Below are 461,373 nucleotides of genomic sequence, written 5' to 3' on the forward strand. Positions count from 1 at the left end.
ATGGTCGTAGTAGCGCAGCTCCCGCCCGTCCACCACGAACTGCTCGATCTCCGCGCCCAGCGGCCCCCCGAGCACCGGCAGCAGCATCCGCCCGCCCCGCGCCTCCCAGTCGACGTCGAACCACCGCGCGTACGCCGACTCCGGCCCCTCCCGCAACACCTCCCACAGCGCCCGGTTGTACCGGGGCGCCATGGCCATGTGGTTCGGCACGATGTCCAGCACGAGCCCGAGCCCATGGGCGCGCGCGGTCCGGGCCAGCGCCCGCAGCCCCGCCTCACCCCCCAGCTCCTCCCGCACCCGCCCGTGATCGACCACGTCGTACCCGTGCGCCGACCCCGGCACGGCTTCCAGCACGGGGGAGAGGTGCAGATGCGACACCCCGAGCGAGGCGACGTACGGCACGGCGTCCGACGCGGCGGCGAAGGGGAAGTCGGGCTGAAGCTGAATCCGGTACGTGGAGGCAGGCACGACAGAGGTCATGCAGACCTACGTACCCGCTGGGCAGGTTTTCGTGCGACTTGACACGCAAGGGCAAGGACAGCGCCCTGAAGGGGCGCGGGGAACTGCGCGACCAGCCACAAACAACCCGCACCCCGCAACGAACAGTCACCCCGTACGGCGAACCCCGCAATCACATCTACGCAGGCCTCCGGAACACCACCAGACTCCGGTCCACCAACCGCACCCTCTCCCCGGCCGCCACCTTCACCCCGTCCACCGGCACCGCGTCCTCCCGCCCCGTATCCACCACCATCTGCCACTGCGGCCCATGATTCACCGGCACCACGAACTCCAGCTCCCCCGCCGACGCGTTGACCATCAACAGGAACGAGTCGTCGGAGATCCGCTCGCCGCGCGCCCCCGGCTCGGAGATCGCGTTCCCGTTCAGGAACACGCTCAGCGCCCCCGCCTGCGAGGAGTCCCAGTCCCGCTGCACCATCTCCCGTCCCTCGGGCGTGAACCAGGCGATGTCCGACAGCTCGTCGTGCGTCCCCTCCACCGGCCGCCCGTGGAAGAACCGCCGCCGCCGGAAGACCGGATGCTCCTTCCGCAGCCGCACCATCGCCCGGGTGAACTCCAGCAGATCCCCGTACGGCGCGTCCTCGTCCCCGTCCTCCCCGGAGGGCCACGGCACCCAGGACACCTCGTTGTCCTGGCAGTACGCGTTGTTGTTGCCGCCCTGGGAGCGCGCGAACTCGTCCCCGTGGCTGAGCATCGGCACCCCCTGCGACAGCATCAGCGTCGCGACGAGGTTGCGCATCTGCCGCACCCGCAGCGCCGTGATCCCGGGGTCGTCGGTCTCGCCCTCGGCCCCGCAGTTCCAGGACCGGTTGTGGCTCTCCCCGTCCCGGTTGTCCTCGCCGTTGGCCGCGTTGTGCTTCTCGTTGTAGGAGACGAGGTCCCGCATCGTGAACCCGTCGTGGCAGGTCACGAAGTTGATGGAGGCCAGCGGGCGCCGCCCGTCGTCCTGGTACAGATCGGACGAGCCGGTCAGCCGGGACGCGAACTCCGCGAGCGTGCGTGGCTCGCCCCGCCACAGGTCCCGCACCGTGTCCCGGTACTTGCCGTTCCACTCGGTCCACAGCGGGGGGAAGTTCCCCACCTGGTAGCCGCCCTCGCCGACGTCCCAGGGCTCGGCGATCAGCTTGACCTGGGAGACCACGGGGTCCTGCTGGACGAGGTCGAAGAACGACGACAGCCGGTCCACCTCGTGGAACTGCCGGGCCAGGGTCGCGGCGAGATCGAAGCGGAACCCGTCGACATGCATCTCGGTGACCCAGTACCGCAGCGAGTCCATGATCAGCTGCAGCACGTGCGGGGACCGCATCAGCAGCGAGTTCCCCGTGCCCGTGGTGTCCATGTAGTAGCGGGGGTCGTCCGTGAGCCGGTAGTACGAGGAGTTGTCGAGGCCCTTGAAGGAGAGGGTCGGACCCAGGTGGTTGCCCTCGGCGGTGTGGTTGTAGACCACGTCGAGGATGACCTCGATCCCCGCCTCGTGCAGTGCCCGGACCGCCGACTTGAACTCCAGCACCTGCTGCCCGCGGTCGCCCCAGGAGGCGTACGCGTTGTGCGGGGCGAAGAAGCCGATGGTGTTGTAGCCCCAGTAGTTGCCGAGGCCCATGTCGGCCAGCCGGTGGTCGTTCACGAACTGGTGTACGGGCATCAGCTCCAGCGCCGTGACGCCCAGCTCGGTCAGGTGCTCGATGATCGCCGGGTGGGCGAGCGCGGCGTACGTCCCGCGCAGTTCCTCGGGCAGCCCCGGGTGCCGCATGGTGAGGCCCTTGACATGGGCCTCGTAGATCACCGTGTGGTGGTACTCGGTACGGGGCCGCCGGTCGTCGCCCCAGTCGAAGTACGGGTTGACCACGACCGAGGTCATCATGTGCGGGGCGGAGTCCAGGTCGTTGCGCTCCTCCGGCGCCCCGAAGTGGTAGCCGTACACCTCCTCCCCCCACTTGACCGAGCCGCTGATCGCACGCGCGTACGGGTCGAGGAGCAGCTTCGCGGAGTTGCAGCGCAGCCCGCGCTCCGGCGCGTACGGGCCGTGCACACGGAAGCCGTACCGCTGCCCCGGCATCACACCGGGCAGGTACGCGTGCCGCACGAACGCGTCCGTCTCGCGCAGTTCCACCGCCGTCTCGGAGCCGTCGTCGTCCAGCAGACACAGCTCGACTCGGTGCGCGGCCTCCGAGAAGACCGCGAAGTTGGTACCGGCGCCGTCGTACGTGGCGCCGAGCGGATACGCCTGTCCAGGCCAGACCTGCATGGATACGACTCTTCCAGTTGTCGCGCGCCGCCGGGGCCACTCCGGGGGGAGTCTCCCCCAAACTGACGGAACCTCCTAGGACATACGTCTCTCCTGCCCGGCGGTGTGCGCGTCGTGACGCTCCGGGGGCGGCCGATTTCGGCTCCCGGCCGGCCGACCGGCCGGCCGGTGGCTATGAATCAGCTCACTCCCGGCGCGGTGACGCGTGGGAACGGCCAAGTCACGGGCGGTAGTTGGGAAACGACCTGTCCATCCGGCTGTATCGTCACCCGCTACCGGAGTACCCTTCCTTGATCGTTGAGTAGGGGTGGGTTCGGGGGAGCGGAAGGCGGTGCGTGGGTGGGCTCGGGAGGGCTGGAGCTGCCTCCTGGTGACGCGGGCGACACGGGTCACGAGGGGAACTCCACAGATGTCCCACCCGGCGCGGTGTCCCTGGCGCGGCCGATGGAGAGGGGCTCCATCGGCCCGGAACTGGACTGGAACGCCGACGCCTGGCTCGAAGTGCGTACGCGCGCCCAGCGGGCCGGCCGCGCCTACATCTGGCTGAACCTCGTCGAGCAGCGGCTGCGCGCCGTGGTGGCCGCCGTGCTGCGCCCCATCTACGAGCCCGTCCACGGCGACGACTGGGTGGTGGCCGCCGCCGGGCCCGCCGGACAGGAGTGGGTGCAGCGGGCCGTCGCGGTCCGCGAGGTCAGCCGCCGCAAGGGCTATCTGCTCGACCCCGCCGACGACAACGTGCTCAGCTTCCTCACCCTGCCGCAGCTGCGCGAGCTGATGGTGCAGCACTGGCCCTGCTTCGAGCCGTACGTCGACGAGCGGCGCGACGTGGAACTGGCGCTGGACGAGCTGGAGGTCACCCGGAACGTCGTCTCCCGCAACCGCGCCCTCTCCGAGGCCGTCCTCGCCCAGGCGGAGCGCGCCTCGGCGAAGCTGCTGGAGATCCTGGGCGCGGGCAGCGACGTGCCCTCCGCGCGCCGGCTGCCCGTCGACGCCGTCGAGGACCTGGTCGGCGAGCGGTACGCGGACGTCGTCGGCGTCCACCCCGACCGGGTGCGGCTGCTGCGGCAGTTCCCCGCCGAGGACCTGTTCGGCGGCGCCCGCCGCCTCGACGCCATCGGCATAGGCCTGAACCTCCTCGTGCAGAACTTCTCCGGGCGGCGGCTGGTCCGGCTCGCCGAGGGCGGCAGCCGGGTCCGGCTGCTCTTCCTCAACCCGGCGTCCAGCGCGGTCAAGCGACGTGAGCGCGAACTGGGCATAAAACGAGGTGAGTTGAGCCGTGCCGTGGAGATGAACATCCTTCATATGCGCCGGGTCCGCTCCCGGCTGCGCGACCCCGGCGCCTTCGAGATCCAGGTCTTCGACGAGACCCCCCGCTTCACCGCCTACCTCGTGGACGGCGACGGCACGGACGGTGTCGCGGTCGTCCAGACCTATCTGCGGCGCACCCGGGGCATGGAGGCACCCGTCCTCGTCCTGCGCGGCGGCAACCGGGTCCTCAAGGCGCACGAGAACGGCGAAGTCGGACTTTTCGATACCTATCGCGAGGAGTTCGAAGTGGCGTGGGCGGACTCCCGGCCGGTGTCGTGAGCGCCTGTCCAGGGGCCGGGCGGAGCGCGGTCCTCGGATTGTCAGTGGCCCATGCGATGGTGGTGGTCACTGGGGGAAAGCACCACCAAGAAGGGGGGCCAGCATGGGTTGGCACCGGCAGCTGCTGATCGGCTTCGACCTGGAGACCACCGGGACGGACCCGCGCGAGGCGCGGATCGTCACGGGCGCGGTGATCGAGGTCAGGGACGGGGAGCCGGTCGGACACCGGGAATGGCTCGCCGACCCGGGCATGGAGATCCCGGCGGAGGCGGTGGCGGTGCACGGCATCACCAACGCCCGCGCCACGGCCGAGGGCAGACCGGCCGACCAGGTCGCCGACGCCATCGCCGACGTCCTCGTCTCCTACTGGAAGACGGGCGTCCCGGTCGTGGCGTACAACGCGGCCTTCGACCTGACCCTGCTCTCCGCCGAGCTGCGCCGGTACGCCCTGCCGTCCCTGCGCGACCGCCTCGGCGGCCAGGACCCGGCGCCGGTCGTCGACCCGTACACGATCGACCGCTCCGTGGACCGCTACCGCCGGGGCAAGCGCAATCTGGAAGCGGTCTGCGGGGAGTACGGCGTGCCGCTGGACGCCGCGCACGACGCGTCCGCCGACGCCCTGGCCGCCGCCCGGCTCGCCCGCGCGATAGCCGAGCGCCACCCGAAGGTCGCCGCCCTCGGCCCGGCCGAGCTGCATCTGCGTCAGATCGAGTGGTACGCGCAGTGGGCCGCCGACTTCCAGGCGTTCCTGCGCCGCAAGGGCGACCCCGAAGCGGCCGTCGACGCGACCTGGCCGCTGCGCGAACTGGAGGACGAAACGGTATGACCGCGACAGTGGTCACCCTGCGCGAAGTACGCGACAGCGACTTGCCGTTGTTCTGGCGGCACTGGTCCGATCCCGAGGCACAGCGGATGGCCGCCTTCACCGGGGCGTACCAGTACGACAGGGAGCTCTTCGACAGCCACTGGGCGAAGCTCCGCGCCGACCCCGAGGTGCTGAACCGCACGGTGGTCGCCGACGGCGAGGTCGTCGGCTCGATCGCGGTCTTCGGCCCAGCGGACGAACGCGAGATCACCTACTGGATCGACCGCGCCCACTGGGGCCGCCACATCGCCACGGCCGCCCTCACCGCCCTGCTCGACCTCGTGCCCACCCGGCCCCTGCACGCCTACGCGGCCGCGGACAACACCGGCTCGATCCGGGTCCTGCAGAAGTGCGGCTTCGTCGTCACCGGCCACGACCGGGGCTTTGCCCGGGCCCGCGACGCCGAGACCGACGAAGTGGTGCTCATACTCCGGGCAGCCTGAGCCGGTACCGCGCGGATCAGAACGGATACCAGCGGACCGTCTCGTCCCCGTCGCGCAGTGAGGCGACCCGCCGTTCGAACTCGGCCAGGGCCTTGGGGTTGCTCGGCGCGTGCTGGGCGACCCAGGCACAGCTGGCCGTCTCCCGGGCGCCCCGCAGCACGGAGCAGCCCTCCCACTCCCGCACGTCCCAGCCGTAGGCGTCCGTGAAGGCCTCGTACTCCTCGGTCGGCAGGCCGTAGCGGTCGTGGGAGAGGGCCATGACGACCAGGTCGTGTTCGCGGAGGTCGCCGGAGAAGGTCTCCAGGTCGACGAGGACCGGACCGCCGGGCCCGATGTGGACGTTGCGGGGGAGGGCGTCGCCGTGCACGGCACCCGGCGGCAGATGCGGGACGAGGGCCGCCGAGGCCGCCGCGAACCCGTCGCGGCGCGCACGGAGATACGCCGCGTCCGCCGGGTCGATCGCGTCCCCGGCGAGCCGTAGCCAGCGTTCCACCCCGCCGAGCAGTTCACGGCGGGGCAGTGCGAAGTCGGGCGCGGGCAGGGCGTGGACCAGCCGTAGGAGTTCGGCCACATCACGGGCGCCGGCCGGGCGTACGGAGTCGGGCAGACGGTGCCACACCGTCACCGGGTGCCCCTCGACGAGCAGGGCCTCCGGCCCGGCGGCCCGCACCGCGGGGACGTCCGCCTCGGCGAGCCAGCCCGCGACGGTCAGCTCGCGGCGGGCCCGGTCGAGGAGTCCGGCGTCACGGCCCACCTTGACCACCAGGTCACCGGCGGCGAACACCGCGTTCTCGCCCAGCGCGAGCAGCCGCGCCTCCCCGGCCGCGGTGGGCAGCACACCGGCCGCGGCCAGTACCTCCCGGGCCCGTGTCTCGTCCATCCTTCGCCTCCGTGTCCGTACGGCTGACGCTCCCCCCGGGCTGCGGCGGGGCATCAGGTTCACGCCATCCGCCGGACAGTCTCGCATTCGCACAGGTCGGGCCCTGTGCGCGGTGCCTTGACGCCCTGTCATGGCCTCAGCACCATGACGGGCATGACCTTGGCGACCGCGAAGCCGCGACGCCCGCGACCGGCCAAGCGGCGCACCCCGGCCGGCGGCCGGGACCGGCGTCCGATCGACCACGGGGCCTGGTTCCTCGTCCTGCCCGCGCTGATCCCCATCCTGGTGCTGAGCGTCGGCCCGCTGCTCTACGGGATCGCGCTGGCGTTCACTGACGCGCAGTCCGGCCGCACCGAGCCGACCCGCTGGATCGGCACCCTCAACTTCCAGGACCTGCTGCACGACACCCTGTTCTGGGAGTCGTTCCGCATCGGCCTGCTCTGGGCGGTCGGCGTCACCGTCCCGCAGTTCCTGCTCGCCCTCGGCCTCGCGCTGCTCCTCGACCAGCCCCTGCGGCTGCGCTGGCTGGCTCGGGCGCTCGCGATCATCCCCTGGGCCATGCCCGAGGTGGTCGTCGGCATCATGTGGCGGCTCGTCTACAACCCCGACGCGGGCATCCTCAACGAGACGATCCGCGACCTCGGCCTCGGCGACGGCCGCGACTGGCTGAGCGGACTGGCCACCGCCCTGCCCGCCGTCGTCGTGGTCGGCGTCTGGGCGGGCATGCCCCAGACCACCGTCGCCCTGCTGGCCGGCCTGCAGAACACCCCGCGCGAACTGCACGAGGCCGCCGCGATGGACGGCGCGGGCGCCTGGCGCCGCTTCCGCACGGTCACCTGGCCCGCCCTCAGACCCATCGCCCTCGCGATCACCGCCCTCAACCTGATCTGGAACTTCAACTCCTTCGCCCTGGTCTATGTCCTGACCAACGGCGGCCCCGGCGGCCGCACCCGCCTGCCGATGCTCTTCGCGTACGAGGAGGCCTTCCGCTACGGGCAGTTCGGGTACGCGGCGGCGATGGGCTGTGTGATGGTCGCCGGGATCTCGATCGCCCTGGCGTTCGTCCTGGTGGGCCGACTGCGGCGGGGTGAGGACGCATGAGGAGTAGCAGAGCGGCGCGCACCGGCCAGTACCTGGCCCTCCTCGCCTATCTCGTCTTCCTCGCATTCCCGTTCCTCTGGCTGGTCTCCACCGCCTTCAAACCGGCTCGCGAGCTGGGCAGCCTCCACCCGACCTGGATCCCGAGGGACCCGACCCTCGCCAACTTCCGCCAGGCCTTCGACGAACAACCCCTGCTCCAGGCCGCGTTCAACTCGCTCGTCGCCGCCCTCGGCGCGGCCGTCGTCGCCGTACTGATCGCGACCCCGATGGCGTACGTCATGGCCCGGTACCGCACCACGCTCTCGCGGATGGCGACCGGGTGGGTGGTGGTCAGCCAGGCGTTCCCGTTCGTGCTGGTGATCATCCCGCTCTTCCTGGTGCTGAAGAACCTCCGGCTGATCAACTCCGTGCCCGGACTGGTCATGGTGTACGTGGTGTGGGCGCTGCCGTTCGCGCTGTGGATGCTGGTCGGCTACGTCCGGGCCGTGCCCACCGAGCTGGAGGAGGCGGCGGCGGTCGACGGGGCGGGGAAGCTGCGGACGCTGGTGTCGGTGACGGCGCCGCTGCTGGCACCCGGCATCGTGGCGACGGCGCTGTTCGCGTTCATCACGGCGTGGAACGAGTTCTTCTTCGCGCTGGTGCTCCTCAAGACCCCGGAGAAACAGACCCTGCCGGTCGTCCTCACCCACTTCATCGGCGCGGAGGGCGTGGCCGACCTCGGCCCGCTGGCGGCGGCGGCCTTCCTCGCCACGCTCCCGTCCCTGGTCGTCTTCGCGGTCATCCAGAAACGGATCACGGGCGGCATGCTCGCCGGGGCGGTGAAGAGCTGATGCGCACACGAGGGCTCGTCGCGGCCTTGCTGCTGTGCCTGCTGGCCGCCGGCTGCACCGGCGGCGAGGGCACCTCCGACGACGGCCGGGTGACCCTCCGCTTCCAGTCCCTGGCCTGGCAGGAGGAGTCCGTCGCCGTCAACAAGGAGCTGGTGAAGGAGTGGAACGCCACCCACCCGGGCGTCCGGGTCGAGTACGTCCAGGGGAGCTGGGACAGCGTCCACGACCAGCTGCTCACCTCCTTCGAGGGCGGTGAGGCGCCCGACATCATCCACGACGCCTCCGACGACCTCGCGGACTTCGCCTACGGCGGCTACCTCGCCGATCTGCGCGAGCTGCTGCCCGAGCGGCTCAAGTCGGACATCCCGCGGCGCAGTTGGGAGACGACGACGTTCGGGGACGGGATCTACGGCGTGCCGTTCCTCCAGGAGCCGCGGGTGCTGATCGCCAACGCGACGTGGCTGCGGGAGTCGGGCGTACGTGTTCCGACCCCTGCGGACCCGTGGACCTGGGCGGAGTTCAGGGGCGTCACGAAGGAGCTGAGCGGGGACGGCCGGTACGGGGTCGCCTGGCCGCTCAAGGACCCGGTGTCGGCCACGCTCAACCTGTCCCTCTCGGCCGGCGGACAGCTCTTCCACCGGGACGCGGACGGCAAGGTCGAGGTCCGCTTCGGGGCGGCCGACGCGGTCGTCCCGAAGACCGTGCACGACCAGGTGAACTCCGACGGGAGCGCGCCCCGCACCACGCTCGGCATGGGCGGCTCCGACACCCTGCCCGGCTTCTTCGGCGGCAAGTACGCGATGGTCCCGCTCGGCTTCTCGTACCGCCAGCAGATCGTGCAGCAGGCGCCGAAGGGCTTCGACTGGCAGGTGCTGCCCGCCCCGGCCGGCCCGGACGGGCTCACCCAGGGCGTCAGTCCGCAGACCCTCTCGATCGCCGAGGACAGCGCCCACAAGGCGGACGCCGCCGCGTTCATCGACTTCTTCCTCCGCCCCGACAACATGGTCCGCCTGGCCCTGGGGGACTGGATGCTCCCGACCGGCACGGAGGCCCTCCGGGACCCCGCCCTCCACACGACCGAGCACGACTGGGCCACCGGCACGGCCCTCGCCACCCACCTCCGCTCCGCGCCCGCGCAGTCCGTACGCGGCTACCCGGAATGGAAGGACAAGGTCGCCACGCCCGCGTACCAGGAGTACTACAGCGGGGCGATCGGTCTCGGTGAGCTGCGGGACCGTCTGGAGGACGACGGGAATCTGGTGCTGGCCCGGTATCAGCGCTGAGGTGGCGAGCGTTTTGGGGTGCGTTGTCGGGTGCGGCTCCGGTGGGGCTTCTCGCGCAGTTCCCCGCGCCCCTGAAAAGCAGGGGCTGCGCCCCCTGCTTTTCAGGGGCGCAGAGCCGTGGTCGTTTAGGCCCGCAGGGCCTGTGTCTTCCAGGGGCGCGGGGAACTGCGCGAGAAGCCCCCACCGGACCCGCACCCGACAACGCACCCCCGAAACCATGTTGCACGATACGTATCGTCTCGCATACCGTCGGGTTCATGACCTCCCACATCGCCATGTTCTCCATCGCCGCTCACGGTCACGTGAACCCGAGTCTCGAAGTGATTCGGGAGCTGGTGGCCAGGGGGCACCGGGTGACGTACGCGATTCCGCCGGCCTTCGCGGAGAAGGTGGCGGAGACCGGGGCCGAGCCCCGGATCTGGCGGTCGACGCTGCCCGGGCCCGACGCCGACCCCGAGGCGTGGGGGAGCACGCTGCTCGACAACGTGGAACCCTTCCTGGACGACGCGATCCAGGCCCTGCCGCAGCTCGTCGAGGCGTACGAGGGGGACGAGCCCGACCTCGTGCTGCACGACATCACCTCGTACCCGGCGGCCGTCCTCGCCCACCGCTGGGGCGTCAAGGCGATCTCGCTCTCCCCGAACCTGGTCGCCTGGACCGGCTACGAGGAAGAGGTCGCCGAACCCATGTGGGCCGAACCGAGGAAGACGGAGCGCGGCCGGGCGTACTACGCCCGCTTCGAGGCCTGGCTGAAGGAGAACGGGATCACCGAGCACCCCGACCCCTTCGTCGGCCGCCCCGAACGCTCCCTCGTCCTCATCCCGAAGGCGCTCCAACCGCACGCCGACCGGGTCGACCGGAGCCGCTACACCTTTGTCGGCGCCTGCCAGGGCGACCGCGCGGCACAGGGCGAGTGGACCCGGCCCGCCGGTGCGGAGAAGGTGCTGCTCGTCTCGCTCGGGTCCGCCTTCACCAAGCAGCCCGACTTCTACCGGGAGTGTGTGAAGGCCTTCGGTGACCTGCCGGGCTGGCACACGGTGCTCCAGGTCGGCCGGCACGTCGACCCGGCGGAGCTGGGCGAGATCCCGGCCCAGGTGGAGGTGCGGGACTGGGTGCCCCAGCTGGCGATCCTCCGGCAGGCGGACGCGTTCGTCACCCACGCGGGCGCCGGCGGCAGTCAGGAGGGCCTGGCCACCGCCACGCCCATGGTCGCCGTACCGCAGGCCGTCGACCAGTTCGGCAACGCCGACATGCTTCAGGCGCTCGGGGTGGCCCGGCATCTGCCCAAGGAGGAGGCGACGGCCGAGGCGCTGCGCGAGGCGGTCCTCGCCCTTGTCGGTGATCCCGAGGTGGCCCGCCGGCTCCAGGAGATCCAGCGGGAGACGGCGGCGGAGGGCGGCACCCGGCGGGCCGCCGACCTCATCGAGGCGGAGCTTCGTGCCCCGCTCCGAACACCCTGATAGCTGGGCAAGCCGGTTGGTTCCACGCCTACCGTGAAATCCCGGAACTTTTTAGGTCACAGTCGGATCACTCGGTAACGCTCAGGTAACGCCGGGTCCGCGCGGAACGCGCACTGACTCTGTTACCGGGTTCGACCGTTACCCCCTCCGAAAGGTTGTGTTCGACGCTTCTTGTGCCTCGTATGAACGACTTCCAAGCTGGGAGTGAATTCCATTCGAACGCCAGGAAGTTGACCCATGCGCCGAGACATACCCGACCTCGCGGAAGTGCGCCGCGTCACGCAGAAGAAGCGGGACGCCTGGTGGACCGTGCTGCTCGTGGACCCGGTCGCCACACCGCTCGTGCGGCTGACCGCGAAGTACACGAGGATCACGCCCAACCAGCTGACCTGGGGCGCCTTCCTGCTGGGTCTGGTCTCGGCCGGCTTCTTCGCGCTGGGCGACTGGCGCTGGCTGATCGCCGGCGCCGTCGTCTACCACCTGAGCTTCATCCTCGACTGCATGGACGGCAAGGTCGCCCGGCTCACCGGCCAGGGCTCGGTGTTCGGCGCCTGGCTCGACTTCGTCTTCGACCGCGTCCGGGTCGCCGCCTGCTCGGTGGCCCTGATGGCGGGGCAGTACCACCGCACCGGCGACACGCTCTACATCTGGCTTGCCGCCGCCGTCATCGGCTGCGACGCGCTGCGCTACATCAATTCCCTGGAGACCTTCAAGGTCCGCCACACCATGCGCAAGCAGATCAAGGCCCGGCTCCGCGAGGCCCGCCGCGCCGAGAACGAGCGGGAACTCGCCTTCATGGAGGACCTGCTGCGCGAGAACCCCGAGGCCGACATCGAGCAGGACCTGCGCACGGCCGCCGCCGAGGTCACCCAGGCCGCGCCGCAGGCCCAGGTCGTCGACCTGCACCAGGAGTTCCGCCGCCGCTTCCCGGCCTATCTGCGCGTCCGCTCCTTCCTGCTGCGCCACCGTGTCCGCCCGCATCTGATCAGCGGCATCGAGTTCCAGATGGGCGTCTTCATGATCGGCCCGATCATCGACTCGGTGCTGACGACGACCATCGTCTCCGGCGTCCTGCTCCTGGTCTTCGAACTGGCCATCGTCTACAAGCTGCTGCTCTCCACCCGCGACTTCACCCGCACCCTCGACTCCTTCGACCGCGGCGACATCCGGGAGGACGTGGCCAAGGCCGCCTGACGACCGGGCGGGACAGCGAGGTGGCCGGGGTGCGCGCACCCCGGCCACCCGCGTACGACGACGAGGCGTCAGGCCCGTACGGGCTCGCCCTCCCGGGTGGTCGGCACCGACCCCGGCCCCGGCTCCGCGGACTCGTCGTGGGTGAGGTCCGGCATCCGGTGCAGCCACTTCGGCAGATACCAGTTGCGCTCGCCGAGCAGGGCCATCACCGCCGGGAGCAGCACACCCCGGATGACCGTCGCGTCGATGAGGACGGCGGCCGCCAGGCCCACGCCCATCTGCTTCATCGACTGCATGGACAGCGTCCCGAAGATCGCGAAGACGGCGACCATGATGACGGCGGCGCTGGTCACCACCCCGGCGGTGGTGACCACCCCGTGCCGGATCGCCTCCTTCGTCGTACGGCCCCTCAGCCGCGCCTCACGGATCCGCGAGACCACGAAGACGTGGTAGTCCATCGACAGCCCGAAGAGGATCACGAAGAGGAACAGCGGCAGCCAGGTGATGATGGCGCCGACACCCTCCGCGCCCACCAGCGAGGCACCCCAGCCGTGCTGGAAGACCGCGACGAGGATGCCGTACGCGGCGCCCACCGACAGCAGGTTCAGCACGATCGACGTGACCGCGATCGTCAGCGAGCGGAACGACAGCAGCATCAGCACGAAGGCGAAGACCACGACGAAGGCGAAGACCGGGACGACGGCTCCGGTCAGCTGGTCGTTGAAGTCCTTGTTGCCCGCGACCTGCCCGGTGACCGGCGCCTCGACACCGTCGACCTCGCCGAGCGTCGCGGGCCGCACCTCGTCACGCAGCTTGTCCAGACTCGCGCCCGCCTTGTCCTGGTCGGAGCCGCCGACCAGCGGCACGTACACGAACGCCACGTTCTGCGCGTCGTGCACCTTGATCTCCACCGGGCCGCGCGAGGCGCCCGAGGCGACGGCCTCCTTCTTGAAGTCCGCCAGCGCCGCCCGCACCTCGGGGGCGTTGATGTCCTTCGCCTTCACCACGACCTCGGCCGGCTCGGAACCGCCCGGGAAGGCCTCGTTGACCCGGTTGTACGTCTGCACGATCGGCAGCGAGTCGCCGAACTCCTGGTCCAGCGTGAGGTTCTGCGTCTTCATCCCGACCGCGGGCGCGGCCACCGCGAGCAGCGCACCGGTCGCGACGACCAGCGACAGCCCCGGCTTGGCGAGGACGACCCGCAGCACGGCGTTCCAGAAACGGCTCTCCGAACCGCCGCCCTCCGAACCGCCGCCTCCCGCGCGGCCGTTCTTCCGCCGCTTGTCCGGGTGCAGGAACGGGATACGGCCCTTCTCGACCCGCTCGCCCAGCAGCGACAGCAGCGCCGGCAGCACCGTGACCGAACCGACCATCGCGACGGCGACCACCATCAGCGAGGCCAGCCCCATCGCCTCGAACTCGGCGAGCCCGGTGAACAGCATGCCCGCCATCGCCACGCACACCGTGACACCGGAGACGATGATCGCCCGGCCACTGGTCGCGGCGGCCACCCGCAGCGCGGTCTGCGCGTCCCGGCCCGCCGCACGCTCCTCGCGCTCCCGGCGCAGATAGAACAGGCAGTAGTCCACGCCGACGGCCAGACCCACCAGCAGCATCACGGAGTTGGCGGTGTCGCTCATCGGGATCACATGGCTGACGATGGCCATCATCCCCATCGTCGCCATGATCGCGGTGATCGCCAGCGCCACCGGCAGCAGCGCGGCGACGACCGCGCCGAACGCGATCAGCAGGATGCCGAGCGCCACCGGCACCGCCGAGTACTCGGCCTTCTGGAAGTCGTCCCCGAACGCGTCGTCGAACGTCTTCATCATCGAGGCGCCGCCGATCTCCTCGATCCGCAGCGTCCCGTGCTCCTTCTGCACCCCCTCGACGGCCTTCAGCACCGGCTCGATCCGCTCGCCCGCGGTGTCCGACGCGCCCCGCACGTCGAACTGCACCAGCGCGCTGCGCCCGTCCTGCGAGATCGTCCGTGTGTCGTACGGCGAGGTCACGTCCGTGACCTTCCCGGTGCCCTCGACGGCCTTCATCACATCGTCCACGGCGGCCCGGAACGCGGCGTCCGTGGCCTTGACGCCGTCGTCCTCGGCCTGGATCAGGACCGTCTCACCGGCGGGCTCCTCGATCCCCGCCTTCTCGACGATACGGGCGGCCGTGCTGGTCTCCCCCTTGAGCTGGTCGCTGTCCTTGACCTCGACCGAGCCCATCGCCGACCCGATCCCCATGGTCAGCGCCACGAACAGCAGCCAGATCCCGACGGCCGCCCAGCGGTGCCGGGCGCTCCAGCCACCCGCCCGGGCGGCGACCCCCCGCACCCGTACGTCTCCCTCAGCCATCGTCGGCCAGTCCCCTCGTCACCGGGTGACGGCCCCCTGCCGTCGCCCTTCGCTTCGAAGGTATGGGCTGGATAAGTGCGTCTCTTCGTGCTGACCGGTGAACCCCGGCGCCTACGACTCCTCCCCTCGGACCCCATCCCCTCCCCACCAAGGAGGACAGCGACCCCCTACACCTATCCCGGCCTCTCGGGGCCGCTCCTCAGGGTGGCCAGGTCGTCCCGCGCCTATCGTGACCCCATGACGACGACGTACGCGGCGCTCCTGCGCGGGATCAACGTGGGCGGCAACAAGAAGGTCCCCATGGCCGACCTCCGCACCCTCCTGACCGGCCTCGGCCACACCGGCGTGGCCACCTACCTCCAGAGCGGCAACGCGGTCTTCACCGTCGAGCACGACGAGACCTCCTCAGCCGCCGAGACCCCCCTCGCCGCCGAGACCTCCCTCGCCACCGGGATCACCACCGCCATCGAACACCGCTTCGGCTTCACCGTGGACGTCCTGGTCCGCGACCACGCCTATCTGGCGGCCGTCCGGGACGACTGCCCGTTCCCGGCGGCGGAGCTGGAGGGCAAGCAGCTGCACGTGACGTATCTGTCGGAGACCCCGGACGAGGCCCGCTTCGACGACATCGACCGACCGGCCTTCCTGCCGGAGGAGTTCAGGATCGGGGACCGTGCGGTGTACCTGTACGCCCCCGAGGGCCTCGGCCGCTCCAAGCTCGCCGAGACCCTGGCCAAGCCCCGCCTCCTCAAGGGCCTGATCGCCACGAGCCGTAACTGGAACACGGTGAGGAAGCTGGCGGAGCTGACCGGGTCCGGTTCCGGGGCCGGCTGACTGTCGCGTTTGTTCAAGAGGACCGCGCACGCCGTCCCTAGCGTGAGACGCATGAAGAGCGACGACACCACCACGCGCCATCCGCACCACCCGTACATGGCCGAATGCGCCACCGAGGCGGCCCGGATCGCCCGGGGCGTCACGGCGGACCGGCTGGCCCACTCCACCCACTGCGGCGACTGGGACGTCCGCGCCCTGGTCAACCACTGGGTCCTGTACACCTCGCACGGCCTGGAACACCGCGCCCTGCGCAAGCCCCTCCCCGACGAACTGACGAAGCGGGACTTCACCGCCGATCCCGACTGGGCCGAGGCCTACGCCGCCCAGCTGGACCGCGCGGTCACCGCCTGGGCCGACCCGTCGCTGTGGGAGGGCGAGATCGACCTCGGCATGGGCCCGCTGCCCGCCGTCGACCTCGCCGGCATGATCATCAAGGAGACGGCCGTCCACGGCTGGGACGTCGCGACCGCCACCGGGCAGCCCTTCCATGTATCCGACGACGCGGCCCGCTTCGTCCTCACCGTCGTGGAGACCCACGGCGACCTCTACCGCCAGTACGACGGCTTCGCGGACCCCGTCCCGGTACCGGCAGACGCACCGGTGTTCGACAGGGCGCTGGCGTCGAGCGGCCGGGACCCGAAACTCGCGGTCGCCCGGAACCGGCCCTAGGCTCCGCTCAGGCGCTCGCGCCGACCCGGGTCCGCGACAGTGTCTCCACGGACGCCTCGTCGTAGCGGCGCAGCAGCAGCCGGGCCACCTCCGGTGCCGGGCCCAGGACGTCGGCCAGGACATCCGCCCCGGCGGCTCCCCGCGCGATACGGTCCGGGAGCCGGCCGGGCGCGAGGACGTACGGCGCCACGGCCACCCGTTCGCAGCCGAGGGCCCGCAGCTCCCGTACGGCGTCCTCGGTGCGGGGGAGTGAAGCGGAGGCGAACGCGGGTCGCACGGCGCACCAACCGGTGTGCCACCACTCCCGCGCGATATCGGCGATCACCGCGATCGCCTCCGGGTCACAGGACCCCGCCGAGGCCAGCACGACCCCGGTCGAGGACTTGTCGGCGGGGCTCAACCCTGCCTCGTACAGACGGCGTTCGAGGGCCGAGCGCAGCAGGGGCGAGGGGCCCAGCACCTCCGCCTGGCGGATGCGCAGGCTCGGCGGGGCCTCCCGCAGGACCGCCGGGATGTCGGCCTTGGCGTGGAAGGCGCGGGTGAGGAGGAGGGGGAGGGCGACGACGTCCCGGACGCCCTCCGCCGCCAGCGACTCCAGCACCGCCGGGACGGAGGGGACGTTGAAGTCCAGGAAGCCGGTCTCCACGCGCAGCCCGGGGCGCAGCGTCCGCACCCGCCGGACGAGGGCGTGCACGGTCGCGGCGTGCCGCGGATCGCGGCTGCCGTGGGCGACGACGAGGAGGACCGGCTTCCCGGACACGGGGAACACGGGGATCAGCTCTTCACCAGCAGCCCGCGGCTGCGCAGGACCCACCGCTCCAGCGGGCTGAAGATCAGCAGGTCGATGGCGATACCGACGATCAGGATGAGGAAGATCGCGAGGAACACCTGCGGCATGCTGCTGTTGGTGCGGCCCGCCTCCAGCATCTGGCCGAGGCCGGAGCCGATGTCGGGTGCCTTGGCGATGATCTCCGCGGCCATCAGCGAGCGCCAGGAGAACGCCCAGCCCTGCTTCAGACCGGCGACATAGCCGGGCAGCGCGGCCGGCATCACGATGTGCCAGGTGCCCTTCAGCCCGGTGGCGCCCAGGGTGCGGCCCGCCCGCAGGAACAGCGGCGGCACCTGGTCGATACCGGACACCAGACCGTTGGCGATGGACGGGACCGCGCCGAGCAGGATCACCGTGTACATCACCGACGGCTCCAGGCCCAGCCAGACCACCGCGGCCGGCACCCACGCCACCGACGGCAGCGACTGCAGACCGGAGAGGATCGGGCCGATCGCCGCCCGGACGACCCGGACCCGGGCCACCAGCAGACCCAGCGGGGTGCCGATCGCCAGAGCGGCCAGGAAGCCGAGCAGACCGCGGGAGACGCTGGTCCAGATGGACTCCAGCAGCGTGCCCTGCAGCCAGGCCTGCCGGACCTCGTCCCACACCGCCGAGGGCGCGGGCAGCTTGTAGGCGGGCGCGACCTCCGCGAGGACGAGCAGCTGCCAGACCGCCAGCACCAGCGCGACCGCGGTGATCGGGGGCAGCACCTTCTGGACGAGGACCTGGCGCAGCGGCGGACGCCCGGTCTGTACCGAGTCCAGCGCGTCGAGGCCCGCCTCCAGACCGGCGAGGTCGTCGGCGTCCTTGACGTCCTTGCCGGGACCGGCGTCGCTCGTGGTCTCAGTGCTGGCCATGGCGGCGGATCTCCTTGCGCAGTTCTTCGGTGATCTCGACGGACAGCTCCGCCACGGCGGTGTCCTCGATACGGCGCGGCTGCGGAATGCCCACGGTCCACTCGCGGGCCACCCGGCCGGGGCGCGAGGACAGCAGGACGACACGCTCGGCGAGCCGTACCGCCTCGCGGACGTTGTGCGTCACGAACAGCACGGAGACCTGTGTCTCGCTCCAGATCCGGGTCAGCTCGTCGTGGAGCACGTCCCGGGTGATGGCGTCGAGCGCGGCGAACGGCTCGTCCATCAGCAGCAGTTTGCTCTCCTGCGCCAGGGCGCGGGCCAGGGCGACCCGCTGGCGCATACCGCCGGACAGCTCGTGCACCCGCTTGCCGTAGGCGCCCTGGAGCCGGACCAGACCGAGCAGTTCCTCGGTCCGCTCGCGGCGGTCGTTCTTCGGAACTCCCCTGAGCTTCAGGGCGAGTTCGATGTTCTTGCCCGCGGTCAGCCACGGGAAGAGGGCGTGCTCCTGGAACATCAGGGCCGGACGCCCGTCGGTCGTGATCCGGCCGGCCGTCGGGTCGTCGAGACCCGCGACCAGATTGAGCAGCGTCGACTTGCCGCAGCCCGAGGCTCCCAGGAGGGTGACGAACTCGCCCGGAGCGACATCGAGCGTGATGTCGTCCAGGACGAGCTGCTGCCCGGCGGGCCCGGCGAAGGACTTCGATACGTGCTCGATACGGGCGGCGTGCTCGACGGCCCGGACGCCGTCGGCGGCCTTGGCGAGTGCGGTGGCCATGGTCGTCACCTCCTGGGAACTCAGCGGACTGCGCGGTGGGCGGTTACTTGACGCCGAGACCGGCGTCGTCGACCTCGTCGTCGCCCTCGGCCTTGAGGACCTTGTTGAGCAGCGACAGGTCGTAGATGCCGTCGAGCTTCGGGTCCTCCAGCAGACCGGCCTTGACCGCGTGGTCCGCCTCGGTCTGCAGGGTGGAGGCCAGCGGGTCGTTGATGAACTGGATGGACTTCCACGCCGGGTCGAGCACCTCGGCCGGCAGCTCCTTGCCGGAGTCGGCCTTGAGCTGGGCGTTGGCCGCGGCCTTCGCCCCGTCCGGGTCGGAGCCGATGTACGCGTTGGTCTTGACCGAGCCGCGCAGCACGGCCTCGACGACGTCCGGGTGCTCCTTCAGGAACTCCTGGCGCACGATGATGTTCGTGATCACGAACTTCTTGTCCGGCCACAGGTCGGCCTCGTCCAGCAGCACCTTCGCGCCCTCGGCGACCAGCTTGGACGCGGTCGGCTCCGGCACCCAGGCGCCGTCGATGGCACCGGACTTGTAGGCGTCCGGGGCGACGGAGTTCTCCGTGCGGACCACGGACACATCGCCCTTGCCGGTGTTCGCGTCGACCTTCCAGCCCTGCTCCGCGATCCAGTTGAGGAACGCCACGTCCTGGGTGTTGCCGAGCTGAGGGGTGGCGATCTTCTTGCCCTTGACGTCCTTCAGGGACTTGATCTTGTCCGGGTTGACGACGAGCTTCACACCGCCGGAGGCCGAGCCGCCGATGATGCGCAGGTTGGCGCCGTCCGCCTTGGTGTAGCCGTTGATCGCCGGGGAGGGGCCGATCCAGCCGATGTCGATGGAGCCGCCGTTGAGGGCCTCGATCTCGGAGGGGCCGGCGTTGAAGGTCGTGTACTTCGCCTTAGTACCGCCCAGCTCCTTCTGGAAGAAGCCCTTCTGGATGCCGACCAGGGCGGTGGCGTGGGTGAGGTTGCCGAAGTAGCCGATGTTGACGGTGTCGACACCGTCGATCTTCTTGGCCCCGGCGGCGACCTTGTCGGTCTTGGCCTCGGTCGACTGGGAACCGTAACCGCAGGCGGCGAGGGTGAGGAGAGGCAGCGCGGCGACGGCGGCGAAGGTGCGCCGGAAAGCGGCGGAGCGGCGAAGTGCAGGCACGGGAGGTGTTCCTCTCGGAGGCCCGGCGGTCACGGTCTCTCAGGTCGTGGCCGGGAGGTCGGGTTTTCGTCTACGGCGGTGGGGGGTGAGGGCGCGCAAGCGGTGCGCGTACGTCATCGCACACATCGCGCGACCCCGCCCTGCCCGCTGCCGAGGGCGCCGCTGCCGACCCGGCCGCCCTCCTTCGCGAACGTCGCGTAGTGGTCCACAAGGTTCATGTCAGAAGTCCCACCCGTCGTCCTCGGCCTCGTCCTTGACGGGCTCGGGGGAGGCGAACGACTCGCCGACCATGCCGGCGGTCAGTGTGGTGCCGTCGGAGGGGTCGATCAGGATGAAGGAGCCGGTGCGCCGGGAGTCGGCGTAGGAGTCGACGGGCAGCGCCTCCGCCGTACGGACCTTCACCCGGCCGATGTCGTTGGCGACGAGCTGTCCCGGGTGCGGGTGCAGGGAGAGGTCGTCGAGGGTCAGCCGGGACGGGATGTCCTTGACGATCGCCTTGACCGTGCGGGTGCCGTGCTTGAGCAGCACCCGGTGGCCCACCGTCAGCGGCTGGTCGGCCACATGGCAGACGGTCGCCTCGATGTCCTGCGTCGTCGCGGGCGCGTCCTTGCTGGGGACGAGGAGATCGCCGCGCGAGATGTCGATGTCGTCCTCCAGCAGGAGGGTGACCGACTGCGGGGTGTGGGCCGAGTCGACCGGCTCGCCGAGGAGGTCGATACCCGTGACCTTCGTGGCACGGCCGGAGGGCAGGACCGTCACCGCGTCGCCGACCCGGAACGTACCGGCCGCGATCTGGCCCGCGTACCCCCGGTAGTCCGGGTGCTCGGCGGTCTGCGGACGGATCACGTACTGCACGGGCAGCCGGGCGTGGCAGTGCGCCAGGTCGTGGCTGACCGGGACCGACTCCAGGTGCTCCAGGAAGGTCGGGCCGCCGTACCAGTCCATGTTGGCGGAGGGCTCCACCACGTTGTCGCCGGCGAGCGCCGAGATCGGGATGGAGGTGATCTCCGGGACGCCCAGCTCGGACGCGTACGCCGTGAACTCCTCGGCGATCGCGGCGAAGACCCGCTCCTCGTAGGCGACGAGGTCCATCTTGTTGACGGCCAGCACCACATGCGGGACGCGCAGCAGCGCGGCGATCGCGGCGTGCCGGCGGGTCTGCTCGACGACCCCGTTGCGGGCGTCGACCAGGATCACCGTCAGCTCGGCGGTGGAGGCGCCGGTGACCATGTTGCGGGTGTACTGCACATGGCCGGGGGTGTCGGCGAGGATGAACCGGCGCTTGGCGGTGGCGAAGTAGCGGTAGGCCACGTCGATGGTGATGCCCTGCTCGCGCTCGGCCCGCAGGCCGTCGGTGAGCAGTGCGAGGTCGGGCCCCTCCTGGCCACGGCTCGCCGAGGCGCGCTCCACGGCCTCCAGCTGGTCGGTGAGGACCGACTTGGAGTCGTGCAGCAGCCGCCCGACGAGGGTGGACTTGCCGTCGTCGACCGAACCGGCGGTGGCGAACCGCAGCAGGGTCGTCTCGGTGAGTTCCGTGGTCGTGGTCATGCCTAGAAGTACCCCTCGCGCTTACGGTCTTCCATCGCGGCCTCGGACATCTTGTCGTCGGCGCGGGTCGCGCCCCGCTCGGTGAGCCGGGAGGCGGCGATCTCGGTGATCACGGCGTCCAGCGTGGTCGCGTCGGAGTCGACGGCACCCGTGCAGGACATGTCGCCCACGGTGCGGTAGCGCACGAGGCGCTTCTCCACGTTCTCGCCGTCCTTGGGGCCGCCCCACTCACCGGCGGTCAGCCACATCCCGGCCCGCTGGAACACCTCACGCTCGTGCGCGAAGTAGATCTCCGGCAGTTCGATGCCCTCGCGGGCGATGTACTGCCACACGTCCAGCTCGGTCCAGTTGGAGAGCGGGAACACGCGGACGTGCTCACCGGGAGCGTGCCGGCCGTTGTACAGGTTCCACAGTTCCGGGCGCTGGCGCCGCGGGTCCCACTGGGAGAACTCGTCGCGGAGCGAGAACACCCGCTCCTTGGCGCGCGCCTTCTCCTCGTCGCGGCGCCCGCCGCCGAAGACGGCGTCGAACTTCTCCGCCTGGATCTTCTCGGTCAGCGGCACGGTCTGCAGCGGGTTGCGGGTGCCGTCGGGACGCTCCTTCAGCACCCCCCGGTCGATGTAGTCCTGGACGGAGGCGACATGCAGCCGCAGGTTGTGCCGGGCGACCGTGCGGTCGCGGTACTCCAGGACCTCGGGGAAGTTGTGCCCGGTGTCCACGTGCAGGAGGGTGAAGGGGATCGTCGCCGGGGCGAAGGCCTTCAGCGCCAGGTGGAGCATGACGATGGAGTCCTTGCCGCCGGAGAACAGGATCACCGGCCGCTCGAACTCCCCCGCCACCTCACGGAAGATGTGGACGGCCTCGGACTCCAGGGCGTCCAGATGGGACAGGGTGTACGGGGTGGCGGTCTCGCCGGAGACGGCCGCGACGGTCGTCGTCATGCCAGACCCCTCTCGATGAGCAGCTTGTGGACCAGTGCCGCGGACTCCTGGACCGTCTGGTCCTGCGACTCGATGCGCAGATCCGGGGTCTCGGGCGCCTCGTAGGGGTCGTCGACCCCGGTCAGGCCGGAGATCTCACCGGCCGCCTGCTTGGCGTACAGGCCCTTCACATCACGTACGGAGCAGACCTCGACCGGCGTGGCCACATGCACCTCGACATACGCGGCGCCGCTCGCCGAGTGACGCCCCCGGACCGCCTCGCGGCTGTCGGCGTAGGGCGCGATGACCGGGACGAGCGCCTTGACGCCGTTACGGGCGAGGAGGTCGGCGAGGAAGCCGATGCGCTGCACGTTGGTGTGCCGGTCGGCGCGGCTGAAGCCCAGGTCCGCGGTGAGGAACTCGCGGATCTCGTCGCCGTCGAGGACCTCCACGAGGTGGCCGTCCTCGCGCAGCCGGCCCGCGAGTTCGTAGGCGATGGTGGTCTTGCCGGCACTCGGCAGACCCGTGAGCCAGACGGTGGCTCCGGTGGCTCCGGTCGTCACGTGGTTCTCCTGGTTCTTCACAGGAACGGGGGCGTCGTTCTTCGCGGTCACAGGTGCAACCCGCACTCGGTCTTGGCGTTCCCGGCCCAGCGGCCGGCCCGCGCGTCCTCGCCCGGGGCGACCCGGCGGGTGCAGGGGGCGCAGCCCACGGAGGCGTAGCCGTCCATCAGCAGGGGGTTGGTGAGCACACCGTGCTCGGCGACGTAGGCGTCCACGTCGTCCTGCGTCCAGCGCGCTATCGGGGAGACCTTGATCTTGCCGCGCTTGTCGTCCCAGCCGACGACCGGGGTGTTCGCCCGGGTCGGGGACTCGTCGCGGCGCAGGCCCGTCGCCCAGGCGTCGAACCTGGTCAGGCCCTCCTCCAGCGGCTTGACCTTGCGCAGGAAGCAGCAGAGGTCGGGGTCGCGGTCGTGCAGCTTCGGCCCGTACTCGGCGTCCTGCTCGGCGACCGTCTGCCGCGGGGTGATCGTGAGGACGTTGACGTCCATCACGGCCTCGACGGCGTCCCGGGTGCCGATGGTCTCCGGGAAGTGGTAGCCGGTGTCGAGGAAGACGACGTCCACACCGGGCCTGGCCCGGGAGGCGAGGTGCGCGACGACCGCGTCCTCCATGGAGGAGGTCACGCAGAAGCGCTTGCCGAAGGTGTCCACGGCCCACTGAAGGATCTCCAGCGCCGAGGCGTCCTCCAGATCACGGCCGGCCTGCTCGGCGAGCGCCTTCAGTTCGGCGCGCTTCGCCGCGTCCGGTCCGTCCGCGTCCGTCGAGGAACCGGACGCGGCCGTGGACGAGGATGTATCGGAGTCCGAGTCCGTCTGAACGGCAGTCATATGTGATCCCCTCCGCTGTCGGCTCGCTCAAGCCCTCGGGACAACAACCCGAGGAACTTCAACTGGAAGGCTCGATTGCAGGCTCCGCATTCCCACGCGCCGTGTCCCGTCTCGTTGGGGCGCAGGTCCTCGTCACCGCAGTAGGGGCAGTAGAAAGGGGCGGCTCGTTCGCTCATGACAGGGCCTCCTCGGAGGCACGCGTCACCCAGGCGGCGAAGCGCTCGCCGTCCTCGCGCTCGTCCTGGAAGCGCTTGAGCACGCGCTCGACGTAGTCGGGGAGTTCCTCGGAGGTGACCTTGAGACCGCGGACCTTGCGGCCGAAACCGGCCTCCAGTCCGAGCGCGCCGCCCAGGTGCACCTGGTAGCCCTCGACCTGCTCGCCCTGGTCGTTGAGCATGAGCTGGCCCTTGAGACCGATGTCCGCCACCTGGATACGCGCGCAGGCGTTCGGGCAGCCGTTGATGTTGATGGTGAGCGGCTCGTCGAACTCCGGGATGCGGCGCTCCAGTTCGTCGATCAGCTGGGAGCCGCGGGCCTTCGTCTCGACGATGGCGAGCTTGCAGTACTCGATGCCGGTGCAGGCCATGGTGCCGCGCCGGAACGGCGACGGGTTGACCGTGAGGTCCAGCGCCTCCAGGCCCGAGACGAGTGAGTCGACCTGCTCCTCGGTCACGTCGAGCACGATCATCTTCTGCTCGACGGTGGTCCGGACCCGGCCGGAGCCGTGCGCCTCGGCGAGGTCGGCGATCTTCGTCAGGGTGGTGCCGTCGACCCGGCCGACACGCGGGGCGAACCCGACGTAGTACCGGCCGTCGTTCTGCTGGTGGACACCCACGTGGTCGCGCCAGCGGGCCACCGGCTGGTCGGGGGCCGGTCCGTCGATCAGCTTCCGCTTGAGGTACTCGTCCTCCAGGACCTGGCGGAACTTCTCCGTGCCCCAGTCGGCGAGCAGGAACTTCAGCCGGGCGCGGGTGCGCAGCCGACGGTAGCCGTAGTCACGGAAGATCGAGATGACGCCCTCGTAGACGTCCGCGACCTCGTCCAGCGGCACCCAGGCGCCGAGCCGCTGCCCGATCTTGGGGTTGGTGGAGAGACCGCCGCCGACCCAGAGGTCGAAGCCGGGGCCGTGCTCGGGGTGGCGGACACCGACGAAGGCGATGTCGTTGATCTCGTGCGCCACGTCCAGCAGCGGCGAGCCGGAGATCGCGGACTTGAACTTGCGGGGGAGGTTCGAGAAGTCCGGGTTGCCGATGATCCGGCGGCCGATCTCCTCCATCGCGGGCGTGCCGTCGATGATCTCGTCGGCGGCGATCCCCGCGACCGGCGAGCCGATGATCACACGCGGGGTGTCACCGCAGGCCTCGGTGGTGGACAGGCCGACGGCCTCCAGCCGCTCCCAGATCTCGGGGACGTCCTCGACGCGGATCCAGTGGTACTGGACGTTCTGCCGGTCGGTGATGTCGGCCGTGCCGCGCGCGAACTCCTGCGAGATCTCGCCGATCACCCGCAGCTGCTGGGTGGTGAGGCGACCGCCGTCGATGCGGACCCGCAGCATGAAGTACTTGTCGTCCAGCTCCTCCGGCTCCAGGATCGCGGTCTTGCCGCCGTCGATCCCGGGCTTGCGCTGGGTGTACAGCCCCCACCAGCGCATCCGGCCGCGCAGGTCGTTGGGGTCGATCGAGTCGAAGCCACGCTTGGAGTAGATCGTCTCAATGCGTGTCCGCACATTGAGACCGTCGTCGTCCTTCTTGAACTGCTCGTTGCCGTTCAGCGGGGTGAAGTGTCCCGCGGCCCACTGACCCTCGCCACGGTGACGGCTCACCTTGCGGCGGGGCGTGGCGGGGTTCTGCGGGGTGGCGGCCATGGGTGTATGTCCTTCGGGAAAGGCGGGGAGGCGGCTCTGACCTGCGCTTGCGCGCGCATGCGGGCACACGCGGGCAGCGTGTGCGGCGCCTGCGCGTCGTTGCGCGGGCTGAAACAGAGGAGGGTGCGGCGCTAGTGCCCGGGGTCGTCCAACCCCTCGCGGCAGGGGCGTCAGCTCACCGGACAGATGGCGCTGGACATGCGGCCGAGGTCGACGTGGCGTCGACTCACCAAGGCAATTCCAGTTCCAGACATGACGGAAGCGTGTCACGGCTCTTTAGACCGAGTCCACCGTCATCCACATTCCGGACAGGGATGTCTCGCATGCCGAGACGATGTGATGTGGGTCATGGTGTGGGAACGGTCGCGCCGGGCCAGGGCCCCGGCGCCGGGGCGTCGGCCTCCTCCGTCACCTTGGTGTCGAAGAGCTTGAAGCCCCGCCGCTGGTAGTTCGCCATGGCGTGCTCGCCGTCCCGGGTGCAGGTGTGCAGCCAGACCCGCTTGGTCGGCGGCAGCTCCGGCCACCGCCCGGCGAGGTCCCAGGCCCGTGCCGTCCCGTACGACAGCAGATGTCCGCCGACGCGCCGCCCGCGGAACGCCGGGATCAGCCCGAAGTACACGATCTCCACGACCCCGTCGTCCTGCGGCTCCAGCTCCACATATCCGGCCGGGGTCCCCCGGTCGTAGGCCACCCAGGTCTCCACACCCGGCCGGCCCAGGTGCTCCTGCCACCGCTCGTACGGCCACGACAGCCGGTCGATCCAGCGGATGTCGCCGCCGACGGAGGCGTACAGGAAGCGGCTGAACTCGGGGGAGGGGACCTCGGCGCGCACGATACGGACGTCGTCGCCCTCGGGCGCGGCGGCGGGAAGCAGATCGCTGGGCGAGGTCTGCTCCAGGGACCAGGTGGTGACGGGGCTGCTGCTCATGGGCCCAGGGAATCACGGTCCCCGGCCCGCCTCCAAGGGCGGGCCGGGCAGCCTCGCGGCCGGACCCGCCTAGTTCAGCGAGCTGTCGACGTCGGACAGCTTCACCGCGTACAGCACGCGCTCCGGGATGGGGTCGGTCAGGGTCCACAGCTCGCCGGTCTCCGGTGAGTAGGAGAGGGAGGAGCTGTGCCGGCCCCAGCAGTCGTACGACTCCAGGGCCGTGCCCGAGGACTCGCCGGACTCGCCGTCCGTGCACTTGGCGGCGTCGGCGCCTTCCCCGTCCTGCCGCCAGAGGGTGCCGTGCCCCTCGCGCTTCTCGGCGTCCTGCTCGACGTACCAGCCCTCTCGGTGGGCGAGGACGCCCCGGACCCCGGAGGCCTTGGTCCTGTACGCCTCGGTGGCCACGGCGGCGCTCCGGCGCCCGGTGGTGGTGAGCAGCCCGGTGCGGTCGGCGGTGATGTCGAGGGCGTAGCGCCAGACCCGGGCAGGCTCCTCGCGGCCCGGCCGGAGCCGCTCGCTCGCGACGACCGTGGGAGGCGTCGACGTCCGGTCCAGGGAGAGCGAGCCGAGACAGGGCACCCCGTCGTCGTCCCGGGTGTTGCAGCCGCCGCCCGCCGCCGGGCTGTACGCGGCGACCGCGGGCAGCGCGTACCGGTAGCGGTGGGCCGACCAGCCGTCGCCGGCCCGGCCGATCGCGTCGCTGTCGGTCACATCGGCCCGGAGGAAGCGGGCCAGGTCGAACACGTATACGGAGTCGTCCTGCTGGCCGCGGCTCTGCGGGCCCCGCGCGGTGACGATCAGCTTGTCCTCGTACCAGGCCATGCCGCCCAGCCGGGACCGCAATCCCTCGAAGCCCCGGGCGTCGGCGGTCGGGACGACCAGCAGGACCCAGCGGTAGCGGAGGTCCGCCGGGTCGCGGGCGTCGACGAACGCGACCCGGGCGAGCCCGGCGTCGTCCGCGCCGCTGCCGCTGCCGCTGCTGTCGTCGCTGTTGTCGAGAGGTTTCCTCTCGACCCCGCTGTGGGTCCAGCCGGCCGCGACGACCTGGTTGTCCCGGGAGGTGGTGACCGAGCGGGGGATCCACCGGTCGTTGACCGCGTCGCCCGGCTCCCAGCAGTACGCCCTTGAGGCCACCGGCTCCACGGGCAGGTTCTCCCGCTCGGAGTCGAAGCAGTCGCCCTCGCCCCGCATCGCGTGGTTCGCGCTGCCCAGCACCTCGTCGACACCGACCGGGCCGCCCGTCGCGTCGGCCAGGGCACCCAGCGCGGTGCGGTCGGTCAGGGTCTCCCGGAGCTGGAGCGGGCGCAGCTCACCGGCCGAGGTGAGCTGGGTGAGCGCGCCCGGTGTCCGGCCGCCCGCCGCCTGGGAGGTGCTGATCAGGGTGGCCGCCGCCGTGAGGGCCAGCGCGGTTCCCGCCAGGGACGCGCGCAGCGCACGTCCCCTTCTGCGTCGACGATGTCTGCCGCGGTGCTTCATAGAACCAACCTCCGGGGTGGCATCGGCCAACTGCCAACCGTGAACAAGATCTTGACGGCGAGGCAGGTGGGGCGGCCTGGCTGCGATGCTACGGCAGTGGGACACGTGTCACGCCGAGGTCCCGGGAAATACAGGGAGATCCCTCACCCGGAGGCCATGATCCGTTCACCGGGAAGGGGGCGCCCGGACGCGTCCGAGGGGTGACGGATGTTTGACAGGGGCTCAAGGGTTCGGCTCGGCTCTCGCGTGCCCCGGTGACCGCTCCGCCCAGGACGGGCCGCCCGGCGCCACGCCCCGGGTCCGCACCACCCCCGGTGCCACCGAGTGCGGCAGCAGGTCCAACGGCGTCTCGGGCAGCAGGACTTCGACGTCGGCCCGCTCGGTGAAGCGGTACGGGCGGTGGTCGAGGAAGGCGCCGAGATAGCGGCGTACGCGGGACATCTCGGCGCGGACGGTGACGGTCCGGGCGGGATCGCCGAACATGTCGTCGGCGAGCGCGGACGCGCTGCGGCCGGCGCGGTGGAGGGCCAGCAGGTACAGCAGTTCGGCGTGGCGGGGCGTCAGTTCATGGGTCCACGAGCCCGCGCAGCCGGCCACGGTGACCGTCCACCGGCGCGGGTGGGAGACGTCGAGGGTGATGTGCGTGGCGGTCGGGGCGGGTACGGGCTCCGCGGTGGGGCGTATCAGCCAGCCCGCGGGCAGCGGTTCGATACTGCACAGGCCGAGCGCGGGCAGCCAGCAGCGGCCGGGGGAGAGGGACTTGGGCAGGGCGACCCGGCTGGTGTACGGCATGCCGGTGACCGCGGCCGTCCAGCCGTCCCGGTCGACGGCGACCGCGCGGCCGCCGAGCCGGGCCAGCACCGGGGCCGCCACCGCCCGCAGTTCCTCCAGCGAGGCGAGATGCAGTTCCCGCAGCCGGGCCTGGGCGAGCTTGGCGACGGAGTCGACCAGGGCGAGGGTGGAGGGGTGCAGGGTCTCCAGGGGGCCGCTGATGTCGACCGCGCCGAGCAGCCGGCCGTCGCGCGGGTCGGTGACGGGGGCGCCCGTGCACGTCCAGGGGTGCAGGGCCCGCACGAAGTGCTCGGCGGAGAACACCTGGACGGCACGGCGGGAGACGAGGGGGGTGCCGACGCCGTTGGTGCCGACGGTCTCCTCGCGCCAGTCCGCGCCGATCCCGAGACCGTGCCCGTCGGCCTTGCGGAGCACCGCCGTACTGCCCTCCCGCCACAGCACCCGGGCGTCGGCGTCCGCGACCATCATGATGTGCTGCGTGGTGTCCGCGAGGGAGAGCAGTCCCTCGCGCAGCACCGGCAGGACATGGCGCAGCCGCGAGGTCCGGCGGCGGCGCTCCACCTCGTCACGGCCGAGGAGGTCGGACCGGAAGTCGTGGTCGGGGTCGACACCGCTGTGCGCCATACGGCCCCAGGACTCCCGGATCGCCGGGCGCGGGGCGGGTTTCGAGGGCCGGCCGTCGAGGGTGGAGGCGCGGACCTCGCCGAGGACCCGGGCCGCTCGGGCGGCGTCCGTGGCGGTGAGCCGCGAGACTTCCATCGGCGACTGCGGCACTCGTTCCTCCCCGGCGGTCCGGTCCGCCCCGGCCCCTGGTGGCCGTGGAAGTCCGGATCTGCGCGACGGCGTTGACTGCGGGTTTCATAGTCTGCCGCTCTTCGGCCACGGAGGGACACACTCCGGCCACAGAGCGCAGATGAGTTGCAACCCCCTGCAACCCTGGCGTACCGCCCCATGCTCCTTGAAACTTGTTCAACGTCGCCCGCTGCGGCGTACGCGCTCCGCTCGAAGGGGCCGGAGAGCGGGGGTGGTGCCGTGTCGGCGCAGCACCACCCCCGCGTCGTACCGGCCCGGGTCGCACCACTCGAAAGAGGACGCCCGCGGACGCGGGAGGTGTCCCGGGGGGCGCGGGTTCAAGCCACCGGACGCGCCCGTTCCGCGATCGACGCCAGATCCAGGGTGTGCGGCAGGGTGCCGAAGGCCGAGCCCCGGTCGCCGCCCAGCCGGGAGGCGCAGAACGCGTCGGCGACCGCGGGGGGCGCGTACCGCACGAGGAGCGCTCCCTGGAGGACGAGGGCGAGCCGCTCCGCGAGCCGGCGTGCGCGGGCCTCGATGCCGTCCAGATCGGCCAGTTCGGTCAGCAGGTCCTTGATTGCGCCGTCGAGCCGGTGATCGGCGCCGCGCGCCCGGCCCACCTCCCGCAAGTAGGCGTCCAGGGCCCCCGGTTCGCGTCGCAGGGCCCGCAGCACATCGAGCGCCTGGACGTTTCCGGCGCCCTCCCAGATGGAGTTGAGCGGTGACTCGCGCAGCAGACGGGGCATGCCGGACTCCTCGACATAGCCGTTGCCGCCGAGGCACTCGGAGGCCTCGACCACGAGCGGGGCGCAGCGCTTGGTGATCCAGTACTTGGCGATCGGCACCGCGAGCCGCAGAAACGAGCGTTCGTTCTCGTAAGCCGCCCGGCCGGCCGTGCCCGCCTCGCCGGCCGTGCCCGCCCCACCCGCCTCGCCCGCGTCCACGCTGTCGTAGGCCGCCGCCACCCGCATCGCCAGCGTCGTCGCCGCCTCCGACTCCAGCGCGAGATCGGCCAGGACATTGCGCATCAGCGGCTTGTCGATCAGCGGCCCGCCGAACGCCTCCCGGTACGCGCAGTGATGCACCGCCTGCGCCACCGCCTGCCGCATCAGCGAGGCCGCGCCCAGCGCGCAGTCCAGCCGGGTGGCCGCCACCATCCCGATGATCGTGCGCACCCCGGCGCCCTCGTCCCCGACCCGGCGCGCCCACGTCCCGTCGAACTCGACCTCGGCGGAGGCGTTCGACCGGTTGCCCAGCTTCTCCTTCAGCCGCTGGATGCGGAACACGTTCCGCGCCCCGTCCGGCAGCACCCGGGGGACGAGGAAGCACGTCAGCCCGCCCGACGCCCGTGCCAGCACCAGGAATCCGTCCGACATCGGCGCCGAGCAGAACCACTTGTGGCCCGTCAGCTCGTACGTCCCGTCCTCCGCCAGCCGTCGCGCGGCGGTGGTGTTGGCGCGGACGTCGCTGCCGCCCTGCTTCTCGGTCATGCCCATCCCGAAGAGGACCCCGGCCTTGCGGTCGGCGGGCCGCATGTCCCAGTCGTAGAGCGGCGACGTCAGCCGGGGCTCCCACTCGGCGGCCAGCGCCGGGTCCGTGCGCAGCGCGGGCACCGCCGCGTGGGTCATGGACAGCGGGCAGCCGTTGCCGGCCTCGACCTGGGTCCAGACGACGAAGGCCGCCGCCCGCCGCACATGCCCGCCGGGCCGCGTCCAGGCCGCCGTCAGCCCGGCCGACACGCCCTTGCCGAGCAGCCGGTGCCAGGAAGGATGGAACTCGACCTCGTCCACCCGGTTCCCGTACCGGTCGTACGCCCGCAGCTTCGGCGGGTTCTCGTTGGCCAGCCGCCCCCACTCCTGCACCTGCGCGGAGCCCGCCGTACGCCCGAACCCCGCCAGGTCGTCCCGCGCCTCGGCCAGGATCTCCGGCGCCAGATGCCGCTCGACCGCCTCGGTCAGCACCTGGTCGGCGGTGAACACGTCGTAGTCCACCAGAGGCGGGGGCTGATTGGTCACTTCATGGGTGCTGGCTGCCATGCAGGGAACCTACCCGCCGGTCGCGCCCCGGCGCCGGACCCCGCTGAACCGGGCTGATCCGGCGCCGGACCACGCTCCGCCTCAGACGGGCGCCGCCAGCTCTCCCGTCCCCACCTCGCCCGTGCCGAACTCCTCCTCCGGATCGAGGACGGCCTCCCCGTACTGCTCCAGCGGCCAGCCCGGCCGGTAGACGGTGTCGAGGTAGCGCTCCCCGAGGTCCGGGGAGATCGCCACCGCCGTGGTGTCGGGCGTGCCGTTGCGGGCCAGCCATTCGCCCGCGCCGCTGACGACCGTGCCGGTGGAGCCCCCGAAGAGGAAGCCGCGCCGGGCCATGCGGTGACAGGCCCGTACGGTGTCGATCTCCTCCACCCGGACGACGTCGTCGACATAGGACGCGTCGAGGAGCGCCGGGGTCACGCTGGTGCCGAGCCCCGGGATCATCCGGCGGCCCGGCGCCCCGCCGAACGCCACCGAGCCGACACTGTCCACGGCGACGATCCGCACCCGGCGCCGCCGCTCCCAGAACCACTGGGCGCACCCCATCAGCGTCCCGGAGGTGCCGACGCCCACGAACAGCACGTCGAGGCGCGGGAACTGCCGGGCGACGGCGGGCGCGGTGGTGCGGTAGTGCGCCTGCCAGTTCGCCTCGTTGGTGTACTGGTCGAGCCACACGTACGCCGGGTCGGTGGCGCACAGCGCGCGGACGTACGAGATCCGCGCCCCCAGAAAGCCGCCGTGCGGGTCCGGCTCGGAGATGACGTGCACCCGGCTGCCCAGCGCCTCGATCACGCGCCGGGTCTGCGGATTGCACCGGGAATCGGTCACACACAGGAACCGATAGCCCCGGCTCGCCGCGATCATGCTCAGCGCGACGCCCAGATTGCCGGACGACGACTCGACAAGTGTCGCGCCCGGCCGCAGACGCCCCTCCCGTTCGGCGGCCCGCACCATCTCGGACGCGGCCTTGAGCTTGATCGAGCCGGCGAAGTTGAACCCCTCGCACTTCAGGAAGAGCCTGTGTCCGACGACCTGACGCAGATCGACGTACAGCTCCTCCTCGTTGAAGTCCGTGGGAACGGATATGACTGGCACCGCTGCCCCCCTGGTTGTGCACTGTTCGTACTGGCTGCGCCCGGCCGTCAGCCGTGGCGGCGCAGCTCGTGGAAGAAGTCGTCCACGACCCGCAGTCCGCCGGAGCGGGCCACTTCGTCGTGGACACGGCCGCCGACCGCGAGGTCGAGGACCCCGAGGCCGAAGGGCGAGAAGATCACCGGACGGTCCGCCGGCACGGTCGCCCGGCCGGTGAGCACGTCATGGAGCGTTCCGTCGAGGAAGTCCCGCGCTCCGGTGAGCTGTTCGGCCAGATGCGGCGACGTGTTCGCCTTGAGGCAGTGCTCGACGTCGTCGACGAAGTTCGCCGACGCGAGCAGCACCTCGGGCGCGAGATCGCGCAGCGACACGTGCAGCACCAGCGGGTGGTGGGCGAACCACTTGGGCTCATGGATGTGCGGCTCGCCCGCGATCGTCGCGAAGACCACCAGGTCGCTCGCCCGGATCACGTCCTCGGCGCTGTCGTACACGGTCACCCGCCCGTCCGCCCCGGACCGCTCCAGATACCCCTGGAACCCGGCCGCGCTGTCCGCGGACAGGTCGTGCACCCCCACCTCCTCGAACACGAAGCCGGTCGCCACGAGGAAGGTGTGGATGTACCGGGCGATCAGGCCCGTCCCGAGGAAGCCGACCCGCGTCGGACGCGGCACCCCCCGGCGCGCCCCGCTCAGCCGGTCGGCGGCCAGCGCCGCCGACGCGGCGGTCCGTGTGGCGCTGATGATGGAGGCCTCCAGGCACGCGAACGGATACCCGGTCGCGTGGTCGTTGAGGATCAGCACGGCGGAGGCGCGCGGCAGCCCGCCCGCCGTGTTCTCCGGGAAACTGGAGACCCACTTCAAGCCGTCCACCTGGTACTTCCCGCCCAGCGAGGCGGGCAGCGCGATGATCCGCGAGGACGGACGGTCGGGGAAGCGCAGGAAGTACGACGGCGGGTTGACCGTGTCGCCGGTGTCCCCGTTCCCGTGCAGCAGGTAGGCGGACTCGACCAGTTCGACGATCTCCCGTTCCCGGCCCCGCAGGGCCTGCCCCACCTGGGCGCCGGAGATCACGGCGAAACCCGGAACCTCGGTCATGCGAAGCTCACCTCGTCCTTCGTGTCGGAGTTCTGCGGGGAGTGCTCGGCCGGCCGTACCGGGTCGGCCAGGCCCACCAGCACCTCGCGCGGCCCCTCGAAGGGCTCCCGGCTGTGGGCACAGCGGATGTTGTCCACGAGCAGCAGGTCGCCCGGCCGCCACGGTGTGCGGACGGTGTGCGCCTCGTAGACCTGGTTGACGGTCTCGACGACATCGGCGCCGATCGGATCGCCGTCGCCGTGACGGGTGTTGAAGGGCAGCCCGTCGGGCCCGTACAGGTCCACCAGGTACTCGCGGACCTCGGCGTCCATGGTCCATTCGTTGAGGAACGCGATCTGGTTGAACCAGCAGCGTCGGCCGGTCACCGGATGCCGGAGCACGGCGGGCCGCCGCTGCCGGGTGTGCAGGGACCCGTCGGGCCGCCAGTCGAACTCGACGGCGTGCGCCCGGCAGTACGCCTCGACGACGGTCCGGTCGTCGGTGCCGAACGCCTCGGCGACCGACGCGCCGATCTCGTCGTTGTACGAGCGGGTGAGCAGCCAGCCGTCCCGCTCGAACCGCTCGCTCACCTCCCGTGGCAGCGCCGCCAGTACGGCCTCAGCGTCCGCGATCCCGGTCGCCCCGCCCTGTCCGGGCGCCTCCAGACAGGCGAAGAGCAGCAGGCCGGGGAACTCCAGCGTGTAGCTCGACTCGTGGTGCATGCACATCGGCTGGTTGGACGGCCAGGCGGTCGAGGAATACACACCGTCGGCGTACGCCCGCCGGGGCGCGAAGGCCTCGCGCTCGGTCATCAGCGTGCCGGCCAACCCCCGGAAGACCGCGCCGACTTCGGCCGCGTCCCGCGGCCCGAGGCCCCGGACCAGCACCGAACCGTGCTCGGTGACGGCGGCCCGCAGCGCGTCCCGGTGCGTGGCCGCCCAGTGGGCGGCGGGCTCGGCGGCGGAGACGGTGAGCAGGGGCGGCCTGCCGGGCGCGGTCTCGATCCCCGGCAACGGCAGGGGAGTCGAGGACGGCGTCGCCGTCACGGTCTCCTTCTCCTTCCGATGGCGTGCGGCGCGGCGGCGGCTCAGAAAGCTCATGACGTCCTCCCCACGGCCCCGGCGGCGGAGCCCGGTGTCCCGGCCCGGGCGACCGCCCCGGCCCTCGTGTCGATCAGTGCGGCCAGTTCGGCCAGGACCGGATGTCCGTTGACGTCCCTGGGGGACACCGCCCGCTCCAGGGCGATCGCCAGCTTCACCGCCGACAGCGAGGTCCCGCCCCGGTCGAAGAAGTGGTCGTACCGGCCGATCCGGGCCCGCTCCACCCCGAGCACCTCGGCCCACACGGCGGCCAGCCGCCGCTCGGTCGGGGTGGCCGGCGGCTCCACCGGCTCGCCTTCGCCCGCCTCCAGCCGCTCCGCGAGCGCGGCCAGCGCCCGCCGGTCGACCTTGCCGTTGGCGGTCAGCGGCAGGCTCTCGCGACGGTGGAACACCGACGGCACCATGTACGCCGGCAGCGACGCCGCCAGCCGGTCCCGCAGCTCCTCGGCCGCGAGCGGCCCGCCCGAGTGGAAGGCCACCAGACGCGTGCCCCCGGCCACCACCACCGCGCCGTCCCGCACACCCGCCACCTTGAGCAGCGCGTTCTCCACCTCACCGATCTCGACACGGAAGCCCCGCACCTTGACCTGGGTGTCCTTGCGGCCGAGGAACTCCAGCTTGCCGTCGGGCCGCCAGCGCCCGTGGTCGCCGCTGCGGTAGAGCCGCTCGCCGGGCCGGTACGGGTCGGTGGTGAACGCCCGCGCGGTGCGCTCGGGGTCGTTGACGTACCCCCGCCCGACGCACACCCCGGAGAAGACGATCTCCCCCGGCGCGCCCAGCGGTACGAGGGAGAGGTGCTCGTCGACGACATACACCCGGACGTTGCGGACGGGACGCCCCAGCGGCACCCTGCCGCCCTCCGGCGCCCGGTCCATCACCTCGTGGTTGGTGTCGTCCGAGGTCTCGGTCAGCCCGTACGCGTTGACCAGCGGTGCGCCCGGCCCGGTGGCGAACCAGCGCTCCGCCAACTCCTTCTTCAGCGCCTCCCCGGTGACCGACACCCGGCGCAGCGCGGGCAGTTCCCGGGGGTGCCGCTCCAGCTGGGCGAGGACCGCTTCGAGGTACGACGGCACGACCTGGACCACGTTGGCCCGGCCCTCGGCGATCCGGTCGACGAACCGCCCGACGTCGAGGATCACCTCCTGCTCGACCAGCAGTGTCCGGCCACCCACCAGCGGCGCGGCCAGCAGCTGCCACAGCGAGATGTCGAAGCACTGGGGCGCGGTCTGCGCGACCACGTCCCCCTCGCCGATGTCCAGGTCGTCGAGCTTGGCGTGCAGATGGTTGAGCATCCCGGCGTGCTCGCACATCGCGCCCTTGGGCTCGCCCGTGGAGCCGGAGGTGAAGTAGATGTACGCCAGCCGGTCCGGCCCGATCTCCAGGCCCAGGTCGGAGTCCGGGTGGGCCTCGTCGTACGCGTCCTCCACCAGCAGCCGCTGGGTCCCGGGCAGCGTGGCCAGGGCCTCGTCCAGGGTGGTGGTGCTGCCCCGCTCGGTGAGCACCAGCTCGCAGCCGGCGCGGGCGAGCGTGCGGGCGACGCGCTCGGCGGGGAAGTGCGGCTCGACGGGCAGATAGACGCCGCCCGCCTTGAACACCGCGAGGACGGCCGCCATCCAGTCGAGGTTGCGTTCGGTGACCACCGCGACGACGCCCTCGTGGCCGAGGCCCCGGACGAGCAGGGCCCGACTGAGCTGATTGGCACGGGAGTTGAGTTCGCGGAAGGTCCAGCGCCGGTCGCCGTGGACGGCGGCGACGGCGTCCGGGTGGGCCACCACCCGCTGCTCGAACAGCTCGTGCACCCGCCGGTCGGGCAGTTCGCGGTGCGGCCCGGCCAACCCGTCGAGCTGGAACCGGAGTTCGTCCTCGCCCACCAGGCTCCGCCCTGCGTACCCGGCGTCCGGCTCGGTGGCGAGCAGGGTGAGCGCGGTGACGTGGTACCCGGCGATCCGGGCGGCCCCGCCCTCGTCGAGCACCTCCGTGCGATAACGCAGCCGCAGCGCCGGACCCTCGTCGCGGTGCACCAGTCCCACCCGCAGGACCGTGTCCTCGTCGAGGTCGCCGTCACCTCCGCCGGTGTCGAGCACGGTCTCGAACGGCGCCTCGGCGAGGCCGAGTTCGTGCCGCAGGGCGGTCACCGGGAACGCGGCGTGCCTCAGCAGCTCGGCGGCGGCCCGGTGGGTGTGCCTCAGCAGGTCCCGCCAGGTGTCGCCGGGCCCGACGGCGAGCCGGCAGGGCAGCAGCCGGCCGTCCTCCAGCCAGCCCGTGACGACCTCGCTCTCGCCCGACAGCGCGGCGAGCACCCCGGCGTGCGCGGCGAGCAGCGCGGCCGTACCGTCCGAACCGGTCAACAGCCCCTCGGGCAGGGCCAGTTCATAGGAGGCGATCCCCTTCACCGGGTCGCTGCTCCACCGCGGTATCGCGGTCAGCCCCCCGGCGGTGAGCACCCCGTGCCAGTACCTGCGGGTGGCGTCGTCCGCGCCCGACGGGTCCATTCGATCGATCCGTTCCATGTTCTTCCCCCGATTCACCGTGATCCGGTGTTCTCCGTCGCCGGGTTTCCGCCCCAGCGGGCGTGCGGCGGCACTTCCTCGCCCTTCATCAGGAAGGAGTCCGGCGCGAGCACGGCCCCCTCGCCCAGCACCACGCCGTAGTGGACGAACGCCTGGACCTCCAGCGTGCCGCCGGCGCCGATCGTGACGTGGTCGGACTTGAAGGTGCCGTCCTCCTGCGAATGCGCCTGGATCTTGCTGCCGGCCGCGAGTGTGCAGTCGTCCCCGACGGCCGTCAGGGTCCGCTCGGTGATGAACGCCCCGTCGTCGAAGACCCGACGCCCGATCCGCACCCCCAGCAGCCGCCAGACGAGGCTCTTGTAGGGGGTGCCGTTGAGCACCTCCAGATGTTTGTCCGGCAGCTTCCACAGCCGCTCCTGCCGCCAGAAGACGGGGTCGTAGATGGAGCAGAGCCGGGGTCGCAGCGGGCGGAAGCGGGTCAGGGTCCGCTCCACCAGCGCGTAGTACAGGACGGTGGACAGCAGCGCCGCCAGGGGCAGCGCGGCGAGCGCCAGCAGTCCGGCGAAGCCGTCGCCGTGCCCGTACAGGTCGTAGGCGGTGAAGCCCAGCACGGTGAGGACGAAGGTGTGCAGCCAGCGCAGGAACAGGAACAGTCCCATCGAGCGCAGGTTGAAGCGGTTCTTCGCGGCGAGCCGGCGGCGCAGCTCGTCGCCCTCGCGCAGATGGTCGAAGCGGCTGTCGCGCTCCACCGAGCGGGGGATCTCGAAGGGCGGCGAGCCGAGCAGCCCGACCCCCTCACGGATCTCGCCGTCCAGCGGGACCAGCACCTTGGTGGCCAGCAGACAGTTCTCGCCGGTCCGGCCGCCGACCGGGTAGGCGATCAGGTTGCCCAGGAAGTTGTGCCCGCCGATCGCCGTCCGGGACACCCGGAACGACGTGCCCGAGTAGTCGGCGTTCATGACCGACAGCCCGTCCGCGACCATCGTGCCGCTGCCGACCTTCACCAGGTACGGCGTCTCGTGCTGCATCGCCGTGCCGAAGTTGGACCCGGTCTGGTCGACGCGGGACAGGTCGTACCCGAGGGCCTTGAGGTAGGGGACGATGTACGAGCTGTCGCCGCACAGCCACGTGAAGAACCGGAGGTTGGTCAGCCGGGTGATCGCGCGGTGCGCCGAGTAGGCGAGGCCGTACAGCGGATATACGCGGTCGGGCTTCACCAGCGGGCGCAGCAGCCGGGGTACGGCGAACACGGTGACGGCTCCGACGACGATCGACCCGGTGAACAGCGCGAGCGACAGGGCCAGCGCCTCGGCGTAGAAGCGCGCCGAGGAGGTGTGCCGCGACGCGGGGTCGAGCAGGGTGTCCAGCTCGGGTGCGGCGGTGAGCAGCAGATAGGCGCCGCCGACGGCCAGCGGTACGTACAGCAGGAGCGTCTGGAGCAGGGCGGCGAGCCCGTAGCCGGTCCGCCGGAGCGTGCCGCACGGGCGCGCGGGGACCCGGATGTGGTCCACGTCCGTGGGCCGGGCCGGTGAGCCGTGCCGGCGCTGTCCGGCCGGGACCGACTCGTCGGCGCGCAGCGCGGAGGAGTGGCCGAGCTGGGAGCCGTCGCCCATGGCGGTGCCGATGTCGAGGACGGTGTGCTCGCCGACGAACACGTCCCGGCCGAGGGTGACCGGGCCGGTGCGGATGCGTCCGGCGCGCGCCCGGTAGCAGAGGAAGGAGCAGTCCTTGCGGATCACCGTGCCCGCGCCGATCGTCAGCAGATCGGTGCAGACCGGGACGGTACGGCTGAGGATGGTGACGCCCGGTCCGATGCGGGCGCCGAGGGCCCGCAGGTACAGCACGTACAGCGGGTTGCCGACGAACAGTGTCATCGGGCTGGTGTGCAGCAGCGCCTTGACGGTCCAGAACCGGAGGTACGCCGGGCCCCACACGGGGAACTCCACGGGCTTCCACCGCCCGACCAGCAGCCACTTGGCGGCGACCGGCAGGGCGCACAGCGCGAGGAAGCCGAGCGCGCCGAAGACGGCCGAGCGCAGATAGATCTCGACCAGCCCCGGGGCGTCCGCGACCCACGCGTACCCCTGGACGTAACCGGTGGTGGCGAGCAGGCAGTAGCCGGCGAAGAGGAGCAACTGCAGCGCCCCGCACAGGGTGTAGCGGACGGTGCTGCCCGGGGGCACGGGCTCGGCGGGTGCCGGTGGGGCGGCGGGCGGGGCCGGTGCCTCGGACAGTGCGGTGGCGAGAGCGCGGATCGTCGGGTGGCCGTAGACGTCCCGGATGGACACCGACGGCAGGTCGGGGTGCTTCCTGACACGGGCACAGAAATGCGCCATCGTCAGCGAGTTGGCACCGAGGTCGTCGAAGAAATGGCTTTCTGCGGGCACGTGTTCGACGCGTGCGACGCCGGCCAGGACTTCGGCGAGGAGTCGCTCCATGGCGGTGTACGATTCCGCCGCGTCCGGCTCGGCCCCCTGGACCTCGCCCGGTATTTCCACCACGGGTCGTGGCGCTGGCAATGTCATTTGAATTTCTCCGCGACAGATATTGCGATGGAAGGCGCCCGGGGGTGAACGGGACGGCGCGCGGAATGACAGAAGGAGGGGGGAGGGGAGTTGCGGGAAGGGAAAGCGGTGACATGTGTGGCGGAATTGATCAGGCCTGGTCGGAGCCTGGACGAATCCCCCGGTGTGCGCTGCGCCGGCAGCTTGTCCTGAGGGGCGCAGCGGAATGCAATCCGGATTCTTTCGGTACATTCGGGAACAGGTCAAGCAGGGTCGGTTAATTGACGCTTTCCCGCCCCTTGTCGGATCTCTTCCGATGTGTCGGACCTGTGGCCGTCCCGTGCTTCAGCGGGGAACTTTCCAAAAAGACGGTACAAAAGCGCCCGGAGGTTCCGCTTCCGGCCCCTCAATGATTCGGCCAGCACGTCCATGACAGAAAAGGCGATTCGGAATCATCTTTGATGTCTTCGGTTTCTGCTGGGTTTCCCTTCGTTTGCCGCCCCGTGACGCGACCGGAGGGAGGCGTGCGCCGCACGCGGGCCCTGTCACCGCCGACGGCACCGGGAGGTGAGGGCGGCACGCGCAGCCGGATACCTTTAGGGCGTGCAGCCAGCAAGTCAGTCACCCCCGCCGTCCGGGACGTCCGAGAGCCCCCACGGGCGTCTCCACCGCGCCCGCGCCCTCTACCGGGACGTCTCCAAGCGCAGGACCGCCTGGCTGCTCCTCAAGGACACCGTCAACTCCTGCATCGAGTACCGCATCCTGGGCCTCGCGGCCGAGGCGGCGTTCTTCACGCTGCTCTCCGTGCCGCCGCTGCTGCTCAGCATGATCGGCCTGCTCGGCTACGTCGACGACTGGACCGGCGCCGACACCATCGCCAGCCTGGAGCTCAACCTCCTGGAGGCCTCGCGCACCGTCCTGTCCGACAAGGGCGTCGCCCAGATCGCGCAGCCCATCCTGGACGACGTGATGAAGGGCGGTCGCCCCGACGTCATCTCCATAGGCTTCCTGTTCGCCCTGTGGTCCGGCTCCCGCGCGGTGAACGTCTTCATCGACACCATCACCGTCATGTACGGCCTCGACGGCGTCCGGGGCATCGTCAAGACCCGGCTGATGGCGTTCCTGCTCTTCCTCGTGGCCCTGCTGATCGGCTCGATCGCCCTGCCGCTGATGGTCGCCGGACCCGACGCCGTGGTCCGGATCGTCCCGTGGTCGGCGACGGTCGTCCAGGTCCTCTACTGGCCGGTCGTGATCGTCCTGTCCATCGTCTTCCTGACCACGCTCTACCACGTGTCAGTACCGGTCCGCTCCCCGTGGGTCGAGGACGTCCCCGGCGCGCTCGTCGCCCTCGGCATGTGGGTCCTGGGCAGCTTCCTGCTCCGTATCTACCTCACCAACACCGTCGAGGGCGCGACCATCTACGGCTCCCTGGCCGCCGCCGTCGCCGTCCTCCTGTGGATCGGCGTCAGCGCCTTCGCGGTGCTGGTCGGCGCCGCCGTCAACGCCGCGATCGACCGCGTCTGGCCCGCCGCCGCCACGGCCGCCGCCCGCGCCGCCAACGAGCGCCTCCGCGAGGAGCAGGCCGCCGAGTACGTCGCCCGCGCCGCCGCCGCCCGCTCCCACGACCCCGAAGACCCCGACATGCCCTCCGAGTTCCCCGAACGCTGGTCCCGCTTCCTCCCCCCGGAGGACGTGACATCGAGGTTCCGCTCACCGGTGAAGAAGGGCGAGGAGTAGCCCCGGCCGGGGTAGGGGCCGGCTTGTCGGCCGCCGGGCGACGCCGGGCTTTTCGGGGGCACGGGCGGGCGGTGTCTTGTCGGCCGCCGGGCATCCCCGGGCTTTTCGGGTGCGCGGGCGGGCGGTGTCTTGTCGGCCGCCGGGCATCCCCGGGCTTTTCGGGTGCGCGGGCGGGCGGTGCCGTGTCAGCCGCCGGGCAACCCAAGGCTTTCAAGGGGCGCGGGGAACTGCGCGAGCAACCACCCACGACCCGCACCCCGCAACGCACCCGCACCCCTACGGCGCCCCCCGGCCCCCGGCCCCCGGCCCCCGGCCCCCGCCATACTCACCCCTTCCACACCCCCGCCGCCGCCACCTCCCGGGCGTACTCACCGAAGTCCCGCGCCTCCCGCCCCAACACCGCCCGCACCCCGTCGGAGACACACGCGTTGCGCCCGTCCATCAGCCCCTCGAACGCGGCCACGAGAGAATCGACCTCCTCCGCGGGCACCCCGAACCCCAGCAGCTGATCCCCGTAGTCCCGCGCCGACACCGGCACATAGGCGAACCCCCTCCCCGTGACCGCCGAGATCTCCGCCACCGCCTCCCGGAAGCTCAACAACCGCGCCCCCGTCACCTCCACCGTCCGCCCCGCGTACGCGTCACCGGACGTCAGCGCCGCGACCACCACGTCCGCGATGTCCCGCACATCCACGAACGGCTCCTGGACCTCACCCCCGGGAAACACCAGTTCCCCCTGCCGCAGCCCCTCCACCAGCGGCCCCTCGCTGAAGTTCTGCATGAACCACGCCGCCCGCACGACCGTCCACTCGGCCCCCGCCGCCTTCACGGCCTCCTCCGCGGGAACCGCGAGATCCTGCCCGCGCGCCGACAGCAGCACCAGCCGCCGTACACCCTGCGCGACCGCCTCCCGCGCCACCCCGCCGAGCGCCGGGGCCGCCCCCGGCGCCCCGATGTCCGAGGGGTACACCAGATACGCCGCGTCCACTCCCCGCAGGGCCGGCCCCCACGTGGCCGGGTCCGACCAGTCGAACCCGTTCGCGCGGGACGCCGCCCGCACCGTGAGCCCGGCGGCCCGCGCCGCCTCCGCCACGCGGCTGCCCGTACGCCCCGAGGCGCCCGTCACCCACACCGTCATGTCCTGAGTACGTGCCGTGTTCTCCGTCATGCCTCCAGTGAACGGCCCCCCGCCCATGCACCCCATCCCTGAACGGCTCATTCCCATAAGCGCGCGTCTACGCTGACCGACATGGACGCACTCACCGGCCTGCTGGAGGGCCCGCGAGCCCGTGGCGCCTTCATGATCCGTGCGTGCTTCGACCCTCCCTGGTGCGTACGCGTGGAGGACCGTGCCCCGCTCACGATCATGCTCATGGTCCGCGGCGACGCCTGGATCATCCCGGAGGAGGACAGCGGCGGGCAGCGCGTACGGCTGCGGCCCGGCGACCTCGCCATCGCCCGCGGTCCCGCCCCGTACACCTGCGCAGACGACCCCTCGACCCCGCCCCAGGCGGTGATCCTGCCGGGCGCCGAGTGCAGTTACCCCGACGGCCGCCCCCTCAACGGCTCCATGGACCTCGGCGTCCGCTCCTGGGGCGACCGGCTCGACGGCTCGGCGGTGGTGCTGATCGGCACGTACCTCTGGCAGGGCGAGGTCGGCGGACGGCTCCTGGACGCGCTGCCGCCGCTGCTCACCCTCACCTCCGAGGAGTGGCCGTGTCCGCTCACGCTGATCCTCCTGGAGGAGATCGTGCGCGACGAACCCGGTCAGGAGACCGTCCTCGACCGGCTCCTCGATCTGCTGGTCATCGCCGCGCTGCGGGCGTGGTTCGCACGGCCCGAGGCGAACCCGCCCGCGTGGTACGCCGCGATGGCGGACCCGGTGGTCGGACGGGTGCTGCGGCTGGTGCAGGACGACCCCGCGCACCCCTGGACGGTGGCCTCGCTGGCCGCGAAGGCGGGGGTGTCGCGGGCCGCGCTGGCCCGGCGGTTCACCGACCTGGTGGGGGAGCCGCCGATGACGTACCTCACGGGATGGCGGCTCGCGCTGGCCGCGGACCGGCTGCGGGACAGCGAGGACACGCTGGAGGCGATCGCCCGGCGGGTGGGGTACGGGAGTGCGTTCGCCTTGTCGAACGCGTTCAAGAGGGTGTACGGGGTGAGTCCGCAGGAGCATCGGCGGTTGGGTTAGGGCGGGGCCGAGGGGGCGCCGTGGTGGGTGCGGTGGGTTGTGGGTCGTACGCGCGTCGTGGCTGGTCGCGCAGTTCCCCGCGCCCCTGAGGGACGCGGTGGTGCCCGGTGGCCACAGGCGTAGCCTTCATGGTGTGTACGCGGAAAGGGCTTCTCGGCTGGGCGGGGCCGTGGTGTGGACCCATGGCCCCGGTGGTCCTGCCGGTTCCGGGCGGGTGCTGCCCGACGGGTGCATGGATCTGCTGTGGCACGACGGGCGGCTGCTGGTCGCGGGGCCGGACACGCGGGCGTACCTCACCGAAGGGGCGGCCGGCAGGTGGGCGGGGCTGCGGTTCCTCCCCGGTCAGGCGCCCGCCTTCCTGGGCGTGCCGGCGCACGAACTGCGCGACCGGCGGGTGGAGTTGACCGAGCTGTGGTCCCCGGCCGTCGTACGGCGGCTCACCGCGCGGGTGAACGCGGCCGGTGATCCGGCGAGCGGGCTCGAGGAAGTGGTCCTGGAGCGGGCGGCCGAGGTGGGGCGGCCCGATCCGGTGCTGCGACATGTCGTCGACGCCCTCGGCGCGGGGCGGCCCGTCGCCGCGACCGCCGACGAACTCGGCCTCGGCACACGCCAGTTGCACCGCAGAGCACTCGCCGCCTTCGGGTACGGACCCAAGACGCTGGCCCGGGTGCTGCGCCTGCAGCGAGCGCTCGCGCTCGCCCGGCGGGGGGTGCCCTTCGCCGAGACGGCGGCCCGGACCGGGTACGCAGACCAGGCTCATCTGGCGCGTGACGTGCGGGAGTTGGCGGGCCTGCCGCTCGGCGAACTGCTCGGCGGGCGGTAGCCGGTGTCCGGCGGGCGCCGGGCTACTCGGCGGCGGGCAGCGGCGCGAAGAGGTCGACGCCGTTGCCGTCGGGATCGAGGATCACGGCGTACCGCTGGCCCCACACCGCGTCCCACGGCTTGAGTTCACCGTCGTACCCGGCGCTCACCAACTCCTCGTACACCGCGTCCACTTCGGCCGGACTGTCGCACAGCAGGGCCAGTCCGGCGCCGCCGCCCGTACCCCTGCGGTACGCGGGGTGGAAGGAGCGGACGGTCTCCTCCGTGTCGAGCAGCAACCGCAGTCCGCCGGGGAGGTGGGCCTCGGCGTGCGGCTGGTTCTCGGCGCCCTCCGGGAAGGCGAAACCGAGCCGGCGGTAGAAGGTGACGGAGGCGGCCATGTCCGAGGCCACCATGCCGATCGCATCGAGTCGTGGAGTCATACGGTCACCGTAGGCGGGCCGGTGTCACGTGGTCTTGAAGGAATCGGACACGCACCACGAGGGGCCCTGTGAGTAAGCGCTCTCCGGCGAACGGACTCTTTGGCTCACCTGTGGAACATCTGTGCGGCAGGATGGTGGGCATGTTCATGCCTCGCCGCCTGGAACTCCGTGCCGCGTGTGTTCTGTTGCCCCTGGCGGTGGTGCCGTTGGTGCTCACCGCCTGCGGAACCGAGAAGGCCGTGACCGTGAGCCGGGAGCCGCTGAAACCGGCTCCCGACCGGGCGGAGCTGAACGCCCGGGCCGAGGCGCTGGGCCTCGCGCCGGGGCTCGTCCATGTCACCGAGGCCCCCGGATTCACGCTGGCCCGGCAGTCCGTCGGCGTGTACGGCGACGACGGTTTCGCCGCCGCCTACTGGTCCCGGAAGAGCGGCGCCCAGCTGCTGCTCCTCGTCGACCGCTCCACGATGAGCTCCGGGGAGTGTGCGGAGCGGCCGATCGGTCAGGGCGCCGGCGGGTCCGTCGTCTGCGAGCGCGACGGGAAGGCCTGGTACCGCACCTCGGCGGGCCGCCACGAGTACGCCGTGCCGGCGGACGGCCACCTCGTCCGGATCAGCGCCGCCGTCGGCGCGGTGGACCGACCCGCCCTGCGGGCCGCCGCGCTCGCCGCCCGCCGCCCCACCGACGCCGAACTCGCCGTCCTCCTCCCGCCGCGCCGCCACCACGACAAGCACCCGCCGGCGTACGACGGCCTGCCGAACGAACGCGGCGACCTGCCCCCGGCGGGCGACGGCGCACCGGACAACGAGGTGGGCGCCTCGGGCTGAGCGCCCTCCGCCCCGCGCACAGGCACGGGGCGGACGGGCGGGCCGGGTACGGCCCGGTCCCAGGGCTGGGACCAGGGCTGGGACCAGGGACAGGGCCAGCGCCAGGACCAGGAATAGCCCTGGTCCTAGGTCTAGGGCGTGGCACCGCCCGGCTGCTCCGGCCCGAAGGCGGTCATGAAGCGGTCGCGGAACTTGTCCATCCGCCAGGTCGGCGTCGCGTCGGCGGGCTGGAGCCCGTCCGTCCAGCCCCAGTCGGCGATCTTCTCCAGCACCTCGGGGTCCTGGGCCACGATCGAGATCGGCACGTCATGGCTGGGGTTGTCACCGGTGACCGTCTTGTTGGGCTGGTGGTCGCCGAGGAAGACCAGGACGGTGTCCTTGGAGCCGTACTTCGCGACGAAGTCGACGAGGCTGGACACCGAGTACTGGATGGACTTGCGGTACTCGTCCCGGACGGCCAGCGGATCCTTCCAGACCTCCGTCGGGTCCTTGCCCTCGGCCTTCTGCAGCGAGTGGTAGACCGACCCGTCGCCGATCCGGTCCTCGGGGATCGTGCTCGGGATGGGCGCCCACGGGTTGTGGCTGGAGGTCAGGATGATCTCCGCCATCATCGGGTCCCGGTCCTTCTTGCCGTGCTCCAGCTCCTCGAAGGCCTTCAGCGTGTACTGGTCGGGCATCGTCGACCAGCTGAACTTCGGGCCCTGGTAGCCGAGCTGGTCGGAGTCGTAGATGTGGTCCAGGCCGAAGTACTTGCCCTCCGGCCAGGCCTTCTGGGTGCCCGGCACGATCCCGACCGTGCGCCAGGCCCCGGTGCGGCGGAACGCCTCGGTGAGGGTGAGGCGGTCGCTCGCGACGAGGTGGGAGTAGCGCGACTGGTTCTTGATCCACAGGCCGGACAGGAACGTGGAGTGCCCCAGCCAGCTGCCGGCGCCGGTGATGGGGGAGCGCAGCCACCCGCTCCGCGACGCGTACCCGGCGTCCTTCAGCTCCCGCGTCTTCTGCGCGAGCGTCTCGGAGAGCGGCTCGCCCATCCTCGGGTCGTCGATCGCCGAGCGGCCGTAGCTCTCGATGAACGTGATCAGTACGTCCTTGCCGCGCAGCCCCGTCAGCAACCGATCCGGCGGCACGTCCGCGAAGGCGTCCACCGCGGACTGCTTCCGGAACGCCTCGGCGTCCTTCAGACCGCCGCTCACCGCCTCGATCCGGTTCTCCACGAGCGTCGCCGCGCTGTGCGAGGCCACCGGTACGTCGGCCACCTCCAGCGTCAGCGTCGAGCAGGTGATCCACGCGGTGCCCAGGACCAGCAGCGTCCGGCTCGCCGTCTGCCGGTGGCTCGTCATCAGCCGGCTGATCCGCGCCACGGCCAGGGTCATCAGCACCGGCAGCACCAGCGTCAGCCCGATCACCCCGGCCGTCACCGCCAGCGCCGCCGTGTCACCGAGCGAGTCCTGTACGAACGTCCGCGCGTTGTCCAGCAGAATCCAGTCGAGCACCAGGTCGAACGGGCGGTCCAGGGTCCAGTACGACCCCATGTCCAGCATCTTGACTGTCGTCAGCAGCCCGAGCAGCACCCCGACCACGACCACCGCCACGCGCCGCGCCCGTGCCGGGAGCACGAGCAGCAGCCCGCCGACCAGGACTGCCTCCGCCGGGATGCGCAGGAACCTGCCGAACGCGATGTCCGTGACGTCGTTCGGCACGAGCAGCGCGAACAGCACGAGCGCGACGGCCAGCCCGCTCACACCCCAGGCGACGGCGCGCGCGGCCTGCGGACGCCGGGCACGCCAGCCACCGGGAGCGACCGGCTCCTCCGCGAGGGGCACTGCCGACTCCTCGGCCGACTCCTCGGCCGACTCTTCGGCCGGGGGCTCGGACGCAGCCTGAGACTCGGACTCGGACGCAGCCTGAGACACGGACTCGGGCTCGGGCTCGGAATCAGTCTCTGCCTCTGCCTTTGCCTTTGCCTCGGCCTCGGCTTTCTCGTCCGTGCCCGCGTCCGGCGAAACCTCTTCCGGTGAACTCTCTTCCGACGTCCGCTCCGGAGGGCCGGTCTCCGCCGGGGCCTTGTCGTCGTCCGGTGCCGGTGTCGGTCCCGGAAGCTGCGGAGAGCGTATGTGCGACAACCCGAAGGTCCTTCCCTGTGGAGCATGTGGAGCTCGGTGCTGGTGGTACGGAGTGGGCCGGGGCGGCACGACCGCCGGAACACCCGAGGGGATCCGTATGCGTACGGTCCCACGTCGCCCACCGTTCACCCGAACTCAGGGTCGCCGCAACCACTTGACCGAACCGAAACGCGCCCCGCGCCCCCGGCTCAGACCGAGCGCGGCGCCCCCGTGCTGAAGCGTTCCACCAGGCGCGTCGACAACTCGGTGCGGGTGCCCTCCGGTTGGTCGCCCTCCATCATCCGCACCAGCAGCCGCAGCGCGGTCTGGGCCATCTCCGACAGGGGCTGGCGGACCGTGGTCAGCGCGGGGGTCGCCCAGCGGGCCTCGGGCAGGTCGTCGAAACCGACCACGCTGATGTCGTCCGGCACCCGTACCCCCCGCTCGGCCAGCGCCTCGTACACCCCGAGGGCCATCTTGTCCGAGCAGACGAACACGGCGGTCGGCGGCTCGGGGAGGTCGAGCAGCTGGAGCATCCGGTGGCGGGCGGTGGTCTCCATGAAGTTGCCGTAGCGGACGTACTCCGGCCGGTACGGCATCCCCGCGGCCGTCAGCGCCGAGCGGTAGCCCGCGACCCGGGCGCTGCTGCACATCTTGCGCCGGTACCCGGCGATCACGGCGATCCGCTCGTGCCCCAGGGACAGCAGATGCTCGGCGGCGGTCATCCCGCCCTGCCAGTTGGCCGCGCCCACCGACACCACGCCCGGCGGCGGCTCCAGGACCGGGTCGATCAGCACGAACGGGATGCGGTGCTGGGTGAGCCAGGAGTACTGGGCGGGGGACAGCTCGGCCAGGTTGAACAGCACGCCCGCCGAGCCCCGGGCGGTCAGCTTGTCGAACCAGCCGCGTTCGGGGCGGGCGCCCCGGGTGCGGGTCAGCCCGGCCGAGACGACGACCTCCAGACCGGCGTCGTGGGCGGCCTGTTCGACGCCGTGCAGGACCGCGCCCGACCAGGAGCTCTCCAGCGAGTGCACCACCAGATCGACCATGCGCGGCGGTTTGGACGCCTCGAACCGGGGTCTGCGGACATAGCCGAGCCGGTCCAACGCCTCGGTGACCCGGCGTCTGGTCTCCGGGGCCACGTCCTCGCGGCCGTTGACCACCTTCGAGGCCGTCGGTACGGAGACCCCGGCCTCGCGCGCCACCACCGCCAGCGTCGGCCCGGCCGTCGCGCTCCCGCCACGCACCATCGCGACTCCACCTCTCGGGGCCCGTCCCGAGGCCCGTGAAATTTTCGAACAGCACTGTGCGCACGGCGGAATCCCGAGCCGCGTAGCAAGCGCTTCCTACGTTAAGGCCAACTCAACACGGCGGGAAGAAGCGGGGATTCACAGGACGGCCCCAGCCAAAACTTTCGAAACTTCGAACAGGCGGAATTCTGGTCAGCGCGTCACGCGGTGGCGGAGGTAGACGAATTTCGAGGCGAAGGTCCGGGTCTCGACGAGTTCGAGATCGACCCGGCGCTCGTGGCGGGGGAAGTACGGGATGCCGCCGCCGACCAGCACCGGGTAGACGACGGTCCGGTACTCGTCGATCAGCCCGGCCTCCGCCGCCTCGGCGGCGAGCGTCGCGCCGCCGATCGCGATCTCGCCCTCCCCGGGCTCGGCCCGCAACCGCTCGATCTCCTCGGCCACGCTGCCGGAGGCCAGACGGGCACTGCCCTCGACGGCCGACAGCGTGGTGGAGAACACCACCTTGGGGAGGGGGTTCCAGAGGGCGGTCCATTCGCGCTCCGCGTCGCCGAGCGAGGGGTCCTGGTCGGCGGTCTCCCAGTACAGCATCGTCTCGTACAGCCGCCGTCCCATCAGATGGACGTCGACGTTCCGGATCTCGTCGATCCAGAAGCGAAAGACCTCGGGGTCGGGAGCCGTCCAATCGAAGCTGCCGTCCGGCCCGACGATGTAGCCGTCGAGCGAGGCGCTCATCGAATAGGTCACGCTGCGCATCAGCAGTCCTCCTTGGCGAGGGGTTCGACATTACGACTGCTGCACACCCCCGAAGTCATCGCGGCGCGCGGGATTTCTCGAACCGGTGCGCGCGGACCGGATCGCCCGCTGCCCGAACGGCCTCGCGACCCCGCCGGGACGTGATGCCCCCGGCCGGGCGGCCGTCGGCGGGGTCAGTCCTGCGGGTCGGAGAATTCCCGTGCGAGGTCGCGGTGCCGGTCCGCGGCCTCTTCTCCCTGGGCCGCGCTGATCGGTGACCCCGGCATACGGCTCAGGTGTTCGACCTGGGCCGCGAGACGCAGAAGCTCGCGCCGCGCGTGTTCACGGCAGACCAGACAGGTCACGCGATCCGCGCGCGGCGAGGTCATCGAGTACGGCACCCGCAGGCCGCAGCCCGTGGTGACGAGGCTCGGCAGATCGCCGGCCAGGCCGAAGACGGACGCCAGCATGTTCCGCGCGGCGGCGTCCCCGTGGACCACCCCGGTCTCGACATGGATGTGCGGGTCGTTCCCGTCCATGGGTCCTCCCTGCCCCGGTGGACGGGACCGGAACCCCGGGGCCGCCCCTCCTCGTGCCTCGCCCTCACCCCTCCGAGCAGCTCAACCGGAACCCGCCGAAGTCCGCCGTGAACTCCGCCGCGACCAGGTCCTGGGCGTGGATCCCGGCCAGGGTGCCGGTGAAGCGGAGGGCGGGGCCGTGGTCGTCGGAGAGGTGGGTGAAGTCGAGGGGCGGTCCGAGGGGGGTGCGCCGGCCGTCGAGGAGGTACCAGAAGCGGGCCTCCGGGCCGTCGACGGTCGCGCCCAGGGTGATCGGCCGGTCCGGTTCGACCTCGACGACGGCCCGCTGCCGGGCCCCGTCCGTATCGCGTTCGACGAGGCTCAGCACGGTACGGCCCGCGCCTCGCCACTGCTGGCCGCGCTGGGGCTCGCCCTCGGGTTCGGCCCAGGTCAGATCGAGGGTGAGGTACGCGGAGCCGTTGTAGCGCAGGGTCAGACCGGCCGCCTCGCCGAAGGTGCGGGGCCGGGCCTCCACCGTGACCTCCACCTCCGCCCGGTGCTCGGTGATCCGCTGGGCCAGCAGACTCTGCTCCCACAGCGATTCGGGCCCGTGCCGACCCCGGAGCCGGATCCAGCCGGGCCGCGCCTCCGCATCGGCCCAGGACATGTCCGGCGCCGCCCGGAGACTGCTCCACGGCCAGCCCAGGACGCCGCCCTCGGGTGAGCCCACCCCGGCCGCCGGCTCCGCGTCCGGTACCTCCACCTCCACCGCCGGATGCCATCCCCCCTGCCGCAGCCGGGGCCAGCCGTCCGCGTCCCAGACCACCGCCTGGACGGCGGTCTCCCGGCCCAGGGGGCAGCGCATGCCGTGCCCGGTGTGCAGGGGGCGTGCCGTGAGATGGCTCAGGTACCAGTCGCCGCCGGGGGTCCGTACCAGCTCGGCGTGCCCGGCCTTCTGCAACGGCGCCTTCGGGTCGTCCCGGGTCGTCAGCAGGGGCAGGGCGTCGAGTTCGTACGGCCCGGTCAGGGCGCGGCTGCGGGCGACCCGTACACCGTGCTCGAAACCGGTGCCGCCCTCGGCCAGCACCAGGAAGTACCAGCCGTCGTGGAACATGAGCTTGGGGCCCTCGATCAACCGGTCGTGCCGGAGCAGGAGACGGGTGTCGCCGAGGGGGCGCAGCGTCGAGCGGTCCAGTTCGGTCAGGACGATCCCGGCGAACCGGTCGCCGCCCGGACGGTGGTCGCTCTGCATGTTGAGCAGCCAGAGCCGGCCCTCGTGATGGAACAGGGCGGGATCGAAGCCGTGGCTCGCCACCCGCCGGGGAGCGGTCCAGTCGCCGTCCACCGCCGGGGCCGTACTGACGTACGTGTCCAGGTCGAAGTAGCGTGTGCCGACCGACCGGACGATCGTGTAGACCACCCAGAAGCGTTCGCCGTCCCAGCTCAGCGACGGGGCCCAGACACCGCCCGAGTCGGGGACCCCGGCCAGCGAGCCACCGGGGGCCGCGCCGCGCACATGACCGGCGTACTCCCAGTGCGCGAGATCCCGGGAGCGGTGGATCGGGACGGTCGGGAACCACTCGAACGAACTGGTCGCCACGTAGTACCAGTCCCCGACCCTGATCAGGGACGGGTCGGGGGCGAAGCCGCGGACGACCGGGTTGCGGGCCACGGTCATTTGAGCGCCCCCAGCGTCACACCCGACCGCCAGTAGCGGCGCATCGCGGTCATCATGATCGCCAGCGGGATGATGGAGAGCAGCGCGCCCGTCAGGACGAGACTGGTCACGTCGATGCCGGACTCCGCGCGTTTGCCGGACCAGTTGTAGAGGCCGAGGTTGAGGGTCCAGTTCTCCTTGCCGCGCAGGAGGGTGAGGGGGAGGAAGAACGCGTTCCAGGTGTTGACGAAGGCCAGCAGGAAGACCGTCGCACCGCCCGTGGTCATCATCCGCAGCACGATGCTGACGAAGATCCGCAGCTCACCGGCGCCGTCGATCCGGGCCGCCTCCAGGAGTTCGAAGGGGATCGTCGCCTCGGTGTAGACCTTCGCCAGATACACGCTGAAGGGGTTGACGAGGCACGGGATCAGCATCGCCCAGGGGGTGTCGACCAGGCCCATCTTCGAGAACATCAGATACAGGGGGAGCGTGAGCAGCGCGATCGGGATCAGGAACGAGCCCACCACGGCCGCGAACACCACACCCCGGCCGGGGAAGTCGAAGCGGGCCAGACCGTAACCGGTGGCCAGCGCGATGAGCGTGCCGCCGAGGGAGCCGACACCGGCGTACAGGAACGAGTTGGCGGTCCAGCGCAGGAAGATGCCGTCGTCGTAGGTGAACACCTGCTGGAGGTTCTCCCAGAGGTGCATGCCGGAGAACCACAGGCCGTTGCTCTGGTACAGGCCCACCTGGTCCTTGGTGGCGGCGACCATCAGCCAGTACACCGGGAACAGGCTGTAGAGGCTCGCCAGGACCAGGCCCAGCAGGATGAACCGCTGGCCGCCGCGCCCGCGCGAGGCGGGGTCGGGGCCGGTGATCCGCCGTACGGGAGGAAGGCCCGAGCGCCCGGACTTCCTGGGGGTGTCGGTGGTGGTCGTGGCCATCAGTCGACCTCCTTCGAGGTCAGCCGGTAGAAGACGAGGGAGGCGACGCCGAGGATCAGGGCCAGGAGCACCGACAGGGCGGCGGCGTAGGGGTAGTTGCCCGAGTTGAACGCCTGGTTGTAGATGATCATGATCGGGGTGAAGCTGTCGTCGACGGTCTCGGGGGTGATGTTCCGGAACAGCGCCGGCTCGTTGAAGAGCTGCAGCATCTGGATGATCGAGAGCAGCCCGGTCAGCACCAACGCCCCCCGTACGAACGGGATCTTGATGCTCAGTGCGATCCGGCGCTCGGAGGCGCCGTCGAGCCGGGCCGCCTCGAACAGTTCACGGGGCACGCCCTGGAGCGCCGAGTAGATGATCACCATGTTGTAGCCGATGCCGTGCCAGGTCAGCAGATTGCCGATGGACGGCCACACCATGGAGGGTGCGAAGAAGTTCCAGTCGAACCCGAGGAAGTCGCCCATCGGGGTCAGCGGACCCACCGCGGGGCTGTACAGATTGATCCACACGATCGCCGCGACCACACCCGGGATCATGTACGGCACCAGCAGCACGATCCGGAAGCGGTTCGCTGCCTTCGAGGTGAGCGTGTCCAGGAGCAGCGCCAGCACCAGGCTGACCAGCAGCATGAACGGGATCTGCACACAGGCGAACAGCACCACCCGCAGGATCGAGCCCATGAACGCCGAGTCGGTCAGCCCCAGTCGGTAGTTGGCGAGCCCGGAGAACTCCCGGGTCGCGCCGCCGAGGCCGAGCCCGGACTGCCTCTCCTGGAACAGCGACTCGTAGACCGCGTACCCGATGGGCAGCAGATAGAGGAAGACGAATCCGAGCTGGAAGGGCACCGTGAACGCGGCGCCCTTCCAGCGCTGGGAGCGAATCATCGAAGGAAGCCTCTAGCCCTTGACGTTGATACCGCGCGACTTCAGGTCCTTGACCGTCCACTCCTGCATGTGCGCGAGCAGGTCGGTGACCTTCTGTTCCTTGCTGACGACCTTGCCCCACTGACTCTGCAGCTCGGTGAACATGGCCGTCCAGTTGGGGCCGTAGACCCAGTCGTCGGTGATGGTGCCCAGGCTGTCGGTGACGACCTTCTCGCCGGGGGCGTAGTGGTCACCGAGCAGCTTCTCGGAGATGGCCTCGGCGACATAGGAGTCGCTGTCGGCGAGCGCCGGCATCACACCGCTGCCGGTCTCCGGGCTGGCCATCGTCCTGACCGCGCCGGTGTCGGTGGACAGCCACAGCGCCGCCTCGGCCGCCTGCTTCTTGTGGTCGCACTGCTCGGTGACCAGGTTCATGCCCCCGCTCTGGTTGGTGCCCGCCGGGGTCTTGGCCGCCTCGCCCCGGTATGCGGGCCACGGGGACAGCGCCCAGTCGCCGAAGGAGTCGGTGAAGTTCTGCACCATGCCGGACATCTGCCAGGTGGAGATCTGGCGGGTGACCGTGCCGCCCTTGTCGTAGTTGCGCTGCACGGCCGCGTAGTCGGCGAAGGAGAGCCTGGAGTTGAGGTCGCCGTCGATGATCTGCTGGATCACGTCGGCGGCCTTCAGGCTGCCCGCGTCCTGGAAGTCCACCTTCCAGGAGTCGCCGTCGATGGCGTACCAGTGGGCGCCGGCCTGCATCGCGAGCACCTCCAGCGTGCTCGGGTCCTCACCGGCGTAGTTGGTGATGTGGATGTCGTGCTTCTTCAGGACCTTGCCGGCCGCGATGAAGTCGTCCCAGGTGGCGGGCGCCTTGAGGCCGTACTTCTCGAAGACGTCGGTGCGGTAGATCGTGAAGGCGGGCGCCGAGGCGGTGGGCACGCCGTAGACCTTGCCCTGCACCTGGACACCGGCCCACGCGCCCGGGTTGAACTTGTCCGCGCTGGACCCGACGTACTCGGTGATGTCGGCGAGCGCGCCCTGCGACACCCAGCTCGTCACGTACTCGGCGGTGTTCTGCAGCAGACAGGGGGCGTTGCCGGCCTTCACCGCGTTGCTGAGCTGCTTCTGCATGGTCAGCTGGTCGGTGACCTTGGTGTACTTGAGCTGGATGTCCTTGTGGGCGGCGTTGAACGCCTTGACCACGGCTTCCTGGCCGTTGGCCCAGCCCCAGAAGGGGAGCGTGACCGGACCGGTGGCGCCGGAGGAGCCGTCGTCGCCCGAGCCCGAGCCGCCGCAGGCGGCGAGCAGACCGGTCAGCGCGACACCGGCGACGGCGACGCGGGCGAACCTTCTCCTGGGACTGATGGAGTTCATCGAACGGTCATCCTTCGAGACGTGGGGCGAGCGCGGAATGGGGGGCGCGAGGGGCGGCTCGGTGGGGTGACGGCGAGCGAGGCGGATCATCAGCTCGGGTCTCGGAACCCCTGCGGACACGCAGTAGAAAACGGTTGCTGTGAAACCTAGGTCGGCTGATCCGCCCACCGCAAGAGCGCGACGGTAAATTGTTACGCCGGATTGTCGCCGGGGTTGCCGGGAGCCGTCGTCCGGTGGCCCTGGCGTGGTGCGGAGAGACCAGGTCGGAGCCGTGACCGGCGGCGCGGGGCCGTCGAGGCGCGGGACGCGGGACGGCGGAGCGGCGCGAAAACGTTTGTGGTGCGGCGGAGTGGGGCCGGCCGGCGTTCAGGCGACGCGGGCCAGGTCCGTGTGCCGTACCTCGTGCGCGGGCGGCAGACCCGAGGCGAGCCGCTCCAACTCCTCGACCACGGTACGGCCGAGACGCTCCAGCTCATTGCCGAGAGACCCGGCGATGTGCGGGGTGAGGAACACGTTGGGCAGGTGGTAGAGCGGGGAGCCGACGGGCAGCGGCTCGGGCTCGGTGACGTCCAGGACCGCGCTGAGCCGGCCGGAGAGCAGCTCGTCGGTGAGCGCCTCCGGGTCGACCAGGGCGCCCCGGGAGGTGTTGATGAGGACGCCGCCGTCCCTGATCAGCGCGAGTCTGCCGCGGTCGAGCATGCGGTAGGTCTCGGGGATGTCGGGGGCGTGCAGGCTGACGATGTCGCTGGTCCGCAACAGGTCGTCCAGCGCCACCGCTTCGGCGCCCAGCGCCGCGGCCCCGGCCGGGTCGACGTACGGGTCGTACAGCGAGACGGCGAAGTCGAACGGCCTCAGCAGTTCCAGGAGCCGGCGGCCGACGCGCGAGGCGCCGATGACCCCGACCCGGCGGCCGACGTTGCCGATGGCGGCGGTCTCGGCGGGGGAGGGGTAGGTGTGGGTCCTGCGGAAGCGTTCGCGCTGGTCGAAGGTGTCCTTCCCGGCCAGCAGGATCATCGCGAGGGTGTACTCGGCGACCGGCAGCGCGTTCCCGGCGACCGCGCTGGAGACGCTGACCCCGCCCTGCCACAGGGCCTCGCCGACCAGCGCCCGGACCGAGCCCGCGGCATGCAGGACGGTACGCAGCCGGGGCGCCGCCGCCAGGACGTCCGCGTCGAGATGCGGGCAGCCCCAGCCGGTGATCAGCGTCTCGGCCGAGGCCAGTGCCGGGGCGGCGGCGGGATCGGTGAAGTCCCGGACGACGAACCCGGGGTCGATGTCGGCCACTTGACGCAGCCGGGCCATGAGCGGCGGTGGGAAGAGCAGGGGCAGATGCACCGGATCCATGGCGAACACGGCGCGCGTCGACGGGGCGCTGGGCATGGCTCTCCTGGAGAGTCGGGAGGGGGGTGGGCGCAGAGGCTGCTGCGGAAGTCAGTCTGCCGTCAGCTTCAGAAAACGTCTTCTACCGTAGGTGCGGGTTCGACGGGTGGTCAATCGTCCTGATCCGGTGGCGGGACCCGGCAACCGGTTTCCGCACTGCGCCGCATCAGAGCTGCGGAAGAGGCGACCATAGCGCCGTCGGGCCGGGTCCCGGGGGTTGTGCAGAGTTTTCGAAAACTGGTCAGGGCCCTTGACGCGCTGTGCGGGCCGGAACAAGCTCTGCCCGTCGGCCGATAGAAACCGGTTGCACGGGCAGGCGCCCGTCCCCTCCCACCGACCCCCTTCGCACCCAAGGACGTTGCTGATGACCGACACCCAGGGCCCCGGGCTGTCCCGGCGCACCCTCCTCCAGGCCACCGGGGCCACGGCCGCCGCGTACTCCCTGCTCGGCACGGCCGCCGGCACCGCGAGCGCGGCCGGCGGACCGGGCGCCGGCCGGCTGGTGGTGCACCCCGTGCCGGACGGACTGCCGCTGAACACCAGCTTCTCCGTCCAGGCCCGCACCCCGGGCGGCGACTGGCGGCCGGTGCCCGTCATCCGGGCCCGTACGAAGACCATCGACGAGAAGACCGGCGCGGGCGTCGTCCGCAGCTCCTCGGTCGCGAGCCTCGACTTCCGCGGCACCGTGGAGGTCCGGGTCACCTCGTCGAAGGGCACGATCCCCTCGGCGCGGATCCGCCCCCTGTCCCACGCCGTCGCGCACGAGGCCGACGGCGACACCGTCAGCTTCCGCCTCACCGAGCCGCGCAATCTCTCCATCGAACTCGGGGACGCCGACGGCCGCTCCTTCGACCTCTACGACAACCTCCAACTGCACGCCAACCCGATCGAGAAGCGGCGGCCCGAGAAGGACGACCCGGACGTCATCTACTTCGGACCGGGCATCCACACCGTCCCCGACAACGTGGTGAAGGTGCCCAGCGGCAAGACGGTCTACCTGGCCGGCGGCGCGGTGCTCAAGGCCCGTGTGGAGTTCAGCCATGTGGAGAACGCCCGGCTGCTCGGCCGGGGCATCATCTACGACTCGGACGCGGCCACCCTCGTGGCGTTCTCCAGGAACATCGAGATCGACGGCATTCTCGCCCTCAACCCCAGGACCGGCTACTCCTGCACCATCGGCCAGTCCCAGCAGGTCACCGTCCGCAATCTGCACTCCTACAGCTTCGGCCAATGGGGCGACGGCATCGATGTGTTCAGCAGCGAGGACGTGCTGATCGAAGGCGTCTTCATGCGCAACAGCGACGACTGCGTCGCCATCTACGCCCACCGCTGGGACTACTACGGCGACTGCCGCAACATCACCGTCCGGAACTCCACCCTCTGGGCCGACGTCGCCCACCCCGTGAACATCGGCACCCACGGCAACCCCGAGAAGCCCGAGACCATCGAGAACATCGTCCTCAGCGACATCGACGTGCTCCAGCACCGCGAACCACAGGTCCTCTACCAGGGCTGCGTCGCCCTCAACCCGGGCGACAGCAACCTCATACGCAACGTCCGCATCCAGGACGTCCGCGTGGAGGACTTCACCTGGGGACAACTGCTCAACATGCGGGTGATGGCCAACCGGTACAACGCCTCCCCTGGCCGGGGCATCGAGGACGTGTACGTCCGCGACCTCGCCTACAACGGCACCCACGCCTCCATGGCGATCCTCACCGGCTACGACGCGGACCGCCCGATCAAGAACCTGACCTTCCAGAACCTGTCGGTCAACGGCACGGTCGTGCACGACAAGATGAAGAAGCCCGGCTGGTACCTGACCACCGACATGGTCCCGATGTTCGCCAACGAGCACGTCCAGAACCTCCGTTTCCTGGACGCCGACACGGCCGCCGCCACCGAGGCCCCCGAGATCACCGGCGCGGCCGAGGTCACGGCCACCGCCGACCGGGTCCTCAACCACCTCGTCACGGCGACCGGGCTGCCCACGTCGTTCGCCGCCGAGGGCCTGCCCAAGGGCCTGAGCATGGACACCGGCACCGGTCTGATCTCCGGTGTCCCGGCCCGGCCCGGCACCCGCACGGTCACCGTCTCGGCCACCAACGCCGCCGGTACGGCCACCCGGTCCGTCAAGCTCACCGTGCGCCACCCGTAGGACGAGGAGCGACCTGTGCTTCCCCTCAGCAGACGGTTCGACCGGCGGTCGTTCCTCGGCGCGGCCGGGGCCACGGCAGCCGCGGCCGGAGCCGGACTCCTGTCCGCGCCCTCCGCCTCCGCCGCGCCCTCCGCCTCGGCCGGGGCCACGGGCGCCGGTTCCACCGGGACGGCCCCCGCCTTCAGCCATCCGGGCCTCCTGCACACCACCGCCGACCTGGACCGGTGGCGGGCGGCGGTCGCGGCGAAGGAGTCACCGATCCACGACGGCTATCTCGCGCTGGCCGCCCACGCCCGGTCCAGGTCCACGTACACCGTGCAGAACACGGGCCAGATCATCTCCTGGGGGCGCGGCCCCACCAACTTCATGAGCCAGGCCGTCGCCGACTCGGCCGCCGCCTACCAGAACGCGCTGATGTGGTGTGTGACGGGCGAGCGGGCCCACGCCGACAAGGCCCGGGACATCCTCGACGCCTGGTCGGCCTCCCTCACGACGATCACGGGAGCCGACGGCCCGCTCGGCGCGGGCCTGCAGGCCTTCAAGTTCGTCAACGCCGCCGAACTGCTCCGGCACACCGGCTACGACGGCTGGCCCGACGCGGCGATCGCCCGCTGCGAGCGCTCGTTCCTCGACGTCTGGTACCCGGCGATCTCCGGCTACATGCTGTACGCCAACGGCAACTGGGATCTGACGGCCATGCAGACCGTCCTGGCCATCGGTGTGTTCTGCGAGGAGCCCGTCCTCTTCGAGGACGCCCTGCGCTTCGCGGCGGCCGGCGCCGGCAACGGCAGCGTGCCGGGCCGGATCGTCACCGCCGCCGGCCAGGGCCAGGAGTCCGGCCGCGACCAGGGGCACGAGCAGCTGGCCGTCGGCCTGATGGGCGACGCCGCGCAGGTGGCCTGGAACCAGGGCGTCGACCTGTGGGGCGTCGACGGCCGGCGTCCGCTGGCCAACGCCGAGTACGCCGCCCGCTACAACCTCGGCGGCGACGTCCCCTTCACCCCCGACCTGGACCGCACCGGCAAGTACGTCAAGACGACCGTCTCCGCGATCGGCCGGGGCACCCTGCCCCCGGTCTACGAGATGTACTACGCCCACTACGCCGGAGTGCGCGGCCTCGACGCCCCCGCGACGAAGGCGGTGCTCTTCCGGGGCACGGCGGGCGCCCGGTTGGTCGAGGGCGGCAACGACGACCTCCCGGGCTTCGGCACCTTCGCCTACGCCGGGGCCACGGCCCCCGCCACGGCTCCCGCGCCGAAGCCCCCGGCCGGTGTGACGGCGGTGGGCGAGCGCGGATCGGTGACCGTGACCTGGCTGCCGTCGGCCCGGGCCACCGGGTACACCGTCCGGCGGTCCACCCGCCCCGGAGGCCCCTACGAGAAGGTCGCCACCGGGCTCGGCGCGCCGACGTACACCGACCGGGACGTCCACCGGGGCCGGACCTACCACTACACCGTCACCGCCACCAACCCGGCGGGCGGCAGCGGGAGTTCGAGCCCGGTCACCGCCTGCGCCGGGCTGCCCGAGCCCTGGGCCGGCCAGGATCTCGGGGCGGTGGAGATCCCCGGCTCCGCCGCCTTCGACGGCGAGCGGTTCCTGCTGCGGGCGAGCGGCACGGCGGACACGTACCGCCTGGCGTACGTACCACTGCGCGGGGACGGCTCGGTCACCGCGCGGATCGTGTGGCCGCTCAGCTCCCAGTACTCCAAGATCGGCGTCACCCTGCGGGCCGGCCTCGACGCGGGCGCCGCGCACGCCTCGACGCTGATCCAGGGGCTGCCGCTGCACACCTGGAGCGGGGTGTGGAGCGTACGGAAGGCCGTCGGCGCGGGGATCACCGCGACCGGCAGCACGCCCGTGCCGCCCTCCCAGCTCCCGGCGATCACCACCTCCGCCGCCTTCCCGATCTCCGCCCTCGGCGCCCTGCCGGAGTCGGCGACACCCCTGGAGGCGCCGTACGTCGAGGGCGCGGGCGACGGCTACCGGCTGCGGGCCCCGTACTGGGTGCGGGTCACCCGCAGGGGCCGCCGCTGCACCGGGGCGATCTCGCCGGACGGCGTCGACTGGACCGAAGTGGGCACATCGGAGGTCGAGTTGGGGCGCACCGCGTACGCGGGGCTGGTCCTGACCTCCTGCCTGGGCGTCGCCGAGGAGTACGCGGGGACGGGCGTGGGCGCCTTCGACGACGTGCGGGTCGTCTCCGCCGACGGGGGAGAGGTCTGGTCGGTGGCCCGCCCTGCCTGGCGGGCCACCGGCCTCAAGGCCGCCACCGGCGCCGACGCGGTGGAGCTGGCCTGGACCGATCCGGACCTCTCCGCCCGCTACAAGGTGCTCCGCGCCACCCGCGCCGACGGCCCCTACCGGACGATCGCCACCGGGATCGCCCCGGTCGGCTTCGGCACCCGGCTGCGGTACACGGACGCCACCGGCACCCCCGGCACGACGTACCACTACGTCGTCGCGAAGACGAACACCGGTGGCGGCGGCCCCCGTTCCGCGCCCGCCGCCGCGGCGATGCCGACCCCGACTGTTCCTCGACTCGCTTCGGCGGCAGCGGCGTTCGCCAACAAGGGAGTCCCGTTCCGGCATCTGCTGCGTGCCGCGCACGAACCCGTGCGCTTCACCGCGAGCGGACTCCCCGACGGTCTGCGCGTCGACCGGCGCACCGGCCTGATCTCCGGCACCCCCACCCGGACCGGCGAGTTCACCGTCACCACCACCGCCGGCAACGCGGCGGGCGAGGCGACCGGCACCCTCACCCTGACCGTCGGCACACCCCCGCCCGCCCCCTGGACCTACGGCGACCTCGGCGACCTCGTCCTCGACGACCGCGCCTACGGCACCCTCGGCGTGGTCGCGGTCCCCACCCCCGGCAGCACCGCGTACGAGGACGACGGGACCTTCGTCGTCCGGGGCGCCGGAGTCGATCTGACCGTCAACAACCAAGGAATGACCGGCCAGTTCGTACGGCGGACGGTCACCGGTGACTGCGAGGTCACCGTCCGGCTGGACTCCCGTACCGGGGCCACGGCCGACCGGGTCGGGCTGCTGATGGCCAAGTCGCTGTCGCCGTTCGACCAGGCGGCCGGGGCGATCGTCGGCGGCGGGACCACAGCCCAGCTCATGCTCCGTACGACCGTGGCCGGACGGTCGGCCTTCACCGGCGACACCACGGTCACCACCCCCTGCCTGCTGCGGCTGAAGCGGACCGGGACCCGCTTCGCCGCGGCGGTCTCCACCGACGGAGGCGCCACCTTCACCCCCCTCGCCGACGGAGAGATCCCCGGCTTCGGTGACGCCCCCTACCACGTGGGCCTGGTGGTCTGCTCCCGCAGCCCGCTGGCCCACGGCACCGCGCGCTTCGGCGAGGTGAGCATCACCCCCACCTGAGGATCGGAGATGGACCGATGAGCCGCACTTCCCCCCACGCCACCCCCCACGCTTCCCCCCACCCGGGCCCCGAAGGGCCCGCGCCCGAGGGCGAGTTGAGCCGCCGCGGTCTGCTGAGGACCGCCGGCGGGATCGCCGCCGCCCTCACCCTGGGCGCCGCCTCCGCCACCACGGCGGAGGCGGCCCCGGCCACTTTCACCCACCCCGGCATGCTGCACGCCTACGGCGAACTCAACCGCGCCAAGGTACGCGTCGCCGCAGGCGACGACCCCTGGCTGTCCGGCTGGAACCGGCTGACCGCCAACTCCCACGCCGCGAGCACCTGGACGGCCAGGCCGCAGGCCACCGTCGTCCGCGGCGGCACCGGCGAGAACTACGGCATCCTCTACAACGACATCCACGCCGCCTACCAGAACGCGCTGCGCTGGAAGATCGCCGGAACCACGGCCAACGGCGACGCGGCCGTGCGCATCCTCAACGCCTGGTCGTCGACGCTCACCACCGTCACCGGCAACGCGGACCGGTTCCTGGCCGCCGGGATCTACGGCTACCAGTTCGCGAACGCCGCCGAACTCATGCGCGGCTACGGCGGATTCGACCTGGACCGGTTCAGGACGATGATGCTGAACGTCTTCTACCCGCTCAACAACCAGTTCCTGAACGACCACAACGACGCCTGCATCACCAACTACTGGGCCAACTGGGACCTGTGCACCATGAACTCGATCCTCGCGATCGGGATCCTGTGCGACGACGGCGCCAAGTACGACCAGGCCGTCAACTACTTCAAGAACGGCGCGGGCAACGGCGCGATCCGCAAGGCCGTGCCGTTCCTGTACGACGGCCAGGGCCTCGCCCAGTGGCAGGAGTCCGGCCGCGACCAGGGGCACACCATGATGGGCATGGGCCAGATGGGCGCCTTCTGCGAGATGGCCTGGTCCCAGGGCGAGGACCTCTACGGCTACGACGACAACCGGTTCATGAAGGCCGCCCAGTACGTCGCCAGGTACAACCTCGGCGAGGACGTGCCCTTCACCGCCTACACCTGGGGCACCGGCCAGAACTGCGCCCAGCAGACCCACACCGTGATCTCGTCCAGCGGCCGGGGCCAGGTCCGCCCCGTGTGGGACCTGCTGCACTACCACTACGCACGGCGGCGGGGCCTGTCCGTCCCGTACATCACCCGGATGGCGGAGAGCGTCCGCCCCGAGGGCGGCGGCGGGGACTACGGCCCCAACAGCGGCGGCTACGACCAGCTGGGCTTCGGCACCCTGATGTACGCCAGGTAGCCGCCGACCCGCCGACCCGGCGACCGACCCCCGCCGGCCGCCCGCCGACGAGGCCGCCGTCGCCCGAACGGCCGTCAAAGACCCGGCCCGACCGGAATACCGAGAAGGGATGTGGTGCTCTGAGGTGAACGACGCTCATGAGCGAGCGGGCGAGTGAGCCGGCGGGCGTGAGGAGCTGGTGCGCGATGACGGCAGACCGGCAGGGTGGCCCCGTGGTCAGGACGCCGTACGGATCCGTGCGCGGCACCTACGAGTACGGGGAGGGCTACGAGACCGGGATCGCCGTCTTCCGGGGTGTCCCGTACGCGGCCCCGCCCTTCGGCCCCCGCCGCTTCCGCCCGCCCGCCCCGCCCGAGCCCTGGGCGGGGGTGCGGGACACCGTCGCCTTCGGTCCGACGCCTCCGAAACCGCCGTACTCGGAGGCGTTCGCCCGCTATCTGTCGGACCCGGTCGTCCCGGGCGACGACTGCCTCAACCTGAACGTGTGGACGCCGCGCCCCGACCCCGGGGCCCGGCTGCCGGTCATGGTCTTCCTCCACGGCGGCGCCCTCACCCGGGGCTCCTCGGCGGTGCCCGTCTACGACGGCGCCGCCTTCGCCCGTGACGGTGTGGTGCTGGTGTCCCTCAACTACCGTCTGGGCGTGGAGGGTTACGGCCTCTTCCCGGACGCCCCGCCCAATCTCGGACTGCGCGACCAGCTGGCCGCGCTGGAGTGGGTGCGGGACTCGGTCGCCGGGTTCGGCGGCGACCCGGACCGGGTGACCCTGTTCGGCCAGTCGGCGGGCGCCATCAGCGTCGGCGCGCTGCTGGCCGTGCCCCGTGCGCGGGGTCTGTTCCGGCGCGCCGTCCTGCAGAGCGGCCCGCCGGAGGCCCTGGACCGGGACAAGGTGCGCCGGATGGTCCGCCGGATGGCGAACCGGCTGAAGGTCCCGGCGACCGCCGAGGCCTTCGCCGCCGTGGACCGGGCCACCCTGCTGGAGGCGCAGGCCGAGGTCGGCCGGCTCAGCAGCCCGGTACTGGGCGGCCCCGCCTTCGGCATCGTCGTCGACGGCGACCTGCTGCCCACCGACCCGCTGCGGGCCCTCACCGAGCACGGCGCGGCCCCCGGTGCCGACCTCCTGATGGGCTGGACCCGCGACGAACACCGCCTCTGGCTGGTCCCCGGCGGACTCCAGGAACGCGTCGACCGCCTCGGCACGGTCGCCCTGGCCGGTGCCCGTGCCCGCTGCCACTGCGGCCCCGAGGTCCCGCGCGGCTACCGTGACCTGCACCCCGACCAGGGCACCGCCGATCTGGTCGGCCGGCTCGTCACCGACCACCTCCTGCGTGTCCCCCTGCACCGGGTGGCGGACGCCCGCCTCGACCAGGGCGGGGCCCGGTCCTTCCTCTACGAGTTCGCCTGGCCCTCCGGCGTCCCCGCCCTCGGCTCCTGCCACGCCCTGGAACTCGGCTTCGTCTTCGACACCGGCGACACCCCCGCCTCCGCCAAGCTCGCCGGGGACCACGCCCCGCGCGACCTCGCCACCGCCCTGCACACCGCCTGGGTCCGCTTCGCGACGGACGGCACGCCCGGCTGGCCCGCCTGGGACGCGAGCCATCCGGTGCGCGTCTTCGACACGGCGGAGGACACGGGAGAGGGCGTGGGGGAGGACACGGCGGGCCCCGACGGCGACCGGATCGTCCTCGGCCCCTACGACCCCGAACTCGCCCTCTGGGACGCGGACGCGAGACGTCCGCGCAGGATCCAGGGCGCCGGCACCTTCGTCACCTCCGGCGGAGGCCCACTTCCCGCGCTGCGCCGCTTCCGCCGGACGCCCTGAGCCGGCTACCCGGGCTCCTCCGTGGGCGTGCGCGGCTTGGTGTGGAGGACCTCACGGGCCTGTTCGGCGGCGCGGAGGGTGCTCTCGGCGACGAAGTCGAGGAAGCGGGCGACGTTCTCCAGCCGGGCGCTCGCGGGGGTGCCGGTGCCGAGGACGCCCACGCCCTGGCGGGCGATCACGACGATCTGGGCGACGGCACGGGCACTGGCGATCATCGACTGGTACCAGACGTCGTCGTCGACGACGTAGCGCTCACGGCGGCGCTCGCCCTGCTCACGGCGGACCATCCCCTGGCCTTCGAGGAACGCGACCGCCTTGGAGATGGACGCCGGGCTGACCTGGAGGCGCTGCGCCAGCTCGGCCGCGGTGAGGCTGCCGGAGTCGGTGAGGGTGAGGCAGGCCATCACCCGGGCCATCATCGCGGGCATGCCCGAGGCCATCATGACCGTCGTGAAGGTCTCCTCGAACTCCCGTACGGCTTCGGCGTCGCGCCCATGAGCCCGGTCGGGCGTCCGGGCCTCATGCGGAGCGGCCTGGCGGCGCCGGTGCGCGCGGCGCTCGGTGGCGCGGTGGGCGAGGTCGGCGCGGTAGGCGGTGGGGCCGCCGTTGCGCATGACCTCGCGGGTGATCGTCGAGGTCGGGCGGTCGAGCCGTCTGGCGATCTCGGCGTAGGCGAGGCCGTCGGCCAGCCCTAGCGCGATCTGCTGGCGTTCCTGCTGGGTGAGCCTGCCTCCCGGCATCGCTGTCTCCTTCGTGCTCCGTGGTGCGCCCACCATAGCGTTCACTCTCAATTCATTGCAACGAGCTACGTAAGGCTTGTTGCGTTACTTCGCAGATTGTTGCAACGAAATAGCGGGTTTGAGCTGCATGAATGTGCTTCTCGTGCAACGAGTATGTTGCGCGATCTTTGAATGCAACGTAGCTTTTCCATCATCGGAAACAACGAACCGAGGAGCGCACGATGCAGAAGTTCGACACCCCCGCCCCGATCGCCGCCGTCCTCCACATCAATGCCGGGCGGGTGCAGATCATCGCCGCCGACCGCACCGACACCACCGTGGAGATCCGGCCCGCCGACGCTTCCAGGAGCCGCGACGTCAGGGCCGCCGAGGAGGCCACGGTCGACTACCGCGACGGCGTCCTGCGGATCGACACCCCGAAGGCGAAGAGCGAGCTGTTCGGCCCCTCCGGAACCCTGGAGGTCACCGTCCAGCTGCCGTCCGGCTCCCGCGTCGAGGCGAAGGCGGCCGCCGCCGAGTTCCGCGGGGTCGGACGGCTGGGCGATGTGGCCATCGACGGTGCGCACGGGCAGGTCAAGCTCGACGAGACCGCGAGCGCCCGGCTGAACCTGCTGGCCGGCGACGCCCTGATCGGCCGTCTGGACGGCCCCGCCGACATCACCAGCGGCAAGGGCGACCTGCGTGTCACCGAGGCCGTACGCGGCACGGTCACCCTGAGCACCGGGCACGGCAAGATCTCGATCGGCGCCGCCGCCGGTGTCTCGGCCTCCCTGGACGCCGGCACCTCCTACGGCCGCGTCCGCAACTCCCTCAAGAACACCGAGGGCGCCGACGCCCAGCTCGACATCCGCGCCACCACCGGCTACGGCGACATCGACGCCCACAGCCTCTGATCCCCGCCCGCAGCCTCTGATCCCCGCCCGCCGACTCGCGACCACCGACCCACGCTCTCCGACCCGAAGCTCTGAAGGAGCACCTGTCATGACCGACCCGGCCATCGCGGCGAACGGGCTGCGCAAGTCCTACGGCGACAAGGTCGTGCTCGACGGCATCGACCTGACCGTCCCGGAGGGGACGATCTTCTCCCTGCTGGGCCCGAACGGCGCCGGCAAGACCACCGCCGTGAAGATCCTCTCCACCCTGATCTCGCCCGGCGCCGGCTCCGGCGGGATCCGCGTCGGCGGTCACGACGTCGTCGCCGACCCGCAGGCGGTGCGCGCCGCGATCGGGGTCACCGGGCAGTTCTCCGCGGTCGACGGGCTGATCACCGGCGAGGAGAACATGCTCCTCATGGCCGACCTGCACCACCTGCCCAGGAGCGAGGGGCGACGGGTCACCGCCGAACTGCTGGGACGCTTCGACCTGGTGGAGGCCGCGAAGAAGCCGGCCTCGACCTACTCCGGCGGCATGAAGCGGCGGCTCGACATCGCCATGACCCTCGTCGGCTCGCCCCGGATCATCTTCCTCGACGAGCCCACCACCGGCCTCGACCCCCGCTCCCGCCACAACATGTGGCAGATCATCCGCGAACTCGTCTCCGACGGCGTCACCGTCTTCCTCACCACCCAGTACCTGGAGGAGGCCGACGAACTCGCCGACCGCATCGCCGTCCTCCACGACGGAAGGATCGCCGCCGAAGGCAGCGCGGAAGAACTCAAGCGCCTCGTCCCGGGCGGCCATGTCCGCCTCCGCTTCACCGACCCGACGGCGTATCAGTCGGCCGCCGCCGTCCTGCGCGAGGTCACCCGCGACGACGAGGCCCTCGCCCTCCAGCTCCCCAGCGGCGGCACCCAGCGCGAACTGCGCGCAGTGCTCGACCAGTTGGACGCCGCCGGCGTCGAGGCCGACGCACTCACCGTGCACACCCCCGACCTCGACGACGTGTTCTTCGCCCTCACCGGCCCCACCACCGCCACCGGGACACGGACCGTCCCCGACCAGCCCAAGGAGACCGTCCGATGAGCGCCCTCGCCCTCGCCGTCCGCGACTCGAACACCATGCTGCGCCGCAACCTCCTGCACGCGCGCCGCTATCCGTCCCTCACCCTGAACCTGCTGCTGACCCCGATCATGCTGTTGCTGCTCTTCGTCTACATCTTCGGCGACGTGATGAGCGCGGGCATCGGCGGCAGCGACCGCTCGGACTACATCGCCTACATCGTCCCGGGCATCCTGCTGATGACCGTCGGCGGCACCGTCGTCGGGACCGCGGTGTCCGTCTCCACCGACATGAACGAGGGCATCATCGCCCGCTTCCGGACGATGGCGATCCACCGCGGTTCCATCCTCATCGGGCATGTCGTCGGCAGTGTGCTGCAGTGCGTGGCGAGTGTGGTCCTCGTCGGCGGCGTCGGGGTGGCGATCGGCTTCCGGTCCACGGACGCCACGGTCCTGGAGTGGCTGGCCGCGTTCGGGCTGCTCGTCCTCTTCTCGCTGGCCCTCACCTGGATCGCGGTCGGCATGGGCCTGTCCAGCCCCAACGCGGAGGCCGCCGCCAACAGCGCCCAGCCGCTGATCCTGCTGCCGCTGATCTCCAGCGCCTTCATCCCGGCCGACACGATGCCGGGCTGGTTCCGGCCCATCGCCGAGTACCAGCCCTTCACCCCCGCCATCGAGACCCTGCGCGGCCTCCTCCTCGGCACCGAGATCGGCCACAACGGCTGGCTCGCCCTCGCCTGGACCCTGGCCCTCGCGACCCTCGGCTACCTCTGGTCCACCAAGAAGTTCAACACCGACCCGAAGTGACCACCGAGCACAGCGACCCCGCACCCCGCGCCCCAAAGGGGCGCGGGGCTGTGTCGATATGCGGCTCCGCCGCGTGGGCGCGATCAGCCCCGACGCACCCGCACCCGGCCCTCACCTCACCCGGCAGACGCGACTCCGCCGACCACCCCCACAGACCCCCGCACCACCACATGCGTCCCCAGCAACAGGTGCTCGTCCCCCACTCCAGCGGAGCGCAGTGCCGTCCGCACCGCCAGCCGCCCCAACTCCTCGTACGGCACCCGCACGGTCGTCAGCGGCGGCCACAGATCCCGCGCGAACGGAATGTCGTCGTACCCCACCAGCGACACGTCCTCCGGCACCGACAACCCCGCCTCACGCAGCGCGGTCAGTGCCCCCGCCGCGACCATGTCCGTCGCCGCCATCACCGCCGTGAAGTCGAGCCCCGTCTCCAACGCCCGCCGCATCGACCGGTATCCGGAGTCCCGGGTGAAGTCCCCGGCCAGCCGCAGCGCGGGGTCCGCCTCGACCCCCCGCGCGTGATGGGCCGCCAGATACCCGCGCTCACGCCCCTGCGCCGTGGTGTGCTCCGGCTCGCCGCCGAGGAAGAGGATCCGCCGGTGGCCCCGGGACAGGACATGCGCGCACAGGGCGTACGCGCCGCCCTCGTTGTCGTACTCGATGACCGTGACCGGTGCCCCCGGATCGAGCGGCGGCCGTCCGCACAGCACGAGCCGGGACCCGGCCGCCGCCAGCGCGTCGGCGAACCGCGCGGTGCGCGAGCGGTACTCGGGGGTGTCCGCGCCGCCGCCGACGAGGATGACCGCGGCGGCCCGCTGCGCCCGCATCGTCTCGATGAAGTCCGACTCGTGCGCCGCGTCACCGTCGGTGCTGCACACCAGGCACAGATGCCCGAGCCGGGTCGCCTCCCGCTCCACACCGTGGGCCATCAGCGCGAACGACGGGCCGGTGATGTCGTCGAGGACGAAGCCGAGGGTGGGGGTGCCGGCGCCGGCGATCGCCTTGGCGCGGGCGTCGGCGACGTAGTCCAGTTCCCGGACGACCCGCAGGACCTGCGTACGGGTCGCCGCGCTCACCGGGTACACCCCGCCGAGCACCCGTGACACCGTCGCCGCCGAGACCCCGGCCCGCGCCGCGACGTCCCGGATCGTGGTGCGGCCCCCGCCTTCGGCGCTCTTCCTCGTCATGCCCCGCTCCGCCCCGCCTCTCGGCACCACGTCGGTAACCGGTTACCGACGAACGGAGGCTAGCAGCGGGAGAGCCGTGGATGACCCCCCGCCGGTCAGCCCAGTGCCCTCGGGCCTGTGTGGGGTTGTGATCTGGGCTCGCGGGGCGTGGCACGCACGCTCGCCGCGTTGCCGAAATGCCCTAGTAGCTCCGCTACGAGGGCCTTCCGGCGCCTTGCGATCGCACGCACCACGCCCCGCTCCCTGATCCAGATCACAACCCCACACAGGCCCTGGCGATGGCCGCGATCGCCTCGGGCCCGACCCGGCAGCAGCCGCCGATCAGCCGGGCCCCGGCCGTCCGCCACGCCTCCACCTGTGCGGTGGTGAACGTCGACCGCCCGGTCCAGGCCCGTGCGGTGGCGTCCCAGACCTCGCCGCTGTTCGGATAGACGACGACCGGTTTGCCGGTGACCCGGACGGCCGTCTCGATCGCGCCGTCCACGTCGTCGGGCGAGCAGCAGTTCACCCCGACGGCGACGACCTCCTCGGCGTCGGCGGCGAGCGCGAAGGCCTCCTCCAGCGGCTGACCGGCGCGGGTGCGGTCACCGGCCACGGTGTAGGACAGCCAGGCGGGCACGTCCAGTCCGCGGATCGCCCGCAGCAGCGCCTCCGCCTCGTCGGTGTCCGGGATGGTCTCCAGGGCCAGGACGTCGGGGCGGGCGGCGGCCAGCACCTCCAGACGGGGGCGGTGGAACCGTTCCAGTTCGGCCACGCTCAGTCCGTACCGGCCCCGGTACTCGGAGCCGTCCGCGAGCATCGCCCCGTACGGGCCGACCGAGGCGGCCACCAGCAGCGGGCGCGTGCCGTCCTGCGCGCCGCCGCCGGGCGCGCCGCTCTTCGCCCCGGCCTCGACCGCCGCGTCCACGGCCAGCTCCACGCTCAGGGCCATGAGTTCGGCCGACCGCTCGTGCGGGATGCCGCGCTTGCCGAAGCCCTCGAAGGTGGCCTGGTAGCTGGCGGTGATCGCCACGCTCGCGCCCGCCTCGTAGTAGGCGAGGTGCGCCTCGGTGATCGCCTCCGGGTGCTCCACGAGCAGCCGCGCGGACCAGAGTTCGTCGCTCAGGTCGTGCCCGGCCGCGTGCAGCTGGTTGGACATACCGCCGTCGAGGACGAGGACCTCGGCGGCGAGGGCCGCGGCGAAGGGGCTGATGGGCGGGCCGGGGAGGTGCGGGAGGGCGCCGGGTGCGTTGCTGGTCATGCCGACGACGGTAGTCCAGCCACCCGGGTGGGCACCCGATTGTGTCCAGCCCGTGAACAGATTGCCCATCATGTGGAACGCGGCGGTACGATCACGCCCTCCCCGTCCCCACCCCTCCCCATCCCCCGGGAACCGCCATGACCACCAGCACCCCCGAGGCCACCGAGCCCGAACCGACCCCGGCGGCCGAGGCCGACGCGAAGACGAGCACGAGCGCCGGCGCGGGCGCCGTCGCTCCGGGCGCCCCCGCCCCGGGCCGCAAGTTCGGTCTCGCCGCGGCGACCGCCCTCGTCATGGGCAACATCATCGGCGGCGGTATCTTCACCCTCCCCGCCGCCGTCGCCCCGTACGGCACGGTCAGCCTGGTCGCCTTCGTCGTCCTCTCCGTGGCCGCCGTCCTGCTCGCGCTGCTCTTCGGGAAGCTGGCCCGGCGCAGCCCGGTCACCGGCGGCCTGTACGTCTACCCGCGCGACGCCTTCGGCCCGTTCGCGGGCTTCCTGTCGGCCTGGTCGTACTGGACGATGTGCTGGGTCAGCATCGCCGCGCTCGCCGTCGGTGTCGTCGGCTATGTCGACGTGCTGATACCCCTCGGCGACAGCAAGGCCGTCCTCGCGCTGGTGGCCCTGGCCGCCCTGTGGCTGCCGGCCGCCGCGAACTTCGCGGGCACCCGCTATGTGGGCGCCGTGCAGATCGTCTCCACGGTGCTGAAGTTCGTGCCGCTGCTGCTGGTCGCCACCATCGGTCTGTTCTTCGTCGACCTCGACAACTACGGCCCGTTCAACGCCTCCGGCGAGAGCACCCCGGGCGCGATCGCCGCCGCCGCGGCCCTTCTCCTCTACAGCTTCCTCGGCGTCGAGTCGGCCGCCGTCAGCGCCGGCGAGGTCAAGGACCCCGAGCGCACCGTGGGCCGGGCCAGCGTCCTCGGCACGCTCGCCTCCGCGCTGGTCTACATCCTCGGTACGGTCGCCGTGTTCGGCCTGGTCCCGCACAAGGAACTCGTCGAGTCCGGGGCGCCCTTCGCCGACGCCGTGAACTCGATCGCGGGCGGCAGCTGGGGCGGCACGGTGATCGCCCTGGTCGCGGTCGCCTCGATCGTCGGCTGCCTCAACGGCTGGGTCCTGCTCAGCGCCCAGATGCCGTACGCCGCCGCCCGCGACGGCCTCTTCCCGAAGCCGTTCGCCCGTGTCGGCAAGGGCGGTGTCCCCGGCTTCGGTGTCCTCGCCACTGCCGTCCTCGGCACGCTCCTGATCGTCGTGAACTACGCGGACGACCCGGACACCGCGTTCCGTGTCCTCGTCCTCATCACCACGTTCACCGGCTGCGTCCCCTACCTGCTCTCCGCCGCCGCCCAGCTGTACTGGCTGGCCCGCGGCACCCGCGAGCGCGTCCGCCCCGCCGGCCTCGTCCGCGACCTGATCGTCGCCGGCCTCTCCTTCGCCTTCTCCTTCTGGCTGATCGCCGGCGCGGGCTACGCGGCCGTCTACCAGGGCGCCCTGTTCCTCTTCGCGGGCATCCCGGTGTACGTGTGGCTGCGGGGGCGGCAGGAAGGGGCCGAGGAGCCGGAGGTCGCCGCCGCCGAGGCGGATGCGGACGTCGTCGCGTAGGCGCGCGCGACGGGCGGACGGCCGCCGACCCCCGTACGGCGACCGTCCCCCTTCCGGCGCGAGTTCCGCTCGGTCCCTCCGTGGGACGCGCGGCTCAGCCCGTGGCCGCGTGCCGACCGCCCCCGCGCCGGTTGTTCCTGCGGCGCCGGGTCACCGGCACCAGCAGTCCGGACAGCCCGCCGAGGGCGAGGGCGTACGGCCACCAGCCGAGGCCGCTGTCGGCGGAGGCGCTCGCGTTCCGCGTACGGGGGTCCTGGGCGCCGGAGCCGGCGTCGGTACCGGCGCCCGCGGCGCCCTTCACGGAGGGCGACGGGCTCGTCCTCGCGGCGGTCAGGACGACGTCGTTGCCGTCGCCGCCCTGGTAGGTGATCCGGTAGGTGTTCCCGGCGAGTTTCACCCGGGCGCCCTCGCGCAGCCCGGTGAACGTCCCGGTGGTGGCGCCCCTGCCGCGATGGTCGAGCACGGTGACGCGCTCGCCGGGTCCGCCGACGGCGGCCAGGGCCGCGAAGTCCAGCCCACCGGCCAGCCGCACCGTCCCGGACACCTTCAACGGCCGCTCCCGCAGCACCAGTCGACCCTTCTTCGTCTGGGTGTAGCCGCCGGTGACGGTGAGCCCGGCCACGACCACGCCGTCGTTGGTCACCGCGCCCTTCACCGTGCCCTTGCCGGACAGCGACCTGGTCACCTTGAGCCCGGCCGGGCCCACGTCGAGCCTCGCCCCGGCGGTGGTGAGCCGGACGGTCCTGCTGCGGGCGAGTGTCGCCCCGGAGCGGAGGGCCAGCGTGCCCTTGGTGACGGTCGTGGCCCCGGTGTAGGTCACCCCGCCGCCCGTCAGGGTCGTGGTGGCCTTGCCCGACTGGGTGAGCGAGCCGCTGCCGCCGACCCGTGACAGCGTCACCGGCTTCGAGACGTTGCGCACGATCAGCGAACCGTTGTTCACCACCTTGGAGAGGGCGCCCTTGGTGTAGAGCCCGCCGTCGCCCCCGGACCTGCCGCTGCCCAGCCGCAGCACCGCGCCCTTCTCGACCGTGGTCGAGCCGTCGTAGTACTGGACGGCGGCGAAGGTGACGTCGTTGCCCCTGGTCCCGGCGATGACGATGTCCCCGGCGCCGGGCGCGGAGAGCGTGTCGTGGTAGCGGCCGCCGCCGATGGGGGCGCCCAGGGTGACGGGCCCGTCGTAGTCGAAGGTGAGCAGCGAACGGGAGCGCGCGGCGAGGAGGTTGATGTACACCGTCTCGGCCGTGCCCGGCATGAAGATCTTGTCCGTCGTCCCGTCGCCCCACTGGACGTTCGCGCCCTTGATGTTGGTGCCGCGCTTGTTGACGTTCTTGCGTGCGGGCGTCCAGTTGAGGGCGGGGTCGCTGAGCGAGGGGTTGGTGTCGCCGCCCCGGTCCGACCAGCTGTACTGGCCGGTGAGGATCACCTTGCCGCCCGGCCGCGACTGGACGTTGATGTCGCTGCCGTACTCGCGCTGGTAGAAGTCCATGCCCTGGGTGACGGTCTGTCCCAGCGGGGTGTCCACGGTCCAGGTGCCCTGGTTGAGGACCTTGCGGGCGTTCGGCAGGGCGGTCGCGAACTCCGGGCGTCCGGCGTTCACCTGTGTGCCGTTGTCGATGACCCCGGTGAAGGGATGGGTGCCCGACAGGTCCCAGGTGGCCCACAGGAACCTCGGCTGGCTGACCAGGCCGGAGCCGCTGATGGTCCCCAGGTTGTACGCGACGTCCTTCAGGGCGAGCCGCAGGGTGCCGTCGACCCGGATGTTGTTCTGGTTGAGCCGGAACGCCGGGGTGTCGTACGGGTAGTGGCCGATCACGCCGGTCGAGCCGCTGTTCCCGTACTGGAGGGTCGCGCCCGCGGCGACGGTCACGGCGGGCGGGTCCGGGCGGGTGACGGTGACGTACGGGTGGTTGCCGCCGAGCTTGTGCACGCTCTGCCGCTGCCGGGACTTCGGCAGGGTGAAGTCGCTGTCCCTGGTGAGGATCAGCGTCCCGGTGCCGCGCACGGTGAGCGTGCCGGTGCCGCTGAACACACCGTCGTACGTGGTCGTCCCGGGCGGCACGGTCACCACCGTGTCCCCGGTGAGCGTGATGTTCCGCCCGGCGAGGACATCGGCGGTCGCGTCGCGGGGTCCGGCGGCGGTCGCGGTCAGGGCGCCGAGCATCAGGGCGGTGACCGCCAGGGCTCCGGCGGCCGACGCTGTCTTGTGGAGAGAGGTGCGCACGGACGGGAGACGGTCCGGTGCTCACCGCGATAACAGAAACTTCGCGAAGTCCGGCTTCGGTGTATCGGTTCGTTCCTGTGAGCTTGTGTTCGTTCCGCCCGACCCGTTGACCTCGACGTAACACGCCCTTACCTTTTCGCCGTTCGGAATGACTGATCTTGTGCGAAATGTCGAACGATTCTGTTTCCTTTTGTTCCCCCCACCTCCCCCCACGTGCAGAAACCTGCAGAGAGGCAGAGCGCATGAGCCGCGAGCACGAACGCCCCGACCCCCCGAACCGACGGCTGCTCCTGAAGGGCGCCCTGGCCGCCGGCGCCCTCACGGCGATCCCCGCGACCGCCGCGCACGCCGCCGGTTCCCGGCCGCCCTTCGTCAACCCGCTGGTCCGCAACCGCGCCGACCCCCACATCAACCGGCACACCGACGGCTTCTACTACTTCACGGCGACCGCGCCCGAGTACGACCGGATCATCCTGCGCCGGTCCCGCACCCTGCGCGGGCTGTCGACGGCCGCCGAGTCCGTGATCTGGCGCAAGCACGCCACGGGCGTGATGGGCGCGCACATCTGGGCGCCCGAGATCCACCGCATCGACGGCAAGTGGTACATCTACTTCGCCTCCGCGCCCGCCGAGGACATCTGGGCGATCCGGATCTGGGTCCTGGAGAACTCCCACCGCGACCCGTTCAAGGGCACCTGGGTCGAGCGCGGCCAGCTGAAGACGGCCTGGGAGACCTTCTCCCTGGACGCCACCACCTTCACCCACCGGGGCTCCCGCTATCTCGCCTGGGCCCAGCACGAGCCCGGGATGAACAACAACACCGCCGTCTGGCTCTCGAGGATGGCCGACCCGCTGACCCTGACGGGTCCTCAAGTACGGCTTACAACACCGGAGTTGGACTGGGAGGTCATCGGCTTCAAGGTCAACGAGGGGCCGTCGGTCATCAAGCGCGACGGCCGGCTCTTCATGACCTACTCGGCGAGCGCCACCGACTTCAACTACTGCATGGGCCTGCTGACCATCGACGCGGACGCCGACCTGATGGACCCCGCCAACTGGTCGAAGTCCCCGACCCCGGTCTTCACCAGCAACGACACCACCCAGCAGTACGGGCCGGGCCACAACAGCTTCACCGTCGCCGAGGACGGCTGCACCGATGTCCTCGTCTACCACGCCCGCCAGTACAAGGACATCGTCGGCGACCCCTTGAACGACCCCAACCGCCACACCCGGATCCAGCGCCTCGGCTGGAAGCCCGACGGCACCCCCGACTTCGGCGTCCCCGTCGCCGACACCCCCGCCCCGAACGCTCCGAGCACCTCGAACACCCGGTAAGGAGAGCTGAGATGAGACGTGCGTACGCGATGCTCCTCGCGCTCTGTCTGGCGCTGGCCGGCGCCCTCGTCACCGCCGGTCCCGCCCAGGCGGCACCACAGACCGTCCCCAACGGCACCCAGTTCACCGACAGCGGCGGCAACCCCCTGCACGCCCACGGCGGCGGCGTCATCAAGGTCGGCTCGTACTACTACTGGTTCGGCGAGAACCGCAACACCGACAACACCTTCCGGTACGTCTCGGCCTACCGCTCCACGGACCTCAAGAACTGGGAGTTCCGCAACCACGTCCTGACCGAGGCCACCGCCCCCGAGCTGGCGACCGCCAACATCGAGCGGCCGAAGGTCATGTACAACGCGGCCACCGGCAAGTTCGTGATGTGGATGCACAAGGAGAACGGCGTCGACTACAGCGAGGCCCGCGCGGCCGTCGCCGTCTCCGACACCGTCGACGGGAACTACACCTGGCAGGGCAGCTTCCGGCCCCTCGGCACCCATATGTCCCGTGACATCACCACGTTCGTGGACACCGACGGCACCGGCTACATGATCTCGGCGGCCCGTGAGAACTACGACCTCCAGATCTACCGGCTCACCGCCGACTACACCGGTATCGCCGCCCTCGTCGCCGACCCCTGGCACGGCGGCCACCGCGAGGCCCCGGCCCTGTTCAAGCGGGGCGGCGTCTACTTCATGCTCACCTCGGGCGCCACCGGCTGGAACCCCAACCAGCAGCAGTACGCCACCGCCACCAGCATCGCGGGCCCCTGGACCGCCATGGCCAACGTCGGCGACTCCACCACCTTCGGCTCGCAGACCGCGTACGTGCTGCCCGTGCAGGGCACGTCCACGACCTCCTACCTCTACCTGGGCGACCGCTGGGGCAACTCCTTCGGCGGCACGGTCAACGACTCCCGCTACGTCTGGCTGCCGCTGACCTTCCCCACCTCCACCACGATGTCCATGTCCTGGTCCCCGGAGATCACCGTCGACACGGCCACCGGCACGCTCACCGGCACCAGCGCCACCTACAACACGCTGATCGCCCGCCACTCCTCCAAGTGCGCCGATGTCACGAGTCAGTCGCAGTGGGCGGGCGCCCAGATCAAGCAGTACACCTGCAACAGCGGCAACAACCAGAAGTACTGGTTCAAGTCCGTCGGCAGCGGCTACTACCAGCTGACCACCCGTCACAGCTCGCTGTGCCTCCAGGAGAACGCCAACACGGTCACCCAGGAGACCTGCAACTCCTCGAACACCGCCCAGCAGTTCTCGCTCACCACCACCGGCTCCTATGTGAACGTCAAGTCCCGCGCGACCGGCGAGTGCCTGGACGTCAACGGCGCGTCCACCGCCGACGGTGCCGCCCTCATCACGTACACGTGCAACGGCGGTACGAATCAGCAGTGGACGCGCGGCAGTTGACCTCAGGCGAGTAGATCGATCGCGTCGATCGCCGTGCCCGCACTGAGGTAGGAGGTCGTCCCCGACCCGCTCACCACGTTGATCTTCAGCACGTTGTACTGACTCGTGTCCGTCCGCCAGGCGGACGCCGGGACGCTGTAGGTGAACGTGTGGTTGTTGCCCCGGTAGGACCCGTTCGTCAGTGAGCGCGTGTTCGGCTGGGTGGGCGGGGAGGGGATGGCCGAGGTCCAGGTGTCGTTGACGACGACCTGGGGCCGGCCGTTGGCGTAGGCCGTCGTCACCCCGATGCGCAGGGTGTGGGCGGCGGCGGCCTGCGCGGCGGTCAGCCGGAAGTAGACGAGGAGACCGCTGTTCACGTCCTTCCAGAGGTAGCAGGGGAAGGCCGACGTCTCGGTCCCGCTGCCGATCACCACATTGCCGGTCCAGGCGGCGGCCCGGACGTCCGACGGATGCGCGTACGTCATCAGGTCGGCGTTCTTGAAGCCGCCCGGGGTGCCGTTCCAGTCGTTGATCCGCCAGATCGCGGACGCGTTCGACGGATCGTTGGTGGACGGGATCGCGATCGAGTTCAGCGCCGTCGTCCCGCCCGCCGTGACCGTCACCGAGGTCGTGTACACCGCCAGCTCGCCCTTGAAGACGGTGAGCGTGTACGTGCCCGGCAGCACCCCGGAGATGGAGTAGTGGCCGTCCGACGCCCGCGCCGGGCCCCAGTACTGGGCGGCGGAGTTGGCGAGCCCGACCGTGTACGCGTGCGCCGTGTTCCGGCCGGTGATGCCGACGCCCGCCACCCGGCCCCGGCCACCCGCGGCCACGTATCCGGCCAGGCCGAGCGAGTCCGCCCACGACGTGGTCAGGGTGCCCGGGAACAGCGACGAGGAGGGCGCCCCGCCGTCCGTGAAGGCGATGACGTACGGCCCCTGGAGGCCGAACCGCTGCTCCTCGGTCTGGTTCTGGCCGTAGTACAGGATCTCGTACAGGCCGCCGCCGTCCGCGCTCTGGTGGCGCAGCAGCGAGCGGTAGAAGGGGCCGCCGGAGGCCTTCTCGTGGTTGGAGCGGACGACATACAGACCCACGGAGCCCGTCGTCCAGCCGACGTAGTTGTAGTCCATCACCCGCAGTTTCGAGTAGTGCTTGGAGCGGGTCTGGCCGTCGGACTTCGCGAAGACGTCCGAGGCCTCGACGGTGGTGGGCGCGTAGGTGTACGAGTCGGGCTCGTCGTTGAGGAACAGGCCCGCCCTGACACGCAGGATGAACCGGGTCGCCGAGACCGAGGTGTCGGCCTTGTTGGTCCACACGTAGATGTTGTTCTCGCCGCTGCGGGCCGCGTAGTAGTGCCTGAGCGTGCCGTAGGTGACGGAGACGAGGATCGTCGAGCCGGACTGGCGGACGGTGACCGTGGAGCTGCCGAGACCGGACTCGATGTGCGAGTTCATACCGCCGTAGCCCTGGTACTCCGTGCCCCGGTGGACGAGCGAGGACAGGTCGCCGTTGCTCTTGCGGACCTTGAACACGAGGTCGGCGCCGGTGTCGACGACGTAGTGGGTGCCGTCGTCGGTCCAGCCGAAGGCCGCGGCACGGGCGGTGCCGGCCAGCGGTCCGGCGAGCGCGGCCCCGGTGACCGTGGCGGCGGTGGCGGCGGTGCCGACGACGAAGCGGCGGCGGTCCAGTCCGGGGGTGGCCGGGGGTCTGTCGGTGGATTCGGACATGGGGGTCCTCCTCGGGTGATGTGGGGGGAGTGCGGGTGATTCGGAAGAGTGACAGTTGAATCGTTTTTGCGAAAGGGCTTTCGCGCAAAGGAAGTTGGCAGTTGTGTGAAAAATGCCTGACATCTAGAAAGCGCTTGTCCGACGATGTACCGTCCATCCGCCGGGTCTTGTCTTCCTCGTGAGGAGCCGCAATGAGACGTTTCACCATCGCCGTGCTGACGGTGGCGACGACCCTGGGCACCGTCCTCACCGCCGTACCGGCCGAGGCACACCGGGGCCGCCCCGCGCTCGGACTGGAGAACTGCGCCGACAACGCCTGCCACTTCGACGTCCCGGCCGGCACGTACGACGTCACGGTCCGCCTCGGCGGCGAGACGGCGGCGAGCACGGGCGTCACCGGTGAGACGCGCCGCACGCTCCTCGCGGAGACGGCCACGGAGGCCGGGCGGCCCGCCGTCCGCAGCTTCACCGTCGATGTCCGCACCCCGGAGGGCGAGCCGACCGGCGCGGACGGCACGCCCGGCCTGGACCTCGTGATCGGCGGCGCGGCTCCCGCCCTCGCCGACATCCGGGTGACTCCCGCGAAGCGGGCCCGGCAGATCCTCCTCGTCGGCGACTCCACGGTCTGCGACCAGCCCGGCGACCCCTACTCCGGCTGGGGGCAGCAGCTCCCGCGGTACCTCCGCAAGGGGCTCTCGGTCGCCAACCACGCCGACTCCGGCGAGAGCACGGTGTCCTACCTCGCCGACTCCCGGCTGTGGGGCACGGTCCAGCCGAAGATCCGGCGCGGCGACCTGGTCCTGATCCAGCTCGCCCACAACGACAAGCAGACCGACGAGGCCACGTACCGGGGCAATCTGGAGACGCTGGTCGCGGGGGTGCGGGCGCGGGGCGGCAAGCCGGTGCTCGTCACTCCGATCGTGCGCCGCTGGTTCAACGCGGACGGCACCCTGAACAACGGCACCGCGCTGCTGGTCAACGGGCTCGGTGTCGACCACCCGGCGGTCACGCGCGCGGTCGCCGCGGCGCAGGGCGTGCCGCTGGTCGACCTCACCGCGAAGACGAAGGCGCTGGTGGAGTCGCTGGGAACGGAGGGCTCCAAGGCGCTGTACCTGTACAACGAGAAGCGGGACAACACGCACACGTCGGTGCGCGGGGCCACGGTCTACGCCGGTCTCGTCCGGGACGAACTCGTCGCCCAGGGGCTGGTGTCCGAGGGCCGTACCAGGGTGGGATGAGACTCCTGGGGCGCTCCGACCGGAACCGGGGCGTCCCAGGCCTGTGCGCGGGAGGGGGTGGGGGGTGGAGGTGTGTCGGCGGGTGCGGCCCGGTGGAGCTTCTCGCGCAGTTCCCCGCGCCCCTGAAAAGCAGGGGCTGCGCCCGTGCTTTTCAGGCCCGCAGGGGCCTGGTCTCTTAGGGGCGCGGGGAACTGCGCGACCAGCCCCCACCGGACCCGCACCCGACAACGCACCCCACCCTCCCCCATCCTGAATGAACCCTCCCAGCCAGAAAGCGCACCAATGCCCTCCCACCCCTCCCAGGCTTCCCCGCCTCCCGAGGACCGCGTCCTCAGCCCCCACACCGGCTACACCCGCGCCCACTGGGAGGCCGCCGCCGACGCGCTGCTGGCCGCCGTGGAGCCGTACGCCACGGCGGACGGCGCCCTCTACCAGCTCCCGGGCGACCGCACGAGCTGGTCGGGCCGGCGATCCGACGGCCTGGAGGGCTACGCGAGGACCCTGCTCCTCGCGGCCTTCCGCCGCGACGAGAAGTCGCTCGCCCGCTACGCCGACGGCCTCGCCGCGGGCGTCGCGGGCGTCTGGCCGCGTATCGAGGACCGCGGCCAGCCCCTCGTCGAGGCCGCGTCGATCGCCTTCGCGCTGCGCGTGACCCGGGACCTGCTCTGGGACCGCCTGGACGACACGGTCCAGCAGCGCGCGGCAGCCTGGCTCGGCGACGCGCTCACGGCCGAACCCTGGCCCTGCAACTGGGAGTTGTTCCCGGTCACGGTCGGCGGCTTCCTCGAAGAGATCGGCCACCAACCGGAGTTGGCGCGCCGGGTCGTCGAGCACCGCCTCGACCGCATCGAGCAGTGGTACCTCGGCGACGGCTGGTACACCGACGGCGACGGCCGCAAGTTCGACTACTACAACGGCTGGGCGATGCACCTCTACCCCGTGCTGCACGCCTGGCTCGCGAAGGACGACGACCTCATCGCCCGCTACGGCGACCGCCTCTCCACCCATCTCGCCGACTACGCCCGACTGTTCGGCGGCGACGGCGCCCCCCTGCACCAGGGCCGCTCCCTGACCTACCGCTTCGCGACCACCGTCCCGCTCTGGCTGGGCGCCCTCACCGGCCGTACGCCGCTGTCGCCGGGCGAGACACGGCGGCTGGCGTCCGGCGCGCTCAAGTACTTCCTCGACCGGGGCGCGGTGGACGAGCGGGGCCTGCTGTCGCTCGGCTGGCACGGACCGAACTCCGCCGTCCTGCAAGGCTATTCGGGCCCCGCCTCCCCGTACTGGGCCAGCAAGGGCTTCCTCGGCCTCCTGCTGCCCCCGGACCACGAGGTGTGGACGGCGACGGAGGAACCGGGCCCGGTAGAGCGGGCGGACGGGCTGCGCCCCGTCGGCCCGCCCAACTGGCTGCTGCAGTCCACGAGTTCGGACGGCCTGGTCCGCCTCCACAACCACGGCAGCGAGGACGTCCGCTACGACCCCTTCTACACCCGGCTCGCCTACTCGACGGTGACGCAGCCGGTGCCGCTCGCGGAGCCCCCGGCGTCGTACGACAACAGCGTGATCGTCGGCGGCGACGCGAGCCGTACGGACATCGAGCCGCTCGGGGTGGGGGAGGGCTGGGCCGCGTCCCGGCACACGGCCGGCGACGGTGGTGTGCGGGTCACGAGCCTGGTGGTGGCCCGGGGCGCGGCGGAGGTGCGGGCCCATCTGGTCGCGGGCGCGGACCCCGGTACGCCGGTGCGGATCACGGGGTGGGCGGGCGCGGAGGGCGTACGCACGGAGCTGCTCGCGGGGCACGGCCTGTCGGGCGCCTCCACCGGTACCGGTCCGGGCCTCACCGGTGAGACGGCCGACGCGGACGCGACCCTCTTCGTCGCCCTCGCCCGTCTCACCGCCGACCCCGACGCCCCGCCCCTCCCGGAGCTGGTCTCCGTGGAGGTGCGGGGAGCGTACGAGGTGGACCTCACCTGGGCCGGGGGCGAGCGGGCTCACTTCGTGTTCACGGCGTCAGACGGGCGACCTTCAGCGTCTTCGTGGTCGGTGACGCCCCGTTGAGCGGGGTCGTGTAGGACGGGGTGACGGCGGCGTACGCCCAGGTCAGCGTCCCGTCCTTGAGGACCGCGATGTCACCGCTGATCCGGGCCTTGACGACCTTGTCGGCGCCCTGGAGCTTGCCGTTCCAGTCGACGAGGCGGACGTGGGTGCCCGTGAAGGTGCCGGTGCAGGTGCCGCTCGCGCACTTGGCGTTCTTCAGGGTCTCGTAGGAGACGAGGAGCCGGTTCTTGCCGTACGGGGCGACGCGCACGTTGACGTGCTCGGTGCCCTTGGCGGAGGTGAGGTAGACCGGCTTGCCCGAGGGGGTGTTCCTGTTCTTGAGGAACGCGAGGGCGACCTGGTGGGTGCTGGTCCTCGGCTTGACCGTCCAGCCCCGCCCGCTGGAGTCGTCCGGGTTCTTCTTGGCGGAGGCGGCGCCGCGTGAGGCGAACGCGGTGGCGTAGCGGCCGGTGGAGGACTTCACGAGGTCTCCGGTGCGGCCCGCGAAGGTGCCGCCGCAGTAGCCGGCCCAGCACTGCTCGCGCTGGACGACGGGCGCGTTGTCCGGGGCGGCTATGCCGGTGGAGACGAAGAGGCCCGAGCGCCAGTCGTCGAAGCAGAGGGAGGTGAAGTTCCCGCTGGTCTCGGCGCGCAGGGCTATGCCCTCGTTGTGGGAGCAGCCCCAGCCCCAGCCGCCGCTCTGCTTCTTGCCGGTGGAACCGACGTAGGCGAGCTTGTCGCCGAAATGGCCGTCGGCGAAGCCGCCCGCGCCATGGACGACGAAGTAGGCGCCGTACTTCTTGCCGTTCCAGGCGAGCTGGCCGTCGAGCAGCGGGGCCGTGTCGTTCGAGGAGGTGCCGGTGAGCTTGGTCCGCCAGGTCTGCTTGCCGTTCTGGTAGCGGATCAGCGCGGCGGCCGTCTCCTTCCACTTGTTGGTGTCGGCGACCCGGGTCAGCAGCGCGAACCCGTCGTTGTGCGCGACGAGCCCCCCGACCTCCTTGGTGCCCTTGACGACCGTGTCGGCGCCCGAACGCTTTCCGGCCGCCGTGAGCGGGGTGACATGGATGCCGTCCGACGCGGGCCAGGCGACCCGCAGCGTGCCGTTCGGCGCCACGGCCGTCGCCGTCCGCGTCCACTCCCGGCCGTTGTTGTAGCCCGCCGAGAGATAGGGGAACTTCGCCGAGAGGCTCACGGTCGTGTTCGTGACGGGGAGATCACCGGCCGCGGCGGGGGCCGAGGGCGCGGCCCCCGCCGTCGCGTACCAGGCGCCCGCCAGCACGGACGCGGCCACGAGCGAGCCGATGACGGGCTTGCGCGCGAGGTGGCGACGACGGTGTCTCGGCGGGGCGGACGGGGCGGAGGGGGAGGGTGTTGCAGAGGTCATGTGCTGGGGTCGCCGCGCGCGGGCGAAAGGTTGCCGCACGGGCGAAAAATGTTTGAGACCTCAAGAGGTGGTGCTCTGGCCGTTCCCATCCGCCCGGGGCCAGTGCGTCAGCGCCAGATGCAGCGCCTCGACGGCCTTGTCCCACGACCTCCGTACGTCCCGGGGAGCCCCGAAGCCGCCCCCCGCCTCCAGCGCGCAGAAACCGTGGAACGTGCTGCGCAGCAGGCGTACGGCGTCGGTGAGGTCGGGTTCGTCGAGGCCGTACGCGCGGAGCATGCCGTAGGTGATCTCGGTGGTGCGGCGCAGCGCGGGGGAGTCGGTGACCGGGATCCGGTCGACCGGGATCTGTGTGGCCGCGTACCGGCCGGGGTGCCTCAGGGCGTACTCCCGGTAGGCCCCGGCGAACGCGGCCAGCGCGTCCTGGCCGGCCCGTCCGGCGACGGCCGCCGCGATCCCGTCGATCATCTCGCCGCCCGCGAGCAGCGCCAGCCGTCCCCGCAGGTCCTGGAGGTTCCTGACGTGCGAGTACAGGCTCGCGTCCTTGACGCCGAAACGGCGGGCCAGGGCGGACAGCGAGACGTTCTCGAAGCCGACCTCGTCGGCGAGTTCGGCGGCGGCTGCGGTGATGCGGTCGGGGGTGAGGCCGGCACGGGGCATGGGGGTACCTCTGGGAGGACGGTTTCCTAGGGGGCTTAGGCTACTGCCTGGACCCTCCTACCCCCTCGCCCCCCGTATCCCCACGCCCCATGCCCAGTGCCTGATGCCTGATGCCTGATGCCTGATGCCGAGCCCCGGCCTCAGCCGATCGGCGCGTACAGCACGCCCAGCTTGTCGATCTCGTCGCCCGAGCGGCCGGTGAAGCCCACGATCTGCCAGCCCGACGGGGCGGTGAAGGTCTTCGTCTCCGAGGTCGCCGTGCCGGAGGCGAGGGTGCGGCCCTTGTCCGTGCCGAACGCGGCGGAGAAGATCCGGGTACGGCCGTCCTTCTGACCCTGCGTGAGCTTCACCGAGGTGAGGTGTTCGCCGGAGGCCAGGGTGAGGGAGGTGGCCGTGCCGCCCGTACCGCCGTGGGTCAGCGTCGTACCGCCGTCGTGCGTGAGCGAGACCGCGTCGAGGCGGGAGGCGCCGCGCAGGGTCAGGGTGCGGGGCGAGACCGTCGACGGCAGGTTGTCGGCGTCGGTGTACGCGGTGCCGTGCGGGCCGCCGAAGAAGTCACTGGCCCGCAGACCCGAGTTGAGCTTCCAGGAGAAGTCGACCGCGTGCGGGAAGTGGTCGGAGAGGTTGCCGCCCGCCGAGTCGAGGAATTTCGCCCAGTCGTTGTTGTAGCGGTTCGCGGTCAGGTCGACCACGTTGCTGTCCCGGTAGAAGACCTTGTCGACGACCTCGCAGTCGTTGGTCGGCGCGGTCGTCGGGCAGAGCAGCGCGTCCGCGCCCAGGGCCGGGGCGACGCCGCCCTTGATCAGCTGCACCCACGGGTCGGTGAGACCGTTCTCCGACACGAGCGAGCGGATGTTGTCGCCGGTGCGCGTGTACCGGGTGTTGGTGTCCCCCATGACGATCACCGCGTTGCCCGCCGAGTTCGCCTTGATGAACTCGGAGAGCTGGGTGACGTTGGCGCGGCGGGCGGCGAGGGCCGCGTCGTCGGAGTCGGCGTTGGTGTGCACGTTGTAGAGGTCGACGAAGACACCCTCGTCCAGGCGCACCCGGGCCAGCGAGAAGCCCTTCGGGGTCAGGCAGTTGGTGCCGGTGCAGTCGTTCCACTTCACCCGCTGGAAGTCCTCGAACGCGTAGTCCGAGAGGGTGTTGAGGCCGTCGCCGAAGGGCACCCCGCCGCTGGTGGCCGTGCGGTGGGGGTGGTTGTCGCCCGCGTACAGCGCCGCGTGGTAGTTGAAGTCCTCCTGGACGTTCACGATGTCGTACGCCCCGAGTCGCGGCGAGATCAGCGGGGTGTTCACCTCCGGGTTCCCGGAGCTGAGCAGCTCCGGGAGGCCGGCGACGTTGTACGTCAGCACATTGAACGTGCCGCTGGTGGCGGCGGCCGCGGGTGTCGCGCCGGTGGTGGCGAGACCGGTGACGGCCAGCGCGCCGGCGGCGAGGGTGCCGAGCAGGCGTCTCATGGGACGGGTCGGGTTCATAGGACTCATGGGGCTCTCCGGAGGGGGGTGGGGGAGATGAGCGGTGTTCAGGTTCGACGGCAACCAGTGTGACGTGCAAGGCCAGTTGGGGAAACAGTGAGGGACGTGGTGATCCGCCGTATCCATGGCACCCGGCGGCCATGCCTTGATCGTCCGGCGTTCATGTACCCCCTCGATCCTCCACAGGCGGCGTGGTCACGCCGCGAAGGCAGCCGCCGAGGGCAGCGGCAACCGGGAGGCGTTTCTCATGGGGCACGGGCACGCGCACGGTCATCACGGTCACGGTCACGACCACGGGCCTGGTCACGGGCATGACCACGGGCCCACGGGGGCGGCACTCCCCGCGGCGTTCGACGCCTCCGTGCCCGACGAGGAGCTGAACCCCGAGCAGCGCTCGCGCCGTTCCCTGCTGCGCCGCGCCGGACTGCTGGGCGCGGGCCTGACCGCCGCGAGCGTCCTGGGCCAGGGGGCGGCGACCGCCCCGGCGTACGCGTCCTCCGGCGGGCGGCGCCGCGACGGTTTCCTGTGGCTGGCCGGTGACCACCACATCCACACCCAGTACAGCAGTGACGGCAAGTACCGGGTCGTCGACCAGGTCCGGCAGGGCGCCAGGCACGGTATGGACTGGCTGGTCATCACCGACCACGGCAGCGCGACGCACGCGAAGATCGGCGTGGAGAAGGTCAACCCGGACATCAAGGCGGCCCGTGCCGCGTACGAGGACACGCTCGTCTTCCAGGGCCTGGAGTGGAACATCCCGGGCGCCGAGCACGGCACGGTCTTCGTGCACCCGGGCGGCAACGAGGTCGCCGTCCTCAAGCAGTTCGAGACCGACTACGACGGCAGCGTGAAGAACGCCTCCGACTCCACGCCCGCCAACGAGGCCCTCGCGGTCGCGGGCCTCGCCTTCCTCGGCGACCAGGTCCGCCGCCGCAGGGTCAAGGACGCCCTGATGCTCGCCAACCACCCGGCGCGGCGCGGTGTCGACTCCCCGCACGAGATCCGCGGCTGGCGCGACGCCAACGGCACCGGCCGCCAGATCGCCGTCGGCTTCGAGGGCGCCCCCGGCCACCAGGCCGCCGGCCTCCCCGCGCCGCTCGGCATGGCCCGCGCCCGGGGCATCTACGACAACAACCCGAGCGCCAACTCCTTTCCCGGCTACCCCTTGGAGAGCTACCGCACCTGGGGCGGCTTCGACTGGATGACCGCCACCGTCGGCGGCCTGTGGGACAGCCTCCTCGCCGAGGGCAAGCCCTGGTGGATCACCGCCAACTCCGACTCCCACCAGGTGTACACGGACACCGCCGTACGCGGCGGCCCGGACAGCGACTTCACCGCCAACGGCAAACACACCGACCCCGTCCACGGCGGAAAGATCGACCTCACCCAGGGCGACTACTGGCCCGGCCAGTACAGCCGTACCCATGTCGGCGCCGACGGCTTCTCCTACGCCGCCGTCATGGACGGCATCCGCGCCGGCCGGATCTGGGTCGACCACGGCGGGCTCCTCGGCGGCCTCGACATCCGGGTCTCCGGCGGCAGCCGCTGGGCCACCCTGGGCGGCGCCCTGCACGTCAGGAAGGGCACCAAGGTCACCCTGACCGTCGACGTGGCCCTGGCCGGCGGCCCCAACTGGGCGGGATTCGTCCCCCGGTTGGCCCGTGTGGACGTCATCCGGGGCGAGGTGACCGGCACGCCCGCAGACAAGGACACCTTCACCGCGCCCACCGCCAAGGTCGTCAAGTCGTACGAGGTGAACAAGTCCACCGGCACGGTCCGCCTCACCTACGAACTCGGCAGCGTCGACCGCCCGCTCTACGTCCGGCTGCGCGGCAGTGACGGCAACCGCTCGGCCGTCGGCCCGCTGGGCGCGGCCGTCGACCCGGCCGGTCCCGCCATCGACGTCGTCGGTGACGCCGACCCGTGGCGCGACCTGTGGTTCTACTCCAACCCGGTCTGGGTCCTGCCCTCGTGACCATGACCACGCACGCCCTCACCGTGGACGCGGAGGTCGGGGATCTGCGCGCCGCCGATCACCTGCTCCACACACTGGCCGCCGAACTCGCCCTCCCCGAGGGCACGTTCGGCTGCACCCACCTGGTACGGGGAGACCGGCCACGGGTCGCCCTGTCCCTCGCGGTGCCGTCCCGGCCGCTCCTGAGCACCGTCCGGGAGCGGCTGGCGGCCCGCGCCCACGAGGTGGCGCCCGGCACCCCGGACACCAGGGGCCGGGCCGTCATCTACCCCGGGGTCACGGCCCTCACCGGCACCGTGACGATCGCGGACGTCCTCGACCGCTCCGCGATCACCCGCGTGACCGTCCTGGGCTCACCCGCCCGGCCCTCCCCGGACACCCTCCTCATGACCCAGGACCACGTACGCCCGCACTGGCACGACGGCGAACTCGTCCTCACCACCATGCCCGCGGTCGGCGGCACCCTCGTCCCGTTCGAGGTCCCGGAACCGACACCGTGCTGCGCGGACCACTGAAACGCGGTGTCATGCAACGGAGTTGGGGTTGGGCGTCGAGGCTGGGCGAGCCCCCGCAGGCCGCGGCCCGACCCCCGCGCCTCAGCCGCAGGCACACGCCCCGTGCAGCGCCTCCAGCGCCGACCACGCCGCCCCGTCCCGCTCCGCGTCGAAGACCAGCGGGGTGACGGCACGGTCGCGGGCGAACACGACGTACGCCTCGGCGATGTACCACAGGCCGCCGGTCCACTCCTCGCGCCGGTGGGACCGGGCCAGCGTCCGGCCGCAGGGCGGGCAGACGATCCAGGGGACGAGTTCCGAGGTCGGGGACGGAGGCTCCGCCAGCACCTCGCCCGCCGGGACCGTGCCCTCGGCGCCGTCCGCGAGGACCCGCAGTCGCGCGGGCCGTCCGGGTTCCTCGGCCAGCCCGGCGATCTCCGCCCCGTGCCGGTCCCACACGTCCCACACCTCGGCCAGCACCGCGATCCGCGTACGCGCCGTCCCGTCCACAGGAAGCCGCGCCTCGGACAGCCGCTCCACCAGCGCCCCCAGCCCTGCCTCCTGCTCCCCGATGTCCCAGCACCCCTGGACGAGGTCGACGTCCTCCGGGCCCGGGAGCAGAGCGGCGAGACCGGACCATATGACGGCTTCGGCGGCGTACGCCGACAGACGATCGTCGTTCATCGGGCGAGCGTAACGGGACGGGAGGCGACCGACCGGCCGCCTCCCGTCACGCTGGTCCTGCTCCCGTGCCGCTCCCGCCCTACGACTCCGTCGTCGAGAACACGAACGAGAACTCCGCCGGCTCCGCCGACAGGTGGTACTGCGGCAGGGGACCCGGGCCGCAGGACTGGGAGCCGATGCCCATCTGGGCGTGGTCGAGGGTGACCCAGACCGTGTCGCCCGGCTGAAGGTCCGTCAGGTGGGCGGCGGCGTCCAGCTGTTCGGTGGTCCAGCGGCGGGCCGTGAACGAGAACTCCGGGTCGCCGTCGATGCGCAGTCCGCCCAGCTCCGCCCAGCGGACGTCGGGACGGGTGCCGTTCTCCTGCGGGCGGAGGTACGGGGTCTGGAGGTCGTCCACCGTGGAGTGATGACGGGTCACCATGGACGCCGACTTGGTGTCCGGGTAGCCCTCGCCGGGGCCACCGCCGTACCAGGTCACCGCGTTCGCCGAGGTCAGGCCGAAGCGGATGCCGAGCCTCGGCAGCGGGACGGTCCAGTCGCCGTCCGGCTCCACCGACACGGTCAGCCTGAGCCGGGTGTCGTCGGCGGTCCACCGGTACGTCGCCCGCAGCCCGACCTCCCGGGCGGCCGGTGCCACCCGCGTCCGTACGGTCAGCGCGTCCTCGCCCGGCTCCACTCCGTCCAGGCGGTGTTGGACCCGGTGCAGCCCCAGCTCCCGCCACAGCTTGCTGTAGCAGGTGTTGCCGTTCCAGGCGCCCTCGTCGTTGTCGGTGGTCGCCCGCCAGACGTCCAGCCGCAGCCCGGTCACCTCGACGCCGCCGATGGTCCTCAGCGCACCCGTGCGGACGTCGAAGGAGGCCGGGCCGAGGTAGATCAGATTCTCGCTCGCCGCGGGGCCGTCGCCCGGTGTCACCGTCGGCGACGGGCGGTCCACGACCGGCAGTTGGGCCCACGCCACCTGGTGGTCCTTCCTGCCCCAGGCCGTGTCCTCGGCCAGCAGCGCCCGTACGGTCCACAGCGCCTCGCCCGCCGGTCCGCCGGCCGGCGGCTCCGGCAGCTTCACCTCGGCCGACTCACCGGGCCGCAGCGCGGGCACCGAGAGCGCCCCGGCCTCGATCGTCCTTCCGTCCACCTCGTACGCCCACTCGAAGGCCAGCGAGGACAGGTCCTGGAAGTCGAACGCGTTGCGCACCCGGACCGTGCCCGCCGGGCCGTCGCCGTCGATACGGACGGGCTCGATGACCTTCTTGAACTCGATCAGACCGGGGGAGGGCGTCCGGTCCGGGAAGACCAGGCCGTCGCAGACGAAGTTGCCGTCGTGCAGTTCCTCGCCGAAGTCGCCGCCGTAGGCGTAGCCCAGCTCGGGGTGGGTGATGCCGTGGTCGATCCACTCCCAGATGAAGCCGCCCTGGATGCGCTCGTGGGCCTCGAAGATCCGCTGGTAGTCGGCGATGCCGCCGGGGCCGTTGCCCATGGCGTGGCCGTACTCGCACAGGATGTAGGGGAGTCGGCGGCGCTTGTGGGTGCCGCCGTCCAGCCGCCTGCCGATGCGCTCGCTCTCGGCGTGGTCGGCGTACATCCGGGAGTAGACGTCGGTGTCCCGGCAGTCCCAGTCGCCCTCGTAGTGCACCAGGCGGGAGCCGTCGCGGCCGTGGATCCACTCGGCCATGGCGGTCAGGCCCCGGCCGGTGCCCGCCTCGTTGCCGAGGGACCACATGACCACCGAGGGGTGGTTCTTGTCGCGCTCGACCATCCGGGCCGCGCGGTCCAGCAGGGCCGGGGTCCAGCGGTCGTCGTCGACGGGGTTGTCCCGCCAGTTCTGCTCGGTGAAGCCGTGGGTCTCCAGGTCGCACTCGTCGATCACCCAGAGGCCGTACTCGTCGCAGAGGTCGAGGAAGGCGGGGTGCGGCGGGTAGTGCGAGGTGCGGACCGCGTTGAGGTTGTGCCGCTTCATCAGCAGCACGTCCTCGCGCATGGTCTCCAGATCGAGGGAGCGGCCCTTGACCGGGTGCCACTCGTGCCGGTTGACGCCCTTGAAGAGGATCGCCTTCCCGTTGACCTTGAGCAGGCCGTCCTCCAGGACGACTGTACGGAAACCGATCCGCAGCGGGACGCGCTCGCCCGCCGTGACCAGCTCGCCGTCGTACAGCCGGGGTGTCTCGGCCGTCCACGGCTCGACCGGCGCGGTCACCGGCTCACCGGTCGAGACATCGATGTCGAGGGCGGGCACGAGGACCCGGCCGTCGACGTCGGAGTCGACCCGCAGGGTCCCGATGCCGCCCACATGGTCGTAGGAGGCGTGCACGAAGAAGTCGGCGGCGCTGCCCGCCGGGCGGTGCAGCAGCGTGACGTCCCGGAAGATACCGGGCAGCCACCACTGGTCCTGGTCCTCCAGATAGGAGCCCGCGGACCACTGGTGGACCCGGACGGCGAGGACGTTCCCCGCCGGCTTCAGCAGGTGCCCGACCGCGAACTCGTGCGGCAGCCGGGAGCCCTTGAACTCACCGATGTCCGTGCCGTTCAGCCACACCCGCGCGCACGACTCCACCCCGTCGAAGCGGATCACGGTGCCACCGTCCGCGGACCAGTCGCCCGGCAGGTCGAAGTACCGCAGATGGTCACCGGTCGGGTTCTCCGACGGCACCCTCGGCGGGTCCACCGGGAACGGGTACAGGTGGTTGGTGTAGATCGGCGCCCCGAAGGCCCCGTCGCCCTGCATCACCCAGTGGCCCGGGACGGTCACCTCGGCCCAGCCCCCGGCGTCGTACCCCTCGGCGGCGAACGAGTCGTCCTCGGCGTCGGCGGTCGGCGACAGCCGGAAGCTCCAGCTGCCGTTCAGTGACAGGGACCGGGCGTCCGAGGACGCGTACCAGGCGCGGGGCGGCAGGGCCCCGCGGCCCGGGGACACGTCCTCGACGTAGTCGAAGGACGAAGCGGCGGTGGTGCCGGTGGTGCGGAAAGACATCGGTCTCCTTGCTGATTTCCTAGCCCTTGATCCCAGTCTGCGCGATGCCCTGCACCAGCCAGCGCTGGAGGAAGAGGAAGACGAACACCAGGGGCAGGATGGAAATGGCCGTGGCCATGAAGATCAGGTGGAAATTGACGGTCTGGCCGGTCATGTAGTTCGAGAGCGCGACCTGCACGGTCCACGCGCTCGGGTCCTGGCCGATGACCAGGGGCCACAGGAAGGAGTTCCACCCGCTGATGAACGTGATCGTCGCCATGGCGGCGAAGAAGTTCAGCGAGTTGGGTACGACGACCCGCCAGTACGCGCCCATGTAGCCGAGCCCGTCCACCCGTGCCGCCTCCTCCAGCTCCTTGGGGAACCCCAGGAAGTACTGCCGGAACAGGAAGCAGGTGAAACCACTGAAGAGGCCCGGGATGATCAGACCCCGGTAGGTGTCGATCCAGCCGAGGGACGACACCAGCACGAAGCTGGGCACGAACGTCACGGCGGTCGGGACCATCAGGGTGCCGAGGACGGCGTAGAAGACCTTGTTGGCGTGCCTGTACGGGATACGGGCCAGGCCGTAGCCGGCCAGCGAGCAGACCAGCAGGGTGCCGACGGTGTGCAGGACGCCGACGACCGCCGAGTTCCACAGCGAGCGCGCGAAGTCGACCGAGGGGTCGTCGAACGGTTCGCTGATGTTGCCCCACTGGATGTCGGTGGGGAACCACTTCCATTCCTCGCCCGTGATCTCCGGGTCCGTCATCAGCGCGTTGCGGACGATCAGATAGAACGGGATGAGGAAGAGGAGCGCGGCGAAGCCGGTGGCGAGATACAGCCCGGTCGAGCCGATCACACTGCCGGTGCGGACCCGGCGCGGCTTGGCGGACACGTCGGTCATGTCGACCCGGTCCGCCGGAGGTGTCGTGGTGGTGGTCACTTGGACTCCTCACCCCTTCCGAATCCCATGAACTTGCCCTGGAGCAGCGTCACGAGGCAGATCAGTACGGTGAGGATCAGCGCGCCCGCGCTGCCCGCGCCGTAGTCCTGGCTGTCGCCGAGCGCCTTGTAGTACAGCTCGACCAGGGGCGGCCTGCCCCAGGTGGTCTTCGACAACAGGTTGAAGAACTCGTCGAACGCCTGGTACGCCGCCACGAGCAGCAGCAGGATCACGGCGGTGGAGGTCGCCCGAAGCTGCGGCAGGGTGATGTACCAGAAGGTCTGCCAGCCCGGCTTGGCGCCGTCGATCGAGGCGGCCTCGTACAGCTCCGTGGGGATGTTCTGCAGGGCCGCGATGAAGAGGATCATGTAGAAGCCGGCCTGGAGCCACAGCCGTACGGTCAGGATGACCAGCCAGTACCACGGCGGGTCGGGGCTGGCCAGCCACGCGGTGTTGTCGATGCCGAAGAGGCCCAGGAAGGTGTTCGCGAGACCGAAGCGGACACCGTTGAAGATGGACATCTTCCAGACCAGCGAGGCGGCGACATAGCTGACCGCCGTGGGCAGGAAGAACACCGAGCGGAAGAACGCCCGCATGAACCGCAGCCGGTTCACCATCAGCGCGAGACCCAGCGAGGTGGCCCAGGTCAGCGGCACGATGAAGAGGGCGAAGACCGTGAAGGTGACGAGGGACCCCACGAAGTCCTCGTCGGTCAGCATCGTCACGTAGTTCTCGAAGCCGACGAACACGCTCGGGGTGACCGTGAAGCGGGCCTCGAAGAACGACAGGTAGAGGCTCCACAGGATCGGCAGATAGACGAAGACCGCCAGGCCGATCAGGAACGGCCCGGTGAAGAGCCAGAAGTTGAAGGTGGGGGAGCCCCGCAGCCCCCGCCGCGGCTTGGCCGGAGCGGCCTTGACCGGGGCGGGGCTGGAGACGCCGTCCTTGGTGATGGTCGACATGTCGTGAGTACCTGTCCGTCGGCCTAGCCGAAGAGCTTCTTCAGTTCCTTGTTGACCTTCGCGTCGGCCTTCGTCAGCTCCTTGTCCGGGTCGCCGCCCTTGCGCACGCAGTTGGCGAGGACGTCGTCCAGGGCGGTGATGCTCGCCTGGGTCCAGCCGATGTTGTCGAAGTGGCCGAACTCGTTGAAGAGCTTGACGCCCTCAGCCGGCAGACCCGACTTCAGCTTGTCGGCGGACTCGGCGATCGAGGTGCGCGGCGGGATGTGGAAGCCGTAGGAGAGCGCCCAGTCCTCCTGGTACTCCTTCTGGTCGATCCACAGCCACTTGACGTACTCCTTGGTGGCTTCGAGGTTCTTGCCCTTGGCGTTCACGAACATCGACCAGCCGCCGTTGTACACGGACTGCTTGCCGGCACTGCCGATCTTCGGGAACGGGAAGATGCCGAGGTCGTCGCCGAGCGCCTCCTGCATCTGCGGCATCGCCCACATACCGCACCACTGGATGGCGGTCAGGCCCTGGTTGAGCGCGGACGGGTCCCAGAAGTCGGTGGGGGCGTCCAGCAGCAGGTCACCGCTGGTGAACAGCTTGCGCAGCTGCTTGTAGCCGTCGACGACCGCGTCGGTGTGGTAGGCGATCTGGTTCTTGTCGTCGAGGTGCTGGGCACCGGCCGACCAGATCAGCGGGTTGGTCATCGAGTGCAGGGTGTTGCCGAGGTAGGCGCCCTTGACCTTGCTGGTGGTCAGCTTGGCGGCGGCCTCGACCAGCTCCTCCAGCGTCTGCGGGACCTCGACACCGGCCTTCTCGAACATCGACTTGCGGTAGAAGAAGAACTGCGGGTCGTCGATCATCCGGATGCCGTAGATCTTCCCGTCGACCGTGTGCGACTGGATGTCGGCCGGGTTGAAGTCGTCCTTGACCGGGGCTATCAGGTCGGTCAGGTCCGCGACCTGGCCGCTCTCGATCATCTGCAGCTGCGGGTGGAACTCGAAGCAGTCGGGCGCCTTGTCGGTGAGCAGCGAGGCGAACAGCTTGCTCTCGAAGTTGGAGCCGGTGATCCACTGCGTGGTGACGTGGGACTTCTTGTAGGCCTTCGCGTACCGCTTGATGGCCTGCTCGGTGCCCGCCTCGCCGTACGCGTGGAAGTACTGCGTGAGGCCCGCGCCCCCGCCGCTGCTGCTTCTGCCCGTGTTGCCGCCGCATGCGGCCAGACCGCCGGCGGCGGCCAGACCCAGCGCGGCCCGCAGGGCGGTACGGCGGTCGAAGTTGCTGTTCCTGAATGCCGACATGCTGACGTCCTTGTCTCGAGTACGGCTGCGGCTCTGGGCCCATGGCTCGGCGGCTCAGTGCCAGTTGGCTCAGTGGCTCAAAGGGGCTTGCGGAGCGGGACGTTAACCTTCGGCTAAGGCTTCGGCAAGGGGTTGGACGAAGTCTGTTCGAAGCGTTGTATTCGGTTCGGTGTTCCGAACGTCCGGGCGGCGCAAAGGGGTTGGTCGGGGTGGTGCGGGTGGTGACGGCGGAGGTGGCGGTGGTGGTGACGGTGGAGGTGACGGGAAGGTGAGGGCCGCCGGGTCAGGGTCCGGCGGCCCTCGGCTCAGGGGTGGGGATGCAGGCGCTCGCGCTCTTCGGAGCGCCCTCGGCGGCGTACGGCGGACTTGACCGCGGCAGGCACCGGAGCGGCGCGTTTGCCCGGTTTCTGGCCGACCGACTGGAGCGCGCCCTCCAGCGCGAACGTCGCCGCGCCCAGGCAGGCGGGGTCCGTGGGGATCTGCGAGAGCACGATCTCGGTGGCGGCCATCGGACGTGGCAGCGCGTGCCGGGCGACGGCCTCGCGCACCTCCGCGGCCAGGGGTTCGCCGAGGGCCGCCGCGACCCAGCTGCTGAGCACGACGACCTCGGGATTGAAGAGGTTGACCAGGTCGGCGAGGGCCGCGCCGAGATAGCGGGCGGTGTCCCGCACCACCTCCAGCGCCTCCGGATCCCGCCGGGCCACCCCCTGGGCGAGCGCGGCGATGGTGGCGGTCTGGTCCTCGGGATGCAGCAGGGCGCTGTCCGGGCTCAGCTCCCGCAGGTTCAGCATGATCCCGGCGGCGCCCACATACGTCTCCACGCAGCCGTGGTTGCCGCACCGGCACAGCCGGCCGTCCAGCACGATCGTCGTATGGCCCCACTCGCCGGCGCTGTTGCTCACGCCCCGGTGCAGTCCGCCGTCCAGGACGAGCCCGGCGCCCACACCGGTCCCCAGGGTGACCACCACGGCGTCCCCGCGTCCGCGGGCGGCCCCGAACCACAGCTCGGCCACGGCGACGGCGCGCAGCGGATTGTCCAGGTACAGGGGGTAGGCGATGTGCTCGGTCAGCAGGTCGAGCAGCGGCACGTCGTGCCAGTCCCAGTTGGGCGCGTACTCCGAGACACCCGTGTCCCGGTCGACCTGTCCCGGCACGCTCACCCCGACGCCGAGCACCCGGGCGCCCTCGGTGCCGGCCTGCGCCACCACCGAGCCGACGGCGGCGGCGACATGGCCGACCAGCTGCTCGGGCAGCGTCTCGCCCGCCCGGACGTCCTCCTCGGCACGGGCCAGCACGTTCAGCGCCAGGTCGAACAGCTCCACATGGACGTACGTCTCCGCGATGTCGACGCCGATCAACGCGCCCCCCGACGCGTTGACGGCCACGAGCCCACGGGGGCGGCCTCCCGCCGAGTCCTCGAACCCGACCTCGGTGATCATGCGGAGGTCGAGCAGCTCACCGACGAGGGTGGCGACGGTGGCCAGACTGAGTCCGGTGGCCGCCGCCAGTTCCTGTCGGGAGGTGGGAGACTTGGCGATGATCTGGCGCAGCACCTCGTAGCGGTTCGCGGTGCGGATGTCGCGTGAGGTGCGCTTCACCGACGACATGATCCCCTCGATCCCTCCAGGCCATGACGAGGCCTGTTGCCCCGGCGCCGCGCCAGGCTATGGCGCGGAGAGACTTTCGACAAGGGGTTAGGAAAGGGGGTTTACGAAGTCTCCCGATCCACCGCGCACCATGGCCGGACACCACCCCCGCCGCAACCCACCAGGCGAGAGCCGCGCGCCCCGGGCCGCCCGCCTGCGCCGGGGCGCGCGCCGTGGGAGCCGGCAGGCGCCGCGCACGCCGGGGTGTTGTCCCGCCAGGCTCGGGCGCGTGCCGTGCGAGCCGACCGGCCGCGTACACCGAGCGCGTGCCGCCTGCGCCGGGCGCGTGCCGTGGAGCCGGTCGGCGTCGCGTACGTCGGGGTGTTGTTCCGCTCGGGTCGGGCCTGTGCCGTACGAGTCGACCGGCCGCGTACGTCGAGCGCGTCCCGCCCGTGCCGGACGCCTGTCGCGGGAGCCGACCGGCGTCACGTACGCCGGGGTGTTGTCCCGCCAGGGTCGGGCCCGTGCTGTACGAGCCGACCGACTGCGTACGCCGAGCGCGTCCCGTCCGCGCCCGGCGCGTGCCGTGGGAGCCGACCGGCGCCGTGTACGTCGGGGTGTCGTTCCGCTCGGGTCGGGCCTGTGCCGTACGAGCCGATCGGCCGCGTACGTCGAGCGCGTCCCGCCCGTGCCGGACGCCTGTCGTGGGAGCCGACCGGCGTCACGTACGCCGGGGTGTTGTCCCGCCCGCGCCGAGCGCGTCCCGTACGACCCGGTCGGCCTCGTACGCCGACTGTGTCCCGCCTGCACGGGCCGCGCCCCCTCCAGGAGCCGGCCGGTCCGCACACCCGGCGCCGCCGCGCCCGCGCGCCCCGGCCTGTCCCACGCACTCGGTGTGGCCCGCGCACCCGGCCTGTCCTACGCACCTGGTGTGGCCCCGCGCACCCGGTGTGGCCACGCGAACCGTACGGTCTCCTCTGTCAGGTGCGGCCCGGTGGCGGGGCCGCGCCGCCGGGCCCGGTCCGGGGTGCGCGGCCCGGCGCGCCCGCGCGAACCCCCCGCCTCAGCCGCCGAGCGCCTCCCGTACGAACGCGTTGCGGAACTTGCCCGACGGGTCCAGTTCGTCGGCCACCCGCCGGAAATCACCCAGCCGGGGGTAGAGCCGCCCCAGTTCGGCCGCGGGGACCGTGAACACCTTGCCCCAGTGCGGCCGGGCCTCGAAGGGCGCGAGCACCTCCTCCACCCGCCGCACCACCGGCAGGACGGGCGCCGCGTCCGCGATCCAGGTGAAGTGCAGCGCGACCGTGTCCCGGCCGTACGCCGGGCTCAGCCACTGCGCGTCGGCGGCCACCGTACGGACCTCGCAGACCTGCAGCACCGGTTCGACGACATGCCGGATGGCGTCGAGCGCGTCCAACGCCTCCCCGGCGAACGTACGCGGCAGCAGATACTCCGACTGCAGCTCCTCCCCGCTGCTCGGCGTGAACTCGGCCCGGAAGTGCGGCAGCCGCTCGTGCCAGGGGCCCGGCACCCCGAACTGCTCCGTGCAGTTCACCGCGGGCATCCCCGGCACCGGATGCATCGCCTCGGTCGCGGGCGCGGCCCAGGCGAAGTCCGCCTCGGGCCGGTCCGTCCGCCCCTTGACCCACACCTGGTCGAACCCGGAGTGCCGCCAGCGCGTGAACAGACTCACGCTGTACGCCGCCGCCGACACCGCCTCGAAGTCCAGCCCCGCCAGCGGGAGTTCACCGAACACCCGCTGGCTCACCTCGAAGGCGGGCTCCAGGTCGAGGGTGAGCGAGGTGACCACACCGAGCGCGCCCAGCGAGGTGACCGCCGCGCCGAACCGGTCGTCGTCGCGCGTCAGCGTCAGCGCCGTCCCGTCCGCCGTGACCAGCTCGACCGCGCGCACGGCCGCCGCCAGCGGACCGTTCCCGACCCCCGAGCCATGGGTCCCGGTGGCCACCGAGCCCGCCACGGAGATGTGCGGCAGGGAGGCCATGTTGTGCAGGGCGAGACCATGGGCGTGCACCGCGCGGGCCAGCTCCGCGTACCGGACCCCGCCCCCGACCCGTACCGTACGGGCCGCCGTGTCCACCTCGATCTCCGGCGGCAGCCCCGTCAGGGACAGGAGCACCCCCTCGGGGCCGGGCTCCGCGATCTCGTTGAACGAGTGCCCGCTGCCCAGCACCCGCACCCGCTCGCTCCCCGCGACCAGGGCCCGCAGCGCGTCGACGGAGGCCGGCCGGTGCAGCTCCTTCGCGGTGTACGTGATGTTCCCGGCCCAGTTGGTGATGGTCTCGGTCGTCATGCCTGATGTCCTCTGCCCGTGCCGTCGCTGTTGCCGCTGCCGTTGCTGTCGAGGGCCATCCTCTCCGCCCCGCGTGCCGTTCGGTTCATTGACCTCCTCACGAACGCCTGCCTACCGTAGAGAGCGGTTACTACCACCTGGCTCCAGCGCTTGCTCCCTCTGCTCCCCTCCAGCCGGAAGGCCCTTCCTTGCCCGAGCGTCCGCCCGCCCTGTTCGCCATGACGGCCGAGAACGTTCCGCAGGTCTTCCCGCCGGAGGTGCTGTCCCGGCTGCGCGCGACCGTGGACCTCGACCCCGCCCTGATCGCCGAGGACTTCACCGACCCACGGGTCCGGGAGGCGCTGGCCACGGCGGAGGTGCTGATCACCGGCTGGGGCTGCCCCCGTATCGACGCGACGGTCCTCGACGCGGCACCCCGCCTCCGAGCCGTACTGCACTCGGCGGGCTCCGTGAAGGGCTTCGTCACCCCGGCCGTCTGGGAGCGCGGGATCACCGTCTCCACGGCCGCGACCGCCAACGCCCTGCCCGTCGCCGAGTACACCCTCGCCATGATCCTGCTCGCCGGGAAGGACATCCTGGTCCGCCGTGAACGCCTGCGCGCCGAACGCGTCTCCCCGGGCTGGGGGTTCGTCCCCGGCATCGGCAACCACGGCCGCCGCGTCGGCGTCGTCGGCGCCTCCCACATCGGCCGCCGCGTCATCGAACTGCTGCGCCCCTTCGACCTGCGGGTGAGCCTCACCGACCCCTACGTGGACGAGGCGGGGGCCGCCGCCCTGGGCGTCCCCCTGCTCCCGCTCGACGACCTGCTGCGCACCTCGGACATCGTCACCGTGCACGCCCCCGACACCCCCGAGACGCACCGCCTGATCGACCGCCGCGCCCTCGCCCTGATGCCCGACGGGGCCGCCCTGATCAACACCGCGCGCGGCGCCCTCGTCGACCACGACGCGCTCCTCGACGAACTGCGCGCCGGGCGCCTCTCCGCGATCCTCGACGTCACCGACCCCGAACCGCTGCCCGCCGACTCGCCCCTCCTCGACCTCCCGAACGCCTTCGTCACCCCGCACCTCGCCGGCTCCCAGGGCAACGAGGTCGCCCGCCTTGGCCTCGCGGTCACACAGGAGGCGGAACGGCTGGCCGCCGGGGAGGAGCTGGCGTACGCGCTGGACCGGGGGGTGCTGGAGCGGATGGCGTGAGCGGGAGCCAGGGGTCGCGCAGCGGTCGGTCGGCGGGTGGTGGCCGGCCGATGGTCACAGGGGCTTCCACCAGCGGGTTTCGAGCCTGATCGAAAGGGGTCGCGATCGCGACCGCGAGTCGGCAGGCTTCGGTGCGGGCCACGCCCGTCCCGACATGAGAGGAACACGCACATGAGGTTTCGATGGCTGGTCGCCACCGCCGGCCTGGCCGCCGCGCTCGGCACGACCCTCGCGGCGCCGTCCGCGTCCGCCGCGTCCAACTGCTGGCGGCACGAGGACGGCATCAGGTGGTGGTGCAACAACGTCTCCGGCGCCCAGGTGTACGGATCGGTGGGCAACAACCGCCTCTACCCCAACCCGAACCAGGTCGTCGGAACCATGAACACCAACCCGAGCTGGTTCTACTGCAAGCTGGACAACCAGGCCTGGGTGGGCGGGCCGCACCCCACCCGCTGGCTCAGGACCGTCGCCGACAACGGCCAGTCCGGCTGGATGAAGGACACCGCCATCTACAGCGAGACGGACCCGCTGCGCGACTGCTGAGCCACGCGCACGCGCGCCCGCGCGCCTCCGCACCTCGGACAAACAGACAACGGTTGTCGGCGTGACACTGCCGACAACCGTTGTCTGTTTTTCGAGGATGTCGAAAGTCTTTCTGGGCGTACACCTCTTGTCGACCTGGGCCGGAGCCGCCTACCTTCCGCAGGGAACGCAGAGAACGTTTACTGTCGCGCCCCGGCCGGGAGGCTCCGTATGCCCATCTCCAGAAGATCCGTCCTGACCACGGCCGCGGCGGGGACCGGCACCCTCGCCCTCTCCGGTGGATGGTCCCCGGCGGTCGCCGCCCGGTCGGCGGGGGAGGGCGGTGCGGTCGCGCGAGGCGCCGGGCGGCTCGACGTCATCGACTTCGGCGACCCCGACTCCGAGGCCGCCCACGACTTCCACGGCCCGGACACCGCGACCGTCGACGGCAACGCCGGGGACAGGGCACGCGTGGCCAAGCCCCTGGCCACCCCCGGCATCAAGGGCGGCGACCTCCGCTTCACCCTCGCCGTCGACCCGGTCCACCAGAACCACCTGACCGTGAAGTTCTGGGGCGGCGACACCTCCTCGTACAAGACGATCGCGTACATCAACGGCGAGCAGATCGGTTACCGCCGCTCCGGCGACTACGAGGCCCTGAACACCGGCACGAGCCGCCCGCTCCCCGGCCGCTTCTTCTACGCCACGATCATGCTGCCGCTGGAGCACACCCGGGGCCGCACCCGCGCCGAGATCACCCTGCGGACGTACGACAACGCCTTCGCCGCCGAGGTGACCGCCGACTCCCGCGGCTACTACCGCGCCTACACGCACACCGGCACCCACCTGGCCCTGCCCGACGACGACCCCCGGGCCGACTTCACCCCGCCCACCGCCACGGTCCCCGGCCTCGACGACACGGCGCGGCAGGCCCTCGTGGACGGCTATGTCACCGATCAGGCGGCCCTCTTCAACTCCCTCTCCGCGAAGGTGGATTCGGCCGCCGACAGCCGACTGTCGATCGTCCGGTACGTCGAGGAGCTGTTCTTCTACGCGGGCGCGCTGGCCCGCGCCTCCTGGTGCCCGGCGAAGACCCCCGCCGAGCGCAGGGCGGCACTGCTGAGGGTCTTCAAGTGCGTCGACAACCACACCAAGGACTACTACGGCAACACCAAGCTCCTGGCCCGGGGCGGCCACCAGGGCGACTGGGGCGGCTACTACGGCGCGCTCGGCCAGGCCCTGTACCTGGTCGAGAACGTCATCGCCGACAACGATGTCTACGGCCGTGACGCCTTCGAACGCTTCCTCGACGAGCCCTTCACCACCGGCACCGAGGAGGGCGCGACCTCCCTCGACGAAGCCGACTGGGACGGCGGCCCCCTCACCCGCCGCGCCGCCTGGGAACGCGTCCTCAAGGCCAACTTCGACTACGCCCGCTCCCGCCTCTCCTACATCTACAACCAGGTGATGTACACCTACGAGGGCGCCTGGGAGGCCCATGAGGGGCTCCGTGTGATCGGCTCCGGCTTCTACGAGGGCCGGGCCCGCAGCCACCGCATCGTCGGCGAGGCCCTCGGCTGGGAGCCCTTCCTCGGCGAGGAGGTCCTTGTCGGCCCCGACGGCCAGGACCTCGACCTCTTCCACTCCCTCTTCCAGCACGACACCACGGCCCGCTGGACCGACGACTACCTCACCTACGTCATCAAGGGGCTGGCCCGCTCCAAGCTCGACAGCAACGGCGACATCGTCCGCCGCCTCCCCCTCGGCACCCACTTCACGACCATGACCGAGGCCGGCCACACCCGCGAGAACGGCTATGTCGCCAACTACGGCGAGGCCACCAACTACCTCCCCGAGTGGTTCCACCGCACCCGGGGCCACGCGGGCGACGAGCAACTCAACGACAGAATCCTGGAGTCGGCGCTGCGCAACCTGCACGCCCGCTCCCACGCCCGGATGACGGACCTCGACGACAACCTCAAGCGCACCATGCGCATGGAGATGGTCATCGACGAACGCAACACCAACTTCCCCGGATTCCCCGGCTATGTCCTGCGTATCTCGGAGGGCAAGCTCCTCCACTACGTCTCCCTCGCCCACCACATCGCCGCACACCCACAGCGCTACGCGGGCGAGAAGTGGGCGCGGACACGTGAACACGCCCGGGAGGCGGTGGGCTTCGCCCAGCAGCAGCTCGCCGACCACCAGTACTTCGAGAACTTCTCCCCGGTGCGGTCGAAGAACAAGTACGACCTCGAACTCGGCGAGACCTGGGCCTGGTTGAAGACCCAGGCCCCGACCGGGATCGTCCACCCGCACACCGACTTCGCCCACTACACCCCCGCCGAACTCACCGCCCTCGGCGTCCGCGCCGCCGACTACGAACGCTTCGCCTGGGTCGACGTGGACTGCATGTTCGTCTCGCTCCGCGACGGCGACACCCACCTCTGGGCCCAACTCAACGAACGTCAGCGCGGGTTCGCCCGCAACGGCCGCCTGCACGTCCGGCACCCGGACCGCGACCACATCGTCCAGATCCACACCGACGGGCTCTTCCGGTACGAGGACCACTGGGCCCGGATGGACAACATCGACGTCGACTTCATGGAGGACCAGCAGACCGGCGACGGCACCGCGCTCCAGGCCCTCGCCGGCGAGATCGCCCCCATCACCCTCCAGCCCGGCGTGGGCACGGTCCACCGCGAGAACTTCGAGGCCGACCACGCCTACTCCGGCTACCCGGACCTCCTCACCGCCCGCTACGGCCGCTACCTCTTCGTCCTCAACACGACCCGGAAGGCGTACGGCAACGAGCACACCTACGAAGTGGAGGTGCCGGACGCGGGTTCGGGCGTCCTCGACCTGGTGAGCGGCCGGAGGCTCCCCGTCCGGGACGGCAAGGTGACCGTACCGCCGAAGACCGGCCTGGTACTGCGCCTGGACACGGAGGAGGCGGACCGACTCCCGCCCTCCCACGTCGACTTCGTGCACACCCTGCCCGGCGACGACGCGGTCGCCGTCACCTGGCAGACCACGGCGGGCGCCACGCACTACGAGGTGCGCCGGGCGACACGACGGCGGGGCCCGTACCGGCTGCTCGCCGCGGAAAAGAAAGGCCGGTACTTCAGGGACGACTCCGCGCGGCCGGGGGAGACGTACTTCTACACGGTCACGGCGGTGAACCCGGCCGGTCGCGGCCGGACGTCGTACGCGATCGAGGCGAAGCCGCGGCGGTCCGCGTCGCCCGCGCTGCGGCGCACCGGCTGGCGCGACGACGCCCTGCACGGGGCCCGCCCCGGCAGCGCGCTCGTACGCGGCTCCGCCGTCCGCGTCCTCGGCGCCCGCGGCGACGGCCTGGGCGAGGGCGACGACTACCGGGTGCTGTCCCGGGACATCGAGGACGAGCTGCACTTCGTGAGCCGCCCGGCGGCGGGCGCCCTCACCCTCACGGCCCGTGTCGACACCGCGCGCGGCCCCCTGACCGGCCTGATGCTCCGCGACCGCCTCACCGCCGACACCCGCCATGTCTACTTCGGCGCGGACGCCGACGGCCGCCTCGTCCTCCACACCCGCACCCGGGACAGCCGCCACGACTGGCAGGACGACGTCCGCTCCCCGATCACCCGGCGCCCCGACGGCCGCACCCTGGCCGCGACCCCCTGGCTCCGGCTCGTCCGCGACCTCGGCACGCACCGCGTCCACGGCCAGGTGTCCGCGGACGGCCGTACCTGGGTGACGGTCGGGAGCCTGTTCGCCCCCTTCCCGTACGCGGTCCACGCGGGCGTCGCGGCCACGGGCGACGCCGCCTTCGCGAACGTCGAGGTCGCCCTGCTCGCGGCCGGCTCCGTGCTCGTCGCCCTGGAGCGGGACGGCGACACCGTCACCGTCCGCTGGAACAAGCCGGAGGACGCCCTCACGTTCACGGTGGAACGCGCCACGGACAGCGGTGGCTGGGAGGTGCTCGCCGACGGCCTCCGCTCCTACGCGCACGACGACAAGGGGCTCCGGCACGGCCGGCGGCGCTACCGGGTCACGGCTGCTCTCGTGGACGGCGGCACCCGCGTCTCCGCACCCGTCACGGCCGTCGCCGAGACCTTCGCCGACGTCCTCGCCCGCGCACGGGCGACCGACCCGGCCGCGTGGACGAAGCGGAGCCACACGGCCTTCACCGCCGAGCTGGACCGGGTGGAGGCGGCGACCGGGCAGCACGAGGACACCCGGATCGACGCGGTGTACGCGGCGTACGAGCTGCTCGTCTCCCGGGAGACCCTGCTGCGCCGGGGCGAGATCACCGCCGCGATGGTGAAGGCGTCCACCATCGCCTGGCCCGGCACCGGCACCCAGGCCGCCAACGGCTGGCGGGCCTTCGACGGCGACACCGCCACCTACACGGACACCCTGGCCGCCGACAGCTGGATCGACATCGACGCGGGCCCCGACGGAACCCTCCGGGTGGATCGGATCCGCGTCCTCCCGCGCCCCGGCTACGCGACCCGTGCCACCGGCACCGTCCTGCGCGGCTCCACCGACGGCGGCGCGACCTGGACCGACCTCCACACCATCGGCACCACGACGGACGGCGCCTGGTACGAGGCCCAGCTGCCGACCCCCGCGTCGTACCCCCTCCTCCGCCTCCACGACACCCACAACGGCCGCTGCAACCTGACCGAGGTCCAGCTCTGGCACTACGTGCCGGAGGAGTGATCACGCAGACACAAGCCCTGCGGGCCGGAAAAGCACGGGGCGCAGCCCCTGCTTTTCAGGGGCGCGGGGAACTGCGCGACCAGCCCCCCCCGAACCCGCACCCGACGACGCGCCCCGAAACGCCCCCCGCCCCCTCCCCCCGACCGCCGGAGGCATACCGTGGGGAGTCGCGCCCGGGCGATCCCCGGGCGGCATCGGGAGCGAGGAGACAACGGAATGGACGGCAGCCGCACCGCACTGGTGGAGGACCTGATGGAGAGGTTCCCGCACGTGCCACGGGAAGCCGTCTTCAAGGAGGACCTGCTCAGGGGCGGTGTCGCCTTCGACGCCTCCGCGCTGAGCGACAACGAGAAGGGCGACGTCAAGCCGAAGTCGTACTTCATCTTCTCCTTCGACCACGGCACCCTCCCCGAGCTCGGCGAGGCCGCCCTGCGCCGCCCGCCGGAGGAGATCATCCTCACCGGCGGCCCGTACGACCTGCGGCGCACGGTCGTCTCCGTACGGGTCAACCCGTCCTCGCCCTACCGCGTCGCGTCCGACGAGGACGGCCTGCTCGGTCTCTACCTCGACGGCAAGCGCATCGCGGACGTCGGCGTCCCGCCCATGCCGGAGTACTACAAGCACACCCTCTCCAACGGAAAGTCCGTGATGGAGGTGGCCCCCACCATCCAGTGGGGCTACCTGATCTACCTCACCGTCTTCCGCGTCTGCCAGTACTTCGGCGCGAAGGAGGAGTGCCAGTACTGCGACATCAACCACAACTGGCGCCAGCACAAGGCGGCGGGCCGGCCCTACACGGGTGTGAAGGACGTCGACGAGGTCCTCGAAGCCCTGGAGATCATCGACCGGTACGACACGGCGAAGACGTCCACCGCGTACACGCTCACCGGCGGAGCCATCACCAAGACGGTCTCGGGCCGCGACGAGGCCGACTTCTACGGCCACTACGCCAAGGCCATCGAGGAGCGCTTCCCGGACCGCTGGATCGGCAAGGTCGTCGCGCAGGCGCTGCCGCTGGACGACGTCAAGCGTTTCCACGACTACGGCGTGAAGATCTACCACCCCAACTACGAGGTGTGGGACGAGTACCTCTTCAAGATGTACTGCCCCGGAAAGGAGCGCTATGTCGGCCGCGACGAATGGCACAAGCGCATCCTGGACTCGGCCGGTGTCTTCGGCGCGCGCAATGTGATCCCCAACTTCGTGGCGGGCGTGGAGATGGCCGAGCCCTTCGGCTTCAAGACGGTCGACGAGGCGATCGCCTCGACCACCGAGGGCCTGCGGTTCTTCATGTCGCAGGGCATCACGCCCCGCTTCACCACCTGGTGCCCGGAGCCCACCACCCCGCTCGGCAAGGCCAACCCGCAGGGCGCGCCGCTGGAGTACCACATCCGGCTGCTGCAGGCCTACCGCGCCACGATGGAGGAGTTCGGCCTGTCCTCGCCGCCCGGATACGGCCCGCCCGGCCCCGGCAACGCGGTCTTCTCCGTCAGCTCCTTCATGGACAGCCTTCCGGCCGCCGAGGAGACGTCCGCGGAGGTTCCCGCACAGTAACTCCTGTGGCGGTTGAGTCGATCGGGGTCGGCGTACGTAGAACAACTCAATAGCGTGACCGCTGGTAACCGCACGGAAGACGCAGCTTGTCAGTTGTGTGGGAAGCGTGAAAAGCTCTGGGGCACTGCAAGGTGGTCCCCCCAACTCCCTTTGATTTAAAGGGTAGTTGACTACTTTTGCACACTTCCCCCCTCGCTCTGTGGATGCAGGAGACCCATGCCCGACCTGCCGAAGCCCCAGGACGCCGCCGAAGCCGCGCTGTTCTCCGAGTGCTGGGACGCGGTCCTGTCGTACGCCGACCTGTGCACGTCCGGTTCGACCGCGGCGACCCAACTCGCCACCGAGGCCTTCGCCAACGGTATGCACGAGGCGCACGCCGAGGAGACCGAGGCGGGATCCGACCGTGGCGCCGGTCGGCGTGCCCTGCGGCTGCCCCGAATACCGTTCCTCCTGACCTGGGTCAGGACCAGCGCCGCCGCCTGGGAGGCGGGCGGCCAGGGCCACCGGCTCGATCCCGATCTGCGCCTCTGGCTCAACTCGGAGAAGGCCGCCCGCTACACCGGCCCGCCGCTGCACCGCCCCCTCGCCCTGCGTGCCCTGCGCGACATGCAGGAACCCGACGCGGCCCTGCTGTGGCTGGCCGAGGTCGAGTCGCTGCCGCTGGGCTCGGTGGCCCGCCGGCTCGGCCTCGACCCGGCGGTCGCCAGGACCGAACTCGACCATGTGCGAGCCCTGTTCAGGGACCGGTGCCACCGCGGTCAGCTCGACATCTTCATGAACGCCGACTGCCGCACCTACGCGCGGCTGCTGGACGCGGTCACCCGCTCGCCCGGCACCGACACCCCCGAGGACCTGTCGCGGCACCTCGCCACCTGTGTGGAGTGCGCCGAGGCCGCGGCCTGCCTCGGTCTGCACGGCGGCGGTCTGCCCGCCGCGCTCGCAGGCGGGGTGATCGGCTGGAGCGGACTCGCCTACCTGGAGCGCCGCCGCCGCGCCGCCGACGCCGGACTGCTCCCCGGGCGCGCCGACTCCTCCGGCACCGACCGGGGACTCTCGCCGGGCAAGGAGCCGAGGCCCCGGTTCGGCCGCAACGGACTGCTCGCCGGAGCCGGACTGGTCTCCGTGCTCGCGCTCGCCGTCTCCCTCATGCCCTTCGGCGACGACACCGTCACCGACGCGTCCGCCGGTGAGTCGTCGGTGGTGCAGCGGGACCCGAGGTTCCCGGTGACCGGCTCCCCGTCCGGCGGGGGCTCCGAGCTGCAGAGCACGACCCGCCCCCAGGAGACCGGCTCCGGCGGCAAGGAGGGCGGCGAGGACGAGGGCAAGAAGGGCGACGGCGAGAAGGGCGACGGCAACACCAACGAGGAGCCCCAGGGCGACGCCTCGACACCGGCCCGCGTCACCCATGAACCGGTCGACCCCGGCAAGTCACCCGACGCCACCTGCCACGTCCGCTACCAGATCGTCAACGAGTGGCCCGGCGGCTTCCAGGCGACCCTCACCGTCACCTCCACCAAGGCCCTCGACGGCTGGCGCGTCGGCTGGACCTACGCCGCCGACCAGCGCGTCACGCAGATGTGGGACGGCACCTTCGACCAGGACGGCTCCAAGGTCACCGCCTCCTCCGCCGACTACAACAAGACCGTCGCCGCGGGCGGCACCTTCGGCGTCGGCTTCCTCGGCATCTGGCAGGGCTACGACAACCCCGAACCCGTCGACTTCACCCTCAACGGGCGCGGCTGCGAAGAGGGGAAGTGAGCGCGGGCGGGGTAGCGGAATAAACCGGTTGACGGGGGTCCCCGAGCCCCCGCTAAGGTGAGAGGACCGAGCACGGCGGCCGTTTCGGCCGCCGTCGCCAACCACGAGCGAGACAGGAGGTGTTGACCGATGGCTGTCACTGCGATGGGCGCTGCCCGCATCCAGGAATCCATCCAGTCCACCTCCGTGGCCACCGGCTGACTTCTCTCTTCCTCCGCGTCCGAGAACGCGGTGCCGGGCCACCCCTGTGAAGGGTCACCCTTGTCTCTCTCGTCCTTCCCGAGTTCATCGCTCTCCGCTTCCTCCTCGCACCCCCTCGTCCCCTACGGCTGGGACACCTCCTGGGCGGACGCCTTCGCCCCGTACGACGCCGAGGGCCTGCTCGCCGGGCGGGTCGTCCGCGTCGACCGGGGCCAGTGCGACGTCATCACCGCGGACGGTCCGCTGCGGGCCGACACCGCGTTCGTCACCCCGCACGACCCCATGCGGGTCGTCTGCACGGGCGACTGGGTCGCCGTGGAACCCGCGGGCGATCCGCGCTACGTCCGCGCCTACCTGCCCCGCCGCAGCGCCTTCGTCCGCTCCACCTCGTCCAAGCGCGCCGAGGGCCAGATCCTCGCCGCCAACGTCGACTACGCGGTCGTCGCCGTCTCACTGGCCACCGAACTCGACCTCGGCCGTGTCGAGCGGTTCCTGGCGCTCGCCTGGGAGTCCGGGGCGCAGCCCGTCGTCGTCCTCACCAAGGCCGACCTCGTACCGGACGCCGCCACGCTGGGGTATCTGGTGCAGGACGTGGAGACCGTCGCGCCCGGCGTCGCCGTGCTGACGGTCAGTTCCGCGCTCGGGGAGGGCCTCGACGTCCTCGCCGCGGTGCTCTCCGGCGGCACGTCCGTCCTCCTCGGGCAGTCCGGCGCCGGAAAGTCGACCCTCGCCAACGCGCTGCTCGGCGAGGACGTCATGGACGTCCAGGCCATCCGTGACGTGGACGGCAAGGGACGGCACACCACGACCACCCGCAACCTCCTCGCCCTGCCCGGCGGCGGGGTCCTCATCGACACCCCCGGCCTGCGCGGCGTCGGCCTCTGGGACGCCGAGACCGGCGTCGGACAGGTCTTCGCCGAGATCGAGGAGCTCGCCGCGGACTGCCGTTTCCACGACTGTGCCCATGTCGCCGAGCCCGGCTGCGCCGTCCTCGGCGCGGTCGAGTCCGGTGCGCTGCCCGAGCGACGGCTCGACAGCTACCGGAAGCTGCTGCGCGAGAACCAGCGGATCGTCGCGAAGAGCGACGCGCGGGTGCGGGCGGAGATCCGCAAGGAGTGGAAGCGGCGGGGCGCGGAGGGCCGCGCGGCCATGGAGGCGAAGAGGGGTGGTCTGCGCTGAGTTCCGGGTGCGGGTGAGCGGGGGCTGGTCGCGCCCACGCGGCGGAGCCGCATAGTCGGTACCGCCCCGCGCCCCTGAAAGGCAGGGGCTGCGCCCTCCGCCTTTCAGGGGCGCAGCGCCGTGTCCGAATTCCGCCGGACCTGGTCCTCCGCGTCGTCGACACTTGAAGGTATGAAGGACGAGGACACCAGGTACGAGGCGGTGCGGAGCAGGGACGGACGGTTCGACGGGGAGTTCTTCTTCGCCGTCGCGACGACCGGGATCTACTGCCGGCCGAGCTGTCCGGCGGTGACGCCGAAGCGGGCGAACGTCCGGTTCTACGCCACCGCCGCCGGTGCCCAGGGCGCCGGATTCCGGGCCTGCCGGCGGTGCCGGCCGGACGCCGTCCCCGGGTCGGCCGCATGGAACGTGCGCGCGGACGCCGTGGGCCGGGCCATGCGGCTCATCGGGGACGGCGTGGTCGACCGGGAGGGCGTCGCCGGACTGGCCGTGCGGCTGGGATACAGCGCACGGCAGGTCCAGCGGCAGCTCACCGCCGAGGTCGGCGCCGGGCCCGTCGCCCTGGCCCGCGCCCAGCGCGCCCACACCGCCCGCGTTCTCCTCCAGACCACCGCGCTCCCGGTCACCGAGATCGTTTTCGCGGCCGGTTTCAGCAGCGTGCGCCAGTTCAACGACACGATGCGGGCCGTGTACGCCATGACCCCGAGCGCCCTGCGCGCCGGCGCACCCCGGCGGCCCGCCGGTGCGCCGACCACCGGTATTCCGCTCCGGCTCGCGTACCGGGGCCCGTACCAGGCCGCCGCGCTCTTCGATGTCCTCGCCGCCGAGACCGTCACCGGCGTCGAGGAGACGACCGGTGGACGCGGGCACCGCACCTACCGGCGCACCCTCCGCCTCCCGTACGGCACCGGCGTCGCCGAGGTCGGCGAACGGCCCGGGGGCGGCCGCCGGGGCAGCGCGGACGGCGGCTGGCTCGACGCCCGGCTGCATCTCACCGACCCCCGGGACCTCACCACCGCCGTACAGCGGCTGCGCCGGCTGTTCGACCTGGACGCCGACCCGTACGCCGTGGACGAACGCCTCGGCGCGGACCCCCGGCTCGCCCCGCTCGTCGCCGCCGCGCCGGGGCTGCGCTCGCCGGGCACGGCCGATCCGGAGGAGTACGCGGTACGGGCGCTCGTGGGGCCCGACGAGGCGGCCCGGCTCGTACAGGTGTACGGGAAGAGGCTGGACTCCCCGCACGGGGCACTGACCCATCTGTTCCCCGACCCGGCCGCGCTGGCCGGCGCGGGCGGTCCGCTCGGGGCGCTCGCCACCGCCCTCGCCGACGGCACCCTCCGTCTCGACGTGGGCGCCGACCGGGAAGCCGCCGAGGCCGCGCTGCCGGCGCTGCCGGGCCTGGACGCGCGGACCGTCGCCGAGATCCGCACCCGCGCCCTCGGCGACCCGGACGTGGCACCACCGGACGGGACCGCGCCCGACAGCTGGCGGCCCTGGCGGTCCTACGCCCTCCGCCGTCTACGGACACAAGAGCCAACACGCGTACAGGGACAGGGAGTTCAGTCGTGAGCATGGAACACGGGACGCGCTGCACCTTCGTCGACAGCCCCGCCGGGCAACTCCTCCTCACCGCCGACGAGTCCGGTGCCCTCACCTCGCTCTCCGTGCCGGGGCAGAAGGGCGGCCGGGTGCCGCTGCCGGGCTGGGTGCGCGATCCGGGGCCCTTCCGGCCGGCCGAGGAGCAGCTCGCCGCCTACTTCGCCGGTGAACTCAAGGAATTCCACCTGGAGTTGCGCGGCGAGGGCACCGAGTTCCGGCGGCGGGTCTGGGCCGCCCTCGACGACGTGCCGTACGGCGAGACCACCACGTACGGGGCCATCGCGGGCCGGATCGGCGCGCCCCGCGCCGCCGTCCGGGCCGTGGGCGGCGCGATCGGCGCGAACCCCCTGCTCATCGTGCGCCCCTGCCACCGGGTGATCGGCGCGAACGGCGCGCTCACGGGGTACGCGGGCGGACTCGACCGCAAGCGCCTCCTGCTCGGTCTGGAGGGCGTGCTCTAGCGCGGCCAACGGTGTGAGAGTGGGTGCGCGAGGCCGTCGCGCCGGGAAGTGATGAGGGACTTTCGTGGCTTTCGCCGCTTCCGCCGAGCGAAGGGCGGTCCCGTATGACCGGTTCGGTCCGCATCCCCCACCCCCACCGCACGCGCCTCACGGCCGTCACCCTCGCACTCGCCCTCCTCGCCGCACTCGTCCTCGCCGGCGCGCTCCCCGCGCGCGCCGGCGCGGTGGTCGACCCGGCGGCCACCCGGCGCTGGACCGGCACCTGGGCGGCAGCCGCCTCCGGTACGGCACCCGCGCCGCCGGGGGCGTCGATCCGCAACGTCGTCCATGTGAGCGTCGGCGGCGACGCGGTCCGGGTCCGGGTCTCCAACCGGCTCGGCACGGCCGCGCTCCGCCTCGGCGCCCTCACCGTCGCGGCCCAGGAACCCGGGGTGCCCGGCAGCCCGCACGCGCTGCCGGGTTCCCTGCGCACCGCCACCTTCGGCGGCGCCCCCACGGTCGTCGTCCCGGCGGGCCAGGACCGGGTCACCGACCCCGTCGCACTGCGCGTCCCGGCGCACAGCAACCTCCTCGTCTCCCTGTACACCCCGGACGACTCCGGCCCGGCCACCTTCCACCGCTCCGCCCGGCAGACCAACTTCCTCTCCCCGGCCGGGAACGGCGACCGGACCGCCGACGAGGACGGCTCCGCGTACACCACGGCCGTCGGCAGCTGGTACTACGTCACCGGGGTCGACGTGCTCGGCTCCTCCGCCGCCGGCAGCGTCGTCGCGCTCGGCGACTCCATCACGGACGGCAACGGCTCCACGGCCGACGCCAACCGCCGCTGGCCCGACCGGCTCGCCGAACGGCTGCGGGCCCTGCCCGCCGACCGCCGGCTCGGCGTCCTCAACGCGGGCGTCTCCGGCAACCGGCTGCTGCGCGCCGGCGTGGGCCCGAGCGTCCTGGAGCGGTTCGACGCCGACGTCCTGACCCGCACCGGCGTCCGCACCCTGATCGTCATGGCGGGCATCAACGACATCAAGGGCATCCCGAACGCCACCGACCCGGCCGCCTTCACCGCCGCGTACCGCGCCGTCGCCGACCGCGCCCACACCCGAGGCATCCGGGTCGTCGGCGCCACGCTCACCCCGTACGGCGGCCACGGCGCGTACACGGCGGACCGGGAGCGCGTACGGCAGGCGGTCAACGCCTCCATCCGGGACGACCGGATCTTCGACGCGGTGGCCGACTTCGACCGGGCCGTCCGCGACCCCCTCCTCCCGCACCGGATCAGCCCCGCGTACGACCCCGGCGACCACCTGCACTTCAACGACGCGGGCATGCGGGCCCTGGCCGACACGGTCGCACTGGCCGACGTGACCCCCTGACGGCGGCCACCCCTCCGGGCGGCTCAGCCGCCGAACACCACGCCCACCCACGCCCCCGCGACCAGCAGACACGCGAAGAGTTCCGTCAGGACGCTCGACCCGCCCGCGCGCATCGCCGTGCGGGTGGCGTCCTTCGCGGCGCCGGGGCGGCCGAGGCGGAGCCGTTCCGAGAGGTAGATACCGCCGACGAAGCCGGGGATCGCGCCGAGCACCGGGAGCAGCACGAAACCGAGGAGGGCGCCGGCACCGGCGTAGACGCCCATCCGGGGCGTGGCGCCGCTCTCCGCCAGACGCCGGGGCGGCAGGCCCCAGCGGACCGCCCGGGCCACCAGCAGGACGACGGTGGCGCCCACCAGCACCCACCAGGCGACGGGCCGCGGGTCCTCCAGCGCCCACCACATGACCCCGGCCCACACCAGCAAGGACCCCGGTACGCCGGGCACCAGTACTCCGCACAGGCCGAGCAGCAGCACCACCGCGACCAGCAGGAGTTCCCACGCTCCCATCTGCCCAGGGTGCAGGATCGCGAGAGAAAGCGCAGGTCAAGAGCGGGGCGATGGGGCGGGGAGCGGCGCGGGGAGCGGCGCGGGGAGCGGTGCCGCGGTGGGTCGGCCCCGGCTGCAGCCGGGTGGCCGACGCCCGGGGTGCGGCGACCCAGTAGCCGGGGCACGTGGAGGACCGGGCGGCGAGACCGTGCCGCTGCGGGCGCCGGAGCGCGCGCTCGGTGTCGTGCTCCCCGAGCGTGAGCCGACGCGCCAGGTCACCCGCAGGCGGTGCACCTCTCATCCGTCGCCGCGTCTCCCGGCGCGCTTCCGTTCCGCCTCGGCACATCGGCACCGCACCGTGCCTGGTGCCGGCGAGGCGGGGTACACAGCGGAATCCCAGGAACATGCCTCACACTCGGGCGGACCGGCCCACGCGCCCGCACCGCGCCCCGGTCACTCCGGCGCCGCCGGGCGGTTTCTCCTGTGGGGGGTGGCACCGCCCGGCGGTCTCTTCAGGTTCCATGCCGCCGAGTCGACCGTCCCCCTCTTCGCTCCGCTCCCTCGACTCCCTTGCCTCGCACCGGAGTTCGACATGTAGTCCGACACGCCGTGCCGTCGTCGGCTCCGCGGGCTGATTTTCCGGATGCCCCGTTTTCATACGGCTCCCGAGGTGGACAATTAGGGGCATGAGCCAGCAGGGGGAGAGGCCGACCGGTCAAGAGGACGACTGGTGGCGGCAGTTGTACGACGACGCGAGCGGGGACACGGGCCCCTCGGTGGCGGCCGATTCCCTCGACGACCGCTTCGCCTCGGCGTCGGACACGGTACGCAAGCCGCCGCGGGGGCCGGGAGCGCCGGGGTCGTCCGGAGCGCCACGGACACCGGGGGCCTCGGAGTCGCCGGGGGTGCCGGCGGACCCGGCGAGTGCGGCGGGCGGGCCGCGCGGGCAGGGCGGTCCGGGGGCGTCGACACAGGTGGACCGGGTGAGCCCTGCGAACCCAGCGGGCGCGTGGGGTGCCTCGGGGGCCTCGGGTGCGTCGAGTCCCCGGGGTGCCTGGGGGGCTGTCCCGGGCACGTCGGGTGCCTGGGCGGCCGTGCCGGGTACGTCCGCCGCCAGGGGAGTGCCGGGCGGCGGCGGCCGTACACCGGCCGGGCCGAGCGCATCGGCCGGATCGACCGGATGGGACACCGGATCGGCCGACTCGGACACCGCTTCGGACACCGCTTCGGACACCGGGTCGAAGCCGACGAACGGCCCGCGCCCAGCGCCACCCGCCTCGGCCCCACCCGCCTCGGCCCCACCCGTCCCGGGCCGACCCCCCGTCGCGCCGGGCGCCCTGTCGGACAGAGTGCCTCCCCAGGGTTCACCGGGCGGCCCCGGCCCCGGTGGCGCCCCGCCACCGCGCCCGTCCGCTCCGCCTTGGCGTGCCCCCGCCCCCGCCGGGGACGCCCTCCGCCGTAGCGGTCTCACTCCGCAGCCCGCGCCCTGGGAGCCGCCGTCGGCCCAGCCGTCGGGCCCCGTGACCTTCCCGCCCGGCCCCACCCCGTCGGGCTTCCGCACGGCCACGCCGTGGGGGCGCACGCCCGCGCGGCCACCCGCCCCCGGGCAGCAGCCCTCCGCGCCCCCGCTGCCACCACCCGGGGTGCCCACCTCGCGCCCCCCTACCGACGTGACCCCTGCCTACGGCGGCCGGCGCCAGGCGGATCCGCGGAGCGACGCGACGCCTCCGCAGGACGCCCCCCACGGCGGCCCGCCCTCCTCGCCTCCTCTGCCCGTTCTGCCCCCGTCCCCCCGACCGGCCCCCGAGCCGTCCGATGCCCGGCCCTCCACCCAACTGGACCTTCCGACGCTTCAGGCCGACGAGGTCTCCCTCGTCGGCGGGGTCGGGTACGTGGGGTCCGGGCCGCCGACGTACGACGCGGAGCCGACCGCGTTGCCGGTGGCGGATCCGGAGGATCTGGGGGACCTGGTGGCGGACACGGTGCTGGACGGCGCGCGCTACGGGGCGTGCACGCTGCGCGCCGCGTCGCTACGCGGCGACTCCGCGCGCTACCGGGGCGAGCCACGCCGCGACGCGCTGCTCACCGCCCGCTTCGGTCTGGGCGAACAGGCCCTCGTGCTCGTGGCCATGGCGACCGGCGCCCGCGCCACCCCGGGCGCACACCGCGCGGCGGCAGAGGCCTGCCGCTGGATCGGGCGGGCCATCGGGCTGAGCCATGCGCGGCTGGTGGAGGACATCCGGGCCGGCCGGCGCGGCGATCTGAAGTCGGGGCTGCACCGCCTCACCGACCGCAGCCTCGGCAAACTCCGCGCCAGCGCCGTCGAACAGGGGCTCGACCCCGAGGAGTACACGGCGAGCCTGCGCTGTCTGCTGCTCCCGGCCGACCCCCGGTGCCGTACGCGGGTGTTCTTCGGGGTCGGCGCCGGGGGACTGTTCCGGCTGCGGGGCGGGGAGTGGCAGGACATAGAGCCGCGGGTCGCCGACACGGCGGGCGCGCCGGTGGTCGGCTTCGGCTCGCTGCCGCACGAGACCCCCGACGGCGACCGCCTCACCATGGACCTCGGCATCGCGACACCGCCCAGTCCGTACGAACCCGCCCCCGCCCCGCCCCGCGAACCCTTCCGGTTCCGCGCGTCGGTGGCCCGGGAGGAGGACGTCCTGCTGCTGTGCACCGGCGGTCTGGCCGAACCGCTGCGCGGCGAGGCGCCGCTCGCCGAGCATCTGGCGGCGCGCTGGGGAGCCGTGGAGCCCCCCGGTCTCGCCGCCTTCCTCGCCGACGCGCAGGTCAGGGTCAAGGGGTACGCGGACGACCGTACGGCCGCCGCCGTGTGGGAGTCGTGACGCGACGGCCCGGCGCGGGATCAGGGGCGTCAATCAGCCGCGGGTGGCCTCGGGTTGGCCGGTAAGGGCGCAGGAGAGGGCGCAGGATTCCGGCCAATCAACATCATCGGTGTGAGTGCTCCGGCCCGTGCGGGGTAGACGGTTCGGTCGCGGAAGTCGAGCCCCGGTGGCGTACGGACGGATCGACAGTCTCGTCTGGGCAGTTGGGCCCGGCGGCCGCGATCGGGCCGGGGCGGTCCGGAGCGGGCGGGGCGCCGGGTTCGTCGGGCTGTGCGGCGGTTTCGCGGCGGGGGAAGCGCTGTCACAAGGTACCGGCAGCTGGCTTGACTCTGTGCGTTTGAAAGCGTACGGACGGTCGTTGACGATTCGACATGAGTGCCGCGATCCGGACGGGGCATGGATCCCCGTGTACGTGTTCGAGCAGGAGGGGAATCGTCATCGGCTTGTGGGCGGGGGTCATGAAGAGGCAGGCGCGAGGGGGCGGTCCCATGGCGATCGGGGCCTCCTCGGCAGAGGTGGAGGAGACGACCGGTGACGCGGCGGACAAGGCCGACGCCGAACAGCTCAGGCGCAGACTCGGGCGGGCGGATCTGAGGGCGGTTCCCGAGGCCCGCAGGGCGCTGCGGGAGCTGCTGCGGCAATGGGGGCGGCCGGAGCGATCGGAGATAGCGGAACTGCTGACGAGCGAGCTGGTCACCAACGCGCTCGTCCACACCGACCACGACGCGGTCCTGACGGCCACCGTCTCACCGAGCGGACTCCACGTGGAGGTACGGGACTTCGTGGGGCGCAGGCCCCGACCGAGGGTGGCGCCCGCCGACGACAGCACGAGCGGCCGCGGTCTCCTGCTCGTCCAGTCGCTGGCCGACGCCTGGGGAGTACGGGCGCACGGGGTGGGCAAGGCGGTGTGGTTCGACCTGGACGGCGGGCTCACCTGACTCCGCGAACAACCTCACCGGCGACGGACATGAGCGTCGGACATGAGCAACGGACAGGGGCGCGGCTCGCTGCCGCGCCCCTGTCCGATGTGTGGCTCTGTGGCCTGTGACGTCCGCTCAGCCGAACTGCTGCTCCAGGTCCTTGAGCTTGCGCTCCAGGGAGTCGAGCCGCGGCAGGGCCATGGTGTCGTCCTCGGCGGTGAGGTCGACGGTGATCGACTTGTCAGCGCCGTTGCGGACGGGCTGCAGGGAGGGACGCGTACGCACGGGCAGCTGCTCGGGCGTGGATATGGCGGAGTCCGAGGCCACCTGGGCCGCCGGTACACGCTCCACGGTGGTGTCGACCTGGCGTCCGCCGCCACCGCCACCGCCGCCGCCCCGGCCGGGCAGACCGCGGTGGCCCCGGCTGATGGCCTTGAGGTGGGCGCGCTCCAGACGCTCCTGCTCCCGCTTGCGCGAGCGGTTCTCCTCCTTCATCCGCTTGTCCTCACGCACCTCGTCCACGGCCTCGTCCAGGCTGCGCACACCCTCCAGGAGCATGAGCGACCAGGCCCTGTACGTCTCACGCGGGGCGCGCAGCCAGCGGACCACGCGGATCTGCGGCAGCGGACGCGGCACGAGACCCTGCTCGCGCAGCGCGGCCCGGCGGGTCTGCTTCAGCGCGCGGTCGAACAGCACCGCGGCGGAGAGGGACATGCCGGCGAAGAACTGCGGGGCGCCGTCGTGGCCGAGACCCCGGGGCGCGTGCACCCAGTTGAACCAGGCCGCCGCACCGGCGAACGTCCACACCAGTATCCGGGAGCCGAGGGCCGCGTCACCGTGGCTGGCCTCGCGCACCGCGAGCACCGAGCAGAACATGGCGGCGCCGTCCAGGCCGAACGGAACCAGGTACTGCCACCCGTCGGTGAGGCCCAGGTTCTGCTCGCCGAAGCCGACCAGGCCGCGGAAGGAGAGCGCGGCGGCGACCGCGGCACAGCAGAAGAGGAGGATGTAGGAGAAGAGACCGTAGAGACTCTCCTTGCGCCTACGGCGCTCCTCGCTACGTTCCCAGGAATCCTCGGTCTTCGCGTGCTCCCCGGCGCGCTTGCCGCGCGCGAGCACCGCAACCGCCGCCAGCATGCCCAGGAGCAGTACGGCGCCCGGAAGCAGCCAGTTCAGCGATATGTCGGTCAATCTCATCAGGGGTCCCTTGCATTGGGATAGGGCGTAACGCCCGCCATAGTGGCCCAATCCTCGCGGCCCTCAGGGGGTTTCGGGGCAAGAGACCGCCAAAGAAGTGCAATGAGTGACGCCAGGCGGCATTCTGCTCGAACTACCGCGCGAGGGACGGGAGTTGAGTGCGAGTGAGATTACCCGTTCGAGTGGTTCAACGGAAAGTTCCTGCGGCAAGTGAGGAATTTGTGAACCAGTTGTAATCAAACGAGGATCCCACCCGGAGTTGATCTTACGGCACATGCCGCGGGCGATCGCCGGGGGGTCGTCCGGCGAGAAGCATCCTCGGGTCGCGAGCCCCCGTCAACTGCCGGAGGGGGCCGACGGCTTGCGCGGGACGGGGCGTCAGCCCGTCCCGGCCGCACCGGCGGCGGCCGTCAGCCTGGTGATCCGGTCCGCCTCGCAGGTGCGCGGGCAGGTGACACAGGTGTCGTCCGGGGCGATCGTGTAGAACATGCAGCAGCTCGCCCGGTCCCGGGTGGGCAGCGACTCGCCGCCGGGACCGGTCAGTTCACGGAAGCCCGCGGCGCCCACGTACGGCTTGGTCGCCCCCGGCAGCAGCAGCTCCAGCTCGCGCCGGCAGCGCCGGTGTTCGTCGGGGCCGAGGAGTTCGGAGACGTACCAGATCCCCTCGACGATCTCGTCGGTCGCCATGCCCCACAGTGCGCGTCCGCGCCGCCGCATCCGGGGACCGAAGCCGCCGAGGACCGGCTCTATGTGCTCGGCGAACGCCGCCCGCACCTCGGCCCGCAGTACCTCCTCGTCCGGGACCACCCGGGCACCCGGCTCGCCGGCCGCGGGATCGTCCGGCAGGCAGCTGAACGTTTCGCCGCGCACCACCAGCCGGCTCTGCTCCCGCTGGAACGCCACCTGTCCGGCGGGGAACCGCGGCACCCGGCGCAGCAGGAACCAGGGGACGGTGAAGAGCAGGCACGCGTACCAGGCGTAGCGGTGCAGTCCGAAGGCCGCCACCACGTCCGGGCGGCCCTCGCGGCCGTAGTCCCGCAGGATCTGGGCCTCGTCCCAGGCGAGGAAGGTGTCCAGCTCGGCCCCGGCCGCCGCGAGTCCGGCGGCGGACACCCACCCCTCGCCCACGGGCAAGGGCTCCATGGGGGAGAGTTCTGTCACGCTCACCATCGGCAGGACCTCGGTGAGACGCGCGTACGCCGCCGCCATGGGCGACGTGCGCGAAGTGGGGGCCGGGGCCGGAGCTGAGTGGGGCATACGGGGACCACCGTTTCGCCGTCGGTGCCAAGTAAGGCTTACCTTACCCGAGGTGGTCGAGGTTTGAACTGAGGGCATGTGCGCCTATGGTGCTTTACGACCGGTAACAACCCCAGTAGTGATGTAAGCGCCCCCATGTACCCCGTCGGCCGCCCCACTCGGCCCGACGGACACCCGACTCGGCTCGCAGGAGGACCCGTGGAGCAGGCCGGACCGCGCTCGCGCGAGGCCGCCGCGAGTGCGCCGGAGGTCCCCGCCGCGCCCCGTCCGGCGTCGGCGTACCGGGTGCCCGCGCAGCCCGGGGTCGCGGACGTCGACCGGGAACGGGGCATCGCGGCGGACGGCCGCCCGGGCGCGGCGCACGGGGACACGCGCTCCGGTGACACCCGGTCCGGCGGCACCCGCTCCGACGACACCCGCCCCGGTGCCGACGCGGCCCGGGGCGAGCACACGCACAGCGAGACACCGATCCCGCTGCCGCGCGCCCAAGGGCGCCCCGTCGTGCAGCGGGCCTCCGTGCGCGGGCAGATCCTGGACGCGCTGCGGGCCGCGCTCGCGGGCGGGGAGCTGACACCCGGCGAGGTGTACTCGGCACCGGCCCTCGGCGAGCAGTTCGGGGTCTCCGCGACCCCCGTGCGCGAGGCGATGCAGCAACTCGCCATCGAGGGCGCGGTCGAGGTCGTGCCCAACCGGGGCTTCCGGGTCGTCCGGCGGGGCGCCCGCGAGCTGGCCGAACTCGCCGAGGTGCGGGCGCTGCTCCAGGTGCCGGTGATCGCCCGTCTCGCCCGTACGGTGCCGGCGGACCGGTGGGGTGAGCTGCGGCCCCTCGCCGACGAGACGGCCCGCGCGGCGTCCTCCGGGTGCCGGGCCACGTACGGCGACGCGGACCGGGCCTTCCACCGGGGGGTGCTGGGGCTGGCCGGGAACGAGCAGTTGCTGCAGCTCACGGACGACCTCCACCGGCGTACGCAACTGCCGCTGGGGGGTGCGCACGTGGGTGCCTCCGGCAGTGGGGGGCGGGTGGAGCTGATGGCTGACGCCGCGGAGCACATCGCGTTGCTGGACGCGTTGATGGCCGGGGACCTGGAGGCCGCGTGCTGTCTGGTGGAGCGGCATTTCGGGGTGGGGGGCTGAGGATTCGTCGGCGGGTGCGGCCCGGTGGGGCTTCTCGCGCAGTTCCCCGCGCCCCTGAAAAGCAGGGGCTGCGCCCCGTGCTTTTCAGGCCCGCCGCCGGTTGGCTTCCAGGCCCGCGGGGGCCTGGGCTTTCAGGGGCGCGGGGAACTGCGCGAACGGCCCCCACCGGACCCGCAGCCGCCGACGAACCCGCACCCCCGAGCCATGAGGCGCCCGGCCCTCACGCCGTCGCGGCCGGTGGTGGTGCCAACTGGCGGGCCAGCCACGTCGGTACGCCGCCGAGGAGCCGGAACAGGCGGCCGGCCTCCTCGCGGAGGCGGGACGCCTCCGGCTCGGACTCCGTGTCGGCCAGGGAGACGAGCGCCGGGGCCGTGCCCACCAGATACCCCAACTCCTCCCGGATCCGCAGGGATTCGGCGAAGCCGTGCCGCGCCTCGGCCAACTCCCCGTCGCGGAAGGCGAGTCCGGCGAGGTGACGCCAGGTGAAGGACTGCAGGAGCAGATCGTCATGGGCGGTCGCCCCCGCGTGCGCCCGCCGGTACGCCGCGCGCGCCGCCTGCGGGGAGCGCGTGAGGTTCTCGGCGAGCACCCCCCGGCGGAAGTCGAGCAGAGCCCGCCCCGGGGCCCCCGGCGCGATCAGCGCCGCCGCCCGGCCGAGCGCGGCCCGCGCCTCGTCGGCGCGGTCCCGGACACCGAGCAGCGTGGCCGCGTACGCCAGTTGACCGCGCTCACAGGCCGCCGCGCCCCGCTCCTCGTCGGTCCTGGCCTGCGCCTCGGCCGTACGCAGCGCGTCCTCCGCGTCCTCCCAGCCCTGCTCGGTGTAGAGGCAGCGCTCGACCAGCAGTGAGGTCCGCTGGAGCGAGCCCTGAGGGGTGTCGGGCTCGATCAGGGCCGCCGCGTCGACCCAGCAGGCGCGTGAACGCAGCCGCCATACCGCGGTCTGGAGTGGCTCGTCACCACCGGTCGTTCCGTTTCCAGACATGGCGGTATGCGCCACGTTGCCCTCCCCGAGCACGCCCTTGAGCTTTGAGTGGTGGGCGCATCTCAGCACGGATTCCGGGGCCCGGCCAAGGGGGTGGGTGAAGGAATTCACAAAGTCATGGGGTGCGGACGGCGCACTTGGATCTTCGTCCACCACCCCTAGGGTCTGTCTTCACATTCCCGTCGTCGCCCGAATGGCGTCGCGGGGCAGGCGGGAATGTGAAGACAGGCCCAAGGCCCCGCCATGACGTCAACTCATGCGCAGGGCCAGGAAGAAGTCCAGCTTGTCCTCCAGCCGGGAGAGGTCCCGGCTCGTCAACTGCTCGATGCGGCCCACCCGGTACCGCAGGGTGTTGACGTGCAGATGGAGCCGGGCGGCGCAGCGCGTCCAGGAGCCGTCGCAGTCGAGGAACGCCTCCAGGGTGGGGATCAGCTCGGCGCGGTGCCGGCGGTCGTAGTCGCGCAGCGGGTCGAGGAGCCGGGCCGTGAAGGCGCGGCGCACGTCGTCCGGGACGAAGGGGAGCAGCAGCACGTGCGAGGCCAGCTCCTGGTGGCCGGCCGCGCAGACCCGGCCGGAGCGGGCCGCCGCCACCCGGCGGGCGTGCCGGGCCTCCTCCAGCGCCCCGCGCAGCCCCTCCGCCGAGTGCACGGCCGCGCTGACGCCCAGCGTGAGCCGCCCGTCGTCGTCGAGACCGGCGGCCAGCGGGCCCCGTACGGCCGCGAGGAGGGTGTCGGCGTGGAGGCCGTCCTCGGAGCCGGGGTGCTCGGTGGAGACCGCCGGGAGGGGGACGAGGGCGATGGCCTCCTCACCCGTGTGGGCCACCGCGATCCGGTCGGACGGTTCGGGGCCCGTGGCGAGGGGGTCGACGAGGATCTCCTCCAGGAGCGCCTGGGTGACCGGGCCGCTGTCGATCTCGCCGCCGTCCCACTCGACCCGGGCGACGACGACCTGCCAGTGCGGTGCCGATCCGAGGCCGGGCAGCAGCACCGGCGCCGCGACCCTGAGCCGGGCCGCGATCTCGGCCGGGGCCGCCCCCGCCTGCACCAGCTCCAGCACCTCCTGGGCGAGCCGGCGCCGTACCGTACGGGCCGCGTCGCGCCGGTCGCGCTCGACCGCGATCAGCTGGGTGACGCCGTACAGCAGGTCGAGCCGCTCCGCGGGCCAGTCCCCGGCGTCGGCCTCGACCACGAGGAGCCAGTCCGACAGCACCGTCTCGCGGACGTCCCGGGCGGCGCCCGGCGTACGGCCCGAGCTGCTGATCGGGAAGAGGGAGTACGTGGTGGTGCCGACGGACACGCGGTGCGGGCCGCGCCGTCCGGTGCGGGCCGCCGCCAGGTGCTCGGCGGCCAGCCGGGCGCACAGCTCGGCGGGCAGTTCGGCGGCCGGGCCGGGCCCGGCGGCCTCGGGGCCCGCGACGAGGCGGCCGGCGGGGGAGAGCACCCAGGCGCGCAGGTCCAGGTCGGAGCCGAGCAGGTCCAGCACGACGTCCGGGCCGCCGCCCGCCGGGCCCGAGGTCATCATCCGGCGGTGCCGGTCCACCACGGCCGCCAGATCCCCCGCGCGCTCCCCGGAGACCTGCCGTACGACGTGCTCGGTGATGGTCGCGAAGGCCACCGACTCGTTGACCGCGAAGAGCGGCAGCCGGTGCCGGGCGCAGGCCGCCACGAGGTCCTCCGGGACGGCGCCCAGCTCGGCCTCGCCGGCGGCCAGCGCGGTGACCCCGGCACCCGCCAGCAGCCGGACGAAGGGCTCGGAGTCGGCCGCGTCACGGCGCCAGGCGAGGCCCGTGAGCACCAGCTCGCCGCCGGAGAGGTAGCGGCTGGGGTCCCTGAGGTCGGTGGTCATCACACCGCGCACGGTGCGGTCCAGCTCGTCCTCGCCGCCGAGCAGCCTGAGGCCCAGCGCGTCGGTGTCCAGCAGTGCGCGCAGGCGCATTCTCGTCGCCGCCGTTCCTGTGTCGAGAACAAGGATGTTTCCAAGGGAATACCAAGAGGTTGCAGATGTCCTCCGTTCATACGAATCTACAAGATGCGCCCCCTGGCCAGCCAACTCCTTCATGTTTTCCGTGACTGACCGGGGCGGAGGAGAGGGCTGTGTACTGAAGCTCAGGACACCTGAACAGCATGGATACGAGCCGGGCCCGCCGCACACGATCTGGCTCAAAGAGAACGACTCCAGACGAAGAAGAGAGCCGGATTTCATGGACTTCCTTCGCCCCGCCAGCTGGGAGGAGGCGCTCGCCGCGAAGGCCGAGCACCCCACCGCTGTGCCGATCGCCGGCGGCACCGATGTGATGGTCGAGATCAACTTCGACCACCGTCGGCCCGAGTATCTGCTCGACCTCAACCGCGTCGGCGAACTCTCCGAGTGGGAGGTCGGCGAGGGAACGGTCCGCCTGGGCGCGTCCGTCCCCTACACCCGGATCATGGAGCACCTCCGCACCGAGCTGCCCGGCCTCGCCCTGGCCTCGCACACGGTCGCCTCCCCCCAGATCCGCAACCGCGGCGGCGTCGGCGGCAACCTCGGCACCGCCTCCCCGGCCGGCGACGCCCACCCGGCCCTGCTCGCGGCGGGCGCCCAGGTCGAGGCCGAATCCGTACGCGGCACCCGGCTCATTCCCATCGACGACTTCTACACCGGCGTGAAGCGCAACGCGCTCGCGCCCGACGAGCTGATCCGCGCCGTCCACATCGACAAGGCGGACGGCCCGCAGCAGTACTCGAAGGTCGGCACCCGCAACGCCATGGTGATCGCCGTGTGCGCCTTCGGGCTCGCCCTGCACCCGACGACACGGACCGTCCGCACCGGCATCGGCTCGGCGGCGCCGACCCCCGTCCGCGCGCGGGCCGCCGAGGAGTTCCTGAACGCGGCGCTCGACGAGGGCGGCTTCTGGGACGACGGCCGGATCATCACCCCGTCCGTCGCCAAGCAGTTCGCGGACCTGTGCGCCGGTGCCTGCAACCCGATCGACGACGTGCGCGGCACCGCGAGCTACCGCCGCCACGCGGTCGGCGTCATGGCCCGCCGCACGCTCATGTGGACCTGGGAGTCCTACCGCGGCACCGCCCGCGCCACGGAGGGAGTCGCGTAATGCGTGTCAGTTTCACGGTCAACGGCCGTCCGCAGGAAGCCGACGACGTGTGGGAGGGCGAGTCCCTGCTGTACGTGCTGCGCGAGCGGATGGGCCTGCCCGGCTCCAAGAACGCCTGCGAGCAGGGCGAGTGCGGCTCCTGTACGGTCCGCCTCGACGGTGTGCCGGTGTGTTCGTGCCTGGTCGCCGCCGGACAGGTGGAGGGCCGCGAGGTCGTCACGGTCGAGGGGCTCGCGGACTTCGCCAAGCAGCGCGCGGAGAAGGGCGGTTGCGCGTCCGGTGTCTGCGGTACGACCGGTGAGGCCGGTACGGGCGGGACTTCGCTCGACGAGGCCAGGCAATGGGCGGCCCGGGGCACCGACTCGCAGACCGGCGAGGGCGGAGAACTGTCCCCGATCCAGCAGGCGTTCATCGACGCCGGAGCCGTCCAGTGCGGCTTCTGCACCCCGGGTCTGCTGGTCGCCGCCGACGAGATGCTGGAGCGCACTCCGAACCCGAGCGACGCGGACATCCGCGAGGCGCTGTCGGGCAACCTGTGCCGCTGCACCGGCTACGAGAAGATCATGGACGCGGTCCGTCTGGCCGCCGCCCGGCAGTCCGAAGGGGTCTGACCATGGGAACCACCGGCCTGCCCACCAACCTCACCCAGGGCTCCCGCACCAAGGGCGGCATCGGCGAGTCCACGCTCCGCCCGGACGGCACCCTCAAGGTCACCGGCGAGTTCGCGTACTCCTCCGACATGTGGCACGAGGACATGCTCTGGGGCCAGATCCTGCGCTCCACGGTCGCCCACGCCGAGATCCTCTCCATCGACACCGCCGAGGCGCTCGCCACCCCCGGCGTGTACGCGGTGATGACGTACGACGACCTGCCGACCGAGGTACGCAACTACGGCCTGGAGATCCAGGACACCCCGGTCCTCGCCCACGGCAAGGTCCGCCACCACGGTGAGCCCGTCGCGATCGTCGCCGCCGACCACCCCGAGACCGCCCGCCGCGCCGCCGCCAGGATCAAGGTGGAGTACCGCGAACTGCCGGTCGTCACCGACGAGGCCTCCGCGACCGCGCCGGACGCCGTCCTCGTCCACGAGGGCCGCGACGACCACCACTTCGCGCATGTCGCCCACCCGAACATCGTCCACCGCCAGCCGATCGTCCGGGGCGATGTGGCGGCGGCCCGGGAGCGCGCCGACGTGATCGTCGAGGGCGAGTACGTCTTCGGCATGCAGGACCAGGCGTTCCTGGGTCCCGAGTCCGGACTCGCCGTACCCGCCGAGGACGGCGGTGTCGACCTCTACATCGCCACCCAGTGGCTCCACTCCGACCTGCGCCAGATCGCGCCCGTGCTCGGACTGCCCGAGGACAAGGTCCGGATGACCCTGGCCGGCGTCGGCGGCGCCTTCGGCGGGCGCGAGGACCTGTCGATGCAGATCCACGCCTGTCTGCTCGCGCTGCGCACCGGCAAACCGGTCAAAATCGTCTACAACCGCTTCGAGTCCTTCTTCGGACACGTCCACCGCCACCCCGCGAAGCTGTACTACGAGCATGGGGCGACACGCGACGGAAAGCTCACCCACCTCAAGGCCCGCATCGTCCTGGACGGCGGCGCCTACGCCTCCGCCTCCCCGGCCGTCGTCGGCAACGCCTCCTCGCTCGGCGCCGGGCCGTACGTCGTCGACGACGTCGAGATCGAGGCGATCGCCCTCTACACCAACAACCCGCCCTGCGGCGCGATGCGCGGCTTCGGCGCGGTCCAGGCCTGCTTCGCCTACGAGGCGCAGATGGACAAGCTGGCGGCGAGGCTCGGCATGGACCCGGTGGAGCTGCGGCGGATCAACGCCATGGAGCAGGGCACCCTCCTGCCCACGGGCCAGCCGGTCGACTCCCCGGCCCCCGTCGCCGAACTCCTGCGCCGCGTCAAGGCGATGCCCCTGCCGCCGGAGCAGCAGTGGCGCACGGCGGGCGAGGCGGCGGACGTACGACAGCTGCCGGGCGGTCTGTCCAACACCACGCACGGCGAGGGCGTCGTCCGGGGCGTCGGCTACGCGGTCGGCATCAAGAACGTCGGCTTCTCCGAGGGCTTCGACGACTACTCGACGGCCCGGGTGCGGATGGAGGTCGTCGGCGGTGAACCCGTCGCCACCGTCCACACGGCCATGGCGGAGGTCGGCCAGGGCGGCATCACCGTCCACGCGCAGATCGCCCGCACGGAGCTGGGCGTCGCCCAGGTGACCATCAACCCCGCCGACACACAGGTGGGTTCGGCGGGCTCGACCTCCGCGTCCCGTCAGACGTACGTCACCGGTGGCGCCGTCAAGAACAGCTGCGAGCTGGTGCGGGAGAAGGTCCTGGAGCTGGGCCGCCGCAAGTTCGGTACGTACCACCCCGCCTGGGCGACCGCCGAACTGCTCCTGGAGGGCGGCAAGGTCGTCACCGACGGCGGTGAGGTGCTGGCCGACCTGGTGGACGTCCTCGGCGACGAGGCCGTCGAGGTCGAGGCGGAGTGGCGGCACCGGCCGACCGAGCCGTTCGATCTGCGGACCGGGCAGGGCTTCGGCCATGTCCAGTACTCCTTCGCCGCGCACCGGGCGGTCGTCGAGGTCGACACCGAGCTGGGCATGGTCAAGGTCGTCGAACTCGCCTGCGCGCAGGACGTCGGCAAGGCGCTCAACCCGCTCTCCGTGGTGGGCCAGATCCAGGGCGGTACGACCCAGGGGCTGGGCATCGCGGTGATGGAGGAGATCGTCGTCGACCCGAAGACCGCGAAGGTGCGTAATCCGTCCTTCACGGACTACCTCATCCCCACGATTCTCGACACGCCGACGATCCCCGTCGACGTGCTCGAACTCGCCGACGATCACGCGCCGTACGGGTTGCGTGGGGTCGGGGAGGCGCCGACGCTGTCGTCGACTCCGGCCGTGCTCGCGGCGATTCGCTCCGCGACGGGGTTGGAGTTGAACCGGACGCCGGTGCGGCCGGAGCATTTGACCGGTACGGCGTAGTCGTCGACCGGGGCGCCTGAGAGCTCGGGGGTGCGCGGTTCGTCGGCGGGTGCGGGTGCGGGTGCGTTGTGGTTGCCCGCGCAGTTCCCCGCGCCCCTTACAAGCCCCGGGCGCGACCCATGCCGTCAAGGGGCGCGGGGAACTGCGCGACCAGCCCCCGCCCACCCGCACCCGACCACGCACCCCACAAGCACACACCACGTTCGTCTCGGGCCGTCCCCCGGGTCGGGCACCTTCCCAAAACGGCCGACGCACCGTGCGGCGGCCGGGCCCCTGTGAACCTTGGGAGAAGGCCCCATGACCCAGCAGTCGCTCAAGCCGAGGACGGCAGCCGAAGGCACCGCCGACCCCGCCGGCCGGTCCCGTCTCGACCGGTACTTCCACATCTCCCGCCGAGGCTCCACCGCCGCCCGGGAGGTCCGCGGCGGCGTCACCACCTTCATGGCGATGGCGTACATCCTCCTGCTCAACCCGCTCATCCTGTCCGGCCCGGACGCCGCGGGCGCCACGCTCGGCCAGAAGGCGCTGATCACGGCGACCGCGCTCGCCGCGGCCGTCACCACGCTCCTGATGGGCTTCGTGGGCAAGGTCCCGCTCGCCCTCGCCGCCGGCCTCTCCGTCTCCGGTGTCATCGCCTCGCAGGTCGCCCCGCGGATGACCTGGCCGCAGGCGATGGGCATGTGCGTGATGTACGGCGTGATCATCATGCTGCTGGTCGTCACCGGCCTGCGCGAGATGATCATGAACGCCATCCCGCTGGCCCTGAAACACGCGATCACCATGGGTATCGGCCTGTTCGTCGCCCTCATCGGCTTCTACAAGGCCGGGTTCGTCCACCAGGGCAAGGCCACCCCGGTCAGTCTCGGCCCCGCCGGTGAACTCGCCGGCTGGCCCGTCCTCCTCTTCGCGGTCACCCTCCTCGCGATCTTCATGCTCCAGGCCCGGGGCGTCCCCGGCGCGATCCTGCTCGGCATCGTCGGCGGCACGGTCCTGGCCGTGGTCCTCAACGCCCTCGACGTCATCGACCCGAAGCAATGGGCGAGCGGCGCACCGGAGTTGCACGGCAGCGCCGTCTCGATGCCGGACTTCTCGCTCTTCGGGCACGTCGAGTTCGGCGGCTGGGGCGACGTCGGCGCGATGACGGTCGGCATGATCGTCTTCACCCTCGTGCTCGCCGGGTTCTTCGACGCGATGGCCACCATCATCGGCGTCGGCACGGAGGCCGGACTCGCCGACGACCGGGGCCGGATGCCGGGCCTGTCCAAGGCGCTGTTCATCGACGGCGCGGGCGGCGCGATCGGCGGGGTGGCGGGCGGCTCGGGCCAGACCGTGTTCGTCGAGTCGGCCACCGGGGTCGGCGAGGGCGCCCGTACCGGGCTCTCCTCCGTCGTCACCGGCCTGTTCTTCGCGGCCTGTCTCTTCTTCACCCCGCTCACCGCGATCGTGCCCGGCGAGGTCGCCGCCGCCGCGCTCGTCGTCATCGGCGCCATGATGATGATGAACGCCCGGCATGTCGACTGGTCCGACCGCGCCACCGCGATCCCGGTCTTCCTGACCGTCGTGATCATGCCGTTCACGTACTCGATCACCGCGGGCGTCGCCGCCGGAGTCATCTCCTACGTCGCCATCAAGCTCGCGCAGGGCCGGGCGCGGGAGATCGGCGCGTTCATGTGGGGCCTGACGGTGGTCTTCCTCGTCTTCTTCGCCCTGAGCCCGATCGAGAGCTGGATGGGCGTGCACTAGCGGCCGCCCCCGCCCCGAACACCTTCCCCGTACCTTCCACGCAACCGTTGTTCGAGGAGACCGAGAGATGCTGGACATCGCCGAAGAACTGCACCGGTGGGTCGAGCGCGGGCGTGACTTCGCCGTGGCCACCGTGGTGGGCGTGAGCGGCAGCGCGCCCCGCCGACCGGGCGCCGCCCTCGCGGTGGACACCGACGGCACGGCGATCGGCTCGGTCTCCGGCGGTTGCGTGGAGGGTGCCGTCTACGACCTGTGCCGGCAGGCCCTGGCCGACGGCGAGACCGTCCTCGAACGCTTCGGCTACAGCGACGAGGACGCCTTCGCCGTCGGTCTGACCTGCGGCGGAGTCATCGACATCCTCGTCACCCCGGTGCGGGCCGGCGACCCCGTCCGCCCGGTGGTCGCCGCCGCGCTCGACGCCGCCGCGAGCGGGGAGGCGGCGGCCCTCGCCCGGATCGTCTCCGGCCCGGCGGAACTGCGGGGCCGCGCCCTGCTGGTCCGACCCGACGGCTCGTACGACGGCGGCTGCGGCGCCCACCCCGAACTGGACCGTACGGTCGCCGCCGAGGCCCGCGCCCTCCTCGACGCCGGCCGCACGGACACCCTGGAGATCGGCGAGCGGGGGTCGCGCTGCGGGGCGCCCCTCACGGTGCTCGTCGAGTCGTCCGTCCCGCCGCCCCGGATGATCGTCTTCGGCGCGATCGACTTCGCGTCGGCGCTGGTCCGCGTCGGCAAGTTCCTCGGCCACCATGTCACCGTCTGCGACGCCCGCCCCGTCTTCGCGACCCGCGCGCGCTTCCCGGAGGCCGACGAGATCGTCGTCGAATGGCCCCACACGTACCTGGAGCGCACCTCCGTGGACGCCCGCACGGTGCTGTGCGTCCTCACCCACGACGCCAAGTTCGACGTCCCGCTCCTCCAACTGGCCCTGCGGCTCCCCGTCGCCTACGTCGGCGCGATGGGCTCCCGCCGCACCCACCTCGACCGCAATGAACGCCTCCGTGAAGTCGGCGTCACCGAACTGGAGTTGGCCCGACTCCGCTCACCCATCGGCCTCGACCTCGGTGCCCGCACACCGGAGGAGACGGCCCTGTCCATCGCCGCCGAGATCGTCGCCGACCGCCGCGGCGGCACCGGCGTCTCCCTCACCGGTGCGCACACCCCCATCCACCACGACACCACCTCCGGCCTCCGCCGGCTGCCCACCCTCCGCGTCTCCTGACCCCGATCCCGCCCCACCGGCTTGACCCCCGCCGCCGCAGGCCCGACCGTTGCGGTACGACAACAGCACGACGGGGGCGGCGAGTTGAGTACGGGGAGCAGCGGGGAGCGCCCGGACGACGAGGGCGTGGGCGAGGGTACGGGCGAGGCCGTGAGCGAGGGTGACGGCGCTCAGGCCGATGAGACGCGTGATCGGCGGCGGCTGTCGACCCTGTCGACGACCCTGCTGGGCCTCTTCCTCCTTGCCGACGTCGTCTTCGTCTGCGGGGCCCTCGTGACGCTCTGGCCGGCGGTGCTGGCGACGGTGGAGCCCGGCGCGGAGCCCACGGCCACGGCGCGGTGGTCGCCGTTCGGTCTCGGGGGCTGGGCGTTGACCGCCGACACCGCGATGCTGCTGGCCGTGGTGGTGTGCAGCGCGCTCGGCAGCTTCGTGCACGCGGCCACGTCCTTCGCGACGTACGTCGGCAACCGGCGGCTCTACGCGAGCTGGCTGTGGTGGTATCTGCTGCGCGCCGGTATCGGGGTGGCTCTGGCGCTCCTCGTCTACTTCCTGCTGCGTGGCGGCCTGTTCGCCGGCAGCTCCGGCGCGGGCGCGACCAACCCGTACGGCTTCTCCGGCATCGCCGGGCTCTGCGGACTCTTCTCCAAGCAGGCCACCGACAAGCTCCGCGAGATCTGCGACACCCTCCTCAGCACCACGGGCGACGGCGACCGCGACCGCCGCGACGGCCTCGCCGCCGCCCGCAACGGGGACCCGGGCGCGCCCTGACCGGGCACGGGGGGCGGGCGCCCGGCGCCTCACCCCGGCTTGCGCGCCAGCACGTACGCCTGAGGGGTGCTCGCCGTGGTGCCGGGACCGTCGGCCTCCCGCACCAGCCGCGCCGACTCGACGAACCCGGCGTCCCCCAGCAGCCCGGCGACCCGCTCCGGAGGGAAGCGGTGGACGTCGAGGTCGAGCGGGTGGCCGTACGCGTGGGACAGATGAACGGACTCGTCGCCGACTTTATAGGCGAGCGCGAGGAGACCGCCGGGGGCGAGCACCCGGTGGAACTCGGCGAACAGCGGCGGGAGTTCGGCCGGTGGGGTGTGCACCGTGGAGTACCAGGCGAGGGCGCCCGCCAGCGAGCCGTCCTCGAAGTCGAGCGCGGCCATGTCGCCCACGTCGAACCGGAGCCGGGGGTGCGCCCAGCGGGCCACGGTGACCATCTCCGGCGACAGGTCCACACCGCAGACGTCCAGCCCCAGTGAGGCGAGATGCCCGGTGATCCGCCCCGGACCGCATCCCAGATCCGCGACGCGTCCGCCCCCGGCGCCCAGCACCCGTTCGGCGAACACCCCCAGCATGGCCCGCTCGAACGGGCTGTCCGCCAACTCGTCTCTCAGCAGCTTCTCGTAGTCGGCGGCGACGGTGTCGTAGGACTCCCGGGTGGTGCGCCGATGGTGTGTGGCCATGGTCCGGCACGTTAGTCCGTGCCTCTGACAACCACCTCGAACACCCGCCGGAACAAGCCCTGTCGGGGTCAGCCCGTCCCCTCGTCCTCGCCCGCCAGCAGCACGTCCATCGCCCGCCCGAACATGCGCCGCGCCAGCCATCCCAGCGGCCGGTCGAAGAGCCCCGGCAGCCGGCGCACCCGCAGATCCTCCCGCCACACCGCCCGGGACCCTCCGTCACCGTACGGAAGCACCTCGAACTCCGCCCAGCCGGTGACGAACGAACCGCGCTTGACGAGACGGCACTTCCCGGGGACGGTCCCCGACGGCGGCTGCCAGAGCGTGACCTCCATCGGGTCGTCGAAGGCGAGCGGACCGACCCCGCTGCGGGCCACGAACACCGTGCCCTCGCCGGTGGGTGGCGGGGTGCGCACGGTGACGCGGGTCAGCGGGACGACGTCGGCGTGCCGGGGCCAGTCCGTGAGGCGCTGCCAGGCGCGGTCGGCGGGGAGCCGGGGGAGCCGTTCGAGGCGGAAGAGAACCACGGGGCGATCGTAAGTGAACAATTGCGGATGGGGCGGGCGGGCCTGGTCCTCCCGCGCCTACGACGCGTGCCACGGGGTCGGCGGGCCGATCAGAGGCCGTCGCCTTCCGACCGGACCGCGGACCGGACTTGCGGACCGCCCTCTGGACCGACTCCGGACCGCCCTCTGGACCGACTCCGGGCCGACCCCGGACCGGCTCCCGGACCGCCCCGCCGCAGGGCCCCTACCGCCCCGCCGCGCCGTACGGCACGATGAGCGCGACCGCACGCCCGCCCCAGGCCGGAAGGTGCTCCCGTGGACTCTGAACTGCACGGCAGGCTCGACGAGTTGCAGCGGGACCCGTATCCGCACTACGCGCGCGCCAGGGCGGCGGAGGGGCTCACGTACGTGCCCGAGCTGGACTCCTGGCTGGTGGCACGGGATGCCGACGTACGGGAGGCGCTGCGGCGCCCGGAGGAGTTCTCCTCGGCCAACGCGCTGCGCCCGGACGTGATGCCCGCCCCCGCCGCGCTGGCCGTGCTCGGCGGTGGCTTCGGCGGCCGTCCCGTCGTCGTCACCACCGACGGCACCCTGCACCAGGAGCTGCGCGCGCCCATCGTCCGGGGGCTGTCGCCCGCCAGGGTCGCGGCCGTCCTGCCGTACGCCGCCGAACGGGCCGCCGCCCTGGTCGACGGCTTCGTCGAGGCCGCCGAGGACGGCCGGGAGACGCACGGCAAGGACGAGGGCGGTCGGGTCGAGCTGATGTCCGCGTACGCGGGACGGCTGCCCGGCGAGGTCATCGGGCGCCTCGTTGGGTTCGACCCGGACGACGTACCGGCGCTGGTGCACGGCGGGCACCGAGCCGAGCAACTGCTGTTCCGGCCCATGACGGAGGCCGAACAGATCGCGGCGGCCGAGGACGTGGTCGCCACGGCCCACCGGCTGGACGCCTTCGTCCGCGCCCGGCACGCCGACCCGCGCGAGGACCTGGGCACCGAACTCATCACCTCCGTCGCCGGGACGGACACGGCCGAGCTGACGCTCGATCACCGCCACCAGATCGTCGGCCACCTGCAGAACCTGCTCATCGCCGGACATCTGACCACGACGGCCCTCATCGGGACCACACTGCTCCACCTCCTGCGCGACCGCCGCCAGTGGGAGCTGCTCTGCGCCGAGCCCGAGCGCATCCCGGCCGCCGTCGAGGAGGCCGTCCGCTACGACACCGCGCTGCAGGGCTTCCGCCGTGTCACCACCCGCCCGGTCACCCTCTCCGGCACCGAACTCCCCGCCGGGGCGCCGGTGTTCCTCGCCTTCGGCAGCGCCAACCGGGATGCCGGGCGCCACTCGCGCCCCGACGACTTCGACATCACCCGCCCCACCGGCAGCCGCCACCTCTCCTTCGGCTTCGGCACCCACACCTGCCCCGGCTCCCAGCTCGCCCGCGAACAACTGCGCCTGACCCTGGAGCAGTTGACGAGCCGTCTGCCCGGTCTGCGGCTCGCGCCGAACCAACGGATCACCATGCGCCCGACCCTGATCCACCGCTCCCCGGAACGCCTCGAACTCGTCTGGTGACCTCTCGGGACGGGGCCGGAGTCACACGTCCAGCAACTCCCGTGCCGCCACCGGCACTCCCGTCTCCAGAGAACGGTTCGCCGCCAGCCCCGTCACCAGCGACCGTGCCCCGTCCACCGCGTCGGCGGCCCGCCCCAGCCCGTCCGGCACCCGCTCCCCGAACAGATCGGCCAGCATGCGGACGTCCCCGCCGCCGTGACCGCCCTCGCCCGTCTCCACCTTGCTTGTCGGGCAGGGGAAAGCCGAATCGCCGTCAGGGCGATTCGGCGTCTCGGGAGAGACGGTGGTGAGGCCGGTCTGGAGCCGTTCGTGGTGGCGGGTTGAGGGCCCGGTGGGAGGGGCGTCCTGGATGGCAAGAGCGTGCCGTCACTCGCACGGGTGATGCTGATCGAAGTCGTGCGCGGGAGGGGAACGAGGTGTCTAGATTCGTGGCATGTCACGTTTCCGGATGTACCCGTCGCGCGCGCAGGCCGAGCGGATGCTCACGCACTGCGCGCACGCCCGGTACGTCTGGAACCTCGCTGTCGAGCAGCACGCGCACTGGCGGCGGTGGCGCAATTCCGCGCCCGGCTTCGCGGAGCAGTGCCGTCAGCTCACCGAGGCCCGGCGGGAGAACGAGTGGCTGGGTTCGGGGAACGCGGACGTGCAGCAGCAGGCGTTGAAGGACTTCGCCCAGGCCAGGAACGCCAGGTTCACGTCCGGGTTCGGTGAGCCGACGTGGCGCAGGAAGCATGTGCACGAGGGCTTCCGGGTCATCGGTACCGACCGCGTACCGGAATACGAGGCAGACGGTTCGCCAAAGCTGAACGCGAAGACCGGCAGACAGGTCATGGGCCGCTCGGTGGTCGTGCAGAAGCTGAACCGGCGGTGGGCCCAGGTCAAAGTGCCCGGCTGCGGCTGGGTCCGCTTCCGCCTCAGTGCCAGAGGCAAAGGCGCGAAGCTGCCCGACGCCAAGACGTTCCGGGTCACCTTCCGCAATGGGCAGTGGCACATCGCGTTCGCCGTCATCCCCGACCCGGTCGAGGCGCCGGACACGGGCGAGGTCATCGGCATCGACCGGGGTGTCACCGTCACCGCCGCCCTCTCCGACGGACGGAAGCTGAACTGTCCCCAGCTCACCACCCGCGAGCGGGCGCAGATCCGCAAACACCAGCGGCGGGCTGCTCGCGCCCCCAAGGGCAGCAAGGCCAAGGCGGCCGGGTACGCTAAGGCCGCCAGGCTCAAGGCGCGCGAAGCCGACCGGCGCAAGGACTGGTGCGAGAAGACCTCGACCATGCTGGCCCGGTCCTACGACCTGGTGCGGTTCGAGAGGCTGAACATCAAGACGATGACCCGCTCCGCGAAGGGAACCGTGGAGCGGCCCGGCCGGAACGTGGCGCAGAAGTCCGGCCTGAACCGGTCGATCCTCGCCCAGGGCTGGGGTCTGCTCCGGCAGCGCACCGGGCACAAGGCCCCCGGCCGGGTCGAAGACGTTCCCGCCCCCTACACCAGCCTGCGGTGCAGTGCCTGTGGATGGATCGACAAGAACTCGCGCAAGAGCCAAGCCGAGTTCGTCTGTTCCTCCTGCGGCTTCACCTGCAACGCGGACACCAACGCCAGTATCAACATCGCGGCAGGACAGGGCGGGATCCCCCGCCCCCGGCGGACAGCCGGTGCCGGAGGGACGACACCGCCCAACCAGCGGTCGAGCGTCCGTGAACCTCAGCCCGAATGGGTTGGAATCCCCCTCTTTTAGGAGGGGGAGGATGTCAACGTGCAGACCACGACCAGATCGACCCGTTCGCGCCGCAGCATCTCCCCGAACTCGTGGGCCGCGTACGCCGGTACGGGCGCGTGGCCCGGATGGTCGGCCGCGATCCAGGCGTCGTGCACGGCCATGCGGTGCGCGTTGGTGTCGCAGAGGCCCACCAGGTCGATCCGGTCCGCGAAGGGTCCCGTCAGCGCCTCGGTGAACATCCGGGCGCGGGCGCCGAGCCCCACCACGGCGGCCCGGCGGCGGCGAAGGGAGGTGGTGCAGGAGTCTTGTAGTGACATCCGGACTTTCCCTAGGGCCATACGGGGGTGGAAGCGCTTTCTAGTGAAAGAGGTGACCCACTCATGCCCCGAATCAGGACGAGGAAGTCCTGGAAACCCCGTGCGGCGGCCACCGCGCTGGCGCTCTCGGCCCGAGGGGGCCCGGGGCCCGGCGAACCGCGCCTCGGGATCAGAACGCGTACGGACCGAAGCGCCCCCAAGCGACCACCGCCGCGAGGACCAGCAGGACCAGCGCCGGGGCGGACTCCTTGACCTCGTCGCGGCGGACGTGGAAGACGACCGCGCCGAGCATGGTGACAGCGAGGCCCGTCGCCGCGAGGGGGACGAAGACCGTGGCGATGTCGAGGACGGCGGGGAGGATCAGGCCGATGCCGCCCAGCGCCTCCAGCGCGCCTATGGTCTTGACCATGCCGGGAGAGAACGCGTCGACCCAGGTCATGCCCGAGGCGGCCAGCTTCTCCTTGGACTGGACGGTCTTCATCAGACCGGCGGCGAGGAACGCCGCCGCGAGGAGGCTCGCGATGATCCAGAGGGTGACGTTCATGGCAGGCTCTTCCGGTTAATGGGTTGAATGTTCAAGAGAGAGTGGGGATCAACGTAGGGCGGTAATGGTTGAAGCGTCAAGTCATCCGACGCTTGATCACGTGAAGCGACACGTAGAGTGGGCGCCATGGAGACACCGCAGCAGGCCCGCTGGCTGGACGACGAGGAGATGCAGACCTGGCACGCGCTCGCGGGTGTGATGATCAGACTGCCGAGCGTGCTGGACGCGGAACTGCAGCGGGACTCGGGCGTCAGCCATGTCGAGTACCTGGTGATGGCGATGCTGTCCCAGACCGAGGGCCGCACCCTGCGGATGAGCGACCTGGCCGGATACTCCGGTTCGTCGCTGTCCCGGCTCTCCCATCTGGTGAAGCGGCTGGAGAAGAGCGAGTGGGTGCGCCGCGAGCCTGACCCCTCCGACGGCCGCTACACCCTGGCCGTGCTCACGGAGGCCGGCCACGCCAAGGTCGTCGCGAGCGCGCCGGGCCACGCCGACGCCGTACGGCGGTATGTGTTCGACGCGCTCAGCAAGACCCAGCAGCGGCAGCTGCGGGAGATCGGCCGGCGCATCTGGCAGAGCGTCGCGCCGGACGATCACTGTCTGCCGCCGACAAACTGCAAGGGCTGACGGGACCGGCGCCGGGCGCCGGGGGCGCGCCCGTCCGCTCAGTCGTCGGCCGGCGGCCCTGTCGTACCCCGGACCTCCAGCGTCGGCGTGGTGAGGACGACCTTGCCGGGGCGGCCCGGGTCGGCGATACGGTCCAGGAGGCACTGCGCGGCGGTACGGCCGACGTCGTGGCTGGCGTTGTCCACGGTGGTCAGCCACAGATGCCGCAGCCGTGAGACATAGGTGTTGTCGTAGCCGACGAGGGAGAGGTCGCGCGGCACCCTCAGGCCCAGTTCCTCGGCTGCGGACAGGGCGCCCACACAGGCCATGTCGTTGAACGCCACTATGGCGGTGGGGCGTTCGGGGGCGCCGAGCAGCCGGACCGTGGCGCGATAGCCGCCCTCCTCCGTCAGATCGCCCCGCTCGACGGGCGCCGAACCGCCCAGCCCGTGCTCGCGCATCACCGACTCGAAGCTGCGGCGGCGCAGCGCCCCGACCACCCCGTCCCCCGCGATGTGCGCGATCCGCCGGTGCCCGAGACCGATCAGATGCTCGGTGGCGAGCCGGGCGCCGAGCTGGTCGTCGCCCGCGACGACGTCGACCCGGGGGAGCGTGGGCTCCCGGGCGCCCGCGACCACGGTCGGGATCAGCCCGGCGGCCGAACGCAGCGCCTCGGACGGCGGCAGGGTGCCGACCGCGATCAGCCCGTCCACCCGCAGCTCGGTGAAGGTGCGGGTGAGGTCCTCGCCGAGCCGCCGGTTGAGGTGCCCGTCGGCCAGCAGCATGCGCAGGCCGTTGTCGTGCAGCCGGGAGTTGAGGCCGTCGAGCAGCTCGACGAACCAGGGGTTGCGCATGTCGTTGAGGAGCACGCCGACCGTGCGGGTGCGGCGCTCGCTCAGGCTGCGCGCGGCGGCGTTCGGCCGGTAGCCCAGCTCGTCCACGGCGGCCAGCACCGCCCGCCGCTTCTCCTCGCGCACCTGCTCCGAGCCGCGCAGCACCAGCGAGACCAGTGACTTGGACACACCGGCCCGCTCGGCGACATCGCGGATCGTCGGGGTCGCGGGTCCGGGTCTCATGGCCTGGACCGTTCCACAGCCGTGTGCCCGTGTCAAAGGGCTTGACAGTGCCGGGGCATGCCCCCAGTGTGAACGGCGTACGCTTTTGGAACGGTCCAAAGAAGGGCAGTCATGGTGAGTGGGCTCGGTGTCGCCGTCGTGGGGTTCGGGTGGATGGGACGGGTGCACACCCAGGCGTACGCGCGGGTGACCCACCACTTCCCGGAGCTGGCCCTGCGGCCCGAGCTGGTCACCGTCGTCGAGGACGTGCCCGGCCGCGCCGAGGAGGCGGCCCGGCAGTTCGGGTTCGCCGGCACCGCCCGGGACTGGCGGGAGGTGGTCGCCGACCCGCGCGTCCAGGCGGTCAGCATCACCGCGCCGAACTTCCTGCACCGGGAGATCGGCGTCGCCATGGCCGAGGCGGGCAAGCACATCTGGATCGAGAAGCCGGTCGGCCTCACCGCCGACGACGCCCGCGCCGTCGCCGACGCGGTCACCAAGGCCGGCGTCCAGGGCACCGTCGGCTTCAACTACCGCAACGCGCCCGCCGTCTCCGCCGCCCGCGAGCTGATCGCCGCCGGGGAGATCGGCACCGTCACCCATGTCCGCATCCGCCTCTTCAGCGACTACGCCGCCCACCCGGAGGGCGCCCTGACCTGGCGGTACGAGCGCGAGCGCGGCGGCAGCGGCGTCCTCGGCGACCTCGCCTCGCACGGCGTGGACCTCGCCCGTTTCCTGCTCGGCGACATCGCCTCCCTCACCGCCGACACCGCGATCTTCGTCCCCGAGCGGGCCCGCCCCACCGGCGCCACCGCCGGCCACACCCGCGCCTCCGGCGGCGAGCTGGGCCCCGTCGAGAACGAGGACTACGTCAACTGCCTGCTCCGCTTCGCCTCCGGTGCCCGGGGCGTCCTGGAGGCCTGCCGGGTCTCCGTCGGCGAGCAGAACAACTACGGCTTCGAGATCCACGGCACCGAGGGCGCCCTCTTCTGGGACTTCCGCCGCATGGGCGAACTGGGCGTCAGCAAGGGCGACGCCTACCAGGACCAGTCCGTCCACACCCTCTACGTCGGCCCCGGCCACGGCACCTACGCCGCCTTCCAGCCGGGCTCCGCCAACGCCATGGGCTACGACGACCTCAAGGTGATCGAGGCGTACAACTTCCTCACCTCCATCGCCGAGGGCACCCCGCACGGCACCACCCTCGCCGACGCCGTGCACAGCGCCACCGCGCTGGACGCGATGAGCCGTTCGGCCGGGTCCGGGGCGTGGGTGAGCCTCTGAGAACCGGTGAACCGCCCCTGTCCGCCCCGTCCGGACGTCAGTTGCGGACGAGCAGCTGGAAGTCGAAGGAGTAGCGCGAGGCCCGGTAGACATGGGTGCCGTACTCGACCGCGCGCCCGGTGTCGTCGTACGCCGTGCGCTGCATGGTGAGCAGGGCGGCGCCCTCCGGCTCGCCGAGGCGCTCGGCCTCCTCGGGGGCGGCGATCCGGGCGCCGACGCTCTGGTGGGCGCTGTGCAGGGTGATGCCGGCGTTGCGCATCATCCGGTACAGGCCCGTCGCCTCCAGGCGCTCGGTGTCGAGGTCCAGCAGTCCGGCCGGGACGAAGTTGGACAGGAACGCCACCGGCTGGCCATGGGTGAGGCGCAGCCGTTCGAAGAGGTGCACGTCGGAGCCCTCGGCGATGCCCAGGGCCGCCGCGACCTCGGCGGAGGCCTGCCGGATCTCGCTCAGCAGCACCTGGGTCGTGGGCTGCTGCCCGGCCGCCTCCAGGTCGTCGTACAGGCTGCTCAGCTCCAGCGGTCGTTTGACCTGGCTGTGCACCACCTGTGTGCCGACGCCCCGGCGGCGTACGAGCAGGCCCTTGTCGACGAGCGACTGGATGGCCTGCCGCACGGTCGGCCGGGACAGTCCCAGACGGCCCGCGAGCTCGATCTCGTTGCCCAGGAGGCTGCCCGGGCCGAGCGCGCCGTGCTCGATCGCCGCCTCCAGCTGGCGGGCCAGCTGGTAGTACAGCGGCACCGGGCTGCTCCGGTCGACACTGAGGTCGAGACTCCCTGTACTCCCCGTAGTCGCGCTGGTCACGCCCATGAGGGTATCCGTCCGTCCGGATGACAGGAACCCCTGTCATCGCATTGTCCTTACATGATCGTTCGTGACCGGGGTCTCGGCCGGATCATCGGGGTCTCGGCCGGATCAGAGGTGGCGGCGCCGGCCGGCCACCTCGCGGTCGTACGTCACGCGCGCCTCGACGGCGGCCGGGCGGGCGGCGGTCTCGGCGACCGGGACGTCCCACCAGGCCTGGGCCGGGGGAGCGGTGGGCGCCGGGTCCGTCTCGACGTAGACACAGGTCGGCCGGTCCGAGGCGCGGGCCGTCGCCAGCGCCTCCCGCAGCTCCTTCACGGTCTTGGCGCGCAGGACGTCCATCCCGAGGCTGGCCGCGTTGGCGGCGAGGTCCACCGGGAGCGGGGCGCCGGAGAAGGTGCCGTCGGCGGCGCGGTAGCGGTAGGCGGTGCCGAAGCGTTCGCCGCCGACGGACTCGGAGAGGCCGCCGATGGAGGCGTAGCCGTGGTTCTGGACGAGGACCAGATTGACGGGCAGGCCCTCCTGGACGGCCGTCACGATCTCCGTCGGCATCATCAGATACGTGCCGTCCCCGACCAGCGACCAGACGGCCGTGCCGGGCGCCGCCTGCTGGACACCGATCCCGGCGGGGATCTCGTAGCCCATGCAGGAGTAGCCGTACTCCAGGTGGTACTGGCGGGGGCTCCGGGCCCGCCACAGCTTGTGCAGGTCGCCGGGGAGCGAACCGGCCGCGTTGATCACCACGTCCTCGTCGCCGACGACCGCGTCCAGGGCGCCGAGCACCTGCGTCTGGGTGGGTACGGCGTGCTCGTCGGCGGCGGTGTAGGCGGCCTCGACGACCCGCTCCCAGCGCTCCTTGCCCGCCCGGTACTCCGCCTCGTACTCCTCGCCCACCCGGTGACCGGCCAGCGCGTCCGTGAGCGCTTCGAGTCCGGCCCGCGCGTCGCAGACCACCGTGCGGGCGGCCAGCTTGTGGGCGTCGAAGGCGGCGATGTTGAGGTTGACGAAGCGGACGTCCGGGTTCTGGAAGAGGGTGTTCGAGGCGGTGGTGAAGTCGGTGTAGCGGGTGCCCACGCCGATGATCAGATCGGCGCCGCGGGCGAGGTCGTCGCAGACCGCGGTGCCGGTGTGGCCGATGCCGCCGAGGTCGGCCGGGTGGTCGTGGCGCAGGGACCCCTTGCCTGCCTGGGTGGACGCGACCGGGATGCCCGTCGCGTCGGCCAGCGCCTTCAACGCGCCCTCGGCCTCGCTGTGGTGGACACCGCCGCCCGCGACGAGCAGGGGGCGGCGGGCGGCACGGACGGCTCGTACGGCTTCGGCCAGCTCGACCGGGTCGGGGAGGGGACGGCGGACGTTCCACACCCGGTCGGCGAAGAACTCCTCCGGCCAGTCGTACGCCTCCGCCTGGACGTCCTGCGGCAGGGCGAGGGTGACGGCGCCGGTGTCGGCCGGGTCGGCGAGGACCCGCATGGCGTTCAGGGCGGCCGGGACCAGCGCCTCGGGGCGGGTGACCCGGTCGAAGTGGCGGGAGACCGGGCGCAGGGTGTCGTTGACCGAGACGTCGGCCTCGGTGGGGTGCTCCAGCTGCTGGAGCAGCGGGTCGGCGGTACGGGTCGCGAAGTAGTCGCCGGGGAGCAGGAGTACGGGCAGACGGTTGATGGTGGCGAGGGCGGCGCCGGTGACCAGGTTGGTGGCGCCGGGGCCGATGGAGGTGGTGACCGCCTGTGCGGAGAGCCGGTTCAGCTGGCGGGCGTAGCCGACGGCGGCGTGCACCATGGACTGCTCGTTGCGGCCCTGGTGGAACGGCATCGCCTCCTCCCCGGCCTCAAGGAGCGCCTGGCCCAGCCCCGCGACATTGCCGTGCCCGAAGATGCCCCAGGTCCCGGCGATCAGCCGGTGGCGCACCCCGTCCCGTTCGGTGTACTGCGCGGACAGGAACCGCACCAGCGCCTGGGCGACGGTCAGACGGCGGGTGGGGGACTGGGGCATCGGGACCTCACTGGGGCGAAGGGGTGGGGGTGGGGGCGGCGGGTCAGGGGCGCGGGGAAGCGTGCGTCGGCCGCCGGGTCGTCGCCGGTATGCAACGGATGGAGATCGATTCCGATACGGCCACCGTGATCAGATCGAAAGATTCCGCGGGCTCGGACATGCGCGTCGCTCCTCGGGCGGGGGATGCGGGCCACCGGAGGGCCTTCGCGCGCGGGGATGCGCGCACTCGGGTCCGGATGTATCCCAGGTGTAGGACCCGAAGCGACCCTCTGTCAAGAGTTTGTACTGACATCCTGACCTGCTCGTGAAATGATGTCTTAACAAAGTCTTGACAGGGGGGTCTGTCAGGGGTTTGTATCCCGTCCCAACGAAACAGCGCAGTCGGCCTACCGGCACAATGATCCGGACTTTCGTAGTCCGGGCCCGCGCGGGCATTCCGCCCGACGCTGTCCCGTTCCCTTTCCCCCGTCGCACAGTGAGGTGCTTGGAAAGATGGACCGCACGTTTCACCGCTCCCGCAGAGTGGCTCCCTTCTTCGCCATGGCCGCCGCGTCCGCGCTGCTGATAGCCGGCTGCTCCAGCGACTCCGGCGGCAAGGACGCAGAGGAGGGCGGGTCGAACGCCTCCGCGGGCAAGGCCGACACTCCTCGGATGACGGTCGCGATGGTGACCCACGCCGGCCAGGGCGACACCTTCTGGGACATCGTCCGCAAGGGCGCGCAGACGGCCGCCGACAAGGACAACGTCAAGCTCGTCTACTCCAACGACCCGAACGCGGCCAACCAGGCCAACCTCGTGCAGAACGCGATCGACCAGAAGGTCGACGGCATCGCGGTCACGCTCGCCAAGCCGGACGCGATGAAGGACGTCATCGCCAAGGCGGAGAAGGCCGGCATCCCCGTCGTGGGCCTCAACTCCGGTATGGAGGTGTGGCAGGAGCAGGGGCTGCTCTCCTTCTTCGGCCAGGACGAGCAGGTCTCGGGCGAGGCCTTCGGCAAGAAGCTCAACGAGACGGGCGCCAAGCACGCGGTCTGTGTCATCCACGAGCAGGGCAACGTCTCGCTGGAGGCGCGCTGCGCCGGCGTGAAGAAGACGTTCAAGGGCGAGACCGAGAACCTCTACGTCAACGGCACGGACATGCCGTCGGTGAAGTCGACCGTCACGGCCAAGCTCAAGCAGGACACCTCCATCGACGAGGTCGTCACCCTCGGCGCCCCGATCGCCCTGACCTCCGTGCAGTCCGTGGACGACGCGAACAGCAAGGCGAAGGTGGCGACGTTCGACCTGAACAAGGAACTGACGGACGCGATCAAGGCCGGTGACATCGAGTTCGCGGTGGACCAGCAGCCCTACCTGCAGGGTTACCTGGCGGTGGACTCGCTGTGGCTGTACAAGAACAACGGCAACTACAGCGGTGGTGGCGAGGCTCCGGTTCTGACGGGTCCGGCGTTCGTGGACAAGGACAACGTGGACCAGATCGCCAAGTTCGCCGCGAAGGGCACCCGGTGATCCGCTCATGACCCATGCAACGGCACCGGCGGCGGGGTCCTCCTCGTCGCCGGCTCCGCCGGCCGCCCAGAAGGACGGCCGGACCGCGCAGCGCTCCCTGGGCCGCCGGCTGCTGGCCCGTCCCGAGGTCGGCGCGCTGATCGCCGCGATCGGTGTCTACCTCTTCTTCTTCGCCGTAGCCCCCTCCTTCCGTGAGGCGTCCTCGCTGGCGACGGTGCTCTACCAGGCGTCGGTGATGGGCATCATGGCGCTGCCGGTGGCCCTGCTGATGATCGGCGGGGAGTTCGACCTGTCCGCCGGTGTCGCGGTCACCACCTCCGCGCTGACCGCGGCGATCCTCAGCTTCCAGCTGACGGTGAACGTGTGGACCGGCGTCCTCGTCGCCCTGGTCGTCTCCCTCGCGGTCGGGGCGTTCAACGGCTGGCTGCTGATCCGGACCGGGCTGCCGTCCTTCCTGGTCACCCTCGGCTCGTTCCTGATCCTGCAGGGCTCCAACCTCGCCGTGACGAAGATCTTCACGGGGAACGTGGCGTCGGACTCGATCGCCGACATGGACGGCTTCGACCAGGCCAAGACCGTCTTCGCCTCCGAGATCTCCATCGGCGGCGTCGACTTCAAGATCACGATCTTCTACTGGCTGGTCTTCGCCGCGATCGCGACCTGGCTGCTGCTGCGCACCAAGTTCGGGAACTGGATCTTCGCCGTCGGCGGCAACAAGGACTCCGCGCGTGCGGTGGGTGTGCCGGTGAACTTCACCAAGGTCGCCCTGTTCATGGGCGTCGGCGCAGGTGCCTGGTTCGTCGGCATGCACCTGCTGTTCTCCTTCAACACCGTGCAGTCCAACGAGGGCGTCGGCAACGAGTTCCTGTACATCATCGCCGCGGTCATCGGCGGCTGCCTGCTCACCGGCGGCTACGGCTCCGCGATCGGCCCCGTCATCGGCGCCTTCATCTTCGGCATGGTCAACCAGGGCATCGTCTACGCCAACTGGAACCCCGACTGGTTCAAGGCCTTCCTCGGCGTGATGCTCCTGATCGCCGCCCTCGTCAACCTGTGGGTCCGCGCCCAGGCCACCCGGAGGTGAACCACCCCATGACCGACAACCAGCCCACTGCCGCCACCGACAGTCCTGAGAACGACACCCCTGTCGTCGAGTTGAGGAACACGGGCAAGGCGTACGGCAACGTCCGTGCCCTGCACGGCGTCGACCTCACCGTCCGCCCCGGCCGTGTCACCTGCGTCCTGGGCGACAACGGCGCCGGCAAGTCCACCCTGATCAAAATCATCTCCGGCCTGCACCAGCACACCGAGGGCGACGTCCTCATCGACGGCGAACCCGTGCGCTTCACCTCACCCCGTGAGGCACTGGACGCCGGGATCGCCACCGTCTACCAGGACCTCGCCACCGTCCCGCTGATGCCGGTCTGGCGGAACTTCTTCCTCGGCTCCGAGATGACCAAGGGCCCCTGGCCCGTGCGCCGCCTCGACATCGAGAAGATGAAGCAGACCGCCGACCGCGAACTGCGGAACATGGGCATCGTCCTGGACGACCTCGACCAGCCCATCGGCACCCTCTCCGGCGGCCAGCGCCAGTGCGTCGCCATCGCCCGCGCCGTCTACTTCGGCGCCCGGGTACTGATCCTGGACGAGCCCACCGCCGCGCTGGGGGTCAAGCAGTCGGGTGTGGTGCTGAAGTACATCGCCGCCGCCCGCGACAAGGGTCTCGGCGTCATCTTCATCACCCACAACCCCCACCACGCCTACATGGTCGGCGACCACTTCAGCGTCCTGCGCCTGGGCACCCTCGAACTGAGCGCCGCCCGCGACCAGGTCACCCTCGAAGAACTCACCAACCACATGGCGGGCGGCACCGAACTCGCCGCCCTCAAACACGAACTCGCCCAAGTCCGTGGCGTCGACGTCGACGAACTCCCCGAAGAGAAGGACCTCACCGCACCAGGGGCCTCCTCCAAGGACGGGCCCGCGTAACACCTCCGGCGGCTGCTCCACGTGAGCGGCCACGCCGCCGACGACGGCCGGGTCGTCAGGACGGCTTTCCTGCCCCGATGTGCCCTTCGCCTGAGCGGAGGGGACAGGGAGACCCAGGAGAGGCGTCCTGACGACCGCGGCCGTTCGTCATGACGGCGTGTCATCCCGGCAGTCCCGTGGACACGTGGGCCGGTTCGGGGCGATGCACCCCGCGCGGGCGGTACCCGAGGCTGTCGGACCGTCCCAGCAGGTCCGCCAGGAGCCAGACGATGGCGAGCCACATCTCCGTTCCCTGGAGGCCGGGTTCCGGGCCCGGACCGGTGGTGGCCGGGCCGAAGGCGAAGCCCCGGCCGTCGTGCCAGCGCGCCAGGGCGGAGCCGAGCTGTCCCTCGGCCCAGGACCGGATCTCGGCGGCCCGGTAGCCGTCGTCCCCCGTGCCGGTCGACTGCCGTGCGCAGAGCCACAGCGGGTGGGCCACATCCAGGACGTCGCAGGCGTTCTCGCGGCCCGCGCCGAAGTGACGGGGGTCGCGACCGTGGTCCAGGACCGCGTCCACCACCCGCTCCGGGTGCGGGACGGGCAGCCCGAACTGGGCGAAGGAGCCCCGGGTGAGCCGGTAGTAGCCGTTCACCACCTGGAGGCGCCCGGTGGTGGGTGAGGGCGTGCCCCACATGCCGGTCCACGGGTCGGCCCGGGTCAGGAGCCAGCCGAAGAGGGCTTCGAGGGTGCCCGGGGTGACGGCGGCGGGGGCGTCGGCGGTTCCGCCGAGAGGGCGCCGGAGGTTCCAATGGGCGGCGGTGGCCCAGGAGTCGATCCAGGCGCCCGCGCTCCACGCGCCGTCCCGCCAGGGCAACCCCTCCAGCCGGGCGATGAGTTGACCGGCCGTCATGTCCCGTACTCCGGCGATCGGTTGCCGGAACGACGCGCCCAGCAGGTCCAGCGCGTAGCCCACCGACAGGACGTGGTAGAGGGCGGGACCCTCGCCGGTGAAGCCGTCGGCGTCCATCGGCGGCAGCGGCTCGCCGAGTTCGGGCACCAGACCGGTGTCCCGGTCCTGGAGGGAGGCCAGGCGCTCGATGTGGTCCGTCGCGTCCAGTTGGCCGGGGGCGGCCGACAGCAGCAGGTCGGCGATCTCCACGGCGTCACAGTGCGCCCGGACCGTGGGCGTGGCCCCGGGGCGGTCCACGTAGTGGGTGCCGTCCCAGGACCGGGCGAGGATGTCGGCGGCCTGCGCACGGGCGGCGTCGGCGAACCGGGTCAGGGGGTCACGGCAACGGCGGCCGCCGACACCGGCGTCGGCACCGGCCCCGGCTGACGTGCCCGCATCCGTGCCTCGCGCCCCCTCCCCACCCCCCGTCTCCCGCCGGTCCCGAATCCGGCGCGCCGGGTTGCCCGCCGCCACCGTCCACGCCGGAACGTCCTTCGTCACCACCGCCCCCGCGCCGATCACACAGTGGTCGCCGATCGTGACGCCGTCGACGACGACCACATGGGAGCCGATCCAGACGTCGTCGCCGACGGTGATGCCCCGGCTGGTCTGGGGCTGCCGGAAGACGGGCAGGCCGGGGGCGGTGGAGTGGTTGAAGCCGAGCAGGGAGGTGTGGGCGCCGACGCGTACGCCCGTGCCCAGCGAGACGGTGCCGCGTACGACGGTGAAGGGGTTCAGGGTGCAGTCCGTACCGGTGGTCAGGGTGCCGGTGACATAGGCGTGGGCGGCGATGTACGAGTCGTCGCCGAGCCGGAGGACATCGGTGTGGACCGCCGCGGACCCGGCCACGTAACACCGGGCGCCCACCTCGCTCTCCCCGTCGAGCGACCGCTGCCGTTCCTCCTGCGCGGCCCGCTGTTCCTGTGTCGCCTCCTTCTCGAACAGCCAGGGACAGTGGTCGAGACGGCTCGGGAACGGCTGCTGTCGGTGATCCATGGGACGCACGCTAGGCAGACCGGCGGCTTCCTCGGAAGAGGGCCCCGGCCGCCCTCGCCGACGCCCTCCTCCCCGCCGGCCGCTCCTCCCTCCGGGTGGTGGCGGGGTGCCGGGCGGTGCGTCGGGACGGTCGGATCGTGGGTGACAGCTCATCCTCTTGTCCCTTTAGGGGTCTTTGAGGGTTGTCCTTTCAGAGGCTTGTCGGCATCGCTCCGGGATGGGTCCACGCGCATGGGTTCGAACATCGCTCCGGTCGTCACACCCGTCACCGTGCCGCGGTCCACCGCGCCGGTCCTCGGCCCCCTCGCCGCCGTGGCGGCGGCCTTCACCCTCGCCCAACTCCTCCTCGTACCACCGGGGATGGGGCTCGGCTGGGACGAGGCGGTGTACGTCAGCCAGGTGAGCCCGTACGCGCCGTCGGCGTTCTTCAGCGCGCCGCGCGCCCGGGGCGTGCCCCTGCTGGTGGCGCCGGTCGCCGTGTGGTCGTCGTCGACGGCGGCGCTGCGGGTGTACCTGGCGGTGCTGGCGGGCGTGGGCCTGTACTGCGCGCTGCGCGCCTGGCGGGGTCTGTTCCCCGTGCGGGTGACGGCGGTCGCGGGAGCGCTGTTCGCGTCCCTGTGGGTGACCCTCTTCTACGGGCCGCAGGCCATGCCCAACCTCTGGGTCGCGCTCGGCGCGCTCGGCTGCGTGGGCTGCTTCCTGCGGGTGCGGAACGATCCCGGGGACCGGGCGGCGCTGTGGGGCGCGGGCGCCGCCACCGCGCTGATGGCCTGGATGCGGCCCACCGACACCGTATGGGTGACGCTCCCGCTGTTCGTGCTGCTGGTCGGCGTACGGCGGTGGCGGCGGCCGCGGCTCCTCGGGGCGATGGCGGCCGGGCTCGCCACCGGGGCGGGCGCGTGGGTCGTCGAGGCGTACACCCGGTACGGCGGGCCGGCGGAGCGGCTGGCCGAGGCGTCGCGGGTGCAGGGCGGGCTGGGCTGGAACATCGCCGTCGACGACCAGCTGCGCAGTCTGGTAGGGCGCACACTGTGCCGGCCGTGCACCGGGGACATGCCCCATCCGGCGATCCTCGCGTGGTGGTTGGTGCTGCCGGTGCTGGCGGCGGCCGGGCTGGCCGTCGCGGTCCGGGCCGGGCGGGCGACGCCCACGGCGGTCGCGCTGGTCTGCGCCGCCACGGCCGCCGCGCCGTATCTGTTCCTGATCGGGTACGCCGCCCCACGCTTCCTGCTGCCCGCGTACGCCCTGCTCGCGATCCCCGTCGCCGACGCGCTGCTGAGTCTCGTCAGAGGGCCCGGCGGGGCCTGGCGGCCGGTCCTGGGCGCGGTGGTGGTGTTCGGGGTCGCGGGACATCTGGTGGTGCAGTACACGGTGCTGGCCCGCACCGTCGAGCGCACCACCGCGTTCCACCGCGACTGGGACCGCGCCGCCGCCGAACTGCGGCGTCTCGGCGTACGGCCGCCCTGTCTGCTCACCGGCGACTACGCCATCCCCATCGCCTACTACGCGGGCTGCGCCTCCGCCCACACCCGCGGCAACAACGCCAACACCACCACGGACGGCATCCTGCGCACCGCCGCACGCATGCCCGTGGCCGCCCTCGTCGTCACGGGCGACCCGCCCGGGTTCGCCCGGTCCTGGCCCGTCCATCGGGTCGCCGGGTTCCGGCTGCATCTGGCGCCGCTGGGCGAACGGGCGCTTTCGGGGCCCCGGGAGCGGGAGGCGGAGGGAGGGGGCCGGAGGGGTCAGGAGAGGCCGGTGACGAAGCCGTCCCTGACCTTGTCGAAGACGGGGCGGTAGGTGTCCCAGTCGAGGTCCGGGGCCGAGAGGTAGATGTCGTACTCCCGTTCGCCCTCGCGGCCGTAGCCGAGGTCGATGGCGCGGAAGGCGCGGGCCCGGCCCTGGAAGGTGAACTCCCAGATGGCCGCCGGCTGCCCCCGGAACGTGGTCTGCTGCATCCGCAGCCGCCGGTACGACGGGTAGTTGACCTTGGTGTTGGTCTCGATGTCCTCGAAGTGGGCCATGGGGTGCGAGCCGGCGGGGTCCACGACGCCGATGGTGAGTTCGGCCAGCTTCGTCTCGTCGGTGTAGGTGACCGACTCGGCCGTCCGCTTGGCCGCCGTCCAGCCGTCCGGGACGGGGAAGGCGATGCCGAGGGCCTTGTCCGTGACCAGGTGGAAGCCGTCGGGGACGGGGGAGGGGGAGAAGGCCGGGCTCGCCGTGGCACTGCCCGGTGTACCGGTGTTGCCCTCGGGGTTGCCCGTCACATACAGCGCGGCCCCGACGGTCAGGGCGGCCACGGTCACCGTGACGGCCACGGGCACGAGGATGCGGCGCCTTTTCCGGGGCCGGGGGGACGGCGGACCGCTCTCCGGTCCGCTGCCGCCGCCGCTCGGCCCGATCCTTGTTCCGGTTCCGGTGCCCGTTCCTGTGCCCGTGAGGGTGACTTGGCCGGTGTGCCGACCGCCTGTCTCCCCGTCATGGTCGTACGAGCCGCCGTTGCCGCCGTTGCCGCCGTTCCCGCCGTTCCCTGTCGCGGGGCGCGGCAGGGCGATCGTCTGCTGGCCGGAGACCACGGCGCGGAGCGCGCGTTCCGTCTCCTCGGCGGTGGGGCGGTCGGCGGGGTCCTTGGCGAGGAGGGCCTCGACGAGGGGTTCCAGGGTGCCGCCCCGCTTCAGCGGCTCCAAGGGGTCCACGGCGATGGCGTACGCGGCCTCCATCGCGGTGAGGCGGCGGAACGGCGGGCGGCCCTCGACCGCCTGGTAGAGGGTCGCGCCCAGCGCCCACAGGTCCGAGGCGGGGCCCGGCGTCCTGCCGCGGATCCGCTCGGGGGCCATGTAGTGGATGGAGCCGACCATCTCCCCGGTCCTGGTGAGCGTCGAGGCGTCCGCGGTCATCGCGATACCGAAGTCGGTGAGCACCACCCGGCCCTCGGCGCCGAGCAGGACGTTGCCGGGCTTGACGTCGCGGTGCAGGACGCCGGCGGCGTGCGCGGCGCGCAGCGCGGCGATCATGCCCAGACCGATCCGGGCCGCCTCCTCCGGCGGGAGGGTCCGGCCGTCCGTGAGGACGTCGGCGAGCGTGGGCGCCGGGACGTACTCCATGACGATGCAGGGGCGGCCGTCACCGGGGGCGGTACCGACGCCGCCCGGGACGCCGTCCAGCCGGCTGTCCACCGGGCCGTCCACGTGGTCGTCCACGACGTCGTGGACGACGATGACGTTCGGGTGCGCGATCCGCGCCGCGCTGCGGGCCTCGCGGCGCGTGCGCTCGTACAGTCTGACCAGGTCGTCGGGTGACAGATGCGGCTGTATGTGCAGCCGCTTCACCGCGACTTGGCGGTCGAGGACCTCGTCCCCGGCCCGCCACACCGTGCCCATGCCGCCACGGCCTATCTGCTCCGTGAGCCGGTAACGCCCGGCGACGAGCCGCCCTACGTCCGACACCACGTGCCCTCCGCCAGCCCCGCATACGTTCGATTCGCCTGGTCACCTTAGCCGGACGGGGTCAAGGGCCGGGCAGGAGGACCGGTGCTGGGCACGCGGTGGGCCAGCGGTGGGGCGTCGGCGGTTGTTCGGCGTACCGTCGTGACTGTGGACTCCACGGCTGACGGTCTCGTGTCCCAGGTCGCGCGGGAGCTCGTTCCCAGGGCGGACGAGCTGATCGCCGAGGTGGAGCAGTGCCTGCGCCGCGAGATGCCCGACCTGTGGAAACACCCCGACGCGATGGCCTCGGACAATGTCGCCCAGCACGTCATCGCCGTGCTCTCCGCCCTCCAGTACGGCGTCGACCCGCGCGGTATCGAGGTCCCGAACGCCGAGCTGGAGCGGGTCCGCCGGGTCGCCCGGCACGGCATCCCCGTCAGCGCGGTGCTGCGCGCCTTCCGGCTGGGCCAGGGCATCATCCTCGACCGGCTGCTGGAAGAGATGTCCCGGCGTACCGACGACGCGGCCCTGATCAGCGAGGCCGCGCGCAGTCTGATCGCCACGGCGACCGGGTACGTGGACCGGACCTCGGAGCAGGGGGTCGTGGCCTACCAGGAGGAACGGGACCGGCGGCTGCGCTGGCGGCTGTCCATGGTGAACGAGGCGAGCGTGCGCATCGGCACCACCCTGGACGTGGTCCGCACCAGCCAGGAGCTGGCCGACTTCGCCAGCGAGCACTTCGCCGACCTCGTCACCGTCGATCTGCTCGACTCCGCGCTGGGCGCCCACGACGCCCCGCCGGACGACCCGCCCGCGTCGCCCGTGCTGCACCGGATCGCCCAGCGCTCGGCCACGCACCCCGACCCGGCGCCGGGCCGCCGCCGGCCCCACACCTTCCCGCCGGGCTCACCGCCGTCCCGCGCCCTCGCCACCGGCCAGCCGACCAGGCACCGCCTCGACGGCGCCCGCCGGGGGCCGCGCGAGGCCCCGGAGCCCTCGGACGCCTCGGACGCCTCGGCGGGCGCGTGTACCGGGGAGCGGGCCGACGCGAGCGGCGGGTGCGCCGTCGTGGGGGGCGGCGGTGAGGTGAACGGCGCCCGCCCGGTCCACTCCACGCTGGTCGTGCCGCTGCGGGCCCGGGGCGCCACGCTGGGCGTCGCGCAGTTCTGCCGGGACCGCAACCCCGACGCGTTCGACGACGAGGATCTGCTGCTCGCCCAGGAGATCGCGGCGCGGGCGGCGGTCGCCGTCGACAACGCCCGCCGCTACACCCACGCCCGCGCCACCGCCCTCACCCTGCAGCGCAGCCTGCTGCCCCGCCGCACCCCACGGCAGTCCGCCGTCGACGTCGCCTTCCGTTACCTTCCCGCCGACGCCCACGGCGGTGTGGGCGGTGACTGGTACGACGTCATCCCGCTCTCCGGGGCCCGGGTCGCCCTCGTCGTGGGCGACGTCGTGGGCCACGGCATCCACGCCGCCGCCACGATGGGCCGCCTCAGGACCGCCGTCCGTACCCTGGCCGACATCGACCTGCCCCCCGACGAGCTCCTCACACACCTGGACGACGTCGTCATCCGGCTGGCCGCCGAGGTGGACGAGGACGGCGACGACAGCGAGACCGAAGCGCCCGGGGGCACGGGTGCCGGAGCCGCTGGAGGCGCCCAGAGCACCGGAGCGGGCGGGGCCGCCGGCGGCGACCTCGGTGCCACCTGTCTCTACGCCGTGTACGACCCCGTGTCGCGTCGCTGCACCCTCGCCCGCGCGGGGCATGTGCTGCCCGCCGTGGTGAGGGGGGACGGGGCCGTCGAGATCCTGGACCTGCCCCCGGGGCCGCCGCTCGGGCTGGGCGGGCTGCCGTTCGAGGCGGCGGAGATCGAGCTGCCCGAGGGCAGTCTGCTCGCGCTCTACACCGACGGGCTGATCGAGGCCCGGGACCACGACATCGGCGCGGGCCTGGACCGGCTCCGCGACGCCCTCGCCCGGCCCGCCGCCTCGCTGGAGGCCACCTGCGACGCCGTACTGGAGGCGCTGCTGCCCGCCAAGCCGCCCGACGACGTCGCCCTGCTCCTGGCCCGGACCCATGCCCTCGGGGCGGGCCAGGTCGCCACCTGGGACCTGGCCGCCGAACCCGCCGCCGTCGCGCAGGCCAGGGCACATGTCACCCGGCAGCTGGCCGACTGGGGCCTTGAGGAACTGGAGTTCACCGCCGAACTGGTGGTCAGCGAACTCGTCACCAACGCCATCCGCTACGGCCGGCCCCCCGTCAAGCTGCGCCTCATCCACGACCGCACGCTGCTCTGCGAGGTGTGCGACGCGGGCGGCACCACCCCGCATCTGCGCCGGGCGCGGGTCTTCGACGAGGGCGGCCGGGGCCTGCTCCTCGTCGCCCAGCTCGCCGACCACTGGGGCACCCGCCGCTCCCGCCGGGGCAAGACGGTCTGGGCCGAGCTGAACGACTCCGCCACCCCCGCGTTCCCGGCCCTGGCGGCCCTCTGACCCCGGGCACCGTCCGGCCGGCCCCGCGCTGATCTGACGTGTGTCAAATAAACGGCGGCCGGGTCCCTAGGATGATGAGCCGGACATGAGGCGGACATGAGCCGTGTCCGAGTCGGACGTGAGGGAGACAGACGGTGGCAGCAAGGGCCGAATCCGCCCGGCGACCCGGGCGCCCCGGTGCGGACACCCCCGCGGTCCCCGAGGAGGAGAGCGTCCTGCGGGGCGGACTGGAGGCCTTCGCGGAGCTGGGCTACGACCGGGCGTCCGCCCGTGAACTGGCCCGCCGCCTCGGCGTCAGCCACAACTTCGTCAACGACCGCTACGGCTCCAAGGCGGCGTTCTGGCGCGCGGTGGTGGACTCCGCGATGGGGGCGCAGCTCGCGCTCCTGCCCGAGCCCGACCCCGCGGCCGACGACGCGGAGAACCTGCGGCGCCTGATCACCGGCTTCTACCGGGTCGCCGCGGACACGCCCCTGGTCGCCCGGCTCTTCGTCGACGAACTCAACCAGGACACCGAGCGGTTGGACTACCTCTACGACAACTACATCGGGGTCGTCGTACGCAACATGGCGTCCTGCGTCGACGGTCTGGTCGCCGCCGGACGCATGGCGCCCATCCCGATGGACGTGCTCTTCTTCGCCGTCGTCCCGACCGTCTCCGGCATGCTCGACGTCCCCCTCGCCCGCCGCCTCGGCCGCACCGACGCCTCCTCCCCGGAGCGGGTCGCCGCCACGGCGGAGTCCCTGGCGTCCCTCGTCCTCGACGGGCTGCTGGGGGCGGGGCGAGGATCTGGGGGGTCCTAGGCCGGTCCTAGGCCGTGTCCGTGCGCTTCGGCACCGTGTCCAGCAGGTCGCGGGCCATCAGCCGGGCCGGTTCCGTGGTGCGGTCGGCGACCAGGCGGAAGGTGTCCTCGGCCGGGCGGGCGGGCCAGGCCGGGGGCAGGTGCCGGGCGGGGAGGCGGGGGTCGGTGCGGATGGTCCAGAGCCACTCGCTGACGAGCCGCAGCCGGGTCCCGATCGGGTCGTCGCCGGAGGCCGCGCCGAGGTGGGCGGCCCAGCGTTTGTCGAAGGTGACATAGCGGGCCGCGATCGACTCCAGGTCCCAGGTGTCACGGACCATCACCTCGATGTCGGTGGCCACGTCGGCCCGGGCGTGGAAGATCTTGACGTGCTCGGTGAGCCCCAGCTCCGCGACCACGCCGGCGATGTCGACGTCCCCCGGCGCGATCCACAGCCCGCTGTACAGCGCCCCGAACCCGGACCAGGTCAGCCGCGAGCGCAGGTCGTGCCGCTGGCGCTTCCAGGAGTCGGGGAGGGAGAAGCCCAGCAGGGTCCAGGTGCCGTCCCAGTCGTCGTTGACGGCACCCTGCTCCCAGATACGGGTCCGGCCGTCCAGCAGGACGCGCGTCGCCTGCGGGGTGAGGCCGAAGTACATCCTGCGGCCCTCCCGTTGGCGCCGCAGGAGGCCCCGGTTGACCATCCGGGTCAGCGTGGAGCGTACGGCCTGTTCCCCGACGCCGACGCGGCCCAGTACGTCGATGATGCTGCCCGAGTACACGCACAGGTCACGGTCGCCCTCCTCCAGCACGTGGTTGCCGAAGAAGGCCAGCATGAGCGACTGCGGGCGCGGCTGCGGGCCGTCCGGGGTGTCGCTGTCCGGGGTGTCCAGGATGTCGTAGTCCTCCACAGGGGCAAGCGTACGGCCGCCCGCCGACGCTCCGGCGGGCGGCCGTCCCAGGTCACCGGCGGTCGGCCCGGCGGCCGGGCGGAACCTCGCCGCCGTGGGCACGCGTTGCGTCACGATGAGGACCGTCAGGCGTCAAACCCGTTCCGTGGGGCCGGACTCGTACGAGAGCCGCCTCCTCGATGAGGAAAGCAAGGAAGCCATGACCACCATCGCCGTCATCGGAGCCGGACCCGGGCTCGGCGCGGCCGTCGCCCGCCGCTTCGGCCGTGAGGGGTTCGCCGTGGCGCTCGTCGCCCGCGACCCGGAGCGCACCAAGGCGCTCGCCGCCGAACTGGCCGGCCAGGGCGTCACCGCCCAGGGGTTCACGGCCGACGTCCGCGACCCGGAGTCCCTGACCGCCGCGCTCGACGCGGCGCACTCGGCGCTGGGGCCGGTCGAGGTCCTGCAGTACAGCCCGCTGCCGCACCGGGACTTCATGCTGCCGGTGCTGGAGACGAGCCACACCGACCTGGTCGGCCCGATCGAGTTCTCCGTCTACGGCGCGGTCGCCGCCGTACGGCAGGTGCTGCCCGGCATGCGTGCCCTCGGCCGCGGCACGATCCTCCTCGTCAACGGCGGCACCGCCGTGGTCCCGCACCCCGACCGGGCCGGTACGTCCGTCGCGTTCGCGGCGGAGAGCGCGTACGGCCGGCTGCTGCACGACACGCTCGCCGGTGAGGGCGTTCACGTGGCCCAGCTGGTGGTGCCCGGCGCGATCGTCCCCGGCCACCACCGGAAGGACCCGGCCGACCTCGCCGACACCCTCTGGGGCATCCACCGCGACCGCGAGGGCTTCCGGCACTTCGCGGACGACCTGGAGCCCTGAGGACGCGCGACGCCGTCCGGCGGCCGGCCGGCAGGCGGTGGCTCCCGCCCTGCCGTCAGGCCGGTGAGCGTGACGGTGGCCGTCGTGTGCCGGAGCGGCCGGAACCGTCCAGCGGGGCGGGCGGCGAGAGCGCCGGCGGGGACCACGGTGACACCGAGACCGCACTCGGCCATGGTGATCTACGAGGTCACCGACCGCGCCCAGCGCGCCCGCCGCCCGAGGGCCGCGGGCCGTCCGAAGGGCACCGTGCCGCCGGTGGAGCCGCCCGTGCCCCCGGTGTCGGCGCGCGGTCGTCCGGGGCCGGTGTCAGGCTGGCAGCACAGGACTGGAATCGGTCGACGCGAAGGGGAATCCCGTGATCACCACTGACCTCACTCCCGGCTCCCCGTGCTGGCTGGACCTCGGCGCCCCGGACGTTCCGGCCGCGGCGGCGTTCTACCGTGCGGTGCTCGGGTGGGAGTACGAGCCGATGGGCGGGGGCGAAGGGGAGGAGCCGGAGGGTGAGGGTGGAGCCTTCCGGAAGGACGGGAAGGTCATCGGCGGGCTCGGCCGGCTCACCGAGGAGGGCGCGCGCCCGGCCTGGATGATCTACTACACCGTCACCGACGCGGACGACACCACACGGGCCGTGGAGCGCGCCGGCGGCACGGTACGGGTACCGCCGAGGGATCTCGGCGAGTGGGGTCGGATGGCCCAGTACAGCGATCCGCTGGGCGGTCAGTTCGCGGTCTGGCAGCCGCGCGGCAACGAGGGCTTCGAGCTGGCGGACGAGCCCGGCTCCCTGTCCTGGACCGAGCTGTACACCACCGACGCGACGGCGGCCAAGGAGTTCTACGGCGGTCTCTTCGGCTGGACGTTCGGCGACATGGCGCTGCCGGGCGGCGGAGGCACGTACAGCCTCATCACACCCGCGGGGCTCCCGGAGGAGCGGATGCAGGGCGGCGTGATGGAACTCCGTACCGAGGATCTCTCCCTGGCCGACGGGCGCCCCTACTGGCACCCGGTCTTCGCCGTCGCCGACTGTGACACCGCCGTCGCCGCCGTCACCGCGAACGGCGGCAGCGTACAGATGGGCCCCGAGGACGCGGAGGGTGTCGGCCGGCTCGCCGTCTGCCTCGATCCGTCCGGCGCGGACTTCGTCCTCCTCACCCCGTCCCCGGCCCCGGCCTGAGGCCCGCCTCTCCGAGAGGCTGCGCGCCCACCGTTGCGCGAAACGGAATCAGCGGCCATCATTCCTCCAACCTCATTAACAGGAATCCTGTTAATTTAATGTTGTAGGGATGGGCGGTTCCGATCATGTCGTTCAGTGCCAGAGTCCAGGCCAGAGGCGTCCAGCTGCTGCTCAGCGGCGTCATGACCCGGGTCCACAAGGAGCTGCGCTTCACCGACATCCCGAAGCGGACGGAAACCTTCCGGGTGGAGACCGGCGCCGGACCGGTCGACTGCACCGTCTACCGCCCCCCGGCCGACACCGACACGGCCGCCCCCGCCCCCGTCTACGTCAACTTCCACGGCGGCGGCTTCATCGTGGGCCGCCCCGAGCAGGACGACCACCTCTGCCGCTACATAGCCGCCACGGCCGGCTGCGTGGTGATCAACGTGGACTACGCCGTCGCCCCGCAGCACGTCTTCCCCGCCGCCGTCACCCAGGCCTACGACGTCACCGAGTGGGTCGTCGAGAACGGCCCGACCCACGGCTGGGACGGCTCCCGGATCGCCGTCGGCGGCCACAGCGCGGGTGCCAACCTCGCCGCCGGTATCTGCCGTACGGCCCGCGACCGGGGCACCTTCACCCCGCTCCTCCAGATCATCGACTCCGCGCCGCTCGACCAGGCCGCCGACCCCGCCACCAAGCGGTCCCGCATCGCGAAGCCGCTGCTCAGCCCGCAGCTCATGCGGATCTTCACCGCCGCGTACGTCCCCGATCCGGCAGGCCTCACCGACCCGCTGGTCTCGCCCGGACTCGCCGACGACCTCGCCGGGCTGCCGCCCGCCCTCGTCATCACCGCCGAGAACGACCGGCTGCGCGACGAGGGCGACGCCTACGCCGAGGCGCTGGAGGCGGCGGGCGTCCCGGTCACCCACCGCGTCTTCGAGGGCGTCGACCACTACTTCACCCACACCGGCCCGGTACCGGCGGGCAAGGAGGCGATCGCCCTCATGGCCGACACCCTGCGCACCGCCCTCGACGCGGCCGTCCCGGACGCGGCCTGAACTCCCCCCGCCCGCTCACGCCGTCGCGCGAGCCCGCTCGTACAGGACCGGGTCGTGCGCGCTGACGACGAACAGACCGGCGTCGTCGCGTCGGTACAGCTCGGCCAGGCGGGCGTGGTTGTCGCGCACCTTCCTGAGGTCGTACGCCATCAGGTTCTCCATGGCGCGGAGGGCACGTGGTACCGGGGCCAGCCCGTCGAGGGTGCCCCGGTGGTAGAAGGCGTCGCCGGCGTGCAGGACCCAGCGGTTTCCGGTGTCCACGGCGACGCAGGCGTGGCCCCGGGTGTGGCCCGGCAGGGAGACCAGGACGATCCCCGGGGCGACGGCGTCGAGTTCCCTCGCGGCGGCGAATCCGTGCCAGGCCTCGCCGTCCGGGGTGTGTTCGACGATCTTCGGCCCGTGCGCCCACTGGGCCGGCCGGTACCGGAACCGCTCCTGCCGGGACGGGGCGGTCATGGAGCCGAGGACCTCGGCCGCGGTCGTGTGGACCTGCGCGCCGGGGAAGTCGGCCAGCCCGCCGATGTGGTCCGCGTCGAAGTGCGTGACGACGATGTGGCGGACGTCCTCGCGGCGGAAGCCGAGCGCCTCCACCTGACGCGCCGCCGTCTCCTCGGCCCGGAGCACGGGCTTGATCAGATGCCGGGCCGGGCCCAGCCGTCCACCGGGATCGGCGATGTCCCGCAGCCCGAACCCGGAGTCCACCAGGACCAGCCCGCCCGGCGCCTCGACGAGCAGGACGTGGCAGACCAGCGCTCCGGTGAGCGGGAGCATGGTCCCGCAGTTGAGGTGGTGGACCTTCACGGCAGTACCGCTTTCGGGGTGTCGACGAGATACGGAGTCGGCTCGCTGCCGGCCCCCTCCGGGGGACCGCGCGCACAGCGTACGGGCCGGACACGGTCCCGCGCGCGGCCGGGCCGGAAACGAACCGGCCCCGCCCGCCGCCCACTTCGCCGGCCCCGCTTCCCCGTTCATCCGGCGGAAGCGCTCCCCCGCGGTGACGGTGCGTCATAGGCTGGTGGGGTCCGGAAGACGGAGGTCGCACGTGGTGGAGCGAGGGCCCGACGGGGGGTTCGTATGCGAACTGGTTCTCAACACAAGAGGCGGAAGAGTACGGGCGGACGCACCCGGCGCCCTGAGCCGGAGACTGACTGAGGGCGCGGCCGCGCGGGTCGTCCCGGTCTACGCCGGACAGCCCGCACCCGGCCGGCGTTCGAGCGACATCGTCGACGTGGCCACCCTGGCGGTGACCTCGGCCGGAGCCCTGGTCGCCATCATCGACACGATCAGGGGCTGGCTCTCCCAGGAGCGCAGCACCCCCGCGGAGGACGGGACGGACGCGGCGGGCCGTGTCGCCTCGATCACGGTGATCATCGGGGACGACAAGGTGGAGATCGTCCAGCCCTCCACCGCCGCCGAACAGAGGCTCGTCGACGCGTTCGTCCGGCGCCACGGCTCCTCATGAGCGAGCCGGCCACCCTGAACGTCCGGGTCACCGAACAGGGCCCCAACGACCGCTACGAGTACGAGCTACGGGTCGGCGGCACCGGCCGCGACAGCCCGCCCCTGGAGATGGAGTACACGATCCCCGTCTCCCGGGAGCTGGTGACGGGCTACCGGCTCCGGATCGACGACGCGCTGACGGAGGCGGCGGCCTGGGGATCGGAGCCGCGCCCCGGTCTGCTCAGGGACCTGGAGAGATGGGGCAGGCAGCTCTACGGGCAGCTGTTCCCGCCGGTGCAGGGCAGCGCGGCCGAACTGGTGACCAGGCTGCGCGCGTCGACCGGCCCGCTCCTGGTGCGCACCAACAGACAGGGCGTCCCCTGGGAACTGCTGCACGACGGCGAGGACTTCCTCGGCCTCAAGTACGACCTGGGGCGCCGCATGGTCGGCAAACGCCCCGTGCTCGGCGGACGCAGCGTCAGCCGGGTCGGCCGGGCCCTCGTCGTGGGCGACCCCGACGGCAACCTCCCCTCCGCCCGCGAGGAGGTCACGCGGGTCGCCGAGTGGCTGCGCGGCCGGGGCATCGAGTGCACGGTGATGGTGGGGCGGGACGCCAACCTGATCGACGTCGTCGCCGAACTGGCCTCGGAGGAGGCGCCGTACGACCTCTTCCACTTCTGCGGCCATGTGGGCAACGACACCGGTACGACCGCGCTGCTGATGCACGGGCGGCAGATGCTCAGCGAGGTCGCCCTGCAGGGGCTCTCGGCGACCGGCGCGCCCCCGGTGACCTTCATCAACGGCTGCGCCTCCGCCAACGAGGGCGAACTCGCCAACATCTGCATGTCCTTCATGGTGATGGGCGCGAAGAGCGTCGTCGGCACCCGCACCGATGTCGCCGACGACGGGGCCTGGCGGTTCGCCGCCGAGTTCTACGACCGGCTGCTCGCCGGTGAACCGGCCGGCGCCGCGGTCCGCGCGGCCCGTGCCGCGCTCCGGGCCCGGCCGGACGCCGCCTGGGCGTCGTTCATCCTGTACGGCGACCCGGCCGCGAGCATCACCCGGGACGCGCGGCCGGGCGGCCCGCGGCCGGAGGAGAGGGTCGAGGAGGACGAACTGCCCGTGCCCTTCTCGCCCGAGGCGGAGCGGCTGATGCTGCGGGTGTTCGCGTCCGCCTCGGAACGGGGGGTGGTCGCCTCCGTCGATCTTCTGCAGGGGCTGCTCGGCGAGCCGGACATCCGGGGGCGGATCGAGGAGAGCATCGGGGCGGCTTCCGCGGATGCCCTCGACCAGCTGATCAACGACGTCTTCAGCCGCAGCGCCGCCGCGGACGACAGCCCTCCCGTCACGACGGGCGGGCCGGTCCTCTCCGACACCGTCAACCGGGTGTTCGCGGACGCGGCCACCCGGGCCGCCGCGGACGGCCGGTCCACGATGACCACCGCCGACATCGCGGCGGCCTTCGTCGCGGTCGGCGGCGGTATCTCCTCCCGCCTCCTGGAACTGTGCGGGGTCCCGCTGTCCCACCTGCTCCCGCCGGACGAGGACGACCCCGGCCAGGTCCCCTCCGCTCAGGACGTCCCCGGCCAGGACACCCCACCGCCGGACACCCCACCGCCGGACACCCCGGTGCCGGACACCCCGGCTCCGGCCGTGTCCGGCGGGACCGCGAGCGCGGCGGGGGCGCACCCGAACGGTGACGAGCGGCTGCCGGTGGACGGCCTGGGCCCCAGCACCATGGGCGTCCTGCGGCTCGCGCATCTGCTGGCCAGGACACGCGGCGAGATCGTCAGCACCTACACCCTGCTGGCGGCGTTCGGCGCGCTGGACAGCGAAGTGCTGCGCAGCGGGATGTACGAGCAGGGGCCCGCCGGAGAACGCGCCTTCCGGCGACTCTCCGGAATGCTCACGCCCCGCCGCGCGGATCTGTCCCCCCGGGTCCACGACATACTCGCCCGGGCCAGGCCGCACACCACCGCCGACGGCACCCCGCCCCGCCACATCGACGAGACCGCGCTCCTGCTCGCCCTCCTGGAGGACGAGCGGTCGTCCGGCCGCACACTGATCCGCAGGCTCGGCCTCGACCCCGCCTCCCTCGTCCAGTCCCTACGCCGGACCCCCTGACCCACCCGGGCCGACGGTCGCGAGGTGGGCGAGGCCGCGGGTCGCCTTCGGGTCGTCCGGCCGCAGGGCCAGGACCCGGGTCCACTGGTGCCGGGCCTCGGCGGTGTCACCGAGGGCGAGGCCGGCCAGGGCCAGTGCGTTGCGGGCCTCGGTGTCGGCGGGGCACCAGTGCACCACCGCGGCGAAGCAGTCCCGCGCCGCGGCGAGGCGGCCTTCGCGCGCCGCGGCCAGCCCCCGGTTGAACAGCAGGGCGGGCCGGGTGTGGAGCCGCGCATAGCCGGACAGGGGCGTACGGCAGCCCGCGCAGACCTCCGCCCCGTACGCGTTCTCCCGGCGGCACAGGGGCACCGGGCAGTGCACGCCCGCCGTCGTGGACGTCATCAGGTGGCCTCGGGGACGGAGCCGGGACCGGGCCCGCCCGGGCCGCCGGACGAGCCCAGACAGATGTTCTTCAGCTGGAGCAGCCGCTGCCGTTCCTGCGCGGCCTGCGACTGGACCTGCTGCGGATCCCGGGCGATCAGGGACCCCAGCCCGCTGAGCCGCTGCCCGATGTCCTCCACCTCCACGCGGTGCGCGGGCGTGGCGGCGGCGGACGCCTGCACCAGCCTGCGCACCTCCGCCAGGGCCTCCTCGGCGGCCCCCAGCATGGCCGTGGCCCGCTCCGTCTCGCTGATCGGCTGTTCCTTGCGCTGCTGCCGGAACGCCACGGTCCGCAGATGGTCGAAGATGTGCTGGAGCTGGGTGATGACCTCCGAGTACGACCGCTGGTCCCCGGCGGTCAACGCCCCCTCGCCGTGCTCGCGCTGGGCCTCGACGGCGAGTGCGATCTCCCGTTCGTCGTGCGGGGTCCCGGTCTCGGCGCCGACCATCGTCACATACCGGTTGAGTTCGACGCAGTCCTTGACGAGCCGCTCGAAGTCGGCCCTGGGCGGCTGCAGTTCCCCGCCCTCGTGCTTGCGGACGGAGTCGGCGATCGCCTGCATCTGCTCGAACTCATGGCCGGCGATCGCGGTCTCGCCCCGGTCGACCGCCGTCATGAAGGCTTCCTTCGCCATGTCCATCTGGACCTGCTTCACGTTCCGTTCGCCGGCGGGCAGGAACTCGACGTCCTCCTCGAAGCGGCGCAGCAGCTCGGCGACCTCCGCGCTGCCCGGCAGCCCGGCCTCCGGCGGCACCTCGACGACCGCCTCGAACGGGTGGTCGCCGATGGAACCGCGCACGGTGATGAGCGCGTGCACGTCCATCTCCACGTCGAGGTCGATGGCCGTGCCCCGGGGCGTGGAGGACGGCACCGGCACCTTGATGACCTGGATCTGCCGGGAGTGCTGGAAGAGCCGGAACTCCACGGTGGTGGTGTCACCGGGGTGGCGGAAGTCGTAGCGGTCCTTGAACGGCAGCGGGCGCAGCGCCGGGACCAGCACATCGCGCTGGGTGCGCCCCTCCCGGGTCACCTCCAGCAGGATCGGCTTGGCGTTGATGGCCGCGCTGGTCGTACTGCCCCCGGGCTTGGCCGCGGTGACCCGGTCGTGGACCACCGCGCGTCCGACGGTCGCCAGCAGTTCGCCGTCGGCGTCGAACACGTCCACGGTGAGCAGACCCTGCGCGTCGGGCCGCACGGGAATGCGGGTAAACGCGAAGCCGCCGTCCGCCTTGATCGGCGCCTCGTCCTCGTACTCGTCGGTCGCGAGCCGCACGGAGCCGCCCGTGAGATCGAGACCCGGATCGAGCGCCTCGACCGTCCCGCCGACCACCGTACGGTCCGAGGCGGTGACCACGGTGCCGCGGAAACTCACCCGGACCGTCCGCTCCTCGTTCAGGATGTCCAGGCCGCCGACCGCCGCGGCCCGCACCGCCGCGCCCAGCGCGACGACCGTGTCCACCTGCTCGTACACCGGCTCGGCGCACTTGGCGCGCGGCGCGCCCGGGTCGGGGTCGGGAGAGCCGGGGGCGAGCGCGCAGAACCGGCTCCGCACCATCTCCCGGACCAGCGGCAGATGGGTGGACCCGCCGGCCAGGATGATCTGGTCCACGTCGGCCAGGGTGATCCCGGCCTCCCGGGTCGCCTGGTCCAGCGCCTCGTCGCAGTACTGGAAGGTGCGCTCCAGGACGGGCCGGGCGATCGCCTCCAGCTGCGCGCGGTCCACGACCGTGTCGATGACGACCCGCTGCCCCTCCTTGTCGGTCAGCCCGCCGGAGTCGCGGAGCATGAACTCCGTACGGTCCGACAGCCCCTTCTTCACGGACTCCGCGAGGGACCGCAGCCGCCGGAAACGCAGCCGGTCCTCCGCGTCGTCCTCCAGGTCCAGATCCATGGCCCAGTCGTCGTCGAGGATCAACTGCTGGAGATGGTGGGCGAGTTCGGTGTCGATGTCGTCCCCGCCGAGCATGGTGTTGCCGCTGATGCCGAGCACCTTGAAGTCGGCGGCCTTGCAGCGCACCACGCTCACGTCGAAGGTGCCGCCGCCGAGGTCGTAGACGAGGAAGACACCGTCCCGGATGCCGGTCCGCCAGCAGTGGTAGCTCGCGGCGGCCGTCGGCTCGTGCAGCAGGTCCACCACCCGCAGCCCGGCGCTCTCCGCCGCCTTGCGGGTGGCGTCGATCTGCGGCTGGTCGAAGTAGGCCGGCACGGTGACCACGGCACGGTCGACGACCCAGCGCACGTCCGGGGTGTCGAACTCCGCGACGTCCTGCTCGATCTGCCGCTTCATCTCCTTCAGGATCTCCGCCGAGATCGCGACGGGCGTGCGCTCCTCGCCCGCCAGCGTCACCGTCCGGCGCGATCCCATCAGGCGTTTGACGGAGGTGACCGGTTCCGGCTCGCTGCCCACCCGCGCGAACGCCTTGCGCCCGACGACCAGTTCACCGCCGCGGGGACTGAGCCACACACAACTCGGTGTCGTACGGGCGTTCATGGCGTCCCGGTGGATCACGATGTCGGTGTCGGTCGGATTCATCACCGCCACCGCGCTGTTGGTGGTCCCCAGATCGATCCCGACGGCCTTGCTCACGTACTGCGTCATACGTCGTCCCCTGCGTCCTGTGCTGCGTCTGCCGCGGCCACGGTGTCCTCCGTGTCCCCCGCCTCGTCTGCCGGCGCGCCCGACGGGGCGCCCATGATCACTTGCCCCAGCCGTACGACCGTGCCGCGGTCGAGCACGATCGGCTCCACGGTCTCCGCCACCACCTCGGCGGTGAACTCGGGCCCGTACCGCCACCCGGCGATGTCGACGACGTCGGCGACCGACTCGTACGGCTCGCCGACGGGGTCCCGTGTGGTGATGCCCGCCGTGTGCAGGGGCTCCCGCACCTGCTTGCCCGCCACGGCGAGACGGCGGCCCAGCGACCTGTCGCCCGCGGCCTCCAGCGGACCGGCCGCCGCCCGGGCCAGCTGCTCCAACCGCGCCACGTGCACGGCCAGTTCGATCAGGACCTGACGGGCCGCCGCGGTCTCCTTGCGGACCCGGTTGCCCTCGTCCTGGAGATCGGACCAGTACCGCTGGAGCAGGACGGCCATCTCCCGGCCGGGGCTCACCGGGTCCGCCGCCTCGGCACCCTCGGGGACCGGACGCGGCTCGAACTCGTCCCAGCCGACCGGAGTCGAGCCGACCGGAGTCGAGCCGACCGGAGTCGGGTCGGCCGGAGTCGGGTCGGCCGGGGGCGGGTCGGCCGGGGCCGTGCCAGGGGCCGTGTCAGCCGAAGAGGACATCGCGTGCCTCCAGCGGGGGGCGCTCCAGGTACAGCGGCACCGGGGGACGGTCCAGGGCGGGCCGGATGTCGACCTCCGGTGGCGTCAGCATGCCGTCCAGCAGCCGCCGGGCCACCGCGGTGAGATCGAAGTCCGCCGCCCGGGGCGCCCCCGCCGGGTCCGGCCGGGACGCGAACACGACCGGACGGCGGCCGTACTGCTTGGCGAAGTCCTCCCACCGCTCGCCCCGGTAGTCCGCGCCCGGAGCCTCCAGCAGCGCGTGCAGCCGCCGCTTCCCGGGCGGGCCCATCAACTCGTCCTTGGCCCACTCGGCGAGCGCGCCCGCCTCGTGCGCCCCGGTCAGGGAGAGCTCCCGGAAACGCTCCGCCACCTCCTCGTCGTCCGCCGACAGGGAAAGCCCGAGGACATGAAAGGGATTCGGCTTCATAGGACTTCTGTCTCTCCTGTCTCTGCTGTCTCTCCTGGTGCCGCCGGGTTTCCTTTTCGCTCTCCTGGCTCTCCCCGGCCGGTCCGAGCCCTCGTCGACATCCCCGCCGGGCGGCCAGGACGTGTACGCGCCCTGCTCCAGAAGCTCGGCCGCGTTGTCGTCGCCGGGGTCCCATCGCAGGGCCTGCCGGTACATGTGGGAGGCGGAAGCGCTGTCGGCCGCCACGAACAGCCCGAGGTACTTGTAGTGGATGCACAGCGCCCGGTTGCCCGGCAGATGGCCCTTGCCCGGAGTGCAGAACGGGGCGAGCCCGTCGGCGAACTCACGTGCCCTGCCGATCACCTTGCGCAGTTCCGCGGTCCGTTTCATCTGGTAGAGGCAGTGCTGCAGACTGTTGTGCCAGTCGAGCGCGGTCCGCAGCAGCCGGGGCAGCGGCACACCGAGACCGGTCAGGGGTCTCAGCGCGTCGATACCGGACTCGTAGTCCTTGTCGATGCCCTCGGCGAGCCCCTCGATGGCGACCGGGTCATTGAGCGCCTTCTCGGCGGTCAGGACCGCCTCGGCACACCACTCGTCGGTGACCGCGCCGGCCAGCGCCGAGATCTCGGCCCAGCGCCGCGCGTCGACCGTCACGGACCAGCCGAAGCCGAACTCGCCCAGCAGGCCGCGCACTTCGGACTCGTCCATGCGCACGGCCACCAGCACCCGCAGATGCAGCCGGGCGGTGTCCCGCTCCCCGGCCCGGAGCGCCTCGGCGCCCAGTCTGCGGTGCAGGGCGAACAGTTCCCGGCACACCGTGGTACGCAGCAGGGTCTCCTCCTCGGGCGCGGCGGGCTCCTCGCCGTGCTGCTCCCAGAACCGCTCCGAGGCCAGCAGCAGGGTCCACAGCACGGTCGCCCGGGCGAGGTGCCCGCCCCCGTGGACGGCGTCCGCCGGTCCGCCCAGTGCCGTGCCCCGGTGCAGCAGGGCCAGGGTGTGGTGGAGACGGACGTCGTACGCCCAGGTCCGCAGGCCGTCCGCCCAGCACCGTTCGACGCGCGGGGACTCGGCCGTCCGCAGGGCGTCGGTCAGTTCGGGATCCGCGCGGACCGACGCCTCCAGGGCCGCGTAGCGGCCGGGCCGCTCCCAGGGGACGGGCTCCCCCTCCGCGCCGGGGAAGACCCGGTCCAGCAGACGGTGGACGCAGGTGTCCAGCTCCAGGCCTCGCGCGAGCGCCTCGATCCTGCCCCGGGAGGGCAGCCGACGCGTCGTGGGCCCGGCCGGCCGGAGCACGGCGGCGGCCCGGTGCAGGAACCCGGCGCCGCGCAACAGCTCCCCGGCCCGGTGGGCGGCCACCGCGAGATGGCAGAGCGACAGGACGTACCGGGTCCGGACCTCACCGTCGTCGCGCCCCTCCCGCTCCGCCTCCCGCAGGGCCCGCTCCCACAGCTCCGCCGCCGTCGCGAAGTCCCCGAGGGCCGCCGCGCAGTTCCCGAGGACCCCCGCCCCGACCGGAGCCGGCTCGGCCCCCGCGAGCCCCTTCACCCACTCCAGCAGCCCCTGCCCGTCACCGCCCCGCCCTCGCCCCCGCGCCCCACCGCCCTTCCGCCGTCCCGACGGGCCACCGGCCCCGCGCCCGCCCGCCGCGCCGCCACGCGCACCGCCCGCCCTGCCTCCCGCCGCCCCGCTCTCCGCGGCGTGGGCGAACAGCGCGGGAAGGAGGTGGGCGAGGTCGGTGACCGTGGACAGGTCGTAGTGGGGTGCCGCCGCGGAGAGCAGTTCCAGGGACCGCAGGGGGTCGCTCTCCACGAGGCCCGCCGCGTGCACGACCCGGAACAGTGCCGCCCGCTCCCCGGCTCCGACCGGCGGCGGTGCCGAGGGCGGACGGCCCTCCAGCGCGTCGGCGAGCACACCGCACAGCTCACCGTCCGCCGGCGCCGCCCTCAACTCCCGTACGGCGGCGGCCCGATCGCCCCGCGTCAGCTCTCCCACGGCGGAGGCGAGCGCCAGCACCGGCTGTGTCCCCGGCCGTGTCCGCTGCCGCGGCACCGCCCCTTCGGCCGGGCTCCGCTCGTCGGACAGCCGCCCCTCGTCGGTCGGTCGCGCCTCGTCGGTCGGCCGTACCGTGCCGGACGGGCCCGTCTCGTCGAATCGCGCGGTGTCGTCGAATCGCCCCGTCCCGTCCGGTCGCTGTCCCGCCGGGGCCGGCGGGTGTCCGGTGGGTGAGTGGGCCAGTGCCGCGGCGCCGGCCCGGTCGGCGAGGGTGTGCAGCTCGGGCAGGGGGTGACGGCCGGCCAGGGTCCGGACCAGATGGGCCAGGGCGTCCCGGCGGTAGGGCGTCGTGCCGCGCATGCTGGCCGCGGTGAGGGCGGTGGCCAGGACGGTCACGGCCTCGGGGGGCGGGTCGTCGGACTCCTCCAGCAGCGCGACCAGCCGCCGGCACAGCTCGGGGTCGGCGGTTTCGGGGTCCTCGGCCAGCAGCGCCAGCCCGAGGACCCACTCCGCCCAGGGGTGCTGCCGCACGGAGGGGGACAGCACGGCGGGTCCGTCGCCGGACGCGACGGCGGTGGCGTGGGCGACCGTCCGCGCGGCCCGCTCCAGCACCGCCGCGTCCGCCGGCACCGCGTCCGGCGCGGTCGCGAGGGCCCGGCCCAGCTCCCTGGCCGCCCGCCGCGCGTGGTACGGCGCGTCCTCGGGGTCCTCGGTGCCGCCCTCCCCGGCGAAGCGGTGCAGCCGGAGCGCGCCGAGCGCGTACGGCACCTGCGGCAGCCGGTGGGCCGTCAGCCGCCCCAGCCCCTCCTCGACCACCCCGTCCGCCGCACCGCCGACCGCCTCGGCCCACACCCGCAGCAACTCCGCCTTCTCACCGCCCAGTCCGGCGAGCAACCGCCCCGCCCTCGCCGGACGCAGCTCCTCCAGGTGGTGCGCCGCCAGCACCAGCACCGCCCGACCGTGCCCGAGCGAGCGGGCCTCCTCCAGCAGCCGCCGCCCCTCCTCCGGATTCCGGCGCAGCGCCAGCAGCCCCGACCACAGCAGCCGGTCGGCCCGCGGCAGCCGCCGGTACAGCGGCTCCGTGAGCAGTGCGGCCATCTCCGCCGCTCCCGTCGCCCGGCCGTACGCCGCCCCCAGGACCGTACGCAGCGCCTCCAGCCGTCTCGGCGCGCCCCGGCCCTCTGCGGGCAGTACCGCTTCTCCCCGGTCCGGCGGGTCGGGGCGCCGGCGGCCCTCGGCCAGGTCACGGCGGACCCGGCCGACGCGCTCGTAGCCGGGCGGCACGGCCGCCGCCGCGTGTTCGGCGGCGGTGCCGGTCAGCGCGTGCGGTTCGGTGTCCAGCAGCAGGCGGGCCAGCGCCCAGTCGTCCGGGTCGCCGGTCATCCGTTCGATGAGGAGCCGGAGTCCGGCGCGGTCGCCGGTCAGATACAGCGACCAGGCGGCGTGGTACCGCCAGGCGGCGGCCGGGGACTCGCCCCGGGTGAGGGGGACGAGGAGATCGCGGGCCCGCGCGGCGTCACCCTCCAGCAGTCGCAGACGGCCCCGGGCGTAGTCGAGCCAGGGGCCCACCTGGTGGGACGGGGGCGGCGCGGCCAGCCGGGCGGCCGGGACGGGAGGCGGCCGGTCGGAGTCCTCGTCGAACCAGGCCAGCACCCGCCCGAGTCGGGCCGTGGCGGCGAGGCCGGGTGCGGCGAGTTCCTGGCCCCCCGATGCCTGGCCCCCCACGCCCGCGTCGGCCTGCTCCGCCGCGTCGAACGCCCACCCCGGGACCTCGGCGGCCAGGCCCGCCCGGATGCAGGAGAGCAGGAGCCCGAGGAGCGCGATCGTGTCGTGGGGGTCGGCGATGCGGGCGGCCAGGAAGTGCGCCCGGGCCGCGTCGAGTTCCCCGGTGACGCGCAACGCGTGCAGCCCGGCCGCGCGGTCCGCGCCCGGCAGCCCGGTCGCGGCCAGCGAGGACGCCTGCCGCAACCGCTCCGCGTCCGAGGAGAAGTCCACCCGCAGCACCTCGGCGGCGAGCGCCAGCACCGCCGGGGGCCGTGGCCCGGACCGGCCCAGCAGGTCCGCGCAGACCTCGATCCGGGGCGCGTCCCGCGGTCCGGAGCGGGCCAGCTCGTCCGCGACCGAGGCCCTCGCCGTGTCCCGCAGCGACTCCGTCCAGTACAGCCGGGTCAGCAGGTCGCAGGCCGGCGTCTCCTCGCCGCGTCCGAACCGCGCCGCGGCGAGCGGCCGTACGGCCTCGTCGAGCGGAACGCCGTCACCGGCCCCCGCCACGCGCCCGGAGAGCGCCTCCAGCGCCCCGAAGTCGTCCTCGGTCAGCAGCGGCCGGTACGGCGGCCCGGTCACGGACCGTACGAAGTCGACGTAGAACGGGGCGACGGCCTCGGGGCGTCTCTCCCACTGCGCCCAGATCCTGCGCAGCTTCGTCAGACCGCTGTGCGGATCGGGGTCCTGGAGAGCCGTCTGCCACTGTCTGCGCAGTCGGCCCGAGGACGAGAAGAAGTCACCGAAGGACGTGGGCGCGCTCATGACGTCGTCCTCACCCCCTGTCGTTCTCGCGTCGCAGCAGATCCTCGAAGTGTCGGGCCTGGTAGCCGTTCCCGGCCCGCCGGTAGGCGTCGGCCGTCCGTGTCAGCAGGGCGTGACGCTCCCTGCGGGTCCGCAGCAGCGCGCTGGCGCGCACCAGCTGCCAGGACTCGGCCAGCCGCCGGGCCGCGCCGGCCGGGTCGCCGCGTGTGTCGAGCAGCCCGGCGAGTTCGTGCAGCAGCGCCAGCCGGACGGCGGGGGAGGGGTTCTCCGCACCGGAGTCCAGACAGGCGCGCAGGGTGTCGCAGGCCCCGGCCGGGTCACCGGCGGCGGCCTGCTCACGGGCCCGCTCCAGCGCGTTCGCGCCGGGCGGCGGACGGCGGGGCCCCGCCTCGGCCTCGGCCAGCGCGTCCAGGAGCTCCGTCGCACTGCGGAAGCGCCGCACGGGATCGAACTCCAGACAGCGCAGCACCACGGCGTCGATCTCGCGGGTCACGGTGTTGTTCAGCCGGGACGGCGGGGCCGGCGCCCGGCCGTCCCGCTTCCGCCGGTACAGCCAGTCGCCGTGCAGGGCGTCCGGCAGCTCGGGGGGCGGCACCAGATGCTCGTAGGGGTGCCGCCCGGTCAGTCCCTCGTACATCAGCACCCCGAGGGAGTACAGGTCCGAGGCGGGCACGCTCTCCCCCTGCGAGGTCTCCGGCGCCATGTAGGTGAGGGTGCCGGCGACTCCCGGCACGGTCCCGGACTCCAGCAGTCTGGCGGCCAGGCCGAAGTCGATCAGCCGTACGGTCAGATCCGTGCCGAGCAGGACGTTGTCCGGTTTGAGGTCGCGGTGCAGCAACGGCTGGTCCAGGGCGTGCAGTCCGCGCAGCGCCACACAGATCTGCCGTGCCCAGAGGAACAGCTGCTTCGCGGAGACCGTCCGCCGGCTGCTGAACTGGTCGGCGAGGGTGGTGCCCGGTACGTACTCCATCACCAGGAACGCCCGGCCGCCGGCGTCCCGGGCCAGGCCGCCGTCGTACACATGGACGAGGTGGCGGCGGGCCTCGGCGTCGGTCATGCCGTCCATCGCCTCGGCCAGCCGCAGGACGTCGGAGAACCGGTGCCGCGCGTCCTCCTCGGTCATGCCCGTCTCCCGGGAGATCTTGCAGGCGACCCGCCGCACGGGCCGGCCGAGGATGCGCTGCTCGCTGAGGAACACCGCGCCGAACGCGCCGCCGCCCACCCACTCGGTGAGCAGATACCGGTCGTCGATCACCTGTCCCTCGAACGACCGCAGGTCCGTCCTGGCGCCACCTCCACCGTCACCCATGGCCCGCTCCGGCCGAGTCCGTCGGACCGGTCGTGCTGTCGTCGGAGGGGACGAAGCGGACGTCCGTCCGCGGCCCGCGTCCGTCGGCACCGGCGGACCCCTCGGGACGGAAGTCCAGTTCGATGCGGGCGCAGCGCCGGAACTCGTCCTTCCTGCGCTGCTGTTCGAGCAGGACCGGGCTCTCGATCAGGTCCGAGAGGATCTTCGCGACGATACGGCCGCCCTCCTTGCCGCCCGACGTCTCGTTCAGCAGATGCCCGCGCGCGGCGGCGTGGTGGATCAGCTCCTCCGGGACGACCAGCTCCTTCTCCCGCTTGTCCCGCCAGAACGCCCGCTGCCGGTCGACGAGTCCGCGGCAGATCGCGGTCATCGCGTCCAGGTCCAGCGGCCGGAACACGATGATCCGGCGGATCCGCGCCAGGAACTCGGGGGAGAAGACCGGCCCGCCGTGCGCGCCCCTGCCGACCTGGAGCAGCGCCTCCTTCACCCGGGCGACGATCTCCTCCTCGGGCCGTCCCTCCCGGCTCATCCGGGCGATGATCTCCTGGCCCGCGTTGGTGGTGAGGATGAAGATCGCCCGGTCGCCGTGGGCCTTGACCCCGCGCTGGTCGATGATCCAGCCCTCGTCGAAGAGATTGAGGAAGGGCCGCCAGACCTCGGCGTGCGCCTTCTCCGCCTCGTCGAGCAGGAACACGCAGTACGGGTCGGCGTTCAGCTCGTTGACCAGCCGGCCGCCGCGCTCGAAGCCGATGTATCCCGGCGGGGAGCCGATGATCCCGGCCACGCTGTGCGCCTCGGAGAAGTTCTCCATGGGATAGGTCTGCAGGCGCTTGGAGGAGGAGTAGAACCCCGCGACGGTCTTCGCCAGTTCGGTCTTGCCCGTCCCGGTCAGACCGGCGAACAGCATCACCGAGGCGGGCCCGCCGCTCGCCCCGGCCACGCCCGCCTTGATACGGCGCAGTTCGTTCGCGACCACCTCCAGCGCGTCCCGCTGGCCGAACACCGAACCGCCGAGGGCCTGTTCGTAGTCGATGCCGTCGTCGCCCGTACCGGCGATCTGCCCGGCGGGCACGCCCGACACCTCGGCGATGACCCGCACCACGTCCTCGGTGTCCACGACGGCCCTGGTGTCCCCGAGCTGTGTACGGCGGTAGTCCAGGTCCTCGCAGGCCCGGCGGAGCACCTTGACGGCGGCCAGCGGCAGCCGCTGGGCGAGGACGTAGTCCCCGGACAGCACGACCGCCCGGTCGACGACCCGGTCGGCGATCTCCGTGCCGAACTCCGTCTCCAGCGCGTCCGCCGCCTGCCGGACCATGTCCCGTGCCGTGGCCCGGTCCGGCTCGGTCATGTCGATACGGGTGGTCAGTTCGCGCAGCGCGTGGTCGGCGGCCAGCAGATCGTCGTACTCCTGGGACGAGAGAATCCCGACGAGATGGATACGGCGTTCCTTCAGCGCGCTGCGCAGGGCCTGGACGTGGTCGGTGCCGTGGGGGCCGCGGAGCATCGCCCCGAGCCCGTCGAGGCAGACGATGAGATCGGTGCGGCCGGCCACATGGGCGATGATCCGGGCGAGCTTCGCGCCGCTCTCGGAGTCCGGTACGTCACGGCAGTCGACGCGCAGCAGGCGCTTGCGCCGCAGGAAGGGCAGCTCTCCGGCCGCCGCACGCCTGGCCAGTTCACGGACCAGGGTGGTGGTGCCGACTCCGGCGGGGCCGGTGATCAGCACATGGTTGTCGGTCGTACGGTGCAGGGCGCGGCCCAGGGCGTCGAAGTAGCGCTCCAGATGCCGGGCCGCCGGGATGCCCCGGGTCCTCGCCAGCCACGTCAGGTCCTCGGCGGGGGGCGAGTCGGCCGGTAACCGGAAGGCGATCTCGCGCGGCCCCGAGGTACGGGCCTCCCTGACGGACTGGGCGAGTAACTCCCGCATCCGCGCGAGGTCCACCCGGAGCGGATCCGTCCGGAACACCGAGGCGAGCCGGGGCGGCGGGTCCTCCAGCAGGGCGTCCAGGAGATGCGGTGCGTCGATCTGTTCGGCCCCCCAGACCGTGGCGGCGCGCCGGGCCCTGCGCAGCAGGTCGAGCAGCGGCTCGCCCAGGCCGTCCCGGTGCAGCGGGGGCGCCTCCTTGCCGTGCTGGGAGATTCGGAAGGCGCCGGCCAGCAGCTCCGCGACCTTGGCCAGGCCCAGTTGGGGCGGGATCTGCAGCCGTACCAGCCGCTCGGTCAGCCCCTCCGTCTCGCTCAGCAGCGCGAGGAAGCAGTGCGGGGGCAGCAGCCGGTCGTACCCCAGCTCGCCCGCGCGGTCGGCGGCCTGTTCCAGAACGGCCCAGGCGTCCGCCGAGAACTCCTCGGAGCGCAGCCGCCCGGTGTCGTCCAGCAGCGGGGGAGGAGTCTCGGTGGCGACCCGCACCTGGTCCCGCAGGGTGCGCGCGGCGCCCGTCGTGTCGAGGATGCGCAGGAACCGCCGGTCACCGGCGTCGGGATGGTCCAGGACATGGGCGACGAGCAGTTCGAGGCAGACGGGCCGCAGCAGGTCGGGGTCCCGGGCGAACTCCACGGCGAAGGCGTCGAGGGCGGCCAGCGTCTCGGGGGCGAACCGCTCCCGCCGCCCGTCGAAGTCGAAGCCCTGGCCGTCCGGGGTCCCCGGGTTGTACGCGGCGACGGTCTCCAGCAGATGCCGCGGCCGGGCGCCCTCGGCGAGCGCGAGCGCGAGGCCCGACAGCACCGCCTGGTCGCCGGAGTCGATCGCGCAGTGGAGGATGTCGCTCGGGCGGACCGTCCCCGAGCAGCGCTGGGTCGCCGCCGAGAGGACATCGATCACCCGTTCGTCCAGCAGGGTGTGCGGAGTGAAGATCCCCTCCGAGAAGAGCGACAGCACGACAGCATCCCCGTACCCGTTCCCGGCGCCCGTCTTCACGGAGCAGGCCGGAGCCAGTGGCAGTTTCCCCGTTGCCCCACAGTCTGGCACGCGGCACGACGACACCCATGGCCAATGGACGACATCACCTCGATAGGTTCACAACACCCCGGTACCGCCCGGCCGTCACGGCGTCTTCGGTACAGGGGTCTTCGATGCGGGGGTCCGGGGGCGCCGGTGCGGGGCTCAACGCGCGACGTGGCGCTCGATCCAGTCGGCGGCGGCCCGGCGGAAGATCCTCCGGCTGTCCGCGCGCAGGAAGTCGTGGCCCTCGTCGCGCAGGATCAACAGAGCTGCCTGCAGCCCGTGTTCGCGGGCCGCACGGACGAACTGCTCGGACTCGCCGAGCGGCACATTGGTGTCGTGCTCGCCGTGGACCGTGAGGACGGGCACGCGCAGCGCGTCGACACGGGTCATCGGGGAGAGCTCCCGCAGCAGTTCACGGTCGCGTTCCGGGTGCCCGTACTTGTGCGCGGCCGACTCCGCGATCCAGGGCTCGGTGCCGGCGTAGAAGGTCGCGAAGTCGGACATGCCGCAGGCCGCGACGCCGGTCCGGAAGAGGTCCGGGTGCCAGACGAGCGAGGCCATCACCAGGTAGCCGCCGTACGAGCGGCCCATGACGGCCAGCCGCCGCGGGTCCGCGAGACCGGCCACGACGGCGTGGGCCGCGCAGTCGGCGACGTCCTGGATCGCGGCGAACCGGCCCGTGCCGAGGTCGGCGTCGACGAACGACCTGCCGTGCCCCGACGAGCCGCGCACATCCGGGGCGAAGACGTCCAGGCCCCGGCCCAGCAACTCGTGGTAGAGCGGGTTGAACACCGGCCGCTCCTGTTCCTCCGGGCCGCCGTGCAGATGGATCACACAGGGCGCGGGTACGCCGGGCGCGCGGCCCGGCGCCCGGTAGTACCAGCCGCTCAGCGGCAGCCCGTCGCGGGCCGCGGGCCGCAGGGGTACGGGACGCACGGGCGGTCGGCCGGGCGGGACGGCGTCCTCGTCCCGCGACGACCACTCGGTCCGCCGCGCGGTGCCCTCGGACCACCACCACACCCCGGGGCGGCGCTGCGAGCCGGACAGCGCCAGCACCAGCCCCGCGCGCCCGTCGACCTGCGGGATACGGGTCACCACCTCGTGCGGCAGCGGCACCGTCTGCTGCGGCCCCACCCGGGCCGCCCCCTCATCCGCCGTGACGGAGACGACCTCCAGCTCGGTGGCCCCGCGCACGTTCCAGGACAGGGCCGCGGTGCGCCCGTCGCGTGCGAAGGCCAGCAGCTCCAGCCCGCAGTCCGGCCGCTCGGCGGCCACGGTCAGCCCCCGCCGCTCACCTTCCTCGTCCAGCCGTACGGCGAACAGCGCGGCGAACTCGCGTGCCGCGTCGCTGCGCAGCCACACCGTCGCGCCGTCCGGGGAGAACCGGCCGATCCACGGGTCCCCGTCGGCGACGTGCAGCGCGAACGTGGTCCGCAGATCGGCCGTCCGCACGACGAGCGCCTCACGCCGCCCCCGAGGCCCCCGCCGGACCAGCGCCAGCCGCCCGTCCCTGCTGAGGTCGCACACCCGCAGGGTCGCGGCCCCCCGCTCCACGGCCACCAGGACCGGCGCCGCGACCCCGAGCGGATCGACGCAGTAGGCGGCGAGCCCGCCCTCGGCGGTCCCCTGCGGGGCCGCCTGGGCGTCCGCGCCGCCGGGTTCGGCGGGTGGGCCCGGCGGGGGACGGGGCGGCTCGTTCTCGGTGTCGGTGGCTCCGCGTACCCGGCCCGTGGGGGCGGCGTCGCCGTGACGCGGGCCGCCCAGCAGTACGGCACGGCCGTCCCGGGTGGTCCAGCCCGCCGGGCGCGGGGCGGTGTAGGTGCGCGGGTCGGCCAGGCCGGGTTCCGCGGGGACGGGCCCCTCCTCCGTCTCGGTCCCGCCCGGCGCGAGGACCGGCTCGGCGACGGTGACGGCCACCGCCGAGCCGTCGTGCTGCCAGCAGCCCAGGTACGCGGAACTGCCGGGTTCGGCACCGGCGAGGACGCGTCGGCCGGTGCCGTCGGGGCGGACGCACAGCACCCGGGTGTGTTCGCCGCCGCCGGGGGCGGTGGTGTAGGCGATCCAGCGGCCGTCGGGCGACCAGGCCACCTCCTTGACCGGGTGGGGGTCGGAGTCCAGCAGGTGGACCTCGTGTCCGTCGACCGGTCCGGTCCACAGCTGGGGCACCCCGCCCCGGTCGCAGATGAACGCCACGTGGCGCCCGCTCGGGTCCACGGACGGGTACCAGCAGCCGTGGGACCGCAGGGGCTGCGGCGTGTCCAGCGGCCCGGCGGTCTCGGGGAGCGGGACCGGCACGGGAGCGGTGGAGGCCGAGGTCGGCGTGGTGGCCGTGCGGGCGGGGGCGAGGGCGGAGGTGTGGTCGTGGCTGGGGCCGTGGTTCGCGTACCGCCACGGCATTCCGTCCAGGGCGTCCTCGGCGACGGCGGTCCGCCCGCCGGGATCCGTCGGCGAGGGCTCGGGCGCGGGTGCGACCGGGGCCGGGCCCGGCGGAGGGCCCGCGGCCGACGTGGTCCCGGTCTCCGTCCCCGTGCGCGGGAAGCGTGCCTCGGCTTCGGGGGGCCATGGCTCCCCGCCCCGTCGGTCGTCCTGCCCGCGTGGCCCCGGGCCCTGGTCCTCGTGCATGGGGGCCTCATGCCCACGTGCCTCCGGCCCAAGAGCCCCCCGCTCATGGGCTCCTGGCCCAGGAGCCCTTCGCCCATGGGCCCCCGGCGCACGCGCCCCCTGCTCCCCGGTCACCTGATCCCGTGGGTCTGCAGCCATATCTCCAGCAGAGCCAGCTGCCACAGCGCGTTCGCCCCGCGATGGGTCCGGTGTTCGTCCGGGGCGGAGAGCAGTTCGGCGACGTACGCGTCCTGGAAGACGCCGCGCGAGCGGGCCTCCGGCGCCGACAGGGCGTCGCGGACGCGCCCCAGCACGGGGCCGGCCATGTGCTTGACGGCGGGGACCGGGAAGTAGCCCTTGGGCCGGTCGACGACCTCGGCCGGGAGGACCCGCCGCCCGGCGGCCTTCAGGACCCCCTTCCCCCCGTCGGCGAGCTTCAGTTCCGGCGGACAGACGGCGGCCAGCTCCACCAGCTCGTGGTCGAGGAACGGCACCCGCGCCTCCAGCCCCCAGTCCATCGTCATGTTGTCCACCCGCTTGACCGGATCGTCGACGAGCATCACCTCCGCGTCGAGCCGCAGCGCCGCGTCGAGCGCGGTGTCGGCCCCCGGGCGCGCCATGTGCTCCCGGACGAACCGCCCGGACGCATCGTGATCGGCCAGCACGGACGGCTGAAGCACCCCGGCGAGGTCGGCGTGCGCCCGGTCGAAGTACGTCGCGGCGTACGCCTCGGCCGCACGCTCCCTCGGGGCCGCGGCCATCTCCGGATACCAGTGGTAACCGGCGAACACCTCGTCCGCGCCCTGCCCGCTCTGGACGACCTTCACCTCCTTCGCCACCTGCTCCGCCAGCAGGTGGAAGGCCACCACGTCATGGCTGATCATCGGCTCGCTCATCGCCTCGATCGCCGCGTCCAGCGCCGTGGACACCCGGTCCGAGGGCACCATCAGCTGGTGGTGCTCCGTGCCGAAGTGCCGGGCGACCAGGTCGGACCAGCGGAACTCGTCGCCCTCCTCACCGCCCTCGGACTCGAACCCCACGCTGAACGTCGCGAGATCCCGCTGCCCCTCGTCGGCCAGCAGCGCCACGATCAGACTGGAGTCGAGGCCGCCCGACAGCAGCACCCCCACGGGGACGTCGGCCACCATGCGCCGGCGTACGGCGGTGCGCAGCGCGTCGAGCACCGCGTCCCGCCAGTCGTCCGCGCTCAGCCCCGCGTCCTCGGGCCGCCGGGTGTACGACGGCTGCCAGTAGCGGGTGTCGTGATGGCGCCCGTCCGGCTCCACGACCCGCACGGTGGCCGCGGGCAGCTTGCGCACCCCGGCGAGGACCGTGCGCGGGGCGGCCACGGTGGCGTGCCAGCTCATGTACTGGTGCAATGCCACCGGGTCGAGCGAGGTGTCCACCCCGCCGCCCGCCAGCAGCGCCGGTAGTGAGGACGCGAACCTCAACCTCCCCGGCGCGTGCGCCAGATACAGCGGCTTGATGCCCAGCCGGTCACGGGCCAGCACCACCCGTCCGGTGGTCTGCTCGGCGATCGCGAACGCGAACATGCCGTAGAAGCGCTCGACACAGGCGGTGCCCCATTGCTGGTACGCCTTGAGCACCACCTCGGTGTCGGAGCCGGAGAAGAATCGGTGCCCGAGACCGCGCAGCTCCGCGCGCAGCTCCTTGTAGTTGTAGACGCAGCCGTTGAAGACACCGGCGATCCGTCCGGCCGGGTCGGTCATCGGCTGGGCCCCGCACTCGGACAGGTCGATGATCTTCAGCCGGCGGTGCCCCAGGGCGACGGCACCCTGTGACCACAGGCCGCGGCCGTCCGGTCCCCGGGGCGCCAGGCGGTCGGTCATGCGCTCGACGGCCGCGAGGTCGGGCCGTCCGCCGTCGAAACGGATCTCACCGCAGAGACCGCACATCAGACCGCACCCCCTCGCAGGGCCCGCCGTCCGACCGCGCCCGGAGACGACGACGGACACGGCGCGAGAGACGGAGACGAGAACGGAGACGAGAACGGAGACGGTGACGAGAACGGCGACGGTGACGGAGGCGGGGCTCCGCCCGGACACGGGCCGGTCCGACGCGCGTTCGTATCGCTGTTGGCGCTCTTGCTGCTGGGCATGCGAGCCACTCCTTGATCACCGGGGCACCGGGCGCCACGGGGCGGGAGACGGGTTTCTCCGTCAGGTTCTCCACGCCGTGACGTGTCGCGGACGACAGCCGGTACAGGCTTCACCACTGCAACCGCCACACAGATCTCAGCCGCCGACGGACTCCACCGAGTACGCCGCCGAAGCCTCCGCCGGCCCCGCCCCCGCCGCTCCCGCCGCCGCGACGGGCCGCCGGCGTACGGGTGTCGCGGCACCGCCGCCCCGCCCGCGCTCACCCCGGGTCTCGGCGGCCAGCGCCCCGACACAGGCGGACAGCCCCTCCTCCTCGGCGACCCCGCGCAGCCGGTGGGCCGCGCTGCCCCGCGCGAGGGCCTCCTCCAGGAGAACGCGTACCGTGTCCCAGTCGCCCAGGGCCTCCAGGGTCGGGCGCAACCGGCGGAGCACATCGCGCAGGACGGTCGGGGCGGGCGCGGCGCGCCGGGTCACCGGGTCGACCAGCTCGCCCTCCAGACCCGATTGGGCCGCACGCCAGACCGCGGCCCGGAGCCATTCGTGCCGGCCGTCGCAGACCCGCTCCGGCCCGTCCAGCCGGACCCGCGCGTCCTCGACCAGCGCCCGGAACAGCCCGGCGATGAGCACCACCGTCTCGATGCGCGGGGAGGCGTCGCAGACGCGAAGTTCCAGGGTCCGCTGGTGATCGCTCGGGCGGAGGTCGTAGTAGACCATTCCCGAGTCCTTGATCACGCCGGAGCGGATCAGTCCCTCGATCGCGGCGTCGTAGTCGTCGGCCCCGGCGAAGCACCCGACGGGCCCGGCGGTGGGCCAGCGCTGCCACAGCATGGTCCGCCAGCTCGCGTACCCCGTGTCCGTGCCGAGCCAGAAGGGCGAGCTGGCGGACAGGGCCAGCAGCGGCGGCAGCCAGGGCGAGACCGCGCACATGATCCGCACGGCCGTGTCCCGGTCGGGTACGTCGACATGCACCTGCGCGCTGCACACGAGGTGCTCGTCGGCCACGCGGCGGTATTCGTCGACCATCTGCCGGTAGCGGAAGTCGGGGGTGGCGTCACCGGGCGTCAGCCGGGCGAAGGGGACGGTCCCGGCCGCGACGACGGCCAGTCCGAGCCCGGAGGCCGCGCTGTCCAGCCGCCGCCGCGCTCCGCAGAGGTCGGCGTGCAGGGAGTGCAGGGAGTCGTGCACCAGGCTGTTCCACTCCACCGCCGAGCGCTGCAGTTCGGGCTTGAACTCGGCTCCGCGCAGCCGGCCGAGGACCGTCCCGGCTCCTGGTACCAGCCGCCCGCTCTCCGCGTCCAAGACATGGAACTCTTCCTCTACGCCCACACGAACGGTCACGGCCTCTCCCTCATCCGTTACCCGAGATCGTCCGCCGGTCCGAAGACCCGCGGGGATCCTGCGTCGCCCGAGTTCCCGACAAAAAGATAAATAAGCCTCACCGGTACCTCAACCGGAACAGTGGTCCCAGGTCGGCAGGTCACGGGGTTCGAAATCTTGTTCCCCGTTCGCCTGTGTCAGCTCTCTTGACGTGCCGGATTGCCCAGGTCTAGCGTCTGCCCGACTTTCCGAACGTTGTCCGAAAAATCGAACAATGTGGTGGCGACAGGAGATGCGCATGTCCGCGGTTCTCTCCAGACTCACGGCGATCCTGATCGCCGCGTGTCTGCTCCTCACCGGTCAGGCCCTGACCGCCCCGGACCGGGCCGTCGCGGCCGATCCGGGGTATCTGATGACGCACTTCATCGGGGAGGGGGCGACCGGCCAGCAGATCTACTTCTCGCACAGCGCGGACGGTCTGCACTGGAACGACCTCAACGGCGGCGGGATGACGCTGCGCTCGACCGTGGGCACGCGGGGCGTACGCGACCCCGCACTGGTCCGCTCACCCGACGGCTCCAAGTACTGGATCATCGCGACCGACCTCTGCATCGACTGCGGCCAGTCCTGGAGCGACTCCATCAACAACGGCAGCCGCAGCCTCGTGGTGTGGGAGTCGACGGACCTGGTCACCTGGTCCAAGCCCTGGCTGCTGAACGTGGCCGGCCAGATCCCGGACGGGCGCAACGCGTGGGCGCCGGAGGCGATCTGGGACTCCGCCACCAACAGCTATGTCCTGTACTGGGCGACGAACAAGCCCCTCAACGGTGTGACGAAGCACCGCATCTACTACGCCCGCACCACCGACTTCCGCACGATCACCACGCCGCAGACCTACATCGAGCGCCCCGGCAGCCAGGAGATCATCGACACCCAGATCGTCGAAGTACCCGCAGGCGTCGGCAACTTCCGCTACATCCGGGCCTCCGGCGACGGCCAGATCACCATCGAGGGCAGCAACTCGATCCTCGGCACCTGGACCACCCTCGGCAACCTCTCCGGCATCGGACTGACCGGCTCGCAGGTCGAGGGCCCGATGTGGCTGAAGTTCCGTGACCGCGACGAGTGGGCGCTCTACCTCGACCAGTACGCCGCCGGCAAGGGCTACATGCCGGTGCTGACCACCAGCCCGTCCACGCCCGCCACCTCCGGTTCCTACCGGCTCCCGGCCGCCGGCACCTTCGGCCTGGGCGGGACGAAGAAGCGGCACGGCTCGATCCTCAACCTGACGGCCGCCGAGGAGACCCGCATCCAGACACGCTGGGCCGACGTCCCGGGCCGGCGACTGCAGTCCTTCAACTTCCAGGACCGCTACGTCCGGCACGCCAACTTCGACGTACGCATCGACCAGAACGTCACCAACGACGACGCCCGGTTCCGTACGCGGCCCGGTCTGGCCGGTACCGGCACCGTCTCCTTCGAGTCGGTGAACTTCCCCGGCCACTACCTGCGCCACGACGGCGCCGACTTCCAGCTCGTCCAGAACGACGGCACCGCCCAGTTCGCCGCCGACGCCACCTTCCGCCAGGTCGCCGGCCTGGCCGACTCGACCTGGTCCTCCTACCAGTCGTACAACCATCCCGACCGCTACATCCGCCACTACGCCTTCCAGCTGAAGCTCGAAACGATCACCAACGCGACGGGCCGCAGCGACGCGACCTTCCGCCTGGTCGGCTGACCGGCTGACCGCGAGCCCGCCCCCGCCCTGCCGACGCCCGCCTCACGGAGGGCGTCGGCAGGGCACACCTCCGCCCGGCCGGGAACCCGAGCGGCCCGCCCCTCTTCAGGACGGTGCCTGGGGCCCCAGATGGATGGACCCATGGATGTCGCGCGCCTGGATCAGCGGGCCGTGGACCGTGCCGCCGACCTCGTTGCGCACCTCGCCCGGGCCGGTGGCGGAGAGCGCCGTGAGGCTCTCGGCCTGTGCGCGCCAGGCGTCGAGCGCGGCGCCGAAGGCGGCGTCCCGGGCGGCGCGCAGGGTCAGTGCCTCGGCGAGCTGCTCGGCCCGGGCGGTGTCGTCCGCCGTCCGGGCCAGCGCGTTCCACTCGCCTTCCCCGCGCGGTTCCTGTCCCTGCGGCCGGCGGGAGACCAGATCCCGCAGCGATGCCCAGAGCTGCTGGCCGGCCGCTCCCGCGGTGCCGCCCGCCAGGGCCATCAGCAGTTCCGGTGCGAGCGGGTCCACAGGCGACCTCCGTCGTGGGTTTCCAGCACCTTGCGGTCGGTTCGAGAATAGAGGGCGGGGAGCGGACGGCCCAGTCCCCCTCACACACCGCCCGGGGACCGCGGGCATGCGCGACGGCATCGCGGGTACGCGCGCAGATGCAGGGGGAATGAGGACGGGACACGTGGGATCGGATGCCGAAGGCGACGGCTCTGGCGCGCCGGACGAGTACGTGATGCGCGCCGGGTACGCCCTGGACGGGGACAACGGCTGCATCGCGGACGCCCGCCACCACGCCGTCGCGTTCCTCGACCGGGCGCGCACCGGGCACCAACTGCCCGTTCCCGTACGGGCCAGGGACCTCACCCAGCTCGTGGTCAGCGAACTGGTCACCAACGCCCGCAAGTACGCCCCCGGCCCCGTCCTGCTGGAACTGCGCATCAAGGCCGACAGCGTGGACATCGTCGTCTGGGACAGCGACCCCACGGTGCCCGCGGCACGGACCACCGACCCCGACCGCGTGGGCCAGCACGGACTGGAGATCGTCAAGGCGGTCGCCCAGCACCTCTCCATCGACCAGCAACCGGTCGGCAAACGCGTCACGGCCCGCCTTGCCCTGACATGACGCGCCGACCGCTCTCACGCCGACCGTGATGGCCGCGCTGTCCCGCCGGCCAGCAGCACACTCATCCCCAGAGGGACACCAGCCCGCGCGATACGCGCGAAGGTGGCCATGGCGACGGGCCGTGTCATGTCGCTGTCGATGAGGCGACCGTGGACCAAGCGGCGCACCGCCTCGCGCCGTCACCTCGCTCCGGCCTTCACCATCACTTCGTCCACCTCGTCGTCCGCCGACTCCTCCGCTTCGCCGGCGGCCTTCTTCCCGGCGCTCCCGTGGCCGCTGATCACGGCGATGAAGGCACCACCCAGCATCAGCAGTGCCGAACCGCTCTGCGCCCAGGTGAACGACTCTCCGAGGAAGAGGAACGAGAAGAGCGTGCTGAACAGCGGCACGGCGAACATCATCACCGAGGCCGTGGAGGCACCGACGTCACGGATGCCGCGGACGTACAACAGGTAGGCGACGGCCGTCGGACCGATCGCCAGATGGACGGCGTTGATCCAGAAGCCGGTCGGCAGCCCGCTCCACCGGACCTCCCCGAACTCCGGCGCGGCCATCACCGCGAGCGCCAGGGAGCCGGCGACGGTCGAGTACATCACCGCCTGCAACGGATCCATACCGACCACCAGTTTGCGGTTGAGCAGGGTGTACACGGACCACACCGCGGCACCGACGAGGAAGACGGTGTCACCCATGAGCCGCTCGGGGCCGCCCACCCCGTGGGCGGTGGTGGTGACGAAGAACAACGCCGCCCCGCCGGCGCCGATCACCAGCCCGAGGACCCGCACGGGCCGCGCCGACTCCCGTCCGGCCAGGATGAGGACCACGGTCGTGATGACCGGGGTCAGCGCGGGGAACATCACGCCTCCGTCGCTCGCCGGGGCCATGGTGACACCCCAGAAGAACAACGCGTTGTACCCGAAGACGCCGACGAGGCCGGCCACACAGGCACCGATGACGGCCTTGAGCGGTGGCGCCTGCCGTGGGCGCTGGAACAGGGCCATGAGTAACAGCACCGCGGCGCCGCCGCCGAAGCGGAACAGGGCCGCCACCTCATGGGGGACATGCTCGACCGCGTACTTCGAGGAAGGAAAGGCGCTGCCCCACAGCACCATGGTGAACAGTAGCCAGCCATAAGCCCCAGAAGCCCTGGCGTTCATGTCGAATCACGCTCACTCGTCGTCGAAATTCGGTCGATGGTTCGGTGGAAGGTCCAGCCACGCGCGATAGGCCGAAGTTCCTGCGCTCGGCTACACCGAACGGCAGCCAGGGGCTCTTGGTGGACTGCGTGGTCATGGCCCTCTTCCTGCGTCGTGGTGCACGGAGGAACTTGCCGGACTGAACGGTCGGCAGAGTCCGTGACTCTTGACGTCTCCGGCCGGAATCCTGGCAGTTATTGCGAAGGATCGCCATCGTGTCCGAAACATATGCGGTAGGTTCTCCGGCATGCCGAATTTCGATGAGATCAATCGGGGTCTGTTGGCCGAACTGCAGAAGAATGCGCGCCGCTCGAACCGGGAGCTCGCGCGCACCCTGGGCATCGCCGACTCCACATGCCTGGAGCGGGTGAAGAACCTGCAGCAGAGCGAGGTGATCCTCGGATATGGCGCCGAGGTGAACCTGGAGGCCCTCGGACGGGGGCTGAAGGCGATGATCGCGGTGCGGATCCACCCCAAGAGCCGGCACGCCGTGGAGTCGTTCCGGGAGTTCGTCCTCGGGCTCGACGAGGTGCTGGACGTGTTCGTGGTGTCGGGGAGCGACGACTTCCAGGTGCTGGTGGCCGTTCAGGATCCGCAGCATCTGGAGGACTTCGTCCTGGACCGCATCGCGCAGTTCCCGTCGGTCGCGGACCTGTCCGCCTCTCTTGTCTACGAACACCTGCAGCGACGCCCGGTGGAGGTCATCGAGCCCAAGCCGAAGCGGCGCCGCCCGGACGTGTCGTGGCGCTGACGTGTCGTGATGTGGACAACACCACACCGGCGACCGGACCGGCGGCTCGGTGGGTGGTGCGGTGGCCGACCATCTCGTCGTCCTCGCCGGCGACGAACAGCGACGGCACCGACAGCCGCGCGCAGGCCGCGACCGGGTCTTGGGCGCATGTCGGATGGATTCGGGCCGAGGCCGAACCGGGTCAGGGTCTCGACGTCGTGTCAGGCAGGCGCCGGTGCGCCAGCCCGCCACAGGGACGCGCATGACCCCGAGCCCGTCCGGGATCGCCAGGACCGCGACTCACTACCTGTCCGGAGAATCCCGAGCGCTCCGACGTCAGCCGATGTCGAAGAGATTCGGCAGGCCGAGGCGATACCGGGTGCGGTCGTGGCGTTTGAGGGGCTCGAGTTCGGGGGCCCGGTGCAGCGGGGTGACCGTGCATCGCTCGGCGGGTGAACCGATCTCGTCCAGCAGGGCGTTGACGGCCTGTCGGGCCGAGGTGTTGGCGCCTTCCATGGTGGCCAGGTCGATGGGTACGGCCACGTAGTCGCCGGAGAGGAAGAGGTTGGGGATTCTCGTCGCCGAGCGCGGGCGGTGGTGGAAGGTCCCCGTCGGATGGATCAGCAGTTGCTCGTCGTTGACCGGGTTCGGGGTGCCGAGTCCGTCCACGGCCGGATCGAGGAACCAGGAATGCAGCACGGAGTCCTTCAGGACCGTACGGCCGCTGTCGTTGAGCGACGCCTTCAACTGCGCCCACACCTCGCGGGCGACCTCGGTACGGGTGCACTGCTTGGCCGTCTTCCCGTACAGGATGCCCGGTCTGTCCCACTCGGAGACGTCCACGGACAGGCAGTCCGCGACCGTGCCGTCGCCGAAGTCCGCCGGGAAGTCGTGGCGTGGCCAGTGCTGGGCCTGGGCGATCGCGGTCAGTGACCAGGGCGAGTCGATGAGGTCCAGGTGGCCGTGCAGGATGGGCGTGCGTTCGGTCAGATAGAACTGGATACCGGTCATCCAGTCCGTCTCCAGCCGGTCGCACGCGGCCAGTTGGGGGTCGGCGGCGCGCACGGCGGAGTTCCAGGTGCGGCGCGCGTGCTCGACCGGCATGGCCGAGACGTAGTGGTCGGCGGTGACGGTCCGGCGGGCCCCCTCCGGGTCCGCCATGACGGCCCCGGAGATCCGGCCCGCGTCCAGGGTCAGGTCCCGTACGGTCCAGCCGACCCGGAACTCGACGCCGAGCGACCGCAGATGGGTCACCCAGGGGTCGATCCAGGCCTCGTTGGTGGGCCCGTCGAGGATCCGGTCGAGCGGTCCGTCCGCGCCCCGGCCGAGGAGGTTGAAGGCGAAGGCCTCCAACAGGGTGCCCACGGTACGGGTGCTGGCCTCCTCGGCCTTGGTGGCGACGATGTTGCGGGTGATGCCGACGGCCAGGACGCGCTGGTAGTCGTACGACATCCGCCCGGCCCGTACGAAATCCCACCACGGTGTCCGCTCCCACGCCTCGTCGCGGCGTTCGTCGCAGCTGGTGAGGAAGACCAGGAAGCGGTCGGCGAAGTAGAGGGCCTCGTGGAGGGGGAGGTTGAAGGCGGTGTCCAGGACCGAGGTGAGGGCGCGGCGGATCTCGTCGGGGGTGAGTTCGGCCGGTGTGCTGCCGGGCCAGGGCAGGGGAATCCGGATGTCCTCACGGCCGCCCGACCGGGCGAAGAGCATCTCCTTGGGGGCGACCAGGTTGTCGTGGACACCGCCCGGGTTGCCGGGGAAGGGGATGCGCCGCATGGTGTCGGGCAGGTTGTGGTAGATGCCGGGGATGAAGCGGAAGCCGTGCTCCCCGGGCAGGGGGTCGCGACCGCCCGTGGCGCTGTCCGGTACGTCCATGCTGCGGGCCTTGCCGCCGAGCGCCTTGCGTTCGTAGACCGTGACCCGGAAGCCGCGCTCGGCGAGTTCGTGCGCGGCCGTGAGCCCGGCGACGCCTCCGCCCAGTACGGCCACGCTCTGCGGGGCGGCGCCGCTCCTCGCCGAGGCCGGCCGCGGGACTCCGAGCGCGACCCCTCCGCCGGCGGCCGCGGCCGTGCCCAGGAACCCTCGGCGCGTGGCGTCGCCCATACCCACCCCTTACCATCGGTAACAGTCGGCGCCCGAGGATATGGGCGTCACCCCCATCTCGGAAGGCGACCGACGAAGCCCGCACCACTTTGGCTTGATGCCGTATCGCCGGCCGTGGGCACGAGTCCCGTCCGCCCGTGGGTGGTTACCGTGTCTGCCCGTGGATGGTTGCCGTGGTCACCCGCGCAGGGTGCCGTTGACGATCAATCGTGTCGCCCGTGTGTGCCGTCGGCTCGGACGGCGGCCGAACGCTGGTCGAGTCTGCGGAGTGCCATGTCCCCCCACTGGAGGTTCTCCCGCTCGAACGACATTCCGCGCAGCAGGGTGAGGTACGGGCCGACGCGCTCGGCCTCGGCGAAGTACGCCTCCTCCGAGCGCCCGTCGAGCAGACGCTGCCGCAGCCGCTCGTAGCGGGCGAGCTTGGCGGTCGCCCACTCCATGCGCTCGGAGACGGACCTGCGGACCGCCTCGATGTCGCCCGCGTCCAGGCACTGCACCTTGACCAGCAGTTCGTCCCGGATCACCGCGGGCTTGCCCAACGGCTCGGCGGTGTAGGCGTGTACGGCCTTCCGGCCGGCCTCCGTCAAGGAGAACAGCCGCTTGTTGGGGCGGCGCTCCTGCTCGACGACGCGGGCCGAGACCAGTCCCTCGGCCTCCATGCGGTCCAGCTCGCGGTAGAGCTGCTGGGGCGTCGACATCCAGAAGTTGGCGACCGTCGTGTCGAACGCCTTCGCGAGGTCGTACCCGGACGCCTCGCCCTCCAGCAGCGCGGCCATCACCGCGTTCCGCAAAGCCATGGCCACACGCTAGCACCGTTGCGAATAATCAACGAAGTGACTGGAAGGCCAAGGCAGGAGCACGCCCATATTCGCTATGGACATGGCATCCTCCCCCCTCTACTCTCCACTCCACCTATTCAATTTTTTGACTACAGAGGTGACCCATGCACCCGTTCCGCAAAGCCGTCGAGAGCGGCGACATGGACGCCGTGGCCGCGATGCTGGCCGACGACGTCGTCTTCACCAGCCCGGTCGCCTTCAAGCCCTACCCGGGCAAGGCGATCACCGCCGCGATCCTGCGTGGCGTGTCCCGCGTCTTCGAGGACTTCACCTACACCCGTGAGATCGCCAACCCGGACGGCCGCGACCACGCCTTCGTCTTCACCGCCACCGTCAACGGCAAGAAGCTCCAGGGCTGCGACTTCCTGCACTTCGACGAGCAGGGCAGGATCGACGACTTCACGGTGATGGTGCGCCCGCTCTCCGCCGCCCAGGCACTGTCCGAGGCCATGGGCGCCCAGTTCGAGCAGATCGCTCAGGAGGCCGCCGGCCAGTGACCGCGGCCCGGCTGTCACGGTGCGGAGAACAGACCCGGACCCTGAGGGGAGGAGCCGTCGGCGCGGACGCCGCCCGTGACCCGCAGGAACTCCAGCTTCTCCGCGTCGGCGGAACCCGCGGCCACCGTGTAGACGACGAGCCGGATGTCGCAGCCCGGGACGGTGAGCACGTCGCAGTCGCAGATCACCTCACCCACCTGCGGATGTACGACGGTCTTGCGGGCCGAGACATGCGGTCCGACCGCGCCCTCGTCCCACAGCCGGGCGAACTCCGCGCTGGCGGAACACAGTTCCCCGACGAGGTCGTTCAGCGCGCGGTCGCGGGGGTAGTCGACGAGAGCCGTACGCAGATCGGCGACGAGGGCCGTCCTGAGGGAGTCGCCGTCCTGGAGCACGGGCCAGGCGGCGAGCCGGCCGGGCCCCGTGGCGAAGACCGCCCGCACCAGGCTCCGCTCGACGGATGTCAGTGCGCTGGGGTCGCCCATCAGCACCGCCCATGACGGGGTCCAGGACAGCAGGGTCCAGTCGGCGCTGAACACGCCCACGGGGAACTCCCCGAGGCGGGCCAGCATCCGCTGGACCCCGGCCGGCACGTGCGCGGAGACCGTTCCCTCCTGGGGCGGGAGGAGGCCGGCCAGCCGGTAGGCGTGATCGCGCTCCGCGGGCTGCAGTTGCAGCGCCCGCGCCAGGCTCGCGACGACCTGCGCCGAAGGGCTCGTGGCGCGGCCCTGCTCCAGGCGGACCACGTAGTCGACCGACAGCCCCGCGAGTTCGGCCAGTTCCTCGCGCCGCAACCCCACCGCACGGCGCCCGGGCCGCGAGGTCCGCCCGACGTCGACGGGGGAGAGCCGGTCGCGCCAGCGGCGCAGTGCCGTGCCAAGGGTCTCGTCCACTCGGTCATTGTCTCCGCCGGGCCGTCGTCGTGCCTGGTACTGGCAGTCCTACCGTCGCGGAGGGCACTGGTTGTCCATACGTCACGGGCCGAGAGTGAAGGCATGACGACAACATTCATCACCGGAGCCAACAAGTCCCTCGGGTACGAGACCGCCCGCCGACTGATCGAGGCGGGCCACACGGTCATCGTCGGCGCTCGCGATCCGCAGCGCGGTCAGGCGGCCGGCGACGCACTCGGTGCCCGTTTCGTGCAGATCGACGTGACCGACGACGCGTCGGTGGCCGCGGCCGCCGACGACATCCGGGCCCGCGAGGGCGGCATCGACGTTCTGATCAACAACGCCGGTGTCTTCGGGCCGCACCTCCCCGCCGACCAGCTCACGGCCGCCGACGCGTCCGCCGTGTTCGAGGTCAACGTCGTGGGGATCGTCCGGGTGACGCATGCGTTCCTGCCGCTGCTGCGCAAGTCCGCGCACCCGGTCATCGTCAATGTCTCCAGCGGCATGGGGTCCTTCGAGCTGACCCACGACACCGGGCGCGCCGAGGGCCGCAACCTCGCGCCGCTCTACACGGCGTCGAAGGCCGCCGTGACCATGCTGACCACGCAGTACGCGAAGTTCTGGCCGGACGTGAAGGTGAACGCGGCCGACCCCGGCTACACCGCGACCGACTTCAACGGGCACAGCGGCCCGCAGACGGTGACCGAGGGGACCGACGCGATCGTCGAACTCGCCACCGTCGCGGCGGACGGACCGACCGGGACCTTCCGCGACCGTCACGGCGAGATGCCCTGGTGACGAGGTGAGACGCCCTGGTGACGACGAGCGTCGCGAGCCGGGGGGTGTGAACCGCCGGTACGACATCTGCCAAGATTATGACGACTGTCATAAAGCGAGAGGTGCAAGCCCATGACCAACCCGGTAGTCCTGGTGGCGACGATGGTCGCCAAGCCCGGCCAGGAAGAGCTGATCGAGAAGACGCTGACGGCGGCGGCGGCCAAGGTGCACGCCGAACCCGGATGCCTGCGGTACGCGCTGCACCGCAAGGCCGGTACCACCGGTGAGTTCGTCATGATCGAGAAGTGGGCCTCGCGGGAGGCGCTGGGCGCGCACATGAAGGGTGCCGTGATGCGGGAGATCGGCGCCGCCCTGGCACAGGCGCTGGCCGGTGCCCCGGACATGGTCTTCCTGGACGCGATCCCGGCCGGCGACCCGGACGTCGGCGCCGTCTGACCGACACGGCGACCGGGTGGCCGGCAACCGGCCGACCCCGGGTTCCCCACGAAACCGAGGAGCTTTCCCATGAAGAGCCTGATGTTCGTCGCGCCCGGCCGGCTGCGCTTCGACGAGGTCGACGCCCCCGTCGTCGTCGAGGGCACGGACGCGCTCGTCCGCCCGCTCGCGGCCACGACGTGCGATCTCGACCACCATGTCATCGGCGACAAGACGCCGTTCTCCGGATTCGGCCCGTTCCCGATCGGCCACGAGTGCGTGGGCACGGTGGTCGAGGCCGGCCCCGACTGCAGGGACGTCGCGGTCGGCGACGTGGTCGGCGTCGCCTGGCACATCGCGTGCGGTACCTGCGCGCAGTGCCGGCTCGGACACACCGCCCGCTGTCTCGCGCACGGCGACGCCCAGTACGGACTTCCGGTGAACGGTGCCTGGGGCGGGACCTTCGACGAGCTCATCCGTGTTCCCTACGCGGACTTCAACCTCGCCAAGCTGCCCGCCGGGGTCGACCCCGTCCACCTGGCCTCCATCGGCGACAACCTCGCCCTCGGCTGGGAGACGGTGATGCCGACCGTCGCCGGGATCTCCGACCCGAGGGTCGCGGTGTTCGGCGGGACCGGCTCCATCGGCCTGTACTGCGTCGATGTCGCGGTCCACTGCGCCGGCGCCCGCACCGTGTACTACGACGACGACCCGGTCAGGATGAAGGTCGCCGAGCAACTCGGCGCCGAGGTCCACGACATCAACGGCAAGCGGGAGAAGGACTTCCACCTCGCGGTGGACGCCAGCTGCGACGCCGCGCGGCTGCGCAAGGCGCTGCTGTCGGTCATGCCGGAGGGCTATGTCAACAGCGTCGGCATCTACTTCGACGAGGTCCGGCTCCCGCTGCTCGCGCTGTACCAGCGCGGAGTCCACTTCCACAACGGCAAGGGGCACGCGCGGCCGAACATGACCCCGACGCTGGAGGCCGTGGCCGCCGGGACGCTCCATCCCGAGCTGGTCACCAGCGGCGTGTACGGCTGGCACGAGATCCCCGAGGTACTGACCTCGGACCGCGCCGGCCACAAGCCGATCTTCGTCCTGGAGGACTGAGGTGCCGGGGTCCGGGGGCCAGGGTCCGGGTCCGGGCTCCGGGGTCCAGCGGTGGGCGGGGCCGTGCGGGGGAGGGCCCGGTGTCCTCGGCCCCGCCGCCTCCGACATCCGACATCGATGTCCCGCTCGGGAAGTCCACCGCGCCCTCGGCCGGAACGACTCCCGACGCCCTGCCCGAGAGGAACCGAACTTGAACCGCCACGCCGCGACCGGCGCCGTGCCCGAACGACCGGCACGGCAGGAACCGGAGCACGAGCGGGCCGCGATCGCCGCACTGGGCCACGAACTGCGCGCCCTGGTCGAGGCGACCGTCCGTACCGCGGCCTCGCCGGCCACCCTGCACCGCGTGGCGGACGGAGTCCGCGGCCTCACCGGGCAGTTGACCGGGCGGCGCCGCGCACGCGCGGAGATCCCGTCGGTGGACGAGTTCCCGGGAGGGGTGCGGATGTACAGCCCCGTCACCGGTGCCGGAAGCCCACTGGCGCCGCCCATGAGCTGCACGCGGGCCGACGGCGGAGTGGCGGGAACCTGCGTCCTCGGCAAGGCGCACGAAGGGCCGCCCGGTTACGGACACGGAGGCATGAGCGCCATGCTCCTGGACGAACTGATGGGCTGGGCCTGCGTGGCCGCCGGGACGCCGGCGATGACCGTCTCCCTCCAGTTGCACTACCGCCGTCCCGTTCCCCTGGAGACGCCCCTGCGTGTGTTCGCCCAGGTCACCGGGGGCGAGGACCGAAGGATCCCGGTGAGCGGCGTGATCACCACCGAAGAGGACCACTCCGAGGTCCTGGTGGCGGCGGACGGCGTCTTCGTGGTGCCGGACCTCGACCGCGTCCGCGCGCTGTTCCCGAGCCTGCGGGCCACCTGACCATTCGTCCCTCGCCGGCCTCCCCGGGGGCGGGGGCGCAGGCGCGAACTCCCGGGTGTGCCCCGGCCCACCTATGGCGGTCGTTATAGAGGCAGGTAGTCTGTGCGGTATAACGACTGTCATAGGGGGATCTCGTGACCATCATCACCGTGAACGCGCCGAAGGGCCGTCTGAGCCTGGAGCAGCGTCGTGAGCTGGCCGAGACGCTGACGGACGCCGTGCTGGTGCCCGAGGTGGGCCAGCACGCCCCGGCGGCCCGGGCCGGGTTCCAGGTGCACTTCGTCGAGCGCGAGCGGGACATGATGGCCATCGGCGGCAGACTGCTGGCGGACGTCGACCAGGAGCTCGACGTGATGGTGATCGACCTCGCCGTCATGGACGCCGCCTGGCAGCCGGAGGTGCGGGCCGAGGTCATCGAACGCGTCCTGGCCGCACTGGCGACGGCCTGCGGGCTGGAGAAGCCGGCGCCTGCCTGGTGGGTCACCTTCCGGGTGATCGACGAGGGCAGCTGGGGCTCGTCGGGCGGCGTGCTGTCGGTCCTGCCGCTGCTGGAGAGCGGGGTGTTCACGGAGAAGCGGGTCAAGGCCGTCCGCGCCGCGTTGGGCGTGTGAAGCCCGGGTTGTCGAGCGAGGGCCGGTCCGGTCCCTGACCGCGGCGAGGACGAGCGGCTGGGGCAGCGGGGTGGCGGGGTGGCGGCGATGCGCACCCGGATGCCGTGGGCGGTCATCTCACACCCGAGCTGGCCCGGCCCCTCCTCAAGATCGCCAGGGAGATCGTCGAGCCGCTGCGCCACGGCGCGTACACCGCGGCCCTGACCCCCGGGCACCGCGACGACGACGTGGCGGTGCTCCTGCGCTACCTCGGTCGTGACCCTGGCTGGAGCGCGTCCTAGGGGTTTCCTTCACAGAGCCGCGAGCTTCCAGGCCGGCCCGAAGCCCGGCGGCGATGTCGGCCATGGGGGCCGGGTTCTCGGTGCCGACATCACACGGAACCGGCCGCACATGACGGCGTTTTGTCCGTGAGAGCACAGTCGACGCTCGGAAATGACACACGGTTGTCATGGAAAGCCGCCCCCTGCCGGCTTCGCGGTTCGGGGTCATCCCCGACATCGTGCCCAACCACACCTCCGACCCGCACACCTGGATCCGGGCTGCCGGGGTCGCCCTCGGCGACGGCACCCTCACGTGGGTCGACGCTCCCGCCGGAGTCCTCGCCTTCCGCCGCGATCCGGTCCTGCTGTGCGTGCGTGGTCAACCTCTCGGACGAGCCGTACCGGCTGCCCGATCACGTCTCCGTCCTGCTGGCCGGCGCCCCGATCGCGGACGGACTCCTGGAACCGGACCATGCGATCTGGCTCCAGGTCTGACGGTTCACCTAGGGGGCGGCGCCCCCTGCCGATTCGCCAGGGCCCCTGCTGCAAGGACCTGCGCACGTTCTTCGGCTTCTCGCTCAGAGCCGGTGAGCGGCTTCGTCGACGAGGTGGCGGAGCCAGATGTGAGCGGGATCGTCGGTGGCGGTCCCGTGCCAGATGGCACTGACGGTGTACTGGGGCATCGTCAGGGGCGGCGCGGTGGCTGTCAGGCCCAAGGCGTCGGCATAGACGGTGGCCGCGTGGGTGGGGAGCGTGGCCAGGGCGGGCAGTGTGGCGAGCTGGAGGGCGGCTCCGGCGAAATGGGTGGTGGAGGCGATCACCCGGCGGTGGAGTCCCTGTGCTTCGAGGAGGTCGTCGACGATGCCGCGCCGGCCCTCGTAGGAGATCAGCAGGTGGGGGTGGGCCAGATAGTCGTCCCAGGTGATCGGGGTCCGCAGCGGCAGCAGACGGGGGTTGAACACGCAGGTGTAGCCGGAGACGAACAGCTCACGGCCGCGGTGGTCGGCACCGTGCGCGGGGGCCGCTGCCACCCCGAGATCGACCTCACCGCGGTCGAGCATGTCGGCGACGGTGTTGCGGCTGGCCTGCCGGACGGCGAGCCGGATGCCCGGCAGGCCCGCGGTGGCGGCCAGCAGGCGGGGCAGCAGTGCCGCCTCCAGATCGTCGGACATGCCCAGAGTGAACGTGCGCCGGGCGGTGGCCGCGTCGAATCGATCCCGGTCGGTCACCACACCGTGGATCAACCCGAGGGCCGGCTCGATGCGGCGGGCGAGTTCGATGGCGCGCGGTGTGGGCACGATGCCGCCGCGGGTGCGGGTGAACAACTCGTCGCCGAAGAGCGCGCGCAGTCGGCCGAGGGCGGCGCTGGTGGCGCCCTGGCTCAGGTGCAGGGCGGCGGCCGCGCGGGTGACACTGCGCTCGCGGATCAGGGCGGCGAAGACGACCAGCAGGTTGAGGTCGGCCTTCCTGAATTCGGTTTCATAGATGTCGATCATCGCAAAGATTAGTTTGCCAGATGGTCTGCGGGGTTCCTACCGTCGACGGCATGACTGCTGCCTCGTCTCATGAGCCCCGCCGAACCGTGACCGTCGCCGTCGCCCAAGCCGCTGCTCCGCTGTTCGACACCCCGGCCGCAGTGGCCCGGGCCGAGGAACTCATCCGCGAGGCCGCCCTCCGGGGTGCCGAAGTCGTCGTCCTCCCCGAGGCGTTCCTCGGGGGCTACCCGAAGGGTCTGGACTTCGGCGTCACGGTCGGCAGCCGCTCCCCGGACGGCCGCGATCTCTTCCGCCGCTACCACGCGTCCGCCATCGAGGTCCCCGGCCCGGAGACCGAAACCCTGGCCGCGCTCACCCGGGAGCTCGGGTGCCACGCCGTGGTCGGCGCGGTCGAACGTCAGGGCGGCACCCTGTACTGCGTCGCGCTCTTCTTCGGCCCCGACGGCTACCTGGGCCTGCACCGCAAGCTGATGCCCACCGCCGCCGAGCGCTACCTGTGGGGGCAGGGCGACGGTTCCACTCTCCCCGTCATCGACACCGGCAGCGCCCGTATCGGCGCGGCGATCTGCTGGGAGAACTACATGCCGCTGCTGCGCACCGCGATGTACGCCAAAGGCGTGGATCTGTGGTGCGCGCCGACCGTCGACGACCGCGACGCCTGGCAGGCCACCATGCGGCACATCGCCCTGGAAGGTCGCTGCTTCGTCCTCAGCGCCAACCAGTACCTGCGGCGCGACGCCCTCCCGGCCGATCTCCACCCCGTCCAGGGAGACGAACCGGACACCGTCCTGATCGGCGGCGGTTCTGTCATCGTCTCCCCGCTCGGCGAGGTGCTGGCCGGCCCGCTGCGCGACGGCGAGGGAATCCTGACCGCCCAACTGGACCTCGACGACCTCACCCGCGCCCGCTTCGACCTAGACACCACCGGCCACTACGCCCGCCCCGACATCTTCACCCTCCACGTCGACGAGTCCCCCCACTCCACCGTCACCGCCGCTTGACCGCACCGGCAGTTGACCGAACGGCAGACCCGCGACGGCTCCGCTCTGCCCGCCCGACCGTCACGCGGTCAGACCTGGCCGGCTGCTGCACGAGGACGGCACACCGTCCCACCTCACGCGGGGCCGTGCGACGGGGGAGGCCGGCCGAAGCGGGGCGGCGTTTCATGCTCCCCGGATTCTCCCCAGCGGCTTGAACGGTGCCTGCGTCGGACGCGTCCGCGCCGCCGGCATCGGTGTGTCGGCGCTCGCGGGCCGTTTGCTCAGAGCCAGTCCCGCCGCTTGAAAATCACGTACAAACTGGCACAAACAACCCCCGTCAGGCCGATCGCGAAGGGGTATCCGAAGCTCCAGCCCAGCTCCGGCATGTGCGTGAAGTTCATCCCGTAGATCGTCCCGACCAGCGTCGGAGCAAACAGAATCGCCGCCCAAGAAGAGATCTTCTTGAAGTTGTCTATCGGAAGGCCCTGACCTGGGGTGATGTGATTGGAGCCGTAGCTGAACTGGGCTGATCCTTCTTTCAGGATGTTTCAGATCGCAACGCAGCTATGTAGTCGATTCTCCCCACGCGCTCCCCAACGTCGGCCGTGCTCCCCAGATTCTCCCCAGATGACCTTCCCGCCGGGAGGCGATGGGGCATGGCGGAAGGCTTCGTAGACGACTCTCCATGGTCACGAAGAGTGGTCATGGTGGCAGGTGCTTGAGCCCTCAAACCATGCAACGGTGTCTGGGCGCCCTGGCTGACCAGCCGCACGCCCTCAACGAGGCCGCCCACGCCCTGACCTGGACGGGCGCCAAGCGTCCCGGCGACTGAACACCCGTGGAATGTCGCTTCCGCGCCGGACACGCCGAGACCTGGTGGGCCGCTGATGCCCGCCTGGGTGGCTACGGCCCCGACTCGCCCCGCTGGCTGATCGTGGCCACCACCGTCCGGCCGCTCTGCCGGAGAGTGCCACCCGGATACTTGGCCACCAACCTGCCCCCGACGCACCCCATGTCACCACCGGCCCGCACCCGCCGGCCAACCTGGAGCCGAGATCTTCCACCTCTACGGTCTGCGGCCCGTGGATCGAGCAGAGCTACAAGCAGGTCAAGGACGAATTCGGCCGGGCCGACTTCCAAGTCCGCTTCGACCGCGCCATCTGCTGCCACCAGACCTTGGTCAACTGCGCCTTCTCCTTCTGCTGGGACCAGTGGTTCAGCCCACCCGGATCCCTGGACTTGACCGTGCTCTGCACCCCCAGCAGCGGTTCGGGGCTGGGGCGACGAAGTCGCGGTCCACCAGGTCCGGGGCCCGTTCCGCGCTCACGTCGGGGATTGTGGTGATCACCCGCTTGCCGCGGACCGCGCCGATGATGCCGAGCTCGCGCATGAGGCGTTCGACGGTGCAACGAGCCACCGCGACACCCTGGCGGTTCAGGAGCCGCCAGATCTTCCTGGCGCCATAGACACGGTAGTTGGCCTTGTACGCATCCTGGATCAGGATCTTGAGCTCACGGTCGCGGATGGTGCGGGCGGCCGGTGTGGCCTGGCGTTTGTGGTGGGCGTAGTACGTGGACGGGGCGATCTTGCAGTCGTGTGCGGTCAGCACGCGGCAGATCGGCTCGACGCCGCCGAAGCGGCCCTTGTGCTCGTCGATGAACGCTACGAGCGTGTGTGTGGCCGGTCGAGCTCGGCCCTGACATTGACGCGAAGAAAGACGCCGCAGCCTTGAGGATCTCGTTCGCCCGCTTCAGCTCGGCGTTCTCCTTCGTCAACCGCTTCAGCTCTGCGGACTCCTCCGTTGTGGTGCCCGGCCGGGCCCCCGCGTCGATCTGGTCCTGCCGTACCCACTTGCGCAGGGTTTCTGTCGTGCCGATGCCCAACTTCTGGGCGACCGCTTTCATCGCAGCCCACTCGGTGTCGTACTGCGGCCGCACCTCAGCGACCATCCGCACCGCACGACGGCGCAGCTCAAGCGGGCATTGGGAAGGACGTGCCATGACTCGATCCTCTCAAATGATCGAGTCCCTATCGAACCCGGAACGGTTCAGTAGGCATGTTGGCTCTGGCCAAGTGGCGTGCCACTGCGGCTGTGGGGAGGTTCGTGTTGGCCCGAGGGACCGTTGGCATCACGGACGCGTCCACGACCAGGCAGTTGTCCAGACCCCTGACTCGACCGACCGGGTTGGTGACCGCCTGCTCACCCGTGCCCATGGAGCACGTACCGACGGGATGCCAGTAATGGTGATGGGACGCGCGTACCCACGGAACGAGGTCGGTCGGACCGGGTGACAGCTCGGAACCGAGGACTCCGCGCAGATCCGGTGTCGAGGCCAGGGCACGCACCAGGTCGATTCCGTCGAGGAGGACCTGGAGGTCTCTGGTGTCAGTCAGGAAGCCGTGGCAGATCAGCGGGGGAACCGCAGGATCCCGGGACCGAAGGCGGACCTTGCCGCGTGAGCGCGGTGTCAGACAAGCGACGGGCAGCACCCAGCGCCACGCGCGGCCTTCGAACGGTGTTTCCGACACGGGGAACAGATGCAGGTCGAACGCCTCTGTCGCCTGACCGGATCTCGCCTTCACTAGAACGGGCTCGTCGGCTGACTGGTGGGCCGTCAGCCAGTGTTCCATCGCACGGCATAGTTCGGGGGTGCCGGTGAACTGGACGTCGACCGTGGGTTGGTCGTGCAGGTTGGCGCCAACACCGGGCAGGGGCACCACTGATGTGATCCCGAGCGCCGCCAACTCGTCGGGAGGGCCGATACCGGAGCGAAGCAGGATCGCCGGCGAGCCGTAGGTGCCCGCAGCCAGCACCACTAGGTCCGCACCGAGGATCTCTTCATCGGCCAACCTCACTCCGGTGACGCGGCCACGGGTGACCAGGAGCCGGTCGACGGTGCGATTCGGCAGCACGGTGATGCTACGACGGACATCATCGAGGAAAGAGAACGCCGAGTTGCGCCGGATGCCACCGTAGGTGGTGCTCGGGATGGTTCCCACGCCTTCGTCGCCGTCCAGATCGTTGACGTCGGACTGGAACGGAAAGCCCGCCGTGACTGCGGCGTTCAGGCAGGCAAGCTGAAACGGCGTAGTCTCCTGAGGCGTTGTGTTGCGTACCCGGAAACGCTCGCTGACCGCCGTGAGTTCCGCGCGCATCACATCGGCGGACCACCCAGCGAGGTGCCAGCCGTCGTAGTCGGCACGGTGTCCCCAGCTGGCGACGCAACCGTTCACGGATGAGGATCCACCGATGACGCGGCCGCGATCGAGAGCGAGCGTGCGGCCGTTCGGCAAGGTCTCGGTGAGGTTCCAGTCATGGCTGGTCGGAAGCGACCACGGCGTCAGCAGATCGGCGGGCCAGCTGCCGTCGGTCAGGGGGCCGAAGTCAGGGCCCGCCTCGACCAGGATTGTGGAGCGGCCGACGCGTGCCGCCTCACTGGCGGCGACGCATCCGGCTGTACCGCCGCCGAGAACGACAACGTCTGCTGTGCGCACACATACCTCCGACAAGGGGTTTCAGGGTGAGTCAGGCTGTGGACATCGGGTAACGCAGCGGGGTTGTTCCGGCAGCCGGTGACAAGGGATCAGGACAGCAGGCGTCGCAGCGCCGGACTTCCGGGCAGGTCATGGTCGGCCAGCCGACCGAGGACCTGGCGGTGATCGTGCATGACCCCGGGTGCGGCGCCGAAGACTTCGAAGACCCTCCCGACCTCGGCCGGCGGGTCCGCACCCGTTCGGCAACTCTCCACCGCGGCGAGCCAACCCGCTGGCAACGTTTGCCACGCGGTGCCCTGGCCGACCCTGGCGAGCGCCGCCCGAGCAGTCCCGATGGTCTGGTCGGCCCCGTCCGCGATCGGCTGGGCCATCACCCGGAGGGTGTGCCAAGCGGCTTTTGTCAGCGGAGTAGCGCGAACGAACAGCTCTGCCGATGGCACCGGTTCGCCGAGTAGGAACAGAGCGGTCACCAATTCGCAGCGGGCCCAGGCACCGTAGAGGTGGAACGCCGCGCGATCGTAGGACGACGCGGCATCGCCTGCGAGGCGCACGGCCGCGGTGAGATCTCCCTGTCGCCTGGCCAAGACGCTCTCGGCCAGGACCACGCTGGCCGCGGCACGGGGGTTGCAGCCGTCAGCAGCCATATGGCAGCGTCGGATGGCGCTCTCCGCCGCATCGACGTCCAATAAATCCGTAAGTGTCCAGGAAAGGGTGGCCAGTCCTGAGGCCAGGCCCCACCGGTCCCCGATCTCTTCGTAAGTCTCCAAAGCGCCCAGCAACAGCGGAACGGCGGCGTCCGGCGCGCCGGCGACCCGCGCTAGGCCGGCGAGTACGCAGTCCGCGTACGCTTCCAGACCTCGGTCTCCGATGTGGCGAGCGATGTCGCGCGCCACGGTGGCCCGTGTCGTGGCTCGAGGTGTCAGGCCGAGAAGGCTGTCGGAGACGGCGGCGTTGATCAGTGCGCCCGCTGTGAGGAACGCACAGGTCGGGTCTGTGTCGCGCTCGCGCCTGACCAGAGCCATGGCGCGTTCCGCGCACGAGACGGACGTGGCGAGGAAACCCATGGGGCGCAGCGTGTGGGTCAACTGAACCAAGCCGCGTGCGACGACCCGGAACTCGCCGTCACCCTGCTGTGCGGCAGCGTGCAGCGCGCGCCGGAACGTACGGAGCGAGGCGCGCAAACTTCCGGAATCCCGCTGGGATGCGCCGAGGTCGACCAGAATCGCCGGTAGCGTGCGGTGGTCGCCGTTCGTGGTGGCGGCGGCCTCCGCTTTGGCCAGCCAGTCCAACGACGTGGCCGCTTCGCCCATCAGCCAGTACAGCCTGCCCAGTCTCATGGCGTTGCGGACCCAGTCGTCTCCCACGGCGACATCGGCCAAGGATCGAGCCAGGTCCGCCGTGACCCGGTACTGGCCGATGTTCTCCAGCAATCCACCGACCTCGTCGAGCACTTCCGCGGCCTGATGGTGATCACCGCTGTTCAGCAGGTGCTCGGAGGCGAACAGCATCGGCCGGACGTCGTCAATGTCACGCGGATCTGCTGTGGCCTTGCTGAGCCGGAGGTAGTGGTCGGCTGCTCTGCGGTGGAGCAAGGCGACGGTGGCCTCCTGCTGTTCGGCGGCCTGGCGCAGGAGATACCGTCGATCGGCAGGATGAAGCGCGACGGTCTTGCTGGTGCGGTCACCTGAGACGATCTGGGTACGGACCAGCCGCCGGACCAGTGACGGCACGTCGAGGCCGGGCGCGAACGGCCGCAGGATGAAATCCACCCCGCCGGTCGCCATCGGGCGGCCGACCACCGCGAGCGCCAACAGCACCCAGCGTGCCGGGCGGTCAAGCCGGGCAAGTGTTTCGGCGATCAGCTCCCCGAGCGACTCGTTCACGGCGGGCATGTCCAGCGTGACGAGGTCATCGACGGTCAGCAGGGGATCGCTGGCCAGCATCCCAGCTATCAACTGCAGTGCGCGGGGAAGGCCGTGCACCGCGGTGGCCAGTCGGCGCAGCACATCGTCCGGTGCGTCAGCGAGTCCGTACTCCGCCTGTGCATCCAGCTCGCGCAGCATTCGGACGGACTCGTCGTCCGGTAGACCGGCACGCAACTCGACACATCGAGTCCTCGGCAGCACGCTGGTGGAAAACTGCACCTGTTCCCGGGAGGTGATCAGGAACGACACCGGGCTGGCGACGAGCATCAGTTCGGTCAGCAGCGCGTCCAGCTCATCTCCACCGGTAAGTCGACCGTTTCCGTCGAGCAGGTCCTCGAGATTGTCCAGCAACACAACGACGTGACGGTCGTCGAGGACCTCCAGCACGGACGCGACGCGCCGGTGGAGTGGGATCGCGCGCGTCGACCAGGTGCGGAACAAGTCCGCGTCACCGGTGAGCTGTGCCAGCTTGAGGACGATCTCATCACTGGAGATGCCGGAGCTCGTACGCGTGGAGAGGAAGACGACTCCGTCGATGCGTGGTCGCGAGCCGCTGTGGAACCAGTGTTGCGAGCGCAGCGCGCTCAGTACACGCGCGGCCAGCGCGGTCTTGCCCACGCCGGCGCGGCCGATGACGGACACGACGCCCACCGAATCGTCTGCTAGTGCCCTGCTGATGTCGCCAGTCTCGTGCACCCGGTCACGGAACAGATGCTGCGGGTCGAACGGCCTGACGCCGACCGCAGGCGCGACGTCGGCCCTCAGGGCCCCCGTACCGTGCAGACCGCTTTCGGCCAGGGCTTCGAGACGGCGCTCCTGCCGTTCTCGACGGGACGACCAGCCTTCCGCCGCCGAGCGGAGTTCGTCGATGCGGGGCTGGAACCGGCCTGGAGCGGACGAGTGGGATTGGATGTCCTCAAGAGCATCCGCCAAGGAGGCCGGCTTGGCCGCCAGCGCCGCGTCGGCTGCGGCGGATACCGCCGCGGCAACTGCCTCACCGACCGCTGAAACCCTGACGAAGCTCCGCAGGTAGGTGGGGAGTGCAACTCCCTCGTCGGCGACGACGATGAGCACGAGTTGTCGGAACACCGCGGCCACGACCAGTTCCCGCGTCGACTCGAACGTGAGAGCCATGCCGTTCGCGACCAACACCATTGTCTGTACGTCGGCGAGGACAGCCGGATTCGGTTTAGGTATCTCGCCGTCAGACACGAAAACACTGCGCGCGGCGAGGCCCCGAACGCGCAACTCGGCGGCGATCCGATCCGCAAGAGTGTCGATTGCGGTGGCCACTACCATGACCTGCCGCGCGGCGGGCGAGTCACTGCCGGCGGCCTGCTGTGCCTCGATCTCCTCAAGCCGGTTCCAAGCAGACGCCACCCGGTACAGCGGCATCGCGAGCACGGTGTCACGTGCACCGCGCGGGCCGGTGACCGCCTCGATCTGGATGCCGACCACGGCGCCAAGTTCGGTGCTCACGATGGGAGCGCCGCTGTAGCCCGGCTCGGCCAGCTCTTGGCTGCGGCAGCGAAACAGCCGCAACGATGCGTCGTTGCGGGGATCGAACGGACCGATGATGTCGCCTGCACCGGCACTGATCGTACGAAGGGTGACGCCGAAGCCGGCACTGGCGAACGAGCCGCGCGGAGCGTGTGCCAGGGCGATGGGCAGCGCCGCGATTCTGCGGTCGTCCAGGTCCACGTCGAGCACGGCGAAGTCGATGCCCTCCGCAGGCTGGTGTGCCGCGACGAGAACGCGTGCCCGTAGCGGCCCGTGGCCGGGGAACGTCACTTTGAGATCGCCAGCCCCGGTCAGCAGGTGGCCAGCAGTGAGGACGATACCCGTGGGCGCCGCCAACCAGCCGGTACCCGAGACCGAGGCGCCACCGACCGAGATCCCGCAGACAGCAGTGGAGAGCAGGTTTGCGAGCACGTCGGCGTCATGCTTCGGTCGCATCGGCCCTTTTCCAGATGAGCTTGGCACGCAAGGTGTAGTCGCCCCTCACCCCGAGCCAGACCGGCCCGCCTTGCGCGGACAGCCCCAGACACACCTCGGCCTCCACCTCCGTGGGACGGTGCTCGACAGGGATGCCCGACAGCTCGCGGCCAACCGTGCCGGCAATGTGTGACAGCAGCGCAGACATTTCTCCGACAGCGCCGTCGACCCGGTCCCGAATGCCGGTCGGTGACGTCATCCGCTCCTCACCGGCGGCTTCGGGCGGTGTCGGCGACAGGTCGCCGGGCAGCGGGACGACCTTCACCGCGTACGGTTGCCCGCCCTCGGTCTGTGACACCACTACGTCCATCGTCAGCACCTCATTCATGGCGATCGACGGGTTCCACCGTCACGAAGGTAGGGAAGTGAGTCGGCCTTCTGTGGTCCAGGCGCCAGCGTCCCGGCGCGCACTCCTGGAAGCCGGCCACGGCGTACAAACCGTGGCACGGCTCGTTGAGCCGGGTCCGGACCAACCGGGCCTCGATCGGGGTGCCGTACTCGGTGATGATGAGGTCCAGCAGCACGTTCTCCACGCCGTAGCCCATGGCACGGCAGCTCAGTACGAACGACTCGATGGAGCGGCGTGCGCGGTGCACGACGGCTGCTGCGACCAGGCCGAAGTCGCCGAAGCGATCCCGCAGTGACGCCACGTGCACGACCTGTTCCGAGCTGGGGTCCGTCATGCGAGACAACGCCTGCTTTGAGAGCCACATACCGGTGGTGTTGAACTGGTTGGTGCGTCGTAGCAGCTCCAGCGTGCGGGGCACATCGGTCGGCTGCATCGGCCCACTGGACAACTGCAGCCTCAGTGCGGCCATCGCGGTCGCCGTGGCCTGCGCTCCGGCTTGGGAGGAAACGAAATCCTTACGGCGCCGGGCGGTTCGGTAGCGGCCGGTGCGGCGCACGCCGTCGCTGGTGACGGTGGTCAGTTCCGCAGCGAGTGACAACCTCCGCCAGACGTCGCGATCGCGGGCGTCAAGGACCGTAAGTTTGGGAAAGGCGCTGGCCAGCAGGGCCCGTTGGGTTGCGTCGTCGTCGATGACGCCGACGTGCTCCGGCCGAATGTCCAGAACCTGCAGGGCCTCGGCCAAGGCGACGGGCTTGGGTTCCCAGCCGCGTCTGACAGTGACGAAGTCCTCCGGGGTGATGTCCGTTTCCCGCCATCGAATAGACTCGGGAGTGCCTTTGCTGAGCCCGATCAAAACGATGCCCTGCCGGGCGAGGCGACGAAGTAGCGCCTGGCGGTCGCGGTGCTGCGTGACCCTGCCTTCGGCCATCACTCCGGACCACAAGGTGCCATCGAAGTCGACAGCCAGGGCACGGAGCCCGGTCAGTGTTACAGCGGCTTCGACGATGTCCTCGTAGGAACGCGCTATTTCTCGGCTCAGCCGACTGGTGTGATGGAGAGAGTCGGGAAGGGAAATCCCCGGTGCGGCCGGCTCGGACGCCTGTCGCAGACCGACGCGTTCGACGATGTCGGCCTCGTCGATGAGCAGCACCCCCGGCCATGTGCGTACTCGTTCCTTCAATACCGCATTCAGCGCATTGATCGCAGACTGCCCGGCCGATGTCAGTGGTGGGAGGCTGGTGATGTCGGCACGTTCGGGCCCCTCTGGCGCGCCGCTGGCATTGTGCAGCAGGATCGGTGCGTCGGACCATAGCCTGATTTCTTCGACCGCATGCCCCACCAGGTCCACAACCCCGTTCACGGTGACCGTGGTGGGATGGCTACCTTGGGACGATTCTGCGAGTAATTGGCGGAAAACGGGCAGTGCATCGAAGGTGAACGGGCTGAATCCGATCATTCCCACAGGGTGACGACCGGCGAAGTCGCGGGCGGCGGCGAGGTGGAACGGGGCACTCAGCGCGCTGCTGAAGTACTGGTGATAGCCGCGGAGACTGATGCCTTTCTCGCGGAGGCTGTCCGTCAGGAAGCACCGCACTCCGTTCATCAGGCAGTCACCGAGCAGGAGCATGTTGTAGCGAATCCCCGGCGCCGTGAGCAGCGGTTCATGCAGATGATCGAGCGTGTCGATTGCAGCGCTCGCGCCGAATCGGCGACTGATCGCCGCGCGTTGGGCCGCGACTAACTCGGCCACCTCGAATCCGAATATGTTGCCGTTCCTCGCGTCGAGAGGGTGCCCCAGTTGCAGGGGGTATCGCTGTAATTCATCTCGATAAACGGCAATGAGCTCGGGTGAAGGGTTTTCGATCAGATGGGCGACCATGTGCAACATGGCCGGCAGATACCGGTCGGTGAATTCCTTGCGCACAGGCGAAGTCGGAGCTGGGCGGCCCGGATCGGCGTTCAAACTCGCGGCCCAGTCCCGGGCTATTGATCGGTTGTTCTGGCGCAGTACCGAGGCGAGCAGGGTTTCACTGGGCGGCATGGCACCTTCCCGTGCTTGGACCGCAGCCGACGTAGGCTCATGATGGCGCACTGTCGGCGCAGCGGCAATGGTGTGTCGCGCGGTCGTCGTTGATCTTGACTGCAGGTCGGACGTAACCGCAGGAAGCGATCGTGTTCGCCGTCTTCGCCTGGACTCGCCGATTTCGAAAACCTCCTTATTGCCTTATGGACACTGTGCGCATCCTCGGGCAGGGTTGCCTGATGAACCGTGGTCCCAACCTCCTCGGCATCCATGTCGCGACGTCCACGGTCCCAGCGGTTGGAGGCTCGCTGTGAGTCAGACCGAACCACATGAACTCATTCGGTACGTGCAAATTGAAACCGGGACCGCCTGCAACTACCGTTGTCGCTACTGTCCCGTGGCTTACCATCCGCGCAGCGGCGGATTTCTTCCGCTGGAGGTCATCGCATCCCTTTCCGTAGACCTGGCCCGGCTTCCGGCGCTGGAGCAGATCTACCTCAACGGTTACGACGAGCCGACCACGAATCCACATCTGGTCAAAGTTTTTGAAATGCTCTCGCCACTGTCTGCAAGAATCGTACTGCTGACCAACGGTACGAGGCTAACCAGGGATCTCGCGGAACGCATTGTGGAGTCCGGAGCGAATGTCGAGTTTGACATACATCTCTCGGCGGCAGATCCAGTCGAGTTCAGGCGTGTTCATCAGAGTCCACTCTACTCGACGGTCATGCGGAACCTCGAGGATATTTCGACCTCACCGGTCGCACGCAGAATGGAATTACATATCAGCATGCAAGGTCGAGATACGCCGGGTGACAACGCGACGTTCACCGCGATCTGCGATAAATTCTCGAATACGCCCTTCTCGATTCACCGATACGATCCGAATGATCGGGCAGGATTGCTGAAAAACGAATATCAAGAAAACGTGTACCACCGATCACTGCGCGGCTGCGCATTGCAGAACCGGACCCTGGAGTGGCTGCACATCAATGCGACGGGGGTCGCCATCCTGTGCTGCCAAGACTACTTCGAGCAGTACCCGATCGGGCGAGTTCCCGACTCGGATCTGATTCAGCTCGCCGCTTCGGCGAGTCGGCTCCGCTACCACTCCTGGACCATGGGGAAGGAGGTCGCACCGAAGGACTACCTGTGCCGACGGTGCGTGCACGCGAAGAGTGACGAGGCGATCTGATGGTGAATTCTGACGAAACAAAAGGATACCCGGACTTCGATACCGTACGGCGTGCGCTCCGAAAGCGAAGAGCAGTTCTCGGTGGCAGCTACCTGGTGCCGGAGTTCCTCTGCGACAGCGCGAGCAATCATTCGAATCCGGTTGATGTAGGGGATCCGTACACTTTTTTCTCCGACCTGTTCGACAGGATTCTCGCCGACAACCGGCACGACGGCGATACTCCGCGGGGAATCTGCAGCACGGACCGAATCTATCAGAGTTTCCCCCGTACCTTCGCTGCTCTGAACGGGCGCATTGGAACCGCCCTCACGCAGATCGCCTTCCTTCCGTTCCTGCGGGACAGGGTTGGAATCACCATCTTCATATGTCTCCCCGTCGGACGAATCGGCCACACCAATCGCAAGGGGGAACGCGGATCGCCATTCGCCGTGAGCAATCCATTCGACATCGACCAGTCGCTGGGTGATCCGCTCCTGCCCGAGGTTCCGGTCGTCGTTCAGTATCGAGCACTGATCCAGGCTTGTGAGCTTCTTGGGATTCGCCCCGGCTCGATCGTTCCCATGGCGACTCTGGCGGTCGACAGCCCGCTGTTCGCGTCAATTCCCAAACTCGGTTTCTGGTGGCGGGCGGAACCTGGAGAGCTCGTATACTGCGCGGCCACGACGCAGGGGATGTCGCGACAACCAGACCTTTCCACCCCGAACATCGATTCTCGAACGGCCAACCGGTTCGTACCGGCGCCCGATGCGAAGGCCGTTACCGCTGTCGAGAACGTGACGGGGCGGCACCACGTTGTTCAAGACGACTCGGACGCCGGGATGGTCACACTGGCCAATGCCTTTCCCGACGTACTTGCTGGTGATGCCACGACTTACACCTGGAGCGACGTGGCCGCCGTCCGCTATACCCGTGGCGATGTACCACCGCCGGCCGGGCGGCGGTGTCCGACGGCGTACGATCCGGAACAGCCGGCGTGGGACCTGATGCCCGCATTGCTCGCCTGGCGCTATCACGAGCTTGGTGAGCGGGTATTCCTCATCGACGTGGGACCGAGTGTCCCTCCGGAACTGCTCCGCCGAGCCCGTTGTCTAGCAGGGGCCTGGCGCCCTGACTTCGCCATGCGCCTCGGCTCCCTGGGGGCCGGGTATCTGTCATCGGTCGACGCCGAACATCTTCTCAGGGATCTACGTCAGGTTGCCACCGACGTGGCAGGGGGCGCTGATGAGGACATGGTCTTCATCAGTGAGGAACTGTGGGATTTCGACCTTCCGGACGCAGACTTCGACGCGGTGTGCGGGCCGCTGATCTACTGCGTGAGCGCGCACACTCACAACCTCCCCGTCTTGACGAGGTCATTGGCGCACCACCTGAGGGTCCTCCAGGGCCGTTCCGGAGGATCTCCATTCCTTGCCGGTGTAGGAAACCACGACACATTCCCTGCTCTTCCCTGGGCCTCCGCCCTGTTGCAGGTCGTCTACGAGTTTCTGCCCGATGCGGTACCGCTCATATTCAGCGGTACCGAATGGGGGGCTGGTGTCATCACTAACAAAGAATTCGGTTTCGACACGGCTCCCGATCTCCTTCGGAAACGTACGCTCCTTGGTGATGAGATTCTGGCTCTTTTCAATGACGTCCCGATCGACTGGCGAGAAGTGGGCCCAGAGTGTCGCCAACTCGACTTGACCGGCCAACTATTGGCTGCATCCCGAGAGCTCGGCGACCTGGCGGGTTGGGAGTATGCGACGTACTTCCCCGAACCGGACCTTGCGCCTAACTGCTTCGGCTACATCCGCCACTGCCCCGAAGCCGGGAGCCGGCTTGTTGTGCTCGCGAACTGGTCACCGGTGGCAACTGTGATTCAGTGGAAGCTGCCCTCCGCGTCTCTGGTGCTCGTGGTCCCGTTTGATGGGCTGCCCCCGTTCCTCCGCACGGACCAGATGATCACGCTGCCCGCACGGTCGATCATCGTGACACTCGACAGTCAGGACGACTTGGCCGGCCAGCCTGCGGCATCGTAGAAGACACGTACGATCTCTTCGTGGCCCATCGGTGAACCTTTCATGGGGTATTCCCCGGCGGGCATAGGCTTTTCCGGTGCACCGGGTGAGCGCGTCGTTTTGGCTGCACTGGCCCTCCTCCAGGACGAAGTTTCCGTCCTGGACCGCGATGGGGTTCTTTGGTACGCGGATGACGGAGGCCAGCAGGTTAGGCGTGCGGACGTAAGGGATGGTGCCGATGCCTGTTTGGTCGGGTCGGCGAAGTCTTAGTGGGCGGTTCGTGAGTCTTTGAGGTGATGTGCTGTCGCCTGATGGTGTGGCGGCGGGGCGGAATCTACCGGTCCGCGGTTGTTGATCTGGTGATGTGACCGGGTGAGTGAACGCAAGCCGTACCCGAGTGACTTAACGGACGAGCAGTGGTCGTTGATCGAGCCGGTGATCACCGCGTAGAAGAACCGACACCGCTCGGTCAGCGGCCACCAGGGCGCCTACGACATGCGGGAGATCGTCAACTCGATCCTCTACCAGGGGCGGACCGGCTGCCAGTGGGCCTGCCTCCCGCACGACCTGCCACAGAAGAGCGCGACCTACTACTTCGCCGCCTGGCGGGACGATGGGACCGACCAGGTCATCCATGAGCTCCTGCGCTGCCAGGTCCGGGAACGCGCACGGCGGTTACTGACTTTGTTGGCGTGATGTCGTGGCTGACGGGTGGGGATTTCGGCGGTAGGCCGGTTGTATGAGGTATCCGCAAGGGGGCGGCCTGACTGCGGAGCGGCAGGCGTTTCGTGAGCACATCCGGTTGTGGGCGGCCGAGTTGTTCGTGGCTGGGCACGGCAGTGCTGCGGTCGCCAGGAAGTTACGTGTCAGCGTGCGGTCGGTGCAGCGGTGGCGCCGGGCCTGGGAAGAGGGTGGCGAGCGTGCTCTGGCACCGAAAGGTCCGGTGTCCAAACCCAAGTTGAGCGAGGCTCTGTTCGTGGTGCTGGAGGAGGAACTGGCACGGGGGCCGGTGGCACACGGCTGGCCGGATCAGACCTGGACGCTGTCGCGGATCAAGACCCTGATCGGACGCCGGTTCCACAAGAGCATGACGCTCTCGGCCATCGCGCAGATGCTGCACCGGCACGGCTTCAGCCACCAGGTCCCGGCCCGGCGAGCGGTCGAGCGGGACGAGGAAGCGGTCAGCGGCTGGGTGAAGGAGACCTGGCACCGGCTGGAAACACCGCGGCGGCGCTCAACGCCTGGGTCTGCTTCGAAGACGAAGCCGGGTTCTCGATGACGCCGCCCACGACGCGCACATGGGCCCGACGCGGTCACACCCCGGTCATCCGGGTGCGAGGACGTTCCCAGCGCCGGTTCTCCATCGCCGCCCTGGCCTGCTACAAGCCAGGCGAACGCTCCCGCCTGATCTTCAGGCCCAAGCGGCATGCCGACCACAGACAGGGCGGCAGACGCAGCTTCACCTGGACCGAGTACCGCGACCTGCTGATCGACGCCCACCAGCAGCTCGGCGCACCGATCGTGATCGTCTGGGACAACCTGAACGTGCACAAGGACTCCAGGCTCCGGGAGTTCATCGACTCCCACGACTGGGTCACCTGCCATTTCCTGCCGGCCTACTCACCTCACCTCAATCCCGTGGAGGGCGTCTGGTCCCTGCTGCGGCGCAGCAGCCAGTCCAACACGGCTTTCACCGACCCCGACCACCTGATGCACAACCTCAGGAAGGGTCTCCGCCAGATCCAGTACCGCACCAACGTCATCGACGGCTGCCTCGCCGGAACAGGCCTCACCCTCACGACAACACGACAGCAAGCTCAGTAGAGGACCCGACCCCGGCGGCCACGTGGACACCCAGAGTGTCCACGTGGCCGCCGGGGTCCCCGCCTCAACGAGCGGCCACGACCCGGTCAAGCGGGTGCCCGGCCGCAAGCGGGGTCTTGCTGTGGACGTCCTCGGCCTGGTCATCGCGGTCGTCGTCCTTGCCGCGAACGCTCACGACAACGCCGCGGGCATCGCCCTGCTGGACCAGGTCGCCGAGCACGCCGGCGGAAGCGTCCGCAAAGCCCTGGTCGACCAGGCCTTCAAGAATCAGGTCGTCGCGCACGGCGCCGACCGGGGGATCGACGTCGAGATCGTCGAACGCAACCTGCAGGTCAAGGAGTTCGTGCCGCAGCCGAAGCGGTGGAGGGTTGAGCAGACCTACGGGATCCTGATACTGCACCGGCGCCTGGTCCGTGACTACGAGCACCGCCCCTCCTCCTCGGCCTCCCGCGTCTACTGGGCGATGACCCACGTCATGACCCGGCGCCTCACCGGCGCGAACGCCCCCACCTGGCGCGAGGCGCAGGCGGTGGCAGCGTGAACCTCCGGCCCCTGCTCGACGCCCTGGACCTCCAGGCAGATGCCGCCCGGGCCCTGGCCGACGACCTCCGTGCACAGATCGACGACCTGCAGACCCGGCTGCGGGAGGCCAAGACCCATCTGGAGCACCTCGCGATCACCCGCACAATCGTCACCGGCCTCGCCGACCGGCTCCCGGCCCACACACCGGACCTGCCCGAGCACCCGGACTACCCCCGCATCCTCGCCGCCTTCAACCACGCGACCGGGCCGCTACGGGCCAAGGACGTCTGCGAAGCCCTCGGCCATGAACTGCTGCCGAAGAACGTCGAAGGCACCCGCGCCAAGCTGAAACGCCTGGTCAAACTCGGCATCCTCACCGAGGCCGACACCGGCAACTTCGCCAGGAAGCAATAGCCGACGGAACCTCCACCAGCGACCTTGCTCCGACCTTAGCCGGAAACCGACATCAGCTCACGAACCACCCACTTAGTACTTCAGTTAGAAATCGTGTCCTGAGTTGGTTCTTCTTCGGTAGTGGCAGGGTTGCGTCCTGGGAAGTGGTGTACGGGTTCGACCTGAACCCGGGGTTTGCTCCGGCTTCAGAGTGAGGCCCGCATAGACGAACGGCCACCGGCTGATCTTCGAAGTGTCGAAGCCTCGAAGGAGATCGGCCTGGATGCACTCCTCGATGGCCCAGTGGGAGCCGGCAACGCGGGCCAGTTCGGCGATCTCGACGCTGACGGGTGCGTAGGCGAGGCAGGGCTTCGGCGAAGTCGCGTGATGCCCGGTTTGTGTTCGTGGGGTCCCAGGAGGTGAGGGGCGCCGGACATCGCAGACCCCGCGAACTCGCCTGCTGATAGCTTCGCGTCCGTGATCGTGTATCCGCTGTGGCATGTCGGCCACCAGAACGAAGCTGGCGACGACGGCTCGACAGTGCACGTCGATGAGAGCGGCGTGTTCTGCGACGAGGCGGACGGTGACGACGTGAAGCTGCTCGGTATCTACTCAACCCTCGAACGGGTTGAAGAGCGTGTGCGTCAGGCTCGACTGCTACCAGGCTTCCGTGATGAACCGGAGTGCTTCCACTTCGACGCCTATGAGGTCGATGAGGACCATTGGGCCGAGGGCTTCGTTCGAGTTCCGCCGGGCGAGTAGGCCGTTGGGCAGAGTCCCGGTGGGGTGTCGTTCCGTGGTCACGTAAGCCCCAGGGCTTCGGCGTAGTTGCATGACGTTCGTTCGTGATCATCCGAAGCCGAGGAGTGCGAGGGGGCTGCGAGGGTCGCGGGCGTTGCGGCGGAGGCCAGCCGCGATGTTCTTCACTCCGGTCGTGCGGAGGGCTCCGATGGCGAGGTTGCGCCAGGTGGCCATCGCGCGGGGCGCGTTGCCGGTCCGGAGCTGGGAGGCGTCCTCGGCGAAGGTGGTGTCGCGGACGTGGTGCAGGGCCTCGATCTTCCAGTGGTCGCGGACGAGTTGGGCCGCGGTGGCCTGCTCGGCGGTCAGGCTGGTGACGGCGTAGACCGTCTTGACGGTGGTCCTGCCGGTCTTGCGGTCGGTGCGGCGGCGCTTGATCTGGACGGCCTGACGGGCTCCGGGGAAGAGGAGGCTGTTGACGGTGGCGGCCTTGATCCGGCGGATCTCCGAGCGGCCGTGGCCGCTGCTCCGGGCGCGTCCCTGAAGCGGGATGTCTTTCCAGGGAAGGGACTTGAGCTGGCGGCGCAGCTTCTTCTGGTTGCCCTTGACGATCACGATGTAGTGGGCGCTACGGCCGAGGAGGTAGTTGGCGTGCTCGCGCTGGGTGTGCATGGCGTCGCTGGTGACGGCGGTTCCTGTCAGGTCGGCGACGGTGTCCAGCAGCGGCTGGAAGCAGGTGATCTCGTTGGTCTTCTCGCCGACGTCCAGCTGGGCCAGGACCAGGTCGGTGGTGTGGTCGAGTGCGGCGTGGAGGTGGATCTTGCGACCTGTCGCTCTGGCTGCGCCGCGCAGGCTTTTGCCGTCGATTGCGAGGCCGCGCAGCCCGGTCGATTTCGGGGGGCGGTCGGCGAGCCAGTGTCCGACCGCCCGGTCCAGCGCGTCGCCGTCGATGCGGGCCAGTAGCCGCCGGACCGTCGTTTCCGCAGGCAGGAGCCGTTTCGGGAACAGGGGGTCGAGGCGTATGCCGAGGCGTTCCAGGATGTGTGGCGGGGCGTCGGCGATCCACTCGCCAACTGCCAGCACATAGGTCGCCCCCCGCCACAACCGCGCATGCGGTCAGCGCGAGCACGGCAACCAGAGCGTGCCGTACGCCGCGTGGGTCTCGCGGGTCGGGCACCTCGGCCAGCCGCTCCAGGAGGCGCGGGACCTTGGCGGATACGACCTCGGGATGCTCGCGGAGCTGGTCAAGGGCAGGCGGGATCAGCGATGATGCGTCGGCAGGCACGGTCTTCCACTCGGATCACGGGGCGTAGAGAACTCCATGATCTTGGAAGCCGTGCCTGTCACGTTCCAGGGCACTGCCGAACTGGCAGATCATCATGAACCGGGCATCACGCGACTACGCCGAAGCCCTGGTAGGCGAGGTAGTAGGCGAGTTCGCTTGCCGGGAGAGGTAACCCTGGTCCTCGACATCAGCCCGCCGACGTTCGGGCCGGTCGAGGGGCTGCTCCGGGCAGCGGCCCATGTCATCACGGCCGAGTTTTGGCGATACGGCCGCCATCCGCACCTGGTGACCTTCGACCGGCCGTCACAGGCCGTGCCCATCGCCAGGCCCGCGGACCTCCTGGCTCTGTGGACCACGCGTACCCTCGACGCCCCCGATGTGGCGCGAGCGCTGAAGACCGCCGGCACCACCGGCGTCTCTGCTCTCCTGCTCACCCATCACCGCCTACCGCGCGAACTAGGCCTCACTCCCGGTCCGCAGCTGCGCCTGTTCACTACGCATCTGGCCGACGACGCGCCCGCAGGCCGCTGGGCCTTACCGTTCCAGCAGCACGTTCCGCCGTCCCTGCAACTCGGCCAGCTACGGAACGCCATCTCGGCACTCCTGTTGGGATGACCGGGCCGAGCCGGGGCAGGTACGGAACCAGGAATGTTCGACTCTTTTCAAACTGCGTTGAACGAGGAGGCTTCGCGCCGGTTGCGATCGGCACGTGGGCCGCGATCGCCGGTCAGTCTGTCTCGATTGCCCCGTCCACCCGCCTGAAACCAACCGAGGCCCTGGCGGATATCCCCATGAGTCCATCGGTGTTCTACGTCTCGCGGACCGTGCCAAGGAGCTCGAGGCGCGCTGGACGGTCAACGGTTGCGAAATGTCTGAATCCTTGGGGGCGATCTGCTGGCGTTGGCTGCGGGACTGGAACGAGGCCGGTGTCTGGGACCGGCAGCGCCAAGTGCCGCTGACCGAGTTGCATCAGACCTCAACCGGCAAGACCCGCGTCGTCGACATGACTCCGTCGGTCGCGGCGGCCCTGGACCAGTACTTCATGGAGTACTGGGCGGTCGAGGTGGAGCTGCCGTGGGGTGGCCCGGAGCCCGAGCGGGAGGCGAAGAAGTTCCCGCTCGTCATCACCACGACGTACGGCAACGCCCTTCGCGTGAACATCTTCAATGTCGAGGTGTGGAAGCCGGCCCTGGCGGCATCCCCATGCGGAAGAAGGACGAGCGGTGGAAGGCGTCTCGCAGGGATGGCTTCCACGTGCTCCGGCACACGTACGCCTCGGTCATCCCCGAAGCGGGCGAGTCCGTAGTCACCCTGGCCCGCCGGCTCGGCCATTCGAGCCCGACGATCTCCCCGGACTGTTAAGCCCACTTCATGTCGGAGGCCCATGACAAGGGGCGCGGGGCCATCGACGCTCTGCTCGGCCAACCTGCAATGGCCGCGTAGACGTTCGCTCCACACGACTCACAAAACGGACGCGCACAGCGGTCTGCTGTGCCCAATCCGTTTCGGCGTTCTACAAGGGAAGTTCGCTACTCTCCGTGCTGATCAGGGGCCTCAGAAGGGTCGTTGTGCAAGGTCGGCGCCCCGGGTCCTGTGTCGTCACGTGTGCTGCTTGCACGCTCGCTGCCTGACAGATGCGGTCTCGCCTGGCTGTGTTCAGTCGATGTCGGTGTCACCGAGCTCTTCGAGGAGGCGGCTCGCGAGGTCGTCGGCCCATTCCACGGCCCAGGCACGGGGAGAGCGGCGACGGTGGCTTCGTCGAGGCCGTAAGCGGTGAAGGCTTCGTCGTCGGTCCACTCGGCACCGGTGAGGTTCGCTCGGAGGCCCTCGCGCTCGAAGCGGCCGCGGGCGTGGCGGCGGCCGAGCTCCTCGAGCTCGGCGTTCGCCCAGCGGCGGGAGGCGGCGAACACGTCGATCAGGTCGCGGGGGTGCTCCGCGGTCGGCGAGGGCACGGACCTTGGTCTCGACCACGTCTTCCTCGGCGAGGACAGGCCCGTACGGGCTCTGGGCGACGGGCCGCCAGAAGTTCTCTTTGAGGATGTCGACTTCGCACTCATGCCCGGTAGCGGGGTCCGTCACGCTGAAGCGAGCAGACAGCGGGGCAGTTTCCAGCGCCTGCACCATCCAGCCCCGGGCCGATAGACCGCTGCAGAGCGCTGCCGCGATGTCGGCCATGGGCGCAGGGCTCTCGGTGGCGACATCCAGGTCCTGGCTGGGGCGGTTCACTAGGCGGTGCGCCCGCACCGCGTACCCGCCGGTGAGGACCAGGGGATACGGCGAGCCAAGGGAGATCACATCCGCCAGGAGCCGCGTGTGCAGCTCCGGCATGTCCGTCACGCGGCTGCCCGGGGCCGGGAGGCGAGCTCGGGGAAGGCGTCCTCCCACACAGTGCGCACGGTGCGACCGACGAGGGTGCGCAGCACGGGCCACAGCTGGAGCAGCAGATCCCGGTTGAGGTAGCGGGGCAGGTCGTCGAGTAGGCCCTCGTGCAGGACCGTGCGGTACAGGCCCATGCGCTGGCGAGGTTTGCCCAGGTCGTATGAGGTCATCCTGGACCAGGCCAGGTGCAGCGGCAGCTCCACGACGCCGTGGGTCGGTCCGTGCACTCGTCCAGTGACTCCGGTAGACGGCGCCGGAACTTTTCCCGGTACAGCGCGAGGTCCTCGGCGTCCGCGCCAGAGAGGTTCCTCGGCCCGGGTCCGGTGTGCTGCGGGTTGGAGGCCATGCCTCCATTATGGCGGCCGCACAGGGTCGAGGGCTGGTGGCTTCAACCAAGAAGTCAATGTCACTGTCTATGTCCGTTGTACGCGGTGGCAACGGCGCTCGGCGGCAGGCTTTGCGGGGCATGGGACAGGGATGGAGTCGCCGGCGCAGGGTCCGTGACGGCGGCTGATTCTCCCCGGATTCTCCCCAGCGGCTACTGGAGGGTAAAGTGCTGGTCAGAGGCGTAGCGGAGGCAGGTAGACGAGATCACCCGCATCACTTCTCCCCAGGGACTCCCCAGAGCCGATTCTGGCCCGATCCGTGACCGGTGCGAGAGCAAAGGCCGCACAAGAACTGAGCCCCGCAAGAGGGGCTCAGAGCCAGTCCCGCCGCTTGAAAATCACGTACAAGCTGGCACAAACAATCCCCATGAGGCCGATCGCGAAGGGGTATCCGAAGCTCCAGCCCAACTCAGGCATGTGCTCGAAGTTCATGCCGTAGATGGTGCCGACCAGCGTGGGAGCAAACAGGATCGCCGCCCACGACGAGATCTTCTTGATCTCCTCGTTCTGTTCGAAGCCCGCCTCGGCCAAGGCCCGCATCTCCGCGTTCTGTTGCTGGGTGACCAGGGTGGCGTTGACCGTGAGGATCTCGGTGAGGGCCTGGCGGAAGCCGTCGACGCGTTCGCTGGTGTGGGTGACGTGGTCGGCGACATCGCGGAGGTAGCGCTGGAGTTCCTCGTCCGTCCCGTACTTGGTGAAGCCGGCCATGAGGCCGTGGAGCATGCCGACCAGGGGGCGGGTGGCGCGCTGGAACTCGACCATTTCGCGGGAGAGTTCGTAGATGCGGCGGGAGACCTCCGGGTCGCCGCGGAAGACCTCCGTCTCGATCTCGTCGACGTCGTTCTGGACGCCGGCGACCACGGGCGCGTAGCCGTCCACCACGGTGTCGAGGATCGCGTAGAGCACCGCCTCCGGGCCGAGCTTCAGCAGCTCCGGTGTCTCCTCCATCCGGCGCCGGACCGCCGACAGGTCGGGTGCCGCGCTGTGCCGGACCGTGATCACGAAGTCCGGGCCCACGAACACATGCAGCTCGCCGAAGTCGACCTCCTCGGACGCGTCGAGATAGCGGGCGGCGCGCAGGACGACGAACAGGGTGTCGCCGTACCGCTCCAGCTTGGGGCGTTGATGCGCCTCCATCGCGTCCTCGACGGCGAGCGGGTGCAGGTCGAACTCGGCGGCCAGGGAGAGCAGTTCACCCTCGGTCGGGCGGGCCAGGCCGATCCATGCCATGTCGGCCGGTTCCTCCCGCAGTTCGCGGTAGGTGTCCGCGAGCGTGGCGGGGGAGGAGACGCGTACGCCGTCCTGGTACAGCGCGGCCTCCACCACACTGGCCGCCCGCTCGGCCGTGGCCGCCGGTGTCGCGTCCGGGGGCGGTCGCCGCGGCCCGGCCGGCGGTGCCGGCGGAGGGGGCAGGGCGCGGCGCCAGCCGGACTTCCGGCCGCCCTTCGGGGCCGGGTCGGTGCTCTTCGCGGCCGGGCGGGCGCGTCGATCGGCCATCGCGGATGCCTCCCGAGTAACGCGTGCAACGAGTGTGTACGACCAGTGCGTACGACCAGTGCGTATGACCAGTGCGTGCGCCTTCGCGCGTACGACTGACGCGTACAACGTACGACTGTGTGATCACCGAGCAGGATATACGGGGCAAACAGCGCGGGAAGGGCGGGGGAGACGCGGACGGAATCAGGACCGTCGAGGACGGCGTCGAGGACGAAAGCTGTCCGCAACTCTCGCTACCGTGCACCGTATGACGAACAAGGCGCCCCAGACCGCCCACCGGCTCAGCACCCGTGCGCTCAACCGCGCGACCCTGGCCCGTCAGCACCTCCTGCACCGGGCACCCCTGTCCGCCCGCGCCGCGATCACCCATCTCCTCGGACTGCAGGCGCAGAACGTCCGGCCGCCCTACTACGCGCTCACCGCCCGGCTGGAGGGGTTCGCGCCCGAGGAGTTGTCGGCGCTCATGGCCGATCGCGAGGTCGTCCGTATCGTCACCATGCGGTCCACGATCCACACGCACACCGCCGAGGACTGCCTGGCCCTGCGGCCGTTGGTGCAGCCGGCCCGGGAGCGGGAGCTGCAGCTGTTCCACAAGGGGCTCGCCGGGGTCGATCTCGACCGGCTCTCGGTGATCGCGCGGGAACTCGTCGAGGAGGAGCCGCGCACCCTGAAGCAGTTGCGCGAGGCCCTGCTCGTGGAGTGGCCCGACGCCGACCCGCAGGCACTAGGGGTCGCCGCGCGCTGCCGGCTGCCGCTGGTCCAGGTCACCCCGCGCGGCCTGTGGGGCAGGAGCGGCCAGGTCGCGCTGACCACGGCGGAGCACTGGCTGGGGCGGTCCGCGCAGGAGGCTCCGACGCCCGAGAGCGTCGTCCGGCGCTATCTCGCCGCGTTCGGTCCCGCCTCCGTGAGGGACATGCAGACCTGGGCCGGACTGACCCGGCTGCGCGAGGTGTTCGAGCGGCTGCGCCCCGAGCTGGTCACCTTCCAGGACGAGCGCGGCACCGAACTCTTCGACCTGCCGGACGCGCCCCGCCCCGACCCGGAGACCCCCGCCCCGCCCCGGCTGCTCCCCGAGTTCGACAATCTGCTCCTCTCCCACGCGGACCGCTCACGCGTCGTCCCGGCCGACCTCAAGGGCCGTACCTGGCAGGGGAACCAGGCCCACCGGACCTTCCTCGTCGACGGGTTCCTCGCCGGAATCTGGAAGCTCGACGGCGGTGTGCTCACCCTCGAACCCTTCGGCCGCCTCACCAAGGAACAGCGGTCCGGTCTCGTCGCGGAGGCGGATCGCATGCTCACCGTCCTGCACGGCGACGAGGACGGCCCGTACGACATGCGCTTCGGCACCGTGGCCGGCTGAGACGGCGTCACATGTGGAGAGGGGGCGCCGCGAACCGCTCGTGGCAGGTTCGCGGCGCCCCCTGTGTGTTCCTGAGGCACTGCCTCAGGAGCTCATGGGCCGGCCGGCCGGTCCTCGACTACGAGGCGATCTGCGCGGCCACCGTGTTGGAGAAGGTGGTCAGCCGGGTGTAGATGCCGGGGTACTGCGCGTCGGCGCAGCCGTAACCCCAGGAAACTATGCCTGCCAGGACGCCCCCGATCATCAGGGGACCGCCGCTGTCGCCCTGGCAGGTGTCGACGCCGCCGGAGGTGAATCCGGCGCAGACCATGGAGCTGGCGACGAACTCCGAGCCGTAGGAGCTGGAGCTGCCGCACACCGAGTCGGCCACGGTCGGCACGGTCGCGGTGCGCAGCTGGTTGGAGGAGGAGCCGCCCGAGGAGGTCGTGCCCCAGCCGATGATGCGGGCGGTGGTGCCGGCCGCGTAGACGCCCGTCTGCGAGGCGGAGACATAGGACGCCGTGGTGTACGGCTGCGCGACGGCGAGGGTGAGCACGGCCACGTCGCTGGTCATGGTGGAGCTGTTGTAGCTCGGGTGGATCCAGATCTTGCTGAGCGTGCTGACGGTGCCGTTCGTGCCGTTGCGGTAGGTGCGGCCGCCGACGACGCGGGTGTTGGAGGTCGTTCTGCCTTCCACGCAGTGGGCGGCGGTGATCACCTTGGTGGGCGAGACGAGGGTGCCGCCACAGAACTGGCTCTGCGAGGCGTTGGTGATCTGCATGACGTACGGGTACGCGCTCGCGGTGGTGGTCGTACCGCCGACGATGGGCTGGGGAGCGGCGACGGCGCCGGGGGCGGTGAGCAGCGCGGCGGCGGCGCCGGCGGCGGTGGCCGCGGCTGCGATCATCGACTTCTTGGCGCGGTGGAACCCGAACATGGTTCTCCTCATGGGGGGTTGCCGGTGGGGGACGCGCGGGTGGGGGGAGGTGCACAGAGCCGGCGGTACCGTCCCCGCCCGGGGGAGCCGGGCGGGGACGGCGGGCCGGTCTGTGTGCCCTGGCGTGCGGCACGGCACAAAAAATATGAGCCGGAGTGATCCCCTCCCAAGGGGGGATCCCCCTAGGGGAGTTGGGGAGGGAAAACCCTCGATGACCCCGGCCGGGGTTTGAGCCTAGGCTGGAGCCGCAAGGTCGCTGCGCGCACCCGTCCCCCCAAGCTCGCTGCGCGCACCTGTCCCCTGGAGGGGCTCGTCAGCCGGTCCCGGGGAGGTCAGTTCGTACGGTGTCCCGCCGCCAGTCGCACGATGTCCACACGCGACCGGATGCCCAGCTTCCGGTAGACCCGCGTGAGTGTCGCCTCGACCGTCTTCACGCTGATGTACAGCCGGCCGGCGATCTCCCGGTTGGTCGCGCCCTCCATGACCAGCTCCGCGACCTGGCGTTCCGTCGCCGCGAGCGCGGCGAGGGCGTCCAGCGCCGACGGGGCGATCACGGGCGGCTGCGGCGGTGCCGGGGCGACCGACGCCTCCTCCACCTGTCGCAGCCAGGGCAGGGCACGGCAGCGGCGGAACAGCCGGGACGCCTCGTCGTACGAGCCGGGCCCGGACATCGGCGTCCCCGCCGGCCGGGCGAGACCCGGCGGCTGCGGGAGGGTGCGCAGCCCCGCCAGCACATACGCGGCCCGCGCCTCCTCCAGCCCGTAGCCCAGCTTGGCGAGCCGGTCCTGGGCCGATGTCAACTGCCGTACGGCGGCGTCCTGTTCACCCCGCGCCGCCCGCACCAGCGCCTCGGCGCGGTCGAGCACGGCGAGCACGCTCTCCCGTCCGAGCCGCAGCGCCTGCTGCCGGGTGACGTCGATGACGTCCTGCGCCTCGGCCAACTCGCCCACCCGGACGAGGGCTTCGGCGAGATCGCCGTGCCAGCGCCCGCGCGCCGGGTCGTTGACGCCCAGCCCGTCTTCCAACTCCCGTACCCGGCGCAGGGACTGGACGGTTCCCGGCGCGTCCCCCGCCACCAGCCGGGCGTGTCCGAGGGCACCCAGGGCGCGGGAGAGGTACATCAGGTCGCCGTCCTGCTCGGCGCGCTCGGCGGCCTCGCGGGCGAGCGCCTGGGCCCGTTCGACGTCACCGCCGGCGGCCTCCGCGAGCGAGGTGAGCATGGCGGACGCGCCCTCGCCGATACCGGAGTCCCGGGCCAGGACATAGCCCTCGCGGGCCAGGTCGAGGGCCCGGCCGCAGTGCCCGGAGCGCAGCTCGGTCTCGGCGAGGAAGCGCACATAGTGCACCTCGCTCTCGACCATGCCGCGCCGGCGCACCTCGCGCAGCAGCGAGGTGATGGTGGCGCGGGCCTCGCCGAGCTGGTCGCTCATCAGCAGCCAGCGGAAGCGGGTCGCGCCCGCCCCGTTGTGATGGCAGGCGAGCTGCGGGTCCTGCGGCTCCTTCAGCGCCCGTTTGATCGTCATGGGCGCGTCCGGGTGGCCCATCAGCATCTCGGTCTGCGCCTGGAAGGCGAGCGCGAGCAGCTCGGTGCGCCGGTCCTCGGCGCGTCCCGCCAGCTCCGCCGCGCGCGCGGCCTCGTCCCGGCTCTGCGCGAAGTCGCCCTCCAGGACCAGCGCCCGCCAGGCCAGCTGGTAGCGGACCAGGCCGAGCAGCCGCGGATCGTCGCCGGCGTCGGCGAGGACCTGCGGATAGACGGCGTCGACCTCCGCGAGCGACTGCCCGGCCGAGTCGATCACCACCATCCAGGCACGGACCCGGTCGGTGGGCTCGGTCGCCCGGCTGAGCACGTCGCGGGCGATGTCCCGGCCGAGGTCGTTCTCCCCTGCCGTGATCGCGTCCTCGGCCGCCTGCAGCCGCCGCTCGTCCGGGCCCGGCACCGCGTCGGCCGGGGTGTGCCGGGCCGACAGCAGCCCCAGCTCGGCGGCGACCGAGGGCGCGCCCCGGTCCCGGGCCACGGCGGCGGCCTCGCCCAGCTGACCGGCGACCTGCGGATCGGTGCCGTGGGTGGCCAGCGCCAGATGCCGGGCCCGCTCGATGGGGTCGACGGCGGCCGTGGACAGCGCCGCGTGGGCGGCCCGCCGCTCCTGGGCCGTCGCCTCGGCGTACAGCGCGGCCGACACCAACGGGTGCGCGAACCGCACGCCGGGCCCCTCCCGCTCCGGTGCGAGCAGCCCCAGCTCCGCGGCCCGCGCGGTCTCCGCCTCGGCGTTCTCCCGCCCGGCCGCGCGCAGCAGCGCCACCGTGGGCCGGGCTCCGGCGCTCGCCACCAGCAGGGTGCGGCGGGCCTCGGCCGGGAGCATGTCCAGCCGGTTCAGAACCAGGGTCCGCAGTGAGGTCGGCACGGGCAGCGGCTCGCCCGGGCGCGGCGGCGTCGGGCTGTCGGCGAGGGCCCGGCCCAGCTCCAGCGCGAACAGCGGGTTGCCGCCGCTGGTGCGGTGGATGTCCCGCACGGTCGAGCGCGGCAGACCCGTGTAGCCGCGGTTCTCCAGCAGCTCCGCGACATGCGTCCGGGACAGCGGGGCGACCCGCAGGGCGAGGGTGTCCGGCGGGGACGCGCGTAGATACCTGTCCTGCTCGTGACCGTGGGGGTCCGTGGACGTGCGTACGGCGCACAGCATGCGCACCGGCATCTCGCCGAGCCGCCGCGCGGCGAACCCGAGCAGCTCGACACTGGCCGGATCCAGCCACTGGAGGTCGTCCGCGACGATCAGCACCGGGCCCTTGGCGGCCAGCGCGCGCAGGGTCGACAGCACGGCCAGCCGCAGCGCCAGCCCGTCGCGCTGGAGCGTCGACTCGCCACGGCCGGTGAGCGCCGACTCCAGCGCGGTGCGCTGCGGCGCGGGCAACTGGTCGGAGACCTCGTCCATGACCAGGCCCAGCAGATCGGTCAGCGCGAGGAACGGCAGATGCGACTCGGACTCGGTGGCCGAGCAGCGCAGCACGGTCCGTGCCGATTCGTCGTGGTCGGCGGCCAGGGCGCGCAGCACGGTCGATTTCCCGATACCCGCGGAACCGTGCACCAGCACGCTGCCGCCCCGCGCCAACTGCTCACGGGCCCCCGCGAACAGCTCCTCCCGGCCAATGACCAGGTCGGGGCGGGGTCTCCCAGGCTCCTTGAACTCCCGTCGCACGGGCCACCGCTCCCCTCGAGTGTCGTGTCCGGGCCAATATTAGGCGTCCAGTCTTTGAATTTCGGAACGTAGGCCCGCTGTGGGAAATAACAGGAAGGGTACGGCATAGGAAAATTCACATGCCGGTTACATGAATGCCCCCGAGGGCCCCGTGCCCCGTAGGGCGTCCCGTAAAGGGCGCGGGGAACTGCGGGAGCAACCACGACGGACCCGCGGCCCGAACCGCACCGGCACCCCTACGGCGCGACCCGGCCGAACCCGGCGAAACCCAGCGGGGCGCTACGGCAGCAATCCGGCCCGGCGGGCGGCCACCACCCCCTCCCACCGCGTGTGCGCCCCGAGCTTGCGCATGGCCGAGCGGAGATACGCCTTCACCGTCTCGGGGCGCAGCCCCAGCCGCTCCCCGGCGACCGCGTTGGTCGCACCCGTCGCGACACAGGCCAGCACATCCGTCTCACGAGGAGTGAGCGCGACCCGGGGCGCACTCTCCGTCCCGGTGTTCTCCCCGTCCGCCACGCCGGCGAGGCGCCCGCACACCCGCAACAGCTCCGCCCGCAGCTCGGGATCATCGATCCGCGGCGCGAGCGCGCGCAGCGCTCCGTGCGCCTCCCGGACCTCCTCCCACGCTCCGGCCGAGCCCCCCTCGGGCCCCCGCGCGGCGGCCAGCAGACCCTGCGCCTCGTCCCGGACCACCAGGGTCTGCTCCATGTCCCGCGCCGCCTCCAGCGCCGCCCCGACCGTGCGGTCGCCCAGCTGCTGCGCGGTGCGCAGGGCGCCGTAGAGCACCCCGCGCACCTGGCGGCGTACGACGACGGGGACCGCGAGGACGGAGCGGATGCCCTCGGCGGCGACCGCGGCGTCGTACTCGTGGCTGATCTGGACCGACACGGAGTAATCGGTCACCCGGCAGGGGCGGGCCAGGGCCACCGTCTTGCCGCCGAGGCCGTTCCCGGAGTGCACGGCGAGGCCCTGGAGCGCGCTGGTGCGGTTGCCCTGGAGTTCACTGATGCGCAGTTGCCCGGGCCCCGGCTCGACCAGCCCCGCGAAGGCGAGCGGCAGCCCGGTGGCCCGGCGCAGCCGGTGCAGCGCGCCCCGCAGGTCGGCCCTGCCGGAGCCGGCCGGGCCGACGGAATCAGCGGCATCCCCTGCAACCCCTGCCATGAACTCGCCCCTTCCGCGCGGCACACCCCCGTTCGGGGGTGGTGAGACGTGTATCACGCATTACACGATGTCAGGCAACGGTCCGGCAATGAGGAGGACACATGTCGGCGAGGACGAGCGCCACGGACGGGTTCCGGGCCGCCCGGGACTTCCTGCTGGCCCACCGCGAGGACTACGCCACGGCCTACGAGGGGTTCACCTGGCCGCGCCCGGAGTACTTCAACTGGGCGCTCGACTGGTTCGACGTGATCGCACGTGGGAACGACCGCACGGCACTGCACATCGTCGAGGAGGACGGCACCGAGACCCGGATCTCCTTCGCCGAGATGTCCGAGCGCTCGTCCCGGGTCGCCAACCGGCTGCGGGACCGGGGGGTGCGTGCCGACGACCGGATCCTCGTCATGCTGGGCAACCAGACGGAGTTGTGGGAGACCGCGCTCGCCGCGATGAAACTGCGCGCCGTCGTCATCCCCGCGACCCCGCTGCTCGGCCCCGCCGATCTGCGCGACCGGGTGGAGCGCGGCCGGGTCCGGCATGTGATCGCCCGGGCCGGGGACGCGCCCAAGTTCGTGGACGTGCCCGGCCGTTACACCCGCACCACGGTCGGCGGCACGGTGGACGGCTGGCGGCCGTACGAGGAGGCCTACGCGGCCCCCGCCCGCTTCGAGCCGAACGGCCCGACCAACGCCGGCGACCCGCTGATGCTGTACTTCACCTCGGGCACGACGGCCCGGCCCAAACTGGTCGAGCACACCCATGTGTCGTATCCCATCGGGCACTTGGCGACCATGTACTGGATCGGCCTGAAGCCGGGCGACGTCCATCTCAACATCTCCTCGCCCGGTTGGGCCAAGCACGCCTGGTCCAATCTCTTCGCCCCGTGGAACGCGGAGGCGACCGTGTTCATCCACAACTACACCCGCTTCGACGCGGACCGGCTGCTCACGGAGATGGAACGCGCGCGGGTCACCACCTTCTGCGCCCCGCCCACCGTGTGGCGGATGCTCATCCAGACCGATCTGACCCGGCTGCGCACCCCGCCCCGGGAGGTGGTCGCCGCCGGGGAGCCCCTCAACCCCGAGGTCATCGAGCAGGTGCGCCGGGCCTGGGGCGTCGACATCCGGGACGGCTTCGGCCAGACCGAGACCGCCGTCCAGGTCTCCAACAGCCCCGGCCAGAAGCTGAAGACCGGCTCGATGGGCAGGCCCGGCCCCGGCTTCAAGGTCGTCCTCCTCGACCCCGTCACCGGCGCCCCCGACGCCGACGAGGGCGAGATCGCCCTGGACCTCTCCAACCGTCCCGTCGGCCTGATGACCGGCTACCACGGCGACCCCGACCGTACGGCCGAGTCCATGGCCGGCGGCTACTACCGCACCGGTGACATCGGCTCCCGCGATCAGGACGGCTACCTCACCTATGTGGGCCGCGCGGACGACGTGTTCAAGTCCAGCGACTACAAGATCAGCCCCTTCGAGCTGGAGAGCGTCCTGCTGGAGCACGAGGCGGTCGCCGAGGCGGCCGTGGTGCCCGCCCCGGACGAGCTGCGGCTCGCCGTGCCGAAGGCGTACATCGTGCTGGCGGCGGGCTGGGAGCCCGGCCCGGACACCGCGAAGGTGCTCTTCGAACACTCCCGGACCGCCCTCGCGCCCTACAAACGCCTGCGCCGCCTGGAGTTCGGCGACCTCCCGAAGACCGTGTCGGGCAAGATCCGCCGTATCCAGCTGCGCGAGGTCACGGCCGCGGGCTCGGACGCGGAGTACCGCGAGGAGGACTTCCGATGAGCGGGCTCTCCTACGCGCACGGCATCGGCGACACCCCGCTGCTCGGCGACACCATCGGCGCCAACCTGGACCGGGCCGTCGCCGCCTGGCCGGACCGCGAGGCCCTCGTCGACGTGCCGTCGGGGCGGCGCTGGACGTACGCCCGATTCGCCGCGGACGTGGACGAGCTGGCGTACGCGCTGCTCGCGAGCGGGGTCGGCAAGGGCGACCGCGTCGGCATCTGGGCGGTCAACTGCCCGGAGTGGGTGCTCGTCCAGTACGCCACCGCCCGCGTCGGCGCGGTCATGGTGAACATCAACCCCGCCTACCGCACCCACGAGGTCGAGTACGTCCTCGACCAGGCCGGTGTCTCGCTGCTCTTCGCCTCGCTCAGCCACAAGTCGAGCGACTACCGGGCGATGGTCGAGGAAGTCCGGTCCCGCTGCCCGCGGTTGAGGGAGGCCGTGTACATCGGCGACCCGAGCTGGGACGCGCTGGTCGCGCGCGGCACACCGGTGCCGTACCCGGAGCTGTCCTGCGACGACCCCATCAACATCCAGTACACCTCGGGCACCACGGGCTTCCCCAAGGGGGCCACCCTCTCCCACCACAACATCCTCAACAACGGTTACTTCGTGGGCGAGTCGATCGCCTACACCGAGCAGGACCGGATCTGTGTACCGGTGCCCTTCTACCACTGCTTCGGCATGGTGATGGGCAATCTGGCCGCCACCTCGCACGGCGCCTGTGTCGTCATCCCGGCCCCGTCCTTCGACCCGCAGGCCACCCTGGACGCCGTCCAGCAGGAGCGCTGCACCTCGCTGTACGGCGTACCGACCATGTTCATCGCGGAGCTGAACCTCCCCGGCTTCGCCGCGTACGACCTCTCCTCGCTGCGCACCGGCATCATGGCGGGCTCGCCCTGCCCGGTGGAGGTGATGAAGCGGGTGGTCGCCGAGATGCACATGACCGAGGTGTCGATCTGCTACGGCATGACGGAGACCTCGCCCGTCTCCACCCAGACCCGCCGCGACGACGACCTGGCGCACCGCACCGGCACCGTCGGCCGGGTGCTCCCGCACATCGAGGTGAAGGTCGTCGACCCGGTGACCGGGGTGACACAACCACGCGGCACGGCGGGGGAGTTGTGCACCCGCGGCTACAGCGTGATGCTCGGCTACTGGGAGGAGCCTCAGAAGACCGCCGAGGCCGTCGACGCCGGACGGTGGATGCACACCGGGGACCTGGCGGTGATGCGTGAGGACGGATACGTCGAGATCGTCGGCCGTATCAAGGACATGATCATCCGGGGTGGCGAGAACATCTACCCGCGCGAGATCGAGGAGTTCCTGTACGGCCATCCGAAGATCGCCGACGTCCAGGTGGTCGGCGTGCCCCATGAGCGGTACGGCGAGGAGGTCCTCGCCTGCGTCATCCCGCACGAGACCGCCGAACCGCTCACCCTGGAGGAGCTGCGGGCCTACTGCGACGGCCGGCTGGCCCACTACAAGATCCCGAGCGCGCTGCGCCTGCTGGACGCCTTCCCGATGACGGTGTCGGGGAAGGTGCGGAAGATCGAGCTGCGGGAGCGGTACGCGGCCGGATGACCGCACGTGCGCAGCGGTACGCGGCGGGCTGACCGCACGCGTGCGCGGCTCCCTCAGCCCTCGACGCCCGTCGCCACCAGCTCCGTCGCCGCGCCGTTCACCGGCTGCGGGGTGCCCGTGAGGTCCAGCACGAACAGGGAGACGCCCAGGCCGTCGGCGCGGTCGCGGGCGTCTTCGGCGTACCCGGCGAGGGAGAAGTAGACGCAGTCGGTGGACTCCGTCATGGCGGTCAGCCACAGGCACTCGACATCGCGCAGCGTGGCCGGGGTGACCGAGGGGTCCACCTGGGCCAGGACGCCCCGCGCGGCCAGCCCGATCCCGGACGGCTGGCGCTGGTCGGCGCGGCGGATGTCCCGGTAGCCCAGCCAGCGCAGATAGAGCGCGACGGCGGTGACCGCGTCGCGGGCGGTGCGGATGGTGACGGGCCGGAAGGTCGCCCGCGGGCCGGCGGGCGCGTCGGCCGGGTCCAGGGCGCCGCCGGGGCCCAGCGGTCGGAGCGCCCCGGCCACCGGCACCCGCAGCACCGTCCCGCAGGAGCAGCCCAGCTCCGGATGGGGCCACTGGTCGGCGCGGCCACAGCTCCCGCAGCGGACGGTGACCCAGTCCTCGTCCCAGGTGTGGTGGGTGACGGAGGTCGCGGCGGCCCGGTGGTTCAGGGCCGGGGCGACCGGGGTGCCGCACGCGCAGGGATAGGCCGGTGCGGCGTACTGATGTTCGCGCCCGCAGTCCGGGCACCGCACCGCCATGCTCTCGCTCATGCTCCCCACCCCACCGCCGAGTCACATCGAAAACGCCCCCTCATCGTCCTCCAGGGCATGCCGTCCCGGCAGGGAAACACCCTGAGACACCCAGGTGGATTCCGCCGCCCGCGCCCTTGACGCCCCTTACCCCGGCCCCTACATTGCTTCCAGATAGTAGAAAGTAATTTCCACATTACGGAAGTGCTCGCGGCGGGGCGCGACGGGAGCGCGAGTCCGGCAGCCGAAACAGGAGTACGCAATGGCTCGTATGACCGCTGCCCGCGCGGCAGTCGAGATCCTCAAGCGCGAAGGTGTCCGTGACGCGTTCGGTGTCCCCGGCGCCGCGATCAACCCCTTCTACGCGGCTCTGAAGGCCTCCGGCGGCATCCAGCACACGCTCGCCCGCCATGTCGAGGGCGCCTCGCACATGGCCGAGGGCTACACCCGCACCCACCCCGGGAACATCGGGGTCTGTATCGGCACCTCCGGGCCCGCCGGCACCGACATGATCACCGGGCTCTACTCGGCCATCGGTGACTCCGTCCCGATCCTCTGCGTCACGGGCCAGGCGCCCACGGCCGTGATCCACAAGGAGGACTTCCAGGCGGTCGACATCGCCTCCATCGCCCGGCCGGTCACCAAGATGGCCGTCACCGTGCTGGAGGCCGCGCAGGTCCCCGGCGTCTTCCAGCAGGCCTTCCACCTGATGCGCTCGGGCCGCCCCGGCCCCGTCCTCATCGACCTGCCCATCGACGTCCAGCTCACCGAGATCGAGTTCGACCCGGACACCTACGAACCGCTCCCGGTCTACAAACCGGCCGCCACCCGCGCCCAGATCGAGAAGGCGATCGGGCTGCTGAACGCCTCCGAGCGCCCGCTGATCGTCGCGGGCGGCGGCGTCATCAACGCGGACGCGAGCGAACTCCTGCGGGAGTTCGCCGAGTTGACGGGCGTCCCGGTCGTCCCCACCCTCATGGGCTGGGGCGTCCTGCCCGACGACCACGACCTGAACGCCGGGATGGTGGGCCTGCAGACCTCGCACCGCTACGGCAACGCGACCTTCCTGGAGTCCGACTTCGTCCTCGGCATCGGCAACCGCTGGGCCAACCGGCACACCGGAAAGCTGGACGTCTACACGGCCGGACGGAAGTTCGTCCACGTCGACATCGAGCCCACCCAGATCGGCCGGATCTTTGCCCCCGACTACGGCATCGCCTCCGACGCCAGGGCCGCGCTGGAGCTGTTCGTCGCCGTGGCAAGGGAGTTGAAGGCGGAAGGCCGGCTGCCGGACCGCTCGGCGTGGGCCGCCGACGCGCAGGACCGCAGGGCCCGCCTCCAGCGCCGTACGCACTTCGACGACATCCCCATCAAGCCGCAGCGCGTCTACGAGGAGATGAACAGGGCCTTCGGCCCCGAGACCCGGTACGTCTCCACCATCGGCCTCTCCCAGATCGCCGGCGCCCAGATGCTGCACGTCTACCACCCGCGCCACTGGATCAACTGCGGTCAGGCGGGCCCCCTCGGCTGGACGGTCCCGGCCGCGCTCGGTGTCGCGAAGGCCGACCCGGAGGCGCCCGTCGTCGCCCTCTCCGGCGACTACGACTTCCAGTTCATGATCGAGGAGCTGGCGGTCGGGGCGCAGCACCGCATCCCGTACGTCCATGTCCTCGTCAACAACTCCTATCTGGGCCTCATCCGCCAGGCCCAGCGCGCCTTCGACATCGACTTCCAGGTCAATCTGGAGTTCGAGAACGTCAACTCGCCCGAGCTGGGCGTCTACGGCGTCGACCACGTCAAGGTCGCCGAGGGCCTCGGCTGCAAGGCGATCCGGGTGACGGACCCCGCCGAGCTGGGCGCGGCCTTCGAACAGGCGAAGAAGCTCGCGGCGGAGTTCCGGGTGCCGGTCGTCGTCGAGGCGATCCTGGAGCGCGTCACCAACATCTCGATGTCCACCACGAACGACATCGGCAACGTGGTCGAGTTCGAGGAGACCGCGACGGAACCGGGGCACGCGCCCACGTCGGTCAAGGCGCTGCGCGTCTGAGGCGTACGGCTTCGGCGACGGCCTCGGCCGTGGCATACGGACGTCAGGGGCGGCTCATCCGGGGGGTGGGCCGCCCCGTCCCGCGCCCGTGACCTGCTCCGCACGGGCGTGCTCGGGGGAGGAGGGGGGGAGGGGGAGGGAAGGGGAGGGGAGGAGGGGAAGCCTCGTGGCAGCGCGGCCTCGCTCCACGCGAGCCGCTTTGCCGCGCCGCCGCTCCCGGCCTCCCCCGATACCCCGGTTCACCCCCGATCCCCGGGCCCCCGTTTCCCCGACCCCTCGATCCCCCGTGGGGTCGGCCCCCGTTTCCCCCGTGCCCCCGTTTTCCCCCGTGCCCCGTTTCCCCCGTAGAGGCCCGCCGCCCCCGTGCCGGCGGGCCTCGTGCTTCGAGAATGTGCCCTGAAGCAGGGGGAGTTGAAGCCCTCATGCCGGGGTTCAGAGGTTGATTTGAGGGTTCCGTAGACGGTCTACGCACCGTTGCGTAGGCAGGAGGCCGTGATCCGTCGCCTCCGGAACGGTGAGAACCCGGGAGCCGCGAGGCTCCCGGGTTCCGGTGGGTCGGACCGCGGCGGTCGCGCGGCGCCGGTTCCGCGTCCCTCACGTCGAGACGCGGCCGGAGCCTTCACCACCGCACTGGCGCGCGGGGCCGCCGCGGTCCGTGCCCTGCCCGCGGGTCGCCGACACGCACCCCTCATCCGGGTCGGTCGGAAACGGTCGCGGGCGGTGCGTCCGGTGGCTGATGGGTGTTCACCAGGGACCGGACGCCGATCGGGGATGGAAAGGAAAGGGAAGTCGATGGAAGAAGTTGATCGAGGGGGCGGGCGGTCCGCACACCCGCCGACGTGGGCCGAACCCTCACCCACCGTCGGGAGTCGTACGAACCCCGTGGTCCACCGCCGACACCCGTCAGGAAGTCGGCGTACCCGGAACGGCGGTTCCGGCCCGCGGCGGTGCCTGGGCGCGACAGGACAGATGTCGGCGCCGCCGCGGACCGGAAGTCTCGGGGTGGTGCTCGCCTCAGACCCGGGCGCCGGAGAGGCGCTCCACGGCCCGCAGCAGCGCCGAGTGGTCGAGCCCGCCGTCGCCCTGGGCGCGCAGCGAGGCGACCAGCTGGGCCACCACGGCGCCGACGGGCAGGGCCGCGCCCACGGTGCGGGCGGCGTCGGTGACGATGCCCATGTCCTTGTGGTGCAGGTCGATGCGGAAGCCGGGCTTGAAGTCCCGGTTCAGGAAGTTGTCCTTCTTGCGGGTCAGCACGGTCGAGCCCGCGAGCCCGCCGTTCAGCACGTCGAGCGCGGCCGTCAGGTCCACGCCCGACTTCTCCAGGAAGACCACGGCCTCGGCGCACGCCTGGATGTTCACGGCGACGATCAGCTGGTTGGCGGCCTTCACGGTCTGCCCGGCGCCGTGCGGCCCGCACAGCACGACGGTCTTGCCGAGGGCCTGGAAGAGGGGGGCGGCCTCGTCGTAGTCGGCCTGTTCGCCGCCGACCATGATGGACAGCACGGCCTCGATCGCGCCCGCCTCACCGCCGGACACCGGGGCGTCGAGAACCCGGACGCCCTTCTCCTTCGCGGCGTGCGCGAGGTCCACGGAGGTCTGCGGGGTGATGGACGACATGTCGATCAGCAGGGTGCCCGGCCGGGCGTGCTCCAGGATGCCGTCGGGGCCGTACGCGATGGCCTCGACCTGCGGGGAGGCGGGCACCATCGTGACGACCACGTCGGCGCCCCGGACGGCCTCGGCGACGGAGGCCGCCGCGGTCCCGCCGGCGGCGGTGAGCCGATCGAGCTTGTCCTGCTCCAGTGTGAAGCCCGTGACCTCGTAACCCGCCTTGATCAGGTTCTCGGACATGGGGGAGCCCATGATGCCGAGGCCTATCCACGCGATCCTGGGGAGATTGCTCATGGTGAGGGTGCCTCTCTGACTGCTCTGCTACGGCGGTGGGGTGGGCGCGGAGTGAGGGGGCGGCGCTCAGCGCGCGGCGCGGGCCGCACGGGGGAGCCATCCGAAGGCCTCGGCGCTCGGCCGGTCGCCCGGCTTGTACTCCAGGCCGACCAGCCCCTCGTACCCGGCCTTGCCCAGCTGGTCGAGGAGGTCCTCCAGCGGGAGGCTCCCGGTGCCGGGGGCGCCGCGGCCGGGGTTGTCGGCGATCTGCACATGGCCGGTCCGCGCGGTGTGCTCCGCGATCACCCGCGGCAGGTCCTCGCCGTTCATGGACAGGTGGTAGAGGTCCATCAGGAAGCGCGCGTTGCCCAGGCCCGACGCCTCGTCGACCCGGTCGGCGACGGCGACGGCGGCCGGGGCCGACACCAGCGGATACCGCGGCGACTCCACCTTGTTCAGGGCCTCGATCAGCAGGATCGCGCCGATCCGGTCGGCGGCGCGGGCCGCCAGCACCAGGTTCTCCAGGGCCAGCGCGTCCTGCTCGGCCGGGTCCACGCCGTCGACGCGGTTGCCGTACAGGGCGTTGAGCGCCGTGCAGCCGACGGACCCGGCGAACTCCGCCGCCACGTCGATGTTGGCGCGGAACCGCTCCGACTCCTCGCCCGGGATCGACAGTGCGCCCCGGTCGGGTCCGGGAAGCACTCCGGAGTAGAGGTTCAGCCCGGTCAGCTGTACACCGGCGTCGGTCAACGCGGCCCGCAGGGCGTCGAGTTCGGACCGAGGAGGGGTGGGGGAGTCGACCCAGGGCCACCACAGCTCGACCGCGGTGAAACCCGCCGCGGCGGCGGCCGCGGGGCGCTCCAGGAGCGGGAGCTCCGTGAAGAGGATCGACAGGTTGACGTTGAAGCGCTGCTCCGCGAATCCCATGGGGTCTCAGACGCTCCCTTCGCTATGAATTCCATATTGTGGAAGTTGGTTTCTGCTTAATGGAAGATTGCCGCCGATGGTCGGGGCTTGTCAAGAGGGCTCGGTGGAAAACGGCACCGCGCGTTAGGTTGTGCCCGTGCGATTGAGAGTGGAGTTCACGACCGAGCCCTTCGACCTGGACGAGGCCCCGGCGCACGCGCTCGTGGCCCGTGAGGTCGTGGAGGCGGCCGGACTGGACGCGGTCGACGTCGGCCCGTTCGGCAACACGGCGGAGGGGGGTGCCGACGCCGTGCTCGCCGCCGTGGACGCGCTGCTGCGCCGGACCCTGGAGTCGGGCGCCACCCGGGTCTCGCTCCAGGTCAATGTGATCGGGGAGGGCGGCGCGTGACCGCCGCCGCCGGTGACGAGCCCTTCGTCGCGGCCGTCAAGCCGCTGGTCGACGCCATGGGCGGGGTCATGCTGCCGCCCGGCGAGGCCGGCCCCGACGACGTCGTCCTCTCCTGGCGGGGCGCCGACGTCGTCGCCGTACGCCTGCCGCAGCTCGCCGAGTCGCTGGACCACATCCTGGCCGCGATGGAACGGCAGCGGGGCAGGCCCCTCGCCGACCTCGACCGCAAGGCGAAGCAGGAGGTCGTACGGACGCTGGAGGCGCGCGGCGCCTTCTCGGTGCGGCACGGTGTGGAGACCGTCGCGAGCGCGCTCGGCGTCAGCCGCTTCACCGTCTACAACTATCTCAACCGGGAGAAAGAGGCCTGATCCGCGGCCTCACCGCCGCTCCGCGACCGGGATTTTTCAACAAACTGTTGACGTGGTGTCGTCGCGGGGCGTTAGCTTGCCGTAGCCAGTCAGTCCAGCACCACGGCGACGGAGGCACCCGTGACTTCGCGATCCTCGCGTTCTTCCACACCGGGCCTCGCCCGCTTCAACGCCCTGGAGAAGCACGCGGCAGCCGCCGCGCTCCACGAGGCGTGCGCCTCGGCGGAATGGGGGCGCAGGCTGCTCGCCGGCCGTCCCTACGCCACCCCCGAGGACCTCTTCGAAGCCAGTGACGCCGCCATGGCCGAGCTGACCGAGGCCGATCTCGCGGAGGCGATGGCCGGACACCCGCCGATCGGCCGCCCGAAGCCGGGCGACCCGACCTCGGCCCGGGAACAGCGCGGAATGGCCGGCGCCCCCGACGCGCTCAAGGCGGAGATGCTCGCACTGAACCTGGCCTACCAGGAGAGGTTCGGCCATGTTTTCCTGATCTGCGCCACCGGCCGTACCGGCGAGCAGATGCGCGACGCGGTCCGGGAGCGGATCGGCAACGCGCCGGAGCGGGAACGCGAGATCGTCCGCACCGAACTGGGCAGGATCAACCGCATCCGCCTGGCCCGGCTCGTCGAAGCCGAAGCCGAAGCCGAAGGCGAGGCGGAGGCCCGAGCCGCAGCCGAAGAGGAAGCCCGCCCATGAGCACCAGCACGACCGCCTCGGTGTCCACGCACATCCTGGACACCTCCGTCGGCCGCCCCGCCGAGGGCGTCGCCGTCCGCATCGCCGCCCGCTCCGGGCGCGACGCCGAGTGGCGGGCGCTCGGCGGCTCGGCGACCGACGCCGACGGCCGCTGCAAGGACCTCCCGGCGCCGCCGGAGGGCACCACCCACATCCGGCTCGACTTCGAGGTCGAGCCGTACCTGGAGAAATCCGCGATCAGGCAAGCCGATGCGCAGCAGGACGCCCCCGCGAACCGGGACAGCGGTGCCGTGTTCTTCCCCGAGGTCGTCATCACCTTCGCGGTGACGCCCGGCGAGCACTACCACGTACCGCTGCTGCTCAACCCGTTCGGCTACTCCGTATACCGAGGGAGCTAGCTATGTCCGACCCTTCCCGTCCTGCCCGCGCCGTGCTGGGACAGAACCAGTACGGCAAGGCCGAGAACCGAGTCGTCAGGATCACGCGGGACGGCGCCACCCACCACATCAAGGACCTCAACGTCTCCGTGTCGCTGAGCGGTGACATGGAGGAGGTCCACCTCTCCGGCTCGAACGCGAACGTCCTGCCGACGGACACCACCAAGAACACGGTGTACGCCTTCGCCAAGGAGCACGGCATCGAGTCCGCCGAGCAGTTCGGCATCCACCTCGCCCGCCACTTCGTGACCTCCCAGCCGGCCATCCACCGGGCCCGCATCCGCATCGAGGAGTACTCCTGGGAGCGCGTCGAGCACGGCGGCGAGGGCGCGCACTCCTTCGTCCGCAAGGGCCAGGAGACCCGGCTGACGCAGATCACGTACGACGGCTCGGCCTGGGAGGTCGTCTCCGGCCTCAAGGACCTCACCGTCATGAACTCGACCGACTCCGAGTTCTGGGGCTACGTCAAGGACACGTACACGACCCTGCCCGAGGCCCACGACCGGGTCCTCGCCACCGAGGTCTCCGCCCGCTGGCGCTTCAACTGGACCGACGACGCCGAGGAGTCGCCCGACTGGGAGGCGTCCTACGGCCAGGTGAAGCGGCATCTGCTGCGGGCCTTCGCCGAGACGTACTCGCTCTCGCTCCAGCAGACCCTGTACCAGATGGGCGCGCGGATCATCGAGCACCGCGACGAGATAGCCGAGGTCCGCTTCTCGCTGCCGAACAAGCACCACTTCCTGGTGGACCTGGCCCCGTTCGGCCTCAAGAACGACAACGAGGTGTACTTCGCCGCCGACCGCCCCTACGGCCTGATCGAGGCCACCGTCCTGCGGGACGGATGCGAGGCGAAGATCCCGGCGGACCTCACCAACCTCTGAGAGACCTCAGTAGACCTCTGTCTGAAGGACGAACCATGGCAGCAACCCAGCGCCTCGTCATCGAGAACGCGGCGATCGCGACCGTGGACGCGCACGACACCGCGTACGCGTCCGGTCATGTGGTCGTGGCGGGCAACGTCATCGAGTCGGTCGGCGAGGGCAGCGCCCCCGAGGGACTGACGGACGTCGTACGCCGGATCGACGCGAGCGGGCACCTCGTGACCCCCGGTCTGGTCAACACCCACCACCACTTCTACCAGTGGATCACCCGGGGCCTCGCCACCGACCACAACCTGTTCGACTGGCTCGTCGCGCTCTACCCGACCTGGGCGCGCATCGACGAGCGCATGACGTACGCGGCGGCCCAGGGCTCGCTCGGCATGATGGCCCGCGGCGGGGTGACCACGGCCATGGACCATCACTACGTCTTCCCGCGGGGCTCCGGCGACCTGTCGGGCTCGATCATCAGGGCCGCACAGGAGATGGGCGTCCGCTTCACCCTCGCCCGTGGCTCGATGGACCGCAGCGAGAAGGACGGCGGTCTGCCGCCGGACTTCGCCGTGGAGAGCCTCGAAGGCGCGCTCGCCGCCACCGAGGAGACGGTGAACCGGCACCACGACGCCTCCTTCGGCGCGATGACCCAGATCGCCGTCGCCCCCTGCTCCCCCTTCTCCGTCTCCACCGAACTCCTGCGTGAGGGCGCCGAGTTGGCCCGCCGCCTCGGGGTGCGGCTGCACACCCACGGCTCGGAGACGGTCGAGGAGGAGAAGTTCTGCCACGAGCTGTTCGGCATGGGCCCGACCGACTACTTCGAGTCCACGGGCTGGCTCGGCGAGGACGTGTGGATGGCCCACTGCGTCCATATGAACGACTCCGACATCGAGGCCTTCGCCCGTACGAGGACGGGGGTCGCCCACTGCCCCTCGTCCAACGCCCGGCTGGCGGCGGGGATCGCCCGCGTCCCGGACATGCTGGCCGCCGGTGTCCCGGTCGGCCTCGGTGTCGACGGCACCGCGTCCAACGAGTCCGGCGAACTCCACACCGAACTGCGCAACGCGCTGCTCGTCAACCGCCTCGGCGCCCACCGCGAAGCCGCGCTCAACGCCCGCCAGGCGCTGCGGCTCGGCACCTTCGGTGGTGCTCAAGTCCTGGGCAGGGCAGGGGAGATCGGCTCCCTGGAGGCCGGCAAGCTCGCCGACCTCGTCCTGTGGAGGCTCGACACCCTCGCCCACGCGTCGATCGCCGACCCGGTGACCGCCCTGGTCTTCGGCGCGGCGGCCCCGGTGACGGCGTCGTTCGTGAACGGCCGGCAGATCGTCGAGAACGGCCGCCTGCTGCACGCCGACGAGGACGCGATCGCCCGCTCGACGAGGGAGGAGGCGCGGCGGCTGGCACGGATCGCCGCCGAGGCCTGACCCGCTGAACTCTGGTCGAGGGGGACGGCCCTCGACCAGAGCCGTGGACCTCACCGAGGTCCGCGGCAGCCGTCTCCGGGGCGCGCACGAGCATGCGCGCCCCGGAACGGTGCCGGTCGGCGCGTCGGTCGGCGCGTCGGTCAGCCGATCGAGTAACTGTCGCCGTACACCTGCCAGTTCAGCGGCGGCTCCAGACCGAGGTTGCCCGCCGCCAGGAAGACCCGCTGTGCCGTCTCGACCCGGCTGACGTCGCTGTGGGCCTCCTCCTGCTCCATCGCCCACACCCGGGCGTCGAGGAAGGCGTGCAGATACGCGGTCTCGTCGCCGCCCCCGGCCGGGGTGGCCGCCTGGCGGAGGGCCCGGTCGCGGATGCCGCCGAAACTGACGGCGTCGGTGCCGGGGCCGTGCATCACCATGGCGTCGTAGTAGACGAACTGCCCGAGCGTGCCGAGTCCGTCCTCCTCGGCCCGGCCCACCGCCGGGTCGAAGTAGACACGGTCCCGCTCGTCGTCCTGCGCCGTGCGGAAGGCGGCGGTCGCGGCGGCCTCCCGCCAGGCGTCCGGGAATCCCGGGTCCAGGCCGTCGTGGGAGTCGGTGCCGTCCACCGCGCGCAGCGCGGGCAGGTAGGCGGCCAGCGGGTTGCCGTCCGCGACCCGCGCGGTGTACAGCTCCACCAGGGCGAGCATGTCGCTCGTACCGGAGCAGAAACCGATGACGCCGCCCGTGTAGCCCCGGCCGTCGCCGATGTCCTCGATGTAGCCGTACTGCGCCTCCCAGTCCAGCGAGGAGTTCTCCGCGCTGGACACCAGCCGCATGGCGATGTCCTTCTTCGCCGGGTCGCCGAGCCCGGCGTCCGCCGTGTCCCCGGTGGTGCCCTCGGTGGTGCCCCCGGGCGTGGTGGCCGCGTCCGCCGCCTGGTACGCCAGGGCGGGGACGGCGAGGAGGGAGGCGCCGAGGGCGGTCAGCACCAGTCGGCGGGATGCGGCTCGGGCGGGCGGCAACGACACGTGGGATCTCCAAATAAGCGCGCTGTGAAGGGAGTTGACGGCAGTTGAGGGTCGCGCGCGCGACTGGGAAAGCCGTGAGGGTGCCGTGGCAGCGGGCTGTGATCCCTCAGGAGAGCGCTGTGAGCCGGTCCCGGACCTGTGCGGCGACCGTGTACGTGTCCCCGGTCGGCTCGGTGGCGAGCGTCCCCGGGTTCCGCGCCCAGCGGTCCTCCAGGGCGAACCAGTCGATCTTCTTCGGTGCCCGGCCCGCCGCCAGCGCGGCCCGCAGCTCCTCGAAGTACGTCGACCAGCGCAGCCGGTAGAGCCCGCCGACCAGCCCCGCCCACTCCCGGTTGGCGTAGTCGCGCAGCCCCGCGTCGGCGCCCTCCCGGGTCCCCCACACGGTCAGCAGCGACAGATTGTCGTACGCCAGCTCCGTCCGCTCGGCGGCACTCGCACCCCAGGCACGGGCATCGGCCACCCAACGCCCCAGCAGATGCCGGGAGTCGGTGGCCACCAGCTCGTCCAGCAGATCCATGAGGGCGAGCCAGTCACCGCTCAGCCGGTCGAAGCGGGCCTTGTCACCGGCGTCGTAGGCGGCCTTGAGCAGCGGCAGCATGACCCGGCCGCGGTTGGAGAGCGCCTGACGGGCCACATCGAGGAGATCGCGACGGTACGCCGATGATGCCCGCAACTCCGCCCGCACCTTCAGCAGTTCACCGAGGGCGGGCTCGAAGTCGGCCGCGCTGTAGCGGAGTTGCTTCGGCGACCAGCGGCCGGCCCGTACGGCGTTCAGCGCCGGGCGGGAGCCGAAGAGGCCGTCGGCGCCCTCGCTCCAGGAGTCGGCGCGGGTGGTGCCGTACGCGGTGCGGCGCAGGATGTCCCAGGCGGCCTCGGCATGCGGGTCGAGGGCCCCGTAGCGGGCGTGCGCCCACTGCGCGAACCAGGCCTTGAGATCCAACTCGCCTTCTCTCCAGGCAAGTTCGGAGAACAGCGCGAAGGCGGCCGGGTTGTTGTCGGCCGCTTCCGGCATCAGGGCGATCCCGTGCAGCCTGCTGCCGTCCTTGGTGCGCCACTTCTCGTACAGCGCGGCCCAGTCGGGGGTGTTGGCGCCGAGCGCGGTGTGGCCGCCGAAGTTCCAGATGGAGCCGAAGGCGTAGGGCGTGTCGCCCCAGTCGGCCTCGCGGTCGACGACGGTGGGGAAGCGGTCGGAGAGGCCGTCGACGACGAGCATCCGCTCCTTGTCGACGGCGTCGACGATCGCGCGCGGCGGGTTGTGCTGCCAGCCGAGGATCACCCAGGTGGCTTCCGGGTGGGAGCGCCGCAGCGCCCGCTCGACGCCCTTCGCCGCGTCGGCGACCGGCACGTCGCCCGGGTCGCCGCCCTCGTGCAGCAGATCCATCTTGTACAGCGTGGACGGGCCGAACATCTCGTCCTGCACCCGGTAGAAGGCCGCCGCCACCCGCGCGAACTCGTCCGTGCGCGGATCCAGCCAGTCGGGCCGCGCGAACCCCATCCAGTCGCCCTGCGGCACGGTCCGCGCCCCCGGCACCTTCTCGGTGAACCCGGCCGGGACCGTCCCGAAGTAGCCGGGGAACACCGGAGTCATCCCCAGCTCCCGCGCCCGGTCGGCGATCCGGCGGCCGAGGGCGGCCCGCGCGTCCAGCAGCTGCCGGGAGACGGGCGAGGGGAAGGCGGACAGGTTCTGCAGCAGCCACCAGGGCTGGTGCGCCGGGCCCGGCACCCACGCCCGCAGTTCCTCCTCGCCGTACCCGAACTCCTGGAACACCCGGTGGTACAGCGCGTCGGCGCCCGCGTAGACGAGGACCTCGTTGTAGCCGTGCAGCGCGAGCACGTCCAGCTCGCGCTCCCAGTACGACCAGTCGAGGTACGCGCCCGTGTAGCCGTCGTTGGTGTCGTTCAGGGCGAAGCGGTGGGTGACGTTCGCCCGGCGGCCGACGGTCCCGTCGAGGCCGGGCAGCTCGCGGGGCAGGAGGTTCGTCTGCTCGCCGGCCCAGTTGATCTCGGCATAGGCGATGTGCCGCAAGTACCAGTTCAGCCCGGTGAGTTGAGTCGCCGGGGTGTCTCCGGCGACGGTGATGCTCCCGGTGGTCCCCGAGACCTGGAAGGCGTCCCGCTCCGTGCCCTCCGTGAACGTGATCTGCCGCCAGTGGTCCGGCAGCAGCCGCCGGGCCGTCATCGAGGCCGTGCGCCGCGCCCTGTCGGTGCGGGGCGCGTCGTCCGAGGGGATCGCGCGGGCCGGCGTACAGGCGACGGCGGGGCCCGCGGCGAACGCGGCGAGCAGGGCACGGCGGGCGAGCGGCATCGTGTCTCCGGGGTGCGGTGGGGGTGTGGAATGGGAGGAATACCCGCCGAAACCGCACTTGCGCGCAGACACAGGGCCACACGGGGGAGAACCCGGCATGAACGGCTCCTTCCGCCGCTTGATCGCACAGGGGAGCCGTGTGCGCCGTGTGCGCCGTATGGCACGGAACGCCAGCCTGACGGTACGTCAATATGAGTAGTTCTCGTCCCTCGGGAACCCCTTGTGCCGGACGACACGTTGTCGGTAAACAGGGATTTATCCGAATGATCGCTTCGCGTCCGGTGGGGGCCGGTACCGACGGGGAGAACCGGAAAGTCCGGTTGTGACCGTTCGCGGAGCCGGGGGACAGAACGGGGACATTCATGGTGCATCGACACCATCGCGAGACCTACTACGTCGTCAACGAGGGCCGCATCCTGGAGTTCGAGAAGGGGGAGGCCGTCGCGCGCGTACCGAGCGCGACCGAGCAGCAGATGGCCTTCCGCTTCTCCCGGTTCGGCGAGAAGGGAGTCCAGCTCGACGAGGCGCTGCTCGGCAAGCTGGCCGTGGCCATGACCACGGGCACGGGCGGCGCCGACCCGGACTCGGGAGAGCCGGGCACGCCGGTCCCGGCGGGCTTCACCTACCTCGGTCAGTTCGTCGACCACGACCTGACCCTGGACCGCACCCAGGTCGGCCTGGGCGAACCCGTCCCGGTCGAGGACCTGGTGCAGGGCCGCAGCCCGGCCCTCGACCTCGACTCGCTCTACGGCATGGGCCCGCACCACGCGGGCAGCGCCCGCTTCTACGAGTCCGACGGCCGTCTGCGCATGGGCACGACCCTGGGGGTGGGCTTCCCGCCCGAGTCGCCGTCCAACGTCGACCACGCGGGCTTCGACCTGCCGAGGGCCGGCGAGGCGGCCGGCGGCACCAGGGCCGACAAGCGCGCCCCGCTCATCCCGGACGCGCGCAACGACGAGAACCTGGCCGTCGGCCAGCTCCACCTGGCGTTCATCCGCTTCCACAACCGTGTGATCGACCTCCTCGCCGAGCGCGGGATGCCCGAGCACCGGCTGTTCCAGGCGGCCCGGGAGATCGTCGTCAAGCACTACCAGTGGGTGCTGCGCACCGACTTCCTGCCGCGCATCGTCGACCCGGACATCGTCGAGCGGGTCTTCACCCGGGGGCGCAGGCACTTCGAGCGGCCCGGATACACCCGGCCCGGCGACTTCCCGACGATGCCCATCGAGTTCTCGGTGGCCGCCTACCGGCTCGGGCACAGCATGGTGCGCGGGGCCTACCAGTGGAACAGCGTGTTCCGCGCGGGCGGACCCGGTCCGATCGCCTCGCTCGGGCTGCTGTTCCGGTTCAGCGGCACGGCGGGCAATCTCTCGCCGGGCCCGGACGACCTCAGCGACCTCGACGACCCGAACGCGGGGGACAACCTGCGGCTGCCGAGCAACTGGATCGTGGACTTCCGGCGGCTGTTCGACTTCGGCGAGATCGGCCGGGACGACCTGGTCGTGCCCGAGGGCGAGTTCAACGTGGCCAAGCGGCTCGACACGCTCCTCGTCGACCCGCTGTCCACGCTGCCCACCGGCACGTTCGACGGCCGTGGCCGCCCGGCCCCGCCGGTCGTCCAGCGCAACCTGGCCTTCCGCAACCTCGTGCGGGCCTCGATGGTGGAGCTGGCCACCGGGCCGCAGCTGGCCGCGCAGATGGGCTTCAAGCCGCTCACGGAGGACCAGATCCTGCGGGGCGACGGCGGCGCCGTCCTGGAGGGCCTCACCGACACCGAGCGCGCGCGGCTCGTGGAGCACACGCCGCTGTGGTTCTACGTGCTGCGCGAGGCCGAGGTGAACGAGGCCCGTCCCGGGAGTCTCACGGGTGTGGGGGGCACGCTCGTCGCGGAGGTGTTCCATCGGGCGATGGAGGGCAGCCGGAGGTCGATCGTGAAGCATCCGGGCTGGCGCCCGAGCCTCCCGTCCCACAAGAAGGGGCGCTTCACCATGGCGGACCTGCTGCTCTTCGCCTTCGAGAACGACCCTGAGCTGCTGAACCCTCTGGGCTGACGGGGGTCTGGGGTCGCAGGGGGGTGCGTTGTCGGGTGCGGGTCCGGTGGGGCTTCTCGCGCAGTTCCCCGCGCCCCTGAAAAGCCGGGGCTGCGCCCCGAGCTTTTCAGGCCCGCCGCCGGTTGCCTTTCAGGCCGCGGAGGGCTCGTCTTCCAGGCCCGCAGGGGCCTGGGCTTTCAGGGGCGCGGGGAACTGCGCGACCAGCCCCCACCGGACCCGCACCCGACAACGCACCCCACCCGCCCCCTAGACCCGCCTCGGTGAGGCAAGCAGATACCGCTCCCGGGTGCGGGGGTCGGTGACCTCGCCCACCTGCCACCCCACCCGCTCCAACGTCACCGCACAGGCCCGCAACACCCCCGCGTCGGCGGCACGTACGGCGACCGCGTCCGGCTGGGGCGTGGCCCGCACCCGGTAGCCCTCCTCCTCCGACCCCCGCGCCGGCCGGTGGCCCGCCGCCTCCAGGGCCAGCGCGGCGGCCCGCACCAGATGGGTCCGCTCCCAGCCGCAGGGGCGGTCCGTCGCGCCGCCCGGATTGGTCATCCGGCGCAGCTCCAGCAGCCCCTGCCAGGCGCTGTGCACCTCACGCGTCCGGGCCGCCCCGGTGTCGGCGGCCTCCTCGCCGCCGACCCGCGCGGCGAAGACACCGGCCTGGTCGGAGGCCGGGGCGGGGCTCTCCGGGGGCGCCTCCGCAACCGCCTGCGGCGCCGGCGCCGTCTCCCGTACGCGATGCCCCGCCGGTGTCAGGAAGTGGTCGTGCGGCGGGCGCGGATGCCGGAAGGCCAGGCCCCGCTTCACCAGCGCCGCGAGCTGCGCCGGTGTACCCGTCAGCCGCCCGGTCACGGGCTCGGCGGCGTCGATGATCCGCCGCTGGACGGCGGTCGGCGGTCGTGTCACGGCACCCTCCCCACACCCTCTCTCGGCCCCTTCGACGTATGCGAAGACTACGAGGAGGGTCTGACATTCCACCCCGCGACGACCGGACGCCCGTGTTCCGTGCCGAGCCGGCAGACCGTGCCCGTCGCCAGCTGGAACAGCGCACCACCGGAGGCGGAGAGGCCGAGGTAGCGGGCGGTCAGGACGCGCAGGACGTGCCCGTGCGCCACCAGCACCACGTCCCCCTCGGTGTTCCCCAGCGCCGCGTGCGCCTTCGCCAGCATCCGGTCGACGCGCGCCCCGACCTCCTCCGGGCTCTCCCCGGGGTGCTCCGGCGGCCCCGGCGCGACCCCGTCCGTGAAGAGGAACCAGTCCGGGCGGGTGCGATGGATCTCGACGGTCGTGATCCCCTCGTACCCGCCGTAGTCCCACTCGACGAGATCCGCGTCGACGCGCGCCCCGCCGAGCCCGGCCAGTTCGGCCGTCTCCCGGGCGCGCTTGAGCGGGCTCACGAAGACGGCGCCGACGCGGTGCGAGCCGAGGAGCGGGGCGAGGCCGCGCGCCTGTTCACGGCCGTGGTCGGTCAGCGGGATGTCGGTCCAGCTGGTGTGCTGCCCGGACGCCGACCACTCGGTCTCACCGTGCCGCACAAGAAGAAGATCACCCATGGCCCCAGGCTACGAGCCCACGGCACCGGCGGCGCCCCGCCTCACAGAGCACGGGCCCATCGCTCCAGCTCCGCGAACTCCTCCTCCCGCAGCCCCCGGCGCGGATCGATCCGCAGCAGCAGGGCCGCCGCGTCGTGGTGCTCGGCCGCGTGCCGTACGTCGAGGTCGGTGATCATGTCGTCGACCCAGACGAACGGCCGCCCCGCCGCCCACGCCAGGACCTGCCGGGTCTTCCAGTACAGCCCGTCCGGGTCCTCGGCGAAGAGGTCGGCGAACTCGATCACCGGCAGATCGCGCGGCAGCCCGATCACCGGCCCGATCATCTCGTTCGCCTCGTGCATCCATGTCGTCGCCCACGCCAACTCGTAGGGCAGCGCGAGCAGTCGTTCCCCGTGCGCCGGGTTCAGCCGGATCCGCAGGCCCCGGCGCAGCCGCCGGGACCCCGGCTTCTGCCGCGAGGACCAGTTGGCGGGGTGCACCCGGCGGGTCACATAGCCGCGTGGCCGCCGTATTCGGGCGCCGAAGGGGTTGAGGGGACCGTCGACGTCGAGGAGGAGCAGTGGTCGGTCAGTCATGAGGAAGGGCTACCCAGCGCGGACGTACGGCGTGCATCCCCTCGTCCCCCGGGGTGAGTTCAGACGTCCAGTGCGCGGGCCGCGCGTTCCGTGGCCCGCCGGGCGATGTCCTCGGTCTCCTCCCGAGGCGGTGCGTCCGGGGCCGCCGCATGGCTGATCACCACGAGGAGCCTGCCCTGGCGTACGAGCGTCTTGGTCTCCCCGGACGGGAAGCCGCCCAGCTCCACTTCGATACCGGCCGCCCAACTCCGGTCCCCCAGGCGGGGATTCGACGTCTGCCGCAGCCGCTCCGTCCCGGTGCGCGCGAGATCGGACCAGGTGATGGTGAACTCCTCGCAGTCCACGAGATCGGCGAGGGTCCTCTCGTACGCCTTCTCGGCGGTGGAGTCGTCGCGGTAGACCCGGAGGGTCTGGCGGATCCACGGCCCCAACCGGCTGTGCCCGAACTGGATGCGCGCCTGCACCGCCGTGCCGGAGGCCGGGGTTCCGTAGTCGAGGTCGTTGAGGGCGCGCAGACACCTCGGGCGGTCCGAACGGTCCGGTGGTACGGCCTCGTCGTCCGGCAGGACCGTGTCGTAGCCGGTGAGGTCGTCCTCCCGCAGCAGCGCGGCGGAGACCTCGGCCCGGGTGGGCAGCCGTCGCCCCTCGCCCTCGCCCTCGTCCGGCGCGGAACCGCCGTCCCCACCACAGCCCCCGGTCAGCAGGACTACGGCGACAGCGGTGGCGACGGCGGTGGTGGTGGCGAACGGCAGTGCTGTGATCCTCATGGAACCCCCGTTGCTTCCCGTTGCTCTCGTTCCTTCTCATTGCTGTTGCTGTTGCTCGTTCGCGGTGTCAGCGGGCCAGCACGACCTTGCACGCCGCATGGACCTCCCGGACGGCCGCGCCCGTGTCGAAGCCGGGATCGCTCTCCAGGCCTTCGAGGACGCGCAGGACGACCGCGCGCAGGTTCGCGTCGCGGGTCACCCTCATCTGCTCCAGCACCTCCCGGAGGCCGTCACGGGTACGGAGATCCGCGGTGGGCGCGGCCAGGAGGACGAAGCAGGCGAGCGCCGGTTCGACGGCCGGGTGGCGTCCGGGACCCGTGGCACTCGGCAGGACGGGCAGTTCGCCTTCCGGGAGGTCGTCCGGGAGGTCCCGCGCACGGCCGGTGTCGTCGGTCGGCCGGGTCAGGGGCGGGTCGGGCGGGACCCGGCGGTCGATCACCGTGCCCACGGTCACCGCGCCGATCGGCAGGAGCGCGGCGGCGCAGACACAGGTGCAGGCGCCGGCGAGGGCGGTGGAGCGCCAGGGCCTTCGCCACGCCGTCCACAGCACCACGAGCGCGAGGACCCCGCCGGCGCACAACCCCCCGTACACCACCGGAGTCAGGAGCAGCCGCCCCACGGCCCGCGGCGGGACGTACGACGTGGCCACCAGCCGCTGGAGCTGGAACCACACCGCGAGCGGCACGGAGAGCACCAGGCCGGCGAGGACGATCAGCACCCGGGGTCCGGGCGCGGTCCGCAGCCGTACGGGGGCCAGCGCCCGCGACCAGGCCACGAAGACGGCTCCGCCGAGGACCGCGACGGTCACGAGTGGCAGTACCGCCACCGGCCGGGCACCGAGGAGGGCGTAGTGGTCGCCCCGGACGAGCGCGGTGGGGAACAGCCGCTCCCATGCGCCGGCGGCGCGGGGCGACAACTGCGAGCCCACCACGAGTGCGAGCCCCAGGAGCGCGCCGGAGCGGAGGGCGTCACCCGTGCCGTGACCGTCGCGCCACACGGAGACCGACACCACGGCGGCCACGGCCGTGCCGGTGAGCAGTCCCGTGAGCCAGTGGGCGAGGAAGGCGTCGCCCGCCGTGGCGGCTTCGAGCAGCAGGGCGATCTCCTGGAACGCGGCCCCGACCGCGATGCCCGCGATCAGGCAGGAGGTGAGCAGCAGCCGGTGGGGCCTGCCCGGCTCCTCCAGTACCCGCAACCGGCTGCGGCCGTCTGGATGCAGCCGCAGCAACGCGGCCGGCCGCGGCACCCCGGGCAGTCGCCGCCGCACCACTTCGAGTGCCACCGACCGCCGTACGGCGAACGCCATCCCGCCCGGGTCCGCGGGGGCCGTGTCGGCGGTGTGGTCGGCCTCGTACTCGCGGGTGCGGACGAACGCGGCGAACGCCAGCAGGACCACGGCGGTCACCGCGGCGAGCCGCCAGCCCAGCGACAGCGCGAGGTTCGCCGGACGGCCGATCGCCGCGACCGCCAAGGGGAGTACGACGACGCAGGGGAAGAGCCACAGGACGTGGAAGGCGAACCGGCCCCGGCCCACGTCCCCGGCGCGCAGATGCGCGACCTCGTGGCGCAGGGTCGCCATCGCGACGCGGTCGTGGTCCTCGTCCGGCGAGGTCTCCCAGGAGAGGGGTGTGTGGTTGGCGAGGACCACGTACTGGCGGGCGAACAGCCCGTAGGCCCGTGCCTCCTCGCGTACGCCGCCGAGTCCGCCGCGTCGCTCGACGACCGCCCTCGGCGGGACGGCGGGGGCGTGTCCGGCCTCGGCGAGGCAGGACTTCAGGGCCGCCGTCGTCCGGGCGGGGACCGGCAGCGGGCGGCGGTGCCAGCGCCGCAGCCGCCAGCCGGTGGTGACGAGCACGGCCAGCGCGGCGAGGGCGAGGACCACCACCGGGCCGAGCAGGCTCACCGCCGACTCCCGCAGCAGCAGGTCGTCCAGGCAGCGGGTCGTGGTGCCCAGGTCACCGGCGGCGGTCCCGACGGCTCGTGCGGTTCCGGCGGCTCGGCGCAGACAGGCCTCGCGCCGGGCCGTCCAGCCGTCCCGGGTGAGGACGCCCCACCAGGTGCCGGTGAAGAGCGATGCCGCGCTCACCATGAGGAGCAGCAGCAGGAATTGGGTGGATGTGGGATGCGGCAGCGCGGGAGGGGCCCCGGCGCGCGGATCCGTCACCCGGTGCCGCCCCCCGGTTCCGCACCGCCGGGGGCCGTGCCCCGGCCGCGCGCGATCCAGGCGGTGGCGACGGCGTCGGCCACGGCAGCCGCCTGCTCCGGCGGGCAGCCGATCGCCTCGATGCGGGCCGACACATGGCCGCGCAGCCAGCCCAGGTCCTGTGCCTCGAACGGCTGAGCGGGTTCTCCCAGTGCCGCGGCGAGCCTCCGCTGTCTGCTCGCCCGCCGGCGGCCGAGTCTTCCGTTGACCGCGCGGGCGCCCGCCTTGACGCCCTCCCCGATGAGCGTCGCCACCACGGCCACCACCAGAGGTTCGGTGAGAACCGTGGTCACCAGGCCGGTCGTCATCAACCCACCCCGCCCACCGGCGAGTTGATCGACCGTCACCGGATCGGCGCGGTACCGCTCCAGATGCCCGGGCAGCTCGTGTTCGACCCGTTCGGCGTCAGTGGGCCCCAACTCCCCGCGTAAGGCGAGAAGGTGGAGCGCGGCACCGATGACGTCCGCCCCTGTGACCACTTCCGAACCGGAGTTCATCCCTACCCCCGAACCCGTGTGCCCGTCGCGTGTTGGGGACTATAGAGGGATATGACAGGGGCTGTGCGCCAGAGGAATGATTCGTCACTGTCGATACCCGCTCAGGAAGCGTCCGATCCTGCCGATCGCCGCCTCCAGGTCCTCCGCGTGGGGCAGGGTGAGGATGCGGAAGTGGTCGGGGGTGGGCCAGTTGAAGCCGGTGCCCTGGACGACCTGGATCTTCTCGCGCAGGAGCAGATCGAGGACGAACTTCTCGTCGTCGTGGATCCTGTGGACCTTCGGGTCGAGCCGGGGGAAGGCGTACAGCGAACCCTTCGGCTTCACACAGGACACACCGGGGATCTCGTTCAGCTTCTCCCAGGCCACCGTGCGCTGTTCGTGCAGCCGGCCGCCCGGCGCGGTCAGGTCGAAGATGGACTGCCGGCCGCCGAGCGCGGCCTGGATGGCGTACTGGGCGGGCGCGTTGGCGCACAGCCGCATGGAGGCCAGCATGGTCAGGCCCTCCAGATAGTTCTTCGCGTGCTGCTTCGGGCCGGTCACCACCAGCCAGCCCGAGCGGAAGCCCGCCACGCGGTAGGTCTTCGACAGTCCGCAGAAGGTGAGGACGACCAGGTCGGGGGCGAGCGCGGCGACCGAGTGGTGGACGGCGTCGTCGTACAGGATCTGGTCGTAGATCTCGTCGGCGAAGACCATCAGGCCGTGGCGGCGGGCGAGGTCGAGGATGCCCTCGATGATCTCCTTCGGGTACACCGCGCCGGTGGGGTTGTTGGGGTTGATGATGACCACGGCCTTGGTGCGGTCCGTGATCTTCGACGCCATGTCGTCCAGGTCCGGGTACCAGTCGGCCTGTTCGTCGCAGAGGTAGTGCACCGCCTTGCCCCCGGCGAGCGTGGTGACGGCCGTCCACAGGGGGAAGTCGGGGGCCGGGATCAGGATCTCGTCGCCGTCCTCCACCAGTGCCTGTACGGCCATCGAGATCAGCTCGGAGATGCCGTTGCCGAGGAAGACGTCGTCGACGCCGACCTCCAGGCCCAGGGTCTGGTAGCGCCCCGCCACGGCCCGGCGGGCGGAGAGGATGCCGCGGGAGTCCGTGTAGCCGTGCGCCTGGGGGAGCATCCGGATCATGTCCTGGAGGATCTCCTCCGGCGCCTCGAAGCCGAACAGCGCGGGGTTGCCGGTGTTCAGGCGCAGCACGCTGTGGCCCGCCTTCTCCAGTGCGTCGGCGTGCTCGATCACCGGGCCGCGGATCTCGTAGCAGACCTCGCTGAGCTTGTTCGACTGCCGGAACTCCATGCGCGCTCGCCCCTCCGGTTTCGTGTGATGCTTGGTTTTACCAAGCTCCAGCTTGGAAAGTCCAACGACATGTCTAGACTGCGTCGCATGTCACCACGCCGAAGCTACGACCAGTACTGCTCCGCCGCCCGCGCCCTCGATGTCGTGGGTGACCGCTGGACCCTGCTGATCGTCCGCGAACTGCTGGCCGGCCCGCGCCGCTACACGGATCTGCACGCGGACCTGCCGGGTGTGAGCACCGACGTCCTCGCCGGACGGCTGAAGGACATGGAACGCGACGGACTGACCACGCGACGCCGGCTGCCGCCGCCGGGAGCGGTCTACGTCTACGAACTCACCGGGCGCGGGCGGGAGTTGCTGCCCGTGGTGCAGGCCCTCGGGGCGTGGGGCGAGGCGGCGCTCGGCGAACGCCGGGCCACGGACGCGGTGCGGGCCCACTGGTTCGCCCTGCCGCTGCTCCGGGCGCTCGACGGGTACGCCCCCGGGCTGGTCGAAGTCCGGCTGGAGGAGGGGGAGTTCCATGTGTGGGTCGGTGCGGAGGGCGCGCGGCGGGTGTACGGGGACGGGGCGGTGACCGGGGTCGGGGAGGCGGATGTACGGCTGACCCTCGACGCGGGCACCTGCGGTGAGCTTGCGCGGGGGGAGTTGACCCTGAGGGACGCGGTGCGGGCGGGGCGGGTCGTGGTGGTGGGGGAGGGGGCGTTGGCCAAGGAGTTGCGGGAGGGGTGAGGGTGCGTGGGGGCGGGTGGGGTGCGTTGTCGGGTGCGGGCCCGGTGGGGCCTGGTCGCGCAGTTCCCCGCGCCCCTGAAAAAGCGGGCTGCGCCCTGCTTTCTCGGCCCGAAAGGGCCGGAGGTCTTAAGGGGCGCGGGGAACTGCGCGAGAAGCCCCACCGGGCCCGCGGACGAAAGCGAGCGCGGTGGGGCAGGACGGGCCGGTCAGACCCCCGGCGGCGGCACCTGGCGCGGCCGACCCGCCCCCCGGGTCAGGGAGTACCCCCCGATCCCGGCCAGCGCAGCGAGCACCGCACCGACGGCCGTCCACACCCAGCGGTCGCTCCACCAGCCGGAGGCCCACCCGTCGTCGGGTTCGAGGGAGGAGAGGACCGCCTCGGTGGAGGAGTCCTCGCCCTCCTCGTCCTCCCCGGAGGTGACCGCGATCCCCGGCACCAGCGGCTGCGCCAGCGCCCCGTCGACCGCCGCGGAACCGCCGATGTCCTTCGAGGCCACCTCGACCGACGTACCGACCGGCAGCCCCAGGTCACCCGTGGCCAGCCGGATCGTGGTCAGCCGGACGTAGTACGTCCCCGGCAGCGGATCGTCGGCCCACTGCTCCGACCAGGCCCGCACCGTACGCAGGGTGCAGGACAGCTCGACGGAGGCCGCCCCCGCCGCGGCGGTCCGGGTCTGCGCCCCGTACTGGCAGGCCTGACGGCGCCGCAGCCCGTCGTACACGTCGAGCTGCCAGGTGGACGAGGACTTCGCCCCCTCGGGCAGCTCGACGCTCGCCCGTACGGTCGGCCGCTGCCCCGCGTCGGCCGGGAACGACCAGTACAGGTAGTCGCCGGTCGAGGCACTCGCCGTCGCCTTCTGCCCCTGCTCGAACTCCGTGGCCGTACGGAAGGAGGTGCCCGCCTCGGTGGGCGCGTCACCGTCCTCCGACGCGCTCGGCGAGGGGGTCGTATCGGCCACCGCCGGGGTGACGGCCAGGCCCAGCATCAGCAGGGCCGCGCCCAGCACACGTGTGATCCGCATCAGTTGGTCCTCCAGACCGCGACGCGCCAGCGTGACAGCCAGCCCCACAGCACACCCGCCAGGAACCCGACGAGCACCAGCACACCCAGCAGCCACCAGCCGCGGCCGAGGCCGAAGGAGGCCACGTCGGCGGCCGGGTCCGGCCCCTCCACGACGTCGACGGTGACTTCGAGCGGCAGACCGGGAGTGGTCTTCACCCCGCTCGCCGGTGAGTAGGAGTGGGTCACCTGGAGACACACGGACTCGGCGACGTCCTCGTCCTCCTCGTCCTCGGCCTCCGCCTTCGGATAGCGCAGACCCGCGGAGATGACGTCGGTCCGGCCGTTGCCGGCCGCCTCACCGCGTACGATCTCGCGGTTCTTGGTGGTCACCGCACGCAGCAGCACCCCGTAGTCGGGATTGACGTCACGGTCGGCCGCGACGCTCACCGAGGCCCGCAGTTCCTGACCCGGCTTCACCTCGACCCGGTACCAGCGCTGTTGGCCGAACTCCTCGCGGTCGGTGTACAGGCCGGACGTGAGGGTGGGCGCCTGCGCGCATGCCTCCGCGCCCTCGACGGCCTTCGGCACGACCACCGGATCGGCGGCCCGGTCGACCAACTGATTGACCCGGTCGGTGAGTTCGTCCCGGTGCTCGATCGAGGTGTACGAGCCGCCGGTCGCCTCGGCGATACAGCTCAGCTGCAGCCGCATCTTGGCGTTCGGGACCAGGCCGAGCGTGTCGATGGTCAGACCGATGCCCTTGGCCGCGATCTCCCGGGCCACCTCGCACGGGTCCAGCGGGGCGCAGGTGTCCTCGCCGTCGCTGATCAGCACGATGCGCTTGGTGCCCTCGCCGCCCTCCAGGTCGTCGGCGGCCTTCAGCAGCGCCGGGCCGATCGGGGTCCAGCCGGTCGGTGCCAGCGTCGCCACCGCCGCCTTCGCCTCGGTCCGGTCCAGCGGCCCCACCGGGTAGAGCTGCGCGGTGTCCTTGCAGCCCGTCTTGCGGTCGTCGCCCGGGTAGTTCGCGCCCAGGGTGCGGATGCCGAGCTGGACCTCCTCGGGCGTGGCGTCCAGCACCTCGTTGAACGCCTGCTTCGCCGCGGCCATCCGGGACTGCCCGTCGATGTCCTTGGCCCGCATCGAACCGCTCACGTCCAGCAGGAGGTTGACCTTGGGCGCCAGGGCCGTGGTCTCGTCGGCGACGGCCGTCGTCGGGACCGCGATCCCGGCCGTCAGGACGGCGAGCAGGACGAACACCCCTGCTGTCAGCCGTTGTCTTGTGATCATCGGCGGATCCTATTGATCCGGAGGGCCACCCTTCAAAACGAGACCGGCCATCCTCCGGAACGAGACCGCCTGTTGACGCACCGTTCACCGCAGCGGAGTCGGCACCTCCGCCCAGATGTCGCCGGGCCGCTCCGGCGAAAGACGCATCAGCGTCAACGCCTTCGTCGGTACCGGCCCCTCCAGCAGCGTGCCCAGATCGGGCGTGCGCGGCAGATCCCGTACGGCGGCGGCGAGCGCCTCGCGCAGGACGGGCGTCGAACCGGCCGTGGCGCCGAGCGTGCCCGTGATCAGGGCCCCGAACAGCTTGCGGCGCAGGGTCGTCTCGTCGTCCGTGATGATGCGCCCGGACATGGCCGGCGCCGCGACCCCGTGCCGGGCCAGGCGCGCGGGGCTGACCCGGATGTCCGCGAGGTCGCGGTAGACGAGGCGGCGGGGGGCACCCGACGGGGACAGGACCACCAGGAGGTTCTGGCCGTGCGCCTCCAGGGCCACGCCCAGGTCGAGCAGCCGGAGACAGACCGTGAGCGCGAGCCGTGCGAAGTCCGCCAGCCACGACGGCGACCGGGGCAGCTCGGTCGCCGCCAGCGCGGCCACCGGCAGGACCCGTTCCCCGGTCGCCGTGTCCGCGTACCTCTCCGGCGACTCCCGCAGCACCGCCGCCAGATCCGGCGAACCGGCGGTGACCGCGCCGAGCGTACGGGTCACGTGCAGCAGCCCGTCGGTGCGGGCGGCGACCGACGCCATGAAGTCCGACACGATCGCCGAGGTCTCGATCGAGTAGACCGAGATGTCCCGCACCGAGGAGGTCAGCCGGGCACTCAGCGCGGTCTTCACATGAGACGCGTGCGGCCCGCCGTCCGCGAGGGCGAGCGTGCGCAGCGACATCAGCGGATGCGCCTCGACGACCTCCCCCGGCGGGCACTTGAGCACATGGGCCGCCTGCCACGGATGCACCGGCACCAGCACCCGCCCGCCGTCCCGGAACCGCTCCGGCCACTCGCCGACCACCAGCGCGTCCGCCACCGGCGCCAGCCCCAGCCGCACCACCTGCCGGTGCTCCGGCCCGTACGCGAGCTGGTCGTACGCCGAGAAACCGGGCCGGGAACGGCAGTTGGGATGGAACGGATGCCCGTCGACGATCGCCTGCTCCCACTCCCAGCCGGCCTCCGGCGGCACCGCCGTGGCCGGCTGACCGGCCCGCGACAGCGCCAACGAGGCCACGCTGTGGTCGAGTTCCACGGCGAAGGCGGCACTGTGCGGCACGGCCAGCGCGGTCATGAGCCGCGCCGGACGGTCGTACGGCCGCCCGTCGAGCCACACCTCCTCGACGCCCCCGGCCGTGCCGTACGGGTCCACGGCCGGGCCGTGCAGCCGACGGCCGTCGGCGAGGCGCAGCGTGACCCCGTCGCCGTCGGCCGCGTCCCGGCGCGCCACCCAGGGCAGCGGCTCATGGACGAGGCCCCGCCACAGCCGCGACAGCACGGCGGACCGGGCGCCGGGCAGCGCGGTCGTGTACGGCAGCGTCAGATCGGGGCGTACGGCGCCCAGCTCGGCGCCGAGCGCCGCCTCGGCGTCGGCGTCGGACAACGGGTGACGGTCCACGGACGGGCTCCTCGGGTGCGGGGACGGCGCCGGGCGGGTACGGAACCCGCGTCGGAACCGGTAGGGGGTGTCACCGACGGTTCGAACGCCGGCGTACGACCACTGCCCGCCCGCCTCCGCCGCGACGCATGGCGGCGGCGGGCGGGCAGACATACTGACTGATCACGAGTGCACCGTAAGGAACGAATGGACCCCGTGGACGCCACCCCGACCCGCGTCGGCGCCGCCGCCGACGCCCATGCCGCCGCACCGCTGCTCAACTGCCTTCTCAGGGAAGCGGGAGAGCCGGTCGGCGGGTCCGGCGCGGCCCATGTGCACCGCCTCAAGGGCAGCGGACGGCTGCTGCGGGTCCAGGGCACCCGGCGCCCCTCCCACCCCGAGGTGCGTACGGCGGCGGACACCTGGCAGCCGCTCACCCACACCGGACTCGTCGAACTCGCCGTCGGGGAACTCCGCGCCCTCACCGGCCCGTCCGGCTCCGGACTGCCCGCCGAGATGCTCGACAGCCGCGAGGCCGTGGCCGCCCTCCTCACCGCACGCGCCCGCACACCGGCGCCCGAGGACCCGTACCGGCGGTCCGAGCAGTCCCTGATCACCGGGCACCCGTTCCACCCCGCCCCCAAGGCCCGCGGCGGCGGCCCGCCCGACCGCTGGCTGCCGTACGCGCCCGAGGCGTACGCCCGGTTCCCGCTGACCCTCCTCGGGGTCCGCGAGGACACGGTGGTCGAGGAGGGCGACACCACCGCCCTCGACGCCCTGGGCCCGGCCCCGCCCGGCTACCGGCTCCTCCCCGCCCACCCCTGGCAACTCGACCTCCTGGGCGCCGACTTGGCGGACGCGTTCGCCGACGGCCGGCTCGTCCGGCTCGGCCGGACCTCCGGCGAGGTCTGGCCGACGGCGGCGATCCGCACGGTGTACGTGCCCGGCGACGCGCCCGGCGACGTCCCCGACCTCTTCCTCAAGTTCAGCCTGGACGTACGGATCACCAACGACATCCGCCGTCTGTGGCGCCACGACCTGCTCAAGCTGCGCCGGACGGACAGCGCGGTCACGGCGGCCTTCGCCGGACAGCCGGGCGCCTGGCTGAGCGACCGCGGCTACCGCACCGCCGACTTCGCCTTCGAGGAACTGGCGGTCCTGGTCCGGGACGGCCTGGACGGCCATGTGCCCCCCGGCACGACGCCCTGCCTCGCCGCCGCCCTCACCGAGGACACCGCGGCCTTCCCGGGCAACCCGCTGGCCGACACCACCGATCCCACGGCCTGGTGGGAGGCGTATCTGCGCGCCGTCGTCCCCCCGGCGCTGGCCGCCTTCCACGGCCATGGAGTCGTCCTGGAGGCCCACCTCCAGAACACCCTCGTCGCCTGTGACGCCACCGGCACACCCGTACGAGCCGTGTACCGCGACGCCGAGGGTGTGAAGCTCCTGTCGGACGTGACCCGGGAGGCCGGCTGGGAGCGGCTGGTCTACTGCCTCGTCGTCAACAACCTCCTGGAGATCGCGGCGGCCCTCGCCGAACACCACCCGGGCCTCGACCCCTGGCCCGCCGTACGCCACGAGCTGGCACGCCACCCGGAGCCGCCCGAGGCCGCCGCCCTGCTCGATTCCCCCACGCTCCCGGGCAAGACGAACCTGCTGCTGCGCTGGACGGCCGCCGACGGCGCCGACGCGCGCTATCTCCCGCTGCCCAACCCGATCCGGACGTCCCGGGCGGAGTGAGGCGCCCTCACTCCTCGCCCGGGAGGGACAGCAGATGGTCGACGAAGTGTCCGTAGGCCTCGGGCTTCCGGCCGGCCGACTTGAGCTTCGCCTCCTCGCTCTCCAACTCGGCGCGCAGCGGGGTCCGCATCAGGTAGTCGCGCAGATGCTGCCCGCCGATCCAGCGGCCGAGGTCCTTGGTGGCGGAGGCCTTGTCGCTGAAGGCACCCATCCGGTCCTGCTCCTGCATCCGCCCCAGAGCCGCGGCCGCGGCCTTGAACTCGGGCTGTCCGGGAGCCGCGCTCCTCCGGTCGTCGTAGTCGCGGCTGACGGCGGCGATGTCGGCCTTGTCCGACGCCCCGACCCCGGCCCCGCCGTACAAAGACTCCCGGAAGGCCCTGCTCTGCTCCATGCCGATGCTCTCGTACAGGATGGTCTTGCCGGCCGACAGCGCCTCGGAGGTGCTCTGGTTGCCGGTCGTCATCACGATCGGCTCGCTCGCCTTGATCAGCGTCAGCATGTCGTCGTGCGGGACGCGGTCGGCGGTGATCCAGTGCATCGTCTTGCCGTCGCCGCCGGTCTCCTGGACCGAGATCGCCGGGGCCGGTCTCCCGGCGGTCACCGTCACCAGCCGGACCCTGGCCACCCCGAGCGCAGCGAGGTCGCGCCGCATGGTGCCGTCGAGTTCCGTCGGCCCCTGCGTGGGCGAGGACTGGACGACGTGCACGTCGTTGTCCCGGCCGTTCTCGATCTCGGCCACGGTGAGCGCGAACCGCACGGCGCTCTTGTTGGAGTAGGCGAAGTACAGCCGGGAGGAAGCGGCGGCGGCGAAGTCCCTCGCGGTCTTCTCCTGTTCCTCCGGGAAGAGCGCGGTCAGCAGTTCCGCGGACTTCAGCGCGTGGATGTTCTCCAGCCGGGCGGCCCGTTTCTCCGCCTCGCCCGTGATGCCGTCCTGCTGCTGCTTGTAGTGGCGCAGACCGGCGTCGAAGGTGATGCCGACCTCGTCCGGACCGAGTCCGGTGGTGTGACCGGTGCCGGTGGCACCCGGCGGGGGTGACTCCTTCTTGGAGTACTCGGTCATCGCGGAGACCGTGCTGCCCCACCCGCCGACGCTCTGCTGGAACTTCTTGGTGGCGCTCAGCTGCGGCGCGACGACCACATGGGTGGGGGCCTCGTCGCGGGCGAGCGGCGGGGCGGCGGGGGTGGCGTCGCTGCCGCCGAGCACCGCGAACGGGTGCGCGGCGTCCTCGAAGACCCCGGGCTGCCTCGTGTGCGCCGCGCCGGCGGTCAGCAGGGCGATGTCGTTCTTGTTGGCGCCGGTCCGCGGGAAGGTCTCGCGCAGCGCGTCGGCGGTCTTGACGCCCAGCATCAGATCGCCCTTGCCCTGGGCCTCGTGGGTGAAGACCGCGATGGGTGCCCGGCCGGTCCATTCGAGGCAGCTGTAGAGCTGGTCGATGAGGATCGGCAGGACCTTCGTCCGGTTGGTGATGTTCACGGAGTGGGCCATCTGCTCCAGCGCCGCTTCGTCGAGCCGGCGCGCCGCGTTCGGGCGCAGATACCGGCGGGGAGCGAGCAGTTCGTCCTCCAGCTCCGAGCGGGCCTGTGCGGAGTTGGCGGCGAAGTCCTCCGGCGAGATCCGCTCGCCCGTCCTCTTCTTCGACTCCTCGACCGCCGCCGCAGGCGCCGTGGTGCCGACGGGCGGGGCGGAGGCCGACACGGGGGCATGTGCCGGGACCTGGGGGTCCTGCCGCCGGGGTGCCGTCGAGGCCGACTGCGGTCCGGCCACGGTGGTGGGCTTGGGTCTGACGGCCGGCCGCTGCCGGCCGGGCGCGGTGGTGGTGCCCGGAGCGGTGGCCGAGGCCGAGGTGGCTCCCGAGTCCGAAGTGGCTTCCAGCGCGGTTGCGGATGCGGGCGCGCGCCCCGACGCCGTGCTCGCGCCCGGGGCCGGGGCCGGGGTCACCGTCGAAGCCGTCGCCGCTCCGGAGCGCGGCGGCTGGGCGCACGCCACCGACGCGAGGGCGTCGAAGCTGTCGTAGTCCACCGTGCTTCTGCGCGCCGCGTCGACCTTGGTCCACCCCGGGTTCGACCCCGGGAACAGCTCCTTGAGCCTGGCGAGCGCCTGCGGGGTGGTGTAGCCGTGCAGCGCGCCCGAGAAGGCCCGCTGCACGGGGAGCGCCGGACCGGAGTCTCCGCCGCCCGTCGCGGGCGCCGCGTCGGTGTCCGGGAGACCGCCTCGCGGAGCGGGCCCGCTCATCACCCGGCGGGCGGTGTCCTCCGCCTCCCGCTCGAACCGGTCGGAGGGGTCCGACACCCGCAGGCCCGCACCGTTGTCCGTACCGGCGACCGGGCCGCTGCGCTGCTGCACCACATGCGTCAACTCGTGCGCCAGGGTGTGCTTGTCGGCACCGCCCGCACCGACGACCACATGGCTGCCCGAGGTGTAGGCACGCGCGCCGATCTCGGCGGCGGACCGCTGGGCCACGCTGTCGGTGTGCAGCCGTACGTCGGAGAAGTCCGCCCCGAGCCGCTGCTCCATGTCCGCCCGTACGTCGGCGGCCAGCGGCCGGCCGGCGCCGCTCACCACATCCGCGACGGACGAGCGCTGTACGGGCGCCGCCTCCGGGTGGCCGCACCCGGCCCCGTGCTCATGCCGCTCCCGGGCCAGCGCGCGCTGCACCGCGGCATTGCCCGCCGTGCTCTGCAGGGCGGCCATGGCCTCGGCCGTCCACCCGGCGGACGACGCCCCTGCGGCGACGGGTCCGACCGGACCCGCGGTGACGACCGGCCGCTGCCGCCCGACGGCCTGGCCCGGCCGTTCCTCCTGCGCGCGCATCACCACTCCTCGGGGCTCGGGCTCGGGGTACGGGTCTCCAGGCTCCCCTCGGGGCGGGCAACGGCACAACGGCCGGAAGGGCAGACCTGGAGCCGGAAGGGCAGACCCGGAGGCGGCCCCGCCGCCCGTGAGCCCCCCCGGGCCCCGGGCGCTCCGCCTCGGCGATCACCCACGATTACTATGGTCGTTTCAGGGGCCGGAGGCCGGAGGCCGGAAACCAGGGGCGGACATGCTGAGGGAAGTCACCGCGACCCGCTACGTCGAACCTCTCCGCGCGGGCGGCTCCGTCCCCGGGATCGTCGAGGCGGACGACCTCGGGACGTACGTCGTCAAGTTCACGGGCTCGGCGCAGGGCCGCAAGGCGCTGGTCGCCGAGGTGATCGTCGGGGAGCTGGCGCGGGCCCTGGGACTGCGGTTCCCCGAGCTGGTCCTCGCGCACTTCGATCCGGCGATCGCCGAGAGCGAGCCGCACCAGGAGGTGCGGGAACTACACGCCGCGAGCGCCGGGCTCAACCTCGGCATGGACTATCTGCCGGGCGCGCGGGACTTCACCCCCGAGGTCGCCAGGGACTTCCGTGTGGACCCCCTCGAAGCCGGCCGGATCATCTGGCTCGACGCCCTCACGGTGAACGTGGACCGCACGGTGCACAGCTCGAACCTCATGATCTGGCCCACGCTCGGCGTCGCACCCGCGCGGCTCTGGCTGATCGACCACGGGGCGGCCCTCGTCTTCCACCACCGCTGGGACGACTCGGACCCCGTGAAGGCGTACGACTTCCGCCACCACGCCCTCGGCCACTACGCCCCCGACGTCCGCGCGGCGGACGCCGAGCTGGCGCCGAAGGTGACCGAGGAACTGCTGCGGCGGATCGTCGCGGAGGTCCCCGACGCCTGGCTCACCGACTCCGGGACACCGGACGGGGCGCGTGAGGCGTACGTGGGGTACCTCCTCGCGCGCGTCCGGGCGTCGGCCGACTGGCTCCCCACGGACTTCCCCACCCGGGAGGAACTCGCCGCGGAGGAGAGCCTCCGCGCGGCGAGGACACGGCGAGGCCGCCCGGACTGGCTCAAGCGGGTCCCCGACCTGCACGGCAAGCCGGCGGCGGAACAGGATTGGTCGGTGCATCTCGGATGAGCCCCGTCGTACAGATCGAGTACTGCACCCAGTGCCGCTGGCTGCCCCGCGCGGCCTGGCTGGCGCAGGAGCTGCTCACCACCTTCGAGACGGAGATCGGCGAGCTGTCCCTCAAGCCCGGCACGGGTGGTGTGTTCGTCGTCCGGGTCGACGACGAGGTGGTCTGGGACCGCCGTGACCAGGGCTTCCCGGAGCCCACCGCCGTCAAGCAGGCCGTACGCGACCGAGTGGCCCCGGGGAAGTCCCTGGGCCACTCGGACAGGATCGGCGGGTCGTAGCTCAGCCCTTGAGCTGCTCGTACGCCGGGAGGGTGAGGAAGTCGGCGTAGTCCTCGTCGAGGGAGACCTGGAGCAGCAGGTCGTGGGCCTGCTGCCAGTGGCCCGCGGCGAACGCCTCCTCGCCGATCTCGGCCCGGATGTTCGCCAGCTCCTCGGCGGCGACCTCGCGGGCCAGCTCCGGGGTGGCCTTCACCGATTCCCCGGCGCGCTCGAACTCGACGCCCGCGTTGATCCACTGCCAGATCTGCGAGCGGGAGATCTCGGCGGTGGCCGCGTCCTCCATGAGGTTGAAGATGGCGACGGCGCCCAGCCCGCGCAGCCACGCCTCGATGTAACGGATGCCGACCTGGACGGCGTTGACGAGACCGGGGTATGTGGGCCGCGCGTCGAGGGAGTCGACGGCGATCAGGTCGGCGGCCTTGACGTCGACGTCCTCGCGGAGGCGGTCCTTCTGGTTGGGCCTGTCGCCGAGGACGGCGTCGAAGGAGGCCATGGCGATCGGCACCAGGTCCGGGTGGGCCACCCACGACCCGTCGAAGCCGTCGCCGGCCTCCCGGTCCTTGTCGGCCTTGACCTTCTCGAAGGCGACCTTGTTGACCTCCTCGTCGCGCCGCGACGGGATGAACGCGGCCATGCCGCCGATCGCGTGCGCGCCGCGCTTGTGGCAGGTACGGACGAGGAGTTCGGTGTACGCCCGCATGAACGGGGCGGTCATCGTCACCGCGTTGCGGTCCGGGAGGACGAACTTCTCGCCGCCGTCACGGAAGTTCTTCACGATGGAGAAGAGGTAGTCCCAGCGTCCCGCGTTCAACCCCGAGGCGTGGTCGCGGAGTTCGTAGAGGATCTCCTCCATCTCGTACGCGGCCGTGATCGTCTCGATCAGGACGGTCGCGCGGACGCTGCCCTGCGGGACGCCGACGTGGTCCTGGGCGAAGACGAACACCTCGTTCCAGAGGCGGGCCTCCAGGTGCGACTCCGTCTTCGGGAGGTAGAAGTACGGGCCCTTGCCGAGGTCCAGCAGCCGCTGGGCGTTGTGGAAGAAGTACAGGCCGAAGTCGACGAGCGCGCCGGGGACGGCACGGCCGTCGGCGTCGACGAGATGACGCTCGTCGAGGTGCCAGCCGCGCGGGCGCATGACGACGGTCGCCAGCTCCTCGTTCGGGCGCAGGGCGTACGACTTGCCGGTGCGCTCGTCGGTGAAGTCGATGTTGCGGGTGTACGCGTCGGCCATGTTCACCTGGCCGAGGACCACGTTCTCCCAGGTGGGCGCGGAGGCGTCCTCGAAGTCCGCGAGCCAGATCCGCGCGCCGGAGTTCAGGGCGTTGATCGTCATCTTGCGGTCGGTGGGGCCGGTGATCTCCACCCGCCGGTCGTTCAGCGCGGCGGGGGAGGGCGCCACCCGCCAGGAGTCGTCGGCGCGGATCGCGGCCGTCTCCGGGAGGAAGTCGAGCGTGGAGGTGCGGGCGATCTCGGCGCGGCGCTCCGCGCGGCGGGCCAGCAACTCGTCACGCCGGGGCGTGAACCGGCGGTGCAGCTCGTACACGAAGGAGAGGGCGGCGTCGGTGAGGACCTCGTCCTGGCGGGGCAGGGGCTCGGCGTCGACGATGGCCAGCGGGGACGGCGCTGGTGCGGACATGAGCTGTCACTTCCTTCAGCGGGGCTTCTGTTCAGCGGATACTAGTTTCCTCATGGTGGAAGTTCAATGTTTTGTTGATGTCAAGATTCTTCGGTTCCGCCGAGATGGACGAGGTCGGCCTCGGTGTCGATGTCGTACGGCCGGGCCACGTCCCCGCACTCGACGAGCGTGATCGCCTCGCGGTGCGCCGTGAGGTAGGCGCGCGCCCCCCGGTCGCCGGTGGCGGTCGCGACGATGCCGGGCCAGTGGTCGGAGCCGAGGAGGACCGGGTGGCCGCGTACGCCGTCGTAGGCGGCCGCCGCGAGCGATCCGGTCGACCCGTACGCGGCGAGGACGCGGGCCACCGCCGCCGGGCCGATGCCCGGCTGGTCGACGAGGGAGACGAGGGCGGCGTCGGCGCCGGTCCCGGCCAGGGACTCCAGCCCGGCGCGCAGGGACGAGCCCATGCCCTCGGCCCAGTCCGGGTTGTCGACCTCCGCGCAGCCGGACAGGTCGGCGCGGGCGCGTACGGCCGCGGCCCCGGCGCCCAGGACCACAAGGACCCGGGCGCAGCCGCCCGCCCGGAGCACCGCGATCGCGTGTTCGACCAGGGGGCGGCCGTGGTGGGGCAGCAGGGCCTTGGGCCGGCCGCCGAGGCGCCGCCCGCCGCCGGCGGCCAGCAGCAGTCCGACGACCTCGCCTCGGGGTGGCCTCTGGGTCTCATGGTGCGTCATGTCCCCTTGCATACCTGTTGCATACCCGACCCCGCGCGGGTGTCCCGTGAAGCCGGACGGGTCAGAGGCGGCTTTGTGATGTGCGGGGACCGAATTTCGGTCCCCGTGGTGGCGCTCGCCACACCGATTGGCGTTTACTGGCCCGCGCCACCCTCGGCGACCGACCGACGCCACCGGGTGGCCGGCCGTACCCGGGCGTGCGGTCAGGACTCGTGCACGACGGAGTGGGCGAGGGGGGAGAGGGCTGTGTTGCGGAGCTTGGGGCAGAGGCCAGTGACCGGCAGTGACGAGGATCCCAGAGTGGCGGGACTGCGGTCGGCCGTGTCCCGATTGCGGCGTGAACTTGCGGCGCATCCGGCGGAGTTCCCCGACCGGGGGATCGCGGAGGACGAGCTCGCGGCGCTGGCGGCGATGGTCGTCACCGGGATGCCGGAGGTTCCGCGGTTACGCCGTTCGCTGCTGCTGATCGCGGGCTCGATCGGGTCGGTGAGCGCCTTGGCCCGGGGGCTGGCGGAGGTGCGCACGGCGGTGGAACTGTTCGGCGAGCCACCGCGCCGCTGACCGCGTTTTTCCTCGCCCCCGCCGCCCCTACCCGTCCCATCTTTTCAAGGGGCTGCGCCCCTTCGACCCCCAGGCGTCCGTCCGGTGGGGGCTGGTCGCGCAGTTCCCCGCGCCCCTGAAAGAGGCCTGCGGCCCTTTCGGGAAAAGCACGGGGCGCAGCCCCTGCTTTTCAGGGGCGCGGGGAACTGCGCGAGAAGCCCCACGCGCCCGCACACGACCGCGCGAAGCCCCACCCACCTGCACCCGACAACGAACCCCCTGGCCCTAGCTCCCCGTCCCCGAGTTCGCCAGCGCCTCCGACAGTTCCACCGCCACCTGCTGCAGCAAGGGCACGATCCGGTCCGTCGCCGTCTCGGTGACGCGCCCCGCCGGGCCGGAGATGGAGATGGCCGCGGCGGTGGGGGAGTCGGGGACGGAGACGGCGAGGCAGCGGACGCCGATCTCCTGTTCGTTGTCGTCCACGGCGTAGCCGAGCCGGCGGACGTCCTCCAGCGCGCTCAGGAAACCCTCGGGCGTGGTGATCGTCTTCTCGGTCGCGGCCGGCATGCCCGTCCGGGCCAGCAGGGCGCGGACCTCGTCGGCGGGGAAGCCGGCCAGCAGCGCCTTGCCGACCCCGGTGGAGTGCGGCAGCACCCGGCGGCCCACCTCGGTGAACATCCGCATGGAGTGCTTGGACGGCACCTGGGCGACGTACACGATCTCGTCCCCGTCGAGGAGCGCCATGTTCGCCGTCTCCCCGGTCTCCTCGACGAGACGCGCGAGATACGGCCGTGCCCAGGTCCCGAGCAGCCGGGAGGCGGACTCGCCGAGGCGGATCAGGCGCGGACCGAGGGCGTACCGCCGGTTCGGCTGCTGGCGTACGTAGCCGCAGACGACCAGGGTCCGCATCAGCCGGTGGATGGTCGGCAGCGGCAGCCCGCTGCTCGCGGACAGCTCGCTGAGGCCCACCTCGCCACCGGCGTCCGCCATCCGCTCCAGCAGATCGAAGGCGCGCTCGAGGGACTGGACACCGCCGGAGGACGACTTCGTGGAGTCGGTCGTGTGGGCGCTGGCGCTGGACGTCGGCACGGGGCGCGGTCCTTTCGGGATGGCGGGCGAGATCGCAGCCTACCGGGCAGTTCATTGACTACTGGCTTGTATGTCACTACGTTCTGCTCAGTGGAATAGTAATTCCGTCTTGTGAAAACATCCAGAGTGAGGGTGCCCTTGACGGAGGTGGGAGCGGAGAGGAAAACTCCTTCAACAGAACGTTGAATTCCGTTACGCGGAAGTGAACGGCGGCAGTGAGCAGCGGTACGGCGAGAGGGGTCCCGGTGTCCGAGACTGAACTGGTGTTGCGCTCGACGCGTGTCATCACCCCCGACGGATCGCGCCCCGCCGCGGTCGCCGTCGCGGACGGCAGGATCACGGCCGTCCTCCCGTACGACGCCGACGTACCGCCCGGCACCCGCCTGGAGGACCTCGGCGACCATGTGCTGCTGCCGGGTCTCGTCGACACCCATGTGCATGTGAACGACCCCGGCCGCACCCACTGGGAGGGCTTCTGGACCGCCACGCGCGCCGCGGCGGCCGGCGGCATCACCACCCTCGTCGACATGCCGCTCAACTCCCTCCCGCCGACCACGACCGTCGACCACCTCCGCACCAAGCGCGAGGTCGCCGCCGACAAGGCCCATGTCGACGTCGGCTTCTGGGGCGGCGCGCTGCCCGACAACGTCAAGGACCTGCGCCCGCTGCACGACGCCGGGGTCTTCGGCTTCAAGGCGTTCCTGTCGCCGTCCGGTGTGGACGAGTTCCCGCACCTCGACCAGGACGGCCTCGCCCGCTCCCTGACCGAGATCGCAGGCTTCGGCGGACTGCTCATCGTGCACGCCGAGGACCCCCACCACCTCGACGCGGCCCCGCAGCGGGGCGGCCCCCGGTACGCCGACTTCCTCGCCTCCCGCCCGCGCGGCGCCGAGGACACCGCCATCGCCGCCCTCATCGACCGGGCCCGGCGACTCGACGCCCGCGTCCACGTCCTGCACCTCTCCTCCGCCGACGCGCTCCCGCTGATCGCGGAGGCCAAGCGGGACGGCGTACGGATCACCGTCGAGACCTGCCCGCACTACCTCACCCTCACCGCGGAGGAAGTCCCGGACGGGGCGAGCGAGTTCAAGTGCTGCCCGCCCATCCGCGAGTCCGCCAACCAGGATCTGCTGTGGCAGGCCCTCGCGGACGGCACGATCGACTGCGTGGTCACCGACCACTCCCCCTCCACCGCCGATCTGAAGACCGACGACTTCGCCACCGCCTGGGGCGGCATCTCCGGACTGCAGCTGAGCCTCGCGGCGGTCTGGACGGAGGCCCGCCGGCGCGGCCACGGCCTGGAGGACGTGGTCCGCTGGATGTCCACGCGCACGGCGGCCCTCGTCGGCCTCGACGACCGCAAGGGCGCCATCGAGGCGGGCCGCGACGCCGACTTCGCCGTCCTCGCCCCCGACGAGACCTTCACCGTCGACCCGGCCGCCCTCCAGCACCGCAACCGCGTCACCGCGTACGCCGGCAAGACCCTGTACGGCGTGGTCAGGTCCACCTGGCTGCGCGGCGAACGCATCGTCGCGGACGGCGAGTTCACCGAACCGAAGGGCCGCCTCCTCACCCGCACCCCCTGACCGCGCCCCGTACGCCCGGCCCCGCTTCCCGCCCCGTACCCGCAGCGGCCGACCACCGAAAGGCAGACCTGATCATCGTGACGGCTCAGCACCACACCCCGCCCACGAGCTTCACCGGCGACGCGAACCCCTACGGCGGCGGCGACCCGTACGCGGACTACCGCACCACCGACTTCCCCTTCACCCGGTACGCCGACCTCGCCGACCGCAGGCTCGGCGCCGGGGTCGTCGCCGCCAACGACGAGTTCTTCGCCCACCGCGAGAACCTGCTGGTGCCCGAGCGCGCCGAGTTCGTCCCCGAGCACTTCGGGCACAAGGGCAAGGTCATGGACGGCTGGGAGACCCGCCGCCGCCGGGGCGCCTCGGCCGAGCACCCCTGGCCGACGGCCGACGACCACGACTGGGCGCTGATCCGCCTCGGCGCGCCCGGCGTGATCCGGGGGATCGTCGTCGACACGGCCCACTTCCGCGGCAACTACCCGCAGGCGGTCTCCGTCGAGGCCGCGTCCGTCGCCGGTTCCCCGTCGCCGGAGGAACTGCTCGCCGACGACGTGAAGTGGACGACCCTCGTCCCGCGCACCCCCGTCGGCGGCCACGCGGCCAACGGCTTCACGGTCACCGTCGAGCAGCGCTTCACCCACCTGCGCCTCAACCAGCACCCCGACGGCGGCGTCGCCCGTCTGCGGGTGTACGGCGAGGCCGTGCCGGACCCCGTCTGGCTGGACGCGCTCGGCACCTTCGACGTGGTCGCCCTGGAGAACGGCGGCCTGGCCGAGGACGCCTCCAACCTCTTCTACTCACCCGCCACCAACACCATCCAGCCCGGCCGCGCCCGGGTGATGCACGAGTGCTGGGAGACCAGCCGCCGCCGCGACCAGGGCAACGACTGGATCCGCTACCGCCTCGCCGCCCAGTCCGAGATCCGTGCCCTGGAGATCGACACGGCCTACCTCAAGGGCAACGCGGCCGGCTGGGCCACGGTCTCGGTGAAGAACGGCGACGACGCCGACTGGACCGAGATCCTCCCCCGCACCCGCCTCCAGCCCGACACCGGCCACCGCTTCGTCCTCGACGTCCCCGCCGTCGCCACCCACGCCCGTGTCGACATCTATCCCGACGGCGGAATCTCCCGTCTGCGCCTCTTCGGCTCCCTGACGGAGACGGGCCGTGCCGGTCTGGCGGCACGTCACCAGGAACTGGGCGGCTAGACGGCCGAGCGGCGGTGCCCGCGCCCCTTTCCGGGGTGCGGGCAACCGCGTGACCAGCAGTGTGTGGCCGGTGTGAACTCCGATCACCCCCGGTTAACACCGGGAAAACTTACCGGCCGTGCCCGGAAAATCATGGAACTTGTCATTGACATGTCATGGTCTACGCGCGTCATCATGAGGCCATGCGATTCCCCCCACGAGCAACACGTGTCGGAGCGGCGGCGGCACTCCTGTCCGCCCTCCTCGTCGGCGGCACCGTCACCGCCACCCCGGCCGCCGCCGCGGTCGGCAGCATCTGCTACAGCGACCTGCCGTCGCAGGCGCACACCACGCTCAGCCTGATCGCCCGAGGCGGCCCCTACCCGTACGCGCAGGACGGCAGCGTCTTCCAGAACCGGGAGCGCGTCCTGCCCTCGCGGTCCACGGGCTACTACCACGAGTACACCGTCAAGACCCCCGGCTCCTCCACCCGCGGCGCCCGCCGCATCGTCACCGGGCAGGCCCACGAGGAGGACTACTACACCGCCGACCACTACGCGTCCTTCGACCTGGTCGACCACGACTGCTGAGTCCGCCCCACCGGACTCGGCGCCGCCCGTCCCGGCCGGCTGTCCTTCCCCCACAGGACCGTCGGCCGGGCGGGCCTTCGCTCACCCGGACCTCCGGCTCTCCGCCGCCGCGAACAGGGCGATCGCCAGGACGATCAGCGCGATGCTCACATAGATCTCGTAGCCGTCCAGGGTGCTCCACTTCTGTGTCACCCCCCACTTCAGCTTGCCGGTGAGTTCGTACACCAGACCGCCGGTGCCCTGGAGCAGGGCGAGGAACCCGAGGAACTCCAACAACTGCTTCATGGCCCCGATCCTCGTCCCGCGCTCCCCCCGCCTCCATCGGCCGCGGGGCGAGGCCTGTCCGACGGGGGTACCGATCCGCGGGGCGGCGGCGCGACGAGGGTCGACGACGGCACGACGAAGGTCGACGGCGGTGCGACTTCCGTCGCGATCACCGGCGGAGGGGAGGTGCCGGAGGCCGTCTCTGCGTAGATTTGTCGACCGTGAGTGCTGACAAGCAGGTGCCGGAGCCCCCGGCCTTCCCGGGGCGGAGCTGGCTGCTGCCGTCGGCGCTGCTCGACTCCGAACCCGGGCGGGACCCCGGCGACGCACGACCCGGACGGCGGCCCCGGCGGACCGCCCGCGACTGGGTCGTCGACTTCACCTGCTTCCTGCTGGCCGTGTTCATCGGCCTGCTCAGCGTGGAGGCGGTCAGGAACGAGCCCGATCTGCCACAGGCCTTCGTCGTCCTCGACCAGGTCCTCGGCGCACTCGCCTGCGCCGCCGTCTGGCTGCGCAGACGCTGGCCGGTCGGCCTCGCCGCGGCGATGGTCCCGGTCTGCTTCGTGTCCAGCACCGCGGGCGGCGCCGGTCTGGTCGCCCTCTTCACCCTCACCGTGCACCGGCCCTTCCGGTACGTGGCCTGGATCGGCGGCGCCTCCCTGGTCCTCAACCCGCTGTTCTACTGGCTGCGCCCCGACCCCGACATCACCTACCCCTGGGTGGTGTTCCTCTCCGCAGTCCTCACCGCCGCGATCGTCGGCTGGGGCATGTTCGTGCGCTCCAAGCGGCAGCTCCTGCTGAGCTTCCGGGACCGCGCCCGACGCGCCGAGACCGAGGCGGAGCTCCGGGCCGAACAGGCGCAGCGGCTCGCCCGCGAGGCCATCGCCCGCGAGATGCACGACGTCCTGGCCCACCGTCTGACCCTGCTGAGCGTGCACGCGGGCGCGCTGGAGTTCCGGCCCGACGCGCCCCGCGCCGAGGTCGTCCGCGCGGCCGGCGTCATCCGGGAGAGCGCGCACGAGGCACTCCAGGACCTCCGGGAGATCATCGGGGTGCTCCGGGCGGGCGAGCCCGACGACGCGGGCCGCCCCCAGCCGACCCTGGCCGCGCTCGACTCCCTCGTCTCCGAGTGCCGCGAGGCCGGCATGAAGGTCGTCCTCGACCAGCACGTCACCGACCGCGCCGCCGTCCCCACGTCCGTCGGCCGCACCGCCTACCGCATCGCCCAGGAGTGCCTGACCAACGCCCGCAAACACGCCCCCGGCGCCGAGGTCACCGTCACCGTGGCGGGCGCCCCCGGCGACGGCCTCACCGTCCGCGTACGCAACCCCGCGCCCCCGGGCGAGGTCCCGCCCGTCCCCGGCTCCGGCCAGGGCCTCATCGGTCTCACCGAACGCGCCGCGCTGGCCGGGGGCCGCCTCGACCACGGCCCCGAGACCGGCGGCGGCTTCGCCGTACGGGCCTGGCTGCCCTGGAGCTGACCCCGGGCCGTGCCACAGGTGGGGTGAACCCCGGCATCGGCGTGCGCCGCGCCATCTCGTGCCCCATGATGGCCAGTTGACCCGTACGTCTCGGGAGGGACCGCAGAGTGAGTTCCGGGGGACACAACCCGTACCAGCCGCCCTGGCAGCCGAACGGAGGACCGTACCCACCGCCGCCGTACGCCCCCAACTCCCCGTACCCGTACGGCCCGAACCCCTACGCACCCCAGCCGCCCCCCACGCTCGTGCGGCGGATGCGGGAGGACGAGTGGCCGCCCCTGCGGGAGTTCCTCAGCGGGCTGCGGCTGCACGGCTGCCTCTGGGTGATGGCCGCGATGTGCGCGTGGCCCATGGTGGTCGGACTGCTGCTGGGCTACCCCCTGGCCCGCTCCGCCCGCCGCCCGGCCCGGCGGATCTTCCCCTCCCGCGCCCGCCACCGCCTCGCGGACGACGACGTGACCCGGATGCAGCGGCGGCGGGCCTGGACCGCCACCCTCATGTCCGTGCTGATCCTTGCCGTGTACGGCAAGGCCGAGGACGTCGACCAGGCACAGCAGCAGTTCATGATGCGGCTGATGGTCACTCCCTGGCTGCTGCTCCTGAGCGCGCCCGTGGTCGTCGCGGCCCTCTTCCGCTGGTCGTCGCCGACCGCGCGCCGGACGATGCGCGCCCCGCTGCGCACCGCCGGGGCGTCGGCCCTGTGGTACGTCGGCGCCTTCACGACGGTGCCGCTGCTCGGCGGGGCGATCTACTACACCCGCACCCACCTGGAACAGGACATGAGCCTCTGGGCGCCGCTCGCCCTGCTCGTGCCCCTGCTCTGGATGCTGCTCTTCATCGTCTTCGCCACCGGGCCCGCCGTGCGCAGCGCCTTCAACACCGCCGATGTGCACCCGGCCCTCCCGGCGCTGCTCACCGGCGCCCTGGTGTGGGAGTTCGCCGCCATCAGCCTCGCCGTCGGCGGACCGCCGCCGGGCCCGCCGCTGGTCCAGCTCGCCGCGCTCGTCGGCGGCCCCGCCTCGGTCACCGCCGTCGCGTGGTGGGAGATACGCCGGCTGCGCACCCGCCACGGGGTACGACTGCGCGCCTGACGGGGACCGGCGGCGGGGTCACCCCAGGCGCGGCACCACGCGCTGCCCCGCCGACCCGTACACCCAGGCCGACGCCTCGTCGATGAAGTCGCCCGGGAAGCCGAGACGGAAGGCGGTGGTCTCCTCCAGCCGGGCCAGCACCTCCGGCGGGAGCACCAGCCGGGCGGCGCCGAGGTTGTCCATGAGCTGCTCCACGCGGCGGGCGCCGAGGATGGGGTGCACGGCGGGGGAGTGGGCCATGGTCCAGGCGATGGCGATCTGGGCCGGGGTGGCGTCGAGTTCGTCCGCGGCGCGCTGCACGGCCTCCGCGACCGCCCGCTCGCGCTCCCCGACCGCCCCGGCCGACAACCGGGTCGCGATGCCCGGCGCCATCCCGCCCGGCCGGGTGTACTTGCCGGACAGGACACCGTTCTGCAGCGGACTCCACGCCGCCACCGACATCCCGAACGCCTCCGCCATCGGCAGCAGTTCCCGCTCGATGTCCCGGTTGAGCAGGCTGTACGGCACCTGGAGCGCCGACAGCGGTGACCAACCCCGCCATTCCGCGAGGGTGTTGGCGCGCGACACCACCCAGGCCGGGGCGTCCGAGATGCCGACGTACAGCACCTTCCCGGACCGTACGGCGTCGTCCAGGGCCCGCATCGTCTCCTCGACCGGGGTGTTGCGGTCCCAGATGTGCACCCAGTAGATGTCGACGTAGTCCGTGCCCAGCCGGCGCAGACTCGTCTCCAGCGACAGCGCGAGGTTCTTGCGGTGGTTGCCCGCGGCGTTGGGATCGCTGCCGTCCCGGGACACGGTGTACTTGGTGGACAGCACGAACCGGTCGCGGCGCCCCTTGAGCAGCTCGCCGACGATCCGCTCGCTCTCCCCGCCCCGGTAGTTGACCGCCGTGTCGATCACATTGCCGCCGGCCTCCGCGTACACGTCGAGGATGCGCGCGCACTCCTCGGGAGGGGCGCCCACCCCGCCCTGCTCCCCGAACGTCATGGCGCCCAGGAACAGCTCGGAGACACGGAGCCCGGTCCGGCCCAGGAGTCGGTAACGCACCTGATTCCTCCGTCGGTTGAAAGCCGTACCGGCCGACACTAACCGGTCGGCCCGCGCCGACGCGGCGGTCCGGGCGAAGCGTCATTACGGTAGTGCTCCATGACCGACGCCCGGGCCCTGCGCCCCGACGATGGACCGACGACCGTGATCCGACTGCTCCTCGTGGACGACGACCCCCTGGTGCGGGCCGGTCTCTCCTTCATGCTGGGCGGCGCCGACGACATCGAGATCGTGGGCGAGGGCGCCGACGGGAGCGAGGTGGACGCCCTCGTCGACCGCACACGCCCCGACGTCGTCCTGATGGACATCCGGATGCCGGCCGTGGACGGCCTCACGGCCACCGAGCGGCTGCGCGCCCGCGCGGACGCGCCCCAGGTCGTCGTCCTCACCACCTTCCACGCCGACGACCAGGTCCTGCGCGCGCTGCGCGCGGGCGCCGCCGGTTTCGTCCTCAAGGACACCCCGCCCGCCGAGATCGTCGACGCGGTACGGCGGGTCGCGGCCGGTGACCCCGTGCTCTCGCCCGCCGTCACCCGCCAGCTCATGGTCCACGCCGCCGGAAGCGCCGCGGACACCCGCCGTGCCGCCGCCCGTTCCCGTGTCGCCGTCCTCAACGACCGCGAACGCGAGGTCGCCGTCGCCGTCGGCCGCGGCGCCTCCAACGCGGAGATCGCCGCCGAACTCTTCATGAGCGTCCCCACCGTCAAGACGCACGTCTCCCGCGTCCTCGCCAAGCTGCACCTCAACAACCGTGTGCAGATCGCCCTGTTGACGTACGACGCGGGGTTGCTGGAGGAGGACGGGGACGCCTGAGCGGTCTCGGGGTTGTCGGGTGCGGGTCCGGTGGGGCTGGTCGCGCAGTTCCCCGCGCCCTGAAAGAGGCCTGCGGCCCTTTCGGGGAAAGCACGGGGCGCAGCCCCTGCTTTTCAGGGGCGCGGGGAACTGCGGAGCCCACCGGACCCGCACGCGCTGATGAAACCGCATCCCCCACCCCGGGGCGAACCGGGCCACGCCGGAGGCTACTCCCGCCCGCCCGCGATCTCCCCCAGATTCACCGGCCGGTGCTCCCGCCGCGACACCTCGCACGCCTCCGCGACCCGCAACGCCTGCAACGCCTCCCGCCCGTCGCACGGATTCGCCCGCTCCCCCCGCACCACCTCCACGAACGCCGCGATCTCCGCCTCGTACGCCGCGGCGAACCGCTCCAGGAACCCGGTCCACGGCTTGTCCGCCGGCGGCGGCCCGCTCGGCTCGGTGGACGCCACCGGCGTACGGTCGTCCAGCCCGACCACCACGGTGTCCAGCTCCCCGGCCAGCTCCAGCCGCACGTCGTACCCGGCCCCGTTCACCCGCGCCGCCGTGGCCGTGACCAGCGTGCCGTCCTCCAGCGTGAGCAGGGCGGCGGCCGTGTCGAGGTCGTGCGCCTCCCGGAACATCGGATGCCCGACGTCCGACCCGGTCGCGTAGACCGTGGCGACCTCGCGCCCGGTCACCCACCGCACGATGTCGAAGTCATGGATCAGGGTGTCCCGGTAGATCCCGCCGGAGACCGGGAGATACGCGGCGGGCGGCGGTGTCTGGTCGGCCGTCAGCGCCCGTACGGTGTGCAGCCGCCCGAGCCGGCCCGCGCGCACCGCCTCCCGCGCGGTGACATAGCCGGAGTCGAAGCGCCGCTGGAAGCCCATCTGCAGCACCGTCCCGGCCGCGTCGACCTCGGTCAGCGCCGCTAACGTGCCCGGCAGGTCCACGGCGACGGGTTTCTCGCAGAAGACCGGCAGTCCCGAGCGTGCTGCCCGACCGATCAGTTCGCCGTGGGCCGACGTCGCGGCCGTTATCACCACGGCGTCCACACCCCAGGTGAAGATCTCGTCCACCCCCGGCGCCACCGTCTCGCCGAGGCGGTCCGCGAGGTCATGGGCCCGAGTCGTGTCGACGTCCGTGATGATCAGAGAGCCGACATCACGGTGGCGGCTGAGGGTGGTCGCGTGGAACGTCCCGATGCGACCCGCCCCGATGAGTCCGATGCGCATGGGAAACAAAGTGGGGTCGTACCCGCCGCCGTGTCAATGCTTTGTCCGGACAACCGAACTACGCAACTTCCCGTCACCACATACCGGGGCTACGCTCGGCGGGTGCCGAAACCAGAAGTGGCTCCGACCGTGTCGCTCCAGCTCAGCGTCGACCGCAGCAGTCCGGTCCCGCTCTACTTCCAGCTGTCCCAGCAGCTGGAGGCCGCGATCGAGCACGGCGAGCTGACCCCGGGCAGTCTGCTGGGCAACGAGATCGAACTCGCCGCACGCCTCGGCCTGTCCCGCCCGACCGTCCGCCAGGCCATCCAGTCCCTCGTCGACAAGGGCCTGCTCGTACGCCGCCGAGGTGTGGGCACCCAGGTCGTCCACAGCCAGGTCAAACGCCCCCTGGAACTGAGCAGCCTCTACGACGACCTGGAGGCCGCGGGCCAGCGTCCGGCCACCCGTGTCCTGGCCAACACCACCGTCGCGGCCTCCGCCGAGGTCGCCGCCGCACTCGCCGTCGCGGAGGGCGGCGAAGTCCACCGGATCGAGCGACTCCGTCTGGCCCACGGCGAGCCCATGGCCTACCTCTGCAACTACCTCCCCGCCGACCTCCTCGACCTCGACTCCCCCCAGCTGGAGGCCACCGGCCTCTACCGCCTCATGCGCACCGCAGGCATCACCCTGCACAGCGCCCGCCAGACCATCGGCGCCAGATCCGCCACCCCGGAGGAGGCCGACCGCCTGGGAGAGCCGGAGCACGCCCCGCTGCTGACCATGCAGCGCACCACGTTCGACGACACCGGCCGCGCCGTCGAATACGGCACCCACATCTACCGGGCGTCGCGTTACTCGTTCGACTTCCAGCTGCTGGTGAGGGCGTAGAAAGCTGGAGGAGCAGGTGGCGAAGCCCCTGCTCCTCCAGGGGCGCGGGGCTGTGTCGATATGCGGCTCCGCCGCGTGGGCGCGAGAAGCCCCACCGGCCCGCACCCGAAAAACAACCCACGGCACCCCCCGCCCCCACGCCGCACCCGGCGGAGCGCTAAGGCAGAATCGGCACGATGAGCACTTACCGCGACTTCACCCACCGCGGCTCCGCGCGGGCCACCGTCCTGCGGACCGTGGGAACGCGCGAGCGCCGCTCCCATCTGACGGCCCCCCGCGTCCCCACCGTCGGCATCGACATCGGCGGCACGAAGGTGATGGCGGGCGTCGTGGACGCCGACGGCAACATCCTGGAGAAGCTCCGCACGGAGACCCCGGACAAGTCGAAGAGCCCCCAGGTCGTCGAGGACACCATCACCGAACTGGTCCTGGACCTCTCCGACCGGCACGATGTGCACGCCGTCGGCATCGGTGCCGCCGGCTGGGTGGACGCGGACCGCAACCGCGTACTGTTCGCTCCCCATCTGTCCTGGCGCAACGAGCCGCTGCGCGACCGCCTCGCCGGCCGTCTGGCCGTGCCCGTGCTGGTCGACAACGACGCCAACGCCGCCGCCTGGGCCGAGTGGCGCTTCGGCGCCGGCCGCGACGAGGACCACCTGGTCATGATCACGCTCGGCACCGGCATCGGCGGCGCGATCCTGGAGGACGGCCAGGTCAAGCGCGGCAAGTTCGGCGTCGCGGGCGAGTTCGGCCATATGCAGGTGGTGCCCGGCGGCCACCGCTGCCCGTGCGGCAACCGCGGCTGCTGGGAGCAGTACAGCTCCGGGAACGCCCTGGTCAGAGAGGCCCGCGAGCTGGCCGCGGCCGACTCCCCGGTGGCATACGGGATCATCGAGCACGTCAAGGGGAACATCGGCGACATCACCGGCCCGATGATCACCGAGCTGGCCCGCGACGGCGACGCGATGTGCATCGAACTGCTCCAGGACATCGGCCAGTGGCTCGGCGTCGGCATCGCCAACCTGGCCGCCGCCCTCGACCCGTCCTGCTTCGTCATCGGCGGCGGTGTCTCGGCCGCCGACGACCTGCTGATCGGCCCCGCCCGGGACGCCTTCCGCCGCCACCTCACCGGCCGCGGCTACCGCCCCGAGGCCCGCATCGCACGCGCCCAGCTCGGACCCGAGGCCGGCATGGTGGGAGCCGCCGACCTCGCCCGGCTCGTCGCCCGCCGCTTCCGCCGCGCCAACCGGCGCAGAGTCGAGCGGTACGAGCGCTACGCGCGGTACGTGGAGGCCCGCCGCACCACCCAGGACTCCGCGTGACCGCCTCGGTGCCGCACCAGGGCTCCTCACCCGAGGAGCCGGAGCGGCCCGCCGAGGACCGCCGGCACCGCATCCGCCGCCGGGCGATCACCCTGTCGATCATCGTGCTGCTCATCGGCGTACCCGCCGGCTACCTGGTGATCTCCGCCAACCAGAGCCGCGACAGCGGCAAGGACAAGGAGGAGAAGTACTCGGCGACCGGCCTCACCGCCCACTGGCCCTCCCGGGTCCAGCAGCGCCTCTACCAGGTGCCGATCCCGCCGTACTCCAAGCACGTCGCGTACTACGAGACGAACAACTGGAAGACCAGCCGTCTCTATGTGCAGTTCTATACGAGCAACGAGGGCCTGGAGAGCTTCCTCAACCAGATCGGCGCCGCCACGGGCGATCTGAAGCAGGACAAGATGGCCGTCAACGCCCGTGACCGGGGGATCGTCGGCTGGGACTTCACCGGCTCCGGCCCCTGGTACGGCCTCGTCAACCACCAGAAGAACCCCGCCCCCACCCATGACATCGTGGTGAACCGGACGAACCCGGACCATCCGATGGTGTACGTGGTGTCACGGACAGTGCCCTGACCAGCACGGACACCGGTCGGGGGCGGGCGCGCGCCCGGACGTCGGGACCCGTTGTCAGACCCCGCCCGTAGAGTCGGAGGCAACTGATCGAGTCGACGGGCGTCGACCGGTGTCGACGGGCGGGGAGGTGACCGGACACATGCGGGACATGGCTGTACCCGAGGTCGACACGACCCTGCCCGCGCGGACGGCCACCGCCGCGCGGACCTCCGTCCCCGTCCGGCTGGCCGCCGTCTTCCTCCCGGCCCCACTGCCCCGGCACGGCCGGTTCGCGTTCTGGGACCCGGCGGGCGGCGGCCCGCCCCCCGACCCCACCGAGGACCTCACGGTCGTACGACCGCACGGCTCCGGAGCCCGCCGGAGCACCGTCCCCGCCGTCCGCCTCACCGTCGGCGAAGCCCTCCCCCTGCTCACCCGCGCCCGGCGCGACCCCGCCGCCCATCCCGCCACGGCCTGCTGGGGCGCCGCCGCCCTGCACGCGCTGCGGCTGATCGCCCGAGGCCGGCTGCTGCCGGGACTGACCACCGAGGGGTACGACGCCTGGCGCGCGGGACCGCTCGACCCGGACGACATCGCCCACCTCAGGGCCGTCGCCGCGGCCCTGCCGTACGAGGGCCATGCCGTGCCCCTGCCCGGCAAGGGGCCGCTCAGGCTGCCCGAGCCCGAGTCGCTGATGCGGTCCTTCCTGGACGCGGTCGCCGACACCCTGCCACGCGGCCCGGCCGCGCCGTACGTCTCCGGGAAACCCTTCGCCGCGCACACCGGACAGCGGCTCCCGCACGCACGCGACTGGGCGGCCGAGGTCGCCGCCGGCATGGACGCGGGCGTCCGGATCTCCCTGCGCCTGGACCTGTCGGCGTACGACCTCTTCGACGACAGCGAAGGCGCCCCGCGCGCGGGCGCCGCCGTCGTCCAGGTGCACAGCCTCGCCGACCCCACCCTCGTCGCCGACGCGGCGGCGCTGTGGGCGGGGGACGCGGACACGACGTTCGGGCCCCGCGCCCGCGTCGACGCAGCCCTCGCCGTGCGCCGCGCGGCCCGCGTCTGGCCGCCCCTGGAGCGGCTCTCCGAGCAGGACGTACCCGACGTCCTCGCCCTCTCCGAGGACGAGCTGTCCGATCTGCTGGGCGTCGCCGCGACCCGCCTCGGCGCGGCCGGAGTCGCGGTCCACTGGCCCCGGGACCTGGCCCACGACCTCGCCGCCCGCGCGGAGGTACGCCCCGCGCCCGGCTCCGCCACGGACGGCACCGGCTTCTTCGAGAGCGAGGAACTGCTGCGTTTCCGCTGGCAGTTGGCGCTCGGCGGCGACCCGCTCACCGAGGCCGAGATGGACACCCTCGCCGAGGCCCACCGCCCGATCGTCCGGCTGCGCGACCAGTGGGTCCTCGTCGACCCGGCCCTCGTCCGCAAGGCCCGCAAACGCGAACTGGGCCTGCTCGACCCGGTGGACGCCCTCTCGGTGGCCCTCACCGGCACCGCCGAGGTCGACGGCGAGACGGTGGAGGCGGTGCCGGTGGGCACGCTGGCGACCCTGCGGGACCGCCTGACCGCCGGGATCGGCACCGTGGACCCGCCCCCGGGCCTCCACGCCACCCTCCGCGACTACCAACTCCGGGGCCTGGCCTGGCTGGACCTCATGACCTCCCTCGGCCTCGGCGGCTGCCTCGCCGACGACATGGGCCTCGGCAAGACGATCACCGTCATCGCCCTGCATCTGCGCCGCGCCCGCCCCGCACCCACCCTCGTCGTCTGCCCCGCCTCCCTGCTCGGCAACTGGCAGCGCGAGATCACCCGCTTCGCCCCCGGAGTCCCCGTCCGCCGCTTCCACGGCCCCGACCGCACCCTCGACGGCCTCCACGACACCGAGGGCGGCGGCTTCGTCCTCACCACCTACGGCACCATGCGCTCGACCGCCGCCCACCTCGCCGAGCAGGACTGGGGCATGGTCGTCGCCGACGAGGCCCAGCACGTCAAGAACCCCTTCTCGGCGACGGCGAAGGCTCTGCGCACCATCCCGACGCCCGCGCGCGTGGCCCTGACCGGCACCCCCGTCGAGAACAACCTCTCGGAGCTCTGGGCCCTCCTCGACTGGACCACCCCCGGGCTCCTCGGCCCCCTGAAGTCCTTCCGCGCCCGGCACGCCCGCGCCGTGGAGAACGGCGAGAACCCCGGCCACGACGAGGCCGTGGCCCGCCTCGCCCGCCTGGTCCGCCCCTTCCTCCTGCGCCGCAAGAAGTCCGACCCGGGCATCGTCCCCGAGCTCCCGCCCAAGACCGAGACCGACCACCCCGTCCCCCTCACCCGCGAACAGGCCGCCCTGTACGAGGCCGTGGTCCGCGAATCGCTGCTCGCCATCGAGACGGCCGAGGGCATCGCCCGCCGGGGCCTGGTCCTGAAACTCCTGGGCGCCCTGAAGCAGATCTGCGACCACCCGGCGCTCTATCTCAAGGAGGAGCCGGGCACCGCCACCGGCGACCGGTTCGCCGCCCGCTCCGGCAAACTGGCCCTGCTGGACGAGCTGGTGGACACCCTGCTCTCCGAGGACGGCTCCGCGCTGGTCTTCACCCAGTACGTCGGCATGGCCCGGCTGATCACCGCGCACCTCGCCGCCCGCGCGGTCCCCGTCGAGCTGCTGCACGGCGGTACGCCGGTCAAGGACCGCGAACACATGGTGGACCGCTTCCAGAGCGGGGCGACACCGGTCCTCGTCCTGTCCCTGAAGGCGGCGGGCACCGGCCTCAACCTCACCCGCGCGGGCCATGTCGTCCACTTCGACCGCTGGTGGAACCCGGCCGTCGAGGAGCAGGCCACCGACCGCGCCTACCGCATCGGCCAGACCCAGCCCGTCCAGGTCCACCGCCTCATCACCGAAGGCACCATCGAGGACCGCATCGCCGAGATGCTGGAGTCCAAGCGCGCCCTCTCCGACGCCGTCCTCGGCTCCGGCGAGACCGCCCTCACCGAACTGACCGACCGCGAACTGACCGACCTGGTCTCCCTGCGGAGGCCGGGGTGACCGCGGGCGCGGAGGGTGCGCGAGAGCGCGCGGAGAAGGCCGAGCGGACCGGCGACGAGACGGCGGCCGTCGAGCCGCAGCCCGGGACGAGGAGCACGGACGGGCCCGGGAACGCGGACGGGCCGGACCCCGCTGCCGGGACACGGCCCGCCGACATCGCCCGCCGGGCACTGCGAGCCGCCCGGGACCGGGACCGGTACGGCGCCGAGGCCGTCGACCACCAGGGGCCGGACCCCGCGCCGGAAGCCGAGGAGCCGAGGCCGGACGGGGCATCCGGCGACAGACCTGCCCCTTCGACCGCTTCCCGGACCGCCCCTCGGGCCCCCGCTCGGCCCGGCGACAGGGCGCGGGAGGCATTGCGCAGAGCCACGGACCGGTCCCCCGCCGAGCCCGCCGTGCCCGGGGAGTCCGGGCACGATGCCGGGTCCGACCCCGCCGTCCGGGCCGACGAGGGAGGCAGGCCCGCCGCGCGCCCCGGCGACATCGCCCGCGAGGCCTTGCGAGCCGCGCGCGACGCGGCCGTGCGGGCCCGGGGCGAGGCGGAGGACACGCACACCGACGCGGAGACCACGCGTGCCGAGACCGCCGACCGGGAAGGCCGCACTTCCCGACGGACGACGACGGGACGGGACCGGAGCACCGGACGGCACTCCGCCGCAGGAGCCCGTGCCCGCGAGCTACGCGAACTGCTCGCCGACGCCTTCAAGTTGCCCCCCGACGAGCCGGAGCGGGAACCGCAACCCGACCGCGCCCCGGACCACGACCTCGCCCCCACCCCCGACCCCGCCCCCGACGAGACCGGCACCACCCCCCGCGTCCCCCGCACGATGGCCGCCCCGTCCCGGGACGGCGAACTGCGGCGTACGTTCCGCCCGTTCCCGCCGCGCCCCTCCACCGGGGAGCCCTTCGCGGGGAGTTGGTGGGGCAACGCCTGGGTGACGGCGCTGGAGGAGGGCGCGCTGGACTCGGCACGGCTGGCACGTGGGCGGGTCTACGCCGACAAGGGGCACGTGGACGCGATCACCGTCACCCCTGGCCTGGTGCTAGCGTACGTACACGGAAGCAGACCACGGCCGTACCGGGTGCAACTGAGCCTGCGCACCCTGGACGACGACGCATGGGACCGCTTCCTGGACGCGGCGGCGGACCACCCGGGCCATATCGCCGCCCTGCTGGACAAGGAACTGCCGCACGCCCTCTCCGACCCCGCGGGCGAGCCGGGCGTGCGCCTGCTGCCCGGCCCCGGAGAGCTGGAACCCCGGTGCAGCTGCCCCGACTTCGGACACCCCTGCAAGCACGCGGCGGCGCTCTGCTACCAGACGGCGCGCTTGCTGGACGAGGACCCGTTCGTGCTGTTGCTGCTGCGGGGCCGGGGCGAGCGGGAGCTGATCGACGCGCTGTCGCGGCGGAACGCGGCCCGCGCGGCGCGGGCCGCACAGACCCGGGAACCCGCCCCACTCCCCGGAGTCCTGGCCCGCGACGCCCTCGCCCCACGCACCCTCCCGCCGCTGCCCGCCCCGTCGCCCCCGCCGCCGCACCCGCAGCAGCCCCCGGTGTACCCGGGCGCGCCCGGCGGCCCGGACCCGTTCGCGTTGGACCAGCTGGCCACGGACGCCGCCGCCCGAGCCCACGCGCTGCTCACCACGGGGCGCGACGCGGTGGCCGAACTGACGCTGTGGCAGGACGCGGTACGCCTCGCCGCGGCCCGCCCCGGCTCCGGTCTCACCGCCACCACCCGCGCCCTCTACTCCTCCCTGGCCGCCGCCACCGGACGCACCCCCGCCGACCTGGCCCGCGCGGTCGCCGCCTGGCGCCAGGGCGGACTCGAAGGCCTGGCCGTCCTGGAGGAGCCCTGGGACCCGCCGGCCGGCCGCTTCGACCGCGCCCGCCCCCTGCTCCTCGCCGCCGACCTCCCTGCCTTCCGCCCCCGCCGCAACCACCTCACCCACCCCCACGGCCACCTCCAACTCCGCCTCGGCCGCGACGGCCTCTGGTACGCCTACGAGTCCGAACCGGGCCACGACGACTGGTGGCCCAGAGGCACCCCGGACCTCGACCCGGTCGGCGCCCTGACGGGCCTGGGCACCGCTGACGACTGACGGCTCCGCGCGACGACACGCATCCCACAACCCGCGACACGCAGGGAAATTTGTTCGATGCCCGGGGCGCCCGGTTCCTGACGGTGTGACGACCACCCCGTGACCTGCGATCCGGTGAAGACGATGTGAGAGTTGCCCGCTGATGTTCGGGAGCCGCCCGGGCCGATTCGGGGGCCTGGGACCGAGCACGGAGGAAGGGACGTTAGCGTGGAGCGGTGAGTGAGACGCAGACCCCCGCCCTCCAGTACCGGTTCGACGGGCCGGACGACGCCCCGGTCCTGATCCTCGGGCCCTCGCTCGGCACGACCTGGCACATGTGGGACCGCCAGATCCCCGAACTGACCAAGCAGTGGCGGATCTTCCGCTTCGATCTGCCGGGGCACGGTGGTGCGCCCGCCTACCCCGGCGGGTCGGTCACCGAGTTGGCGGCGCGGCTGCTGGCGACGCTCGACGCCGTCGGTGTGCAGAGGTTCGGGTACGCGGGCTGTGCGCTCGGGGGTGCCATCGGGGCCGAACTCGCGCTGCGCCATCCCGAACGCATCGCCTCGCTCGGGCTGATCGCGGCCTCGCCGCGCTTCGGCACGGCCGACGAGTTCCGTCAGCGCGGGGTGATCGTACGGACCAACGGGCTGGACCCGATCGCCCGTACGTCCCCGGACCGCTGGTTCACCAGCGGGTTCGCGGCGGCGCAGCCCGCGATCACCGAGTGGGCCGTGCAGATGGTCCGCACCACCGACCCCGGCTGCTACATCGCCGCCTGCGAGGCGCTCGCCTCCTTCGACGTACGCGCCGAGCTGGGCCGTATCGGGGTCCCCACGCTCGTCCTCGTCGGCTCCGACGACCAGGTCACCGGCCCCGCCGAGGCCCGTACGCTCGTCGCGGGCATCCCGGACGCGCGGCTCGCCGTCGTCCCCGGCGCCTCGCACCTCGTGCCGGTCGAGCAGCCGGCGGCCGTCACCGATCTCCTCGTCCGCCACTTCTCCACGGCCTGGCAGCCCGCCTACGACTCCACCACCGGCCAGGTCGCGATCCCGGCGGCCCCGGTCAAGCCGGCCCTCGCCGCCGTGCCGCCGCAGATCGGGCCGGTCGCCGAGATCGCCCCGGCCGCCGCACAGCCCGAGGCGCTGGGCAGACCGGACCCGTACGACGCGGGGCTGAAGGTCCGTCGCGAGGTGCTCGGCGACGCGCATGTCGACCGGGCGCTGGCCTCGGCGGACGAGTTCTCCGGTGACTTCCAGGAGTTCATCACCCGCTACGCCTGGGGCGAGATCTGGGACCGGCCCGGACTCGACCGGCGATCCCGCAGCTGTGTCACGCTCACCGCGCTGGTCGCCGGCGGACACCTGGACGAACTCGCCTTCCACACCCGGGCCGCCCTCCGCAACGGCCTCACCCCGGCCGAGATCAAGGAGGTCCTCCTGATGGCCGCCGTCTACTGCGGGGTCCCGGCCGCGAACAGCGCGTTCCGGGTGGCCCAGCAGGTCATCCGCGAGGAGACCACCCCCGAGGAGTGAGCCGCCGGTCGGTCACCGGGGGCAGGATGGATCCATGACCGTCAAGCTGAAGCTCACGAAGCAGTCGCACGCCTGCGTCCGTCTGGAGAAGGACGGGCGCACGCTCGTCATCGACCCGGGCGGGTTCAGCGAGGAGGACGCCGCGCTCGGCGCGGACGCCGTGCTGGTCACGCACGAGCACGCCGACCACTTCGACGAGGGCCGGCTGCGGGCGGCCCTGGAGGGCAACCCGGCCGCCGAGATCTGGACCCTGGCCGCGGTCGCCGAGCAGATCTCCGCCGCCTTCCCGGGCCGGGTGCACACGGTCGGCCACGGCGACACCTTCACGGCCGCCGGTTTCGACGTCCAGGTCCACGGTGAGCTGCACGCCGTCATCCACCCGGACATCCCGCGCATCACCAACGTCGGTTACCTCGTGGACGGCGGCCGGGTCTTCCACCCCGGCGACGCCCTCACCGTCCCCGACCACCCCGTCGAGACGCTGATGCTCCCGGTCATGGCGCCCTGGAGCAAGATCTCCGAGGTCATCGACTACGTCCGCGAGGTCGGGCCGCGGCGCGCGTACGACATCCACGACGCGCTCCTCACCGACCTGGCCCGCCCGATCTACGACCGCCAGATCGGCGCCCTGGGCGGCGCGGAGCACCTGCGGCTGGCCCCCGGCACCTCGGCGGACGTCTGAGCGGGGCGTAGGTCCCGCCCGCGACCGCCCGCGACCGGGCGGGACCGGCGTTGTCGTACCCGCCGGGTAGGTTGTGGGGCATGCGCATCGCGACCTGGAACGTGAACTCGATCACCGCCCGTCTCCCGAGGCTCCTGGCCTGGCTGGAGAGCAGCGGCACGGACGTGCTCTGCCTCCAGGAGGCCAAGATCGCCGAGGCCGGCTTCCCGCTGGACGCCCTGCGCGAGGCGGGCTACGAGGCGGCCGTGCACGCGACGGGCCGGTGGAACGGCGTGGCGGTGATCTCCCGCGTCGGCCTGGAGGACGTGGTCAAGGGCCTGCCCGGCGACCCCGGCTACGACGGTTCCGTGGAGCCCCGCGCGATCTCCGCGACCTGTGGCCCGGTGCGCGTCTGGTCGGTGTACGTGCCGAACGGCCGCGAGGTCGACCACCCGCACTACGCGTACAAGCTCCAGTGGTTCGAGGCCCTGAAGGCCGCCGTCGCCGGGGACGCGGCGGGCGACCGCCCCTTCGCCGTCCTGGGCGACTACAACGTGGCGCCGACCGACGACGACGTGTACGACGTCGCCGCCTTCGAGGGCCTCACCCATGTCACTCCCGCCGAGCGCGCCGCCCTCGCCTCCCTCCGCGAGGCCGGCCTGACCGACGTGGTCCCCCGCCCTCTCAAGTACGACCACCCCTACACCTACTGGGACTACCGCCAGCTCGCCTTCCCGAAGAACCGGGGCATGCGTATCGACCTGGTCTACGGCAACGAGGCGTTCGCCAAGGCGGTGACCGACTCGTACGTGGACCGCGAGGAGCGCAAGGGCAAGGGCGCGTCGGACCACGCACCGGTGGTGGTGGACCTGGAGGTGTAGCTCCGGCGGGTTCAGAGGAGCCCCAGGTCCACCGACTCGGCCAGCGCCGCCAGCCCCGCCTCGTTCGGGTGCAGATGGTCCCCGCTGTCGTACGCGGGCAGCAGCCGGGCCGGGCGTTCGGGGTCGCGCAGCACCGTGTCGAAGTCGAGGACACCGTCGTAGTCCTCGTTGTCCCGGATCCACTCGTTCACCGCGACCCGGTGGGCGTCGGCCGCCGCCGTGCAGCGGGCCTCGCCCTCGCAGGGGGCGACGGTCGCCACGAGCATGCGCAGGCCCCGCTCCCGCCCCCGGGCCGCGATCTCCCGCAGCCCGGCGATCACCTCGTCCGCCGTGGTGCCCCAGCGGACGTCGTTGACGCCCTGGAAGACGACGACGGTTCGGGCGGAGGTCTGGGCGAGGACGTCCCGGTCGAGGCGGTGCAGGGCGCTGACCCCGCCCGTGTCGGTGGAGACGCCGTCGCCGGGGTAGCGGTCGGTGACCACCCGGTTCGCCGAGATCCCCTGGTTGAGGACGCCGTAGCGCGGCACCTCGTGCTGGTCCAGCAGCCGCCGGGCCAGCACGTCCGGCCACCGCCGGTTCGCGTCGGGAGTGGTCCGCTCCCCGTCGGTGATCGAGTCCCCGAGCAGCACGACGGACCCCGGTCCGCCGCCCACGTCCACTCCGGTCAGCAGCGGCCAGGTGGTGATCGTGGAGGTGTACGGCGCGGCCGAGCCGTCGGCCGTGTGATCGCCCGGCTCGCTGACGTACGAGGTCTGCTGGGCGAGCCGGTGCACGGGCGCCGCCGTCACGGTGCCCGGCAGATGGAAGCTCACCAGCAGGTTGGTGTCCGGGGCCACTTCGAAGCCCAGCGGGTCGCTGAACACCTGGGCGCCCGCCGGGATCTCGGTGCCCGGCGCGCCCCCGAACGACAGCGGCTCCGGCGCGCGGCGGGCGGTCGCGCCCACCGCCTGCGCCGCCACGGTCGCGCTGCCCACCCGTACCGGCGCCGACGCGAAGGTGTTGTCGAGCCGGATCCGTACCCGGGGCCCGCCCGCCGAGGTGTGGACGACGAGCCGCAGGGTGCGGTCGGTCCAGGGGCCGACGGCGGTGTAGCCGGAGGGGGAGGCGGCCCAACCGCCGGTCCAGCCAGGCGATTCGGGTCGCACGGACAGTGCGAACACATGCAGGTCCCGGTCGCGCGGCAGGGTCACGGAGGCGACCTCGCGACCCCGGGTGAGCGGCACGGTGACGACGTACAGCCGTGCCTTCTGGGTGAGTTGACCGGCCGGGGTGTTGATGTGGGGGAGGGCGACGGCCTTGGTGGCGAGCGGGCCGGTGCGCCAGTGGGGGGCGGTGAGACGGTACGCGGAGCGGGCACCGCCCGTGTAGCGGACGGTCCCGGTGCCGGTGGCCTCCGCACCGCCCGTGGCGGCGACCAGGAAGGCGAGGGCGTCGCCCCGGCCCCGTACGCGGACGGACTGGCCGGCGGCGCGGACGTTGTCCGGCTCGCCCGCCGTGCGGCGCGGCCAGGTCAGGCGTGCGCCCTGGACGGTCAGGGTGCGCCCGGGTGTCCATCCGGCGGCCGTCAGGTCGGCGGCGGAGAGGGAGCCGCCGGAGCCGTCGAAGTCGGCCTCGGCGGGCCGCGCGTCGTCGCTGACCGCCCGGTTGTCGAAGAGGCGTTCCAGCGGCGCCGGTTCGGCCGGTCCGCGTTCGGCGGCCCGTGCGGTGGCGACGGGCGCGACCCCCGCCGAGAGTGCCAGGACGACGGCTGTTCCCCAGACGCGTCGGCGCACGCGCGACCCCTCCCGCTCGCTGCTGACCATGATCGCGACGATCACGGCGGATGCGACATCGGTACAACGATGAGACGACAGATGCGCCACGAAACTAAAGAGCCGTCAGGGACCCGTCAATGAGGCAGGAGCGAACCCCGGGCGAACTCCCGGCGAACAACCGCTTCCCGCGCGCCTGTGGTGCGAAGGGTGAGGTGGATGACACGCTGAGCGCATGAACATCTCTTTCCTGGGCAACTGGCGCAAGAGGCGTGACCCCGAGTTCGGGGTCGCGGTGTTCACCGGCGGTGACGGTGACGACGACGGTCACGAGGGACTCGCCGAACTCCTCTCCGAATGCGAACTGCTGCGCGCCCAGGCCACCGCTGCCGGTGTCCGACTCGACGACTCCGCCGCCTCGTTGGAGGCGCTCGACCAGCTCGTCCCGCGCTGGCGCGACGACGAGGAGACCGTGGCCTGGCTGGGGAACGACGCCGGGCTCTATCTGGGCACGGTCGTCGTACGGACCGTCCCGGGCGCCCGCTGGGAGATCTGGCCCAACGGCCAGCCCGTGGTGCGGCTCGCGTCCGGCCGCGAGATCGACGTGGTCGAGGCGGGCCGGGAGTGGGCCGCCAGCGGCGCCCCGGAGCTCTCCCAGCGGTACGCCGAACTCGCGGAGCAGTGACGGACCCCGACGCGTGGAGCGCGGACGGCCTCCCGACAATACGGCTAATCCCCGGGAACGCGTGTCGCGTACGGAGGTGCCTTCCGTCCGGATAACTTGCGGCACCGGTGACATGGCAGGGCACGGCACGAAACGGTCTAGGGCGGGCAGGGCATGGCGGTCGAACCGCTGATCGAGATGCACGGTGTGAACAAGCACTTCGGCGAGTTGCATGTCCTCCAGGACATCGAACTCACCGTCGGCAAGGGGGAGGTGGTCGTCGTCATCGGCCCGTCGGGGTCGGGGAAGTCGACCCTGTGCAGGGCGATCAACCGGCTGGAGCCGATCGGTTCCGGCACGATCCTGCTCGACGGACAGCCGCTGCCGGAGGAGGGCAAGGCCCTCGCGGCGCTCCGCGCGGACGTCGGCATGGTCTTCCAGTCCTTCAACCTCTTCGCGCACAAGACGGTCCTGCAGAATGTGTCGCTCGGTCAGATCAAGGTCCGCAAACGGAAGAAGGAGGACGCGGAGAAGCGGTCCCGTGAACTCCTCGACCGGGTCGGTCTGGCCGACCAGGCGCCGAAGTACCCGGCCCAGCTCTCCGGCGGCCAGCAGCAGCGGGTGGCCATCGCGCGCGCTCTCGCCATGGACCCCAAGGTCATCCTGTTCGACGAGCCGACCTCGGCCCTCGACCCGGAGATGATCAACGAAGTCCTCGAAGTCATGCAGCAGTTGGCGCGGGAGGGCATGACGATGGTCGTCGTCACCCATGAGATGGGTTTCGCCCGGTCAGCGGCCAACCGGGTCGTCTTCATGGCCGACGGCCGGATCGTCGAGGACCGCGCTCCGGACGCGTTCTTCACCCATCCGGAGAGCGATCGCGCCAAGGACTTTCTCTCCAAGATCCTCAAGCACTGACCACCGCCACTGGACCGGGCGCGGACCTCGACTACGATGAGCGGTTCATCCACTTGGGGTGAGCGAGGCCGTGGACGCCACCCCGGCCGAACAAGGGACGCTGTTGCCAGGCGCGCAGCAGCCAGGGGCCAGGCCCGCCCGGCAGCAGCCGGAGATCACTGCTCGCGCAGCGGGATCGACACGTACGACGGGTCGTTCGGCGGCGAGGAGAAGGTCAGCTGCGCGCCGGTCGGGTTGTGCTCGATGTAGAGCGGGTCGACCGTGTCGACGACCAGGGCGAGACGGTGGCCCGCCGGGACGTCGTAGGCCGTGGAGAGCAACTCCAGGTCCACGCCGAACGGCTTGCCGGGCGTCTCGCCGTGGAAGGTGTACGGCGCGTGGCTGACCAGCTTGCCGAGGCCGAGCGGGCCCACGTCGTACAGGTACGCGACGAGGGTGCCGCTCTCCTTGGTGGCCGTCACCGTGGTGTGCAGCTTCGCCGTACCGCGCACGGCCCGCGCCGACGGGTACTTCTCCGACTGCCACACCGCCGCCCAGCGGCGCGGCAGCAGCGGGATCGAGGCCATGGGCGGGAGTTGGGCCACCTGGTCCAGGATGCTGGAGAGGAAGACGATCCCGCCGTTCGCGCCCGAGTCGACGTTCGCGCGGATGGTCGTACCGCTCGTCAGGGCGATCTTCTGGCGGGTCGCGGTGACCGACTTCCAGTCCGGATAGCCCTCGAAGGCGCCGCCCGTACGGGACTTGAGCCGGACGGGCTGCTCGCGGTCGATGCCGTTGGGTGTGCCCTTGAGATGGCGGTCGAACCAGCGCCGGGTGTCCGTCCACACGTCGTTGGGGAGCCCGAACAGGCCGGTGGCCTCCGTGGTGGCGTGGTCGCCGGGGCGCAGCTCCAGCCGCTTGGGGCCGGTGAGCTTCTCGTAGAAGTCGGCGTACTGGTTGGGCGGGAAGATCGAGTCGCCCCAGGCGTTGGCGAGCATCACGGCCGTGCCGTTGGCGTTGAGCTGGTCCAGATAGGTCTCGGGGGAACGTTTCTTCCCCCAGGCGATCATGTCTCCCTCCTTGGCCAGGTTCGAGGCGTAGAAGTCCTTGAAGATCTGCTGGAGTTCGGGGCTCTGGCGGCCGGTGATCCGTCCGGCGCCGTCCAGCAGCGCGGACGCCTGGAGGTGCTGGGTGCGACCGCCGTAGATGGAGTCGATCAGGTCCGCCCAGCCGCTCAGCGCGGCGACGGCCTTGACGCGCTTGTCGTGGGCGGCGGTGAGCAGGCTGATGCCCGCGCCGTACGACAGTCCCGCCATGCCGATGTGGTCGGCGTCGGCCGGGGTGTTGGCGAGCGCCCAGTCGATCACCTTGGAGGCGTCGGCCGTGTCGGGTGGTCCCGCCACCTCTATGTATCCACCGGATTCCCAGAAGCCGCGGACGTTGTAGCTGACCACGACATAGCCGGCGTCGGCCAGTTGGCGTGCCTGGGCCAGGTACTCGATCTGGGGGAGGCCCCAGCTCGTGGGGAGCACCAGGAGCGGGTACGCGCGCGAGGTGTCGGCGGGTGCGACGACATTGGCCTTGAGGACCGTGCCGCCGTCGCCCTTGATGTCGACGAAGCGGGTGGTGGGGGCGGTGGTGGAGCCGGCGGCCGCCCGGGCGGCGGGGGCGAGGCCGAGGGCCGTGCCGGCGACCAGGGTGGCCGAGACGGCGCCGACGGCGCCCGTCCGCAGCGCCCTGGTCGTACGCGATGTGGTGGTGTGCGGGTGTCTCACGGGTCGCTCCTCACTCGTGTAAGTGCAAAGTGACCCGACGGTAACCGGCCGCCCTTACCGGAAGTAACTGGTCGGTAAGTTACGTGACGGTAACGTTCGGCCGTGAACCGGGGCGTGGACCGGGGTGTGGGCTACGGCGTGGACTACGAGGCGCGGTGCGAGATCTGGGCCGGGGCGGGCGGTGCCGGCGCCGGGGCCTGGGCCGCCCGGGTGACGTCCGCGACCAGTTCGACCACGTCGGCGCCGTACGCCTGGGAGTTGACGACCTTCAGGAGGAGCACGAAGGTGCCGGTGCCGTACTTGCGGTGCAGGCGCTCGTGGTTGCGGGCGAGATAACGGGTGGCGGCCTGGTTGGTGATGGCGCGCTGGCCGCAGAAGAGGAAGACGGGCCGGGCCTGGTCGGGCTGGCCGGTGGTGAGCCGGGCCAGGATGACGTGCTCGGTGATGCCGGGGTCGAGGCGGTACTGCTCGTCGCCGATCTGGAACGCGGCCCGGTGGGGGCCGGGCTCGGGGTCGGTGTTGAAGCTGATGCCGGGCAGCATGGCCGATATGTGCGCGGCCATCCGGCGATTGGAGACGGGTCCTCCCACGCAGAACTCGGTGCGCTCGCCGAAACCCTGCTGAGCCGCGTCCTGGGTGATCATCTGCGCGTGTGACCCGCAGTCCTTGATCAGCGCCGACAGCTCCAGCAGCGCGAACACGTCGAAGCGGTGGACGGCCAGATCCGCGCTGGACGGATCGCGGTTGACCACCAGCAGGGACTCGGAGTTCTCGGGCAGCCCGAAGAACGCCTGCTTGCGGCGGAGCTTCCGCTTCCACAGATACGTCCGGAAGAGCCAGCCCAGCGAGGCGGTGAACCCCGCCGCGATCACGCCGAGGACGATATTGCGCACGTCGTCATTCATGGCCGCGCATGGTAGCGGGCGCCGTCGAACAGCGCTCGAATCCGTCCCCGACGCATGGCCCCGTGGTGCCTCCTGACGGGACCATGGCAACCGCGTTACGCTGCGCGGACGGTCCCTGACTGGAGGTACGGATGCGTCTGCGTCGTCCTGTCGCGCGGAAACTGGCTGTCCTGGCGGCGACGTCCGCCGTGGTGTCGGTGGGGGCGGCCCCGCCGACCTCCGCCGCGACGGACACCGTCCCGAAGGTGCCGGTCGCCGTCGGTTACGGCGGCGCCGTCTCCAGCGTCGACCCGGACGCCTCCGCCGCCGGCATCGAGGTGCTCCGCGAGGGTGGCAACGCGGTGGACGCCGCCGTCGCCACGGCCGCCGCGCTGGGCGTCACCGAGCCCTACTCGGCGGGCATCGGCGGAGGCGGCTACTTCGTCTACTACGACGCCGGGTCCCGTACGGTGCACACCATCGACGGCCGGGAGACCGCGCCGCTGAGCGCCGGTGAGGATCTCTTCCTGGAGAACGGCCAGCCGATCCCGTTCGCCGAGGCCGTCACCAGCGGGCTGAGCGTCGGCACGCCCGGCACCCCGGCCACCTGGCAGACGGCGCTGCGGAGCTGGGGCAGCGAGCCGCTCGGCAAGCTGCTGAAGCCCGCCGAGAAGCTCGCCCGTGACGGGTTCACCGTGGACGCGACCTTCCGTTCCCAGACCGCCTCCAACGAGGCCCGGTTCCGCAACTTCCCCGCCACGGCGGAGTTCTATCTCCCCGGCGGGCAGCTGCCGGTGGTCGGCTCCACCCTCAAGAACCCCGATCTGGCCCGCACCTACGCGGAGCTGGGCCGCAAGGGTGTTGGCGCCCTCTACCGGGGTGCCCTCGCCCAGGACATCGTCGACACGGTCAACAAGCCGCCGGTGGACCCGGGTTCGGGCTACAACGCCCGCCCCGGCGACCTCACCACCGCCGACCTCGCCGCCTACCGCGCCAAGCGCCAGGCGCCCACCAAGGCCTCGTACCGTGGTCTCGGCGTCTACGGCATGGCTCCCTCGTCCTCCGGCGGCACCACGGTCGCCGAGGCGCTCAACATCCTTGAGCGGACCGACCTTTCGAAGGCGAGCGACGTCCGGTATCTGCACCGCTACATCGAGGCGAGCCGGATCGCGTTCGCCGACCGGGGCCGCTGGGTCGGCGACCCCGCCTTCGAGGACGTCCCCACGAAGGGACTGCTGTCGCAGGGGTTCGCCGACTCGCGCGAGTGCCTGATCAAGGACGACGCGGTGCTCACCAGCCCCGTCGCGCCGGGCGACCCGCGCGACCCGGCGCCCTGCGCGACCGGCGGCACGGCGGCGCCGACGACGTACGAGGGCGACAGCACGACCCATCTCACGGTCGCCGACAAGTGGGGCAACGTCGTCTCCTACACGCTCACCATCGAGCAGACCGGCGGCAGCGGCATCACCGTGCCGGGACGGGGCTTCCTGCTCAACAACGAGCTGACGGACTTCTCCTTCACCCCGGCCAACCCGGCCGTGCACGACCCGAACCTGCCGGGACCGGGCAAGCGGCCCCGCTCGTCGATGTCGCCGACCATCGTCCTCGACCGGCACGACAAGCCCGTGGTGGCGCTCGGTTCGCCGGGCGGCGCGACCATCATCACGACCGTGCTGCAGACCCTGACCGGCTTCCTCGACCGGGGCATGCCGCTGGTCGACGCGATCGCCGCGCCGCGCGCCAGCCAGCGCAACCAGACCACCACCGAACTCGAACCGGGCCTGTGGGACAGTCCGTTGCGCGGCAAGCTCGAAGCCATCGGGCACGGCTTCCGGCAGAACCCGGAGATCGGCGCCGCCACCGCCGTCCAGCGCCTGTCGAACGGCAAGTGGCTGGCCGCCGCCGAGACCGTACGGCGCGGGGGCGGTGCGGCGATGGTCGTGCGCCCCGTCAGGTAGCGCCCTCGGAGCCGGGCGGCGGCGTCGTACGAAACGCCAGCCGCCCGTCCTCCACCTCCGCCACCACCCGGCTGCCGTACGGCAGTTCACCGTCGAGCAGCAGCCGGGACAGCGGGGTGTCGACCTCCCGCTGGATCGTGCGGCGCAGCGGCCGGGCACCGTACTCGGGCTGGTGGCCGGTGCGGGCGAGCCGGTCCACGGCCCGCTCGCCGAACTCGACGGTGACGCCCCGCGCACGGAGCCGGTCCCGGGTCCGCTCCAGCAACAGGCCGGTGATCCGCCGCAGTTGGGCGTCGGTGAGCCGGCGGAAGACCACGATCTCGTCGACGCGGTTGAGGAACTCGGGCCGGAAGTGCTCCCGCAGCGGACGCAGGATCCGCTCGCGCCGGTCCTCTTCCTCGGCCTCGGCGCCGCCCGCCGAGAAACCCGGCCCGGTGCCGCCCCGGCCGATGGCCTCCGAGCCCAGATTGCTCGTCATGACGACCACGGTGTTGGAGAAGTCGACCGTGCGGCCCTGCGCGTCGGTGAGCCGGCCGTCGTCGAGGACCTGGAGCAGCAGGTGAAAGACGTCCGGGTGGGCCTTCTCCACCTCGTCCAGCAGCAACAGCGCGTACGGGTGCCGGCGCACGGCCTCCGTCAGCCGGCCGGCCTGCTCGTGGCCGACGTAGCCGGGCGGGGCGCCGACCAGCCGGCTGACCGAGTGCCGTTCCTGGTACTCGCTCATGTCGAGCCGCACCATCCGGTCCTCGCCCCCGAAGAGGGCCTCCGCCAGTGTGCGGGCCAGCTCGGTCTTGCCGACGCCGGTCGGGCCCAGGAACAGGAAGCTGCCGATGGGCCGTTCGGGGCCGGCGAGCCCGGCACGGGAGCGGAGCACGGCGTCCGCCACCACCCGCACCGCCTCGTCCTGTCCGACGACCCGCTCGCGCAGCCGCCGTTCCAGCCCGAGCAGCCGTTCCCGCTCCTCCTGGGTCAGACTGCTGACGGGGATGCCGGTCTGCCGGGAGACCACCTCGGCGATGTCCTCGGCGCCGATCTCCAGACTCTGCCCGTCGTCGGCCCGTTCCCCGTCGTGGTCCGTGCCGATCCGCCGGCGCAGCTCACCGATGCGGTCCCGCAACCGGGTCGCCTGCTCGTACTGCTCGCCCGCGACCGCTTGGTCCTTGTCCCTGGTCAGCTGCTCCAACTCGCTCTCCAGGGCCCGTAGATCCGTGCCCTTCGTCCGGGACCGCAGCCGGACCCGGGCCCCGGCCTGGTCCATCAGGTCGATCGCCTTGTCGGGCAGCCTGCGGTCGCTGAGGTACCGGTGCGACAGCTCCACGGCGGCCGTCAGCGCCTCGTCGGTGTAGCGGACCTGGTGGTGGGCCTCGTACCGGTCGCGCAGCCCGCGCAGGATCTCCACCGCGTCGTCCCGCCCCGGCTCGGGGACCGGCACCGGCTGGAACCGGCGGGCCAGCGCCGCGTCCTTCTCGATCCGCCGGTACTCCTCCGGGGTCGTCGCCCCGACGATGTTCAACTCGCCGCGTGCCAGCGCCGGTTTGAGGATGTTGCCCGCGTCCAGGACGCTGCCCTCGCCCGAGCCGGCCCCCACGACGGTGTGCAACTCGTCCATGAAGACGACCAGTTCACCGGAGTGCGTCCGGATCTCGTCGACGATGCTCGTCAGCCGTTCCTCGAAGTCGCCCCGGTACCGCGTCCCGGCGACGACCCCGGACAGATCCAGGGCCATCACCCGTCGGCCGGCCAGCACATCGGGCACGTCCCCCTCGGCGACGCGCCGAGCCAGGCCCTCCACGATCGCGGTCTTGCCGACGCCCGCCTCGCCGATGAGCACGGGGTTGTTCTTGCCGCGCCGGGAGAGCACCTCGACGGTCTGCTCGATCTCCGCCTCCCGTCCGATCACCGGGTCGATACGGCCCTGGAGGGCGAGGGCGGTCAGATCGCGGCCGTACTTGTCGAGGGTCGGGGTGGCCGACTGGGTGCGGCGCGGCAGATCGGAGCGCGGGAACCCGGCCAGGGGCAGCGCGGTCGGCGGGGGCGCCGCCGACGGCTCCGAGGCGTCCGGCGGCAGCGCGGAGGGCGACAGCCGCGCGGCGCCGAGGATGTGCCCGGCGGCCGAGTCCGGGTTGGCGGCCAGGGCGCTCAGGACGTGTTCGGGGCCGATGTAGCCGGCGTCGGTGGCCCGGGCCAGTTCGTGCGCGTCCAGCAGGGCGCGCTTGACGGCCGGGGTCAGGGCCAGCGACGCGGGCGCCGGTCCCTGGCCCGGCCTGTGCCGCTCGGGGCCGGACCGTTCGTCGATCTCCCCGGCCAGCGCGTCGGGGTCGGCGCCCGCGCGGGCCACCAGACTTCGGGTCGGCTCGGCGGTGAGCGCGGCGCGCAGCAGGTGCTGGGTGTCCAGGTCGCCGCTGCCGCGCCGGGCCGCGTACGCCGCCGCGTCCGCCACGAGGCGGCGGGCCGGGCCGCTCATCAGCCGGCCGATCTCGATCCGCTGCGGGTGCGGGCCGCCGAAGAAGCGGGCGAAGAACTCGGTGAAGGGGTCCGGGCCGTAGCCCTCGGGCCTCGGGATTCCGCTGTTCATTCGCCCTCGGGTTCCCGGGTGGGGCGGGGCTACACGGGGGGTTTGGGGCGGGTGGGGTGCGTGGTCGGGTGCGGGTGCGTGGGGCTTCTCGCGCAGTTCCCCGCGCCCCTGAAAGCGGCCTGCGGCCCTTTCGGGGAAAAGCACGGGGCGTAGCCCCTGCTTTTCAGGGGCGCGGGGAACTGCGCGACCAGCCCCCACCGGGCCCGCACCCGCCGACGAACCCGCACCCCCACCTTTCAGGCGCCCTCACCGAGCGGTCAGCACCCGCGCCCCCGCCGCCGTGATCGCCACCGTGTGCTCCGCGTGCGCCGCCCGGGACCCGTCGTCCGTGCGCAGCGTCCACCCGTCCGGAGCCGCGTGATACCCGTCGCCACCCCCACCGATCACCATCGGCTCGATCGCCAGCACCATCCCGTGCCGCAACCGCATCCCCCGCCCGGGCCGCCCCTCGTTCGGCACGGCGGGATCCTCGTGCATCCGGCGGCCGATCCCATGGCCGCCGAACCCGTCGGGAATCCCGTACCCGGCGGCACGGCACACGGTGCCGATCGCGTGCGCGATGTCGCCGATGCGGTTGCCGACGACGGCCGCCTCGATACCCGCCGCCAGCGCGCGTTCGGCCGTCTCGACGAGCCGCAGGTCGGCCGCGCGGGGCGTGCCCACCACGAAGCTGATCGCCGAGTCCCCGGCCCAGCCGCCGAGTTCGGCGCCGTAGTCGACGGAGAGGAGGTCACCGTCGCGCAGCCGGTACGACGTCGGGATGCCGTGCACGATCGCGTCGTTCACGGAGGCGCAGATCACCGCGGGGAAGGGCGTGGGCGCGAAGGAGGGGCGGTAGCCCAGGAAGGGCGACGACGCGCCTGCCTTCCGCAGCACCTCGTGCGCCACCTCGTCCAGTTCGAGCAGGGAGACCCCCACGGCTGCGGCCTCCCGCACCGCGCTGAGCCCTTGCCCCACGACCTGCCCGGTCTCGTACATCGCGTCGATCGACGCATCCGTCTTCAGTTCCACCATGCCAATTACTATACCGATCGTTGCCCAATTAATATACCGGTCGGCCGCTGGGGGTCGGTATTAGAATGGGTGCATGGTGCGCACCCCACTGACCCCCGAAGAGCGCGAACGCGGCGAGCGGCTCGGCCGGTTGCTGCGCGAGGCCCGCGGCGGTCGCAGCATGGCGGAGATCGCCGCCGGCGCCGGTCTCTCCGCCGAGACCCTCCGGAAGATCGAGACCGGCCGTGCCCCCACCCCGGCCTTCTTCACGATCGCCGCCCTCGCCCGCACGCTCGGGCTGTCCATGGACGAGCTGGTCACGCGCTGCGCACCAACCGAGGCGACCACCCCGACGGCCGCCGCGGTGGCCTGAGCCGCGCCGCCGCGCACAGCACACTGCGTCCACTCTGAAAACTTCACGTAGCCCTCCTGTAACACAACTGGTGTTTTCTTGCCGACCGGAGCACTCCAGTCGGCCGGGGAGCATGCGATGGCGGTGGATCAACTCCCGGGACAGGTGCGGGAGTTCGCGGGATACCTGAACAAGCTGATGACGAAGCTGGACCAGGGCGGCGGCTGGTGCGCCGTCTTCTGGCAACGGGACCCCGACGGGATGCGAGCCTGCCTCGACGGCCTGGAGGTGCCGCCCTGGGACGTCGTCGAGGCGCTGATGCACGACCTCGACGTCGCGTACGGCCCCGCCGCCGCGGCCCAGGAGACCGAGCGGGCCCGGGTCCTGCACCGCGCCTCGCTCGCCGCCCACGACTCCCGGCCCGGCGGCCGTGCGGCCCTCGGCGACCGGCTCGACGTCATGCTCCGCGAACAGCGCTACGCCGCCGACCGCACCGCCGAACTCGGCCGTCGCCTGCGGACCGCCACCACCCAGGAGGAGGCCGACTCCGTCCGTCTCGACCTGGCCTGGGCCCACGACGACCACGAACGCGCCACGGCCCGCTGCGCGGAACTGCGCACCCGCATCGACGACGCCGACCGCCGCGCCCCGCACCATCCCGTGCGGGGCGCGTCACGCTTCCCGGCGAACCACGCCGGGGACGTCTTCCGGGTTCCGGAAGCACGGCAGTCCCCGGCCGACGCGCCGGAGCATCACGACAGGCGTACGCCGGAGCGCCGCGCGCCCGAGGGGCCCAGCACGCACCCCACCGGGCATGACGCCTACGCCTCTGCCGTTCCCGACCCCGGCGACCCCGGTGCCCCCAACCGGACCACCCCCGCTCCCACCACGGGCGCGCCCGCCCCTGAGCCCGTCTCGGAAGCCCCCGTCTCGGCGGCCCCCGCGCAGGAACCCCCTGCCGCCCCGCCCGCCAAGCAGCGCTCCAAGCGGCGCCCGCGAGGGGGCGCGCGTTTCGCCGGGGCGGTGGAGGCCGAGGAGGCGGCGCCCGCCGTCGTGCCCCAGGACGCACCGGCCGCCGGGCGCAAGGGGCGTGCGCCCCGGGGTGCCCGTTACGCGGGTGTCGCGGAGCCGGCCGAGGCGTCGAAGCCGCGGCCGAAGCGGCCGCAGGCGCGGGAGGCGCTGGACGACGAGGCGCGGCGGGCGGTCGCCGCGACCGTGGAACGGCTGGTGCGGCTGCGCCGGGAGGGCCGCAGCGGGGAGGCGCACGCCCTGCTCGTGGAGGTGGCGCAGGGGCCCGCCGCCCGGTTCCCGCTGCTCGCGGCCGACCTGCACCGCGCGGGGCTGGACGCCGACTGGGCGACCCTGCTGTGGGAGGCGGGCTCACTGCCCGCCGACCGGCTGGTCGCGGTCGCGGACGCCCTGCACGCGGTGGGCCGTGCCTCGGACGGGGAGCAGATGCTGCGGCAGGGCGTGTCCCGGCCCGCCGAGGAGATCGGTGAGGCAGCCGTCGCCTTCCTCGCCGAGGGGCGCGAACGACAGGCGCGTGCGCTGCTCGACGTATATGTACGCGTCCGCACACCGGAGGAGGCGGCGCACAGTGCCGAGGCGCATCCACGCCGGCTCGTCCCCCTCGTGCTGAGGGCGGCGCGCGGTGTCTCCGAGGAGCGCCACCGCGAGGTGGCGCACGCACTGCGCGTGCGGGGTCTCGCCTGAACCCGCCCGGTGCCGGCGAGGTCCGTGATCCCTGTGATCCCGCGAAACACAGGCGTGATCACCCACTGGAGTGCGAAACGTGATCGACTCGGCCGGTTGACGACGATGGTCTTGCCCAGCCCGTCGACGGGGCTTAGTTTCAAGCCTCTACGGCCTGCGTCTACGGGCGTAGAGGCTCTCCGAGGTCCCTGTCGAAGGAGCACCTGACATGGCCAACGTCGTACGTGCCGCTCTGGTCCAGGCGACCTGGACCGGCGACACCGAGTCCATGGTCGCCAAGCACGTCGAACACGCCCGTGAGGCGGCCCGGCAGGGCGCGAAGGTGATCGGCTTCCAGGAAGTCTTCAACGCGCCCTACTTCTGCCAGGTCCAGGAACCGGAGCACTACGCCTGGGCGGAACCCGTGCCGGACGGCCCGACGGTGACCCGCATGCGGGAACTGGCCCGCGAGACCGGCATGGTGATCGTCGTCCCGGTCTTCGAGGTCGAGCAGTCCGGGTTCTACTACAACACCGCGGCCGTGATCGATGCCGACGGCACCTACCTCGGCAAGTACCGCAAGCACCACATCCCCCAGGTCAAGGGCTTCTGGGAGAAGTACTACTTCAAGCCCGGCAACCTCGGCTGGCCCGTCTTCGACACGGCGGTCGGCAAGGTCGGCGTCTACATCTGCTACGACCGCCACTTCCCCGAGGGCTGGCGCCAGCTCGGCCTGAACGGCGCCCAGCTCGTCTACAACCCGTCCGCCACCCATCGCGGCCTGTCCTCCCACCTCTGGCAGCTGGAACAGCCCGCGGCGGCCGTCGCCAACGAGTACTTCGTCGCGGCGATCAACCGGGTCGGCGTCGAGGAGTACGGGGACAACGACTTCTACGGCACCTCCTACTTCGTCGACCCGCGCGGCAAGTTCGTCGGCGAGGTCGCCAGCGACAAGGGCGAGGAACTGGTCGTACGGGACCTCGACTTCGACCTGATCGAGAACGTGCGGCAGCAGTGGGCGTTCTACCGGGACCGCCGGCCCGACGCGTACGAAGGGCTCGTCCAGCCCTGACAGGACTCGACCGGCCCTGACGGGACTCGACCGGCCCTGACGGGACTCGACCGGCCCTGACGGGACTCGACCGGCCCTGACGTGGGCACGTACAGCCGTGACACACGCAGAACCCGTACCGCAGTGAAAGGAGTGGTGCAGCCGTGACCGACGAACTGCTCGGACGCCACAAGGCCGTACTGCCCGACTGGCTCGCGCTCTACTACGCGGACCCGCTGGAGATCACCCACGGCGAGGGCCGTCACGTCTGGGACGCCGGGGGCACCAAGTACCTCGACTTCTTCGGCGGCATCCTCACCACGATGACGGCGCACGCGCTGCCCGAGGTCACCAAGGCGGTGAGCGAGCAGGCCGGGCGGATCATCCACTCCTCCACGCTCTACCTCAACCGGCCGATGGTCGAACTCGCCGAGCGGATCGCGCAGATGTCCGGCATCCCGGACGCCCGCGTCTTCTTCACCACCTCCGGCACCGAGGCCAACGACACCGCGCTGATGCTGGCGACGACCTACCGCCGCAGCAACCAGATCATGGCGATGCGCAACAGCTACCACGGCCGCTCGTTCAGCGCTGTCGGCATCACCGGCAACAAGGGCTGGTCGCCGACGTCGCTGTCCCCGCTCCAGACGCTGTACGTGCACGGCGGTGTGCGCACCCGCGGCCCGTACGCCGATCTCAGCGACGCCGACTTCATCACCGCCTGTGTCGCCGACCTGGAGGACCTGCTCGGCCACGGCCGCCCGCCGGCCGCGCTGATCGCCGAGCCGATCCAGGGCGTCGGCGGCTTCACCTCCCCGCCGGACGGCCTGTACGCGGCCTTCCGCGAGGTGCTGCAACGCCACGGCGTGCTGTGGATCGCGGACGAGGTGCAGACCGGCTGGGGCCGCACCGGCGACAACTTCTGGGGCTGGCAGGCGCACGGGCAGAACGGCCCGCCGGACATCCTCACCTTCGCCAAGGGCATCGGCAACGGCATGTCCATCGGCGGTGTCGTCGCCCGCTCCGAGGTCATGAACTGCCTCGACAGCAACTCGATCTCGACGTTCGGCGGCACCCAGATCACCATGGCCGCCGGCCTCGCCAACCTCAACTACCTGATCGAGCACGACCTCCAGGGCAACGCGCGGCGCGTCGGCGGACTGCTCATCGAGCGGCTGCGGGCGATCACCGCGCAGATCCCGGCGGTCAAGGAGGTCCGCGGCCGGGGCCTCATGCTCGGCATCGAGCTGGTGAAGCCCGGCACCGACGAGGCGAACCCGGAGGCCGCGTCCGCCGTCCTCGAAGCCGCCCGCCGGGAGGGCCTGCTGATCGGCAAGGGCGGCGGCCACAACACCAGCGCGCTGCGGATCGCGCCCCCGCTGTCGCTGACCGTCGCCGAGGCCGAGGAGGGCGCCGACGCCCTCGAACGGGCTCTGAGGAGCATTCAGTAGCACCAGCACAGATCTGAGGAACACCGCCATGACCACCACCCCGGCCACCGCTGTGGAACCCGCCCTGTCCGTACGGCAGGTCCTCGCCCTGGACCGGGTCCTCGCCGGAGAGCCCGAGGTGGTGGCCGGGGCCGGTCAGCTCGACCGTCCCGTGCGCTGGGTGCATGTGGCCGAGGCCCCCGACGTGGGCGTGATGCTCACCGGCGGCGAGATGGTCCTCACCACCGGGGTCCTGCTCGCCGGGGACGAGGACGCCCAGGCCGAGTACATCCGCTCGCTCCACCGGGCCGAGGCCGCCGCCGTCGTCCTCGGACTCGGCCGGGCCTTCCCGACACCGCCCGACGTGATGCGCAGGGCGGCGGAGCGGTGCGATCTGCCGATGGTGGTGCTGCACCGGCCGTTCCCCTTCGCCGAACTCACCGAGGAGGTCCAGTCCCGGCTGGTCCGGCGGAAGTTCGCCGCCGTCAGCCTCTCGGAGGCCGTCCGCACGGCGCTGACCGGGCTGATCACCGCCGGTGCCCCGCTGCAGCGGCTGCTCGACGAGATCGCCCACCACGCCGGCTGCCCGCTCGTCGTCACCAACCTCGCCCACCGCGTCCTCGCCACGGCGGGGGAGCGGTCGGCGGTCGACGACGTCCTGCGCGACTGGGAACGCATCTCCCGGCAGGCGGGCGGCAACCAGGTCGACGGCTGGATCCGGGCCGAGCTGGGCGGACGCGGCGAGCGCTGGGGCCAGATCGTGCTCTGCGGCCACCGGGGCGACGTCGCCACCGGGCGGCTGCTCGCCGACCGGGCCGCCGAGGCACTCGTCCTCCACCGGATGCTCGTGGGCTCGGCGCACTCCTGGGAGGAGCAGTCCGCGCAGGGCCTCCTGACGGACCTCGTCTCCGGGGTCGTACCGGCCCGGCAGCTGCTGCCGAGGGCACGGGCCGCCGGGCTGCCGGTCAACCGCCGTACGTTCGTACCCCTCGTCGTACGGGACGGTGATCCGGCCCAACTCGACCGTGTCCTGCGGATGCTGGGGCTGCCCGGACTCGTCGCCGAGCTGGCGGAGGGGGTCACCGCCGTCCTGCTCAGTCTCGCCCGGGACCAGGACGCGACCGCGCTCACCGCGCACTTCGCGGCCCGGCTGCGGTCCGAGTCGGGCGTACGGACGACGGTCGTGGCCGCCGCCGAGGCACGGACCGTCTGGGAGGACGTGCCGGGCGGGCTGCGCGAGGCCCGGCACGTGGCCGACGCCGTCGCCCAGTCCGCCGCGACCGGGCTGGACCTCCCCGTCGTCGTACGCCTCCGCGACGTCCATCTGCGGGGCCTGGTAAGGCTGTTGCGGGACGACCCCCACGTCCAGGCCTTCGCCGAGCGGGAGTTGGACGGGCTGCTGTGCGGCGACGGGCACGCGGAGCAGGACCTGCTGCCCGTGCTGCGCACCTATCTCGCGACCGGCCGCAACAAGTCGCACACCGCGCAACTGCACCACGTCAGCCGGCCCGCGCTGTACCGCCGGCTCGAAGCCATAGAGGCCCGCCTCGGGGTGGACCTCGACGACTTCGAACAGGCCGCCTCCGTCCACATCGCCCTCCTCGCACACGACGCGCAACAGGGCTGAAACATGCCGGGACCTGCGAAAACGACGGTGAAACATGCGCCCACGAAGGGGTGACACGGTGGAACGGAGAAGGCCCGCAGACGTGACACCGTGCCACTCAAACCGGCTTCCGGGACTTCCTACTCTCGCTGCACACCGAGTGACCGGAGGTCCCGATGAGCAGAGTCATCCGCGCAGCGATCTTCCAGACGGCCTGGACCGGCGACAAGGAGTCGATGATCCAGGTCCACGAGCAGGCGGCCCGCGACGCGGCGGCCCAGGGCGCGCAGGTCATGTGCTTCCAGGAGCTGTTCTACGGGCCCTACTTCTGCCAGGTCCAGGACAAGGCGTTCTACGAGTACGCCGAGGCGATCCCCGACGGCCCGATCGTCAAGCGCTTCCAGGCGCTCGCCAAGGAGTTGGGCCTCGTCCTCGTGCTGCCGATGTACGAGGAGGAGCAGCCCGGTGTCCTCTACAACACCGCCGCGGTGATCGACGCGGACGGCAAGTACCTGGGCAAGTACCGCAAGCACCACATCCCCCAAGTCCCCGGATTCTGGGAGAAGTTCTACTTCCGCCCCGGCAACGCGGGCTGGCCCGTCTTCGACACCGCCGTGGGGCGGATCGGCGTCTACATCTGCTACGACCGCCACTTCCCGGAGGGCTGGCGTGCGCTCGGCCTCGGCGGCGCCGAGATCGTCTTCAACCCCTCGGCCACCTCGCGCGGCCTCTCCCGCTACCTCTGGCAGCTGGAGCAGCCCGCGTCGGCCGTCGCCAACGAGTACTTCATCGGCGCCATCAACCGGGTCGGCGTGGAGGAACTGGGCGACAACGACTTCTACGGCACCTCCTACTTCGTGGACCCCGAGGCCCAGTTCGTCGGCGAGGTGGCCAGCGACAAGGAGACCGAACTCGTCGTCCGCGACCTGGACCTGGCCAAGCTCCGCGAGGTCCGCGACCGCTGGCAGTTCTTCCGCGACCGCCGCCCGGACGCTTACGGCCCCTTGACCGCGCCGTAGCAACGCACGCCCCGCGCCCCTGGCTTTTCAGGGGCGCGGGGAACTGCGCGACCAGCCACAGACGACCGGCACTGTCCCGACAACCGAACGGAGCGTGACCGAATGAGCGGCCGTACCGTAATCCGCGGCGGTCTCGTCATCACGGCCTCAGACGAGTTGCACGCAGACGTCCTGATCGAGGACGGCCGTGTAGCCGCTCTCGCGGCGAGTGGCACCACCGCCGCAGAGGCCTGGACCGCCGAGCACACCATCGACGCCACGGGGAAGTACGTCATCCCCGGCGGCGTGGACGCCCACACCCACATGGAACTCCCCTTCGGCGGCACCTTCGCCTCCGACACCTTCGAGACCGGCACCCGCGCCGCCGCCTGGGGCGGCACCACCACGATCGTCGACTTCGCCGTACAGAGCGTCGGCCACACCCTCCGCGAGGGCCTCGACGCCTGGCACGCCAAGGCGGAGGGCAACTGCGCGATCGACTACGGCTTCCACATGATCGTCTCCGACGTGAACCAGGACACGCTCAAGGAGATGGACCTGCTGGTGCAGGAGGGCGTCACCTCCTTCAAGCAGTTCATGGCCTACCCGGGCGTCTTCTACAGCGACGACGGCCAGATCCTGCGCGCCATGCAGCGCTCCGCCGACAACGGCGGCCTGATCATGATGCACGCGGAGAACGGCATCGCCATCGACGTCCTCGTCGAACAGGCCCTGGCCCGCGGCGAGACCGACCCCCGCTACCACGGGGAGGTCCGCAAGGCCCTGCTGGAAGCCGAGGCCACCCACCGCGCCATCAAGCTCGCCCAGGTCGCGGGCGCCCCCCTGTACGTCGTGCACGTCTCGGCGATGGAGGCGGTCGCCGAGCTGGCCCGCGCACGCGACGAGGGGCTCAACGTCTTCGGCGAGACCTGCCCGCAGTATCTGTTCCTCTCCACGGACAACCTCGCCGAGCCGGACTTCGAGGGCTCCAAGTACGTGTGCAGCACCCCGCTGCGGCCACGCGAGCACCAGGCCAAGCTGTGGCAGGGCCTGCGCACCAACGACCTCCAGGTGGTCTCCACCGACCACTGCCCGTTCTGCTTCGTCGGCCAGAAGGAACTGGGCCGCGGCGACTTCTCCAAGATCCCCAACGGCCTCCCGGGCGTCGAGAACCGCATGGACCTCCTCCACCAGGCGGTCGTCGACGGGCACATCTCGCGCCGCCGCTGGATCGAGATCGCCTGCGCCACCCCGGCCCGGATGTTCGGCATGTACCCGAAGAAGGGCACCATCGCGCCGGGCGCGGACGCCGACATCGTCATCTACGACCCGCACGCCGAGCAGGTCATGTCCGCAGAGACCCACCACATGAACGTCGACTACTCGGCGTACGAGGGCAAGCGCACCACCGGCCGGGTCGAGACGGTCCTCTCGCGCGGCGAACTCGTCATCACCGAGCGGGAGTACACCGGGCACGCCGGGCACGGCACGTACACCCCCCGCTCCACCTGTCAGTACCTCACCTAGGAGCGGAGCAGATGGACTTCGGACTCGTCCTCCAGACGGACCCGCCGGCCTCGCGCGTCATCGAGCTGATGAAGCGCGCCGAGAACAACGGCTTCACCTACGGCTGGACCTTCGACTCCGCCGTGCTGTGGCAGGAGCCGTTCGTCATCTACAGCCAGATCCTCTCCAGCACGACGAAACTCACGGTCGGCCCCATGGTCACCAACCCGGGCACCCGCACCTGGGAGGTCACCGCCTCCACCTTCGCCACCCTCAACGACATGTTCGGCAACCGCACGGTCTGCGGCATCGGCCGCGGCGACTCGGCGATGCGGGTCGCCGGCCGCAAGCCCAACACGCTGGCCCGGATCAGCGAGGCGATGAAGGTCATCCGCTCGCTGGGCAGCGGGGGAGAGGCCGACCTCGGCGGTACGGTCGTCAGCTTCCCCTGGATCAAGGAGGGCGCCGAACTCCCGGTCTGGATGGCCGCGTACGGCCCCAAGGCCCTGAAGATGACCGGGGAGGAGGCCGACGGTTTCATCCTCCAGCTCTCCGACCTGTACCTCACCGAGTACATGGTCAAGGCGGTCAAGGACGCGGCCGTCGCCGCCGGACGCGACCCGTCCGAGGTGAAGATCTGCGTGGCCGCCCCCGCGTACGTCACCGAGGACGACTCGCCCGAGGCGCTGGCCCACGCGCGCGAGCAGTGCCGCTGGTTCGGCGGGATGGTCGGCAACCACGTCGCCGACCTGGTGTCCAAGTACGGCGAGCACTCCGCGGCCGTACCGGAGGAGCTGACCGACTACATCAAGGCCCGTGAGGGGTACGACTACTCCCACCACGGGCGCGCCGACAACCCCGACACCCAGTTCGTGCCCGACGAGATCGTGGACCGGTTCTGTGTCATCGGCACCCCCGAGGCGCACATCGAGAAGCTGAACGCGCTGCGCGCGCTGGGCGTGGACCAGTTCGCCGTCTACGACATGCACGACGCGCAGGAGAGGGTGATCGACGTGTACGGCTCGACGGTCATCCCGGCGGTCAACGGGGGCTGACCCCGCCCCGCACCTCCAGTCCCCGAACCCCACACCCCCCACACCTTGTCTCCCTGCTCTCCGCCGTCCCGGAGGGCAGGGGCCCAAGGCCTCCGCACGGCCTTTCTCTCCCGTCCCGCCTCCCCTGATTGGCCTGCCCATGACCGAAACAGTCCCCTCGGGGCCGTCGATAGCCCAGTCCGCCGACTCCTCCGGCCGGATCGAGCTGGCCCCCGACGCCTTCCCCGCCGACAGCCCGTTCGCCAACGAGGACCTGCGTCCCGTACCCGTCTCCGAGCGCAAGTGGACGACGTACAACTTCGCGGCGCTGTGGATCTCGATGGCCCACTGCATCCCCAGCTGGACCCTGGCCTCCGGCCTGGTCGCCCTCGGTATGGACTGGAAGCAGGCCGTCTTCACCATCGCCCTGGCCAACGTCATCGTGCTGCTGCCGATGCTGGCCACCGGGCATGCCGGACCCAAGTACGGCATCCCGTTCCCGGTGCTCGCGCGGGCCTCCTTCGGGCTGCGCGGCGCCAACATCCCGGCGATGATCCGGGCGGCCGTGGCCTGTGGCTGGTTCGGCATCCAGACCTGGATCGGCGGCTCCGGCATATTCGCCCTCGGCTCCAAGCTCACCGGCGGTGAGTGGGAGAACGCCGGGAAGATCGCGGGCAACCCGTGGCCGCTGTGGCTCTGCTTCATCCTCTTCTGGGCGCTGCAGATCGCGATCATCTACCGGGGCATGGACTTCCTGCGGCACTTCGAGAACTGGGCCGCGCCCTTCGTGATCGTCGGCGCGCTGGTGCTGCTGATCTGGATCGCGGTCAAGGCCGACGGCTTCGGCGCGCTCCTCGACCAGCCCTCCAAGCTCGGCTGGGGCCCCGACTTCTGGCCGGTCTTCTTCCCGTCGTTGATGGGAATGATCGGCTTCTGGGCCACTCTGTCCCTGAACATCCCGGACTTCACCCGCTTCGGCGCCAGCCAGAAGGCGCAGACATGGGGCCAGTCCCTCGGCCTGCCGACCACGATGACCCTCTTCGCGATCCTCGCCGTGCTGGTCACCTCCGGCTCCGAGGTCGTCTACGGCGAGGCCATCTGGGACCCGGTCACCCTCGCCGCCAAGGCCGACAACGTCTTCGGGCTGCTCTTCGCCCTGATCACCGTGCTGGTCGCCACCATCTCCGTGAACATCGCGGCCAACGTGGTCTCCCCGGCGTACGACCTGGCGAACCTCGCCCCGAGGCTCATCAACTTCCGTACCGGCGCGCTGATCACGGGTGTCGTCGGCGTCCTGATCTTCCCGTGGAAGCTGATCTCCACGCCCGAGTTCTACATCTTCACCTGGCTCGGCGTGGTCGGCGGTCTGCTCGGCACGGTCGCCGGCATCCTCATCGCGGACTACTGGATCGTCCGCCGGACCGTCCTGCACCTCGCGGACCTGTACACGCCCGGCGGGCGCTACTGGTACGCGTCCGGCTGGAACTGGCGGGCGATAGCGGCCTTCGTGGTCGGCGGTGTCCTCGCGGTCGGCGGCTCGTACTCGACCGTCTCCGCGGACGGCGTGTCGTCCGGGCCCTTCCCGCACGACGGCATGATCCCGTTCCTCAAGCCGCTCGCCGACTACGGCTGGGCGGTGGGCCTGGGCACGTCGATGCTGCTGTACGTGGCGCTGATGGCCGGGGAGCGGAAGAAGGTGCAGGCGGAGGCGCGGACGGAGAAGGTGTCCGTCTGAGGGGTGCCGACGATGACCGGCCCTGATCGGAGCGGCCGTGCCGGGGAGACGCAGCCCTACCGGGCGTCCTCCAGCACGGCCGCCGCCTCTTTCGCGGCCTTGATGGCGCCCTTGTTGATCTCGTCCGTGCCAGGCGCCTTCTGTGACTCGAAGTCGCTGCCGTTGTAGGTGACGACCACCAGGGCGTTGGACATCCGGACGTACACGATGCCCTCGCGGGTCTGCTGCTTGTCCTCCGTGGTGAGGTTCACCACGGAGTAGGCCGAGTCGCCGAGACCGGGGACGGCGCCGCCGCCGCTCTTCTCTGTGGTGCGCGTCTTATAGGTGCTTTCGGCCTTCTCGTCCGATTGCTGGATCTCGTAGGAGATGTCCAGCCAGCGGTAGTCGAAGCCCTTGAGCGCGTTCCACGAGCAGGTGCGGCGCACGGACTCGTTGGTCGACGCGATCTCCTTGCCGGCCGTCTTCGCGCCCGGAACAAGGGATTTGACCGTTTTCTCCGAGACACCGGAGCAGGGTGAGGGCGCCTTCGTGTACGTCTTGGTCGCGGTCGTCGTCGACGGCGCGGACGAGTCGGTCGAGACGGGCCCCGACGCGGTGTCCTGCGTGGAGTCCTCCTTGGCCGGGCTCGACGACAGCGGACCGGACGACATCGCCCAGCCCGCGGTGGCCAGCACGATGACCGGCATCAGTCGCGCGGTGAGGGCGAGCGGCAGAGGGAGATCACGCACAGCGCACTTCTCGGGGTCGGGGCGGCGGACCGCCGGGCGGTGGGGTACGTCAGTGTCACACGGCAATCTGTGGGACGAAAGTGCGAACTCGCTCTGTGTATACGTGGTGACGGGGCTCCGCCGTTCACTGGTTGGGGTGATGATCGTGAGAAAGAGTGTCGGGGCGGAGCCGGATCGCAGTAGAACCGGGATAGTGGTCATGCTGCAGGCACGATGTCCGACGGAGAAACCGATGAGTACTCAGCCGCATTCCTACGCCGTAGCCGACCCCGAGACAGCGCTCAAGTATGCGATCCAGCACATCGAGGGTGATCGTGCGCAGATCGTGGAGGGGGTCATCCAGCAAGTCGTGCCATCTTGGGATCATGAGGGCATCGCAGCACAGATCGGTCGGCAGCTGGTGCCAGTGTTGGACAGGCTCGGCTGCTACGCGGGGTCCGGCAACCTGGATCTGCCCGGAACGAGTAACTGGTACGTACCGGATCTGGCCGTCGTACCGAAAGAACTCACCAAGGGCACGGGTGCCCTGGTGCCTGACCAGACTCTGCTGATCGTCGAGATCACCTCGGAATCCAACGGCGACACGGACCGCATCGTCAAGCGCAAGCGCTACGCCGAGTTCGGTGCCCCGCTCTTCCTCCTCGTCGACCGCCAGGAACGCTCCACCACTCTCTACGCCAGCCCCGGGCGGCTCGGCTACACGGAGGTAAGGGGCCCGCTGCCCTTCGGCGCGCCGGTACCACTGCCGGAACCGTTCGACGTGGAGCTGGACACCTCGGAGTTCTGAGTTCTGACGTCTCGGAAGGCCGGACGAAAACCGGTTGCCGCGCGCTCCTCGTGATCAGCAGCCTTGACGCATGAACCGGTTACCGGAAGTCACCGAACCCGCGATCCCTCCCCTCCCGGCGGAGATCCTCGCCTACTACGAGCGTGGCGGGGAGAACACCCGTCTCCGGGAGGGCGCCGGGCGGCTGGAGTTCTGGCGCACCCAGGAGGTTCTGCGGCGGCTGCTGCCGGACGCGCCCGCGCGCGTGCTCGATGTCGGCGGCGGTACCGGCGTCCACGCCGAGTGGCTGGCGGGGGAGGACGGGCACGAGGTCGAGGTCGTCGATCCGGTGCCGATGCACGTGGAGCGGTCGGGGCTGCTGCCCCGGGTCACCGCCCGGCTCGGGGACGCCCGCGAGCTGCCGGCCGAGGACGCCGCGTACGACGTCGTGCTGTTGCTGGGGCCGCTCTACCATCTGCCCGAACACCGGGACCGTGTACGGGCGTTGGCCGAGGCCCGGCGGACCGTGCGGCCGGGCGGTCTCGTGGTCGCGGCCACGATCAACCGCTTCGCGGCGCTCAACGACATGCTCATGCGGGGCACGTACTTCATCCCGGAACGCCGCGAGCGCACCGACGACGTCTCGGCCCATGGCAGGCACCGGCATTCGCCGGAGGACCCGGACTTCACCACCGCCTACTTCGCCGATCCGGCCGAGGTGCCGGGTGAGTTCACCGAGGCGGGGCTCGCGCCCGAGGGGCAGTACGGCGTCGAGGGCGTCGCCTGGCTGATGGGCGGCGTGGAGGAGTGGCTGGACGATCCGGAGCGCCGCGAGGCGGTGCTGGCGGCGACCCGGCGGATCGAGTCGGAGCCGTCGCTGCTGGGTGCGAGCGGGCATGTGCTGACGGTGGGGCGGCGGTCCGCCGAGGACTGACCTTCAGGGCCCTCGGGCAGGCTGCGTACGATCATCGAACGCCCGTCGCGCAGTGAGGAGTCCACCCGTGTTCACCACTCGACCGACGCTCCAGGGCACCTTCGGCATGGTGTCCTCCACGCACTGGCTCGCCTCGCAGTCGGCGATGGCGGTGCTGGAGGACGGCGGCAACGCGTTCGACGCGGCCGTGGCGGCGGGCTTCGTCCTGCACGTCGTGGAGCCGCACCTGAACGGGCCCGCCGGCGAGGTGCCGATCATCCTCGCGCCCACGGGAGGCGAGGTCCGCGTGCTGTGCGGGCAGGGCGTCGCGCCCGCCGGGGCGTCGGCCGCGCACTACCGGGGGCTGGGTCTAGAACTCGTTCCCGGCACCGGGCCGTTGGCCGCCGCGGTGCCGGGCGCGTTCGACGCGTGGATGCTTCTGCTGCGCGACCACGGCACCAAGGACCTGGCCGACGTCCTCAAGTACGCCATCGGGTACGCGGAGGACGGACACGCGCCCGTGGAGAACGTGGGCGCGACGGTCGAGTCCGTGCGGGACCTCTTCGAGAAGGAGTGGCGGTCGTCGGCGGAGGTGTATCTGCCGGACGGGCGGGCGCCCCGCCCCGGCGAGCTGTTCCGCAACCCGGCCCTGGCCGCGACCTGGCGGCGGCTGCTCGCCGAGACCGAGGGAGCGGGCCGTCGGCAAGGCGGTGAGGAGGGCGGTCGGGTGGCCCGGATCGAGGCGGCCCGGGAGGTGTGGCGCTCCGGGTTCATCGCCGAGGCCCTCGTCCGGCAGTCCGGCCGGCCCACCCTCGACACCAGCGGCGAACGGCACACCGGGACACTCACCCCGGCCGACCTCGCCGGCTGGTCCGCGTCCTACGAGGCCCCGGCGACCTACGACTGGAACGGCTGGACCGTGTGCAAGGCGGGCCCCTGGAGCCAGGGCCCGGCCCTCCTCCAGCAACTCGCCCTGCTGCCGCCGGAACTGCCCGCGTACGGGTCCGCCGAGTACGTGCACCTCCTGATCGAGGGCTGCAAGCTCGCCATGGCCGACCGGGAGGCCTGGTACGGGGACGCCGCGCCGGTACCGCTCGACGAGCTGCTGTCCGACGAGTACAACGCGGAGCGGCGCGGCCTCGTCGGCGACAAGGCGTCCTACGAGCTGCTGCCGGGCGCTCCGGGGGGCCGTACCCCGCGACTGAGCGCGCACGCGCGCGTGATCGCCTCCGACGAGCCGGGCTTCAGCCCGATGGGGGTGGGCGAACCCACGGTCGCGAAGGGGCCCGGGGCAGCGGGGGAGCCCGGGGTCGCGGCGGACGGGCGCACCCGGGGCGACACCTGTCACCTCGACATCGTCGACCGCTGGGGCAACATGGTCGCGGCCACCCCCAGCGGCGGCTGGCTGCAGTCCAACCCGGTGGTGCCCGAGCTGGGTTTCCCGCTGGGCACCCGGCTGCAGATGGCCTGGCTGGACGAGGGGCTGCCCAACTCCCTCACCCCCGGCCGCCGTCCGCGCACCACGCTCACCCCGTCGCTGGCGCTGCGCGACGGTGTGCCCGTCATGGCCTTCGGCACCCCCGGCGGCGACCAGCAGGACCAGTGGCAGCTGCACTTCTTCCTCGCCGTCGCCCTCCGCCCGCCCGTGCGCGGCGGACTCGACCTCCAGGGCGCGATCGACGCCCCGAACTGGCACAACGACAGCTTCCCCGGCTCCTTCTACCCGCGCGGCATGCGGCCCGGCAGCGTCACCGTCGAGTCCCGGATGTCCTCGGAGACCGTCGCCGGGCTGCGGCGGCGCGGCCATGACGTCGTCGTCGGCGAGGCCTGGTCCGAGGGCAGGCTCTGCGCGGTCGCCCGGGACCCGGAGACCGGGGTGCTGTCGGCGGCGGCGAACCCGCGCGGGATGCAGGGGTACGCGGTCGGCCGGTGACCGGGACTTGAGGAGTTTGCTCCGACAAGTCCCCTATGTCCTCGCTGGTGCGCTCCGGGTATTCACGGCGATTCCATGCCGAATACACCGGACGGGTGGGGATTGTCAGTGCCACGTGCTGTCATGGAGACATGATCGAAGACAACGAAACCATCGACGAGTTTCTCGCCCGACACGCCTCGGACGTCGAGGAAGCGATCCGCAAGGCCGCCGCCACGGAGATCATGCCGCGCTTCCGGCAGCTCGCCGAGCACGAGGTCGACCAGAAGAGCGGCCCGCACGACCTGGTGACCGACGCCGACCGCAAGGCCGAGCTGTATCTGACGGAGGCGCTCGCCGCGCTGCTGCCCGGCTCGGTCGTGGTCGGCGAGGAGGCGGTGCACGCCGACCCCGCGTCGTACGAGGCGATCCAGGGCGAGGCGCCGGTCTGGATCGTCGACCCGGTCGACGGCACCCGCCAGTTCGTGCGCGGCGAGCCCGGCTTCTGCACCCTCGTCGCCCTCGCCCAGGGCGGGGTCCTGCGCGCCTCCTGGACCTACGCGCCCGCCCTCGACCGGCTCGCCGTGGCGATCCGCGGCCAGGGGGCCACGCTCGACGGCGAGCCCCTGCGCGCCGGTGCGCCCGACCCCGGCCGTGACCTCGACATCGCCACCTCCCACCCGGACTACACCACGGAGGACCAGAAGCGGGCCCTGCTCGGCCTCTGGACGGACGGGGTGGAGCCGCGCTCCTGCGGTTCGGCCGGGCTGGAGTATCTCGCCATCGCCCGGGGCCGGTTGGACGCGACCGCCTTCAGCTGGGAGGCGGCCTGGGACCACGCGGCCGGTCTGCTGCTCGTCGAGGAGGCGGGCGGCGCCCACCTCACCCTGACCGGCGAGCCCTTCCGGATAACCGGCGGCAACGCCCTGCCGTTCACCACGGCCCGCGACGCCGCCACGGCCCGCCGGGTGGTGGGGCTGCTGTCGGGCGGGGCCTGACCGGGCGGATGAGGGCGCCGGGTCCGCCCCGCTCGCCCCGGCCGGAGCCATGAAGCGGAACCGGCACGTCCGCCGACGGGGCCGACCCTAGCCCGAGCCTGTCGGTGGCCGGGCATATCCTGACCTCAGGTCTGTCGGCGGACGGGAACGCCACGACAGGCCCCAGGCCAGCGGCTGACGAAGGGGTCCGGACGTGCCGTCGATGCTCGACGCGGTGGTGGTGGGGGCGGGGCCGAACGGCCTGACGGCTGCCGTGGAGCTGGCCCGCCGCGGATTCTCCGTGGCCGTCTTCGAGGCGAAGGACACCGTGGGAGGGGGCGCCCGCACCGCGGAGCTGACCCTGCCCGGCTTCCACCACGACCCCTGCTCGGCCGCGCACCCCCTGGGTGTCAACTCGCCCGCGTTCAGGGCGATGCCGCTCCACCGGTACGGCCTGGAGTGGCTGCACGCCGACCTGCCGATGGCGCACCCCTTCCTCGACGGCTCGGCGGCCGTGCTGTCGCGCTCGGTGGCGGAGACGGCCGCCTCGTTCGGGCCGCGTGACGCGGGCGCGTACCGCAGGCTGGTCGAGCCGTTCCTGCCCCGGTGGGACACGCTCGTCCGGGACTTCATGTCGCTGCCGCTGTCCGCGCTGCCCCGCGACCCGGTCACCCTCGCCCGGTTCGGCCTCGTGGGGCTGCCGCCGTCGACCTGGCTGATGCGCCGCTTCAAGGACGAGAAGGCCCAGGCGCTGTTCGCCGGGCTCGTCGCCCATGTCATCGCCCCGCTCGGCGGGCTCGCCACCGGTGCCGTCGGCCTGGTCTTCGCGCTGGCCGCGCACGCCGCCGGCTGGCCGGTCGCCCGGGGCGGCTCCCAGGCCGTCTCCGACGCGCTCACCGCGTATCTGAAGGACCTCGGCGGCACCGTCCACACCTCCTACGAGGTCAAGCGTCTCGACGATCTGCCGCCGGCCCGCGCCTACGTCTTCGACACCTCGCCCACCGCGCTGGCCCGCATCGCCGGCTTCGGCAGCCACTACGCGTCGTACCGCTACGGCGCCAGCGTCTTCAAGCTCGACTACGCCCTCGACGGCCCCGTGCCGTGGACCGCCGAGGAGGCCCGCCGCGCCGGGACCGTCCAGGTCGGCGCGAGCCGGGCCGAGATCGGCGCGGCGCTCGACGCGGCCTCCCGGCAGGGCCGGGCACCCGACGCACCGTTCCTGATCACCGTCCAACCCAGCCTGGTCGACCCCGGCCGGGCTCCCGAGGGCAAGCACGTCTTCTGGGCGTACGGCCATGTCCCGAACGGCTGGACAGGGGACCTGACGGACGCGGTCGAACGCCAACTGGAGCGTTTCGCCCCGGGGTTCCGCGACCGCGTCCTCGCCCGCGCCACCGCGGGCCCACCCGAACTGGCCGCGCACAACGCCAACTACGTGGGCGGCGACATCGCCTGCGGCGCCGCCTCCGGACTGCAGCTGCTGCTGCGCCCCAAGCTCTCGCTCACCCCGTACGCCACCCCGCACCCGGCCGTCTTCATCTGCTCCTCGGCGACCCCGCCGGGCCCCGGAGTGCACGGCATGTCCGGGCACAACGCGGCCAAGGCGGTGTGGCGGCGGCTGCGGCAGGAACCCTGAGGGTTCACCGGCGCGCAAGGCGGGGCCACGGACAACATCACGGAGTGACAAAGTTCTTCACACTATCTCCGTGTGAATGGTCAAACCCTATGGGTAAGTTGCCGCCATGAAAGATCGGACGGACTTACCGGGCTCCGGCTCGCGGCCTGCCGTGGGCCTCTCCGACCTGGCGCAACTCGTGCGGGCACCAGCCGCGTTGAGCGTCCCCGGCGATGTGCTCGCCGGTGCCGCCGCGACCGGACATCCACCGGGGACGCGGATTTTCGGTGTGATGGGCTCGTCCGTCTGCCTCTACTGGGCGGGCATGGCCCTCAACGACTACGCCGACGCCACGATCGACGCGGTCGAGCGTCCCGAACGCCCCGTCCCGTCGGGCCGGGTGCCACGCCGTACCGCCCTCGCCGTCGCGGGCGCCCTGACCGCCGGGGGCCTCGCGCTCGCCGCCGTCTCCGGGGGCCGCCGCAGCCTCCTGGGAGCGCTTCCGCTGGCCGGTGCCGTCTGGGCGTACGACCTCAGGCTCAAGTCCACCCCGGCCGGTCCTGCCGCCATGGCCTCCGCGCGGGCCTTGGACGTCCTCGCGGGCGCGCTCGCCGCCGGACGCGGACAGGACCGTACGGGCACCGGGACCGCCCTGCTGCGCGGCGCCGTGCCCGCCGCGCTGGTCGGCGCCCACACCTACACGCTGACCGCGCTCAGCCGCCACGAGATCTCGGGCGCCCCCGCCCGGCTGCCGGCCGCGACCCTCGCCGCCTCCACCGCCACCGCCCTCGCCGCGGCCCTCCCCGCCGTCCGCACCGCCGCCGACTGGCGCGCGGCGCGCCGCACGGGGCACGCGGGGGTCACCACGGCGGCGCGGTCCGGTCCCGCCGCCGGTGTCCCACGGGCGGGCGCCGCCCGTGCCGCCGTCGTCACCGCCGGGGCCCTCGCCTACCTCGGCAGCTACGGCACGGCCCAGGCCCGAGCCGTACGGGAGCCGTCGGGCGAGAACGTACGGCGGGCCGTCGGCGCCGGAATCCTCGGGCTGATGCCCCTGCAGGCGGCCCTCACCGCACGCGGCGGCGCCACGGCCGCGGCGGCGGCCCTCGGCGTCCTGCACCCTCTCGCGCGACGGCTGGCCCGGCGCATATCCCCCACCTGAACAGCACGGACCTCCGCAGGAGGAAAGCCGGAATGACCCCACCCCCCGCACCCCTCAGATTCGGCTACGGCACCAACGGCTTCACCAACCACCGGCTCGGCGACGTCCTCGCGGTCCTCGCCGACCTCGGCTACGACGGTGTCGCGCTCACCCTCGACCACGGCCACCTCGACCCGTACGCGGACGACCTGCCCCGGCGGGTGGCGGCGGTCGCCCGGGACCTGGCCCGGCACGGGCTCGACGTGACGGTCGAGACCGGCGCGCCCTACCTCCTCGACCCCTGGGGCAAGCACCTGCCGACGCTGATGACGGACGGGGCCGAGCGCCGGATCGACCTGCTGCGGCGGGCCGTACGCGTCGCCGCCGACCTCGGCTCGCCCACCGTCCATCTGTGCAGCGGCCCCGCGCCGGACGGCGGACTGCCGGAGCGCGACGCGTGGAAACGGCTGGCGGCGGGTGTCGAGACCGTCCTGGAGACGGCGGGGGAGTACGGGGTGTCGCTGGCCTTCGAACCCGAGCCGTACATGTTCGTCGACACCGTGGAACGGTGCCTGGAGCTGGCCGAGATGGTCGGCGGACACGAACTGTTCGGGATCACCCTCGACGTGGGGCACGCGCACTGCGTGGAGGACCGGACCGTGCTGGAATGCGTCCGCCTCGCCGCCCCACGCCTGCTCAACGTGCAGATCGAGGACATGCGGCGCGGTGTCCACCAGCACCTCGAACTCGGCACCGGCGAGATCGACTTCCCGCCCGTGCTCACCGCCCTGCGCGACCTCGACCACCGCGGACTGGTCTCCGTGGAGATCCAGGGCGGCTCGCTCGACGCCCCCGAAGTGGCCCGCCGCTCACTGGACTTCCTCCGCGCGGCGACGGCCTGACCCCGTCCGGCGCACCCCGCTCGACGACCGACACCCGCCGCCCCGATGTCCTCCACCCCACAGGAGGTTGCCCCCCTCATGGTCTCCACCGGAATCCCGCCCTCCGCGACGGCCGGCCACTCCGACCCGCGCGGCCCGCTCTCCCGCCACCCGCTCGACCCGGCGGCCCGCGCCTGGCTCGACCAGGCCGTGGCCCGGATCGCCGACCGGCCCGCAGCCGTACGCACCCTGTTCCCCGCCGCCCGAAGACGCTGCGGCCGGGCCCGGCTGGACGCGTGGTGGACCGTCGACGAGGCGGCCCGCGCCGTCCTCCTCGCCGCGCTGCCGCTGGGCGGGCAGCCGCTCGCCGACGAGCTGGCGGGCCTCTTCCGCCACGGCGACCCGGCCGAACAACGAGCCGTCCTGCGCGCCCTGCCGCTGCTCGCCGACGCGCGGGGCGGCGACACCTCCGGGGAACCCCTCGGCGACCTCGCCCTGCCCCTCGTCCGCGAAGCCCTGCGCGGCAACGACGGCAGTGTCGTCGCAGCCGCCCTCGGACCGTACGGCGCCGCCCGGCTCCCGGACGCCGAGTACCGGCAGGCCGTCCTGAAGTGCGTCTTCCAGGAGATCCCGCTGGACCGGATCGCCGGGCTCGCCACCCGCGCCGACACCGAACTGGCCCGTATGCTGGCCGACTTCGCGCACGAGCGGGTCGCCGCCGGACGGGACGTACCGGCGGACATCTGGCCCGTCGTCCGGCCCTTCCCCGCCGCCGCACACCTCGCCGGCAGACTCGGCGCCGAGACCCGCGCCGCCACCCCCGACCGCCGGGCCGCCGCCGGGCGCGCCCTGACAGCACTCCGGCGAGCCGAGGCCCCCGCGTAGGCCGACACCGTCTCCGGGCGACAGCGGCTGCCGCCTCGGACACCCCCTTCGCCGCCCTCCCGGCGGCCACCCCACTCGCCCCGCCGCCACCACCTCCACCCGTCGCCGTGTCGCCCCACAGCCGACGGCGCTCACCGGATCACCCGAGGAGAAGGCCCGTGCGTATCTTCGATCCCCACATCCATATGACCTCCCGCACCACCGACGACTACGAGGCGATGCACGCGGCCGGGGTGCGCGCCGTCGTCGAGCCGGCCTTCTGGCTCGGCCAGCCCCGCTCCTCGCCCGAGAGCTTCTACGACTACTTCGACGCGCTGCTCGGCTGGGAGCCGTACCGGGCGGCCCAGTTCGGCATCCAGCACTTCTGCACGATCGCCCTCAACCCCAAGGAGGCCAACGACCCGCGCTGCCGTCCCGTCCTGGACGAACTGCCCCGCTATCTGGCCAAGGACCGGGTCGTCGCGGTCGGCGAGATCGGCTACGACTCCATGACACCGGAGGAGGACGAGGCGCTCGCGCTCCAGCTCCGGCTGGCGATCGAGCACGAGCTGCCCGCCCTCGTGCACACCCCGCACCGTGACAAGGCCGCCGGCACCCGCCGGACCCTGGACGTCGTACGGGAGTCGGGCATCGCCCCCGAACTCGTCGTCCTCGACCATCTCAACGAGCTGACCGTCGGCATGGTCCTCGACAGCGGCTGCTGGGCCGGGTTCTCCGTCTACCCGAGGACCAAGATGAGCGAGGACCGCATGGTGACCATCCTCCGCGACCACGGCACGGAACGCGTCCTCGTCAACTCGGCCGCCGACTGGGGCCGTTCGGACCCGCTCAAGACCCGGAAGACCGCCGACGCCATGCTGGCCGGCGGCTTCGACGACGACGCCGTGGACCGGGTGCTGTGGCGCAACCCCGTGGCCTTCTACGGGCAGAGCGGCCGGCTGGACCTCGACGAACCCAAACCGGACGAGGAGTCGAGCTTCCAGGGCAACTCCGTCCGCCGCGGCGGGGAATGAGGCGGCCGCCATGCGCCTCCGGCACCCGGACGGCACCACCGTCCACCTCGGCTACTGCAGCAACGTCCACCAGGCGGAGGACATCGACGGCGTCCTCGCCCAACTCGCCACCCACGCCGAACCGGTGCGCGAGCGCCTCGGCGTCGACCGGCTGGGCATCGGGCTGTGGCTCGCCCGCGATGTGGTCACCCAACTGGTCGGCGAGACAGGCGAGTTGAAGCGTCTCAAGGACGAACTCGCCGCGCGGGGCCTGGAGACCGTCACCCTCAACGCCTTCCCGTACGCCGGATTCCACCGCGAGGTGGTCAAGAAGGACGTCTACCTCCCCGACTGGGCCGACGAGGCCCGCCTGAGCCACACCCTCGACTGCGCCCGTGTCCTCGCCGCCCTCCTCCCGGACGACGCCGAACGCGGCAGCGTCTCCACCCTGCCGCTGGCCTGGCGCACCCCCTGGCCGGCGGACCGCGCCGACACCGCCCGCCGCGCCCTGGACCGGCTCACCGCCGGGCTCGCCACGATCGAGTCGGAGACCGGCCGCCGGGTCCGCGTCGGCTTCGAACCAGAGCCCGGCTGTGTCGTCGAGACCACCGCCCAGGCCGTACGGGAGCTGCGCGGCCTCGACCCCGACCGGCTCGGCGTCTGCCTCGACGCCTGCCACCTGGCCGTACAGTTCGAGGAACCCGGCGCGGCCCTGCGCCGCCTGGCCGAGGCCGGGCTGCCCGTCGTCAAGCTCCAGGCGTCCTGCGCGATCGAGGCCACCGACCCGTCCGACCCCGCCGCCCGCACCGCGCTGCGGCGCCTCGCGGAGCCACGGTTCCTGCATCAGACGCGTACGGCAGCCCGGCCGGAGGCACCGGACGTCCACGGCGTCGACGACCTGCCCGACGCGCTGGACGGGGGCCTGCCCACCGACACCGGCCCCTGGCGCGTGCATTTCCACGCCCCGCTGCACGCCGACCCCGAACCGCCGCTGCGCACCACCGCCGACCAGCTGGGCCACGTCCTGGCCGGACTGCTCGGCGGGGCCTCGGCCGACTGCGACCACATCGAGGTCGAGACCTACACCTGGTCCGTCCTCCCCCAACCACCCACCGACCTGCCCGGCGGCATCGCCGCCGAACTCGCCTGGGCCCGCGACCGGTTGACCGGCCTCGGCCTCGGCATCGAGGAGGACCACCAGTGAGTACCACGCCAGCGAACCGGCTCGTCGTCCTCGACATCGTCGGCCTCACCCCCAGGCTGCTCCGGCACATGCCCGCCGTGGCCGCCCTCGGCGAGCGCGGCTTCCGGGCCCGGCTCGACCCCGTGCTGCCCGCCGTGACCTGCGCGGTCCAGTCCACCTTCCTCACCGGCGAACCCCCGTCCGGGCACGGCGTGGTGGGCAACGGCTGGTACTTCCGGGACCTGGGCGAGGTGCTGCTGTGGCGCCAGCACAACGCGCTCGTCGGCGGCGAGAAGATCTGGGAGACCGCCCGCAGATCCGACCCCGACTACAAGGTCGCCAACATCTGCTGGTGGTACGCGATGGGCGCGGACGTCGACCTCACCGTCACCCCCCGCCCCGTCTACTACTCCGACGGCCGCAAGGAACCCGACTGCTACACCTGGCCGCCCACCCTGCACGACGAACTCACCGACCGCCTCGGCCCGTTCCCCCTGTTCACCTACTGGGGACCCAACGCCGGAATGCCCTCCACCCAGTGGATCCTCGGTGCCGCCCGCCAGGTCTTCGACGAGCACGACCCCGACCTCACCCTCGTCTACATCCCCCAACTCGACTACGAGCCCCAGCGATCCGGCCCCGACTCGCCCGCCACGATGCAGGCCGCCCGCCAACTCGACGACGCACTACGCCCGTTGATCGACCACTTCCTGAGCGCGGGCGCCACCGTCGTCGCGCTCAGCGAGTACGGCATCACCCCCGTCTCCCGCCCCGTCGACGTCAACCGGGCCCTGCGCCGTGCCGGACTGCTCGAAGTCCACACCCAGGACGGCATGGAGTACCTCGACCCCTGGACCTCCCGCGCCTTCGCCGTCGCCGACCACCAGATCGCCCACGTCTATGTGCGCGACCCGGCCGACACGGCGGAGGTCGCCAAGCTCCTGGCCGAACTCGACGGCGTGGAACAGGTGTTGGACACCGAAGGGAAGGCGGCCCACGGCCTGGACCACGAACGCTCCGGCGAACTCGTCGCGGTCGCCGACCCCGACGCCTGGTTCACGTACTACTACTGGCTCGACGACGACCGCGCCCCCGACTTCGCCCGCCAGGTCGAGATCCACCGCAAGCCCGGCTACGACCCCGCGGAACTGCTCTACGACGAGACCGTCCCCGCGGTGAAGCTCCGCGCGATCGGCCAGGTCGCCCGTAAGAAGCTGGGCCTGCGCTACCGCATCAGCACCGTCCCGCTCGACCCGGCCGGCGTCAGCGGCAGCCACGGCCGTCTCCCCGCCGACCCCGACGACGGCCCCGTACTGCTCTGCTCCACCGGCGAACCCGCCCGGGAGGCGTACGCCGCCACGGAGATCAAGGAGCTGCTGCTGACGCTGGCGGGACTGACCACCGCCGACCGACCGCGCACCGGCCCCCGCACCGGCACCGACCACCACCGGGAAGAAGCACAGCGATGAGCACGTACCCCCCACTGCCCACCGAACGCCCCCTGCTCGACCCCGCCCCCGAGTACGCCAAGTGGCAGGCCGAGGAGCCGATCCGGCGGGTGACGGTCTGGGCGGACAACAGCCCCTGGTTGATCACCCGCCACGACCACGCCCGGACCGTCCTGGCCGACCCGCGCTTCAGCGCCGACTCCACCCGGGCGGGCTTCCCCGGTCTGCGCCCGCAGGCGCCTCCGCGCGGCCCCGGCCAGTTCTTCGCCATGGACCCGCCGGACCACACCCGGCTGCGGCGCATGCTCATCCCGGACTTCACCTTCCGCCGTGTCGAGGCGCTGCGCCCCGCCCTGGTCCGGATCTGCGAAGACCTGCTCGACACGATGACGGCCGACGGCGCCCGGGAGGCGGACCTCGTCACCGCGTACGCCCTGCCGCAGCCCGCCCTCGTCATCTGCCGGCTGCTCGGAGTGCCGTACGAGGACCACGGCTTCTTCCACCGGCAGGCCCAGGCGTTCACCAGTTTCGACACCGGCGAGGTCGACGTGCTGAGCGCCCGCCGGGCCCTGTACGGCTACCTCGGCGAACTCCTCGCGGCCCGGACCCGTGAACCGGCCGACGACCTGCTCTCCCGGCTGGCCGTCGAACGGGTGGCGACGGGCGAGGCCACCGTCGAGGAGGCGATCGGCGTGGCCTTCGTCCTGCTGCTCGCGGGATTCGAGACCACCGCCAACATGTTCCCGCTGGCGGTCGTCGCCCTGCTGCGCCACCCGGAACAGCTGGCCCTCCTGCGCGCCGAGCCGGAGCTGTGGCCCGGGGCGATCGAGGAACTGCTGCGCTGGCTGACCGTCTCCCACTGGGGCCTGCGGCGCCTCGCGACGGAGGACGTCGAGGTCGGCGGCGTCCGTATCCGCGCCGGGGAGGGGGTCGTGGTGGCGCTCCAGACCGCGAACCGGGACGCCTCCGTCTTCCCCGGCGCCGAGGACCTCGACGTGCGCCGCGACGCGACCGGCCATCTGGCCTTCGGCCACGGACCGCACCAGTGCGTCGGCCAGTCCCTCGCCCGCCTGGAACTCCAGATCGGCCTGCCCGCCCTCTTCGACCGGCTGCCGCACCTGCGCCTGACCGCACCGCCGGAGGAACTGGCGCTGCCGATGGGCGCGATCCATGGAGTGCGGTCGCTGCCGGTGGGCTGGTAGGCCGCGCGGCGGCGATCCGGGGCCCGAAACAGGGTCGGCCCCGGCCCCGTCGGCTGGTATAGAGGCGGGCATGACCACCATCACCCTCGTCCGGGGCGACATCACCCAGCAGTCCGTCGACGCCATCGTGAACGCCGCGAACTCCTCCCTCCTCGGCGGGGGAGGAGTGGACGGCGCGATCCACCGGCGCGGCGGCCCCGCCATCCTGGCGGACTGCCGCAAGCTCCGCGCCGCGCACTACGGCAGGGGCCTGCCCACCGGCCAGGCCGTCGCCACCACGGCGGGCGACCTGGACGCGCGCTGGGTCATCCACACGGTGGGCCCCGTCCACAGCCGCAGCCTCGACCGCTCCGCCCTCCTCGTCTCCTGCTACCGCGAATCCCTGCGCGTCGCCGACGAGTTGGGCGCCCGCACGGTCGCCTTCCCCGCCGTCTCCGCCGGCGTCTACGGCTGGCCGATGGACGACGCCGCCCGGATCGCCGTCGGGACCGTCCGGGCGACGGAGACCTCGGTCGAGGAGGTCAGATTCGTCCTCTTCGACGACGAGGCCTACGCGACGTTCGCCGAACAGGTCGGCGGAGAGCCCCGCTGACGGGCCGGCCGATCTCCCGCACTCTGACGGGCGAACGGCCGGGGCGGGTCGAACGGTGTCGTACGGAGCTGTGCGTACGGAGAAAAACGCTGGTCAGAGGCGTGGATGGGGTCGGTCGGCGAGGCGGGCGCCGGGCCGGTGATCGGTTGCGGAGGGTCGTGGCGGCTTCCACGGTGAGCGCAAGGACTGCTGCTTCGAAAGGAACGTGCATGCGCGCCCTCGTCTCCCGTGCCCTACTGCTGTCGCCCCTGGTCTGCGGGGCACTGGTCCTCGGCCCGGTCGGCTCCGCCACCGCGGCCGTCGACGCGGGCCGCACCGCCTCGGACCGTGCCGCCACGAGGACGGCCGCGGTACCCGAACCCGATCTCGACGCCTTCTTCGACGCGTTGGACGCGGAGATCGACGCGCTCCTGGAGAAGGAGGAGGCCGAGGCGGACGCCATCGTCGACAAGGAGATCGCCGACGTGGAGGCGCTCCTCGCCCAGATCGAGCGCGACATGGACGAGTTGCTGGCGGACCTCGACGCCGGGACGGACGCGGCGACGGAGACGGAGACGGTCACGGAGACCGTGACGGAGACGGTGACGGAGAGCGCCGCCGAGGCCGCCGCGCCCGGCACCGCGCTTCCCACCACCGACACGAACCTGCTGCTCAACCAGCTGGACCTGCTCGACCGCATGGACGAGAACAACGTACTCGCCCCACTGCTCGGCGAGTTGAGGACCATCGCCAAGTTGGACGGCGACCGGCTGGACGCGGACGAGGCGGCCCGGCACATCGCGGCCGTGCGGGCCGCCAACGCCACCGTGCAGCAGCGGCTCCAGAAGCTGGAGTCGGCGGCCCCGGCCGGCAGCGACCGCGCCGCCGCCGCGGCCGACCCGGTCGCGGATCTGCTGGCCGCGCTCCAGGCCGCCGTGGACGCCCTGCTCAAGGCGCTGACCTCGCTCGACCTGGGCGCCGTACTGGGCGCGGTGACGGGTCTGCTCGCCCCGGTCCTCGGAGTCGTCACCGGCCTGCTCCAGCCGGTCCTCGGCCTGGTCACCGGTCTGGTCGGCGGTCTCCTCGGGGGCCTGCTCGGCGGCCTGCCGGCGGTGACCCTGCCGGCACTCCCCGCGGCCTGACCGGGCCCGGCGCCCGCCCCGACACCTGGCCCCCGACAACTGCCGCAGCACCCGCTCAGGCCCCGGCCCCCGGCCGGGGCCTCAGCCGTCCCCCGACGGCGCGGCGGCCCTCAGTCCCCGTCCGGCGCGTCGCTGAGCCCCAGCCTCAGGTGCTCGACGTGGTAGACGGCCTGGTCCAGCAGCTCGGCGACATGGTGGTCGTGCAGCGCGTACACCACCGAACGGCCCTGTCGCTCGCCCACGACCAGGCCGAGGTTGCGCAGCAGACGCAGCTGGTGGGAGCAGGCGGACTGCTCCATCCCGACCTCCGCGGCCAACTCGGTCGCCGGCAGCGGGCCTTCGCGGAGCCGGGCCAGGATCAGCAGCCGGGACGGCGTGGAGAGGGCCTGGAGGGTGGTGGCCACCTTGGCGACGTTCGCCGCGTCCAGGCGCACCCGGGGGGCGGCCTCCTGCGTGGCGTCCTGCGGTGCGGTGACGGCTCCATGACCCATGGCGGGTATCTTACTCATCGCATATGAAGGCATGAATGAGTCTTCATGTGTTCCTGTATGGTGTGCCGCGTGTCCGCCACCCTTGCTCCGTCACCGGCCCGCCGTCCGTCCGCGCCGACGGCCCCCCGCCGCCGTACCCGCGTCCTCGCCCTGCCCGAGGCCCGCTGGGCGCTGATCTCGACCCTCGCCTTCCTGCTCGCGTTCCCCCTGGACCTGGCCGGCGCCTCCGCCTGGCTGTACGGCCCGCTCTACGCCCTCGCCTACGCGGCCGGCGGCTGGGAGCCCGCCCTCGAAGGGCTGCGGGCGCTGCGCGAGAAGAGCCTCGACGTCGATCTGCTGATGATCGTCGCGGCGCTGGGCGCGGCCTCGATCGGCCAGGTCCTCGACGGCGGGCTGCTGATCGTCATCTTCGCCGGCTCCGGCGCCCTGGAGGCCCTGGCCACCGCCCGCACCGCCGACTCCGTACGGGGCCTGCTCGACCTCGCGCCCACCACGGCCACCCGGCTGCCGGCGGACGGTTCCGCCGAGGAGACCGTGCCCACCGGCGAACTCGCCGTCGGGGACCTGGTGCTGGTCCGCCCCGGTGAGCGCATCGGCGCCGACGGACAGGTCCTGGAGGGGGAGAGCGAGGCCGACCAGGCCACCATCACCGGCGAACCGCTGCCCGTCCCCAAGGGCCCCGGCGACGAGGTCTTCGCGGGCACCCTCAACGGCACGGGCGCGCTGCGCGTCCGCGTCACCCGCGACCCCGCCGACTCCGTGATCGCCCGCATCGTGAGCCTCGTCGAGGAGGCCTCCCGCACCAAGGCACCGACCCAGCTGTTCATCGAGAAGGTCGAGCAGCGGTACTCCGTCGGCGTCGTCGTCGCCACCCTCGCCGTCTTCGGCGTCCCCCTCGCCCTCGGCGAGGACCTCACGGCCGCGCTGCTCCGCGCGATGACCTTCATGATCGTGGCCTCCCCCTGCGCGGTCGTCCTCGCCACCATGCCGCCGCTGCTCTCCGCCATCGCCAACGCCGGCCGCCACGGCGTCCTCGTGAAGTCCGCCGTCGCGATGGAGCGGCTGGGCGAGATCGACGTCGCCGCGCTCGACAAGACCGGCACACTCACCGAGGGAACCCCCGAGGTCACCGCCGTACGTCCGCTGCCGGGCTCCGGGCTCGACGAGGACGGGCTGCTGGCGCTGGCCGCTGCCGCCGAGTACCCGAGTGAGCATCCGCTGGCCCGCGCGGTGGTGGCCGCCGCCGGCGCCCGGGGGCTGCGGGTCGGCGCCGCCGAGGACTTCGTGGCCCTGCCCGGGCGGGGCGTACGGGCGACCGTCGAGGGGCGCGTGGTGACGGTGGGGCGGCCGGGGGAGCACGGGAGTGCCGTCGACGGGGTCGCGCTCTCCGACGGGGCGCCGCTTCTCGGCGAGGACGCCGCGCACGGGACCGTCGTGCTCGTCGAGCGGGACGGGAGCCCCGTCGGGACGCTGGCGCTGGCCGACCGTCCGCGTCACGACGCGCCCGCCGCGGTGGCGGCCCTCACCGCCGTGACCGGGACGTCACCCGTCCTGCTGACCGGGGACAACGCGTCGGCCGCCGCCCGGGTGGCGGCCGACACCGGGATCACCGAGGTCCGGGCCGGGCTGCTGCCCGAGGACAAGGTGGAGGCCGTACGGGAGCTGCAGGACGGCGGTCGGAAGGTGCTGTTCGTCGGGGACGGGGTCAACGACGCGCCCGCGCTCGCCGCCGCGCACTCGGGGGTGGCGATGGGGCGCGCCGGGTCCGGTCTCGCCCTGGAGACGGCGGACGCGGTCGTGGTGCGGGACGAGCTGACGGCGATTCCGGCGGTGGTGCGGCTGTCACGGGCGGCCCGGCGGCTGGTGGTGCAGAACCTGGTGATCGCCGGGGTGTGCATCGCGGTGCTGGTGGTGTGGGACCTGGTGGGCCATCTGCCGTTGCCGCTCGGGGTGGCGGGGCACGAGGGGTCCACGGTGCTGGTCGGGCTGAACGGCCTGCGGCTGTTGCGGGAGGCGGCGTGGGGGAGTGCCGCGCGGGTCGGGAGCGACTGAGGCGCCCTCACCACGATGTCGGATTCTCGCCAGCCCTCGCCCGTCCCGTCCCCGATGCTTGAGTCATGCGGAACGGGATGTACAGGGACATGGAGCGGTGTGTGCGGGCCGTGCGGTCGAAGGACGCCCGGTTCGACGGGTGGTTCTTCACGGCCGTGGTGACCACCCGGATCTACTGCCGGCCCAGTTGCCCGGTGGTGCCGCCGAAGGTGGAGAACATGACGTTCTACCCGAGCGCGGCGGCCTGCCAGCAGGCCGGGTTCCGGGCCTGCAAGCGGTGCCGGCCGGACACGAGCCCCGGGTCGCCGGAGTGGGACCAGCGGGCGGACCTCGTGGCGCGGGCGATGCGGCTCATGGGCGACGGGGTGGTGGACCGGGAGGGCGTGCCGGGACTGGCGCGGCGGCTCGGCTACAGCACCCGGCAGATCGAACGGCAGCTGCTCGCCGAGCTGGGCGCGGGGCCGCTGGCGCTCGCCCGGGCGCAACGGGCGCAGACCGCGCGGCTGTTGATCGAGACGACCGCGCTGCCGATGGCGGAGATCGCCTTCGCCGCCGGGTTCGCCTCGATCCGGACGTTCAACGACACCGTGCGGGAGGTCTTCGCCCTGTCGCCGAGCGAGCTGCGCGAGCGGGCCACGCGGTCCGCCCGGCAGCGCTCCGACTCCCCCGGCACCTCAGGGGTGTTGAGCCTGCGGCTGCCGTTCCGGGCCCCGCTGAACCCCGACAACCTCTTCGGTCACCTCGCCGCGACGGCCGTACCCGGAGTGGAGGAGTGGCGCGCGGGTACCTACCGGCGCACCCTCCGGCTGCCGTACGGCAGCGGCATCGTGGGTCTCACCCCGCGGCCCGACCACATCGCTTGCCGGCTCACCCTCGGCGATCTGCGGGACCTGCCGGTCGCCATCAGCCGCTGCCGCCGCATGCTCGACCTGGACGCCGACCCGGTCGCCGTCGACGAGCAGCTGCGCGCCGACCCCGTGCTCGCTCCGCTGGTGGACAAGGCACCGGGGCGCCGGGTGCCGCGTACCGTCGACGAGGCCGAGTTCGCCGTACGGGCGGTGCTGGGCCAGCAGGTGTCCACGGCCGCCGCGCGGACGCACGCGGCCCGGCTGGTCGTCGCGCACGGCGAGCCCGTGGACGACCCCGAGGGCGGCCTCACCCATCTCTTCCCGTCCTCCGAGGCGCTGGCGGCCGTCGACCCCGAGACCCTCGCGATGCCCCGCACCCGCCGGACCACCTTCACCACGCTGGTGCGGCAACTCGCCGACGGAGAGCTGCATCTGGGCGTCGACAGCGACTGGGCGCGGACCCGGGAGCGGCTCCTCGCCCTGCCCGGCTTCGGCCCGTGGACCGTGGACGTCATCGCGATGCGCGCCCTCGGCGACCCCGACGCCTTCCTCCCCGGCGACCTCGGAGTCCGGCGCGCGGCACAGGAGTTGGGCCTGCCGTCGACCCCGGCCGCCCTCACGGCCCGCGCGGCGGCGTGGCGTCCCTGGCGGGCTTACGCGGTCCAGTATCTGTGGGCCACGGACACGCACCCGATCAACTTCCTTCCCTCCTGAACCAGTTGAAGGACATGGCATGAAGCACCACAAAGTCGTCGACAGTCCCTACGGCCCCCTCACCCTCGTCGCCGACGACGGCGTCCTGTGCGGGCTCTACATGACCGAACAGCGCCACCGCCCGCCGGAGGAGAGCTTCGGCGCACGCGACGACACGCTCTTCGACGAGACGGAGGAACAGCTGAAGGCCTATTTCGCGGGCGAGTTGACGGAGTTCACCGTCCGGCTGCGGCTGCACGGCACCCCGTTCCAGCGCACCGTCTGGGAACAGCTCGTCCGGATCCCCTACGGCGAGACCCGCTCGTACGGGGAACTCGCGGACGCGCTCGGCAACCCCAAGGCGTCCCGGGCGGTCGGCCTGGCCAACGGCAAGAACCCCGTCAGCATCATCGTCCCCTGCCACCGTGTGGTCGGCTCCGACGGCAGCCTCACCGGCTACGGCGGCGGGACGCAGCGCAAGCGGCGCCTGCTCGACTTCGAGCGCGGCGAAGGGGAGACCGCCCTCTTCTGATCCCGTCAGCCGCTCCCGGCCCCGATCCTCCGCAGCACCTCGGGCAGCGCCGTCCCGATCGGCTCCCGTACGACCTCGTCCGCCCGGTCGTCGTACGGGGTCGGCTCGGCGTTGACGATGATCAGACGGGCGCCGTGGTCGGCGGCGACACCGGCGAGGCCGGCGGCGGGCTGGACCTGGAGGCTGGAGCCCACGGCGACGAAGACCTGGCAGGCCTTGGTGATCGCCACGGCCTGGCCCAGGACCACCGGGTCGAGCCGCTCGCCGAACATGACGGTGGCGGACTTCAGCACCCCGCCGCACTCCAGACAGGGCGGGTCGTCCTCCCCGGCCTCGACCCGGGCGAGGGCGTCCTCCATCGGCCCCCGGGCATGGCACGCCACGCACACCACGGAGCGTGCGCTGCCGTGGAGTTCGAGGACCTTGCGGGCCGGCATCCCGGCGAGCTGGTGCAGCCCGTCCACGTTCTGCGTGATCACCCGCACCGGCACCCCGGACCGCTCCAGCTCGGCCACCGCCCGGTGCGCCACGTTCGGCTCCGCCTTCAGCGTCCGGTTCTGCCGCCGCATCCGCCACGAACGGCGGCGGATCTCCGGATCACCCATGTAGTACGCGTACGTCACCAGCTTCTCCGCCTCCGGATCCCGCCGCCACAGCCCGTTCGGGCCTCGGTAGTCGGGGATGCCGGAGTCGGTGGAGATGCCCGCTCCACTGAGGATGGCGACCAGCGGCTTGTCCATGGGGCGAGGGTAGGTCGGCCGTCCGGCCGGGGCGAGTCGATATCGGGGGCCTCGTCGGCGGCGCTGGGGTCAGGGGGCCGGCAGACCGTAGGTGCGGTCGTAGTGCTGGGCGACCAGGACGCCGCTGTGGTCGCAGGCGAGTTGCCAGTCGTTGACGCCGGTCTCCACGCCGTCGGTGAAGTTCCACAGAAGTCTGCCCTTGGCGGCGTCGATCGCGTAGATGCCGTTCTTGTTCTGGTAGGCGGGGACGTAGACACCGTCGGGGCCGGCGGTGACCGGCTGGTCGATGTTGAGACGGGGGGTGGGGCAGAACCAACGGCGGGCGCCGGTACCGGCGTTGAAGGCGTACACACCGGCCGGGTCGGTGCCGGTGACGTAGAGCGTGTTGCCGTAGCCGCCGAGGGAGGCGAACATGCCCCGCTCGGGCTTCACCCGCCAGCGGAGCTTGCCGGTGGAGAGGTTCAGGGCCTCCAGTTCCTCGCCGATGGCGAACACCGTGCGGTTGAGGACGGCGAGGCCGGGCCGCAGGTCGTAGCCGACGGGGTGGCGCCACAGGACACCGGAGTTGTCGGTGCTCCGGGCGGTGATGTTGCGCAGACCGTCGGCGTAGACGAAGAACCCGGGGAGGATGATCGGCGCCAGCCGGATACCGACGTCCTCGGGGCTGATCGGGATGACCTCGGCGCGCCGGGCCGCGAGGTCGACGCCGAACACCGTGTCCGTGGACGTCGCGACGCCCTGTTCGTCGGACTCGCGCTGGAGCCTTACACCGATGACGGACACGGACCGGTCGGCGGTGGCGCCGAGCAGTGTGTCGAAGCGGAAGTCCGGCCCGAAGTCGATGGTGAAACGTTCCGTGCCGTCGACCGGGTCGATCCCGATCACCGTCGCCCCCTCACCGAGCGCGATCGCGGCGTCGAAGGCCAGCACGGCCGGGGTGGGCGACTGGCTGATGCCCTTGTAGACCCACTTGGGCCGGGTGCCGTCCTTGAGGTCGAGGCAGAGCATGTCACCCGGGCGGGTCTTGAGCAGCGCGGTGCCGTTGGTGAAGACGGCGGGCGCCTGGAGCAGCGGGTCGCCGCGGTAGGTCCACAGGGGCTTGGGGGCCGGGCCCGCGGGTTCGGTGGACAGGGCGGCCGGATCCTTGCGCCCGCCGAGCACCAGGGCGGCGCCGATGGCCGCGGCCGTGGCGGAGCCCGCCGACGCGGTGAGGACCGTACGCCGGGAGGGACCCGGCCGCCGTGCGGCCCGGCGATGCCCGGTGGAGCCGGGGCGGTACGGCTCCGGCTCCTCGGGCGCGGAGTAGGGCTCCGCGGGGGAGCGGGACCCGGCTCCCGGCGGCTCGGCCGAGGCCGCGCCGGGCGGCCCCGCCTCGGCCGGACAGGCCCGCTGGTCCGGACGCCCGGAGCCGTCGTAGGGACGGTCGGACTCGCACACCTCCGGGGTCCCCGCGGCGGGGGACGCCCCGTCCCGCTCGAAGTCGTGGACGGCCCGGTCCTGCCGCCCGTCCAGCCCGGCCCGGTCCCGCTGCGGGGCGTAGACGGCCGGATCCCGCCCCGGAGCGTAGGAGGCACGTTCCTGCTGGGAGCCGTACACGGCCCGGTCCTGGTCCTGGGGGGACGCGCCCCGGCCGTACGGGTCCGGCGCGGGGCCGGGACCGGCGGAGGGGAACGCGGCCTCGGTGTACGGCGTGGTGTCCAGGGTCTTCACCGCCGCCGCGCGCAGGGCGATCGACGAGGTCACCGACGGAGGGAGCCAGCCGTCGCCCGTCAGCTGCTCCACGCCGCCGGGCGCGCAGGCCGCGGCCAGCTTGTCCGGGGTGATCCGCAGCCGGGGGTCCTTGGTGAGACAGAGGTTGATGATCTTGTCCAGCGGCTCCGGCACACCTGTGAGGTCGGGCGCGCTGTGCACGACCTGGTAGAGCAGCGTGGCCGCGGCGGTGCCGCTGAACGGCGCGTGTCCGGTGGCGGCGAAGGTGAGCACCGAGCCCAGGGAGAAGACGTCCCCCTCGGGGCCCAGCGGCTCGCCCGTGGCCTGCTCGGGGCACATGTACTCGAAGGAGCCGAAGAGGGCGCCGGAGCGGGTGAGGTCGTAGCCGTCGCTCGCCCGGACGATGCCGAAGTCGATGACGCGCGGGCCGTCGGCGGCGAGCAGCACGTTGGACGGCTTGAGGTCGCGGTGCACCAGCCCGGCGGCCTGGACCGAGATCAGCGCCTCGGCGATGCCGGCGCCGAGCACGAGCACCGACTCCACCGGCAGCGGGCCGTGCGCGGCGACCGCCTCGGCCAGGGTGGGACCGGCGATGTAGTCGGTGGCCAGCCACGGGATGGGGCCCTCCGGGTCGGCGTCCACCACGGGCGCGGTGTATCTGCCGCCGACGGCTCCGGCGGCCTCCACCTCCCGGCGGAAGCGGATACGGAAGTTCTTGTCCCCCATCAGCTCGGGACGGATGGCCTTGACCGCGACGGTCCGCCCGTCCGGGGAGCGCGCCAGATAGACCCGCCCCATCCCTCCTGCGCCGAGCCGTGCCACGAGACGGTAGGGACCTAGCTCCTCGGGATCGTCTGAGCCCAGTGGTTCCATGACCTCAGCTGCCTGTTCGGTGAGGACGGGCGAGAAACGGCCCGCAGGTGGGGGGAGACCGACTGCTCCGGGCGGCTCCCGGTGACCGTTCCCCCAGGGACTCCGGATCTCCCGGTGCCACGGCCCGCGTTCGGGCCGCCGGTCACGGGTGTCCCGAGTGCTGCCCCGGTTCCTGAGCGAGGCAACGGGGCGCGATCGCTCGGGCGGGGTTGATGTCAGCCTAGATGCTGAAGTGACAAACGGGCAGCGTTTTCAGCCAGCGCTTTAAACTTCCATTAAGTGAAGGGCGCACTCATTTCACGTTCTGTACAAGGCGAGTTGACATGATGTCAGCTGACTCCTGTCAACGGAGAGGGCGACCGACGACCGGCTCGGTGGCCGATCTTCGACGGTCAGGCCACCCGCTCGCCGTTCTCCAACTCGACCGTACCCGTGCCGTCCGCGAGCACGTCGAGGGCGGCGAGCACCCGGGGGCCCAGGGCCCCCGGGAGGTGGTCGGTGAGCTCGCCGCGCGGGACGAGCCGCCAGGACAGCAGCTCCTCCTCCTGCAGCCGGATCCGCTTCAGGTCCTCCTCGCCGAGCACGCCGCCGTCGTACACGTACGCCACCAGCGGCGGCCGTCCCGGCCACCGCACCCAGTCCACGGCCAGCAGCCGCCCGAGGACGACGTCCAGCCCGATCTCCTCCAGCGTCTCGCGCCGGGCGCCCTGCCTCGGGGTCTCGCCGTCGTCCGACTCGATCGTGCCGCCCGGAAGCGCCCATCCCTCGCGGTAGTTGGGCTCGACGAGCAGGACCCGTCCCTCGGCGTCCTGGAAGAGCGCGGCGGCACCGGCGAAGACACGGGGCAGGCTCGCGAGATACGCGTCGAAGTCCGAAGTGGTCATCCAGGAAGGGTAGACGGCCCCCGAAGGGCGCGAAATCGGCGCTCGGGGAGCGGACGGAGCGGACGGAGCGGCGCTCAGAGGCCGGAGGCCTCCGCCAGCCGCACCGTGCGCTCCGCGAGTTCGCTGACGCGCACCCCGTCGAAGCCGAACACGGCGCTGCGCACGGTGTCCTCCAGCGGGTCCTTCCACCGGTCCGGGATCGCGGCGGCCCCGCACAGCACCCCCGCCACCGAACCGGCGGTGGCCCCGTTCGAGTCGGTGTCCAGCCCGCCGCGGACGGTCAGCGCGATCGTCCGGGTGAAGTCGCCCTCGCCGTACAGCAGCCCGGCGGTGAGGACGGCGGCGTTCGGCACGACATGGATCCACCCCGCACCCACCGTCTCCTCGCCCACCGTCGTCAGCGTCTCCTCCCGGTCCAGCCCGGCGTCGTACAGCGACACGACCCGCCGTACGGTCCGGGCGAGGCGACTGCTCGCCGGGATCACCGCCAGCGCCTCCTCCACGGCCGCCCGCGCCCCCGGCGCCGTGAACGCCGCCGCGACCAGCGCCGCCGCCCACTGCGCGCCGTACACCCCGTTGCCGGTGTGCGACAGCACCGCGTCGCGCCGGGCCAGCGAGGCCGCGCGCCGGGGCAGGCCCGGGGAGGTCCAGCCGAAGACGTCGGCGCGGATGAGGGCGCCGATCCACTCCTGGTACGGGTTGTCGTACGTGGCGGTCAGCGGCGGCTTCAGCCCCCGGGCGAGATTGCGGTAGGCCGCCCGCTCCGCCGTGAACGTCTGCAGATACGGCAGCCGCAGCAGCCACAGGTCGCCGACCTGCTCGGTGCTGAAGCCGAAGCCGTGGGTCTCCAGGAGGTGGAGTCCGAGGATCGCGTAGTCGATGTCGTCGTCACGGCAGCTGCCGTGGATCCGCCCGCGTACGCAGCCGCGCCACTCGGGCCGCAGCGCCCGCCGGTCGCTCTCGCTGGCCGGCTCCGGGAGGTAGTCGGTGAGCGGCAGGGCCCCGGCCTGCCGCAGATAGCGGTCGATGCGCTCCCGCGTCCACACCTCCCCCTGCTCGACCGGCTTCCCGAGCATGTTCCCCGCGATCCGGCCGAGCCAGCCCCCGAGAACACGGTCGGCGAGCACGGCGCCCACGGGGGGCGTGAGGGGCGCGGAGGCGGTGGGCGTCATGGTGGAGGTGTACCCGCTTCCGGGCCCGTCGGCCCGTACGGGGCCGGTGCGCACGGTGTTCGGTGGGCGGGACGGGGCATGACGTACGAGGGCCGGGGCGGTTAGGGTCGCAGCGGCGCGACTGCCTTGACGTGCGCAAGGCCCGATGAGCGAGGGGAACGCAAGGTGGCGAACGCCGCAGGGGACGGGATCGATCCGTCCGTCGATCCGTCGATCGACACGTCCATCGTTACGAGCACGAGCACGGACACCGGCACGGGCGTCGACGGGGACGCGGCCGGTGCGCGCGTGCTGATCGCCGCGGACAAGTTCAAGGGCACGCTGACGGCCGTCCAGGTCGCCGAGCGGGTCACGGCGGGCCTGCGCCGGGTCGTGCCCGACCTGGCGGTCGAGGCGCTGCCGGTCGCCGACGGCGGCGACGGCACGGTGGCCGCGGCGGTCGCGGCCGGTTTCGAACGCCGTGAGGTACGGGTCGCCGGGCCGCTCGGCGAGCCCGTCACCGCCGCGTACGCGCTGCGCGGTGACACGGCCGTCGTCGAGATGGCCGAGGCGAGCGGGTTGCAGCGGCTGCCCGCCGGGGTCTTCGCGCCGCTCACCGCCTCCACGTACGGCTCCGGCGAACTGCTGCGTGCCGCACTCGACGCGGGCGCCCGCACGGTCGTGTTCGGCGTGGGCGGCAGCGCCACGACGGACGGCGGCGCGGGCATGCTCGCCGCGCTCGGGGCGCGCTTCCTGGACGCGGCGGGGGAGCCCGTCGGGCCCGGCGGCGGGGGCCTGCGCGACCTGGTCACCGCGGACCTGTCCGGCCTCGACGCGCGACTCGCCTCGATCGACCTCGTCCTCGCGAGCGACGTCGACAACCCGCTGACGGGGCCGAAGGGCGCGCCCGCGGTGTACGGGCCGCAGAAGGGCGCGAGCGAGGCGGACGTGGCCGTGCTGGACGCGGCCCTGGGTCACTTCGCGGCCGTCCTGGAGAAGACGGTCGGGGAGCGGGTGGCCGGGTACGCCCTCGCGCCGGGCGCGGGGGCCGCCGGGGGCATCGGGTACGGCGCCCTCGTCCTCGGGGCCCGCTTCCGGGCCGGTATCGAGGTCATGCTCGACGTCCTGGGCTTCGCGCCGGCGTTGGCGAAGGCGACGCTCGTCATCACCGGTGAGGGCTCCCTCGACGAGCAGACCCTCCACGGCAAGGCCCCCGCCGGGGTGGCCGCCGCGGCGCGGGCCGCCGGCAAGGAGGTCGTGGCGGTGTGCGGGCGGCTGGCGCTGACGTCGGAGGTGCTGGGCCGGGCCGGTATCCGGCGGGCCTACCCTCTGACCGAGGTCGAGCCGGACGTCGAGCGCTGCCTCGCCGACCCGGGACCGATCCTGGAAACCGTCGCCGAACGCATCGCCCGGGATCTCCTCGCCTGATCAGGGTTTTCTCGCCCCCGCCGCCCCTACCCGTCCCATCCCCAGGGGCTTCGCCCCTTCGACCCCGGGAGACCGGGTGTTGGGGGTGGGTGGGTGGGTGCGGGTTCGGTGGGGGCTTCTCGCGCAGTTCCCCGCGCCCCTGAAGAGGCCTGCGGCCCCTTCAGGGCGAAAAGCACGGGGCGCAGCCCCTGCTTTCAGGGGCGCGGGGAACTGCGCGACCAGCCCCCACCGAACCCGCACCCGCCCCCGAACGCGAAAAGCCCCGGACCCGAAGCGGATCCGGGGCCGGGGCTCATCAGCGGAGCGTTACGGCTGTGTCGCCCGTGCCTCACGCCGGTTGTCGCGGAAGTTGTTCACCCGGCGTGCCGTGGCGAACAGCGGGATCACCGCGCCCATGACGAGCTGCAGCGCGCAGCCGGTCTGGAGGAGGAGCTGGCCGCCGGGGGCGTCGAAGGCCCAGGCCACCAGGAGGCCCATCGCGAGGACGATCCAGGTGAGCACCGCCGCCGCGAGGGGACCGCGGGGCTTCGGGTACTCCACGCGGCTCACCATCAGCCACGCGACACCGACGATGGCCAGGAGCGTCGCCACGAAGGGCAGCTCCAGAAGCACGATCGAGATGACCGTGAGCGCCCCGAACGGCGACGGCATGCCCTGGAAGGTGCCGTCCTTCACCGTCACACAGGAGAATCTCGCGAGCCTCAGCACCACCGCCAGCAGCACGACGATCGCGCCCACCGCCGCCACCCGCTGGTGCGCGTCGTCCGCGACCATGCCGTAGACGAGGACGAAGTACGCCGGCGCGAGGCCGAAGCTGATCAGGTCGGAGAGGTTGTCCAGCTCCGCGCCCATCGGCGAGGAGCGGAGCTTGCGCGCCACCAGCCCGTCGAACAGGTCGAAGATCGCCGCGCACAGCATCAGGATCACGGCCGTGGCCGCGCTGTGCCGGGCCATGCCCGACTCCTGGCTGCCGGTGAGGTGCGGGATCAGAATGCCCGTGGTGGTGAAGTACACCGCCATGAAGCCGCACGTGGCGTTACCGAGCGTGAGGGTGTCCGCTATCGACAGCCGGAGCGACAGCGGCATCTCCTCCGCGTCGTCCTCCACCTCGTCGACATCGGGCACCCAGCCGGTCGCGGCCGTCTGGCCGGGTTGGGTCTCCGGATCAATCACGGTCAATGCGAGTCACCCCAGCCACGGTCTTCTGGCCCACCTCGACGTCGATCTCCACACCCTCGGGCAGGTAGATGTCGACGCGGGAGCCGAAGCGGATCAGCCCGATCCGGTCACCCTGCTCGACCTTGGTGCCCTCGGGGATGTACGGAACGATGCGGCGAGCCACGGCGCCGGCGATCTGGATCATCTCGATGTCACCGAGCTCGGTGTCGAAGTGCCAGACGACGCGCTCGTTGTTCTCGCTCTCCTTGTTGAACGCCGGTACGAACCCACCCGGGATGTGCTCCACGGACGTCACCGTGCCGGAGAGCGGCGCGCGGTTGACGTGGACGTTGAGCGGGCTCATGAAGATCGCGACGCGGGTCCGGCCGTCCTTCCACGGCATGATGCTCTGCACCACTCCGTCGGCGGGCGAGATGACCCGGCCCTGGGCGATCTCACGCTCGGGGTCGCGGAAGAACCACAGCATGCCCGCCGCCAGCGCGGTGGCGGGTACGGCCACGGCCCGGGCCGCGCCGGAGCGGCGCGAGCGGGCGAGGCTGAGTGCTGCGGTGGCGACGGTCGGGAGAAGCCACGGCGAAGCTCCGCGCGCCAGCCGTACGCCGGCCAGGCTGTCGCGTGGTGCAGAGGTTTGGCTGTGGGGCATGGATGACCTTCGTAGCGGATGATGCCGCGCGGTGACTGGGGACGGCGGCTTTCCGGGGATCGTACCGGTCGCGGGCCGCAACTGGGCAAGCCAGGAAGCCGAGTCGACGGCCGAAGAGTACTGACGGGGTGTGATCTTCTTCTCGAAGAAAACACCCCGAATCAGACAACCGGCCCTGGACCAGCCCCGTACCAGCCCGGTACTAGCCCTGGAATCGATACTCTTCGAGCAGCCGACGACCGATGATCATTTTCTGGATTTCGGCGGTACCTTCACCGATCAGCAGCATCGGCGCCTCACGGTAGAGACGCTCGATCTCGTACTCCTTGGAGAAGCCGTAACCGCCGTGGATCCGGAAAGCGTCCTCGACGACTTCTTTGCAGTATTCGGAGGCGAGGTACTTCGCCATCCCCGCTTCGAGGTCGTTTCGTTGGCCCGAGTCCTTTTTGCGTGCTGCGTTCACCATCATCGCATGGGCGGCCTCGACCTTGGTAGCCATCTCGGCCAGCTTGAACTGGATCGCCTGGTGCTGGGCGATCTGCTTGCCGAAAGTGTGGCGCTGCTGGGCGTACCGGACGCCGAGTTCGAAAGCACGCTGAGCGACACCGCAGCCACGTGCGGCCACATTGACCCGGCCGACCTCGACGCCGTCCATCATTTGGTAAAACCCTCGGCCGGTGGTGCCGCCGAGTACACGATTGGCCGGAATGCGCAGTCCGTCCATGATGAGCTCGGTGGTGTCGACACCCTTGTAGCCCATCTTGTCGATCTTCCCGGGAATGGTGAGGCCGGGGCGGACCTCTCCGAAACCGGGCTCCTTCTCGACCAGGAAGGTCGTCATCGACTTGTGGGGCGCCGTGCCCTCCGGGTGTCCTTCGTCACTTCGGACGAGTACGGCGACCAGTGTTGACGTCCCGCCGTTCGTCAGCCACATCTTCTGACCGTTCAGGACGTACTCGTCGCCGTCCTTGACCGCCTTCGATGTGATCGCCGACACATCCGAGCCGAGCGCCGGCTCCGACATCGAGAAGGCGCCCCGGACGTCACCGGCCGCCATCCTCGGCAGGAAGTGGTCCTTCTGCTCCTGCGTGCCGTGCTGCTTGAGCATGTACGCCACGATGAAGTGCGTGTTGATGATCCCGGACACGGACATCCAGCCCCGGGCGATCTCCTCCACGCAGAGCGCGTACGTGAGCAGGGACTCGCCCAGACCGCCGTACTCCTCGGGGATCATCAGCCCGAACAGGCCCAGTTCCTTGAGCCCGTCGACGATCGCTTGCGGATACTCGTCCCGGTGCTCCAGCTCGGTCGCGACCGGGATGATCTCCTTGTCCACGAAGTCGCGGACGGTGGACAGGATCTCCTGCTGGACGTCCGTGAGGCCGTGGGTCTGGGCGAGGCGTGCCATGGGGTCAGCCCTCCTGAAGTTCCGGGCGGCCGGGCTGCTCGCCGCCGCGCTCCTTGATGTAGGTCTCGGTGGGCACCATGACCTTGCGGCGGAACACGCAGACCAGCGTGCCGTCCTGCTTGTAGCCCTTGGTCTCGACGTGGACGATGCCGCGGTCGTTCTTGGACTTGGACGGCCACTTGTCGAGCACGGTGGTCTGGCCGTAGAGCGTGTCGCCGTGGAAGGTCGGCGCCACGTGCTTCAGCGACTCGATCTCCAGGTTGGCGATCGCCTTGCCGGAGACGTCCGGCACGGACATGCCCAGCAGCAGCGAGTAGATGTAGTTCCCGACCACCACGTTCTTGCCGAAGTCCGTCGTCTTCTCGGCGTAGTTGGCGTCCATGTGGAGCGGGTGGTGGTTCATGGTGAGGAGACAGAAGAGGTGGTCGTCGTACTCCGTGACCGTTTTCCCGGGCCAGTGCTTGTAGACCGCCCCGACCTCGAACTCCTCGTAGGTGCGTCCGAATTGCATCGCGCTCAGTGCCTCTCAGCTCTCGGGGATCTCGAACTTCGACGTACGGGTCATCCCCGCCGCACGCCCCTTGCCCGAGACGACCAGCGCCATCTTCCGGCTGGCCTCGTCGATCATCTCGTCGCCGAGCATCGCCGAGCCCTTCTTGCCGCCGGCCTCGGAGGTGCACCAGTCGTACGCGTCCAGGATCAGTTCGGCGTGGTCGAAGTCCTCCTGCGAGGGCGAGAAGATCTCGTTGGACGCCTCGACCTGGCCCGGGTGCAGCACCCACTTGCCGTCGAAGCCGAGCGCGGCGGCCCGCCGGGCGACCTCGCGGTAGCCGTCGACATTGCGGATCTGCAGGTAGGGGCCGTCGATCGCCTGGAGGTTGTTGGCGCGGGCGGCCATCAGGATCTTCATCAGGATGTAGTGGTAGGCGTCCGCCGGGTAGCCGGGCGGCTGTTCGCCCACGACCAGCGACTTCATGTTGATCGACGCCATGAAGTCGGCCGGGCCGAAGATGATCGTCTCGACGCGCTGGGAGGCGGTCGCGATCTCGTTGACGTTGTTGAGGCCCTGCGCGTTCTCGATCTGCGCCTCGATGCCGATCTTGCCGACCTCGAAGCCCATGGTCTTCTCGATCTGGGTCAGCAGGAGGTCGAGGGCGACGACCTGCTGGGCCGTCTGCACCTTCGGCAGCATGATGCAGTCGAGGTTCTGGCCCGCGCCCTCGACGACGGTCACGACATCGCGGTACGTCCACTCCGTCGTCCAGTCGTTGACACGCACGACCCGGGTCTTGCCGGTCCAGTCGCCCTCGTTGAGGAACTTGACGATGGTGTGCCGCGCCTCGGGTTTGGCGAGCGGGGCGCAGGCGTCCTCCAGGTCGAGGAAGACCTGGTCCGCCGGGAGGCCCTGGGCCTTCTCCAGGAAGCGCGGGTTGCTTCCCGGCACCGCGAGGCAGGAGCGCCGCGGACGGAGGCGGTTCACCTGGGGGACAGGGCTGGTCATGCGGGGACCTCCGTGCTGATGAGGGGGCTGAGCTTGTTGGCCTTGCGGATCTCGTCGACGATACGGCCGATGATCCCGGTGATGTCGAAGTCCTTCGGGGTGAACACGGCGGCCACTCCGGCGGCCCTGAGCTGTGCGGCGTCCGCGTTCGGGATGATCCCGCCGGCGATCACCGGGATGTCGTGGGCGCCCGCCTCCCGCAGCCGGTCCAGCACGTCCGGGACCAGCTGGGCGTGCGAGCCGGAGAGGATGGACAGGCCGACCGCGTGCACGTCCTCGGCGAGGGCCGCGTCCACGATCTGCTCCGGGGTGAGCCGGATGCCCTGGTAGACCACCTCGAAGCCCGCGTCCCGGGCCCGCACGGCGATCTGCTCGGCCCCGTTGGAGTGCCCGTCCAGCCCCGGCTTGCCGACCAGGAAGCGGAGCTTGCCGACGTTCAGGTCCTTCGCCGTCAGCTCCACCTTGTGGCGGACCTCCGACATGGCCGAGCCCTCCTCGGCGGGGACGGCCACCGGCGCCGAGGAGACACCGGTCGGCGCCCGGAACTCGCCGAACACCTCACGCAGCGCCCCGGCCCACTCGCCGGTCGTGACCCCGGCCCGCGCGCACTCCAGGGTGGCCTCCATGAGGTTGTCCGTGCCCTTCGCGGCCTCCTTGAGCCGCTCCAGCGCCTTGCACGGGCGCGGGTGGTTGAAGGGCGGCTGGTAGCGCGTGTCGCGCCAGTTCCGCAGGGACTCGATCACACGGGCCTCGACCGCCGGGTCGACCGTCTGGATCGCCGCGTCCAGGTCGGCGGTCAGCGGGTTCGGCTCGGTGGACTCGAAGATGTTGACGCCGACGATCTTCTCCTGGCCGGACTCGATCCGGGCCCGGCGCTCGGCGTGCGAGGAGACCAGCTGCGACTTGAGGTAGCCGGACTCCACGGCGGCCATCGCGCCGCCCATCTCCTGGATCCGCTCGATCTCGGCGAAGGACTCCTCGACCAGCGCGGCCACCTTCGCCTCGACGACGTGCGAGCCCTCGAAGATGTCCTCGTACTCCAGCAGATCGCTCTCGTGCGCCAGCACCTGCTGGATGCGCAGCGACCACTGCTGGTCCCACGGCCGCGGCAGGCCCAGCGCCTCGTTCCAGGCCGGCAGCTGCACCGCCCTGGCCCGCGCGTCCTTGGAGAGCGTCACGGCCAGCATCTCCAGGACGATCCGCTGGACGTTGTTCTCCGGCTGGGCCTCGGTGAGCCCGAGGGAGTTGACCTGGACGCCGTAGCGGAAGCGCCGCTGCTTGGGGTTCTCGATGCCGTACCGCTCACGGGTGACGCGGTCCCAGATGCGGCCGAAGGCGCGCATCTTGCACATCTCCTCGACGAAGCGGACGCCCGCGTTCACGAAGAACGAGATCCGGGCGACGACATCGCCCATGCGCTCCTCGGGCACCTGGCCCGAGTCCCGCACGGCGTCGAGGACCGCGATCGCCGTGGACATCGCGTACGCGATCTCCTGCACCGGTGTGGCGCCCGCCTCCTGCAGGTGGTAGCTGCAGATGTTGATCGGGTTCCACTTGGGGATGTGGGAGACCGTGTACGCGATCATGTCGGTCGTCAGCCGGAGCGAGGGTACTGGCGGGAAGACGTGCGTCCCCCGGGACAGGTACTCCTTGACGATGTCGTTCTGGGTCGTGCCCTGGAGCTGGGTGATGTCCGCACCCTGCTCCTCGGCGACGACCTGGTAGAGCGCCAGCAGCCACATGGCGGTGGCGTTGATGGTCATCGAGGTGTTCATCTGCTCCAGGGGGATGTCCTGGAACAGCCTGCGCATGTCACCGAGATGGGCCACCGGGACGCCGACCCGGCCGACCTCGCCGCGGGCGAGGATGTGGTCGGAGTCGTAGCCGGTCTGGGTCGGCAGGTCGAAGGCGACCGACAGACCCGTCTGCCCCTTGGCGAGGTTGCGCCGGTACAACTCGTTGGACGCCTCGGCCGTGGAGTGACCGGCGTACGTCCGCATGAGCCACGGCCGGTCCTTGGCTTGCCTGCCTTCGGCGGGCTGACGCTCACTCATCGTGGACCTCAGATGTTCCGGAAGCGGTTGATGGCGTCGATGTGCTGGGCGCGCTTGGCGTGGTCGCGCACGCCGAGGCCCTCCTCGGGGGCCAGCGCGAGGACGCCGACCTTGCCCTGGTGGAGGTTGCGGTGCACGTCGTACGCGGCCTGCCCGGTCTCCTCCAGGGAGTAGACCTTCGACAGCGTCGGGTGGATCTTGCCCTTGGCGATCAGGCGGTTGGCCTCCCATGCCTCGCGGTAGTTCGCGAAGTGGGAGCCGATGATCCGCTTCAGCGACATCCACAGGTAGCGGTTGTCGTACTCGTGCATGTAGCCCGAGGTCGAGGCGCAGGTGGTGATGGTGCCGCCCTTGCGGGTGACGAAGACGCTCGCGCCGAAGGTCTCGCGGCCCGGGTGCTCGAAGACGATGTCGATGTCCTCGCCGCCGGTGAGCTCGCGGATGCGCTTGCCGAAGCGCTTCCACTCCTTGGGGTCCTGGGTCTGCTCGTCCTTCCAGAACCTGTAGCCCTCGGCGTTGCGGTCGATGATCGCCTCGGCGCCCATCGAGCGGCAGATGTCCGCCTTCTGGTCGCTGGAGACGACACAGATCGGGTTGGCGCCGCCGGCCAGCGCGAACTGCGTGGCGTAGCTGCCGAGTCCGCCGCTGGCGCCCCAGATCAGGACGTTGTCGCCCTGCTTCATCCCGGCGCCGTTGCGGGAGACCAGCTGCCGGTACGCGGTGGAGTTCACCAGGCCCGGTGCGGCGGCCTCCTCCCAGCTGAGGTGGTCGGGCTTCGGCATCAGCTGGTTGGACTTGACGAGCGCGATCTCGGCGAGACCGCCGAAGTTGGTCTCGAAGCCCCAGATCCGCTGCTCGGGGTCGAGCATGGTGTCGTTGTGGCCGTCCGACGACTCCATCTCGACGGACAGACAGTGCGCGACGACCTCGTCACCGGGCTGCCAGACGTTGACGCCGGGGCCGGTGCGCAGGACGACGCCCGCGAGGTCGGAGCCGATGATGTGGTACGGCAGGTCGTGGCGCTTGGCCAGCTCGTTGGTGCGGCCGTAGCGCTCCAGGAACCCGAAGGTGGACAGCGGCTCGAAGATCGAGGTCCACACGGAGTTGTAGTTGACCGAGGAGGCCATGACGGCCACCAGGGCCTCGCCCGGACCGAGTTCCGGGACCGGGACCTCGTCCAGGTGGATCGACTTGCGGGGGTCCTTGTCACGGGTGGTGAGCCCCGCGAACATCTCCGTCTCGTCCTTGTGCACGGTGATCGCGCGGTACGACTCGGGGAGCGGCAGTGCGGCGAAGTCGGCGGACACGGAGTCCGGCGACTGGATCGCGTCCAGGATGTCCTTCACGGTGGTGCCTCCGGCGACGAGCGTCCGAGGGAAGACGCTGTTGAGGGTTACGTCGGGTGCTGAGCTGTGCGGTGATGCCGTCGGTTCGGCGGAGGTGGTGCGGCGGCGGCGCTGTGTGTGGCGCGGAAGGGTGCCTGTGACGCAGGCGTCCGGGCGCGTGAACCGTGGTTCTCGGGGACAGCCGACGTACGGAGGATCTCTGCACGCCGGCCGCCCGGACTCCTTCAACGTATGGCACGCCGTGTCACCCCGCAAGGCACCCAGTGCCAGAAAGTTCGCTCAGGTGAAATCTTTACGTAACACCTGAGCGATGATCGATCAGGCGGCCGGAGAAAAGGGCCTCTGACGTGCCAAAACGGCCACCCCGAAGGGTGGCCGTCATCACAGTTACCAATGAGTAGAAGAGGGTTTCAAGCGGGTCCCGAGCCGGGCTCGGCCCCGGCTCGACCGGGATCTCAGCGGTCCCGGAGTGCCTCTTCGATGGTGCGCATGACCTCGTCGAGGGGGGCGTCGGTACGGGCGACGGTCACCAGGACCTCGCCGTGGGCGGAGGCCGTCGCGGCGGCCGGCTCGGGCGCCAGGGTGCGGCCCGCGCCGATGCCCGTGCCGAACGTCCTGCGGACGATGGCGAAGGCGTGGTCGAGCTGGGTCTCGACATCGCCCTGCCCGCCGGACCGGAGCCACCGCCGCAGCACGTGGTTGTGCGCGGTGACGACCGCCGACGCGGCCACCTCGGCGAGCAGCGGGTCGTCGTTGCCGGCGTCGTGGTGGGCGTGCTCGTCGAAGTGGCCCAGCAGATAACGGGTGAAGAGCCGCTCGTAGCGGGCCACGGAGGCGATCTCCGCCTCCCGGAGGGTGGGGACCTCACGGGTCAGCTTGTAGCGGGCGACCGAGATCTCCGGCCGGGCCGCGTACATCTTCATGACCTCCTTGATGCCGCGGCACACCGTGTCGAGCGGGTGCTCGTGCGGGGGTGCCGCGTTGAGCACCGCCTCGGCGCGGATCAGGGTGTCGTCGTGGTCCGGGAAGATCGCCTCTTCCTTGGAGCGGAAGTGGCGGAAGAAGGTACGGCGGGCGACGCCGGCCGCCGCCGCGATCTCGTCGACGGTGGTCGCCTCGTACCCCTTGGTCGAGAACAGCTCCATGGCCGCGGCCGCCAGTTCCCGGCGCATCTTGAGGCGTTGGGCGGCGGCACGACTTCCCGCGGCGCTCTCCGGAGCGTCGGGCGCAGCTGGTGTACGTGAGGACTTGGCGGGCTGGGACATGCCCCGAACGTACTGCATCCGTGCAGGAGAGTGCGCGTGTCCGGCCGTCTCCCCGCCCGGCCCGGCCGGGGAAGTGGCCAGGTGGGCGGGTGGGAGAGCGACGGAGCGGCCGGGTGTGGAGGAGGCGGCGGAGCGGACCGGCGGCGGACGGGTGCCGGGGCCGAGCAGCCCGCCCCAGTCCGTGCGCGCCGCCGGCCGGCCCGTCAGGGCCGGCTCCGCCGTGCCCGGCGCCGCGCCCGTGCCCGCCCCGGTCCCGTCGTCCGCCCGCTCAGCGCTTGGCATATTCGCGGAAGCCACGGCCCGTCTTGCGGCCGAGGCAGCCCGCGGCCACCAGGTGCTCCAGCAGCGGGGCCGGTGCGAGTCCCGGGTCGCGGAACTCGCGGTGCAGGACCTTCTCGATGGCCAGGGAGACGTCGAGACCGACCACGTCGAGCAGTTCGAACGGGCCCATCGGGTAGCCGCCGCCCAGCTTCATGGCCGCGTCGATGTCGTCCAGCGTCGCGTAGTGCTCCTGGACCATCTTGATCGCGTTGTTCAGGTACGGGAACAGCAGCGCGTTCACGATGAAACCGGCGCGGTCGCCGCAGTCCACCGGGTGCTTGCGGACCTTCGCGCACAGCTCGCGGACCGTGGCGTGGACGTCGTCGGCGGTCAGCACCGTGCGGACCACCTCGACCAGCTTCATCGCGGGCGCCGGGTTGAAGAAGTGCATCCCGATGACGTCCTGCGGGCGCGAGGTGGCGCGGGCGCAGGCCACGACGGGCAGCGAGGAGGTGGTGGTGGCGAGGATCGCGCCCGGCTTGCAGACCTTGTCGAAGGTCGCGAACAGCTGCCGCTTGACCTCCAGGTCCTCGGCCACGGCCTCCAGCGCCAGATCGACGTCCGCGAACGCGTCGTACGACCCCGCCGGAGTGATCCGGTCCAGCGTCTCGGCGGCGGCCTCGACCGTCATCCGCCCCTTGTCGACGGACCGGGCCAGCGACTTGCCGATCCGCGCCTTCGCGGCCTGCGCCTTCTCCTCGCTGCGCGCGGCCAGCACGACCTCGTACCCGGCCTTCGCGAACACCTCGGCGATGCCCGACGCCATGGTCCCCGAGCCCGCGACACCCACCGAGCGGACGGTACGGCCGGGGACCGCGGCGGCCCCGTCCAGCGGCGTCAGCGCGTCCCGCACGACGGTGGCGGAGCCGGGGGCCTCGTAGGAGTAGAAGCCGCGCCCCGACTTGCGGCCGGTCAGGCCCGCCTCGCTGAGCTGCCGGAGGATGGGCGCCGGCGCGTGCAGCCGGTCGTGCGAGGCGGCGTACATGGCCTCCAGGACCGTGCGGGCGGTGTCGACGCCGATCAGGTCCAGCAGCGCCAGCGGGCCCATCGGCAGCCCGCAGCCGAGCCGCATCGCCGCGTCGATGTCCTCACGGGAGGCGTACTTGGCCTCGTACATCGCGGCGGCCTGGTTGAGGTAGCCGAACAGCAGTCCGTCGGCGACGAATCCCGGCCGGTCGCCGACCGCGACGGGCTCCTTGCCCAGGTCGAGGGCGAGATCGGTGACGGCGGCGACGGCCTGGGGCGCGGTCAGCACCGAGGAGACGACCTCGACCAGCTTCATCGCGGGCGCCGGGTTGAAGAAGTGCAGCCCGAGCACCCGCTCCGGCCGCGCCGACTCGGCGGCCAGCCGGGTCACCGACAGCGCGTTGGTGCCGGTGGCGAGCACCGCCTCCGGGCGCACGATCGCGTCCAGCTCACGGAAGACCTGCTGCTTGATCTCGTACGACTCCGGGACGACCTCGATCACCAGATCGGCGTCGGCCGCGGCCTGGAGGTCGGTGAAGGTGCGGAAACGGGCGAGCACGTCGTCGCGCTCCCGCTCGGTGATCCGCCCACGGGCCACGGCCCGCTCGGTGGAGGTCTCCAGCGCGGCGACGGCACGGGCGCCGGCGGCCTCGCTGATGTCGATGCCGACGACCTCGCGGCCGGCCCGGGCCAGCACTTCGGCGATACCGGTGCCCATGGTGCCGAGACCGACCACGGCGATCGTCCTGAACGGGGACTGCGGGGACTCCGGGGACAGGGGGGAGTCGGAAAGGGGAGTGGCCATCGCGGGACTCCAGGATGAGGTGACGACTGAGGGAAACGCGGCGGGGTGCGCGAAGAGCGCGCAAGCGGCGCGTGGAGTGCGGGTGTTGGTACTGCCGGGCTGATGAACGCACACGCCCGGTACCGTCACCGCGGGGCGTGCACACGCCCAGGGGGAACGGCTGAACCGACCGGCCCTGTCCCGAGGCCGAGTCGTACTGATACTCCGGGAACCGAATACCCCGGGTACCGAACCGACTGTGCTCACAACGGCTGCGTCACCAAACCGTCGTCAGCGAATGCGAGAGGGTGTCTCGCTCGTCTGAGCTTAACCGGTGGGTAACGAGCGCGCCAGCCCCCGTGTTTGTGACGTAGGTCCCCCAACCGCCCCACGCGCCCGTACGCTCGACGACATGGACGAGGAGTTGCGATCACTCACGGAGCGTGTGCGGGGCGAGTCGGGGGGCGCGGCGGGATTCGAGCGGCTCGTCACGACCGGGTCCACGGACGAACTGGCGGACGTACTGACCGAGCAGGGACAGCCGTTGTGGGCGCGGGAGCTGGCCGCGTTCCGGCTGGGCGTCGCGGGGGACCGGCGGGCCTTCGAGTCCCTCGTCCTGCTGCTCAACCACCGTGATCCACCGCGCTGCGCCTCCGCGGCCCACGCGCTGGCCCGGCTCGGCGACCCGCGCACCGCGCGCGCGGCGGCGGCCCTCGCGACGAACGAACTGCGCGTCGCCTACGCCCTGCATCCCGTCCGCCTGCTCGTCGAACTCCGGGCCCCCGAGTCCGTCCCGGCGCTGATCACCACGCTCCGGCGCCGGTTGAAGCCCCATGATCCCTACCGCCGGGTGGCCCTCGCGTGCGTGGAGGGCCTGGGGGCGCTGCAGGACGCCCGCGCCAGGACCGTACTGAACGACGCCCTCGCGCATCCGACGCTCGCGGAGGCGGCGGTACGGGCACTGGCCCGCATCCCCCGGCAGCGCTAGGGCCCTTCTGACGGATCTCCGCGGCGTCCACGGAGATCCACCAGAAAGGCCCTAGGCGCCGAGTTCCTTCCCGTACCGCACCTCCGGCACCTCGACCCCGGCCGCCTCGAACGGTTCCTCGGTGCCGTCCGCCGCGAAGCCGTGGTGGGCGTAGAAGCGGCGGGCCCGCGTGTTCTCCTTGAGGACCCACAGGAGGACGCGGCCGTGGCCGGCGGCGGCGCAGCGCCCGGTGGCCACGCCCAGCAGCGCGCCGCCGACGCCCGCGCCGAAGTGGCCCGGCCGGACGTAGAGGGCGTACAACTCGGCGTCCGATGTGTGGACTTCGCCGTCGCGGTAGGGGCCGTACGCCGCCCAGCCGACGATCTCCCCGGCCCGCTCGGCGATCAGGTTGGCCACGGGGCTGTCGGTGCGCGCGAGCATCGCCCGGCGCTTGTCGGCGTCCTCGTCCACGTCCATCGCGTCGAGGTACGCCCGCGGGACGAGCCCGGCGTACGCGGTCCGCCAGCCGCCCACGCGGATCTCGGCCACGGGGCGGCAGTCGGCCGGGGTCATCTCGCGGATGCGGAGACCGGGAAGGGTGTCGTCCATGGCGGCACGGTAGACGGGACGGCGGGGCCGGGGCCGCGAATTTCGCGCCCCGGCCCCGCCGTCGGACCGTGCCCCATGGGCTCAGCCGCGGAAGCCCAGCAGGCCGTGCAGCGTCGAACCCCGGGACGAGGCGGACGCGGCCTTGGTGCTCAGCGGCTTCGGGTCGGCGAGCTTCTTGCAGATGGCGTCGGTCTCGCCCTGGCCGCGCGGCACCTTGCCGTCGGTCAGGTACGCCGACAGATGCTTGTCCAGACAGGCGTTGCCGCTCAGCGAGATGCCGTGGTTCCCGCCGCCCTGCTCGACGACCAGGCTGGAGCCGCGCAGCAGCTGGTGGGTGACGACCCCGCCCTCGTACGGGGTGGCCGCGTCGTCCGTCGCCTGGAGGATCAGGACCGGCGGCAGCGCGGTGTTGGAGACGTCCACGGGCTCCAGGGACTCGGTGGGCCAGAAGGCACAGGGCGCGTTGTACCAGGCGTTGTTCCAGGTCATGAAGGGTGCCTTCTCGTACACCGCCCAGTTGTCGTCACGCCACTCGTTCCAGTCGCCCGGCCAGCGCGCGTCACGGCACTGCACCGAGGTGTAGACGCTGTAGCCGTTCTCGCCGGACGCGTCGACGGCGCCGAAGTTCTCGTACGCCTCGACCAGCGGATCGTCGTTCTTCTTCTTCGCGAACGCGGCGAACGCCTCGGCGAGATAGGGCCAGTAGCCGTTGTAGTAGCCGCCGGGCATGAAGGTGTCCTCCAGCTCGGAGGGGCCCACCTTGCCGTCCGCGGGCTTCTTGGCGAGGGCCGCCCGCATCGCGTACCACTTGGCCTCGACCTTCTCCGGATCGGTGCCCAGCCTGTACGTCTTGTCGTGCTTGGCGATCCACGCCATCAGCGCCCGGTGACGGTCGTTGAACGCCAGGTCCTGCCGGAGGTTGGCGTCGTACCAGACCCCCGTGGGGTCGACCACGGAGTCCAGCACCGCGCGCCGCAGCCGGCTGGGGAAGAGCTTGCCGTACACGGCGCCCAGGTAGGTGCCGTACGAGTACCCGAAGTAGTTGATCTTCTTGGCGCCCAGGGCCGCGCGGATGGCGTCCATGTCCTTGACCGTGCTGACCGTGTCGATGAACGGCAGCACGTCCGCGTACTTCTTCGCGCAGGCGTCGGCGAAGGCCTTGGCGCGCTTGAGGTTGGCCCGCTCGGTCTTGGGGCCGGCCGGCACGGAGTCGGGGCGCACCGGCGAGAACTGGCCCGGACGGCAGTTCAGCGCGGGCTTGCTGGCGCCGACGCCGCGCGGGTCGAAGCCGATGACGTCGTACTGCGCCGCCACCTTCTTCGGCAGCGAGGACGCGACGAACCCGGCCAGCGAACGGCCCCGGCCGCCGGGGCCGCCCGGGTTGACCAACAGGGGTCCCTGGTACGTCTTCGCGGTGTGCGGGACGCGGGACAGGGCGAGGGTGATCTTCCTGCCGCTCGGCTCCAGGTGGTTCAGCGGCACCTTCAGGGTGGCGCACTGGAGCTTCGGGTAGTCGGCGGTGGCGCACTTCTTCCAGGCGGGCCCGGCCACCGGGGCGGTGACCGAGGCGCCGCTCGCGCCGGCCGGGACCGCCGTGACCATTCCGGCCAACACGGCGGCGGCACCGCACAGGGCAACTGTGCGTCTGTTCATTCGTCAGGCCTCCCAGGACGGAGGATTTCGGGCCGTGCACGCCACGGCCTTCGTCGCATCGTCCCGGAGCACGACGGCGCAAGAACTCGTTCCGCCCGGACTTGACCCGATCGGGGCGGGAGAAGCGCCCGGATGCCCCGAGCGGGGTCAGAGAAGGGTCAGCTGGGTGGGGGTCGTGTCCCGGTCCCGCTCCGGCGCGGCCGGCTCGCGTACGGCCGTCCGTCGCGGCAGTTCGGCGCGGCGCGGGCCCATGCCGTACTCCTGGGCCAGTTCGTGGACCTGACGGGTGATCTGCCGCTGGTACCACTTGGGGGCGTAGGCGCCCTCCGCGTACAGCAGCTCGTAACGCCGTACGAGATGGGGGTGGTGGCGCTCCAGCCAGGCCATGTACCACTCGCGTGCGCCGGGCCGCAGATGCAGGACCAGCGGGGTCACGGAGGTGGCGCCGGAGGCCGCGATCGCGCGCACGGTCGCGCGCAGCCGGTCGGGGTGGTCGCTGAGGAACGGCAGCACGGGGGCCATCAGGACCCCGCAGCCCATGCCGAGGCCGGTGAAGGCGCGCACCACCTCCAGCCGGCGTTCCGGGGCGGGGGTCCCCGGCTCGACCGTGCGCCACAGCTCGGGGTCGGTGAAGCCGACGGAGACCGAGAGGCCGACCTCGGTGACCTCCGCCGCCTGCCGGATCAGGTCCAGGTCGCGCAGGATCAGCGTGCCCTTGGTCAGGATGGAGAAGGGGTTCGCGTGGTCGCGCAGGGCGGCGATGATGCCCGGCATCAGCCGGTAGCGGCCCTCCGCGCGCTGGTAGCAGTCCACGTTGGTGCCCATGGCGATGTGCTCGCCGTGCCAGCGCGGCGAGGCGAGCTGCCGGCGCAGCAGATCGGGCGCGTTGATCTTCACCACGATCTGCGAGTCGAAGTCGAGGCCCGTGTCGAGGTCCAGATAGCTGTGGGTCCTGCGGGCGAAGCAGTAGACGCACGCGTGCGTGCAGCCCCGGTAGGGGTTCACCGTCCACTCGAACGGCATCCGGGACGCGCCCGGCACCCGGTTCACGATCGTCCTCGCCCGGACCTCGTGGAAGGTCATGCCGCGGAACTCCGGGGTGTCGAAGGTGCGGCTCGTCACCCTGTCCGCGCCGAACAGCGCGGCGTCCCGGGCCGTGGCGGTGTTCTCGGCCAGATGGTCCCAGCGCATGGGCCCTCCTCGGTTGCTCTCGTGGCCAGAATAGAACACATGTTCTCTTGATCGTGCGAACTGGTTTTCGAACATCGTGTGGAGGTCTTGCCGGGGGTGAGGTGTGGGGGCGAGGTGCGGGGGTGTGCCACGAGGGTTGTCGTGAGGCCTGTGGTGAGGCCCGCGGTGAGGCTGCGGCGGGGCTGGCGAGGGTCCTTCGGGCAGGCCGTCGCGGACCCCGGGGGCACCCCGATTTGGGCCCTCCGGCCGGGGGGTGGTTGGCTTTCCGCACATCCCCGAGTTACCAAGTGCTGGAGGAAGTGCAATGGCGCAGGTCGAGGCCACGACCGAACGAGTCGTCGCGGCGGACGCGGAGACGGTGTTCGACACCCTCGCCGAGTACAACGGCGCGCGCGAGAAGCTGATGCCGCAGCACTTCAGCGAGTACGAGGTGCGCGAGGGCGGCGACGGCGAGGGCACCCTCGTCCACTGGAAGCTGCAGGCCACCAAGAAGCGGGTGCGCGACTGCCTCCTGGAGGTCACCGAGCCCTCCGACGGCGAACTGGTCGAGAAGGACCGCAACTCCTCCATGGTCACCGTCTGGCGGGTCACCCCGGCCGGCGAGGGCGGCTCCCGGGTCGTCGTCACCAGCACCTGGCAGGGCGCCGGCGGCATCGGCGGCTTCTTCGAGAAGACCTTCGCCCCCAAGGGCCTCGCCCGGATCTACGACGCCCTGCTCGCCAACCTGGCCGCCGAGGTGGAGAAGTAGCACCGGGAACGGCGAGGATGCCCGGCCCAACCGGCCGTCATCCGGGGTTCGTTGCCCTCCTCACCGGTTCGAGTGGATCTCCGTGACGCTCCCCGGAATGCCGTAACTCGCCGCACTTACCGACAGTTGCCGCTTAATGCGGGAATTGTGCGGTAAGTGCGACGAGGGGAGCGGTACGCATGGGCGCGACCACACTGGTGAAGGACGACCCGGCCACCACACCCGCTCCACCGCCACCGGCGGACGGACCTCCCCGACTCGGCCCGTACCGCGTCCGGTCGGTCTTCTCCGCACTGCTCCTCGTCCTGCTCCTCGCCGCGCTGGAGCAGCTGGTCGTCGCCACCGCTCTCCCCGAGATCGTCGGCGAGCTGCACGGCGTGGACCGGATGTCCTGGGCGATCACCGCCTATCTGCTCACCGCCACCGTCACCCTGCCCGTCTACGGCAGGCTGGCCGAACTCCGGAGCCGCAAGGGCGTCTTCCAGTGCGCGCTGGCGGTCTTCGTGGCCGGCTCCGCGCTCGCCGGGTTCTCCCGGAGCATGGACCAGCTCATCGCGTTCCGCGCGCTCCAGGGCGTCGGCGCGGGAGGCCTCATGATCGGTGTGCAGGCGATCATGGCCGACATCCTGCCGACCCGGCACCGGGGCCGGTATCTGGGCCTGGTGGGCGCCGTGTTCGGCCTCGCCTCCGTCTCGGGACCACTGCTCGGGGGATGGCTCACCGACCAGCTGTCCTGGCGCTGGTGCTTCCACCTCAACGTGCCTCTCGGCCTCCTCGCCCTGGCCGTCGTCTCCTTCGCGCCGCGCCCGCCGAGGACCACGGCCAAGGGCCGTCCCGACGTCCTGGGAACCCTGCTGCTCGCCGCCGCCTCGACCTGTGCGGTCCTGCTGGCGGGCTGGGGCGGCACCGCGTACGCCTGGACCTCACGGCCCGTCCTCGGTCTCGCCGCCGGCGCGGTCGCCGCGACCGTCCTCTTCCTCGTCGCCGAGCGGTTCGCCGTCCGGCCCCTGGTCCCGCTGCGGCTGTTCAAGGACCCGGCCTTCGTCGTGACCGGCCTCGTGGGGGTCGTCATCGGCATCGCCCTGTTCACCACCGCCGGGTATCTGCCGACCCAGCTGCGGATGGCCGGCGGGATCTCCGCCACCGAGTCCGGACTGCTCATGCTGCCGATGACGGCCGGCATCGTCGGCGCGTCCGTCGTCTCCGGCCGGCTCATCGCGCACACCGGGCACTACCGCACGTACCCCGTCCTCGGCACCGCCCTGACCGCGCTCGGCGTCTGGCTGCTGTCCCGGCTGGAGCCGGACACGCCCCGGCTGCAGTTCGGCATCTGGACGGCCGTCCTCGGCGCCGGCATCGGCATGGTGATGCCGGTCCTGATCCTCGCCGTGCAGAACTCCGTACGCCCTGACGACATCGGGCCCGCCACCGCCGCCGGGAACTACCTCCGGCAGATCGGCGGCAGCGTCGGCGTGGCCGCGTTCGGCGCGCTCCTGGCCGCCCGGCTCGCGGACCGCCTCCCGGAGCGCACCGGCGCCGTCCTCCCCGACCCCGGCTCCCTCACCCCCGGCCTCGTCCACACCCTGCCCGGCCCGCTGCGCGACACCTATGCCGCGGCCTACGCCGAGGCCATGCCGAGGCTCTTCCTGTACCTCACGCCGGTGCTCGTCCTCGGGCTGCTGGTCGCCTGCTTCCTCAAGGAGAAGACGCCGGTGCCCTTCGAGGAGGGGCCCGCCGAGTCCGAGCCGGGGTCCGATTCCGGGTCCGAGCAGACGGGGGCCGAGCCGGATTCCGCGTACGGGCCCAGGCCCGCGCCCTCCGTCCAGATCCCGCACGCGCGTTCGCCGTACGCCACCGGGGTCCCCGTCCGCGGGACCGTCCAGCACTCCGACGGCACCGTCGTGCCCCGGGCCGCGCTCACCCTCATCGACGGCACCGGCCGGCAGACCGGGCGGGGCGGCAGCGGCGAGGACGGGCGGTACACGCTGTCCACCCCCGGGCCGGGGGCGTACGTGCTGATCGCCGCCGCCGGGGGCCATCAGCCGCAGGCCGTGAGCGTCACCGTCGGCGAGCGGCCCGTCGAGGTCGACATCGTGCTCGGCGGGGCGGGGCGACTGGCCGGGACGGTGCGTACGTCGGACGGCCGCGCGGTCGGCGACGCGACCGTCACGCTCACCGACGCGCACGGCGAGGTCGTCGTCACCACCCGCAGCGGGGAGGAGGGCGAGTACCTCATCACCGAGCTGGTCGCCGGGGAGTACACCCTCGCCGCGAGCGCCCACGCCTTCCGCCCCGCCGCGCTCCCCGTCACCGTCCGGGCCGCCCGCGAGACCCGCCAGGACATCGAACTCGCCGGGGGCGCCGTCCTGCGGGGCACGGTCCGCGCCGGGGGCGGGCGGCCGGTGGAGGACGCGCGCGTGACGCTGCTCGACGCCGCCGGGAACGTCGTCGACACCCTCACCACCGGCATCGACGGGACGTTCCGGTTCGTCGACCTCGCCTCCGGCGAGTACACGGTCATCGCCACCGGCTATCCGCCGGTCGCGACGGTGCTCCAGATCTCCGCCGGGGGCAGGGCGGAACGGGATCTGCAGCTGGGGTACGCGGACTGACCGTCCGCCACACGGGGGCGCACGAGTGATCGTGCGCCCCCGCATGGCCTGCGCGTGCGCCGGAGGCTCCCACGGAGCAATTCGCGTAATGCCACACATCGCGACGCTACGCGGTCGTACGGTAGTGAAGGCGGCGCAGATCTTGCGAACCGTGGGGAGAAAGGGCCTTGGCCATGGACCGTGGCACCGGCACGGGTGCGACCACCGGCCACGGAGCCGGTGACGGCACGGCGGAGCGCACCGCGGTCGGCCGTATCCCCCTGGCCGTGGTGGTCGTCGACCGCGGCGGCCTCGTCTCGCACTGGAGCACCGGCGCACGCCGTCTCTTCGGCACCACCAAGGACGAAGCCGTGGGCCGCCCCGCCCTCGACCTGCTGCCCGTCTCCGGCGCCCTGCCGGACGAGGAGGACATCGCCCTGCACGGGGCGTACGGCGCCTACGACGCCCTCGGCCACGACCTGGAGACCTCCCTCGACGGCCGGCTCCCCTACCCGGCCGCCGGCCGCGCCAGGCTCACCGTGCCGGGCCGCGACCGGATCGACGTCCTGTGGTGGGCGTACCCCCTGGTCGGCCCGGGCCGGGAGCGGCTCCTCGTGCTGGCCGCCGACGCCGAGACCCTGCGCGGGCGGGACGACGAGACGGCCGTGACCCCCGCGACCGCCGTCGCCGTCGAGCGGATCGCGCCCGGCTTCGCCCTGTACACGGACTTCCCCGGCGCCGAGGAACTGGCCCGCAGGCTCCCCGAGATCCTGCCCAGCATGAGCGTCGGCGAGAGCGCCCGCATCGTCTCCCAGGTCCTCGAACTGGGCTATCCGGTCCTGGAGTTCAGCCAGAACGACCGGGTTCCCGTCACCCCCGACTGGGGCGTGCCCCGGCGCGCGGAGCGGCGTGCGCGCCGTGAGCGGGCCGCGCGCGCCGTCGCGGACGGGCTCCCGGTCCCTCAGGACGCGCGGGACGAGGGCGAGGACCTCGAACACGCGGCGGTACGCGAACGCCTGGAGTTCCTCAACGAGGTCAGCGGACGCATCGGCACCTCCCTCGACCTGTCCCGCACCATCGTCGAGGTCAGCAGGGCCGTCGTGCCCCGCTTCACCGATGTCGCCGGCACCTATCTGCGCGAACAGGTCGTCGCCGGCGAGGGCTTCCCCGACGGTGTGCCCGACACCACCACCATGTGGCACCGGGTGGCCCTGGAGCACACGGACGAGCCGGGCCGCTGGGACGACGTCGTGCCCGTCGGCGAGGCCATGCCCTTCCCGGCGCACACCCCGTTCTTCCAGTGCATGACCACCGGCGAGCCGGTCCTCGTGCCGCGCATCAGCGAGCGGATGGGGCACGCGATCGCCGCGCAGTTCGACAAGCGCGACATCCGGCCGCTGATCACGGGCCGCTCCATGCTGGTCGTCCCGCTGAAGGCCCGCAATGTCGTGCTCGGCTTCATGATCCTGCTGCGCCACCCGGAGCGCGAGGTCTTCGACGACATGGACCGCGTCACCGGCGCCGAACTCGCCGCCCGCGCGGGCCTCGTCCTCGACAACGCCCGTATGTACACCTACCAGGAGAACGTCGCCGAGACGCTGCAGGACAGCATGCTCCCGCAGATCGAGGCCCATATGACGGGCTGCGACATCGCCACCCGCTACCTCCCGGGCACCCTGCTCGGACGCGTCGGCGGCGACTGGTTCGACTCGGTGAAACTGCCCGGCGCCCGGACCGCCCTGGTCGTCGGCGACGTCATGGGGCACGGCCTCAACTCCGCCGCGATGATGGGCCAGTTGCGCACCGCCGTCCAGACCATGGCCGCCCTGGACCTGCCGCCCGCACAGCTCCTGCGCAACCTCGACGACCTCGCCCAGCGCCTCGGCGAGCACTACCTCGCGACCTGCCTCTACGCCGTCTACGACCCCGTCGCGGGCGAACTGAGCCTGGCCAACGCCGGCCACATCCCGCCCGTGCTGGTCCGCGCCGTGGACGGCCGCAGCGAACTGCTCGACCTGCCCACGGGCGCGCCCATCGGCGTCGGCGGGGTGCCGTTCGAGGCGGTACGCGTGCGCGTGGAGCCCGGCGACCGGCTCGTGATGTGCACCGACGGACTGGTCGAGGTGCGCGGCGAGGACATCGGTGTCGGACTCGCCACCCTCTGCGAGTCCGCCGCCCACCCGGCCGCCTCCATGGACGACGCCTGCGACACCATCATCCGTGCCCTCAACACCCGCGGCGGCCGCAAGGACGACGTGGCCCTGCTGATGGCCCGCCTCAACGGCATCGAACCCGAGGACGTCGCCGAATGGCGCCTCGCCGCCGACCCGGTCGAGGCCGCACGCGCGCGTGCCGTCGTCCGTGAACAGCTCCACGTCTGGGGCCTCGACACCCTCGTGGACACCACCGTCCTGCTGGTCGGGGAACTCGTCACCAACGCCGTACGGCACGCGCGCGGGCGCCGCGTCGAACTCCGCCTGGTCCGCGGCGACACCCTGCAGTGCGAGGTCTACGACGACGACCCCGCCCTGCCGACCCTGCTCGGCGCGGGGCCCACGGACGAGCACGGCCGCGGGCTGCGGGTCCTCACCACCCTGGCCCGCGAGTGGGGGACCAGCCGGACGGGCGCGGGCAAGACGGTGTGGTTCGAGCTGACGCTGCCGAGGCGGCGCTGAGCCCGCGCGGCCGTTCACCGCGTGACCAGGGGGCGCACGGGGCGTGCAGGGCGTACAGGGGCGCGCGGGTTCTGAACGAGAGGTGAAGGTGCGCGCAGGGTGCTTGCCCGCGCATTCCCGGCGCGGTACACCGTTCTGGGCCGTCGGCGTGGCGGGCCGGTATCGCGATTCCGGGGGGTTGGGCATGAGCGTGACGAGTCGGTACCGGGAGGCTTGGGAGGGGTTCTGGCGGGAGGCCTCCGAGGAACCGGGCGCGGTCTTCTGGGACGCCGGACCCGAACGGACCGCGGCCGTCCACCTCGCCCTGTTCGAGCCGTATCTGACCGTCCCCGACCTGCCCCTCGTCGACCTCGGCTGCGGCAACGGCACCCAGACCCGCTTCCTGGCCGACCGGTTCCGCCGGGTGATCGGCGCGGACCTCTCCACCGCCGCGCTCGACCGTGCCCGCCGAGCGGACCCCGAGGGCCGGGCCGCGTACCGTCCGCTCGACGCGGCGGACAAGGCCGACGCCGAGACGCTGCACGCCGACCTCGGCGACGCCAACGTCTATGTGCGCGGAGTCCTCCACCAGTGCGAGCCCGAGGACCGGCAGCGTCTGATCGACACCGTCGCCACCCTCGTGGGCGACCGCGGCCGGGCCTGTCTCGTCGAACTCTCCGAGGCCGCCAAGCCCGTCCTCATGGGCCTCGCGGCCGGTCCCGGCGGACCGCCCGCCAAGCTCGCCCCGGTCTTCCGCCACGGCATCGCCCCCGGCGAGGTCTCCGACGCCGCGATCCCGCGCTATCTGAGCGCCTCCGGCCTCGCTCTCGTCGCCCACGGCGAACTCCCGCTGATCACCACCGAACACACCGCCGACGGCACCCGGATCGAACTGCCGTCCAGGTGGTACGTGGTGGGAGGCACGGCGTAGGGGCGGCTTCGAGGGGCCCGTGTGCCGTCCCGGTGGACGGAGCACGGGCGCGCCGGTGAGAGTTATCCACAGGTCTGCCACGGATCGGCGGAAACGCGTACGGTTCGAGCCATGAAGATCCTCATCAGCGCCGACATGGAGGGCGCCACCGGTGTCACCTGGCCGGCCGACGTGCTGCCGGGGACACCGCAGTGGGAGCGGTGCCGCTCGATGTTCACCTCCGACGTGAACGCCGCCGTGCTCGGCTTTCTCGACGGCGGCGCCGACGACGTGCTGATCAACGAGGCGCACTGGACGATGCGCAATCTGCTGCTGGAGGAGCTGGACGAGCGCGCACAGATGCTCACCGGACGGCACAAGGCGCTGTCCATGGTGGAGGGCGTGCAGCACGGCGACGTGGACGGCATCGCGTTCGTCGGCTATCACGCGGGCGCCGGCATGGAGGGCGTCCTCGCCCACACCTACCTGGCGAACTCGATCACCGGCGTGTGGGTGAACGACGAGCGGGCCAGCGAGGGACTGCTCAACTCGCATGTGGTGGCCGAGTACGGGGTACCGGTGGTGCTGGTGACCGGTGACGACGTGGCGTGCGAGGACGCCCTCGGGTACGCGCCCGAGGCGCTCAAAGTGGCGGTCAAGGACCATGTCTCGCGGTACGCGGCGGTGTGCCGCACCCCGGCGAGAACGGCCGCCGACATCCGCGCGGCGGCCAAGGAGGCCGCGGCGCTCGCCGTGCGGCACCAGCCGGTCAGGGGCGGACCGTTCACCGTGGCGCTGGAGTTCGACGCCGAACACCTGGCGATGGCCGCGACCGTCGTCCCGGGCGTGACCCGGACCGGTGAGCGCAAAGTGGCGTACACCAGCCCGACCATGTACGAGGGAATCCGCACCTTCAAGGCGGTCACCACGATCGTCTCGGCCGCGGTGGAGGAGACATATGGCTGAGCACATGGCCGGGGAGACGGCACCCGTGGACCAGCGGGCGCTCGACGAGGTCGTCCGGTTCACCTCCGACCTCATCCGTATCGACACCACCAACCGCGGCGGCGGGGACTGCCGGGAGCGGCCCGCCGCCGAGTACGCCGCCGCGCGGCTGGCCGAGGCCGGTATCGAGCCCACGCTCCTGGAGCGCACCGAGGGCCGGACGAACGTGGTCGCCCGGATCGAGGGCACCGACCCGTCGGCGGACGCGCTGCTGGTCCACGGTCATCTGGACGTGGTGCCCGCACAGGCCGCGGACTGGACCGTGCACCCCTTCTCCGGGGAGATCCGCGACGGCGTGGTCTGGGGCCGGGGCGCGGTCGACATGAAGAACATGGACGCGATGATCCTCGCGGTCGCCCGGCACTGGGCGCGCACGGGAGCGCGCCCCCGCAGGGACGTGGTGATCGCGTTCACCGCCGACGAGGAGGCGAGCGCCGCGGACGGCTCCGGCTTCCTCGCCGACGAGCACGCGGACCTCTTCGAGGGCTGTACGGAGGGCATCAGCGAGTCGGGGGCGTTCACCTTCCACGACGGCTCCGGACGGCAGATCTACCCGATCGCGGCCGGGGAGCGAGGCACCGGCTGGCTGAAGCTCACCGCACGCGGCAGGGCCGGCCACGGCTCCAAGGTGAACCGGTCCAACGCGGTGACCCGGCTGGCGACGGCCATCGCCCGGATCGGCGCCCACGAGTGGCCGCTGCGGCTCACCCCGACCGTCCGCGCGGCCCTGACCGAACTCGCCGCGCTGTACGGCGTCGAGGCCGACCTCGACCGTCCCGGCGGCGTCGACCGGCTGCTCGACAAGCTCGGCCCGGCCGCCGCCCTGGTCGAGGCGACCGTGCGCAACAGCGCCAACCCGACCATGCTGGACGCCGGTTACAAGATCAACGTGATTCCGGGGGAGGCCGTCGCCCGCGTGGACGGCCGGTATCTGCCCGGCGGCGAGGACGAGTTCCGGGAGACCCTCGACCGGCTCACCGGACCCGATGTGGACTGGGAGTTCGAACACCGGGAGGTGGCGCTCCAGGCCCCCGTGGACTCGGTGACCTACGCGCGGATGCGGGCCGCCGTCGAGGAGTTCGCGCCCGAGGGCCATGTGGTGCCGTACTGCATGCCGGGCGGCACGGACGCCAAGCAGTTCTCGCGCCTCGGCATCACCGGCTACGGCTTCTCGCCGCTGAGGCTCCCCGAGGGCTTCGACTACGCGGCGATGTTCCACGGGGTCGACGAACGCGTCCCCGTCGAGGCGCTCCACTTCGGCGTCCGCGTCCTCGACCGCTTCCTGCGGACGGCCTGAGTGACGGCACACGGGGGACCAAGGAAAATGGGGGACAAGGTGCAGACCCTGGCGTACGGTTCGTGGCCCTCGCCGATCGACGCGGCGCTCGCCGCCGCGCACGACGGACACCCCGAGTCCGTCGGCTTCGTCGGCGACGAGGCGTGGTGGACCGAGCCGCGCCCCACCGAGGGCGGCCGGCGCACCCTCGTACGGCGCACGGCCGACGGCACGGAGGAGTCGGTGCTGCCGGCCCCGTGGAACGTACGCAGCCGGGTCATGGAGTACGGCGGCCAGGCCTGGGCCGGCCTCGTGCGGGACACCGGCCCCCTCGTGGTCTTCGTGAACTTCGCCGACCAGCGCCTCTACCGGTACGAACCCGGTGGCGAGCCCCGGCCCCTCACCCCCGTGTCGCCGGTGGGCGGCGGACTGCGCTGGGTGGATCCCCGGCCGCACCCGGAGCGCGACGAGGTGTGGTGCGTCCTGGAGGAGTTCACCGGGGAGGGGCCCACCGACGTCCGCCGGGTCGTCGCCGCCGTCCCGCTGGACGGCTCGGCCGCCGAGGACCGCGCCGCCGTACGGGAACTCACCGACGACGGCCACCGGTTCGTCACCGGCCCCCGGCTCTCACCGGACGGCCGCCGCGCCGCCTGGCTGGCCTGGGACCATCCGCGGATGCCCTGGGACGGCACGGAGCTGCTGGTCGCCGAGGTGACCGGGGACGGTCTGCTGGGCGAGCCCCGGACCGTCGCGGGCGGCCCGGAGGAGTCCGTGGCCCAGGCCGAGTGGGCCGCCGACGGCACCCTCGTCCTCTCCAGCGACACCACCGGCTACTGGAACCTCTACCGCCTCCACCCCGACAGCGGCGAGCGCACGGCCCTGTGCGCCCGGGAGGAGGAGTTCGGCGGGCCGCTGTGGAAGGTCGGCTCACGCTGGTTCGCGCTGCTCGACGATGGGCTCGCCGCCGTGGTGCACGGCCGGGGCGCCACCGCGCTCGGCATCCTCGACCTGGACACCGGTCAGGTCGTCGACGCGGCCGGACCCTGGACCGAGTTCGCCCCCTCCCTCGCCGCGCGCGGCGGCCGGGTCATCGGCATCGGGGCCAGCCCCCGCAGCGCCTACGAGGTGGTCGAGCTGGACGCCGCGACCGGCGAGGCCCGGGTGATCGGGGCCGCGCACGACGACCCGGTGGACCCCGCCCACTACCCCGAACCGCAGATCCGCAGCTTCCTCGGCCCCGCCGGACGCGAGATCCACGCCCACATCTACCCGCCGCACCACCCCGGCTGCGTCGCCTTCAGCACCGAGCTGCCGCCGTACGTCGTCTGGGCGCACGGCGGACCGACCGGCCGCGCGCCCCTCGTCCTCGACCTGGCGATCGCCTACTTCACCTCACGCGGCATCGGGGTCGCCGAGGTCAACTACGGGGGGTCCACCGGATACGGACGGGAGTACCGCAACCGGCTGCGCGAGCAGTGGGGCGTCGTCGACGTCGAGGACTGCGCGGCGGTCGCGCTGGCCCTCGCCGACGAGGGCACCGCCGACCGGACCAGACTCGCCATCAGGGGCGGCAGCGCGGGCGGCTGGACCGCCGCCGTGTCCCTCACCACGACCGACGTCTACGCCTGCGGAACGATCCTGTACCCGATCCTCGACCTCACGAACTGGGGGTCGGGGGACACCCATGACTTCGAGTCCCAGTATCTGGAGAGCCTGGTCGGGCCCCTGGCCGAGGAACCGATGAGATATGTGGAGCGCTCGCCCACCGAGCACGCCGACCGGATCACCGCGCCCTTCCTGCTGCTCCAGGGCCTCGACGACGTGATCTGCCCGCCCGCGCAGTGCGAGCGGTTCCTGGCCCGGCTGGAGGACCGGCGGGTGCCGCACGCGTACCTCGCCTTCGAGGGGGAGGGGCACGGCTTCCGGCGGGCGGAGACGATGATCCGGGTCCTGGAGGCGGAGCTGTCGCTGTACGCGCAGGTCTTCGGGTTGAATCCTCCGGGAATCCCGACATTGGAGCTCGACAAGTGACACCAGCGACATCACCGGCATCAAAGGCATCAGCCGCACCACCGGCACCACTGGCATCGGTGACGCCGCTGACCAGACCGGCCCGTCTCGCCCCCGGTGACCGCGTGGCCGTCGTCGCGCCCAGCGGGCCGGTGGTCGAGGAGCGGCTCAGCGCCGGGCTGGACATCCTGCGCGGCTGGGACCTGGACCCCGTCGTCGCACCGCACACACTGGACCGGCACCCCGACTTCCCCTACCTCGCGGGGACGGACGCCGACCGGGCCGCCGACTTCCAGGCCGCCTGGTGCGACCCGTCCGTGTCCGCCGTGCTCTGCGCGCGCGGCGGGTACGGCGTCCAGCGCATGGTCGACCTGCTGGACTGGGACGCGATCCGGGCGGCGGGCCCCAAGACGCTCGTCGGCTTCAGCGACATCACCGCCCTGCACGAGGCGTTCGCCACCCGGGCCGGGCTGGTCACCCTGCACGGCCCGATGGCCGCGGGCCTCGACTTCATCAAGAACGCCCGGGCCCAGGACCATCTGCGGGCCACCCTGTTCGCCCCCGAGACGGTCCGCACGATCCGGGCCGCCGAAGGAAGCACCACCCTGATACCGGGCCGCGCCCGGGGCGTCCTCCTCGGCGGCTGCCTCTGCCTGCTCGCCGCCGAACTGGGCAACCCCCATGCCCGCCCCTCGGCCCGGGGCGCCCTCCTGTGCCTGGAGGACGTCGGCGAGGAGACCTACCGCCTCGACCGCTATCTCACCCAGCTGCTGCGCGCGGGCTGGTTCGACGGCGTCGCCGGTGTCGTCCTCGGCTCCTGGGCCGAGTGCGACCCGTACGACAAGGTGCGGGCGCTGCTGGTGGACCGGATCGGCGGGATCGGGGTGCCGGTGGTGGAGGAGTTCGGGTTCGGGCACGGGGACGGGGCACTGACGATCCCGTTCGGGGTGACGGCGGAGCTGGACACCGCCGCGGGCACGCTGACCCTGGACGAGCCGGCGCTGATCTGACGGCCTCGCCGGGCGGGTACCGACGGCTCGCGTCATCCTGGAGGTATGAGCCCGAAGACACAGGAACGGGTCGGGACGCACGGACGGAAGCGATGGGGCGACCTGCTGACCCCCGGCAGGGTCGTCGTGGGGCTGCTCGCGATCCTCGCGCTCGTCTTCGTCTTCCAGAACACCCAGAGCACGGACATCCAACTGCTGGTCTCCGAGGTCACCATGCCCCTGTGGCTGGCCCTGCTGGGGACGGGCCTGGTCGGGGCGGTGTGCGGGGCGTACGTGATGAGACGCCGCAGGTGACGTCCGTGGCCGGGTGACATCTGCGCCGACCCGGTGCGACGGCGTACCGTGGCGGGGTGTCCGAGAACGTGCGTCCCCTCGCCGAAGGCCCTCGTGTCGCGATACGGCACATCACCGCCGCCGACGGGGCCGAGTTCACCGCGCGGGCGCGGGAGAGCAAGGCCCTGCACCAGCCGTGGCTGTTCCCGCCGACCACCGCCACCGCGTACAGCGCCTACGCGAGGCGGCTCATCGAGGACCCGACGAAGGCCGGGTTCCTGGTGTGCGAGCCGGACGGCGGAGGGATCGCCGGGTTCATCAACATCAACAACATCGTGGAGGGCGGCTTCCAGTGCGGCGCCCTCGGATACGGGGCCTTCGCGCACGCCGCCGGGCGGGGACTGATGACGGAGGGGATCGGGCTGGTCGTCGCGTACGCGTTCGCCTCCATGGGACTGCACCGGCTGGAGATCAACGTGCAGCCCGGGAACGCCGCGTCCATCGCCCTCGCCCGGCGCTGCGGGTTCCGGCTGGAGGGGTTCTCGCCGGACTTCCTGTTCATCGACGGGGCGTGGCGGGACCACGAGCGGTGGGCCCTCACCTCGGAGATGGAGCGCCCCGACCCGGGGACGGGCCGCCACCCGGAATGATCCATTCCCGTCCCGGTGGGCGGTCGGCTCCCGCAGGATGGGGCCATGCGCAGCATCGTCGTCGTGGACGCCCCCTCGAACCTCGGCCTCAGGCCGCCCGCCCCCGGAACCGTGCCCGGCTGCTACAAACTGGCCGGTGCCCTGCGGGAACAGGGCATCGTGCGGCGGCTTCGTGCGCTGGAGGGCGGGGTGGTGGTCCCGCCCCGCTACGACCGCGGGGACTGGCAGGAGGGCGACGGCGTCTTCAACGCCGCCGCGCTCGCCGCGTACACCCGCCGGCTCGCCGACCGGATCGAACGGCATGTCCGGGCCGGTGAGCTGCCCGTCGTCCTCGGCGGGGACTGCTCGATCCAGCTCGGCGCCTCGCTCGCGCTGCGGCGGACCGGGCGGTACGGACTGGTCGCGATCGACGCCTCCGCCGACTTCCGGCACCCCGGGAACTCCGACGCGGTCGGCGCGGCCGGCGGTGAGGAGCTGGCGCTCGCCACCGGACGCGGACAGCCGGACCTGACCGATCTGGAGGGCCTTCGCCCCTATCTGCGCGACGAGGACATCCGGCTCTTCGGCATCCGGGACGAGTTCGAGGACGACCGGAGCGAGCTGGCCGCGCTGAAGATCCCGGTCGTGACGGTCGGCGACCTGCGCACCTGGGGTGCGGACGATCTCGCCCGGGCCACCGCGCAGAGCTTCGAGACACCCGAACTCGGCGGATTCTGGGTGCACCTGGACGCCGACGTCCTCGATCCGTCCGTCATGCCCGCCGTCGACAGCCCCGACCCCGACGGGCTCCTCCCCGACGAACTCACCGCGCTGCTCGGCCCGTTGGTCCGCTCGCCGCACTGCGTCGGCCTCAACATCACCATCTACGACCCCGATCTGGACCCCGACGGCACGGCGGGCGCGCTGCTCACGGACCTCGTCGTGGCCGCGTTCGGCCGGTGACGCTCACCCGGCCGACCGGCGGTCCGCGTACTCGTAGACCGAGCCGTCGGGGTGGACCGCGATGAGATTGCGGCCGACGGGGGTGGGGATCGGACCGGCCAGGACCTGGGCGCCGGAGGCGGTGAGGAGCTGGTGGGCCTCGTCGACGTTCTCGACCGCGAGGGTGGCGGTGACCTTCCGCAGCACCTCCAGCTCCGACTCCGGGCCGCTCATCAGCAGAAAGCAGCCGACGGCGGCGACCTGGACACCACCGCGCTCGAAACGCATCGCCGGTCCGCCCGAGAGTCTCTCGTAGAACGGGACCGCGGCTTCCAGGTCGTCGACGCAGATGCGGAGCGTGGTACCGAGAATCTCCATGAGGGAGAGCCTAGTTGGGCCGGCCGGGGAGGGAGATCGTTCCGGGACGTTTCCCGGAGACGGCGCGGGCGCGCGCCGCGTTACGCGGGCACCGGCAAGGGTACTCGGGCGCCATGGACCGCTTGGATCACCTGGAACATCTGGACAAGCACCTGGCCGACGAACTGGCGCAGGTGGCGCGCGAGACCATCCGCGACGAGCTGCGGCAGCAGACCCGCAAGCAGCGCCGCAGGGCCGCGCTCTACGCCGCGTCCGGCGCGCTCGCCCTGTACGCGGGTGCCGCCCTGGCGCTGGCCCTCGGTCTGGCGCTCGCACTGGCGCTGCCCGACTGGGCCGCCGCCCTGATCACGGCCGTCGTGCTCGGCGTGGCGGCGTATCTGCTGAGGGGCGCCGCGCGGCCCTCGGCGTCCCGGCCGACGGCCGAGCACGAGGCAGGACTCGCGGCGGGCCGTGACCGGGTGCCCGGTGGTACGGCGCCGGGGACGCCCCCGGGCGGGACGGGACCGGCCGGCTATCCGCCGGTGCCGCCCGTGGCCCCCGGTGGTGCGGCCGGCGCGCCCCCGCCGGCCGGCGTCGACCCCCGTCAGCCGCCCCACGAGCCGCCCCTCGGCCGGTGAGCGGAGGGCTCACCCCACGCGGCGGGGCCGGGAGGCGGGTGCCTGTCGGCCCCGCCGCGGTCGTGCGGGTGGGTGCCCGGCCGCCGCGGGGAGATCCCCGGACGTTCCGGTGATCCGGCGGCCGACCGGTTTGGGCGTCCTGCCCAGGGGGACGCGGAAGGCCCGTACGTTCACCGACCGTATGCGCGACCCCGCCGGAGGCGAACCGTGAGTCGACCCCGCATCGTGATCGTCGGTGCCGGCTTCGCCGGCTACCGGACGGCCCGCACCCTCGCGCGGCTGACCCGGGGCAAGGCCGACATCACCCTGCTCAACCCGACCGACTACTTCCTGTATCTGCCCCTGCTGCCCCAGGTCGCCGCCGGCATCCTGGAGCCGCGCCGGGTCACCGTCTCCCTCACCGGCACCCTGCGGCAGGTGCGGCTGGTGCTCGGCGAGGCCGACGACATCGACCTCGACGCGCGGACCGTGCGCTACACCGACCCCGAGGGCGGGGTCGGCACCCTGACCTACGACCGGCTGGTGCTCGCCGCCGGGAGCGTCAACAAACTGCTGCCCATTCCGGGGGTCGCCGAGCACGCCCACGGCTTCCGGGGGCTGCCGGAGGCGCTGTACCTCAGGGACCACGTGACCCGGCAGGTGGAGCTGGCCGCCGGCGCCGAGGACGCCAAGAGCTGCGACGCCCGCTGCACCTTCGTGGTGGTCGGCGCCGGGTACACCGGCACCGAGGTCGCCGCGCAGGGCCAGATGCTCACCGACGCGCTGGTACGCAAACAGCCGCTGCGGGACGGCGTACGGCCGCGCTGGCTGCTGCTCGACCTCGCGGAGCGGGTCCTGCCCGAGATGGACGAGAAGCTGTCGCGGACCGCCGACAAGGTGCTGCGGCAGCGCGGCGTCGACGTACGGACGGGGACCTCCGTGAAGGAGGCGACACCGGACGGAGTGCTGCTGAGCGACGGGGAGTTCGTCGACACCCGCACGCTGGTGTGGTGCGTGGGCGTACGGCCCGATCCGCTCGCCGAGTCGCTGGGGCTGCCGATGGAACGCGGCCGGCTGCTCGTCGAGCCCACGCTGCAGGTGCCGGGCCGGCCCGAGGTGTTCGCCTGCGGGGACGCGGCGGCCGTACCCGATCTGACCAAGCCGGGGAAGTACACCCCGATGACCGCGCAGCACGCCTGGCGGCAGGGCAAGGTGGCCGCGTACAACGTCGCCGCCTCCCTCGGCCGCGGCGAGCCCCGGCCCTACCGGCACAGCGACCTCGGTTTCGTCGTGGACCTCGGCGGGGTCAAGGCCGCCGCCAACCCCCTCGGCGTACCGCTGTCCGGCCTCGCCGCCGGTGCCGTCACCCGCGGCTACCATCTCGCCGCCATGCCCGGCAACCGCGTCCGGGTCGCCGCCGACTGGCTCCTGGACGCCGTACTGCCGCGCCAGGGAGTCCAGTTGGGCCTGGTCCGGTCCTGGGCCGTTCCCCTGGACACGGCCTCCCCCGAACTGACCAAGCGACCGGGCAGGACGAAGCCGGCGGAGGCCGCGAAGAAGGAGCCGGCGGGGACCGTGAAGAAGGAGACGACGGAGACCGCGAAAAGGACGAAGCCGGGCAGCGCGAAGCCGGGCAGGACGAAGCCGGCGAAGGCCACCCCCCAGAAGCCCGCCAAGGGTTCGGAAGGAGCGTCATGAACAGCCGTCAACTCACCGAGCTGGCACAGCAGTTGAGGGTGGACAGTGTGCGGGCGTCGGACGCCGCGGGCTCGGGGCACCCGACGTCGTCCATGTCGGCCGCCGAGCTGATGGCGGTCCTGCTCGCGGGGCATCTGCGCTATGACTTCGAACGTCCCCAGCACCCCGGCAACGACCGCTTCGTCCTGTCCAAGGGCCATGCCTCGCCCCTGCTGTACTCGGCGTACAAGGCGGCCGGCGCGATCAGCGAGAGCGAGCTGATGACGTTCCGGAAGCTGGGCAGCCGACTCGAAGGGCACCCCACGCCCCGCAGGCTGCCCTGGGTGGAGACGGCCACCGGCTCGCTCGGCCAGGGCCTGCCCGTCGGCGTCGGCATCGCGCTGGCCGGGAAGCGGCTGGACCGCACCGGCTACCGGGTGTGGGTGCTGTGCGGGGACAGCGAACTCGCCGAGGGCTCGGTGTGGGAGGCCGCCGAGCACGCCGCGTACGAGCATCTGGACAATCTGACGGCGATCGTCGACGTCAACCGGCTCGGGCAGCGCGGCCCCACCCGGCACGGCCACGACCTGGACGCCTACGCCCGCCGCTTCGCCGCCTTCGGCTGGCACATCGTCGAGATCGACGGCCATGACGTGGACGCCGTCGACCGCGCGTACGGCGAGGCCGCGTCCACCAAGGGCCAGCCCACCGTGATCCTCGCCCGCACCCTCAAGGGCAAGGGCGTCGAGGCGGTCCAGGACCGCGAGGGGCTGCACGGCAAGCCGCTCAAGGACGCCGACGAGGCGATCGCGGAACTCGGCGGCGTACGCGACCTCCGTGTCGAGGTCCCCGAGCCGCCCGCCGCCCGGATGCTGCACGCCGTACGCACCGGGCATCTGGAGCTGCCGCGCTACGAGACCGGTGACGAGGTCGCCACCCGGAACGCCTTCGGGCAGGCCCTCACCGCGCTCGGCACCGCGCGCGGCGACGTCGTCGCCCTGGACGGCGAGGTCGGCGACTCCACCCGCGCCGAGTTCTTCGCCAAGGAACACCCCGAGCGGTACTTCGAGTGCTACATCGCCGAACAGCAGCTGGTGGCCGCCGCCGTGGGGCTCGCGGCGCGCGGCTGGGTGCCGTACGCCTCCACGTTCGCGGCGTTCCTCACCCGCGCCCACGATTTCATCCGCATGGCGTCGGTCAGCGGGGCCGGGATCAACCTCGTCGGCTCGCACGCCGGCTGCGCCATCGGCCAGGACGGGCCCTCCCAGATGGGCCTGGAGGACCTGGCGATGATGCGTTCGGTGCACGGCTCGACCGTGCTGTACCCGTGCGACGCCAACCAGACCGCCAAGCTCGTCGGCGCGATGGCCGGCCTAGAAGGCGTCCGCTATCTGCGCACGTCCCGAGGCGAGTCCCCCGTCCTCTACAGCCCGACCGAGGAGTTCCCGGTCGGCGGCAGCAAGGTGCTGCGCGCCTCCGACACCGACCGGCTGACCGTCGTCGCGGCCGGGGTCACCGTGCCCGAGGCGCTCAAGGCCGCCGAGGCGCTGGACGCCGAGGGCATCCAGGTCCGGGTGATCGACCTCTACTCGGTCAAGCCCGTCGACCGCCGCACGCTGCGCGAGGCCGCCGAACGGACCGGCTGCGTTCTCACCGTCGAGGACCACCACGAGGAGGGCGGCCTCGGCGACGCGGTCCTCGACGCCTTCCTCGACGGCCGCCCGGTGCCCCGCCTGGTCCGCCTCGCCGTCCGTACGATGCCGGGCTCGGCCTCCCCCGAGGAGCAGCTGCGCGAGGCGGGCATCGACGCGGAGGCGATCGCGGTTGCCGGACGGCTGCTGGTGGAGCACGCGATCGCACCCTGAACGGCCCACGCGCGGAAGGGAGTCCGGACATGGGGAACGCGACCCGGGCACTGCGGGTCGGCCGCCGCACGGTCGAGATCCACCGCCCGGACAAGGTGCTGTTCCCCGCGGACGCGCACGGGGACAGGGACGGGGACGGGGACGGCGGCGGAGGCCGTGGCGGTGGGGGAGACGGCGGCAAGGAGTACACCAAGGGTGATCTCGTCGCCTACTACCGTGCCGTCGCCCCCTTCATGCTGCCCCAGCTGCGCGGACGCCCGCTGATGCTGGAGCGGCACCCCGACGGGCTCGACGGGCCCATGTTCATGCAGAAGAACACCCCCGGGCACTATCCGGAGTGGATCGAACGCGTGGAGGTGCGCAAGGAGGGCGGCACGGTCCTCCACCCGGTCTGCGCGAACACCGCCACCCTCGTGTACCTCGCCGACCAGGCCTGTGTCACCCAGCACCGCTGGCTCTCCCGGACCGGCGCCGTCGACCGACCCGACCGGCTGGTCATCGACCTCGACCCGGCGGTGGACGACTTCGAACGGGTCCGGGAAGCGGCCCGGGACGTACGGGAGCTGCTCGGCGAGCTGAGGCTGCCGTCCGTCCCGATGACCATCGGGTCCAGGGGCGTCCACGTCGTCGTACCGCTCGACGGGCACGAGGACTTCGACGCGGTGCGCGCCTTCGCCGGGGAGATCGCCGACGCACTCGTCCGCGCCCGCCCCGAGCGGCTCACCACCGAGCCCCGCAAGAAGGACCGGGGCGACCGGCTCTACCTCGACATCCAGCGCAACGCCTACGCCCAGACCGCCGTCGCGCCCTGGTCCGTGCGCGCCCGCCCCGGTGCGCCCGTCGCCGCGCCGCTGACCTGGGAACAGCTCGACGACCCGGCCGTGGACGCCCGCCGCTGGACCCTGGCGGACGCCGTCGAACAGGCCCGTACCGACCCCTGGGGAGGGGCGCTGGGCAGGGGCCGCGCGCTGGGCCCGGCACGGCGGCGGCTCGCGGCGCTGCGCGGCTGACCCGAAAAGGTTTGGCCAACGGACGTGGGGCCACTCGGTGTTCGAGGTGGCCATGTCGAACACATCCAACACATCCCGTACACCCAAGACACAGAACGCACGCACATCACAGAATCAGGACGAAACGGAAGCGGCGCGGAAGGCGACGGACGACCGGCCCAGCCCCGTGCAGGTTCTGCGCCACGCGCGGGACCAGCTGGAGGAGCTGACCGGCATGGCGCCCGAGTCCGTGTCGTCGTTCGAACAGACCGAGGGCGGCTGGACGTTGGAGGTCGAGGTCCTGGAGATCGCCAGGGTCCCCGACACGATGAGCCTGCTCGCCAGCTACCGGGTGGAACTCGACGCCGAGGGCGGACTGACCGGCTATCGGCGCGTGCGCCGCTACGAGCGCGGCAGGGCGGACCCGCACCGCCGTTAGGCCGTCGCCCCGGTTCGGCATCCCCGGTCAAGACCCGACAACCACAACCGACAACCAAGGAGGACCGGCCGGCATGACCGTAGTACCTGCACAGCAGTCCGGCGGCGGAGGCGGCAGCAGCGGCCTGTACGACGTCCTGGAGCTCATTCTCGACAGGGGGCTCGTCATCGACGCGTTCGTACGGGTCTCCCTGGTCGGCATCGAGATCCTGAAGATCGACGTCCGCGTCGTGGTGGCGAGCGTCGACACCTATCTGCGCTTCGCCGAGGCGTGCAACCGGCTCGACCTGGAGGCCGGGCCGCGCAAGAGCCCCGGTCTGCCGGACCTCGTCGGTGAGATCACCGAGTCCGGCGCGCGCGGCAAGTCCAAGGGGGCGCTGTCCGGCGCCGCCGAGACGATCTCCGATGCCTTCAAGCAGGCCCGCGAGGAGGAGCAGACCGAGTCGCGGCCCCGCGCCCGTAGGACCACGAGCTCGCGCAAGAGGGAGGAACAGGAGTGAGCACGTACGTCTACGGCATCACCGCCGGCTCCCACCCCGCCCTCCCCGAGGGCATGGGCGGGGTGGGCGACCCCGCGCGCCCGGTGCGGATCCTCCGGGAGGGCGAACTGGCGGCCCTCGTCAGTGAGGCTCCCGAGGGGCTGCGCCCCAAGCGCAAGGATCTGCTCGCCCACCAGAACGTCCTGAGCGAGGTGGGTGCGCGCGGCCCGCTGCTGCCCATGCGGTTCGGCAGCGTCGCCCCCGACGACGCCTCGGTCACCGGTGTGCTCGCCGAACGCGCGGAGCACTACCGGGAGCGGCTCGGCGCCCTCGACGGCAAGGTCGAGTACAACGTCAAGGCCGGCCATGACGAAGAGGCCGTACTGCATCGGGTGATGGGGGAGAACCCCGAGCTGCGCGCCATGACCGAGGCCAACCGGCAGGCGGGCGGCGGCACGTACGAGGACCGGCTGCGGCTCGGCGAGATGGTCGTCGCCGCGGTGCAGGCCCGTGAGGCCGACGACGCGACGGAGCTGCGGCGGGTCCTGGAGCCGGCCGCCGACGCGGTCAGCGCGGGCCCCGACTCCACCGGCTGGCTGGCCAATCTGTCGTTCCTCGTGGACCGGGAGTCGGCCGCGGTGTTCCTCGACGCCGTGGAGGAGGTCCGCAAGAGCCATCCGCACGTCGAGGTGCGGGTGAACGGGCCGCTGCCGCCGTACAGCTTCGTCGAACCGGGGCCCGCGCAGCCCGCGGAGACACCCCACTGACGACACCGACGACGCGCGCGGGCCGAGGAGGAGAGCACATGGGACTGATCACCGAGGTACTGCTGCTGCCGTTCGCACCGGTCCGCGGCAGCCTCTGGACGGTGAGGCAGGTGCTCACCGAGGCCGAGCGCCAGTACTACGACCCGGCGGCCGTCCGCGCCGAACTCGCCCGCCTCGAGCAGCGGCTCGAAGCGGGCGCGATCGATGAGGAGGAGTTCGACCGCCTGGAGGACGAGCTTCTCGACCGGCTGGAGATCAGCGCGCGGAGGAGCACAGGAACCGGCAACGGGACGACACAATGAATCGAATCGCACTGGGCCTCGCCGTAGGGGCCGGATACGTCCTCGGGCGTACCAAGAAGATGAAACTGGCGTTCGCCGTCGGCACCATGGTGGCCGGCAAGCGGATGCACCTCAGCCCACGGGCGCTCGCGGAGCTGGTGTCCCGGCAACTGCAGAACAACCCGCAGTTCAAGGAGATCGGTGACCAGCTCCGCGGGGACCTGCGCGGTGTCGGCAAGGCGGCCACCGGGGCGCTGGTCGAGCGGCAGATCGAAGGGCTCGCCGGGCGGCTGCACGGCCGCACCTCCCAGGTGCGCGACCAGCTCGACGGGGTGACGCCGGATCTGCCGGGGCGTGGCGAGGAGGACCGGGAGGAATCGGCCCCCGGCGACGAGCCGGAGCGCCCGCGCGAACCGGCTACGAAGAAGCCGGCCGCGAAGAAGACGGCCGCGAAGAAGACCGCGGCCAAGAAGCCGGTGCCCAAGAAGCCGGCCGCCAAGAAGACCGCCCCCGGCAGGGCCCCGGCCAAGAAGGCGGCGCGCACGACCGCGAGGTCGCGGACGACGAAGGGAGGCGGCGGCGATGACTGAGACCCTCGGCGCGGCGACCGGCCGCGCGACCGGCGGAGCGACGGACCGGGCGAAGGACGCGGCCACGAGCAACCCGCTCACCGACCTGGCCCACAGCGAGGCCGTCGAGCATCTCAAGGCCGAGGCCCGGGAGTATGTGGCCGCCCAGGCCCAGCGGCTCCTGGTCGGCGCCGGCCGCAAACTCGGCGAGACGACCGGCAAGCTCAACGACATCGCCGAGGGCAACAGCCCCGGCTTCGCCAAGCTCGCCCTCGACGGCGGCCGCAAGCTCGCCGAGGGCAAGGGGCCGCTGCGCACCGCCCTGGAGGTGGGCGCGGGCCGGGCCAAGGACAACGTGCTCGGCGCGCTGAAGAACCTCGGCGGCGGCAAGGGCAAGCGCAAGGGCGGCTCCGGCAACAAGCCCACGGTGATCATCGAGTCCGTCGACGTCGGGGTGCCGGTGCGCACCGCCTACGACCAGTGGACCCAGTTCCAGAGCTTCAGCACCTTCGCCAAGGGGGTGAAGAGCGCCGGCCAGGCCGACGACACCCACTCGGACTGGCAGATGAAGGTCTTCTGGTCCAACCGCAGCTGGAAGGCGCACACCACCGAACAGGTGCCCGACCAGCGGATCACCTGGACGTCCGAGGGCGCCAAGGGCACCTCGAAGGGCGCCGTCACCTTCCACGCCCTCGCGGACGACCTCACCCGGGTGCTGCTCGTCATCGAGTACTACCCGAAGGGCCTCTTCGAGAAGACCGGCAACCTCTGGCGCGCCCAGGGCCGCCGGGCCCGGCTGGACCTCAAGAACTTCGTCCGCTTCATCACCCTCAGGGGCGAGGCCGAGGACGGCTGGCGCGGCGAGATCCGCGACGGCGAGGTCGTCGTCACCCACGAGGACGCCCTCGCGGAGGAGGAGCGGGAGGACGAGGCCCCGGAGGACGAGGCCCCGGAGGACGACGAGGCCGAGGGCGAGTACGACGACGAGGCGGAAGAGGCGGAAGAGGCGGAAGAGGCGGAAGAGGAGGAGGCGGCGGAAGGGTACGCCGACGAGGACGAGGATGGCGAGCCGGACGACGCGGAAGAGGTCCCGGAGGACGAGTACGAGGACGTTCCCGAGGCCGAGGACGACGCAGGAGAGGACATGGACGAGGAACCGTACGACTATGAGGACGAGGAAAGGGCGGCAGGCGTGGGCGGGAGCCGACGATGACCTTCCCGAGCCGAGTCCCCGAGCCGTACGGGCAGAACGGGAGTGCCAATCTGGCCGACATTCTGGAACGGGTGCTCGACAAGGGTCTGGTGATCGCGGGCGACATCCGCATCAACCTGCTCGACATCGAACTGCTCACCATCAAACTGCGCCTGATCGTCGCCTCGGTCGACAAGGCCAAGGAGATGGGGATCGACTGGTGGGAGACCGACCCGGCGTTGTCCTCCCACGCCCGCCGCGACGAACTCTCCCGTGAGAACGCCGAGTTGCGCGCCCGGCTCGCGGAGCTGGACGACGGCGGGTCCCGGCGCGAGCCGGAGCCGGCCATCGAGCGTGGCCGCGCCAGAGAGGAGCCCTCATGACCGGACTGCGTTACGTCTACGCCGTCTGCCGCCCCTTCGACGCGGCGCTCCAGTCCCAGCTGACCGGGGTGGCCGGCGCGCCGCCCCGGCAGCTGCGCCACCACGACCTGATCGCCGTGGTCAGCGAGGTGCCGGAGCGCGACTTCGCCGAGGAGCCGCTGCGCGCCCATCTGGAGGACCTGGACTGGCTGACCGAGACCGCCCGCGCCCACCAGAGCGTGATCGACGCCCTCACCGTCGTCACCACGCCCCTGCCGCTCCGGCTCGCCACCGTGTTCCGCGACGACAGCGGCGTACGGGTGATGCTGGAGGCCCGTGAGGAGGGCTTCCGGCGGACCCTGGAGCGGCTGGCGGGCCGGGTGGAGTGGGGAGTCAAGGTGTACGCCGAGCCCGAGGAGTCCGCGGAGCGGGAGCCGGCCCGGGCGCCCGCGAAGGTCTCCAGCGGGCGGGACTATCTGCGGCAGCGGCGGCGGAGCCACCGGGCCAACGAGGAGATGTGGGAGAACGCCGACCGGTTCGCGCGCGCTCTGCACGACACCCTCGCGGCGGCCGCCGAGGAGACCCGGCTGCACGCCCCGCAGAACTCCGCGCTCTCCGGTGCTCCCGGCCGCAATGTGCTGAACGCGGCCTATCTGGTGCCGCGCGCCCATTCCGAGGAGTTCGTGGAGCTGGTGGACCGCACGAAGGGTGAGGAACCGGGACTGCGGGTGGAACTCACCGGCCCGTGGGCGGCCTACTCGTTCAGTGGGGAGACCGGGGAGACCGGGGAGGACGGCTCGTGACCGTGATCGAACGCCGTGAGGTGGCCCTCGTCGACCTCCTCGACCGGCTGCTCGCCGGCGGGGTCGTCATCACCGGCGACCTCACGCTGCGCATCGCGGACGTCGACCTCGTCCGTATCGACCTGAACGCGCTGATCAGCTCCGTGAACGCACAGGTCCCCTCACCCTGGGGAGGCAGCGAGTGACCGGCCGCAACCGTCTCGAACTGGAGCCCGACACGGTGGAAAAGGACCTGGTCAAGCTGGTCCTCACCGTCGTCGAGCTGCTCCGTCAGCTGATGGAACGGCAGGCGGTGCGCCGTTTCGACACCGGGGAACTCTCGGAGGACCAGGAGGAGCGCATCGGGCTCACCCTGATGCTGCTGGACGACCGGATGACCGAGTTGCGCGAGCGCTACGGACTGCGGCCCGAGGACCTGAACCTGGACCTCGGGCCGCTGGGACCGTTGCTGCCGCGGGACTGACCGAAGAGGAGCGCAGGGAGACGGCAGGAGAGAGCAGGAGGGGCGGGGCTGTCAGGCCGCCTTGCGGCAGAGGATCTCTCCGTGCAGGACGGCGAACCAGCCGTCCTCCCGGCGCCCCCACTCCCGCCAGGCCGCCTCGATCGCCCGCAGCCGCTCGACCGTGGCGTGACCGCCCTCCGTCGCCCGTTCGGCGTACGCGGAGGCGACCGTCCGGTCCGCCCACAGTCCGCTCCACCAGGCCCGCTCGTCGGCCGTGGCGTACGTCCAGGTGGCGGAGGTCGCCGTGATGTCGGTGAGCCCCGCGCGCAGGGCCCAGGACTTCAGCCGGCGCCCCGCGTCGGGCTCACCGCCGTTGGCGCGGGCCACCCGGCGGTACAGGTCCAGCCAGTCGTCCATGCCCTCGGACTCGGGGAACCAGGTCATCGCCGCGTAGTCGGAGTCCCGGACGGCGATGATCCCGCCCGGCCTCGTCACACGGAGCATCTCGCGCAGCGCCTGCACCGGGTCGCCGACGTGCTGGAGCACCTGGTGCGCGTGGACCACGCTGAAGGTGTCGTCCGGGTGGTCCAGCGCGTGGACGTCCGCGACGGCGAAGTCCACGTTCTCCAGGCCGCGTTCGGCCGCCGTGGTGCGGGCCTGCTCCAGGATGCCGGGCGCGTGGTCGACACCGGTGACGTGTCCCTCCGGGACCAGGGCGGCCAGGTCGGCGGTGATCGTGCCCGGACCGCAGCCGATGTCCAGGATCTTCATCTGGGGTTCGAGTGAACCGAGCAGGTAGGCCGCCGAGTTGGCGGCTGTCCGCCAGGTGTGCGAGCGCAGCACCGACTCATGGTGTCCGTGCGTGTAGACGGCGGTCTCCCGTGCCTTCGACATGGCCGTTCCCCTTCCACGAGGACCACGCGGACCGTGAGGTCCGCGTGCGTTCGTCCTCGAACCGTACGCGGCCCGGCCGAATAATGAGACCGCCGTCTTGAATGGTGGACCTCCGTGGGCTGTGTCGGTGTCTGTCGGTGTCGGTGTCGGCGAGTGGGTCAGTGGAAGGGCACGGGCCGGTAGACCGTCAGCGCCTCCGGGATCTTCCGGAGCGTCAGATCGCCCTGCGCCTCGGTGACTTCACCGTCGTACGCGAGCAGCGTGCCCGGCGCGATCCCGTCCACCCGGAGCCGTCGTACGCGGACCGCCGCGTGGGCCGGGGTGCGGGTCAGCGGGCCGGCGACGGCCGCGGCCAGCAGCCGCAGGGCCGGGCGGCGGCCGCCGTGCACGACACGGACGTCCAGCAGCCCGTCGGCCAGGTCGTAGCGCCGGACCGGGGCGAGGCCCAGCCGGTGGTAGGTGCCGTTGCCCGCGAAGAGCAGCCAGATCGGGCGCGGCCGGCCCTCGAAGGTGGCCTGCAGCGGATGCCGGTCGGAGCGCAGGACCCGCAGCGCCGCGACCACGCCCGCCGGCCAGCCGCCGACCAGCCGCTCCCAGCGCTCGCGCTCCCGCACCAGCTCGGGGTAGACGCCCAGGCTGAACGTGTTGATGAAGTGGCCCTCGGTGTCGCCGGTCGTGAAGTGCCCGAGGTCCACCCGGACGGCCTCGCCCTGGCGCACGGCACGGGCCAGGTCGCGGACGTCCTCCACCCCGAGGTCGTACGCGAAGTGGTTGAGGGTGCCGCCGGGGAGGACCGCGAGGGGGAGGCCGTGGCGCAGGGCGACCTCGGCGGCGGCGTTCACCGTGCCGTCGCCGCCGCACACGCCGAGCACCCGGGCGTGGGTGGCCGCCTTCTCCAACTCGGCCCGTACGTCGTCCGGTTCGCACTCCACGGTCTCGGCGCCGGGCAGCACGTTCTGCAGCGCGCGCACCCGGTCCGACGTCCCCGAGGCCCGGTTGGCGATCACCACCAGGCCGTCCCCCTCCGGCAGCGCGGGCGCGTCCACGTACGGGCGTCCGGGCGGGGGGAGCTGGTCGCGGGTCGGCACGATGCCCCGTACGGCGTACGCGGCACCCACGCCCAGGGCGGCGCCCACCAGGACGTCGCTCGGGAAGTGCACGCCCGTGTACACGCGGGACAGGGCGACGGCGGTGGCCAGCGGGGCGACCGCCGCCCCCCAGCCGCGTGACTCCAGGGCGACACCGGCCGCGAAGGCGGCGGCGGAGGCGGAGTGGCCCGAGGGGAACGACGTGGTGATCGGCTGGCGCTTCAGCTGCCGGGTCAGGGGCACGTTGTCCAGGATCGGGCGGGGGCGGCGGATCGAGCGCTTGCCGAGGGTGTTGATCGTGGCCGAGGCGAGGGCGAGCGAGGCGACGCCCCGGACGGCCGCCCTGCGGGCCCTGGGACTCCTGGTCGCCGCGATCGCCGCCGCCGTGGCGAACCAGAGGACGCCGTGGTTCGCGGCGCGGCTCAGCTTGGGGAGCAGGGGGTGCGCGCCGGGCCAGTCGCGGGTCGCCACCGCGTTGAACAGCCGGCTGTCCGCGGCGAGGAAACGGTCCCTGAGGATGTGGTGGCCCGGGGGGCGGACGGTGAGGTCGACGTCTGGGGTCATGAGACCACGGGTACCCCATGCGGGCCGAACCGTGTCGGGCGGGGTGGGGTTGGGTGCGGGTGGGTGGGGGTGTGTGGTCGGGTGCGGGTCCGGTGGGGCTTCTCGCGCAGTTCCCCGCGCCCCTGAAAAGCAGGGGCTGCGCCCCGTGCTTTTCGTCCCGAAAGGGCCGCAGGCCTCTTTCAGGGGCGCGGGGAACTGCGCGACCAGCCCCCACCGGACCCGCACCCGACCACACTGCCTCCGCCCCACAGCCGCACCACGGTCGCCCGGGAAATGGATTTGCCCGGGTGGTGGAGCAACTCGGAGAATGCGCGGCATGGGACATCTCGAAGCCGCTCATCTGGAGTACTACCTGCCGGACGGGAGGGCACTGCTCGGGGATGTGTCCTTCCGGGTCGGAGAAGGAGCGGTCGTCGCGCTGGTCGGGCCCAACGGGGCCGGGAAGACGACGTTGCTGCGGCTGATCTCGGGGGAGCTGAAGCCGCACGGCGGGTCGGTGACCGTCAGCGGCGGGCTCGGGGTGATGCGGCAGTTCGTGGGGTCCGTGCGGGACGAGACGACCGTGCGGGACCTGCTGGTGTCCGTGGCCCAGCCGAGGATCAGGGACGCCGCGAAGGCCGTCGACGCCGCCGAGCACGGGATCATGACCGTGGACGACGAGGCGGCCCAGCTGACCTACGCGCAGGCCCTCTCCGACTGGGCCGAGGTGCGCGGCTACGAGGCCGAGACCCTGTGGGACATCTGCACCATGGCCGCGCTCGGCGTGCCGTACGAGAAGGCGCAGTGGCGGCAGGTGCGGACGCTCTCCGGCGGTGAGCAGAAGCGGCTCGTGCTGGAGGCGCTGCTGCGGGGCACCGAGCAGGTGCTCCTCCTCGACGAGCCCGACAACTACCTCGACGTGCCCGGCAAGCGGTGGCTGGAGGAGCGGCTGAAGGAGACCCGCAAGACCGTGCTCTTCGTCTCCCACGACCGGGAACTGCTCTCCCGCGCCGCCGAGAAGATCGTCAGCGTGGAGCCGGGCCCGGCGGGCGCGGACGCCTGGGTGCACGGCGGCGGGTTCGCCACCTACCACGAGGCGCGGACGCAGCGCTTCGAGCGCTTCGAGGAACTGCGCCGGCGCTGGGACGAGAAGCACGAGCAGCTGAAGAAGCTCGTCCTGAACCTCCGGCAGGCGGCCGAGAACAGCCCCGCGCTGGCCTCCCGCTACTCGGCCGCCCAGACCCGGCTGCGCAAGTTCGAGGAGGCCGGGCCGCCGCCCGAGCCGCCGCGCGAGCAGGACATCACCATGCGGCTCAAGGGCGGCCGTACCGGCGTCAGGGCCGTCACCTGCAAGGCCCTTGAGCTGACCGGCCTGATGAAACCCTTCGACCTGGAGGTCTTCTACGGCGAACGGGTCGCCGTCCTCGGCTCCAACGGCTCGGGCAAGTCCCACTTCCTGCGGCTGCTCGCCGGAGACCACGTTGCCCACACGGGCGAGTGGAAGCTCGGCGCCAGGGTCCTGCCGGGGCACTTCGCGCAGACGCACGCCCACCCGGAGCTGGAGGGGCGCCCGCTGCTCGACATCCTGTGGAAGGAGCACGCGCAGGACCGGGGAGCCGCCATGTCCCGGCTGCGCCGCTACGAGCTGACCAAGCAGGCCGAGCAGCCGTTCGACCGGCTCTCCGGGGGCCAGCAGGCCCGCTTCCAGATCCTGCTGCTGGAGTTGCAGGGCGTGACCGCCCTGCTCCTCGACGAGCCCACCGACAACCTCGACCTGGAGTCGGCGGAGGCCCTTCAGGAGGGGCTGGAGGCCTTCGAGGGGACGGTCCTCGCTGTCACCCACGACCGCTGGTTCGCTCGCTCGTTCGATCGCTATCTGGTCTTCGGCTCCGACGGCCGGGTACGGGAGACCCCGGAGCCGGTCTGGGACGAGCGCCGTGTGGAGCGCGCCCGCTAGCCGGCCGCCGCCCCCGGGTCCTCACAGGGGCCCGGGGCCCCGGATGTTCGTACAGTGGAGGGAGGACCACGACGATCGGGGTACCACCATGACCGGAGTGCACCCGGACCAGCTGGACGATCAGCAGTTGATGAAGGAGCTGGAGTCGATCCACCGCACACGGCACGACACCCTGCTGCACGGATCGACGGAGGCGCTGCGCACCCACAACGAGCGGATGGCGCTGCTGGAGGGCGAGTATCTGCGCCGCCATCCGCGCCGGCCGGTCGTCCCGGGCCGCACCCGGGACGGCGCCCGGGAGCGAGGGCCGGCATGACATCAGGTGGGACACCGCGGTCACGGCAGTCACGGGTGAGCACGCTGCTCACCCGGCACGCCGAGGCCCAGGACCTCTTCGGCGCGCGGGTCCACGCCGTCCGCGACGACCGGTGGGACGCCGGTACCCCGTGCGCCGAGTGGTCGGTGCGTGACCTCGTCAACCATCTCGTGTCCGAGCAGTTGTGGGTGCCGTCGCTGGTACGGGACGGCTGCATGATCGAGGAGGTCGGCGACACGTTCGAGGGGGATCTGCTGGGGCCGGACCCCGCGGCCTCCTGGGACACCGCCGCGCACTCCGCGCGCGAGGCGTTCGGGGCGCCCGGGGCGCTCGACCGGACGGTTCATCTGTCGTACGGGGACACTCCGGCGACGGCGTACTGCGCGCAGATGGTCGCCGATCTCGTGGTGCACGCGTGGGATCTCTCGCGGGCGATCGGGTACGAGGAGCGGTTGCCGGAGGAACTGGTGTCGTTCGCGGCGGAGGAGATCGCGCCGTACGCGGGGGAGCTGGAGAAGAGCGGGTTGTTCGGGGCGGCGGTGGAGCCGCCGGTGGGGGCCGACGCCCAGACCCGGTTGTTGTGCCTGCTGGGGCGGAGGCCCTAGAGCCGGTTCGAGCTCGGGGCCCCAGCCCTTCTTGTCGCCGTCAGCAGTGTGTCGGTGGGCGGTCCCAGTGGCGGTGGGCGGCTGTCGCCGCGACGAACTCCCTGGTGAAGTCCTCGCTCGCGGTGCCCTGGGCCGTGTCCGTGACCACACCCCGGTCGGCGACCACGTGGTGGAACTCGGAGGAGAGACGGACCCCCTCGGGCCGCAGCGCGGCGAGGATGCCGACGCCGGAGCCGAGGGCGCCGATCGGCTTGCCGTGACGGTAGGCGTCGCGGACGAAGCGCATGGCGTCGGGGTCGGTGGCCGGGGACGGCGTGGCGACGGGACCGCCGGGGAGCAGGACCGCGTCGTACAGCACGGAAGCGACCGTCGGCAGGGCCCGGTCCACGGTGTACTCCGCGCCGTCCGCCCCGCGTACCGTGCCGTCCCGCGCCGCCAGCGCCTCGACGATCGCGCCCTCGGCCGCCAGGGCCTCCCGCACGCTCGTCACCTGCTCGGCGTCCACCCCGTCGGCCACCAGCACGGCGATCTGCCGGGTACGGATCGAACCGGGGCCGCGCTGCGACTCCAGGCTGAGGGCGGGGGAGGTGAGCTTGTACGCCACCGGCTCGGCGTCCGACGGGACGGGCACCCCGATGCCCTTCGCCACCTCGGCCGCCAACTCCGGGTCCACCTTGGCCAGTTCACCGACCGTACGGGCGCGGACGGTGAGCGCGCCGACCTTGCCGAGTTCGAAGCGGAAGGCGGCCACGATGTGCTCCCGCTCCCACGGGGCCATGCTGTTCCAGAACATGGCGGGCTGGCTGTGGTGGTCCTTGAAACTCTCGCTGCGGCGGCGGATCTTGGCGCCGTCGACGCGCTCGGCGAGATGGGTGTAGGCGTGCGGGTCGACGCCCGCGTGGGCCGGGCAGCCGCCGCCGAGGGAGTTCGGGGAGTAGTTCGTGCCGCCGTGGATCGCCGACTGGTGAGAGCCGTCGCGCTGGTTGGTGCGCACCGGGGCGACCGGGCGGTTCACCGGCAGCTGACTGAAGTTGGGGCCGCCCAGGCGGATCAACTGGGTGTCCAGATAGGAGAAGTTGCGGGCCTGGAGCAGCGGATCGTTGGTGAAGTCGATGCCGGGGACGACGTTCGCGGTGTGGAAGGCGACCTGTTCCGTCTCGGCGAAGAAGTTCTCCGGGTTGCGGTCCAGCACCATGCGGCCGATCGGCCGTACCGGCACCTGCTCCTCGGGGATGACCTTGGTGGCGTCGAGCAGATCGAAGTCGAAGGCGAACTCGTCCTCCTCCGGCACCAGTTGGACGCCCAGCTCCCATTCCGGGTACTCGCCGGCCTCGATCGCGTCCCACAGGTCCCGGCGGTTGAAGTCCGGGTCCCGGCCCTGGCACTCCTGCGCCTCGTCCCACACCAGCGAGTGTGTGCCCAGCTTCGGTTTCCAGTGGAACTTCACGAACGTGCCCCGCCCGTCGGCGGTCACGAACCGGAAGGTGTGCACCCCGAAGCCCTGCATCATGCGGTAGCTGCGCGGGATCGCCCGGTCCGACATCAGCCACATGATCGCGTGCAGGGTCTCCGGCTGCAGCGACACGAAGTCCCAGAGCGTGTCGTGCGCGGATGCGCCGGTCGGGATGTCGTTGTGCGGCTCCGGCTTCACCGCGTGCACGAAGTCGGGGAACTTGATGCCGTCCTGGATGAAGAAGACCGGGAAGTTGTTCCCGACCAGATCGTAATTGCCGTCCGACGTATAGAACTTGGTGGCGAAGCCGCGTACGTCCCGCACGGTGTCCGCCGAGCCGCGCGGCCCCTGCACGGTGGAGAACCGCACGAAGACCGGGGTGCGGACCGAGGGGTCCTGGAGGAACGCGGCACGGGTGAACTCCGCGCAGGATTCGTACGGTTCGAAGTACCCGTACGCGCCCGCGCCCCGAGCGTGGACCACACGCTCCGGGATCCGCTCATGGTCGAAATGGGTGAGTTTCTCCCGGAAGTGGAAGTCCTCCATCAGCGTCGGCCCGCGCTCACCGGCGGCCAGGGAGTCGTCGGTGTGGTCGACGGCCACGCCCTGGTCGGTGGTGAGGGGGCCCGAGACCGGGTCGGCCGGGTGGGCGGCCTCGCGCTGCTCCCGCTTGCGGTCCATGGGGTCGAAGGGGGCGCTCATCGGGCGGCCTCCCGCTCCTGGGCCGACCCGGTGGACCCGGCGGACTCGGCGAACACCTGGAGGAACGCCTCGCAGAACGCCTTGAGGTCGTCCGGCTTACGGCTGGTGACCAGCTTGCCCGGGCCGTGGTCACAGATCCGGACCTGTTCGTCGACCCAGGTGCCGCCCGCGTTGCCGATGTCGGTGCGCAGGCTCGGCCACGAGGTCAGGACCCGGCCGCGGACCACGTCCGCCTCGACCAGCGTCCACGGCGCGTGACAGATCGCGGCGACCGGACGGCCCCGTTCGGCGAACTCCCGGACGAACGACACGGCCCGCTCGTCCATGCGCAGGAGGTCCGGGTTGGCCACCCCGCCGGGCAGGACCAGCGCGTCGAACGACCCGGCCGGTGCCTCGCCCACCACGGCGTCCACGGGGAACGTGTCCGCCTTGTCGAGATGGTGGAAGGCCTGGATCCGGCCGGCCTCCGTCGACACCAGCACGGGTTGGTGGCCGGCGTTCTCCGCCGCCTGCCAGGGCTCGGTCAGCTCGATCTGTTCGACACCCTCGGGTGCGGTCAGGAATGCGATACGCATCGGTGCTCAGTCCCTTCGTCGCTCATGTCAGGTGTCCGGTGCCGCCCGGCCGCCGTGGGCGAGTGCCGAGTCCGGGTCCGGGGTGCGGACGGCCGGGACCCGCATCGGCTGCGGCGCCCCGACCGCGGGGGCACGCCCACGACGGCGTGACCCTGCCCGCAGTACCCGGGAGCCGGAGGCCTATGTGTCGCCGTCGCCGTCGCCGTCGCCGTCGCCGTCTCCGACGACCGCCTCCGCGAGCTGGTGGACCGAGTCGTAGCGGGCCTCGCGCGGCAGCCGCTCCAGGGGCTCCACCAGCGCGTCCGGGGCGTGCCGCCCCCGCAGGACCCGGATCAGTTCGGCCGGGCCCGCCGGGAACGACGTACGGCCCAGGACGCGGGCCAGCTCCAGCCGCAGGGCCTCCACCCGGGCGGGGTCCCGGCTCGGTGTCACCGGCCCGTACGCGACCTCCGGGTCGTCCTCGGCGTACGGCTCCGGGTCGTGCCACTCCTCCGTCCGGGTGGGATGCCCGGAACGGAGCAGGCCTTGCAGTTCGTGCTTCATCTCGTCGTCGCGGTGGGCGCTCAGCCGGTCGCTGCCTCGCTGCATGACTCCCCTCCAGATGGGTTTTCGTGGCCCCCGCGTACCCGAACACCCGACGCCGACACAGGCACCTGGCGACGGGAACGCACCCACGCGGCCCGCCCGCCTGCTTCCCGCCCGCCTACTTCCCGCCCCTGCCCTTCTCACCGCCGTTCTTCTCACGGCCGTGCTTCTCGCGGTTGCCCGGCAGGAACTCCTGCAGCTTCGCCTTCAGCCCCTGTTTGACCATCGAGCCCCGGTCGGCGTCGCCCTTGAGGATCGAGGCGGCCGTGGCCTCCATCTGCTCCCAGGTGGCGTGCGGCGGGATCGGCGGCACGGCAGGGTCGGTGAGGAACTCCACGACCGCCGGACCGTCCGCGGCGAGGGCCGCCCGCCAGCCCGCCTCGACGTCCTCCGGCTTCTCCACCCGGATGCCGGTCAGCCCCAGGGAACGGGCGAACGCGGCGTACTGGACGTCCGGCAGCTCCTGCGAGGGCAGGAAGGACGGCTCGCCGCCCATCGCCCGCAGCTCCCAGGTCACCTGGTTCAGGTCGTGGTTGTTCCAGACGGCCACGACCAGCCGCGGATCCTCCCAGCGGTCTCGGTACTTGGCCGCCGTGATCAGCTCCGCCATGCCGTTCATCTGCATCGCCCCGTCCCCGACCAGGGCGATCGCCGGACGGTCCGGATGCGCGAACTTCGCGCCGATCGCGTACGGCACCCCGCAGCCCATCGTCGCCAGCGTGCCCGACAGCGAGCCGCGCATGGTGCCCCGCACGGTGAGGTGCCGGGCGTACCAGTTCGCCGCCGAACCGGAGTCCGAGGAGATGATCGCGTCGTCCGGCACCAGCGAGTCCAGGACGTGCGCCACGTACTCCGGATTGATCGGGTCGGCCGACAGCTCCGCCCGGCGCGCGGTCACCTCGCGCCAGCGCGCCACGCCCGCGCACACCTCGTCGAACCACTCACGGCCCCGGTCCGGTCCGATCAGCGGGATCAGCCGCTCCAGCGTCGCCTTCGCGTCCCCGATCAGATTCACCTCGTACGGGTAGCGCATCCCGACCATGTGCGGATCGATGTCGATCTGCACGGCCCGCGCCTTGCCGAAGTCCGGCAGGAACTGCGAGTACGGGAAGGACGAGCCGATGGTCAGCAGCGTGTCGCAGTCGCGCATCAGCTCGTACGAGGGGCGGGTGCCCAGCAGCCCGATCGAGCCGGTGACGTACGGCAGTTCGTCGCTCAGCGCGTCCTTGCCGAGGAGGGCCTTGGCGACGCCCGCGCCCAGCAGTTCGGCGATGCGGGCCACCTCGGTGCGGGCCCCGGCGGCGCCCTGCCCGACGAGGATCGCGACCTTGTCCCCGGCGTTCAGGATCTCGGCCGCCCGCTCGACCGACTCGGCGGAGGGGACCGTGGTCCAGTCGCCGTGGTCCAGACTGGAGGGCACCATCTTGAACTCGTGGGTCGGCGCCGAGTACTCCAGCTCCTGTACGTCGCCGGGGACGATCACGGCCGTCGGCGCCCGGCGGGCGTACGCGGTGCGGATCGCCCGGTCGAGGACGTTCGGCAGCTGCTCGGGCACGGTCACCGTCTCGACGAAGTCCGAGGCCACGTCCTTGAAGAGCGTATGCAGGTCGACCTCCTGCTGATACGAGCCCCCCATCGCGCTGCGGTGCGTCTGGCCCACGATCGCGAGCACCGGCACATGGTCCAGCTTGGCGTCGTACAGGCCGTTGAGCAGATGGATCGCGCCGGGGCCCGAGGTCGCCGCGCACACGCCGAGCCGGCCGGAGAACTTCGCGTAGCCGACCGCCTGGAACGCGGACATCTCCTCGTGCCGCGACTGGATGAACCGCGGCCGGTCCTCGGCCCGGCCCCAGGCCGCGAGCAGCCCGTTGATGCCGTCCCCCGGATACCCGAATACCTGTTCGACTTCCCAGTCGCGGAGCCTCCGCAAGATGTGGTCGGCGACGGTGGTGCCCATACTGGACCTCCCGGGGTGTGGTCTCCCGAGCGAGTCACCCGCGGGCGGAACGAGAAACCCCGAATGTGTTTGCCGTGCATGATCCGGGGCAGGCGCATCAACAGTGCTTCGGACAGGAGGCACGTCCGTGGAAGTGGCGATTTCCAGATCTCCGTCACGGGTGTGTCCATTCCTGTTCACGCCCGCGCCCCCACGGTGACCGTCCATCCCAGAGGCACCATCCAGGGAGTTGCGACGCATCATGCGTACCCAGGCGAAGCACCATCCGCACGACGACGCCCCCGACACCGCCGAAGCCTTCCGCAGGCTGGCCGAGCTCCCCCCGGGCCAGCAGCGGGACACCCTGCGTGACCAGATCATCGAGGCGTGGCTCCCCATGGCCGAACGGCTCGCGGGCCGGTTCCGCAACCGCGGCGAGAGCTACGACGACCTCCGCCAGGTGGCCTCCCTCGGCCTCGTCAAGGCGGTCGACCGCTACGACCCCGAGCTGGGCAACGCCTTCGAGAGCTATGCCGTCCCCACCGTCACCGGTGAGATCAAGCGGCACTTCCGGGATCACATGTGGACCCTGCACGTGCCCCGCCGGGTCCAGGACCTGCGCAATCGTGTGCGGTTCGCCAGTCAGGACCTGTCCCAGACGATCTCGGGGCGACGGCCGACCGTCGCGGAGATCGCGAAGCACGCGAACATGAGCGAGGAGGACGTCCAGGTCGGGCTGGAGGCCCTGGAGAGCTTCACGGCGCTGTCGCTGGACGCGGAGCTGCCGGGGAGCGAGGACGGGTACTCGCTGAGCGACGCGCTGGGGTCCGCGGACCCGGCGCTCGACACGGTCGTGGACCGGGAGGCGGTCAAGCCCCGGCTGGCCGCGCTGCCGGAGCGGGAGCGGGCGATCCTGTACATGCGGTTCTTCGGGGACATGACACAGAGCCGGATCGCGGAGCAGCTGGGGATCTCGCAGATGCATGTGTCGCGGTTGATCAGCCGGTGCTGTGACCGGCTGCGGGACCAGGTGATGAAGGACGCGGTGTAGCTCCGCCGGTTCTGGGGGGCGCCGTGGAGGTGTCGGGTTCGTTGTCGGGTACGGGTTCGGTGGGGCTTCTCGCGCAGTTCCCCGCGCCCCTACGGGGCCCGGGGCCCCGCGCCCCTCAGCGGGGCCGGGGGCCCATGGCCAGGCCGATGTGGCGGGACATCGTGTCCATGGCCCGGGCCTCGGCCATCGAGAAGGCCGGGCGGGGGCCCGAGCGGAAGAGGGTCAGGACGGCCTCGACGGTGCCGGCCGGGGAGGGGAGGGCGACGGTCAGCAGGGAGGTGACGTCCGCTCTGACGAGGACCGGGGCGCCGGTCCGGTCGTGGCCGAAGGCGGCGGGGTCGGGCGGGCGGACCTGGAGGGTGGGGGAACCGGTACGGGCGGTGTCCGTGACGAGGGGGCAGGTGGCGGGATCCTGGGGCATCAGGAGCTTCGCCTCGCCCTCCGAGGGCGCCAGGACCGTGGTCCGGGTGAGGCCGGGGCCCGCCGTGTCGGCGATGACCCAGTCGGCGAAACGGCCGTGCAGGACATGGGCCGCCCGGTCGAGGGCCGCGCCGGCGGGGGCGGTGAGCAGCGCCGTCGTCATGGCGTCGACGAGGTCCATCAGGGCCGCGTGCCCGGTGGTCTCGGTGAGGTCGGGCAGCGGGCGCGGGGGCTCGACGGCGGGCATACGGTGCCCCGCGGGCTGTAGGGCGACCAGCACGGTGGCGCGCGGCTCGTCACCGGGACGCAGCGCGGTCAGCGTGGCCCGTACCGGGAGCGAGGGGCGCTGCTGGAGGTGGACGGTGAGGCTGCGGTCGCCCTCGCCGCGGGCCACGGCCGCCGCCTGGGAACGGAACGCGCCCCGGTCGAAATGAGCGAGGAACCCGCTCAGCGGACGGCCCGTCGCAGAGCCGGACCGTACGCCGGTCAAGGCGGTCGCCGCCTGGTTGAGGCGCCGCACCACGGTCTCCCGGTCCACCAGCAGCACGGGCAGCGGCAGGCTCTGGAAGACGGCCTTCAGCACCTGGTGTTCCTGCGCGGCGACCGGGGCGCCGCCGGCCGGGCCCGACGTGGTCAGCCGCTCGTACCCGGGCCACAACCGGTCGGCGACATGGTCGAGTTCGAAGATCGCCGCGTCCAGGACCGTCGGCAGGTCGTCGGCCGGTACCGAGCGGGCCGCCTTCAACTCCGCGACCCGGCGCACGAAATCCGCGAGTTCCTCACCGAATTCGTCCGTCTGCGTCATGCGACGAACGTAATGCCTGGGAGGTGTGGACGGGGCCACGGCGGGAGCGAAAGCCGGAGACTCGTTTTCCACGCAGGTGAGCGGGAAGGCGACTGGGAGAGGAGGCGTGCTTCATGCCGGAAAGCGAGCAACTCGGCCGCGTGGGACGGGAGTCGGCGGAATCCGCGCATCCGGGCAGAAGGCTCTCCGAACTCGTCGAACAGGCCGCCCGCTGCACCAGCGACTGCTGCGGCGCCAGCGGCATGGTGACCGACAGCGGCACCGAGCGGCCCGCCGCCGTCACCCACCCCGACCTCGCCGGACTCGTCGCGGTCCAACTGCGCTCGGGCGACGGACCGATCCCGTCCGCGCTGGAACGCGGTGAGCCGGTCGACTCCGCCGATCTGCTGCGGGAGGAACGCTGGCCTGCGTACCGGGCCATGGCTCTCGACGCGGGCGTACGGTCCAGTGTCACGCTGCCCTTCCGGCGGGCCGGCCTCACCGTGACCCTCAGCCTCTACAGCTTCCGCCCCCACACCCTGGAGGACGCCCCGCACGGCCCCGCGCGCGCCCTCGGGGACCTCGCCGCGACCTGTATCGTCCGCGACCGCTCCTACCGGGCCGCGCTCACCGAACTCGACCAGCTCGGCGCCGCCCTGCGCACCCGCCCGGTCGTCGACCAGGCCTGCGGCATGGTCATGCATGTCCTCGGCTGCGACGCGGAGACCGCGTTCACCGTCCTGCGCCGCATCTCCCAGGGCACCAACCGCAAACTGTCGGACGTCGCGTCGGCGGTGGTGGAGAAGAGGGGCAGGGGCCTGGAGAGGGAACTGGTCTCGCTCTCCAGCTGAGCGCTCCGGCCCGTTCCGGCGGCGCTCCGCTGTCCGTTCAGGGGCGCGCGGGCGCGCGGGGCGAGGTCACCCGGTCGGCCCTCCGCGTCCCGCAAATGGTGCCCGGCCGCGCGCGCCCCGCCGCCCCCGGCGCTCTGATGGACGCGGGGCACGACGGTCGTGCCCCACCCGCCGGAGCCGCCCGAAGGAGCCCCGCCCATGCCCCCGCCCCCGCGTCCGTCCGTGCGCCGCAGAGCCCCTGTCCTGCCCGCGGCCCTGTCCGCCGCCGCCCTGATCGGCACCGTCCTGGGCACCGCCGCGCCCGCGTACGCGGACCCCGCGGCCGAGGTCACCCCGTACTCCGTCGCGCCGGGCGGCACCCTCACGTTCTCCGTCTCCTGCGACCCGACCGGCGGCCCCGCCCCCGAGACGATCGACGCCAGCTCACAGGCCTTCGAACAGGGCACCGTCACCCTGCAGCGCCTCCCCGGCGACGGAGACTCCGCGGCCGGCCCCTCCTACCAGGGCACCGCCAAGATCGCGCCCGCCGCGGACTTCGAGACCGGCGCCGCGGCGGCGGACTCCGCCACCGAGTGGGGCGTGGACGGCGTCTGCCCCGCGGCCCCCGGCGTGGAGGGCAGACAGTGGAGCGCCGCCTTCGGCGTGGCCGTCGGCGGCGACGACCCGTACCGCTCCACCCACCAGCCGACCCACCAGCCGACGCATCAACCGCCCCATCAGCCGACGCACGAACCCACCGACCATTCCACGCATCCCCCCGCCCCGGTCCAGCGCGGGGTCCACGCGGGCGGCGGCGGGGCCTTCACCGACTCCGTCCCGGCCATGGTCGCCGGCGGCCTCCTCGTCGCGGGCGCGCTCGGCGCGGCCGTCCACCGACTGCGCCGCCGGGACCGGGGGACGCTGTGACCGGCACGACCCGCACCGGGACCCATGGGGCGCGTGAGGCTGGGTACTGACAGGCCGAAGGCGCGTAGGACGGTGTGCGCACACGACAGCGTGGAGGCGGAGATGGCGCGGACGGATCCGGAAGGGCACGGTCCGGTCCGTTACGGCCCGCCCCTCCCCGCCCAGGGACTGCCCGTCCTGCCCGAACTCGCCGCGGTGCTCTCCGCCGCCGCGGGCCGGCCCCACCCCGTACCGCCCGGTGGCGACCCCGCCCTCCTGGACGCCGCCTGCGGCTACTGGGACCGGCGCGGACTGGCCACCACACGGGACAGGGCCGTCGCCGCCCCCGGTGCCCCCGCCCTGCTCCTCGCACTGACCGCCGCGATCGGCGGCGACGTGTTGCTGCCCCGGCCGTGCGCCGCCTGGTGGGAGCCGCAGGCGCGGGCGCTCGGACGATCCGTGTTCCATGTCGCCACGCCCGCCGAGTGCGGGGGAGTGCCGGACCCGTACGCGCTGCTGGAGACCGTCCGCAGGATCCGGGCCGAGGGCGGCGACCCCCGGCTGCTCGTGCTGTGCGTCGCCGACGACCCGACCGCCACCGTCGCCCCGCCCGAACTGGTCCGCGAGGCCATGGAGGCGGCCCTCGGGGAGGGGCTCCACCTGGTCAGCGACGAGACCTGGCGCGACACCGTGCACGACCCGCACGCCACCGTGCTGCTCAGCCCGGCCGAGATGCTGCCCGACCGGGTCACCGTCGTCACCGACCTGGCCGGTGCCTTCCTGCCGACGGGCTGGCCCGCCGCCGTGGCCCGCTTCCCGGCCGGCGAGGACGGCACAGGTCTGCGCGACCGCGTCCTCGACGTGCTCACCGCGCTGGGCGCCCGGGTCGCCACCCCGGTCGCCGCGGCCGCCGCGTACGCCCTCGACGAGCCCGCCCCCGTCACCGAACGCCTCGCCGCCGCCGTACGCCTGCACGCGCGCCTCGCCGACGCCGCGCACCGGGCCGTGGTGGCCGCCGGGGCGCTCGCCCTGCCACCGGGCGCCGGACGGCATCTGTACGCCGACCTCGCCCCGCTGCGCCCGTCCCTCGTCGCGCACGGGGTCGCCGACGCGCAGGAGGCCGAGGACTTCCTCACCGGCCTGCTGGGGATGCCCGCGCCCGGCGGCCACCGGTTCGGGGACGACCTCGGGGCGTTGCGCGTCCGGCTGTCCACGGCGGCGTTCCTCGGCACCACCGACGCGGAGCGCGCGCAGGTCCTCGACGCGCGGAACCCGCTGGAACTCCCGCACGTGGAAAGCGCGTTGACCGCCTTCGGAGCGGCTTTCCAGGGCCTTCGATGATCCTTCGTGACGACGCTCGGCGACGGGAGCCTCCTCGATGACGCAGCAGTCCGAGTCGACCACCACCACGACCACGACCGCCACGACCACGACCACCGCCACGACGACCACCGGAGGTCCGGGGGCGTCCGGATCCTTCCTCGTCCCGCCCCTGGCCGAGCCCCGGCCGCTGGGGGAACGGCGGCGCTGGCCGCGCTCCTTCGCCGACCGGCTCACCACACCCCTGCCCGGCCTGAAGGCCATGGCCCGGTTCGCCCGCGAGGGCTCGGTCCGGCCCGGTGCCGAGGGGCTCGCCGACATCCCGCGACTGCCGTACGAGCCCGCCCCGTTGCCCCGGGTGGACACCCGGACCGTCGCCGTCTCCTGGGCGGGGCACGCGAGTTGGGTGGTGCGGATCGGCGGGCTCACCGTCCTCACCGACCCGGTCTGGTCGCGCCGGATCCTCGGCACACCCGCCCGGATCACCCCCGTCGGCATCGACTGGGAGGCACTGCCCCGCGTGGACGCGGTGGTCGTCTCGCACAACCACTACGACCACCTCGACGCCCCCACGCTGGCGAGACTCCCGCGCGACACCCCGGTGTTCGTCCCCGCCGGGCTGGGCCGCTGGTTCCGGCGGCGCCGGTTCCGCCGGGTCACCGAGCTGGACTGGTGGGAGGCGGCCGAACTGGACGGCGTCCGCTTCGACTTCGTACCGGCCCACCACTGGTCCAGGCGGACCCTCACCGACACCTGCCGCTCGCTGTGGGGCGGCTGGGTGCTCACGGACCCCGACGGCCGGCGCCTCTACTTCGCCGGCGACACCGGCTACGGCCACTGGTTCTCCCTCATCGGCCGCCGCTACCCCGGCATCGACCTGGCGCTGCTCCCGATCGGCGCCTACGACCCCCGCTGGTGGCTCGACGACGTCCACTGCGACCCGGAGGAGGCCGTCCGCGCCTTCCAGGACCTCGGCGCCCGCCGTATGGCCCCCATGCACTGGGCCACCTTCGTCCTGTCGGCGGAACCGGTCCTGGAACCCCTGACACGGGTGCGGACGGCGTGGACGGCGGCCGGCCTGCCCCGCGAGAACCTGTGGGACCTGCCGGTGGGCGGCTCCCGGGTGCTGGGATGACGGGCAGGGAAGCGGGTCCCGGGTGCCGGAACGGCGGGCAGGGGAGGGGGTCCTGGCGGGCAGGGGAGCGGGTCCTATCGGACGACCCGCCGCCACACGCTCGGCACCACACTGATCAGCAGCGTCAGCCCGACCGCCGCCAGCACCCCTTCCCAGGGCTCCGCGAACAACGACCCGCCCAGAATCCCGATCAGCTGATACGTCACGGCCCACGCGAGGCACGCCGGCAGATTCCCCCGCGCGAACCGCCGCAACGGCATCTTCGCCATCAGACAGGCCAGCATCACCGGAATCCGCCCGGCCGGCATCAGCCGGGACAGGACCAGCACGGTCACCCCGTGGTCCTCCAGCTTCGCCTGGGCCTGCGCGAGCCGGTCCTCCGGTGCCCGGCGGCGGATCGCCTCCAGCCAGCGCGAGCCGTTCCTGGAGCCCATTCCGCGCCGCCCCAGCCAGTACAGCGCGATGTCCCCGAGGAACGCGGCGACCGACGCCACCACGAACACCAGCAGCAGCGCGAACGGCGCCGCCTGATGGAACGCCACCACCGCCGCCGAACTGACCAGCGCCCCGGTCGGCACCACCGGCACCAGCGCCCCGATCAGCACCAGCAGGAACAGCGTCGGATAGCCGATCGCCTGCTGCGTCGACTGCTGCGGCAGGGGAGTGCCGCTCACGGCCGCGAGGAGGTTCACCGGGACACCTCTGGCCGTACGCTCTCCCCGTGCCCCAGCCGGTGCACGGCCACCTCGGGAGCGTGCGCGGCGGCGAGGCGTACGAACTCCTCGCCGGGGGCGTGGAATTCATGGGGGCGCACGGCGTCCATCCCGATCGGCCAGTACGTGCCGTAGTGCACGGGAACCGCGCTCCGGGGCGCGAGCAGCGCAAGCGCCTGGGCCGCGCGCCCCGCGTCCAGATGCCCCTCGCCGAGGTACGGCCCCCAGCCGCCGACCGGCAGCAGCGCCACGTCGACCGGTCCGACCTCCCGGGCCATGTCCGGGAACAGCCCGGTGTCCCCGGCGAAGTAGGTCCGCGCCTCCCCCTCGACGACGAAGCCGAGCGCGGGCGAACGGTGCGGCCCGACCGGCAGCCGCCGTCCGTCGTGCCGGGCGGGGACGGCACGTACGGCCAGGTCACCGACCCTGAGCTCGTCCCCGGCGGCCATCTCGGAGAGCCGTAGATGCGCCAGCCTGCGCAGCCCCGGGACCTGGCGCGCCGCGCCCTTCGGCACCACCAGCCGCGTCCCCGGGGCGAGCCGGGCCAGCGACGGGACATGCAGATGGTCGGCGTGCAGATGCGACACGAGCGCGACGTCCGCGACAGCCGCCTCCGGCGGGGGAGGCGCACCCCGGCGCCTTCGCAGATGTGCGAGCCGGCGCGCGAACAGGGGGTCGGTGAGCACCCTCGTCCCCGAGTCCTCCACGGTGCAGGTCGCATGACCCCACCAGGTGATCTCCACCGGCACTCCGTTCGCCTCCTTCGCGCTACTCCCCCGAGCCTACGGGCTGGAGTAGGGTCTGCGGCCTGGGCCTGTCCGGCGGATCATGCCGTGGACGGGGCCCGGACCCGGAGGGGGAGGGGGGACACCATGGGCGACAGGGGAAACGGGCGCGGGGCGGTGGTGCGGGTCGCGGCGATAGCGAGCCTGACACCGCTGGAGGAGCTGGAGGCGGATCCCTTCCTGGTCGACTCCCGCAGCCAGCACGCCATGTGCGCCGACTGGGCCGCCGAGCGCGGCTATGTGATCACCCGCGAACTGCTCGTACGCGGTCTGCGCCCCGACCACTGCGCCCTGTGGGTCGATGTCGACGCCGGTCTCGTCGACCTCTTCGTCGCCCCCAGCCACCGCGTCCTCGAACGCGCCCTCGCCTCCGTCGACGACTTCACCGCCGAGTGCGCGCGACGCGGCATCCGCGTCGAGACCGTCGGCCACGCCGAGCCCGCCTACGACGCCCAGATGAAGGCCCACGTCCACCGCCGCCTCTCCATGCCGACAGCGGGCTACGACGGCCGCTGAGCGTGGGCCGAAGGTGCCCCGCGGGGCCGGGTCGTGCCCCCGTGCCACCCCGGAACGCCACCCCGGCGCCCCCACCCCGTATGACAGTCTGAGCACAGGAAACGGGACGTAAGGGTGGCCGGACGTGGGCGGTGGTCGTTGGCGGAGCCTGGCGAGCGGAGTCTGGCGGATGCTCGCCGTGTGGGCGGTGTCCACCCTCACGATGCTCGTGCTCGCGGGCGCCCTGCCCGATTTCCGGCTGCAGTCCCGGTCCGGTGAGAGCGCCACCCAGATCGCGGTGACCGCGGCCTTCGGCGCCGGCGCCTTCGGTCTGCTCTCCTCGCTCGTGTGGCCGCTGCTGGTGCGCGCCCTGCTGCTGGTCCCGGCGCTCGTCCTAGGTCTGCTCGTCTTCTTCCTCAACGGCTCCCTGCTGCTGCTCGCCCTGCGCCTCAACCCCTCCGGGCAGGGCGCCGCCGCCCCCGAGACCGCCGTGGTGGTCGCCGCCGTGATGTCCGCCGTCGCCTCCGCCACCGGCGGCGCCCTCGCCGTACGGGACGACGACGCCTACCGCCGCCGGCTGTACCGGCTGGCCGACCGCCGCCGCAGGCACGCCGACGGGCGCCCGGGGCCCGCCGGTCCCGGCACGGTCTTCCTCCAGCTCGACGGGGTCGGCCACGACGTCCTGGAGGCGGCGACGGAGAAGGGCCTCATGCCGACCGTGGCCGCCTGGCTCGGCCGTTCGCCGGACGGCACCGCGCCCCCCGGGCCCGCCCCCCGGCCCAGCCACCGGCTCACCCCGTGGCGCACCGACTGGTCCAGCCAGACCGGCGCCAGCCAGCTCGGCATCCTGCACGGCACCAACCACGACGTGCCCGCCTTCCGCTGGTACGAGAAGGACACCCGGGAGGTGATGGTCTGCAACCGGCCCTCCAGCGCCGCCGAACTGCAGCGCCGGGCCATCGACCGCACCGGCGACGGCGGTCTGCTCACCGTCGACGGCGCCAGCCGCGGCAATCTCTTCAGCGGCGGCGCCGAGCAGCTCGCGCTGGTCCTGTCGATCGCGGCCCGCCGGGGCCGGCGGAACCGTTCCCGCGCCGGGTACTTCGCCTACTTCTCCGACCCGGCCAACGCCGTCCGTACCGCCATGTCCTTCGTCGCCGACGTCTGCCGCGAGATCGGCCAGTCCACCCGCGCCCGGGTCGCGCAGCAGCGGCCCCGCGTCAAGCGCGGCGGTCTCTACCCGTTCATCCGCGCCTTCGCGACCGTAGTCGAGCGCGATGTCGTGGTCTCCGCGGTGATCGGGGACATGTTCGCGGGCCGCGCCGCGATCTACGCGGACCTGGTGGCGTACGACGAGGTCGCCCACCACTCCGGCCCGCACAGCCGGGACGCGGCGAAGGTCCTCGAACGCCTCGACCGCTCCCTCGCGCTGATCGCCCAGGTCGCCGAACACGCCCCGCGCGCCTACCGGATCGTGCTCCTCTCCGACCACGGCCAGAGCCCCGGCGAGACCTTCCTGGGGCGCTACGGCCTCACCCTCGGCAATCTGGTCCGGGCCGGCTGCGGTCTGCCCGTGCCGCGCCGGGCCCGGCGCACCCACAGCGGTGCCGAGGCCCGCGCGGCGGTCCGGGCCGCGCTGCGCATCCCCGTCGAGGAGGGCGTCGAGGAGCACCGGCCGACGCGCCGCTCCGAGCCCATCGTCCTCGCCTCCGGCAACCTCGGCCTGGTCTCCTTCCCGGACACCTCCCACCGGCTGAGCCGCGAGGAGATCGACGCCCGCCACCCGGCCCTGCTCTCCACCCTCGCCAACCACCCCGGCATCGGCTTCGTCCTGGTCCGCAGCGAGGAGCACGGCGGCGTCGTCCTCGGCGCGCACGGCGCGGAGATCCCCGTCGACGAGCTGAGCGACGAACGCCCGGGCCCCCTCGCCGACTTCGGCCCCGGTGCCGCCGACGCCGTCCGCCGCACCCACGGCTTCCCGCACACCGCCGACATCATGGTCAACTCCTGGTACGACCCCGCCGAAGGCGAAGTCCTCGCCTTCGAGGAACAGATCGGCTCCCACGGCGGCCTCGGCGGCTGCCAGTCCCGCCCCTTCCTGATGTCGCCCCTGGCCCTCTCCGCCCCGGTGGAGGACGACGAGCCCCTGGTGGGCGCGGAACACATCCACCGGGTACTGCGACGCTGGCTCAGGGAATCGAACGGCCCCCAGGTACCCCTGGCCCACGGCAGCGCGCCCCAAAGGGGCGCGGGGAACGGCGCGACCAGCCACGACGAACCCGCACCCGCCAAGGAACAGAACCCGGCAGACGCATAGGCAGCCGCAGAGATGAGGCTCGCGGGCGCCGGAGTGTGATCGGATGGGGCACGGACCCCGGCAACGGGACCCCGGCAAGGGGCTCCTGGCAACGGGACCGCATCGTGACCCATCGAAAGGACTCATCGTGGCCACCACGCGCACCGCACACACCGTCTGGGAAGGCGAGCTGCTCAAGGGCACCGGCACCGTCACCTTCGACTCCTCCGGCATCGGTTCGCAGCCGGTGTCGTGGCCGTCGCGCGCGGAGCAGGCGAACGGCAAGACCAGCCCCGAGGAGCTGATCGCGGCCGCCCACTCCAGCTGCTTCTCCATGGCGCTCTCGCACGGCCTCACCGGCGCGGGCACCCCGCCCACCCGTCTGGAGACGAAGGCCGACGTGACCTTCCAGCCCGGCGAGGGCATCACCGGCATCCACCTCTCCGTGCGCGGCGAGGTCCCCGGTCTGGACGAGGCCGCCTTCCAGGAGGCGGCCGAGGGCGCAAAGAAGAACTGCCCGGTCAGCCAGGCCCTGACCGGCACGACGATCACGCTGACTGCCGAACTGGTCTGACGGTCTGCTTCGCGCGCCCCGTCGCCGCCCCATTGACAAGGACCCACTCAAGTTTTGTGCTGGTGGTGGGGATATGTGGCGGAACCTTGCGGATCCTTGCGGATCTCGCTGGAAGGGGACGGCGATGGGGCGAGCGGTCGGGGTCGATCTCGGTACGACGAACTCGGTGGTGGCCGTGCTGGAGGGCGGCGAACCGACGGTCGTCGTCAACGCGGAGGGGCAGCGGACCACACCGTCGGTGGTGGCGTTCGCCAAGAACGGCGAGGTACTGGTCGGCGAGGTCGCCAAGCGGCAGGCTGTGACGAACGTGGAGCGCACCGCGCGCTCCGTCAAACGCCATATGGGCGACGGGGGTTGGCGGTTCCCCGAGCAGGACTCCGCACCGGGTGCGGCGCGCGGCTCGGTGGACGGCACCCGCTACCGGGCCCAGGAACTCTCCGCGCGCGTCCTGCAGAAACTGAAGCGGGACGCCGAGTCGTATCTCGGGGAGGATGTCACCGACGCCGTCATCACCGTGCCCGCGTACTTCGACGACGCGCAGCGGCAGGCGACCAAGGAGGCCGGCGAGATCGCGGGCCTGAACGTGCTCCGCATCATCAACGAGCCCACGGCCGCGGCCCTCGCGTACGGTCTGGACCGGGGCGAGGAGCAGACCGTCCTCGTCTTCGACCTCGGCGGCGGCACCTTCGACGTCTCCCTGCTGGAGATCGGTGACGGCGTCATCGAGGTGAAGGCCACCAACGGCGACACCCGCCTCGGGGGCGACGACTGGGACCAGCGGGTCGTGGAGCACCTCGTCAAGAGCTTCAAAGGGAAGTACGGCGTCGACCTCGGCAACGACAAGATGGCGCTGCAACGGCTGCGCGAGGGCGCGGAGAAGGCGAAGATCGAGCTGTCCAGCTCCTCCGAGACCTCCGTCAACCTCCCCTACATCACCGCCTCCTCCGAGGGCCCGCTCCATCTGGAGGAGAAACTGACGCGCGCTCAGTTCCAGGAGCTGACCGCCGACTTGCTGGACCGCTGCCGGGCGCCGTTCCACCAGGCCGTCAAGGACGCGAAGGTGAAGCTCGCCGCGATCGACCGGGTCGTCCTCGTCGGCGGGTCGACGCGGATGCCCGCCGTGACCGATCTGGTGCGCGAACTCACCGGCAAGGACCCGCACAAGGGCGTGAACCCCGACGAGGTGGTGGCGGTGGGCGCCGCGCTCCAGGCGGGTGTCATCCGCGGCGATGTGAAGGACGTGCTCCTGCTGGACGTCACCCCGCTGTCCCTGGGCATCGAGACCAAGGGCGGCATCATGACGAAGCTCATCGAGCGCAACACGACGATCCCCACGCGCCGTTCGGAGATCTTCACGACGGCCGCCGACAACCAGCCCTCGGTCGGCATCCAGGTCTACCAGGGGGAACGGGAGATCGCCGCGTACAACAAGAAGCTGGGCGTCTTCGACCTCACGGGTCTGCCGCCGGCCCCGCGCGGGGTGCCGCAGATCGAGGTGGCCTTCGACATCGACGCGAACGGGATCATGCATGTCTCGGCGAAGGACCTCGCCACCGGCCGCGAACAGAAGATGACCGTGACGGGTGGCTCCGCGCTGCCCAAGGACGACATCGACCGGATGATGCGCGAGGCCGAGCGGTACGCCGACGACGACCGCCGGCGCCGGGAGGCCGCCGAGACCCGCAACCACGCCGAGCAACTCGTGTACCAGACCGAGAAGTTCCTCCGGGAGAACGAGGAACGGGTGCCGGCCGACAGCCGCGCCGAGGTGGAGGCCGCGGCGGCGGAGGTGAAACGCCTCCTGGGCAGCCCCGAGGACATCGCCCCCCTCCGCTCCGCCACCGACCACCTCTCCCTCGTCAGCCAGCGCATGGGCCAGGCCATGTACGCGGCAGCGGCGGCGGCCTCCGGCGGCCCGGCGGACCCGCCACCGCCCGGCCCCGCCGAGGACGGCACCGAGGACGGCACCGAGGACGACACCGTGGTCGACGCGGAGATCGTGGACGAGGAGAAGGGGGAGAAAGGCGCCGAGGGGGAGAAGGGGGCGAGGGGAGGGGCGGCGTAGGCCCCGCGCGGGTGACGGCGCGGGCGGGGTGAGCGGCGCGGCTCAGTATCTGTCGCGGTACCGCTTCAGGATCTCCCGCGTCGCCTCGGCGGACGCCGCGTGCGCGGCCATGTGGTCGAGGACTTCGAGGTGGAGGGCCACCTCGGTGCGGGAGTCGAGGTAGAGGGCGCCGGTGAGGTACTCCGTGTAGACCATGTCGGGGAGTTCGGGTTCGGCGAAGCGGAAGAGGGAGAACGGGGCGTAGGTGCCCGGGTGGGGCCCGCTGGCGAACTCGCAGACCTGGAGGATCACATGGTCCTTCTCGGTGATCTCCAGCAGCCTGTCGATCTGGTCGCGCATGACCTGGGAGCGGATGCTCACCGGCCGCATGAGGGCTGTCTCGTCCATGATCACCCAGAGGTGCGGCGGCCTCTCCTGGGTGAGGAGTTTCTGTCTCGCCATCCGCAACGACACATGGCGTTCGATGGTCTCGGATCCGGTCTGGCCGACCGTCCCGGCCTCCATCACCGCCCGCGCGTACTCCTCGGTCTGCAGCATCCCCGGCACGAAGTGCGGCTCGTACTGCCGGATCAGATGGGCCGCGCCCTCCAGGCTGACGTAGACGCTGAACCAGTCGGGCAGCACATCGTGGAACCGCTGCCACCAGCCCGGCTTGTTCGCCTCCTCGGCCAGCCTCACGAAGGCGACGACCTCGGGCTCGGTGACGCCGTACGTCGTCAGCAGGACCTGTACGTACGGGATCTTCAGCGCGACATCGGCGGTCTCCATGCGCCGTACGGTCGCCGGGGCGACCCGTAGGACGCGTGCCGCCTCCTCGCGTCTGAGCCCGGCGGCCTCCCGCAGTTCCTGGAGCCGTCTTCCGAGCACCACCTGGCCCACGGTGGGCGCGGCCCGCCGCTCACTCACGCCACGCCTCCCCACGCGCCGAGATACCTCACCAGTCTGTCATGCCCCGGTGGACATCTCACAGGGCCGACCGGAACGCGGCCCCCGCGCCCGCTCCCCGGTCACGACGACCCCACACGGTACGGGGCGCCATGACCTCGGAGGTAATCGACCGCGGTACGCCCCGAGGGGCAGGGTGGGATCACCGATTCCGACAAACACCTCGACGGAGGGTGAGATTCCTCATGTCCGTGCCCGCCATGCCCGCTGCCCGGCTCGCCGTACTCGCCCGCACCACCGACGCCCGGACCATGCTGCGCCGCTTCCTGGCCGCCGACGCCGCCGTGACCGGTGCGAACGGGCTCGCCTACCTTCTCGCGGCGGGTCCCCTCGGCCGCCTCCTCGGGGTCGGCTCCGGACTGCTCCTCGCCCTCGGCGCGTTCCTCACCGTGTACGCGGCGGCCGTCGCCCTGCTGGCCTCGCGCGCGCGTCCGCCGGTGACGCCCGTCCGCGCCGCGATCGAGGCCAACCTCGCCTGGGCGGTCCTCAGCCTCCTCGCCCTGCTTCTGTGGCTGGCCCCGAGCACGGCGGGCGCGGTGTGGACGCTGCTCCAGGCGGTCACCGTGGCCGGGTTCGCGGCGGTCCAGTACGTCGCCCTCGGCGCGACCGGTGACCGTCCCAGGCGCTGACCAGCCGTCAGGACATCAGCCCGTGCAGATACTTGACCGTCGCCGGGTCGGCCGGGAGGAACGTCTCGATGGCCAGCTCGGCCACGGTCACGTCCATCGGGGTGTTGAAGGTGGAGACCGAGGAGACGAAGGACAGCACCCGGCCCTCGTGCTCGATCCGCATCGGCAGCGCGAAATAGGCCGCCGCCTCCGCCCCGGCGCCGCCGCCGGGCTCGTCCTCGGGCGTGCCGGGCGGCAGCGGATACGCCGCCACCTCCTCGTACAGCGCGCGCAGCGGCTCGGACCGGTGCAGCGCGACCTGGCGTTCCATCTGCCCCAGGAGGTGCCCGCGCCAGGCGCGAAGGTTCCGGATGCGGGGCGCCATGCCCTCGGGGTGCAGGGTCAGCCGCATCGCGTTGAGCGGCGGTGCGAGCAGCGACTCGGGGACACCGTCGAGCAGCATGAGGATGCCCCGGTTGGCGGCCATGACGTCGTACGTCGCGTTCATCACCAGCGCCGGATACGGCTCGTAGCCCTGGATCAGCCGCTCCATGCCCTCCCGCAGCGCGGCCATCGACGGGTCGTCGAGCGGGGTCTGCGGATAGCGCGGGGCGTAACCGGCCGCGAGGAGCAGCGCGTTGCGGTCCCGGACGGGGACGTCCAGATGCTCGGCGAGCCGGAGCACCATCTCCTCGCTGGGGCGGGAGCGGCCGGTCTCGACGAAACTGATGTGCCGCGCCGAGGAACCGGCCCGCAGCGCCAACTCCAGCTGGCTGACCCGCCGTTGCTCCCGCCAGGCCCGCAGCAGCGGGCCCACGCCCTGGTCGGAGGGGACGGCGGGGCGGCCCGGGGAACCGGTCGGGGCAGAGGTCATACGGAAAACGTAGCCGAGGCGATCGGGAAACGGCTCGTGCACGAGTGTGTACGGATCCGGCCGGCGCGGACCGTACGGCTCGACGTGTTCGACCACCTGGGGCCGGGAGGTGTCCGACCAGGGACCCGGCGGCCCGGCTGTGGCACGCTGAGAGGGACCGCACGTCATGGAGGGGACGTCCCGGAAGGAGTCGGCCATGCCCGTCGAAGCCCTGTCGCAGAAGGAGATCGAGGACCGGCTGGCGGAGCTGCCGGGCTGGTCGCTGGAGGGGGACGGCATCGCCCGCTCCTACCGGCTCGCCTCGCACTTCGCGGCGACCGCGCTGGTCGTGCACATCGCCCGGACGCAGGACGAGCTGAACCACCACTCCGACCTCACCCTCGGCTACGACACCGTCTCGCTGACCATCAGCACGCACAGCGCGGGCGGCGCCGTCACCGAGAAGGACTTCGAGCTGGCCCGCAGGGTGGAGGCGCTCGCACCGGGCCACGGGGCGGGCTGAGGCGGGTGCTGGACTACGACAAGGAGGCCGGCGACTACGACGCCCTGCGCGGCGGCGAGCCCCGCGCCGAGGCCGCCGCCCACGCCGTCCTGGGCCTGCTCCCCGCGGGCACCCGCCGGGTGCTGGACATCGCCTGCGGCACCGGGATCGTGACCCGGCGGCTCGCGGCGGCGCTGCCCGGGGCGCGGGTCACGGGGGCCGACCTCACCCACGCGATGGCGAGCCGGGCCGCCGCCCGGCTCCCCGGCTCCGTCGTGATCGCCGACGGGCGCCGACTCCCCTTCCGGGACGGGGAGTTCGACGCCGTGGCCAGTGTGTGGCTGCTGCATCTGCTGGACGGTCCGGAGGACGTACGGACCGTGGTCGGCGAGTGCGCCCGGGTGCTCCGTCCCGGCGGTGTCTATGTCACCACCGTCGACAAGGGCGCCTCCCACAACGTGGGCAGCGACATCGACGCCGTGCTCGCCACGCGCCCCCGGCGCCCGGCGACCGACATCCCGGCCGACATCGAGGTGTACGCCGCCGGGCACGGTCTCGCCCCGGCCGGCCGGGCGACCTTCACGGGCCGGGGACAGGGGCGCAGCCCCCGCCGCGCGCTCACCGACCTGCGGCGCGGCTGGTTCGTCACCCTGCCGCCCGGCGACCCGCTCGCCGACCGGTTCGCCGTCCGGCTGGCGGCCCTGCCCGACCAGGACCGGGACCGCCCGGAGCCGACGTTCAGCCTGCGGGCGTTCCGGAAGCCGGCGGGCCCTGCGGCCGGGTGAACTCCATGACCCAGTTGGTCAGCCAGTTCGCCCCGTCGTCCAGCGAGAACGCCTGCTCCCAGCGGGCCGAGACCGCGGTCGTGTCCGACCACACGAACCGTACCCGTACGTCCTTGCCGTCGTAGGTGTCGTCGCCGAGGAACTCGCCCCGGCCACCGGTGAACCGGCCCACGACCGGCGGGAACAGCCGGCCGCTGCGGCTGGAGGACCAGTGCAGCGACCAGGTCCGTTCCTCGGTGTCGAACAGCCGCAGGGTCAGCCCCTTCGAGCCGAGGTGCGGCAGGTCGATCTCGTCGACGTTCGCCGCCCCGTCGAACAGCGGGAAGCACCGGGTCGTCGACGCGAACTCCTCCCAACCGCCGTCCGGGTCCAGGAAGTCGGTGCGGCGGCGGTGGTGGACCTCCCAGTCGCCGTGGAGGAAGTCGAAGTCGTGCGGGCCGCTCACCCCCGGCCCCCGGTGGTCCCGGCGGGCAGGGAGTCGGCCAGGTAGGCGTCCAGGTCGGGGAACTCGGGGTCGAGGATGTGCCGTATCCAGGCGTCGCGTTCGTGCTGGATCGGCGGGAGTTCCCAGACGCAGCCGATCCACGGCCGGTCGGTGGGGACGAAGTGCGTGGGGTCGGTGTCCGGGCAGCCGAGCACCGGCTGGCCCGCCGCCGCTCCCGCGAAGTGCAGGACGTTGTCCCACACCCAGCTGTAGACGTTGAGGTAGGCACCGGTGTCGCCGCCCCGGTGCAGGACGACGAAGGTCGCGGGCGGGGTCGTCGCGTCCGGCGCCGGCAGCAGTTCCGGGAGGATCGCGTAGGCCGCCTCCGCGACCTCGGGTGCGATACCCGCCGGGTCGGTGGTGACGTGGTAGCGCTTGATGTGCCGGCCGGCCGCCCCGACGGGCGGCGGTACGGTCAGCAGCTTCTCGGTGAAGGGCATGGCCGCACGTTAGGGCCGCTTCACTGACATCCTGTGTCAGTGAAGTCCAGCCGGCTCGTCTCGATCCTCCTGCTGCTCCAGACCCGGGGCCGGATGACCGCCGCCCAGCTCGCCGAGGAGCTGGAGGTGTCCGTGCGCACGGTCTACCGGGACGTGGAGGCGCTGGGCGCGGCCGGCGTCCCGCTGTACGGCGACGCGGGCCACGCCGGGGGCTATCGCCTCCTCGACGGCTACCGCACCCGCCTCACCGGGCTGACGCGTGACGAGGCCGAGGCGCTGTTTCTCGCGGGCGCCCCCGGCCCGGCCGCCGAGCTGGGCCTCGGCGCGGTCCTGGCCGCCGCGCAGCTGAAGGTCCGCGCGGCCCTCCCCGCCGAGCTGCGGGCGCACGCCGACCGGGTCGCCGGCCGCTTCCACCTGGACGCCCCCGGCTGGTACGCCCAGGCCGACGACACCCCGTTCCTGCCCGCCGTCGCCGACGCCGTCTGGAGCGGCCGGGTCCTGCGTGTCCTCTACCGCCGCTGGGCCGAGCCGACCGACGTCCGGCGCCGCCTCGAACCGTACGGCCTCGTCCTCAAGGCGGGCCGCTGGTACGTCGTCGCGGGCCCGGGGCCGCGTACGTTCCGGGTCGACCAGATCCTCGAACTCAGCCCCGGGGACCAGGAGTTCACCCGCCCCGACGACTTCGACCTGGCCGCGTACTGGGCCTCGTACCAACGCGGCTTCCACGACCGGCTGCACAAGGGCGAGGCACTGGTCCGGCTGGCGCCGGGCGTGACCCTGCCCAGGGCGGTGCCGGTCGAGGGGAGCGGCACGGGGGGCGACGGCTGGACCACGGTGCGGGTGCCCATCGAGTCGGTCGGGCACGCGCACGGTGAGTTCCTGCGGCTGGGCGTCGGCATCGAGGTGCTGGAACCGGCCCAACTGCGGCGGAGGTTGGCGGAGACGGTGGCCGAACTGGCCGAAAGGTACGGCAACGTGGCCGGGAACAGTGGCGACTGAGAGAGCGGAACCCGTCCGTCCCTGGAGCGGAACCCGTCCGTCCTTTCTGGAGGTCCGTCACGTGCAGCACCCGCACAGGCACCACAGACGCCGAGTCCTGACCTCGGCGGTGACAGCGGCCCTCGTCGCCGCCGGACTCACCACGTTCACCGGCACACCCGCCGAGGCCGCCACCGCCCGCCAGGTCGAGCGCCTCGACCGGGGCGTGGTCAGCGTGCACGTCGACAGCGGCAACCTGGTCAGCTGGCGCTGGCTGGGCACCGACCCGAACGACGTGTCGTTCAACGTCTACCGGGCCGGTACCAAGGTCAACTCCGCCCCGGTCACCGGCTCCACCAACTACTTCCACTCCGGCGCGCCCGCCCAGGCCGACTACACGGTCCGCGCGATCGTGGGCGGTGTGGAGCAGGGCGACTCGGTGCACGCGGTCCAGCTCCGCACCGGCTACAAGGACGTACCGATCAGCCCGCCCGCCGGCGGCACCACCCCGGACGGCGTGGCGTACACCTACGAGGCCAACGACGCCTCCGTGGGCGACCTCGACGGCGACGGCGCCCTGGAGTTCGTCCTGAAGTGGCAGCCGACCAACGCCAAGGACAACTCCCAGTCCGGCTACACCGGCAACACGATCATCGACGGGATCAAGCTCGACGGCACCCGGCTGTGGCGTATCGACCTGGGCCGCAACATCCGCTCGGGCGCGCACTACACGCAGTTCCAGGTGTACGACTACGACGGTGACGGCAAGGCGGAGATCGCCGCCAAGACGGCGGACGGCACGGTCGACGGAGCGGGGACGGTGATCGGCGGCGCCTCCGCCGACCACCGCAACTCCAGCGGTTACATCCTGTCCGGGCCGGAGTACCTGACCATGTTCAACGGGCAGACCGGCCGCGCGATGCAGACCGTGGACTACGTCCCGGCCCGCGGCACGGTCTCGTCCTGGGGCGACTCCTACGGCAACCGCGTGGACCGCTTCCTCGCCGGGACGGCCTATCTGGACGGCGCCCGGCCCTCGCTGATCATGGCGCGCGGCTACTACACCCGTTCGGTGATCGCGGCCTGGGACTGGCGGAACGGCGCCTTCACCCGCCGCTGGACCTTCGACACCAACTCCTCCACCAACACCGGCCGGGGCTACGACGGGCAGGGCTCGCACAGCCTCTCCGTCGGGGACGTCGACAACGACGGCCGGGACGAGATCGTGTACGGCGCGATGGCCGTGGACGACAACGGAGGCGCGCTGTGGACCACACGGACGGGCCACGGCGACGCCCAGCACCTGGGTGATCTGGACGCGTCCACCTCGGGTCTGGAGTACTTCAAGGTCTCGGAGTCCACCTCGCAGCCCGCCGAGCTGTACATCGACCCCGCCAACGGGGCCGTGCGCTGGCAGCTCGCCGCCTGCTGCGACAACGGCCGGGGGGTGGCCGGTGACATCTACGCCGGCAACGACGGGCCCGAGATGTGGTCGGCCTCCGACTCCTCCGTCCGCGACGAGGCCGGCGCGACGAAGGGCCGTGAGCCCTCCTCCGTCAACTTCCTCTCCTGGTGGGACGGCGACCCGGTCCGTGAACTCCTCGACGGCACCCGGATCGACAAGTACGGCACCTCCGCCGACACCCGGCTGCTGACCGGCTCCGGGGTGTCGTCCAACAACGGCACCAAGGCCACCCCCGCGCTCTCCGGCGACATCCTCGGCGACTGGCGCGAGGAGGTCGTCTGGCGCACCAGCGGCAACACGGCCCTGCGGATCTACTCGACGCCCGTCGAGACGAGCACGAAGATCACCACCCTGCTGCACGACCCGATGTACCGCACGGGTCTGGCCTGGCAGAACACCGCCTACAACCAGCCCCCGCACACCAGCTTCTTCATCGGGAACAACATGCCGACGCCGCCCCGGCCGACGGTGTACACCCCGTAGCACCGGCCCGTGGGCGGGCCCGGCCCGCCCACGGACTGAGGCGGCTCCGCCGTCAGCCCAGCGTCAGCGACGCCTGCACGGGCAGATGGTCGCTCGGGAACTGGCCGTCGGAAGCGAAGGTGTTGATGGCCGCCCGGTGCGCCGTGACGCCCGGGGTCGTCAGGATCCAGTCGATACGGTCGCCGCCCGGGGTCAGCGGGCGGTAGCCGTGGAACGTCGCGTACAGGTCGGTGCGCTGGGCCGCCGAGTCCCAGGTGTCGACCAGCCCGGCGCCCAGCAGGGTGTCGTGGACCGAATTCCTGTGGGCCGCCACATTGAAGTCCCCGGTGACGACGAGGGGGAGCGACCGGTCGAACCCCGCGACGCGCCGGACGATCAGGGCGGCGGCGCGGTCGCGGGCGTACTGGCTGACGTTGTCGAGATGGGTGTTGAGGAAGTAGAACTCCCGGTCGCCGTCCTGGAGATCGCGGAACCTGACCCAGGTGACCATCCGGATGGAGCCGCCGCCCCAGGTGTTGGAGCCGGGCACCTCGGGGGTGTCGGAGAGCCAGAAGTGCCGGTACTCGACCGGGGCGAGCCGGCGGGTGTCGTAGAAGACCGCCATGAACTCGCCGAGGTTGCCGCCCCCGCGTCCGGTGCCGATCCAGCGGTAGTTCCCGCCGAGGTCGGTCTCGATGTCGAGCAACTGCTGGTAGAGGCCCTCCTGGGTGCCGATGACATGGGGTGCCTCCTGCCGCAGCAGGGCCCGCATCACGGGTCTGCGGACGGCCCAGCTGTTGGGCTGGACGGTGCTCGCGTAGCGGAGATTGAAGGACATGGTGGCGAGCGGGGGCACTACGGCCTCCTCTTCCTTTGCCGCGGCGGCCGGTGCGCTGGTCAGTCCGGTGGTGCGGGACAACGGCAACAGTACCGCCGCGGCGAGGGCGGTCTTGAGGCCCAGTCGGCGCGGGACGCGGCTGTGGTTCGGCACAGGGGCTCCTTCTGTGAAGGTCTCCGGGCGAGCCGTGCGTACACACTCTGGGATGCCCCTCCTCGCCGGTCATGAACATGTCGCAACAAGAGGGCGTACGGGGATCGAAGAGGGCGCGCGCCCGACCCAGACGCGCGCCCTCACCTGGCCCTGCTCGGGTGTCAGGTCACCGTGCAGGACTGGTCACCGAGCTTGAACGCGGTCGGTTTCCCATTGGTCCCCGACCAGCTCCCGGTGAAGCCGAAGCCCACCGACGCGCCCGCCGCCACATTGCCGTTCCAGCCGATGTTCCTGGCCGTGACCGCCGGCCCCGACTGGGTGTGGGCGGCGTTCCAGATCTGGGAGACGGTCTGTCCGTCGGGGAAGGCCCAGCCGAGCGACCAGCCGGTCCACGCGCTCGTGCCCGTGTTGGACAGCTGTACGTCGGCCTGGAAGCCGCCCGACCACTGGTTGGTGATCTTGTATGTCACCGCGCAGGCCCCCGTCGGCTCCGGCTCGGGGTCCGGATCGGTACCGCCGCCCCCGCCTCCCGTGTCGGAGGAGTCGCCGTAGATCACCCCGCGCCCGTTCGTCGCCACGTAGACCCGTCCGTACACCCTCGGGTCACCCGTGATCGCCGCACCCGTCCAGCCCCACTGATGGGCGTCGTCGTTGATCCGGGTCCAGCTGGTGCCCTTGTCCGTCGAGCGGAAGATGCCGCGTACGCCGCCGATCTTGGCGCTGGTGTAGAGCGTCTGGTACGAGGCACCGGCCGCCGCCTTGCCGAAGCCGATCGTGTCGGCCTGCTCGACACCGGAGAGCTTGGTCCAGGTGGTGCCGCCGTTCGTCGAGTGCCACAGGCCGTAGGCCCCGTCGGTCGCGCCGCCTGCCAGCCACACATCGCCCTTCACCCCGGGCAGCGCCTTGAAGCGCACGCTGTCCCCGCTCGGCAGCCCGGTCGCGGTCGACGCGGTGAAGGTGGCCCCGCCGTCCGAACTGACGTAGAACTTCCCGGACTTGAAGCCGTAGAAGGTGCGCGGATCCACCCGGTCCGACTCCACGACCGCGCCGGCCGGGATACCGCTGGACGCCGACCAGGAACTGCCGAAGCCGGTGGCGTACTGCACGCCCGCGCCCGCCGGGCTCCACACGAACCGGCTGCCGTCCGAGGCCGCCGCGACCGTACCGCCGCCGCTGACGCCCGAAGGGTCGGTCCCGGCGAACCAGTGGGCGCCGTTGTCCGTGGAGAACGCGATGTGCGGACCGGAGTCCAGATCGCCCACGCGCACCACCGTGTCGGGGTTGGACTCGGCGTAGTCCAGGCTGGTCGTCGTCGTGAAGTTCGGCTGGGTGAACATCATCGACGGGACCTTCGTCAGATCCGTGTGCCGGAAGCCGCCGATGTCACCGAGCGCGCTGAGCAGCGGGGCACCGGACGGGGGAGAGGCCAGATCGTTGACGGCCGTCTCCTCCAGCCCCCGCACCATCGGCTTGACGGCGAACTGGCCACCGCTGTCCCAGTTCCCGAGGTTCTCCGTGCCGTAGATCGTCGCGCCCGTCCCGTACATCATCCGGTTCGAGTTGAACGGGTCGATCTCCAACGCCTCGGTCATCCAGCCGAGTTTGGGCGTCTGCTCCGGCGGCGACGGATTGGCGCCCCAGGTCAGCCAGGGGGAGGACGACACATCCATGGTGAAGCGGTTCGAGCGGTTCGGGTACGACGTGTAGTCCCACGCCTTGGTCCAGGTGGCGCCGCTGTCCGTCGAACGGAAGATCTGGGTGTCGGGCCACCAGGAGCTGTACGCCGTCGCCATGACCGTCCCCGGGTCCTGCCGGTCGACCGTCAGCCCGCTGAAGCCGTAGTAGGTGTCGGCCTCGGCCACCGGGCTGATGTTCGTCCAGGCGCCCGTCGCGGTCGTGTACCGCCACAGCCGGCCCTTGCCGCCGTCGTACGGCCCGCCCTTGTCGCTGTAGGAGAGATACAGATGGCCGTCGACCGAGTCGAGCACGCCCTTGTGGGCCAGATAGCCGGTCGGCTGCCCGGCCACCCGCGACCAGGTCGCCCCGGCGTCGGTGGACCGGTAGACCGCGTTGTCCTTGTCGGCGACCCCGACATAGATCGTCCGCGTCGCGTTCCCGGCCGTCCCCGTGGTCTCGTCGAAGGTGACCCAGACGATGCCCTGGTTGTCGGACGCGTAGCCGGAGGTGTCGCTCGCGTCCTGCACGTAGTTGCCGACGTTCGGGAAGTTCGTCACCTGGGACCAGGTGGCCCCCGAGTCCGTCGACCGCCACAGCCCCTTGCCGCTGGGCGCCCCCAGATACAGCACGCTGTTCCTGTTCGGGTCCACGGCCAGCCGCTCGCCCATGCCCCGTCCCGGCATGTTCCCGCCCAGCTTGAACGGCAGGTTCGCCTTCTGCCAGCTGGCTCCCCGGTCGGACGACCGCAGGATCGCCCCGTTCCCCGGGTCCCAGCTGTTGGTGTACGTCCCGGCCGCCACGTACACCTTGTCCGGGTCGACCGTGTCGGAGGCCAGGCTCACGACCCCCGTGTGCCCCCAGTCGTCCCACCCGACGGAATCGAGCAGCGGCGTCCAGGTCTTCGACGACTCCACCCAGCGGTAGGCCCCGCCGATGTCGGTACGGGCGTACGCGAGGTTCCGTTCCTTCCGGTTGAAGACGATGCCGGGGACGAAGCCGCCCCCGTCGATCCGGGCGTTCTTCCACGTGTAGGTGTCGGCGGCGAGGGACACCGACTTCGAGGGTTTCTCGGCGGCCAGGGCGGGTGGGGATCCGGCGAGCAGCCCGGCGGCGAGAGCCAGGACGGTGGTGAGGATGCGCGTTCTTCGCACAGTGGGGAGTCCTCTCCTGACAGGTGGGGGGAAGACCCCCGCGCCCCGGCGGGGCGCGGGGGTCGGCGGCGCTATTCCAGGAGCTCCGCGTACGCACCCATGGCGAGAGCGATGTCCGCCTGAGCCCAGAAGCGGTGATAGGTGAACGACGGCGCCGCGCCTCCGGCGAGATACGCCTCGATCTTCGACCAGGCGGGATCGTCCTCGTAGAAGGACCGGATCGACTCGAACGTGGACGACGAGTTGATCGCGTCCCCGTTCGGCATCGTCCCGGTCCACCCGCTCGGCACGTACACCCGGTCGTCGAACCGGTTGTAGTCCGCCCGGGTCTCGGGCACGGCGATCCCGAGCCCGTCCTGGTGGTGGTCCCACATCCCGTCGAGCAGCGCCTTGGCGACCCGGGCCGCGTCGGCGTCACCGGAGCGGTCCGCGTAGTACGTCAGCGTCTTGGCGTACGCGGCGGCCACGCCCACGTCGTCGGTGTAGTCGGCGACGGTGACATGAAGTCCCGCGTTGGCGCCGGGACTTGACGGGTTCCAGGTGTTGGGCGCGCCCGACCACTGCAGGGTCGACGGAATCCGGTAGGTGCCGTCCGGATTGATCGTCGTCTTCGACAGCGCCCAGTCGACCCACTTGTCCAGCACGGTCTTCGCCGCGGCGTTGCCCGTCTGCTGGTAGTACTCGGCGACCCGCTCCATGGACCACGCCTGGAAGCCGAACCACTGGTTGGACGGCGGGTCGTGGTACACCGGCTTCTCGTCGTAGAACATGCCGTAGAAGGTCGGCGTCCCGGCCGGGGGAGTGGCGTACCGCCCCGCCCAGCTGTTGGTGGCACCGCCCGCGATACCGCCCTCGTTGGACTGCAGCCAGCGGTAGAACTCGATCTGCCGGTCCAGGGACTTGGCCCAGTCCGCCTGCCCGGTCGCCGACTTCGGCTTCAGCGGGGCGTAGTTGGCGAGCGCGTACGCGGCCAGCGGGTTCTGGTAGCCGCCGTGCGTGTGGCTGGAGCCGATGCGCCAGGCCCAGCCCGCCGCCGTGTCGGTGGCGCCGCCCCACGCGTAGTACCAGGACATCAGATAGTGGGAGGCGTCCTTGCCGGTGCCGGCCGGGCAGGACGTGGCCCCCACACAGTTGCCGATCTTCTTGAAGTACTTGTCGTACATCGAGTAGCGCAGATAGTCGCCCATCTTCGCGGCCTTGCCGATGGTCGCGGAGACGTCGGCGCCCTTGCCCTGCTCCTTGGCCCAGATGTCCGCCCAGTACGCGGCCTGCACGGCGCGCGCGTCGGCGTCCGGGGCGTTGGTGAACTTCCACTGCTTGGCGTAGGAGGCGTCACCGGTGAACAGGTCCAGATAGCCGTTCCTGCCGCCGTACTTGAACTGGTCGCAGGTGGGCTGCGGGATCGTCTCCCACACCGACTCCTGCGGCCCGCGCTGGAAGGTGTTGATGTACGACGGCCCGGTGTCCGCCGGCCCCGCCTCGCACTTGCCGGGTGAGTTGCCGTAGCCGTAGACGTTGTCGACGTCCTGCAGCCAGTGCATGCCGTAGACGTCGTCCGTGCCGTACGCGCTCTTCAGCTCGGCGGCGATGGGGTCCGAACCGACCGAGACACCGGTGTTGAGCTGCGCCGGATACTCGCCCGGGGTGTCGTGCTCGGGAGCGTAGGTCGCCGGCTTGGAGGCGTTGTAGAAGGAGTTGGTGGGCTGGTCGGGCTTGGTCGGGATCATGAACTTCTCCATGATGTCCCAGGCCCCGTTGAACTTGGACCAGTCGCCCGTCACCTTGCCGTACATGGCCTGGAGCCACAGGAGGTAGCTGTACGCCTCCGAGGTGGTCTCATGACCGTGGTCCGGCGCCTCGACGATCAGCGTCTCCACCGAGTGGTACGGGATGCCCTCGGGGGAGAAGTAGCCGTTCGCCGGGTTGGTGATCTTGCCGTACATCTCCAGGAAGCGTTCGTCGTACGTGCTCGACGCGGCCAGCTGCGTCACCGTCACCGAGGCCTTGGCGTGCCCGGTTGCCGTCGAGTCGAAGACCGCCGAACCGGTGCCGGAGGCATTGGCCCCGATCGTCACCTTCTGCGCGGTGTTCCAGTTCGACGAGGTGAAGGTCAGCGATCCGCCGCCCGTCACGGAGAGCCCGGTGTTGCCGGACGCCCGTGCGGTCGTCACCGTCACACTGCCGGACGGCTGCGTCGAAAGTTTTACGTCGTACGTGCCCGACTGGCCCTGGCGGACGCCCAGTTGGGTCGGCGAGACCACCACGGCGGGACCCGAGGCGACCGTGATGCCGACCGGCGTGGAGTTCGCCGACGCGCCCAGGCTGTCGTACGCCTTGGCCACCAGCGAATGGCTGCCCACGGACAGACCGGTGGCCGAGAACGTGTACGGCGACGTCGTGTCCGTGCCCAGCAGCGTGGTGTCGTCGTAGAACTCGACCTTGGTGACCGTGGCGCTGTCCGCCGCGGCGGCGGTGGCCGCCATCGGCACCGCCGTGCCCTGCGAGTACACCGCGCCCGGCGCCGGGCTGGTCAGCACCGTGATCGGCGGCTGGTGCGCGCCCACGCACGGGGTGCCGTTGATCGCGAAGGAGGCCGGCGCGGTGTTCGTGCCGCTGTAGGTGAACTGGGCGCCCGTGGTCACCGCGGCCCCGACGGCGATCGTGCCGTTCCAGGACGCGTTGCGTGCCGTGACCGTCTTCCCGGACTGCGACCAGGTACCGCTCCAGCCATTGGTGAGCGTCTGGTTGCCCGCGTAGTCGTACGTCAGGGCCCAGCCGCTGATGGCCTCGGTGCCGCGGTTGCTGATCGTCAGCTCGGCGGTGAAACCGGAGCCCCAGTCGTTGGTCTTGTAGTCGACGTTGCAGGCGACCGCCGCCGCGCTGGCGGGAGTCGACCCCGTGCCGAGCATCGTCAAGGGGAGGGTGAGGGCCGCGACCACGGCCGTCCACAGGCGCCGCGAGGCACCGCGTCTCCGTCTGGGGTGCATGCTCTGGTTCCTTCCGTGCGGCTCTTGCGAAGGTGGGGGCGGAGCGCAACAACAAGCCTTGAACCAGTGGGAGCGCTCCCATATTGAGGAGGGGGGCGCAAGCGGTCAAGGCGTTTGAAGAGTCGAAAAGATTCGATCAGTGGAAAAGATTCGTGAAGCGCAATAACGCAACACCTCTGTCTTTTACCGTCACTTGGCGCTACCTTCGCCAACACCAGTGGGAGCGGTTCCATCAGTCGGCGCGTTCGTCCCAGGCGCGTCCGAGCTGCGAGGGACGCTCGGAGAACACCCCCGTGTTCAGGTCTTTTACTCGCCTCGGCGACAGCGCGACGACTCCTCCTCGTACACCCCACTACGGAAGAGGAACCCGCACTCATGAGCCGTACCAGAACAGCACTTCTGGCCGCGTTGGCGCTGGTCGCCGGCGCCGCCGGGACCGCGTACGCCGCGGTGCCGGACGACGCCGGCGTCCAGGCCGTCCCCTGCACGGTCGCCTACACGGTGCAGAACCAGTGGTCCACCGGCTTCACCACCGCCGTCACGATCACCAACAACAGTGCCGCGAAGTCCTCGTGGGCCGTGAAGTGGTCCTACGCCGGGAACCAGCAGGTCACCAACGGCTGGAACTCCCGGATCACCCAGAGCGGTTCGTCGGTGACCGCCGCCAACGAGACCTACAACGGCACGCTGGCGACCGGCGGTTCGGTGAGCTTCGGCTTCCAGGCCTCCTACAGCGGCACCAACGCGCTGCCGACGAGCTTCACGCTCGACGGGGTGACCTGCAACGTCGACGACGGCGGCGGTGGCCCCTCCGAGCCGCCGGGACCGGGTACGCCGGGCACCAAGGTCGACAACCCGTACGCCGGCGCCAAGGTGTACGTGAACCCGGAGTGGTCCGCGAACGCCGCCGCCGAACCGGGCGGCAGCCGGATCTCCAACCAGCCGACCGGTGTGTGGCTGGACCGCACGGCCGCCATCGCGGGAGCGAGCGGCAAGATGGGCCTGCGCGCCCACCTCGACGAGGCGCTCCGGCAGAAGGGCTCGGGCGAACTCGTCGTCCAGCTGGTGATCTACAACCTGCCCGGCCGTGACTGCTCGGCCCTCGCCTCCAACGGCGAGCTGGGCGCGACGGAGATCGACAAGTACAAGACGCAGTACATCGACCCGATCAAGGCGATCCTGGCCGACTCCAAGTACGCCGGCCTGCGGATCGTCACCACGGTCGAGATCGACTCGCTGCCCAACCTCATCACCAACGTCGGCAGCCGCCCGACGGCCGTGCCCCAGTGCGATGTGATGAAGGCCAACGGCAACTACGTCAAGGGTGTCGGGTACGCGCTCAACAAGCTGGGTGACGTCCCCAACGTCTACAACTACGTCGACGCCGGCCACCACGGCTGGCTCGGCTGGGACGACAACTTCGCCCCCTCCGCCGCCATCATGAAGGAGGCGGCGACCGCCGAGGGCGCCACGGTCAACGACGTCCACGGCTTCATCACCAACACGGCGAACTACAGTGCCCTGAAGGAGAACAACTTCACCATCAACGACACCGCGGGCGGCAAGTCGGTCCGCGAGTCGAAGTGGGTGGACTGGAACCGCTACGTCGACGAGCTGTCCTTCGCCCAGGCGTTCCGGGCCCAGGCCGTCTCGGTCGGGTTCAGCTCGAACATCGGCATGCTGATCGACACCTCCCGCAACGGCTGGGGCGGCGCCGCACGGCCCACCGGACCGGGCGCGACGACCACCGTCGACACGTACGTGGACGGCGGACGCTACGACCGCCGCTTCAACACCGGCAACTGGTGCAACCAGTCCGGAGCCGGTCTCGGTGAACGCCCGAAGGCCGCCCCGGCGACCGGGATCGACGCCTATGTGTGGATGAAGCCGCCGGGTGAGTCCGACGGGTCCAGCTCCCTCATCCCGAACGACGAGGGCAAGGGCTTCGACCGCATGTGCGACCCGACGTACACGGGCAACCCGCGCAACAACAACAACATGTCCGGTGCCCTGGGGAACGCCCCGATCTCCGGGAAATGGTTCCCCGCCCAGTTCCAGCAGCTGATGCAGAACGCGTACCCCGCGCTCTGAGTCCGCTCCGCCGAACCGGTCCGCCAGGGGTCAGTCACCCTTCCCCCACCCCCTGGCGGACCGGTGGCATGTCCGTGTGAGCCACGTCACGATGGCGGAGGTGGGTGGATGCGATGAGTTCCGGACGGCCCGGCGGTCTTCATCGCCGTAAGCCCGTGACGGGACGACGGACAGTGCGAGGAAAGAGAACCCATGCGCATCGTGATCTGCGAGTTCATGAGTCTGGACGGTGTCGTGCAGGCCCCCGGCGGTCCCGACGAGGACACCGACGGCGGGTTCGCCCACGGCGGCTGGACGCACCCGTTCTTCGACCCGGAGGTCGTGGGCGGCGCCTGGGACGCCGCGCTGGCGAAGGCCGACGCCCTGCTGTTCGGCCGCCGCACCTGGAAGGCCATGGCCGGTGCGTGGCCGGACCGGGCGGGTGACCCGTTCGCCGACCGGATGAACGCCATCCGCAAGTACGTGGTGTCCACGACCCTCGCCGACTCCGAGCTGACCTGGGAGAACAGCACACGCATCCCGGGGGAGGAGGCCGTCGCGCACCTCCGCAAGCTCCGCGAGACCGAGGGCGGCGATCTGCTGGTCATGGGCAGTGCGACCCTCGCCCGCACGCTGATGGGCGAGGGTCTCGCCGACGAGCTGGTCCTGATCGTGATGCCGGTCCTCCTCGGCGGCGGAAAGACGGTCTTCCCCGGTGACGGCGCCAAGCACGCCCTGGAGCTGGTCTCCACGACCACCAGCGGCACGGGCGTGAACGTGTGCGTCTACCGCCGGGCGGCCGAGCGGGAGTGAGCGATGGGGAGGGGCTGAATCGGCACAGCTGATTTGCCGATACCGCAAGAAGGGTGGCCGTTCTCCGGTGCGTCGGAGCAAGCTGACGGCACCCGGAAGAGAGGCTCACCGACATGGGACAGCACCACCACGGCCAGGGTCGGCACACGCAAGGCCACGGCCACGACCACGGTCATGGGCACGATCACAGTCATCAGCACCACACCGACCTCGACTGGGCCGCGCTGGCCGAGCATCTGGAGGGGCAGGCGGAGCTGTTCGCGCCGCTGAACCGGCAGGCCGCCGCCTGGGTCGCCGCGCGGCAGCCCGAACCAGGACTGGTCGTCGACGTCGGCAGCGGCCCGGGGGTGGTGAGCTGTCTGCTGGCCGAGCGGTTCCCCGGCGCCAGGATCGTCGCCCTCGACGGTTCCGGGCCCCTGCTGGAGCGGGCCCGCGCCCGCGCCGAACACCAGGGCCTCGCCGACCGGTTCGACATTCTTGAGGCCGAACTGCCGGACGGACTCGGCGACTTGGACTACCCCGCCGATCTGCTCTGGGCCAGCCGCAGCCTGCATCACCTCGGCGACCAGCGTGCCGCCCTCGCCGCCTTCGCCGAACGCCTCGCCCCCGGCGGCACCCTGGCCCTCGTCGAGGGCGGGCTGCCCTCCCGCTTCCTGCCGCGCGACATCGGCATCGGGCGCCCCGGGCTGCAGTCCCGGCTGGACGCGGCGGAGGACCGGTGGTTCAGCGAGATGCGGGCCGCGCAGCCCGGCAGCGTCCCGGAGATCGAGGACTGGCCGGGGCTGCTCACCGCCGTGGGGCTGCGCGAGGCCACCTCCCGCACCTTCCTGCTGGACCTGCCGGCCCCGGTCCCGGAGGCCGCCCGCGCCTACGCCGTCGACCAGTTCCGGCGCGGCCGGGGCATGCTCGCGGACTTCCTCGACGCCGGCGACCTCGCCACCCTCGACCGGCTCCTCGACCCCGACGACAAGGCGGGTCTGTACCACCGCACGGACCTCTTCGTCCTCGCGGCCCACACGGTGCATGTGGCGACGCGGCGGTGAGTGCGCGCCTGGGCGCCCGCCGAACTGCCCGCTGAAATTCCCCTGTTCCGACCGCACTTGACTTCGAGAGCGCTCCAAGTGATGGACTCCGTACGCCGATCGGAGTCCAGCCGCTCGGCCGGAAGCACAGCCGGAACCACAGGGGGACAACCATGACCGACGCACCAGTCGCGCTGATCACCGGCGGCTCCAGCGGTATCGGGGCCGCCGTCGCCCGGCAGCTGCTCGACCTCGGCCACCGGGTGGCCGTCACCGGGCGCGGGGCCGACCGGTTGCGGGCGTTCGCCGCCGAACTCGGCGATCCGGAGGGGTTGTTGACGCTGCCGGGCCACGCGGCCGAGTACGCGGACGTCCGGGCGGCGGTGGACGCCACGCTGAAGGAGTTCGGGCGGATCGACACCGTCCTCGCCAACGCCGGGTTCGGCACCCATGACACGGTCGCCGAGGGGGACCCCGCCGGGTGGCCGGAGATGGTGCTGACCAATGTCCTCGGCCCGGCCCTGCTGATCCGGGCCTCGATCGACGCCCTCAAGGAGACCCGGGGGCGGATCATGCTGGTCGGCAGCGTCGCCGGGTTCATCCATGGCCCCGGCAACATCTACGGGGCCACCAAGTGGGCGGTGACCGGGCTCGCCGAGAACACCCGGCGGCAGGTCACCGAGTGGGGCGTCGGCGTGACCCTGATCGCGCCCGGCCGGGTGGAGACCCCGTTCTGGGACGCCTACGGCAGTCTCCCGCCGGGCCATCTCCTCACCGCCGACCAGATCGCCGACTCCGTGGTGTGGGCGATCCGGCAGCCCGCGGGGGTCGACATCAACACCGTGGTCGTACGGCCGATCGGGCAGCCGGTCTGAGACATGAGAGACCGCCCGTCGGACGGGTCCGACGGGCGGTCTCGGTCTCGTGCCTCTCGGTGAACGGGTGGCGGCCGAAGCCCCGCCTCAGGCCTCGTTGAACGCCGCCGGGTCCGGGCCGATACGCCGGTCCTCGTTCAGCGCGCTGATCGCGGCGATGTCCTCGGTGTCCAGGGAGAAGTCGAAGACCTCGATGTTCTCCTTGATCCGGGACGGGGTCACGGACTTGGGGATGACCACATTGCCCAGCTGGAGGTGCCAGCGCAGCACCACCTGGGCCGGGGTGCGGCCGTGCTTCTGCGCGATCGCGATGATCGCCGGGACCTCCAGGAGGCCCTTGCCCTGGCCGAGCGGCGACCACGCCTCGGTGGCGATGCCCTGCTGCGCGTGGTACTCACGGGCCGCGAGCTGCTGGAGGTGCGGGTGCAGCTCGATCTGGTTGACGGCCGGGATGACGTTCGTGGCCTCGATCAGTGTCTCCAGGTGCTCCGGAAGGAAGTTGGAGACACCGATGGCCTTGGCGCGCCCGTCGGCGTAGAGCTTCTCGAACGCCTTGTAGGTGTCGACGAACGTGCCCCGGGCCGGCACCGGCCAGTGGATCAGGTACAGGTCCACGTACTCCAGGCCGAGCTTGTCGAGGGAGGTGTCGAAGGCGCGGAGGGTGGAGTCGTAGCCCTGGTCGCTGTTCCAGAGCTTGGTGGTGACGAAGAGGTCCTCACGGGCGACGCCCGCCTTGGCGAGGGCCTTGCCGGTGCCCTCCTCGTTGCCGTAGATCGCGGCCGTGTCGATGCTGCGGTAGCCGGCCTCCAGCGCGGTGGTGACCGCCTGCTCGGCCTCGTCGTCCGGCACCTGCCACACGCCGAAGCCCAGCTGGGGCATCTCGACGCCGTTGTTCAGGATGATCGGGGGGACCTTGCTGCTCACGAGCTCTCGATCCTTAAGTCGTCGGTTGGTGCTTCCCATCGTCAACGATCACGGCCCGTGATGCATTCCTGGGCGGGCCGCTCGCGACCCGAATCACAGCCCGGACCGCAGATTGGCCGGAAATGGATCCGGCGGTACGACAGTATCGGTCTGGACCATTGACCGAACACGGTCACGCGGGGAGTCTGTCCTCTGCCGCATCACACGTCGGTGAATTATGGTCACATACGTGAATGGATGGCTCATGACCCCCACACGAAGGAACCTCCTCGGCGCCACGCTCGGCGGCGCCGCCGCGGTCGCCGTCGGTCTGCCGGCCCCCGCCGCGCACGCCGCCTCCTGGCAGTTGAAGTGGTCTCCGTCGGCGGGCGCCGACGGGCTGCGCGCCTTCGAGACCCTGGAGGACGACCGCGCGGACTCGCACACCTCCGCCGCGCCGCACATCTACGCCACCGGCGACACCTGGCGGTTCGACATGCACACCGTCGACCGGGACACCTCCACCGACCGCCAGCGCCACGAGGTCACCGGGCTGCGCACGAGCAGCGGTTTCCTGCGCTGGACCGAGGGGCAGACCTGGCGCGTCACCTACCAGATGTACATCCCGACCTCGCTGAAGGCGACCACCAGCTTCACGCACATCATGCAGATGAAGCAGCCCGGCGCCGGTACCTCCCCGCTCGTCGTGCAGTCGCTGCGCCGGGTGAACGGGGCGCAGACCATCGAACTGAAGCTGCCGATCGACGACATCCTGATCGGCCGCACGGATCTGGCGCCGCTGCACAACTCCTGGACCGACGTCGACTTCCAGGTCAAGGTCGGCAACGGCTCGGCCGGTTCGGTGCGCTGGATACTCAAGAAGGGCTCGACCACGCTCATCGACGTCTCCCGCTCCGGCGTCGACACCTTCCTCGCCGACCGGCTGCGCCCCAAGTGGGGCATCTACCGCTCCCTGGGCGACACCTCGGGCTCCCTGCAGAACTGCCATCTGCTGCTGCGGAACATGAAGGGGTACCAACTGGTGTGAAGACGGAGGGGGTTGGGGTCCCGGAGGAGTCTCACGCCCGGTACAGCGCCTCCACCTCGGTCCCGTACGCCTTCTCGATCGCCTTCCGCTTCAGCTTCAGCGACGGCGTCAGCAGACCGTGCTCCTCGGTGAACTGGTGCGCGAGAATCCGGAAGGTACGGATCGACTCGGCCTGCGAGACCAGGGTGTTGGCGGCGACCACCGCCCGCCGCACCTCGGTCTCCAGCTCCGGATCGCGCACCAGCTCCGCCGGGGACAGCTTCGCCTTGTTGTGCATCTGTAGCCAGTGCTCCACGGCCTCCCCGTCCAGGGTGACCAGGGCGGCGATGTACGGGCGGTCGTTGCCGACGACGATGCACTGCGCGACCAGCGGATGGTCGCGCACCCGCTCCTCCAGGATCGCCGGGGAGACGCTCTTGCCGCCCGAGGTCACCAGGATCTCCTTCTTGCGCCCGGTGATGGTGAGATAGCCGTCCTCGTCGAGGGAGCCCAGGTCACCGGTGGCGAGCCAGCCGTCGTGCAGGGTCTCGTCGGTGGCCTTGGGGTTGTTCAGATAGCCCTGGAAGACATTGGGGCCGCGCAGCCAGATCTCGCCGTCGTCCGCGATGTGCACGGTCATGCCCGGGATGGCCTGGCCGACCGTGCCGTACCGGGTGCGCTCCGGCGGGTTGGCGGTCGCGGCGGCCGTGCACTCCGTCAGGCCGTACCCCTCGAAGATATGGACGCCCGCGCCCGCGAAGAACAGCCCGAGCCGCCGGTCCATCGCCGAGCCGCCGGACATCGCGTACTTGATCCGGCCGCCCATGGCCTCGCGGATCTTGCCGTAGACGACCTTGTCGAAGAACTGGTGCTGCATCCGCAGCGCCGCCGACGGGCCGGGTCCGATGCCCCAGGCCCGCGCCTCCATCGCGTCCGCGTACTTCACGGCCACCTCGACGGCCTTCTCGAACGGCCCGGCCTTGCCCTCGCGCTCGGCCTTGCGCCGGCTCGCGTTGAAGACCTTCTCGAAGATGTACGGCACCGCGAGGAAGAACGTCGGCCTGAATGCGGCCAGGTCGGGCAGCAGCACGGCCGCGTTGAGCTGCGGCTGATGGCCGAACTTGACCTTCCCCCGGATGCCCGCGACCTGCACCATCCGCCCGAAGACATGGGCGAGCGGCAGGAACAGCAGCGTCGCCGCCTCGTCACCCTTGCGGGACTTGAACAGCGGCGCCCAGCGCTCGATGACCGTGTCCGCCTCGACCATGAAGTTGGCGTGCGAGATCACACAGCCCTTGGGGCGGCCCGTGGTGCCGGAGGTGTAGATGATCGTCGCGATCGACTCGGGGGTCACCGCGCGGCGGTGCCGGTGCACCACCTCGTCGTCGAGATGAGCCCCCGACTCGTACAGCTCCTGCACCGCGCCCACGTCCAGCTGCCAGAGCCGGCGCAGCTGCGGCAGCCGGTCGATGACGGTGGCCACGGTCATCGCGTGGTCCTCGTGTTCGACCATGGCGGCCGTGCACTGGGAGTCGTACAGCATCCAGAAGACCTGCTCGGCGGAGGAGGTCGGATAGACGGGGACGACCTGGGCGCCGACGGTCCACAGCGCGTAGTCGAACAGGGTCCACTCGTAGCGCGTACGGCACATGACGGCGACCCGGTCGCCGAACCGGATGCCCTGCGCGAGCAGCCCTTTCGCCAGCGCGAGGACCTCGTCACGGAACTCGGCGGAGGTCACATCACGCCATTCGCCCCCCTCGTCCTTGCGGCCGAGGGCGATATAGGTCGGGTCCTCCTGGGCGTACTCGAAGACGACGTCGGCCAGACCGCCCACCGGTGGCGCCGACGCCAACGGAGGGTTGGTGAACTCGCGCAAACCCGCTCCTTGTGGCGCTCCGCACAGCGCGTGAAAGCTACCTCACCGCGAGATCGGGCGGGAGGGTTGTGGAGGGGGCGCATTGGGAGGGAGCGGGCGGGGGAGCGCAGGAAAACACCCGCAGATGGGGAGGTCTCCGGCGTAATTCCCGATGCCGTGGTGAGCCGCGAGAAGTCAATCTCCACCGAACCCGCACGCCGCGGTTACGGTGCGCGATCCCGTGTGCACGGTCTGGCCTGGGAAAACGCGAGCACCGCTCATGTCTGACGAGGCGCCGCCCCGGGGCGTGGCCGTTCCCGTCACACTCCGTGTGCCCGGCCGTGGAGCCGGTCGCCGCCGGAGAGGATGGCCGCCGCGAGGGCGTCCGCCGCGCTCGACGCCGCTCCCGGGCGGCGGCCGTGGACGAGGACGAAGTCGACCTCGCCCAGTTCCGGCAGCCCCGCCCGCTCCGGGACGCGGACCAGACCCGGGGGCACCAGACGACGGGAATGCGCCATCACACCGAGGCCCGCGCGGGCGGCGGCGATCAGGCCGTTGAGGCTGCCGCTGGTGCAGGCGACGCGCCAGGAGCGGCCCTCGCGCTCCAGCGCCTCCAGGGCCAGGGCGCGGGTGATGCCCGGCGGCGGATAGACGATCAGCGGCACCGGGCGGTCGGGGTCGAGACGGAGCCGCTCCCCGCCGATCCACACCAGCCGGTCCGTCCACACGGGTTCGCCGCGCGGGTCCTCCGGGCGGCGCTTGGCCAGCACCAGGTCGAGCTTGCCCGCCGCGAGCCGCTCGTGCAGGGTGCCCGACAGCTCGACGGTCAGCTCCAGATCCACCTCGGGATGGTCGTGCCGGAACGCCTCCAGGATCTCCGGGAGCCGGGTCAGCACGAAGTCCTCCGACGCGCCGAAGCGCAGCCGCCCGCGCAGCCGGGTCCCGGTGAAGAACGCCGTCGCCTGCTCGTGCACCTCCAGGAGGCGGCGGGCGAAGCCGAGCATGGCCTCGCCGTCCTCCGTCAGCTCCACCGAGTGCGTGTCCCGGGAGAACAGCTGCCGCCCCACCGCGTCCTCCAGCCGGCGCACATGCTGGCTGACCGTGGACTGGCGCAGCCCCAGCCGCCGGGCGGCCTGCGTGAAGCTCAGGGTCTGGGCCACGGCGAGGAAGGTGCGCAAGTGTGAGGGGTCGTACACGATCGCCACCCTACCCGCTTATCGCGGAAAGTGATGACAGTCAGAGCGGTATGACGGATTCCCGATCAAGGGGCCGAGGAGGACGATGGAGCGGGGCCTTCCGGCCCGGAGCACGCACCTCATCGAAAGCACGTGGAGCACAGTGAAACGCCTGAAGTGGCCGAGTCGGATGCCGATCGACCCGTACATCCTGCTGTTGCTCGGGACGGTGGGCGTCGCGGCGCTCCTCCCGGCGCGGGGTACGGCCGCCGAGGTCGCGTCGGGCGCGTCCACGGCCGCGATCGCCTTCCTCTTCTTCCTCTACGGCGCCCGGCTCTCCACCCGCGAGGCCCTCGACGGCCTCAAGCACTGGCGACTCCATGTCACCGTCCTCGCCTGCACCTTCGTCGTCTTCCCGCTGCTGGGTCTGGCGGCCCGCGGCCTCGAACCGGTCTTCCTGAGCCACTCCCTCTACACCGGGCTGCTCTTCCTCACCCTCGTCCCGTCCACCGTCCAGTCCTCGATCGCCTTCACCTCGATGGCCCGGGGCAACGTGCCCGCCGCGATCTGCGCGGGCTCCTTCTCCTCCCTCGCCGGCATCGTCCTCACCCCGCTGCTCGCGGCGGCGCTGCTCGGCGGCGGCGCCGGCGGGTTCTCCGCCGACTCGCTGCTGAAGATCGTGCTGCAACTGCTGGTGCCGTTCGCCGCCGGACAGCTGACCCGTCGCTGGATCGGCGCCTTCGTCACCCGGCACAAGCGGATCCTCGGCCTCGTCGACCGGGGCTCGATCCTCCTCGTCGTCTACGTCGCCTTCAGCGAGGGCATGGTGCGCGGCATCTGGAGCCAGGTCAGCCCGCTGCGGCTCGCCGGGCTCCTCGCCGTCGAGGCGGTCATGCTGGCGGTGATGCTGCTGCTCACCTGGTACGGCGCCAAGGCCCTGCGCTTCGGCCGGGCGGACCGCGTCGCCATCCAGTTCGCCGGCTCCAAGAAGTCCCTCGCCTCCGGACTGCCCATGGCGAGCGTCCTCTTCGGCCCCGAGGCCTCCCTCGCCGTCCTGCCGCTGATGCTCTTCCACCAGATGCAGCTGATGGTCTGCGCGGTCATCGCCAAACGCCGCGCCAAGGACCCGGTGGAGGACACCGCGGACGCGGGTGACCCGGCGGTCACGGAGCGGCGAGACGAAGCGATACGAACCGCGGTCGGTACAGGGACACGTTCCGGGTGATGTTCAGCTGCGCCGCCGCCGCGTCGGCGTCCAGCCAGTTGACGTCGTAGCTGAGCACCAGCCGCCCGTCGCCGTCGACCGCCCGGTGCGTCTGCGGGTTGTACGCCGCGACCCCGCTGTGCGGCAGCGGCGGACTGAACCCCTTGGTGGGCCCGTGCCAGGGCCCGGTGGGGGAGCAGGCCCAGTACGCGGTCACGGTCGTCAGCCCCGCCGTCCCCGCCGCCATGGTGAGCAGCACATAGGTACGCCCGTCCCGGACGACGCTGAACGCGCTGCCCACGCCCTTGTCGTCCCCGTTCCCGAGCACCGCCCCCGGCCGCCCCCGCACCGCCCACCGCCCGCCGTCCCAGTACTCCCACGCCCCCGGCTCCCCGAGCCGGCCGCGCGGCACCCGGGCGACATACGCGTGCGAGGTGGGCCGGGAGGCGGCCTGGGCGTCGGTGCCGCCGAAGACGTACGTCCACGCGCCCGCGTCCACCGCCGTCGTCCCGAACAGCACCCGCCGGGCCGGATCGGTCACCGACGCCTGGTCCAGCACCGTCGTGATCCCCTCCGGCCGCAGCTCCGGCAGCGACAGCGTGGCCACCTCGGTCGCGGTCGGCACCCCGTAGATCCACGGCGACTGCCCGGCCGTACGGGTCCACAGCAGCACCCGTACGACCTTCTCGGCCGAGCCGGGGGAGCGGGGCTCGACCCGGGCGGCCACCGGCCAGCGCCACCGCTGCGGGCCCGGGTCGGGGAAGACCGGCGCCGGGAGGGTGGCTTCGAGACGGCCCCCGGCGGACATCACCACGGCCGAGTTGCGCACCAGCGGCGTCGCGACGTCCCGCCAGGTGACCGACTCACCGGCCGGGTTGGGCGGGGGATGCACCTGGCCCAGATAGGTGTCCGAGAACAGCCACAGGACCCGCCCGTCCGGGAGGCGCACCGAGTGGGTGCCGTCGCCGCCGGTCCAGTCGTCGGTGCGGGTCGCGTCGTCGCCGTAGCGGGTGAACTCGCCGGTCAGGGAGGCGTCCGGGTCCCAGTCCCGGACCGTACGGGCCGTGCAGGCCAAGCCGCCCTCCCGGTCGTCGTCCGGGAGGGCGGTGAGCAGCACGGCCGCGAGGGCCAGGACCAGGGCCAGGATCAGGACCGGTCCGGCCCCCGTGCGCTGTCGTGCTCCCGCGTCGTCGGGCACGGAAGGGACGTTAGTTGCCTCCGTCCACGCGGTCCATGGGCAGGTGCAGGATCGCGCCCCGCGTCGTGGCGTCCGGCGTGGCGAGTCCGGCCACTTCGGTGTCGCTCAACGCCCGGTCGTAGAGCCGCACTTCGTCGATCGAGCCGGTGAAGTGGACCCGGCTGTCGACCCGTTGACCGATGTGTACCCCGAACGGCGAGTTGCGGCTGACCGATCCGGGCAGGTCGGGGGCGCCGAACGGGGTACCGTCGACGAAGAGCGTGAGCGCCCCGCCGCCCCGCCGCAGCACCAGCCGGTGCCACTGCCCGTCGTTGTACGCGCCCGTGGACCGCACCGAGGCCGTCCGGGGCGGCGAGGCCCCGTCCCGCACGGTGATCAGCCCGGTCAGCCGCCCGGCCGCCGGTTCCCCGCGCACCCACACCTGCGGCTGTGTCGTCCCGACCCCGCCCATCCACAGCATCGGCTGCTCCCCGGTCGTCGCCGAGTACCGGAACCACAGCGAGGCGGTGAAGTCTTTGGTACCGAGGGGAAGTTGGGGCCGGTAGGGCAGTCGTACGGCGTCGTCGGCGCCGTCGAAGTCGAGCGCGCCGCCGAACACCCCGTCCGTGGGCCGGGCCCCGCCGAGCACGGCCGCCGGCCTGCCACCGGGCGCCCGGTCGGGTGTCGTCGGGTCCGGGCCCCGGCGCGGTGTCAGCCAGTCCTCCGTGAACCGGGCGAAGCGGATCTCGTCCCGGGCGTCGACCGCACCGCCCTCGTACAGCAGTCCGACGACATCGTTGCCGCCCTCCCCGGCGTCGATCCTGACCAGGTCCGAGTAGCCGGACCAGTCGGTGGTGACGACCGTGCCCCGGTCCACGCTCTCCCAGGTGCGTCCGCCGTCGTACGAGGAGCGGACCGCCATGGTCCGGCGGCGGTCGGGGTCCGCCGGGGCGGCCAGCAGCATCCGGTCGCCCAGCCGCAGCAGCGAACCCTGGACCTGCGGTGTGTACAGGTCCGGGAGCGCCCGGAAGGGCTCGGCGAAGGTGGTGCCGCCGTCCCGGCTGATCGTCTGGCTGCGATGGCCCAGGTCGGTGCCGTCCTGCTCGCGTCCGCTGACGAGCACCGTGCCGTGCGCGCGCTCGGTCAGGGTCAGCTCCGAGGGCTTCTGGCGGAAGGTGCCGTCGGCCGCGATAGGCCAGGTGTCCGTGGCGCCGACCTTCCAGGTGTCCCCGCCGTCGTCGCTGGTCACGAGCGCCGCGTGGTTGGCGGTGACCCGGCCGTCCGCCCAGCTCTCGGCGTTCACCCCGAGCACGAGCCGGCCCGCGTGTCGGCCCTGGGTGAGCTGGATGCCGTGCACAGGGCCGGTGGCGTACCAGGAGTTCCACCCGGCCGGGCGGATCTGGTCGCGCAGACTGCGCGGCTCGGACCAGGTCAGCCCGTCGTCGTCGCTGTACTGCAGATGCGGGGTCCGGTCACAGGGGACGTCGCAGCTCGCGCTGTCCAGACGGCCCGTGTTGTACGTCTCCGTCAGCAGGACGCGGCCGGTCTCGCGGTCGACGACCGGGGCGGGGTTCCCGTGGGTGTCGCCGTCGCCCTCGTTGACCACCCGCAGCGGGCCCCAGGTACGGCCGCCGTCCGTGGACCGCTTGACCACGAGGTCTATGTCCGCCGCGTCCCCGCAGTTCAGTACGCGGCCCTCGGCGAAGGCGAGCAGGGTTCCCTCGGTCGTCCGGACGACCGCCGGGATCCGGAAGCAGGCGTAGCCGGGGTCCTGCGAGGCCTTGAAGAGGACCTGCTGCTCGAACTCGGCCGAGGCGGTCGCCGACTGTCGGGGCTCGGCCCCGGCCGGGTGGGCGAGGGTGAGGAGGGCGGTGGTGGTGAGTACCGCGATGAGGGGGGAGAGGGGGGAGGTGAGTGAGGATTCGAGGGGGGATCTGAGGCGTGCGCGAAGACTCGACGGCACGGTGCGGCCAGCCCTTCATCCGTCCGGGTGTGGGACATCGGACGTCCCACGTCCGATGTGCGGCCACAGACGGTACGCGGGGGTTCAGGGGGCTCACAAGAACCGTGCGGGTGGGTGGGCGTGTTTTCGCGGCAGGGGGTGGGGCTTCGGATTCGTTGGCGGGTGCGGGTGAGTGGGGGCTGGTCGCGCAGTTCCCCGCGCCCCCAAAAGCCCAGGCCCCTGCGGGCCTGAAGGCGACGGGGCTGCGGGCCTGAAGGCGACCGGTGGCGGGGCTGAAAAGCACGGGGCGCAGCCCCTGCTTTTCAGGGGCGCGGGGAACTGCGCGAGAAGCCCCACCGGGCCGCACCCGGCGACGAAACAGGCCACGCGAAAAGACGGGGCCCCCGAGGCGCAGGGGGCGCTCCCCGCCGCCGGGGGCCCCGCCGCCGTGTCGCGGGGAGCCGGTCAGCCCTTCACGGCCGCGGCCCGCAGAGCGATACGGTGCTCGCCCGCGTACACGTTCATGGAGGCCCCCCTCAGGAACCCCACCAGGGTCAGCCCGGTCTCCGCCGCCAGGTCGACCGCGAGCGACGACGGCGCCGAGACGGCCGCCAGTACCGGTATCCCCGCCATCACCGCCTTCTGCGCCAGCTCGAACGACGCCCGCCCCGACACCAGCAGCACCGCCCGGGACAGCGGCAGCGCCCCGCTCTGCAGGGCCCGTCCCACCAGCTTGTCCACGGCGTTGTGCCGGCCCACGTCCTCCCGTACGTCGAGCAGTTCGCCGTCCTCGCTGAACAGGGCCGCCGCGTGCAGACCCCCGGTCCGGTCGAAGACCCGCTGGGCCGCGCGGAGCCGGTCGGGGAGGCCCGCGAGGAGGTCGGGGTCGAGCCGGACCGGGGGAGTCTCGCCACCTTGCGTGTCGTCGACGGGCCAGCGCGCGGTCGTCCGGACGGCGTCCAGCGACGCCTTTCCGCACAGCCCGCAGGACGAGGTCGTGTACACGTTGCGTTCGAGGGTGATGTCGGGGACGGCGACCCCGGGCGCGGTCCGCACGTCCACCACGTTGTAGGTGTTCGAGCCGTCCTCCGTCGCTCCCGCGCAGTAGACGATGTTCTGCAGGTCCGACTGCTCGGCGAGCACCCCCTCGCTGACCAGGAACCCGGCCGCCAGCGCGAAGTCGTCGCCCGGGGTGCGCATGGTGATCGCGAGCGGCTTGCCGTTCAGCCGGATCTCCATCGGTTCCTCGGCAACGAGCGTGTCCGGGCGGGTGGAGACCGCGCCGTCCCGGATGCGGATCACCTTGCGTCGTTCCGTGACTCGTCCCATGTGTGTCTCAGTCCCGGTTCTGTACGTGCTGGTAGCCGAAGCGGCCCTTGATGCAGAGGTTGCCGTGGGTCACCGGGTTGTCGTGCGGCGAGGTGACCTTCACGATCTCATTGTCCTGCACATGGAGTGTGAGGTTGCAGCCCACACCGCAGTACGCGCACACCGTGGTCGTCTCCGTCTGCGCCGACTCGTCCCAGGTGCCCGCCGCCCGCATGTCGAACTCCGACTTGAAGGACAGCGCGCCCGTCGGGCACACCTCGACGCAGTTCCCGCAGTACACACAGGCGGAGTCGGTGAGCGGGGCGTCGTGCTCCACGGCGATCCGGGCGTCGAAACCCCGGCCCACGACGGAGATCGCGAACGAGTTCTGCCACTGCTCCCCACAGGCGTCCACGCACTTATAACACAGGATGCACTTGTCGTAGTCCCGGACGTACAGCTCGTTGTCGACCCTGGGTTCCTCGTTCAGCCGGGCCGCGTCCGGACCGAAGCGGTCGGGTTTGGCCTCGTACTCCTTGAGCCATCCCGCGACCTTCGGGGTCGTCGAGAGATCGACCGACGACGCGAGGAGTTCGAGGACGATCTTGCGGCTGTGCCGGGCGCGTTCGGTGTCGGTGCGCACCTCCATGCCGGGCTCGGCCTTGCGGGAGCAGGCCGGGACGAGGGTCCTGGCGCCCTCGACCTCGACGACACAGACCCGGCAGGCGTTCTTCGGGGTCAGGGTGTCGCCCTCGCAGAGGGTGGGCACGTCCTTGCCGGCGGCCCGGCAGGCGTCCAGGATCGTCGAGCCCTCGGGGGCACGGACCGGCTCCCCGTCGAGGGTGAACTCCAGCAGACGGCGCGGCACTCCCAGCGGGATCACGGTCATTCGTACGCTCCCAAGCGGTCGATCGCGGATTCCACGGCGTTCCACGCGGTCTGTCCGAGACCGCAGATCGAGGCGTCCCGCATGGCGCGGCCGACCTCCCTGAGCAGGGCGATGTCGTCGGCCGCGGCCGCCCCGGTCCGCTCGGCGATCCGGTGCAGCGCCTCCTCCTGGCGTACGGTCCCCACCCGGCAGGGCACGCACTGCCCGCAGGACTCGTCCCGGAAGAACTCCGCGATCCGCAGCAGCAGCCGGGGCAGCGGGACCGTGTCGTCGAAGGCCATCACCACCCCCGAGCCGAGCGTGGTGCCCGCCTCCCGCGTCCCCTCGAAGGTGAGCGGGATGTCCAGCTCGTCGGGCCGGACGAAACCACCGGCCGCGCCGCCGAGGAGGACGGCCCGCAGGCGGTCCCGCACCCCGGCCAGCGTCAGCAGCTCGCCGAGGGTCGCGCCGAACGGCAGTTCGTAGATGCCGGGCCGGTCCACGCTGCCCGACACACAGAACAGCTTGGGTCCGGTGGAGCGGGCGGTGCCGATCGCCGCGTACGCCGGCGCGCCCATCGTCAGGACCGGCAGGACGTTGACCAGCGTCTCGACGTTGTTCTCCACCGTCGGCTTGCCGAACAGACCCTTCTCCACCGGGAACGGCGGCTTGGAGCGCGGCTCGCCCCGGTAGCCCTCGATGGAGTTGAAGAGCGCCGTCTCCTCACCGCAGATATAGGCCCCGGCGCCGCGGCGGATCTCGATGTCGAAGGCGTACCCCTGGCCGAGGACGTCGTCGCCGAGCAGCCCCCGGGCGCGAGCCTGGGCGATCGCGTTCTCCAGGCGGCGCAGGGCCCGTGGGTACTCGCCGCGCAGATACAGGTACCCCTTGTGCGCCCCGGTCACGTACCCCGCGATCGTCATCGCCTCGACCAGCGAGAACGGGTCGCCCTCCATGAGCACGCGGTCCTTGAAGGTGCCCGGCTCGGATTCGTCCGCGTTGCAGACGAGGTAGTGGGGGTGGTCGGGCTGACCCGCCGTGGCCTGCCATTTGCGGCCGGTGGGGAAGGCGGCGCCGCCGCGCCCGACCAGGCCCGAGTCGGTGACCTCCCGGATCACCCCGGCGGGGCCGAGCGCGAAGGCCCGGCGCAGGGCCGTGTAGCCGCCGTGGGCGCGGTAGTCGTCGAGGGAGGCCGGGTCGACGACGCCGACCCGGCCCAGCAGGGTCAAGGAAGGGTCCCCGGCCTGGGGAACCGCCATCGCGGCCGGGGGCTCCTCGTCCGCCGAGTCGGGCGCGCTCGCCGCGAGGACGGCCGCCTCGACGGACGCGGGCGCCGCCACCGCCGTACGCACCGGGTCCCCGGCCTTGATCGCGAGGGCGGCCGGGGCCCGCTCGCACAGGCCGAGGCACGGGCTGCGCTCCACGCCGACCCCGCTGCCGAGGCCGAGGCGGGCCTCGACGCCGGCGCAGAGATCCGCCGCCCCGGCCGCCGCGCACGCCAGGTCCGTGCACACGTGCAGCACGGTCGCGGGACGCGGCTTGACGGAGAACATCGAGTAGAAGGTGGCCACGCCGTACGCCTCCGCCGGCGGCACGGTCAGCCGTCGGCAGAGGTAGTCCAGCGCGCCCTCGCTGATCCAGCCGATCCGGTCGTTGATCGCGTGCAGCCCCGGCAACAGCAGATCACGGCGCTCCCGGGCCTCCCGGCCGCCCCGCGCCCACCGCAGATCGGCGTCGGTACGGTCCGCGCCCTCCCAGGAGGACTCCGGCGGGCCGAGGAGCGCGTCGACCGCCGCCTTCTCCTCGTCCGTCGGTTTGCTGTCACCGAAGTGCAGGTCCACTTGACGTCACCTCACGATGGTCGCGACGGGCAGCTTCTCGATCCGGATCGCCGAGGCCTTGAACTCGGCCGTCCCCGCGATCGGGCAATTGGCCTCGATCGTCAGCTGGTTGGTGTCCACCTCGTCGGGAAAGTGCATGGTCATGAAGGCCAGGCCCGGCCGCAGCCCGAGGTCGATCCACACCGGCGCCGTCACCGAACCGCGCCGCGAGGAGACCTGGACCTCCTCGCCCACCGCGACCCCGTACCGCTCGGCGTCCTCCGGGCACAGCTCGATGTACTCCCCACGCCGCAGCGGCGAGGCGTAACCCCCGCTCTGCACCCCGGTGTTGTACGAGTCGAGCCGCCGTCCGGTGGTGAGCCGGATCGGGTACCGCTCGTCCGTCAGATCGACCGGCGGATCGTGCCGCACGATCCCGAAGGGCGCGAGCCTGCCGCGCCGCGCCGGGTCCGGATCCCACAACCTGCCGTGCAGATAGGTCGGTTCGAGCCGGTCGGTCTCCGGACAGGGCCACTGGATGCCCTGCTCCTGCTCCAGCCGCTCGTACGTCATCCCGTAGTGGTCCGGCGACACCGACCGCAGCTCGTTCCAGACGGCCTCGGCGTCGGCGTACTTCCACTCGTGCCCGAGCCGTGCGGCCAGGTCGCAGATGATGTCGATGTCCTCGCGGGCCTCCCCGGGCGGGACGACCGCCTTGCGCACCCGCTGCACCCGGCGCTCGCTGTTGGTCGTCGTCCCGTCCGTCTCCGCCCACCCGGCGGTCGCGGGCAGCACGACATCGGCCAGCTCGGCGGTCTTCGTCAGGAAGATGTCCTGGACCACGAGGAAGTCCAGCTCCCGCATCCGCCGGACGGCCTGCTCGCTGTCGGCCTCGGACTGCGCCGGGTTCTCCCCGACGCAGTACACGGCCTTCAGTGAGCCCTCCTCCATGGCCTCGAACATCTCCGTCAGGTTCAGCCCGTAGTGCGGCTGGATGACGGTGTCCCACGCCGACTCGAACTTCAGCCGGGTGCCGGGATCGAGGATGTCCTGGAAGCCGGGAAGACGGTTGGGGATGGCGCCCATGTCGCCGCCGCCCTGCACGTTGTTCTGGCCGCGCAGCGGCTGCAACCCCGAGGCGTAGCGCCCCACATGGCCGGTCAGCAGGGAGAGGTTGATCAGCGCGCGGACGTTGTCGGTGCCGTTGTGGTGCTCGGTGATGCCGAGTGTCCAGCACAGCTGGGCGCGCTCGGCACGGGCGTACGCGTGCGCCAACTCCCTGATGGCGACGGCCGGTACACCCGTCACCTTCTCGGCCAGCGACAGCGTCCAGGGTTCGACGAGCGCCTTGTACTCCTCGAAGCCGGTGGTAGCCCGCTCGATGAACGCCTCGTTGGCGAGGCCCGCGTGGATGATCTCGCGGCCCACCGCGTGCGCCATCGGGATGTCGGTGCCGACGTTCAGGCCCATCCAGCTCTCGGCCCACTCGGCGGTGGAGGTCCGGCGCGGGTCGACGGCGTACATCCGGGCGCCGTTGTGGATGCCCTTCAGTACGTGCTGGAAGAAGATGGGGTGCGCGAAGCGGGCGTTGGAGCCCCACATCACGATGACGTCGGTGTGTTCGATCTCCTCGTAGGAGGAGGTGCCGCCGCCGGAGCCGAAGGCGGCGGACAGTCCGGCGACGCTCGGCGCGTGACAGGTGCGGTTGCAGGAGTCGACGTTGTTGGTGCCCATGACCACGCGGGCGAACTTCTGCGCCACGTAGTTCATCTCGTTGGTGGCGCGGGCGCAGGAGAACATGCCGAACGCGCCGCGGTTGCGCTCGATGCCCCGGGCGGCCCGGTCGAGCGCCTCCTCCCAGCTCGCCGGCCGGAAGGGCTCGTCGCGGGAGTCACGGACGAGGGGACGGGTGAGCCGGGTGTAGGTCTTCGGGGTCCGGTCGCGTTTCCTCATACGACGCTCCTCATGCCGCGCTCCTGAGCGCGAGCAGGTCCGAGATGGCGTGGACGGTGCGGAGTGTGGGCACCTCGACGCCCGTGATGTCCGCCAGTTCGACGACGGCGGACAGCAGGACGTCGAGTTCCAGCGGTTTGCCGCGCTCCAGGTCCTGGAGCGTGGAGGTGCGGTGGTCGCCGACGCGTTCGGCGCCGGCCATCCGCCGTTCGACCGAGACGCCGACCTCGCAGCCCAGGGCCTCGGCGACGGCCAGCGTCTCGGTCATCATCGTCTCGATGACCTTGCGGGTGCCGCCGTGCAGACACATCTGCCGCATGGTCGCGCGGGCCAGGGCGCTGATCGGGTTGAACGAGATGTTGCCGAGCAGTTTGATCCAGATGTCGCCCCGGATGTCCGGCTCCACCGGGCACTTCAGGCCACCGGCGACCATGGCCTCGCCGAACGCCAGACAGCGCGCCGAGACCGTACGGTCCGGTTCGCCGACCGAGAACCGGGTGCCTTCCAGGTGCCGTACGACACCCGGGCCTTCGAGCTCGGTGGCCGCGTACACGACGCAGCCGACGGCCCGTTCGGGCGCGAGCACCGCACTGACCGCGCCGTCGGGGTCCACGCTCTCCACCCGGTGGCCGTCGTGCGGGCCGCCGTGCCGGTGGAAGTACCACCAGGGGATGCCGTTCTGGGCGGCGATCACCGCCGTGGAGTCGTGCAGCAAGGGCTCGATGAGCGGCCCGCACGCCGCGTACGAGTGGGCCTTGAGGCCGAGGAAGACGAAGTCGACCGGGCCGATCTCGGCCGGGTCGTCGGTGGCGTGGGCGCGGGCGGTGAAGTCCCCGCGCGGGCTGAGCACCCGCACCCCGTCCCGCCTCATGGCCGCGAGATGCGGTCCACGGGCGACGAGGTGCGTGTCCGCGCCGGCGCGGTGGAGCGCGGCGCCGACATAGGCGCCGATCGCACCGGCGCCGAGAACTGCGACTTTCATGGTGAGGGAGCTCCGTTCGGTCGAGGGATACCGCGGAGATGACACTCTGTTCGGGTTGTGTCGACGAAATATTGTCTACAGTATGGAAGTTGGGCCGACAAGACTTCGCGCAACGACAGGGCAAGGCATTACCCGGACATGAAGGTGGCCGGTACTCGAAGGCGAGTCTGGCCGGGGAACGACCGTTCGGCGCTCGGTGCATACCGCTCATCGCATACGGTCGACGTGCCGCCTTCTCAACCACCCCGCCACTGCCTACCGTCCGGGATCATGAGTCCCCCCGTCGCACCCCCGGGCTGGAGCCGCTGGCTCGTCCCCCCGGCCGCGCTCTCCGTACATCTCTCCATCGGTCAGGCCTACGCCTGGAGCGTCTTCAAGCCGCCGCTCGAATCCGCGCTCGGCCTCAGCGGCACCCAGAGCGCCCTGCCCTTCCAGCTGGGCATCGTCATGCTGGGCCTGTCCGCCGCGTTCGGCGGCACCCTCGTCGAGCGCAACGGGCCGCGCTGGGCGATGACCGTCGCGCTGATCTGCTTCTCCTCCGGCTTCCTGCTCGCCTCGCTCGGCGCGGCCACCGAGCAGTACTGGCTGATCGTCTTCGGCTACGGCTTCGTCGGCGGCATAGGCCTCGGCATCGGCTACATATCGCCGGTGTCGACCCTGATCAAATGGTTCCCGGACCGGCCAGGCATGGCCACCGGCATCGCGATCATGGGCTTCGGCGGCGGGGCGCTCATCGCCTCCCCATGGTCCGCGCAGATGCTGGAGTCCTTCGGCTCCGACTCCTCCGGCATCGCCCTCGCCTTCCTGGTGCACGGACTGTCGTACGCCGTGTTCATGCTGCTCGGGGTGCTGCTGGTCCGGGTGCCGCGCACCGAGAAGCCGGCCGAGAGCGGCCCCGGCGTCCTCTCCGGCCCCCAGGTCTCCGCCCGCAACGCCATCCGCACCCCGCAGTTCTGGTGCCTGTGGGTCATCCTCTGCATGAACGTCTCCGCGGGCATCGGCATCCTGGAGAAGGCCGCCCCCATGATCACGGACTTCTTCGCCGACTCCTCGACCCCGGTCACCGTCACCGCGGCGGCGGGCTTCGTGGCGCTGCTCTCCGCGGCCAACATGACCGGACGGATCGTCTGGTCCTCCACGTCCGACCTGATCGGCCGCAAGAACATCTACCGCGTCTACCTCGGCGTCGGCGCGCTGATGTATCTGCTGATCGCGCAGTTCGGCGACTCCTCCAAGCCGCTGTTCATCGTCTGCGCCCTGGTCATCCTGTCCTTCTACGGCGGCGGCTTCGCCACCATCCCCGCCTATCTGAAGGACCTCTTCGGCACCTACCAGGTCGGCGCCATCCACGGCCGGCTGCTCACCGCCTGGTCCACGGCCGGTGTCCTCGGCCCGCTGATCGTCAACTGGATCGCCGACCGGCAGGAGGAGGCCGGCAAGTCCGGCGCCGACCTCTACGGCACGTCCTTCTTCATCATGATCGGGCTGCTCGTCGTCGGCTTCGTCGCCAACGAGCTGGTCCGGCCCGTCCACCCCCGCTTCCACATCCCCGCCCCGAGGGAGGCCGCCGATGTCGTCCAGCGACAGCAGTCCGAATCCGCCTGACCGGCGCCCCTTGATCATCTTTGCCTGGGTGTGGGTGGGCGTGCCGCTCACCTACGGACTGTACGAGCTCGTACGGAAGGCCACACAATTGTTCACCGGGTGAGCACCCCGGACGCCCCAGGGCCCGCCCGGGGTCTGACAGAAGCCCACAACTCGGGCCGCGCATTACTGTCGCCTCACCCGTCCTCGTACCCGTGAGTCACTGATCAGACTGGTGGATCCCGCTGACCACAGGCAACGAGGGGAACCACCCATGAACGGCTCGCGGATCGCCGCCGTCGGCCACTACCAGCCCGCCAGGATCCTCACCAACGAGGATCTGGCGGGCATGGTCGACACCAGTGACGAGTGGATCACGAGCCGTGTGGGCATTCGCACCCGGCACATCGCCGGACCCGACGAGCCGGTGGACGAGCTGGCCGGGCACGCCGCCGCCAAGGCGCTCGCCGCCGCCGGCCTCGGCCCCGAGGCCATCGACCTGGTCGTGGTCGCCACCTCCACCGCCGTCGACCGCTCCCCGAACATGGCGGCCCGGGTCGCCAACCGGCTCTCCATCCCGAACCCGGCCGCCATGGACGTCAACGTCGTCTGCGCCGGGTTCACCCACGCGCTCGCCACCGCCGACCACGCCGTGCGGGCGGGCGCCGCCACCCGGGCGCTGGTCATCGGCGCCGACAAGATGTCCGAGGTCGCCGACTGGACCGATCGCACGACCTGTGTCCTCGTCGGGGACGGGGCGGGCGCGGCCGTCGTCGAGGCCGTCGGTCCCGACGAGGCGCCCGGCATCGGGCCCGTGCTGTGGGGATCGGTGCCCGAGATGGGCAACGCCGTACGCATCGAGGGCACCCCCGCGCGCTTCGCGCAGGAGGGGCAGAGCGTCTACCGCTGGGCCACCACCAAGCTGCCGCCCCTCGCCCGCGCCGCCTGCGAGAAGGCCGGGCTCACCCCCGCCGACCTCGCCGCCGTCGTCCTGCACCAGGCCAACCTGCGCATCATCGAGCCCCTCGCCGAGAAGATCGGCGCGGTGAACGCGGTCGTCGCCCGCGATGTCGTCGAGTCCGGCAACACCTCGGCCGCGAGCATCCCCCTCGCCTTCTCCAAGCTCGTCGAACGCGGCGAGATCTCCAGCGGCGACCCCGTGCTCCTCTTCGGCTTCGGCGGCAACCTGTCGTACGCGGGCCAGGTCGTCCGCTGCCCGTGAGCTGGTCTTCCTCGTGATGTGACGCGTCCGACCCTCCAGTGGGCTGGAAATTGTGGGCCGTAGACTGTAGACGAAAGACAATCCATACTGGCCTTGGCTTCTGCCTCTGGCCGACTTTCCGTTTGCAGTGCCCGGTGGCGCTCTGGAGGGGGATCGCGATGTTGTCGGCAGGACTTCCGCAAGGGGCCGTGCCCCGGCTCGAACGCCCCGGCCCGCTGCGCGACCGCGTCTACGAGGCGCTGCTCGAACTCATCACCACCCGCGCGCTGCGCCCCGGCCAGCACCTCGTCGAGAGCGAACTCGCCGGGCATCTCGGCGTCTCCCGGCAGCCCGTCCGGGAGGCCCTGCAGCGGCTCAACACCGAGGGGTGGGTCGATCTGCGGCCCGCCCAGGGCGCCTTCGTGCACGAGCCGACGGAGGCGGAGGCCGACCAACTCCTCACGGTCCGCACCCTGTTGGAGGCTGAGGCCGCCCGCCTCGCCGCGGCGAACGCCGGCACGGCGGGCATCACGGCCCTGGAGGAACTCTGCGCGGAGGGCGAGCGGGCCGTCGAGGCCGACGACGTCGACGCGGCCGTCGCCCTCAACGCCCGCTTCCACGCCAAGGTCATGGACCTGGCCGGCAACACGGTCCTCGCCGAACTCGCCGCCCAGGTCGACCGCCGCGTCCGCTGGTACTACACCCCCGTCGCCCGCCAACGCGGCCACCAGTCCTGGATCGAACACCGCGAACTGATCGCCGCCGTCGCCGCCCGCGACGAGACCCGCGCGACGGAGGTCATGCGGGCGCATACGGAGCACACGCGGAAGACGTATCACGAGCGGGAAAAGTAGCGGGCGGAGAGGCCCGTCGGTGGCTAGGTTCGGGGCATGTCCGTACAGATCGAGTTCAACGACCACAGCCGCCCGGCCGTCCGACTCGACGACGGCCCGGTGAGCAAGACCGAAGGGCGCTCGTACTTCTACACGGTGACGTCGTACGGCGCTGTGATCGTCTACCAGCGCGTGCACGCCATGAAGCGGGGCCAGGTGGTCGACTCGTCGGAGTACCAGCAGGTCGCCATGTACGGGCCGTCGGCCTGGTTCTCGGCGCACGGTGACCCGATCCCCGGCTGACCGCTCCCTTCGCGCGCTTTGCCGGCTCTGCGCACCCTTCTTTGTCCTGTGAGAGGAGAAAGTTGGCGGCAATCCATGCGCAACTTCTTCCCAGCGTCGGCAGCCACTGCTACGTTCCCCTCGAAAGCCAAGCACGGCGGTGCCGATGAGGCGGGGAGGGGCTAGTGAGACGTATGACGGCTCGACCCGCGAACACGCATCAGGCCCGGCTGCTGCGGCTGTTGCGGGACGGTGGGCCCAACTCCCGGGCGCAGCTCGGGGATCGGGTCGATCTGTCGCGGTCGAAGCTGGCGGTGGAGGTGGACCGGCTCCTGGAGACGGGACTGGTCGTGGCCGACGGGCTCGCCGCCTCGCGCGGTGGCCGCCGGTCGCACAACGTCCGGCTCAACCCCCGACTCCGTTTCCTCGGCGTCGACATCGGCGCCACCTCGATCGATGTGGCCGTGACCAACGCCGAGTTGGAGATCCTCGGGCACATCAACCAGCCGATGGACGTGCGGGAAGGTCCGGTCGCCGTCTTCGAGCAAGTGCTCGCGATGGCGGCCAAGTTGAAGGCCTCGGGGCTCGCGGAAGGGTTCGACGGCGCCGGTATCGGCGTCCCCGGACCGGTCCGCTTTCCCGAGGGCGTCCCCGTCGCCCCGCCGATCATGCCGGGCTGGGACGGGTTCCCGGTGCGCGAGGCGCTCAGCCAGGAACTCGGCTGCCCGGTCATGGTCGACAACGACGTGAACCTGATGGCCATGGGGGAGCAGCACGCGGGCGTGGCCCGTTCCGTGGGCGACTTCCTCTGCGTCAAGATCGGCACCGGCATAGGCTGCGGCATCGTCGTCGGCGGCGAGGTCCACCGGGGGACGACGGGCAGCGCCGGCGACATCGGGCACATCCTCGCCGTACCGGACGGCCGCCCCTGCGCCTGCGGCAACCGGGGCTGTCTGGAAGCCCACTTCAGTGGCGCCGCGCTCGCCCGCGACGCCAAGGACGCCGCCCAGCAGGGACTTTCGGCGGAACTCGCCACCCGTCTGGAGACCAACGGCACCCTCACCGCCGTCGACGTGGCCGCCGCGGCAGCCGCCGGCGACGCCACCGCCCTCGACCTGATACGCGAGGGCGGCAACCGCACCGGCCAGGTCATCGCCGGACTCGTCAGCTTCTTCAACCCCGGCCTGGTGGTGATCGGCGGCGGGGTGACCGGCCTCGGCCACACCCTGCTCGCCGCCATCCGCACCCAGGTCTACCGCCAGTCACTGCCCCTCGCGACCGGCAATCTGCCCATCGTGCTGGGGGAGTTGGGGCCCACCGCCGGCGTCATCGGCGCGGCCCGCCTCATCAGCGACCATCTGTTCTCACCCGCGTAGACCCTCGTAGACCCTCGTCGAGGGCCACACCACTCGGCGCTCCGCCCTAGGCCGTGTCCGCAAAGTCCCGCCTGCCCCGCGACGCCTGGCACGCACTCTCGCCGCACCGGGCGAAAGCCCAAGTACATCCAGTACGAGGGCTTTCGCCCGGCACGCCGAGAGCACGCACCAGACGCCGCGGGGCCCGCCCTCCGGGCGGACGACGGGACTTTGCGGACACGACCTAGCCCTGCTCTGCCCTGCAACCGGCCCGCACGCCCGCCAAGGGGAACTCATGGCACCAGAACCACCGCTGCTCACCATGTCCGGCATCACCAAGTCGTTCCCCGGAGTCCGGGCCCTGGACGGCGTCGACCTCGACGTCCAGGCCGGAGAGGTGCACTGTCTGCTCGGCCAGAACGGCGCCGGGAAGTCCACCCTGATCAAGGTCCTGGCCGGCGCCCACCAGCCCGACGACGGCACCATCACCTGGCGGGGCGAACCCGTCACCCTGAAGTCCCCGATCGCCGCGATGCGCCTCGGCATCGCCACCATCTACCAGGAACTCGACCTGGTGGAGGGCCTGTCGGTGGCCGAGAACGTCCACCTCGGGCATGAGCCCACGGCCGCCGGCTTCGTCGTACGGGGAAAGGCGGCCCGTACGTCGACTGCCGCGCTGCTCAAGCGACTCGGTCACCCGGAGGTCGATCCGGCGCGGCTCGTGGGGGAGTTGTCCGCCGCCCAGCAGCAGATCGTGTCCATGGCGCGGGCGCTCTCCCACGACGTACGGCTGATCGTGATGGACGAGCCGTCGGCCGCGCTCGACCCCGACGAGGTCGACAACCTGTTCAGGATCGTGGGCGACCTGACCGCGGCCGGCGTCGCCGTCGTCTACATCTCGCACCGGCTGGAGGAGATCCGGCGGATCGGCGACCGGGTGACCGTCCTCAAGGACGGGCGGGCCGTGGCGGGCGGGCTGCCCGCGAAGTCGACACCGACACGCGAGGTCGTGGCGCTGATGACCGGGCGCAACGTCGAGTACGTCTTCCCCGACCGGCCGCCCGCGCCGCTGGCCGACACCGCGCCCGTGCTGGAGGTACGGGGACTGGCGCGCGCCGGCGAGTTCGAGCCGCTCGATCTGGACGTACGCCCCGGCGAGATCGTGGGCCTCGCCGGACTCGTCGGCTCGGGACGGTCGGAGATCCTGGAGACGATCTACGGGGCGCGCAAGCCCACCGCCGGTCAAGTGAGCGTCGGCGGACGGCAGTTGAGGCTCGGCAGCGTACGGGCCGCCGTACGGGCCGGGCTCGGGCTCGCCCCCGAGGAGCGCAAGGCGCAGGGGCTGCTGATGCTGGAGTCCGTCACCAGGAACGTCTCCGTCTCCTCGGTGTCCCGCTTCGCCCGCGTCGGCTGGATCGACCGGGGCGCGGAGCACCGTGCCGCACGGGCCGCGACCCGCGAGCTGTCGCTGCGCCCCGACAACCCGGACGTCCCCGTCCGCACCCTCTCCGGGGGCAACCAGCAGAAGGCCGTGCTCGCCCGCTGGCTGCTGCGCGGCTGCCGGGTCCTGCTGCTCGACGAACCCACCCGGGGCGTCGACGTGGGTGCCCGCGCCGAGCTGTACGCGGTGGTGCGCCGGCTCGCCGACGAAGGGCTCGCCGTGCTGCTCGTCTCCAGCGAGGTCCCCGAAGTCCTCGGCCTCGCCGACCGGGTGCTCGTCCTGCGCGAGGGCCGGGTCGTGCACACCGCGCCCGCCCGTGAACTCGACGAACACCGTGTCCTCGACCTCGTGATGGAAGGAAGCCCGGTGGCCACAGAAGGGAGCCCGGCGTCATGACGCAGCCCGTGTCCCCGCCCAGGGACAGTATCGACAAGGCGCCCGCGCCGAACGGGCCCCCGGCGTGGCGGACCATGCTGTTCCGGGCCGACGTCCGCACGCTCTCCCTCCTCGGCGTCCTCGCCGCGCTGATCCTCATCGGCGGCTTCACCAAGCCCGACGAGTTCCTCGACACCCGCAACCTCCAACTCGTCCTCACCCAGGCCTCGGTGATCGGTGTCGTCACCGTCGGCATGACCTTCGTCATCACCTCCGGCGGCATCGACCTCTCCGTGGGCGCGATCGTCGCCCTGGCCTCCGTGTGGGCGACGACCGTGGCCACCCAGGAGTACGGGTTCGCCGGCATCCTCTTCACGGCGGTGATCGTCGGCGTCGGCTGCGGCCTGGTCAACGGGCTGCTCATCGCCTACGGCGGGATGGTCCCCTTCATCGCCACCCTCGCCATGCTCGCCTCGGCCCGCGGTCTCGCCCTGCAGATCACCGACGGCAGCACCCAGGTCGTCAGCGTCGACTCCATCCTGGACCTCGGCGAACGCGACGCGTACATCCTCGGCATCCCACCCCTCGTCCTGGTCTTCGCGTTCGTGACGATCATCGGCTGGCTCGTGCTGAACCGCACGACCTTCGGCCGCCGCACCGTCGCCGTCGGCGGCAACGCCGAGGCGGCCCGGCTCGCGGGCATCGACGTCCGCCGCCAGCGGCTCTACCTCTATCTGCTCTCCGGACTGTGCTGCGGCATCGCCGCGTTCCTGCTGATCGTGCTCTCCGGCTCGGGCCAGAACACCAACGGCAACCTCTACGAGCTCGACGCCATCGCCGCCGCGATCATCGGCGGCACCCTGCTCACCGGCGGCCGGGGCACCATCACCGGCTCCGTGCTGGGCGTCCTGATCTTCACCACGATCACCAACATCTTCGCGCTCAACAACCTCCAGAGCGATGTCCAGCAGATCGCCAAGGGCGCGATCATCGTCGCCGCGGTCCTGGTCCAGCGACGCACGGCCAGTACGACCTGACAGCACGGCCCGACAGCACGACGTGCCACGCCGAAGAGCCGACGGGAAGAGCCGCAACCGGAAAGGTCCACCGCCATGTCACAGTTCACCAGCCGTAGAGGACTGCTCTTCGGGACCGCCGCCGTCTCGGCCGGCGCCCTCCTCACCGGTTGCACCAGCAATGAGCCCAGCAAGGCCGGGGACGACACGGCCGCCAACGAGCAGCCGGCCGCCGACGACAAGCCCGGCAAGGCGGTCACCATCGGCTTCGCCGGACCGCAGGCCGACCACGGCTGGCTCAACGCGATCAACCAGAACGCCAAGAGCCGTGCCGAGCGGTACGAGGACGTCACCCTGGAGATCACCGAGGGCTCCAACGACACCGCCCAGCAGATCGGCCAGATCGAGACCCTCATCAACAAGAAGGTCGACGTCCTGGTCGTGCTGCCCGCCGACGGCAAGGCGCTCACCCAGGTCGGCCTCAAGGCGATGCGGGCCGGCATCCCCGTCGTCAACCTCGACCGGATCTTCAACACCCCGCAGGCGTACCGCTGCTGGATCGGCGGCGACAACTACGGCATGGGCCTCAACGCCGGGCACTACATAGGCGAACAGCTCAAGGACAAGGGCGACGCCCGGGTCATCGAGCTGGCGGGCCTCGACAACCTGGAGCTGACCAAGCAGCGCACCCAGGGCTTCGACGACGCGCTGAAGAACTACCCCAACATCAAGAAGGTGGCCCGGCAGGCCGCCGAGTTCACGGTGGAGTCCGGCCAGGCCAAGATGGCCCAACTGCTCCAGGCCCAGTCGAAGTTCGACGCGCTGTGGAACCACGACGACGACCAGGGCGTGGGCGCGCTGCGCGCCATCGAGCAGGCCGGGCGCGACGACTTCCTGATGGTCGGCGGCGCGGGCGCGCTCTCCGCGTTCCAGGCGATCAAGAAGGACGACGGGGTGCTGAAGGCCACCGTCCTCTACCCGCCGACCATGGCGGCCTCCGCGATCGACCTGGCCCGCGCCCTCGGCCAGGGCAAGGGCATCGGCGGCCTCGCCGAGTTCGAGATCCCGGCCTCGCTCACGCTCTACTCGGCGGTCGTCGACAAGAGCAACGTCGACCAGTACATGCCGACCGGCTTCAAGTGACGAGCCCCGCCGGACGGGCCTGACCTAGGCCGTGTCCGCAAAGTCCCGTCTGCCCCGCCCTCCGGGCGACGACGGGACTTTGCGGACACGACCTGGCACGCGGGCCGCCGCGTCGGGCCCCACCCCCCACCGCGCCGCGACACGAGGAGGACACACGCATGGGACAGCCGCAGCAGCCCGACCAGGCCGAGGCGGAGGAGTCAGGAGCCGCACGGCCGGACGCCGACGCGGACGGCAGCACCGGAGGCGGGGACACCGCGGGCGGCGGGGGAACGCCGACCGGGGCTACCGGCCGGCCCGGGGCGGCGACCGACGCCGGCCCCCGGCCCGGCACGGCGGCTGCCCCGGACACTCTCCGTGGCGCGGCCTCCGGTGTCGGTCCGGGCGCGGGTCCGGCTTCCGGTGTCGGTTCGGGCTCCGGTCCGGACTCCGATGTCGGCTCCGGCTCCGGGGTGGCTTCGGGTGTTGGTTCGGGTTCCGGGGTGGCCTCGGGTGTCGGTTCGGGCTCTGGGTCGGCTTCAGGTGTCGGCTCGGGTTCGGGTTCCGGTCTGGCTTCCGGTGTCAGCTCCGGCACCGGGGTGGCTTCCGGTGTCGGCTCGGGCGCAGGTCCGGCCTCGGGTGTCGGTCCGGCTTCCGGTGTCGGCTCCGGCTCCGGGCCGGTAGCCGGTGTCGGCTCCCCTCCCGAGGCGGCGGTCGAAGCCGTCTCCCGTGTGGGCGGGGCGGCAGCCGGTCTCGGCCCTCGTCCCGGGGCGGCGGCCCCCGCCGGTCCGAGTGTCGGGGCATGGCCCGCCGGGATCGCCGGCGGGCCCGGGAAGCCGGTGCTGCGGGTCGGGATGATCGGCTACGCGTTCATGGGCGCCGCGCACTCGCAGGGCTGGCGCACGGCGGGCCGGGTCTTCGACCTGCCGCTGACCCCGGTCCTCGCCGCCGTGTGCGGCCGGGACGGCGACGCGGTCCGGGCCATGGCGGACCGGCACGGGTGGGCGCAGACGGAGACCGACTGGCGGGCGCTGATCGCCCGGGACGACATCGACCTCGTGGACATCTGCACCCCCGGCGACAGCCACGCCGAGATCGCCCTCGCCGCCCTCGCCGCGGGCAAGCACGTGCTCTGCGAGAAGCCCCTCGCCAACACCGTCGCGGAGGCCGAGGCGATGGCGACGGCAGCCGAAGAGGCCTACGCACAGGGCAAGTTGGCGATGGTCGGCTTCAACTACCGCCGGGTCCCCGCCACCGCGCTCGCCCGCCGGATGGTCGCCGAGGGGCGCCTCGGAGCCCTGCGGCACGTGCGGGTGACGTACCTTCAGGACTGGCTGGTCGACCCGGAGTTCCCGCTGACCTGGCGGCTGCGCAAGGAGTCCGCGGGGTCCGGGGCGCTCGGCGACCTGGGCGCCCACATCGTCGACCTCGCGCAGTATCTGGCGGGTGAGCCGGTGGTCGGGGTCTCCGCGCTGATGGAGACCTTCGTACGGGAACGGCCCCTGCCCGCAGGGGGGTCCAGCGGTCTGGCGTCCTCCGGCGGCACCGCCGGGCGCGGCGCGGTCACCGTCGACGACACGGCCCTGTTCACCGGCCGCCTCGCCTCCGGCGCCGTCGCCTCCTTCGAGGCCACCCGCTTCGCCACCGGCCGCAAGAACGCCCTGCGCATCGAACTCAACGGCGAGCGAGGCTCGTTGGCCTTCGACCTCGAACGGCTCAACGAACTCGCCTACCACGACCACACCGAGCCCGCCGCCCACGCCGGCTTCCGCCGCATCCTCGTCACCGAGCCCGACCACCCCTACCTGGACGCCTGGTGGCCGCCGGGCCACGGCCTCGGCTACGAGCACTCCTTCGTCCACCAGGCCCGCGACCTGGTCCACGCCGTCGCGGAGGGCCGGCGGCCCGAGCCGTCCTTCGCCGACGGGCTCCAGGTGCAGCGGGTGCTCGCGGCGGTCGAGGAGAGCGCCGAGAAGAACTCCGTCTACACCCCGACCCACACCCCCACTGCGGTCTGAGGAGGCCCCCACATGCCGCGCGACTTCACACTCTTCACCGGCCAGTGGGCCGACCTCCCCCTCGAAGAGGTCTGCCGCCTCGCCCGCGACTTCGGCTACGACGGCCTCGAACTCGCCTGCTGGGGCGACCACTTCGAGGTCGACAAGGCCCTCGCCGACCCCTCGTACGTGGACTCCCGCCACCGACTCCTGGAGAAGTACGGCCTGAAGTGCTGGGCCGTCTCCAACCACCTGGTGGGCCAGGCGGTGTGCGACGCGATCATCGACGAACGCCACCGCGCCATCCTGCCCGCCCGCATCTGGGGCGACGGCGAGCCCGAGGGCGTACGGCAGCGGGCCGCCGCCGAGATGGCCGACACCGCGCGGGCCGCCGCCGCCTTCGGCGTGGACACCGTGATCGGCTTCACCGGCTCCGCGATCTGGCATCTGGTCGCCATGTTCCCGCCCGCCCCCGAGTCGATGATCGAGCGCGGCTACGACGACTTCGCGACACGCTGGAACCCGATCCTCGACGTCTTCGACGCGCAGGGCGTGCGGTTCGCCCACGAGGTCCACCCGAGCGAGATCGCGTACGACTACTGGACCACCCAGCGCGCCCTGGAGGCCGTCGACCACCGTCCCGCGTTCGGTCTGAACTTCGACCCCTCGCACTTCGTGTGGCAGGACCTCGACCCGGTCGGCTTCCTGTGGGACTTCCGCGACCGGATCTACCACGTCGACTGCAAGGAGGCCCGCAAGCGCCTCGACGGACGCAACGGCCGCCTCGGTTCGCATCTGCCCTGGGGCGACCCGCGCCGGGGCTGGGACTTCGTGTCGGCCGGCCACGGCGACGTCCCCTGGGAGGACGTCTTCCGGATGCTCCGCTCGATCGACTACAAGGGCCCGGTCTCCGTCGAGTGGGAGGACGCCGGCATGGACCGGCTCCAGGGCGCCCCCGAGGCCCTCGCCCACCTCAAGGCGTACGACTTCGAACCGCCGACGGCCTCGTTCGACGCGGCGTTCGGCGGCAACGAGTAGGCGGCCACCGGCAACAGCGACAGCCCTCTGTCTTCCGGGGTGACGGCGCACCCCGGCGTACCGCACACACCCGTACACCTCCGTACGACCAGCCCCTTACTGGAGGCATTTCGTGCACCCGTACGACGACACCAGACACCCCACCCGCAGCACCAGCCTCTTCAGACGTCGCGGACTGCGCGGGCCGATCGCCCTGCTCAGCGGTCTGCTGCTCGCGGGCGCCTCGCTCTCCCTCACCGCGCCGGCGGCGGGGGCGGCCGACTCCGGACCGAGGTCCGCCGACGCGAAGTCCGCCGCGGCCGAGGACTTCCAGCAGGTCACCCTCGCCAAGGGCGAACCGGAGGTCGGCGAGCCCATGTCGCTCGCCGTCCTCCCGGACCGCTCGGTCCTGCACACCTCCCGCGACGGCGAACTGCGCCTGACCGACGCGGCGGGCAACACCAGGCTCGCGGGCAAACTCGACGTGTACTCCCACGACGAGGAGGGCCTCCAGGGCATCGGCGTCGACCCTGCCTTCTCCGACAACCGGTTCATCTATCTGTACTACGCGCCCCCGCTGAACACCCCGGCCGGCGACGCCCCCGAGACCGGCACGGCCGCCGACTTCGCGCCCTTCGACGGCGTCAACCGCCTCTCCCGCTTCGTCCTGAAGGCCGACGGCACCCTGGACAAGGCCAGCGAGACGAAGGTCCTCGACGTCCCCGCCTCCCGGGGCATCTGCTGCCACGTCGGCGGTGACATCGACTTCGACGCGGCGGGCAACCTGTATCTGTCGACGGGCGACGACAGCAACCCGTTCCAGTCGGACGGCTTCACCCCCATCGACGAACGCGCCAACCGCAACCCGGCCTTCGACGCCCAGCGCACCTCCGGCAACACCAACGACCTGCGCGGCAAGATCCTGCGCATCAAGGTCGGCGCCGACGGCTCGTACACCGTCCCCGACGGCAACCTCTTCGCGCCCGGCACGGACAAGACGCGCCCCGAGATCTACGCGATGGGCTTCCGCAACCCGTTCCGCTTCAGCGTCGACAAGAAGACCGGCATCCTCTACGTCGGCGAGTACGGCCCCGACGCGGGCGCGGCCAACCCCTCGCGGGGCCCGGCCGGACAGGTCGAGTTCGCCCGCGTGACCAAGCCGGGCAACTTCGGCTGGCCGTACTGCACCGGCAAGAACGACGCCTACGTGGACTACGACTTCGCCACCGGCACCTCGGGAGCCGCCTTCGACTGCGCGGCCCCGAAGAACACCTCGCCGAACAACACCGGCCTCACCGACCTGCCGCCCGCCGAGCCCGCCTGGATCCCGTACAACGGCAACTCCGTCCCGGAGTTCGGCGACGGCTCCGAGTCCCCGATGGGCGGCCCGGTCTACGACTACGACGCCGCGCTCGACTCCCCGGTGAAGTTCCCCGAGGCGTACGACGGCGACTTCTTCGCCGGTGAGTTCGGCCGCCGCTGGATCAAGCGGATCAGCAGCGACACCGACGGCACCGTCCAGTCGATCAACAACGTGCCCTGGACCGGCACCCAGGTCATGGACATGGCCTTCGGCCCGGACGGCGCGCTGTACGTCCTCGACTACGGTCTCGCCTGGTTCGGCGGCGACGAGAACTCCGCGCTCTACCGCATCGAGAACGCCACCGACGGCCACTCCCCGGTCGCCGCCGCCGCGGCCGACCGCACCTCGGGCCAGGCGAAACTGAGGGTCCGCTTCTCCTCGGAGGGCACCAGCGACCAGGACGGCGACGCCCTCACCTACCGCTGGGACTTCGGCGACGGCGGTACCTCCACGGCAGCGAACCCGAAGCACAGGTACACGACGAACGGCACCTACACCGCGACCGTGACCGCCAAGGACTCCACCGGCCGTACCGGCAGCGCGAGCGTGCGGATCGTCGTCGGTAACACCGCGCCCGAGGTCGAGCTGCGACTCCCCGAGGACGGGCAGCTGTTCGCGTTCGGTGACGCCGTCCCGTTCAAGGTGAAGGTGCGCGACAAGGAGGACGGCACCTCCATCGACTGCGCCAAGGTCAAGGTCACCTTCGTCCTCGGCCACGACAGCCACGGCCACCCGGTGACCTCCGCCAACGGCTGCACCGGCACCATCCAGACCAGCGCCGACGGCGGCCACGACGAGAACGCCAACATCTTCGGGGTGTTCGACGCCGAGTACACCGACGGCGGAGGCGGCGGCCAGGCCCCGCTGACCACCCACGACACGAACGTGGTCCAGCCCACCCACCGCCAGGCCGAGCACTACGGCGACTCGTCGGGTGTCGTGGTGCAGTCCAAGGCCACGGCGCACGGTGGCAAGACGGTCGGTGACATCTCCGACGGCGACTGGATCTCCTTCGAGCCGTACGTCCTGTCCAACGCCACGAAGATCACCGCGCGGATCTCCTCCGGAGGAGCGGGCGGCAAGCTGGAGGTCCGGGCGGGCTCCGCGACCGGCCAGGTCCTCGGCAGCGCGACCGTGCCGACGACCGGCGGCTGGGACACCTTCCAGGACGTCACCGCGAACCTGTCCAAGGCCCCGCGCGGCACCACCACGCTCTACCTGGTTTTCAAGGGGAGCGGCTCCGGGGGCCTGTTCGACGTGGACGACTTCACCTTCACGAAGCGGTGAGGGGCGGCCATGGGAACGCAAGGACGCGTGTGGGCCGCTGTGGGCGGTGCCGCCCTGCTGATCGGATGCGTGTCGGGGCCGGCCGTGTCCGATGAGGCCGGCGCCTCCGGGAAACACCGGGACGAGCGCCGGGTGCTGGTGTTCTCCAAGACCGCCGGCTTCCGCCACGACTCGATCCCCGAGGGCGTCACGGCCGTACGGGAACTGGGCGCCGCCCACGGCTTCGCGGTCGACACCACGGAGGACGCGAGTGCCTTCACCACCCGCAACCTCGGGCGCTACGACGCGGTCGTGTTCCTCTCGACGACCGGTGACGTCCTGAACGCGGCCCAACAGGGCGCGTTCGAGCGGTACATCAAGCGCGGCGGCGCGTACGTCGGCATCCACGCCGCCGCCGACACCGAGTACGACTGGGCCTTCTACGGCGGACTCGCGGGCGCGTACTTCCAGTCGCACCCCGCGATCCAGCCCGCGACGGTCGACGTGGAGGACCACGCCCACCCGGCCACCGCCGGACTGGACGCGGCCTGGAACCGCACGGACGAGTGGTACAACTACCGCTCCAACCCCCGTGAGCGGGCCCATGTCCTCGCCTCGCTCGACGAGTCGTCGTACAGCGGCGGCACCATGAACGGCGACCATCCCATCGCCTGGTGCCAGGACTACCAGGGCGGCCGTGCCTTCTACACCGGCGGCGGCCACACCAAGGAGTCCTTCGCCGAACCCGCCTTCCGGCAGCACCTGTTGGGCGGCATCCGGTGGGCGACCGGGGAGGCCCAGGCGGACTGCCGGCCGGAGAACGGCTACCGGCCGCTCTTCGACGGCACCGCCGACTCGCTCGCCGCGTGGCGGCAGGCGGGCCCGGGCTCCTTCATCCTGTCCGACGACGGCACGATCACGTCGTCCGGCGGGATGGGCATGCTCTGGTACGCCGACCGGAGCCTCGGGTCGTACTCCCTGAAGCTCGACTGGCGGATGTCCGGTGCCTCCGGCGACGACAACTCCGGTGTGTTCGTGGGCTTCCCGCCCTCGGACGATCCCTGGTCGGCCGTGAACAACGGCTACGAGGTCCAGATCGACGCCACCGACGTGCCCGAGCGCACCACCGGGTCCGTCTACGGCTTCCGCTCCGCCGACCTCGGCAAGCGCGACCGTGCGCTGAACCCGCCGGGGGAGTGGAACACCTACGAGATCCGCGTGGAGGGCGAGCGCCTCCGCGTCTGGCTCAACGGCGTGAAGATCAACGACTTCACCAACACCGATCCGGTACGGAGCCTGCGCGACGGTCACTTCGGCATCCAGAACCACGGTGCCGACGACCGGGTGTCCTTCCGTGACATCCGGATCAAGGAACTGCCCGTGCGGGCCGCCCACCCGGCGGACCCGCCCCCGGGCGACTGAGCGGCGGCGGGCGGGGGACGCCGGACCTCCGCCCGCCGTCTTGTTCCCCTCCTTCCCCCCTCCTTCCCCACCGGCTCCCCCCACCGGCTCCCTTCTCCGGCTCGACTCTCCGCCTCGACGAGGAGGCTGCTCATGTCCGTGTCCGTTTCTCCACAGAGCGTCGGCGTCTGGCTGATCGGAGCCCGCGGCTCCGTCGCCACCACCGTCGTCGCGGGCTGCGCGGCCCTCGCGGCGGGCCTGCACCCCCCGACGGGCATGGTCACCGAGACCCCGCTCTTCACCGGCACGGGTCTGCCCGCGCTCGCCTCCCTCGTCTTCGGCGGCCACGACACGGTCGACTGCCCCCTGCCCAAACGCGCCGAGGCCCTGGCCGAGGGCGGTGTCCTGCCCCACGGCCTCCCCGCCGCGCTCGCCTCCGAACTGGCCGCCGCCGACCGGGAGATCAGGCCCGGCGGCCCCCTCCCGGGCGACACCCGGGGCCCCGACGAACTGATCTCCGCCTTCGCCGCCGACATCGAGGACTTCGTACGACGGCGGGGGCTGACCCGAGCGGTGGTGGTGAACGTGGCGTCCACGGAACCCGCACCGACCGGCACGGCGCTGCCGCCCAGCTCCCTGTACGCGGCGGCGGCGCTCCGCGCGGGCTCGCCCTACGTGAACTTCACCCCCTCGACCGGACTCCACCACCCGGCCCTCGCCTCCCGCGCCGCCTCCTGCGGGCTCCCTCACGCGGGCCGCGACGGCAAGACCGGGCAGACCCTGCTCCGGTCCGTCCTCGGCCCGATGTTCGCGCAACGGGCGCTGGCCGTCCGAGCCTGGTCCGGGACCAATCTGCTCGGCGGTGGCGACGGCGCCGCCCTCGCCGACCCGGCCGCCGCCGCCGCGAAGAACGCCGGCAAGGAGCGCGTCCTGACCGACAGCCTGGGCACCACCCCCGAGGGCGAGACCCACATCGACGACGTCCCCGCCCTCGGCGACTGGAAGACCGCCTGGGACCACATCGCCTTCGACGGCTTCCTCGGCGCCCGCATGGTGCTCCAGACCACCTGGCAGGGCTGCGACTCGGCGCTGGCAGCGCCCCTGATCCTCGACCTGGCCCGCCTCCTGTCCCGGGCCCACGAAGCGGGCCTCTCCGGCCCCCTGACCGACCTGGGCTTCTACTTCAAGGACCCGGTGGGGCAGGGCCCGGCGGCACTGGGGGAGCAGTACGCGGCGCTGGCGGGGTTCGCGGAACGGCTGCGGCGGCCCGGCACGGGCGGTCCGGAGCCGCGCGAGGAGACCCGATGACTGCCTCACCCGCCCCCCTCACCCCCCTCGCCCCCCTCTCCTTCGGCTACGGCACCAACGGCCTCGCCGACCTCCGCCTCGACGACGCCCTCGCCCTCCTCGCCGACCTCGGCTACGACGGAGTCGGCCTGACCCTCGACCACATGCACCTCGATCCACTGGCCCCGGACCTGACCGCCCGCACCCGGCGCCTCGCGCGGCGGTTGGACACGCTCGGGCTGGGCGTCACCGTGGAGACCGGGGCCCGCTATGTCCTGGACCCCCGCCGCAAGCACGGCCCCACGCTGCTGGACCCGGACCCGGACGACCGTGCCCGCCGAGCGGACCTGCTGATCCGCGCCGTACAGGTCGCCGCCGACCTCGGCGCCCACGCCGTGCACTGCTTCAGCGGAGTCACCCCGCCCGGCACCGACGAGGACACCGCCTGGAAACGCCTCCCCGAAGCGCTCACCCCCGTCCTCGACGCCGCCACCGCCGCCGGTGTCCCCCTCGCGATCGAACCCGAACCCGGTCACCTCCTCGCCACCCTCGCCGACTTCCACCGCCTCCGCGAGGCCCTGGACAGCCCCGCCCCGCTCGGCCTCACCCTCGACATCGGCCACTGCCAGTGCCTCGAACCCCTCCCTCCCGCCGACTGCGTCCGTGCCGCCGCGCCCTGGCTGCGGCACGTGCAGATCGAGGACATGCGGCGCGGTGTCCATGAGCATCTGCCCCTGGGCGAGGGCGAGATCGACTTCCCACCCGTGCTGGCGGCCCTGGCCGCCGCCGACTACCGGGCCCTGACCGTCGTCGAACTGCCACGCCACTCCCACGCCGGCCCCCACTTCGCCGAACGGTCCCTCGCCTTCCTGCGCCGGACGACCGGCCGCACGGCTCACCCCGGGAGCGCTCAGTGATCCACGACCACACCCCGGCCGACCCGACGGCCCGCCCCGCCCGATCCGCACACCCGGCCCACCCCGCCCGCACCACCCCCGCCGACCTGCGCGGCCACCTGGACACCCACCTCCCGGACGCCGCCCACGCCTGGCTCGGCCGGGCACTGGACGAGGCCGCCGACCATCCGGGCTCCCACGGGCCCCTCGCCGTCTGGGAGTCGCGCCTCGCCGAGGCGGGCCGCCGCTGCGGCCCCGAGCACGCCGACGCCGTCCGCGTCCTGATCCTGCACGCGGCCCGCGCCGACACCGACGCCCTCACCCGGGTCTACCGCCAGGGCACCGCCGACGAACGCCGAGCCGTCCTGCACGCCCTGCCCCACCTCGTGCCCGGCCCCGCCGCCGTGCCCCTCGTCGAGGACGCCCTGCGCACCAACGACACCCGCCTGATCGCCGCCGCCGTCGGGCCGTACGCCGCCCGCCACCTGGCCGCGCACCACTGGCGGCACGCCGTGCTCAAGTGTCTGTTCACCGCGGTGCCCGTCGACGAGATCACCGGCCTGGACCGCCGTGCCCGCGGCGACACCGAACTCGCCCGCATGCTCGGCGCGTTCGCCGAGGAACGCACCGCCGCGGGCCGTCCCGTACCCGAGGACCTGTACCGCGTCCTGGCCCTGACCGCGCCCCCACCGGCCGACGAGCACGGCCTCGACGGCAAGGAGTCCGAGGAGTCCTGATGCGTATCTTCGACCCCCACATCCACATGACGTCACGCACCACCGACGACTACGAGGCGATGCACGGGGCGGGCGTCCGCGCGGTCGTCGAGCCGGCCTTCTGGCTGGGCCAGCCCCGCACCTCGCCCGACTCCTTCGTCGACTACTTCGACTCCCTGCTGGGCTGGGAGCCCTTCCGCGCCGCCCAGTACGGCATCGCCCACCACTGCGCCCTCGCCCTCAACCCCAAGGAGGCCAACGACCCGCGCTGCGCCCCGGTCCTGGACCAGCTGCCCCGCTACCTCCTCAAGGACCGGGTGGTGGCCGTCGGCGAGATCGGCTACGACTCCATGACCCCGGCCGAGGACCACGCCCTCGAACACCAGCTGCAACTGGCCGCCGACCACGGCCTGCCCGCCCTGGTGCACACCCCGCACCGGGACAAGCTCGCCGGTCTGCGCCGCACCCTCGACGCCGTACGGGCCTCCGCGCTGCCCGTCGACCGGGTCCTGCTCGACCACCTCAACGAGACCACGGTGGCGGAGGCCAGGGACAGCGGTGCCTGGCTCGGCTTCTCCGTCTATCCCGACACCAAGATGGACGAGGAGCGGATGGTCGCCGTCCTCAAGGAGTTCGGCCCCGAGAAGGTGCTGGTCAACTCCGCCGCCGACTGGGGCAGAAGCGACCCCCTCAAGACCCGCCGGGTCGCCGACGCACTCCTCGCCTCCGGGTTCGCCGAGGACGCCGTGGACCTCGTGCTGTGGCGCAACCCGGTCGCCTTCTACGGACTCAGCGGCCGTCTCGCCCTCGACCCGACCGCCACCGGCCCCACCCACGAGGGCAACAGCATCCTGCGCGGCGGTGAGTGACCGATGCGCTTCCGCCACCCCGACGGTTCCACCGTCCACCTCGCCTACTGCACCAACGTGCACCCGGCCGAGACCCTCGACGGTGTCCTCGCCCAGCTCCGCGACCACTGCGAGCCCGTACGCCGCCGCCTCGGCCGCGACCGGCTCGGCATCGGCCTGTGGCTGGCCAGGGACGCCGCCGCGGCCCTGGTGACCGACCCGTCCGCCCTGCGCGGTCTGCGCGCCGAACTCGACCGGCGCGGCCTGGAGGTCGTCACCCTCAACGGCTTCCCCTATCAGGGCTTCGGCGCCGAAGAGGTCAAGTACCGCGTCTACCGGCCCGACTGGGCCGACCCCGAGCGCCTCGACCACACCTCCTCCCTCGCCCGCGTCCTCGCCCGGCTCCTCCCCGACGACGTCACCGAGGGCACCATCTCCACCCTGCCCCTGGCCTGGCGCACCACCTTCGACGAGCGGCACGCCGCCCGGTCCCGCACGGCCCTGCGCACCCTCGCCGAACGCCTCGACGTCGTCGCCGAGCTGACCGGCCGCTCCATCCGCGTCGGCCTGGAACCCGAGCCCGGCTGCACCGTCGAGACCACCGCCGACGCCATCGGCCCCCTCACCGACATCGGTCACGACCGCATCGGCATCTGTGTCGACACCTGCCATCTCGCCACCTCCTTCGAAGACCCGCACACCGCCCTGGACGCCCTCGCCCGAGCAGGCGTCCCCGTCGTCAAGTCCCAGCTCTCGGCCGCCCTGCACGCCGAGCACCCCCACCTCCCCGAGGTCCGCGAAGCACTCGCCGCCTTCGACGAGCCCCGCTTCCTGCACCAGACCCGCACCTCCACCGCCGCCGGCCTGCGCGGCACCGACGACCTCGGCGAAGCCCTCAGCGGCGACACCCTGCCCGACTCCTCCCCGTGGCGCTCCCACTTCCACGTCCCGCTCCACGCGGCCCCCGCCGCACCCCTCACCTCCACCCTCCCGGTCCTCAAAGCCGCCCTCACCCACCTGGTCGGCGGCGCCCACCCCGTCACCCGCCATCTGGAGGTCGAGACCTACACCTGGCAGGCCCTGCCGCCCGAACTGCGCCCCAGCACCCGCGCCCAGCTCGCCGACGGCATCGCCGCCGAACTCGCCCTGGCCCGCGACCTGCTGACGGACCTCGGCCTCAAGGAGCTGCCATGAACCCCAAGGAGCTGCCGTGAACCGGGACAGCACCACCCCGGGGCCCCGACCCGACGCCGGTCCCACCCCTCTCCTCGTCCTGGACGTCGTCGGCCTCACCCCCCGTCTCCTCGACCACATGCCCCGCCTGAAGGCCCTCGGGCAGTCCGGCTCCCGCGCCCCGCTCGGCACCGTCCTGCCCGCCGTCACCTGCGCCGCCCAGTCCACCTTCCTCACCGGCGCGCTCCCCGCCGAGCACGGCATCGTCGGCAACGGCTGGTACTTCCGTGAACTCGGCGACGTCCTGCTGTGGCGGCAGCACAACGGTCTCGTCGCCGGCGACAAACTCTGGGACGCCGCCCGCCGCGTCCACCCCGGCTACACGGTCGCCAACATCTGCTGGTGGTACGCCATGGGCGCCGACACCGACATCACCGTCACCCCCCGTCCGATCTACTACTCCGACGGCCGCAAGGAACCCGACTGCTACACCCGGCCCCCGGCCCTGCACGACGAACTCACCGCGAAACTCGGCACCTTCCCCCTGTTCCACTTCTGGGGACCGGGCGCCGACCTGGTCTCCAGCCGCTGGATCATCGACGCGACCCGGCACATCCTCCGCACCCGCCACCCCGACCTGGCCCTCTGCTACCTCCCGCATCTCGACTACGACCTGCAGCGATACGGCCCCGACGACCCACGCTCCCTCAAGGCCGCCGCCGACCTCGACCGGGCCCTGGCACCCCTGCTCCACGACGCCCGCACGCAGGGCCGTACCGTCGTCGCGCTCTCCGAGTACGGCATCACCCGCGTGGAACGGCCCGTCGACATCAACCGCGCCCTGCGCCGCGCCGGCCTCCTCGACGTGCACACCCAGGACGGCATGGAGTACCTCGACCCGATGGCCTCACGTGCCTTCGCGGTCGCCGACCACCAGATCGCCCATGTGTACGTACGCCGTCCCGAGGACCTGGACGCCACCCGCGAAGCCCTCGCGGACCTGCCCGGGATCGGTCAACTCCTCGACGACGAGGGCAAGAAGGCCCATCACCTCGACCATCCGCGCTCCGGCGAGTTCGTCGCCGTCGCGGAGCCGGACGCCTGGTTCACGTACTACTACTGGCTCGACGACGACCGCGCGCCCGACTTCGCACGCACCGTCGAGATCCATCGCAAACCCGGCTACGACCCGGTCGAGCTGTTCCTGGACCCGCTCGACCCGCTGGTGAAGCTCAAGGCGGCCACGGCACTGGCCCGCAAGAAACTCGGCATGCGCTACCGCATGGCGGTCGTGCCGCTGGACCCCTCGCCTATTCGAGGCAGCCACGGCCGCCTTCCCGCGAGCGACGACGACGGTCCGCTCATCATCTGCTCCACCCCCCGAGCCGTCGGTGACCGTGTGGCGGCCACCGATGTGAAAGCACTCCTGCTCCGACTTGCCGGTCTCTCCTGACCGGTGCTCAGGACCCACAGGTCCTGACTGGTCACAAGTGAAGCACTCACCACTGACAACGCCCGCCCACCCGGAGGAGTTCCAGCATGAGCCGCACGCACCAGCCCGATCCCGAGCTCACCCACCGCCTCAGCAGACGAGGCATGCTCGGCGTGGCCGCAGGCGCCACCGTCGCCGCCCTGCTGGGCACGGCCGCCCCGGCGCAGGCCGCCTCCGGCACCGAGGCCGCGACCGCCACCGGAGCCGCCGACAAGGGCCGGGGCCGCCCCGTCCTCCCGAACGGCCGCCTCGGCATCCAGCTCTACAGCCTCCGCGACAAGGTCTCCACCCTCGGCTTCGCCCCCGTCTTCGCCGAGCTGGAGAAGTACGGCTACGACGAGGTCGAGTTCGCCGGCTACACCCAGGGCTCGGCGGGCCCCATCACCCTCAAACAGCTGAAGCGGCTGGCGCGCGACCACGGCCTGGACCCGATCGGCAGCCACGTCGGCTACTACGCGAGCGACCCGAACGCGTACACCTTCGCCCAGAACCTCACCAAGGTCCTCGACGACGCCCAGGCCCTCGGCCTCAAGCACATAGGCACCGCCGCCGGCCCCTTCCGCTACGGCACGACCGTCGACGCGATGAAGCGGGCCGCGCACGAGTTCAACACCTACGGCGCGGCGGCCCGGGCGCGCGGCATGAAGTTCTACCAGCACAACCACTCCGAGGAGTTCTCCTTCGCCACCGACGACCCCAAGGTGCGCCTCTACGACGTACTGCTCCGTGAGACCGACCCCGACCTCGTCTTCCTGGAGATGGACATCTTCTGGGCGTACGTGGCCCAGTTCCGCTTCTCCAAGCGGCCCGACGGCACCGCCGCGCCCTTCGAGCCGCTCGACTACGTCGTGCGCCGCCCGGACCGCTACCCGCTGTTCCACGTCAAGGACGGCGAGAGCGACCCGTCCAACCCGTTCGGCTACCGCATGACGGACGTCGGCGACGGCGACATCGACTACCAGAAGTTCATCTCGGCCGTCAACGATCTGAAGGGTTCCCGACGCGCCCACCACTGGCAGGCCGAGCACGACAACCCCACCGAGTCCTTCACCTTCGCCCGCCGCTCCAGCGCGCACCTGCACTCGCTGCGGGAGA

371 protein-coding genes and 10 pseudogenes (2 of these 381 only partly in view) are annotated in these 461,373 nt (G+C 71.8%); 211 read left to right on the top strand and 170 right to left on the bottom strand.

Going from position 1 to position 461,373, the window contains the following annotated elements; all coding sequences use genetic code 11:
- Window positions 1–480, bottom strand: partial view of a malto-oligosyltrehalose synthase gene (gene treY, locus J8M51_RS24010; RefSeq protein ID WP_267299461.1) — the 5' portion only. The gene continues 1,917 nt to the left of window position 1, outside the view; the window shows 480 of its 2,397 coding nt (coding positions 1–480); its start codon is at window positions 478–480; the stop codon falls past the left edge of the window.
- A 157-nt stretch (window positions 481–637) separates the two neighbouring features.
- Window positions 638–2,767 (bottom strand): glycogen debranching protein GlgX, encoded by a 2,130-nt coding sequence (glgX, locus tag J8M51_RS24015; RefSeq protein WP_216589474.1) that lies wholly within the window; start codon window positions 2,765–2,767, stop codon window positions 638–640.
- 339 nt (window positions 2,768–3,106) lie between these two features.
- Here glgX and J8M51_RS24020 point away from each other — a divergent pair, with 339 nt between their 5' ends.
- The 3 genes from J8M51_RS24020 (at window position 3,107) to J8M51_RS24030 (ending at window position 5,662) form a co-directional block, all read left to right on the top strand.
- On the top strand, window positions 3,107–4,354 hold the full coding sequence (locus tag J8M51_RS24020) for an SAV2148 family HEPN domain-containing protein (protein WP_086759382.1): 1,248 nt from the start codon (window positions 3,107–3,109) through the stop codon (window positions 4,352–4,354).
- Between the two features lie 103 nt (window positions 4,355–4,457).
- Window positions 4,458–5,180, top strand: coding sequence for a 3'-5' exonuclease (locus tag J8M51_RS24025; protein ID WP_086759383.1), 723 nt, complete (start codon window positions 4,458–4,460; stop codon window positions 5,178–5,180).
- Window positions 5,177–5,662, top strand: a complete 486-nt coding sequence (locus tag J8M51_RS24030) for a GNAT family N-acetyltransferase (protein ID WP_086759385.1) — start codon at window positions 5,177–5,179, stop codon at window positions 5,660–5,662. The genes J8M51_RS24025 and J8M51_RS24030 overlap by 4 nt, the downstream gene beginning before the upstream one ends.
- A 16-nt stretch (window positions 5,663–5,678) precedes the next feature.
- Here J8M51_RS24030 and J8M51_RS24035 read toward each other — a convergent pair whose 3' ends face one another.
- On the bottom strand, window positions 5,679–6,542 hold the full coding sequence (locus J8M51_RS24035) for a phosphotransferase enzyme family protein (RefSeq protein ID WP_267299462.1): 864 nt from the start codon (window positions 6,540–6,542) through the stop codon (window positions 5,679–5,681).
- A 153-nt stretch (window positions 6,543–6,695) separates the two neighbouring features.
- Between J8M51_RS24035 and J8M51_RS24040 the strand changes: the two genes are divergently transcribed.
- The 5 genes and pseudogenes from J8M51_RS24040 (at window position 6,696) to J8M51_RS24060 (ending at window position 12,410) form a co-directional block, all read left to right on the top strand.
- Window positions 6,696–7,643 carry a carbohydrate ABC transporter permease gene (locus tag J8M51_RS24040; protein WP_086759840.1) on the top strand — a complete coding sequence of 316 codons (948 nt, stop codon included), beginning with the start codon at window positions 6,696–6,698 and terminating at the stop codon, window positions 7,641–7,643.
- The gene (locus tag J8M51_RS24045) at window positions 7,640–8,473 is read left to right on the top strand and encodes a carbohydrate ABC transporter permease (protein WP_086759842.1); all 834 of its coding nucleotides are present in this window, start codon (window positions 7,640–7,642) and stop codon (window positions 8,471–8,473) included. The genes J8M51_RS24040 and J8M51_RS24045 overlap by 4 nt, the downstream gene beginning before the upstream one ends.
- On the top strand, window positions 8,473–9,756 hold the full coding sequence (locus tag J8M51_RS24050) for an ABC transporter substrate-binding protein (RefSeq protein WP_086759845.1): 1,284 nt from the start codon (window positions 8,473–8,475) through the stop codon (window positions 9,754–9,756). Before J8M51_RS24045 ends, J8M51_RS24050 begins: the two co-directional genes overlap by 1 nt.
- Before the next feature lie 217 nt (window positions 9,757–9,973).
- A pseudogene (locus tag J8M51_RS24055) lies at window positions 9,974–11,216 on the top strand (glycosyltransferase).
- A 237-nt stretch (window positions 11,217–11,453) separates the two neighbouring features.
- Window positions 11,454–12,410 carry a CDP-alcohol phosphatidyltransferase family protein gene (locus tag J8M51_RS24060; protein ID WP_086763207.1) on the top strand — a complete coding sequence of 319 codons (957 nt, stop codon included), beginning with the start codon at window positions 11,454–11,456 and terminating at the stop codon, window positions 12,408–12,410.
- A 68-nt stretch (window positions 12,411–12,478) separates the two neighbouring features.
- Here the strand turns inward: J8M51_RS24060 and J8M51_RS24065 are convergent, their stop codons facing one another.
- Window positions 12,479–14,764: an MMPL family transporter gene (locus tag J8M51_RS24065; RefSeq protein WP_086763209.1), complete on the bottom strand. Its 2,286-nt coding sequence runs from the start codon at window positions 14,762–14,764 to the stop codon at window positions 12,479–12,481.
- A 237-nt stretch (window positions 14,765–15,001) separates the two neighbouring features.
- Between J8M51_RS24065 and J8M51_RS24070 the strand changes: the two genes are divergently transcribed.
- Both J8M51_RS24070 and J8M51_RS24075 read left to right on the top strand, forming a co-directional pair.
- A complete protein-coding gene (locus J8M51_RS24070; protein ID WP_086751448.1) occupies window positions 15,002–15,598 on the top strand; it encodes a DUF1697 domain-containing protein in 597 nt (198 codons plus the stop codon).
- A gap of 51 nt (window positions 15,599–15,649) precedes the next feature.
- Complete coding sequence (locus J8M51_RS24075) at window positions 15,650–16,267, top strand: TIGR03086 family metal-binding protein (protein WP_086751450.1); 618 nt, start codon at window positions 15,650–15,652, stop codon at window positions 16,265–16,267.
- A gap of 7 nt (window positions 16,268–16,274) precedes the next feature.
- Here the strand turns inward: J8M51_RS24075 and J8M51_RS24080 are convergent, their stop codons facing one another.
- From J8M51_RS24080 to J8M51_RS24170, 20 genes are all read right to left on the bottom strand, one after another.
- Window positions 16,275–17,027, bottom strand: a complete 753-nt coding sequence (locus J8M51_RS24080) for a sirohydrochlorin chelatase (RefSeq protein WP_086751487.1) — start codon at window positions 17,025–17,027, stop codon at window positions 16,275–16,277.
- Window positions 17,028–17,041: 14 nt separating this feature from the next.
- Window positions 17,042–17,953, bottom strand: coding sequence for an ABC transporter permease (locus J8M51_RS24085; protein WP_086751452.1), 912 nt, complete (start codon window positions 17,951–17,953; stop codon window positions 17,042–17,044).
- Window positions 17,940–18,728, bottom strand: coding sequence for an ABC transporter ATP-binding protein (locus tag J8M51_RS24090; RefSeq protein WP_086751454.1), 789 nt, complete (start codon window positions 18,726–18,728; stop codon window positions 17,940–17,942). The genes J8M51_RS24085 and J8M51_RS24090 overlap by 14 nt, the downstream gene beginning before the upstream one ends.
- A gap of 43 nt (window positions 18,729–18,771) precedes the next feature.
- Window positions 18,772–19,884 carry an aliphatic sulfonate ABC transporter substrate-binding protein gene (locus tag J8M51_RS24095; protein WP_086751456.1) on the bottom strand — a complete coding sequence of 371 codons (1,113 nt, stop codon included), beginning with the start codon at window positions 19,882–19,884 and terminating at the stop codon, window positions 18,772–18,774.
- A gap of 219 nt (window positions 19,885–20,103) precedes the next feature.
- The gene (locus tag J8M51_RS24100; protein WP_086751461.1) at window positions 20,104–21,432 is read right to left on the bottom strand and encodes a sulfate adenylyltransferase subunit 1; all 1,329 of its coding nucleotides are present in this window, start codon (window positions 21,430–21,432) and stop codon (window positions 20,104–20,106) included.
- Between the two features lie 2 nt (window positions 21,433–21,434).
- The gene (gene cysD, locus J8M51_RS24105; protein ID WP_086751463.1) at window positions 21,435–22,373 is read right to left on the bottom strand and encodes a sulfate adenylyltransferase subunit CysD; all 939 of its coding nucleotides are present in this window, start codon (window positions 22,371–22,373) and stop codon (window positions 21,435–21,437) included.
- Window positions 22,370–22,936 (bottom strand): adenylyl-sulfate kinase, encoded by a 567-nt coding sequence (cysC, locus tag J8M51_RS24110; RefSeq protein ID WP_086751489.1) that lies wholly within the window; start codon window positions 22,934–22,936, stop codon window positions 22,370–22,372. The genes cysD and cysC overlap by 4 nt, the downstream gene beginning before the upstream one ends.
- 26 nt (window positions 22,937–22,962) lie before the next feature.
- On the bottom strand, window positions 22,963–23,742 hold the full coding sequence (locus tag J8M51_RS24115) for a phosphoadenylyl-sulfate reductase (protein WP_256963996.1): 780 nt from the start codon (window positions 23,740–23,742) through the stop codon (window positions 22,963–22,965).
- Window positions 23,739–23,918, bottom strand: coding sequence for a hypothetical protein (locus tag J8M51_RS24120; RefSeq protein ID WP_086751464.1), 180 nt, complete (start codon window positions 23,916–23,918; stop codon window positions 23,739–23,741). Before J8M51_RS24120 ends, J8M51_RS24115 begins: the two co-directional genes overlap by 4 nt.
- Window positions 23,915–25,606 carry a nitrite/sulfite reductase gene (locus J8M51_RS24125; RefSeq protein WP_086751466.1) on the bottom strand — a complete coding sequence of 564 codons (1,692 nt, stop codon included), beginning with the start codon at window positions 25,604–25,606 and terminating at the stop codon, window positions 23,915–23,917. The genes J8M51_RS24120 and J8M51_RS24125 overlap by 4 nt, the downstream gene beginning before the upstream one ends.
- Before the next feature lie 170 nt (window positions 25,607–25,776).
- The gene (locus J8M51_RS46140) at window positions 25,777–25,860 is read right to left on the bottom strand and encodes a putative leader peptide (protein WP_309474722.1); all 84 of its coding nucleotides are present in this window, start codon (window positions 25,858–25,860) and stop codon (window positions 25,777–25,779) included.
- A gap of 92 nt (window positions 25,861–25,952) precedes the next feature.
- The gene (locus J8M51_RS24130) at window positions 25,953–26,534 is read right to left on the bottom strand and encodes a GNAT family N-acetyltransferase (RefSeq protein WP_086751468.1); all 582 of its coding nucleotides are present in this window, start codon (window positions 26,532–26,534) and stop codon (window positions 25,953–25,955) included.
- Window positions 26,535–26,603: 69 nt separating this feature from the next.
- Entirely contained in the window at window positions 26,604–28,010 is a 1,407-nt protein-coding gene (locus J8M51_RS24135; RefSeq protein WP_086751470.1) for a hypothetical protein, read from the bottom strand.
- Window positions 28,011–28,232: 222 nt separating this feature from the next.
- Window positions 28,233–29,561, bottom strand: a complete 1,329-nt coding sequence (locus J8M51_RS24140) for a helix-turn-helix domain-containing protein (protein WP_216869892.1) — start codon at window positions 29,559–29,561, stop codon at window positions 28,233–28,235.
- A 371-nt stretch (window positions 29,562–29,932) separates the two neighbouring features.
- Complete coding sequence (locus J8M51_RS24145; RefSeq protein WP_086751474.1) at window positions 29,933–31,630, bottom strand: acyl-CoA dehydrogenase family protein; 1,698 nt, start codon at window positions 31,628–31,630, stop codon at window positions 29,933–29,935.
- A gap of 81 nt (window positions 31,631–31,711) precedes the next feature.
- A complete protein-coding gene (sbnA, locus tag J8M51_RS24150; protein ID WP_086751476.1) occupies window positions 31,712–32,722 on the bottom strand; it encodes a 2,3-diaminopropionate biosynthesis protein SbnA in 1,011 nt (336 codons plus the stop codon).
- Window positions 32,723–32,769: 47 nt separating this feature from the next.
- Window positions 32,770–33,813, bottom strand: coding sequence for a 2,3-diaminopropionate biosynthesis protein SbnB (gene sbnB, locus J8M51_RS24155; RefSeq protein WP_086751478.1), 1,044 nt, complete (start codon window positions 33,811–33,813; stop codon window positions 32,770–32,772).
- Window positions 33,810–34,892: a TauD/TfdA family dioxygenase gene (locus J8M51_RS24160; RefSeq protein ID WP_086751480.1), complete on the bottom strand. Its 1,083-nt coding sequence runs from the start codon at window positions 34,890–34,892 to the stop codon at window positions 33,810–33,812. The genes sbnB and J8M51_RS24160 overlap by 4 nt, the downstream gene beginning before the upstream one ends.
- Entirely contained in the window at window positions 34,889–37,402 is a 2,514-nt protein-coding gene (locus J8M51_RS24165; protein ID WP_398856762.1) for an amino acid adenylation domain-containing protein, read from the bottom strand. The genes J8M51_RS24160 and J8M51_RS24165 overlap by 4 nt, the downstream gene beginning before the upstream one ends.
- Window positions 37,403–37,416: 14 nt before the next feature.
- Window positions 37,417–39,927 (bottom strand): Pls/PosA family non-ribosomal peptide synthetase, encoded by a 2,511-nt coding sequence (locus tag J8M51_RS24170; protein ID WP_179202843.1) that lies wholly within the window; start codon window positions 39,925–39,927, stop codon window positions 37,417–37,419.
- A 582-nt stretch (window positions 39,928–40,509) separates the two neighbouring features.
- Here J8M51_RS24170 and J8M51_RS24175 point away from each other — a divergent pair.
- Complete coding sequence (locus J8M51_RS24175; RefSeq protein ID WP_179202844.1) at window positions 40,510–41,643, top strand: YihY/virulence factor BrkB family protein; 1,134 nt, start codon at window positions 40,510–40,512, stop codon at window positions 41,641–41,643.
- A gap of 325 nt (window positions 41,644–41,968) precedes the next feature.
- Here J8M51_RS24175 and J8M51_RS24180 read toward each other — a convergent pair whose 3' ends face one another.
- Window positions 41,969–42,811 (bottom strand): NmrA family NAD(P)-binding protein, encoded by an 843-nt coding sequence (locus tag J8M51_RS24180; RefSeq protein ID WP_267299463.1) that lies wholly within the window; start codon window positions 42,809–42,811, stop codon window positions 41,969–41,971.
- Window positions 42,812–42,892: 81 nt separating this feature from the next.
- On the opposite strand from J8M51_RS24180, the gene J8M51_RS24185 reads away from it, so the two are divergent.
- Both J8M51_RS24185 and J8M51_RS24190 read left to right on the top strand, forming a co-directional pair.
- Window positions 42,893–43,834, top strand: a complete 942-nt coding sequence (locus tag J8M51_RS24185; protein ID WP_086760285.1) for an AraC family transcriptional regulator — start codon at window positions 42,893–42,895, stop codon at window positions 43,832–43,834.
- A 133-nt stretch (window positions 43,835–43,967) separates the two neighbouring features.
- Window positions 43,968–44,657, top strand: a complete 690-nt coding sequence (locus J8M51_RS24190) for a helix-turn-helix domain-containing protein (RefSeq protein ID WP_086760283.1) — start codon at window positions 43,968–43,970, stop codon at window positions 44,655–44,657.
- A 22-nt stretch (window positions 44,658–44,679) separates the two neighbouring features.
- Here J8M51_RS24190 and J8M51_RS24195 read toward each other — a convergent pair whose 3' ends face one another.
- Window positions 44,680–45,078: a VOC family protein gene (locus J8M51_RS24195; RefSeq protein WP_086760281.1), complete on the bottom strand. Its 399-nt coding sequence runs from the start codon at window positions 45,076–45,078 to the stop codon at window positions 44,680–44,682.
- Between the two features lie 140 nt (window positions 45,079–45,218).
- On the opposite strand from J8M51_RS24195, the gene J8M51_RS24200 reads away from it, so the two are divergent.
- Window positions 45,219–45,902, top strand: a complete 684-nt coding sequence (locus J8M51_RS24200; RefSeq protein WP_398856765.1) for a hypothetical protein — start codon at window positions 45,219–45,221, stop codon at window positions 45,900–45,902.
- Window positions 45,903–46,033: 131 nt separating this feature from the next.
- Here the strand turns inward: J8M51_RS24200 and J8M51_RS24205 are convergent, their stop codons facing one another.
- The 9 genes from J8M51_RS24205 to J8M51_RS24245 form a co-directional block, all read right to left on the bottom strand.
- Complete coding sequence (locus J8M51_RS24205; RefSeq protein ID WP_086755758.1) at window positions 46,034–48,025, bottom strand: alkaline phosphatase family protein; 1,992 nt, start codon at window positions 48,023–48,025, stop codon at window positions 46,034–46,036.
- A 188-nt stretch (window positions 48,026–48,213) separates the two neighbouring features.
- Complete coding sequence (locus J8M51_RS24210) at window positions 48,214–49,254, bottom strand: LacI family DNA-binding transcriptional regulator (RefSeq protein WP_086755757.1); 1,041 nt, start codon at window positions 49,252–49,254, stop codon at window positions 48,214–48,216.
- Window positions 49,255–49,446: 192 nt separating this feature from the next.
- The gene (locus J8M51_RS24215) at window positions 49,447–50,010 is read right to left on the bottom strand and encodes a dihydrofolate reductase family protein (protein WP_086755756.1); all 564 of its coding nucleotides are present in this window, start codon (window positions 50,008–50,010) and stop codon (window positions 49,447–49,449) included.
- Window positions 50,011–50,183: 173 nt separating this feature from the next.
- Window positions 50,184–50,528 carry a hypothetical protein gene (locus J8M51_RS24220; protein WP_086755755.1) on the bottom strand — a complete coding sequence of 115 codons (345 nt, stop codon included), beginning with the start codon at window positions 50,526–50,528 and terminating at the stop codon, window positions 50,184–50,186.
- Window positions 50,529–50,592: 64 nt separating this feature from the next.
- Window positions 50,593–52,185 (bottom strand): family 43 glycosylhydrolase, encoded by a 1,593-nt coding sequence (locus tag J8M51_RS24225; protein ID WP_086755754.1) that lies wholly within the window; start codon window positions 52,183–52,185, stop codon window positions 50,593–50,595.
- Complete coding sequence (locus J8M51_RS24230) at window positions 52,182–53,108, bottom strand: carbohydrate ABC transporter permease (protein WP_086755753.1); 927 nt, start codon at window positions 53,106–53,108, stop codon at window positions 52,182–52,184. The genes J8M51_RS24225 and J8M51_RS24230 overlap by 4 nt, the downstream gene beginning before the upstream one ends.
- Window positions 53,108–53,992 (bottom strand): carbohydrate ABC transporter permease, encoded by an 885-nt coding sequence (locus J8M51_RS24235; protein ID WP_086755752.1) that lies wholly within the window; start codon window positions 53,990–53,992, stop codon window positions 53,108–53,110. Before J8M51_RS24235 ends, J8M51_RS24230 begins: the two co-directional genes overlap by 1 nt.
- Before the next feature lie 12 nt (window positions 53,993–54,004).
- A complete protein-coding gene (locus tag J8M51_RS24240) occupies window positions 54,005–55,345 on the bottom strand; it encodes an ABC transporter substrate-binding protein (RefSeq protein WP_086755751.1) in 1,341 nt (446 codons plus the stop codon).
- A gap of 366 nt (window positions 55,346–55,711) precedes the next feature.
- On the bottom strand, window positions 55,712–56,725 hold the full coding sequence (locus J8M51_RS24245) for a hydroxyacid dehydrogenase (RefSeq protein WP_179203092.1): 1,014 nt from the start codon (window positions 56,723–56,725) through the stop codon (window positions 55,712–55,714).
- Between the two features lie 364 nt (window positions 56,726–57,089).
- Here J8M51_RS24245 and J8M51_RS24250 point away from each other — a divergent pair, with 364 nt between their 5' ends.
- From J8M51_RS24250 to J8M51_RS24265, 4 genes are all read left to right on the top strand, one after another.
- Entirely contained in the window at window positions 57,090–58,883 is a 1,794-nt protein-coding gene (locus tag J8M51_RS24250; protein WP_086755750.1) for an Ig domain-containing protein, read from the top strand.
- A gap of 15 nt (window positions 58,884–58,898) precedes the next feature.
- A complete protein-coding gene (locus J8M51_RS24255; protein WP_267299464.1) occupies window positions 58,899–62,273 on the top strand; it encodes an alginate lyase family protein in 3,375 nt (1,124 codons plus the stop codon).
- A 17-nt stretch (window positions 62,274–62,290) separates the two neighbouring features.
- Window positions 62,291–63,562, top strand: a complete 1,272-nt coding sequence (locus J8M51_RS24260; protein WP_267299465.1) for an alginate lyase family protein — start codon at window positions 62,291–62,293, stop codon at window positions 63,560–63,562.
- Window positions 63,563–63,747: 185 nt separating this feature from the next.
- Window positions 63,748–65,382, top strand: a complete 1,635-nt coding sequence (locus J8M51_RS24265) for a carboxylesterase/lipase family protein (RefSeq protein ID WP_267299466.1) — start codon at window positions 63,748–63,750, stop codon at window positions 65,380–65,382.
- Window positions 65,383–65,387: 5 nt separating this feature from the next.
- Here the strand turns inward: J8M51_RS24265 and J8M51_RS24270 are convergent, their stop codons facing one another.
- Window positions 65,388–66,122, bottom strand: a complete 735-nt coding sequence (locus J8M51_RS24270) for a GbsR/MarR family transcriptional regulator (protein ID WP_086763722.1) — start codon at window positions 66,120–66,122, stop codon at window positions 65,388–65,390.
- A gap of 221 nt (window positions 66,123–66,343) precedes the next feature.
- On the opposite strand from J8M51_RS24270, the gene J8M51_RS24275 reads away from it, so the two are divergent.
- From J8M51_RS24275 to J8M51_RS24285, 3 genes are all read left to right on the top strand, one after another.
- Window positions 66,344–67,015: a DUF4097 family beta strand repeat-containing protein gene (locus J8M51_RS24275; RefSeq protein WP_086763724.1), complete on the top strand. Its 672-nt coding sequence runs from the start codon at window positions 66,344–66,346 to the stop codon at window positions 67,013–67,015.
- An 88-nt stretch (window positions 67,016–67,103) separates the two neighbouring features.
- Complete coding sequence (locus J8M51_RS24280; protein WP_086763727.1) at window positions 67,104–68,084, top strand: ATP-binding cassette domain-containing protein; 981 nt, start codon at window positions 67,104–67,106, stop codon at window positions 68,082–68,084.
- Window positions 68,081–68,866, top strand: a complete 786-nt coding sequence (locus tag J8M51_RS24285; RefSeq protein ID WP_086763729.1) for an ABC transporter permease — start codon at window positions 68,081–68,083, stop codon at window positions 68,864–68,866. Before J8M51_RS24280 ends, J8M51_RS24285 begins: the two co-directional genes overlap by 4 nt.
- Before the next feature lie 116 nt (window positions 68,867–68,982).
- On the opposite strand, the gene J8M51_RS24290 is transcribed toward J8M51_RS24285, so the two are convergent.
- Window positions 68,983–70,053, bottom strand: coding sequence for a LacI family DNA-binding transcriptional regulator (locus tag J8M51_RS24290; protein WP_086759242.1), 1,071 nt, complete (start codon window positions 70,051–70,053; stop codon window positions 68,983–68,985).
- Window positions 70,054–70,306: 253 nt separating this feature from the next.
- On the bottom strand, window positions 70,307–71,293 hold the full coding sequence (gene mmuM / locus J8M51_RS24295; protein WP_086759240.1) for a homocysteine S-methyltransferase: 987 nt from the start codon (window positions 71,291–71,293) through the stop codon (window positions 70,307–70,309).
- 137 nt (window positions 71,294–71,430) lie between these two features.
- Here mmuM and J8M51_RS24300 point away from each other — a divergent pair, with 137 nt between their 5' ends.
- Window positions 71,431–72,897 carry an amino acid permease gene (locus tag J8M51_RS24300; protein ID WP_086759238.1) on the top strand — a complete coding sequence of 489 codons (1,467 nt, stop codon included), beginning with the start codon at window positions 71,431–71,433 and terminating at the stop codon, window positions 72,895–72,897.
- A gap of 94 nt (window positions 72,898–72,991) precedes the next feature.
- Here the strand turns inward: J8M51_RS24300 and J8M51_RS24305 are convergent, their stop codons facing one another.
- The gene (locus J8M51_RS24305; RefSeq protein ID WP_398857395.1) at window positions 72,992–75,058 is read right to left on the bottom strand and encodes an autotransporter; all 2,067 of its coding nucleotides are present in this window, start codon (window positions 75,056–75,058) and stop codon (window positions 72,992–72,994) included.
- A 302-nt stretch (window positions 75,059–75,360) separates the two neighbouring features.
- Here J8M51_RS24305 and J8M51_RS24310 point away from each other — a divergent pair, with 302 nt between their 5' ends.
- Both J8M51_RS24310 and J8M51_RS24315 read left to right on the top strand, forming a co-directional pair.
- Window positions 75,361–76,452, top strand: coding sequence for a glycoside hydrolase family 43 protein (locus J8M51_RS24310; RefSeq protein ID WP_267299468.1), 1,092 nt, complete (start codon window positions 75,361–75,363; stop codon window positions 76,450–76,452).
- Between the two features lie 11 nt (window positions 76,453–76,463).
- Window positions 76,464–77,876: an RICIN domain-containing protein gene (locus tag J8M51_RS24315; protein ID WP_086759688.1), complete on the top strand. Its 1,413-nt coding sequence runs from the start codon at window positions 76,464–76,466 to the stop codon at window positions 77,874–77,876.
- A gap of 2 nt (window positions 77,877–77,878) precedes the next feature.
- Here the strand turns inward: J8M51_RS24315 and J8M51_RS24320 are convergent, their stop codons facing one another.
- Window positions 77,879–79,582 (bottom strand): rhamnogalacturonan lyase B N-terminal domain-containing protein, encoded by a 1,704-nt coding sequence (locus J8M51_RS24320; RefSeq protein WP_267299469.1) that lies wholly within the window; start codon window positions 79,580–79,582, stop codon window positions 77,879–77,881.
- 191 nt (window positions 79,583–79,773) lie between these two features.
- Here J8M51_RS24320 and J8M51_RS24325 point away from each other — a divergent pair, with 191 nt between their 5' ends.
- The gene (locus J8M51_RS24325; protein WP_086764475.1) at window positions 79,774–80,820 is read left to right on the top strand and encodes a rhamnogalacturonan acetylesterase; all 1,047 of its coding nucleotides are present in this window, start codon (window positions 79,774–79,776) and stop codon (window positions 80,818–80,820) included.
- A 282-nt stretch (window positions 80,821–81,102) separates the two neighbouring features.
- On the top strand, window positions 81,103–82,878 hold the full coding sequence (locus J8M51_RS24330) for a DUF2264 domain-containing protein (RefSeq protein WP_267299470.1): 1,776 nt from the start codon (window positions 81,103–81,105) through the stop codon (window positions 82,876–82,878).
- Here the strand turns inward: J8M51_RS24330 and J8M51_RS24335 are convergent.
- The 3 genes from J8M51_RS24335 to J8M51_RS24345 all read right to left on the bottom strand — a co-directional run bounded on the left by J8M51_RS24335 (window position 82,823) and on the right by J8M51_RS24345 (window position 86,358).
- A complete protein-coding gene (locus J8M51_RS24335; RefSeq protein WP_086764048.1) occupies window positions 82,823–84,241 on the bottom strand; it encodes a hypothetical protein in 1,419 nt (472 codons plus the stop codon). The genes J8M51_RS24330 and J8M51_RS24335 overlap by 56 nt on opposite strands.
- 60 nt (window positions 84,242–84,301) lie before the next feature.
- The gene (locus J8M51_RS24340; RefSeq protein WP_086764050.1) at window positions 84,302–84,898 is read right to left on the bottom strand and encodes a TetR/AcrR family transcriptional regulator; all 597 of its coding nucleotides are present in this window, start codon (window positions 84,896–84,898) and stop codon (window positions 84,302–84,304) included.
- Between the two features lie 140 nt (window positions 84,899–85,038).
- Window positions 85,039–86,358 (bottom strand): jacalin-like lectin, encoded by a 1,320-nt coding sequence (locus tag J8M51_RS24345; protein WP_086759298.1) that lies wholly within the window; start codon window positions 86,356–86,358, stop codon window positions 85,039–85,041.
- A 265-nt stretch (window positions 86,359–86,623) separates the two neighbouring features.
- Here J8M51_RS24345 and J8M51_RS24350 point away from each other — a divergent pair, with 265 nt between their 5' ends.
- Entirely contained in the window at window positions 86,624–88,351 is a 1,728-nt protein-coding gene (locus J8M51_RS24350; RefSeq protein WP_086759295.1) for a PHP domain-containing protein, read from the top strand.
- A gap of 2 nt (window positions 88,352–88,353) precedes the next feature.
- On the top strand, window positions 88,354–88,866 hold the full coding sequence (locus J8M51_RS24355; protein ID WP_086759293.1) for a hypothetical protein: 513 nt from the start codon (window positions 88,354–88,356) through the stop codon (window positions 88,864–88,866).
- A gap of 81 nt (window positions 88,867–88,947) precedes the next feature.
- Here J8M51_RS24355 and J8M51_RS24360 read toward each other — a convergent pair whose 3' ends face one another.
- The 7 genes from J8M51_RS24360 to J8M51_RS24390 form a co-directional block, all read right to left on the bottom strand.
- Window positions 88,948–89,529 (bottom strand): hypothetical protein, encoded by a 582-nt coding sequence (locus J8M51_RS24360; RefSeq protein WP_086759291.1) that lies wholly within the window; start codon window positions 89,527–89,529, stop codon window positions 88,948–88,950.
- 79 nt (window positions 89,530–89,608) lie between these two features.
- Window positions 89,609–92,494, bottom strand: a complete 2,886-nt coding sequence (locus J8M51_RS24365; RefSeq protein ID WP_086759289.1) for a glycoside hydrolase family 2 TIM barrel-domain containing protein — start codon at window positions 92,492–92,494, stop codon at window positions 89,609–89,611.
- Between the two features lie 19 nt (window positions 92,495–92,513).
- Entirely contained in the window at window positions 92,514–93,377 is an 864-nt protein-coding gene (locus tag J8M51_RS24370) for a carbohydrate ABC transporter permease (RefSeq protein WP_086759296.1), read from the bottom strand.
- A gap of 35 nt (window positions 93,378–93,412) precedes the next feature.
- Window positions 93,413–94,378 (bottom strand): carbohydrate ABC transporter permease, encoded by a 966-nt coding sequence (locus J8M51_RS24375; protein ID WP_086759287.1) that lies wholly within the window; start codon window positions 94,376–94,378, stop codon window positions 93,413–93,415.
- 23 nt (window positions 94,379–94,401) lie between these two features.
- Window positions 94,402–95,664: an ABC transporter substrate-binding protein gene (locus J8M51_RS24380; protein ID WP_086759285.1), complete on the bottom strand. Its 1,263-nt coding sequence runs from the start codon at window positions 95,662–95,664 to the stop codon at window positions 94,402–94,404.
- Window positions 95,665–95,969: 305 nt separating this feature from the next.
- Window positions 95,970–97,271 carry an ROK family transcriptional regulator gene (locus tag J8M51_RS24385; RefSeq protein ID WP_086759283.1) on the bottom strand — a complete coding sequence of 434 codons (1,302 nt, stop codon included), beginning with the start codon at window positions 97,269–97,271 and terminating at the stop codon, window positions 95,970–95,972.
- A 1,042-nt stretch (window positions 97,272–98,313) separates the two neighbouring features.
- Entirely contained in the window at window positions 98,314–99,561 is a 1,248-nt protein-coding gene (locus tag J8M51_RS24390) for an FAD-binding protein (protein ID WP_267299471.1), read from the bottom strand.
- Window positions 99,562–99,749: 188 nt separating this feature from the next.
- On the opposite strand from J8M51_RS24390, the gene J8M51_RS24395 reads away from it, so the two are divergent.
- The 9 genes from J8M51_RS24395 (at window position 99,750) to J8M51_RS24435 (ending at window position 114,105) form a co-directional block, all read left to right on the top strand.
- On the top strand, window positions 99,750–100,757 hold the full coding sequence (locus tag J8M51_RS24395) for a hydroxyacid dehydrogenase (RefSeq protein WP_086758598.1): 1,008 nt from the start codon (window positions 99,750–99,752) through the stop codon (window positions 100,755–100,757).
- 171 nt (window positions 100,758–100,928) lie between these two features.
- Window positions 100,929–101,300 carry a hypothetical protein gene (locus tag J8M51_RS24400; protein ID WP_086758599.1) on the top strand — a complete coding sequence of 124 codons (372 nt, stop codon included), beginning with the start codon at window positions 100,929–100,931 and terminating at the stop codon, window positions 101,298–101,300.
- Window positions 101,301–101,510: 210 nt separating this feature from the next.
- Entirely contained in the window at window positions 101,511–105,983 is a 4,473-nt protein-coding gene (locus tag J8M51_RS24405) for a discoidin domain-containing protein (protein ID WP_086758600.1), read from the top strand.
- A 216-nt stretch (window positions 105,984–106,199) separates the two neighbouring features.
- On the top strand, window positions 106,200–107,537 hold the full coding sequence (locus tag J8M51_RS24410; RefSeq protein ID WP_086758189.1) for a radical SAM protein: 1,338 nt from the start codon (window positions 106,200–106,202) through the stop codon (window positions 107,535–107,537).
- A gap of 216 nt (window positions 107,538–107,753) precedes the next feature.
- Window positions 107,754–109,295 carry a cellulose-binding domain-containing protein gene (locus tag J8M51_RS24415; protein ID WP_086758190.1) on the top strand — a complete coding sequence of 514 codons (1,542 nt, stop codon included), beginning with the start codon at window positions 107,754–107,756 and terminating at the stop codon, window positions 109,293–109,295.
- A 261-nt stretch (window positions 109,296–109,556) separates the two neighbouring features.
- A complete protein-coding gene (gene rsgA / locus J8M51_RS24420; RefSeq protein WP_086758192.1) occupies window positions 109,557–110,675 on the top strand; it encodes a ribosome small subunit-dependent GTPase A in 1,119 nt (372 codons plus the stop codon).
- 171 nt (window positions 110,676–110,846) lie between these two features.
- Window positions 110,847–112,244 (top strand): AlkA N-terminal domain-containing protein, encoded by a 1,398-nt coding sequence (locus J8M51_RS24425; protein ID WP_086759186.1) that lies wholly within the window; start codon window positions 110,847–110,849, stop codon window positions 112,242–112,244.
- 2 nt (window positions 112,245–112,246) lie between these two features.
- Window positions 112,247–112,735: a methylated-DNA--[protein]-cysteine S-methyltransferase gene (locus tag J8M51_RS24430; protein WP_086759188.1), complete on the top strand. Its 489-nt coding sequence runs from the start codon at window positions 112,247–112,249 to the stop codon at window positions 112,733–112,735.
- Window positions 112,736–112,839: 104 nt separating this feature from the next.
- Entirely contained in the window at window positions 112,840–114,105 is a 1,266-nt protein-coding gene (locus J8M51_RS24435; RefSeq protein WP_086759190.1) for an SGNH/GDSL hydrolase family protein, read from the top strand.
- Between the two features lie 23 nt (window positions 114,106–114,128).
- Here the strand turns inward: J8M51_RS24435 and J8M51_RS24440 are convergent, their stop codons facing one another.
- From J8M51_RS24440 to J8M51_RS24450, 3 genes and pseudogenes are all read right to left on the bottom strand, one after another.
- The gene (locus J8M51_RS24440; RefSeq protein ID WP_267299472.1) at window positions 114,129–114,611 is read right to left on the bottom strand and encodes a DUF456 domain-containing protein; all 483 of its coding nucleotides are present in this window, start codon (window positions 114,609–114,611) and stop codon (window positions 114,129–114,131) included.
- A 136-nt stretch (window positions 114,612–114,747) separates the two neighbouring features.
- Window positions 114,748–114,936, bottom strand: a pseudogene (locus J8M51_RS46305) (helix-turn-helix transcriptional regulator); the annotation flags it as partial.
- Between the two features lie 369 nt (window positions 114,937–115,305).
- Window positions 115,306–115,812 carry a hypothetical protein gene (locus J8M51_RS24450; protein WP_267299473.1) on the bottom strand — a complete coding sequence of 169 codons (507 nt, stop codon included), beginning with the start codon at window positions 115,810–115,812 and terminating at the stop codon, window positions 115,306–115,308.
- Between the two features lie 127 nt (window positions 115,813–115,939).
- Between J8M51_RS24450 and J8M51_RS24455 the strand changes: the two genes are divergently transcribed.
- On the top strand, window positions 115,940–117,433 hold the full coding sequence (locus J8M51_RS24455) for a protein phosphatase 2C domain-containing protein (protein ID WP_317852986.1): 1,494 nt from the start codon (window positions 115,940–115,942) through the stop codon (window positions 117,431–117,433).
- Window positions 117,434–117,921: 488 nt separating this feature from the next.
- A complete protein-coding gene (locus J8M51_RS24460) occupies window positions 117,922–118,371 on the top strand; it encodes an ATP-binding protein (RefSeq protein WP_086758860.1) in 450 nt (149 codons plus the stop codon).
- Between the two features lie 117 nt (window positions 118,372–118,488).
- Here J8M51_RS24460 and J8M51_RS24465 read toward each other — a convergent pair whose 3' ends face one another.
- Both J8M51_RS24465 and J8M51_RS24470 read right to left on the bottom strand, forming a co-directional pair.
- Window positions 118,489–119,550: a DUF2637 domain-containing protein gene (locus J8M51_RS24465; RefSeq protein WP_086758861.1), complete on the bottom strand. Its 1,062-nt coding sequence runs from the start codon at window positions 119,548–119,550 to the stop codon at window positions 118,489–118,491.
- Window positions 119,551–119,928: 378 nt separating this feature from the next.
- Window positions 119,929–120,807, bottom strand: coding sequence for a (2Fe-2S)-binding protein (locus J8M51_RS24470; protein WP_267299475.1), 879 nt, complete (start codon window positions 120,805–120,807; stop codon window positions 119,929–119,931).
- Window positions 120,808–121,005: 198 nt separating this feature from the next.
- Between J8M51_RS24470 and J8M51_RS24475 the strand changes: the two genes are divergently transcribed.
- Window positions 121,006–121,941 carry a GntR family transcriptional regulator gene (locus tag J8M51_RS24475; protein WP_256965494.1) on the top strand — a complete coding sequence of 312 codons (936 nt, stop codon included), beginning with the start codon at window positions 121,006–121,008 and terminating at the stop codon, window positions 121,939–121,941.
- 220 nt (window positions 121,942–122,161) lie between these two features.
- On the opposite strand, the gene J8M51_RS24480 is transcribed toward J8M51_RS24475, so the two are convergent.
- A complete protein-coding gene (locus J8M51_RS24480) occupies window positions 122,162–122,938 on the bottom strand; it encodes a hypothetical protein (protein ID WP_086758867.1) in 777 nt (258 codons plus the stop codon).
- Window positions 122,939–123,172: 234 nt separating this feature from the next.
- On the bottom strand, window positions 123,173–124,858 hold the full coding sequence (locus tag J8M51_RS24485; RefSeq protein WP_267299476.1) for a PucR family transcriptional regulator: 1,686 nt from the start codon (window positions 124,856–124,858) through the stop codon (window positions 123,173–123,175).
- Between the two features lie 265 nt (window positions 124,859–125,123).
- On the opposite strand from J8M51_RS24485, the gene J8M51_RS24490 reads away from it, so the two are divergent.
- The 6 genes from J8M51_RS24490 to J8M51_RS24515 all read left to right on the top strand — a co-directional run bounded on the left by J8M51_RS24490 (window position 125,124) and on the right by J8M51_RS24515 (window position 132,748).
- The gene (locus tag J8M51_RS24490) at window positions 125,124–126,014 is read left to right on the top strand and encodes an FAD binding domain-containing protein (protein ID WP_086755662.1); all 891 of its coding nucleotides are present in this window, start codon (window positions 125,124–125,126) and stop codon (window positions 126,012–126,014) included.
- Window positions 126,014–126,625: a (2Fe-2S)-binding protein gene (locus J8M51_RS24495; RefSeq protein WP_086755661.1), complete on the top strand. Its 612-nt coding sequence runs from the start codon at window positions 126,014–126,016 to the stop codon at window positions 126,623–126,625. Before J8M51_RS24490 ends, J8M51_RS24495 begins: the two co-directional genes overlap by 1 nt.
- 2 nt (window positions 126,626–126,627) lie before the next feature.
- A complete protein-coding gene (locus J8M51_RS24500; protein WP_086755660.1) occupies window positions 126,628–129,015 on the top strand; it encodes a xanthine dehydrogenase family protein molybdopterin-binding subunit in 2,388 nt (795 codons plus the stop codon).
- Between the two features lie 297 nt (window positions 129,016–129,312).
- The gene (locus J8M51_RS24505; RefSeq protein ID WP_086755659.1) at window positions 129,313–130,758 is read left to right on the top strand and encodes an NCS2 family permease; all 1,446 of its coding nucleotides are present in this window, start codon (window positions 129,313–129,315) and stop codon (window positions 130,756–130,758) included.
- A gap of 67 nt (window positions 130,759–130,825) precedes the next feature.
- Window positions 130,826–131,980, top strand: a complete 1,155-nt coding sequence (locus J8M51_RS24510) for an XdhC family protein (RefSeq protein WP_267299477.1) — start codon at window positions 130,826–130,828, stop codon at window positions 131,978–131,980.
- A gap of 84 nt (window positions 131,981–132,064) precedes the next feature.
- A complete protein-coding gene (locus tag J8M51_RS24515; RefSeq protein ID WP_267299478.1) occupies window positions 132,065–132,748 on the top strand; it encodes a hypothetical protein in 684 nt (227 codons plus the stop codon).
- 29 nt (window positions 132,749–132,777) lie between these two features.
- On the opposite strand, the gene J8M51_RS24520 is transcribed toward J8M51_RS24515, so the two are convergent.
- Window positions 132,778–133,431 carry a class I SAM-dependent DNA methyltransferase gene (locus J8M51_RS24520; RefSeq protein ID WP_086761545.1) on the bottom strand — a complete coding sequence of 218 codons (654 nt, stop codon included), beginning with the start codon at window positions 133,429–133,431 and terminating at the stop codon, window positions 132,778–132,780.
- Between the two features lie 68 nt (window positions 133,432–133,499).
- Window positions 133,500–133,955, bottom strand: a complete 456-nt coding sequence (locus J8M51_RS24525; RefSeq protein WP_086761547.1) for an SRPBCC family protein — start codon at window positions 133,953–133,955, stop codon at window positions 133,500–133,502.
- A 294-nt stretch (window positions 133,956–134,249) separates the two neighbouring features.
- On the opposite strand from J8M51_RS24525, the gene J8M51_RS24530 reads away from it, so the two are divergent.
- Window positions 134,250–135,512 carry a cytochrome P450 gene (locus tag J8M51_RS24530; RefSeq protein ID WP_086761549.1) on the top strand — a complete coding sequence of 421 codons (1,263 nt, stop codon included), beginning with the start codon at window positions 134,250–134,252 and terminating at the stop codon, window positions 135,510–135,512.
- A gap of 21 nt (window positions 135,513–135,533) precedes the next feature.
- Here the strand turns inward: J8M51_RS24530 and J8M51_RS24535 are convergent, their stop codons facing one another.
- Window positions 135,534–135,689, bottom strand: a complete 156-nt coding sequence (locus tag J8M51_RS24535) for a hypothetical protein (RefSeq protein WP_236067866.1) — start codon at window positions 135,687–135,689, stop codon at window positions 135,534–135,536.
- Between the two features lie 256 nt (window positions 135,690–135,945).
- Here J8M51_RS24535 and J8M51_RS24540 point away from each other — a divergent pair, with 256 nt between their 5' ends.
- Window positions 135,946–137,247, top strand: coding sequence for an RNA-guided endonuclease InsQ/TnpB family protein (locus tag J8M51_RS24540; RefSeq protein WP_086761551.1), 1,302 nt, complete (start codon window positions 135,946–135,948; stop codon window positions 137,245–137,247).
- Here the strand turns inward: J8M51_RS24540 and J8M51_RS24545 are convergent.
- Both J8M51_RS24545 and J8M51_RS24550 read right to left on the bottom strand, forming a co-directional pair.
- On the bottom strand, window positions 137,244–137,546 hold the full coding sequence (locus tag J8M51_RS24545; RefSeq protein WP_236067865.1) for a Gfo/Idh/MocA family oxidoreductase: 303 nt from the start codon (window positions 137,544–137,546) through the stop codon (window positions 137,244–137,246). The two genes, J8M51_RS24540 and J8M51_RS24545, sit on opposite strands and share 4 nt — an antisense overlap.
- A 169-nt stretch (window positions 137,547–137,715) precedes the next feature.
- Window positions 137,716–138,090: a DoxX family protein gene (locus tag J8M51_RS24550; RefSeq protein WP_086761552.1), complete on the bottom strand. Its 375-nt coding sequence runs from the start codon at window positions 138,088–138,090 to the stop codon at window positions 137,716–137,718.
- Between the two features lie 126 nt (window positions 138,091–138,216).
- Between J8M51_RS24550 and J8M51_RS24555 the strand changes: the two genes are divergently transcribed.
- Window positions 138,217–138,717, top strand: a complete 501-nt coding sequence (locus tag J8M51_RS24555; RefSeq protein ID WP_086761554.1) for a MarR family winged helix-turn-helix transcriptional regulator — start codon at window positions 138,217–138,219, stop codon at window positions 138,715–138,717.
- 38 nt (window positions 138,718–138,755) lie between these two features.
- Here the strand turns inward: J8M51_RS24555 and J8M51_RS24560 are convergent, their stop codons facing one another.
- A complete protein-coding gene (locus J8M51_RS24560) occupies window positions 138,756–139,772 on the bottom strand; it encodes a LacI family DNA-binding transcriptional regulator (RefSeq protein WP_086761556.1) in 1,017 nt (338 codons plus the stop codon).
- 111 nt (window positions 139,773–139,883) lie between these two features.
- On the opposite strand from J8M51_RS24560, the gene J8M51_RS24565 reads away from it, so the two are divergent.
- On the top strand, window positions 139,884–141,035 hold the full coding sequence (locus tag J8M51_RS24565) for a Gfo/Idh/MocA family protein (RefSeq protein WP_086761558.1): 1,152 nt from the start codon (window positions 139,884–139,886) through the stop codon (window positions 141,033–141,035).
- Window positions 141,036–141,072: 37 nt separating this feature from the next.
- Here the strand turns inward: J8M51_RS24565 and J8M51_RS24570 are convergent, their stop codons facing one another.
- A complete protein-coding gene (locus J8M51_RS24570; RefSeq protein WP_267299479.1) occupies window positions 141,073–141,843 on the bottom strand; it encodes a GntR family transcriptional regulator in 771 nt (256 codons plus the stop codon).
- A 105-nt stretch (window positions 141,844–141,948) separates the two neighbouring features.
- Complete coding sequence (iolD, locus tag J8M51_RS24575) at window positions 141,949–143,826, bottom strand: 3D-(3,5/4)-trihydroxycyclohexane-1,2-dione acylhydrolase (decyclizing) (protein ID WP_267299480.1); 1,878 nt, start codon at window positions 143,824–143,826, stop codon at window positions 141,949–141,951.
- A 492-nt stretch (window positions 143,827–144,318) separates the two neighbouring features.
- Between iolD and J8M51_RS24580 the strand changes: the two genes are divergently transcribed.
- From J8M51_RS24580 to J8M51_RS24590, 3 genes are read left to right on the top strand one after another with little or no spacing between them, the layout of a single operon-like run.
- Complete coding sequence (locus J8M51_RS24580; protein WP_267299481.1) at window positions 144,319–145,335, top strand: sugar ABC transporter substrate-binding protein; 1,017 nt, start codon at window positions 144,319–144,321, stop codon at window positions 145,333–145,335.
- 7 nt (window positions 145,336–145,342) lie between these two features.
- Window positions 145,343–146,419 (top strand): ABC transporter permease, encoded by a 1,077-nt coding sequence (locus J8M51_RS24585; protein ID WP_086764821.1) that lies wholly within the window; start codon window positions 145,343–145,345, stop codon window positions 146,417–146,419.
- Window positions 146,420–146,427: 8 nt separating this feature from the next.
- A complete protein-coding gene (locus J8M51_RS24590; protein ID WP_086764819.1) occupies window positions 146,428–147,324 on the top strand; it encodes an ATP-binding cassette domain-containing protein in 897 nt (298 codons plus the stop codon).
- Window positions 147,325–147,484: 160 nt separating this feature from the next.
- Here the strand turns inward: J8M51_RS24590 and J8M51_RS24595 are convergent, their stop codons facing one another.
- Window positions 147,485–149,248: an acyltransferase gene (locus tag J8M51_RS24595; protein ID WP_267299482.1), complete on the bottom strand. Its 1,764-nt coding sequence runs from the start codon at window positions 149,246–149,248 to the stop codon at window positions 147,485–147,487.
- Between the two features lie 231 nt (window positions 149,249–149,479).
- Here J8M51_RS24595 and J8M51_RS24600 point away from each other — a divergent pair, with 231 nt between their 5' ends.
- Window positions 149,480–151,048, top strand: coding sequence for a hypothetical protein (locus J8M51_RS24600; RefSeq protein ID WP_267299483.1), 1,569 nt, complete (start codon window positions 149,480–149,482; stop codon window positions 151,046–151,048).
- Here the strand turns inward: J8M51_RS24600 and J8M51_RS24605 are convergent.
- The gene (locus J8M51_RS24605) at window positions 150,994–152,697 is read right to left on the bottom strand and encodes a serine/threonine-protein kinase (protein ID WP_086751695.1); all 1,704 of its coding nucleotides are present in this window, start codon (window positions 152,695–152,697) and stop codon (window positions 150,994–150,996) included. The genes J8M51_RS24600 and J8M51_RS24605 overlap by 55 nt on opposite strands.
- 144 nt (window positions 152,698–152,841) lie before the next feature.
- On the opposite strand from J8M51_RS24605, the gene J8M51_RS24610 reads away from it, so the two are divergent.
- Together J8M51_RS24610 and J8M51_RS24615 are read left to right on the top strand one after the other, a co-directional pair.
- Window positions 152,842–155,169, top strand: coding sequence for a SpoIIE family protein phosphatase (locus J8M51_RS24610; RefSeq protein ID WP_086751698.1), 2,328 nt, complete (start codon window positions 152,842–152,844; stop codon window positions 155,167–155,169).
- A 134-nt stretch (window positions 155,170–155,303) separates the two neighbouring features.
- The gene (locus J8M51_RS24615) at window positions 155,304–155,972 is read left to right on the top strand and encodes a TetR/AcrR family transcriptional regulator (protein WP_086751700.1); all 669 of its coding nucleotides are present in this window, start codon (window positions 155,304–155,306) and stop codon (window positions 155,970–155,972) included.
- Window positions 155,973–155,979: 7 nt separating this feature from the next.
- On the opposite strand, the gene J8M51_RS24620 is transcribed toward J8M51_RS24615, so the two are convergent.
- Window positions 155,980–156,855 (bottom strand): PaaX family transcriptional regulator, encoded by an 876-nt coding sequence (locus tag J8M51_RS24620; protein WP_267299704.1) that lies wholly within the window; start codon window positions 156,853–156,855, stop codon window positions 155,980–155,982.
- Between the two features lie 199 nt (window positions 156,856–157,054).
- Between J8M51_RS24620 and J8M51_RS24625 the strand changes: the two genes are divergently transcribed.
- The 3 genes from J8M51_RS24625 to J8M51_RS24635 all read left to right on the top strand — a co-directional run bounded on the left by J8M51_RS24625 (window position 157,055) and on the right by J8M51_RS24635 (window position 159,934).
- Window positions 157,055–157,720 (top strand): SDR family NAD(P)-dependent oxidoreductase, encoded by a 666-nt coding sequence (locus J8M51_RS24625; RefSeq protein WP_086751713.1) that lies wholly within the window; start codon window positions 157,055–157,057, stop codon window positions 157,718–157,720.
- Window positions 157,721–158,075: 355 nt separating this feature from the next.
- Window positions 158,076–158,891, top strand: coding sequence for a VOC family protein (locus J8M51_RS24630; protein ID WP_086751703.1), 816 nt, complete (start codon window positions 158,076–158,078; stop codon window positions 158,889–158,891).
- Window positions 158,892–159,016: 125 nt separating this feature from the next.
- Window positions 159,017–159,934, top strand: a complete 918-nt coding sequence (locus J8M51_RS24635; protein WP_086751706.1) for an alpha/beta hydrolase — start codon at window positions 159,017–159,019, stop codon at window positions 159,932–159,934.
- A gap of 15 nt (window positions 159,935–159,949) precedes the next feature.
- On the opposite strand, the gene J8M51_RS24640 is transcribed toward J8M51_RS24635, so the two are convergent.
- The gene (locus J8M51_RS24640; RefSeq protein ID WP_086751708.1) at window positions 159,950–160,735 is read right to left on the bottom strand and encodes an MBL fold metallo-hydrolase; all 786 of its coding nucleotides are present in this window, start codon (window positions 160,733–160,735) and stop codon (window positions 159,950–159,952) included.
- Between the two features lie 427 nt (window positions 160,736–161,162).
- Between J8M51_RS24640 and J8M51_RS24645 the strand changes: the two genes are divergently transcribed.
- Together J8M51_RS24645 and J8M51_RS24650 are read left to right on the top strand one after the other, a co-directional pair.
- The gene (locus J8M51_RS24645) at window positions 161,163–161,396 is read left to right on the top strand and encodes a hypothetical protein (RefSeq protein WP_143673468.1); all 234 of its coding nucleotides are present in this window, start codon (window positions 161,163–161,165) and stop codon (window positions 161,394–161,396) included.
- Window positions 161,393–163,498 (top strand): CHAT domain-containing protein, encoded by a 2,106-nt coding sequence (locus J8M51_RS24650; RefSeq protein WP_086763465.1) that lies wholly within the window; start codon window positions 161,393–161,395, stop codon window positions 163,496–163,498. Before J8M51_RS24645 ends, J8M51_RS24650 begins: the two co-directional genes overlap by 4 nt.
- Here J8M51_RS24650 and J8M51_RS24655 read toward each other — a convergent pair.
- From J8M51_RS24655 to J8M51_RS24695, 9 genes are all read right to left on the bottom strand, one after another.
- A complete protein-coding gene (locus J8M51_RS24655; protein ID WP_086763463.1) occupies window positions 163,481–163,879 on the bottom strand; it encodes a tetratricopeptide repeat protein in 399 nt (132 codons plus the stop codon). The two genes, J8M51_RS24650 and J8M51_RS24655, sit on opposite strands and share 18 nt — an antisense overlap.
- Window positions 163,879–166,518 carry an Hsp70 family protein gene (locus J8M51_RS24660; protein ID WP_086763461.1) on the bottom strand — a complete coding sequence of 880 codons (2,640 nt, stop codon included), beginning with the start codon at window positions 166,516–166,518 and terminating at the stop codon, window positions 163,879–163,881. Before J8M51_RS24660 ends, J8M51_RS24655 begins: the two co-directional genes overlap by 1 nt.
- Entirely contained in the window at window positions 166,515–167,204 is a 690-nt protein-coding gene (locus J8M51_RS24665) for a hypothetical protein (RefSeq protein ID WP_086763459.1), read from the bottom strand. Before J8M51_RS24665 ends, J8M51_RS24660 begins: the two co-directional genes overlap by 4 nt.
- Window positions 167,188–172,128, bottom strand: a complete 4,941-nt coding sequence (locus J8M51_RS24670; protein WP_267299484.1) for a hypothetical protein — start codon at window positions 172,126–172,128, stop codon at window positions 167,188–167,190. The genes J8M51_RS24665 and J8M51_RS24670 overlap by 17 nt, the downstream gene beginning before the upstream one ends.
- A gap of 10 nt (window positions 172,129–172,138) precedes the next feature.
- On the bottom strand, window positions 172,139–173,437 hold the full coding sequence (locus tag J8M51_RS24675) for a serine/threonine-protein kinase (protein WP_086754676.1): 1,299 nt from the start codon (window positions 173,435–173,437) through the stop codon (window positions 172,139–172,141).
- Complete coding sequence (locus tag J8M51_RS24680; protein WP_143673124.1) at window positions 173,430–176,312, bottom strand: AAA family ATPase; 2,883 nt, start codon at window positions 176,310–176,312, stop codon at window positions 173,430–173,432. The genes J8M51_RS24675 and J8M51_RS24680 overlap by 8 nt, the downstream gene beginning before the upstream one ends.
- Before the next feature lie 225 nt (window positions 176,313–176,537).
- The gene (locus J8M51_RS24685) at window positions 176,538–178,775 is read right to left on the bottom strand and encodes a S9 family peptidase (protein WP_398857399.1); all 2,238 of its coding nucleotides are present in this window, start codon (window positions 178,773–178,775) and stop codon (window positions 176,538–176,540) included.
- 335 nt (window positions 178,776–179,110) lie between these two features.
- Entirely contained in the window at window positions 179,111–180,895 is a 1,785-nt protein-coding gene (locus tag J8M51_RS24690; RefSeq protein WP_086760640.1) for an N-acetylglutaminylglutamine amidotransferase, read from the bottom strand.
- A gap of 339 nt (window positions 180,896–181,234) precedes the next feature.
- Complete coding sequence (locus J8M51_RS24695) at window positions 181,235–182,437, bottom strand: carboxylate-amine ligase (RefSeq protein ID WP_267299486.1); 1,203 nt, start codon at window positions 182,435–182,437, stop codon at window positions 181,235–181,237.
- 277 nt (window positions 182,438–182,714) lie between these two features.
- Between J8M51_RS24695 and J8M51_RS24700 the strand changes: the two genes are divergently transcribed.
- Complete coding sequence (locus J8M51_RS24700) at window positions 182,715–184,154, top strand: glycoside hydrolase family 43 protein (protein ID WP_086753010.1); 1,440 nt, start codon at window positions 182,715–182,717, stop codon at window positions 184,152–184,154.
- A 105-nt stretch (window positions 184,155–184,259) separates the two neighbouring features.
- Here J8M51_RS24700 and J8M51_RS24705 read toward each other — a convergent pair whose 3' ends face one another.
- The gene (locus J8M51_RS24705) at window positions 184,260–184,658 is read right to left on the bottom strand and encodes a hypothetical protein (RefSeq protein WP_086753012.1); all 399 of its coding nucleotides are present in this window, start codon (window positions 184,656–184,658) and stop codon (window positions 184,260–184,262) included.
- 163 nt (window positions 184,659–184,821) lie between these two features.
- Here J8M51_RS24705 and J8M51_RS24710 point away from each other — a divergent pair, with 163 nt between their 5' ends.
- A complete protein-coding gene (locus J8M51_RS24710; protein ID WP_086753014.1) occupies window positions 184,822–185,262 on the top strand; it encodes an ATP-binding protein in 441 nt (146 codons plus the stop codon).
- A gap of 179 nt (window positions 185,263–185,441) precedes the next feature.
- Here the strand turns inward: J8M51_RS24710 and J8M51_RS24715 are convergent, their stop codons facing one another.
- Window positions 185,442–186,419, bottom strand: a complete 978-nt coding sequence (locus tag J8M51_RS24715; RefSeq protein WP_086753016.1) for a DMT family transporter — start codon at window positions 186,417–186,419, stop codon at window positions 185,442–185,444.
- Window positions 186,420–186,705: 286 nt separating this feature from the next.
- On the opposite strand from J8M51_RS24715, the gene J8M51_RS24720 reads away from it, so the two are divergent.
- Complete coding sequence (locus tag J8M51_RS24720; protein ID WP_086753018.1) at window positions 186,706–187,209, top strand: Lrp/AsnC family transcriptional regulator; 504 nt, start codon at window positions 186,706–186,708, stop codon at window positions 187,207–187,209.
- 315 nt (window positions 187,210–187,524) lie between these two features.
- Here the strand turns inward: J8M51_RS24720 and J8M51_RS24725 are convergent, their stop codons facing one another.
- Entirely contained in the window at window positions 187,525–189,288 is a 1,764-nt protein-coding gene (locus J8M51_RS24725; RefSeq protein ID WP_086753020.1) for a hydroxysqualene dehydroxylase, read from the bottom strand.
- Window positions 189,289–189,491: 203 nt separating this feature from the next.
- Window positions 189,492–190,085, bottom strand: coding sequence for a PadR family transcriptional regulator (locus tag J8M51_RS24730; protein WP_086753033.1), 594 nt, complete (start codon window positions 190,083–190,085; stop codon window positions 189,492–189,494).
- Window positions 190,086–190,231: 146 nt separating this feature from the next.
- Here J8M51_RS24730 and J8M51_RS24735 point away from each other — a divergent pair, with 146 nt between their 5' ends.
- Window positions 190,232–190,624, top strand: a complete 393-nt coding sequence (locus J8M51_RS24735; RefSeq protein WP_086753022.1) for a nuclear transport factor 2 family protein — start codon at window positions 190,232–190,234, stop codon at window positions 190,622–190,624.
- A 14-nt stretch (window positions 190,625–190,638) separates the two neighbouring features.
- Here the strand turns inward: J8M51_RS24735 and J8M51_RS24740 are convergent, their stop codons facing one another.
- Entirely contained in the window at window positions 190,639–191,517 is an 879-nt protein-coding gene (locus J8M51_RS24740) for a helix-turn-helix transcriptional regulator (RefSeq protein WP_086753025.1), read from the bottom strand.
- A 102-nt stretch (window positions 191,518–191,619) separates the two neighbouring features.
- On the opposite strand from J8M51_RS24740, the gene J8M51_RS24745 reads away from it, so the two are divergent.
- From J8M51_RS24745 to J8M51_RS24770, 6 genes are all read left to right on the top strand, one after another.
- The gene (locus J8M51_RS24745) at window positions 191,620–192,315 is read left to right on the top strand and encodes an SDR family NAD(P)-dependent oxidoreductase (RefSeq protein WP_086753027.1); all 696 of its coding nucleotides are present in this window, start codon (window positions 191,620–191,622) and stop codon (window positions 192,313–192,315) included.
- A gap of 111 nt (window positions 192,316–192,426) precedes the next feature.
- Window positions 192,427–192,750: a putative quinol monooxygenase gene (locus tag J8M51_RS24750; protein WP_086753029.1), complete on the top strand. Its 324-nt coding sequence runs from the start codon at window positions 192,427–192,429 to the stop codon at window positions 192,748–192,750.
- 69 nt (window positions 192,751–192,819) lie between these two features.
- Window positions 192,820–193,839, top strand: a complete 1,020-nt coding sequence (locus J8M51_RS24755; RefSeq protein WP_267299487.1) for a zinc-dependent alcohol dehydrogenase — start codon at window positions 192,820–192,822, stop codon at window positions 193,837–193,839.
- A 190-nt stretch (window positions 193,840–194,029) separates the two neighbouring features.
- Window positions 194,030–194,707 (top strand): PaaI family thioesterase, encoded by a 678-nt coding sequence (locus J8M51_RS24760; protein ID WP_267299488.1) that lies wholly within the window; start codon window positions 194,030–194,032, stop codon window positions 194,705–194,707.
- 134 nt (window positions 194,708–194,841) lie between these two features.
- A complete protein-coding gene (locus tag J8M51_RS24765) occupies window positions 194,842–195,318 on the top strand; it encodes a tautomerase family protein (RefSeq protein WP_086755414.1) in 477 nt (158 codons plus the stop codon).
- Window positions 195,319–195,422: 104 nt separating this feature from the next.
- A complete protein-coding gene (locus J8M51_RS24770; protein ID WP_256964479.1) occupies window positions 195,423–195,599 on the top strand; it encodes a hypothetical protein in 177 nt (58 codons plus the stop codon).
- A gap of 557 nt (window positions 195,600–196,156) precedes the next feature.
- Here J8M51_RS24770 and J8M51_RS24775 read toward each other — a convergent pair.
- On the bottom strand, window positions 196,157–197,074 hold the full coding sequence (locus tag J8M51_RS24775) for a LysR family transcriptional regulator (RefSeq protein ID WP_086755413.1): 918 nt from the start codon (window positions 197,072–197,074) through the stop codon (window positions 196,157–196,159).
- A 50-nt stretch (window positions 197,075–197,124) separates the two neighbouring features.
- Between J8M51_RS24775 and J8M51_RS24780 the strand changes: the two genes are divergently transcribed.
- The gene (locus J8M51_RS24780) at window positions 197,125–198,075 is read left to right on the top strand and encodes a nitrilase-related carbon-nitrogen hydrolase (RefSeq protein ID WP_086755412.1); all 951 of its coding nucleotides are present in this window, start codon (window positions 197,125–197,127) and stop codon (window positions 198,073–198,075) included.
- A gap of 260 nt (window positions 198,076–198,335) precedes the next feature.
- Here J8M51_RS24780 and J8M51_RS24785 read toward each other — a convergent pair.
- A pseudogene (locus J8M51_RS24785) lies at window positions 198,336–198,527 on the bottom strand (CorA family divalent cation transporter); the annotation flags it as partial.
- Window positions 198,528–198,776: 249 nt separating this feature from the next.
- On the opposite strand from J8M51_RS24785, the pseudogene J8M51_RS46465 reads away from it, so the two are divergent.
- A pseudogene (locus tag J8M51_RS46465) lies at window positions 198,777–199,362 on the top strand (IS701 family transposase); the annotation flags it as partial.
- Here the strand turns inward: J8M51_RS46465 and J8M51_RS24790 are convergent.
- From J8M51_RS24790 to J8M51_RS24810, 5 genes and pseudogenes are all read right to left on the bottom strand, one after another.
- Window positions 199,313–200,054 (bottom strand): annotated as a pseudogene (locus J8M51_RS24790) (IS3 family transposase); the annotation flags it as partial. The pseudogenes J8M51_RS46465 and J8M51_RS24790 overlap by 50 nt on opposite strands.
- Window positions 200,055–200,082: 28 nt before the next feature.
- Complete coding sequence (locus J8M51_RS24795) at window positions 200,083–201,549, bottom strand: GMC family oxidoreductase (protein ID WP_179203064.1); 1,467 nt, start codon at window positions 201,547–201,549, stop codon at window positions 200,083–200,085.
- A gap of 89 nt (window positions 201,550–201,638) precedes the next feature.
- Window positions 201,639–205,430, bottom strand: a complete 3,792-nt coding sequence (locus J8M51_RS24800; RefSeq protein ID WP_086755407.1) for a trypsin-like peptidase domain-containing protein — start codon at window positions 205,428–205,430, stop codon at window positions 201,639–201,641.
- Entirely contained in the window at window positions 205,414–205,797 is a 384-nt protein-coding gene (locus J8M51_RS24805) for a hypothetical protein (RefSeq protein ID WP_143673158.1), read from the bottom strand. Before J8M51_RS24805 ends, J8M51_RS24800 begins: the two co-directional genes overlap by 17 nt.
- Window positions 205,790–207,859 carry a hypothetical protein gene (locus tag J8M51_RS24810; RefSeq protein WP_143673157.1) on the bottom strand — a complete coding sequence of 690 codons (2,070 nt, stop codon included), beginning with the start codon at window positions 207,857–207,859 and terminating at the stop codon, window positions 205,790–205,792. Before J8M51_RS24810 ends, J8M51_RS24805 begins: the two co-directional genes overlap by 8 nt.
- A 292-nt stretch (window positions 207,860–208,151) precedes the next feature.
- Here J8M51_RS24810 and J8M51_RS24815 point away from each other — a divergent pair, with 292 nt between their 5' ends.
- The 7 genes and pseudogenes from J8M51_RS24815 to J8M51_RS24850 all read left to right on the top strand — a co-directional run bounded on the left by J8M51_RS24815 (window position 208,152) and on the right by J8M51_RS24850 (window position 214,534).
- Window positions 208,152–209,036, top strand: a complete 885-nt coding sequence (locus J8M51_RS24815) for a radical SAM protein (RefSeq protein ID WP_179203063.1) — start codon at window positions 208,152–208,154, stop codon at window positions 209,034–209,036.
- On the top strand, window positions 209,036–211,054 hold the full coding sequence (locus J8M51_RS24820) for an alpha-amylase family protein (RefSeq protein WP_143673156.1): 2,019 nt from the start codon (window positions 209,036–209,038) through the stop codon (window positions 211,052–211,054). The genes J8M51_RS24815 and J8M51_RS24820 overlap by 1 nt, the downstream gene beginning before the upstream one ends.
- 351 nt (window positions 211,055–211,405) lie before the next feature.
- A pseudogene (locus J8M51_RS24825) lies at window positions 211,406–211,711 on the top strand (transposase); the annotation flags it as partial.
- Window positions 211,712–211,772: 61 nt separating this feature from the next.
- Window positions 211,773–212,857 (top strand): IS630 family transposase gene (locus J8M51_RS46470; RefSeq protein WP_434976793.1). Its coding sequence is split into 2 segments (ribosomal slippage): window positions 211,773–212,298 and window positions 212,298–212,857, totalling 1,086 coding nucleotides; the frame shifts between segments, so codons are not numbered across the junction.
- Between the two features lie 22 nt (window positions 212,858–212,879).
- Window positions 212,880–213,398: pseudogene (locus tag J8M51_RS24840) on the top strand (transposase); the annotation flags it as partial.
- Window positions 213,395–213,793, top strand: coding sequence for a hypothetical protein (locus J8M51_RS24845; protein WP_086758350.1), 399 nt, complete (start codon window positions 213,395–213,397; stop codon window positions 213,791–213,793). The pseudogene J8M51_RS24840 and the gene J8M51_RS24845, both read left to right, overlap by 4 nt.
- 456 nt (window positions 213,794–214,249) lie before the next feature.
- On the top strand, window positions 214,250–214,534 hold the full coding sequence (locus J8M51_RS24850; RefSeq protein ID WP_086758353.1) for a DUF7336 domain-containing protein: 285 nt from the start codon (window positions 214,250–214,252) through the stop codon (window positions 214,532–214,534).
- A gap of 87 nt (window positions 214,535–214,621) precedes the next feature.
- On the opposite strand, the gene J8M51_RS24855 is transcribed toward J8M51_RS24850, so the two are convergent.
- A complete protein-coding gene (locus J8M51_RS24855; RefSeq protein WP_256965396.1) occupies window positions 214,622–215,593 on the bottom strand; it encodes an ISAs1 family transposase in 972 nt (323 codons plus the stop codon).
- A 49-nt stretch (window positions 215,594–215,642) separates the two neighbouring features.
- Window positions 215,643–215,795: pseudogene (locus tag J8M51_RS46310) on the bottom strand (ISAs1 family transposase); the annotation flags it as partial.
- A 156-nt stretch (window positions 215,796–215,951) separates the two neighbouring features.
- On the opposite strand from J8M51_RS46310, the gene J8M51_RS24860 reads away from it, so the two are divergent.
- Both J8M51_RS24860 and J8M51_RS24865 read left to right on the top strand, forming a co-directional pair.
- A complete protein-coding gene (locus tag J8M51_RS24860) occupies window positions 215,952–216,410 on the top strand; it encodes a hypothetical protein (RefSeq protein WP_086758355.1) in 459 nt (152 codons plus the stop codon).
- Window positions 216,411–216,663: 253 nt separating this feature from the next.
- Window positions 216,664–217,101: a hypothetical protein gene (locus J8M51_RS24865; RefSeq protein ID WP_143673270.1), complete on the top strand. Its 438-nt coding sequence runs from the start codon at window positions 216,664–216,666 to the stop codon at window positions 217,099–217,101.
- Between the two features lie 350 nt (window positions 217,102–217,451).
- Here the strand turns inward: J8M51_RS24865 and J8M51_RS24870 are convergent.
- From J8M51_RS24870 to J8M51_RS24880, 3 genes and pseudogenes are all read right to left on the bottom strand, one after another.
- Window positions 217,452–218,123 (bottom strand): annotated as a pseudogene (locus tag J8M51_RS24870) (nucleotidyl transferase AbiEii/AbiGii toxin family protein).
- 5 nt (window positions 218,124–218,128) lie between these two features.
- Window positions 218,129–218,520, bottom strand: a pseudogene (locus tag J8M51_RS24875) (hypothetical protein).
- Between the two features lie 352 nt (window positions 218,521–218,872).
- Window positions 218,873–220,057, bottom strand: a complete 1,185-nt coding sequence (locus J8M51_RS24880) for a magnesium and cobalt transport protein CorA (protein ID WP_086758359.1) — start codon at window positions 220,055–220,057, stop codon at window positions 218,873–218,875.
- 247 nt (window positions 220,058–220,304) lie between these two features.
- On the opposite strand from J8M51_RS24880, the gene J8M51_RS24885 reads away from it, so the two are divergent.
- On the top strand, window positions 220,305–221,417 hold the full coding sequence (locus J8M51_RS24885; protein ID WP_216588736.1) for a winged helix DNA-binding domain-containing protein: 1,113 nt from the start codon (window positions 220,305–220,307) through the stop codon (window positions 221,415–221,417).
- 118 nt (window positions 221,418–221,535) lie between these two features.
- On the opposite strand, the gene J8M51_RS24890 is transcribed toward J8M51_RS24885, so the two are convergent.
- The 3 genes from J8M51_RS24890 to J8M51_RS24900 all read right to left on the bottom strand — a co-directional run bounded on the left by J8M51_RS24890 (window position 221,536) and on the right by J8M51_RS24900 (window position 226,685).
- A complete protein-coding gene (locus J8M51_RS24890) occupies window positions 221,536–222,333 on the bottom strand; it encodes a S1 family serine peptidase (protein ID WP_086758187.1) in 798 nt (265 codons plus the stop codon).
- A 332-nt stretch (window positions 222,334–222,665) separates the two neighbouring features.
- The gene (locus J8M51_RS24895) at window positions 222,666–225,524 is read right to left on the bottom strand and encodes a helix-turn-helix transcriptional regulator (RefSeq protein WP_086758185.1); all 2,859 of its coding nucleotides are present in this window, start codon (window positions 225,522–225,524) and stop codon (window positions 222,666–222,668) included.
- A 279-nt stretch (window positions 225,525–225,803) separates the two neighbouring features.
- Complete coding sequence (locus tag J8M51_RS24900) at window positions 225,804–226,685, bottom strand: helix-turn-helix transcriptional regulator (protein WP_086758183.1); 882 nt, start codon at window positions 226,683–226,685, stop codon at window positions 225,804–225,806.
- Window positions 226,686–226,786: 101 nt separating this feature from the next.
- On the opposite strand from J8M51_RS24900, the gene J8M51_RS24905 reads away from it, so the two are divergent.
- On the top strand, window positions 226,787–228,466 hold the full coding sequence (locus tag J8M51_RS24905) for an AMP-binding protein (RefSeq protein WP_086758181.1): 1,680 nt from the start codon (window positions 226,787–226,789) through the stop codon (window positions 228,464–228,466).
- Entirely contained in the window at window positions 228,463–230,052 is a 1,590-nt protein-coding gene (locus tag J8M51_RS24910; protein ID WP_086758180.1) for an AMP-binding protein, read from the top strand. Before J8M51_RS24905 ends, J8M51_RS24910 begins: the two co-directional genes overlap by 4 nt.
- A gap of 53 nt (window positions 230,053–230,105) precedes the next feature.
- Here the strand turns inward: J8M51_RS24910 and J8M51_RS24915 are convergent, their stop codons facing one another.
- Complete coding sequence (locus tag J8M51_RS24915) at window positions 230,106–230,810, bottom strand: hypothetical protein (protein ID WP_179203216.1); 705 nt, start codon at window positions 230,808–230,810, stop codon at window positions 230,106–230,108.
- A gap of 241 nt (window positions 230,811–231,051) precedes the next feature.
- On the opposite strand from J8M51_RS24915, the gene gcl reads away from it, so the two are divergent.
- Entirely contained in the window at window positions 231,052–232,836 is a 1,785-nt protein-coding gene (gene gcl, locus J8M51_RS24920) for a glyoxylate carboligase (RefSeq protein ID WP_086758177.1), read from the top strand.
- Window positions 232,837–233,850: 1,014 nt separating this feature from the next.
- Here gcl and J8M51_RS24925 read toward each other — a convergent pair.
- A complete protein-coding gene (locus J8M51_RS24925; protein WP_086759809.1) occupies window positions 233,851–234,741 on the bottom strand; it encodes a 2-hydroxy-3-oxopropionate reductase in 891 nt (296 codons plus the stop codon).
- A gap of 66 nt (window positions 234,742–234,807) precedes the next feature.
- Window positions 234,808–235,647, bottom strand: a complete 840-nt coding sequence (locus J8M51_RS24930) for a TIM barrel protein (protein WP_086759811.1) — start codon at window positions 235,645–235,647, stop codon at window positions 234,808–234,810.
- 136 nt (window positions 235,648–235,783) lie between these two features.
- Between J8M51_RS24930 and J8M51_RS24935 the strand changes: the two genes are divergently transcribed.
- From J8M51_RS24935 to J8M51_RS24960, 6 genes are all read left to right on the top strand, one after another.
- Entirely contained in the window at window positions 235,784–236,035 is a 252-nt protein-coding gene (locus J8M51_RS24935) for a hypothetical protein (protein ID WP_086759836.1), read from the top strand.
- A gap of 56 nt (window positions 236,036–236,091) precedes the next feature.
- On the top strand, window positions 236,092–236,403 hold the full coding sequence (locus J8M51_RS24940; RefSeq protein WP_086759838.1) for a helix-turn-helix domain-containing protein: 312 nt from the start codon (window positions 236,092–236,094) through the stop codon (window positions 236,401–236,403).
- 120 nt (window positions 236,404–236,523) lie between these two features.
- Complete coding sequence (gene uraD / locus J8M51_RS24945) at window positions 236,524–237,099, top strand: 2-oxo-4-hydroxy-4-carboxy-5-ureidoimidazoline decarboxylase (RefSeq protein ID WP_086759813.1); 576 nt, start codon at window positions 236,524–236,526, stop codon at window positions 237,097–237,099.
- The gene (uraH, locus tag J8M51_RS24950) at window positions 237,096–237,497 is read left to right on the top strand and encodes a hydroxyisourate hydrolase (protein ID WP_086759815.1); all 402 of its coding nucleotides are present in this window, start codon (window positions 237,096–237,098) and stop codon (window positions 237,495–237,497) included. Before uraD ends, uraH begins: the two co-directional genes overlap by 4 nt.
- A 2-nt stretch (window positions 237,498–237,499) precedes the next feature.
- The gene (gene pucL / locus J8M51_RS24955; RefSeq protein WP_086759817.1) at window positions 237,500–238,417 is read left to right on the top strand and encodes a factor-independent urate hydroxylase; all 918 of its coding nucleotides are present in this window, start codon (window positions 237,500–237,502) and stop codon (window positions 238,415–238,417) included.
- A gap of 35 nt (window positions 238,418–238,452) precedes the next feature.
- Window positions 238,453–239,832, top strand: a complete 1,380-nt coding sequence (locus J8M51_RS24960; RefSeq protein WP_086759828.1) for an 8-oxoguanine deaminase — start codon at window positions 238,453–238,455, stop codon at window positions 239,830–239,832.
- A gap of 140 nt (window positions 239,833–239,972) precedes the next feature.
- Here J8M51_RS24960 and J8M51_RS24965 read toward each other — a convergent pair whose 3' ends face one another.
- Together J8M51_RS24965 and J8M51_RS24970 are read right to left on the bottom strand one after the other, a co-directional pair.
- Window positions 239,973–240,839 carry a chitosanase gene (locus J8M51_RS24965; protein WP_256965730.1) on the bottom strand — a complete coding sequence of 289 codons (867 nt, stop codon included), beginning with the start codon at window positions 240,837–240,839 and terminating at the stop codon, window positions 239,973–239,975.
- A 106-nt stretch (window positions 240,840–240,945) separates the two neighbouring features.
- Window positions 240,946–243,144: an alpha-N-acetylglucosaminidase gene (locus J8M51_RS24970; protein WP_086759832.1), complete on the bottom strand. Its 2,199-nt coding sequence runs from the start codon at window positions 243,142–243,144 to the stop codon at window positions 240,946–240,948.
- A 362-nt stretch (window positions 243,145–243,506) separates the two neighbouring features.
- Between J8M51_RS24970 and J8M51_RS24975 the strand changes: the two genes are divergently transcribed.
- Window positions 243,507–245,195, top strand: coding sequence for a peroxidase family protein (locus J8M51_RS24975; RefSeq protein WP_086759834.1), 1,689 nt, complete (start codon window positions 243,507–243,509; stop codon window positions 245,193–245,195).
- 246 nt (window positions 245,196–245,441) lie between these two features.
- Here the strand turns inward: J8M51_RS24975 and J8M51_RS24980 are convergent, their stop codons facing one another.
- From J8M51_RS24980 to J8M51_RS25010, 7 genes are all read right to left on the bottom strand, one after another.
- A complete protein-coding gene (locus tag J8M51_RS24980) occupies window positions 245,442–246,092 on the bottom strand; it encodes a hypothetical protein (protein WP_216591555.1) in 651 nt (216 codons plus the stop codon).
- Between the two features lie 47 nt (window positions 246,093–246,139).
- Window positions 246,140–246,739, bottom strand: a complete 600-nt coding sequence (locus tag J8M51_RS24985; protein ID WP_086764872.1) for a histidine phosphatase family protein — start codon at window positions 246,737–246,739, stop codon at window positions 246,140–246,142.
- Between the two features lie 41 nt (window positions 246,740–246,780).
- Window positions 246,781–247,314, bottom strand: coding sequence for an HAD domain-containing protein (locus tag J8M51_RS24990; protein ID WP_086764869.1), 534 nt, complete (start codon window positions 247,312–247,314; stop codon window positions 246,781–246,783).
- A 59-nt stretch (window positions 247,315–247,373) separates the two neighbouring features.
- Window positions 247,374–248,081, bottom strand: coding sequence for a sensor domain-containing protein (locus tag J8M51_RS24995; RefSeq protein ID WP_086764867.1), 708 nt, complete (start codon window positions 248,079–248,081; stop codon window positions 247,374–247,376).
- Between the two features lie 67 nt (window positions 248,082–248,148).
- Window positions 248,149–250,245 carry a M48 family metallopeptidase gene (locus tag J8M51_RS25000; protein WP_267299489.1) on the bottom strand — a complete coding sequence of 699 codons (2,097 nt, stop codon included), beginning with the start codon at window positions 250,243–250,245 and terminating at the stop codon, window positions 248,149–248,151.
- Entirely contained in the window at window positions 250,242–250,781 is a 540-nt protein-coding gene (locus J8M51_RS25005) for a hypothetical protein (RefSeq protein ID WP_267299490.1), read from the bottom strand. The genes J8M51_RS25000 and J8M51_RS25005 overlap by 4 nt, the downstream gene beginning before the upstream one ends.
- A gap of 84 nt (window positions 250,782–250,865) precedes the next feature.
- Complete coding sequence (locus J8M51_RS25010) at window positions 250,866–252,074, bottom strand: pyridoxal phosphate-dependent aminotransferase (protein ID WP_216591560.1); 1,209 nt, start codon at window positions 252,072–252,074, stop codon at window positions 250,866–250,868.
- An 87-nt stretch (window positions 252,075–252,161) separates the two neighbouring features.
- On the opposite strand from J8M51_RS25010, the gene J8M51_RS25015 reads away from it, so the two are divergent.
- Window positions 252,162–252,803 (top strand): winged helix-turn-helix transcriptional regulator, encoded by a 642-nt coding sequence (locus tag J8M51_RS25015; protein ID WP_267299491.1) that lies wholly within the window; start codon window positions 252,162–252,164, stop codon window positions 252,801–252,803.
- A 206-nt stretch (window positions 252,804–253,009) separates the two neighbouring features.
- On the opposite strand, the gene J8M51_RS25020 is transcribed toward J8M51_RS25015, so the two are convergent.
- From J8M51_RS25020 to J8M51_RS25030, 3 genes are all read right to left on the bottom strand, one after another.
- Window positions 253,010–253,825 carry a hypothetical protein gene (locus J8M51_RS25020; RefSeq protein ID WP_086762877.1) on the bottom strand — a complete coding sequence of 272 codons (816 nt, stop codon included), beginning with the start codon at window positions 253,823–253,825 and terminating at the stop codon, window positions 253,010–253,012.
- Window positions 253,825–255,093, bottom strand: a complete 1,269-nt coding sequence (locus tag J8M51_RS25025) for a VWA domain-containing protein (protein ID WP_086762879.1) — start codon at window positions 255,091–255,093, stop codon at window positions 253,825–253,827. Before J8M51_RS25025 ends, J8M51_RS25020 begins: the two co-directional genes overlap by 1 nt.
- Before the next feature lie 84 nt (window positions 255,094–255,177).
- The gene (locus J8M51_RS25030; protein WP_086762881.1) at window positions 255,178–256,695 is read right to left on the bottom strand and encodes an IucA/IucC family protein; all 1,518 of its coding nucleotides are present in this window, start codon (window positions 256,693–256,695) and stop codon (window positions 255,178–255,180) included.
- A 186-nt stretch (window positions 256,696–256,881) separates the two neighbouring features.
- On the opposite strand from J8M51_RS25030, the gene J8M51_RS25035 reads away from it, so the two are divergent.
- Window positions 256,882–258,414, top strand: coding sequence for an IucA/IucC family protein (locus J8M51_RS25035; protein ID WP_086762883.1), 1,533 nt, complete (start codon window positions 256,882–256,884; stop codon window positions 258,412–258,414).
- 7 nt (window positions 258,415–258,421) lie between these two features.
- On the opposite strand, the gene J8M51_RS25040 is transcribed toward J8M51_RS25035, so the two are convergent.
- Window positions 258,422–261,226, bottom strand: coding sequence for an eCIS core domain-containing protein (locus J8M51_RS25040; RefSeq protein WP_398856814.1), 2,805 nt, complete (start codon window positions 261,224–261,226; stop codon window positions 258,422–258,424).
- Window positions 261,227–261,455: 229 nt separating this feature from the next.
- On the opposite strand from J8M51_RS25040, the gene J8M51_RS25045 reads away from it, so the two are divergent.
- Together J8M51_RS25045 and J8M51_RS25050 are read left to right on the top strand one after the other, a co-directional pair.
- Complete coding sequence (locus J8M51_RS25045) at window positions 261,456–262,361, top strand: HipA family kinase (RefSeq protein WP_086753807.1); 906 nt, start codon at window positions 261,456–261,458, stop codon at window positions 262,359–262,361.
- On the top strand, window positions 262,358–262,639 hold the full coding sequence (locus J8M51_RS25050; protein ID WP_086753805.1) for a SelT/SelW/SelH family protein: 282 nt from the start codon (window positions 262,358–262,360) through the stop codon (window positions 262,637–262,639). The genes J8M51_RS25045 and J8M51_RS25050 overlap by 4 nt, the downstream gene beginning before the upstream one ends.
- 1 nt (window position 262,640) lies before the next feature.
- On the opposite strand, the gene aceB is transcribed toward J8M51_RS25050, so the two are convergent.
- Both aceB and J8M51_RS25060 read right to left on the bottom strand, forming a co-directional pair.
- Window positions 262,641–264,275 carry a malate synthase A gene (gene aceB, locus J8M51_RS25055; protein ID WP_086753803.1) on the bottom strand — a complete coding sequence of 545 codons (1,635 nt, stop codon included), beginning with the start codon at window positions 264,273–264,275 and terminating at the stop codon, window positions 262,641–262,643.
- An 80-nt stretch (window positions 264,276–264,355) separates the two neighbouring features.
- A complete protein-coding gene (locus tag J8M51_RS25060) occupies window positions 264,356–264,988 on the bottom strand; it encodes a nucleotidyltransferase family protein (RefSeq protein ID WP_086753801.1) in 633 nt (210 codons plus the stop codon).
- 246 nt (window positions 264,989–265,234) lie between these two features.
- Here J8M51_RS25060 and J8M51_RS25065 point away from each other — a divergent pair, with 246 nt between their 5' ends.
- Window positions 265,235–265,549 carry a DUF5955 family protein gene (locus J8M51_RS25065; protein ID WP_086753809.1) on the top strand — a complete coding sequence of 105 codons (315 nt, stop codon included), beginning with the start codon at window positions 265,235–265,237 and terminating at the stop codon, window positions 265,547–265,549.
- A 264-nt stretch (window positions 265,550–265,813) separates the two neighbouring features.
- Here the strand turns inward: J8M51_RS25065 and J8M51_RS25070 are convergent, their stop codons facing one another.
- Window positions 265,814–266,617, bottom strand: a complete 804-nt coding sequence (locus J8M51_RS25070; RefSeq protein WP_216590883.1) for an IclR family transcriptional regulator — start codon at window positions 266,615–266,617, stop codon at window positions 265,814–265,816.
- Window positions 266,618–266,862: 245 nt separating this feature from the next.
- Here J8M51_RS25070 and allB point away from each other — a divergent pair, with 245 nt between their 5' ends.
- From allB to J8M51_RS25085, 3 genes are all read left to right on the top strand, one after another.
- Window positions 266,863–268,203: an allantoinase AllB gene (gene allB / locus J8M51_RS25075; RefSeq protein WP_086751495.1), complete on the top strand. Its 1,341-nt coding sequence runs from the start codon at window positions 266,863–266,865 to the stop codon at window positions 268,201–268,203.
- Between the two features lie 77 nt (window positions 268,204–268,280).
- Complete coding sequence (gene alc, locus J8M51_RS25080; protein WP_216590881.1) at window positions 268,281–269,411, top strand: allantoicase; 1,131 nt, start codon at window positions 268,281–268,283, stop codon at window positions 269,409–269,411.
- 182 nt (window positions 269,412–269,593) lie between these two features.
- Complete coding sequence (locus J8M51_RS25085; RefSeq protein ID WP_086760582.1) at window positions 269,594–269,980, top strand: ribonuclease domain-containing protein; 387 nt, start codon at window positions 269,594–269,596, stop codon at window positions 269,978–269,980.
- A gap of 81 nt (window positions 269,981–270,061) precedes the next feature.
- Here J8M51_RS25085 and J8M51_RS25090 read toward each other — a convergent pair whose 3' ends face one another.
- Window positions 270,062–270,265 (bottom strand): hypothetical protein, encoded by a 204-nt coding sequence (locus J8M51_RS25090; RefSeq protein ID WP_086760578.1) that lies wholly within the window; start codon window positions 270,263–270,265, stop codon window positions 270,062–270,064.
- 200 nt (window positions 270,266–270,465) lie between these two features.
- On the opposite strand from J8M51_RS25090, the gene J8M51_RS25095 reads away from it, so the two are divergent.
- Together J8M51_RS25095 and J8M51_RS25100 are read left to right on the top strand one after the other, a co-directional pair.
- Window positions 270,466–271,725, top strand: a complete 1,260-nt coding sequence (locus J8M51_RS25095; RefSeq protein ID WP_179203335.1) for a sensor histidine kinase — start codon at window positions 270,466–270,468, stop codon at window positions 271,723–271,725.
- Window positions 271,726–271,970: 245 nt separating this feature from the next.
- The gene (locus tag J8M51_RS25100; RefSeq protein ID WP_216590886.1) at window positions 271,971–272,816 is read left to right on the top strand and encodes a hypothetical protein; all 846 of its coding nucleotides are present in this window, start codon (window positions 271,971–271,973) and stop codon (window positions 272,814–272,816) included.
- 18 nt (window positions 272,817–272,834) lie between these two features.
- On the opposite strand, the gene J8M51_RS25105 is transcribed toward J8M51_RS25100, so the two are convergent.
- On the bottom strand, window positions 272,835–273,863 hold the full coding sequence (locus tag J8M51_RS25105) for an aldo/keto reductase (RefSeq protein ID WP_086764862.1): 1,029 nt from the start codon (window positions 273,861–273,863) through the stop codon (window positions 272,835–272,837).
- 99 nt (window positions 273,864–273,962) lie between these two features.
- Here J8M51_RS25105 and J8M51_RS25110 point away from each other — a divergent pair, with 99 nt between their 5' ends.
- Window positions 273,963–274,676, top strand: a complete 714-nt coding sequence (locus tag J8M51_RS25110; protein WP_086764864.1) for a response regulator transcription factor — start codon at window positions 273,963–273,965, stop codon at window positions 274,674–274,676.
- Window positions 274,677–274,882: 206 nt separating this feature from the next.
- On the opposite strand, the gene J8M51_RS25115 is transcribed toward J8M51_RS25110, so the two are convergent.
- Window positions 274,883–275,893 carry a Gfo/Idh/MocA family oxidoreductase gene (locus J8M51_RS25115; RefSeq protein WP_086762945.1) on the bottom strand — a complete coding sequence of 337 codons (1,011 nt, stop codon included), beginning with the start codon at window positions 275,891–275,893 and terminating at the stop codon, window positions 274,883–274,885.
- 129 nt (window positions 275,894–276,022) lie between these two features.
- Here J8M51_RS25115 and J8M51_RS25120 point away from each other — a divergent pair, with 129 nt between their 5' ends.
- From J8M51_RS25120 to J8M51_RS25155, 8 genes are all read left to right on the top strand, one after another.
- Entirely contained in the window at window positions 276,023–276,760 is a 738-nt protein-coding gene (locus tag J8M51_RS25120; protein ID WP_179203468.1) for a GntR family transcriptional regulator, read from the top strand.
- 176 nt (window positions 276,761–276,936) lie between these two features.
- Window positions 276,937–278,082: an ROK family glucokinase gene (locus tag J8M51_RS25125; RefSeq protein WP_086764693.1), complete on the top strand. Its 1,146-nt coding sequence runs from the start codon at window positions 276,937–276,939 to the stop codon at window positions 278,080–278,082.
- Window positions 278,079–278,660, top strand: coding sequence for a sugar kinase (locus J8M51_RS25130; protein ID WP_086764696.1), 582 nt, complete (start codon window positions 278,079–278,081; stop codon window positions 278,658–278,660). Before J8M51_RS25125 ends, J8M51_RS25130 begins: the two co-directional genes overlap by 4 nt.
- A gap of 139 nt (window positions 278,661–278,799) precedes the next feature.
- Window positions 278,800–281,676, top strand: a complete 2,877-nt coding sequence (locus J8M51_RS25135) for a DEAD/DEAH box helicase (protein ID WP_398856820.1) — start codon at window positions 278,800–278,802, stop codon at window positions 281,674–281,676.
- On the top strand, window positions 281,673–283,775 hold the full coding sequence (locus J8M51_RS25140; protein ID WP_398856822.1) for an SWIM zinc finger family protein: 2,103 nt from the start codon (window positions 281,673–281,675) through the stop codon (window positions 283,773–283,775). The genes J8M51_RS25135 and J8M51_RS25140 overlap by 4 nt, the downstream gene beginning before the upstream one ends.
- 215 nt (window positions 283,776–283,990) lie before the next feature.
- On the top strand, window positions 283,991–285,289 hold the full coding sequence (gene pcaDC, locus J8M51_RS25145; RefSeq protein ID WP_086755510.1) for a bifunctional 3-oxoadipate enol-lactonase/4-carboxymuconolactone decarboxylase PcaDC: 1,299 nt from the start codon (window positions 283,991–283,993) through the stop codon (window positions 285,287–285,289).
- Window positions 285,290–285,335: 46 nt separating this feature from the next.
- The gene (locus tag J8M51_RS25150; protein ID WP_086755512.1) at window positions 285,336–285,971 is read left to right on the top strand and encodes an MBL fold metallo-hydrolase; all 636 of its coding nucleotides are present in this window, start codon (window positions 285,336–285,338) and stop codon (window positions 285,969–285,971) included.
- Window positions 285,972–286,051: 80 nt separating this feature from the next.
- Window positions 286,052–286,831, top strand: coding sequence for an exodeoxyribonuclease III (locus tag J8M51_RS25155; RefSeq protein ID WP_086755509.1), 780 nt, complete (start codon window positions 286,052–286,054; stop codon window positions 286,829–286,831).
- A gap of 11 nt (window positions 286,832–286,842) precedes the next feature.
- Here the strand turns inward: J8M51_RS25155 and J8M51_RS25160 are convergent, their stop codons facing one another.
- Entirely contained in the window at window positions 286,843–288,633 is a 1,791-nt protein-coding gene (locus J8M51_RS25160; RefSeq protein ID WP_086755511.1) for an SGNH/GDSL hydrolase family protein, read from the bottom strand.
- Window positions 288,634–288,817: 184 nt separating this feature from the next.
- Between J8M51_RS25160 and J8M51_RS25165 the strand changes: the two genes are divergently transcribed.
- Both J8M51_RS25165 and J8M51_RS25170 read left to right on the top strand, forming a co-directional pair.
- On the top strand, window positions 288,818–289,267 hold the full coding sequence (locus J8M51_RS25165) for a DUF6278 family protein (RefSeq protein WP_086755508.1): 450 nt from the start codon (window positions 288,818–288,820) through the stop codon (window positions 289,265–289,267).
- Between the two features lie 153 nt (window positions 289,268–289,420).
- A complete protein-coding gene (locus tag J8M51_RS25170) occupies window positions 289,421–290,164 on the top strand; it encodes an amino acid ABC transporter ATP-binding protein (protein WP_086755507.1) in 744 nt (247 codons plus the stop codon).
- A gap of 155 nt (window positions 290,165–290,319) precedes the next feature.
- On the opposite strand, the gene J8M51_RS25175 is transcribed toward J8M51_RS25170, so the two are convergent.
- Both J8M51_RS25175 and J8M51_RS25180 read right to left on the bottom strand, forming a co-directional pair.
- A complete protein-coding gene (locus J8M51_RS25175) occupies window positions 290,320–291,918 on the bottom strand; it encodes an alpha/beta fold hydrolase (protein ID WP_267299493.1) in 1,599 nt (532 codons plus the stop codon).
- A gap of 143 nt (window positions 291,919–292,061) precedes the next feature.
- Window positions 292,062–292,823 carry a hypothetical protein gene (locus tag J8M51_RS25180; protein WP_086764512.1) on the bottom strand — a complete coding sequence of 254 codons (762 nt, stop codon included), beginning with the start codon at window positions 292,821–292,823 and terminating at the stop codon, window positions 292,062–292,064.
- A 131-nt stretch (window positions 292,824–292,954) separates the two neighbouring features.
- On the opposite strand from J8M51_RS25180, the gene ggt reads away from it, so the two are divergent.
- A complete protein-coding gene (gene ggt / locus J8M51_RS25185) occupies window positions 292,955–294,760 on the top strand; it encodes a gamma-glutamyltransferase (RefSeq protein ID WP_086764509.1) in 1,806 nt (601 codons plus the stop codon).
- Here the strand turns inward: ggt and J8M51_RS25190 are convergent.
- Together J8M51_RS25190 and map are read right to left on the bottom strand one after the other, a co-directional pair.
- A complete protein-coding gene (locus J8M51_RS25190) occupies window positions 294,753–297,335 on the bottom strand; it encodes an ATP-dependent Clp protease ATP-binding subunit (RefSeq protein WP_267299494.1) in 2,583 nt (860 codons plus the stop codon). The two genes, ggt and J8M51_RS25190, sit on opposite strands and share 8 nt — an antisense overlap.
- A gap of 246 nt (window positions 297,336–297,581) precedes the next feature.
- Window positions 297,582–298,349 carry a type I methionyl aminopeptidase gene (gene map, locus J8M51_RS25195; protein WP_216591853.1) on the bottom strand — a complete coding sequence of 256 codons (768 nt, stop codon included), beginning with the start codon at window positions 298,347–298,349 and terminating at the stop codon, window positions 297,582–297,584.
- 73 nt (window positions 298,350–298,422) lie between these two features.
- Between map and J8M51_RS25200 the strand changes: the two genes are divergently transcribed.
- The 9 genes from J8M51_RS25200 to J8M51_RS25240 all read left to right on the top strand — a co-directional run bounded on the left by J8M51_RS25200 (window position 298,423) and on the right by J8M51_RS25240 (window position 309,732).
- Window positions 298,423–298,701 carry a helix-turn-helix domain-containing protein gene (locus J8M51_RS25200; RefSeq protein ID WP_216591852.1) on the top strand — a complete coding sequence of 93 codons (279 nt, stop codon included), beginning with the start codon at window positions 298,423–298,425 and terminating at the stop codon, window positions 298,699–298,701.
- Window positions 298,702–298,818: 117 nt separating this feature from the next.
- Window positions 298,819–300,393: a hypothetical protein gene (locus J8M51_RS25205; protein WP_267299495.1), complete on the top strand. Its 1,575-nt coding sequence runs from the start codon at window positions 298,819–298,821 to the stop codon at window positions 300,391–300,393.
- Window positions 300,394–300,601: 208 nt separating this feature from the next.
- A complete protein-coding gene (locus J8M51_RS25210; RefSeq protein ID WP_086757039.1) occupies window positions 300,602–301,444 on the top strand; it encodes a nitrilase-related carbon-nitrogen hydrolase in 843 nt (280 codons plus the stop codon).
- Window positions 301,445–301,587: 143 nt separating this feature from the next.
- Window positions 301,588–302,874, top strand: coding sequence for an aspartate aminotransferase family protein (locus tag J8M51_RS25215; RefSeq protein WP_086757037.1), 1,287 nt, complete (start codon window positions 301,588–301,590; stop codon window positions 302,872–302,874).
- 28 nt (window positions 302,875–302,902) lie between these two features.
- Complete coding sequence (locus J8M51_RS25220; protein WP_086757035.1) at window positions 302,903–304,480, top strand: PucR family transcriptional regulator; 1,578 nt, start codon at window positions 302,903–302,905, stop codon at window positions 304,478–304,480.
- Between the two features lie 155 nt (window positions 304,481–304,635).
- Window positions 304,636–305,478 carry a nitrilase-related carbon-nitrogen hydrolase gene (locus tag J8M51_RS25225; protein ID WP_045556521.1) on the top strand — a complete coding sequence of 281 codons (843 nt, stop codon included), beginning with the start codon at window positions 304,636–304,638 and terminating at the stop codon, window positions 305,476–305,478.
- A gap of 102 nt (window positions 305,479–305,580) precedes the next feature.
- The gene (gene hydA / locus J8M51_RS25230) at window positions 305,581–306,984 is read left to right on the top strand and encodes a dihydropyrimidinase (protein ID WP_086757033.1); all 1,404 of its coding nucleotides are present in this window, start codon (window positions 305,581–305,583) and stop codon (window positions 306,982–306,984) included.
- Between the two features lie 11 nt (window positions 306,985–306,995).
- Window positions 306,996–308,018, top strand: coding sequence for a TIGR03842 family LLM class F420-dependent oxidoreductase (locus J8M51_RS25235; protein WP_086757031.1), 1,023 nt, complete (start codon window positions 306,996–306,998; stop codon window positions 308,016–308,018).
- 139 nt (window positions 308,019–308,157) lie between these two features.
- Window positions 308,158–309,732 (top strand): NCS1 family nucleobase:cation symporter-1, encoded by a 1,575-nt coding sequence (locus tag J8M51_RS25240; protein WP_086751170.1) that lies wholly within the window; start codon window positions 308,158–308,160, stop codon window positions 309,730–309,732.
- Window positions 309,733–309,788: 56 nt separating this feature from the next.
- On the opposite strand, the gene J8M51_RS25245 is transcribed toward J8M51_RS25240, so the two are convergent.
- On the bottom strand, window positions 309,789–310,460 hold the full coding sequence (locus J8M51_RS25245; protein ID WP_086751173.1) for a hypothetical protein: 672 nt from the start codon (window positions 310,458–310,460) through the stop codon (window positions 309,789–309,791).
- Between the two features lie 232 nt (window positions 310,461–310,692).
- On the opposite strand from J8M51_RS25245, the gene J8M51_RS25250 reads away from it, so the two are divergent.
- The 14 genes from J8M51_RS25250 (at window position 310,693) to J8M51_RS25315 (ending at window position 326,085) form a co-directional block, all read left to right on the top strand.
- Window positions 310,693–311,247 carry a Uma2 family endonuclease gene (locus J8M51_RS25250; protein WP_086751176.1) on the top strand — a complete coding sequence of 185 codons (555 nt, stop codon included), beginning with the start codon at window positions 310,693–310,695 and terminating at the stop codon, window positions 311,245–311,247.
- A gap of 70 nt (window positions 311,248–311,317) precedes the next feature.
- On the top strand, window positions 311,318–312,160 hold the full coding sequence (locus J8M51_RS25255) for a class I SAM-dependent methyltransferase (RefSeq protein WP_086751179.1): 843 nt from the start codon (window positions 311,318–311,320) through the stop codon (window positions 312,158–312,160).
- Window positions 312,161–312,227: 67 nt separating this feature from the next.
- Window positions 312,228–314,072, top strand: a complete 1,845-nt coding sequence (locus J8M51_RS25260) for a gamma-glutamyltransferase family protein (RefSeq protein WP_179202827.1) — start codon at window positions 312,228–312,230, stop codon at window positions 314,070–314,072.
- 131 nt (window positions 314,073–314,203) lie between these two features.
- Complete coding sequence (locus J8M51_RS25265) at window positions 314,204–315,049, top strand: inositol monophosphatase family protein (protein ID WP_086751182.1); 846 nt, start codon at window positions 314,204–314,206, stop codon at window positions 315,047–315,049.
- 202 nt (window positions 315,050–315,251) lie between these two features.
- Entirely contained in the window at window positions 315,252–316,664 is a 1,413-nt protein-coding gene (locus J8M51_RS25270; RefSeq protein WP_086764962.1) for a phytoene desaturase family protein, read from the top strand.
- Between the two features lie 106 nt (window positions 316,665–316,770).
- Complete coding sequence (locus tag J8M51_RS25275) at window positions 316,771–317,802, top strand: SCO3242 family prenyltransferase (RefSeq protein ID WP_179203572.1); 1,032 nt, start codon at window positions 316,771–316,773, stop codon at window positions 317,800–317,802.
- A gap of 32 nt (window positions 317,803–317,834) precedes the next feature.
- Complete coding sequence (locus J8M51_RS25280; RefSeq protein WP_086764956.1) at window positions 317,835–318,683, top strand: sugar phosphate isomerase/epimerase family protein; 849 nt, start codon at window positions 317,835–317,837, stop codon at window positions 318,681–318,683.
- 78 nt (window positions 318,684–318,761) lie between these two features.
- Complete coding sequence (locus tag J8M51_RS25285; protein ID WP_216589507.1) at window positions 318,762–319,547, top strand: EboA domain-containing protein; 786 nt, start codon at window positions 318,762–318,764, stop codon at window positions 319,545–319,547.
- A 158-nt stretch (window positions 319,548–319,705) separates the two neighbouring features.
- The gene (locus J8M51_RS25290; RefSeq protein ID WP_267299496.1) at window positions 319,706–320,560 is read left to right on the top strand and encodes a TatD family hydrolase; all 855 of its coding nucleotides are present in this window, start codon (window positions 319,706–319,708) and stop codon (window positions 320,558–320,560) included.
- Between the two features lie 10 nt (window positions 320,561–320,570).
- On the top strand, window positions 320,571–321,743 hold the full coding sequence (gene eboE / locus J8M51_RS25295) for a metabolite traffic protein EboE (protein ID WP_086763933.1): 1,173 nt from the start codon (window positions 320,571–320,573) through the stop codon (window positions 321,741–321,743).
- Between the two features lie 68 nt (window positions 321,744–321,811).
- The gene (locus tag J8M51_RS25300; protein WP_398857404.1) at window positions 321,812–323,191 is read left to right on the top strand and encodes an alkaline phosphatase family protein; all 1,380 of its coding nucleotides are present in this window, start codon (window positions 321,812–321,814) and stop codon (window positions 323,189–323,191) included.
- Window positions 323,188–324,372, top strand: a complete 1,185-nt coding sequence (locus J8M51_RS25305) for a cytochrome P450 (protein ID WP_216589511.1) — start codon at window positions 323,188–323,190, stop codon at window positions 324,370–324,372. Before J8M51_RS25300 ends, J8M51_RS25305 begins: the two co-directional genes overlap by 4 nt.
- Window positions 324,373–324,442: 70 nt before the next feature.
- On the top strand, window positions 324,443–324,964 hold the full coding sequence (locus tag J8M51_RS25310) for an O-acetyl-ADP-ribose deacetylase (protein WP_086753913.1): 522 nt from the start codon (window positions 324,443–324,445) through the stop codon (window positions 324,962–324,964).
- A 209-nt stretch (window positions 324,965–325,173) separates the two neighbouring features.
- Window positions 325,174–326,085 carry a hypothetical protein gene (locus tag J8M51_RS25315; RefSeq protein ID WP_086753911.1) on the top strand — a complete coding sequence of 304 codons (912 nt, stop codon included), beginning with the start codon at window positions 325,174–325,176 and terminating at the stop codon, window positions 326,083–326,085.
- Window positions 326,086–326,195: 110 nt separating this feature from the next.
- Here the strand turns inward: J8M51_RS25315 and J8M51_RS25320 are convergent, their stop codons facing one another.
- Window positions 326,196–326,576 carry an ArsR/SmtB family transcription factor gene (locus J8M51_RS25320; protein WP_086753909.1) on the bottom strand — a complete coding sequence of 127 codons (381 nt, stop codon included), beginning with the start codon at window positions 326,574–326,576 and terminating at the stop codon, window positions 326,196–326,198.
- 57 nt (window positions 326,577–326,633) lie between these two features.
- On the opposite strand from J8M51_RS25320, the gene J8M51_RS25325 reads away from it, so the two are divergent.
- The 3 genes from J8M51_RS25325 (at window position 326,634) to J8M51_RS25335 (ending at window position 330,701) form a co-directional block, all read left to right on the top strand.
- Complete coding sequence (locus tag J8M51_RS25325; protein ID WP_179202954.1) at window positions 326,634–328,628, top strand: heavy metal translocating P-type ATPase; 1,995 nt, start codon at window positions 326,634–326,636, stop codon at window positions 328,626–328,628.
- A 65-nt stretch (window positions 328,629–328,693) separates the two neighbouring features.
- Window positions 328,694–330,190, top strand: a complete 1,497-nt coding sequence (locus J8M51_RS25330; protein ID WP_086753907.1) for an AlkA N-terminal domain-containing protein — start codon at window positions 328,694–328,696, stop codon at window positions 330,188–330,190.
- A gap of 19 nt (window positions 330,191–330,209) precedes the next feature.
- On the top strand, window positions 330,210–330,701 hold the full coding sequence (locus tag J8M51_RS25335) for a methylated-DNA--[protein]-cysteine S-methyltransferase (protein ID WP_086753904.1): 492 nt from the start codon (window positions 330,210–330,212) through the stop codon (window positions 330,699–330,701).
- Between the two features lie 5 nt (window positions 330,702–330,706).
- Here the strand turns inward: J8M51_RS25335 and J8M51_RS25340 are convergent, their stop codons facing one another.
- From J8M51_RS25340 to J8M51_RS25355, 4 genes are all read right to left on the bottom strand, one after another.
- Entirely contained in the window at window positions 330,707–331,441 is a 735-nt protein-coding gene (locus J8M51_RS25340) for an SIR2 family NAD-dependent protein deacylase (RefSeq protein WP_086753902.1), read from the bottom strand.
- 69 nt (window positions 331,442–331,510) lie between these two features.
- Window positions 331,511–334,024: a protein kinase domain-containing protein gene (locus J8M51_RS25345; RefSeq protein WP_086753900.1), complete on the bottom strand. Its 2,514-nt coding sequence runs from the start codon at window positions 334,022–334,024 to the stop codon at window positions 331,511–331,513.
- A 392-nt stretch (window positions 334,025–334,416) separates the two neighbouring features.
- Window positions 334,417–334,908, bottom strand: coding sequence for an NUDIX domain-containing protein (locus J8M51_RS25350; RefSeq protein ID WP_086753898.1), 492 nt, complete (start codon window positions 334,906–334,908; stop codon window positions 334,417–334,419).
- 74 nt (window positions 334,909–334,982) lie between these two features.
- Window positions 334,983–336,080, bottom strand: a complete 1,098-nt coding sequence (locus tag J8M51_RS25355; protein ID WP_086753919.1) for an ADP-ribosylglycohydrolase family protein — start codon at window positions 336,078–336,080, stop codon at window positions 334,983–334,985.
- Window positions 336,081–336,305: 225 nt separating this feature from the next.
- Between J8M51_RS25355 and J8M51_RS25360 the strand changes: the two genes are divergently transcribed.
- Entirely contained in the window at window positions 336,306–337,487 is a 1,182-nt protein-coding gene (locus J8M51_RS25360) for a glycerate kinase (RefSeq protein WP_086753917.1), read from the top strand.
- Window positions 337,488–337,793: 306 nt separating this feature from the next.
- Here the strand turns inward: J8M51_RS25360 and pssA are convergent, their stop codons facing one another.
- The 9 genes from pssA to J8M51_RS25405 form a co-directional block, all read right to left on the bottom strand.
- On the bottom strand, window positions 337,794–338,612 hold the full coding sequence (gene pssA, locus J8M51_RS25365) for a CDP-diacylglycerol--serine O-phosphatidyltransferase (RefSeq protein WP_086760385.1): 819 nt from the start codon (window positions 338,610–338,612) through the stop codon (window positions 337,794–337,796).
- A gap of 40 nt (window positions 338,613–338,652) precedes the next feature.
- The gene (locus tag J8M51_RS25370; RefSeq protein ID WP_078531507.1) at window positions 338,653–339,309 is read right to left on the bottom strand and encodes a phosphatidylserine decarboxylase; all 657 of its coding nucleotides are present in this window, start codon (window positions 339,307–339,309) and stop codon (window positions 338,653–338,655) included.
- 202 nt (window positions 339,310–339,511) lie between these two features.
- Window positions 339,512–340,717 (bottom strand): acyl-CoA dehydrogenase family protein, encoded by a 1,206-nt coding sequence (locus J8M51_RS25375; RefSeq protein ID WP_086760364.1) that lies wholly within the window; start codon window positions 340,715–340,717, stop codon window positions 339,512–339,514.
- A gap of 4 nt (window positions 340,718–340,721) precedes the next feature.
- On the bottom strand, window positions 340,722–341,228 hold the full coding sequence (locus tag J8M51_RS25380) for a MaoC family dehydratase (RefSeq protein ID WP_086760366.1): 507 nt from the start codon (window positions 341,226–341,228) through the stop codon (window positions 340,722–340,724).
- Window positions 341,229–341,243: 15 nt separating this feature from the next.
- A complete protein-coding gene (locus J8M51_RS25385) occupies window positions 341,244–342,218 on the bottom strand; it encodes an HpcH/HpaI aldolase/citrate lyase family protein (RefSeq protein ID WP_086760368.1) in 975 nt (324 codons plus the stop codon).
- Entirely contained in the window at window positions 342,215–344,272 is a 2,058-nt protein-coding gene (locus J8M51_RS25390) for a protein meaA (protein ID WP_086760370.1), read from the bottom strand. Before J8M51_RS25390 ends, J8M51_RS25385 begins: the two co-directional genes overlap by 4 nt.
- 8 nt (window positions 344,273–344,280) lie before the next feature.
- On the bottom strand, window positions 344,281–345,618 hold the full coding sequence (gene ccrA / locus J8M51_RS25395) for a crotonyl-CoA carboxylase/reductase (protein ID WP_086760372.1): 1,338 nt from the start codon (window positions 345,616–345,618) through the stop codon (window positions 344,281–344,283).
- Window positions 345,619–346,073: 455 nt separating this feature from the next.
- Complete coding sequence (locus tag J8M51_RS25400) at window positions 346,074–346,901, bottom strand: TetR family transcriptional regulator (protein ID WP_107473803.1); 828 nt, start codon at window positions 346,899–346,901, stop codon at window positions 346,074–346,076.
- 250 nt (window positions 346,902–347,151) lie between these two features.
- Entirely contained in the window at window positions 347,152–348,975 is a 1,824-nt protein-coding gene (locus tag J8M51_RS25405; protein ID WP_086760373.1) for a 3-hydroxyacyl-CoA dehydrogenase family protein, read from the bottom strand.
- A gap of 391 nt (window positions 348,976–349,366) precedes the next feature.
- Here J8M51_RS25405 and J8M51_RS25410 point away from each other — a divergent pair, with 391 nt between their 5' ends.
- Window positions 349,367–349,942, top strand: coding sequence for an adenylosuccinate lyase (locus J8M51_RS25410; RefSeq protein WP_086760375.1), 576 nt, complete (start codon window positions 349,367–349,369; stop codon window positions 349,940–349,942).
- A gap of 51 nt (window positions 349,943–349,993) precedes the next feature.
- Here J8M51_RS25410 and J8M51_RS25415 read toward each other — a convergent pair whose 3' ends face one another.
- The 3 genes from J8M51_RS25415 to J8M51_RS25425 all read right to left on the bottom strand — a co-directional run bounded on the left by J8M51_RS25415 (window position 349,994) and on the right by J8M51_RS25425 (window position 353,374).
- Complete coding sequence (locus J8M51_RS25415) at window positions 349,994–350,530, bottom strand: GNAT family N-acetyltransferase (protein WP_086760377.1); 537 nt, start codon at window positions 350,528–350,530, stop codon at window positions 349,994–349,996.
- Window positions 350,531–350,611: 81 nt separating this feature from the next.
- On the bottom strand, window positions 350,612–352,183 hold the full coding sequence (locus J8M51_RS25420; protein ID WP_086760379.1) for an alpha/beta hydrolase: 1,572 nt from the start codon (window positions 352,181–352,183) through the stop codon (window positions 350,612–350,614).
- A gap of 147 nt (window positions 352,184–352,330) precedes the next feature.
- On the bottom strand, window positions 352,331–353,374 hold the full coding sequence (locus J8M51_RS25425) for an Rv2578c family radical SAM protein (protein WP_086760381.1): 1,044 nt from the start codon (window positions 353,372–353,374) through the stop codon (window positions 352,331–352,333).
- Between the two features lie 304 nt (window positions 353,375–353,678).
- Between J8M51_RS25425 and J8M51_RS25430 the strand changes: the two genes are divergently transcribed.
- The 11 genes from J8M51_RS25430 (at window position 353,679) to J8M51_RS25480 (ending at window position 367,443) form a co-directional block, all read left to right on the top strand.
- A complete protein-coding gene (locus J8M51_RS25430; protein WP_086760383.1) occupies window positions 353,679–354,122 on the top strand; it encodes an SRPBCC family protein in 444 nt (147 codons plus the stop codon).
- A 179-nt stretch (window positions 354,123–354,301) separates the two neighbouring features.
- Window positions 354,302–356,734 carry an MFS transporter gene (locus tag J8M51_RS25435; protein ID WP_267299498.1) on the top strand — a complete coding sequence of 811 codons (2,433 nt, stop codon included), beginning with the start codon at window positions 354,302–354,304 and terminating at the stop codon, window positions 356,732–356,734.
- 173 nt (window positions 356,735–356,907) lie between these two features.
- Window positions 356,908–359,388: an ATP-binding SpoIIE family protein phosphatase gene (locus J8M51_RS25440; RefSeq protein ID WP_086757731.1), complete on the top strand. Its 2,481-nt coding sequence runs from the start codon at window positions 356,908–356,910 to the stop codon at window positions 359,386–359,388.
- 184 nt (window positions 359,389–359,572) lie between these two features.
- Window positions 359,573–360,298, top strand: coding sequence for a class I SAM-dependent methyltransferase (locus tag J8M51_RS25445; protein ID WP_086757733.1), 726 nt, complete (start codon window positions 359,573–359,575; stop codon window positions 360,296–360,298).
- Between the two features lie 111 nt (window positions 360,299–360,409).
- A complete protein-coding gene (locus J8M51_RS25450) occupies window positions 360,410–361,243 on the top strand; it encodes a M55 family metallopeptidase (RefSeq protein WP_086757735.1) in 834 nt (277 codons plus the stop codon).
- Window positions 361,236–362,579: a M20/M25/M40 family metallo-hydrolase gene (locus tag J8M51_RS25455; protein ID WP_236067793.1), complete on the top strand. Its 1,344-nt coding sequence runs from the start codon at window positions 361,236–361,238 to the stop codon at window positions 362,577–362,579. Before J8M51_RS25450 ends, J8M51_RS25455 begins: the two co-directional genes overlap by 8 nt.
- A 27-nt stretch (window positions 362,580–362,606) precedes the next feature.
- On the top strand, window positions 362,607–364,589 hold the full coding sequence (locus tag J8M51_RS25460) for an LpqB family beta-propeller domain-containing protein (protein WP_086757740.1): 1,983 nt from the start codon (window positions 362,607–362,609) through the stop codon (window positions 364,587–364,589).
- A gap of 59 nt (window positions 364,590–364,648) precedes the next feature.
- Window positions 364,649–365,578 (top strand): S66 peptidase family protein, encoded by a 930-nt coding sequence (locus J8M51_RS25465; protein ID WP_086757742.1) that lies wholly within the window; start codon window positions 364,649–364,651, stop codon window positions 365,576–365,578.
- A gap of 45 nt (window positions 365,579–365,623) precedes the next feature.
- On the top strand, window positions 365,624–365,872 hold the full coding sequence (locus J8M51_RS25470; protein ID WP_086757744.1) for a lipopolysaccharide assembly protein LapA domain-containing protein: 249 nt from the start codon (window positions 365,624–365,626) through the stop codon (window positions 365,870–365,872).
- A gap of 56 nt (window positions 365,873–365,928) precedes the next feature.
- Entirely contained in the window at window positions 365,929–366,501 is a 573-nt protein-coding gene (locus tag J8M51_RS25475; RefSeq protein WP_086757745.1) for a GNAT family N-acetyltransferase, read from the top strand.
- A 45-nt stretch (window positions 366,502–366,546) separates the two neighbouring features.
- Window positions 366,547–367,443, top strand: coding sequence for an arginase family protein (locus J8M51_RS25480; RefSeq protein WP_216589958.1), 897 nt, complete (start codon window positions 366,547–366,549; stop codon window positions 367,441–367,443).
- 3 nt (window positions 367,444–367,446) lie between these two features.
- Here J8M51_RS25480 and J8M51_RS25485 read toward each other — a convergent pair whose 3' ends face one another.
- Window positions 367,447–367,800 carry a VOC family protein gene (locus J8M51_RS25485; protein ID WP_086753884.1) on the bottom strand — a complete coding sequence of 118 codons (354 nt, stop codon included), beginning with the start codon at window positions 367,798–367,800 and terminating at the stop codon, window positions 367,447–367,449.
- A gap of 113 nt (window positions 367,801–367,913) precedes the next feature.
- Between J8M51_RS25485 and J8M51_RS25490 the strand changes: the two genes are divergently transcribed.
- The 14 genes from J8M51_RS25490 to J8M51_RS25555 all read left to right on the top strand — a co-directional run bounded on the left by J8M51_RS25490 (window position 367,914) and on the right by J8M51_RS25555 (window position 378,281).
- On the top strand, window positions 367,914–368,417 hold the full coding sequence (locus J8M51_RS25490) for a phage holin family protein (protein WP_086753886.1): 504 nt from the start codon (window positions 367,914–367,916) through the stop codon (window positions 368,415–368,417).
- A 207-nt stretch (window positions 368,418–368,624) separates the two neighbouring features.
- Window positions 368,625–370,094 (top strand): NAD(P)/FAD-dependent oxidoreductase, encoded by a 1,470-nt coding sequence (locus J8M51_RS25495; RefSeq protein ID WP_086753888.1) that lies wholly within the window; start codon window positions 368,625–368,627, stop codon window positions 370,092–370,094.
- The gene (locus J8M51_RS25500) at window positions 370,091–371,938 is read left to right on the top strand and encodes a transketolase (protein ID WP_086753890.1); all 1,848 of its coding nucleotides are present in this window, start codon (window positions 370,091–370,093) and stop codon (window positions 371,936–371,938) included. The genes J8M51_RS25495 and J8M51_RS25500 overlap by 4 nt, the downstream gene beginning before the upstream one ends.
- Before the next feature lie 29 nt (window positions 371,939–371,967).
- Window positions 371,968–372,948 carry a non-homologous end-joining DNA ligase gene (gene ligD, locus J8M51_RS25505; protein ID WP_086753892.1) on the top strand — a complete coding sequence of 327 codons (981 nt, stop codon included), beginning with the start codon at window positions 371,968–371,970 and terminating at the stop codon, window positions 372,946–372,948.
- Between the two features lie 52 nt (window positions 372,949–373,000).
- Window positions 373,001–373,366, top strand: coding sequence for a gas vesicle protein GvpO (locus J8M51_RS25510; protein ID WP_086753896.1), 366 nt, complete (start codon window positions 373,001–373,003; stop codon window positions 373,364–373,366).
- Window positions 373,367–373,439: 73 nt separating this feature from the next.
- Window positions 373,440–373,865, top strand: a complete 426-nt coding sequence (locus J8M51_RS25515) for a gas vesicle structural protein GvpA (protein WP_086753894.1) — start codon at window positions 373,440–373,442, stop codon at window positions 373,863–373,865.
- Entirely contained in the window at window positions 373,862–374,611 is a 750-nt protein-coding gene (locus J8M51_RS25520) for a GvpL/GvpF family gas vesicle protein (RefSeq protein ID WP_216589954.1), read from the top strand. Before J8M51_RS25515 ends, J8M51_RS25520 begins: the two co-directional genes overlap by 4 nt.
- A 38-nt stretch (window positions 374,612–374,649) precedes the next feature.
- On the top strand, window positions 374,650–374,913 hold the full coding sequence (locus J8M51_RS25525; protein WP_086751771.1) for a gas vesicle protein GvpG: 264 nt from the start codon (window positions 374,650–374,652) through the stop codon (window positions 374,911–374,913).
- The gene (locus J8M51_RS25530; protein WP_086751769.1) at window positions 374,910–375,482 is read left to right on the top strand and encodes a DNA primase; all 573 of its coding nucleotides are present in this window, start codon (window positions 374,910–374,912) and stop codon (window positions 375,480–375,482) included. The genes J8M51_RS25525 and J8M51_RS25530 overlap by 4 nt, the downstream gene beginning before the upstream one ends.
- Window positions 375,475–376,674, top strand: a complete 1,200-nt coding sequence (locus tag J8M51_RS25535) for an SRPBCC family protein (protein WP_086751766.1) — start codon at window positions 375,475–375,477, stop codon at window positions 376,672–376,674. The genes J8M51_RS25530 and J8M51_RS25535 overlap by 8 nt, the downstream gene beginning before the upstream one ends.
- Window positions 376,671–377,036, top strand: a complete 366-nt coding sequence (locus J8M51_RS25540) for a gas vesicle protein (RefSeq protein ID WP_086751763.1) — start codon at window positions 376,671–376,673, stop codon at window positions 377,034–377,036. Before J8M51_RS25535 ends, J8M51_RS25540 begins: the two co-directional genes overlap by 4 nt.
- Window positions 377,033–377,818 carry a GvpL/GvpF family gas vesicle protein gene (locus tag J8M51_RS25545; RefSeq protein ID WP_086751761.1) on the top strand — a complete coding sequence of 262 codons (786 nt, stop codon included), beginning with the start codon at window positions 377,033–377,035 and terminating at the stop codon, window positions 377,816–377,818. Before J8M51_RS25540 ends, J8M51_RS25545 begins: the two co-directional genes overlap by 4 nt.
- Complete coding sequence (locus J8M51_RS25550) at window positions 377,815–378,003, top strand: gas vesicle protein (protein ID WP_086751760.1); 189 nt, start codon at window positions 377,815–377,817, stop codon at window positions 378,001–378,003. The genes J8M51_RS25545 and J8M51_RS25550 overlap by 4 nt, the downstream gene beginning before the upstream one ends.
- Window positions 378,000–378,281: a gas vesicle protein K gene (locus J8M51_RS25555; protein WP_086751759.1), complete on the top strand. Its 282-nt coding sequence runs from the start codon at window positions 378,000–378,002 to the stop codon at window positions 378,279–378,281. Before J8M51_RS25550 ends, J8M51_RS25555 begins: the two co-directional genes overlap by 4 nt.
- 51 nt (window positions 378,282–378,332) lie before the next feature.
- Here J8M51_RS25555 and J8M51_RS25560 read toward each other — a convergent pair whose 3' ends face one another.
- Entirely contained in the window at window positions 378,333–379,154 is an 822-nt protein-coding gene (locus tag J8M51_RS25560; RefSeq protein ID WP_086751758.1) for a class I SAM-dependent methyltransferase, read from the bottom strand.
- Window positions 379,155–379,312: 158 nt separating this feature from the next.
- On the bottom strand, window positions 379,313–380,806 hold the full coding sequence (locus J8M51_RS25565; protein ID WP_216589950.1) for a bifunctional phosphatase PAP2/diacylglycerol kinase family protein: 1,494 nt from the start codon (window positions 380,804–380,806) through the stop codon (window positions 379,313–379,315).
- A gap of 316 nt (window positions 380,807–381,122) precedes the next feature.
- On the opposite strand from J8M51_RS25565, the gene J8M51_RS25570 reads away from it, so the two are divergent.
- From J8M51_RS25570 to J8M51_RS25580, 3 genes are all read left to right on the top strand, one after another.
- Window positions 381,123–382,742 (top strand): ABC-F family ATP-binding cassette domain-containing protein, encoded by a 1,620-nt coding sequence (locus J8M51_RS25570; RefSeq protein ID WP_086754279.1) that lies wholly within the window; start codon window positions 381,123–381,125, stop codon window positions 382,740–382,742.
- 88 nt (window positions 382,743–382,830) lie between these two features.
- Window positions 382,831–383,058, top strand: a complete 228-nt coding sequence (locus J8M51_RS25575; RefSeq protein ID WP_086754278.1) for a DUF6158 family protein — start codon at window positions 382,831–382,833, stop codon at window positions 383,056–383,058.
- A gap of 35 nt (window positions 383,059–383,093) precedes the next feature.
- Window positions 383,094–383,663, top strand: coding sequence for a TIGR03086 family metal-binding protein (locus J8M51_RS25580; RefSeq protein ID WP_398856855.1), 570 nt, complete (start codon window positions 383,094–383,096; stop codon window positions 383,661–383,663).
- 40 nt (window positions 383,664–383,703) lie between these two features.
- On the opposite strand, the gene J8M51_RS25585 is transcribed toward J8M51_RS25580, so the two are convergent.
- From J8M51_RS25585 to J8M51_RS25600, 4 genes are all read right to left on the bottom strand, one after another.
- On the bottom strand, window positions 383,704–385,818 hold the full coding sequence (locus J8M51_RS25585; protein WP_086754274.1) for a catalase: 2,115 nt from the start codon (window positions 385,816–385,818) through the stop codon (window positions 383,704–383,706).
- Window positions 385,815–386,393 (bottom strand): type 1 glutamine amidotransferase domain-containing protein, encoded by a 579-nt coding sequence (locus tag J8M51_RS25590; protein ID WP_086754272.1) that lies wholly within the window; start codon window positions 386,391–386,393, stop codon window positions 385,815–385,817. Before J8M51_RS25590 ends, J8M51_RS25585 begins: the two co-directional genes overlap by 4 nt.
- A gap of 180 nt (window positions 386,394–386,573) precedes the next feature.
- Complete coding sequence (locus J8M51_RS25595) at window positions 386,574–386,981, bottom strand: DUF2795 domain-containing protein (RefSeq protein WP_086754270.1); 408 nt, start codon at window positions 386,979–386,981, stop codon at window positions 386,574–386,576.
- Window positions 386,982–387,096: 115 nt separating this feature from the next.
- Complete coding sequence (locus J8M51_RS25600; protein WP_086754268.1) at window positions 387,097–388,935, bottom strand: thiamine pyrophosphate-requiring protein; 1,839 nt, start codon at window positions 388,933–388,935, stop codon at window positions 387,097–387,099.
- A gap of 241 nt (window positions 388,936–389,176) precedes the next feature.
- Between J8M51_RS25600 and J8M51_RS25605 the strand changes: the two genes are divergently transcribed.
- Window positions 389,177–389,965 (top strand): RNA polymerase sigma factor SigF, encoded by a 789-nt coding sequence (locus J8M51_RS25605; RefSeq protein WP_086754266.1) that lies wholly within the window; start codon window positions 389,177–389,179, stop codon window positions 389,963–389,965.
- A gap of 115 nt (window positions 389,966–390,080) precedes the next feature.
- Here J8M51_RS25605 and J8M51_RS25610 read toward each other — a convergent pair whose 3' ends face one another.
- Window positions 390,081–391,190, bottom strand: coding sequence for a PAS domain-containing protein (locus J8M51_RS25610; RefSeq protein WP_267299499.1), 1,110 nt, complete (start codon window positions 391,188–391,190; stop codon window positions 390,081–390,083).
- 113 nt (window positions 391,191–391,303) lie between these two features.
- Between J8M51_RS25610 and J8M51_RS25615 the strand changes: the two genes are divergently transcribed.
- The 4 genes from J8M51_RS25615 to J8M51_RS25630 all read left to right on the top strand — a co-directional run bounded on the left by J8M51_RS25615 (window position 391,304) and on the right by J8M51_RS25630 (window position 395,360).
- On the top strand, window positions 391,304–392,020 hold the full coding sequence (locus tag J8M51_RS25615; protein WP_086764029.1) for an ANTAR domain-containing response regulator: 717 nt from the start codon (window positions 391,304–391,306) through the stop codon (window positions 392,018–392,020).
- 198 nt (window positions 392,021–392,218) lie between these two features.
- Window positions 392,219–392,926, top strand: coding sequence for a hypothetical protein (locus tag J8M51_RS25620; RefSeq protein ID WP_086763368.1), 708 nt, complete (start codon window positions 392,219–392,221; stop codon window positions 392,924–392,926).
- A 102-nt stretch (window positions 392,927–393,028) separates the two neighbouring features.
- Window positions 393,029–394,246 carry an aminotransferase class I/II-fold pyridoxal phosphate-dependent enzyme gene (locus J8M51_RS25625; protein WP_267299500.1) on the top strand — a complete coding sequence of 406 codons (1,218 nt, stop codon included), beginning with the start codon at window positions 393,029–393,031 and terminating at the stop codon, window positions 394,244–394,246.
- Between the two features lie 37 nt (window positions 394,247–394,283).
- Window positions 394,284–395,360, top strand: a complete 1,077-nt coding sequence (locus J8M51_RS25630; protein WP_086764144.1) for an MBL fold metallo-hydrolase — start codon at window positions 394,284–394,286, stop codon at window positions 395,358–395,360.
- Window positions 395,361–395,434: 74 nt separating this feature from the next.
- On the opposite strand, the gene J8M51_RS25635 is transcribed toward J8M51_RS25630, so the two are convergent.
- Together J8M51_RS25635 and J8M51_RS25640 are read right to left on the bottom strand one after the other, a co-directional pair.
- The gene (locus J8M51_RS25635) at window positions 395,435–396,052 is read right to left on the bottom strand and encodes a DedA family protein (protein ID WP_086764146.1); all 618 of its coding nucleotides are present in this window, start codon (window positions 396,050–396,052) and stop codon (window positions 395,435–395,437) included.
- Window positions 396,049–396,822, bottom strand: coding sequence for an MBL fold metallo-hydrolase (locus tag J8M51_RS25640; protein ID WP_086764148.1), 774 nt, complete (start codon window positions 396,820–396,822; stop codon window positions 396,049–396,051). Before J8M51_RS25640 ends, J8M51_RS25635 begins: the two co-directional genes overlap by 4 nt.
- A 123-nt stretch (window positions 396,823–396,945) precedes the next feature.
- On the opposite strand from J8M51_RS25640, the gene J8M51_RS25645 reads away from it, so the two are divergent.
- The 4 genes from J8M51_RS25645 (at window position 396,946) to dnaK (ending at window position 402,288) form a co-directional block, all read left to right on the top strand.
- Window positions 396,946–397,374, top strand: a complete 429-nt coding sequence (locus J8M51_RS25645) for a hypothetical protein (RefSeq protein ID WP_216590872.1) — start codon at window positions 396,946–396,948, stop codon at window positions 397,372–397,374.
- Window positions 397,375–397,543: 169 nt separating this feature from the next.
- Window positions 397,544–399,670 carry a phage holin family protein gene (locus J8M51_RS25650; RefSeq protein WP_267299707.1) on the top strand — a complete coding sequence of 709 codons (2,127 nt, stop codon included), beginning with the start codon at window positions 397,544–397,546 and terminating at the stop codon, window positions 399,668–399,670.
- A 127-nt stretch (window positions 399,671–399,797) separates the two neighbouring features.
- Complete coding sequence (locus tag J8M51_RS25655) at window positions 399,798–400,223, top strand: OsmC family protein (RefSeq protein WP_086760979.1); 426 nt, start codon at window positions 399,798–399,800, stop codon at window positions 400,221–400,223.
- A 124-nt stretch (window positions 400,224–400,347) separates the two neighbouring features.
- Window positions 400,348–402,288 (top strand): molecular chaperone DnaK, encoded by a 1,941-nt coding sequence (gene dnaK / locus J8M51_RS25660; RefSeq protein WP_267299501.1) that lies wholly within the window; start codon window positions 400,348–400,350, stop codon window positions 402,286–402,288.
- 42 nt (window positions 402,289–402,330) lie between these two features.
- Here the strand turns inward: dnaK and J8M51_RS25665 are convergent, their stop codons facing one another.
- Entirely contained in the window at window positions 402,331–403,194 is an 864-nt protein-coding gene (locus tag J8M51_RS25665; RefSeq protein ID WP_216589868.1) for a helix-turn-helix domain-containing protein, read from the bottom strand.
- Between the two features lie 239 nt (window positions 403,195–403,433).
- Between J8M51_RS25665 and J8M51_RS25670 the strand changes: the two genes are divergently transcribed.
- Window positions 403,434–403,862: a hypothetical protein gene (locus tag J8M51_RS25670; protein ID WP_267299708.1), complete on the top strand. Its 429-nt coding sequence runs from the start codon at window positions 403,434–403,436 to the stop codon at window positions 403,860–403,862.
- 7 nt (window positions 403,863–403,869) lie between these two features.
- On the opposite strand, the gene J8M51_RS25675 is transcribed toward J8M51_RS25670, so the two are convergent.
- Window positions 403,870–404,715: a helix-turn-helix domain-containing protein gene (locus J8M51_RS25675; protein WP_216589869.1), complete on the bottom strand. Its 846-nt coding sequence runs from the start codon at window positions 404,713–404,715 to the stop codon at window positions 403,870–403,872.
- Window positions 404,716–404,911: 196 nt separating this feature from the next.
- Between J8M51_RS25675 and J8M51_RS25680 the strand changes: the two genes are divergently transcribed.
- Window positions 404,912–405,217, top strand: a complete 306-nt coding sequence (locus J8M51_RS25680; RefSeq protein WP_216589870.1) for a 4a-hydroxytetrahydrobiopterin dehydratase — start codon at window positions 404,912–404,914, stop codon at window positions 405,215–405,217.
- A gap of 5 nt (window positions 405,218–405,222) precedes the next feature.
- On the top strand, window positions 405,223–405,981 hold the full coding sequence (locus tag J8M51_RS25685; RefSeq protein WP_216589874.1) for a class I SAM-dependent methyltransferase: 759 nt from the start codon (window positions 405,223–405,225) through the stop codon (window positions 405,979–405,981).
- Here the strand turns inward: J8M51_RS25685 and J8M51_RS25690 are convergent.
- Both J8M51_RS25690 and J8M51_RS25695 read right to left on the bottom strand, forming a co-directional pair.
- Window positions 405,935–406,426 carry a hypothetical protein gene (locus tag J8M51_RS25690; protein ID WP_216589875.1) on the bottom strand — a complete coding sequence of 164 codons (492 nt, stop codon included), beginning with the start codon at window positions 406,424–406,426 and terminating at the stop codon, window positions 405,935–405,937. The two genes, J8M51_RS25685 and J8M51_RS25690, sit on opposite strands and share 47 nt — an antisense overlap.
- Window positions 406,423–406,905, bottom strand: coding sequence for a hypothetical protein (locus tag J8M51_RS25695; protein WP_216589877.1), 483 nt, complete (start codon window positions 406,903–406,905; stop codon window positions 406,423–406,425). Before J8M51_RS25695 ends, J8M51_RS25690 begins: the two co-directional genes overlap by 4 nt.
- Before the next feature lie 39 nt (window positions 406,906–406,944).
- Between J8M51_RS25695 and J8M51_RS25700 the strand changes: the two genes are divergently transcribed.
- Both J8M51_RS25700 and J8M51_RS25705 read left to right on the top strand, forming a co-directional pair.
- Window positions 406,945–407,904: a helix-turn-helix transcriptional regulator gene (locus J8M51_RS25700; protein WP_267299502.1), complete on the top strand. Its 960-nt coding sequence runs from the start codon at window positions 406,945–406,947 to the stop codon at window positions 407,902–407,904.
- 61 nt (window positions 407,905–407,965) lie between these two features.
- Window positions 407,966–409,831: a rhamnogalacturonan lyase gene (locus J8M51_RS25705; protein WP_267299503.1), complete on the top strand. Its 1,866-nt coding sequence runs from the start codon at window positions 407,966–407,968 to the stop codon at window positions 409,829–409,831.
- A gap of 52 nt (window positions 409,832–409,883) precedes the next feature.
- Here the strand turns inward: J8M51_RS25705 and J8M51_RS25710 are convergent, their stop codons facing one another.
- The 3 genes from J8M51_RS25710 to J8M51_RS25720 form a co-directional block, all read right to left on the bottom strand.
- Window positions 409,884–410,801 (bottom strand): endonuclease/exonuclease/phosphatase family protein, encoded by a 918-nt coding sequence (locus J8M51_RS25710; RefSeq protein ID WP_086762024.1) that lies wholly within the window; start codon window positions 410,799–410,801, stop codon window positions 409,884–409,886.
- Between the two features lie 161 nt (window positions 410,802–410,962).
- The gene (locus J8M51_RS25715) at window positions 410,963–413,629 is read right to left on the bottom strand and encodes a cellulose binding domain-containing protein (protein ID WP_086762022.1); all 2,667 of its coding nucleotides are present in this window, start codon (window positions 413,627–413,629) and stop codon (window positions 410,963–410,965) included.
- Between the two features lie 71 nt (window positions 413,630–413,700).
- Complete coding sequence (locus J8M51_RS25720; protein ID WP_086762020.1) at window positions 413,701–416,616, bottom strand: glycoside hydrolase family 48 protein; 2,916 nt, start codon at window positions 416,614–416,616, stop codon at window positions 413,701–413,703.
- Window positions 416,617–416,991: 375 nt separating this feature from the next.
- Here J8M51_RS25720 and J8M51_RS25725 point away from each other — a divergent pair, with 375 nt between their 5' ends.
- From J8M51_RS25725 to J8M51_RS25740, 4 genes are all read left to right on the top strand, one after another.
- A complete protein-coding gene (locus tag J8M51_RS25725) occupies window positions 416,992–418,707 on the top strand; it encodes a glycoside hydrolase family 6 protein (RefSeq protein ID WP_086762018.1) in 1,716 nt (571 codons plus the stop codon).
- A gap of 192 nt (window positions 418,708–418,899) precedes the next feature.
- A complete protein-coding gene (locus tag J8M51_RS25730; RefSeq protein WP_086759576.1) occupies window positions 418,900–419,499 on the top strand; it encodes a dihydrofolate reductase family protein in 600 nt (199 codons plus the stop codon).
- Window positions 419,500–419,612: 113 nt separating this feature from the next.
- Entirely contained in the window at window positions 419,613–420,542 is a 930-nt protein-coding gene (locus J8M51_RS25735; RefSeq protein WP_086759578.1) for a class I SAM-dependent methyltransferase, read from the top strand.
- A gap of 152 nt (window positions 420,543–420,694) precedes the next feature.
- On the top strand, window positions 420,695–421,396 hold the full coding sequence (locus tag J8M51_RS25740) for an SDR family oxidoreductase (protein ID WP_086759579.1): 702 nt from the start codon (window positions 420,695–420,697) through the stop codon (window positions 421,394–421,396).
- 87 nt (window positions 421,397–421,483) lie between these two features.
- On the opposite strand, the gene J8M51_RS25745 is transcribed toward J8M51_RS25740, so the two are convergent.
- Complete coding sequence (locus tag J8M51_RS25745) at window positions 421,484–422,320, bottom strand: aldo/keto reductase (RefSeq protein ID WP_086759581.1); 837 nt, start codon at window positions 422,318–422,320, stop codon at window positions 421,484–421,486.
- A gap of 244 nt (window positions 422,321–422,564) precedes the next feature.
- On the opposite strand from J8M51_RS25745, the gene J8M51_RS25750 reads away from it, so the two are divergent.
- On the top strand, window positions 422,565–423,347 hold the full coding sequence (locus J8M51_RS25750; protein WP_086759582.1) for a Tat pathway signal sequence domain protein: 783 nt from the start codon (window positions 422,565–422,567) through the stop codon (window positions 423,345–423,347).
- 31 nt (window positions 423,348–423,378) lie between these two features.
- On the opposite strand, the gene J8M51_RS25755 is transcribed toward J8M51_RS25750, so the two are convergent.
- Together J8M51_RS25755 and J8M51_RS25760 are read right to left on the bottom strand one after the other, a co-directional pair.
- The gene (locus tag J8M51_RS25755; RefSeq protein WP_086759584.1) at window positions 423,379–425,205 is read right to left on the bottom strand and encodes an AMP-dependent synthetase/ligase; all 1,827 of its coding nucleotides are present in this window, start codon (window positions 425,203–425,205) and stop codon (window positions 423,379–423,381) included.
- A gap of 299 nt (window positions 425,206–425,504) precedes the next feature.
- Entirely contained in the window at window positions 425,505–426,380 is an 876-nt protein-coding gene (locus J8M51_RS25760; RefSeq protein ID WP_086759586.1) for a LysR substrate-binding domain-containing protein, read from the bottom strand.
- Between the two features lie 169 nt (window positions 426,381–426,549).
- On the opposite strand from J8M51_RS25760, the gene J8M51_RS25765 reads away from it, so the two are divergent.
- Window positions 426,550–427,584 carry a bile acid:sodium symporter family protein gene (locus J8M51_RS25765; RefSeq protein ID WP_267299504.1) on the top strand — a complete coding sequence of 345 codons (1,035 nt, stop codon included), beginning with the start codon at window positions 426,550–426,552 and terminating at the stop codon, window positions 427,582–427,584.
- Here the strand turns inward: J8M51_RS25765 and J8M51_RS25770 are convergent.
- From J8M51_RS25770 to J8M51_RS25800, 7 genes are all read right to left on the bottom strand, one after another.
- Window positions 427,523–428,761 carry a hypothetical protein gene (locus J8M51_RS25770; protein ID WP_267299505.1) on the bottom strand — a complete coding sequence of 413 codons (1,239 nt, stop codon included), beginning with the start codon at window positions 428,759–428,761 and terminating at the stop codon, window positions 427,523–427,525. The two genes, J8M51_RS25765 and J8M51_RS25770, sit on opposite strands and share 62 nt — an antisense overlap.
- Before the next feature lie 10 nt (window positions 428,762–428,771).
- Complete coding sequence (locus tag J8M51_RS25775; protein ID WP_267299506.1) at window positions 428,772–430,703, bottom strand: sialidase family protein; 1,932 nt, start codon at window positions 430,701–430,703, stop codon at window positions 428,772–428,774.
- Between the two features lie 444 nt (window positions 430,704–431,147).
- Window positions 431,148–432,011, bottom strand: coding sequence for a formate dehydrogenase accessory sulfurtransferase FdhD (gene fdhD / locus J8M51_RS25780; RefSeq protein ID WP_086751368.1), 864 nt, complete (start codon window positions 432,009–432,011; stop codon window positions 431,148–431,150).
- 7 nt (window positions 432,012–432,018) lie between these two features.
- Window positions 432,019–432,879: a 2Fe-2S iron-sulfur cluster-binding protein gene (locus J8M51_RS25785; protein WP_086751366.1), complete on the bottom strand. Its 861-nt coding sequence runs from the start codon at window positions 432,877–432,879 to the stop codon at window positions 432,019–432,021.
- Window positions 432,876–434,699 (bottom strand): NAD(P)H-dependent oxidoreductase subunit E, encoded by a 1,824-nt coding sequence (locus tag J8M51_RS25790; protein ID WP_086751364.1) that lies wholly within the window; start codon window positions 434,697–434,699, stop codon window positions 432,876–432,878. Before J8M51_RS25790 ends, J8M51_RS25785 begins: the two co-directional genes overlap by 4 nt.
- Window positions 434,700–434,705: 6 nt before the next feature.
- Window positions 434,706–436,631 (bottom strand): molybdopterin oxidoreductase family protein, encoded by a 1,926-nt coding sequence (locus tag J8M51_RS25795; protein WP_086751362.1) that lies wholly within the window; start codon window positions 436,629–436,631, stop codon window positions 434,706–434,708.
- A gap of 10 nt (window positions 436,632–436,641) precedes the next feature.
- Window positions 436,642–437,613, bottom strand: coding sequence for a 2-dehydropantoate 2-reductase (locus tag J8M51_RS25800; protein ID WP_086751360.1), 972 nt, complete (start codon window positions 437,611–437,613; stop codon window positions 436,642–436,644).
- A 270-nt stretch (window positions 437,614–437,883) separates the two neighbouring features.
- Here J8M51_RS25800 and J8M51_RS25805 point away from each other — a divergent pair, with 270 nt between their 5' ends.
- From J8M51_RS25805 to J8M51_RS25895, 20 genes are all read left to right on the top strand, one after another.
- A complete protein-coding gene (locus tag J8M51_RS25805; protein WP_086751358.1) occupies window positions 437,884–439,218 on the top strand; it encodes an OFA family MFS transporter in 1,335 nt (444 codons plus the stop codon).
- Window positions 439,184–439,321, top strand: a complete 138-nt coding sequence (locus tag J8M51_RS46475; RefSeq protein WP_419595538.1) for an MFS transporter small subunit — start codon at window positions 439,184–439,186, stop codon at window positions 439,319–439,321. Before J8M51_RS25805 ends, J8M51_RS46475 begins: the two co-directional genes overlap by 35 nt.
- Before the next feature lie 150 nt (window positions 439,322–439,471).
- Window positions 439,472–440,419 carry a beta-ketoacyl-ACP synthase III gene (locus J8M51_RS25810; RefSeq protein ID WP_086751356.1) on the top strand — a complete coding sequence of 316 codons (948 nt, stop codon included), beginning with the start codon at window positions 439,472–439,474 and terminating at the stop codon, window positions 440,417–440,419.
- 158 nt (window positions 440,420–440,577) lie between these two features.
- The gene (locus J8M51_RS25815) at window positions 440,578–441,252 is read left to right on the top strand and encodes a GntR family transcriptional regulator (RefSeq protein WP_086751354.1); all 675 of its coding nucleotides are present in this window, start codon (window positions 440,578–440,580) and stop codon (window positions 441,250–441,252) included.
- 36 nt (window positions 441,253–441,288) lie between these two features.
- Window positions 441,289–441,534, top strand: a complete 246-nt coding sequence (locus J8M51_RS25820; protein ID WP_086751352.1) for a hypothetical protein — start codon at window positions 441,289–441,291, stop codon at window positions 441,532–441,534.
- 173 nt (window positions 441,535–441,707) lie between these two features.
- Window positions 441,708–442,889 (top strand): ROK family transcriptional regulator, encoded by a 1,182-nt coding sequence (locus tag J8M51_RS25825; protein WP_086751350.1) that lies wholly within the window; start codon window positions 441,708–441,710, stop codon window positions 442,887–442,889.
- Window positions 442,890–443,163: 274 nt separating this feature from the next.
- Complete coding sequence (locus J8M51_RS25830; RefSeq protein ID WP_086751349.1) at window positions 443,164–444,705, top strand: sugar ABC transporter ATP-binding protein; 1,542 nt, start codon at window positions 443,164–443,166, stop codon at window positions 444,703–444,705.
- Window positions 444,702–445,721, top strand: coding sequence for an ABC transporter permease (locus tag J8M51_RS25835; RefSeq protein ID WP_086751347.1), 1,020 nt, complete (start codon window positions 444,702–444,704; stop codon window positions 445,719–445,721). The genes J8M51_RS25830 and J8M51_RS25835 overlap by 4 nt, the downstream gene beginning before the upstream one ends.
- Window positions 445,722–445,796: 75 nt before the next feature.
- Window positions 445,797–446,843 (top strand): substrate-binding domain-containing protein, encoded by a 1,047-nt coding sequence (locus J8M51_RS25840; protein ID WP_086751344.1) that lies wholly within the window; start codon window positions 445,797–445,799, stop codon window positions 446,841–446,843.
- A gap of 833 nt (window positions 446,844–447,676) precedes the next feature.
- The gene (locus J8M51_RS25845; RefSeq protein WP_107473652.1) at window positions 447,677–448,840 is read left to right on the top strand and encodes a Gfo/Idh/MocA family protein; all 1,164 of its coding nucleotides are present in this window, start codon (window positions 447,677–447,679) and stop codon (window positions 448,838–448,840) included.
- Window positions 448,841–448,852: 12 nt separating this feature from the next.
- Window positions 448,853–449,857, top strand: coding sequence for a sugar phosphate isomerase/epimerase family protein (locus J8M51_RS25850; RefSeq protein WP_086751343.1), 1,005 nt, complete (start codon window positions 448,853–448,855; stop codon window positions 449,855–449,857).
- Between the two features lie 112 nt (window positions 449,858–449,969).
- Complete coding sequence (locus J8M51_RS25855) at window positions 449,970–452,486, top strand: PQQ-dependent sugar dehydrogenase (RefSeq protein WP_086751341.1); 2,517 nt, start codon at window positions 449,970–449,972, stop codon at window positions 452,484–452,486.
- A 9-nt stretch (window positions 452,487–452,495) separates the two neighbouring features.
- On the top strand, window positions 452,496–453,887 hold the full coding sequence (locus J8M51_RS25860; protein ID WP_267299507.1) for a ThuA domain-containing protein: 1,392 nt from the start codon (window positions 452,496–452,498) through the stop codon (window positions 453,885–453,887).
- Window positions 453,888–454,019: 132 nt separating this feature from the next.
- Window positions 454,020–455,174: an inositol-3-phosphate synthase gene (locus tag J8M51_RS25865; protein ID WP_267299508.1), complete on the top strand. Its 1,155-nt coding sequence runs from the start codon at window positions 454,020–454,022 to the stop codon at window positions 455,172–455,174.
- Entirely contained in the window at window positions 455,171–456,070 is a 900-nt protein-coding gene (locus tag J8M51_RS25870) for a sugar phosphate isomerase/epimerase family protein (protein ID WP_267299509.1), read from the top strand. Before J8M51_RS25865 ends, J8M51_RS25870 begins: the two co-directional genes overlap by 4 nt.
- Window positions 456,067–456,786, top strand: a complete 720-nt coding sequence (locus tag J8M51_RS25875; protein WP_398856871.1) for an EboA domain-containing protein — start codon at window positions 456,067–456,069, stop codon at window positions 456,784–456,786. The genes J8M51_RS25870 and J8M51_RS25875 overlap by 4 nt, the downstream gene beginning before the upstream one ends.
- The gene (locus tag J8M51_RS25880; RefSeq protein WP_216589183.1) at window positions 456,786–457,634 is read left to right on the top strand and encodes a TatD family hydrolase; all 849 of its coding nucleotides are present in this window, start codon (window positions 456,786–456,788) and stop codon (window positions 457,632–457,634) included. Before J8M51_RS25875 ends, J8M51_RS25880 begins: the two co-directional genes overlap by 1 nt.
- A 3-nt stretch (window positions 457,635–457,637) precedes the next feature.
- Window positions 457,638–458,807 (top strand): metabolite traffic protein EboE, encoded by a 1,170-nt coding sequence (gene eboE, locus J8M51_RS25885; RefSeq protein WP_086764714.1) that lies wholly within the window; start codon window positions 457,638–457,640, stop codon window positions 458,805–458,807.
- Window positions 458,808–458,823: 16 nt separating this feature from the next.
- Entirely contained in the window at window positions 458,824–460,239 is a 1,416-nt protein-coding gene (locus J8M51_RS25890) for a nucleotide pyrophosphatase/phosphodiesterase family protein (protein WP_267299510.1), read from the top strand.
- Between the two features lie 86 nt (window positions 460,240–460,325).
- A protein-coding gene (locus J8M51_RS25895; RefSeq protein WP_086756058.1) for a sugar phosphate isomerase/epimerase family protein crosses the window boundary here: on the top strand, window positions 460,326–461,373 show its 5' portion. It continues 8 nt past the right edge of the window; the window shows 1,048 of its 1,056 coding nt (coding positions 1–1,048); it begins with the start codon at window positions 460,326–460,328; the stop codon falls past the right edge of the window.

It is taken from the genome of Streptomyces griseiscabiei (assembly GCF_020010925.1).
In the GTDB taxonomy this organism is placed as follows: Bacteria; Actinomycetota; Actinomycetes; order Streptomycetales; family Streptomycetaceae; genus Streptomyces; species Streptomyces griseiscabiei.

Bases quoted from the DNA above. Each gene is read 5' to 3' on its own strand.
- J8M51_RS25730 (WP_086759576.1), top strand. From the start codon at position 418,900: ATGCGCATCGTGATCTGCGAGTTCATGAGTCTGGACGGTGTCGTGCAG.
- J8M51_RS25470 (WP_086757744.1), top strand. From the start codon at position 365,624: ATGAGCCCGAAGACACAGGAACGGGTCGGGACGCACGGACGGAAGCGA.
- J8M51_RS24245 (WP_179203092.1), bottom strand. From the start codon at position 56,725: ATGCCCAGCGCCCCGTCGACGCGCGCCGTGTTCGCCATGGATCCGGTG.
- J8M51_RS24140 (WP_216869892.1), bottom strand. From the start codon at position 29,561: ATGGAAGTCTCGCGGCTCACCGCCACGGACGCCGCCCGAGCGGCCCGG.
- J8M51_RS25530 (WP_086751769.1), top strand. From the start codon at position 374,910: ATGAATCGAATCGCACTGGGCCTCGCCGTAGGGGCCGGATACGTCCTC.
- J8M51_RS24510 (WP_267299477.1), top strand. From the start codon at position 130,826: ATGCTGGACATCGCCGAAGAACTGCACCGGTGGGTCGAGCGCGGGCGT.
- iolD (WP_267299480.1), bottom strand. From the start codon at position 143,826: ATGCCCCAGTCCCCCACCCGCCGTCTGACCGTCGCCCAGGCGCTGGTG.
- J8M51_RS24865 (WP_143673270.1), top strand. From the start codon at position 216,664: ATGTCTGAATCCTTGGGGGCGATCTGCTGGCGTTGGCTGCGGGACTGG.
- J8M51_RS25490 (WP_086753886.1), top strand. From the start codon at position 367,914: ATGGACCGCTTGGATCACCTGGAACATCTGGACAAGCACCTGGCCGAC.
- J8M51_RS24960 (WP_086759828.1), top strand. From the start codon at position 238,453: ATGGCAGCAACCCAGCGCCTCGTCATCGAGAACGCGGCGATCGCGACC.
- J8M51_RS24890 (WP_086758187.1), bottom strand. From the start codon at position 222,333: ATGTTCGGGTTCCACCGCGCCAAGAAGTCGATGATCGCAGCCGCGGCC.
- J8M51_RS25125 (WP_086764693.1), top strand. From the start codon at position 276,937: ATGAGCACTTACCGCGACTTCACCCACCGCGGCTCCGCGCGGGCCACC.
- J8M51_RS24940 (WP_086759838.1), top strand. From the start codon at position 236,092: ATGGGCGGGGTCATGCTGCCGCCCGGCGAGGCCGGCCCCGACGACGTC.
- J8M51_RS25090 (WP_086760578.1), bottom strand. From the start codon at position 270,265: ATGAAGCAGTTGTTGGAGTTCCTCGGGTTCCTCGCCCTGCTCCAGGGC.
- J8M51_RS24425 (WP_086759186.1), top strand. From the start codon at position 110,847: ATGAAGGACGAGGACACCAGGTACGAGGCGGTGCGGAGCAGGGACGGA.
- J8M51_RS25045 (WP_086753807.1), top strand. From the start codon at position 261,456: ATGCTGAGGGAAGTCACCGCGACCCGCTACGTCGAACCTCTCCGCGCG.
- J8M51_RS25720 (WP_086762020.1), bottom strand. From the start codon at position 416,616: ATGCACCCCAGACGGAGACGCGGTGCCTCGCGGCGCCTGTGGACGGCC.
- J8M51_RS25110 (WP_086764864.1), top strand. From the start codon at position 273,963: ATGACCGACGCCCGGGCCCTGCGCCCCGACGATGGACCGACGACCGTG.
- J8M51_RS25020 (WP_086762877.1), bottom strand. From the start codon at position 253,825: ATGCGGATCACACGTGTGCTGGGCGCGGCCCTGCTGATGCTGGGCCTG.
- J8M51_RS25310 (WP_086753913.1), top strand. From the start codon at position 324,443: ATGACCACCATCACCCTCGTCCGGGGCGACATCACCCAGCAGTCCGTC.
- J8M51_RS24885 (WP_216588736.1), top strand. From the start codon at position 220,305: ATGACGAACAAGGCGCCCCAGACCGCCCACCGGCTCAGCACCCGTGCG.
- sbnB (WP_086751478.1), bottom strand. From the start codon at position 33,813: ATGACCGAGGTTCCGGGTTTCGCCGTGATCTCCGGCGCCCAGGTGGGG.
- J8M51_RS24330 (WP_267299470.1), top strand. From the start codon at position 81,103: ATGCCCTCCCACCCCTCCCAGGCTTCCCCGCCTCCCGAGGACCGCGTC.
- J8M51_RS24810 (WP_143673157.1), bottom strand. From the start codon at position 207,859: ATGCCGCCCAGTGAAACCCTGCTCGCCTCGGTACTGCGCCAGAACAAC.
- J8M51_RS24970 (WP_086759832.1), bottom strand. From the start codon at position 243,144: ATGCCGCTCGCCCGCCGTGCCCTGCTCGCCGCGTTCGCCGCGGGCCCC.
- J8M51_RS24050 (WP_086759845.1), top strand. From the start codon at position 8,473: ATGCGCACACGAGGGCTCGTCGCGGCCTTGCTGCTGTGCCTGCTGGCC.
- J8M51_RS24690 (WP_086760640.1), bottom strand. From the start codon at position 180,895: ATGTGCGGTCTCTGCGGTGAGATCCGTTTCGACGGCGGACGGCCCGAC.
- J8M51_RS24400 (WP_086758599.1), top strand. From the start codon at position 100,929: ATGAGGTTTCGATGGCTGGTCGCCACCGCCGGCCTGGCCGCCGCGCTC.
- J8M51_RS24315 (WP_086759688.1), top strand. From the start codon at position 76,464: ATGAGACGTGCGTACGCGATGCTCCTCGCGCTCTGTCTGGCGCTGGCC.
- J8M51_RS24340 (WP_086764050.1), bottom strand. From the start codon at position 84,898: ATGCCCCGTGCCGGCCTCACCCCCGACCGCATCACCGCAGCCGCCGCC.
- J8M51_RS25460 (WP_086757740.1), top strand. From the start codon at position 362,607: ATGGGGGACAAGGTGCAGACCCTGGCGTACGGTTCGTGGCCCTCGCCG.
- J8M51_RS24720 (WP_086753018.1), top strand. From the start codon at position 186,706: ATGCCGAATTTCGATGAGATCAATCGGGGTCTGTTGGCCGAACTGCAG.
- J8M51_RS24225 (WP_086755754.1), bottom strand. From the start codon at position 52,185: ATGACCGTGGCCCGCAACCCGGTCGTCCGCGGCTTCGCCCCCGACCCG.
- J8M51_RS25500 (WP_086753890.1), top strand. From the start codon at position 370,091: ATGAACAGCCGTCAACTCACCGAGCTGGCACAGCAGTTGAGGGTGGAC.
- J8M51_RS24370 (WP_086759296.1), bottom strand. From the start codon at position 93,377: ATGACCGACGTGTCCGCCAAGCCGCGCCGGGTCCGCACCGGCAGTGTG.
- J8M51_RS25650 (WP_267299707.1), top strand. From the start codon at position 397,544: ATGCTCGCCGTGTGGGCGGTGTCCACCCTCACGATGCTCGTGCTCGCG.
- J8M51_RS24655 (WP_086763463.1), bottom strand. From the start codon at position 163,879: ATGACGTCCACGACGGCGGGCGTGCACTGCCCGGTGCCCCTGTGCCGC.
- J8M51_RS24115 (WP_256963996.1), bottom strand. From the start codon at position 23,742: ATGACTGCCGTTCAGACGGACTCGGACTCCGATACATCCTCGTCCACG.
- J8M51_RS25355 (WP_086753919.1), bottom strand. From the start codon at position 336,080: ATGACGCCCACCGCCTCCGCGCCCCTCACGCCCCCCGTGGGCGCCGTG.
- J8M51_RS25840 (WP_086751344.1), top strand. From the start codon at position 445,797: ATGTCACAGTTCACCAGCCGTAGAGGACTGCTCTTCGGGACCGCCGCC.
- J8M51_RS24200 (WP_398856765.1), top strand. From the start codon at position 45,219: ATGTTCATGCCTCGCCGCCTGGAACTCCGTGCCGCGTGTGTTCTGTTG.
- J8M51_RS24650 (WP_086763465.1), top strand. From the start codon at position 161,393: ATGAGCGAGCCGGCCACCCTGAACGTCCGGGTCACCGAACAGGGCCCC.
- J8M51_RS25615 (WP_086764029.1), top strand. From the start codon at position 391,304: ATGCCGGAAAGCGAGCAACTCGGCCGCGTGGGACGGGAGTCGGCGGAA.
- J8M51_RS25845 (WP_107473652.1), top strand. From the start codon at position 447,677: ATGATCGGCTACGCGTTCATGGGCGCCGCGCACTCGCAGGGCTGGCGC.
- J8M51_RS24415 (WP_086758190.1), top strand. From the start codon at position 107,754: ATGCCCGACCTGCCGAAGCCCCAGGACGCCGCCGAAGCCGCGCTGTTC.
- J8M51_RS24545 (WP_236067865.1), bottom strand. From the start codon at position 137,546: ATGTCACTACAAGACTCCTGCACCACCTCCCTTCGCCGCCGCCGGGCC.
- J8M51_RS24210 (WP_086755757.1), bottom strand. From the start codon at position 49,254: ATGGTGCGTGGCGGGAGCGCGACGGCCGGGCCGACGCTGGCGGTGGTG.
- J8M51_RS46140 (WP_309474722.1), bottom strand. From the start codon at position 25,860: ATGTCTGGAACTGGAATTGCCTTGGTGAGTCGACGCCACGTCGACCTC.
- J8M51_RS24320 (WP_267299469.1), bottom strand. From the start codon at position 79,582: ATGTCCGAATCCACCGACAGACCCCCGGCCACCCCCGGACTGGACCGC.
- J8M51_RS24565 (WP_086761558.1), top strand. From the start codon at position 139,884: ATGGTGAGTGGGCTCGGTGTCGCCGTCGTGGGGTTCGGGTGGATGGGA.
- map (WP_216591853.1), bottom strand. From the start codon at position 298,349: ATGGTGGAACTGAAGACGGATGCGTCGATCGACGCGATGTACGAGACC.
- J8M51_RS24300 (WP_086759238.1), top strand. From the start codon at position 71,431: ATGACCACCAGCACCCCCGAGGCCACCGAGCCCGAACCGACCCCGGCG.
- J8M51_RS24675 (WP_086754676.1), bottom strand. From the start codon at position 173,437: ATGGGTGACGGTGGAGGTGGCGCCAGGACGGACCTGCGGTCGTTCGAG.
- J8M51_RS24755 (WP_267299487.1), top strand. From the start codon at position 192,820: ATGAAGAGCCTGATGTTCGTCGCGCCCGGCCGGCTGCGCTTCGACGAG.
- J8M51_RS25795 (WP_086751362.1), bottom strand. From the start codon at position 436,631: ATGAGGAAACGCGACCGGACCCCGAAGACCTACACCCGGCTCACCCGT.
- mmuM (WP_086759240.1), bottom strand. From the start codon at position 71,293: ATGACCAGCAACGCACCCGGCGCCCTCCCGCACCTCCCCGGCCCGCCC.
- J8M51_RS24465 (WP_086758861.1), bottom strand. From the start codon at position 119,550: ATGAGATTGACCGACATATCGCTGAACTGGCTGCTTCCGGGCGCCGTA.
- J8M51_RS24590 (WP_086764819.1), top strand. From the start codon at position 146,428: ATGACCGACAACCAGCCCACTGCCGCCACCGACAGTCCTGAGAACGAC.
- J8M51_RS25165 (WP_086755508.1), top strand. From the start codon at position 288,818: ATGAACATCTCTTTCCTGGGCAACTGGCGCAAGAGGCGTGACCCCGAG.
- J8M51_RS25180 (WP_086764512.1), bottom strand. From the start codon at position 292,823: ATGAATGACGACGTGCGCAATATCGTCCTCGGCGTGATCGCGGCGGGG.
- J8M51_RS24595 (WP_267299482.1), bottom strand. From the start codon at position 149,248: ATGGATCACCGACAGCAGCCGTTCCCGAGCCGTCTCGACCACTGTCCC.
- J8M51_RS24805 (WP_143673158.1), bottom strand. From the start codon at position 205,797: ATGAATGAGGTGCTGACGATGGACGTAGTGGTGTCACAGACCGAGGGC.
- J8M51_RS25350 (WP_086753898.1), bottom strand. From the start codon at position 334,908: ATGACCACTTCGGACTTCGACGCGTATCTCGCGAGCCTGCCCCGTGTC.
- J8M51_RS24735 (WP_086753022.1), top strand. From the start codon at position 190,232: ATGCACCCGTTCCGCAAAGCCGTCGAGAGCGGCGACATGGACGCCGTG.
- J8M51_RS25375 (WP_086760364.1), bottom strand. From the start codon at position 340,717: ATGGCACGCCTCGCCCAGACCCACGGCCTCACGGACGTCCAGCAGGAG.
- J8M51_RS24085 (WP_086751452.1), bottom strand. From the start codon at position 17,953: ATGGCCAGCACTGAGACCACGAGCGACGCCGGTCCCGGCAAGGACGTC.
- J8M51_RS25205 (WP_267299495.1), top strand. From the start codon at position 298,819: ATGGCGGTGGATCAACTCCCGGGACAGGTGCGGGAGTTCGCGGGATAC.
- J8M51_RS25450 (WP_086757735.1), top strand. From the start codon at position 360,410: ATGAAGATCCTCATCAGCGCCGACATGGAGGGCGCCACCGGTGTCACC.
- J8M51_RS24275 (WP_086763724.1), top strand. From the start codon at position 66,344: ATGCAGAAGTTCGACACCCCCGCCCCGATCGCCGCCGTCCTCCACATC.
- J8M51_RS25810 (WP_086751356.1), top strand. From the start codon at position 439,472: ATGAACGGCTCGCGGATCGCCGCCGTCGGCCACTACCAGCCCGCCAGG.
- J8M51_RS25060 (WP_086753801.1), bottom strand. From the start codon at position 264,988: ATGACGCACCATGAGACCCAGAGGCCACCCCGAGGCGAGGTCGTCGGA.
- J8M51_RS25680 (WP_216589870.1), top strand. From the start codon at position 404,912: ATGCCCGTCGAAGCCCTGTCGCAGAAGGAGATCGAGGACCGGCTGGCG.
- J8M51_RS25590 (WP_086754272.1), bottom strand. From the start codon at position 386,393: ATGCGTATCGCATTCCTGACCGCACCCGAGGGTGTCGAACAGATCGAG.
- J8M51_RS24235 (WP_086755752.1), bottom strand. From the start codon at position 53,992: ATGATTCGCTCCCAGCGCTGGAAGGGCGCCGCGTTCACGGTGCCCTTC.
- J8M51_RS24185 (WP_086760285.1), top strand. From the start codon at position 42,893: ATGGACGCACTCACCGGCCTGCTGGAGGGCCCGCGAGCCCGTGGCGCC.
- J8M51_RS24090 (WP_086751454.1), bottom strand. From the start codon at position 18,728: ATGGCCACCGCACTCGCCAAGGCCGCCGACGGCGTCCGGGCCGTCGAG.
- J8M51_RS24195 (WP_086760281.1), bottom strand. From the start codon at position 45,078: ATGACTCCACGACTCGATGCGATCGGCATGGTGGCCTCGGACATGGCC.
- J8M51_RS24120 (WP_086751464.1), bottom strand. From the start codon at position 23,918: ATGAGCGAACGAGCCGCCCCTTTCTACTGCCCCTACTGCGGTGACGAG.
- J8M51_RS25695 (WP_216589877.1), bottom strand. From the start codon at position 406,905: ATGCCCTTCACCGAGAAGCTGCTGACCGTACCGCCGCCCGTCGGGGCG.
- J8M51_RS24500 (WP_086755660.1), top strand. From the start codon at position 126,628: ATGGGAACCACCGGCCTGCCCACCAACCTCACCCAGGGCTCCCGCACC.
- J8M51_RS25445 (WP_086757733.1), top strand. From the start codon at position 359,573: ATGAGCGTGACGAGTCGGTACCGGGAGGCTTGGGAGGGGTTCTGGCGG.
- J8M51_RS24930 (WP_086759811.1), bottom strand. From the start codon at position 235,647: ATGGGATTCGCGGAGCAGCGCTTCAACGTCAACCTGTCGATCCTCTTC.
- J8M51_RS25835 (WP_086751347.1), top strand. From the start codon at position 444,702: ATGACGCAGCCCGTGTCCCCGCCCAGGGACAGTATCGACAAGGCGCCC.
- J8M51_RS25420 (WP_086760379.1), bottom strand. From the start codon at position 352,183: ATGAACAGACGCACAGTTGCCCTGTGCGGTGCCGCCGCCGTGTTGGCC.
- J8M51_RS24470 (WP_267299475.1), bottom strand. From the start codon at position 120,807: ATGCCCCACTCAGCTCCGGCCCCGGCCCCCACTTCGCGCACGTCGCCC.
- J8M51_RS24540 (WP_086761551.1), top strand. From the start codon at position 135,946: ATGTCACGTTTCCGGATGTACCCGTCGCGCGCGCAGGCCGAGCGGATG.
- J8M51_RS24290 (WP_086759242.1), bottom strand. From the start codon at position 70,053: ATGACGAGGAAGAGCGCCGAAGGCGGGGGCCGCACCACGATCCGGGAC.
- aceB (WP_086753803.1), bottom strand. From the start codon at position 264,275: ATGTCCGCACCAGCGCCGTCCCCGCTGGCCATCGTCGACGCCGAGCCC.
- J8M51_RS25320 (WP_086753909.1), bottom strand. From the start codon at position 326,576: ATGGGTCATGGAGCCGTCACCGCACCGCAGGACGCCACGCAGGAGGCC.
- J8M51_RS25480 (WP_216589958.1), top strand. From the start codon at position 366,547: ATGCGCAGCATCGTCGTCGTGGACGCCCCCTCGAACCTCGGCCTCAGG.
- J8M51_RS24880 (WP_086758359.1), bottom strand. From the start codon at position 220,057: ATGGCCGATCGACGCGCCCGCCCGGCCGCGAAGAGCACCGACCCGGCC.
- J8M51_RS25240 (WP_086751170.1), top strand. From the start codon at position 308,158: ATGACCGAAACAGTCCCCTCGGGGCCGTCGATAGCCCAGTCCGCCGAC.
- J8M51_RS24380 (WP_086759285.1), bottom strand. From the start codon at position 95,664: ATGTCGGCATTCAGGAACAGCAACTTCGACCGCCGTACCGCCCTGCGG.
- hydA (WP_086757033.1), top strand. From the start codon at position 305,581: ATGAGCGGCCGTACCGTAATCCGCGGCGGTCTCGTCATCACGGCCTCA.
- J8M51_RS24985 (WP_086764872.1), bottom strand. From the start codon at position 246,739: ATGGGTGATCTTCTTCTTGTGCGGCACGGTGAGACCGAGTGGTCGGCG.
- J8M51_RS25415 (WP_086760377.1), bottom strand. From the start codon at position 350,530: ATGGACGACACCCTTCCCGGTCTCCGCATCCGCGAGATGACCCCGGCC.
- J8M51_RS25595 (WP_086754270.1), bottom strand. From the start codon at position 386,981: ATGCAGCGAGGCAGCGACCGGCTGAGCGCCCACCGCGACGACGAGATG.
- J8M51_RS25170 (WP_086755507.1), top strand. From the start codon at position 289,421: ATGGCGGTCGAACCGCTGATCGAGATGCACGGTGTGAACAAGCACTTC.
- J8M51_RS25225 (WP_045556521.1), top strand. From the start codon at position 304,636: ATGAGCAGAGTCATCCGCGCAGCGATCTTCCAGACGGCCTGGACCGGC.
- J8M51_RS24305 (WP_398857395.1), bottom strand. From the start codon at position 75,058: ATGCTCGGCGCCCTGACCGCGACCGCCGCCGGACCCCGCGACGCGACC.
- J8M51_RS25735 (WP_086759578.1), top strand. From the start codon at position 419,613: ATGGGACAGCACCACCACGGCCAGGGTCGGCACACGCAAGGCCACGGC.
- J8M51_RS24440 (WP_267299472.1), bottom strand. From the start codon at position 114,611: ATGGGAGCGTGGGAACTCCTGCTGGTCGCGGTGGTGCTGCTGCTCGGC.
- J8M51_RS24625 (WP_086751713.1), top strand. From the start codon at position 157,055: ATGACCACCATCGCCGTCATCGGAGCCGGACCCGGGCTCGGCGCGGCC.
- J8M51_RS24170 (WP_179202843.1), bottom strand. From the start codon at position 39,927: ATGACATTGCCAGCGCCACGACCCGTGGTGGAAATACCGGGCGAGGTC.
- J8M51_RS25040 (WP_398856814.1), bottom strand. From the start codon at position 261,226: ATGCGCGCGCAGGAGGAACGGCCGGGCCAGGCCGTCGGGCGGCAGCGG.
- J8M51_RS25300 (WP_398857404.1), top strand. From the start codon at position 321,812: ATGCCCGCCGTGGCCGCCCTCGGCGAGCGCGGCTTCCGGGCCCGGCTC.
- J8M51_RS25765 (WP_267299504.1), top strand. From the start codon at position 426,550: ATGCCGATCGACCCGTACATCCTGCTGTTGCTCGGGACGGTGGGCGTC.
- J8M51_RS24215 (WP_086755756.1), bottom strand. From the start codon at position 50,010: ATGCGCAGCGTGACCTATTCGATGAGCGCCTCGCTCGACGGCTACATC.
- J8M51_RS24335 (WP_086764048.1), bottom strand. From the start codon at position 84,241: ATGACCTCTGCAACACCCTCCCCCTCCGCCCCGTCCGCCCCGCCGAGA.
- J8M51_RS24730 (WP_086753033.1), bottom strand. From the start codon at position 190,085: ATGGCTTTGCGGAACGCGGTGATGGCCGCGCTGCTGGAGGGCGAGGCG.
- J8M51_RS24660 (WP_086763461.1), bottom strand. From the start codon at position 166,518: ATGACGCAGTACGTGAGCAAGGCCGTCGGGATCGATCTGGGGACCACC.
- J8M51_RS25330 (WP_086753907.1), top strand. From the start codon at position 328,694: ATGCGGAACGGGATGTACAGGGACATGGAGCGGTGTGTGCGGGCCGTG.
- J8M51_RS25035 (WP_086762883.1), top strand. From the start codon at position 256,882: ATGGACCCCGTGGACGCCACCCCGACCCGCGTCGGCGCCGCCGCCGAC.
- J8M51_RS25235 (WP_086757031.1), top strand. From the start codon at position 306,996: ATGGACTTCGGACTCGTCCTCCAGACGGACCCGCCGGCCTCGCGCGTC.
- J8M51_RS24975 (WP_086759834.1), top strand. From the start codon at position 243,507: ATGGTGCATCGACACCATCGCGAGACCTACTACGTCGTCAACGAGGGC.
- J8M51_RS24550 (WP_086761552.1), bottom strand. From the start codon at position 138,090: ATGAACGTCACCCTCTGGATCATCGCGAGCCTCCTCGCGGCGGCGTTC.
- J8M51_RS25860 (WP_267299507.1), top strand. From the start codon at position 452,496: ATGGGAACGCAAGGACGCGTGTGGGCCGCTGTGGGCGGTGCCGCCCTG.
- J8M51_RS24495 (WP_086755661.1), top strand. From the start codon at position 126,014: ATGCGTGTCAGTTTCACGGTCAACGGCCGTCCGCAGGAAGCCGACGAC.
- J8M51_RS24365 (WP_086759289.1), bottom strand. From the start codon at position 92,494: ATGTCTTTCCGCACCACCGGCACCACCGCCGCTTCGTCCTTCGACTAC.
- J8M51_RS24700 (WP_086753010.1), top strand. From the start codon at position 182,715: ATGTCCGCGGTTCTCTCCAGACTCACGGCGATCCTGATCGCCGCGTGT.
- J8M51_RS24915 (WP_179203216.1), bottom strand. From the start codon at position 230,810: ATGAGCGAGAGCATGGCGGTGCGGTGCCCGGACTGCGGGCGCGAACAT.
- J8M51_RS24240 (WP_086755751.1), bottom strand. From the start codon at position 55,345: ATGAACTCCATCAGTCCCAGGAGAAGGTTCGCCCGCGTCGCCGTCGCC.
- J8M51_RS24230 (WP_086755753.1), bottom strand. From the start codon at position 53,108: ATGGCCACGACCACCACCGACACCCCCAGGAAGTCCGGGCGCTCGGGC.
- J8M51_RS24265 (WP_267299466.1), top strand. From the start codon at position 63,748: ATGACGGCAGACCGGCAGGGTGGCCCCGTGGTCAGGACGCCGTACGGA.
- J8M51_RS24045 (WP_086759842.1), top strand. From the start codon at position 7,640: ATGAGGAGTAGCAGAGCGGCGCGCACCGGCCAGTACCTGGCCCTCCTC.
- J8M51_RS24135 (WP_086751470.1), bottom strand. From the start codon at position 28,010: ATGAAGCACCGCGGCAGACATCGTCGACGCAGAAGGGGACGTGCGCTG.
- J8M51_RS25600 (WP_086754268.1), bottom strand. From the start codon at position 388,935: ATGGGCACCACCGTCGCCGACCACATCTTGCGGAGGCTCCGCGACTGG.
- J8M51_RS25620 (WP_086763368.1), top strand. From the start codon at position 392,219: ATGCCCCCGCCCCCGCGTCCGTCCGTGCGCCGCAGAGCCCCTGTCCTG.
- eboE (WP_086764714.1), top strand. From the start codon at position 457,638: ATGCGCTTCCGCCACCCCGACGGTTCCACCGTCCACCTCGCCTACTGC.
- J8M51_RS24180 (WP_267299463.1), bottom strand. From the start codon at position 42,811: ATGACGGAGAACACGGCACGTACTCAGGACATGACGGTGTGGGTGACG.
- J8M51_RS24570 (WP_267299479.1), bottom strand. From the start codon at position 141,843: ATGGGCGTGACCAGCGCGACTACGGGGAGTACAGGGAGTCTCGACCTC.
- J8M51_RS24220 (WP_086755755.1), bottom strand. From the start codon at position 50,528: ATGGACGGGAACGACCCGCACATCCATGTCGAGACCGGGGTGGTCCAC.
- J8M51_RS25785 (WP_086751366.1), bottom strand. From the start codon at position 432,879: ATGACCGTGATCCCGCTGGGAGTGCCGCGCCGTCTGCTGGAGTTCACC.
- J8M51_RS25385 (WP_086760368.1), bottom strand. From the start codon at position 342,218: ATGACCAGCCCTGTCCCCCAGGTGAACCGCCTCCGTCCGCGGCGCTCC.
- J8M51_RS24905 (WP_086758181.1), top strand. From the start codon at position 226,787: ATGTCGGCGAGGACGAGCGCCACGGACGGGTTCCGGGCCGCCCGGGAC.
- J8M51_RS24125 (WP_086751466.1), bottom strand. From the start codon at position 25,606: ATGGCCGCCACCCCGCAGAACCCCGCCACGCCCCGCCGCAAGGTGAGC.
- J8M51_RS24025 (WP_086759383.1), top strand. From the start codon at position 4,458: ATGGGTTGGCACCGGCAGCTGCTGATCGGCTTCGACCTGGAGACCACC.
- J8M51_RS25370 (WP_078531507.1), bottom strand. From the start codon at position 339,309: ATGCCCCACAGCCAAACCTCTGCACCACGCGACAGCCTGGCCGGCGTA.
- J8M51_RS24350 (WP_086759295.1), top strand. From the start codon at position 86,624: ATGGGGCACGGGCACGCGCACGGTCATCACGGTCACGGTCACGACCAC.
- J8M51_RS24725 (WP_086753020.1), bottom strand. From the start codon at position 189,288: ATGGGCGACGCCACGCGCCGAGGGTTCCTGGGCACGGCCGCGGCCGCC.
- J8M51_RS25440 (WP_086757731.1), top strand. From the start codon at position 356,908: ATGGACCGTGGCACCGGCACGGGTGCGACCACCGGCCACGGAGCCGGT.
- J8M51_RS24130 (WP_086751468.1), bottom strand. From the start codon at position 26,534: ATGAGCAGCAGCCCCGTCACCACCTGGTCCCTGGAGCAGACCTCGCCC.
- J8M51_RS25740 (WP_086759579.1), top strand. From the start codon at position 420,695: ATGACCGACGCACCAGTCGCGCTGATCACCGGCGGCTCCAGCGGTATC.
- J8M51_RS25485 (WP_086753884.1), bottom strand. From the start codon at position 367,800: ATGGAGATTCTCGGTACCACGCTCCGCATCTGCGTCGACGACCTGGAA.
- J8M51_RS25535 (WP_086751766.1), top strand. From the start codon at position 375,475: ATGACTGAGACCCTCGGCGCGGCGACCGGCCGCGCGACCGGCGGAGCG.
- J8M51_RS25865 (WP_267299508.1), top strand. From the start codon at position 454,020: ATGTCCGTGTCCGTTTCTCCACAGAGCGTCGGCGTCTGGCTGATCGGA.
- J8M51_RS24490 (WP_086755662.1), top strand. From the start codon at position 125,124: ATGGACTTCCTTCGCCCCGCCAGCTGGGAGGAGGCGCTCGCCGCGAAG.
- J8M51_RS24435 (WP_086759190.1), top strand. From the start codon at position 112,840: ATGACCGGTTCGGTCCGCATCCCCCACCCCCACCGCACGCGCCTCACG.
- J8M51_RS25190 (WP_267299494.1), bottom strand. From the start codon at position 297,335: ATGAACAGCGGAATCCCGAGGCCCGAGGGCTACGGCCCGGACCCCTTC.
- J8M51_RS24385 (WP_086759283.1), bottom strand. From the start codon at position 97,271: ATGTCGTCGGTGAAGCGCACCTCACGCGACATCCGCACCGCGAACCGC.
- J8M51_RS25750 (WP_086759582.1), top strand. From the start codon at position 422,565: ATGACCCCCACACGAAGGAACCTCCTCGGCGCCACGCTCGGCGGCGCC.
- J8M51_RS24360 (WP_086759291.1), bottom strand. From the start codon at position 89,529: ATGAACGACGATCGTCTGTCGGCGTACGCCGCCGAAGCCGTCATATGG.
- dnaK (WP_267299501.1), top strand. From the start codon at position 400,348: ATGGGGCGAGCGGTCGGGGTCGATCTCGGTACGACGAACTCGGTGGTG.
- J8M51_RS24060 (WP_086763207.1), top strand. From the start codon at position 11,454: ATGCGCCGAGACATACCCGACCTCGCGGAAGTGCGCCGCGTCACGCAG.
- J8M51_RS25670 (WP_267299708.1), top strand. From the start codon at position 403,434: ATGCCCGCTGCCCGGCTCGCCGTACTCGCCCGCACCACCGACGCCCGG.
- J8M51_RS24430 (WP_086759188.1), top strand. From the start codon at position 112,247: ATGGAACACGGGACGCGCTGCACCTTCGTCGACAGCCCCGCCGGGCAA.
- J8M51_RS25560 (WP_086751758.1), bottom strand. From the start codon at position 379,154: ATGTCGAAGGCACGGGAGACCGCCGTCTACACGCACGGACACCATGAG.
- J8M51_RS25325 (WP_179202954.1), top strand. From the start codon at position 326,634: ATGGTGTGCCGCGTGTCCGCCACCCTTGCTCCGTCACCGGCCCGCCGT.
- J8M51_RS24750 (WP_086753029.1), top strand. From the start codon at position 192,427: ATGACCAACCCGGTAGTCCTGGTGGCGACGATGGTCGCCAAGCCCGGC.
- J8M51_RS24820 (WP_143673156.1), top strand. From the start codon at position 209,036: ATGGTGAATTCTGACGAAACAAAAGGATACCCGGACTTCGATACCGTA.
- J8M51_RS24040 (WP_086759840.1), top strand. From the start codon at position 6,696: ATGACCTTGGCGACCGCGAAGCCGCGACGCCCGCGACCGGCCAAGCGG.
- J8M51_RS25315 (WP_086753911.1), top strand. From the start codon at position 325,174: ATGCGCGCCCTCGTCTCCCGTGCCCTACTGCTGTCGCCCCTGGTCTGC.
- J8M51_RS24035 (WP_267299462.1), bottom strand. From the start codon at position 6,542: ATGGACGAGACACGGGCCCGGGAGGTACTGGCCGCGGCCGGTGTGCTG.
- J8M51_RS25515 (WP_086753894.1), top strand. From the start codon at position 373,440: ATGACCGTAGTACCTGCACAGCAGTCCGGCGGCGGAGGCGGCAGCAGC.
- ligD (WP_086753892.1), top strand. From the start codon at position 371,968: ATGGGGAACGCGACCCGGGCACTGCGGGTCGGCCGCCGCACGGTCGAG.
- J8M51_RS25610 (WP_267299499.1), bottom strand. From the start codon at position 391,190: ATGACGCAGACGGACGAATTCGGTGAGGAACTCGCGGATTTCGTGCGC.
- cysD (WP_086751463.1), bottom strand. From the start codon at position 22,373: ATGACGACGACCGTCGCGGCCGTCTCCGGCGAGACCGCCACCCCGTAC.
- J8M51_RS24165 (WP_398856762.1), bottom strand. From the start codon at position 37,402: ATGGAACGGATCGATCGAATGGACCCGTCGGGCGCGGACGACGCCACC.
- J8M51_RS25800 (WP_086751360.1), bottom strand. From the start codon at position 437,613: ATGAAAGTCGCAGTTCTCGGCGCCGGTGCGATCGGCGCCTATGTCGGC.
- J8M51_RS25565 (WP_216589950.1), bottom strand. From the start codon at position 380,806: ATGACCCCAGACGTCGACCTCACCGTCCGCCCCCCGGGCCACCACATC.
- J8M51_RS24670 (WP_267299484.1), bottom strand. From the start codon at position 172,128: ATGAGCGCGCCCACGTCCTTCGGTGACTTCTTCTCGTCCTCGGGCCGA.
- J8M51_RS25400 (WP_107473803.1), bottom strand. From the start codon at position 346,901: ATGCAGTACGTTCGGGGCATGTCCCAGCCCGCCAAGTCCTCACGTACA.
- J8M51_RS24775 (WP_086755413.1), bottom strand. From the start codon at position 197,074: ATGATCGACATCTATGAAACCGAATTCAGGAAGGCCGACCTCAACCTG.
- J8M51_RS24030 (WP_086759385.1), top strand. From the start codon at position 5,177: ATGACCGCGACAGTGGTCACCCTGCGCGAAGTACGCGACAGCGACTTG.
- J8M51_RS24560 (WP_086761556.1), bottom strand. From the start codon at position 139,772: ATGAGACCCGGACCCGCGACCCCGACGATCCGCGATGTCGCCGAGCGG.
- J8M51_RS25430 (WP_086760383.1), top strand. From the start codon at position 353,679: ATGGCGCAGGTCGAGGCCACGACCGAACGAGTCGTCGCGGCGGACGCG.
- J8M51_RS25380 (WP_086760366.1), bottom strand. From the start codon at position 341,228: ATGCAATTCGGACGCACCTACGAGGAGTTCGAGGTCGGGGCGGTCTAC.
- J8M51_RS24485 (WP_267299476.1), bottom strand. From the start codon at position 124,858: ATGCGCCTGCGCGCACTGCTGGACACCGACGCGCTGGGCCTCAGGCTG.
- J8M51_RS24665 (WP_086763459.1), bottom strand. From the start codon at position 167,204: ATGTCCTCTTCGGCTGACACGGCCCCTGGCACGGCCCCGGCCGACCCG.
- J8M51_RS24535 (WP_236067866.1), bottom strand. From the start codon at position 135,689: ATGCTGGCCGATCTGTTCGGGGAGCGGGTGCCGGACGGGCTGGGGCGG.
- J8M51_RS24555 (WP_086761554.1), top strand. From the start codon at position 138,217: ATGGAGACACCGCAGCAGGCCCGCTGGCTGGACGACGAGGAGATGCAG.
- J8M51_RS25805 (WP_086751358.1), top strand. From the start codon at position 437,884: ATGAGTCCCCCCGTCGCACCCCCGGGCTGGAGCCGCTGGCTCGTCCCC.
- J8M51_RS24900 (WP_086758183.1), bottom strand. From the start codon at position 226,685: ATGGCAGGGGTTGCAGGGGATGCCGCTGATTCCGTCGGCCCGGCCGGC.
- J8M51_RS25335 (WP_086753904.1), top strand. From the start codon at position 330,210: ATGAAGCACCACAAAGTCGTCGACAGTCCCTACGGCCCCCTCACCCTC.
- J8M51_RS24250 (WP_086755750.1), top strand. From the start codon at position 57,090: ATGACCGACACCCAGGGCCCCGGGCTGTCCCGGCGCACCCTCCTCCAG.
- J8M51_RS24260 (WP_267299465.1), top strand. From the start codon at position 62,291: ATGAGCCGCACTTCCCCCCACGCCACCCCCCACGCTTCCCCCCACCCG.
- J8M51_RS24390 (WP_267299471.1), bottom strand. From the start codon at position 99,561: ATGACGACCGAGACCATCACCAACTGGGCCGGGAACATCACGTACACC.
- J8M51_RS25285 (WP_216589507.1), top strand. From the start codon at position 318,762: ATGGTCTCCACCGGAATCCCGCCCTCCGCGACGGCCGGCCACTCCGAC.
- J8M51_RS24520 (WP_086761545.1), bottom strand. From the start codon at position 133,431: ATGGCCACACACCATCGGCGCACCACCCGGGAGTCCTACGACACCGTC.
- J8M51_RS25280 (WP_086764956.1), top strand. From the start codon at position 317,835: ATGACCCCACCCCCCGCACCCCTCAGATTCGGCTACGGCACCAACGGC.
- J8M51_RS25405 (WP_086760373.1), bottom strand. From the start codon at position 348,975: ATGGCCACTCCCCTTTCCGACTCCCCCCTGTCCCCGGAGTCCCCGCAG.
- J8M51_RS25010 (WP_216591560.1), bottom strand. From the start codon at position 252,074: ATGGAGTTCCGGCAGTCGAACAAGCTCAGCGAGGTCTGCTACGAGATC.
- J8M51_RS25575 (WP_086754278.1), top strand. From the start codon at position 382,831: ATGACCGGAGTGCACCCGGACCAGCTGGACGATCAGCAGTTGATGAAG.
- J8M51_RS24585 (WP_086764821.1), top strand. From the start codon at position 145,343: ATGACCCATGCAACGGCACCGGCGGCGGGGTCCTCCTCGTCGCCGGCT.
- J8M51_RS24100 (WP_086751461.1), bottom strand. From the start codon at position 21,432: ATGACCACGACCACGGAACTCACCGAGACGACCCTGCTGCGGTTCGCC.
- J8M51_RS24325 (WP_086764475.1), top strand. From the start codon at position 79,774: ATGAGACGTTTCACCATCGCCGTGCTGACGGTGGCGACGACCCTGGGC.
- J8M51_RS25725 (WP_086762018.1), top strand. From the start codon at position 416,992: ATGAGCCGTACCAGAACAGCACTTCTGGCCGCGTTGGCGCTGGTCGCC.
- J8M51_RS25255 (WP_086751179.1), top strand. From the start codon at position 311,318: ATGAACCGGTTACCGGAAGTCACCGAACCCGCGATCCCTCCCCTCCCG.
- uraH (WP_086759815.1), top strand. From the start codon at position 237,096: ATGAGCACCAGCACGACCGCCTCGGTGTCCACGCACATCCTGGACACC.
- J8M51_RS25340 (WP_086753902.1), bottom strand. From the start codon at position 331,441: ATGGACAAGCCGCTGGTCGCCATCCTCAGTGGAGCGGGCATCTCCACC.
- glgX (WP_216589474.1), bottom strand. From the start codon at position 2,767: ATGCAGGTCTGGCCTGGACAGGCGTATCCGCTCGGCGCCACGTACGAC.
- J8M51_RS24345 (WP_086759298.1), bottom strand. From the start codon at position 86,358: ATGAGACGCCTGCTCGGCACCCTCGCCGCCGGCGCGCTGGCCGTCACC.
- J8M51_RS25015 (WP_267299491.1), top strand. From the start codon at position 252,162: ATGTCACCACGCCGAAGCTACGACCAGTACTGCTCCGCCGCCCGCGCC.
- J8M51_RS25540 (WP_086751763.1), top strand. From the start codon at position 376,671: ATGACCTTCCCGAGCCGAGTCCCCGAGCCGTACGGGCAGAACGGGAGT.
- J8M51_RS25545 (WP_086751761.1), top strand. From the start codon at position 377,033: ATGACCGGACTGCGTTACGTCTACGCCGTCTGCCGCCCCTTCGACGCG.
- J8M51_RS25085 (WP_086760582.1), top strand. From the start codon at position 269,594: ATGCGATTCCCCCCACGAGCAACACGTGTCGGAGCGGCGGCGGCACTC.
- J8M51_RS25675 (WP_216589869.1), bottom strand. From the start codon at position 404,715: ATGACCTCTGCCCCGACCGGTTCCCCGGGCCGCCCCGCCGTCCCCTCC.
- J8M51_RS24355 (WP_086759293.1), top strand. From the start codon at position 88,354: ATGACCACGCACGCCCTCACCGTGGACGCGGAGGTCGGGGATCTGCGC.
- J8M51_RS24145 (WP_086751474.1), bottom strand. From the start codon at position 31,630: ATGGCAGCCAGCACCCATGAAGTGACCAATCAGCCCCCGCCTCTGGTG.
- J8M51_RS24285 (WP_086763729.1), top strand. From the start codon at position 68,081: ATGAGCGCCCTCGCCCTCGCCGTCCGCGACTCGAACACCATGCTGCGC.
- J8M51_RS24405 (WP_086758600.1), top strand. From the start codon at position 101,511: ATGCCCATCTCCAGAAGATCCGTCCTGACCACGGCCGCGGCGGGGACC.
- J8M51_RS24600 (WP_267299483.1), top strand. From the start codon at position 149,480: ATGGGTTCGAACATCGCTCCGGTCGTCACACCCGTCACCGTGCCGCGG.
- J8M51_RS25390 (WP_086760370.1), bottom strand. From the start codon at position 344,272: ATGAGTGAGCGTCAGCCCGCCGAAGGCAGGCAAGCCAAGGACCGGCCG.
- J8M51_RS25455 (WP_236067793.1), top strand. From the start codon at position 361,236: ATGGCTGAGCACATGGCCGGGGAGACGGCACCCGTGGACCAGCGGGCG.
- J8M51_RS25210 (WP_086757039.1), top strand. From the start codon at position 300,602: ATGGCCAACGTCGTACGTGCCGCTCTGGTCCAGGCGACCTGGACCGGC.
- J8M51_RS24745 (WP_086753027.1), top strand. From the start codon at position 191,620: ATGACGACAACATTCATCACCGGAGCCAACAAGTCCCTCGGGTACGAG.
- J8M51_RS25625 (WP_267299500.1), top strand. From the start codon at position 393,029: ATGGCGCGGACGGATCCGGAAGGGCACGGTCCGGTCCGTTACGGCCCG.
- J8M51_RS25115 (WP_086762945.1), bottom strand. From the start codon at position 275,893: ATGCGCATCGGACTCATCGGGGCGGGTCGCATCGGGACGTTCCACGCG.
- J8M51_RS25870 (WP_267299509.1), top strand. From the start codon at position 455,171: ATGACTGCCTCACCCGCCCCCCTCACCCCCCTCGCCCCCCTCTCCTTC.
- J8M51_RS25275 (WP_179203572.1), top strand. From the start codon at position 316,771: ATGAAAGATCGGACGGACTTACCGGGCTCCGGCTCGCGGCCTGCCGTG.
- J8M51_RS25605 (WP_086754266.1), top strand. From the start codon at position 389,177: ATGCGTACCCAGGCGAAGCACCATCCGCACGACGACGCCCCCGACACC.
- J8M51_RS25155 (WP_086755509.1), top strand. From the start codon at position 286,052: ATGCGCATCGCGACCTGGAACGTGAACTCGATCACCGCCCGTCTCCCG.
- J8M51_RS25050 (WP_086753805.1), top strand. From the start codon at position 262,358: ATGAGCCCCGTCGTACAGATCGAGTACTGCACCCAGTGCCGCTGGCTG.
- J8M51_RS24065 (WP_086763209.1), bottom strand. From the start codon at position 14,764: ATGGCTGAGGGAGACGTACGGGTGCGGGGGGTCGCCGCCCGGGCGGGT.
- J8M51_RS24460 (WP_086758860.1), top strand. From the start codon at position 117,922: ATGGCGATCGGGGCCTCCTCGGCAGAGGTGGAGGAGACGACCGGTGAC.
- J8M51_RS25570 (WP_086754279.1), top strand. From the start codon at position 381,123: ATGGGACATCTCGAAGCCGCTCATCTGGAGTACTACCTGCCGGACGGG.
- J8M51_RS25425 (WP_086760381.1), bottom strand. From the start codon at position 353,374: ATGCGCTGGGACCATCTGGCCGAGAACACCGCCACGGCCCGGGACGCC.
- eboE (WP_086763933.1), top strand. From the start codon at position 320,571: ATGCGCCTCCGGCACCCGGACGGCACCACCGTCCACCTCGGCTACTGC.
- J8M51_RS25645 (WP_216590872.1), top strand. From the start codon at position 396,946: ATGGGCGACAGGGGAAACGGGCGCGGGGCGGTGGTGCGGGTCGCGGCG.
- J8M51_RS24310 (WP_267299468.1), top strand. From the start codon at position 75,361: ATGAGCCGCGAGCACGAACGCCCCGACCCCCCGAACCGACGGCTGCTC.
- J8M51_RS24715 (WP_086753016.1), bottom strand. From the start codon at position 186,419: ATGAACGCCAGGGCTTCTGGGGCTTATGGCTGGCTACTGTTCACCATG.
- J8M51_RS24505 (WP_086755659.1), top strand. From the start codon at position 129,313: ATGACCCAGCAGTCGCTCAAGCCGAGGACGGCAGCCGAAGGCACCGCC.
- J8M51_RS24375 (WP_086759287.1), bottom strand. From the start codon at position 94,378: ATGTCGACCATCACCAAGGACGGCGTCTCCAGCCCCGCCCCGGTCAAG.
- J8M51_RS24995 (WP_086764867.1), bottom strand. From the start codon at position 248,081: ATGAGGATCACAGCACTGCCGTTCGCCACCACCACCGCCGTCGCCACC.
- J8M51_RS25815 (WP_086751354.1), top strand. From the start codon at position 440,578: ATGTTGTCGGCAGGACTTCCGCAAGGGGCCGTGCCCCGGCTCGAACGC.
- J8M51_RS25025 (WP_086762879.1), bottom strand. From the start codon at position 255,093: ATGATCACAAGACAACGGCTGACAGCAGGGGTGTTCGTCCTGCTCGCC.
- J8M51_RS24160 (WP_086751480.1), bottom strand. From the start codon at position 34,892: ATGAGCTTTCTGAGCCGCCGCCGCGCCGCACGCCATCGGAAGGAGAAG.
- J8M51_RS25270 (WP_086764962.1), top strand. From the start codon at position 315,252: ATGCTCGACGCGGTGGTGGTGGGGGCGGGGCCGAACGGCCTGACGGCT.
- J8M51_RS24075 (WP_086751450.1), top strand. From the start codon at position 15,650: ATGAAGAGCGACGACACCACCACGCGCCATCCGCACCACCCGTACATG.
- J8M51_RS46475 (WP_419595538.1), top strand. From the start codon at position 439,184: ATGTCGTCCAGCGACAGCAGTCCGAATCCGCCTGACCGGCGCCCCTTG.
- J8M51_RS25435 (WP_267299498.1), top strand. From the start codon at position 354,302: ATGGGCGCGACCACACTGGTGAAGGACGACCCGGCCACCACACCCGCT.
- J8M51_RS24925 (WP_086759809.1), bottom strand. From the start codon at position 234,741: ATGAGCAATCTCCCCAGGATCGCGTGGATAGGCCTCGGCATCATGGGC.
- J8M51_RS25160 (WP_086755511.1), bottom strand. From the start codon at position 288,633: ATGGTCAGCAGCGAGCGGGAGGGGTCGCGCGTGCGCCGACGCGTCTGG.
- J8M51_RS25630 (WP_086764144.1), top strand. From the start codon at position 394,284: ATGACGCAGCAGTCCGAGTCGACCACCACCACGACCACGACCGCCACG.
- gcl (WP_086758177.1), top strand. From the start codon at position 231,052: ATGGCTCGTATGACCGCTGCCCGCGCGGCAGTCGAGATCCTCAAGCGC.
- J8M51_RS25825 (WP_086751350.1), top strand. From the start codon at position 441,708: ATGACGGCTCGACCCGCGAACACGCATCAGGCCCGGCTGCTGCGGCTG.
- J8M51_RS24800 (WP_086755407.1), bottom strand. From the start codon at position 205,430: ATGCGACCGAAGCATGACGCCGACGTGCTCGCAAACCTGCTCTCCACT.
- J8M51_RS25525 (WP_086751771.1), top strand. From the start codon at position 374,650: ATGGGACTGATCACCGAGGTACTGCTGCTGCCGTTCGCACCGGTCCGC.
- J8M51_RS24070 (WP_086751448.1), top strand. From the start codon at position 15,002: ATGACGACGACGTACGCGGCGCTCCTGCGCGGGATCAACGTGGGCGGC.
- J8M51_RS25265 (WP_086751182.1), top strand. From the start codon at position 314,204: ATGATCGAAGACAACGAAACCATCGACGAGTTTCTCGCCCGACACGCC.
- J8M51_RS25250 (WP_086751176.1), top strand. From the start codon at position 310,693: ATGAGTACTCAGCCGCATTCCTACGCCGTAGCCGACCCCGAGACAGCG.
- ggt (WP_086764509.1), top strand. From the start codon at position 292,955: ATGCGTCTGCGTCGTCCTGTCGCGCGGAAACTGGCTGTCCTGGCGGCG.
- pucL (WP_086759817.1), top strand. From the start codon at position 237,500: ATGTCCGACCCTTCCCGTCCTGCCCGCGCCGTGCTGGGACAGAACCAG.
- J8M51_RS24270 (WP_086763722.1), bottom strand. From the start codon at position 66,122: ATGCCGGGAGGCAGGCTCACCCAGCAGGAACGCCAGCAGATCGCGCTA.
- J8M51_RS25820 (WP_086751352.1), top strand. From the start codon at position 441,289: ATGTCCGTACAGATCGAGTTCAACGACCACAGCCGCCCGGCCGTCCGA.
- J8M51_RS24685 (WP_398857399.1), bottom strand. From the start codon at position 178,775: ATGCCGTGGCGGTACGCGAACCACGGCCCCAGCCACGACCACACCTCC.
- J8M51_RS25005 (WP_267299490.1), bottom strand. From the start codon at position 250,781: ATGAACTCCGGTTCGGAAGTGGTCACAGGGGCGGACGTCATCGGTGCC.
- J8M51_RS25510 (WP_086753896.1), top strand. From the start codon at position 373,001: ATGTCGAACACATCCAACACATCCCGTACACCCAAGACACAGAACGCA.
- J8M51_RS24280 (WP_086763727.1), top strand. From the start codon at position 67,104: ATGACCGACCCGGCCATCGCGGCGAACGGGCTGCGCAAGTCCTACGGC.
- J8M51_RS24990 (WP_086764869.1), bottom strand. From the start codon at position 247,314: ATGACTGACCGACCACTGCTCCTCCTCGACGTCGACGGTCCCCTCAAC.
- J8M51_RS25830 (WP_086751349.1), top strand. From the start codon at position 443,164: ATGGCACCAGAACCACCGCTGCTCACCATGTCCGGCATCACCAAGTCG.
- J8M51_RS24580 (WP_267299481.1), top strand. From the start codon at position 144,319: ATGGACCGCACGTTTCACCGCTCCCGCAGAGTGGCTCCCTTCTTCGCC.
- J8M51_RS24635 (WP_086751706.1), top strand. From the start codon at position 159,017: ATGTCGTTCAGTGCCAGAGTCCAGGCCAGAGGCGTCCAGCTGCTGCTC.
- J8M51_RS25220 (WP_086757035.1), top strand. From the start codon at position 302,903: ATGACCACCACCCCGGCCACCGCTGTGGAACCCGCCCTGTCCGTACGG.
- J8M51_RS25880 (WP_216589183.1), top strand. From the start codon at position 456,786: ATGCGTATCTTCGACCCCCACATCCACATGACGTCACGCACCACCGAC.
- J8M51_RS25135 (WP_398856820.1), top strand. From the start codon at position 278,800: ATGCGGGACATGGCTGTACCCGAGGTCGACACGACCCTGCCCGCGCGG.
- J8M51_RS25850 (WP_086751343.1), top strand. From the start codon at position 448,853: ATGCCGCGCGACTTCACACTCTTCACCGGCCAGTGGGCCGACCTCCCC.
- J8M51_RS24910 (WP_086758180.1), top strand. From the start codon at position 228,463: ATGAGCGGGCTCTCCTACGCGCACGGCATCGGCGACACCCCGCTGCTC.
- J8M51_RS25305 (WP_216589511.1), top strand. From the start codon at position 323,188: ATGAGCACGTACCCCCCACTGCCCACCGAACGCCCCCTGCTCGACCCC.
- J8M51_RS25410 (WP_086760375.1), top strand. From the start codon at position 349,367: ATGGACGAGGAGTTGCGATCACTCACGGAGCGTGTGCGGGGCGAGTCG.
- J8M51_RS24780 (WP_086755412.1), top strand. From the start codon at position 197,125: ATGACTGCTGCCTCGTCTCATGAGCCCCGCCGAACCGTGACCGTCGCC.
- J8M51_RS25345 (WP_086753900.1), bottom strand. From the start codon at position 334,024: ATGGAACCACTGGGCTCAGACGATCCCGAGGAGCTAGGTCCCTACCGT.
- J8M51_RS24410 (WP_086758189.1), top strand. From the start codon at position 106,200: ATGGACGGCAGCCGCACCGCACTGGTGGAGGACCTGATGGAGAGGTTC.
- fdhD (WP_086751368.1), bottom strand. From the start codon at position 432,011: ATGGGACGAGTCACGGAACGACGCAAGGTGATCCGCATCCGGGACGGC.
- J8M51_RS25585 (WP_086754274.1), bottom strand. From the start codon at position 385,818: ATGAGCGCCCCCTTCGACCCCATGGACCGCAAGCGGGAGCAGCGCGAG.
- J8M51_RS25200 (WP_216591852.1), top strand. From the start codon at position 298,423: ATGGTGCGCACCCCACTGACCCCCGAAGAGCGCGAACGCGGCGAGCGG.